General features: G+C 62.3%; 440 protein-coding genes, 8 tRNA genes, 4 pseudogenes and 1 riboswitch (2 of these 453 running past the window's edge). Of the genes and pseudogenes, 219 read left to right on the forward strand and 233 right to left on the reverse strand.

Annotation, left to right across the window (positions count from 1 at the left end; genetic code table 11):
• Together rssB and rssC are read left to right on the forward strand one after the other, a co-directional pair.
• Window positions 1–796 carry the 3' portion of a two-component system response regulator RssB gene (gene rssB, locus NGJ21_RS13035; protein WP_042111919.1) on the forward strand. The gene continues 389 nt to the left of window position 1, outside the view, so 796 of the gene's 1,185 nt are visible here — the last part of the coding sequence; its start codon lies off the left edge, out of view; its stop codon occupies window positions 794–796.
• Window positions 793–1,275: an anti-sigma factor antagonist RssC gene (gene rssC, locus NGJ21_RS13040; protein ID WP_039602918.1), complete on the forward strand. Its 483-nt coding sequence runs from the start codon at window positions 793–795 to the stop codon at window positions 1,273–1,275. Before rssB ends, rssC begins: the two co-directional genes overlap by 4 nt.
• A 67-nt stretch (window positions 1,276–1,342) precedes the next feature.
• On the opposite strand, the gene NGJ21_RS13045 is transcribed toward rssC, so the two are convergent.
• From NGJ21_RS13045 to dusA, 3 genes are all read right to left on the reverse strand, one after another.
• Window positions 1,343–3,202, reverse strand: a complete 1,860-nt coding sequence (locus NGJ21_RS13045; protein ID WP_115275396.1) for an alkaline phosphatase D family protein — start codon at window positions 3,200–3,202, stop codon at window positions 1,343–1,345.
• A 143-nt stretch (window positions 3,203–3,345) separates the two neighbouring features.
• Window positions 3,346–4,272, reverse strand: coding sequence for a transaldolase (tal, locus tag NGJ21_RS13050; RefSeq protein ID WP_046787893.1), 927 nt, complete (start codon window positions 4,270–4,272; stop codon window positions 3,346–3,348).
• Window positions 4,273–4,520: 248 nt separating this feature from the next.
• Window positions 4,521–5,528: a tRNA dihydrouridine(20/20a) synthase DusA gene (gene dusA / locus NGJ21_RS13055; protein ID WP_046787894.1), complete on the reverse strand. Its 1,008-nt coding sequence runs from the start codon at window positions 5,526–5,528 to the stop codon at window positions 4,521–4,523.
• 558 nt (window positions 5,529–6,086) lie between these two features.
• On the opposite strand from dusA, the gene NGJ21_RS13060 reads away from it, so the two are divergent.
• From NGJ21_RS13060 to NGJ21_RS13100, 9 genes are all read left to right on the forward strand, one after another.
• Window positions 6,087–6,686: a DUF2491 family protein gene (locus tag NGJ21_RS13060; protein WP_115275395.1), complete on the forward strand. Its 600-nt coding sequence runs from the start codon at window positions 6,087–6,089 to the stop codon at window positions 6,684–6,686.
• 12 nt (window positions 6,687–6,698) lie between these two features.
• On the forward strand, window positions 6,699–7,124 hold the full coding sequence (locus NGJ21_RS13065) for a DUF350 domain-containing protein (protein ID WP_251962191.1): 426 nt from the start codon (window positions 6,699–6,701) through the stop codon (window positions 7,122–7,124).
• A gap of 26 nt (window positions 7,125–7,150) precedes the next feature.
• A complete protein-coding gene (locus NGJ21_RS13070; RefSeq protein WP_177433142.1) occupies window positions 7,151–7,852 on the forward strand; it encodes a DUF1190 domain-containing protein in 702 nt (233 codons plus the stop codon).
• 2 nt (window positions 7,853–7,854) lie between these two features.
• Complete coding sequence (locus NGJ21_RS13075; RefSeq protein WP_125923185.1) at window positions 7,855–9,012, forward strand: glutathionylspermidine synthase family protein; 1,158 nt, start codon at window positions 7,855–7,857, stop codon at window positions 9,010–9,012.
• A gap of 235 nt (window positions 9,013–9,247) precedes the next feature.
• The gene (locus NGJ21_RS13080; protein ID WP_046787901.1) at window positions 9,248–9,730 is read left to right on the forward strand and encodes a formate dehydrogenase subunit gamma; all 483 of its coding nucleotides are present in this window, start codon (window positions 9,248–9,250) and stop codon (window positions 9,728–9,730) included.
• Window positions 9,724–11,283, forward strand: a complete 1,560-nt coding sequence (locus NGJ21_RS13085; protein WP_251962192.1) for a formate dehydrogenase beta subunit — start codon at window positions 9,724–9,726, stop codon at window positions 11,281–11,283. Before NGJ21_RS13080 ends, NGJ21_RS13085 begins: the two co-directional genes overlap by 7 nt.
• A complete protein-coding gene (gene fdhF, locus NGJ21_RS13090) occupies window positions 11,280–14,159 on the forward strand; it encodes a formate dehydrogenase subunit alpha (RefSeq protein ID WP_115275390.1) in 2,880 nt (959 codons plus the stop codon). The genes NGJ21_RS13085 and fdhF overlap by 4 nt, the downstream gene beginning before the upstream one ends.
• Window positions 14,156–14,359, forward strand: a complete 204-nt coding sequence (locus tag NGJ21_RS13095; protein ID WP_046787904.1) for a formate dehydrogenase subunit delta — start codon at window positions 14,156–14,158, stop codon at window positions 14,357–14,359. The genes fdhF and NGJ21_RS13095 overlap by 4 nt, the downstream gene beginning before the upstream one ends.
• Before the next feature lie 193 nt (window positions 14,360–14,552).
• Complete coding sequence (locus tag NGJ21_RS13100) at window positions 14,553–16,370, forward strand: ABC transporter ATP-binding protein/permease (RefSeq protein WP_251962193.1); 1,818 nt, start codon at window positions 14,553–14,555, stop codon at window positions 16,368–16,370.
• 16 nt (window positions 16,371–16,386) lie between these two features.
• Here NGJ21_RS13100 and NGJ21_RS13105 read toward each other — a convergent pair whose 3' ends face one another.
• The 6 genes and pseudogenes from NGJ21_RS13105 to NGJ21_RS13135 all read right to left on the reverse strand — a co-directional run bounded on the left by NGJ21_RS13105 (window position 16,387) and on the right by NGJ21_RS13135 (window position 21,271).
• Window positions 16,387–17,076, reverse strand: a complete 690-nt coding sequence (locus tag NGJ21_RS13105) for an SOS response-associated peptidase family protein (RefSeq protein WP_115275388.1) — start codon at window positions 17,074–17,076, stop codon at window positions 16,387–16,389.
• A 222-nt stretch (window positions 17,077–17,298) separates the two neighbouring features.
• Window positions 17,299–17,410: pseudogene (locus NGJ21_RS13115) on the reverse strand (DUF411 domain-containing protein); the annotation flags it as partial.
• Window positions 17,411–17,467: 57 nt separating this feature from the next.
• Window positions 17,468–18,247, reverse strand: a complete 780-nt coding sequence (locus NGJ21_RS13120; RefSeq protein WP_119688586.1) for a c-type cytochrome — start codon at window positions 18,245–18,247, stop codon at window positions 17,468–17,470.
• Between the two features lie 9 nt (window positions 18,248–18,256).
• Window positions 18,257–19,225: a copper resistance protein B gene (locus NGJ21_RS13125; protein WP_119688587.1), complete on the reverse strand. Its 969-nt coding sequence runs from the start codon at window positions 19,223–19,225 to the stop codon at window positions 18,257–18,259.
• On the reverse strand, window positions 19,215–19,514 hold the full coding sequence (locus NGJ21_RS13130) for a hypothetical protein (RefSeq protein ID WP_182445270.1): 300 nt from the start codon (window positions 19,512–19,514) through the stop codon (window positions 19,215–19,217). Before NGJ21_RS13130 ends, NGJ21_RS13125 begins: the two co-directional genes overlap by 11 nt.
• Window positions 19,515–19,528: 14 nt before the next feature.
• Window positions 19,529–21,271: a copper resistance system multicopper oxidase gene (locus NGJ21_RS13135; RefSeq protein ID WP_119689139.1), complete on the reverse strand. Its 1,743-nt coding sequence runs from the start codon at window positions 21,269–21,271 to the stop codon at window positions 19,529–19,531.
• 297 nt (window positions 21,272–21,568) lie between these two features.
• Here NGJ21_RS13135 and dmeF point away from each other — a divergent pair, with 297 nt between their 5' ends.
• On the forward strand, window positions 21,569–22,564 hold the full coding sequence (gene dmeF, locus NGJ21_RS13140; protein ID WP_196914194.1) for a CDF family Co(II)/Ni(II) efflux transporter DmeF: 996 nt from the start codon (window positions 21,569–21,571) through the stop codon (window positions 22,562–22,564).
• Here dmeF and NGJ21_RS13145 read toward each other — a convergent pair.
• Entirely contained in the window at window positions 22,488–23,771 is a 1,284-nt protein-coding gene (locus NGJ21_RS13145; protein WP_251962194.1) for an arsenic transporter, read from the reverse strand. The two genes, dmeF and NGJ21_RS13145, sit on opposite strands and share 77 nt — an antisense overlap.
• A 242-nt stretch (window positions 23,772–24,013) precedes the next feature.
• Here NGJ21_RS13145 and NGJ21_RS13150 point away from each other — a divergent pair, with 242 nt between their 5' ends.
• From NGJ21_RS13150 to NGJ21_RS13165, 4 genes are all read left to right on the forward strand, one after another.
• Window positions 24,014–26,254 carry a TonB-dependent siderophore receptor gene (locus NGJ21_RS13150; protein WP_174141761.1) on the forward strand — a complete coding sequence of 747 codons (2,241 nt, stop codon included), beginning with the start codon at window positions 24,014–24,016 and terminating at the stop codon, window positions 26,252–26,254.
• A 126-nt stretch (window positions 26,255–26,380) separates the two neighbouring features.
• Window positions 26,381–26,668 (forward strand): iron transporter, encoded by a 288-nt coding sequence (locus NGJ21_RS13155; RefSeq protein WP_161871180.1) that lies wholly within the window; start codon window positions 26,381–26,383, stop codon window positions 26,666–26,668.
• Entirely contained in the window at window positions 26,665–28,179 is a 1,515-nt protein-coding gene (locus tag NGJ21_RS13160) for a PepSY-associated TM helix domain-containing protein (protein ID WP_251962195.1), read from the forward strand. Before NGJ21_RS13155 ends, NGJ21_RS13160 begins: the two co-directional genes overlap by 4 nt.
• Window positions 28,176–28,508: a DUF3325 domain-containing protein gene (locus NGJ21_RS13165; protein WP_251962196.1), complete on the forward strand. Its 333-nt coding sequence runs from the start codon at window positions 28,176–28,178 to the stop codon at window positions 28,506–28,508. Before NGJ21_RS13160 ends, NGJ21_RS13165 begins: the two co-directional genes overlap by 4 nt.
• Before the next feature lie 52 nt (window positions 28,509–28,560).
• Here the strand turns inward: NGJ21_RS13165 and NGJ21_RS13170 are convergent, their stop codons facing one another.
• Window positions 28,561–29,160, reverse strand: a complete 600-nt coding sequence (locus NGJ21_RS13170) for a biliverdin-producing heme oxygenase (RefSeq protein WP_251962197.1) — start codon at window positions 29,158–29,160, stop codon at window positions 28,561–28,563.
• A gap of 141 nt (window positions 29,161–29,301) precedes the next feature.
• On the opposite strand from NGJ21_RS13170, the gene NGJ21_RS13175 reads away from it, so the two are divergent.
• Complete coding sequence (locus tag NGJ21_RS13175; RefSeq protein ID WP_251962198.1) at window positions 29,302–29,841, forward strand: histidine phosphatase family protein; 540 nt, start codon at window positions 29,302–29,304, stop codon at window positions 29,839–29,841.
• 57 nt (window positions 29,842–29,898) lie between these two features.
• On the opposite strand, the gene NGJ21_RS13180 is transcribed toward NGJ21_RS13175, so the two are convergent.
• The 3 genes from NGJ21_RS13180 to NGJ21_RS13190 all read right to left on the reverse strand — a co-directional run bounded on the left by NGJ21_RS13180 (window position 29,899) and on the right by NGJ21_RS13190 (window position 33,745).
• Window positions 29,899–30,684 (reverse strand): sulfite exporter TauE/SafE family protein, encoded by a 786-nt coding sequence (locus NGJ21_RS13180; RefSeq protein WP_012313625.1) that lies wholly within the window; start codon window positions 30,682–30,684, stop codon window positions 29,899–29,901.
• A gap of 161 nt (window positions 30,685–30,845) precedes the next feature.
• Entirely contained in the window at window positions 30,846–32,726 is a 1,881-nt protein-coding gene (gene mcpA / locus NGJ21_RS13185; RefSeq protein WP_237859366.1) for a methyl-accepting chemotaxis protein McpA, read from the reverse strand.
• A gap of 140 nt (window positions 32,727–32,866) precedes the next feature.
• Window positions 32,867–33,745, reverse strand: a complete 879-nt coding sequence (locus NGJ21_RS13190; protein ID WP_196914189.1) for a LysR family transcriptional regulator — start codon at window positions 33,743–33,745, stop codon at window positions 32,867–32,869.
• Between the two features lie 101 nt (window positions 33,746–33,846).
• On the opposite strand from NGJ21_RS13190, the gene NGJ21_RS13195 reads away from it, so the two are divergent.
• On the forward strand, window positions 33,847–34,275 hold the full coding sequence (locus NGJ21_RS13195) for a PACE efflux transporter (protein ID WP_012313628.1): 429 nt from the start codon (window positions 33,847–33,849) through the stop codon (window positions 34,273–34,275).
• Between the two features lie 14 nt (window positions 34,276–34,289).
• On the opposite strand, the gene NGJ21_RS13200 is transcribed toward NGJ21_RS13195, so the two are convergent.
• The 7 genes from NGJ21_RS13200 to NGJ21_RS13230 form a co-directional block, all read right to left on the reverse strand.
• The gene (locus NGJ21_RS13200; protein ID WP_251962199.1) at window positions 34,290–35,351 is read right to left on the reverse strand and encodes a hypothetical protein; all 1,062 of its coding nucleotides are present in this window, start codon (window positions 35,349–35,351) and stop codon (window positions 34,290–34,292) included.
• Window positions 35,352–35,426: 75 nt separating this feature from the next.
• Window positions 35,427–36,107 carry a GntR family transcriptional regulator gene (locus NGJ21_RS13205; protein WP_046787918.1) on the reverse strand — a complete coding sequence of 227 codons (681 nt, stop codon included), beginning with the start codon at window positions 36,105–36,107 and terminating at the stop codon, window positions 35,427–35,429.
• 16 nt (window positions 36,108–36,123) lie between these two features.
• Window positions 36,124–36,828 carry a FadR/GntR family transcriptional regulator gene (locus NGJ21_RS13210; RefSeq protein ID WP_046787919.1) on the reverse strand — a complete coding sequence of 235 codons (705 nt, stop codon included), beginning with the start codon at window positions 36,826–36,828 and terminating at the stop codon, window positions 36,124–36,126.
• A gap of 44 nt (window positions 36,829–36,872) precedes the next feature.
• Window positions 36,873–38,183: a C4-dicarboxylate transporter DctA gene (locus tag NGJ21_RS13215; RefSeq protein ID WP_046787920.1), complete on the reverse strand. Its 1,311-nt coding sequence runs from the start codon at window positions 38,181–38,183 to the stop codon at window positions 36,873–36,875.
• Window positions 38,184–38,471: 288 nt separating this feature from the next.
• A complete protein-coding gene (locus NGJ21_RS13220) occupies window positions 38,472–38,957 on the reverse strand; it encodes an Lrp/AsnC family transcriptional regulator (RefSeq protein WP_251962200.1) in 486 nt (161 codons plus the stop codon).
• Between the two features lie 104 nt (window positions 38,958–39,061).
• Window positions 39,062–40,126: an ornithine cyclodeaminase gene (gene ocd, locus NGJ21_RS13225; protein WP_196914188.1), complete on the reverse strand. Its 1,065-nt coding sequence runs from the start codon at window positions 40,124–40,126 to the stop codon at window positions 39,062–39,064.
• A gap of 143 nt (window positions 40,127–40,269) precedes the next feature.
• Complete coding sequence (locus NGJ21_RS13230; RefSeq protein ID WP_251962201.1) at window positions 40,270–42,027, reverse strand: sigma-54-dependent Fis family transcriptional regulator; 1,758 nt, start codon at window positions 42,025–42,027, stop codon at window positions 40,270–40,272.
• Between the two features lie 223 nt (window positions 42,028–42,250).
• On the opposite strand from NGJ21_RS13230, the gene NGJ21_RS13235 reads away from it, so the two are divergent.
• Genes NGJ21_RS13235 through NGJ21_RS13260 form a run of 6 tightly spaced genes read left to right on the forward strand, consistent with a single transcriptional unit; the run spans window position 42,251 to window position 48,169 of the window.
• Complete coding sequence (locus tag NGJ21_RS13235; RefSeq protein WP_119688601.1) at window positions 42,251–43,345, forward strand: ABC transporter ATP-binding protein; 1,095 nt, start codon at window positions 42,251–42,253, stop codon at window positions 43,343–43,345.
• A complete protein-coding gene (locus tag NGJ21_RS13240; RefSeq protein WP_174141615.1) occupies window positions 43,345–44,442 on the forward strand; it encodes an ABC transporter ATP-binding protein in 1,098 nt (365 codons plus the stop codon). The genes NGJ21_RS13235 and NGJ21_RS13240 overlap by 1 nt, the downstream gene beginning before the upstream one ends.
• Complete coding sequence (locus NGJ21_RS13245) at window positions 44,439–45,302, forward strand: carbohydrate ABC transporter permease (protein WP_039603432.1); 864 nt, start codon at window positions 44,439–44,441, stop codon at window positions 45,300–45,302. Before NGJ21_RS13240 ends, NGJ21_RS13245 begins: the two co-directional genes overlap by 4 nt.
• A 3-nt stretch (window positions 45,303–45,305) precedes the next feature.
• The gene (locus NGJ21_RS13250; protein ID WP_039603433.1) at window positions 45,306–46,106 is read left to right on the forward strand and encodes a carbohydrate ABC transporter permease; all 801 of its coding nucleotides are present in this window, start codon (window positions 45,306–45,308) and stop codon (window positions 46,104–46,106) included.
• Window positions 46,107–46,118: 12 nt separating this feature from the next.
• Complete coding sequence (locus NGJ21_RS13255; protein ID WP_119688603.1) at window positions 46,119–46,391, forward strand: DUF2160 domain-containing protein; 273 nt, start codon at window positions 46,119–46,121, stop codon at window positions 46,389–46,391.
• 38 nt (window positions 46,392–46,429) lie between these two features.
• Window positions 46,430–48,169 (forward strand): ABC transporter substrate-binding protein, encoded by a 1,740-nt coding sequence (locus NGJ21_RS13260; protein WP_119688604.1) that lies wholly within the window; start codon window positions 46,430–46,432, stop codon window positions 48,167–48,169.
• 98 nt (window positions 48,170–48,267) lie between these two features.
• Here NGJ21_RS13260 and folD read toward each other — a convergent pair whose 3' ends face one another.
• Window positions 48,268–49,122 (reverse strand): bifunctional methylenetetrahydrofolate dehydrogenase/methenyltetrahydrofolate cyclohydrolase FolD, encoded by an 855-nt coding sequence (folD, locus tag NGJ21_RS13265; protein ID WP_039603436.1) that lies wholly within the window; start codon window positions 49,120–49,122, stop codon window positions 48,268–48,270.
• A gap of 259 nt (window positions 49,123–49,381) precedes the next feature.
• Here folD and NGJ21_RS13270 point away from each other — a divergent pair.
• The 11 genes from NGJ21_RS13270 to NGJ21_RS13320 all read left to right on the forward strand — a co-directional run bounded on the left by NGJ21_RS13270 (window position 49,382) and on the right by NGJ21_RS13320 (window position 59,084).
• Window positions 49,382–49,458, forward strand: a tRNA-Arg gene (locus NGJ21_RS13270).
• A gap of 42 nt (window positions 49,459–49,500) precedes the next feature.
• Window positions 49,501–49,576: transfer RNA gene (locus NGJ21_RS13275), tRNA-His, on the forward strand.
• A gap of 54 nt (window positions 49,577–49,630) precedes the next feature.
• Window positions 49,631–49,715 (forward strand) — tRNA-Leu (locus tag NGJ21_RS13280).
• Between the two features lie 36 nt (window positions 49,716–49,751).
• Window positions 49,752–49,827 (forward strand) — tRNA-His (locus NGJ21_RS13285).
• Window positions 49,828–50,066: 239 nt separating this feature from the next.
• Window positions 50,067–50,366, forward strand: a complete 300-nt coding sequence (locus NGJ21_RS13290) for a DUF6388 family protein (protein WP_046787928.1) — start codon at window positions 50,067–50,069, stop codon at window positions 50,364–50,366.
• Between the two features lie 246 nt (window positions 50,367–50,612).
• Window positions 50,613–51,926, forward strand: a complete 1,314-nt coding sequence (gene tig, locus NGJ21_RS13295) for a trigger factor (protein ID WP_046787929.1) — start codon at window positions 50,613–50,615, stop codon at window positions 51,924–51,926.
• Window positions 51,927–52,017: 91 nt separating this feature from the next.
• Window positions 52,018–52,659 carry an ATP-dependent Clp endopeptidase proteolytic subunit ClpP gene (clpP, locus tag NGJ21_RS13300; RefSeq protein ID WP_009683825.1) on the forward strand — a complete coding sequence of 214 codons (642 nt, stop codon included), beginning with the start codon at window positions 52,018–52,020 and terminating at the stop codon, window positions 52,657–52,659.
• Window positions 52,660–52,767: 108 nt separating this feature from the next.
• Window positions 52,768–54,051: an ATP-dependent Clp protease ATP-binding subunit ClpX gene (clpX, locus tag NGJ21_RS13305; protein ID WP_012313645.1), complete on the forward strand. Its 1,284-nt coding sequence runs from the start codon at window positions 52,768–52,770 to the stop codon at window positions 54,049–54,051.
• A gap of 156 nt (window positions 54,052–54,207) precedes the next feature.
• The gene (gene lon, locus NGJ21_RS13310) at window positions 54,208–56,604 is read left to right on the forward strand and encodes an endopeptidase La (RefSeq protein WP_174141616.1); all 2,397 of its coding nucleotides are present in this window, start codon (window positions 54,208–54,210) and stop codon (window positions 56,602–56,604) included.
• A gap of 152 nt (window positions 56,605–56,756) precedes the next feature.
• Window positions 56,757–57,029, forward strand: coding sequence for an HU family DNA-binding protein (locus NGJ21_RS13315; protein WP_012313647.1), 273 nt, complete (start codon window positions 56,757–56,759; stop codon window positions 57,027–57,029).
• Window positions 57,030–57,212: 183 nt separating this feature from the next.
• Window positions 57,213–59,084, forward strand: coding sequence for a SurA N-terminal domain-containing protein (locus NGJ21_RS13320; RefSeq protein WP_115275368.1), 1,872 nt, complete (start codon window positions 57,213–57,215; stop codon window positions 59,082–59,084).
• Between the two features lie 80 nt (window positions 59,085–59,164).
• On the opposite strand, the gene NGJ21_RS13325 is transcribed toward NGJ21_RS13320, so the two are convergent.
• Window positions 59,165–60,205 carry a patatin-like phospholipase family protein gene (locus tag NGJ21_RS13325; RefSeq protein WP_046787954.1) on the reverse strand — a complete coding sequence of 347 codons (1,041 nt, stop codon included), beginning with the start codon at window positions 60,203–60,205 and terminating at the stop codon, window positions 59,165–59,167.
• 153 nt (window positions 60,206–60,358) lie between these two features.
• Between NGJ21_RS13325 and NGJ21_RS13330 the strand changes: the two genes are divergently transcribed.
• The 3 genes from NGJ21_RS13330 (at window position 60,359) to NGJ21_RS13340 (ending at window position 62,305) form a co-directional block, all read left to right on the forward strand.
• Window positions 60,359–60,637, forward strand: coding sequence for a hypothetical protein (locus NGJ21_RS13330; protein WP_012313650.1), 279 nt, complete (start codon window positions 60,359–60,361; stop codon window positions 60,635–60,637).
• Between the two features lie 14 nt (window positions 60,638–60,651).
• Entirely contained in the window at window positions 60,652–61,431 is a 780-nt protein-coding gene (locus NGJ21_RS13335; RefSeq protein WP_251962202.1) for a CHAD domain-containing protein, read from the forward strand.
• 76 nt (window positions 61,432–61,507) lie between these two features.
• Window positions 61,508–62,305, forward strand: a complete 798-nt coding sequence (locus NGJ21_RS13340; protein WP_251962203.1) for an acyl-CoA thioesterase — start codon at window positions 61,508–61,510, stop codon at window positions 62,303–62,305.
• Between the two features lie 3 nt (window positions 62,306–62,308).
• Here the strand turns inward: NGJ21_RS13340 and NGJ21_RS13345 are convergent, their stop codons facing one another.
• From NGJ21_RS13345 to NGJ21_RS13355, 3 genes are all read right to left on the reverse strand, one after another.
• Window positions 62,309–62,677 (reverse strand): Mpo1-like protein, encoded by a 369-nt coding sequence (locus NGJ21_RS13345; RefSeq protein ID WP_046787935.1) that lies wholly within the window; start codon window positions 62,675–62,677, stop codon window positions 62,309–62,311.
• 75 nt (window positions 62,678–62,752) lie between these two features.
• Entirely contained in the window at window positions 62,753–64,231 is a 1,479-nt protein-coding gene (locus tag NGJ21_RS13350) for a methyl-accepting chemotaxis protein (RefSeq protein ID WP_196997773.1), read from the reverse strand.
• Window positions 64,232–64,346: 115 nt separating this feature from the next.
• Window positions 64,347–65,144: a TatD family hydrolase gene (locus NGJ21_RS13355; protein WP_115275365.1), complete on the reverse strand. Its 798-nt coding sequence runs from the start codon at window positions 65,142–65,144 to the stop codon at window positions 64,347–64,349.
• Window positions 65,145–65,302: 158 nt separating this feature from the next.
• Here NGJ21_RS13355 and NGJ21_RS13360 point away from each other — a divergent pair, with 158 nt between their 5' ends.
• From NGJ21_RS13360 to greB, 4 genes are all read left to right on the forward strand, one after another.
• On the forward strand, window positions 65,303–66,709 hold the full coding sequence (locus NGJ21_RS13360) for an MltF family protein (protein ID WP_115275364.1): 1,407 nt from the start codon (window positions 65,303–65,305) through the stop codon (window positions 66,707–66,709).
• A gap of 114 nt (window positions 66,710–66,823) precedes the next feature.
• Window positions 66,824–67,258 (forward strand): DoxX family protein, encoded by a 435-nt coding sequence (locus NGJ21_RS13365; RefSeq protein WP_046787939.1) that lies wholly within the window; start codon window positions 66,824–66,826, stop codon window positions 67,256–67,258.
• Window positions 67,259–67,472: 214 nt separating this feature from the next.
• Window positions 67,473–67,781: a hypothetical protein gene (locus NGJ21_RS13370; protein ID WP_046787940.1), complete on the forward strand. Its 309-nt coding sequence runs from the start codon at window positions 67,473–67,475 to the stop codon at window positions 67,779–67,781.
• An 11-nt stretch (window positions 67,782–67,792) separates the two neighbouring features.
• Entirely contained in the window at window positions 67,793–68,266 is a 474-nt protein-coding gene (gene greB, locus NGJ21_RS13375; protein WP_115275363.1) for a transcription elongation factor GreB, read from the forward strand.
• A 56-nt stretch (window positions 68,267–68,322) separates the two neighbouring features.
• Here the strand turns inward: greB and NGJ21_RS13380 are convergent, their stop codons facing one another.
• Together NGJ21_RS13380 and NGJ21_RS13385 are read right to left on the reverse strand one after the other, a co-directional pair.
• The gene (locus NGJ21_RS13380) at window positions 68,323–70,830 is read right to left on the reverse strand and encodes an ABC transporter permease (RefSeq protein WP_196997778.1); all 2,508 of its coding nucleotides are present in this window, start codon (window positions 70,828–70,830) and stop codon (window positions 68,323–68,325) included.
• Complete coding sequence (locus tag NGJ21_RS13385) at window positions 70,830–71,513, reverse strand: ABC transporter ATP-binding protein (protein ID WP_012313661.1); 684 nt, start codon at window positions 71,511–71,513, stop codon at window positions 70,830–70,832. The genes NGJ21_RS13380 and NGJ21_RS13385 overlap by 1 nt, the downstream gene beginning before the upstream one ends.
• A 10-nt stretch (window positions 71,514–71,523) precedes the next feature.
• On the opposite strand from NGJ21_RS13385, the gene NGJ21_RS13390 reads away from it, so the two are divergent.
• The 3 genes from NGJ21_RS13390 (at window position 71,524) to NGJ21_RS13400 (ending at window position 73,578) form a co-directional block, all read left to right on the forward strand.
• The gene (locus tag NGJ21_RS13390) at window positions 71,524–72,129 is read left to right on the forward strand and encodes an arylesterase (RefSeq protein WP_046787322.1); all 606 of its coding nucleotides are present in this window, start codon (window positions 71,524–71,526) and stop codon (window positions 72,127–72,129) included.
• A 58-nt stretch (window positions 72,130–72,187) separates the two neighbouring features.
• Entirely contained in the window at window positions 72,188–72,469 is a 282-nt protein-coding gene (locus tag NGJ21_RS13395) for a hypothetical protein (protein ID WP_039601335.1), read from the forward strand.
• Window positions 72,470–72,600: 131 nt separating this feature from the next.
• Window positions 72,601–73,578 (forward strand): L,D-transpeptidase family protein, encoded by a 978-nt coding sequence (locus tag NGJ21_RS13400; protein ID WP_046787321.1) that lies wholly within the window; start codon window positions 72,601–72,603, stop codon window positions 73,576–73,578.
• A 139-nt stretch (window positions 73,579–73,717) separates the two neighbouring features.
• On the opposite strand, the gene NGJ21_RS13405 is transcribed toward NGJ21_RS13400, so the two are convergent.
• Window positions 73,718–73,969 carry an Lpp/OprI family alanine-zipper lipoprotein gene (locus tag NGJ21_RS13405; protein ID WP_003250288.1) on the reverse strand — a complete coding sequence of 84 codons (252 nt, stop codon included), beginning with the start codon at window positions 73,967–73,969 and terminating at the stop codon, window positions 73,718–73,720.
• Window positions 73,970–74,486: 517 nt separating this feature from the next.
• On the opposite strand from NGJ21_RS13405, the gene NGJ21_RS13410 reads away from it, so the two are divergent.
• Window positions 74,487–74,768 (forward strand): GNAT family N-acetyltransferase, encoded by a 282-nt coding sequence (locus NGJ21_RS13410; protein WP_046787320.1) that lies wholly within the window; start codon window positions 74,487–74,489, stop codon window positions 74,766–74,768.
• Between the two features lie 62 nt (window positions 74,769–74,830).
• Here the strand turns inward: NGJ21_RS13410 and NGJ21_RS13415 are convergent, their stop codons facing one another.
• The gene (locus tag NGJ21_RS13415) at window positions 74,831–75,907 is read right to left on the reverse strand and encodes a 3-deoxy-7-phosphoheptulonate synthase (RefSeq protein ID WP_046787319.1); all 1,077 of its coding nucleotides are present in this window, start codon (window positions 75,905–75,907) and stop codon (window positions 74,831–74,833) included.
• Window positions 75,908–76,140: 233 nt separating this feature from the next.
• On the opposite strand from NGJ21_RS13415, the gene NGJ21_RS13420 reads away from it, so the two are divergent.
• The 3 genes from NGJ21_RS13420 to cysB all read left to right on the forward strand — a co-directional run bounded on the left by NGJ21_RS13420 (window position 76,141) and on the right by cysB (window position 78,794).
• Entirely contained in the window at window positions 76,141–77,088 is a 948-nt protein-coding gene (locus NGJ21_RS13420) for a putative 2-dehydropantoate 2-reductase (protein WP_119688610.1), read from the forward strand.
• A gap of 104 nt (window positions 77,089–77,192) precedes the next feature.
• Window positions 77,193–77,690 carry a universal stress protein gene (locus tag NGJ21_RS13425; protein ID WP_012313668.1) on the forward strand — a complete coding sequence of 166 codons (498 nt, stop codon included), beginning with the start codon at window positions 77,193–77,195 and terminating at the stop codon, window positions 77,688–77,690.
• Window positions 77,691–77,819: 129 nt separating this feature from the next.
• Window positions 77,820–78,794 (forward strand): HTH-type transcriptional regulator CysB, encoded by a 975-nt coding sequence (gene cysB, locus NGJ21_RS13430; protein ID WP_119688611.1) that lies wholly within the window; start codon window positions 77,820–77,822, stop codon window positions 78,792–78,794.
• A gap of 101 nt (window positions 78,795–78,895) precedes the next feature.
• On the opposite strand, the gene NGJ21_RS13435 is transcribed toward cysB, so the two are convergent.
• The 5 genes from NGJ21_RS13435 to rloA all read right to left on the reverse strand — a co-directional run bounded on the left by NGJ21_RS13435 (window position 78,896) and on the right by rloA (window position 84,282).
• Entirely contained in the window at window positions 78,896–79,630 is a 735-nt protein-coding gene (locus tag NGJ21_RS13435) for a phosphoadenylyl-sulfate reductase (protein ID WP_046787316.1), read from the reverse strand.
• Window positions 79,631–79,749: 119 nt separating this feature from the next.
• Entirely contained in the window at window positions 79,750–81,093 is a 1,344-nt protein-coding gene (pabB, locus tag NGJ21_RS13440) for an aminodeoxychorismate synthase component I (protein WP_115275359.1), read from the reverse strand.
• 131 nt (window positions 81,094–81,224) lie between these two features.
• On the reverse strand, window positions 81,225–82,205 hold the full coding sequence (locus NGJ21_RS13445; RefSeq protein ID WP_115275358.1) for an alpha-L-glutamate ligase-like protein: 981 nt from the start codon (window positions 82,203–82,205) through the stop codon (window positions 81,225–81,227).
• Window positions 82,205–83,740: an osmotic stress tolerance membrane protein RloB gene (rloB, locus tag NGJ21_RS13450; protein ID WP_012313673.1), complete on the reverse strand. Its 1,536-nt coding sequence runs from the start codon at window positions 83,738–83,740 to the stop codon at window positions 82,205–82,207. The genes NGJ21_RS13445 and rloB overlap by 1 nt, the downstream gene beginning before the upstream one ends.
• A gap of 5 nt (window positions 83,741–83,745) precedes the next feature.
• Window positions 83,746–84,282: a retropepsin-like aspartic peptidase RloA gene (gene rloA, locus NGJ21_RS13455; RefSeq protein WP_046787313.1), complete on the reverse strand. Its 537-nt coding sequence runs from the start codon at window positions 84,280–84,282 to the stop codon at window positions 83,746–83,748.
• Window positions 84,283–84,576: 294 nt separating this feature from the next.
• On the opposite strand from rloA, the gene NGJ21_RS13460 reads away from it, so the two are divergent.
• From NGJ21_RS13460 to prpD, 6 genes are all read left to right on the forward strand, one after another.
• Window positions 84,577–85,281 (forward strand): GntR family transcriptional regulator, encoded by a 705-nt coding sequence (locus NGJ21_RS13460; protein ID WP_251962204.1) that lies wholly within the window; start codon window positions 84,577–84,579, stop codon window positions 85,279–85,281.
• Window positions 85,282–85,289: 8 nt separating this feature from the next.
• Window positions 85,290–86,180 (forward strand): methylisocitrate lyase, encoded by an 891-nt coding sequence (prpB, locus tag NGJ21_RS13465; RefSeq protein ID WP_012313676.1) that lies wholly within the window; start codon window positions 85,290–85,292, stop codon window positions 86,178–86,180.
• A gap of 84 nt (window positions 86,181–86,264) precedes the next feature.
• The gene (gene prpC, locus NGJ21_RS13470) at window positions 86,265–87,392 is read left to right on the forward strand and encodes a bifunctional 2-methylcitrate synthase/citrate synthase (RefSeq protein ID WP_119688613.1); all 1,128 of its coding nucleotides are present in this window, start codon (window positions 86,265–86,267) and stop codon (window positions 87,390–87,392) included.
• Between the two features lie 100 nt (window positions 87,393–87,492).
• The gene (gene acnD, locus NGJ21_RS13475; protein WP_119688614.1) at window positions 87,493–90,081 is read left to right on the forward strand and encodes a Fe/S-dependent 2-methylisocitrate dehydratase AcnD; all 2,589 of its coding nucleotides are present in this window, start codon (window positions 87,493–87,495) and stop codon (window positions 90,079–90,081) included.
• Between the two features lie 139 nt (window positions 90,082–90,220).
• A complete protein-coding gene (gene prpF / locus NGJ21_RS13480) occupies window positions 90,221–91,411 on the forward strand; it encodes a 2-methylaconitate cis-trans isomerase PrpF (RefSeq protein WP_251962205.1) in 1,191 nt (396 codons plus the stop codon).
• Between the two features lie 138 nt (window positions 91,412–91,549).
• The gene (gene prpD / locus NGJ21_RS13485) at window positions 91,550–93,034 is read left to right on the forward strand and encodes a 2-methylcitrate dehydratase (protein WP_115275354.1); all 1,485 of its coding nucleotides are present in this window, start codon (window positions 91,550–91,552) and stop codon (window positions 93,032–93,034) included.
• Window positions 93,035–93,097: 63 nt separating this feature from the next.
• On the opposite strand, the gene acnB is transcribed toward prpD, so the two are convergent.
• Window positions 93,098–95,707, reverse strand: a complete 2,610-nt coding sequence (gene acnB / locus NGJ21_RS13490) for a bifunctional aconitate hydratase 2/2-methylisocitrate dehydratase (protein WP_046787308.1) — start codon at window positions 95,705–95,707, stop codon at window positions 93,098–93,100.
• Window positions 95,708–96,112: 405 nt separating this feature from the next.
• Between acnB and NGJ21_RS13495 the strand changes: the two genes are divergently transcribed.
• Both NGJ21_RS13495 and NGJ21_RS13500 read left to right on the forward strand, forming a co-directional pair.
• Window positions 96,113–96,580 carry a DUF1289 domain-containing protein gene (locus tag NGJ21_RS13495; RefSeq protein WP_046787307.1) on the forward strand — a complete coding sequence of 156 codons (468 nt, stop codon included), beginning with the start codon at window positions 96,113–96,115 and terminating at the stop codon, window positions 96,578–96,580.
• Window positions 96,581–96,647: 67 nt separating this feature from the next.
• A complete protein-coding gene (locus NGJ21_RS13500) occupies window positions 96,648–97,409 on the forward strand; it encodes a hypothetical protein (RefSeq protein ID WP_251962206.1) in 762 nt (253 codons plus the stop codon).
• 27 nt (window positions 97,410–97,436) lie between these two features.
• On the opposite strand, the gene queD is transcribed toward NGJ21_RS13500, so the two are convergent.
• Both queD and NGJ21_RS13510 read right to left on the reverse strand, forming a co-directional pair.
• Entirely contained in the window at window positions 97,437–97,793 is a 357-nt protein-coding gene (gene queD, locus NGJ21_RS13505; protein ID WP_012313684.1) for a 6-carboxytetrahydropterin synthase QueD, read from the reverse strand.
• Window positions 97,794–97,844: 51 nt separating this feature from the next.
• The gene (locus tag NGJ21_RS13510) at window positions 97,845–98,924 is read right to left on the reverse strand and encodes a hypothetical protein (RefSeq protein ID WP_046787305.1); all 1,080 of its coding nucleotides are present in this window, start codon (window positions 98,922–98,924) and stop codon (window positions 97,845–97,847) included.
• 153 nt (window positions 98,925–99,077) lie between these two features.
• Between NGJ21_RS13510 and NGJ21_RS13515 the strand changes: the two genes are divergently transcribed.
• The 5 genes from NGJ21_RS13515 to NGJ21_RS13535 all read left to right on the forward strand — a co-directional run bounded on the left by NGJ21_RS13515 (window position 99,078) and on the right by NGJ21_RS13535 (window position 103,050).
• Complete coding sequence (locus NGJ21_RS13515; RefSeq protein ID WP_012313686.1) at window positions 99,078–99,386, forward strand: PepSY domain-containing protein; 309 nt, start codon at window positions 99,078–99,080, stop codon at window positions 99,384–99,386.
• Window positions 99,386–99,700 carry a PepSY domain-containing protein gene (locus tag NGJ21_RS13520; protein ID WP_115275351.1) on the forward strand — a complete coding sequence of 105 codons (315 nt, stop codon included), beginning with the start codon at window positions 99,386–99,388 and terminating at the stop codon, window positions 99,698–99,700. Before NGJ21_RS13515 ends, NGJ21_RS13520 begins: the two co-directional genes overlap by 1 nt.
• Complete coding sequence (locus tag NGJ21_RS13525) at window positions 99,701–100,369, forward strand: response regulator transcription factor (protein ID WP_115275350.1); 669 nt, start codon at window positions 99,701–99,703, stop codon at window positions 100,367–100,369.
• Window positions 100,366–101,685, forward strand: coding sequence for an ATP-binding protein (locus NGJ21_RS13530; protein ID WP_177010482.1), 1,320 nt, complete (start codon window positions 100,366–100,368; stop codon window positions 101,683–101,685). Before NGJ21_RS13525 ends, NGJ21_RS13530 begins: the two co-directional genes overlap by 4 nt.
• Window positions 101,686–101,892: 207 nt before the next feature.
• Entirely contained in the window at window positions 101,893–103,050 is a 1,158-nt protein-coding gene (locus NGJ21_RS13535) for an HPP family protein (protein WP_119688618.1), read from the forward strand.
• Here NGJ21_RS13535 and NGJ21_RS13540 read toward each other — a convergent pair.
• Complete coding sequence (locus tag NGJ21_RS13540) at window positions 103,024–103,890, reverse strand: LysR family transcriptional regulator (protein ID WP_039602801.1); 867 nt, start codon at window positions 103,888–103,890, stop codon at window positions 103,024–103,026. The two genes, NGJ21_RS13535 and NGJ21_RS13540, sit on opposite strands and share 27 nt — an antisense overlap.
• Before the next feature lie 180 nt (window positions 103,891–104,070).
• On the opposite strand from NGJ21_RS13540, the gene NGJ21_RS13545 reads away from it, so the two are divergent.
• Window positions 104,071–105,960, forward strand: a complete 1,890-nt coding sequence (locus NGJ21_RS13545) for a propionyl-CoA synthetase (protein ID WP_251962400.1) — start codon at window positions 104,071–104,073, stop codon at window positions 105,958–105,960.
• A 34-nt stretch (window positions 105,961–105,994) separates the two neighbouring features.
• Here NGJ21_RS13545 and zapE read toward each other — a convergent pair whose 3' ends face one another.
• On the reverse strand, window positions 105,995–107,077 hold the full coding sequence (gene zapE / locus NGJ21_RS13550) for a cell division protein ZapE (RefSeq protein WP_251962207.1): 1,083 nt from the start codon (window positions 107,075–107,077) through the stop codon (window positions 105,995–105,997).
• Between the two features lie 105 nt (window positions 107,078–107,182).
• The gene (locus tag NGJ21_RS13555) at window positions 107,183–107,425 is read right to left on the reverse strand and encodes a hypothetical protein (RefSeq protein ID WP_039602799.1); all 243 of its coding nucleotides are present in this window, start codon (window positions 107,423–107,425) and stop codon (window positions 107,183–107,185) included.
• A gap of 269 nt (window positions 107,426–107,694) precedes the next feature.
• On the opposite strand from NGJ21_RS13555, the gene NGJ21_RS13560 reads away from it, so the two are divergent.
• Window positions 107,695–107,769 (forward strand) — tRNA-Gln (locus NGJ21_RS13560).
• A 125-nt stretch (window positions 107,770–107,894) separates the two neighbouring features.
• Here NGJ21_RS13560 and NGJ21_RS13565 read toward each other — a convergent pair.
• Genes NGJ21_RS13565 through NGJ21_RS13575 form a run of 3 tightly spaced genes read right to left on the reverse strand, consistent with a single transcriptional unit; the run spans window position 107,895 to window position 113,044 of the window.
• Window positions 107,895–110,282, reverse strand: coding sequence for a PAS domain-containing hybrid sensor histidine kinase/response regulator (locus NGJ21_RS13565; protein WP_115275346.1), 2,388 nt, complete (start codon window positions 110,280–110,282; stop codon window positions 107,895–107,897).
• A gap of 14 nt (window positions 110,283–110,296) precedes the next feature.
• Window positions 110,297–110,758: a response regulator gene (locus NGJ21_RS13570; protein WP_046787299.1), complete on the reverse strand. Its 462-nt coding sequence runs from the start codon at window positions 110,756–110,758 to the stop codon at window positions 110,297–110,299.
• A gap of 15 nt (window positions 110,759–110,773) precedes the next feature.
• Entirely contained in the window at window positions 110,774–113,044 is a 2,271-nt protein-coding gene (locus NGJ21_RS13575; RefSeq protein ID WP_046787298.1) for an ATP-binding protein, read from the reverse strand.
• 264 nt (window positions 113,045–113,308) lie between these two features.
• On the opposite strand from NGJ21_RS13575, the gene NGJ21_RS13580 reads away from it, so the two are divergent.
• The 7 genes from NGJ21_RS13580 (at window position 113,309) to NGJ21_RS13610 (ending at window position 119,662) form a co-directional block, all read left to right on the forward strand.
• Window positions 113,309–113,836, forward strand: a complete 528-nt coding sequence (locus NGJ21_RS13580; RefSeq protein WP_115275344.1) for a Csu type fimbrial protein — start codon at window positions 113,309–113,311, stop codon at window positions 113,834–113,836.
• Between the two features lie 29 nt (window positions 113,837–113,865).
• A complete protein-coding gene (locus NGJ21_RS13585) occupies window positions 113,866–114,402 on the forward strand; it encodes a Csu type fimbrial protein (RefSeq protein WP_251962208.1) in 537 nt (178 codons plus the stop codon).
• A 19-nt stretch (window positions 114,403–114,421) separates the two neighbouring features.
• On the forward strand, window positions 114,422–114,955 hold the full coding sequence (locus NGJ21_RS13590) for a Csu type fimbrial protein (RefSeq protein WP_115275342.1): 534 nt from the start codon (window positions 114,422–114,424) through the stop codon (window positions 114,953–114,955).
• Window positions 114,956–114,964: 9 nt separating this feature from the next.
• Window positions 114,965–115,468, forward strand: coding sequence for a Csu type fimbrial protein (locus tag NGJ21_RS13595; protein WP_115275341.1), 504 nt, complete (start codon window positions 114,965–114,967; stop codon window positions 115,466–115,468).
• Between the two features lie 43 nt (window positions 115,469–115,511).
• Complete coding sequence (locus NGJ21_RS13600) at window positions 115,512–116,288, forward strand: fimbrial biogenesis chaperone (protein ID WP_115275340.1); 777 nt, start codon at window positions 115,512–115,514, stop codon at window positions 116,286–116,288.
• A gap of 81 nt (window positions 116,289–116,369) precedes the next feature.
• Window positions 116,370–118,694, forward strand: a complete 2,325-nt coding sequence (locus NGJ21_RS13605; RefSeq protein WP_251962401.1) for a fimbria/pilus outer membrane usher protein — start codon at window positions 116,370–116,372, stop codon at window positions 118,692–118,694.
• Window positions 118,691–119,662, forward strand: a complete 972-nt coding sequence (locus NGJ21_RS13610; RefSeq protein WP_251962209.1) for a Csu type fimbrial protein — start codon at window positions 118,691–118,693, stop codon at window positions 119,660–119,662. The genes NGJ21_RS13605 and NGJ21_RS13610 overlap by 4 nt, the downstream gene beginning before the upstream one ends.
• Window positions 119,663–119,720: 58 nt before the next feature.
• On the opposite strand, the gene NGJ21_RS13615 is transcribed toward NGJ21_RS13610, so the two are convergent.
• A complete protein-coding gene (locus NGJ21_RS13615) occupies window positions 119,721–120,869 on the reverse strand; it encodes a M14 family metallopeptidase (RefSeq protein ID WP_161872319.1) in 1,149 nt (382 codons plus the stop codon).
• Between the two features lie 319 nt (window positions 120,870–121,188).
• Between NGJ21_RS13615 and NGJ21_RS13620 the strand changes: the two genes are divergently transcribed.
• Window positions 121,189–122,373 carry an MFS transporter gene (locus tag NGJ21_RS13620; RefSeq protein WP_502943558.1) on the forward strand — a complete coding sequence of 395 codons (1,185 nt, stop codon included), beginning with the start codon at window positions 121,189–121,191 and terminating at the stop codon, window positions 122,371–122,373.
• Between the two features lie 43 nt (window positions 122,374–122,416).
• On the opposite strand, the gene NGJ21_RS13625 is transcribed toward NGJ21_RS13620, so the two are convergent.
• The gene (locus NGJ21_RS13625) at window positions 122,417–122,932 is read right to left on the reverse strand and encodes a DUF4880 domain-containing protein (protein ID WP_204917532.1); all 516 of its coding nucleotides are present in this window, start codon (window positions 122,930–122,932) and stop codon (window positions 122,417–122,419) included.
• A gap of 437 nt (window positions 122,933–123,369) precedes the next feature.
• Window positions 123,370–123,681 carry a DUF6124 family protein gene (locus tag NGJ21_RS13630; RefSeq protein WP_046787295.1) on the reverse strand — a complete coding sequence of 104 codons (312 nt, stop codon included), beginning with the start codon at window positions 123,679–123,681 and terminating at the stop codon, window positions 123,370–123,372.
• A gap of 130 nt (window positions 123,682–123,811) precedes the next feature.
• Here NGJ21_RS13630 and NGJ21_RS13635 point away from each other — a divergent pair, with 130 nt between their 5' ends.
• Window positions 123,812–124,474, forward strand: a complete 663-nt coding sequence (locus NGJ21_RS13635) for a LexA family protein (protein ID WP_115275336.1) — start codon at window positions 123,812–123,814, stop codon at window positions 124,472–124,474.
• A 104-nt stretch (window positions 124,475–124,578) separates the two neighbouring features.
• Here NGJ21_RS13635 and NGJ21_RS13640 read toward each other — a convergent pair whose 3' ends face one another.
• Genes NGJ21_RS13640 through NGJ21_RS13655 form a run of 4 tightly spaced genes read right to left on the reverse strand, consistent with a single transcriptional unit; the run spans window position 124,579 to window position 130,137 of the window.
• Window positions 124,579–126,531 carry an acetyl/propionyl/methylcrotonyl-CoA carboxylase subunit alpha gene (locus tag NGJ21_RS13640; protein ID WP_251962210.1) on the reverse strand — a complete coding sequence of 651 codons (1,953 nt, stop codon included), beginning with the start codon at window positions 126,529–126,531 and terminating at the stop codon, window positions 124,579–124,581.
• Complete coding sequence (locus NGJ21_RS13645) at window positions 126,528–127,343, reverse strand: gamma-carboxygeranoyl-CoA hydratase (protein ID WP_012313711.1); 816 nt, start codon at window positions 127,341–127,343, stop codon at window positions 126,528–126,530. Before NGJ21_RS13645 ends, NGJ21_RS13640 begins: the two co-directional genes overlap by 4 nt.
• 3 nt (window positions 127,344–127,346) lie before the next feature.
• On the reverse strand, window positions 127,347–128,954 hold the full coding sequence (locus tag NGJ21_RS13650) for a carboxyl transferase domain-containing protein (RefSeq protein ID WP_115275334.1): 1,608 nt from the start codon (window positions 128,952–128,954) through the stop codon (window positions 127,347–127,349).
• A gap of 19 nt (window positions 128,955–128,973) precedes the next feature.
• A complete protein-coding gene (locus tag NGJ21_RS13655; RefSeq protein WP_012313713.1) occupies window positions 128,974–130,137 on the reverse strand; it encodes an isovaleryl-CoA dehydrogenase in 1,164 nt (387 codons plus the stop codon).
• Window positions 130,138–130,353: 216 nt separating this feature from the next.
• Between NGJ21_RS13655 and NGJ21_RS13660 the strand changes: the two genes are divergently transcribed.
• The gene (locus NGJ21_RS13660; RefSeq protein ID WP_251962211.1) at window positions 130,354–132,036 is read left to right on the forward strand and encodes an AMP-binding protein; all 1,683 of its coding nucleotides are present in this window, start codon (window positions 130,354–130,356) and stop codon (window positions 132,034–132,036) included.
• A gap of 86 nt (window positions 132,037–132,122) precedes the next feature.
• On the opposite strand, the gene NGJ21_RS13665 is transcribed toward NGJ21_RS13660, so the two are convergent.
• Window positions 132,123–132,284: a hypothetical protein gene (locus tag NGJ21_RS13665; RefSeq protein ID WP_012313715.1), complete on the reverse strand. Its 162-nt coding sequence runs from the start codon at window positions 132,282–132,284 to the stop codon at window positions 132,123–132,125.
• A gap of 139 nt (window positions 132,285–132,423) precedes the next feature.
• On the opposite strand from NGJ21_RS13665, the gene NGJ21_RS13670 reads away from it, so the two are divergent.
• From NGJ21_RS13670 to glgB, 3 genes are read left to right on the forward strand one after another with little or no spacing between them, the layout of a single operon-like run.
• On the forward strand, window positions 132,424–134,442 hold the full coding sequence (locus NGJ21_RS13670; protein ID WP_046787290.1) for an alpha-1,4-glucan--maltose-1-phosphate maltosyltransferase: 2,019 nt from the start codon (window positions 132,424–132,426) through the stop codon (window positions 134,440–134,442).
• Between the two features lie 42 nt (window positions 134,443–134,484).
• Complete coding sequence (gene treS, locus NGJ21_RS13675) at window positions 134,485–137,802, forward strand: maltose alpha-D-glucosyltransferase (protein WP_251962212.1); 3,318 nt, start codon at window positions 134,485–134,487, stop codon at window positions 137,800–137,802.
• The gene (gene glgB / locus NGJ21_RS13680; protein ID WP_251962213.1) at window positions 137,803–140,013 is read left to right on the forward strand and encodes a 1,4-alpha-glucan branching protein GlgB; all 2,211 of its coding nucleotides are present in this window, start codon (window positions 137,803–137,805) and stop codon (window positions 140,011–140,013) included. It begins immediately after the preceding gene.
• A gap of 56 nt (window positions 140,014–140,069) precedes the next feature.
• On the opposite strand, the gene NGJ21_RS13685 is transcribed toward glgB, so the two are convergent.
• The 12 genes from NGJ21_RS13685 to NGJ21_RS13740 form a co-directional block, all read right to left on the reverse strand.
• Window positions 140,070–141,146: an autotransporter domain-containing protein gene (locus NGJ21_RS13685; protein WP_046787287.1), complete on the reverse strand. Its 1,077-nt coding sequence runs from the start codon at window positions 141,144–141,146 to the stop codon at window positions 140,070–140,072.
• Window positions 141,147–141,565: 419 nt separating this feature from the next.
• On the reverse strand, window positions 141,566–143,719 hold the full coding sequence (gene glgX / locus NGJ21_RS13690) for a glycogen debranching protein GlgX (RefSeq protein ID WP_046787286.1): 2,154 nt from the start codon (window positions 143,717–143,719) through the stop codon (window positions 141,566–141,568).
• A 144-nt stretch (window positions 143,720–143,863) separates the two neighbouring features.
• Window positions 143,864–144,148, reverse strand: a complete 285-nt coding sequence (locus tag NGJ21_RS13695) for a DUF2934 domain-containing protein (RefSeq protein ID WP_046787285.1) — start codon at window positions 144,146–144,148, stop codon at window positions 143,864–143,866.
• Between the two features lie 14 nt (window positions 144,149–144,162).
• A complete protein-coding gene (locus tag NGJ21_RS13700; RefSeq protein ID WP_237859972.1) occupies window positions 144,163–146,937 on the reverse strand; it encodes a malto-oligosyltrehalose synthase in 2,775 nt (924 codons plus the stop codon).
• Entirely contained in the window at window positions 146,934–149,003 is a 2,070-nt protein-coding gene (malQ, locus tag NGJ21_RS13705; RefSeq protein ID WP_119688632.1) for a 4-alpha-glucanotransferase, read from the reverse strand. Before malQ ends, NGJ21_RS13700 begins: the two co-directional genes overlap by 4 nt.
• Complete coding sequence (gene treZ, locus NGJ21_RS13710; RefSeq protein WP_115275325.1) at window positions 149,000–150,742, reverse strand: malto-oligosyltrehalose trehalohydrolase; 1,743 nt, start codon at window positions 150,740–150,742, stop codon at window positions 149,000–149,002. The genes malQ and treZ overlap by 4 nt, the downstream gene beginning before the upstream one ends.
• Window positions 150,743–150,756: 14 nt before the next feature.
• Window positions 150,757–152,316 carry a glycogen synthase GlgA gene (gene glgA, locus NGJ21_RS13715; protein WP_115275324.1) on the reverse strand — a complete coding sequence of 520 codons (1,560 nt, stop codon included), beginning with the start codon at window positions 152,314–152,316 and terminating at the stop codon, window positions 150,757–150,759.
• A 535-nt stretch (window positions 152,317–152,851) separates the two neighbouring features.
• Window positions 152,852–153,682 (reverse strand): alpha/beta hydrolase, encoded by an 831-nt coding sequence (locus NGJ21_RS13720; protein WP_119689142.1) that lies wholly within the window; start codon window positions 153,680–153,682, stop codon window positions 152,852–152,854.
• Window positions 153,683–153,695: 13 nt separating this feature from the next.
• Window positions 153,696–156,023: a TonB-dependent siderophore receptor gene (locus tag NGJ21_RS13725; protein ID WP_239539267.1), complete on the reverse strand. Its 2,328-nt coding sequence runs from the start codon at window positions 156,021–156,023 to the stop codon at window positions 153,696–153,698.
• A 65-nt stretch (window positions 156,024–156,088) separates the two neighbouring features.
• Entirely contained in the window at window positions 156,089–157,018 is a 930-nt protein-coding gene (locus NGJ21_RS13730) for a DUF4880 domain-containing protein (protein ID WP_119688635.1), read from the reverse strand.
• The gene (locus tag NGJ21_RS13735; RefSeq protein WP_251962214.1) at window positions 157,015–157,524 is read right to left on the reverse strand and encodes a sigma-70 family RNA polymerase sigma factor; all 510 of its coding nucleotides are present in this window, start codon (window positions 157,522–157,524) and stop codon (window positions 157,015–157,017) included. The genes NGJ21_RS13730 and NGJ21_RS13735 overlap by 4 nt, the downstream gene beginning before the upstream one ends.
• Before the next feature lie 127 nt (window positions 157,525–157,651).
• A complete protein-coding gene (locus NGJ21_RS13740) occupies window positions 157,652–157,819 on the reverse strand; it encodes a DUF6026 family protein (RefSeq protein ID WP_168216561.1) in 168 nt (55 codons plus the stop codon).
• 170 nt (window positions 157,820–157,989) lie between these two features.
• On the opposite strand from NGJ21_RS13740, the gene gnd reads away from it, so the two are divergent.
• From gnd to NGJ21_RS13760, 4 genes are all read left to right on the forward strand, one after another.
• The gene (gene gnd, locus NGJ21_RS13745) at window positions 157,990–159,006 is read left to right on the forward strand and encodes a phosphogluconate dehydrogenase (NAD(+)-dependent, decarboxylating) (RefSeq protein WP_487763050.1); all 1,017 of its coding nucleotides are present in this window, start codon (window positions 157,990–157,992) and stop codon (window positions 159,004–159,006) included.
• Window positions 159,003–160,508, forward strand: coding sequence for a glucose-6-phosphate dehydrogenase (zwf, locus tag NGJ21_RS13750; protein ID WP_251962215.1), 1,506 nt, complete (start codon window positions 159,003–159,005; stop codon window positions 160,506–160,508). Before gnd ends, zwf begins: the two co-directional genes overlap by 4 nt.
• A gap of 47 nt (window positions 160,509–160,555) precedes the next feature.
• Window positions 160,556–162,352, forward strand: a complete 1,797-nt coding sequence (locus NGJ21_RS13755; RefSeq protein ID WP_119688637.1) for a glycoside hydrolase family 15 protein — start codon at window positions 160,556–160,558, stop codon at window positions 162,350–162,352.
• 120 nt (window positions 162,353–162,472) lie between these two features.
• Window positions 162,473–163,093: a TetR/AcrR family transcriptional regulator gene (locus NGJ21_RS13760; RefSeq protein WP_012313733.1), complete on the forward strand. Its 621-nt coding sequence runs from the start codon at window positions 162,473–162,475 to the stop codon at window positions 163,091–163,093.
• Between the two features lie 77 nt (window positions 163,094–163,170).
• On the opposite strand, the gene preA is transcribed toward NGJ21_RS13760, so the two are convergent.
• From preA to hydA, 3 genes are all read right to left on the reverse strand, one after another.
• Entirely contained in the window at window positions 163,171–164,445 is a 1,275-nt protein-coding gene (preA, locus tag NGJ21_RS13765) for an NAD-dependent dihydropyrimidine dehydrogenase subunit PreA (protein WP_115275318.1), read from the reverse strand.
• The gene (locus tag NGJ21_RS13770) at window positions 164,446–165,813 is read right to left on the reverse strand and encodes an NAD(P)-dependent oxidoreductase (protein WP_046787273.1); all 1,368 of its coding nucleotides are present in this window, start codon (window positions 165,811–165,813) and stop codon (window positions 164,446–164,448) included.
• A gap of 160 nt (window positions 165,814–165,973) precedes the next feature.
• Window positions 165,974–167,413, reverse strand: coding sequence for a dihydropyrimidinase (gene hydA, locus NGJ21_RS13775; RefSeq protein WP_046787272.1), 1,440 nt, complete (start codon window positions 167,411–167,413; stop codon window positions 165,974–165,976).
• 616 nt (window positions 167,414–168,029) lie between these two features.
• Here hydA and NGJ21_RS13780 point away from each other — a divergent pair.
• Together NGJ21_RS13780 and NGJ21_RS13785 are read left to right on the forward strand one after the other, a co-directional pair.
• Window positions 168,030–169,532 (forward strand): NCS1 family nucleobase:cation symporter-1, encoded by a 1,503-nt coding sequence (locus NGJ21_RS13780; RefSeq protein WP_046787271.1) that lies wholly within the window; start codon window positions 168,030–168,032, stop codon window positions 169,530–169,532.
• A gap of 13 nt (window positions 169,533–169,545) precedes the next feature.
• Window positions 169,546–170,829, forward strand: a complete 1,284-nt coding sequence (locus NGJ21_RS13785; RefSeq protein ID WP_115275315.1) for a Zn-dependent hydrolase — start codon at window positions 169,546–169,548, stop codon at window positions 170,827–170,829.
• Between the two features lie 76 nt (window positions 170,830–170,905).
• Here NGJ21_RS13785 and NGJ21_RS13790 read toward each other — a convergent pair whose 3' ends face one another.
• A complete protein-coding gene (locus NGJ21_RS13790; protein WP_237859992.1) occupies window positions 170,906–171,871 on the reverse strand; it encodes a ribonuclease Z in 966 nt (321 codons plus the stop codon).
• Window positions 171,872–171,933: 62 nt separating this feature from the next.
• Window positions 171,934–172,500 (reverse strand): lipocalin family protein, encoded by a 567-nt coding sequence (locus NGJ21_RS13795; protein WP_080952155.1) that lies wholly within the window; start codon window positions 172,498–172,500, stop codon window positions 171,934–171,936.
• 206 nt (window positions 172,501–172,706) lie between these two features.
• Between NGJ21_RS13795 and NGJ21_RS13800 the strand changes: the two genes are divergently transcribed.
• On the forward strand, window positions 172,707–173,519 hold the full coding sequence (locus NGJ21_RS13800; RefSeq protein WP_115275314.1) for a crotonase/enoyl-CoA hydratase family protein: 813 nt from the start codon (window positions 172,707–172,709) through the stop codon (window positions 173,517–173,519).
• A gap of 33 nt (window positions 173,520–173,552) precedes the next feature.
• Window positions 173,553–174,383: an NAD(+) diphosphatase gene (gene nudC / locus NGJ21_RS13805; protein ID WP_119688642.1), complete on the forward strand. Its 831-nt coding sequence runs from the start codon at window positions 173,553–173,555 to the stop codon at window positions 174,381–174,383.
• Here the strand turns inward: nudC and NGJ21_RS13810 are convergent.
• From NGJ21_RS13810 to trhP, 9 genes are all read right to left on the reverse strand, one after another.
• Complete coding sequence (locus tag NGJ21_RS13810) at window positions 174,351–175,130, reverse strand: TSUP family transporter (protein WP_115275313.1); 780 nt, start codon at window positions 175,128–175,130, stop codon at window positions 174,351–174,353. The two genes, nudC and NGJ21_RS13810, sit on opposite strands and share 33 nt — an antisense overlap.
• Before the next feature lie 208 nt (window positions 175,131–175,338).
• Window positions 175,339–176,169 carry an alpha/beta fold hydrolase gene (locus NGJ21_RS13815; protein WP_251962216.1) on the reverse strand — a complete coding sequence of 277 codons (831 nt, stop codon included), beginning with the start codon at window positions 176,167–176,169 and terminating at the stop codon, window positions 175,339–175,341.
• A gap of 118 nt (window positions 176,170–176,287) precedes the next feature.
• A complete protein-coding gene (locus NGJ21_RS13820; RefSeq protein ID WP_204917562.1) occupies window positions 176,288–177,643 on the reverse strand; it encodes a glutamine synthetase family protein in 1,356 nt (451 codons plus the stop codon).
• A gap of 9 nt (window positions 177,644–177,652) precedes the next feature.
• Window positions 177,653–178,204 carry a helix-turn-helix domain-containing protein gene (locus NGJ21_RS13825; protein WP_012313746.1) on the reverse strand — a complete coding sequence of 184 codons (552 nt, stop codon included), beginning with the start codon at window positions 178,202–178,204 and terminating at the stop codon, window positions 177,653–177,655.
• Window positions 178,197–179,486 (reverse strand): NAD(P)/FAD-dependent oxidoreductase, encoded by a 1,290-nt coding sequence (locus NGJ21_RS13830; RefSeq protein WP_237859994.1) that lies wholly within the window; start codon window positions 179,484–179,486, stop codon window positions 178,197–178,199. The genes NGJ21_RS13825 and NGJ21_RS13830 overlap by 8 nt, the downstream gene beginning before the upstream one ends.
• Window positions 179,487–179,738: 252 nt before the next feature.
• A complete protein-coding gene (locus NGJ21_RS13835; RefSeq protein ID WP_115275309.1) occupies window positions 179,739–180,737 on the reverse strand; it encodes an alpha/beta fold hydrolase in 999 nt (332 codons plus the stop codon).
• 75 nt (window positions 180,738–180,812) lie between these two features.
• Complete coding sequence (locus tag NGJ21_RS13840; RefSeq protein ID WP_039604685.1) at window positions 180,813–181,250, reverse strand: YqaA family protein; 438 nt, start codon at window positions 181,248–181,250, stop codon at window positions 180,813–180,815.
• Window positions 181,250–181,678 (reverse strand): DUF411 domain-containing protein, encoded by a 429-nt coding sequence (locus NGJ21_RS13845; RefSeq protein WP_115275308.1) that lies wholly within the window; start codon window positions 181,676–181,678, stop codon window positions 181,250–181,252. The genes NGJ21_RS13840 and NGJ21_RS13845 overlap by 1 nt, the downstream gene beginning before the upstream one ends.
• Window positions 181,679–181,794: 116 nt before the next feature.
• On the reverse strand, window positions 181,795–183,156 hold the full coding sequence (gene trhP / locus NGJ21_RS13850) for a prephenate-dependent tRNA uridine(34) hydroxylase TrhP (protein WP_115275307.1): 1,362 nt from the start codon (window positions 183,154–183,156) through the stop codon (window positions 181,795–181,797).
• A gap of 128 nt (window positions 183,157–183,284) precedes the next feature.
• Here trhP and NGJ21_RS13855 point away from each other — a divergent pair, with 128 nt between their 5' ends.
• Window positions 183,285–184,349 carry an AI-2E family transporter gene (locus tag NGJ21_RS13855; RefSeq protein ID WP_046787253.1) on the forward strand — a complete coding sequence of 355 codons (1,065 nt, stop codon included), beginning with the start codon at window positions 183,285–183,287 and terminating at the stop codon, window positions 184,347–184,349.
• Between the two features lie 27 nt (window positions 184,350–184,376).
• Here NGJ21_RS13855 and NGJ21_RS13860 read toward each other — a convergent pair whose 3' ends face one another.
• Window positions 184,377–186,443 carry a TonB-dependent receptor family protein gene (locus tag NGJ21_RS13860; RefSeq protein WP_174141645.1) on the reverse strand — a complete coding sequence of 689 codons (2,067 nt, stop codon included), beginning with the start codon at window positions 186,441–186,443 and terminating at the stop codon, window positions 184,377–184,379.
• A gap of 226 nt (window positions 186,444–186,669) precedes the next feature.
• On the opposite strand from NGJ21_RS13860, the gene NGJ21_RS13865 reads away from it, so the two are divergent.
• On the forward strand, window positions 186,670–186,918 hold the full coding sequence (locus NGJ21_RS13865; protein WP_161872827.1) for a response regulator transcription factor: 249 nt from the start codon (window positions 186,670–186,672) through the stop codon (window positions 186,916–186,918).
• A gap of 7 nt (window positions 186,919–186,925) precedes the next feature.
• Window positions 186,926–187,288 (forward strand): hypothetical protein, encoded by a 363-nt coding sequence (locus NGJ21_RS13870; RefSeq protein WP_196997821.1) that lies wholly within the window; start codon window positions 186,926–186,928, stop codon window positions 187,286–187,288.
• Here the strand turns inward: NGJ21_RS13870 and NGJ21_RS13875 are convergent.
• Window positions 187,285–187,671 carry a helix-turn-helix domain-containing protein gene (locus NGJ21_RS13875; protein ID WP_119688649.1) on the reverse strand — a complete coding sequence of 129 codons (387 nt, stop codon included), beginning with the start codon at window positions 187,669–187,671 and terminating at the stop codon, window positions 187,285–187,287. The genes NGJ21_RS13870 and NGJ21_RS13875 overlap by 4 nt on opposite strands.
• A 201-nt stretch (window positions 187,672–187,872) precedes the next feature.
• Here NGJ21_RS13875 and NGJ21_RS13880 point away from each other — a divergent pair, with 201 nt between their 5' ends.
• On the forward strand, window positions 187,873–188,148 hold the full coding sequence (locus NGJ21_RS13880) for an Ogr/Delta-like zinc finger protein (RefSeq protein ID WP_080952154.1): 276 nt from the start codon (window positions 187,873–187,875) through the stop codon (window positions 188,146–188,148).
• 74 nt (window positions 188,149–188,222) lie between these two features.
• On the opposite strand, the gene nuoN is transcribed toward NGJ21_RS13880, so the two are convergent.
• The 18 genes from nuoN to NGJ21_RS13970 all read right to left on the reverse strand — a co-directional run bounded on the left by nuoN (window position 188,223) and on the right by NGJ21_RS13970 (window position 209,605).
• Window positions 188,223–189,692, reverse strand: coding sequence for an NADH-quinone oxidoreductase subunit NuoN (gene nuoN / locus NGJ21_RS13885; RefSeq protein ID WP_115275303.1), 1,470 nt, complete (start codon window positions 189,690–189,692; stop codon window positions 188,223–188,225).
• A 7-nt stretch (window positions 189,693–189,699) separates the two neighbouring features.
• The gene (gene nuoM, locus NGJ21_RS13890; protein WP_046787247.1) at window positions 189,700–191,232 is read right to left on the reverse strand and encodes an NADH-quinone oxidoreductase subunit M; all 1,533 of its coding nucleotides are present in this window, start codon (window positions 191,230–191,232) and stop codon (window positions 189,700–189,702) included.
• A 40-nt stretch (window positions 191,233–191,272) separates the two neighbouring features.
• The gene (gene nuoL, locus NGJ21_RS13895; protein WP_046787246.1) at window positions 191,273–193,126 is read right to left on the reverse strand and encodes an NADH-quinone oxidoreductase subunit L; all 1,854 of its coding nucleotides are present in this window, start codon (window positions 193,124–193,126) and stop codon (window positions 191,273–191,275) included.
• A complete protein-coding gene (nuoK, locus tag NGJ21_RS13900; protein WP_003251446.1) occupies window positions 193,123–193,431 on the reverse strand; it encodes an NADH-quinone oxidoreductase subunit NuoK in 309 nt (102 codons plus the stop codon). The genes nuoL and nuoK overlap by 4 nt, the downstream gene beginning before the upstream one ends.
• Window positions 193,432–193,434: 3 nt before the next feature.
• Window positions 193,435–193,935, reverse strand: a complete 501-nt coding sequence (nuoJ, locus tag NGJ21_RS13905; RefSeq protein WP_012313764.1) for an NADH-quinone oxidoreductase subunit J — start codon at window positions 193,933–193,935, stop codon at window positions 193,435–193,437.
• A 10-nt stretch (window positions 193,936–193,945) separates the two neighbouring features.
• Window positions 193,946–194,494 carry an NADH-quinone oxidoreductase subunit NuoI gene (nuoI, locus tag NGJ21_RS13910; RefSeq protein WP_003251442.1) on the reverse strand — a complete coding sequence of 183 codons (549 nt, stop codon included), beginning with the start codon at window positions 194,492–194,494 and terminating at the stop codon, window positions 193,946–193,948.
• An 11-nt stretch (window positions 194,495–194,505) separates the two neighbouring features.
• Window positions 194,506–195,513, reverse strand: a complete 1,008-nt coding sequence (gene nuoH, locus NGJ21_RS13915; RefSeq protein WP_012273297.1) for an NADH-quinone oxidoreductase subunit NuoH — start codon at window positions 195,511–195,513, stop codon at window positions 194,506–194,508.
• Entirely contained in the window at window positions 195,510–198,224 is a 2,715-nt protein-coding gene (nuoG, locus tag NGJ21_RS13920) for an NADH-quinone oxidoreductase subunit NuoG (RefSeq protein WP_251962217.1), read from the reverse strand. Before nuoG ends, nuoH begins: the two co-directional genes overlap by 4 nt.
• A gap of 132 nt (window positions 198,225–198,356) precedes the next feature.
• Window positions 198,357–199,718: an NADH-quinone oxidoreductase subunit NuoF gene (gene nuoF / locus NGJ21_RS13925; protein WP_039602696.1), complete on the reverse strand. Its 1,362-nt coding sequence runs from the start codon at window positions 199,716–199,718 to the stop codon at window positions 198,357–198,359.
• On the reverse strand, window positions 199,715–200,212 hold the full coding sequence (nuoE, locus tag NGJ21_RS13930; RefSeq protein WP_012313767.1) for an NADH-quinone oxidoreductase subunit NuoE: 498 nt from the start codon (window positions 200,210–200,212) through the stop codon (window positions 199,715–199,717). The genes nuoF and nuoE overlap by 4 nt, the downstream gene beginning before the upstream one ends.
• 2 nt (window positions 200,213–200,214) lie before the next feature.
• Window positions 200,215–201,996, reverse strand: coding sequence for an NADH-quinone oxidoreductase subunit C/D (nuoC, locus tag NGJ21_RS13935; RefSeq protein WP_115275302.1), 1,782 nt, complete (start codon window positions 201,994–201,996; stop codon window positions 200,215–200,217).
• Between the two features lie 79 nt (window positions 201,997–202,075).
• Window positions 202,076–202,753 (reverse strand): NuoB/complex I 20 kDa subunit family protein, encoded by a 678-nt coding sequence (locus tag NGJ21_RS13940; RefSeq protein WP_012313769.1) that lies wholly within the window; start codon window positions 202,751–202,753, stop codon window positions 202,076–202,078.
• A gap of 10 nt (window positions 202,754–202,763) precedes the next feature.
• On the reverse strand, window positions 202,764–203,177 hold the full coding sequence (locus NGJ21_RS13945) for an NADH-quinone oxidoreductase subunit A (RefSeq protein ID WP_003251427.1): 414 nt from the start codon (window positions 203,175–203,177) through the stop codon (window positions 202,764–202,766).
• Window positions 203,178–203,905: 728 nt separating this feature from the next.
• Window positions 203,906–205,015, reverse strand: coding sequence for a hypothetical protein (locus NGJ21_RS13950; RefSeq protein ID WP_196997822.1), 1,110 nt, complete (start codon window positions 205,013–205,015; stop codon window positions 203,906–203,908).
• A 163-nt stretch (window positions 205,016–205,178) separates the two neighbouring features.
• Window positions 205,179–205,643: a nuclear transport factor 2 family protein gene (locus NGJ21_RS13955; RefSeq protein ID WP_046787243.1), complete on the reverse strand. Its 465-nt coding sequence runs from the start codon at window positions 205,641–205,643 to the stop codon at window positions 205,179–205,181.
• A gap of 124 nt (window positions 205,644–205,767) precedes the next feature.
• A complete protein-coding gene (locus NGJ21_RS13960) occupies window positions 205,768–206,949 on the reverse strand; it encodes an MFS transporter (RefSeq protein ID WP_115275301.1) in 1,182 nt (393 codons plus the stop codon).
• A gap of 75 nt (window positions 206,950–207,024) precedes the next feature.
• Window positions 207,025–207,828 carry a 2,5-didehydrogluconate reductase DkgB gene (dkgB, locus tag NGJ21_RS13965; protein WP_174141647.1) on the reverse strand — a complete coding sequence of 268 codons (804 nt, stop codon included), beginning with the start codon at window positions 207,826–207,828 and terminating at the stop codon, window positions 207,025–207,027.
• 199 nt (window positions 207,829–208,027) lie between these two features.
• Window positions 208,028–209,605 (reverse strand): hypothetical protein, encoded by a 1,578-nt coding sequence (locus NGJ21_RS13970; protein ID WP_119688651.1) that lies wholly within the window; start codon window positions 209,603–209,605, stop codon window positions 208,028–208,030.
• Between the two features lie 151 nt (window positions 209,606–209,756).
• Between NGJ21_RS13970 and NGJ21_RS13975 the strand changes: the two genes are divergently transcribed.
• Window positions 209,757–214,991 (forward strand): NEL-type E3 ubiquitin ligase domain-containing protein, encoded by a 5,235-nt coding sequence (locus NGJ21_RS13975; RefSeq protein ID WP_251962218.1) that lies wholly within the window; start codon window positions 209,757–209,759, stop codon window positions 214,989–214,991.
• Between the two features lie 72 nt (window positions 214,992–215,063).
• Here NGJ21_RS13975 and NGJ21_RS13980 read toward each other — a convergent pair whose 3' ends face one another.
• Both NGJ21_RS13980 and NGJ21_RS13985 read right to left on the reverse strand, forming a co-directional pair.
• Window positions 215,064–215,558: a DUF934 domain-containing protein gene (locus NGJ21_RS13980; protein WP_046787238.1), complete on the reverse strand. Its 495-nt coding sequence runs from the start codon at window positions 215,556–215,558 to the stop codon at window positions 215,064–215,066.
• On the reverse strand, window positions 215,542–217,194 hold the full coding sequence (locus NGJ21_RS13985; protein WP_046787237.1) for a nitrite/sulfite reductase: 1,653 nt from the start codon (window positions 217,192–217,194) through the stop codon (window positions 215,542–215,544). Before NGJ21_RS13985 ends, NGJ21_RS13980 begins: the two co-directional genes overlap by 17 nt.
• Window positions 217,195–217,409: 215 nt before the next feature.
• On the opposite strand from NGJ21_RS13985, the gene NGJ21_RS13990 reads away from it, so the two are divergent.
• Window positions 217,410–218,486 (forward strand): ABC transporter substrate-binding protein, encoded by a 1,077-nt coding sequence (locus NGJ21_RS13990; protein ID WP_119688653.1) that lies wholly within the window; start codon window positions 217,410–217,412, stop codon window positions 218,484–218,486.
• Between the two features lie 266 nt (window positions 218,487–218,752).
• Here the strand turns inward: NGJ21_RS13990 and NGJ21_RS13995 are convergent, their stop codons facing one another.
• Together NGJ21_RS13995 and metH are read right to left on the reverse strand one after the other, a co-directional pair.
• A complete protein-coding gene (locus tag NGJ21_RS13995) occupies window positions 218,753–218,971 on the reverse strand; it encodes a DUF2970 domain-containing protein (protein ID WP_115275295.1) in 219 nt (72 codons plus the stop codon).
• A 77-nt stretch (window positions 218,972–219,048) separates the two neighbouring features.
• Complete coding sequence (metH, locus tag NGJ21_RS14000; RefSeq protein WP_174141649.1) at window positions 219,049–222,756, reverse strand: methionine synthase; 3,708 nt, start codon at window positions 222,754–222,756, stop codon at window positions 219,049–219,051.
• A 169-nt stretch (window positions 222,757–222,925) separates the two neighbouring features.
• On the opposite strand from metH, the gene NGJ21_RS14005 reads away from it, so the two are divergent.
• The 5 genes from NGJ21_RS14005 (at window position 222,926) to NGJ21_RS14025 (ending at window position 228,326) form a co-directional block, all read left to right on the forward strand.
• Window positions 222,926–225,226, forward strand: coding sequence for a fatty acid cis/trans isomerase (locus NGJ21_RS14005; RefSeq protein ID WP_174141650.1), 2,301 nt, complete (start codon window positions 222,926–222,928; stop codon window positions 225,224–225,226).
• A 112-nt stretch (window positions 225,227–225,338) separates the two neighbouring features.
• Window positions 225,339–226,373, forward strand: coding sequence for an acyltransferase family protein (locus NGJ21_RS14010; RefSeq protein WP_251962219.1), 1,035 nt, complete (start codon window positions 225,339–225,341; stop codon window positions 226,371–226,373).
• 58 nt (window positions 226,374–226,431) lie between these two features.
• Window positions 226,432–227,016 (forward strand): Fe-S biogenesis protein NfuA, encoded by a 585-nt coding sequence (gene nfuA, locus NGJ21_RS14015; RefSeq protein ID WP_012313787.1) that lies wholly within the window; start codon window positions 226,432–226,434, stop codon window positions 227,014–227,016.
• Window positions 227,017–227,229: 213 nt separating this feature from the next.
• A complete protein-coding gene (locus NGJ21_RS14020; RefSeq protein WP_012313788.1) occupies window positions 227,230–227,838 on the forward strand; it encodes an SCO family protein in 609 nt (202 codons plus the stop codon).
• Complete coding sequence (locus NGJ21_RS14025) at window positions 227,838–228,326, forward strand: copper chaperone PCu(A)C (protein WP_046787231.1); 489 nt, start codon at window positions 227,838–227,840, stop codon at window positions 228,324–228,326. The genes NGJ21_RS14020 and NGJ21_RS14025 overlap by 1 nt, the downstream gene beginning before the upstream one ends.
• A gap of 33 nt (window positions 228,327–228,359) precedes the next feature.
• Here the strand turns inward: NGJ21_RS14025 and NGJ21_RS14030 are convergent, their stop codons facing one another.
• The 8 genes from NGJ21_RS14030 to NGJ21_RS14065 all read right to left on the reverse strand — a co-directional run bounded on the left by NGJ21_RS14030 (window position 228,360) and on the right by NGJ21_RS14065 (window position 233,967).
• The gene (locus tag NGJ21_RS14030) at window positions 228,360–228,587 is read right to left on the reverse strand and encodes a hypothetical protein (RefSeq protein WP_012313790.1); all 228 of its coding nucleotides are present in this window, start codon (window positions 228,585–228,587) and stop codon (window positions 228,360–228,362) included.
• 40 nt (window positions 228,588–228,627) lie between these two features.
• Entirely contained in the window at window positions 228,628–229,461 is an 834-nt protein-coding gene (locus NGJ21_RS14035; protein ID WP_174141651.1) for an AraC family transcriptional regulator, read from the reverse strand.
• Complete coding sequence (locus NGJ21_RS14040; RefSeq protein WP_012313792.1) at window positions 229,458–229,772, reverse strand: AzlD domain-containing protein; 315 nt, start codon at window positions 229,770–229,772, stop codon at window positions 229,458–229,460. Before NGJ21_RS14040 ends, NGJ21_RS14035 begins: the two co-directional genes overlap by 4 nt.
• A complete protein-coding gene (locus NGJ21_RS14045; RefSeq protein WP_046787357.1) occupies window positions 229,769–230,470 on the reverse strand; it encodes an AzlC family ABC transporter permease in 702 nt (233 codons plus the stop codon). The genes NGJ21_RS14040 and NGJ21_RS14045 overlap by 4 nt, the downstream gene beginning before the upstream one ends.
• A 96-nt stretch (window positions 230,471–230,566) precedes the next feature.
• The gene (locus tag NGJ21_RS14050; RefSeq protein ID WP_239539375.1) at window positions 230,567–231,220 is read right to left on the reverse strand and encodes a sel1 repeat family protein; all 654 of its coding nucleotides are present in this window, start codon (window positions 231,218–231,220) and stop codon (window positions 230,567–230,569) included.
• A gap of 198 nt (window positions 231,221–231,418) precedes the next feature.
• Window positions 231,419–232,513: a hypothetical protein gene (locus tag NGJ21_RS14055; protein ID WP_237860007.1), complete on the reverse strand. Its 1,095-nt coding sequence runs from the start codon at window positions 232,511–232,513 to the stop codon at window positions 231,419–231,421.
• 42 nt (window positions 232,514–232,555) lie between these two features.
• Window positions 232,556–233,182, reverse strand: coding sequence for a LysE family translocator (locus tag NGJ21_RS14060; RefSeq protein ID WP_039604614.1), 627 nt, complete (start codon window positions 233,180–233,182; stop codon window positions 232,556–232,558).
• Between the two features lie 2 nt (window positions 233,183–233,184).
• Window positions 233,185–233,967 carry a YqcI/YcgG family protein gene (locus tag NGJ21_RS14065; RefSeq protein ID WP_115275287.1) on the reverse strand — a complete coding sequence of 261 codons (783 nt, stop codon included), beginning with the start codon at window positions 233,965–233,967 and terminating at the stop codon, window positions 233,185–233,187.
• 159 nt (window positions 233,968–234,126) lie between these two features.
• On the opposite strand from NGJ21_RS14065, the gene NGJ21_RS14070 reads away from it, so the two are divergent.
• From NGJ21_RS14070 to NGJ21_RS14080, 3 genes are all read left to right on the forward strand, one after another.
• On the forward strand, window positions 234,127–235,047 hold the full coding sequence (locus NGJ21_RS14070) for a LysR substrate-binding domain-containing protein (protein WP_251962220.1): 921 nt from the start codon (window positions 234,127–234,129) through the stop codon (window positions 235,045–235,047).
• 73 nt (window positions 235,048–235,120) lie between these two features.
• The gene (locus tag NGJ21_RS14075) at window positions 235,121–237,481 is read left to right on the forward strand and encodes a DNA polymerase II (protein ID WP_115275286.1); all 2,361 of its coding nucleotides are present in this window, start codon (window positions 235,121–235,123) and stop codon (window positions 237,479–237,481) included.
• Window positions 237,482–237,727: 246 nt separating this feature from the next.
• Window positions 237,728–238,279 carry a DUF4174 domain-containing protein gene (locus tag NGJ21_RS14080; RefSeq protein WP_161871553.1) on the forward strand — a complete coding sequence of 184 codons (552 nt, stop codon included), beginning with the start codon at window positions 237,728–237,730 and terminating at the stop codon, window positions 238,277–238,279.
• A 73-nt stretch (window positions 238,280–238,352) separates the two neighbouring features.
• Here the strand turns inward: NGJ21_RS14080 and NGJ21_RS14085 are convergent, their stop codons facing one another.
• The 4 genes from NGJ21_RS14085 to NGJ21_RS14100 form a co-directional block, all read right to left on the reverse strand.
• The gene (locus NGJ21_RS14085; RefSeq protein WP_174141655.1) at window positions 238,353–238,856 is read right to left on the reverse strand and encodes an HvfX family Cu-binding RiPP maturation protein; all 504 of its coding nucleotides are present in this window, start codon (window positions 238,854–238,856) and stop codon (window positions 238,353–238,355) included.
• 15 nt (window positions 238,857–238,871) lie between these two features.
• Window positions 238,872–239,492 (reverse strand): ferric reductase-like transmembrane domain-containing protein, encoded by a 621-nt coding sequence (locus NGJ21_RS14090; RefSeq protein ID WP_251962221.1) that lies wholly within the window; start codon window positions 239,490–239,492, stop codon window positions 238,872–238,874.
• A 169-nt stretch (window positions 239,493–239,661) separates the two neighbouring features.
• Window positions 239,662–240,948, reverse strand: coding sequence for a sensor histidine kinase (locus NGJ21_RS14095; RefSeq protein WP_046787221.1), 1,287 nt, complete (start codon window positions 240,946–240,948; stop codon window positions 239,662–239,664).
• Window positions 240,945–241,685, reverse strand: coding sequence for a response regulator (locus NGJ21_RS14100; protein ID WP_039603377.1), 741 nt, complete (start codon window positions 241,683–241,685; stop codon window positions 240,945–240,947). Before NGJ21_RS14100 ends, NGJ21_RS14095 begins: the two co-directional genes overlap by 4 nt.
• Before the next feature lie 217 nt (window positions 241,686–241,902).
• On the opposite strand from NGJ21_RS14100, the gene NGJ21_RS14105 reads away from it, so the two are divergent.
• Window positions 241,903–242,178, forward strand: coding sequence for a DUF2790 domain-containing protein (locus NGJ21_RS14105; protein ID WP_115275282.1), 276 nt, complete (start codon window positions 241,903–241,905; stop codon window positions 242,176–242,178).
• Window positions 242,168–242,704 carry a thioredoxin family protein gene (locus NGJ21_RS14110; RefSeq protein ID WP_115275281.1) on the forward strand — a complete coding sequence of 179 codons (537 nt, stop codon included), beginning with the start codon at window positions 242,168–242,170 and terminating at the stop codon, window positions 242,702–242,704. The genes NGJ21_RS14105 and NGJ21_RS14110 overlap by 11 nt, the downstream gene beginning before the upstream one ends.
• Window positions 242,705–242,755: 51 nt before the next feature.
• On the opposite strand, the gene NGJ21_RS14115 is transcribed toward NGJ21_RS14110, so the two are convergent.
• The 4 genes from NGJ21_RS14115 to NGJ21_RS14130 all read right to left on the reverse strand — a co-directional run bounded on the left by NGJ21_RS14115 (window position 242,756) and on the right by NGJ21_RS14130 (window position 246,453).
• Complete coding sequence (locus NGJ21_RS14115) at window positions 242,756–243,604, reverse strand: shikimate dehydrogenase (RefSeq protein ID WP_115275280.1); 849 nt, start codon at window positions 243,602–243,604, stop codon at window positions 242,756–242,758.
• A complete protein-coding gene (gene aroQ, locus NGJ21_RS14120; RefSeq protein ID WP_115275279.1) occupies window positions 243,601–244,050 on the reverse strand; it encodes a type II 3-dehydroquinate dehydratase in 450 nt (149 codons plus the stop codon). Before aroQ ends, NGJ21_RS14115 begins: the two co-directional genes overlap by 4 nt.
• 189 nt (window positions 244,051–244,239) lie before the next feature.
• Window positions 244,240–245,577 (reverse strand): MFS transporter, encoded by a 1,338-nt coding sequence (locus NGJ21_RS14125; protein WP_174141658.1) that lies wholly within the window; start codon window positions 245,575–245,577, stop codon window positions 244,240–244,242.
• 192 nt (window positions 245,578–245,769) lie between these two features.
• On the reverse strand, window positions 245,770–246,453 hold the full coding sequence (locus tag NGJ21_RS14130; protein WP_046787355.1) for a FadR/GntR family transcriptional regulator: 684 nt from the start codon (window positions 246,451–246,453) through the stop codon (window positions 245,770–245,772).
• Between the two features lie 278 nt (window positions 246,454–246,731).
• Here NGJ21_RS14130 and NGJ21_RS14135 point away from each other — a divergent pair, with 278 nt between their 5' ends.
• From NGJ21_RS14135 to NGJ21_RS14150, 4 genes are read left to right on the forward strand one after another with little or no spacing between them, the layout of a single operon-like run.
• Window positions 246,732–247,517, forward strand: a complete 786-nt coding sequence (locus tag NGJ21_RS14135) for a transporter substrate-binding domain-containing protein (RefSeq protein WP_046787215.1) — start codon at window positions 246,732–246,734, stop codon at window positions 247,515–247,517.
• 22 nt (window positions 247,518–247,539) lie between these two features.
• Complete coding sequence (locus NGJ21_RS14140; RefSeq protein WP_161872067.1) at window positions 247,540–248,205, forward strand: amino acid ABC transporter permease; 666 nt, start codon at window positions 247,540–247,542, stop codon at window positions 248,203–248,205.
• The gene (locus tag NGJ21_RS14145) at window positions 248,206–248,853 is read left to right on the forward strand and encodes an amino acid ABC transporter permease (protein ID WP_046787213.1); all 648 of its coding nucleotides are present in this window, start codon (window positions 248,206–248,208) and stop codon (window positions 248,851–248,853) included.
• On the forward strand, window positions 248,840–249,574 hold the full coding sequence (locus NGJ21_RS14150) for an amino acid ABC transporter ATP-binding protein (RefSeq protein WP_115275277.1): 735 nt from the start codon (window positions 248,840–248,842) through the stop codon (window positions 249,572–249,574). Before NGJ21_RS14145 ends, NGJ21_RS14150 begins: the two co-directional genes overlap by 14 nt.
• 21 nt (window positions 249,575–249,595) lie before the next feature.
• On the opposite strand, the gene NGJ21_RS14155 is transcribed toward NGJ21_RS14150, so the two are convergent.
• The 4 genes from NGJ21_RS14155 to NGJ21_RS14170 all read right to left on the reverse strand — a co-directional run bounded on the left by NGJ21_RS14155 (window position 249,596) and on the right by NGJ21_RS14170 (window position 253,063).
• Window positions 249,596–250,372, reverse strand: a complete 777-nt coding sequence (locus NGJ21_RS14155) for a ParA family protein (RefSeq protein ID WP_251962222.1) — start codon at window positions 250,370–250,372, stop codon at window positions 249,596–249,598.
• Window positions 250,373–250,494: 122 nt separating this feature from the next.
• Window positions 250,495–250,821 carry a hypothetical protein gene (locus NGJ21_RS14160; protein WP_251962223.1) on the reverse strand — a complete coding sequence of 109 codons (327 nt, stop codon included), beginning with the start codon at window positions 250,819–250,821 and terminating at the stop codon, window positions 250,495–250,497.
• Between the two features lie 92 nt (window positions 250,822–250,913).
• On the reverse strand, window positions 250,914–252,497 hold the full coding sequence (locus NGJ21_RS14165) for a sensor domain-containing diguanylate cyclase (protein ID WP_251962224.1): 1,584 nt from the start codon (window positions 252,495–252,497) through the stop codon (window positions 250,914–250,916).
• Between the two features lie 86 nt (window positions 252,498–252,583).
• A complete protein-coding gene (locus tag NGJ21_RS14170; protein ID WP_115275274.1) occupies window positions 252,584–253,063 on the reverse strand; it encodes a hypothetical protein in 480 nt (159 codons plus the stop codon).
• A 117-nt stretch (window positions 253,064–253,180) separates the two neighbouring features.
• On the opposite strand from NGJ21_RS14170, the gene NGJ21_RS14175 reads away from it, so the two are divergent.
• Window positions 253,181–253,681 (forward strand): GNAT family N-acetyltransferase, encoded by a 501-nt coding sequence (locus NGJ21_RS14175; protein ID WP_115275273.1) that lies wholly within the window; start codon window positions 253,181–253,183, stop codon window positions 253,679–253,681.
• Between the two features lie 86 nt (window positions 253,682–253,767).
• On the opposite strand, the gene NGJ21_RS14180 is transcribed toward NGJ21_RS14175, so the two are convergent.
• The 11 genes from NGJ21_RS14180 to ribBA form a co-directional block, all read right to left on the reverse strand.
• Window positions 253,768–255,105 carry an OprD family porin gene (locus tag NGJ21_RS14180; RefSeq protein ID WP_251962225.1) on the reverse strand — a complete coding sequence of 446 codons (1,338 nt, stop codon included), beginning with the start codon at window positions 255,103–255,105 and terminating at the stop codon, window positions 253,768–253,770.
• Entirely contained in the window at window positions 255,102–255,536 is a 435-nt protein-coding gene (locus NGJ21_RS14185) for a pseudoazurin (protein WP_115275271.1), read from the reverse strand. The genes NGJ21_RS14180 and NGJ21_RS14185 overlap by 4 nt, the downstream gene beginning before the upstream one ends.
• Before the next feature lie 16 nt (window positions 255,537–255,552).
• Window positions 255,553–256,341, reverse strand: coding sequence for an ABC transporter ATP-binding protein (locus NGJ21_RS14190; RefSeq protein ID WP_119688668.1), 789 nt, complete (start codon window positions 256,339–256,341; stop codon window positions 255,553–255,555).
• Window positions 256,338–257,354: a FecCD family ABC transporter permease gene (locus NGJ21_RS14195; RefSeq protein WP_251962226.1), complete on the reverse strand. Its 1,017-nt coding sequence runs from the start codon at window positions 257,352–257,354 to the stop codon at window positions 256,338–256,340. Before NGJ21_RS14195 ends, NGJ21_RS14190 begins: the two co-directional genes overlap by 4 nt.
• Complete coding sequence (locus tag NGJ21_RS14200; protein WP_115275268.1) at window positions 257,354–258,364, reverse strand: ABC transporter substrate-binding protein; 1,011 nt, start codon at window positions 258,362–258,364, stop codon at window positions 257,354–257,356. Before NGJ21_RS14200 ends, NGJ21_RS14195 begins: the two co-directional genes overlap by 1 nt.
• Before the next feature lie 111 nt (window positions 258,365–258,475).
• Window positions 258,476–258,673, reverse strand: a riboswitch (cobalamin riboswitch).
• Between the two features lie 28 nt (window positions 258,674–258,701).
• Window positions 258,702–259,868 (reverse strand): acetyltransferase domain-containing protein, encoded by a 1,167-nt coding sequence (locus NGJ21_RS14205; protein ID WP_251962227.1) that lies wholly within the window; start codon window positions 259,866–259,868, stop codon window positions 258,702–258,704.
• Window positions 259,869–260,289: 421 nt separating this feature from the next.
• Complete coding sequence (locus tag NGJ21_RS14210) at window positions 260,290–261,438, reverse strand: ABC transporter ATP-binding protein (protein WP_115275266.1); 1,149 nt, start codon at window positions 261,436–261,438, stop codon at window positions 260,290–260,292.
• A gap of 19 nt (window positions 261,439–261,457) precedes the next feature.
• The gene (locus NGJ21_RS14215; RefSeq protein ID WP_046787199.1) at window positions 261,458–262,267 is read right to left on the reverse strand and encodes an ABC transporter permease; all 810 of its coding nucleotides are present in this window, start codon (window positions 262,265–262,267) and stop codon (window positions 261,458–261,460) included.
• A 6-nt stretch (window positions 262,268–262,273) separates the two neighbouring features.
• The gene (locus NGJ21_RS14220) at window positions 262,274–263,191 is read right to left on the reverse strand and encodes an ABC transporter permease (protein WP_115275265.1); all 918 of its coding nucleotides are present in this window, start codon (window positions 263,189–263,191) and stop codon (window positions 262,274–262,276) included.
• Window positions 263,188–264,213: a polyamine ABC transporter substrate-binding protein gene (locus tag NGJ21_RS14225; protein WP_046787197.1), complete on the reverse strand. Its 1,026-nt coding sequence runs from the start codon at window positions 264,211–264,213 to the stop codon at window positions 263,188–263,190. Before NGJ21_RS14225 ends, NGJ21_RS14220 begins: the two co-directional genes overlap by 4 nt.
• A 289-nt stretch (window positions 264,214–264,502) precedes the next feature.
• The gene (gene ribBA / locus NGJ21_RS14230; RefSeq protein ID WP_115275264.1) at window positions 264,503–265,618 is read right to left on the reverse strand and encodes a bifunctional 3,4-dihydroxy-2-butanone-4-phosphate synthase/GTP cyclohydrolase II; all 1,116 of its coding nucleotides are present in this window, start codon (window positions 265,616–265,618) and stop codon (window positions 264,503–264,505) included.
• Between the two features lie 78 nt (window positions 265,619–265,696).
• On the opposite strand from ribBA, the gene NGJ21_RS14235 reads away from it, so the two are divergent.
• On the forward strand, window positions 265,697–265,990 hold the full coding sequence (locus NGJ21_RS14235) for a DUF1330 domain-containing protein (protein WP_119688674.1): 294 nt from the start codon (window positions 265,697–265,699) through the stop codon (window positions 265,988–265,990).
• A gap of 100 nt (window positions 265,991–266,090) precedes the next feature.
• Window positions 266,091–266,837 (forward strand): SDR family oxidoreductase, encoded by a 747-nt coding sequence (locus tag NGJ21_RS14240; RefSeq protein ID WP_119688675.1) that lies wholly within the window; start codon window positions 266,091–266,093, stop codon window positions 266,835–266,837.
• Between the two features lie 10 nt (window positions 266,838–266,847).
• Here the strand turns inward: NGJ21_RS14240 and NGJ21_RS14245 are convergent, their stop codons facing one another.
• The 3 genes from NGJ21_RS14245 to NGJ21_RS14255 all read right to left on the reverse strand — a co-directional run bounded on the left by NGJ21_RS14245 (window position 266,848) and on the right by NGJ21_RS14255 (window position 270,797).
• The gene (locus NGJ21_RS14245; protein ID WP_251962228.1) at window positions 266,848–268,923 is read right to left on the reverse strand and encodes a hybrid sensor histidine kinase/response regulator; all 2,076 of its coding nucleotides are present in this window, start codon (window positions 268,921–268,923) and stop codon (window positions 266,848–266,850) included.
• 101 nt (window positions 268,924–269,024) lie between these two features.
• Entirely contained in the window at window positions 269,025–270,434 is a 1,410-nt protein-coding gene (mapR, locus tag NGJ21_RS14250; protein ID WP_115275260.1) for a GntR family transcriptional regulator MpaR, read from the reverse strand.
• A gap of 123 nt (window positions 270,435–270,557) precedes the next feature.
• Window positions 270,558–270,797: a DUF3203 family protein gene (locus NGJ21_RS14255; protein WP_046787191.1), complete on the reverse strand. Its 240-nt coding sequence runs from the start codon at window positions 270,795–270,797 to the stop codon at window positions 270,558–270,560.
• 192 nt (window positions 270,798–270,989) lie between these two features.
• Here NGJ21_RS14255 and NGJ21_RS14260 point away from each other — a divergent pair, with 192 nt between their 5' ends.
• Entirely contained in the window at window positions 270,990–271,505 is a 516-nt protein-coding gene (locus NGJ21_RS14260; protein WP_174141665.1) for an MgtC/SapB family protein, read from the forward strand.
• Between the two features lie 531 nt (window positions 271,506–272,036).
• Here the strand turns inward: NGJ21_RS14260 and NGJ21_RS14265 are convergent.
• From NGJ21_RS14265 to NGJ21_RS14275, 3 genes are all read right to left on the reverse strand, one after another.
• A complete protein-coding gene (locus tag NGJ21_RS14265; protein ID WP_174141666.1) occupies window positions 272,037–272,936 on the reverse strand; it encodes a hydroxymethylglutaryl-CoA lyase in 900 nt (299 codons plus the stop codon).
• Between the two features lie 20 nt (window positions 272,937–272,956).
• A complete protein-coding gene (locus tag NGJ21_RS14270; RefSeq protein WP_046787188.1) occupies window positions 272,957–273,355 on the reverse strand; it encodes a MerR family transcriptional regulator in 399 nt (132 codons plus the stop codon).
• A gap of 110 nt (window positions 273,356–273,465) precedes the next feature.
• Window positions 273,466–274,344, reverse strand: a complete 879-nt coding sequence (locus NGJ21_RS14275) for a helix-turn-helix domain-containing protein (protein WP_115275258.1) — start codon at window positions 274,342–274,344, stop codon at window positions 273,466–273,468.
• A gap of 130 nt (window positions 274,345–274,474) precedes the next feature.
• Here NGJ21_RS14275 and pobA point away from each other — a divergent pair, with 130 nt between their 5' ends.
• The gene (gene pobA, locus NGJ21_RS14280; protein ID WP_115275257.1) at window positions 274,475–275,662 is read left to right on the forward strand and encodes a 4-hydroxybenzoate 3-monooxygenase; all 1,188 of its coding nucleotides are present in this window, start codon (window positions 274,475–274,477) and stop codon (window positions 275,660–275,662) included.
• A gap of 132 nt (window positions 275,663–275,794) precedes the next feature.
• Here the strand turns inward: pobA and NGJ21_RS14285 are convergent, their stop codons facing one another.
• A complete protein-coding gene (locus tag NGJ21_RS14285; RefSeq protein WP_039604431.1) occupies window positions 275,795–275,977 on the reverse strand; it encodes a hypothetical protein in 183 nt (60 codons plus the stop codon).
• A gap of 155 nt (window positions 275,978–276,132) precedes the next feature.
• Here NGJ21_RS14285 and NGJ21_RS14290 point away from each other — a divergent pair, with 155 nt between their 5' ends.
• Complete coding sequence (locus NGJ21_RS14290; protein ID WP_046787185.1) at window positions 276,133–276,876, forward strand: peptidase C39 family protein; 744 nt, start codon at window positions 276,133–276,135, stop codon at window positions 276,874–276,876.
• Between the two features lie 60 nt (window positions 276,877–276,936).
• Here the strand turns inward: NGJ21_RS14290 and NGJ21_RS14295 are convergent, their stop codons facing one another.
• A complete protein-coding gene (locus NGJ21_RS14295) occupies window positions 276,937–278,220 on the reverse strand; it encodes an NAD(P)/FAD-dependent oxidoreductase (RefSeq protein WP_012313845.1) in 1,284 nt (427 codons plus the stop codon).
• A gap of 201 nt (window positions 278,221–278,421) precedes the next feature.
• On the opposite strand from NGJ21_RS14295, the gene NGJ21_RS14300 reads away from it, so the two are divergent.
• The 4 genes from NGJ21_RS14300 (at window position 278,422) to NGJ21_RS14315 (ending at window position 280,083) form a co-directional block, all read left to right on the forward strand.
• A tRNA-Val gene (locus tag NGJ21_RS14300) sits at window positions 278,422–278,498 on the forward strand.
• 160 nt (window positions 278,499–278,658) lie between these two features.
• A tRNA-Val gene (locus NGJ21_RS14305) sits at window positions 278,659–278,735 on the forward strand.
• 152 nt (window positions 278,736–278,887) lie between these two features.
• Window positions 278,888–279,460 carry an SPOR domain-containing protein gene (locus tag NGJ21_RS14310; RefSeq protein ID WP_046787184.1) on the forward strand — a complete coding sequence of 191 codons (573 nt, stop codon included), beginning with the start codon at window positions 278,888–278,890 and terminating at the stop codon, window positions 279,458–279,460.
• Window positions 279,461–279,657: 197 nt separating this feature from the next.
• Entirely contained in the window at window positions 279,658–280,083 is a 426-nt protein-coding gene (locus tag NGJ21_RS14315; protein ID WP_251962229.1) for a GTP pyrophosphokinase, read from the forward strand.
• A 13-nt stretch (window positions 280,084–280,096) separates the two neighbouring features.
• Here the strand turns inward: NGJ21_RS14315 and NGJ21_RS14320 are convergent, their stop codons facing one another.
• Together NGJ21_RS14320 and NGJ21_RS14325 are read right to left on the reverse strand one after the other, a co-directional pair.
• Window positions 280,097–280,339: a DUF1654 domain-containing protein gene (locus NGJ21_RS14320; protein WP_039602925.1), complete on the reverse strand. Its 243-nt coding sequence runs from the start codon at window positions 280,337–280,339 to the stop codon at window positions 280,097–280,099.
• A gap of 169 nt (window positions 280,340–280,508) precedes the next feature.
• Entirely contained in the window at window positions 280,509–281,597 is a 1,089-nt protein-coding gene (locus NGJ21_RS14325; protein ID WP_046787182.1) for an asparaginase, read from the reverse strand.
• Window positions 281,598–281,938: 341 nt separating this feature from the next.
• On the opposite strand from NGJ21_RS14325, the gene NGJ21_RS14330 reads away from it, so the two are divergent.
• From NGJ21_RS14330 to NGJ21_RS14360, 7 genes are all read left to right on the forward strand, one after another.
• Window positions 281,939–282,895: a sugar ABC transporter substrate-binding protein gene (locus tag NGJ21_RS14330; protein ID WP_039602923.1), complete on the forward strand. Its 957-nt coding sequence runs from the start codon at window positions 281,939–281,941 to the stop codon at window positions 282,893–282,895.
• 18 nt (window positions 282,896–282,913) lie between these two features.
• A complete protein-coding gene (locus NGJ21_RS14335; RefSeq protein ID WP_251962230.1) occupies window positions 282,914–284,467 on the forward strand; it encodes a sugar ABC transporter ATP-binding protein in 1,554 nt (517 codons plus the stop codon).
• Window positions 284,464–285,459, forward strand: a complete 996-nt coding sequence (locus NGJ21_RS14340; RefSeq protein WP_039602921.1) for an ABC transporter permease — start codon at window positions 284,464–284,466, stop codon at window positions 285,457–285,459. Before NGJ21_RS14335 ends, NGJ21_RS14340 begins: the two co-directional genes overlap by 4 nt.
• Window positions 285,460–285,463: 4 nt before the next feature.
• Window positions 285,464–286,486: a LacI family DNA-binding transcriptional regulator gene (locus NGJ21_RS14345; protein ID WP_115275255.1), complete on the forward strand. Its 1,023-nt coding sequence runs from the start codon at window positions 285,464–285,466 to the stop codon at window positions 286,484–286,486.
• A 9-nt stretch (window positions 286,487–286,495) separates the two neighbouring features.
• Window positions 286,496–287,404, forward strand: a complete 909-nt coding sequence (gene rbsK / locus NGJ21_RS14350; protein WP_251962231.1) for a ribokinase — start codon at window positions 286,496–286,498, stop codon at window positions 287,402–287,404.
• Window positions 287,401–287,799 (forward strand): D-ribose pyranase, encoded by a 399-nt coding sequence (gene rbsD, locus NGJ21_RS14355; protein ID WP_012313857.1) that lies wholly within the window; start codon window positions 287,401–287,403, stop codon window positions 287,797–287,799. The genes rbsK and rbsD overlap by 4 nt, the downstream gene beginning before the upstream one ends.
• A gap of 90 nt (window positions 287,800–287,889) precedes the next feature.
• Complete coding sequence (locus NGJ21_RS14360) at window positions 287,890–288,897, forward strand: nucleoside hydrolase (protein ID WP_251962232.1); 1,008 nt, start codon at window positions 287,890–287,892, stop codon at window positions 288,895–288,897.
• Here NGJ21_RS14360 and NGJ21_RS14365 read toward each other — a convergent pair.
• A complete protein-coding gene (locus NGJ21_RS14365; protein ID WP_012313859.1) occupies window positions 288,869–289,081 on the reverse strand; it encodes a hypothetical protein in 213 nt (70 codons plus the stop codon). The two genes, NGJ21_RS14360 and NGJ21_RS14365, sit on opposite strands and share 29 nt — an antisense overlap.
• Window positions 289,082–289,366: 285 nt before the next feature.
• On the opposite strand from NGJ21_RS14365, the gene NGJ21_RS14370 reads away from it, so the two are divergent.
• Window positions 289,367–289,687 (forward strand): I78 family peptidase inhibitor, encoded by a 321-nt coding sequence (locus tag NGJ21_RS14370; RefSeq protein WP_174141671.1) that lies wholly within the window; start codon window positions 289,367–289,369, stop codon window positions 289,685–289,687.
• 314 nt (window positions 289,688–290,001) lie between these two features.
• Here the strand turns inward: NGJ21_RS14370 and NGJ21_RS14375 are convergent, their stop codons facing one another.
• Both NGJ21_RS14375 and NGJ21_RS14380 read right to left on the reverse strand, forming a co-directional pair.
• Window positions 290,002–290,214 (reverse strand): cold-shock protein, encoded by a 213-nt coding sequence (locus NGJ21_RS14375; RefSeq protein ID WP_012313861.1) that lies wholly within the window; start codon window positions 290,212–290,214, stop codon window positions 290,002–290,004.
• A 159-nt stretch (window positions 290,215–290,373) separates the two neighbouring features.
• Window positions 290,374–290,676: a hypothetical protein gene (locus NGJ21_RS14380; RefSeq protein WP_115275249.1), complete on the reverse strand. Its 303-nt coding sequence runs from the start codon at window positions 290,674–290,676 to the stop codon at window positions 290,374–290,376.
• Window positions 290,677–291,011: 335 nt separating this feature from the next.
• Here NGJ21_RS14380 and thrS point away from each other — a divergent pair, with 335 nt between their 5' ends.
• The 9 genes from thrS to NGJ21_RS14425 all read left to right on the forward strand — a co-directional run bounded on the left by thrS (window position 291,012) and on the right by NGJ21_RS14425 (window position 298,484).
• The gene (thrS, locus tag NGJ21_RS14385) at window positions 291,012–292,934 is read left to right on the forward strand and encodes a threonine--tRNA ligase (protein ID WP_046787173.1); all 1,923 of its coding nucleotides are present in this window, start codon (window positions 291,012–291,014) and stop codon (window positions 292,932–292,934) included.
• Entirely contained in the window at window positions 292,934–293,485 is a 552-nt protein-coding gene (gene infC, locus NGJ21_RS14390) for a translation initiation factor IF-3 (RefSeq protein WP_174141673.1), read from the forward strand. The genes thrS and infC overlap by 1 nt, the downstream gene beginning before the upstream one ends.
• A 60-nt stretch (window positions 293,486–293,545) precedes the next feature.
• Window positions 293,546–293,740 carry a 50S ribosomal protein L35 gene (gene rpmI / locus NGJ21_RS14395; RefSeq protein ID WP_012313865.1) on the forward strand — a complete coding sequence of 65 codons (195 nt, stop codon included), beginning with the start codon at window positions 293,546–293,548 and terminating at the stop codon, window positions 293,738–293,740.
• 28 nt (window positions 293,741–293,768) lie between these two features.
• Window positions 293,769–294,125, forward strand: coding sequence for a 50S ribosomal protein L20 (rplT, locus tag NGJ21_RS14400; protein ID WP_003250671.1), 357 nt, complete (start codon window positions 293,769–293,771; stop codon window positions 294,123–294,125).
• A gap of 110 nt (window positions 294,126–294,235) precedes the next feature.
• Window positions 294,236–295,252, forward strand: a complete 1,017-nt coding sequence (gene pheS / locus NGJ21_RS14405; RefSeq protein WP_046787172.1) for a phenylalanine--tRNA ligase subunit alpha — start codon at window positions 294,236–294,238, stop codon at window positions 295,250–295,252.
• A 31-nt stretch (window positions 295,253–295,283) separates the two neighbouring features.
• Window positions 295,284–297,665, forward strand: coding sequence for a phenylalanine--tRNA ligase subunit beta (pheT, locus tag NGJ21_RS14410; protein ID WP_237860461.1), 2,382 nt, complete (start codon window positions 295,284–295,286; stop codon window positions 297,663–297,665).
• Between the two features lie 4 nt (window positions 297,666–297,669).
• Complete coding sequence (gene ihfA / locus NGJ21_RS14415; protein WP_003250679.1) at window positions 297,670–297,972, forward strand: integration host factor subunit alpha; 303 nt, start codon at window positions 297,670–297,672, stop codon at window positions 297,970–297,972.
• Complete coding sequence (locus NGJ21_RS14420) at window positions 297,953–298,309, forward strand: MerR family transcriptional regulator (RefSeq protein WP_008100384.1); 357 nt, start codon at window positions 297,953–297,955, stop codon at window positions 298,307–298,309. The genes ihfA and NGJ21_RS14420 overlap by 20 nt, the downstream gene beginning before the upstream one ends.
• Window positions 298,310–298,407: 98 nt before the next feature.
• Window positions 298,408–298,484 (forward strand) — tRNA-Pro (locus NGJ21_RS14425).
• Between the two features lie 79 nt (window positions 298,485–298,563).
• Here the strand turns inward: NGJ21_RS14425 and NGJ21_RS14430 are convergent.
• The 9 genes and pseudogenes from NGJ21_RS14430 to NGJ21_RS14475 form a co-directional block, all read right to left on the reverse strand.
• Window positions 298,564–299,742 (reverse strand): annotated as a pseudogene (locus tag NGJ21_RS14430) (tyrosine-type recombinase/integrase).
• Window positions 299,743–300,054: 312 nt separating this feature from the next.
• The gene (locus NGJ21_RS14440; protein WP_125922939.1) at window positions 300,055–300,432 is read right to left on the reverse strand and encodes an XkdD/Y8K6 family phage-associated protein; all 378 of its coding nucleotides are present in this window, start codon (window positions 300,430–300,432) and stop codon (window positions 300,055–300,057) included.
• A 56-nt stretch (window positions 300,433–300,488) separates the two neighbouring features.
• A complete protein-coding gene (locus NGJ21_RS14445; RefSeq protein WP_251962234.1) occupies window positions 300,489–300,722 on the reverse strand; it encodes a hypothetical protein in 234 nt (77 codons plus the stop codon).
• Window positions 300,723–300,806: 84 nt separating this feature from the next.
• Window positions 300,807–301,085, reverse strand: coding sequence for a DUF4031 domain-containing protein (locus NGJ21_RS14450; RefSeq protein WP_251962235.1), 279 nt, complete (start codon window positions 301,083–301,085; stop codon window positions 300,807–300,809).
• Window positions 301,082–301,501 (reverse strand): DUF2591 domain-containing protein, encoded by a 420-nt coding sequence (locus tag NGJ21_RS14455; protein ID WP_251962236.1) that lies wholly within the window; start codon window positions 301,499–301,501, stop codon window positions 301,082–301,084. The genes NGJ21_RS14450 and NGJ21_RS14455 overlap by 4 nt, the downstream gene beginning before the upstream one ends.
• Window positions 301,489–301,800, reverse strand: a complete 312-nt coding sequence (locus NGJ21_RS14460; protein WP_251962237.1) for a phiTE_015 family protein — start codon at window positions 301,798–301,800, stop codon at window positions 301,489–301,491. Before NGJ21_RS14460 ends, NGJ21_RS14455 begins: the two co-directional genes overlap by 13 nt.
• Window positions 301,797–302,066 carry a hypothetical protein gene (locus NGJ21_RS14465; protein ID WP_251962238.1) on the reverse strand — a complete coding sequence of 90 codons (270 nt, stop codon included), beginning with the start codon at window positions 302,064–302,066 and terminating at the stop codon, window positions 301,797–301,799. Before NGJ21_RS14465 ends, NGJ21_RS14460 begins: the two co-directional genes overlap by 4 nt.
• The gene (locus tag NGJ21_RS14470; protein WP_251962239.1) at window positions 302,066–302,488 is read right to left on the reverse strand and encodes a hypothetical protein; all 423 of its coding nucleotides are present in this window, start codon (window positions 302,486–302,488) and stop codon (window positions 302,066–302,068) included. The genes NGJ21_RS14465 and NGJ21_RS14470 overlap by 1 nt, the downstream gene beginning before the upstream one ends.
• A gap of 79 nt (window positions 302,489–302,567) precedes the next feature.
• Window positions 302,568–303,329 (reverse strand): hypothetical protein, encoded by a 762-nt coding sequence (locus tag NGJ21_RS14475; RefSeq protein WP_251962240.1) that lies wholly within the window; start codon window positions 303,327–303,329, stop codon window positions 302,568–302,570.
• 129 nt (window positions 303,330–303,458) lie between these two features.
• Here NGJ21_RS14475 and NGJ21_RS14480 point away from each other — a divergent pair, with 129 nt between their 5' ends.
• Window positions 303,459–304,019, forward strand: coding sequence for a hypothetical protein (locus tag NGJ21_RS14480; protein ID WP_251962241.1), 561 nt, complete (start codon window positions 303,459–303,461; stop codon window positions 304,017–304,019).
• A 4-nt stretch (window positions 304,020–304,023) separates the two neighbouring features.
• Here NGJ21_RS14480 and NGJ21_RS14485 read toward each other — a convergent pair whose 3' ends face one another.
• Window positions 304,024–304,794, reverse strand: coding sequence for a hypothetical protein (locus NGJ21_RS14485; RefSeq protein ID WP_251962242.1), 771 nt, complete (start codon window positions 304,792–304,794; stop codon window positions 304,024–304,026).
• Between the two features lie 52 nt (window positions 304,795–304,846).
• On the opposite strand from NGJ21_RS14485, the gene NGJ21_RS14490 reads away from it, so the two are divergent.
• Window positions 304,847–305,509: a hypothetical protein gene (locus NGJ21_RS14490; RefSeq protein WP_251962243.1), complete on the forward strand. Its 663-nt coding sequence runs from the start codon at window positions 304,847–304,849 to the stop codon at window positions 305,507–305,509.
• Between the two features lie 107 nt (window positions 305,510–305,616).
• On the opposite strand, the gene NGJ21_RS14495 is transcribed toward NGJ21_RS14490, so the two are convergent.
• The gene (locus tag NGJ21_RS14495; RefSeq protein WP_251962244.1) at window positions 305,617–306,375 is read right to left on the reverse strand and encodes a hypothetical protein; all 759 of its coding nucleotides are present in this window, start codon (window positions 306,373–306,375) and stop codon (window positions 305,617–305,619) included.
• A gap of 88 nt (window positions 306,376–306,463) precedes the next feature.
• On the opposite strand from NGJ21_RS14495, the gene NGJ21_RS14500 reads away from it, so the two are divergent.
• Window positions 306,464–306,841 carry a hypothetical protein gene (locus NGJ21_RS14500; RefSeq protein WP_251962245.1) on the forward strand — a complete coding sequence of 126 codons (378 nt, stop codon included), beginning with the start codon at window positions 306,464–306,466 and terminating at the stop codon, window positions 306,839–306,841.
• On the opposite strand, the gene NGJ21_RS14505 is transcribed toward NGJ21_RS14500, so the two are convergent.
• From NGJ21_RS14505 to NGJ21_RS14560, 12 genes are all read right to left on the reverse strand, one after another.
• Complete coding sequence (locus NGJ21_RS14505; protein WP_251962246.1) at window positions 306,790–307,314, reverse strand: hypothetical protein; 525 nt, start codon at window positions 307,312–307,314, stop codon at window positions 306,790–306,792. The two genes, NGJ21_RS14500 and NGJ21_RS14505, sit on opposite strands and share 52 nt — an antisense overlap.
• A 7-nt stretch (window positions 307,315–307,321) precedes the next feature.
• Complete coding sequence (locus NGJ21_RS14510; RefSeq protein WP_251962247.1) at window positions 307,322–307,654, reverse strand: DUF7740 domain-containing protein; 333 nt, start codon at window positions 307,652–307,654, stop codon at window positions 307,322–307,324.
• 81 nt (window positions 307,655–307,735) lie between these two features.
• A complete protein-coding gene (locus NGJ21_RS14515; protein ID WP_251962248.1) occupies window positions 307,736–307,924 on the reverse strand; it encodes a hypothetical protein in 189 nt (62 codons plus the stop codon).
• Window positions 307,925–307,927: 3 nt separating this feature from the next.
• On the reverse strand, window positions 307,928–308,593 hold the full coding sequence (locus tag NGJ21_RS14520) for a 3'-5' exonuclease (RefSeq protein WP_251962249.1): 666 nt from the start codon (window positions 308,591–308,593) through the stop codon (window positions 307,928–307,930).
• A 59-nt stretch (window positions 308,594–308,652) separates the two neighbouring features.
• Entirely contained in the window at window positions 308,653–309,309 is a 657-nt protein-coding gene (locus NGJ21_RS14525) for a hypothetical protein (RefSeq protein ID WP_201870850.1), read from the reverse strand.
• Between the two features lie 11 nt (window positions 309,310–309,320).
• Entirely contained in the window at window positions 309,321–309,953 is a 633-nt protein-coding gene (locus tag NGJ21_RS14530) for a DEAD/DEAH box helicase family protein (protein ID WP_060709518.1), read from the reverse strand.
• Window positions 309,954–309,961: 8 nt separating this feature from the next.
• Window positions 309,962–310,108: a hypothetical protein gene (locus tag NGJ21_RS14535; RefSeq protein ID WP_155489589.1), complete on the reverse strand. Its 147-nt coding sequence runs from the start codon at window positions 310,106–310,108 to the stop codon at window positions 309,962–309,964.
• 7 nt (window positions 310,109–310,115) lie between these two features.
• On the reverse strand, window positions 310,116–310,403 hold the full coding sequence (locus tag NGJ21_RS14540) for an XkdD/Y8K6 family phage-associated protein (RefSeq protein WP_251962250.1): 288 nt from the start codon (window positions 310,401–310,403) through the stop codon (window positions 310,116–310,118).
• Window positions 310,403–310,714 (reverse strand): hypothetical protein, encoded by a 312-nt coding sequence (locus NGJ21_RS14545; protein ID WP_251962251.1) that lies wholly within the window; start codon window positions 310,712–310,714, stop codon window positions 310,403–310,405. The genes NGJ21_RS14540 and NGJ21_RS14545 overlap by 1 nt, the downstream gene beginning before the upstream one ends.
• Before the next feature lie 158 nt (window positions 310,715–310,872).
• Window positions 310,873–311,067: a hypothetical protein gene (locus NGJ21_RS14550; protein ID WP_251962252.1), complete on the reverse strand. Its 195-nt coding sequence runs from the start codon at window positions 311,065–311,067 to the stop codon at window positions 310,873–310,875.
• Window positions 311,064–311,309: a hypothetical protein gene (locus tag NGJ21_RS14555; RefSeq protein WP_251962253.1), complete on the reverse strand. Its 246-nt coding sequence runs from the start codon at window positions 311,307–311,309 to the stop codon at window positions 311,064–311,066. Before NGJ21_RS14555 ends, NGJ21_RS14550 begins: the two co-directional genes overlap by 4 nt.
• Window positions 311,310–311,759: 450 nt before the next feature.
• Window positions 311,760–312,434: a polysaccharide lyase family 7 protein gene (locus tag NGJ21_RS14560; RefSeq protein ID WP_251962254.1), complete on the reverse strand. Its 675-nt coding sequence runs from the start codon at window positions 312,432–312,434 to the stop codon at window positions 311,760–311,762.
• A 601-nt stretch (window positions 312,435–313,035) separates the two neighbouring features.
• Here NGJ21_RS14560 and NGJ21_RS14565 point away from each other — a divergent pair.
• Window positions 313,036–313,362 carry a DUF1654 domain-containing protein gene (locus NGJ21_RS14565; RefSeq protein ID WP_251962255.1) on the forward strand — a complete coding sequence of 109 codons (327 nt, stop codon included), beginning with the start codon at window positions 313,036–313,038 and terminating at the stop codon, window positions 313,360–313,362.
• Window positions 313,363–313,399: 37 nt separating this feature from the next.
• Here NGJ21_RS14565 and NGJ21_RS14570 read toward each other — a convergent pair whose 3' ends face one another.
• The 3 genes from NGJ21_RS14570 to NGJ21_RS14580 form a co-directional block, all read right to left on the reverse strand.
• Complete coding sequence (locus NGJ21_RS14570; protein ID WP_251962256.1) at window positions 313,400–314,302, reverse strand: hypothetical protein; 903 nt, start codon at window positions 314,300–314,302, stop codon at window positions 313,400–313,402.
• A complete protein-coding gene (locus tag NGJ21_RS14575; RefSeq protein ID WP_251962257.1) occupies window positions 314,289–314,879 on the reverse strand; it encodes a DUF6932 family protein in 591 nt (196 codons plus the stop codon). The genes NGJ21_RS14570 and NGJ21_RS14575 overlap by 14 nt, the downstream gene beginning before the upstream one ends.
• A gap of 122 nt (window positions 314,880–315,001) precedes the next feature.
• The gene (locus tag NGJ21_RS14580) at window positions 315,002–315,841 is read right to left on the reverse strand and encodes a S24 family peptidase (RefSeq protein ID WP_251962258.1); all 840 of its coding nucleotides are present in this window, start codon (window positions 315,839–315,841) and stop codon (window positions 315,002–315,004) included.
• A 113-nt stretch (window positions 315,842–315,954) separates the two neighbouring features.
• On the opposite strand from NGJ21_RS14580, the gene NGJ21_RS14585 reads away from it, so the two are divergent.
• The 18 genes from NGJ21_RS14585 to NGJ21_RS14665 all read left to right on the forward strand — a co-directional run bounded on the left by NGJ21_RS14585 (window position 315,955) and on the right by NGJ21_RS14665 (window position 324,397).
• A complete protein-coding gene (locus NGJ21_RS14585) occupies window positions 315,955–316,191 on the forward strand; it encodes a hypothetical protein (protein WP_196997861.1) in 237 nt (78 codons plus the stop codon).
• Window positions 316,192–316,221: 30 nt separating this feature from the next.
• Entirely contained in the window at window positions 316,222–316,410 is a 189-nt protein-coding gene (locus NGJ21_RS14590) for a hypothetical protein (RefSeq protein ID WP_119687397.1), read from the forward strand.
• Window positions 316,411–316,669: 259 nt separating this feature from the next.
• On the forward strand, window positions 316,670–316,876 hold the full coding sequence (locus NGJ21_RS14595; protein WP_027907143.1) for a hypothetical protein: 207 nt from the start codon (window positions 316,670–316,672) through the stop codon (window positions 316,874–316,876).
• Between the two features lie 20 nt (window positions 316,877–316,896).
• A complete protein-coding gene (locus tag NGJ21_RS14600) occupies window positions 316,897–317,109 on the forward strand; it encodes a hypothetical protein (protein WP_119687394.1) in 213 nt (70 codons plus the stop codon).
• A 128-nt stretch (window positions 317,110–317,237) separates the two neighbouring features.
• Window positions 317,238–317,990 carry a phage antirepressor KilAC domain-containing protein gene (locus NGJ21_RS14605; protein WP_251962259.1) on the forward strand — a complete coding sequence of 251 codons (753 nt, stop codon included), beginning with the start codon at window positions 317,238–317,240 and terminating at the stop codon, window positions 317,988–317,990.
• Entirely contained in the window at window positions 317,987–318,763 is a 777-nt protein-coding gene (locus NGJ21_RS14610) for a DnaT-like ssDNA-binding domain-containing protein (protein ID WP_251962260.1), read from the forward strand. Before NGJ21_RS14605 ends, NGJ21_RS14610 begins: the two co-directional genes overlap by 4 nt.
• Window positions 318,760–319,521, forward strand: coding sequence for a replication protein P (locus NGJ21_RS14615; RefSeq protein WP_251962261.1), 762 nt, complete (start codon window positions 318,760–318,762; stop codon window positions 319,519–319,521). The genes NGJ21_RS14610 and NGJ21_RS14615 overlap by 4 nt, the downstream gene beginning before the upstream one ends.
• On the forward strand, window positions 319,521–319,730 hold the full coding sequence (locus tag NGJ21_RS14620) for a hypothetical protein (RefSeq protein ID WP_251962262.1): 210 nt from the start codon (window positions 319,521–319,523) through the stop codon (window positions 319,728–319,730). Before NGJ21_RS14615 ends, NGJ21_RS14620 begins: the two co-directional genes overlap by 1 nt.
• A 14-nt stretch (window positions 319,731–319,744) precedes the next feature.
• Window positions 319,745–320,011: a hypothetical protein gene (locus NGJ21_RS14625; protein ID WP_251962263.1), complete on the forward strand. Its 267-nt coding sequence runs from the start codon at window positions 319,745–319,747 to the stop codon at window positions 320,009–320,011.
• Complete coding sequence (locus NGJ21_RS14630; protein ID WP_251962264.1) at window positions 320,008–320,478, forward strand: NinB/YbcN family protein; 471 nt, start codon at window positions 320,008–320,010, stop codon at window positions 320,476–320,478. The genes NGJ21_RS14625 and NGJ21_RS14630 overlap by 4 nt, the downstream gene beginning before the upstream one ends.
• The gene (locus tag NGJ21_RS14635; protein ID WP_251962265.1) at window positions 320,475–321,056 is read left to right on the forward strand and encodes a recombination protein NinG; all 582 of its coding nucleotides are present in this window, start codon (window positions 320,475–320,477) and stop codon (window positions 321,054–321,056) included. The genes NGJ21_RS14630 and NGJ21_RS14635 overlap by 4 nt, the downstream gene beginning before the upstream one ends.
• Window positions 321,053–321,175, forward strand: coding sequence for a hypothetical protein (locus NGJ21_RS25885; RefSeq protein ID WP_286010436.1), 123 nt, complete (start codon window positions 321,053–321,055; stop codon window positions 321,173–321,175). The genes NGJ21_RS14635 and NGJ21_RS25885 overlap by 4 nt, the downstream gene beginning before the upstream one ends.
• A complete protein-coding gene (locus NGJ21_RS14640; RefSeq protein WP_251962266.1) occupies window positions 321,172–321,861 on the forward strand; it encodes a hypothetical protein in 690 nt (229 codons plus the stop codon). The genes NGJ21_RS25885 and NGJ21_RS14640 overlap by 4 nt, the downstream gene beginning before the upstream one ends.
• 115 nt (window positions 321,862–321,976) lie before the next feature.
• Complete coding sequence (locus NGJ21_RS14645) at window positions 321,977–322,240, forward strand: hypothetical protein (RefSeq protein ID WP_251962267.1); 264 nt, start codon at window positions 321,977–321,979, stop codon at window positions 322,238–322,240.
• A 282-nt stretch (window positions 322,241–322,522) separates the two neighbouring features.
• A complete protein-coding gene (locus NGJ21_RS14650; RefSeq protein ID WP_251962403.1) occupies window positions 322,523–322,729 on the forward strand; it encodes a Com family DNA-binding transcriptional regulator in 207 nt (68 codons plus the stop codon).
• Window positions 322,722–323,597 (forward strand): putidacin L1 family lectin-like bacteriocin, encoded by an 876-nt coding sequence (locus NGJ21_RS14655; RefSeq protein ID WP_251962268.1) that lies wholly within the window; start codon window positions 322,722–322,724, stop codon window positions 323,595–323,597. Before NGJ21_RS14650 ends, NGJ21_RS14655 begins: the two co-directional genes overlap by 8 nt.
• 165 nt (window positions 323,598–323,762) lie before the next feature.
• Window positions 323,763–324,089, forward strand: a complete 327-nt coding sequence (locus NGJ21_RS14660; RefSeq protein WP_251962269.1) for an MFS transporter — start codon at window positions 323,763–323,765, stop codon at window positions 324,087–324,089.
• Window positions 324,086–324,397, forward strand: a complete 312-nt coding sequence (locus tag NGJ21_RS14665; RefSeq protein ID WP_251962270.1) for a hypothetical protein — start codon at window positions 324,086–324,088, stop codon at window positions 324,395–324,397. The genes NGJ21_RS14660 and NGJ21_RS14665 overlap by 4 nt, the downstream gene beginning before the upstream one ends.
• Before the next feature lie 39 nt (window positions 324,398–324,436).
• Here NGJ21_RS14665 and NGJ21_RS14670 read toward each other — a convergent pair whose 3' ends face one another.
• Entirely contained in the window at window positions 324,437–324,697 is a 261-nt protein-coding gene (locus NGJ21_RS14670; RefSeq protein WP_251962271.1) for a hypothetical protein, read from the reverse strand.
• A 71-nt stretch (window positions 324,698–324,768) separates the two neighbouring features.
• On the opposite strand from NGJ21_RS14670, the gene NGJ21_RS14675 reads away from it, so the two are divergent.
• From NGJ21_RS14675 to NGJ21_RS14695, 5 genes are read left to right on the forward strand one after another with little or no spacing between them, the layout of a single operon-like run.
• Window positions 324,769–325,377: a putative metallopeptidase gene (locus NGJ21_RS14675; protein WP_251962272.1), complete on the forward strand. Its 609-nt coding sequence runs from the start codon at window positions 324,769–324,771 to the stop codon at window positions 325,375–325,377.
• Window positions 325,378–325,408: 31 nt separating this feature from the next.
• Window positions 325,409–325,885 (forward strand): DUF2280 domain-containing protein, encoded by a 477-nt coding sequence (locus NGJ21_RS14680; protein WP_251962273.1) that lies wholly within the window; start codon window positions 325,409–325,411, stop codon window positions 325,883–325,885.
• The gene (locus NGJ21_RS14685) at window positions 325,860–327,188 is read left to right on the forward strand and encodes a phage terminase large subunit family protein (protein WP_251962274.1); all 1,329 of its coding nucleotides are present in this window, start codon (window positions 325,860–325,862) and stop codon (window positions 327,186–327,188) included. Before NGJ21_RS14680 ends, NGJ21_RS14685 begins: the two co-directional genes overlap by 26 nt.
• Entirely contained in the window at window positions 327,188–328,639 is a 1,452-nt protein-coding gene (locus tag NGJ21_RS14690) for a DUF4055 domain-containing protein (protein ID WP_251962275.1), read from the forward strand. Before NGJ21_RS14685 ends, NGJ21_RS14690 begins: the two co-directional genes overlap by 1 nt.
• Window positions 328,566–329,657: a minor capsid protein gene (locus NGJ21_RS14695; protein ID WP_251962276.1), complete on the forward strand. Its 1,092-nt coding sequence runs from the start codon at window positions 328,566–328,568 to the stop codon at window positions 329,655–329,657. The genes NGJ21_RS14690 and NGJ21_RS14695 overlap by 74 nt, the downstream gene beginning before the upstream one ends.
• Window positions 329,658–329,659: 2 nt before the next feature.
• Here NGJ21_RS14695 and NGJ21_RS14700 read toward each other — a convergent pair whose 3' ends face one another.
• A complete protein-coding gene (locus NGJ21_RS14700; protein WP_251962277.1) occupies window positions 329,660–330,178 on the reverse strand; it encodes a hypothetical protein in 519 nt (172 codons plus the stop codon).
• 131 nt (window positions 330,179–330,309) lie between these two features.
• Between NGJ21_RS14700 and NGJ21_RS14705 the strand changes: the two genes are divergently transcribed.
• Genes NGJ21_RS14705 through NGJ21_RS14750 form a run of 10 tightly spaced genes read left to right on the forward strand, consistent with a single transcriptional unit; the run spans window position 330,310 to window position 335,769 of the window.
• On the forward strand, window positions 330,310–331,083 hold the full coding sequence (locus NGJ21_RS14705; protein WP_251962278.1) for a hypothetical protein: 774 nt from the start codon (window positions 330,310–330,312) through the stop codon (window positions 331,081–331,083).
• 3 nt (window positions 331,084–331,086) lie between these two features.
• Window positions 331,087–332,064 (forward strand): major capsid protein, encoded by a 978-nt coding sequence (locus tag NGJ21_RS14710; protein ID WP_196177987.1) that lies wholly within the window; start codon window positions 331,087–331,089, stop codon window positions 332,062–332,064.
• A gap of 46 nt (window positions 332,065–332,110) precedes the next feature.
• Entirely contained in the window at window positions 332,111–332,548 is a 438-nt protein-coding gene (locus tag NGJ21_RS14715; protein WP_251962279.1) for a HeH/LEM domain-containing protein, read from the forward strand.
• 3 nt (window positions 332,549–332,551) lie between these two features.
• A complete protein-coding gene (locus tag NGJ21_RS14720) occupies window positions 332,552–332,929 on the forward strand; it encodes a hypothetical protein (RefSeq protein WP_251962280.1) in 378 nt (125 codons plus the stop codon).
• A gap of 3 nt (window positions 332,930–332,932) precedes the next feature.
• The gene (locus tag NGJ21_RS14725) at window positions 332,933–333,325 is read left to right on the forward strand and encodes a hypothetical protein (protein WP_251962281.1); all 393 of its coding nucleotides are present in this window, start codon (window positions 332,933–332,935) and stop codon (window positions 333,323–333,325) included.
• A 19-nt stretch (window positions 333,326–333,344) separates the two neighbouring features.
• Window positions 333,345–333,941: a hypothetical protein gene (locus tag NGJ21_RS14730; protein WP_251962282.1), complete on the forward strand. Its 597-nt coding sequence runs from the start codon at window positions 333,345–333,347 to the stop codon at window positions 333,939–333,941.
• Window positions 333,938–334,366, forward strand: a complete 429-nt coding sequence (locus NGJ21_RS14735) for a phage tail terminator-like protein (RefSeq protein WP_251962283.1) — start codon at window positions 333,938–333,940, stop codon at window positions 334,364–334,366. Before NGJ21_RS14730 ends, NGJ21_RS14735 begins: the two co-directional genes overlap by 4 nt.
• Window positions 334,367–334,405: 39 nt before the next feature.
• A complete protein-coding gene (locus NGJ21_RS14740; protein ID WP_251962284.1) occupies window positions 334,406–335,062 on the forward strand; it encodes a phage tail protein in 657 nt (218 codons plus the stop codon).
• Window positions 335,063–335,071: 9 nt separating this feature from the next.
• The gene (locus tag NGJ21_RS14745) at window positions 335,072–335,455 is read left to right on the forward strand and encodes a phage tail assembly chaperone (RefSeq protein WP_251962285.1); all 384 of its coding nucleotides are present in this window, start codon (window positions 335,072–335,074) and stop codon (window positions 335,453–335,455) included.
• Window positions 335,456–335,472: 17 nt separating this feature from the next.
• The gene (locus NGJ21_RS14750) at window positions 335,473–335,769 is read left to right on the forward strand and encodes a DUF1799 domain-containing protein (protein ID WP_251962286.1); all 297 of its coding nucleotides are present in this window, start codon (window positions 335,473–335,475) and stop codon (window positions 335,767–335,769) included.
• 209 nt (window positions 335,770–335,978) lie between these two features.
• Here the strand turns inward: NGJ21_RS14750 and NGJ21_RS14755 are convergent, their stop codons facing one another.
• Window positions 335,979–336,278, reverse strand: a complete 300-nt coding sequence (locus NGJ21_RS14755) for a hypothetical protein (RefSeq protein ID WP_054572387.1) — start codon at window positions 336,276–336,278, stop codon at window positions 335,979–335,981.
• A gap of 456 nt (window positions 336,279–336,734) precedes the next feature.
• Between NGJ21_RS14755 and NGJ21_RS14760 the strand changes: the two genes are divergently transcribed.
• Together NGJ21_RS14760 and NGJ21_RS14765 are read left to right on the forward strand one after the other, a co-directional pair.
• The gene (locus tag NGJ21_RS14760; protein ID WP_251962287.1) at window positions 336,735–337,220 is read left to right on the forward strand and encodes a hypothetical protein; all 486 of its coding nucleotides are present in this window, start codon (window positions 336,735–336,737) and stop codon (window positions 337,218–337,220) included.
• 144 nt (window positions 337,221–337,364) lie between these two features.
• Complete coding sequence (locus tag NGJ21_RS14765; protein WP_251962288.1) at window positions 337,365–337,547, forward strand: hypothetical protein; 183 nt, start codon at window positions 337,365–337,367, stop codon at window positions 337,545–337,547.
• A 53-nt stretch (window positions 337,548–337,600) separates the two neighbouring features.
• Here NGJ21_RS14765 and NGJ21_RS14770 read toward each other — a convergent pair whose 3' ends face one another.
• The 3 genes from NGJ21_RS14770 to NGJ21_RS14780 all read right to left on the reverse strand — a co-directional run bounded on the left by NGJ21_RS14770 (window position 337,601) and on the right by NGJ21_RS14780 (window position 339,523).
• On the reverse strand, window positions 337,601–338,167 hold the full coding sequence (locus NGJ21_RS14770) for a hypothetical protein (RefSeq protein WP_251962289.1): 567 nt from the start codon (window positions 338,165–338,167) through the stop codon (window positions 337,601–337,603).
• A gap of 332 nt (window positions 338,168–338,499) precedes the next feature.
• Window positions 338,500–338,907, reverse strand: coding sequence for a GNAT family N-acetyltransferase (locus NGJ21_RS14775; RefSeq protein ID WP_251962290.1), 408 nt, complete (start codon window positions 338,905–338,907; stop codon window positions 338,500–338,502).
• Between the two features lie 79 nt (window positions 338,908–338,986).
• Window positions 338,987–339,523: a helix-turn-helix domain-containing protein gene (locus NGJ21_RS14780; protein WP_251962291.1), complete on the reverse strand. Its 537-nt coding sequence runs from the start codon at window positions 339,521–339,523 to the stop codon at window positions 338,987–338,989.
• Window positions 339,524–339,663: 140 nt separating this feature from the next.
• Here NGJ21_RS14780 and NGJ21_RS14785 point away from each other — a divergent pair, with 140 nt between their 5' ends.
• The 18 genes from NGJ21_RS14785 to NGJ21_RS14870 all read left to right on the forward strand — a co-directional run bounded on the left by NGJ21_RS14785 (window position 339,664) and on the right by NGJ21_RS14870 (window position 353,950).
• A complete protein-coding gene (locus NGJ21_RS14785) occupies window positions 339,664–339,831 on the forward strand; it encodes an Arc family DNA-binding protein (RefSeq protein ID WP_251962292.1) in 168 nt (55 codons plus the stop codon).
• Entirely contained in the window at window positions 339,809–340,783 is a 975-nt protein-coding gene (locus NGJ21_RS14790) for an ORF6N domain-containing protein (RefSeq protein WP_251962293.1), read from the forward strand. The genes NGJ21_RS14785 and NGJ21_RS14790 overlap by 23 nt, the downstream gene beginning before the upstream one ends.
• Complete coding sequence (locus NGJ21_RS14795; protein ID WP_020190733.1) at window positions 340,780–341,355, forward strand: hypothetical protein; 576 nt, start codon at window positions 340,780–340,782, stop codon at window positions 341,353–341,355. Before NGJ21_RS14790 ends, NGJ21_RS14795 begins: the two co-directional genes overlap by 4 nt.
• On the forward strand, window positions 341,348–341,806 hold the full coding sequence (locus NGJ21_RS14800) for a hypothetical protein (RefSeq protein ID WP_251962294.1): 459 nt from the start codon (window positions 341,348–341,350) through the stop codon (window positions 341,804–341,806). The genes NGJ21_RS14795 and NGJ21_RS14800 overlap by 8 nt, the downstream gene beginning before the upstream one ends.
• Before the next feature lie 362 nt (window positions 341,807–342,168).
• The gene (locus NGJ21_RS14805; protein WP_251962295.1) at window positions 342,169–342,471 is read left to right on the forward strand and encodes a hypothetical protein; all 303 of its coding nucleotides are present in this window, start codon (window positions 342,169–342,171) and stop codon (window positions 342,469–342,471) included.
• Between the two features lie 55 nt (window positions 342,472–342,526).
• On the forward strand, window positions 342,527–343,408 hold the full coding sequence (locus NGJ21_RS14810) for a phage tail length tape measure family protein (RefSeq protein ID WP_251962296.1): 882 nt from the start codon (window positions 342,527–342,529) through the stop codon (window positions 343,406–343,408).
• A gap of 186 nt (window positions 343,409–343,594) precedes the next feature.
• On the forward strand, window positions 343,595–345,259 hold the full coding sequence (locus tag NGJ21_RS14815) for a phage tail tape measure protein (RefSeq protein ID WP_251962297.1): 1,665 nt from the start codon (window positions 343,595–343,597) through the stop codon (window positions 345,257–345,259).
• A 16-nt stretch (window positions 345,260–345,275) separates the two neighbouring features.
• Window positions 345,276–345,860 carry a hypothetical protein gene (locus NGJ21_RS14820; protein ID WP_119687363.1) on the forward strand — a complete coding sequence of 195 codons (585 nt, stop codon included), beginning with the start codon at window positions 345,276–345,278 and terminating at the stop codon, window positions 345,858–345,860.
• Complete coding sequence (locus NGJ21_RS14825) at window positions 345,860–346,462, forward strand: hypothetical protein (RefSeq protein ID WP_251962298.1); 603 nt, start codon at window positions 345,860–345,862, stop codon at window positions 346,460–346,462. The genes NGJ21_RS14820 and NGJ21_RS14825 overlap by 1 nt, the downstream gene beginning before the upstream one ends.
• A gap of 2 nt (window positions 346,463–346,464) precedes the next feature.
• Window positions 346,465–346,863 (forward strand): DUF6950 family protein, encoded by a 399-nt coding sequence (locus tag NGJ21_RS14830; RefSeq protein ID WP_119687361.1) that lies wholly within the window; start codon window positions 346,465–346,467, stop codon window positions 346,861–346,863.
• Entirely contained in the window at window positions 346,863–349,913 is a 3,051-nt protein-coding gene (locus tag NGJ21_RS14835) for a phage tail protein (protein ID WP_251962299.1), read from the forward strand. Before NGJ21_RS14830 ends, NGJ21_RS14835 begins: the two co-directional genes overlap by 1 nt.
• Window positions 349,913–350,956 carry a hypothetical protein gene (locus tag NGJ21_RS14840; protein ID WP_251962300.1) on the forward strand — a complete coding sequence of 348 codons (1,044 nt, stop codon included), beginning with the start codon at window positions 349,913–349,915 and terminating at the stop codon, window positions 350,954–350,956. The genes NGJ21_RS14835 and NGJ21_RS14840 overlap by 1 nt, the downstream gene beginning before the upstream one ends.
• Before the next feature lie 11 nt (window positions 350,957–350,967).
• Window positions 350,968–352,155 (forward strand): hypothetical protein, encoded by a 1,188-nt coding sequence (locus tag NGJ21_RS14845; RefSeq protein ID WP_251962301.1) that lies wholly within the window; start codon window positions 350,968–350,970, stop codon window positions 352,153–352,155.
• Window positions 352,155–352,481, forward strand: coding sequence for a hypothetical protein (locus NGJ21_RS14850; RefSeq protein WP_119687358.1), 327 nt, complete (start codon window positions 352,155–352,157; stop codon window positions 352,479–352,481). Before NGJ21_RS14845 ends, NGJ21_RS14850 begins: the two co-directional genes overlap by 1 nt.
• Window positions 352,482–352,494: 13 nt before the next feature.
• On the forward strand, window positions 352,495–352,752 hold the full coding sequence (locus NGJ21_RS14855; RefSeq protein WP_251962302.1) for a tail fiber assembly protein: 258 nt from the start codon (window positions 352,495–352,497) through the stop codon (window positions 352,750–352,752).
• A gap of 57 nt (window positions 352,753–352,809) precedes the next feature.
• On the forward strand, window positions 352,810–353,253 hold the full coding sequence (locus NGJ21_RS14860) for a structural protein P5 (RefSeq protein WP_251962303.1): 444 nt from the start codon (window positions 352,810–352,812) through the stop codon (window positions 353,251–353,253).
• Window positions 353,250–353,612, forward strand: coding sequence for a hypothetical protein (locus tag NGJ21_RS14865; protein ID WP_251962304.1), 363 nt, complete (start codon window positions 353,250–353,252; stop codon window positions 353,610–353,612). Before NGJ21_RS14860 ends, NGJ21_RS14865 begins: the two co-directional genes overlap by 4 nt.
• A gap of 92 nt (window positions 353,613–353,704) precedes the next feature.
• Window positions 353,705–353,950, forward strand: coding sequence for a hypothetical protein (locus NGJ21_RS14870; protein ID WP_353506387.1), 246 nt, complete (start codon window positions 353,705–353,707; stop codon window positions 353,948–353,950).
• A gap of 75 nt (window positions 353,951–354,025) precedes the next feature.
• Here the strand turns inward: NGJ21_RS14870 and NGJ21_RS14875 are convergent, their stop codons facing one another.
• Window positions 354,026–354,817, reverse strand: a complete 792-nt coding sequence (locus NGJ21_RS14875) for a hypothetical protein (RefSeq protein ID WP_251962306.1) — start codon at window positions 354,815–354,817, stop codon at window positions 354,026–354,028.
• A 174-nt stretch (window positions 354,818–354,991) separates the two neighbouring features.
• Here NGJ21_RS14875 and NGJ21_RS14880 point away from each other — a divergent pair.
• Window positions 354,992–355,229: pseudogene (locus tag NGJ21_RS14880) on the forward strand (hypothetical protein).
• Window positions 355,226–355,489, forward strand: coding sequence for a hypothetical protein (locus NGJ21_RS14885; RefSeq protein ID WP_251962307.1), 264 nt, complete (start codon window positions 355,226–355,228; stop codon window positions 355,487–355,489). Before NGJ21_RS14880 ends, NGJ21_RS14885 begins: the two are co-directional and overlap by 4 nt.
• 355 nt (window positions 355,490–355,844) lie before the next feature.
• Here the strand turns inward: NGJ21_RS14885 and NGJ21_RS14890 are convergent, their stop codons facing one another.
• The 5 genes from NGJ21_RS14890 to NGJ21_RS14910 form a co-directional block, all read right to left on the reverse strand.
• On the reverse strand, window positions 355,845–356,087 hold the full coding sequence (locus NGJ21_RS14890; protein ID WP_174141679.1) for a DUF3077 domain-containing protein: 243 nt from the start codon (window positions 356,085–356,087) through the stop codon (window positions 355,845–355,847).
• Window positions 356,088–356,157: 70 nt separating this feature from the next.
• Window positions 356,158–356,427 (reverse strand): DUF3077 domain-containing protein, encoded by a 270-nt coding sequence (locus NGJ21_RS14895; RefSeq protein ID WP_046787113.1) that lies wholly within the window; start codon window positions 356,425–356,427, stop codon window positions 356,158–356,160.
• Between the two features lie 165 nt (window positions 356,428–356,592).
• Window positions 356,593–356,835: a hypothetical protein gene (locus tag NGJ21_RS14900; protein WP_251962308.1), complete on the reverse strand. Its 243-nt coding sequence runs from the start codon at window positions 356,833–356,835 to the stop codon at window positions 356,593–356,595.
• Between the two features lie 443 nt (window positions 356,836–357,278).
• Window positions 357,279–358,001: a FadR/GntR family transcriptional regulator gene (locus NGJ21_RS14905; protein ID WP_046787111.1), complete on the reverse strand. Its 723-nt coding sequence runs from the start codon at window positions 357,999–358,001 to the stop codon at window positions 357,279–357,281.
• A 269-nt stretch (window positions 358,002–358,270) separates the two neighbouring features.
• Window positions 358,271–360,004, reverse strand: a complete 1,734-nt coding sequence (locus tag NGJ21_RS14910; protein WP_012313885.1) for an IlvD/Edd family dehydratase — start codon at window positions 360,002–360,004, stop codon at window positions 358,271–358,273.
• Window positions 360,005–360,190: 186 nt separating this feature from the next.
• Between NGJ21_RS14910 and NGJ21_RS14915 the strand changes: the two genes are divergently transcribed.
• The 5 genes from NGJ21_RS14915 to NGJ21_RS14935 all read left to right on the forward strand — a co-directional run bounded on the left by NGJ21_RS14915 (window position 360,191) and on the right by NGJ21_RS14935 (window position 366,642).
• Window positions 360,191–361,498 carry an MFS transporter gene (locus NGJ21_RS14915; protein WP_115275242.1) on the forward strand — a complete coding sequence of 436 codons (1,308 nt, stop codon included), beginning with the start codon at window positions 360,191–360,193 and terminating at the stop codon, window positions 361,496–361,498.
• A gap of 28 nt (window positions 361,499–361,526) precedes the next feature.
• On the forward strand, window positions 361,527–362,516 hold the full coding sequence (gene araD1, locus NGJ21_RS14920; RefSeq protein ID WP_251962309.1) for an AraD1 family protein: 990 nt from the start codon (window positions 361,527–361,529) through the stop codon (window positions 362,514–362,516).
• A 165-nt stretch (window positions 362,517–362,681) separates the two neighbouring features.
• On the forward strand, window positions 362,682–364,256 hold the full coding sequence (locus tag NGJ21_RS14925) for an aldehyde dehydrogenase (NADP(+)) (RefSeq protein ID WP_237860468.1): 1,575 nt from the start codon (window positions 362,682–362,684) through the stop codon (window positions 364,254–364,256).
• An 88-nt stretch (window positions 364,257–364,344) separates the two neighbouring features.
• A complete protein-coding gene (locus NGJ21_RS14930; protein ID WP_174141685.1) occupies window positions 364,345–365,676 on the forward strand; it encodes an MFS transporter in 1,332 nt (443 codons plus the stop codon).
• A 9-nt stretch (window positions 365,677–365,685) separates the two neighbouring features.
• Entirely contained in the window at window positions 365,686–366,642 is a 957-nt protein-coding gene (locus NGJ21_RS14935; RefSeq protein WP_012313890.1) for a 2-hydroxyacid dehydrogenase, read from the forward strand.
• A 74-nt stretch (window positions 366,643–366,716) separates the two neighbouring features.
• Here NGJ21_RS14935 and NGJ21_RS14940 read toward each other — a convergent pair whose 3' ends face one another.
• The 5 genes from NGJ21_RS14940 to NGJ21_RS14960 all read right to left on the reverse strand — a co-directional run bounded on the left by NGJ21_RS14940 (window position 366,717) and on the right by NGJ21_RS14960 (window position 370,253).
• Window positions 366,717–367,880, reverse strand: coding sequence for an AAA family ATPase (locus tag NGJ21_RS14940; protein WP_115275238.1), 1,164 nt, complete (start codon window positions 367,878–367,880; stop codon window positions 366,717–366,719).
• A gap of 112 nt (window positions 367,881–367,992) precedes the next feature.
• Window positions 367,993–368,262, reverse strand: a complete 270-nt coding sequence (locus tag NGJ21_RS14945) for a DUF3077 domain-containing protein (protein WP_115275237.1) — start codon at window positions 368,260–368,262, stop codon at window positions 367,993–367,995.
• 167 nt (window positions 368,263–368,429) lie between these two features.
• A complete protein-coding gene (locus NGJ21_RS14950) occupies window positions 368,430–368,672 on the reverse strand; it encodes a hypothetical protein (protein ID WP_251962310.1) in 243 nt (80 codons plus the stop codon).
• 429 nt (window positions 368,673–369,101) lie between these two features.
• Entirely contained in the window at window positions 369,102–369,542 is a 441-nt protein-coding gene (locus NGJ21_RS14955) for a hypothetical protein (protein ID WP_251962311.1), read from the reverse strand.
• Between the two features lie 168 nt (window positions 369,543–369,710).
• The gene (locus NGJ21_RS14960; RefSeq protein ID WP_251962312.1) at window positions 369,711–370,253 is read right to left on the reverse strand and encodes a P-loop NTPase family protein; all 543 of its coding nucleotides are present in this window, start codon (window positions 370,251–370,253) and stop codon (window positions 369,711–369,713) included.
• 200 nt (window positions 370,254–370,453) lie between these two features.
• Between NGJ21_RS14960 and NGJ21_RS14965 the strand changes: the two genes are divergently transcribed.
• Window positions 370,454–373,960 (forward strand): AAA domain-containing protein, encoded by a 3,507-nt coding sequence (locus tag NGJ21_RS14965; RefSeq protein WP_251962313.1) that lies wholly within the window; start codon window positions 370,454–370,456, stop codon window positions 373,958–373,960.
• Window positions 373,961–374,163: 203 nt separating this feature from the next.
• On the forward strand, window positions 374,164–374,736 hold the full coding sequence (locus NGJ21_RS14970) for a nucleotidyltransferase family protein (RefSeq protein ID WP_080765855.1): 573 nt from the start codon (window positions 374,164–374,166) through the stop codon (window positions 374,734–374,736).
• A gap of 604 nt (window positions 374,737–375,340) precedes the next feature.
• Here the strand turns inward: NGJ21_RS14970 and NGJ21_RS14975 are convergent.
• The 12 genes from NGJ21_RS14975 to NGJ21_RS15030 all read right to left on the reverse strand — a co-directional run bounded on the left by NGJ21_RS14975 (window position 375,341) and on the right by NGJ21_RS15030 (window position 386,756).
• Window positions 375,341–376,216 carry an alpha/beta hydrolase gene (locus NGJ21_RS14975; RefSeq protein WP_012313894.1) on the reverse strand — a complete coding sequence of 292 codons (876 nt, stop codon included), beginning with the start codon at window positions 376,214–376,216 and terminating at the stop codon, window positions 375,341–375,343.
• 157 nt (window positions 376,217–376,373) lie between these two features.
• Window positions 376,374–377,717 carry an OprD family outer membrane porin gene (locus NGJ21_RS14980; RefSeq protein WP_174141690.1) on the reverse strand — a complete coding sequence of 448 codons (1,344 nt, stop codon included), beginning with the start codon at window positions 377,715–377,717 and terminating at the stop codon, window positions 376,374–376,376.
• 84 nt (window positions 377,718–377,801) lie between these two features.
• Window positions 377,802–378,731 (reverse strand): alpha/beta hydrolase, encoded by a 930-nt coding sequence (locus NGJ21_RS14985; RefSeq protein WP_251962314.1) that lies wholly within the window; start codon window positions 378,729–378,731, stop codon window positions 377,802–377,804.
• Between the two features lie 67 nt (window positions 378,732–378,798).
• Window positions 378,799–379,818 (reverse strand): 4-hydroxy-2-oxovalerate aldolase, encoded by a 1,020-nt coding sequence (dmpG, locus tag NGJ21_RS14990; protein WP_115275229.1) that lies wholly within the window; start codon window positions 379,816–379,818, stop codon window positions 378,799–378,801.
• Window positions 379,819–379,820: 2 nt separating this feature from the next.
• The gene (locus tag NGJ21_RS14995) at window positions 379,821–380,768 is read right to left on the reverse strand and encodes an acetaldehyde dehydrogenase (acetylating) (RefSeq protein WP_115275228.1); all 948 of its coding nucleotides are present in this window, start codon (window positions 380,766–380,768) and stop codon (window positions 379,821–379,823) included.
• Window positions 380,769–380,832: 64 nt separating this feature from the next.
• Complete coding sequence (locus NGJ21_RS15000; RefSeq protein ID WP_012313899.1) at window positions 380,833–381,264, reverse strand: RidA family protein; 432 nt, start codon at window positions 381,262–381,264, stop codon at window positions 380,833–380,835.
• A 3-nt stretch (window positions 381,265–381,267) separates the two neighbouring features.
• Entirely contained in the window at window positions 381,268–382,038 is a 771-nt protein-coding gene (locus tag NGJ21_RS15005; protein ID WP_039601368.1) for a 2-keto-4-pentenoate hydratase, read from the reverse strand.
• A gap of 10 nt (window positions 382,039–382,048) precedes the next feature.
• Window positions 382,049–382,831: a 2-keto-4-pentenoate hydratase gene (locus NGJ21_RS15010; protein ID WP_196914178.1), complete on the reverse strand. Its 783-nt coding sequence runs from the start codon at window positions 382,829–382,831 to the stop codon at window positions 382,049–382,051.
• Window positions 382,828–384,300: a 2-hydroxymuconic semialdehyde dehydrogenase gene (locus NGJ21_RS15015; protein WP_251962315.1), complete on the reverse strand. Its 1,473-nt coding sequence runs from the start codon at window positions 384,298–384,300 to the stop codon at window positions 382,828–382,830. The genes NGJ21_RS15010 and NGJ21_RS15015 overlap by 4 nt, the downstream gene beginning before the upstream one ends.
• A 224-nt stretch (window positions 384,301–384,524) precedes the next feature.
• Complete coding sequence (locus NGJ21_RS15020) at window positions 384,525–385,343, reverse strand: DODA-type extradiol aromatic ring-opening family dioxygenase (protein ID WP_046787099.1); 819 nt, start codon at window positions 385,341–385,343, stop codon at window positions 384,525–384,527.
• A 38-nt stretch (window positions 385,344–385,381) separates the two neighbouring features.
• Window positions 385,382–386,299, reverse strand: a complete 918-nt coding sequence (locus tag NGJ21_RS15025) for a DODA-type extradiol aromatic ring-opening family dioxygenase (RefSeq protein ID WP_251962316.1) — start codon at window positions 386,297–386,299, stop codon at window positions 385,382–385,384.
• Between the two features lie 28 nt (window positions 386,300–386,327).
• Window positions 386,328–386,756 (reverse strand): RidA family protein, encoded by a 429-nt coding sequence (locus NGJ21_RS15030; protein ID WP_115275225.1) that lies wholly within the window; start codon window positions 386,754–386,756, stop codon window positions 386,328–386,330.
• A 130-nt stretch (window positions 386,757–386,886) separates the two neighbouring features.
• Between NGJ21_RS15030 and NGJ21_RS15035 the strand changes: the two genes are divergently transcribed.
• Window positions 386,887–387,495 carry a MarR family winged helix-turn-helix transcriptional regulator gene (locus NGJ21_RS15035; protein ID WP_251962317.1) on the forward strand — a complete coding sequence of 203 codons (609 nt, stop codon included), beginning with the start codon at window positions 386,887–386,889 and terminating at the stop codon, window positions 387,493–387,495.
• 144 nt (window positions 387,496–387,639) lie between these two features.
• Here NGJ21_RS15035 and NGJ21_RS15040 read toward each other — a convergent pair whose 3' ends face one another.
• Window positions 387,640–388,194, reverse strand: coding sequence for a TetR/AcrR family transcriptional regulator (locus NGJ21_RS15040; protein ID WP_237860508.1), 555 nt, complete (start codon window positions 388,192–388,194; stop codon window positions 387,640–387,642).
• 129 nt (window positions 388,195–388,323) lie between these two features.
• Here NGJ21_RS15040 and NGJ21_RS15045 point away from each other — a divergent pair, with 129 nt between their 5' ends.
• The 5 genes from NGJ21_RS15045 (at window position 388,324) to NGJ21_RS15065 (ending at window position 391,800) form a co-directional block, all read left to right on the forward strand.
• Entirely contained in the window at window positions 388,324–389,163 is an 840-nt protein-coding gene (locus NGJ21_RS15045; RefSeq protein WP_039601373.1) for an alpha/beta fold hydrolase, read from the forward strand.
• Between the two features lie 63 nt (window positions 389,164–389,226).
• Window positions 389,227–390,228 carry an NADP-dependent oxidoreductase gene (locus tag NGJ21_RS15050; RefSeq protein WP_251962318.1) on the forward strand — a complete coding sequence of 334 codons (1,002 nt, stop codon included), beginning with the start codon at window positions 389,227–389,229 and terminating at the stop codon, window positions 390,226–390,228.
• A 119-nt stretch (window positions 390,229–390,347) separates the two neighbouring features.
• The gene (locus NGJ21_RS15055) at window positions 390,348–390,761 is read left to right on the forward strand and encodes a thiol-disulfide oxidoreductase DCC family protein (RefSeq protein WP_046787331.1); all 414 of its coding nucleotides are present in this window, start codon (window positions 390,348–390,350) and stop codon (window positions 390,759–390,761) included.
• Complete coding sequence (gene folE / locus NGJ21_RS15060) at window positions 390,746–391,306, forward strand: GTP cyclohydrolase I FolE (RefSeq protein ID WP_012313911.1); 561 nt, start codon at window positions 390,746–390,748, stop codon at window positions 391,304–391,306. The genes NGJ21_RS15055 and folE overlap by 16 nt, the downstream gene beginning before the upstream one ends.
• A gap of 35 nt (window positions 391,307–391,341) precedes the next feature.
• Complete coding sequence (locus NGJ21_RS15065) at window positions 391,342–391,800, forward strand: DUF3429 domain-containing protein (protein WP_251962319.1); 459 nt, start codon at window positions 391,342–391,344, stop codon at window positions 391,798–391,800.
• Between the two features lie 36 nt (window positions 391,801–391,836).
• On the opposite strand, the gene NGJ21_RS15070 is transcribed toward NGJ21_RS15065, so the two are convergent.
• The 7 genes from NGJ21_RS15070 to galB all read right to left on the reverse strand — a co-directional run bounded on the left by NGJ21_RS15070 (window position 391,837) and on the right by galB (window position 397,542).
• The gene (locus NGJ21_RS15070; RefSeq protein WP_046787094.1) at window positions 391,837–392,223 is read right to left on the reverse strand and encodes a cupin domain-containing protein; all 387 of its coding nucleotides are present in this window, start codon (window positions 392,221–392,223) and stop codon (window positions 391,837–391,839) included.
• A gap of 71 nt (window positions 392,224–392,294) precedes the next feature.
• Window positions 392,295–393,119: an AraC family transcriptional regulator gene (locus NGJ21_RS15075; RefSeq protein ID WP_251962320.1), complete on the reverse strand. Its 825-nt coding sequence runs from the start codon at window positions 393,117–393,119 to the stop codon at window positions 392,295–392,297.
• A gap of 24 nt (window positions 393,120–393,143) precedes the next feature.
• Window positions 393,144–394,667 (reverse strand): Fic family protein, encoded by a 1,524-nt coding sequence (locus NGJ21_RS15080; protein WP_251962321.1) that lies wholly within the window; start codon window positions 394,665–394,667, stop codon window positions 393,144–393,146.
• A gap of 74 nt (window positions 394,668–394,741) precedes the next feature.
• Window positions 394,742–394,981 carry a hypothetical protein gene (locus tag NGJ21_RS15085; protein ID WP_147405249.1) on the reverse strand — a complete coding sequence of 80 codons (240 nt, stop codon included), beginning with the start codon at window positions 394,979–394,981 and terminating at the stop codon, window positions 394,742–394,744.
• Entirely contained in the window at window positions 394,965–396,050 is a 1,086-nt protein-coding gene (locus tag NGJ21_RS15090) for a 4-oxalomesaconate tautomerase (protein ID WP_251962322.1), read from the reverse strand. The genes NGJ21_RS15085 and NGJ21_RS15090 overlap by 17 nt, the downstream gene beginning before the upstream one ends.
• Window positions 396,051–396,052: 2 nt before the next feature.
• A complete protein-coding gene (locus NGJ21_RS15095) occupies window positions 396,053–396,769 on the reverse strand; it encodes a 4-carboxy-4-hydroxy-2-oxoadipate aldolase/oxaloacetate decarboxylase (protein WP_251962323.1) in 717 nt (238 codons plus the stop codon).
• The gene (gene galB / locus NGJ21_RS15100) at window positions 396,766–397,542 is read right to left on the reverse strand and encodes a 4-oxalmesaconate hydratase (RefSeq protein ID WP_251962324.1); all 777 of its coding nucleotides are present in this window, start codon (window positions 397,540–397,542) and stop codon (window positions 396,766–396,768) included. Before galB ends, NGJ21_RS15095 begins: the two co-directional genes overlap by 4 nt.
• 118 nt (window positions 397,543–397,660) lie before the next feature.
• Here galB and NGJ21_RS15105 point away from each other — a divergent pair, with 118 nt between their 5' ends.
• Window positions 397,661–398,845: a LysR family transcriptional regulator gene (locus tag NGJ21_RS15105; RefSeq protein WP_174141711.1), complete on the forward strand. Its 1,185-nt coding sequence runs from the start codon at window positions 397,661–397,663 to the stop codon at window positions 398,843–398,845.
• A 167-nt stretch (window positions 398,846–399,012) separates the two neighbouring features.
• On the opposite strand, the gene NGJ21_RS15110 is transcribed toward NGJ21_RS15105, so the two are convergent.
• Entirely contained in the window at window positions 399,013–399,573 is a 561-nt protein-coding gene (locus tag NGJ21_RS15110; RefSeq protein WP_251962404.1) for an ankyrin repeat domain-containing protein, read from the reverse strand.
• Window positions 399,574–399,629: 56 nt separating this feature from the next.
• Window positions 399,630–401,171 carry a catalase KatB gene (gene katB, locus NGJ21_RS15115; RefSeq protein WP_204917662.1) on the reverse strand — a complete coding sequence of 514 codons (1,542 nt, stop codon included), beginning with the start codon at window positions 401,169–401,171 and terminating at the stop codon, window positions 399,630–399,632.
• 429 nt (window positions 401,172–401,600) lie between these two features.
• On the opposite strand from katB, the gene NGJ21_RS15120 reads away from it, so the two are divergent.
• A complete protein-coding gene (locus NGJ21_RS15120) occupies window positions 401,601–402,674 on the forward strand; it encodes an aldo/keto reductase (protein ID WP_115275212.1) in 1,074 nt (357 codons plus the stop codon).
• Between the two features lie 7 nt (window positions 402,675–402,681).
• On the opposite strand, the gene NGJ21_RS15125 is transcribed toward NGJ21_RS15120, so the two are convergent.
• From NGJ21_RS15125 to NGJ21_RS15160, 8 genes are all read right to left on the reverse strand, one after another.
• Window positions 402,682–403,647, reverse strand: coding sequence for a carbohydrate kinase family protein (locus NGJ21_RS15125; RefSeq protein WP_251962325.1), 966 nt, complete (start codon window positions 403,645–403,647; stop codon window positions 402,682–402,684).
• Window positions 403,648–403,688: 41 nt separating this feature from the next.
• Window positions 403,689–405,179 (reverse strand): xylulokinase, encoded by a 1,491-nt coding sequence (gene xylB, locus NGJ21_RS15130; RefSeq protein ID WP_251962326.1) that lies wholly within the window; start codon window positions 405,177–405,179, stop codon window positions 403,689–403,691.
• A 15-nt stretch (window positions 405,180–405,194) separates the two neighbouring features.
• A complete protein-coding gene (locus NGJ21_RS15135; RefSeq protein WP_251962327.1) occupies window positions 405,195–406,670 on the reverse strand; it encodes a mannitol dehydrogenase family protein in 1,476 nt (491 codons plus the stop codon).
• A gap of 11 nt (window positions 406,671–406,681) precedes the next feature.
• Window positions 406,682–407,794, reverse strand: coding sequence for an ABC transporter ATP-binding protein (locus tag NGJ21_RS15140; protein WP_115275208.1), 1,113 nt, complete (start codon window positions 407,792–407,794; stop codon window positions 406,682–406,684).
• A 64-nt stretch (window positions 407,795–407,858) separates the two neighbouring features.
• The gene (locus NGJ21_RS15145) at window positions 407,859–408,692 is read right to left on the reverse strand and encodes a carbohydrate ABC transporter permease (protein WP_012313928.1); all 834 of its coding nucleotides are present in this window, start codon (window positions 408,690–408,692) and stop codon (window positions 407,859–407,861) included.
• 10 nt (window positions 408,693–408,702) lie between these two features.
• On the reverse strand, window positions 408,703–409,626 hold the full coding sequence (locus NGJ21_RS15150) for a carbohydrate ABC transporter permease (RefSeq protein ID WP_046785650.1): 924 nt from the start codon (window positions 409,624–409,626) through the stop codon (window positions 408,703–408,705).
• Between the two features lie 80 nt (window positions 409,627–409,706).
• Window positions 409,707–411,017 carry an ABC transporter substrate-binding protein gene (locus NGJ21_RS15155; protein ID WP_115275206.1) on the reverse strand — a complete coding sequence of 437 codons (1,311 nt, stop codon included), beginning with the start codon at window positions 411,015–411,017 and terminating at the stop codon, window positions 409,707–409,709.
• A 142-nt stretch (window positions 411,018–411,159) separates the two neighbouring features.
• Window positions 411,160–412,065 (reverse strand): AraC family transcriptional regulator, encoded by a 906-nt coding sequence (locus NGJ21_RS15160; RefSeq protein WP_115275205.1) that lies wholly within the window; start codon window positions 412,063–412,065, stop codon window positions 411,160–411,162.
• A gap of 122 nt (window positions 412,066–412,187) precedes the next feature.
• On the opposite strand from NGJ21_RS15160, the gene NGJ21_RS15165 reads away from it, so the two are divergent.
• Window positions 412,188–412,901 carry a GntR family transcriptional regulator gene (locus tag NGJ21_RS15165; RefSeq protein ID WP_174141723.1) on the forward strand — a complete coding sequence of 238 codons (714 nt, stop codon included), beginning with the start codon at window positions 412,188–412,190 and terminating at the stop codon, window positions 412,899–412,901.
• 6 nt (window positions 412,902–412,907) lie between these two features.
• Here NGJ21_RS15165 and NGJ21_RS15170 read toward each other — a convergent pair whose 3' ends face one another.
• The 3 genes from NGJ21_RS15170 to NGJ21_RS15180 form a co-directional block, all read right to left on the reverse strand.
• Complete coding sequence (locus tag NGJ21_RS15170) at window positions 412,908–413,858, reverse strand: PDR/VanB family oxidoreductase (RefSeq protein WP_174141725.1); 951 nt, start codon at window positions 413,856–413,858, stop codon at window positions 412,908–412,910.
• 12 nt (window positions 413,859–413,870) lie between these two features.
• A complete protein-coding gene (locus tag NGJ21_RS15175; protein WP_174141726.1) occupies window positions 413,871–414,938 on the reverse strand; it encodes a Rieske 2Fe-2S domain-containing protein in 1,068 nt (355 codons plus the stop codon).
• A 148-nt stretch (window positions 414,939–415,086) separates the two neighbouring features.
• Window positions 415,087–415,557 carry a MarR family winged helix-turn-helix transcriptional regulator gene (locus NGJ21_RS15180; RefSeq protein WP_046785644.1) on the reverse strand — a complete coding sequence of 157 codons (471 nt, stop codon included), beginning with the start codon at window positions 415,555–415,557 and terminating at the stop codon, window positions 415,087–415,089.
• Window positions 415,558–415,756: 199 nt separating this feature from the next.
• On the opposite strand from NGJ21_RS15180, the gene NGJ21_RS15185 reads away from it, so the two are divergent.
• From NGJ21_RS15185 to NGJ21_RS15205, 5 genes are all read left to right on the forward strand, one after another.
• Window positions 415,757–416,587, forward strand: a complete 831-nt coding sequence (locus NGJ21_RS15185) for a p-hydroxycinnamoyl CoA hydratase/lyase (protein WP_039604652.1) — start codon at window positions 415,757–415,759, stop codon at window positions 416,585–416,587.
• 75 nt (window positions 416,588–416,662) lie between these two features.
• A complete protein-coding gene (locus NGJ21_RS15190) occupies window positions 416,663–418,111 on the forward strand; it encodes an aldehyde dehydrogenase (protein ID WP_174141728.1) in 1,449 nt (482 codons plus the stop codon).
• A gap of 76 nt (window positions 418,112–418,187) precedes the next feature.
• Window positions 418,188–420,071: a feruloyl-CoA synthase gene (locus NGJ21_RS15195; RefSeq protein WP_251962328.1), complete on the forward strand. Its 1,884-nt coding sequence runs from the start codon at window positions 418,188–418,190 to the stop codon at window positions 420,069–420,071.
• Complete coding sequence (locus tag NGJ21_RS15200; RefSeq protein ID WP_237860495.1) at window positions 420,068–421,309, forward strand: thiolase family protein; 1,242 nt, start codon at window positions 420,068–420,070, stop codon at window positions 421,307–421,309. Before NGJ21_RS15195 ends, NGJ21_RS15200 begins: the two co-directional genes overlap by 4 nt.
• A 14-nt stretch (window positions 421,310–421,323) precedes the next feature.
• Entirely contained in the window at window positions 421,324–423,063 is a 1,740-nt protein-coding gene (locus NGJ21_RS15205) for an acyl-CoA dehydrogenase family protein (protein WP_251962329.1), read from the forward strand.
• Here the strand turns inward: NGJ21_RS15205 and NGJ21_RS15210 are convergent.
• Both NGJ21_RS15210 and NGJ21_RS15215 read right to left on the reverse strand, forming a co-directional pair.
• The gene (locus NGJ21_RS15210; protein ID WP_251962330.1) at window positions 423,044–424,054 is read right to left on the reverse strand and encodes a formylglycine-generating enzyme family protein; all 1,011 of its coding nucleotides are present in this window, start codon (window positions 424,052–424,054) and stop codon (window positions 423,044–423,046) included. The two genes, NGJ21_RS15205 and NGJ21_RS15210, sit on opposite strands and share 20 nt — an antisense overlap.
• On the reverse strand, window positions 424,051–425,721 hold the full coding sequence (locus NGJ21_RS15215) for an arylsulfatase (protein WP_251962331.1): 1,671 nt from the start codon (window positions 425,719–425,721) through the stop codon (window positions 424,051–424,053). The genes NGJ21_RS15210 and NGJ21_RS15215 overlap by 4 nt, the downstream gene beginning before the upstream one ends.
• A gap of 248 nt (window positions 425,722–425,969) precedes the next feature.
• Here NGJ21_RS15215 and NGJ21_RS15220 point away from each other — a divergent pair, with 248 nt between their 5' ends.
• A complete protein-coding gene (locus NGJ21_RS15220) occupies window positions 425,970–427,361 on the forward strand; it encodes an alginate export family protein (RefSeq protein ID WP_174141736.1) in 1,392 nt (463 codons plus the stop codon).
• 36 nt (window positions 427,362–427,397) lie between these two features.
• Window positions 427,398–428,603 carry a 3-(3-hydroxy-phenyl)propionate transporter MhpT gene (gene mhpT / locus NGJ21_RS15225; protein WP_046785637.1) on the forward strand — a complete coding sequence of 402 codons (1,206 nt, stop codon included), beginning with the start codon at window positions 427,398–427,400 and terminating at the stop codon, window positions 428,601–428,603.
• A gap of 79 nt (window positions 428,604–428,682) precedes the next feature.
• Here the strand turns inward: mhpT and NGJ21_RS15230 are convergent, their stop codons facing one another.
• Together NGJ21_RS15230 and NGJ21_RS15235 are read right to left on the reverse strand one after the other, a co-directional pair.
• Window positions 428,683–429,192 (reverse strand): nucleoside deaminase, encoded by a 510-nt coding sequence (locus NGJ21_RS15230; protein WP_115275193.1) that lies wholly within the window; start codon window positions 429,190–429,192, stop codon window positions 428,683–428,685.
• Between the two features lie 34 nt (window positions 429,193–429,226).
• Window positions 429,227–430,561, reverse strand: coding sequence for a nucleobase:cation symporter-2 family protein (locus tag NGJ21_RS15235; RefSeq protein ID WP_174141738.1), 1,335 nt, complete (start codon window positions 430,559–430,561; stop codon window positions 429,227–429,229).
• 185 nt (window positions 430,562–430,746) lie between these two features.
• Here NGJ21_RS15235 and NGJ21_RS15240 point away from each other — a divergent pair, with 185 nt between their 5' ends.
• Complete coding sequence (locus tag NGJ21_RS15240; protein WP_125924833.1) at window positions 430,747–431,661, forward strand: LysR family transcriptional regulator; 915 nt, start codon at window positions 430,747–430,749, stop codon at window positions 431,659–431,661.
• 98 nt (window positions 431,662–431,759) lie between these two features.
• Window positions 431,760–432,245, forward strand: a complete 486-nt coding sequence (locus NGJ21_RS15245; protein ID WP_251962332.1) for an anti-virulence regulator CigR family protein — start codon at window positions 431,760–431,762, stop codon at window positions 432,243–432,245.
• Between the two features lie 19 nt (window positions 432,246–432,264).
• Here NGJ21_RS15245 and NGJ21_RS15250 read toward each other — a convergent pair whose 3' ends face one another.
• The gene (locus NGJ21_RS15250; RefSeq protein WP_046785633.1) at window positions 432,265–433,251 is read right to left on the reverse strand and encodes a 5'-nucleotidase; all 987 of its coding nucleotides are present in this window, start codon (window positions 433,249–433,251) and stop codon (window positions 432,265–432,267) included.
• A 173-nt stretch (window positions 433,252–433,424) separates the two neighbouring features.
• Between NGJ21_RS15250 and adhP the strand changes: the two genes are divergently transcribed.
• Window positions 433,425–434,435, forward strand: coding sequence for an alcohol dehydrogenase AdhP (gene adhP / locus NGJ21_RS15255; protein ID WP_119688737.1), 1,011 nt, complete (start codon window positions 433,425–433,427; stop codon window positions 434,433–434,435).
• Window positions 434,436–434,539: 104 nt separating this feature from the next.
• Here the strand turns inward: adhP and NGJ21_RS15260 are convergent, their stop codons facing one another.
• The 3 genes from NGJ21_RS15260 to NGJ21_RS15270 all read right to left on the reverse strand — a co-directional run bounded on the left by NGJ21_RS15260 (window position 434,540) and on the right by NGJ21_RS15270 (window position 437,059).
• Window positions 434,540–435,286 (reverse strand): SDR family NAD(P)-dependent oxidoreductase, encoded by a 747-nt coding sequence (locus tag NGJ21_RS15260; RefSeq protein WP_251962333.1) that lies wholly within the window; start codon window positions 435,284–435,286, stop codon window positions 434,540–434,542.
• 12 nt (window positions 435,287–435,298) lie between these two features.
• The gene (locus tag NGJ21_RS15265; protein ID WP_251962334.1) at window positions 435,299–435,985 is read right to left on the reverse strand and encodes a type 1 glutamine amidotransferase domain-containing protein; all 687 of its coding nucleotides are present in this window, start codon (window positions 435,983–435,985) and stop codon (window positions 435,299–435,301) included.
• Between the two features lie 450 nt (window positions 435,986–436,435).
• Window positions 436,436–437,059 (reverse strand): glutathione S-transferase family protein, encoded by a 624-nt coding sequence (locus tag NGJ21_RS15270; protein ID WP_125924836.1) that lies wholly within the window; start codon window positions 437,057–437,059, stop codon window positions 436,436–436,438.
• A gap of 476 nt (window positions 437,060–437,535) precedes the next feature.
• Between NGJ21_RS15270 and NGJ21_RS15275 the strand changes: the two genes are divergently transcribed.
• Entirely contained in the window at window positions 437,536–437,877 is a 342-nt protein-coding gene (locus NGJ21_RS15275) for a hypothetical protein (RefSeq protein WP_309298328.1), read from the forward strand.
• Between the two features lie 195 nt (window positions 437,878–438,072).
• Here NGJ21_RS15275 and NGJ21_RS26090 read toward each other — a convergent pair whose 3' ends face one another.
• Window positions 438,073–438,828 carry a methyl-accepting chemotaxis protein gene (locus NGJ21_RS26090; protein WP_371316831.1) on the reverse strand — a complete coding sequence of 252 codons (756 nt, stop codon included), beginning with the start codon at window positions 438,826–438,828 and terminating at the stop codon, window positions 438,073–438,075.
• Between the two features lie 102 nt (window positions 438,829–438,930).
• A pseudogene (locus tag NGJ21_RS26095) lies at window positions 438,931–440,217 on the reverse strand (methyl-accepting chemotaxis protein); the annotation flags it as partial.
• Between the two features lie 216 nt (window positions 440,218–440,433).
• On the opposite strand from NGJ21_RS26095, the gene NGJ21_RS15285 reads away from it, so the two are divergent.
• Window positions 440,434–441,753: a Na+/H+ antiporter family protein gene (locus NGJ21_RS15285; protein WP_251962335.1), complete on the forward strand. Its 1,320-nt coding sequence runs from the start codon at window positions 440,434–440,436 to the stop codon at window positions 441,751–441,753.
• 4 nt (window positions 441,754–441,757) lie between these two features.
• Here NGJ21_RS15285 and NGJ21_RS15290 read toward each other — a convergent pair whose 3' ends face one another.
• A protein-coding gene (locus NGJ21_RS15290; protein ID WP_119688742.1) for a FecR family protein crosses the window boundary here: on the reverse strand, window positions 441,758–442,288 show its 3' portion. The gene runs 480 nt beyond the window's last position; only the last 531 of its 1,011 coding nucleotides appear in the window; its start codon lies off the right edge, out of view; the stop codon is at window positions 441,758–441,760.

Raw genomic sequence — 442,288 nt, forward strand, 5'->3', positions numbered from 1 at the left:
AAACCAGCGCTACCGCGACAAGCTCGAGGCTGCGAACCGTGAACTGGAGGCCAGCCTGCACCTGTTGCAGGAGGACCAGACTGCCGGTCGCCAGGTGCAGATGAACATGCTGCCAGAGAGCCCCTGGGTTGCCGGGGAGTTTGCCTTCGAGCACCAGATCATCCCGTCGCTGTACCTGTCAGGCGACTTCGCCGACTATTTCCGCGTGGATGAGCGGCGCATCGCTTTCTACCTCGCCGATGTCTCCGGGCATGGCGCGTCGTCGGCTTTCGTCACGGTGCTGCTGAAGTTCATGACCACCCGGCTGATGTTCGAATTCAAGCGCAACAGCAAACTGCGCGAATTCAAGCCTTCCGAAGTGCTCGGCCACATCAACCGTGGCCTGATCAACTGCAAGCTGGGCAAACACGTGACCATGGTCGGTGGTGTGATCGATGAAGAAACCGGCCTGCTGACCTACGCCGTGGGCGGCCACTTGCCGCTGCCGGTGCTGTATACCCCAGGCCAGGCCCGCTACCTGGAAGGCCGTGGCCTGCCGGTAGGCCTGTTCGATGAGGCAACCTACCAGGACCTGGTGATGGAACTGCCACCGCAGTTCAGCCTGACCCTGATGTCAGACGGTATCCTGGATCTTTTGCCAGGGGACACGCTCAAAGATAAAGAGGCCGCCTTGCCGGACATCGTCAAGGCAGCGGGTGGTAGCCTGGATGGGCTGCGCCAACGATTTGGATTGGCTACGCTTGGGGAGATGCCGGATGATATCGCCCTATTGGTGTTAAGCAGGAACCTTCAATGAGTACCGGTAGAATCCAGTTCGCCGAGCAAAGTGGTACCTTCGTGCTGAAATTCGTCGGTGAAGTGCGCCTGACCTTGTGTTCGGCGCTGGATGCGACGATCGAGAAAATCTTCACTGCGCTGAATTTCTCGGCCATCGTCATCGACCTCACCGAAACCGAGAGCATCGATAGCACCACCCTGGGCCTGCTGGCCAAGCTGTCGATCCTGTCGCGGCAAAAGGTCGGCCTGCTGCCGACCGTGGTCACCACCAACCCGGATATTTCGCGCCTGCTGCAATCGATGGGCTTCGATCAGGTGTTCAACATCGTCGATCGCCCGGTGCCGTGCCCGGAATGCCTGACCGACCTGCCATCCCAGGACCAGAACGAAGAGGTGGTGCGCTCCAAGGTGCTGGAGGCGCACAAGATCCTCATGGGCCTGAATGACTCCAACCGTGAAGCGTTCCATGACCTGGTGAACGCGCTGGAGCGGTCCTGATCTACCGCCTCCCTGGGCCTCTTGGCGGTTAAACCCGCGAAGCGGCCCGCAACGGCAACCCTATCGATTAATCCGGCCGCGCAAACTCCGTAGCTTCACCCCCCCGGGCATCCAACTGAAGCACTCGTGCCGGCCGCCCCTGCTCATCGAAAAACACTTGCCCCAGCCCCGCCCCATTCCACAGACGTTCCCCGGCCTTGCTGTGGCTGGGCGTACGCGGCACCACTTCCATCTCCCGCCGCCGGGTAAACCAGTTCAGAGGCGAGCGCGGTGAGTAAAGCCAACGGTTGAGCCGGTCCAGCACGTCCAGCAAGCGGCGGGGAAACTCGTTCTTGATCCCGCTGCTGGTTATCTGCCACAGGTGCGGGCTGCGCTGGCGATGGCGGATCAGCACCTCGTACACGAACGAATAATGCACGTCCCCTGACAGGATCACGTAATGCCCCGGCGTGCGCGAGTGGCGGAAGATATTCAGGATCACCCGGGCGGCACCGCGGTGTGCCATCCAGTTCTCGGCATCTACCAGCAGCGGGTGGCCCAGCCAGCTGAACACTTTTTGCACCGTCTCGATCAGCTTTACCCCGAAGATCGGCGCCGGTGACACGATGATCGCCGAAGGGTGGTCCAGCAACGCTTGCTGCAGTTCGCACAACGCCTCCCAGTCGAGCAGGCCGGAAGGCTTGGCCAGGTCGCTTTCGCTGCGCCAGCGGCGTGTGCGGGTGTCCAGCACCAGCAGGGGCGGGTTGCTGGGCAGGCTGAACTGCCAGCCCTGAAAGCGCAGCAGTTCACCGATCAGATGGTCCTGTTGCTCGCTGTCCAGTTGTGGGCTGGCCAGCGCCTGGCACTGCCCGACCATAGCCTTGCAGCCTTGCGGGTCGTTGCCCCAGGCCTGGCACAGCAGGTAGCCAAGCAGGGCATTGCCGATGATTCGTCGCGAGAATGGGTGGCCGTAGGCTGTTTCTTCCCACTGCGCCGACAGGTTCCAGTCATCGGTGATGTCGTGGTCGTCGAAGATCATCAGGCAAGGCAAATGCGCCATTACCCGCGCCACCTGGCCCAAGTCGTCGGCGAACGCCTGAATCAGCGGCAGTTCCTTGCGGTAGCGCGCCTGGTGCGGGTCGGCAAGGCCCGCAGGCATGTCGAGTGCGACCAGTTGCCAAGGTGTTGGTGACCAGACCAGCAGGTACATGGCCATGACCTCGGCGAAGGTCACCAGATGGTTGTCGGCATTGCTTGAGGAGAAGATCGGTTTGCGCTTGCCGCCGAAGAATCGCTCACGCAGGGTTTCATTACGTTCCTGGGCAGGCAGCAAGTCGGCGCGGTGGTAATAGCTGGCCGGGTGGTCATAGAGCGACCTGCTGTCGGCCACGACCGCGCCGTCCAAGTGTTCATCGAACAGGCCAAGGCGCTCGATCAGCGAATGAATCGCCCGCAACATCGGCCCTGCGACATCATCGGCATAGACTTGGTCGCCGGTCATCAACAGCACGGCCGGGCGCTCTTCGGGGCGCGTACAGGCCTGCAGCAGCCGGTCGGCGCAAAGTAGGCCATCGGCAGCGGGGTGGTGCGGCTTGCGGCAAGAGCCGTGCAGCAACTGGTCCAGGCGGTCGCGCAGCACCAGGCTCGGGCGCCGGCGGCCTGGGTAGAGCAGGTGCGGCGCCCAGCCAGCGATACCTTGGCCATTGATCAGCAGGTCGTATTCGAGTTCGACGTTGCTGGGCAGCGGCTGGGCAAAGTGGATGTCCAGCAGGTGGATGAAGGCGTGCTGGCCGATCGGTACGACCTGGCAATCCACCTTGGCCGCGCCGTCCAAGGTGAACTCGGGCTGCAAGGGTTGGCTGCCGACCAGCCAGATGGCCAGGCGCTGAGGCTCCAGGCGGCGCAGTACAGGGCCGGCGAGAACAAGGGGCAAAGGGGAGGAAGTCATGGACAGCTCTGGTGGCTAATCGGCCCATTCGCGTCGAACCGTCGCGAACAGGCCCTTGAATTCAAGACGCTTTTTGAACGGCTAAAGCAAAGCGGGCGGAAAATGCTGAACATTCACCGCCCGCCTGGCAAACCGGATATGTATCAGGCTTTGTCAGCCATCAGCTTTTCCAGCTTCTCCTGGTCACGGGCGAACTGGCGAATGCCCTCGGCCAGCTTCTCGGTACCCATGGCGTCTTCGTTCATGGCCCAGCGGAACTGGCTTTCGCTGAGCACCTGCTTGGCCTCGCCGGCATTGCCCGGCTTGAGCACCTGCGGCAGCTCGCCCTGGTCATCGCTCAGCTGCTGCAGCAGCTCCGGGCTGATGGTCAGGCGATCGCAGCCTGCCAGTTGTTCGATCTGGCCGATATTACGGAAGCTGGCGCCCATGACCACGGTGTTGTAGCCGTTGGCCTTGTAGTAGTTGTAGATGCGCGTGACCGACTGTACGCCCGGGTCTTCGGCACCCACGTACTCCTGACCGGTGCTTTTCTTGTACCAGTCGTAGATACGGCCCACGAACGGCGAAATCAGGAATACACCGGCATCGGCGCAGGCCTGGGCCTGGGCGAAGGAGAACAGCAGGGTCAGGTTGGTCTGGATGCCTTCCTTCTCCAACTGCTCGGCGGCGCGGATGCCTTCCCAGGTGGAGGCCAGCTTGATCAGCACGCGGTCTTTGGAAATGCCGGCGGCCTGGTAAAGCTCGATCAGTTGGCGTGCCTTGCTTAGCAGTGCCGGTTCGTCGAACGACAAACGCGCATCCACTTCGGTGGAGATGCGCCCAGGGATCACTTTCAGAATGCCTGCGCCCACCGCCACGGCGAACTTGTCGCACGCCAGGTCGACATTGCCCTTGGCATCGCTTTTTACCTGCTTTAGCAGGTCGGCATAACCTGGGATGGCGGCAGCTTTTAGCAGCAACGAGGGGTTGGTGGTGGCATCGACCGGCTTGAGGCGGGTGATGGCGTCCAGGTCCCCGGTGTCGGCGACCACGGTGGTGAACTGCTTGAGTTGTTCCAGCTTGGAAGTCATGGCGTGCTCTGTCCTGTGCGATGTTTCGACATTACCCGAGCCCCGACGGCCGCTCAAGGGGCCAGTGGGGCGGTGGCGAATTGTCTGGGGTGATGATTCGAGTCACCAGCCAGCACGAGGTTCCCCACCGCCCTTGAAAGCTTCCCCCACCCTCTGTGGGAGCGGGTTCACCCGCGAAGCAGACGCCACAAGAGCAGTGCGGCCCCTGTGGCAGCCGGCTTGCCGGCGATAGGGCCCGCCAGACCACCTTACCGCCCCTGCAACAACTCCGCCGCTTGGTCAAACACCACCAGCGGCTCCGGCGCCTTGTGAATATCCGCCGACAGCAACTGCCGGAACCGCCGCGCCCCTTTGAAGCCCTGGCCCAACCCTAGAATATGCCGGGTGACGTGATGCATCGCACCGCCACTTTCCATATGCGCCACGATATAGGGCCGCAACTGCGCCATCGCCTCGCTACGGCTGACCACCGGCGCATCACTGCCAAACAGCAGCTGATCCACCTCAGCCAGCACATACGAGTTGTGGTACGCCTCGCGCCCCATCATCACCCCATCGAACGTCTCCAAGTGCATCTGGCACTCGGCCACGGTCTTGATGCCACCGTTGAGCACAATCTCAAGGTCCGGGAAGTCCGCTTTCAACTGCGCGGCCACGTCGTAACGCAGCGGCGGAATCTCACGGTTCTCCTTCGGCGACAACCCCTCCAGAATCGCGATGCGCGCATGCACGGTGAAACTGCGGCACCCGGCGTCACGTACCTGCCCGACGAAGTCGCACAGCTCGGCATAGCTGTCACGGCCATTGATACCAATGCGGTGCTTGACCGTCACCGGCGTCGACACCGCATCACGCATGGCCTTGACGCAATCGGCCACCAGCGCCGGGTGGGCCATCAGGCAAGCGCCGATCATGTTGTTCTGCACCCGGTCGCTCGGGCAGCCGACGTTGAGGTTGACCTCGTCATAGCCCGCTTGTTCGGCCAGGCGCGCACAGGCTGCCAGGTCGGCCGGCACACTACCGCCCAGCTGCAGGGCAAGCGGATGCTCGGACACATCGTGGCGCAGGAAACGGTGCGCGTCGTTGTGCAGCAGGGCGCCAGTGGTGACCATTTCGGTGTAGAGCAGGGTGTGCCTGGAGAGCAGGCGCAGGAAGAACCGGCAGTGGCGGTCGGTCCAGTCCATCATCGGCGCAACGCTGAAGCGGCGGGAGGGCTCAGGGCGCGTGGTTTGTGGGGTTGCGGTATCTAGGGGCATTCAGGTCTACGCACTTTTGTACCAATTTATTCGGGGTTTTGCTGTGAACCAGCCTCATTCACGTGAGTAACGCCGAAAAAAATGGCAAGGAATACAAGCAAGGAACAAGGCCGATGTGGCGGTGAGCTACCCCGTCGATACCAGCCTCATAAAAAGGATGTCCTAGTTTACCAAGAGCGCTGGATGTTCGCCTGTTCATAGGCAAGTGAGGGGCGCGGAAAGCGTGAGTGAACGAGGTGAAAATTCTTTGTCCGTCTTTTCGGGGCGATGGTTTTAACGGTTTCCTACAGATGTGGGATCAGATTTTCCCTCTAGCCTGTAGTCCATTTCTGAATCACCCTTTCCGCGCCCTTGAGCCATTGCGATGGAAAACTGAGCTCCCTAGTCTCGCTGGGCCGCTGCAAAAAACAGCGGCCGGGTCTGCAAGCCCGAACTTGGTTTTGGCCTCAACTATCACCTGCGAAAACCCTCCACAGAGGATCAGCATTGGCCCTAGCAATGAAACCCGCTAATGTGTCGCCCCCCAGCAAGGAAAGCCGCGACCCCAGGGAGTATTCGATGTCGCTTTTACACCAGGCCAGCCTGCCATTTGGCCTGCGCAGTGGCAGCAACTTCACGCCTGCCCATTCACTGAAACCGTTGCTGCACGGCATCTCGGAGCTTCAGGTGCCTGGCCCGGAAGCGGTCTGGGCCATTGGCGAGGTCGACCTCGGCCAATCGGTGCGCCTGTTGCGTTTCTACCTGGACAACGAAGACTACTGGTTGCAGGTGCTGATGAACGGCGCCGTACCGGGCGATATCGTGCTGTTCGGCTACCACAGCGCAGTACCCGTCCATGACCAGGCGCACCTGCAACGCCTGACCGGCAGCGTGCCCAAGGCCGGAATGCCGATCTTCGAGCACGAAGGCAGTTTGTACTCCCGGCAATGGGGCCGCGAAGCGGGGCTCGCCGAATGGGTTGCGCTATGCGAAGCGGTTACCAGCCCCGAGGCACGCTACCGCATCCAGCACCGGTCCATGCTGTATGCCCGTGACACCGGTTTGCCAGGCCGGCGCGAATTTCTGCTGCTCTCGGTCGAAGAAGATGAGCACGGAGCGCTTACCTACACCACCTCGCTGGGTATCACCCTGTTCCCCACGGACTTTCACGTAACCTGACAAGGATCTCCCATGCTCGACGCTTTGCGCCTGTCCCTCAACGCCTCGGCGGTGACGGGCTTCATCCTCTATATCAGTGTGGCCCTGCTGATGTTCTGGCTGTTCCAGTTCATCTATACCCGCCTCACGCCGCACCGCGAGTTCGCCCTGATCCGCGAAAACAACCCGGCGGCCGCTATTGCGCTGGGTGGTTCGCTGATCGGGTTTTCGCTGCCGGCCAGCAACATCATCGCCTACAGCGTCAGCATTCTCGATTTTGTCGCCTTGGTGGTGATCGCAGCTGTGGTGCAGTTGATTGCCTTCGGCCTCACCAGCCTAGTGCTGCGTGGCCTGTCACGGCGCATCGCCCAGGGCGAGATGGCAGCTGCCATCTACGCCGCCAGCGTGGCGATCAGCGTGGGCTTTCTGAACTCGGCCTGCATGACGCCTTCGGCCTGAGCGGGAGGATGCCAATGAAATCGCCGATGAAACGTAGCTCCTTCAAGCTGGTACTGGCCGGTTCGTTACCACTGGCGCTGACGGCCTGTGGTCCGCAGGAACAACTGTATACGGTCAGCCAAAAGGTCAATTACGACACCGTCGCTGCCTGTGTAGATGACAGAGTGCCGAACGCTATCTGCACCGATGCCTACCAGCAGGCGCAGAGCGACTATCAACGCCAGGCGCCAACGTTCGCGTTCCAGAGCGAGTGTGAGGCGCAGTTCGGTGCAGACAATTGCCAGGCCACCGTCGGTGGGCGATACATGCCGCTCATGAATGGGTTCGAGTTGGAAAGTGCCGCTGAGGTGACCCAGTCACAACTTGACGCTGGCTACGCTCAGGGCGGGGGCTATGGGCATGTGGCCAGCGCAGCGGTGGCCGGTATCCTGCTCGGGCAGGTGGTCAGCAACAGCGACCGTCGTTTTCGCGCACAGCCTTTGTATGCCAACCGCAGTGGAACGCGCCTTGGGCCGCACAATGGGGCCTTGGGTGGAATCCAGCGAGCCAGGGAGGATGAACAAAACAGCAGTGGAGGTTCGTCCGGCGGTGGCGGCGGTGGCGGCAGATGGAGCCGCAAGGAATCTCATCCAGCCTCGTCGGCATCGATCACCCGTGGTGGTTTTGGCAGCCAGGCCACAGCCCGTAGCGGCTGGGGTGGCAAGTCCGGCAGCTTTTTCGGGGGGTGAGCATGCGCAAGGTCGAGCTGGCAGAGCGCCCCGACTGGCGCGCGACTGCCGAGCGTGAGGGGTTCGCCTTCCACACCATCGATGGCGAGCGTTACTGGGACGAGCGCGGTTACTACCAATTCAGCGAAGCCCAGGTGGTGCGCGACCTGCAAGCACCGACCGAAGCGCTGCACGCCATGTGCCTGGAGGCGGTCGGGCGCATTGTCGACAGCGAAGCGCTGATGGCCCGCCTGGCCATCCCGCCGGCCTTCTTCGACCTGGTGCGCAGGTCTTGGAAGCAGGCACAGCCCCACCTGTACGGGCGCTTCGACTTCAGTTACGACGGCAATGGCCCGGCGAAACTCATCGAAGCCAATTACGATACGCCAACCTCACTTTACGAGGCGGCCGCTTTCCAGCTGATCTGGCTGGAGGAGCAGATAGCGCGTGGGCTGCTGCCTGCACACGCCAGCCAGTTCAATACCCTGGCTGAAGACCTGGTGCAGGCGTTTGCCGCTATGCCGGGGCAGGGCGCGTTCTATTTTTCGACCATCTCAGGCTCGCTGGAAGACCGTGGCACCACGGATTTCCTGCGCAGGATGGCCGAGCATGCGGGTGTTCGCACACGGCATATCGACCTGGAAGACATCGGCCTGCACGACAACGGCCGGTTCGTCGACCTGCAGGGCCAGCCCATCCAGCGCCTGTTCAAGCTGCATGCCTGGGAGCATATCTTTCATGAGGACTTCGGCCAGGCGATCACCGGCTGCGACACGCAGTTCGTCGAGCCGCCGTGGAAGGCACTGATCTCCAACAAAGGCATCCTGCCGTTGTTGTGGGAGTGGTTCGAGGGGCATCCGAACCTGCTGCCGGCCTTCGTCGACGACAACCCGCAGGCCCCGGTGCCCAAAGGCTGGGTGCGCAAGCCGTACTTCTCCCGTGAGGGCGCCAACGTGGATATCCGCACCGAGGATGGCCGGCGGGTTTTTGAAGACGGGCCTTATGACGATGCGCCCTATATTCTGCAGGCTTTTGCACCTTTGCCGAAGTTCGCTGACAGTTACACGCTGATTGGTTCGTGGGTGATTGGCGACAAGGCCTCGGGGCTTGGCATTCGTGAAGATGATTCGCTGATCACCAAGGACAGCTCGCGCTTCTTGCCGCATGTGGTATTGGGCTGACCGGCCCTCTGGTCGGTTTCAGGATGCGCCTGGTCGTTCGCGTGCATCCCTTCGGCGCCACAAGTGCCATGCTTGTGGAATGCCCCTGAGCCCAGTGCGCGCAGACGCACGGCCACCGGCAAGGAGGCCACCGACAACCACGCGACCGTGACGTGGGCGGTGCGCCGCAGCAGAACACGCCGGTCACCTGCCCACTACAACAACAGGCGGGGGCCGTGATGCCGAGGTCCGCTGTATGCCTGATCAATTGCCCCACCTGCCCGTGATCCACAGTATCCTGAGTCGCCACCAGGACACCCCCGGCGCGCTCTTGCCGATCCTGCATGCCGTGCAGGAAAGCATTGGTTTCATCCCCGATGCCGCCGTCGCTGACATTGCCCATGCCCTCAACCTCAGCCTGGCCGAGGTGCGCGGGGTAATCAGCTTCTACCACGATTTCCGCACCGCGCCGCCGGCCCGCCATACCCTGCGCCTGTGCCGCGCCGAGTCGTGCCAGAGCCGTGGCAGTGAAGCCCTGGCCGCGCAGCTGCGCGAACAGTTGGCGCTGGACGACCATGGCACCAGCGCCGATGGCGCCATCAGCCTGCGCCCGGTGTACTGCCTGGGCGCGTGCGCCTGCTCGCCGGCACTTGAGCTCGATGGCCAGGTGCATGCGCGCCTGACCCCTGAGCGCCTGCGCTCGCTGGTCAACGGTTGCCTGGAGGACACAGCATGCTGAAGCTGTTCATCCCCTGCGACTCGGTGGCCCGCGCCGTGGGCGCAGATCAGGTTGTCGAGGCGTTGCAGCGCGAGGCCGAGCAGCGCCAGTTGGCGCTGGACATCCAGCGCACCAGTTCGCGTGGCCTGTATTGGCTCGAACCGCTGGTGGAGTGCGAGCGCGCAGGAGGGCGGCAAGGCTTCGGCCCGGTCACCCCTGAGGATGTGCCTGCGCTGCTCGATGCATTGGCGGCAGAACCCGGCAGCCATCCATTGGCGCTCGGGCCGGTGGAAGCGCTCCCTTACCTCAAGACCCAGCAACGTCTGCTGTTCGCCCGCGCCGGTATCACCCGGCCATTGTCGCTGGAGGACTACCGCGCCCACGGCGGCTTTGCCGGCCTTGCGCAAGCCGTTGCGCTGGGCGGCGCCGAAGTGGTCGCCGCCGTGCTCGATTCCGGCCTGCGCGGCCGCGGCGGCGCAGCGTTCCCGGCAGGTATCAAATGGCGCACCGTGCGTGACGCCGGGGCAGGGCAGAAGTATGTGGTGTGCAACGCCGACGAAGGCGATTCGGGTACCTTCGCCGACCGCATGCTGATGGAAGGGGACCCCTTCTTGCTGATCGAAGGCATGATCATCGCCGGCCTCGCGGTGGGTGCCGACAAGGGCTATATCTACGTGCGCTCGGAGTACCCCGACGCCATCCGCGTGCTCGATGAGGCCGTCGTCATCGCCCGCGACGCCGGTTATCTGGGTTTCGACGTGGCCGGTAGCGGTCAGGCCTTCGACCTGGAAGTACGCGTGGGTGCGGGTGCTTATATCTGCGGTGAGGAAACCGCGCTGCTCGAATCCATCGAGGGCAAGCGCGGCATCGTCCGTGCCAAGCCACCGCTACCGGCCCTGCAGGGCCTGTTCGGCCTGCCGACGCTGGTGCACAACGTACTCACCCTGGCCTCGGTGCCCACCATCCTGGCCAAGGGCGCAGCGTTCTACCGCGACTTCGGTATGGGCCGTTCGCTGGGCACCATGCCGTTCCAGCTGGCCGGCAACATCCGCCATGGCGGCCTGGTAGAACGTGCCTTCGGCCTGACCCTGCGCGAGCTGGTGGAAGGCTACGGGGGCGGCACCGCCAGCGGCCGGCCGCTCAAGGCTGCCCAGGTCGGTGGCCCGCTGGGTGCCTGGGTGCCGCCCAGTCACTTCGATACCCCACTGGACTACGAGGCCTTCGCTGCCATGGGCGCGATGCTGGGCCACGGCGGCGTGGTGGTGGCTGACGACACCCTGAACATGGCCAGCATGGCGCGTTTTGCCCTGCAGTTCTGCGCCGAAGAGTCGTGCGGCAAATGCACGCCTTGCCGCATCGGTTCTATCCGCGGCATGGAGGTGGTCGACCGCCTGATCGCCAGCAGCGACCTCACCGAGCGCCATGACCAGGCCCTGCTGCTGCGCGACCTGTGCGACACGATGCAATACGGCTCGCTATGCGCCATGGGCGGCATGACCGCCTACCCGGTGGCCAGCGCCCTGAAGTACTTCCCGGCCGATTTCGGGCTGACCACCACGGAGGCCGCGCAGTGATCAATTACTTCGACCCCGAGACCGATCTGGGCACCCCTGAACGCTACGGCGATGTGCAGATCAGCCTGAACATCGACGGGCGCAGCGTGAGCGTGCCGGCGGGCACCTCAGTGATGCGCGCCGCCGCCCTGCTGGGTACCAGCATCCCCAAGCTGTGCGCCACCGACAGCCTGGAGGCCTTTGGCTCCTGCCGCATGTGCATGGTCGAAATCGACGGCATGCGCGGATACCCGGCGTCCTGCACCACGCCTGTCAGCGAAGGCATGGTGGTGCGCACGCAGACACCACGCCTGGCCGACCTGCGTCGCAATGTCATGGAGCTGTACATTTCCGACCACCCGCTCGACTGCCTGACCTGCTCGGCCAATGGCAACTGCGAACTGCAGACGGTCGCCGGCCAGGTCGGCCTGCGCGAGGTGCGCTACGGCTATGACGGCGCTAATCATCTGGCTGAGCAGAAGGACGTGTCCAACCCGTACTTCGATTACGAGCCCAGCAAGTGCATCGTCTGCAGCCGCTGCGTGCGTGCCTGTGAGGACATCCAGGGCACCTTCGCCCTGACCATCACCGGGCGCGGCTTCGAGTCGCGGGTGGCGGCAGCCGGTGGTGACAACTTCCTCACCTCCGAATGCGTGTCGTGCGGCGCCTGCGTGCAGGCCTGCCCGACGGCTACCCTGACCGAAAAAAGCCTGGTGCAGAGCGGCCAGCCGGAACGAGCGGTGATCACCACCTGCGCCTACTGCGGCGTGGGTTGCTCGTTCCGTGCGGAAATGAAGGGTGACCAGTTGGTACGCATGGTCCCGGACAAGAACGGCGGCGCCAACCACGGCCATGCCTGCGTCAAGGGCCGCTTCGCCTGGGGCTATGCCACCCACCCTGATCGCATCACCAGACCGATGATCCGCAAGCATGTGGATGACCCGTGGCAGGAAGTCAGCTGGGACGAGGCCGTCACCTACGCGGCCAGCGAGTTCCGGCGCATCCAGCTCAAGTACGGGCGCGACTCCATCGGTGGCATCACCTCCAGCCGTTGCACCAACGAAGAAGCCTACCTGGTGCAAAAGTTGGTGCGCACGGCGTTTGGCAACAATAACGTCGACACCTGCGCGCGGGTTTGCCATTCGCCCACCGGCTATGGCCTCAAGCAGACCCTCGGCGAGTCGGCGGGTACCCAGAGTTTCGATTCGGTGATGCAGGCCGACGTGATCCTGGTGATCGGTGCCAACCCTACCGATGCCCACCCGGTGTTCGGCTCGCAGCTCAAACGCCGCCTGCGCCAAGGGGCGCGGCTGATCGTCATCGACCCGCGGCGCATCGACCTGGTGGATTCGCCCCACGCCCGTGCCGAGCTGCACTTGCAACTGCGCCCTGGCACCAACGTGGCCATGCTCAACGCCTTGGCCCATGTGATCGTTAGCGAGGGGCTGCTGGCCCAGCGCTTCATTGACGAGCGCTGCGAGAGCGAGGCCTTCGCCCGCTGGCGCGACTTCGTCAGCCTCGCGCAAAACGCCCCTGAAGTGCAGGGCCCCGTGTGCGGCGTGCCCGCCGAGCAGATCCGCGCCGCCGCCCGGCTGTATGCCACAGGCGGCAACGCGGCGATCTACTACGGTTTGGGCGTGACTGAACACAGCCAGGGCAGCACGGCGGTGATGGGCATCGCCAACCTGGCCATGGCCACCGGCAATATTGGCCGCGAAGGGGTAGGGGTAAACCCCCTGCGTGGGCAGAACAATGTGCAGGGCTCGTGCGACATGGGGTCGTTCCCGCATGAGTTGCCAGGCTACCGGCATATCTCCAACGAGGCCGTGCGTGCCGAGTTCGAGCAGGCCTGGGGTGTGACTCTGCAGCCCGACCCGGGCCTGCGCATCCCCAACATGTTCGAAGCGGCGCTGGACGGCAGCTTCAAGGCGCTGTACTGCCAGGGTGAGGACATCGCCCAGAGCGACCCCAACACCCAGCACGTCACTGCCGCGCTGCGGGCCATGGAATGCGTGGTGGTGCAGGACATCTTCCTCAACGAGACGGCCAAGTTCGCCCATGTGTTCTTGCCGGGTAGCTCGTTCCTGGAAAAGGACGGCACCTTCACCAACGCCGAGCGCCGTATTTCGCGGGTACGCAAGGTGATGCAGCCGCTGGCCGGCAAGGCTGACTGGGAGGCCACCGTGGCCTTGGCCAATGCCCTGGGCTACCCGATGAGCTACCGCCACCCGTCCGAGATCATGGACGAAATCGCCCGCCTGACACCAACCTTTCACCGCGTCAGCTACGCCGAACTCGACCGCCATGGCAGCCTGCAGTGGCCGTGCAACGACGCCGCGCCCGACGGCACGCCGACCATGCACATCGATCAGTTCGTGCGGGGCAAAGGGCGCTTCATGCTCACCGGCTATGTGCCCACCGACGAGAAGGTCAACAGCCGCTACCCACTGCTGCTGACCACCGGGCGCATTCTCAGCCAGTACAACGTCGGTGCCCAGACCCGGCGCACCGCGAACGTCGCCTGGCATGCTGCCGACTGCCTGGAGCTGCACCCCACCGACGCCGAAAGCCGCGGCATCCATGACGGCGACTGGGTCGGCATCGGCAGCCGCGCCGGGCAGACGGTCCTGCGTGCCAAGGTGAGTGAGCGCGTGGCGCCGGGGGTGGTGTACACCACCTTCCACTTCCCCGAGTCCGGCGCCAACGTGATCACTACCGACAATTCCGACTGGGCCACCAACTGCCCGGAGTACAAGGTCACGGCGGTGGAGGTGGTCAAGGTGTTCCACCCGTCGCAGTGGCAAAAGCGCTACCAGGACTTCAGCGATGAACAGCGGCGCCTGCTCAAGGAGCGCCGCACGGCCGACAAGCCCGAGCAGGCCGAGGTACGCCGATGAGCATCGAAAACCTGGTCAAGATGGCCAACCAGATTGCCCATTACTTCGACAGCGAGCCTGATCATGCGTTGGCGGTGAAAGGGGTGCAGCAGCATTTGCAGAACTTCTGGACCCCGGCGATGCGCAGGCAGTTGGGGGAATGGGCCCAGGCCCATGCAGGGGAGGGTTTGGACCCCAAGGTGGTGGAGGCCTTGGCTTAGCGTTTGTCTGCGCTGCCCCCGTCGCCAGCAAGCGGTGGGACTCCGGGACTGCCCTCGAATCGAGTGCAATTCCTGTGGGGCCGGCTTGCCGGCGATAGGGGCGGTGCCGACAAAATGAAATGTCCGTCATGAATGCCTGACCAAAGCCGGCGCAATGCTACGCTCGCGTAAACACTCGTCACGGATACCCACCATGGACATGAACTGGCACCAGGCCCTGCAAGAGAGCCTGAGCTGGCTTGCAATCACTTCGTTCATCACCCTGATCGGCTTCACCGCCGCCGCTGCGCTGGCTGTGCGCTACACTCGCTGGGGTAGCCAGTTCTGGCAGCTTGCCGGGCCCTATTTCTCCTTCAGGCGCAGCTGGCGACCGCTGCTGGTGTTTGCCGCACTGCTGGTGCTGACCCTGTTTTCGGTACGCATGAACGTGCTGTTCTCGTTCTGGTACAACGGCTTCTACAGCGCCCTGCAGGCCCTCGACCAAACCGCCTTCTGGTACTTGCTGGGCGTGTTCGCGGTATTGGCCACCCTTCATGTGCTGCGTTCGCTGTTCACCTTCTACGTGACCGAGGCCTTCAGCATCCGCTGGCGGGTCTGGCTGACCGAGCGCCTGACCAACGACTGGCTCCACGGTGACGCCTATTACCGCGGCCAGTTCCTCGCCGAGCCTGTAGACAACCCCGACCAGCGTATCGAACTGGACGTCAACGCCTTCGTCACCAACTCGGTAACCCTGGCGCTGGGCGCGGTCAGCGCGCTGGTGTCGCTGGTGGCGTTCACCGCCATCCTCTGGGGGCTGTCGGCGCCGCTGGCGATAGCGGGTGTGGAAATCCCCCGGGCCATGGTGTTTGCCGTGTATGTGTATGTGCTGATCGCCACCTGGATTGCCTTCCGCCTCGGGCAGCCGTTGATCCGCCTGAACTTCCTCAACGAAAAACTCACCGCCAACTTCCGTTATGCGCTGATGCGCCTGCGTGAAAACGCTGAGAACATTGCGTTCTACCAGGGCGCGCAGGTGGAGCGGGGGACCTTGCTGGGCCGCTTCGGGGCATTGATCGTCAATGTCTGGGCACTGGTGTTCCGCAACCTGAAGTTCAGCGGTTTCAACCTGGGCGTCAGCCAGGTGGCAGTGGTGTTCCCGTTCATCCTTCAGGCGCCGCGCTTCTTCAGTGGCGCGATCAAGCTGGGCGATGTCATGCAGACCTCCCAAGCGTTTGGCCAAGTGCAGGATGCGTTGTCGTTCTTCCGTGAGTCCTACGACACCTTTGCCCAGTACCGCGCCACGCTCGACCGTCTGACCGGTTTTCTCGATGCCAACCAGCAGGCCAGCACCTTGCCGCGGGTCAGCACCCAGGAACAGGCGCAGGCCCTGGATATCTCGGGTTTGCAGGTGATGCGCCCCGACGGCCACGCGTTGATCGCCGACCTCGACTTGCGCCTGCAGGCCGGCCAGGCGCTGCTGATCAAGGGCCCGTCGGGCAGTGGCAAGACCACCTTGTTGCGCGCCCTGGCAGGGCTGTGGCCTTACGCCGAGGGTGAGGTCAGGCGGCCCACCGGCACCGAGGCGCTGTTCCTCTCGCAGCGCCCGTACCTGCCCCTGGGTGACCTGCGAACCGCCATCGCCTACCCGGCTGACAGCAAGCCAGAGGACGAGGCGCGCATGCAGCATGCGCTGCGCCAGGTCAACCTGGCCCACCTGGCTGAGCGGCTGGCGGTCAGTTGCGACTGGTCGCATATCCTCTCGGTCGGTGAGCAGCAGCGGCTGGCGTTTGCCCGGGTGCTGTTCAACCGGCCGCAGGTGGTGTTCCTCGACGAGTCCACCTCGGCGATGGATGAAGGCCTGGAGCATGCGTTGTATTCGCTGCTGCGCAATGAAATGCCGCAAACCTTGCTGGTGAGTGTCGGCCATCGCAGTACGTTGGCCGGGTTCCATACCCACCGGCTGGAAGTGGACGGGCAGGGTGGTTGGTCGCTGCTGGAGCAAAAGCCGGAGGTAGCGTTGCAGGTCTAGGAGGCCTGTACCCTGTTCAGGGCTGCATCACGATCAACTGCGCGCCTTCATTACGGACATTCCCTACGGCCTCGCCCACCGCAAACCATTCAAAGGCTTCTACCGGAAGGCACCGCTCGCGTGCCAACCGCTCGGCCTCCTCGGCAGGCACTTCCAGGTCGATCCACGCCCGCGCATCCGCCGGCCCCAGTACCAGTGGCCGGCGGTCATGGATATCGACCATTCCTGCATCACTCGCTGCGGTAATGATCACGAACCCATCCCCTTCGTTCGGCTCCAGCCCTGAACGTACCTGAGCCAGCGCGGCCATGAACATCGGTGCCTGGCTTTTCAGGCGGATGAAGTAGGGCTGCTTGCGCCTGGGGTCGTGCGGGTCGCTCACCCATTCGTACCAGCCGTCGGCCATGACCAGGGCCCGGCCTTGAGGCCAGAGTGCCTTGAAGAAATTGCCGGCGGTCACGGTTTCCACCCGTGCGTTGATCGGCGCAGGCCTCGGGCCCTTGGCCCAGAACGGTGCCCAACCCCAATGGCAGGGGTCGATGCGCAGGCCATCGGCGGTGTTGTGCAAAACCTGTACGCCGCTGCCAGGGGCCACGTTGTAACGGCCAATGGGCACGTTGTCGTAACCGCTGATCACGTCCTGCCCGGCGTCCAGTTCACGCAGGTAATCGGCCTGGCCCTGATACTGGGCGAAGCGTCCGCACATGGCATGTCCCCCCATTCGTCAAATGTCGCGCGTCCGATTGACCCGCTGCCGGTTTGCTTGTACGGCTTACATCGTCGGCCGCCGATCTCGCAGAGCTCCCCATCTCGCGGGACGAGTTGTTCGAACTGCGTGCGCCGCACATGTATCTGGTCAGGATAGACGGCGACGGCATGCCTGGGAGGTCCATCCTTTAAAGGGTTTGCGCTGGCGATCTGGTTAGACAGCTTCAACGTGGTCAACGACCAAGAAGTCGTTTGCTTCCAGGTGTGCTATCCATTTCCTGCAAGCAACCGCAACTCGCGTCCCGGTGCACATCAATAGAGAGGGCGTCAGCTTAGGCTGCTGGGGCGCTCAGTATGGCCGCACAGGTGCTCAGCCGGGGGCGGTGTGTTTACTTGACCTGGGTGTGCGCCTTCCCGTCTTCATGCACATGGTTTTTGGAGGAATGGCCTGTTCGATGGTCTGAAGGTGCCTCAGCGGCCTGGTGGCCGCCGTGGTGCTCCGTGAGAGACACCGGTTCTGAATGCGCACTTCCACGGTCATGACCTTCCTCAGCCATGCCATGGCCCGTTGTGGCCTCACGGGTACCTTGTTCGGACTTGGCACTGCCGTGTTGACCTTCATGGTCATGCATATCGCTCTCGCCACCGCCATGCTGGTGGCCGCCACTGGAGGCGACCATCGCTTGGTACTCCTCGGCATTGAGTTGCGGGAGCTGATCCAGAAAGGCGACGATCCCCCAGATGTACTGGTCTTCCATGCTTTTGCCCCATGCTGGCATGCCGGTGGCCTTGATACCGTGCTTGATTATCCAGAACGCAGTTGCGGGGCCGCCGCTTACGCCGCTCTTGCTGAGGTTGGCAGGTGCTGGGTATAGCGCTTGGCTGAGTTCAGTTTTCTGCAGGCCTGGAGCGAGATGGCAACCGATACACATGGCGTTGTAGTTACCTGCTCCGGCCTTGACCAGAGCGGGGTCTTTCAAATTCGGCACCTTGATGTTGCGTGCTCGAACTTCGATCGAGCGATCACGCGCCATGGCCAAAAACGCATGGACAGCCGGGAAGTGCGGATCATCCGCGCCTACGTTCACGAGACCGAAGTAGGCCGAGCCCAGAACTGCCGCGCTACCTACGGCACCTATCGACAACAGCGTTGTAATTGTTCTTTTCATGTCGAATTCTCAAAACCACATGCGAATGCCGGCAACGAAGCGCGCTTCGTTCACGTCCCCGCCTTCATCACGGATGAAGTCGGCGGTTTTGCCGTAGGAACGACTCCAGGTAACGCCTATGTAGGGTGCAAACTGGCGGACAATTTCGTACCGTAAGCGCAGTCCGACTTCGGTGTTGGCCAGGCCAGTGCCGACCCCGCGTTGCAGATCGTTCTTGCCATAGAAGTTGGCCTCAGCGGTTGGCTGAAGGATCAAACGATTGGTCAGCAGAATGTCGTACTCACCTTCCAGGCGGGCCGCAGTCTGACCGTTCTCACCTATGAAAGCCGTCGCTTGCGCCTCGAAATCGTACAGCGCCATGCCCTGGATACCGAATGCTGCCCAGGTCTGGGGCGATTGGGGTTGGAAGTCCTGCCGCAGACCGGCGACCACATCCCACCATGGGCTGATCGAGCGGCCGTACAGGAGCTGCAGCTGCGCATCTTCAGTTACCCCGTTGGTGCGCTCGCCCTCCGCGCGAATCCAGAGCCGGTTGACGTCGCCGCCCACCCATCCTGATGCGTCCCAGGCAAGCGTGCTGCCTTCATCGGCGTTTTGGTATTCCAGCTGGTCCAGCAAGAAAAACCCGTTGATCCCGCTGTCATCCATTTTGTGCCCGTCGAGCGGGGGGAAGGCAGCCTGGCGGTCGGCGTCCGTCAGCACGGGGATCGGCGTGCGGCTGGTCGAGGCAGGCGAATCGGCCTCCCCGTGTTTCATGTTGGAATGATCCATCGCATCATGGTCCATGTCCTTCATGCTTGTAGGGGCCATCTTGCTGTGGTCCATTGAGGCGGGTTTGGCTTTAGGCTGGCTGTGGCCCATTGCCGAGTGATCCATCCCGGAATGATCCATTTCAGCGGCGATGCTGGGCGAAACGCCCAGCACGCCGAGAAAAACGCTCAATGTCAGCAACGATGGTCGTACAACGCTATTGGCCATTTTTCCCTGCCTTGGCTTTGTCGCTACCCTGTGATTCCATCATTTTGCTGTGGTCCATGCCCTCCATCGAATGATGGTCCATACCTTCCATGGCACCGTGGTCCATGCCTTCATGGTTCATGCCATGGGCTTGCTTGCTCTTTGACGCGTTCGGCTGCGCTGCATCGGGCGACTTTTGCGTGTGCTGATCATGATGCTCACTGGACCAGGAAGTTGGTGGATAAACCGCGAGCAGGCCGACCATCGCGGCACTGAGGAAAAAGGCGCTTCGTTTCATTGGTTTGCTCATCTCGTCTCTCCTGTTCATTCGTCTACGCGCACTTCTCGGAACATGCCCGTTTCCATGTGGTACATGAGGTGGCAGTGATAGGCCCAACGCCCTAGCGCATCGGCGGTTACCCGATAGCTTCGTTTCGCGCCGGGAGGCATATCGATCGTGTGCTTTCGGACCATGAAGTTGCCATTCTCATCCTCCAGGTCGCTCCACATGCCGTGCAGGTGGATGGGGTGAGTCATCATGGTGTCGTTGACCAAGGTGATGCGCAGGCGCTCGCCGTATTTGAGCCGCAGCGGCTGGGCATCAGAGAACTTGATGCCGTCGAACGACCAGGCGAACTTTTCCATATGGCCGGTGAGGTGCAGTTCGATAGTCCGGCCCGGTTCACGGCCATCCGGGTCGATGAAGGTGCTTCGCAAATCCGAATAAGTGAGCACACGACGGCCATTGTCACGAAGCCCGATTCCTGGGTCGTTCAGCTTGGGCGTCGGGGTCATGGTCTGCATGTCGACCAGCGGGTTGTTTGTTTCCGAGGCGGGATGGCTTTGCATGGCACTGCCAGTCGTCATGCTGCCGTGATTCATGCCGGCCATGCTGTCATGGTCCATACCCGCCATATTGTTGTGCTCCATGCCGGCCATGTTGCCGTGGTCCATCCCCATGTCGCTCATGGAGATCAAAGGCCTTGGGTCTAAAGCAGGCACCGGGCCTTGCATGCCCTCGCGAACAGCCAGGGTGCCTCTGGAATAGCCAGTGCGATCCATGGATTGGGCAAAGAGGGTGTAAGCCTGCTCGTTTTCAGGCTCGACAATGACATCGTAGGTTTCGGCAACCGCGATGCGGAATTCATCGATCGACACAGGCTTGACGTACTGCCCGTCGGCTGCGACGACCGTCATCTTCAAGCCGGGTATACGCACGTCGAAATAGGTCATGGCGGAGCCGTTGATAAAGCGCAGCCGGATTTTCTCGCCTGGCTTGAATATTCCAGTCCAATTGTCATTGGGCGCCTTGCCGTTCATGAGGTAGGTGTAGGTATACCCACTCACGTCAGCAAGATCGGTTGGGCTCATCTTCATCTCAGCCCACATCTTCCGATCGGCTACAGCGCCAGACCAGCCTTTCTCACTCACGTCATCGACGAAATCGCCAACCGTCCGCTTGTGGAAGTTGTAGTAGTCCGACTGTTTTTTGAGCTTGGACATGACCTGCGCCGGATCTGCGTCGGTCCAGTCGCTGAGCATGACGACGTAGTCACGGTCGTAGGTGAAAGGCTCTGGATCCTTCGCATCGATCACTAGCGCACCGTAAACACCGATCTGCTCCTGCAAGCCCGAGTGGCTGTGGTACCAGTAGGTGCCGTTCTGGTGAACCTTGAACCTGTATTCATACATGCCATCCGGGGCGATGCCATGGAAGCTCAGGCCCGGTACGCCGTCCATGTTTGCCGGCAGAATGATCCCGTGCCAGTGGATGGACGTATCCTGTTTCAAGCGATTGCGCACGCGCAGCGTGACTGTGTCGCCCTCTCGCCAGCGAAGAATCGGTCCCGGCAGCGAGCCGTTGATGGCCATTGCCGTACGCGCTGCGCCGGTAATGTTCACCGGGAGCTCACCGATGTACAGGTCAAAATCGGTGCCGGTCAGTACGTTGGGTTGGCCAGGGCTGGTCACGGCCCAGACCGGCGTGCGCCACATGCCCAGCCCACCCAGTAGTCCGGTAGCAGCGAGGCCCGTGACGAATGAGCGTCTCGTGGTTTTGCTTTGCATGCCGTTGCGTCCAGTCAGGTAGATCACTGATATCCAGGCTGCGACTTGGGCAACCATCCCGTTTCAATTGAGCTCTCACTCCGCCTGATAGGCGCTGGTCTCGGGTTCAGGCTAGCTACCGGGCGCTGTCAGCAAGCTGAGCCCGACATTACTTTTCCGTCAGCTTCTGGTTGAGTGCCATTCTTGTTGCACACTGAAGGGCAACCAAGGGGGGAAAGGTCTGACCTAACTGGAGCGCGCACAAAACGTTGAAGACCCATTCGATGCCGATTCGGCGGTATTCAAAGTGAGCAGGCCATGAGCACGACTGATTTCGAACATAGCCACAACTTCTTGGGCACCGCCCACGATGACAATGCCAAACGAACATTGTGGGTAGTGATGCTCACCGTGGTGATGATGGTCGGTGAGATTGCCGCAGGCTATGTCACGGGATCGATGGCGCTTTTGGCAGATGGTTTCCATATGGCAACCCATGCGGGCGCGCTGGGAATTGCCGCTGCGGCCTATGCTTACGCCCGCAAGCATTCGGCAAGTGCTGCCTACAGCTTTGGCACCGGTAAAGTGGGTGACCTTGGAGGGTTCGCTTCTGCGTTGATTCTTGGTTTTGTCTCGTTAGGCATCGGTATCGAGTCGGTTCTGCGACTATTTCAGCCTACCCAAGTGCAGTTCGGGATGGCGACCCTGATTGCGATCGTTGGTTTGCTGGTCAATATCATCAGCGCCCTTCTTCTGGCCGGCGGCGGTCATGATCACAGCCATTCGCATGGGCATCACACCCATTCGCATGGAGATAACAACTTGCGGTCGGCTTACCTCCATGTGCTCGCCGATGCGGTCACGTCGGTCATGGCGATCGTCGCGCTGCTGGCCGGTAGATACCTTGGCTGGATATGGCTCGATCCGGTCATGGGGATCATTGGCGCTGTTGTGATTGCACGCTGGGCGTGGTTGCTGATGAAGGATACTGCGGCCGTATTGCTTGATAAGACCGATAACCCTGTCGCCGAAGAAATCAGGGAGTTGCTTGGCCAAGCCGGCGATTTTCAGATCACCGACCTGCATGTTTGGAAAGTGGGGCCTCAAGCGCATGCTGCCATCGTCAGTGTGCATGGCCCAGAGGTGCTCTCTGCCGATGACGTTCGGGCTGCATTGACGCCTGTACATGAGGTCACTCACCTCACGGTCGAATACAGGGCAGTGGCCTGCGGCGTTTTCAAAGGCTCAGGCGCACCGCCAACGCTGCCAAGGTCACCAGCAACACCGGCACCGTCAACAACACCCCAACCTTGAAGTAATACCCCCAGCCGATGGTCACGCCCTTGCGCGCCAGCACATGCAGCCACAACAGCGTGGCCAGGCTGCCGATCGGGGTGATCTTCGGCCCCAGGTCGCAGCCGATCACGTTGGCATAGATCATCGCTTCGCGCACCACACCCTGCGCCTCGCTGGCATGAATCGACAGCGCCCCGATCAGCACGCTGGGCATGTTGTTCATGACCGACGACAGCAGCGCCGCAATCAGCCCGGTACCCAGCGAGGCTGCCCATAGCCCGTGCCCGGCCAGCCAGCTCAGCACATTGCCGAGCGAGTCGGTGAGGCCGGCATTGCGCAAGCCGTAGACCACCAGGTACATCCCCAACGAAAACACCACGATCTGCCACGGTGCCTGGCGCAGCACGCGGCGGCTGGAGATCACATGGCCCCGGGCGGCAACGGCGAACAGTACCGCCGCGCAGGCTGCGGCCACGGCACTGACCGGGATACCCATGGGCTCGAGCACGAACAGGCTGGCCAGTAATGCCAGCAGCACCGCCCAGCCGACACGGAACGTTGCGCGGTCGCGCACGGCCATGGCCGGCACCTTGAGGTCCTCGGTGGCATAGCGCAGCGCAATGTCGCGGCGAAAATACAGCCACAGCACCAGTAGCGTGGCTGCCACTGCTACCAGGTTCACCGGCACCATCACCGCGGCATAGGCGTTGAACCCCAGGTCGAAGTAGTCCGCCGAGACGATGTTCACCAGGTTGGATACCACCAGTGGCAGGCTGGCGGTGTCGGCGATGAAGCCTGCACCCATGACGAAGGCCAGGGTCGCCGCCGGGGAGACGCGCAGCGCCAGCAGCATCGACATGACGATCGGGGTGAGGATCAGCGCCGCGCCGTCATTGGCGAACAGCGCCGACACCGCCGCGCCCAGCAGCACCATGAAGGCGAACAGGCGGCGCCCGTCCCCTCGCGCCCAGCGCGCCACATGCAGCGCCGCCCATTCGAAAAAGCCCGCTTCGTCCAGCAGCAGGCTGATGACGATCAGGGCGATGAAGGTGGCGGTGGCGTTCCAGATGATGGCCCATACCGTGGGGATGTCATGCAGCGATACCACGCCGAACACCAGGGCCAGCACGGCGCCGAGTGTGGCGCTCCAGCCAACGCCGAGGCCTTTGGGCTGCCAGATGACCAGGGTCAGGGTGAACAGGAAGATCAGAGCGGCTGGGAGCATGGAAACGCTGTCTCATCTCAGGGGAGAGGGGCAAAAGTGACTGTACACGGGCTGGCTACGCGTCGGAAAAGTTCCGGTGCAAACATGTAAGTTTCGTAAATAAGATTTAAACCCATTTGAGAATAACTATATTTACCAACCCTGTTGGCCCCCGAATAGTGTTTGCGAGGCCGGTGGGCGCGGGCCTTCCGGCTTCCTGGCAGGGATGTGCCCTTCGCTTACCCATCGCAGGAGATGTGTCAATGCAGTGCAGAACTTCACCCAACAGCCTGGCCCTGGCGTTTGTCGCGTTGGCGTCACCGGCCATGATGGCGACCGCCGCTGAAACAGTGGAGCGCAGCCCTGGTGAGGTGCTGGAAATGCCGGTGGCCGACGACGCACTGGTGATCCAGGACACTCTGGTCACTGCAGAGCGCGAGGCACGACAGGCGCTGGGTTCGTCGATCATCACTGAAGAAGACATCAAGCGTCGCCCGCCGGCCAACGACCTGTCCGACATCATCCGTCGGGAGCCGGGGGTCAACCTGACCGGCAACAGCGCCAGTGGTGCGCGTGGCAACAACCGACAGATCGACCTGCGCGGCATGGGCCCGGAGAACACCCTGATCCTCATCGACGGCAAACCGTCCAGCGCGCGCAACGCCGTGCGCTACGGCTGGAACGGCGACCGCGACACCCGCGGCGAAACCAACTGGGTGCCGGCCGAGGCGGTCGAGCGCATCGAAATCCTGCGCGGCCCCGCGGCGGCGCGCTACGGCTCGGGCGCCATGGGCGGGGTGGTGAACATCATCACCAAGCGGCCCACCGAGGCGTTCAAGGGCAGCCTCAACCTGTTCACGCAAATGCCGCAAGACAGCGCAGAGGGTGTCAGCCGTCGTGCCAACTTCAACCTCAGCGGTGGGCTTACCGACAACCTCGGTTTCCGTTTGTACGGTGGCCTGGCCAAGACCGACGCCGACGACCTGGACATCAACGCCGACCACGCCAACAGCGCGCTGGTCGCCGGTCGTGAGGGCGTGCGCAACAAGGACATCAACGGCCTGCTGAGCTGGCGGCTCAACGACGAGCACCGCCTTGAAGCCAGCGCCGGTTACAGCCGCCAGGGCAACCTCTATGCCGGCGATACCATGAACAGCAACGGTGGCAGCAATGTCGACCTGATCTCCAGCCTGTATGGCCACGAGACCAATGTCATGCAGCGCAACACCTATGACCTGACCCACCTTGGCGATTTTAGCTGGGGCACCAGCAAGACCAGCCTGGCTTACGAATACGTACGCAACTGGCGTCTCAACGAAGGCCTGGCCGGTGGCCCGGAAGGTGCGATCAACGACAGCGGTGCAGCCATGTCGCGGCTGCGCAACACTCGTCTGAGCAGCGAAGTGAACCTGCCGTTTGCCATGGGCAGTACTGAACATGTGCTGACCCTGGGCGGTGAGTACCTGTACGAATCGCTCAACGACCAGGGCTCGTTCCGCCCCCAGAGCTTCGACCCCAGCGGCGGTGGCAGTGACGTCATCAGTGGCTTCGACCGCAGCAACTCGAAGATGACCGCCAAGAGCTACGCGTTGTTCGTCGAGGACAACATTGTGCTGGGCGACACCACCGTCACCCCGGGCCTGCGCTTCGACCACCACGAAACCTTTGGCGACAACTTCAGCCCCAGCCTCAACCTGTCGCACAAGCTGACCGATGCGCTGTCGGTCAAGGGCGGTATCGCGCGGGCCTACAAGGTGCCGAACCTGTATCAGTCCAACCCCAACTACCTGCTCTACAGCCGCGGCAACGGCTGCAGTGTGCAGCAGAGCAACTCCGGGGGCTGCTACCTGCAGGGCAATGCCGACCTCAAGCCGGAAATCAGCGTCAACAAGGAAATCGGCCTGTTGTACGACCGCGGCACCTGGCGTACCAGCGCGACGTACTTCCGCAACGATTACAAGAACAAGATCATCGGTGACACCGATGTGCTTTACACCATCAACAGCGGCCGCCGCGTGACCCAGTGGGAGAACGCCGGCGAGGCACGTGTGGAAGGCATCGAGGGCAACCTGTTCGTCGAACTGACCCCGGTACTGGACTGGAACACCAACCTGACCTGGATGCTCGACAACGACAACCGCGAGACGGGCGAGCCGCTGTCGGTGATCCCCGAATACACGGTCAACAGCACCCTGGACTGGCGCGCCACCGACAAGCTTTCGTTCCAGGTGGCCGGTACCTACTACGGCAAGCAGAAGTCGCCGACCTACAACTACCGCACCGAGGAGAGCTACGACGCCGAGGCGCAGCAGGATGTCGAGGCTTACGGGCTGGTGGATGTCAGCACCGGGTACAAGTTCAACGCCAACTATGACGTGCGGGTGGGCGTGAACAACGTGTTCGACAAGCAGATCTATCGCGGTGGCAATGCCAGCAGCTCGGGTGCCAACACCTACAACCAGCCGGGACGTGCGGTGTTTGCTTCCTTGAATATCTCGTTCTGATGCAGGGGCCGCGCTGCGGCCCATTCGCGGGGCAAGCCCGCTCCTGCAGATACCCCACGGGCGCAAGCGAAGAGGAGTATCTGGGGGAGCGGGCTTGCCTCGATGTGACTACCAGGAAATACCCCAATGAACACTAAAACCGCCTGGTTGCAGATCCTCTCGCGCAGCAGCGCCGCGCTGTTGGGCGGCTACGCGCTTACCTATGCCGCCAGCGCCTGCCTGGCCCGGCTATTGCCGCTGTCACCTGCCGATGCAGTCATCGTCGCGACCCTGCCGGCCTTCATTTTCTACACCGCAGCCATCCTATGGGCCTTTGCCAGCCGTGACGCGGTGCGCGCCTGGCTACCGCTGGCCCTGGCTGCGCCCCTGGCGTTGATCGGCTTCTGGCCTCAGGCGCTGGAGTGGCTGGCATGAAGAACACCTTCACTCAATCGATGGCCTGGCTGCACACCTGGGGCGGGCTGATCTTCGGCTGGCTGCTGTTCGCCATCTTCGTCACCGGCACCCTGGCGGTGTTCGACAAAGAACTGAACCACTGGATGCAGCCGGAAATCCCGGCCAGTGAAGTGACCCAGGCCGATGCCGCGCGGCGCGCCATTGCCTACCTGCAAGCCCATGAGCCGCAGGCCGGCAACTGGGGCGTCAGCCTGCCCACCGATCGTTCGCCCGGGCTGCGGGTGTCTACCGGTGAGCGGCGCCATGGCGGCGGCGTACAGCTCGACCCGCAGACGGGCGAGGCCATCGAGGTACGCGACAGTGTCGGCGGCAATTTCTTTTTCCGCTTCCATTTCACCCTCGACCTGCCGCGCAACTGGGGCATCTTCGTGGTCGGTGCACTGGCGCTGGTGATGCTGGCGGCGCTTGTCACCGGCATTGTCATCCACAAGAAGATCTTCAAGGAGTTCTTCACTTTCCGGCCGAACAAGGGCCAGCGCTCCTGGCTGGACTTTCACAACGCCAGTGCAGTGCTGTTGCTGCCGTTCCACCTGATGATCACCTACACGGGGCTTGTGATCTTCATGCTCATCTACATTCCTGCAGGTGTCGATGCGCTGTTCGCCGGGGACAACCGGGCCTACTTAAAGGCCCAGGGCAACGCCCGCCTGGAGCAGCCAAGGGGCATGGCCAGGCAGCCCGCGGAGCTGGCCGATGTGGTACCGCTACTGGCCCAGGCGCAGGCACGCTTGGGGCCCATAGCCGGTTTCAATATCCGCAATCCCAACACTGCCGGGGCACGTATCGAGGTCCGCCCTGAACTGGGTAACCGCATCGCCCTGTCCAAGGGGCAGGCCATGGTATTCGATGGTGTAAGCGGCCAGTTGCTCAGCGATGTGACCGAGTGGCGTGCGGCCCCCTTGACCCAGCGGGTCATGGTCGGCCTGCATTTTGCCCAGTTTGGCGGGTACCCGATGCGTTGGTTGTACTTCGTTTGTGGCGTTATCAGCTGCGTGATGATCGCCAGTGGCCTGGTGCTGTTTTGCGTGAAGCGTGGGCGCAAGTACGCCAGCGCGCAGTTGTCGGCGCGGCGTTGGTACCGGGTGGCCGAGGTGTGCAATGTCGGTTTCGTTGCCGGTTTGCTGCTGGCCTGTGCCGGCTTGCTCTGGGCCAGCCGCCTGCTGCCGGTCGAGCTGGTACAGCGCGAAGCCTGGGAGGGGCGGGCGTTCTTTGGTGTATGGCTGCTGGCGCTGTTGCATGCGGGTATCAGGCCTGCGCGCCGGGCGTGGGTGGAGCAGTTGGGACTGACGGCACTGCTGTGCATGGGCCTTGGGCTGTTCGGTGGGCTGGCGGATGCCTTGCGCCTGGGCGTGGCGGCTTGCGCACTGGTGCTGGGGGTATTGCTCGGTGTGGTGGCGTGGCGCGTGCAGAACGCCGAGCCGGCGCCGCTTGCACGCAAGGCAGGGCGCAGCGTGGAGGCAGGCGCATGATGATGCTGATCGCGGGCGGCACGCTGTTCGCCTATGCCGGCATGCTTGGCCTTTGCCAAGGCCTGGAGCGGCACTACAAGCAGGTATGGCAGCGGGCTTGCCCGCGGCCATTGCGCGTGGTGCTGCGTGGCTCTGGCTGGCTGGCACTGATGATCAGCCTGTTGCTCTGTGCCCAGGCCTGGGGCTGGGCCATGGCGCCGGTGGCCTGGTTGGCGATGATGTCGCTGGGGGCAATGCTGCTGGTCGTGCTGTTGCCGTATTGGCCGCGGCTGGCGGTCGGGCTGGCGGGGTTGGTGCCGGGGTGGGTGCTGCTGCAGCTGTTTGCCTGAGCGGGCCCCATCGCCGGCTTGCCGGCGACAGGGTCAGAGCGAGCAGGCCTCTTTAGCCGGGTTTTTGGTTCAGCACGTTGCGTTGCCCAAGCCAGCGCTCGAAGCACTGGAATGTTTCGATGGCCGCCTGCACGGTGGCGGCCTGCGCTGCAGGTGCTGTCGAGGCCTGGCCAAGGCGGTCGAGGAAGCTGCGCCAGTAGTTGCCGGTCCGCGCACCGTATACATCTAAAAAACCTGTGCCGCTGACCGGGTCGAGACCCAGGCGTTCGGACATTGCCTTTTTGAGTACCTGGCCGCCCAGGGTCGAGCCTTCCATTACGTACATCACACCCAGCGCGCTTGCCTCATCTTTGATGGCAGGCAGCGCCTGGCACAGGGGCAGGGCATCGATGTCGGCGGCGCTCAGGTGCAAGGCTTGCAGGTCCAGGGTGAGAGCCGGTGTCTTGGCCCTCACGGGTTCCTGATAATCGCCCAGCCGCGCTTCGAGAGGGGCGTGGAACCCGTAGTAGGCTTGCAGTAGCCGGCTGTAGGCAGCGGCATCGAAGTGCGCTTGAAAGAACGGCAGGCGGGCTTCGAGCGACTTGTGGCAGTCGCGTGTGCCCTCGCGCAGGGCTAGCAGCAACGGGCTGGGAGAGGAGGAGCTGGCTGGCATTCGGGTCGGCTCTAGTGGCATTTCGCCTAATTTGGACTGGCCATCGTAACGCAGTGTTCCTCCAGAGCTGCGACATTGTTGCGGAAAAAATAACCTCGGCGTGCTAAACCAGTCGGCCGTCCCCTGCGAAGAAGCCGCCTGGTGAAAGCCGTACACCTGACCTTGATCTGTCATGCCCTGACAACGGCCCAGAAGACCGGGCGCTTGCACCGCCCTGACGACAGCATCTTGCCGCTGCTCGCCCAGCCGTTCGCCGTGGCGCCTGAAACGCGCATGCTGACCGCGCCGGAGCAGCGTGCGAGGGCAACGGCGGCAGGTTTTTCGATGCCGGTGCAGGTCGAGCCAGCGTTGGCCGATTGCGACCTGGGGTGCTGGCACGGGCTGGCATTGAAACAATTGCAGGCTGAGCAACCGCAGGCGCTGGCGTTGTGGCTGGACGACCCGCACAGTGCGCCGCATGGTGGTGAGTCGTTTGCCGAGCTGTGCCAGCGCATGGCGGGGTGGCTGGCGGCATTCGATAAACCGGGCGAGTGGGTGGCGGTGACCCATCCCATGGTGATTCGCGCGGTGCTGGTGCAGGTGCTTGGTTGCCCCCTGGCTGCCCATCGGCAGATTGATGTGCTGCCTTTGTCACGTGTGCAGTTGAGCTTTACCGGGCGATGGCGCTTGCGGCTCGGGTGAGGTGTGGCTTGTGATGGCGTGAGGGCCGGCTAACCCGTCTCACGCCAAACCCTTTCCTCAAAACGCCAGCTTGTACCCGATCAGCAACAGCATCCCCGCCAGGCAGGGCCGCAGCACGCGGTCGGAGATCCGCCCGGTGAGGTGGCTGCCCAGGTAGATGCCGGGCAACGAGCCGAGCAGCAGGTAACCCAGCAGCGACCAGTCCATGTTGCCCATGCCGGCGTGGCCCAGGCCTGCGACCAGGGTCAACGGCACCGCGTGGGCGATCTCGGTGCCCACCAGGCGCCGGGTGACCAGGAACGGGTAAAGCAAAAACAGCGCCACGGTGCCTAGGGCGCCGGCACCGATCGAGGTGAGGGTGACCATGACACCCAGCACCACGCCGGTGAGTACGGTAAGGATGTTTAGGCTACGGTCGCTGAGTTGGTAATGGTCACCGGCATGGCGGTTGGCGAACGCTTGCAGCCGCGACTTGAACAGGATTGCCAGTGCAGTGAGGATCAATACCACCGCCAGGCCCTGCTTGATGATGCCATTGAGCGCCGAGGTGTCGGTGTGCAGGGTGCTCAGGAACCACAGGGTCAGCGCTGCTGCCGGGACGCTGCCCAGGCTGAGCAGGCCGGTGATTCTCCAGTCGATGTTCTTGTTGCGGCTGTGCACCCACACGCCACTGGCCTTGGTGATGGCGGCGTAGAGCAGGTCGGTGCCGACAGCGGTGGCCGGGCTGATGCCAAACCACAGCAGGATCGGCGTCATCAGCGAACCGCCACCGACGCCGGTCATGCCGACGATGAACCCCACAACCAGCCCGGCTATGGTGAAACCGAAAGAACCTACATCCATACGCTACTCGACTGCCCAGCTTTGCCCGTGATCGGATGGGTGCCAGCATATAGGTAGTTTATATAGCCAAATAGACTTGTTCGTTATTAGGTTATAACTGCCTGAGCTTCAGCGCCGGCACGCTCATCCCCTGCAGAAGGCGAGCGTGCCGGCACATCCCCTCAGATGCGGAAGCTGCCCACCAGTTGCTTCAAACGCCCGGCCTGCTGCGCCAGCGCATCGCAATGCTGCAGTGTCTGGTTGAGGTTCTCTACCCCTTGCTGGTTGAGCGCATTGATCTGGGTGATGTCCAGGTTCAGGCTCTCGACCACGGCGGTCTGCTCTTCGGTAGCGGTGGCCACCGACTGGTTCATGCCGTCGATCTCGCCGATGCGCTGGGTCACGCTGGCCAGGCGCACACCGGCCTGGTTGGCGACCTGCACGGTCTGTTCGCTGGACACCTGGCTGGTGTTCATGGTGTGCACCGCCTCACGCGAGCCGACCTGCAGGCTGGTGATCATGCGGTGGATCTCTTCCGCCGATTCCTGGGTGCGGTGCGCCAGGTTGCGAACCTCGTCGGCGACCACGGCAAACCCGCGCCCGGCTTCACCAGCACGGGCCGCTTCGATCGCGGCGTTGAGCGCCAGCAGGTTGGTCTGCTGGGAGATGCCCTTGATCACGTCGAGGATCTTGCCGATTTCGTCGGTGCTGGCATTGAGCGTTTCGATCTGTTCGCAGGATTCGCTGATGCGCTGCGACAGGGCGGTCATGGCGTTGATCGCTTCTTCCACCACTTCGCGCCCGCCATTGGCCTGCTCGCTGGCGCCGCTGGCGTGCTGCGAAGCGTCGGCAGCGTTGCGTGCGATTTCCTGAGTGGCGGCACCCAGCTGGTTGATGGCCGCAGCGACACTGTTGGTGCGCATGCTCTGCTCTTCGGAACCGATGATCGAGGCATTGGAGGCGTTGACCACCTTTTCCGACAGGTCGTGCACCAGCCGCGTGGCCGACGAAACTTCGCTGATCGAGGTGTGAATGCGTTCTACAAAGTGGTTGAACGAGGTGGCCAGCTCGCCGAACTCGTCCTTGCGCTGCACGTCAAGGCGGCGGGTCAGGTCGCCTTCACCTTCGGCGATGTCGCGCATGGCGCGGCCCATGGTGGTCAGCGGGCGCATCAGCACCGGGATCAGCAAGCCCAGCAGCCCGGCGATGGCCGCCACGGCAATGACCATGGCGATGATCGCCGAGGTACGGAACTGGCCCAATGCGGCGTAGGCCTTGTCCTTGTCGATCGACAGGCCGATATACCACTGGGCAGACGGCAAGCCGGCCACCGGGGCAAAGGAGATCAACCGCTGTTGGCCATCGAGGGTGACATCCTGCATGCCGGGCTCCACGCGCAAGCCAGCGCCTGGGTAGATGTCCTTGAGGTTCTTCATCACCTGGTCTTTGTCGGGGCTGACGATCACTTGGCCGCTGCTGTCGGCGAGGAAGGCGTGGCCGATGCCGCCGAAGTCGACCGAGTTGATGATCTGCACCAAGGTATCGAGGGTCAGGTCGCCGCCGACCACTCCGAGCATTTCGCCGTCACGCTTCACCGGCGTGGCGATGGTCACCATCAGGCCACCGACGGCGCCCTGGTAAGGGGCTGTTAGCACGGTCTGCCCGGCGTTTGCGGCGGCGCCGTACCATGGGCGCTGGCGTGGGTCGTAACCGGCCGGCATCTGGGCATTGGGGCGCTGGGTGAACACACCATTGGCCTGGCCCAGGTAGGTGAAAAGGAAATTTTGCGTGTAGGAAGGCTGCTCGATCAGCCCGGCCAGGGTATCGCCCGTCCCTTGTTCAGCAATGTCCTGTGCCAGGTTCTCCAGCACCAGGATGCGCCCGCTCATCCAGTTCTGCACGCTGCTGGCAGTCAGCGCACCGGACTGCTGCACCGACGACTCGATGTTCTGGGCGATGGTGTTGCGTTGCAGGTAATCGTTGTAGAGCGTGAACAGGGCAAAAGCCAGTACCACCACGCCGCACGCGCTGAGGAGGATTTTGTGGCGAAATTTCAGGTTCATGTTTCGAGACCTTGAGCCATGGAGGGAAGGGCACTGCGCGCTTGTGGCGCGATGGGCCTGTCCACTCTGATATCGGCAAATCTCTTAAAAAATTGAAGCACTTACGTCATCAGGCTGAGGCGATTTCGACGGACGGTGCGCTAGCAGTTGGCTAGCTGTTCGATCAGCAGACGCGCCGCTTGGCGCAGCGGTTGCTGCCTGCGCCAGAAGGCGTGAATCGGCAACTGAAGTTCGTTGCGGGTATTGCCAAAACGCAGGCGCACCAGGCGCCCTGCCTCGATCAGCGGCGCCACCCTGGCCAATGGCAAATCGCCCCAGCCAAGGCCTGCTTCGACCATTTGCACGGCGAAGTCGAAGCTGTCGGTGGACCAGTGCGTGGCGCCGATCAGCGCGCGCGGGTCGGCCAGCGGCAGGTCGCGGCTGCGCACCAGGATCTGGCGCACGTTGATCAGGTCTTCCAGGTAGCGGATGCGCCCGTCGCGCAGTGCCGGGTGCGCCGGTGACAGGGTGGCAACCAGCGATTGCGTACCAATGTGCTGGAACCCCCGGCGGGCATCGACATGCAGGCCGGCGAAGGCCAGGCACAGGTCGGCACGGCCGCTGTCGAGCAACTGCAATGCGTCTTCCTGCGGGGCGCTGAGCAGCTGGATGTCCAGCAGCGGGTAGCGCTCGCCCAGGCTGGCGATGGCGGCAAACAGCGGGCGCTGATCGATATCCGGGACCACGGCGAGGGTCAGGCTGCTTTCCAGCCCTTGCGACAGCTCCAGTGCGTGCACTTGCAGAAGCCCCAGTTGCTCGGCGATCAGCCTGGCGTGTGGCTCTAGGGCCAAAGCCTGGGCGGTAGCGTGAACCTCGCGCGGGCCGCGCTCGAACAGGGGGTAGCCCAGTTCGGCTTCAAGGTTGCCGATGGCCATGCTGACAGCGGATGGTACCCGGCCAAGGGTGCGTGCCGCAGCGGAAAACGAACCCCGGTCGAGCACGGCGAGGAACAGCTGGATGTTGTCGCTGGAAAAGTTCATGTCGGCCTCCTGTCAGTGAATCTGAAAGCTACCGACTTTGCCTGTCAATAAATTTGAAGCATTCTCGCGCCCTTCGCTTGATTCCACATGAGGTAAACCCGGTGCAGGGACTGAAACGCAAACTGGTCTACGTGACTTTCTACGAGCTGATTGGCTTGTGCATGTCGACGCTGGGGCTGGCTTATTTGTCCGATACCCAGGCTTCGCATACTGGGCCGCTGGCGGTGATGATCACCACCATCGCCATGCTCTGGAACCTGATTTACAACAGCCTGTTCGAGTATTGGGAGAGCCGCCAGGCCAAGCGCGGCCGCAGCGTGGCGCGGCGGGTGGTGCATGCTGTCGGTTTCCAGCTGACCCTGGTGGTGTACCTGATCCCGCTGATTGCCTGGTGGCTGGGCATGAGCCTGGTCGAGGCGTTTCTGGTGGACCTTGCCTTTATCATCCTGGTGCCTTGCTACACCTTTGCCTACAACTGGGCGTTTGACCGGATATTCGGGTTGCCGGCATCGGCCATGGCCACCGCCTGAGGGTGTCGGTACCGCTATGGCGGCAGGCGAATCAACAAGGGTTCCTGCCGCGCAGGTTGTTCCGGTTGCACTGCCTGGTCCACTGGCCGCGGCGCACTGGCCAGCAAACTGTCCTCGACCTGCCCTGACAGGTAGTACACCCCCGCCATGGCGCCGCTCTGGCGGTTCTCCATCAATTCTTGCCATTCCTGATTGAGCGCCACGTTGAGGATCACCCGCAATTGCTCGACCATCTCCGGGTGATCGCGATCATGAGTGATCATGCCGTAGCCTGCCGCCGCCACCGAGATCATTGCCCCGGCCACCTTGCCTACCGCACTGGCCACTGCGCTGGCAATGCCGCGAGGGGCCAGGGTGGCGCCAAGCTTCTCGCTGGCGCGGGTGGCCACCGACGACAGGCCTACGTCGGTCTGCCCGGGGCCCTTGGCCGCTTGCCGGTGCAGGTGGTCGCGCAGGGCGAGCCAGGCGGGTTGCTGATCGAGCGGCTTGGCTTTGAGCAATTGATAGAGGCTGGCGTTGCGCGCCGGCGGCGGCCCCAGGGCAATGGCCGGGACCCGGTTCAGGCGCTGGCTGAGCTGATCGGGTGGGGCGTTGTAGCGCTGGATGATGGCCGGCAGTTGCTGGCCAAAGAGTTGCAGGTACAACTCGCAGGCGCGGTCGCGGATGACTTCGGGGTTGATCTGCTCGGCCACCGGCTCGATCACCCGGTTCTGGTACTGTTCCTGCAGGTACAGGGCCAGGCGTTTTTCCGCAGGCTCGCGGCCCTCACCGCTGTTGAGCTTGTACCAGGCGACCTTGAGGGTCAGCCATTGCTGGGTCCAGTAACCGGTGAACCAGGGAATGAAGTCGCTTTCGGTACGTTGCTGTACCTGTTCTTTCCATACCCGCATCGAGCGCCGCGCATAGTCGTTGGCCGAGCCTGCGGCGCCTACCGATGCATCGATCAGTTCCTGGTCGATGCGTTGCCAGGCGGCGGGGGTCAGCACGGCGGGGGGTGGGGGGGCAGGCGGGCCCTTGCCGGCGCAGCCGCCGAGGGCCAGCAGAAGGCAGAGCAGCACGAGGATGCGTGGGTTCACACGACCGCCTCCCGGGTTTCGAGGCTGGGTGGTTAACCGAGTATAGGGCCGGTGATCGGCTGCGCATGCGCCCTGTCAGGCGAGGTCGAGTTTTTCTTCCAGGCGGTCCAGGTGCTCATCCATCAGTGCAAGCGCGGCTGCCGCGTCACCAGCCTCCACGGCATCGATGATCGCCGCGTGCTCTTGCCAGGCACAGTGGTCGCAGCAGGGCGATTCATAGCGGGCGATGATCAGTGAGGTCATCGGCACCAGACCGTTGAGAAAACGTGCCAGCGGTGCATTGGCGGCCACCTGGGCAAGCTTGAGGTGGAATTCGCCGCCCAGGCGGATTGCCGCGCAACGTTCGCCCCGCTCGTGGTGCTGGCGCTCGCGCTCCACCAGCGAACGCAGTTGGCGGATCTGCGCCGGCCGCGCGCGTTGCGCTGCCAGGCTGATCAGGGTGGTTTCGGCCAGGCGCCGGGCGCTCAGCACCTGGCGCGCCTGTTGTGGATCAGGGGCGGCCAGGTGCGCGGTGTGGCTGGGGCGCTGTACCACCACTTGCTGGTCCGAGAGGCGCCCGAGTACCCGGCGGATCACCGTGCGGCTGACGCCGAAGGCGTTGCCCAGTGCCTGCTCGGGCAGCAGGCTGCCGGGTGGCAAGCGCTGCTCGAGAATCGCGTCGAACAGGCGGGGGTAGATCTGCTCGGCCGACAGGCGGGTTTCGCCGGCCCCGAGCAGGGCAGGCAGGTGGGGGGCGGCGTGGGCGCAGGCGGTCATGGTCGCTCTCCTGGGGTCATTGGCGCGGATGGTCATCCGGGATGTTCAGTTCGATGCCCATCCGCTGCCCTTCGGCAAGGATGTGCTGGCGCATCTGGGCGCTGGCCTGGGCGCTGTTGCGGTCGCGAATGGCGCGTACCACGGCTTCGTTTTCCTTGAGCCGAGCAGCAAGGTGTTCGGGTGAGTTGCGCAGCATGTTGGCGCTTTGCTTGAGGGCATTGCCGGTCTGCTGTACCACGCTCTGGAAAATCGGGTTGGTGGTCAGCGCGAACAGCGCCTCGTGGAAGGCGATGTAGGCCTTGGCCCCGGCATCGCTGTCATCGGCATCCAGCGCTTCGCGCATGTCCATCAGGGTCAGGCGTAGCTGGCCGATGTCCTGGCTGTTGGCCGATTGCGCCACCAGGCCGACGATGAACGGTTCGAGGGTGTAGCGCAGCTCCAGGACATCGGCCAGGCTCGCCGCAGCGCTGCTGTCGACGCCTGGCTCCAGCACGGCCGTTTCGGCATCCAGCACCAGTACGCCCTTGCCCGGCATGGAGCGCACCAGGCCGAGGGTCTCCAGCACGGTCACGGCTTCGCGCAGGCTGGGGCGGCTGATGCCCAATTGTTCGGCCAGCTCGCGCTGGCCAGGCAGCATGTCGCCGGAGCGCCACTGGCCGCGGGCCAGGGCCTGGCGCAGTTTTTCCACCACTGAGTTGACGACGGTCGATGAGCTGATCACGGTTTTCTCCTGAAAGGGCCGGCGTCAGCGCCGGCCACGTGGGCTCAGAATTCCTGTTGATGGGCGTTGGGCTGCTTGCGCGGTGCATGGGCAAAGCCGGGTTTGCCATCGAGCACGTTCTGCGCACGCTCCAGATCGATGTCTTTTTCCCAGCGGGCAATGGCCACGGTAGCCACGCAGTTGCCGATCAGGTTGGTCAGCGCCCGGCCGATGCCCATGAACCAGTCCACTGCCAGCACCAGCACCAGGCCTACCACCGGGATCGCCGGCACGGCGGTGAGGGTGGCGGCGAGGATCACCAGTGCCGAGCCTGGGATGCCGTGAGCGCCTTTGGACGTCACCAGTGACACCAGCAGGATGGTCAGCAGGTCGGTCATCGCCAGCGGCGTACCGGTGGCGTTGGCGATGAACACGATGGCCAGGGTCAGGTAGATGGAGAAGCCGTCAAGGTTGAACGAGTAGCCGGTCGGGATCACCAGGCCAACGGTGGAGCTGCCAATGCCCAGGTGCTCGAGCTTGCGCATGATCTGCGGCAGCACGGCATCGGAGGAAGCGGTGCCCAGGACGATGGTCAACTCTTCGCGCAGGTACTTGATGAAAGGCAGCAACTTGAGCCCCGACACGCGCATCACAGTGCCCAGGATGATCAGCACGAAGCCCGCACAGGTCAGGTAGAACAACGCTACCAGGCCACCCAGGTGCTGCAGCGACTCCAGGCCATATTTGCTGGTGGTGAAGGCGATGGCGCCGAAGACGCCGATCGGCGCCAGGCGCACGATCATGCCCATGATGCGGAAAATCACGTGGCTGAGTTCGTTGATCAACCGCGAAATACCGGCGGCCGAGTCACCCACCAGGTTCAGCGCGCTGCCGAACAGCACCGAGAACAGCAAGACTTGAAGGATGTTGTTGTCGGCGAAGGCGCCCACCACGGAGGTGGGGATCAGGTCCATGAAGAACGCGGTGGCGCCATGGATATGCTGGCCGCGCTCGGCCAGGCCGCTGGCGTCGGCAGCAGAAAGCTGATCCAGGTGGATGTTGGCGCCGCTGCCGATGCCGCTGGTAAAGGCGAACACCAGGCCGATCACCAGGGCGATGGTGGTCAACACTTCAAAGTAGATCACCGATTTCAGGCCGATGCGCCCGACTTTCTTCAGATCGCCAGCACCGGAAATGCCGCTGACCACCACGCAGAAGACGATCAGGCCGATAAGCATCTTGATCAGCTTGATGAAGCCGTCGCCGAGGGGTTTGAGCTGCAGGGAAAGGTCGGGGAAGCTGAGGCCGCAGGCGATGCCGAGGGCAAGGCCGAGCACAACTTGCAGGAAGATCGAACGCGAGCACCATTTGAGCATGGGAGTGATCTCTGATCGGTGTCCTTGCTTCGGTGCCGCACGGGGCGAAAGAGCGCAGGACTTATTTATTTTTGTGGTCTTACCGGTTTGTTCAGCGCGAAGTCATAAAAGCGCGAAAAATCCGAATATGCAAGGTTTTTTGGCCTTACCGGTCTGACCAGTTGTGGGGCGTTTCGGCTTGCCAGGCTCTAGTTCGGTGCGTGCTGCAGATTGAGGTGATGCGCCGTGGGCCGGCATTTGCCAATACCTGCAGGGTGTTAGCAATCTGCCTGCCAACTTCTTACCCGATCAGGGCTGCGGGGCGATGCTCTTGACCGAAGCCAATTCAGGGTGGGCCACCAGCTTGTCGATGTGCAGGGCGTCGTCGTTCATCCAGCTTTCGCTCAGCACCCGATAGTGCTCCATGTCGCGACAGCGCACGCGCAAGCTGTAGTCGAAATGGCCACTGATCAGTTGGCATTCATGAACGTCAGGGCAGGCCAGCATGGTTGCCTCGAACGCCTTTTGTGCGGACCGCCCGCGCAGGTTGGAAAGGGCTACGAGTACCAGCAGTGACAGCCCTGGTGCGAGCTTCTGCGGGTCGATGATTGCGCCATAACCGCGGATCACGCCGCGCCGTTCCAGCTTGCGTACCCGTTCCAGGCAGGGGCGCGGCGTCAGATGGACCAGGGTCGAGAGCTTTTCGAAGGTGATGCGGCCATCGACGCGCAGTATGTCGATGATGGCTTGGTCGATGCGGTCCAGCGGGGCAGAGGTGGCGTCCTTGGTGTCCATGCGCGGTGCTTCTTTTTTGAAGGCGGGGCATGGACAGGTTAGGCGTTTATCGGGTGATCGTCCTCACGCGCCGGCGATTGGGCTGCGCAGCAGCCCAAGGTCCGTCAGGCGCAGGCGCTGTCGGCCCGGTGGACTGAACGAACCGCCACCACCCGAGGCTGCAGCAGTGCATACAAGTCCTTGGGGTTTTCCAGCACCGGCACCAGCCCGATATCCTGGCCGATCCCTAACGTGAGCGCTGTATCGAGCACGTAGCGCAGTGCCGAATAATCTTCCAGCGCAAAACCTACCGAATCGAACAGGGTCACCTGGTCGGCGTTTTCACGGCCCTGAACAAGGCCTGCGACCACCTGCCAGAATGGGAAGACCGGCGAATCGGCCGGCATTTGCTGGATTTCGCCTTCGACCCGGCTTTGCGGCTCGTACTCAACGATCACCCGGGCCCGCTCGACGATGTCGCGGTGCAGCTCGGTCTTGCCCGGGCAGTCGCCGCCCACGGCGTTCAGGTGCACGCCCGGTTCGATCATGTCCGGCGTGAGGATGGTCGCGTACGTCTTGTCCGCCGTGACCGTGGTGACGATATCGGCACCGCGCACGGCATCGGCGACGCTGTGGGCGACGATCACCTTGAGCCCTGGGCGGCCCGTCAGGTTGGCCACCAGCTTCGCCGTGGCTGCAGGGTCGATGTCGAACAGGCGGATCTCGTCGATGCCCAGCAGGGTCTTGAAGGCGATGGCCTGGAATTCGCTTTGCGAGCCGTTGCCGATCAGCGCCATGCTGCGGCTGTCTTCACGCGCCAGGTAGCGGGCGGCGAGTGCCGAGGTGGCGGCGGTACGCATCGCTGTGGTCAGGGTCATCTCGCTGAGCAGCAGCGGCGCGCCGGAGCCGACGTCGCTCAAGGCGCCGAAGGCCATCACCGTGGGCAGGCCGAGGCGGGTGTTCTTCGGGTGGCCGTTGACATACTTGAAGGCATACCGGCTGGAGTCGGAAACCGGCATTAGTTCGATCACGCCGTCCGCCGAATGATTGGCCAGGCGCGGGCACTTCTGGAAATCGTGCCAGCGCAGGTAGTCCTGACGAATGTACTCGGCCATCTCCACCAGGCAGCTGGCCAAGCCTTTGCGGTTGACCAGGCGGGCGAGGTCTTGCACATCGATGAAGCGGGTCATGGCATCTCCCTGCAACTTGCGGGTTGGGCTGTAGGGATATTGTCGGGCGATCAGGGCGGGAATGCCGGCCGAAAAAGGCGGTGCGGGCAGCGGGTCCGGCTGACTTCAGGGCCCGGGCAGCCGAATCGGCTGTCGGCCCCCGGTCATTGCTCGCGAAGGCGTTTATACAGTGTCGTTCGGCTGATCCCCAGGCTCCGGGCCACGGCCGAGAGGTTGCCATTGGCCCGTTTCAGCAGGCTTTGCAGGTCCGCCTCATCGTCACTGCAGTCGCTCGCCACCGCGCATCCTTGTGCTTCAGCCAGAAAGCCGGCGGGCAGATGTTCGACGCCGACCGGCCCATCGCCTGCCAACGCCAGGGCCACCTGCATCACACTCACCAGCTCGCGCACATTGCCCGGCCAGGGGTGGCGATCAAGCAGCTCAAGGATAGGCTGCCCCAAGCGCTGGGGTTGGTGAGGGTCGCGATAACGTGCGTGGATGTGCTCGATCAATGCTCGCCTGTCAGTGCGCTCGCGCAGCGCCGGCAACACGACCGCCATTGCGGCGATGCGGTAGTAGAGGTCCTGGCGAAAGCGCCCCGCACGCACCTCTTCGGCCAGGTCCCGATTGCTTGCCGACACTACGCGGATATTCACCGCTACCGGTTCGCCGCTGCCCAGAGGCTGAATGCTGCGCGATTGCAGCACGCGCAGCAGGCGGGCCTGGGTCGGCAGCGGCATGTCGCCGATTTCGTCGAGGAACAGGATGCCCTGGTCGGCCTTGCGGATCAGCCCGGGGTTGCCCTTGTGATGAGCGCCGGTGAAGGCGCCTTTGTCATAACCGAACAACTCCGATTCCACCAGCTCTGCCGGGATCGCCGCACAGTTGACCGCGATCAACGGCTGGCGGGCACGGCTGCTGGCGCGGTGCAGGGCCTGGACGAAGACTTCCTTGCCGACGCCGGTTTCACCCTGGACCAGCAGCGGGATGTCTTTTTCCAGCATCAGGCTGGCCTGGGCCAGGGCCTTTTCCATGCGTGGGTCGCCACTGCCAAGCGCTGAGCGCGGGTGGCTTTGCCGGGGGGCTTGCCACTGGCAGTGGAAGCGGTTGCGCCCGGCTGCCTGCAAAGCGAAGGGTTGCTGCTGGGGGTGGGCAAGCAACTGGCACAAGGGGATCTGGAACAGTTGCTCGACGTTTTGTTGCAGCGGGTTGCCGCCCAGCAGGCTGTCGGCTCGATGATTGGCGGCGAGTACCTGGCCACGCTCATCGAATACCAGCAGCCCGGCCCAGGGGCTGTCGAGGTTGTCGCAAGCGCTGTTGAACAGCAATTGGGCGTGCTGTTCGGCATGCTGCGCAAGGATCAGGCGATTCTCCAGGCTCTGGCCCATCATGCGCACCAGGCCGAGGGTCTGGGTGGCCGGCAGGTAGCCGTCGCTGGCCACATCGAGCACCCCGACCAGTTGCCGCAGGGCATCGTACAGCGGGGCTGCGGCGCTGGACATGTAGCGGTTCTGGCGCAGGAAGTGTTCGTCCTGGCCAACATGGACGGGCTCGGCGCAGACCAGCGCGGTACCCAGCGCATTGGTGCCCACGCCCCGTTCGTGCCAGTGGGCGCCGGCGCTGAAACCGTGCTGGTGCTGGGGGCAGACGAAGCGTCGCGAACCCCAGGTCTCGAGCAGGCAGCCGTTGGCGTCGGCGAGCATCACCAGGTAGCTGGCATTGCCCAGCAGGTGCGCGTACTGCGGCAGCACGCCATCGCGGGTGTGTTGCAACAGTGCCTGGCGCCGCTCCAGCAGGGCGCTGAGTTCGGCCTTGGTCAGGCAATCGAAGTCGGGGGCGCTCTGTGGCTGCAGGCCGTGATCGCGGCAGCGCGCCCAGGAGGCCTGGATCAGTTGGGCATGGGTCGAAGTGGCGGTGGCCATGGGCCTGTCCTGTGTGATTGTTGTTATCAGCCGACCGCTGTTGAGTGTCGTCCACCGTTGTTCATTGTCAAACCCGCCACTGTTCAGGTGTTCAGCGAAAGTGTTCAGTTGTGAATCGCTGCTGGCTTGTCGGCACCGTCAAAGCCGCAGGCCAGAGGGCCAGAGTGGAACTGGCACGGAACTGGCTGTCTGTGCCGGACAACCACAATAACAAGGTCCTGCCATGTCTCTGGTGCTGGAACAGGTCAGCCGCAGCGTCGATAACCAGCCCTGGATCATCGACGCGTCCCTGCAGTTCGAGCCTGGCTCGTTCAACGTGCTGCTTGGCCGGACCCTGGCCGGCAAAACCAGCCTCATGCGCCTGATGGCCGGGCTCGACCGCCCCGACCGTGGCCGCGTGCTGATGGCGGGTGAAGATGTCACTGGCGTGCCGGTGCGCCGGCGCAATGTGTCGATGGTGTATCAGCAGTTCATCAATTACCCGACCCTGAGCGTGTACGAGAACATCGCCTCACCCCTGCGCCAGGCGCGCCTGGCCGAGCCGGACATCCGTCGGCGCGTGCAGGAAACTGCCGAAATGCTGCGTATCGAACCCTACCTGCAACGCTTGCCGTTGGAGCTGTCTGGCGGCCAACAGCAGCGCACGGCGATGGCCAGGGCGCTGGTCAAGGATGCCGGGTTGATCCTGTTCGATGAGCCGCTGGTCAACCTCGACTACAAGCTGCGCGAAGGGCTGCGCCAGGAGCTGCGCGAGTTGTTCGCCGCGCGCAACTGCATTGCCGTGTATGCCACCACCGAGCCCAACGAAGCGCTGGCACTGGGCGGCACCACCACCCTGGTGCACGAGGGGCGAATCGTCCAGAGCGGGCCGACGGCCGAGGTCTACCAGCGGCCCGGCAGCGTGCTGGCCGCCGAGTTGTTCAGCGAGCCGCCGATCAACCTGATACCGGGGCGTATCAATGGCAATGAGGTGAGCCTGGCCCAGGCCGTGCACTTCGCCCGCAATGTCGACCTGCACCGCCTGGGCGACGGCGTTTACCGCTTTGGCGTGCGCCCCAGCCACCTCACCCTGGTGCCGGCGCACGATGACGACCTGGAACTGGCGGTGCGGGTGGAACTGGCCGAGATCAGCGGTTCCGAGACATTTCTGCACGTGCGTAACGAGCACTGGCCGATGGTCCTGCACCTGCCGGGGGTGCACGAGTATCAGGTGGATACGCCGATCCGTGTCTTCATACCCACCCACAAGCTGTTCGTCTTCGACAGCGCCGGGGCACTGGTACAGGCACCGGGCCTGCGCCAGGCAAGGAGCGCCTGATGGCCGAAATCCGCCTGCGCCAACTGGCGCACAGCTATAGCCGACAACCCGCCACCGAGGGCGACTACGCACTGCATCAACTGGAGCACGTGTGGGAGCAGGGCGGCGCTTATGCGTTGCTCGGGCCTTCCGGGTGTGGCAAGTCGACCTTGCTGAACATCATCTCGGGGCTGCTCACGCCCTCCCATGGCCAGGTGCTGTTCGACGGCAAGCCGGTCAATGACCTTTCGCCGCAGCAGCGCAACATTGCCCAGGTGTTTCAGTTCCCGGTGGTGTACGACACCATGACGGTGTTCGACAACCTGGCGTTCCCTTTGCGCAACCAGGGCCTGGACGAAGCCAGGGTGCGCACGCGGGTCGAGGAAATCGCCGAAGTGCTCGACCTGGGCGCAGTGCTGAAGAAAAAGGCGCGCAACCTCAGCGCCGACGAAAAGCAGAAAGTGTCCATGGGCCGTGGCCTGGTGCGCGATGACGTCTCGGCCATTCTTTTCGACGAGCCGTTGACGGTGATCGACCCGCACCTGAAATGGAAGTTGCGGCGCAAGCTCAAGCAGATCCATGAGCAGTTCAACATCACCATGATCTACGTGACCCACGATCAACTGGAGGCTTCGACCTTCGCCGACAAGATCGCGGTGATGCATGGCGGGCGCATCGTCCAGTTCGGCACCCCGCGTGAGCTGTTCGAGCGGCCACGGCATACCTTTGTCGGCTACTTCATCGGCAGCCCGGGGATGAACCTGATCGACGTGCGCGCCGACGCGGCGGGGGTCGCGTTCGGCGATGTGCACCTGATACTGCCCGACGGCCTGCGCGAACGCTTGGCGGGCACGCGCGGCGGGCGCCTGCAAGTGGGCATTCGCCCGGAGTTCGTGCAACTGTGGGACAGCCCATTCGAGGGCGCCTTGCCTGCGCGAGTGCTGGACGTCGAGGACCTGGGCACCTATCGCATCGTCACCCTGGTGCTTGGCGGCGTGGCGCTCAAGGCGCGCCTGGCAGAAGATCGCCCGGTGCCGGTGGCACATGCCTGGGTCAGCCTGCCGACGCAGTGGCTGCTGCTGTACGTCGACGATCTGCTGCTGGAGGCCGTGCCATGAACAAGGTGCCGAACAACAAGGCCTGGTGGCTGGTGCTGCCGGTGTTCCTGCTGGTGGCGTTCAGTGCCGTGATGCCGATGATGACGGTGGTCAACTATTCGGTGCAGGACATTTTCGACCAGTCCAGCCGCTACTTCGTCGGCGCCGACTGGTACCGCCAGGTGTTGCGCGACCCGGCATTGCACGATGCCTTGCTGCGCCAATTCATCTATTCCGCCTGCGTGCTGCTGATCGAAATTCCGCTGGGCATCGGCATCGCCCTGACCATGCCGACCAAGGGGCGCCTGGCTTCGGTATGCCTGATCGTCATGGCCATCCCGCTGCTGATCCCGTGGAATGTGGTCGGCACCATCTGGCAGATCTTTGGCCGCGCCGATATCGGCCTGCTCGGTGCCACGCTGGCCAAGCTTGGCGTCAGCTACAACTATGCCGGCGACCCGTTCGACGCCTGGCTCACCGTGCTGGTGATGGACGTCTGGCACTGGACATCACTGGTGGCGCTGCTGTGCTACTCGGGCCTGCGCGCCATCCCCGACGTGTACTACCAGGCCGCGCGCATCGACCGGGCATCGGGCTGGGCGGTGTTCCGGCATATCCAGTTGCCCAAACTCAAGAACGTGCTGCTGATCGCGGTGATGCTGCGCTTCATGGACAGCTTCATGATCTACACCGAGCCGTTCGTGCTCACCGGAGGCGGGCCGGGTAACGCCACTACCTTCCTCAGTCAGACGTTGACCCGCATGGCGGTCGGGCAGTTCGACCTGGGCCCGGCGGCGGCGTTCTCGCTGGTGTATTTCCTGATCATTCTGCTGGTGTCGTGGCTGTTCTATACCGCCATGACCCACGCCGACAAGGACTAGGCCATGAGTACACGCAAGACGCTGGCCCTGCTGCTGTACTTCTTCTTCCTGCTGGTGCCGATCTACTGGCTGCTGAACATGTCGTTCAAGAGCAACACCGAGATACTCGGTGGCCTCACCCTGTGGCCGCAGGCGTTCACCCTCGACAACTACCGGGTGATCTTCACCGATGCCAGCTGGTACAGCGGCTACATCAACTCGCTGTACTACGTGTGCCTGAACACGCTGATTTCACTGCTGGTGGCGCTGCCGGCGGCCTATGCCTTCTCGCGCTACCGCTTCCTCGGTGACCGCCACCTGTTCTTCTGGTTGCTGACCAACCGTATGGCCCCACCTGCGGTGTTTCTGCTGCCGTTCTTTCAGCTCTATTCGTCCATCGGCCTGTTCGATACGCACATTGCCGTTGCCCTGGCCCACTGCCTGTTCAACGTGCCGCTGGCAGTGTGGATTCTCGAGGGGTTCATGTCGGGCGTGCCGAAGGAGATTGATGAAACCGCCTACATCGATGGTTACAGCTTCCCGCGTTTCTTCGTGAAAATTTTCATTCCGCTGATCGGCTCCGGCATCGGCGTGACGGCGTTTTTCTGCTTCATGTTTTCCTGGGTCGAACTGTTGCTGGCGCGCACCCTGACTTCGGTGAACGCCAAGCCGATTGCCGCCGTGATGACCCGCACGGTGTCTGCTTCGGGCATCGACTGGGGCGTGCTGGCGGCGGCAGGGGTGTTGACCATCCTGCCAGGCATGCTGGTGATCTGGTTCGTTCGCAACCATGTGGCCAAGGGCTTTGCCCTGGGCCGGGTGTGAGGAGGGCAACGCATGGAGTGGATGGCCTGGACCTTGCCCACGGCGCTGTTCTTCGCCGTCGTCGGCGTACTGCTGCTGTGCATGACCCTGTGCGAACTGCGCCGCCCCTGTGTGGAGCGGCGCGGCTTTCTGCCGATCGTCACCAGCCGTGGCGACCGGTTGTTCATCGGCCTGTTGGTCAGCGCCTACCTGCACTTGCTGGTAGTCGGGGTCAGCGACTGGCCTTTATGGGTGGCCTCGCTGCTGTCGCTGGGCTGGCTCGTGGTGGTGCTGCGCTGGGGCTGAGCGACGGCTCCGGGGAATAACTCAAACGGGAGAGCACAATGTTCCATAACAAACACAACCGGCGACATTTGACCCTGGCCGCGATGCTGGTACTGGCGGGCGTACACGGTGCGGCGTGGGCCGACCAGTACGAGGATGCGGCGTCGAAATGGATCACCAGCGAGTTCAAACCGTCGACCCTGACGCCGGAGCAGCAGTTGGCCGAACTCAAGTGGTTCATCAAGGCCGCCGAGCCGTTTCGCGGGATGAAGATCAATGTGGTGTCGGAAACCATCACCACCCATGAGTACGAGTCCAAGGTGCTGGCCAAGGCCTTCAGCGAGATCACCGGGATCCAGCTGACCCACGACCTGCTGCAGGAAGGCGACGTGGTGGAGAAGCTGCAGACGCAGATGCAGTCGGACAAGAACATCTACGACGGCTGGGTCAACGACTCCGACCTGATCGGTACGCACTTTCGCTACGGCAAGGTGGAGTCGATCACTGATCTGATGGCCAACGAAGGCAAGGACTACACCTCGCCGACCCTGGACCTGAAGGACTTCATTGGCATTTCGTTCACCACCGCGCCGGATGGCAAGGTTTATCAGTTGCCCGACCAGCAGTTCGCCAACCTGTACTGGTTCCGCGCCGACTGGTTCGAGCGGCCCGAGCTCAAGGCCAGGTTCAAGGAAAAGTACGGTTACGAGCTGGGCGTGCCGGTGAACTGGTCCGCCTATGAGGACATCGCCAAATTCTTCACCGAAGACGTCAAGGAAATCGATGGCAAGCGCGTCTATGGCCACATGGACTATGGCAAGAAGGACCCTTCGCTGGGGTGGCGCTTCACCGATGCCTGGTTCTCCATGGCCGGTGGTGGCGACAAAGGGCTGCCCAATGGCTTGCCAGTGGACGAGTGGGGCATCCGCGTGGAGGATTGCCACCCGGTAGGGTCCAGCGTGACCCGTGGCGGCGACACCAATGGCCCGGCGGCCGTCTATGCCACGCAGAAGTACGTCGACTGGATGCGCGCCTATGCGCCCAAGGAAGCGCAAGGCATGACCTTCTCCGAGGCCGGCCCGGTGCCTGCGCAAGGCAACATCGCCCAGCAGATCTTCTGGTACACCGCCTTTACCGCCGACATGACCAAGCCGGGGCTGCCGGTGGTCAACGCTGACGGCACGCCGAAGTGGCGCATGGCGCCCTCGCCCAAGGGGCCATACTGGGAGGAGGGGATGAAGCTGGGCTATCAGGACACCGGCTCCTGGACCTTCTTCAAGTCCACCCCCGAGAAGCAGCGCCTGGCCGCTTGGCTATACGCCCAGTTCGTCACCTCCAAGACCGTGTCGTTGAAAAAGACCATCGTTGGCCTGACGCCGATCCGCGAGTCGGACATCAACTCCCAGGCCATGACCGACCTGGCGCCCAAACTTGGCGGGCTGGTGGAGTTCTATCGTAGCCCGGCACGGGTGCAATGGACCCCGACCGGGACCAACGTGCCGGACTATCCTCGCCTGGCACAACTGTGGTGGAGCCATATCGCCGAAGTGGCCAGCGGCGAGAAAACGCCGCAAGAAGCGCTGGATGGCTTGGCCCGCGATCAGGACCGCATGATGGAGCGGTTGCAGCGCTCCAATGCCCAGGCCACCTGCGCGCCTAAGCTGAACCCTGAAAAAGACGCACAGTACTGGTTCGACCAGCCGGGGGCGCCAAAACCGAAACTGGCCAACGAGAAGCCCAAGGGCGAGACGGTCAGCTATGACGAGCTGCTGAAATCGTGGGAGGCGGCGCGCAAGTGACCGGCTAGGGACCCAAATGGGTTCATCGTCGGCAAGCTGCTGAATCCAAGGCAAAAAAACGGCACCTGCCAGAGGTGCCGTTTTCATTTCACGCAAGCTTACTTATGCAGCTCTTCTGCCGCATACAGCGTGTTTTCCAGCAGGCAGGCCCGGGTCATCGGCCCTACGCCGCCCGGCACCGGCGTGATCCAGCCCGCGCGGGGCAGGGCGGTCTCGTAGACCACATCGCCGACCAGCTTGCCGTCTTCCTGGCGGTTGATGCCCACGTCGATGACGATGGCGCCTTCCTTGACCCACTCACCCTTGACCAGCCCCGGCTTGCCGGCAGCCACGACCACCAGGTCGGCACGGCCGACATGACCGGCCAGGTCCTTGGTGAAGCGGTGGCAGACAGTCACGGTGCAGCCGGCCAGCAGCAGCTCCATGGCCATCGGGCGGCCAACGATGTTGGAAGCGCCGACGATCACGGCGTCCATGCCGTACAGGTCCTGACCGGTGCTTTCGAGCAGGGTCATGATGCCTTTAGGGGTGCACGGGCGCAGCAGCGGAATACGCTGGGCCAGGCGACCGATGTTATACGGGTGGAAGCCATCGACGTCCTTGTCCGGACGGATGCGCTCGAGCAGCAGCGATGCATCCAGGTGTGCAGGCAGCGGCAGTTGCAGCAGGATGCCGTCCACTGCCGGGTCGTCGTTGAGGCGGTCGATCAGCTCGGTCAGGGCTTGCTGCGTGGTTTCGCTGGGCAGATCGAAGGCCTGCGAAATGAAACCGACCTCTTCGCAGTCCTTGCGCTTGTGCGAGACATAGACTTGGGAGGCGGGGTCGGTGCCGACCAGGATCACCGCCAGGCCCGGCGTGCGCAGGCCTTGCTGGCGACGCTCCTCGACACGTTGAGCGATCTGCTTGCGCAGGTTGGCGGCGATCGCCTTGCCATCGATTAGGTGTGCAGTCATAGACGCGTGATTAACCATCGAGAAAGGAACAATAAAGAGGGCGCATTCTCGCACGACACGGCCCGAGGGCAAAGGCGGGTGGTCGGGCAAATGCCCTAACCCCTTAAATAATTTAAATTTTTTATAGAAAGGTGTTGACGCTTATACGGGTCGCCTATAAGATTCGCCGCACTTGTCGGGCACAGCCTAGCACTGGTTGGCGAAGTCGGGCAGAATGAGTGGTTTTAGTATTACTCGTTCGGTTAGGCTTTACGCTTATGCGCCCGTAGCTCAGCTGGATAGAGCATCCGCCTTCTAAGCGGATGGTCGCAGGTTCGAGTCCTGCCGGGTGCGCCATTAGGCAGCTTGGGCAAGCAAGTGAGGCAGTAAAGCGATATGGTGGGCGTAGCTCAGTTGGTAGAGCGCCGGATTGTGATTCCGGTTGTCGTGGGTTCGATTCCCATCGTCCACCCCATATTCTTCAGAGGCGCCTTGATTGTAGATCTGGCGCCTTTGTTTTAAGCGTTATGCGGACGTGGTGAAATTGGTAGACACACTGGATTTAGGTTCCAGCGGCGCAAGCTGTAAGAGTTCGAGTCTCTTCGTCCGCACCATGTTTATGTAAGGTTGTACCGTAACACCGCAATATGGTGGGCGTAGCTCAGTTGGTAGAGCGCCGGATTGTGATTCCGGTTGTCGTGGGTTCGATTCCCATCGTCCACCCCATATTTTCGAAGGCGCCTTGATTGTATGATCAGGCGCCTTTGTTGTTTCTGCGTTATGCGTACGAGCGTGTAACTATGCAGCCTCGCCGGCAAGCCGGCTCCTGCAGGGGCGCGCAGTTCTTGAGGCCTGCGCAATACCTCTGCCAGCCCTTGCAATCCTCTGGCGACACCCCAATAAAAGCTGATAGATTTCAGTCAGTTGAAATACCGGCTGGATTAGGCCAGCAAAGGATTAATCCAATGATTGCAAAAGAAGCCCGTCAGGCGCTGGCGCTTCAGCGCTTCGCCGAGGCCAATCCGCAACTGCTCGAGGAAATCCGTGGGCTGGATGCGCGCGAACAGGCCCAGCAGATCGAATGGGCGTTCGAGGATGCCGCCGACCAGCAGGGCATCCAGCCTTGGGAGCTGGCGCTGCAGTTGATCGCCGAAAGCCCCGAGCAACTTCAGGCCATGCGCCTGGAGACCCATCGCGAAGTGGCCCAAGCGCTGGGTATGGCTTGGGAAGAGTACTGCCAGTTCAATGAAATCGACCCTGAATAAGGGCGTTTTTGCGGGCTGTAGTTGTTTGACAAAGTATTACGGTTGCGTGCCGCCGACGGCGTTGCGCACCCTGCATATATATAGAGGCCCGGCGATACGCCGTGCGGGCCTTGCAAGCTAATCGACCGGCGTGGTTTCCCGTCGTCCCGGGTGGGGTGACTTCTGGTGCGTGACTCACTAGAATGCTTGCCCTTGATTCTGGAGTCGGGCTAACGCCGGCTAACGTCTGTGCAACGAGGAATATCCATGCAAGTTTCTGTTGAAAACACTTCCGCTCTCGAGCGCCGCATGACCATCGCCGTTCCGGCCGAGCGCGTCGAGAACGAAGTCAACAAGCGTCTGCAGCAGACTGCCAAGCGCGCCAAGGTCGCGGGCTTCCGCCCAGGCAAAGTGCCGATGAGCGTGATCCGCCAGCGTTTCGAAGCCGATGCCCGTCAAGAGGCTTTCGGTGACCTGGTCCAGGCTTCCTTCTACGAAGCCATCGTCGAGCAGAAGCTGAACCCGGCTGGCGCGCCTGCTGTAGAGCCGAAGTCCTTTGAAAAGGGCAAGGACCTGGAGTTCGTCGCCATCTTCGAAGTGTTCCCAGAGTTCGCCGTTGCCGGCCTGGAGTCGATCAGCGTCGAGCGCCTGAGCGCCGAAGTGGCTGATGCCGACCTGGACAACATGCTGGAAGTGCTGCGCAAGCAGAACGTGCGCTTCGAGGCCGTCGAGCGCGCTGCCGAGAAAGACGACCAGGTCAACATCGACTTCGTCGGCAAGATCGACGGTGAAGCCTTCGCCGGTGGTTCGGCCAAGGGTACCCAGCTGGTACTGGGCTCCGGCCGCATGATCCCAGGCTTCGAAGACGGCCTGGTTGGCGCCAAGGCTGGCGAAGAGCGCGTTGTCAACGTGACCTTCCCTGAGGATTACCAGAACCTGGACCTGGCTGGCAAAGCTGCCGAGTTCACCATCACCGTCAACAGCGTTTCGGCACCTCAGCTGCCAGAACTGAACGAAGAGTTCTTCGCCCAGTTCGGCATCAAGGAATCGACCCTGGAAGGCTTCCGCGCCGAAGTTCGCAAGAACATGGAGCGTGAACTGCGTCAGGCGATCAAGACCAAGGTGAAGAACCAGGTCATGGACGGTCTGCTGGCCGCCAACCCGATCGAAGTGCCGAAGGCTCTGCTGGAAAATGAAGTCAACCGCCTGCGCGTCCAGGCTGTTCAGCAGTTCGGTGGCAACATCAAGCCTGAGCAGCTGCCGGCCGAGCTGTTCGAAGAGCAAGCCAAGCGCCGTGTGGTGCTGGGCCTGATCGTCGCCGAAGTGGTCAAGCAGTTCGAACTGAAGCCGGACGAAGGCAAGGTTCGCGAAATGATCGAAGAAATGGCTTCGGCTTACCAGGAGCCTGAGCAGGTCATCGCTTGGTACTACAAAAACGACCAGCAGATGAACGAGGTACGTTCGGTTGTACTGGAAGAACAAGTTGTAGATACTGTTCTGCAGAAAGCGACTGTGACCGACAAATCGGTCTCGTACGAAGAAGCCGTAAAACCAGCGCAGGCTCCTGCCGAAGCTGAGTAAGGCGGCCCTCTCGTAGGAAACCCCCACAAGCCAGCCTTCGCGCTGGCTTGTGCGTATTCAAGCCATGACTATTTGGGAGTGAGCGCAGGACATGTCCCGCAATTCTTATATTCAGCAGAGCTCTGACATCCAGGCCGCAGGCGGCCTGGTCCCGATGGTTATCGAGCAGTCCGCCCGTGGCGAACGTGCCTATGACATCTACTCGCGCCTGTTGAAGGAGCGAGTGATCTTCCTGGTCGGCCCGGTAGAGGACTACATGGCCAACCTGGTAGTGGCGCAGATGCTGTTCCTTGAGGCGGAAAACCCGGACAAGGATATCCATCTTTACATCAACTCCCCAGGCGGCTCGGTAACGGCTGGCATGTCGATCTACGACACCATGCAATTCATCAAGCCGGACGTCTCGACCATCTGCATCGGCCAAGCCTGCAGCATGGGTGCCTTCCTGTTGGCCGCCGGTGCCAAGGGCAAGCGTCACTGCCTGCCTAATTCGCGGGTGATGATTCACCAGCCGCTCGGCGGCTTCCAGGGCCAGGCGACCGATATCGAGATCCATGCCCAGGAAATCCTCAACATCAAGGCGCGTCTGAACGAGCTGCTGGCCTACCACACCGGCCAGGATCTGGAGACCATCAAGCGCGACACCGAACGTGACAATTTCATGAGCGCCTCGCGCGCGGCCGAGTACGGCCTGATCGACTCGGTATACGACAAGCGGCAACTGGCCTCCTGAACCCAGGTGCCAGAGCAGGCAGGCGCCCAAAGCGCCTACCTGCGGACTTGAAAAAGCCCGCAATTGCCTTCATCTTGTGTTGCAAGCCTACCGGATTGGATCGATCGAATGACTGACACCCGTAACGGCGAGGACAGCGGCAAATTGCTTTATTGCTCCTTCTGCGGCAAAAGCCAGCACGAAGTGCGCAAACTGATTGCCGGGCCCTCGGTATTTATCTGCGACGAGTGCGTCGACCTGTGCAACGACATCATCCGAGAGGAGGTGCAGGAAGCCCAGGCCGAAAGCAGCGCGCACAAATTGCCTTCGCCGAAAGAAATCAGCGGCATCCTGGACCAGTATGTGATTGGTCAGGAGCGCGCCAAGAAGGTGCTTTCGGTAGCGGTGTACAACCACTACAAGCGCCTGAACCAGCGTGACAAGAAAGGTGACGAGGTTGAACTCGGCAAGAGCAACATCCTGCTCATCGGGCCTACAGGCTCGGGCAAGACCCTGCTCGCCGAAACCCTGGCTCGCCTGTTGAACGTGCCGTTCACCATTGCTGACGCCACCACCCTGACCGAAGCCGGTTACGTGGGTGAGGACGTCGAGAACATCATTCAGAAACTGCTGCAGAAGTGCGACTACGATGTGGAAAAGGCCCAGATGGGCATTGTTTACATCGACGAGATCGACAAGATTTCGCGCAAGTCGGACAACCCGTCGATCACCCGTGACGTTTCGGGTGAAGGCGTGCAGCAGGCACTGCTCAAGCTGATCGAAGGCACCGTTGCTTCCGTTCCGCCGCAAGGGGGGCGCAAGCACCCGCAACAGGAATTCCTGCAGGTGGATACCCGCAACATCCTGTTCATTTGCGGTGGCGCCTTCTCAGGCCTGGAAAAGGTCATCCAGAACCGCTCCACCAAGGGTGGCATCGGTTTTGGCGCTGAAGTACGCAGCAAGGAAGAGGGCAAGAAGGTTGGCGAGTCGCTGCGTGAAGTCGAGCCGGATGACCTGGTCAAGTTTGGCCTGATCCCCGAGTTCGTCGGCCGTCTGCCGGTTCTGGCAACCCTCGACGAGCTGGACGAGGCTGCGCTGATGCAGATCCTCACTGAGCCGAAGAACGCCCTGACCAAGCAGTACGCCAGGCTGTTCGAGATGGAAAGCGTTGACCTTGAGTTCCGCAGTGATGCGCTCAAGGCCGTCGCACGCAAGGCCCTGGAGCGCAAGACTGGCGCCCGCGGCCTGCGTTCGATCCTCGAGGGCGTTCTGCTCGACACCATGTATGAAATTCCTTCGCAGAAGGAAGTCAGCAAAGTGGTGATCGACGAGAGCGTCATCGAAGGCACTTCGCAGCCGTTGCTGATCTACGAGAACAGCGAGCCGCAAGCCAAGGCCGCACCCGACGCCTGAGTCGGTCAGGTGGCAGCAAGCAAGAAAGGGGCCCATGCGGGCCCCTTTCTGCTTTTCCTGTGCAAGCGCTTGTAATTTCCCAGGCGTGCCCCCACATTAGGTCCAAGCATCATTTCCACCGGTTTCCGGCCATAAGGCCGCTGTAGAGGCGAAATCATGAAGACCACCCTCGACTTGCCTCTTTTGCCATTGCGCGATGTCGTTGTTTATCCGCACATGGTCATCCCACTGTTCGTGGGGCGTGAGAAGTCCATCGAGGCCCTTGAGGCTGCGATGACTGGCGAGAAGCAGATCCTTCTGCTGGCCCAGAAGAACCCCGCCGACGATGATCCGGGCGAAGACGCCCTGTATCGCGTCGGTACCGTCGCTACCGTGCTGCAACTGCTGAAGCTGCCTGATGGCACCGTCAAGGTGCTGGTCGAGGGCGAGCAGCGGGGTGCAGTCGAGCGCTTTACCGAAGTTGAAGGGCACATCCGTGCCGAAGTTTCCCTGATCGACGAAACCGACGCCGCCGAGCGCGAGTCGGAAGTCTTTGTGCGCACGCTGCTGTCGCAGTTCGAGCAGTACGTGCAGTTGGGCAAGAAAGTCCCTGCCGAAGTGCTGTCGTCGCTGAACAGCATCGAGGAGCCTGGGCGCCTGGTCGATACCATGGCCGCACACATGGCCCTGAAGATCGAGCAGAAGCAGGAAATTCTCGAGATCGTCGATCTGTCCACCCGTGTCGAGCATGTGCTTGCGATGCTGGATGCTGAAATCGACCTGCTGCAGGTCGAGAAGCGTATCCGTGGCCGGGTCAAGAAACAGATGGAGCGCAGCCAGCGCGAGTACTACCTGAATGAGCAGATGAAGGCCATTCAGAAAGAGCTCGGCGATGGCGACGAAGGCCACAACGAAGTCGAAGAGCTGAAAAAGCGCATTGAAGCCGCTGGCCTGCCGAAAGATGCCCTGGCCAAGGCTCAGGCGGAGCTTAACAAACTCAAGCAGATGTCGCCGATGTCGGCCGAGGCCACCGTGGTGCGGACCTACCTCGACTGGCTCGTGCAGGTGCCGTGGAAGGCCCAGAGCAAGGTTCGACTGGACCTGTCCAAGGCTGAGGAAATTCTCGATGCCGACCATTATGGCCTTGAAGAGGTCAAGGAACGCATCCTCGAATACCTCGCCGTGCAGAAGCGCGTGAAGAAAATTCGCGGCCCGGTGCTGTGCCTGGTTGGCCCGCCAGGCGTGGGCAAGACCTCGCTGGCCGAGTCGATCGCCGCTGCGACCAACCGCAAGTTCGTGCGCATGGCCTTGGGTGGCGTGCGTGACGAGGCCGAGATTCGCGGCCACCGTCGGACATACATCGGTTCGATGCCAGGCCGCTTGATCCAGAAGATGACCAAGGTGGGTGTGCGCAACCCGCTGTTCCTGCTCGACGAGATCGACAAGATGGGCAGCGACATGCGTGGCGACCCGGCCTCGGCGCTGCTGGAAGTGCTCGACCCTGAGCAGAACCACAACTTCAACGACCACTATCTGGAGGTCGATTACGACCTCTCTGACGTGATGTTCCTGTGCACCTCGAACTCGATGAACATACCGCCGGCGCTGCTTGACCGCATGGAAGTCATTCGCCTGCCGGGTTACACCGAGGACGAGAAGATCAACATCGCGGTCAAATACCTGACGCCCAAGCAGGTCAAGGCCAACGGTTTGAAGAATGAAGAGCTCGAGATCGACACCTCGGCGATCCGCGACATCATCCGTTACTACACCCGCGAAGCCGGTGTACGTGGCCTTGAGCGGCAAATTGCCAAGGTTTGCCGCAAGGTCGTCAAGGAACATACCGGCCAGAAGCAGGTCAAGGTCAAGGTCACCAGTGAGCAGCTCGAGCACCTGTTGGGTGTGCGCAAGTTCCGCTACGGCCTGGCCGAGCAGCAGGACCAGATCGGCCAGGTGACCGGCCTTGCCTGGACCCAGGTGGGTGGCGAATTGCTGACCATCGAGTCGGTGGTCATCCCTGGCAAGGGCCAGCTGATCAAGACCGGTTCGCTCGGCGACGTCATGGTCGAGTCGATCACCGCCGCGCAAACCGTAGTCCGCAGCCGCGCCCGCAGCCTGGGGATTGCCGCCGACTTCCATGAGAAGCACGACGTGCACATCCACATGCCCGAGGGTGCTACGCCCAAGGATGGCCCGAGCGCTGGTATCGGCATGTGCACCGCGCTGGTGTCGGCGCTGACGCAGATTCCAGTGCGTGCAGATGTTGCCATGACCGGTGAAATCACCTTGCGTGGGCAGGTATTGGCCATTGGCGGGTTGAAGGAAAAACTGCTGGCGGCACACCGTGGCGGGATCAAGACGGTGATCATTCCAGAGGAGAATGTTCGCGATCTGAAGGAGATTCCGGAAAATATCAAACAGGATCTGCAGATCAAACCGGTCAAATGGATTGACGAAGTCCTGCAAATTGCGCTGCAATACGCCCCGGAGCCCTTGCCAGATGTGGCTCCTGAGATTGTCGCGAAAGATGAAAAGCGCGACGGCGATGCTAAGGAACGAATTAGCACGCATTAGTAGTTTTTGGCTGGGGGGCTTTCCTTGACAGTATTTTCGGGGCCTTGCTATAAAGCGGCACGCTATTGTCACCAGGCCACCCAGCGCACGTTTCATAAGCTTTTCATTACATACTTAGAAACAAACTCAATAGAGAAATAAGGGGACTTAGAGTGAACAAGTCGGAACTGATTGACGCTATCGCCGCATCTGCTGACATCCCGAAAGCTGTAGCCGGCCGCGCGCTGGATGCAGTAATTGACTCCGTGACTGGTGCCCTGAAAGCAGGCGACGACGTCGTTCTGGTTGGCTTCGGTACCTTCTCGGTCAAAGAGCGCGCAGAGCGCGATGGCCGTAACCCGCAAACTGGCAAGACCATCAAGATCGCTGCTGCCAAGGTTCCAGGCTTCAAGGCTGGCAAAGGCCTGAAAGACGCCGTCAACTAAGTCGTCTCTTTCAGCCGGACCCGGCCTGGCCAGGTCCGAGCACGCTGAAGGCGGGTCGCAAACGTTCCCGCCTGACACGTTTGCTAAGAAAAGGCGCATCCTCGGATGCGCCTTTCTTTTATCAGGATTCTACCCACGCTCCGCGGTTGTCGACGCAGTGGTACAGCCGTTTCTGGGGGACGCATGCTGCAAAATATCAGGGACAATTCACAAGGTTGGATTGCCAAGACCATCATCGGCCTCATCGTCGTGCTGATGGCGTTGACGGGCTTCGAGGCCATTTTCCAGGCCGCCAGCCATAGCCAGGACGCCGCCAAGGTGAACGGCCAGACCATCAGCCAGAACGAGCTGAGCCAGGCGGCCGACATGCAGCGCCGCCAGCTGATGCAACAGCTGGGCAAGGATTTCGACCCGGCACTGCTGGACGAGAAATTGCTGCGCGATGCCGCGCTCAAAGGGCTTATCGAACGCAAGCTGCTACTGCAGGGTGCCGAAGATGCCAAGTTCGCCTTCAGTGAGGCCGCGCTGGATCAAGTGATCCTGCAGACGCCGGAATTCCAGGTTGATGGCAAGTTCAACGCCGACCGTTTCGACCAGGTCATCCGCCAGATGGGCTATGGCCGCTTGCAGTTCCGCCAGATGCTCGCCGAAGAAATGCTGATCGGCCAGGTACGCACGGGTATTGCCGGCAGCAGCTTCGTGACCGACCAGCAGGTCGACGCCTTCGCTCGCCTGGAAAACCAGACCCGCGACTTCGCTTCGTTGACCTTCAAGGCCAACCCGGCTGCGGTCAAGGTCAGCGATGACGAGGTCAAGGCCCATTATGAACAGCATGCCAAGGAGTTCATGACGCCGGATCAAGTGGTCATCGACTATGTCGAGCTGAAGAAGTCGGCATTCTTCGATCAGGTGAAGGTTACCGACGACGAGCTCAAGGCCCAGTACGAGAAGGAAATCGCCAACCTGGCCGAACAGCGCCACGCTGCGCACATCCTTGTCGAGGTCAATGACAAGGTCACCGATGCCCAGGCCAAGGCCCGCATCGAAGAGGTCGAGCAACGCCTGGCCAAAGGTGAAGACTTCGCCAAACTGGCCAAGGAGTTCTCCGAGGACCCGGGTTCGGCCAACAGCGGTGGCGACCTTGGCTTCGCCGGCCCGGGGGTGTATGACCCGGTCTTCGAGGACGCGCTGTACAAGCTCGACGATGGCCAGGTGTCTGCACCGGTGCGTACCCAGTTCGGTTATCACCTGATCAAGCTGCTGGGCAAGCAGGCGCCGGAAGTCCCGAGTTTTGCCAGCCTGAAGGACAAGCTCACGCGAGACCTGAAGACTCCGCTGGTCGAGCAGCGCTATGTCGATGCCAGCAAGCAGTTGCAGGATGCTGCCTACGAGGCTGCCGACCTGGCCCAGCCCGCCCAGGACCTGAACCTCAAGGTGCATACGTCGGCGCCATTCGGCCGTGAGGGCGGTGAAGGCATCACGGCCAACCGTGCCGTGGTCCAGGCTGCGTTTTCCGAGGAAGTGCTGGAGGAGGCTGCCAACAGCACCGCCATCGAGCTGGACCCGGAAACCACGGTGGTATTGCGCGTCAAGGAGCACCGCAAGCCGGAGCAGATGCCGCTCGAAGCCGTGGCCAAGAAAATCAGCGAACACCTGGCCAAGGAGAAGGCAACCGCCGAGCTCAAGGCCAAGGCGGACAAGCTGATCGCCGGCCTGCGTGACGGCTCGGTCGCTACCGATACTGCCCAGGAAGGCCAGAGCTGGAAGGCCTACGAAGCAGTCACCCGCAGCCAGGACGGTATCGACCCGGCCGAGTTGCAGGCACTGTTCCGCCTGGCCAAGCCGCAAGCCAAGGGCAAGCCGGTATATGGCAGCGTGGTTCTGGCCGATGGCAGCCTGGTCGTGCTGCAGCTCAAAGGTGTCAACGAAGGTGCCGCCGCCAGCGCTGAAGAGAAGCAGCAGATCCGCCGCTATCTCGCTTCGCGTGCGGGCCAGCAGGACTTTGCGGCATACCGCAAGCAGCTCGAAGGCAGTGCGGACATCACTCGCTACTGAGTGACTGTCTGGTAATGAAACAGGCCGCATGATGCGGCCTGTTTCGTTTCTGTGGCACGGGCGTAAGCGCCGGGTTCGCCTCAGCGCTTCTCCCCCTCATAGTTATCCAGCGTATCCCGCGCAATCTCCCGGCCCAAGGCAATCAGCTCCGGCGCCTTGTAGAACTCGAAGAAGCGGCATACCCGCTTGGGCACGTTGATCAGCACGTCCGGTGGATACCCCGCGATCTTGTATTGCGCCAACGACGTCTGCATCACCTCGAAACTCTGGTTGATCAGGTCCAGCAGCGAAGCTGGCCCCACGTTGTCGACGATGATCGACCCTGTGGCTGATTTTGGCGCGCCCTCGCTCTGCGGTGCCGCCGCCGGTTGCTGCGCTTCGGGGTCGGCCGCATCGGTCAGCCAGGGGTTGGGTGGAATCAGGCCCTCGCCGGTGATCTCCTGCTCGATGCGCATCAGTTCCTCGACGGGCTTGCGCCGAAACGGCATGCGCGACCCCAGCGAATTGATCAGCGCGTCAAAGCGCATCCTGAATGCTGCCGGCCGCTCGATGACAGGCAACTGGTATTGCTTTTGGTTGGTGGAGTTGAGGTTCACCGCAATGATCATGTCGCAGTGGCTGGACACCACCGGCACGATCGGTAGCGGGTTGAGGATGCCGCCGTCGACCAGCATGCGGTTGCCTTGCATTACTGGCGTGAACAGGCTTGGAATTGCCGCCGAAGCGCGCATTGCCTGGTGCAGGCAGCCTTCCTGGAACCAGATCTCCTGCTGGTGGGTCAGGTCGGTGGCCACTGCCGTGTAGGGGATGCGCAATTGCTCGATATTGATTTCGCCAACGATCTTGCGGATTTGCCCAAACACCTTGTCGCCGCGAATGGCACCAAGGCGGAAGCTGACATCGACCAGACGCAGTACGTCCAGGTAATCCAGGCTTTCGATCCAGTTGCGGTATTCATCGAGTTTGCCCGCCGCGTATATGCCCCCGACCACCGCGCCCATCGAGCAACCGGCAATGCAGGCGATCTCGTAGCCGCGCCGTTCGATTTCCTCGATCACGCCGATATGGGCATAGCCCCGAGCGCCCCCCGATCCCAATACCAGTGCTACACGTTTGCTCATGATCATCCCCGGCTTCTGCATCCATGGTCCTACAATGCACCGAGCGTTGCCTGTGCTTCAATGTAGACTCTAGGCAAAACGTGCCGGGCGCGGCACTTTTCAGGTGCCCACGCGTCGAACAGCCATTCTATTTGAACCTCTGAGGTATTACCGATGAAAGCCTGGATCTGCCTTCCTCTGATTGCCCTGGCCCTTGCCGGCTGTGCGGGCAAGACGGCTTACCGTGACAGCTGCGCGTCGCAGCTCGATGCCGCCTGGAAGGAGCTTGACCTGGCCAAGGCTGAAGGCTTTGCCGGTACTGTCAGCTATTCCAAGGCTTTGTCGCTTTTGACCGGGGCCAAGACCCAGCAGCAGTTCGAAGGCTTCGAAGGTTGCACCAATAAAGCCGAAAAGGCGCGTTTTTACATTCGTGAGTCGCGCGCCGGGCGCTGACCGAGGAGCGCTGTATGTCCAGCATGCTCGACCATGTGGTTGCCCAGGTAGTGGCCTTGCAGGTGCGCCTGCTGAGTTGTCGCGAGCGCCTTGCTGCCGATACCGACAGCGAGGCCTTGCACGATCTGCGCATAGGCCTGAGGCGTTTGCGCAGCCTGTTGCGACCGCTGAGGGGCTTGCCGGGGGTCGAGCAGTTGGAGGACGCTGCGAAAGCCCTTGGTACCTTGACCACACCGCTACGTGACCGTGAGGTACTGGCGGCCGAGTTGATCAAGCGCGGCGTTGCCCAAGCGGGGCAGCGGCGTCTGCAAGGGCGCACTGCTACCTTTGCCGGCGTGGCCACCAGCCCGCAACTGAGCCGGGTACTGGCAATCCTCGATGCCTTCCCGCTATTTCTGCGCGCAGCGGGCCGTGAAGGGTTGGCGAAGTCACTGCGCAAGCGCGTCGACAAGCGCCTGGCCAAACAATGGCGCAAACTGCATGAAGCCTTGCAGGACCCGGCCCACGACCGTCATCGCTTGCGCTTGTTGATCAAGCGTGTGCGCTATGGAGACCAGGCCTATCCGCAACTCGATCATGCCGGGAAGCAGTTGCAGCGCATGCTAAAACAAGCCCAGGGCGATTTGGGTAACTGGCATGATCGCTTGCAATGGCTGTTGCAGGCTCGATCGCATGCGGACCTCGCGCCCTGCAAGGTCGATTGGGAACAGGAGCTCAATGATGCCGAGCGTCAGTCCGATGTGACACTGGCTGCCTTGCAGGCAGCGCTGGAGCGGCGCAAGCCCGGCAAATGACCGATATGCGGGCTGTTCGACGCAAGGTTGCTCGATAGTATTGGCTGACACCTTTCGCTGCTGCAGGAGCCGGCCCATGAATTTCAACCAACTGCTCGACGCCGTGCGAGCAAACCCCGACGGCGTCAGTGTCCCGCCCAACTGGGCCCAAGGGCGTGCCGCATTCGGTGGCCTGATGGCCGCGATGGTGTATGAGGCCATGCGCCTGAAGCTCGCCGATAGCCGCCCGGTGCGTTCCCTGGCCATCAGTTTCGTCGCCCCCGCCGCTCCCGACGTGCCAACCCGTTTTGAAGTCGAAGTGCTGCGCGAGGGCAAAGCCGTCAGCACCCTGCTTGGTCGAGCGATTCAGGATGGCCAAGTGGTGACCTTGGTACAGGGCAATTTCGGCGCCGGGCGGGCATCGGTGGTGAATGTTCCTGCAGTGCCGGCCATGGAGATGAAGGCGCTTGAGGATGCCGCTCCTGAGCTTCCTTACATCAAAGGCGTCACACCTGAGTTCATGCGCCATGTTGCCCTGCGCTGGGCGGTTGGTGGGTTGCCGTTCAGTGGCAATCAGTCACGGCACATGGGCGGCTGGGTGCGCTTGCGGGATGTTGCCCAGGAGCAGGTCAACGAGGCCCACCTGTTAGCGCTGGTCGATGCCTGGCCGCCCAGCCTCATGCCTTACCTGAAGCAGCCCGCAGCAGGCAGTACGCTGACCTGGACCATCGAATTCATCCAGCCGGTTGCCAGGCTGTCGACGTTGGACTGGTGCCGCTACTGCGTCGAGACGGAACACGCCCGCGATGGTTATGGGCATGCCGCAGCTGCCCTGTGGACGGCTGAAGGTGAGTTGCTGGCATTGAGCCGGCAGACGGTCACAGTGTTCGCTTGAGATTCAACGCCGATGTTTGTGCCGTTCGCGCCAGGCGCGCCACCAGGCACCACTGAGCACAAAACGCGGGAAGGTGATGAATTGCTCGGTCAGCAGGCGCTGCACGGCGTCCTTGCGGTTGGCGAACGGTTCCGGCTGCTCGGCCTCCAGGCGGTGGCCCTGACGCTGCAGGCCCAGGCCGGCGATCAGGGAAATGATGCCGACAGCAATCTGGCCAAGGTCCAGGGCGAACAAGCCTGACAGCACCAGCAGAGCGCCAAGGATGAACAGCGGCACGGCAATCAGGTGCAGCACCAGGTTGGTCGGGTGGCGGTGGTTGTGGTGATAGCCGCGCCATTGCCAGGCGGGCAAGTTGGGCAGTCGTTTGCTCATGGGCAGTTCCTCGCGGTCATGCCCAAAGCTTAGTGCGGCCCTGTGTTCACAGCCAATCGAGGCTGGCTATGGTGACTATAGTTTGAGCTGGCCGATGGCCTTGTTCAGCTCGCCGGCCAGGGTCGCCAGTTCGCTGCTGGTGGTGGCCGAATCGACAGTCTGCTGCACGGTTTCCTCCGTGACGTCACGGATGCTGACTACTGCCCGGTTCATTTCTTCCGCCACCTGGCTCTGCTGCTCGGCGGCGACGGCTATCTGGGTGTTGCTCTCGCGCATCTGCGCCACGGCGCCGGTAATTTCGGCGAGCGCTGCGCCGGCTTCCTTGGCCTGGCGCACGCAGTCGTCAGCTTTGTAAGAGCTTTCCTGCATGAACTCCACCGCATCGCGGGTACCGGCCTGCAGGTCGGCCACCATGCCGGTGATCTCGTCGGTGGAGGTTTGCACGCGTTTGGCCAGGCTGCGCACTTCATCGGCGACCACCGCAAAGCCACGGCCCATTTCGCCGGCGCGCGCTGCTTCGATGGCGGCATTGAGCGCCAGCAGGTTGGTCTGTTCGGCAATACTGTGGATGACGTTGACCACGCCATTGATCTTCTGGCTGTCCTCGGCCAGTTGGCGGATCATTTCGGCGGTCTGCTGCACACCGCTGGATAGCCCGGCAATCGAATCCTGCACCCGGTTGACCACATTCTTGCCGCTGCCAGCGAGGGTGTCGGCGGTCTGCGACAGGTCGCGGGTGGCACCGGCATGCTGGGCGATATGGTGCACGGTGGCGGACATCTCGTTGATCGCCGTGGCTGCCTGGTCGGTCTCGCTTTGCTGGCCGAGCATGCCATGGCGAACTTCGTTCATGCTCGTGGCCAGGCGCGCGGCGCCCGAATCGAGTTGCGCGGCTGTGCGTGCCACGGTGCTGACCACGCGGTGGTAGGTCGACTGCATGGCGTTGAACGCGCCTGCCATCTGGCCCACTTCGTCTCCGCAAGCCAGAGGCACGCGGGCCGACAGGTCACCGGTTTTTTCCACGTGCAGCATGACGTCCTTGAGGGTGTTGAGTTGGCTCAGCAGGAAGCGGATCAAAAGTTGCGAGGCGCAGAGCATGGCCAGCATCAGGATCAGCACACAAACCGCGTAGTTGGCAAAACGCTCGAAGAACACCTGGCGCACGCTCGGTGCCTGGGCCAGTACCGCCACCTGCTGGTCGCCATGGCGCAGTACCTGAGCACCCCGCAGCGGGTTGTTACCGAAGAGCCAGGCGGCCGGGAGTGCTACCCAGCCTTGTGCATTACGCAGTGCATCCAGGCTTTGGCCGGCAAAGGTCGGGGTTTGGCCGGGTTGCCAGGTGATCACGTTGGCCTGGCGGGGCAGGGCAAGCCCTTGCGGCCAGGCGGCCAGCAGCTGTGCCTGGGATTGCGCCTGGATCTGCACAGCCTCGGCGCGGGCTCGCTGCTCCAGGTGCACGGCATAAAGCACCAGCATCAAGGTGGTGACAAAGGCCACTGCGTTGACGGCCCAGAACTTGTACTTCAGGGAAATATTGCTAAGCCAGGCACCCATGGGTAGGTCTTCTCTGAGTTGAGCGGAAACATTATTGGCAAGGTGCCATCATTGTGCCCGCTCACGCCTGGGAGGTTTTGACGTGTATCAACAAACCGTTTATGCCCGATCAAGCTCAGGTCAGCTGGAAGAATGCCCGAGCCGTTGCAGTGGTGTGCGCCGCGGTATCTTCAACACGTTCACCTCGGTGCAACGCTACCTCCCGCAGCACCTCTGGCAAAAAAGCCGGCTCGTTGCGCCCGCTCTTCGGTTTCGGTCGCAGACTGCGCGGCAGCAGATACGGGGCATCACTCTCCAGCATCAGGCGCCCTTGTGGGATATTGCCCACCAGCGGATGCAGGTGCGTGCCGCGGCGTTCGTCACAAATCCACCCGGTGATGCCGATGTGCAGGTCCATGTCCAGGTAGGCGAACAGTGCGTCGCGCTCGCCGGTGAAGCAATGCACCACGGCGGCCGGCAGGTGGTCGCGGTAGTCCTTCACAATCGCCAGCAAGCGCTCGCTGGCATCACGCTCATGCAAGAACACGGGCAGGCGCAACTCGGCGGCCAGCGCCAATTGAGCTTCCAGGGCTTTTTCCTGGAGTGGGCGAGGGGAGAAGTCGCGGTTGAAGTCCAGCCCGCATTCGCCTACGGCGCGCACACGCGCTTCATTCAGTAACTGGCGCAGTCGTTGGTCGCTGTTGGCGTCCCACGCTTTGGCGTCGTGCGGGTGTACGCCGGCTGTGGCGAACAGGTGCTCGCTGGCGGGGTCCAGCTGCTGGCACAGCTCTAGCGCCTGCTCGCTGACCGCGAGGCTGGTGCCGGTAAGGATCATCTGCACTACGCCGGCTTCGATGGCGCGCTCGACGATGGCGGCCTGCTGGTCGTGGAAACTGCTATTGGTCAGGTTGACGCCGATATCGATCAGTTGCATGGTGCTACCTCGTGCCGCGGGACGGCCAGCATAGCAAAAAGCGCGATTTCCGGGAAAAAGCCAAGAACTTCAGGCTTTTGCGATGGTCTTTTGCCGTCATTTATCACGAGTTGCTCGCACACATGGATGCTGCCCACCGACCTCGGATACGTCTTCGCATGCTGCGATACCTGCTCGCCCTGCTGCTGGCGCTCGGCCTGATGAGCGTCGGTCCCGCCTACGCGCGCCTGCCGGGGCCACAGCAGAACGTGCCGGTGAGCAAGGCCCGTGACCTTGAACAGATCCGCAGCAGCAAGGTGCTGCGGGTACTGGTCAACCAAAGTCGCAACAGTTCCGGTGAGGTCAAGGGCGAGCCCGTCGGCATCGAGTACTACCGCTTGCGTGCGCTTGAGCATTACCTCAACGCCCGGGCCGGCGACGGGCAACAGGTGCGGCTCAAACTCATCCCCAGAGCCAAAGAGCAACTACTCGGGGCCCTGCAGCGCGGTGAGGGCGACCTTGCCGCCCCGGGCGAATTGCTCGACCCGAGCCTGGTCGGTGGCGTGAACAGCAGTGCTCCGGTCCTGGACCAGGTGCCGTTGTGGCTGGTCGGGCGCAAGGGCGAGCGCAGTTTCACCCGCGTCGAGCAGTTGTCCGGGCGCACCGTGGCGTTGACCAGTGCCAGTGCCGCCGGCGCGCTGATCCAGCAGATCAACCAGCACCTGGCGCTGCGCAAGCGCCCGCCCGTCAAGATCGAGTGGGTCGATTCGACCCTGGCGGTGGAGGACGTGCTGGAGATGGTCCAGGCCGGCATCTATCACCTGACCGTGGTGGAGCGGCCGATCGCGCTGCGCTGGGCCCGGGTAATGCCACGCCTGCGCCTGGATAGCCGACTGCAACTGGGCCCGCCACAAGCCATGCGCTGGTATGTGCGCCGAGATGCGACGCTGCTGCAGGCCACGGTCGATCGTTTTCTGCAGGGCTACCGCGCGCCGGAGAACCAGGACGCTGCCTTCGAGCGCATCTACCGGCGCCAGTACCGCGTGCACAACCCGCTTGCGCGCAAGGACCGTCAGCGCCTGGCTTCTGTGCGCGCGGTGCTGCAGAAACATGGCCAGGCGCAACAGATCGACTGGCTGAACCTTGCTGCGTTGGCCTTCAAGGAGTCGACCCTCAACCCGGCGGCGCGCGGCAGTGGCGGGGCGCATGGCCTGATGCAGATCACTCCTGCAGCTGCCCAACGGGTCGGGGTCAGCAATACCGCAACGGTGGATGGCAATGTCCAGGCCAGCGCCCGTTACCTGGCGTTGATCCGCCGCAAGTTCTTTGCCAGCCCGAAGATCAACGAGCGTGAGCGCATGGCCTTTGTGCTGGCCGCCTACAACCTTGGGCCCGAGCGGGTCCAGGCCATGCGTGTCGAGGCTCGCAAGCGTGGCCTCAATGGCAATCAATGGTTCTTTCAGACCGAGCGGGTCGCGATGGAGCAGGTGGGCATGGGGCCGGTCAACTTCGTCAATAGCGTGAACAAGTACTTCCTGGCGTTCAACCGCGAGCGTGCGGTGCTGGAACGGAGGGGGAATCGCTGATAAATCGATTTATTTGATTGGTATGCTGGGTTTTTTGCGATTTATATATCTCTCATGTCGATTATTATGGCGCCCATCCCAACACAACATCCCAGCCTTCAAGGAAGTCACCCAATGAACAACGCAATCATCAAACTGCTCTCCACCCACGCTGGCCTGGGCCTGAGCGTGGTTCGCATCCTGGTCGGCATCATCTTCATGGCGCACGGTGCGCAGAAACTCTTCGGCCTGTTCGGCGGCTACGGATTGGAGGGCACCGGCCAGTGGATGGAGAGCATCGGCCTGGCCCCCGGCTACCTGATGGCCCTGCTGTCCGGCAGCGCCGAGTTCTTCGGCGGCCTGGCCCTGGTGATTGGCCTGCTGGCTCGCCCGGCGGCGCTGGCACTGAGCGTAACCCTGGTGGTGGCAATTTTCTCGGTACACATCGGTAACGGCCTGTTCATGTCCAACAATGGCTATGAGTTCGCCCTGGCGTTGCTGGCGGGTACCGTCGCGGTACTGATCGAAGGCGCTGGTCGCTTCTCCGTAGACCGATTGATCGCCCGCTGACAGCTCATGCTGCAGGCCTCAAGTTGATGACTTTCAGCTTGGGGCTTGCAGCTTGCCGCGTGTAGCTCTAGCATACCGCCTGCGCCGATTTAAACAGCTACTTGCGGGGCGCAGGAAAACCCAGCCCCGGGTCATCCGAAATACCGCTAAAGCGCTGGTTCGGTGACGCCTCCCACCGCTGCCCAGCGGGATTTGCGAGGCGGAGAAACACTCCATGAGTTGCCCACGTACCAGTGTCTGCTTGAGCCCACTGCCTGCCAGCCAGGCCACCCGCACACCGCGCATTCTGCTCGGTGGCCAGCATCAGCCTACTCTTTTGCGTCATCTCGAAGGCTTGTCCCGTCGCAAAGGCCAGGCCCGCGCCTTCCTCATCCAGTTTGCCGAAACCGCGTGCCGGCTGGAGCAGTTTGGCAACGACCGCTTCGATCTGGCGGTGATCCAGGCACCTGCCGCGCAGGATGCTGCCGAAGTGATCGGCCACCTCACCCGCATCGCACGCCAGGGCCTGATTACCCGACGCTGAGGAACCCGCTGTTGAGTACCAATATCATCACGACAGAAGGCCATGAAGCTCTGAAGAAAGAGCTGGACCATCTGTGGCGGGTGTATCGCCCGGAAATCACCCAGAAGGTGGCTTGGGCTGCCTCGCTGGGGGATCGCAGCGAGAATGCCGACTACCAGTACAACAAGAAGTTGCTGCGTGAGATCGACCGTCGGGTCCGATACCTGCGCAAGCGCCTCGAAGACGTCAAGGTGGTTGCCTATTCGCCGCAGCAGGAGGGCAAGGTCTTCTTCGGTGCCTGGGTGGAGATCGAAAACGATGACGGCGAAGCCCTGAAGTTTCGCATCGTCGGGTACGACGAGATCTATGGACGCAATGACTATATCTCGATCGATTCGCCCATGGCGCGGGCCCTGCTCAAGAAAGAGGAGGGTGATGAGGTGCTGGTGCATACACCTACTGGCGAAGCGACCTGGTATGTAAGCAGCATAAGTTACGAGCAGTAAGCGTTCAGCTGCAAGCCGAGGCGTATCTGCTCATGCTTGCAGCTTGCAGCTTAAGGCTATCCCTCCCGCAGCACCGCCAACGGGCTGGCATTAAGCGCCCGCCGAGTCCCCAACACACCAGCCCCTCCTACCAGTAGCGCGCCCGCTAGCGGCAGTATCAGCAGCCACGGATGCGGGCCCCACTGCAGGTCGAACGCATAGCGGTAAAGCACCAGGGTAATCAACTCACAGCCTAGCGCTGCCAGGGCGCCACTGGCCGCACCCAGCAGCCCGAACTCGATACGCCGCGCTTTCACCAGCAACGGTCGAGCAGCGCCAAGCGCGCGCAGCAATGCGCCTTGGCGAATGCGTTCATCCAGCGTTGCCTGCAAACCTGCGAACAGCACGGCCAACCCCGCTGCCAGGACGAACAGCAATACATATTCCACCGCCAGGGTAACCTGGGCGAGGATGCTGCGCAGCTGCTCCAGCAAGGCATCGACTTGCAGGATGGTCACCGCCGGGAACGCCCGCGACAGGGCCACCACATCCAGGTCATGACCCGGCGCGAGGTAGAAGCTGGTCAGGTAGGTGGTCGGCAGCCCCTGCAGGGTGCCGGGCTGGAAAATCATGTAGAAGTTCGGCTGGAAGCTGTCCCAGTGCACGCTGCGCAAGCTGCTCACTCGCGCCTGGCGTTGTTCGCCGCCAATGTCGAAGGTCAGCAGGTCGCCCAGTTGCACCTTCAGGCTGGCGGCAAGTTCCGCCTCGACCGAAACGCCGGGGATTTCATCACCAGCCGGTAGCGCCCGCCACCAGTTGCCGGCGGTCAAGGCATTGCCTGCGGGCAGGTCGGCGGCCCAAGTCAAGCTGAGGTCGCGCTGAACGGCGCGCTCGCCGGCGGAATCCTTGCTGACGATCTGTTGCACGGGTTGCTCGTTGATCTGGATCAGCCGGCCAGGCGTCACCGGGTACAGCGGTGCGGAGGCTGCGTTCACCTCGTGCAGGCGCTGGGCGAAAGGCTCACGGTCGTCGGGCAGGATGTTCAGGGCGAAATGGTTGGGTGCGTCCTTGGGCAGTTGTGCCTGCCAGGTGTCGAGCAGCTCGGCGCGCAGCAAAGCGACCAGGGCCATGGCCAGCAGGATCAGGCCAAACGCCAGTGCCTGGCCCGCGGCAGCCATGGGGTGGCGCAGCAACTGGCCCAAGCCCAGGCGCCAGGGCAGCGGGGCGCCTGCCAGCAGTTGCCGCAGGCTACGTAGCCCAAGCAGCAGCAGGCCGCCCAGTGCCAGCGCGGCAAGCAACCCGCCGCCTAGCAGGGCGAAGGTCAGCAGCAGGTCGAGGCTCAGGCGCCACATGATCAGGCCCAGGGCGAACAGGGCGGCGCCGTAGACCAGCCAGCTGCTGGGTGGCACGGGCAGCAGGTCGCGGCGCAGTACACGCAGTGGCGGCACCTTGCCCAGAGCGGCGAGCGGGGGCAGGGCGAAACCGGCCAGTGCGACCAGCCCGGTGGCGATGCCGGCCAATGCCGGGAGGATGCCGCCAGGCGGCACCACGCTCGGCAGCAGGCCGTGCAACAGGCGGAACAGGCCCAGTTGCGCCAGCCAGCCGAGCAAGGCACCGACCAGCGCGGCCAGCAGGCCGAGCATGGCCAGTTGCAGGCAGTACAGGCCCAGCGCTTGGTGGCGGGACAGCCCCAGGCAGCGCAACAGTGCGCTGGCGTCCAGGCGCCGCGCCGCATAGCGGCTGGCCGACAGTGCCACGGCGACGCCTGCCAGCAGCACCGCTACCAGGCTGGCCATGTTCAGGTAGCGTTCGGCCTTGCCCAGGGCACCCCCGATCTGCCGGTTGCCATCGCGGGTGTCGAGCAGGCGCTGGTTCGCCGCCAGGTTCTTCTCCAGCCCCTGGCGGTACTGCGCCAGGGCCTGTGCATCGCCGCGCCACAGCTCACGGTAGCTGACCCGGCTGCCGGGCTGAATAACCCCTGTGGCCTCCAGGTCGGCGAGGTTCATCATCACCCGCGGGGTGAGGCTATAAAAGTTGTTGGCACGGTCCGGTTCGTAGGTCAGTACGCGGCTCATGCGCAGGGTCTTCATGCCGACATCGATGCTGTCGCCGATGCTCAGGCCAAGGGCAGCCAGCAGGCGCGGTTCGACCCAGACCTCGCCCGGCGGCGGGCCGCCACCGGGTGTTTCCATGGCATACGGCGCCGGTGCACTGCGTACCTGGCCACGCAGGGGGTAGGCGCCATCGGCGGCCTTGATGCTCGACAGCTGGATGCCGGCATCACCACCGACCACGCTGGTGAACTCCACCACCCGGGCGTGGCGCAGGCCCAGGGCGGTGCCGGCGTCGACCTGTTCCTGACGCGCCGGCGCACTGCCTTGCAATACCAGGTCGGCGCCAAGGAACTCGCTGGCGCGCAACTGCATGGCGCCATTGAGGCGGGCGCCGAAATAGCCGATGGCGGTGCTGGCGGCAACAGCCACCAGCAGGGCGAAGAACAGCACGCGCACTTCGCTGGCGCGGATGTCGCGCAACAACTGGCGCAGCGCCAGGCCGCACAGGCGGGAAAGCGGCATGTGCTTCATCAGGCCTCCACCGGCGCCACCAGGCGGCCTGCTTCGAGTCGTATCAGGCGCCGGCAACGGCTGGCCAGGCGTTCGTCATGGGTAACCAGAACCAGGGTGGTGCCGCGCTCCTTGTTCAGGTCAAACAGCAGGTCGCTGATGCGCTCACCGGTATGGCTGTCGAGGTTGCCGGTAGGTTCGTCAGCGAACAGCACCGCCGGTTGGGCGGCGAAGGCGCGGGCGATCGCCACCCGTTGCTGCTCGCCACCGGACAGCTGGCGTGGCGTGTGGGTCAGGCGCTTGCCCAGACCGACCCGTTCAAGCAAGGTGCGGGCTTGTTCGCGAGCATCGCGACGGCCGTCCAGCTCCAGTGGCAACATGACGTTTTCCAGTGCATTGAGGCTGTCGAGCAGCTGGAACGACTGGAACACAAAGCCGACATGTTCGGCGCGCACCCTGGCGCGTTGGTCTTCGTCCAGTGGGCCCAGGTCGTGTCCGGCGAGTATCACCTTGCCGGCGCTGGGGCGGTCCAGGCCGGCCAGCAGCCCCAGCAGGGTGGATTTGCCCGAGCCCGAGGCGCCGACGATGGCCAGGCTGTCGCCTTGGGCGAGGTCCAGGGACAGTGCGTGCAGGATGGTCAGATCACCTTCCGCACTGGGGACCACTTTGCTAAGGTTCTGCGCAACGAGAATGCTGGGGCCCATGGAGAATCCAATGCGAGTGTGGTGGTTGAGTGCCGGTCTGGCCCTGTATTGCCTGGCCCAGAGCGCGGCGGCGGGAACGTTGCTGGTTGTCGGCGATAGTATCAGCGCCGGTTTTGGCCTGGATACCCGCCAGGGGTGGGTCTCTTTGTTGCAGACCCGGCTCAGGGACGAAGGTTTCGATGATCGGGTGGTCAATGCGTCGATCAGCGGCGACACCAGTGCAGGGGGCCAGGCGCGGCTGCCGGCGCTGCTTGCAGCGCACAAGCCCAGCCTGGTGGTGCTGGAATTGGGCGGCAACGACGGGCTGCGCGGGCAGCCTCCAGAGCAATTGCAACAAAATCTTGCCTCGATGATCGAGCGGTCACGCGAGTCCGGGGCCAAGGTGGTGCTGCTGGGCATGCGCCTGCCGCCCAATTACGGGGTGCGCTACACCACGGCGTTCGCCAAGGTTTATGAGCAGTTGGCAGCGCAGAAACAGGTGGCACTGGTGCCGTTTTTCCTCGAGGGCGTAGGGGGTGTGCCGGAGATGATGCAGGCCGATGGCATCCATCCGGCGCAGGGTGCCCAGCAGCGGTTGCTGGAAAATGCCTGGCCGGCGATAAAACCCTTGCTGTGACGCTTTAAACGGGGCCGGCTTTCGGCTAATGTTGCGCCCCCCGTTTCGAGAGCCCCCAATGCCGCGCCCTGCCTGGTCCTTGTATGCCTACCAACTGATCGAGCCCGATGAGCAGCTCGATCTGTTCGCCTGCCAGGAAATCCGCGTCCACCTTGTCGCCCGCCAGCTCGAACTGGGTGTGCCGGTCGACCGAACCCTTTGTGGGGGCTTGCTGCCTGCACAGCCACGGTGGTCCGGCGTGCCGCGTTCGATCTATCGTGACGGCCGCCTGTGCGACCTCTGCCGGGCGATTCTCGACGCCCAGCGGCGCGGCATGCGTCCGGTATGGCCACAGCTTTGACACGGCCCTGGGCCTGAAACTCCGAGCGCCTTTCATCATCTGAAACGCATGGAAACCGCCAGTGGCTCCCGCTTGGCACGGTGCGGGTGTACAATCGATTCTCTTGACCCACCTTTCGAAGGATTTACCGGATGTTGCCGCGCTTTCCCGCCGTCACCCGCTGCCTGACCCTGGCCGGCCTGCTGGCAGCAGGCCCCGCCGTTGCACTGGAGCTGCCGCTGCCGCCTCCGGGAGAAGACGTCGTTGGCCAGGTACAGGTGATCAAGGCCAAGTATGAGGACACCTTTGCCGACATCGGAACTGCCAACGACCTCGGCTACCTGGAGATGATCGCCGCCAACCCGGGTGTCGACCCATGGCTGCCGGGCGCCGGTACCGAGATCATCCTGCCGACCCGCTACGTGCTTCCGCCGGGCCCCCGCGAGGGCGTTGTCATCAACCTTGCTGAATACCGGTTGTACTACTTCCCGAAAGGGCAGAGCGTGGTGTACACCTTCCCGCTGGGGATCGGTCGTGAAGGCTGGGGTTCCCCCATCGCCAACACCAAGATCATTGCCAAAACCCCAAACCCGACCTGGACGCCACCGGCTTCGATCCGTGCTGAGCACGCCGCCGATGGTGACATCCTGCCAACCGTGGTGCCGGCCGGGCCAGACAACCCGCTGGGGCCTTACAAGTTCACCCTGGGCGTGCCGGGTTATCTGATTCACGGTTCGAACAAGAAGTTCGGCATTGGCATGCGCACCAGCCATGGTTGCTTCCGCATGTTCAACAATAATGTGCTGGAGCTGTCGAAGATGGTCCCGGTCGGTACGCCGGTGCGCATCATCAACGAGCCGTACAAGTTCGGAATCAGTGGTGGCAAGGTATACCTCGAGGCGCACACACCGCTGGACGATCACGGCGACCCTTCGGTGGTCGACAAGCACACTGCTGTCATCAACGCACTGCTCAAGCGCGAAGACCTGGCCAACAATGTGCGCATGAACTGGGACATGGTCCGCGACGTGGTCGCTGCCGAAGATGGCATGCCGGTGGAAATTGCCGTGCCCGTCGATAACCAGGGTGCAGCTCCCATGGTGTCGAGCATTCCGCCAGAACTGCAGTAAGCCCTTGAGCGATAGGGCTGAAGCCTGCCCAGGTCAAACGCCTGGGCAGGCTTTTTCATTTGTGCTGTTTGCTTTTGTAGCGGCAATAAAAAAGCCGACCCCACAAGTGGGTCGGCTTCTTAACAATCCGTGAGGACTATTACTTGCGGCTGGCTTTGTCCAGCATACGCAGAGCGCGCTCATTGGCTTCGTCAGCGGTCTGCTGAGCCTTCTGAGCGGCTGCCATTGCATCGTCAGCCTTACGGTAGGCTTCGTCAGCACGGGCCTGAGCGCGAGCTGCTGCGTCTTCAGTCGCAGTCAGACGAGCTTCGGTTTCTTTGGATACGCTGCTGCAACCGGTAGCCAGAACTGCGGCCAGAGCCAGAGCAGAGAATTTCAGAACGTTGTTCATCGTGTTCCCCTTCAAGGACTTTCTATTAAATAGCCATCTCTCAGGAAAGAGAAACTGGCCGGCGTACATAGTACCCATTACTTGTAGTAAGTAAACTGACTCAGCGCAAGAACGGTAAAAAAAATGTTGCCCAAGGGTGCTTGACGAGATTTTCAGGCTTTTTGTGAGCACGCTGTGCAGGCGGCGCAAGCGATTGTTGTATGGGAACTTTTTTGTTGAACTAACGGTGACTTTAAGGGTCGTTGTACGTCTAAAGCCCAAGAGTGTCCGGCTGAGTTTGCAGGTCATTTCGTACAGGGGTTCGAGCTCATTGCCGTGACTTTTAACCGATGCCACCTTGAGCAATCCGGGGTGTCGCGCCTACTATTTGATGGCCCGGTCCGGCAGAACCATTGCAATCGGCCTGCGGTCCAAGGGGCAAGAGGTGGCATAGGCGCTGCACGCATTGGTTCCTCTGCCGGATACATCACCATCGATTAAGGTAAAGGTCTGCCCAAAAGGCCTGCGAGGAGTAGTGATGAGTGAAGCGCTGACCATCCACCATGACCAGGCCGGTCATCAGTTCGAGACCAACGTGGACGGTCATCGTGCCTACCTGACGTACATGGATCTGGGCAAGCAGACGCTGGATATCTATCGCACTTTCGTCCCCAACGCCTTGCGCGGCCGCGGCATCGCTGCAGCACTGACCGAAAGGGCCTTGGAGTATGCGGACCAGATGGGCTACACGGTGATTCCTTCCTGCTCGTACGTCGAACGCTACATGGAGCGCAAGCAGCGTCATTCGAGTAAAGCCTGAACCTGCTGACTGCACATGCGAAAACGCCGGGCTAAGCCCGGCGTTTCATTTTGTGGCCACGTTCAGCCGCGCTTGCGCTTGGGCAGTACATCCTTGAGCTTGGCGTGCATGCTGCGCAGGGTGTTCTCTGTGGCAGACCAGTCGATGCAGGCGTCGGTGACCGATACGCCGTACTGCAGATCTTCCAGGTTCTTCGGGATCGACTGGGCGCCCCAGTTCAGGTGGCTTTCGACCATCAAGCCAATGATCGACTGGTTGCCTTCGAGGATCTGGTTGGCGACGTTCTCCATGACCAGCGGCTGCAAGGCCGGGTCCTTGTTGGAGTTGGCGTGGCTGCAGTCGACCATGATGTTGGCCTTGATCTTTGCCTTGGCCAGGTCCTGTTCGCACAGGGCGACACTTACCGAATCGTAGTTCGGCTTGCCGTTGCCGCCACGCAGCACTACGTGGCCGTAGGGGTTGCCCTTGGTAGTGACGATGGATACGCCGCCTTCCTGGTTGATGCCCAGGAAACGGTGCGGCTTGGATACCGACTGAAGGGCGTTGATGGCCACGGTCAGGCCGCCATCGGTGCCGTTCTTGAAGCCGACCGCCGAGGACAGGCCCGAGGCCATTTCACGGTGGGTCTGGGATTCGGTGGTGCGCGCGCCAATGGCCGACCAACTGATCAGGTCTTGCAGGTACTGCGGCGAGATCGGGTCGAGCGCTTCGGTGGCGGTTGGCAAGCCCATTTCGGCCAGGTCCAACAGCAGTTGGCGGCCGATGTGCAGGCCGTCCTGGATCTTGAACGAGTCATCCAGATAAGGGTCGTTGATCAGGCCTTTCCAGCCGACCGTGGTGCGCGGCTTCTCGAAGTAAACACGCATTACCAGATACAGCGTGTCGGAAACTTCCTCAGCCAGCACCTTGAGGCGCTCAGCGTATTCGTGAGCGGCCTTGATGTCGTGGATCGAGCACGGGCCGACCACTACGAACAGGCGATGGTCTTTCCCGTCGAGGATATTGCGCACCACTTCGCGGCCGGCAGTAACGGTCTGCAAGGCTTTGGCGCTGAGGGGGATTTCCTTCTTGAGCTGATCGGGAGTGATCAAGGTCTCGTTGGAGGCAACGTTAAGGTCGTCGATCGGTAAATCAGCCATCGTGTTACTCGTCAGGTCACGGTGCCGGCCGCCAGCAATCCCCGTGCGGCCCAGCAGCAAGAATGTTCGCAGCGGGGAGCCGAACCTTAGCGCGTTACTGGGGGCGCGACAATGGGCTGCAGTGCGCCTGTGCAGGGTTTTTCCCTGGTGCTACAGGCTTGTACTGCTATTTGGGTGCGCAAAATGCCTCAACAGGTGTAGAAAAGCACACCGACATTTATCAGGAGATCAGCATGGACCCTCGCAAACCACGCATTGGCATTATTGGCAGTGGTGCCATCGGCGGCTTTTATGGCCTGATGCTGGCGCGGGCCGGGTTTGACGTGCATTTTTTGCTGCGCAGTGAATTTGCGCAGGTTCGGGAGCATGGCCTGAGGCTGGAAAGCGCCGTGCACGGCGACTGGCGCATGCCGGTGCAGGCTTATGCCAGCGCTGCCGACATGCCGCCGTGCGATTGGTTGCTGGTGGGTGCAAAGGCCACCAGCAATGGCGAATTGGCGCCGCTGATTGCGCAGGCATCGGCACCCGATGCCAAGGTGGTGCTGCTGCAGAACGGGTTGGGTGTCGAGGAGCAGTTGCGGGCAGCGTTGCCCGGCAATCTGCACCTGCTCGGTGGCTTGTGCTTTATCTGTGTCAACCGCGTGAGCCCTGGTGTGATACGCCATCAGGCGCTGGGTGCGGTCAACCTGGGCTATCACAGCGGGCCCGCCAGCGACGGGGGGCTGAGCATCGTAGAGGAGGGCGCCAGGCTGTTCCGCGCCGCGGGTATCGACTCCCAGGCCATGGACGACCTCGGTCAGGCTCGCTGGCAGAAGCTGGTGTGGAATGTCCCCTACAACGGCCTTTCGGTGTTGCTTGGTGCCAGTACCTTACCGCTGATGGCCGATGCCGACAGCCGTGAACTGGTTCGGGCGTTGATGGCTGAGGTGGTCCAGGCGGCCGCCGCCTGTGGTCACGAGCTGCCTGCCGGTTATGCCGAGCACTTGTTCCGGGTCACCGAGCAGATGCCCGACTACTGGCCGAGCATGTACCACGATCACGTCCAGCAGCGACCGCTGGAGCTTCAGGCTATCTATGCCGAGCCTCTGGCCCGGGCGCACGCTGCGGGGTGCAGCCTGCCGCGCATGCAGATGCTCTACCAGGCACTGGCCTTCGTCGATCGCGCCAATCGCGCCGGCTGAAACCTCTACAGCCCGCATTGGCAGTGCGCCGGGCGGCCGAGCGAGCGCCCGGCGCGCTGCTAAGCTGAAGCTTGCTCTGCCGCCACGGCAGTCGAGGAGGTCGAATGATCCGCTCCATGCTGTACGCCACCGACCTCGGTGTCTACGCCCCTTTTGTCATGCAGCATGCCTTGGCCCTGGCCCGCACGTTCGGCGCGGAACTGTATGTGATTCATGCCGTAGAACCCATGGGGCAGTTCGCCGAATCCCTCCTGCAAAGCTACCTCGATGAGCAGACGCTCGATGCGTTGCATAGCGAGGGCGTCAATACGGTGATGGCCAACATCGAGCAGCGTGTGCTGGAGAACTTTCGCGAGGAGCTGGGCGAGGACGCGGACCTGGCGGTGATCAAGGCGGTCCGGGTGCGCCAGGGGGATCCGGCGCAGGTCATCCTCGAGCAGGCGCAACGTTTGAGCGTGGACTTGCTGATTTTCGGCAGCCACAGCGCCGGTGCTGGGGTAGATGTGCCGATTGGCCGAACGGCTGTGCGCTTGCTGCAGTTGTCTGCGGTGCCGGTGTACATGGTGCCGCTTTCGCAGCATCTCGGCCGTAGGAAAACGTGAAGCTGATGGTGGGCAGTTTCGGAGCGGCATGTAACAAAATAGTTCTAGTTTTATTTCGAGAACCACTAATATAGTTATATCCCGTCGCTGCCTGCTGCCGCTGACTTACCGCTGATTCGAGGGAAACCTATGAAGCTTCAACAACTGCGCTACATCTGGGAAGTGGCGCACCACGACCTCAACGTCTCCGCGACGGCGCAGAGTCTGTACACTTCTCAGCCGGGGATCAGCAAACAAATCCGCCTGCTCGAGGATGAACTGGGTGTTGAAGTCTTTGCCCGCAGCGGCAAGCATCTGACCCGTGTCACTCCGGCAGGTGAGCGCATCATCAACACCGCTGGTGAAATCCTGCGCAAGGTCGAAAGCATCAAGCAGATCGCCCAGGAATTCTCCAACGAGAAGAAGGGTACGCTGTCCATCGCTACCACCCATACCCAGGCTCGCTATGCGCTGCCGCCGATCATCAGCAGCTTCATCAAGCAGTACCCGGAAGTCGCCCTGCACATGCATCAGGGTTCACCCATGCAGATTGCCGAGATGGCTGCGGACGGTACCGTCGACTTTGCCATTGCCACCGAGGCGCTGGAGCTGTTCGGCGACCTGATCATGATGCCGTGCTACAAGTGGAACCGCTGCGTGGTGGTGCCGCAGGGTCACCCGCTGGCCAAATTGCCGAAGCTGACACTGGAAGCTGTAGCCGAATACCCGATCGTCACCTATGTGTTCGGGTTCACTGGCCGCTCCAAGCTGGATGAGGCCTTCAATCACCGCGGCCTGACGCCGAAGGTGGTGTTCACTGCTGCTGACGCCGACGTGATCAAGACTTACGTGCGCTTGGGGCTGGGCGTGGGCATCGTGGCCAAGATGGCAGTGGACAGCAAGCTGGACAGCGACCTGGTGGCGCTTGATGCCAGTGAGCTGTTCGAGGCCAGTATCACCAAGATCGGCTTCCGCCGCGGCACCTTCCTGCGCGGTTTCATGTGCGATTTCATTGAGAAATTTGCGCCGCACCTGACGCGTGAAGTGATGGCCAAGGCGATCCAGTGCCACAACAAGCAGGAACTCGAAGAGCTGTTTGCCGGTGTCGAGTTGCCGGTGCACTGAAAAAGCAGCTTCATGCTGCAAGCTTCGAGAAAGAGCAGCCCGTGGGGGCTGCTCTTTCTTCTTGGGGCTTGCAGCTTATAGCTTGAGGCTTGCAGCTGCCTTCAGGCCTTGCTGATCAGGTTGCCGGCGTGCAGCCCGCATTCCTTCTGGGTCGACTCTTCCCACCACCAGCGGCCTTCACGTTCGTGCTGGTTCGGCAGTACCGGGCGGGTGCAGGGCTCGCAACCAATGCTGATGAAGCCGCGCTCGTGGAGGCTGTTGTACGGTAGCTCGAGCATTCGGATGTAGCCCCAGACTTCCGCGCTGGTCATCTGCGCCAGCGGGTTGAATTTGTACAGGGTGCGTTCCGCTGTGGAGAACGCGCTGTCGATTTCCAGTGCTGCCACCTGGCTGCGGGTGCCTGGGCTCTGGTCGCGGCGCTGGCCGGTGGCCCAGGCGCTGACAGTGGCGAGCTTGCGCCGCAGTGGCTCGATCTTGCGGATGCCACAGCACTCGCCATGGCCGTCCTTGTAGAAACTGAACAGGCCCTTTTCCTGAACGAACGGGTCGAGTTTGGCACGGTCCGGGCTGAGGATCTCGATCGGCAGGCTGTACTGCTCACGCACCTGGTCGATGAACCGGTAAGTCTCAGGGTGCAGGCGGCCGGTGTCGAGGCTGAACACCTTGACCTGCTTGTTCAGCTTCCAGGCCATGTCGACCAGCACCACGTCCTCGGCACCGCTGAAAGAAATCCACAGGTCGTCGCCGAAGTGCTCGAAGGCGAGCTTGAGAATGTCCTGCGGGGATTTGCTGGCGTAGGTCGCGGCCAGGGCGGCGACGTCGAAGGGTTGGCTCATCAGGCGGTTTCCATCTTGGCTGTGGCGCTGTGCGCTCGTAATGAGGTGATGGTAACAAAAAATGGCAGGCTAGACGCTGTGCCTGCACCGGCCCTGGGCCGGCGCAGGCAAACGCTGGGTCACAGGCTCTGCAAGGTCTCCATCAATACCCGTACCTTGGCGATCGATTCTTCGTATTCCGATTGCCAGTCGGAGTCCGCCACCACCGCGCCGCCGCCCCAGCAGCTGACCTGCCCATCCTTGACCAGCAGGCTGCGAATGGCGATGGAACTGTCCATTTCACCGCGCACATCCACGTACAGCAAGGACCCGCAATACAGCGCGCGGCGGCTGGGCTCCAGCTCGTCGATGATCTGCATGGCGCGAATCTTGGGGGCGCCGGTGATCGAACCGCCTGGGAAGCTGTCGCCGATCAGGTCCAGGGCGTCCTTGTCGGTGGCCAGTTGCCCGGTGACGCTGCTGACCAGATGGTGCACGTTGGGGTAGCTTTCCAGGCTGAACAGCTCTGGCACCTTCACCGAACCGACCTGGCAAGTGCGGCCCAGGTCGTTACGCAGCAGGTCCACGATCATCAGGTTTTCCGAGCGGTCCTTGGGGCTGTGGCGCAGCGCCTCGGCATTGCGGGCGTCTTCTGCCGGGTCGGCAGAGCGCGGGCGGGTGCCCTTGATCGGGCGGGTCTCCACTTGCCCCTGGCTGACGCGGATGAAGCGTTCTGGAGAAAAGCTCAGCAGTGCGCTGCCGTCGGCCAGTTGCTGGTAGCCAGAGAACGGCGTCGGGCAGGCCTTGCGCAAGGCCTGGTAGGCGCGCCAGGGGTCGCCCTGGCAAGGTGCGCGGAAGCGTTGGGTCAGGTTGATCTGGTAGCAATCGCCGGCCTGAATGTAGCGCTGTACCTGATCGAATGCTGCCTCGTATTGCCCTGGCTGCAAATCACCCGTCATGGCGGCGAGCAGGCGGAAATCGCCGCTTGCAGCGTTGTCGGTGTCTTCAAACAAGGCGATGAGGCGCTCACGCTCGTCATCAGCCAGCTGGGGGTGGAACACCAATTGGCTGGTGCCATGCTGGTGGTCGGTCACCAGCGCCCAGCCATACAACCCAAGCTGGGCGTCGGGCAGGCCGAGGTCATCCGTGGCGAGGCAGGGCAGGTGCTCCAGGCGTCGGCCGAAGTCGTAGCTGAGGTAGCCGATCAGGCCGCCGGCAAATGGCAGCTCGACACCACCTGGCAACTGCGCAGGGCCCAGTTGTTTCAGGCTGGCGCGCAGCCGTTGCAGGAAGGCCCGGCCATCTTCGTCGGGCAGTACCTGCAAGTGTTGCAGCGGCCAGGCGCTGAGCAGGTCGAAGCGGCCGCGCTCGGCGCCTGGGCGGGCGCTGTCGAGCAGGATCGCCCCGGGCGCCTGGCGCAGGCGGGCGAAGTACGCGGCGGGGTCGGGCTGATAGGGCAGGGGGTAGAGCGTACAGGTCGGCATCAGTGTGGACGGCGATGTAAAAGCGAGGAGGGCGATTGTAGACCTGCGCAGGAAATGCGCCTAGCGCCAGTGTGACTTTCAGGCAGTGGGTTGAAGCCATCGCCGGCTTGCCGGCGATGGGGGCAGAGCTATCAGCCCGGATGCACGTGCCCGAACAGGCTTTGCGCGACCCGGACACGCTGTTCGGCATCCTCGGTCACGCCGTCCTTGGCCAGCGCCTCGATGTGCGCCTCGATGGCATGGGTGCGTTGGGTCAGCCCGGTGTCGTTGGCGATCTGGATGTTCAGGCCAGGGCGGGCATTGAGTTCGAGAATCAACGGCCCCTTGTCCTGGTCCAGCACCATGTCCACACCGATGTAGCCCAGGCCGCACAGCTCATAGCAGCCGGCTGCCAGCTTCATGAAGCCGTCCCAGTTCGGCAGCTGTACGCCATCCACCGCATTGGTGGTGTCCGGGTGCTTGCTGATGATGTTGTTCAGCCAGGTACCGCGCAGGGTCACTCCGGTGGCCAGGTCCACACCTACGCCGATGGCGCCCTGGTGCAGGTTGGCCTTGCCGCCGGACTGGCGGGTCGGCAGGCGCAGCATGGCCATTACCGGGTAGCCCATCAGCACGATGATGCGGATGTCCGGCACACCTTCGTAACTGATGCTCTTGAAGATCTGGTCGGGGGTTACCCGGTACTCGATCAGCGCGCGGTCGCGGTGCCCGCCGAGTGAGTACAGGCCGGTCAGGATGCTGGAGACCTGATGCTCGATCTCTTCATGGCTGATGATTTTGCCGGAAACGGTGCGGTAGCGGTCCTCGAAGCGGTCGGCAATCACCAGGATGCCGTCACCGCCGGCCCCCTGGGCCGGCTTGATGACGAAGTCGTTGCGCCCGCCGATGATCTCGTGAAGCTTGTCGATCTGCTTCTCGGTCTCGATGATGCCGTACATTTCAGGCACGTGAATGCCCGCTGCCAGCGCACGCTCCTTGGTGATGATCTTGTCGTCGACGATCGGGTACAGGTTGCGCTTGTTGTACTTGAGCACATAGTCGGCATTGCGCCGGTTGATACCCATGATGCCCCGGGCCTCCAGGGCTTTCCACGTCTTGATCAGGCCAAACATCAGGCGTCAGCCTTCTTCAGGAATGCCTTGAAGCGCACCAGCTCGGTCAGGCGGTAGCCGCGGTAGCGACCCATCGCCAGCATGAAGCCCACCAGGATCAGCAGTACCGCCGGGAAGGTGAAGACGAAGTACACCAGCTCCGGCACCATCATCAGCAGGTGGGCAAGCGACGCTGCGAACAGGGTGCCGATCGCCACTTTCATGGCATGACCGCCGCCACGTTCTTCCCAGGTGATCGACAGGCGCTCGATGGTCATGGTCAGGATCACCATCGGGAACAGCGCTACCGACAGGCCGCGTTCCAGCCCCAGCTTGTGGCTGAACAGGCTGATGGCGGCAATCAATACCACGACGAAGGTCAGTACCACCGAGAGGCGCGGCAGCATCTGCAGCTTGAGGTGCTCCAGGTAGGAGCGCAGCGACAGGCCCAATGCGGTGATCACGGTGAACAGCACGATGCCGAAGCCCAGCTGGGTCTCGCGGAACGCCAGGGCGATCAGTACCGGTGTGAACGTGCCCAGGGTCTGGATGCCGATCAGGTTGCGCAGGACCAGGATCACCAGCACGCCGATCGGGATCATCACCATGATCATGAAGGTCTGCTGGGTCTGCAGCGGCAGGCCGTACAGCGAGTACTCGAGGAAGTCGGCGTCGGTGTTCTCGTCGGTCAGCTTGGCCAGGCGGATGGCGTTCATCTCGCTGTTGTTCATGCTGAAAGTGACGTTGGCTTTCTTGCCGCCATCGACGGTGACCAGGTTGTCATCACCGGTCCACCACAGCAGGCGGTCGCTGGGCAGGCCCTGCTCACCGGTGTCCGGGTTGAAGTACAGCCAGTCGCTGCCGTTGAAGCTGCGCAGCCAGAGCTCGGGGGACTGCGGCGTATCGGCCACCAGGCGGATGGTATGGACCTTTTCCATCGGTACATGCGCGATCGACAGCAGCAGGTCGATGACCTGGGCCTTCTTCATGGGCGAGGTATCGCCGGCCAGCAGCAGCTTGACGTTGTCGTCGTTGAGGTTGTTCACCCGCTTGATGGTTTCGCTGACGAAGGTCTCGACGTCGGCCGAGTGCTGGCGGATCGGCGCCATCAGGGCTTCGGCGGCGATCTTCTCGGGGCCTTCTACGGCAAGGCTGTCACGGAAGGTCGGGCCTTTGATGGCGGCCTTTTCGCTGCTGTAGCGCTTGGTCAGCACCAGGCGGTAGTAGAGGGTCTGGTTGCCGCTGGCGCGGCGGGCCGACCAGGTTACCTTGCGGTTGCCATCGGCGCGGTTGACGCTGACCCCGTAGTTGTTGGAGATGAAGCTCTCGTTGAGGCTGACATAGTCGCGGTTCAGCGGCGGTACGAACATTTGTACCTTGACCGGGTCCTTGCTGCTGGCGACGAACTCGACCTTGGCGTCGATGTTCCAAAGGTCGTCGGTTTCGTCTTCGGTCACCGGGATGCCGAGGAAGAAGATCTGATAGGCCGTGACCGCCACGCCCAACAGCACCAGTACGGTGATCAGGACTTTCAGATGGAGGGTAAGAGAGCGCATCGGGATTACTCTGCTTTGGGAGCGTCGGTGGCACAGGCAGGTTTGCCGGCCGCGTATTTAAGGCTTGGGTCGACCAGCGCGTCGAAGTGCTTGAGCGCCTCGGAACCGATCAGCAGCGGGAACTGGAACGCGCTGCGGTCGGTGAGGTTGACTTCGATGGTGCGCAGGGCCTGGCCCATGCAGATTTCGAGTTCGATGACCGGGCGGGCGGTATAGGCCTTGCCCGATTCGGCATCATAGTCGCCTGCGCGGCGCTTGATCTTGCTGACCCGCGCCAACGGGCGTTCGATGGGGTGCGAATGGGCGGCATCTATCGCCAGGTAGAAACGCACCCAGCTCTCGCCGTCGCGCTTGAAGCGCTTGATGTCGCGGGCACTCAGGGATGCGGTCTTGGCGCCGGTGTCGAGTTTGGCGGCCACTTCCAGGTCGAGGTCCCCGAGGCGGGCGTATTCGTTAAGACCGTACACGGTCTTGCCCGCCGCCTGGCCAAGGGCCGGCAGCAGGGTGAGGCATGACAGCAATAAAACGGGTGTAAGTCTCATAGTCCTGGCGCGGTGCTGTGCAAGGTTCGGGGCAAGGCGACTGGCAGGTACTGCGCAAGCTTCCTCGGTTCGTCTGTCAACAACATGAATGGATGACAGAAACGCTATCCATACTCCGTTGGAGGCGCGGCATTCTATCACGCCGATGCCTTGGCGCCAGCGCGTCGCGATCTGACAACGCCATCACTCACTAAGTTCGCGCTCAGACAATTGTCGACAATGTTCATTTTCTCTTTGACTGAATGGGCTTGTTTCGCTAGTTTCTCCTCAATGGCTTATCAAGGTGTCAACAATATGCTGGACCTCATTACCCCCAGCCCTTCAGCGCCGGATGAAACGGAAACCTTGTCCGAGCATGTCTTCCGGCGCATCCAGGCCGCGATCGTCAAGGGGGAAATAGCCCCGGGCAGCAAAATCTCCGAGCCGGAGCTTGCGCGCACCTATGGCATCAGCCGTGGCCCGCTGCGTGAGGCCATCCATCGCCTGGAGGGCCAGCGCCTGCTGGTGCGGGTGCCACATGTAGGTGCACGCGTGGTGTCGCTCAGCCATGCCGAGCTGATCGAGCTGTACGAAATCCGTGAGTCGCTGGAGGGCATGGCTTGCCGCCTGGCGGCCGAGCGCATGAGCCAAGGCGATATCGACGAGCTGCGCCGGGTGCTGGACACCCACGAACGCGACGCGGCGTTCCAGGCGGGGGTGGGTTACTACCAGCAGGAAGGCGATTACGACTTCCATTACCGGATCATCCAGGGCAGCGGCAACCAGACCCTGGTCAAGATGCTCTGCGGCGAGCTGTACCAGCTGGTGCGCATGTACCGCATCCAGTTTTCCGCCACGCCCAACCGCCCGCGCCAGGCCTTCGCCGAACACCACCGCATCCTCGATGCCATCGCCGATCGTGACGGCGAGCTGGCCGAACTCCTGATGCGCCGCCACATCGGCGCGTCCAAGCGCAACATCGAGCGTCACTACCTGGACGCCAACAACAATAGCCTTTGAGGTGAGAAATGACTGTGAAGAGCACCCCTGGTCAGCGTTTTCGCGATGCCGTTGCCGCCGAACATCCACTGCAGGTGGTCGGCGCCATCAACGCCAACCATGCGCTGCTGGCCAAGCGCGCCGGCTTCAAGGCCATCTACCTGTCCGGTGGCGGTGTCGCCGCCGGTTCGCTGGGCTTGCCGGACCTGGGCATCACCGGTCTTGATGACGTGCTGACCGATGTGCGGCGCATCACCGACGTCTGCGACCTGCCATTGCTGGTGGATGTCGACACCGGCTTCGGTGCCTCGGCCTTCAACGTTGCGCGCACGGTGCGTTCGATGAGCAAGTTCGGTGCCGCCGCCATCCATATCGAAGACCAGGTAGGCGCCAAGCGCTGCGGCCACCGGCCGAACAAGGAAATCGTCTCCCAGCAGGAGATGGTCGACCGCATCAAGGCTGCGGTCGATGCCCGTACCGATGACAGCTTCGTGATCATGGCACGTACCGATGCCCTGGCTGTGGAAGGCCTGAACGCAGCCCTGGACCGCGCCGCCGCCTGCATCGAGGCCGGCGCCGACATGATTTTCCCTGAGGCCATTACCGAACTGCAGATGTACAAGACCTTCGCCGACCGGGTGAAGGCGCCGATCCTGGCCAACATCACCGAGTTCGGTGCCACGCCGCTGTTCACCACCCAAGAGCTGGCTGGCGTGGACGTGTCGTTGGTGCTCTACCCGCTGTCGGCGTTCCGCGCCATGAACAAGGCGGCCGAGAATGTCTACACCGCGCTGCGTCGCGACGGCACGCAGAAAAACGTGATCGACACCATGCAGACCCGCATGGAGCTCTACGATGCCATTGGCTACCACGCATTCGAGCAGAGCCTCGATGCCTTGTTTGCGCAGAAAAAAGGTTGAGCCAATGCCGGCGATAGGGCCGGTACAGGCACTCTGATTTAGCCAGAACGATATCCATAACAAATTCAAGAAAGGAGAAACACCATGGCCGAAGCAAAAGTACTCAGTGGCGCAGGCCTGCGTGGCCAGGTGGCCGGCCAGACCGCTCTGTCGACCGTCGGCCAGGCCGGCGCCGGCCTGACTTACCGGGGTTATGATGTGCGCGACCTGGCAGCAGGCGCCGAATTCGAAGAAGTGGCCTACCTGCTGCTATACGGCGAGTTGCCCAGCAAGGCAGAACTTGCCGATTACAAACACAAGCTCAAGGGCCTGCGCGACCTGCCGCAGGCGCTGAAGGAAGTGCTCGAGCGCATCCCGCGCGACGCGCACCCGATGGACGTCATGCGCACCGGCTGCTCGGTGCTGGGTACGCTGGAGCCGGAGTTGACCTTCGACGCCCAGCACGACAAGACCGACCGCCTGCTGGCGCTGTTCCCGGCGGTGATGTGCTATTGGTACCGCTTCACCCACCATGGCGTACGTATCGACTGCACCAGCGATGAAGACACCCTGGGCGGGCATTTCCTGCACCTGCTGCACGGCAAGAAGCCGAGCGAGTTGCATGTCAAGGTAATGAACGTTTCGCTGATCCTGTATGCAGAGCACGAGTTCAACGCATCGACCTTCACCGCCCGGGTCTGCGCCTCGACGCTATCGGACCTGTACTCCTGCATCACCGCGGCCATCGGCTCGTTGCGCGGCCCACTGCACGGCGGTGCCAACGAGGCGGCGATGGAGCTGATCGAGCGCTTCCAGAACCCGCAGGAAGCCACCGCAGAGTTGCTGCGCATGCTCGAGCGCAAGGACAAGATCATGGGCTTTGGCCATGCCATCTACAAAGAGTCCGATCCGCGCAACGAGGTGATCAAGGATTGGTCGAAGCAGCTGGCCGACGCAGTCGGTGACAAGGTGCTGTTCCCGGTCTCAGAAGCCATCGACAAGACCATGTGGGAGCAGAAGCGTCTGTTCCCCAACGCCGATTTCTACCATGCCTCGGCGTATCACTTCATGGGCATCCCGACCAAGCTGTTCACCCCGATCTTTGTCTGCTCGCGCCTGACCGGCTGGGCAGCGCACGTGTTCGAACAGCGCGCCAACAACCGCATCATCCGCCCGAGCGCCGAGTATGTCGGCGTCGAGCAGCGCCAGTTCGTGCCAATCGAGCAGCGCTGAAACAACAGGCCCTATAGCGACCCTGTGGGAGCTGGCTCCCACAGTGATTGCAGGGCCTGTGCGTTCATCCACGACCGTACCGTGACCGAGCCGATATTCTATGAACACTGCATACCGCAAAGCCCTGCCAGGCACTGACCTGGACTATTTCGATGCCCGTGCCGCGGTCGAGGCCATCAAGCCCGGTGCCTACGACAACCTGCCTTACACCTCGCGCGTGCTCGCCGAAAACCTGGTGCGCCGCTGCGACCCTGCAACCCTGAACGCCTCGCTCGGCCAGCTGATCGAACGCAAGCGCGACCTCGACTTCCCGTGGTTCCCGGCGCGCGTGGTGTGCCACGACATCCTCGGCCAGACCGCGCTGGTCGACCTCGCCGGCCTGCGTGACGCCATCGCCGAGAAAGGTGGCGACCCGGCGGCAGTCAACCCGGTCGTGCCGGTGCAACTGATCGTCGATCACTCGCTGGCCGTCGAGTGCGGTGGTTTCGACCCGCAGGCCTTTGACAAGAACCGCGCCATTGAAGACCGTCGCAACGAAGACCGCTTCCATTTCATCAACTGGACCAAAAAGGCGTTCAAGAACGTCGATGTGATCCAGCCCGGTAACGGCATCATGCACCAGATCAATCTGGAGAAAATGTCGCCGGTGATCCACAGCGATCGCGGTGTGGCCTACCCGGACACCTGCGTGGGCACCGACAGCCATACCCCGCATGTCGACGCGCTGGGCGTGATCGCCATCGGCGTCGGCGGCCTGGAAGCTGAAAATGTCATGCTGGGCCGTGCCTCGTGGATGCGCCTGCCGGAAATTGTCGGCGTGGAGCTGCGCGGCAAGCTGGCGCCCAACATCACCGCCACCGACCTGGTGCTGGCCTTGACCGAGTTCCTGCGCAAGCAGAAGGTGGTTGGCGCCTACCTTGAGTTCTACGGCGAAGGTGCACGCGCCCTGACCCTCGGCGACCGTGCGACCATCTCCAACATGGCACCGGAATATGGTGCAACCGCTGCAATGTTCGCCATCGACCAGCAAACCATCGACTACCTGAAACTGACCGGCCGTGAAGATCAGCAGGTGAAGCTGGTGGAAACCTACGCCAAGGCCACGGGCTTGTGGGCTGACGCGTTGGCCACGGCCGAATACGAACGCGTGCTGAACTTCGACCTGTCGAGCGTGGTGCGCAACATGGCCGGGCCGTCCAACCCGCATGCCCGTGTTGCCACCAGTGAGCTGGCAGCCAAGGGCATCGCTGGTGCCTGGGACGAGATACCGGGGCAGATGCCTGACGGCGCAGTGATCATCGCTGCGATTACCAGTTGCACCAACACCAGCAACCCGCGCAACGTGATCGCCGCTGGCCTGCTGGCGCGCAATGCCAACAAGCTCGGCCTGGCGCGCAAGCCGTGGGTCAAGTCGTCGCTCGCGCCCGGCTCCAAGGCCGTCCAGCTGTACCTGGAGGAAGCGGGGCTGGAGAAGGAGCTGGAGCAACTGGGCTTCGGTATCGTCGCCTTCGCCTGCACCACCTGCAACGGCATGTCCGGTGCTTTGGACCCGGTGATCCAGCAGGAAATCATCGACCGTGACCTCTACGCGACGGCGGTGCTCTCGGGCAACCGCAACTTCGATGGGCGCATCCACCCGTACGCCAAGCAGGCATTTCTCGCTTCGCCGCCGCTGGTGGTGGCCTATGCCATTGCCGGCACCATCCGCTTCGACATCGAGAAGGATGTACTGGGCGTAGTCGATGGTCAGCAAATCCGCCTCAAGGACATCTGGCCAAGCGACGAAGAGATCGACGCGGTGGTGCGCGCTGCGGTCAAGCCGGAGCAGTTCCGCAAGGTCTACATCCCGATGTTCGCTATCGAGCAAGACCGTGGGCCGAAAGTGGCGCCGCTTTACGAGTGGCGCCCGATGAGTACCTATATCCGCCGCCCGCCCTACTGGGAAGGCGCCCTGGCCGGTGAGCGCACGTTGCGCGGCATGCGTCCGTTGGCGGTGCTGCCCGACAACATCACCACCGACCACCTGTCACCTTCCAATGCCATCCTGCTCGACAGCGCGGCGGGTGAATACCTGGCCAAGATGGGCCTGCCGGAGGAGGACTTCAACTCCTACGCCACGCACCGCGGCGACCACCTGACGGCGCAGCGTGCCACCTTCGCCAACCCCAAGCTGTTCAACGAGATGGTGCGCAAACCCGATGGCAGCGTGCAGCAGGGTTCGCTGGCGCGCCTGGAGCCGGAGGGCAAGGTGACCCGGATGTGGGAAGCCATCGAAACCTACATGCAGCGCAAGCAGCCGCTGATCATCGTTGCCGGTGCCGACTATGGGCAAGGCTCGTCCCGCGACTGGGCGGCCAAGGGCGTGCGGCTGGCGGGCGTCGAGGCGATCGTGGCCGAAGGCTTCGAGCGCATTCACCGCACCAACCTGGTGGGCATGGGCGTGTTGCCGCTCGAATTCCTGCCGGGCACCGACCGCAAGACCCTGGGCCTGGATGGCAGCGAGACCTATGACGTGGCAGGTGAGCGCAAGCCGCGTGCAACCCTGACGCTGGTGGTCACGCGCAGTAATGGCGAACGGGTCGAGGTACCGGTGACCTGCCGGCTCGATACCGCCGAAGAGGTGTCGATCTACGAGGCGGGCGGGGTATTGCAGCGCTTTGCCCAGGATTTCCTCGAAGCTACCGCCTGAGCTTGAAAAGCGGGGCCGCGTTGCGGCCCTTTCGCGACGCAAGGCCGCTCCAACCGGGGTTGTAGGAGCGGCCTTGCGTCGCGAAGGGCTGCAAAGCAGCCCCAAGGGTATTTCGCCGGACTATCAGGACAGCACAACCATGGCACACGCACCACAAATCAAGATCCCCGCCACCTACATCCGCGGCGGCACCAGCAAAGGCGTGTTCTTCCGCCTGCAAGACCTCCCTGAACGAGCCCAAGTCCCAGGGCCGGCCCGTGACGCACTGCTCCTGCGGGTCATCGGTAGCCCCGACCCCTACGCCAAGCAGATCGACGGCATGGGCGGCGCCACCTCAAGCACCAGCAAGACCGTGATCCTTTCACCTAGCGCCAAGCCCGACCACGACGTCGACTACCTGTTCGGCCAGGTAGCCATCGACAAGGCCTTCGTCGACTGGAGCGGCAACTGCGGCAACCTGTCTGCTGCTGTCGGTTCGTTCGCCATCAGCAGTGGCTTGGTCGAGCCGTCGCGCATCCCGCGTAATGGCGTTGCCACCGTGCGTATCTGGCAGGTCAATATCGGCAAGACCATCATCGCTCATGTGCCGATCACCGAGGGCGAAGTGCAGGAAACCGGCGACTTCGAACTCGACGGTGTGACGTTCCCGGCGGCTGAGGTGCAACTGGAGTTCCTTGATCCGGCGGCCGATGAGGGCGAAGGCGGCGGGGCGATGTTCCCTACCGGCAACCTGGTGGATGACCTGGAGGTGCCCGGTGTCGGTACCTTCAAAGCCACTTTGATCAACGCGGGGATCCCGACCATTTTCGTCAATGCCACCGATATCGGTTATGCCGGTACCGAGCTGCAGGATGCGATCAACGGCGATGCCCAGGCGCTGACGCGTTTCGAGGCGATCCGTGCCCATGGCGCCGTGCGCATGGGGCTGATCGAGCATGTCGACCAGGCGGCCGGGCGTCAGCACACGCCGAAGGTGGCTTTCGTTGCGCCGCCAAGCACCTACACTGCGTCCAGTGGCAAGGCTGTCGAGGCGGCTGACATCGACCTGCTGGTGCGTGCACTTTCCATGGGCAAGTTGCACCACGCGATGATGGGTACTGCTGCGGTGGCCATCGGTACCGCTGCTGCCATTCCAGGTACGTTGGTCAACCTCGCTGCTGGCGGGGGCGAGCGCAGTGCCGTGCGCTTCGGCCATCCCTCCGGCACTTTGCGGGTCGGGGCTCAGGCCAGCCAGGTGGATGGTGAGTGGACGGTCACCAAGGCAATCATGAGTCGTAGTGCCCGGGTGTTGATGGAAGGCTGGGTAAGGGTGCCTGGCGACAGCTTCTGACGCACCATTGGCGCTTGGCTTTGAATCAGCAGGGCCGCTGCGCGGCCCGTCGCTGGCAATCCGGTTCCTGCATTGACCGTGTGGGAGCCGGTTCACCGGCGATGGGCTGCGTAGCAGCCCCAATCAAAGGAGCTGCAAATGAGCGCCAACGTGGACCTGAACGAGCGTCCTGACTACGACGGGGTGCTGCAAACCCTTGCCGATTACGTTCTCACCTACCGCGTCGAATCCCTCGAGGCGCTGGACACCGCGCGCAATTGCCTGATGGACACCCTGGGCTGCGGCCTGTTGGCCCTGCGCTTTCCAGAGTGCACCAAGCACCTCGGCCCGCTGGTGGAGGGAACAGTGGTGCCCAATGGCGCCCGGGTGCCCGGCACCAGCTACCGGCTCGACCCGGTCAAGGCCGCCTGGGATATCGGCTGCACCGTGCGTTGGCTGGATTACAACGACACCTGGCTTGCCGCCGAGTGGGCCCACCCTTCCGATAACCTTGGGGGGATCCTCGCGGTGGCCGATCACCTGTCGCAAAAACGGGTGGCCAAGGGTGAAGGCCCGTTGCTCATGCGTGAAGTGCTCGAGGCGATGGTCATGGCCCATGAGATCCAGGGTGTGCTGGCGCTGGAAAACGCCTTCAATCGTGTCGGCCTCGACCACGTGCTGTTGGTCAAGGTGGCCTCCACGGCCGTGTGCGCCAAGCTGATGGGGGCCAATCGTGAACAACTGCTGTCGGCCCTGTCCCATGCCTTTGTCGATGGCCAGGCGCTACGCACCTACCGCCATGCACCCAACGCTGGCTCGCGCAAGTCGTGGGCCGCCGGCGATGCTTCGAGCCGTGGTGTGCGCCTGGCCGATATCGCGCTGCGTGGCGAGATGGGGGTACCCGGGGTGCTGACCGCGCCGCAGTGGGGCTTTTATGACGTGTCGTTCAGCCATACCAACAAGGACCTGGCGCTCAAGCCGTCTGCCCAGCAGACGCTGCGGGTACCGCAGGCGTTGGCCAGCTACGTGATGGAGAACGTGTTGTTCAAGGTCAGTTTCCCGGCCGAGTTCCACGCCCAGACCGCCTGCGAAGCCGCGGTCAGCCTGCACCCGCAAGTGCGCAACCGCCTGCACGAAGTCGACCGTATCGTCATCACCACCCAGGAATCGGCCATTCGCATCATCTCCAAGGTCGGCCCGCTGGCCAATGCTGCCGATCGCGACCACTGCCTGCAGTACATGGTGGCGGTGCCGCTTATATTCGGCCATCTGGTGGCCGAGCATTACGAAGATGCCTTCCACGCCGCCCACCCGAGCATCGACCGTCTGCGCGAAAAGATGGAGGTGGTCGAGGACCCTCGTTTCAGCCGTGAATACCTGGAGCCGGACAAGCGCTCGATCGCCAATGGCTTGCAGGTGTTCTTCAAGGATGGCAGCAGTACCGAACAGGTGGTGGTGGAGTACCCGGTCGGGCACCGGCGCCGGCGCGGCGAGGGCATCCCTTTGCTGGAGGCCAAGTTCAGGGACAACCTGGCGACGCGGTTTGCGCCTCAGCGTTGCCTGGAGATTTTCGAGCTGTGCGAGGATCAGCAGCGGCTGGAGGGTGCGGCGGTGCACCGGTTTGTGGATTTGTTCGTGATCTGAGGCGAGCAAAAGCAAAAAACCCCGGCATTGATGCCGGGGTTTTTTCTTGTAGCGTACCGCTGATTACGCTTGAACAACCGGGATCTTGGCGTTGGCCGCAGCTTCGCGGAACTCGGCGATCTGGTCGAAGCTCAGGTAGCGGTAGACGTCGGCAGCCATGCTGTCGATGTCTTTCGCGTACTGCATGTACTCCTCGACGGTCGGCAGCTTGCCGATGATCGATGCGACAGCAGCCAGCTCGGCCGATGCCAGGTAGACGTTGGTGGCGTCGCCCAGGCGGTTCGGGAAGTTACGGGTCGAGGTGGAGACCACGGTCGAACCGGTCTGCACGCGTGCCTGGTTACCCATGCACAGCGAGCAGCCTGGCATTTCCATGCGCGCACCGGCCTTGCCGTAGATGCCGTAGTAGCCTTCTTCGGTCAGCTGGTGGGCGTCCATCTTGGTTGGCGGAGCCAGCCACAGACGGGTCGGAATACCGCCCTTGACCTTCTCCAGCAGCTTGCCGGCAGCGCGGAAGTGGCCGATGTTGGTCATGCACGAACCGATGAACACTTCGTCGATCTTCTCGCCCTGTACCGACGACAGCAGGCGGGCGTCGTCCGGGTCGTTCGGCGCGCAGAGCACAGGCTCCTTGACGTCGGCCAGGTCGATTTCGATGATTTCGGCGTATTCGGCATCGGCGTCAGCCGACAGCAGCTCAGGCTTGGCCAGCCAGGCTTCCATGGCCTGGGCGCGACGCTCCAGGGTGCGGGCATCGCCGTAGCCTTCGCCGATCATCCAGCGCAGCAGGGTGATGTTCGACTTCAGGTACTCGGCGATGGCCTTTTCCGGCAGCTTGATGGTGCAGCCGGCAGCGGAACGCTCGGCCGAGGCGTCGGACAGTTCGAACGCTTGCTCGACGGTCAGTTCGTCCAGGCCTTCGATTTCCAGGATGCGGCCGGAGAAGGCGTTTTTCTTGCCTTTCTTCTCGACGGTCAGCAGGCCCTGCTGGATGGCGTAGTAAGGGATGGCATGCACCAGGTCACGCAGGGTGATGCCTGGCTGCAGTTTGCCCTTGAAGCGCACCAGGATCGACTCTGGCATGTCCAGCGGCATGACGCCGGTGGCGGCGGCGAAGGCCACCAGGCCGGAACCGGCCGGGAACGAGATGCCGATCGGGAAACGGGTGTGCGAGTCACCACCGGTACCGACGGTGTCAGGCATCAGCATACGGTTCAGCCAGCTGTGGATGATGCCGTCGCCTGGGCGCAGCGACACGCCGCCACGGGTGCGGATGAAGTCTGGCAGGGTGTGGTGGGTAGTGACGTCGATCGGCTTCGGATAGGCCGCGGTGTGGCAGAACGACTGCATCACCAGGTCAGCGGAGAAGCCCAGGCACGCCAGGTCTTTGAGCTCATCGCGGGTCATCGGGCCAGTGGTGTCCTGGGAGCCGACGGTGGTCATCTTCGGCTCGCAGTAAGCACCTGGGCGCACGCCCTGGCCTTCGGGCAGGCCGCAGGCACGGCCGACCATTTTCTGAGCCAGGGTGAAGCCCTTGCCGGAATCGGCAGGCTGCTCTGGCTTCTTGAACAGGTCGGATGCACCCAGGCCCAGCTCGGTACGGGCTTTTTCGGTCAGGCCACGGCCGACGATCAGCGGGATACGGCCGCCAGCGCGGACTTCATCCAGCAGTACTTCGGTTTTCAGCTCGAAGCTGGTGACCAGCTCGTCGCTGTCGTGACGGCGTACTTCACCTTTGTATGGGTAAACGTCGATGACGTCGCCCATGCCCAGGTTGGTGCAGTCGAATTCGATCGGCAGGGCACCGGCGTCTTCCATGGTGTTGTAGAAGATCGGGGCGATCTTGGTGCCGAAGCAGAAGCCACCGGCGCGCTTGTTCGGCACGTACGGGATGTCGTCGCCGAAGAACCACAGCACCGAGTTGGTGGCGGATTTGCGCGAAGAACCGGTACCGACCACGTCACCGACGTAGGCGACCGGGAAGCCTTTGGCCTTGACCGCTTCGATTTGCGCCAGCGGGCCGACCGAGCCCGGCTGCTGCGGCTCGATGCCGTCGCGGGCCATTTTCAGCATGGCCAGGGCGTGCAGCGGGATGTCAGGGCGCGACCAGGCGTCCGGGGCAGGGGACAGGTCGTCAGTGTTGGTTTCGCCCGGCACTTTGAACACGGTCAGGGTGTACTTGTCGGCGATGGCCGGACGCGAGGTGAACCACTCGCCGGCAGCCCAGGATTCCAGCACGGCCTTGGCGTGAGCGTTGCCCGCCTTGGCTTTTTCGGCCACGTCGTGGAAAGCATCGAACATCAGCAGGGTGTGCTTGAGCTTTTCGGCCGCGACGGCGCCCAGTTCGGCGTCATCCAGCAGCGCGACCAGCGTTTCGATGTTGTAGCCGCCCTGCATGGTGCCCAGCAGCTCGGTGGCGTGCTTGCGGTCGATCAGTGGCGAGTTGGCTTCACCCTTGGCCACGGCAGACAGGAAAGCGGCCTTGACGTAGGCAGCTTCGTCGACTCCTGGTGGAACGCGGTGGGTGATCAGGTCTACGAGGAAGGCTTCTTCGCCGGCCGGCGGGTTTTTCAGCAGCTCGACCAGGCCTGCGGTTTGTTCGGCGTTCAGCGGCTGGGGCACGATACCCAGGGCGGCACGCTCTTCGATGTGTTTGCGGTAGGCTTCAAGCACAGTTATTACCCTCATCAGTGGTCCCTAAAGGGAGTCCGGGACGCTCATCCAGCATTCTCTGCACCCATGCGCCATCACGGCTTCTTGGGCCGCCCAGCCAGGGTCGCAGAGAATCCTTACAGAAGCTGCTTTCAAAGTTTTACGCCTGCAGAACGGGGGCTGATGAGGGCTGGCGCGGGCATGCGAGGGGTGCATGGCCCGGGCCAACGCCGTTCTACCGGATCAACTGTGCTCGTGACGCTTTGAAAACAGCTTCCAACGGACATTGTTGCCTTGAAAAGGCGGGATGATTCTACGGCAAATTGTCGCAGAAGGTAAGGCGGCGAACATGACTTTAACGAGTGACCCTGGTTAGACAAAGGGCTAACATGGGCCTGTGTTCCACCGCCAAGCCGTTGTTTTTCCATGCCCAACCAGTCCATCAAGACCCCTTGCGTCGGCCTTTGCTCCACGGTGTATGGAGACACGGTGTGCCGTGGCTGCAAGCGTTTCCATCACGAAGTCATCCACTGGAACGCTTACGACGACGATCACAAGCGTGCCGTTTTGCTGCGCCTGGAACAGTTGCTGGTGCAGGTGATGATGGCCAAGCTGGAAGTGTTCGATACGAACCTGCTGCGTCAGCAGCTGCAGCAGCGCTCCATCCGCTTTGTCGAGCAGCAGTCTGAGTATTGTTGGGCGTATCAGCTGATTGCACGCGGTGCCCGCCTGATTCGCGACCTGGAAGCGTACGGGATGGCGTTGCTGCCCGAGTTTCGGGACTGGGAGCTGCCGCAGTTGCGCGATGCCATCGACCGCGAATTCTTTTTGTTGTCCGAGGCGCATTACCAGCGCTATATCGCGCCGGGGTTCCTGCGTACCGAACTGAGGTAAGCCTTCTTCCTGCCCCCTGCCTTGAAAAGGCGCCACTGTGCGTTTTTATCGAGCGAAAGGAGTACGGATGATGGCGCAGCTGTGTTTTGAACCGCTGCTGAGTTTTACCGCGACATGCCGCTGGCAATTGCTGGATGCACCGTTGCGGGCCGCCCAGATTGACGATGATGATATCACCCGGCCGTTCTGGGTCGAATTCGATGACTGGAACGGTGACGATGGTTGGCTGATGACCAGCCTGGACTATGGCGAGGAAATGTTGCAATCGTTCCTGATTGACTCGCTATGGGGTCGCGAGGCTCGTAAGCGTGCGTTTTGTGACGTTTTCTGGTTTGGTGTCTATCGACTTGCAACAGGCTTCGTTTACGAGATCCGCCCGGCATATGAGGGCAATAATGTCGACCGTTGGCCTTCACTGGAATACTGGCTCGACGTCAGTCGAAACGGTTATCTGGGCTTTTACCCGGCGCGTTCGGATGCCGGTGTGTGCAAGGACGACCCCGCCAGTCTGGCGTTGCGAGACCCCTTCGGGACATCCGTGGTGCTACCCGCCGACCCGCCTGTCGATCTGGAGACGGCACTGTACAAGCTGACCGCCGGGCGGCGAACGCCACTGTGGCATATCCCTGGCCTGGATCCACAGGAGTTGCAAGAAGGGCAAGTGCTGTTGAACCTGAAGCTCTATAGCGCAGACGGTCGGCAAGTGAGGCGACGGGTGGAGCGGGTTGCATACCTCAACAACCGTCGAGGCGAGCGTGGCCAGTTCAGCCTGCAGGTGTCTAACCCTTGTGTGCCGCCTCACCCTCGTCCGCTCGTTGCCAAGGCTTGACCCCGTGCTCGTGTAGCGCAGCGCCAGTCAATCGCCGCTGTATTCGCAGCCGCTGGTGCAGGTTTCATGAATACGCACCTTGGACAGCTCCGGCAGCAGCGGCTTGACCTGCTCCCAGATCCACTTGGCGATGACCTCGCTGGTGGGGTTTTCCAGGCCTGGAATATCGTTGAGGTAGTTGTGATCCAACTGCTCGTAGATCGGCTTGAAGATCGCCTTGATCTCGGAAAAGTCGCGGATCCAGCCGGTATGCGGGTCAAGCGGGCCGGTCAGATGCAGGCCGACCTTGAACGAGTGGCCATGCAGGCGGCCGCATTTGTGCCCGGCCGGGACGTTAGGCAGGCGGTGGGCCGATTCGAAGGTAAATTCCTTAAAGATTTCCACGGTCAGAACTCTGTGTGTATCGAAGATGCGCGCAGTCTACCAGCATGGTCGCTACAAGGCTTGCAGGCGTTCGTGCAGCCGCCCGGTGGCGATCAGCTCCAGCAGTTCGTCACCCAGCCGCTGGCTTTCGGCAATGGCCTGGTACCAGTAGCGTTTGCGGCTGGGGGCATCGCCCATGAAACGCTTGAAATCGTTGCGGTCGGGCAGCTTGCCGAAGGGCAGTGCGGCCAGGTACTGCGGTGACGGCGTCACCAGCAGCACATTGCGCAGGCGCGTGGCATCGCCCTTGCGCCATGGCAGCGCCTTGTCGAACCAGCCAGGCACGACCTTGTCGGTGAAATGCGGGTAAAGCACCAGGTCGTCGCCGCGGTATGGCAGGTCGAGGTGATAGTCGAGCAAGCCGCCGTCGCGGTAGGTGCCCGCACCCGCACCGGGGATGTCGCGCACGCCTTCCATGACCATCGGGATCGAGCCGGACGCGAGCAGGGCGTGGCGCAGGTTGCCCTGGCCCAGTGGCAGGTAGCGTGAGGGAAAGTCTGTGAGTTGATCCAGCGGCGGGGCGGCACGCTCATCGTGCAGGATGACCCGTTCGAAATGCCGGCCCAGGCGCGAGCGCCCCAGCAGATTGCTGGCGATTACCGAGCCCAGCCCCATCCCCAACCGGCCGCGGTGGTCGTGGGCAAGATGGCCGTGGCTCTTCACCACCAGGATGTTCAGGCGGTAGTACGGGTTTGCCAGGATCTGCCCATCGCGCCCTTGCAGCAGGTCGTCGAGCATCTGCTGGCAGCTGCGGCTGATCTGGGCTGCGGTCACACCTTTGGCGAAGTCCTGTTCGGTATACAGTTCACCGAGGCGGCGGATGCCAGCGATCGGGTCATCGAGGCAGGCGCTGGCGAAGCGCCAGGAGCCGATCGATGCGCCAATCAATGCCCGCTGGCGAGGGGCCGATGGCAGCCACTCGCCAAACAGCGCCAGGTCCAATCCCTGAATCCCCAGCGGCTTGGGCCCGCCAGCGGCGCCTGGCACCACACCGACGTCCGCTGCCTGCAGCCCGCGTTCGCGGATCTGCTGCAGGGCACGTTTGCCGGCCTTCAGGGTCAGAGCCGGGTACTTGATATGGATGGCGCTCATGGACGGCCTCGCAACTCACAGGAGGGCCATTATAGGGAGTCGCTGGTTGATGCGCTGCGCTATCATGGCGCCAGCTATTTTCAGGTTGAGTTAAGGACTGGTGGATAATCTTAACTCCGTAGACAAATTGCACACCTCGATGGAGAGAACCTGATGAAAACTCTGACTGCCATTTTCACTGCCGCTGCGCTTGCTTTCGGTGCCAACGTCGCCCTGGCCAAGGACGTACAGCCTGACGAAGTGGTAAAGCTGGTGAATGCCAAGACCATCAAGTCGCTGGATGAGCTCAAGGCCACTGCCGTTGCCAAGCACCCGGGCGCCACCGTCACCGATTCGGAGCTGGAAAACGAATACGGTCGCTACATCTACAAGGTCGAGATGCGTGACACCCAGAACGTCGAATGGGACGTTGACCTGGACGCCAAGACCGGTGAAGTGCTGAAGGACGAACAGGACCGCTGATGATCCACTTGACCCGGTGGGCGCGCTACCTGGCGCTCTCGCTGCTGGCCGTCTGCTCCTTGGCCGTTGCTCGCGACCTGGATCAGGATGAGGCCCTGCAGTTGCGCCAGAAAGGCGTGATTCTGCCGCTCGAGCAATTGCTCGAGACCGCCCTGGGGCGCCACCCCGGGGCGCGGTTGCTGGAGGCGGAGCTGGAAGAAGACGATGATCGCTACGAATACGAAGTCGAGCTGCTGACCACCGAAGGCGTGGTGCGCGAGATCAAACTCGATGCCAGCACCGGTGCCCTGCTCAAAGACGAGGAAGACGACTGAATGCGCCTGTTGCTTGTCGAGGACAACGTTCCCCTGGCTGACGAGTTGATTGCCGGCCTGCAGCGCCAGGGCTACGCCGTGGACTGGCTGGCCGACGGCCGGGACGCGGTATATCAGGGCCAGAGCGAACCCTACGACTTGATCATTCTGGACCTCGGCCTGCCGGGGTTGCCGGGGCTGGACGTGCTGGCGCAGTGGCGTGCAGCAGGTCTGGCCACGCCGGTGCTGATTCTGACCGCACGGGGGTCATGGGCCGAGCGCATCGAGGGGTTGAAGGCTGGCGCCGACGACTACATGAGCAAGCCCTTCCACCCTGAAGAGCTGCAGTTGCGCATTCAGGCGCTGCTGCGCCGGGCGAAGGGCCTTGCCAACCAGCCCCGTCTTGAAGCCGCCGGGTTGCACCTGGACGAAAGCCGCCAGTGCGTGAGCCGCGAGGGGGTGGACATCCAGCTGACCGCTGCGGAGTTCCGCCTGTTGCGTTACTTCATGCTGCACCCTCAACAGATCCTCTCCAAGAGCCACCTGGCCGAGCACTTGTACGACGGTGAAACCGAGCGTGACTCCAACGTGCTCGAAGTGCACGTCAACCATTTGCGCCGCAAGCTGGGCCGCAGTGTCATCGAGACCCGCCGCGGGCAAGGCTACATCTACGCCGGGAGCACCGGGTGAAATCGATTCAGGCACGCTTGAGCCTGGGCCTTGTAGCCGTATTGGTGGTGGTCGGGGTGGTGCTTGCGCAGCTTACCTTGTGGTTGTTCGAGGCCGGTTTGCAGCGCTATCTGGAAAACGGCCTGCGCAAGGAAAGCGAGAACCTGCTGGTGGCGCTGGTGCGCGGGCCTTCGGGGTTGCAGTTGGATGAGCGGCGCATTTCCGCCGCCTATCAACGGCCGTTTTCCGGTTACTACTTCCGCATCGATTTCGACAAGGGCACCTGGCGCTCGCGCTCTTTATGGGACCTGGACATGCCGAAACCGGCCGCGCCCGGTCTCTCCGATAGCCACGAGCTGGGCCCGGAAGGCCAGCAGTTGCTTGCGCTGCGTGCCGATTACCGGCGGCTGGGCCAGGACATTTCGATCAGCGTCGCCCAGGATTACTCGCCTGTGCGCGAGGGGTTCCGGCGCCTGCAGCAGATCGGCCTGGGGATGGGCCTGGTGGCGCTGATCCTGGTGCTGGTGTTGCAGCGCATCACCGTCACCCGCTCGTTGCGCCCGCTGGAGCGGGCGCGTCAGCAGATTGCTCAATTGCAGCAAGGCCAGCGCTCGCAGCTCGATGCCCAAGTGCCCAGCGAACTGGCACCACTGGTGGGCCAGATCAATCATCTGCTCAGCCATACCGAAGACAGCCTGCGCCGTTCGCGCAACGCGTTGGGCAACCTGGGTCATGCATTGAAGACGCCATTGGCGGTGCTGCTGAGCCTGGCGTCCAGCGAGCGCCTGAATGGCTTGCCCGAAGTGCGTGCGCAACTGCGCGAGCAACTGGAGCAGATCCAGCAGCGCCTGGCACGCGAACTGAACCGGGCGCGCCTGGCCGGGGATGCGCTGCCTGGCGCTCAATTCGACTGCGATACCGAGCTTCCAGGGTTGCTCGCCACCTTGGGAATGATCCATGGCGAAGGCTTGCTGCTCGAGCGCGATGTACCGCCAGGGTTACTGCTGCCTTGGGACCGGGAGGACTTCCTGGAGCTGCTTGGCAACCTGTTGGATAACGCCTGCAAATGGGCTGACAGCGAAGTGCGCCTGGGCATAGCCCCGACCACCGAAGGCTATCAGGTGTGGGTCGACGATGACGGTCCGGGCATACCTGAAAGCCAGCGCCTGCAGGTGCTGGAGCGCGGTTCGCGGCTGGATGAGCAAGTGCATGGGCATGGCCTGGGGCTGGGAATCGTGCGGGATATCGTCGATGCCTGGGGTGGGTCTTTGGCCTTGCTCCAGAGCCCTTTGGGCGGGTTGCGGGTGAGTATCGATTTACCGCGCAAGGTGCGCTGACCCTCTCTGGCCCTGTCGCCGGCAGCAGCACTGCAAAAAAACTGCAGTACAGCCGCATTTTTTTGAATTGGCCCAAGCCCGACACAGGGCGGCACAATCCCCTGACGAAACCCTGCGGTTTCCATCTCTCCACGGACGGAGCCCCTAGGGCCCAGGCCAGTTCGGCTGGGCTTTCTTTTGATCAGAACCACAAACACGATTACTTGAATGACTGCCTTGCGTTCCGAAAGTCGTCTGCAGCGGCTGTTGCCGTCGCCCCTGAATATTCCTCCAAAACAATGGCTGCGTGCCGGCATCGGCGCGCTGCTCGGTTTGTTCCTCGCCGGCTGGTTGACCGGTATGGCCTACGGGCCTGGTATCGCCTTGCACCTGCTGGGCCCTCTTGCGGCTTCGGCAGTGCTGGTGTTCGCCGTGCATTCCGGGCCGTTGGCCCAGCCCTGGCCAGTGCTGGGCAGCTATGCGCTGGCGGGCGCAGTGGGCCTTGCCATGCGCGAGGGGTTCGGCCCCCACCTGTGGGTTGCGGCGGCTGCCTTGGGCATCTCGCTTTTGCTGATGTGCCTGTTGCGCTGCCTGCACCCGCCGGGTGGCGGTGTTGCGGTGAGCGCGGTGCTGGCCGATTCAGGGCTGACGGCGCTGGGCGACCACCTGCTGGAGCCCGTGTTGCTCAACGCGCTGATTCTGGTGACGGTGGCAGTGGTCTACAACCGTTTGACCGGCGTGCATTACCCCAAGGGCGCTGCGCCACGCAAGGACCAGCACCACACCCACGACCCGTTGCCCAGCGAACGGGTCGGGGTCAGTGGTGCGGACCTGGATCAGGCGTTGGAAGAGTTGGGTGAGTTCGTCGACGTCACCCGCGATGAACTGGAGCGCATCATCCTGGCCACCGAGCAGCATGCCCTGCAGCGCAGCCTCGGCGGGATCAGCGCAGCTTCGGTGATGTCCCGCGATGTGCAGTTCGCCGCCCCCGACACCACCCTGGAACAGGCCTGGAAGATGCTCGCCAGTCATCACCTGAAAACCCTGCCGGTGCTGCAAGAGGGCAAGCTGGTGGGTATCGTCAGCCTTAGCGATCTGCTCGGTCCGGCCATGCAACGTGGCCGGTTCAGTTGGCGGGGGCTTTTCGCGGGCAAGGCCGTGCGTATGGAGCAGGTGATGAGCCGGCAGGTCATCAGTGTCAGCAGCCAGCACCCATTGCAACGCCTGCTGCCCCTGCTGTGCGAGCAAGGGCTGCACTGCCTGCCGGTGATCGATGGCGACCAGTTGGTCGGTGTGATCACCCAGACCGACCTGATCGCCGGCCTCAAGCGCCAGCTGCTCAGTGGCGCTGGCAGCGTTTCAGATCAGCGGGTCCCAGCGTTGTGACCAATCGCTGGCGCCGGAGGCCACCAGCCGGCGCAGCACCGCGAAGGCCTGTTGCAGGGCCTCGCTGTCGCGTTTGCGCGGGTAGACAAGGAAGGTCGGGTAGGTGAACTCCGGGGCTTGCGGTACCCGCTCGAATACCCCGCTGTCCAGATACGCCTGCACCACGCGGGTACGGAAATAGCCGCTGCCGCCTTTGTCGAGAATGAACTGCAGGGCCAGCGGCCCGAGGTTGAAGCTCAGCGCCGGTCGCGCGCAGTCGGGCAGGGCGGCGTCGTGCTGGCGGCGGAAGGCCTCGCCCCAGTCGATGTAGATGTACGGGTCGGGTTGCTCGACCCGGCGTATGCGGATCAGCTTCTCTTCCATCAACTGCTCTACCTGCAGGCCCGGACCGTAGGTGGGCTGATAGACCAGTGCGGCGTCCAGCAGGCCCATCTCTACCTTGCGCAGCAAGGACTCACCGTCGCTGACCTCGCTGCGGATGGCGTGGCTGGGTAATGCGCAGTGCAAGGCGCTGACCCAGTCGAGCAGCATCGGGTTGCCCAGGCTCACTTCCGCCCCTACGTGCAGCACCTGCTGGCAGCCCTCAGGCAGCGGCAGGTCGCGGCGCGCCGCTTCCCACGTCTGCACCAGCTGGTTGGCATAGCTGACGAAGGCTTCGCCATCACTGGTCAGGCTGGCGCCGTTGCGGCTACGCACGAACAGCTGGCAGCCCAGTTGCTGCTCAAGGCGCTGCACGCGGGCGGTAATGGCGGTCTGTGACACGAACAGGCGTTCGGCGGCGGCGACGAGGCTGCCGCACCGTACGACTTCCAGAAAGGTTCGGGCCTGCTCGATATCCATGGGCTGCTCTGTGGCGGGGAGGGTGGCCTATTCTAGAGGCTTTGCACCGTTATGGGGCGCTTTCGCCAACGCTGCAAATCTGCATATGCGTTGTGACTTTAGTCCCATGGCAGCCCGGGCGTGGCGGTCCATACTCAAGGCTCGCCCTTCAATAACAACAAGTACCGGGTTGCCATCAACATGACCTACCAGCACAACTACGCTCATTCCATTGCCGACCCTGCTGCCTTTTGGGCCGAACAGGCCAAACATCTGGCCTGGTACCGCAAACCCACCCTGACGCTGCAGGAAAACCCGGACGGCACCCATCGCTGGTTCGCTGATGGCCGCCTGAACAGCTGCTACCTGGCCCTCGATCGGCAAATCGAGCTGGGCCGTGGCGAGCAGATGGCGTTGATCTACGACTCCCCTGTCACCGGTGTGCAGCAGGCGTTCACCTACAACGAGCTGCGTGACGAGGTGGCGCGCCTGGCCGGGTTGCTGCGCCAGCTGGGGGTGGGCAAAGGCGATGGGGTGGTCATCTACATGCCGATGGTGCCGCAGGCGGCCATGGCCATGCTCGCCTGCGCGCGTATCGGTGCGGTGCACTCGGTGGTGTTCGGTGGCTTTGCAGCCAACGAGCTGGCCCTGCGTATCGATGATGCGCGGCCAACGCTGCTGCTGACGGCGTCCTGCGGCCTGGAATTCGATCGGGTGATCGAGTACAAGCCGCTGGTCGACCGCGCACTGCAACTGGCTCACCATCAGCCGCGCCACGTGCTGGTGCTGCAGCGGCCCCAGGCTCGCGCCCGGTTGCAGCCAAACCGCGACCTTGACTGGCAGCAAGCGCTGGTAAATGCCGAGCCGGTGCCTGCGGTCGAGCTGGAGTCGGCAGACCCGCTTTACATCATGTACACCTCTGGTACCACGGGCAAACCCAAGGGCATCGTCCGTGAGAACGGTGGCAACGCGGTCGCCCTCTGTTATGCCATGCGCCACATCTACGGTATGCACGCCGGTGACGTGTGGTGGGGCATTTCCGATGTGGGCTGGGTGGTCGGTCATTCGCTGATCGTCTATGGGCCACTGATGAGCGGCTGCACCACGGTGTTCTACGAAGGCAAGCCGATCCGCACCCCGGATGCGTCGGCCTATTGGCGTGTGGTTGAGCAGTATGGGGTCAATGCCTTGTTCTGTGCGCCGACCGCCATGCGGGCGATCCGTAAGGAGGACCCGGATGGCGAGTTGATCCGGCGACATGACTTGAGCTCGCTGCGCCAGTTGTTCCTGGCGGGGGAAAAGCTCGATTCCAGTACCCACCAATGGCTGGAACGGGTTACCGGCAAGCCGGTGCACGACCATTGGTGGCAGACCGAGACTGGCTGGCCAGTCACCGCGCCATGCGTGGGGCTGGAGGGCAGCGCGGCGCGGCCGGGTTCGAGCAACCGCGCGGTGCCGGGTTATCACGTGCGTGTGCTGGATGACGATGGGCACTTGCTGGGCCCGAACCATCAGGGCGCCATCGTCATCGCTCTGCCGCTGCCGCCCGGTTGCAGCCAGACCTTGTGGGGCGATCATGAGCGCTACCTGCAGGCTTATCTGCAGACTTACCCGGGTTACTACCACACCGGTGATGGTGGCTACCTGGATGACGATGGCTTCGTCTACATCATGGGTCGAACCGATGATGTGATCAACGTCTCCGGCCATCGCCTTTCCACCGGCGAGATGGAGGACCTGGTGGCGTGCCACCCTGCGGTGGCCGAATGCGCGGTAATCGGTGTGCATGACGAGATCAAGGGCCAGGTGCCCTTGGCGCTGGTAGTGCTCAAGGACGGGGAGGGCATTACCGAGGCGCAACTGTTGGTGGACTTGGTGGGCAGGGTGCGTGAAGCGATCGGCGCGTTGGCCTGCTTCAACCGGGTGCGCTTGGTGAAACGGCTGCCCAAGACCCGCTCGGGCAAGATCCTGCGGGCGGTGCTGCGCAAAATTGCCGATGGCCAGGCGTATGTGCCGCCCTCGACACTGGATGATCCGGCGGTGCTCAGAGAGATCGAAGCGGTGCTGGCGGATCTGCCCAGGGCAGGCTGACCGGTTGGCCTGGCTAGCGCGTGAATGCGAGGGTTCAGCCGATGAAGTCCTCCGGCCCCACCTGATGCAACTGCCCCAGCCGGCTGCGGGTGCGCATCAGGTCGGCAATGGTGCCGCCAAGGCTCTCTTCCAGCCGCCGCTGCCCGATCACCGTCACCTGGCAGTCCTGATCGTACAGCACATCCACCAGGTTGACGAAGCGCTGCTGCGCTGCCAATGAGCACTCCGAGAGGTCATCCAGCCCGTCGATGATCCAGGCATCATATTGCTGGGCAAGCTGCAGATAATCGATCACTGCTGTGGGCTGCTCGCACAGGTCGTCAAAGGCGAACATCACCAGCCTGCCGTGACTGGCGAGCGCGCGAAGGTTGCGTTTGTTCACCTCAAGCGTGAGCGGGTGCGCGGGCGGCACCTTCAGCGCAAGGCGCTGGGCCGCATCGCCCGGCCATACATAGTGGCCCTGGGTAAAGCGCTGGTGTTCGCGGTTGGCCGGCAGGCTGCGAAAGTCTGTGTCGCCGCCCACTTCAAGGACCTCCATGCGGCCATGGATCAGGCGGATCACCGGCAGGAATCGCTCGTGATACAGCGGGTTGGGCAGCAGGCCCTCGGGTGCGTAGTTCGAAGTCACCAGCAAGAAGATGCCACGCGCGAACAAGGCATTGAACAGGCGGGTGAGCAGCATGGCATCACCGATGTCATGCACATGGAATTCGTCGAAACACAGCACCTTGCAGTCGCCCAGCAATGCGTCCAGCGTGGCGCCCAGGGCATCGTCAAGCAGCCTGTGACGGTGCATGCCCTGGTGCAGGCGGGCAAAAAAATCATGGAAGTGCAGGCGTTTTTTCGCCTCGATCGGCACAGCCTGGAAGAAACCGTCCAGCAGCCAGCTCTTGCCGCGGCCAACCGACCCGTACAAGTAAAGGCTGCGTGGTTCGCCGGGCAAGCGGGCAAGCTGCTCGGCCATGGCCTGGATGACCCGGCGCTGGCCCGCGCTGAGCTGATAGCCACGGCTGCGCGCCTTGTCTTCGAACCATGCGAGCAGTTCGCTCTGGCTGGAGGTGGCGGGTCGCAGGCGTTGGCCCAGTTGGCGCAGGGGGGAGGGGATCCAGGCAGACAAAAGCTAAGCTCCTTGGGCACAGGAAGGTCAGCGCGCAGCTTGCCCCAGGTCGGCCCTTTTAACCAATAGAAAAAGTGCGGGGCTTCTATCAGTTGGCCGGATAACTCAAACCTTGCGTTCCAGCTGACGCTCGATCATGTACTTGATGGCCAGCCGGCGCTCCTTGAGGTGGCGCAGGTCGTCGTCCTGAAAGTTACCTGCTGAAATCGCCTCGGCAGCCAGTACCTGGTTGTCGATGTCGACGTACTCGTCGAGCATTCGGTCAAGGGTCTTGTCCTGTTGACGGCGCTGCTGGACGATCTCGCGGGGGTAGTGCAGGTCCTGGTACAGGTCGTGGGAAACGGGCATGGCATCCTCCTTGGTCAATGCAAATGGCTTATCTGATTGGAAGGGCGCGATGCGATTGTGTTGAAGCCAAGCGGATTAAATGCGACGGATGGTCGTTTTGCGGCGTGTGAACGGCCCGCAAAACACTAACCTGCTGTTTTAAAGCATTTTTTTTGCGCAAGGGGCTTCCCAGGTGCAAAGAATGTTGTTAAAGTGCCGCGCATTCCAAGACAACAACCCAGTTGTCACTCAGTTGGAATGGTCAGAGCAGCTAACGCTGCATCCGATACAGGGGCGTCGCCAAGCGGTAAGGCAGCAGGTTTTGATCCTGCCATGCGTTGGTTCGAATCCAGCCGCCCCTGCCATTTTCTCGTTAAACATCCATTCCTGATTCAGTGCAGATGATATCGGCGCTGGGTTTTTTCGTTTCTGGCGTTTGCGCAGGCCCATCGTCGACTGACGACAATGGGCCCTGTCAGCTACAGCGCGATTACCTGTTCACCCGCAGCAGTTCATCCAGCACGCGGGCCAGTTCCTCAGCCTGCACCGGCTTCTGCATCACCAGGCTGTCCGGCAAATCCAGCCCTTCCAGCTCGGCATACCCGGTCAGAAACACCACCGGCAAGCGCGGATGCCGTTCACGTGCGGCCAAAGCCAGTTGGGCACCGTTGAATTCGGGCATGGCAAAGTCGGTCAGCAACAAGTCGATCTCGTCGTCCAGCTGGGCCAATGCCTGTTCGCCGCTGTGTGCCTGGCGTACCTGATAGCCGTACTGGCGCAACACATCGCCGAGCATGTCGCGCACCAGGTGGTCGTCATCCACCAGCAGCACCGTGCGGTCGCGGCCACTGTCGCTGATGGACTGCGACGCAGCCGGGATCACCGGGTCCGCCGCCAGCTCATGCTTCACTGCGGGCAGGTAAACGGCAACCTGGGTGCCATGCCCAGGCGCGGTGTCGATGCGCACACCGCCACCAGACTGCTTGGCAAAGCCGAACACCTGGGCCAGCCCCAGGCCCGAGCCTTTGCCGATGTCCTTGGTGGTGAAGAAGGGTTCGAACACCTTGGCCACCACCTCTTCGCTCATGCCGCAGCCGGTGTCGCGGATGCTCAGCATCACGTACTCGCCCGGCTCCGGGTCTTCCGGCCGCTGCGGGCGGGCCTTGATCCGGGTATTGCGTGTGGCCAGCGTCAACTGGCCACCGTCGGGCATGGCGTCGCGGGCGTTGATCGCCAGGTTGAGAATGATCATTTCGGTCTGGGTCGGGTCGGTCAGCGCTTGCCACAGGCTGTGGTCCAGGTCCAGGCGCACAGAAATGCTCCCGCCCAAGGTGCGGCGCAGCAATTCCTCCAGGCCGCCCAAGGTGCGGTTGAGGTTCAGCGGTACCGGTTCCAGGCGCTGGCGGCGGGAGAAGGCGAGCAGCTGTGAGGTCAGCTTGGCGCCGCGTTCACCCGCCTCGCGGATATGCGTCAGGCGTTTGCGCGCTTTTTCCAGGTCACCTTTGTCCAGGTCGCGCTCAAGGAAGCTTGAGCCGGTAAGGATGACTGTCAGCAGATTATTGAAGTCGTGTGCAACACCCGCCGTGAGCTGGCCGACCGCCTCCAGCCGTTGCATCTGCTGCAACGCTGCCTCTATGCGCTCGCGCTCGGTGATCTGTTCGCGCAGGCGGTCGTTGGCGTCGGCCAGGCCCATGGCTGCTTCGCGCTCGCTGGTGATGTCGCGGGCTACCACATAGAGCAGCGTGTCTTCCGGTACCACCACCCATGACAGCCAGCGCAACTGGCCGCCTGCATGCTGGATACGGCCGACGAAGCGCGCGCTGGTGCGGCCATGGGCGAGGGCGGCGAGTTCGGTCAGCAGCGCTTCTTGGTCCGGTTCGGGCAGCAACTGCAATAACGAGGTCTGGCTCAGGCGTTCGCGCGAGAAACCCAGGCTGGCCTCCCAGGCAGGGTTCAGTGCGACCGGTGTGAGGTCTTTGTTGAGCACCGCGAGCAAGTCCTGGGAAAGCTCCCAGGCCCGGTCACGCTCGCGGGTACGGCGCTCGACCCGCTCGCCGAGCATTTCGTTGAGCTGTTTGAGCGCCTGGGTCGCCAGGCGCTGGGCGTGGATGTCCTGCAATACGCCCGAAAAGCGTGTGCAGCGGCCATCGACAAACTGGCTCTGACCGCTGCTGAGCAGCCAGCGCGGTTCCAGGCCGTTGGGTTGGGCAATGCGAAATTCGGCCCGGTAAAGCCCGTCGCTGTCCGGGCGCATGGCGTATTCCACCGTTTCGCGCACCCGTTGCACGTCTTCTGGATAGATGCCGGCATAGAAAACGTCAAGGCTCATCTCGGTGTCTACCGGCAGACCGAACAGCGTCTTGCAGCGGTCGTCCCAGATCAGCAGCCCTTCTTCCGGGCGAAAGTCCCAGGTACCCATGCCGGCTGCATCGATGGCAATCCGGGCGCGTGCCTCAAGGTCCGCAAGGGCTTCTTCGGCACGGCGCCGACGCTGACGTTCCTGCACTTCGGTAAGCGCCCTGCGCACTGCCTTGGGCAGCAACGACAGGTTTTTCTTCAGTACATAGTCGGTGGCACCCAGGCGGATCATTTCCACCGCGTGCTCCTCACCGTATATGCCCGACAGGAAGATGAACGGCGTATCCGGCGCCAGGCGCTGGGCGATGGCCAGCACGTCGGTACCGGACGAGCCGGGCAGCACGCAGTCGCAAAGGATCAGGTCATAGCTGGCTTCGTGCAGGGCATGCTCGGCGGCGACATGATCGAATACCAGCTGCGACTGCAGCTGCAGTCCGCTGCGCTCCAGGCTCAGCAAGGTCAGCTCGGCATCCAGCGAGCTGTCTTCGACCATCAGTAATTTGAGCGGCGTTGGCAGCATGTTCGCGGCGGGCCTCAGTTGCTGCCACGCCGGTTAAGGCGTAGCGAGCCAGGTGGTGGTTCGTTGAGCACGGCCCAGAACACGCCGAGGTCGGAAATCGCCGCGACGAACTCCTTGAACTCCACGGGCTTGACCACGTAGGCATTGACCCCCAGTTCATAAGCCCGCAGCAAGTCGGGCTCTTCCCGCGACGAGGTCAGCATCACCGTCGGGATGCTGCGCAGCTCGGGGGTGGCACGCACCTCCCTTAGCACTTCCAGGCCATCGACCTTGGGCAGTTTCAGGTCCAGTAGCAACACGGCGGGGTTGCCGTCGTCGCGCGCGGCATAGGCGTTACGCCGTAGCAGATAGTCGAGGGCATCAGCGCCGTCGCGCAGAACGATGACCTCGTTGGCCAACTGGCTACGCTCCAGGGCCAGGAGCGTCAGCTCCAGGTCCCGGGGGTTGTCTTCTACCAGCAGGATAGGTTTGAGCATGATTGAACCGGTGCCTCAGTTTGTTTCTGGATGACGTGGAAGAGTGAAATGGAAGCTGGCGCCCTGGTCGACCTGGCCTTGGGCCCAGACTCGGCCATCATGGCGCTCGATGATCCGCCGCACGCTGGCCAGACCTATTCCGGTGCCCTCGAAATCCTCCATGCGGTGCAGCCGCTGGAACACCCCGAAGAGTTTGTTGGCATAGGCCATGTCGAAGCCCACGCCATTATCGCGAATATAGACTTCGATTTCCTCCGCGTGCTGGTGTGCGCCGATTTCGATGCGCGCAGGTTCGCGGCCACGGGTGTACTTGATAGCGTTGGCGATCAGATTATGCAGCGCCAGGTTGATGAACGCCGGGTCACCGATCACCTTGGGCAGCGGTGCGACGTCCCAGACGATCTCGCGCCCTTCATAATCGGGCGCCAGTTCCTGGCGGATGGCTTCTACAAGCGCATTGAGGTCAACATCCGACAGGCGTAGGGCCGAGCGGCCCATCTGCGAGAAGTTGAGCAGGTTATCCACCAGGCTGCCGGCGAACTGCGCAGCTTCCTCGATGTGCTTGAGAAAGCGCCGGCCGCGTTCACTCAGGCCCTGGCCTTCGATCTCGCCTAGCAGTTCGGTGTAACCGGCGATATGCCGCAACGGTGCGCGCAGGTCGTGGGACACGCTGTAGCTGAAGGCTTCGAGCTCCTTGTTCGAACGGCGCAGCTCGTTGGCCAGTTGCGCCAGCTCTTCGGCCTTGCGCAGGACAATGCCGAGCACGGCGGTGCGCAGTTCGACCACGCCTTCGATCGTCAGCGGGTCCCACGGCTCGCAGTAACCGCCCAGCTGTTCCTGCCAGTGTTCGAAGCTGTGCCGCGGGTTCAGCGCGCCCTGCGGGCCTATCTGTTTGTCGGGCCGTCCGGCCCAGTTGACCGTGCGCACCTGCTCGGGGCGGAACCACAGCAGGTAGTGCGAGTGGATCTGAGAAATGGCCACTGCCAGCACGCCACCGGCATGCTCGGCCAGCTCGGGCAGTTCGTCGATGTCGCGGCGCACGTTGTCACTGTGGAACACCGTCTCATCATGACGCTGGGCCAGCCAGTGCACCAGCGCAGTGACCTGCGCTGCCGGCGGCGTCTGGCCAATCAGGTCGCAGCGCTCGGCGGAAATGACCGCTGCGCCGCTTGCCCCGGCGAAGGCCAGCAGCACCTCGGGCTGCGCGCGCAGGCCCTCGCTGACACTGTCATGGTCGGCCATCGAGGAGATCATGCGTACGATGTGCTGGCGCAGGTCGAGCAGCTTCCGGGTATTGGCGTGGGCCTCACGCGACTCGATCTGCAGCGACAGCACACTGGCCAGCAGCTCGCAGGCTGTGCGGGTGCGCAGGTCGACCGGTCGAGGTTGCTCGTGGTGGCACGACACCAGCCCCCACAGTTGCCCATCGACCACGATCGACAGTGACATCGACGCCAGGGTGCCCATGTTGCGCATGTACTGCAGGTGCACCGGCGATACGCTGCGCAACGCGGCGAAGCTCATGTCCAGCGGTTTGCCGGTGCGCGGGTTGGCCGCCGGCACCAGCGGTGAGGCCTGGTAGTCGGCATCTTCGATCACACGAATGCGGTTGACCCGATAGAGCTCGCGGGCCTGGCGGGGAATGTCCGACGCTGGGAAGCACAAACCCAAGTAGCGTGGATAGCCGGCATCAGCCACTTCAGCGAGCACCTGGCCATTGCCCTCTTTATCGAAGCTGTAGGCCTTGACCCGGCCAAAACCGGTGATTCGCTTTATCTGCAATACAGTCTGCTGCAGCAACGCTTCCAGGGTTGCGGCGTTGTTCAGGCTACTGACGAAACCCCGCACCAGGGGGTAATAATCGCCTTGGTCGACCGGGCCGACAGGCTGACGAACGGGCTCGAACTCAGCGATCAGTACCTGATCATGGCGATGGGTCAGCAGGCGCAGCCGGTCGTTGCAGGGTGCCCCATTGCGCAGGAGCACATCGCCGATGTGGAAGGGGAATACATCGTCGCCGGGCAGGCGCTCAAGATGGGAACGCAGATCGAAACTGTCGCTGACCACGTCGGCGAAGGTGCATCCCACCAGCTCAAGGGCGGGCACACCGAGCCAGCGTTCGACATTGTCGCTGGCCTGGAGGATACGCAGGTCCTGTTCATCCAGCACCAGCAGAAAACCATGTGGCTGGATGCTGCCGGGTACCTGGATCGGCTCCTGGGCGCAGCGTTCCACGGCTTCGGCGAGTGCGATGTCGGTGGTCGTCAATGGATACGCTCCTGTCATGTTCGTCCATGCATGGCGCGCATGCGTCTGATGCGGGCTCGGTGGCTGCTGCGCACCGTAACAGAATGCGCACTGCTTTGCCGGCCTATGGCCATTGGAGGTACTGGAGGCGCTTGGGTTCGATGCCAGCCGAAAATTTCTTTGCTGTGACCGGCTAACGGTCTAACCCTTTGTTGTTACTACCAAAGAATGGCGTGGAGTGGGCACAGGCAGGCCACCGGCTGCTACGCTCAGACTCAGGACGGAAAAACTAGGGACGTGTCAGTGAAGGGACGCTTTGTGGCCGTACTGTGGGGCCTGTTGTTGAGTGGCAGTGCCATGGCAGCGGACTTCCTCGTGGAGGTGCGGGTGCAGGTGCAACGGGGCTGCATGCTGGTCAACCAGCAGCGTGAGGCGGGGGCGCAGGCCCTTGGCCGGATCGACCTGGGCGTTGCCGCACGCCTGGACGGGCCTGATATGCCCTTGAGCGGGGTGCTGCTAAACCAGCGCCCACCGCGACTGGAATGCAACCCCGACACGCCCTACCAGGTACGTGTCGACGGTGGCCAGCACGGTGGTGCCGGTGAACTGCGCTTCTTGGCCAGTAGCGACGCCAGGGCCCGGCCGATTCCCTATCGCCTGTACCGCGACGCGGCCTGGCGCGAGCCTGTGGTCGTGGGCCAGCCCCACGCCGCACGTGTGCCGGACAGCGGTACGGTCGAACTGCCACTGTACGCCCGGATCGACAAACTGGCCTGGGTGCCGCACGCCGGTGTGTACGCCGACCTGCTCAAAGTCACGGTCACCTGGTAGCGGGCCACTATGCACAAGGACGTCACGCCATGAACCGTACATCCATCCTGTTGCTCAGCCTGGGCCCGCTGCTGTTGCCCAGTGGTGGGGCACATGGCACAACCACCGGCTTTATCCAGGCTCGTTTGGTGATCAGCGCAGCGTGCCAGATCAGCAGTGGCGACCAGCCCCCGGCCACGCTCGGCAACCCGGGGCTGATGGACTTCGGCGAGCGTGGTCCGAACTGGGACCAGCCGCTGCGCAGCCGGGTTGACGAGGCAGGCGGCGAGGGCAGCTTGCAGATCAGCTGCACGCCCCAGGTCAGGGCCTTCAATGTGCGCATCGACGGCGGCCTCAATGGCAGCGATGGCGTACGGCGGCTCAGCAATGGCCGTGAAATGATCCCCTATCAACTGGCGCTCGACCCAGGCGGTAACAGCCGTTATGGCATCGGCCAGGCGCGTGCCTTCACGATCAGCAGCACCGAACAGATTCCGATTCCCATCTTCGGCGTAGTGGTAGCGCAACCGCGTGCGCTGCCGGCCGGGCTGTACCGCGACACGCTTAGAGTGACTCTGGACTGGTAATTCACGCAAGGAGACCCCGATGCGAACGAACCTCACCCACTGGATGCTCGCTGGCCTTGGCCTGGCGATGGCATGCCACGCCCAGGCCGCTACGGTGACCGGGACCATCAGCTCCACCCTGACATTGACGTCGGCGTGCCAGGTCAATGGCACCACAGGCACCTCGGGGTTGAACTTCGGTACCCTCAGCTTCGGCACCCAAGAGGCGCTGTTCACCACCGCCAACGGTGAGGTGCTCGGTGGCGGCGGCGGTGCGATGAGCATCCTCTGCTCCGCAGGTACGGTGCCAGCCATTCGCGTGCGAGCGGGGGCCAACGACGGTGCATCGGATGGCGGCACCCGGGCGCTGGCAGACGGCAACGGCAACTTCGTGCCTTACGACTTCTATACCGACACCGGGCGCACCCAACTGTTGGACATCGACGGCACCATCACGCTGCCGACCAGCACCGGGGTTGCTCAGACCGTCAACCTCTACGGTCAGGCACGCGGCAAGGCGGGGCTGCCGGCAGGGGTATACACCGATACGGTGGCCGTCGAGCTGTCGTTCTGAGCCGCGGCCATGCGCTATTGGCTGGGTGGCTGCCTTGCAGGCCTGGGTGCGCTGCTGGCGACGCCACTGGATGCCGCAACCAGCAGCACCTTCCAGGTCACGGCGACGATCACCGCAGGCTGCCTGGTGGTGGGCGGCGTCACCCAGTATGGCGTGCTCGACTACGGGACGCAGTCGGCCTTGTCGACCGGGGTCCTCAGTACCTCATTGGGGGGCGCCACAGTGACCTTCCAGTGCACGCCCGGCGTGAGCCTGAGCATGAGCCTGGACGGTGGCCAGAACGTGGTGACCGGCACGCGCTTCCTCAAACGCAGCGGCGGCACGCAGCTGCTGGCCTACCAACTGTACCAGGACGCGGCCTACAGCCAGAGCATCGCAGTGGGCCAGAGCGTGACGCTGAACAACAGCGACCCGACGACGATCAAGCTGTCGGTGTATGGCCGCACGCAGCTCACCGGCCTTGTGCCGGCCGGGACTTACACCGACGTCGTGCAAGTGACGGTGACCTGGTGAAACACCGGGGCCCCTGACAATAAAATAAATCAAGGAGAGCGGTATGCGGGCAAGCGCGAAGTGGGCGCGGGGTTTGATCGGGTCATTGCTGCTGGCGAGCTTGCCGGCGGGGGCTGCCACCTCGGTGCTGATCTGGCCGATAGACCCGGTGCTGGAGGCTGACCAGAAGGCCGGCGCGCTGTGGCTGGAGAACCGTGGCAGCGCTCCGGCGAGCCTACAGGTGCGGGTTTTCGCCTGGCGTCAGGGCGACATGCAGGAGCAGTTCCAGGCCCAGCGGGAGATCATCGGCAGCCCGCCGGTAGCCACCATCGCCCCCGGCCAGAAACAACTGATCCGCCTGACCCGCACTGGCAGCTCACCGGCCGGCCAGGAGCAGGCTTACCGCATCATCATCGACGAAATTCCCTCGCCACTGCCCTCGGACAACGCCAGTCAGGGCGCTACCGCAGCCATCCGCCTGCAGATGCGCTACTCGGTACCGTTGTTCGTCTATGGCGAAGGCTTGTGGGGCAAGCCGGACCCGGAGGGCAAGCGCAGCGCCAGCGGCGTAGGCAAGCCGCAACTGAGCTGGCGGCCGGTGACGGTGCAGGGCAAACCCTATGTAGAACTGCGCAACACCGGCCCGGTGCATGCCCGGCTGACCGATGTGGTGGTGCAGCAGGGCGGCCAGGCAAGGCCACTGGCCGAGGGGCTGCTTGGGTATGTATTGCCCGGGGCCAGCATGCGCTGGCCGGCACCGGTTGCACCGAACAGCAGTGGCGTACTCAAGGGCAGGGTGAACGGTCAGGAGGTGGCCGAAGCGATCCGCCAAGGGCAATGAAACCACTATTGAATGAATGTCAGGGGCCAGGGAGGACCCGGCGATGGTCGGAATGCGTGTGTGAAATGGCTGTCGCAGGCGATGCGCCGCTGGTGCCTGGGGCTCGCGGTAATCGGCCCCGGCCTGGTGGTGGCCGACGAGCTGCCGCCGCCGCCCACCGAGGCCGCCGCCATTGCCGACGCCACACTGTATCTGGACCTGCTGGTGAACCAGGTGCCCAGGGCTGAGCTGGTGCCGGTGCAGCAGCGCGCCGGCGGGCTGTTCCTCGACAGCCAGGTGCTGCGCGCTGCCGGCATCGCCCTGCCGGGCAATCCGCAAGGCGAGGTGGCCCTGGATACCGTCGCGGGCCTGCACAGCGACTACGACAGCCAGAACCAGCGCCTGCTGCTGCAAGTGCCACCGGCCTGGCTCCCGGACCAGCAAGTCGGCGACCGTAACCTGTACCCGGCCAGCGATGCGCGCAGCAGTTTCGGCGCGTTGTTCAACTACGACCTGTACCTCAACGACACCGACGAGGGTGGCACTTACCTGGCTGCGTGGAATGAGCTGCGCCTGTTCGACAGCTGGGGCACCTTTGCCAGCACCGGCCAGTGGCGGCAGTCGTTCAACGGCGCCGCGGCCGACGACAGCCGCCAGGGTTTCCTGCGCTACGACACCACCTGGCGCTTCACCGACGAGCAGCGCCTGCTGACTTACGAAGCGGGCGACTTCGTCACCGGTGCGTTGCCCTGGACCAGTTCGGTGCGGGTAGGCGGCCTGCAGTTGTCGCGTGACTTTGCCGCCCGCCCTGACCTGGTCACTTATCCGTTGCCTGCTTTCGCGGGAGAGGCGGCGGTGCCGACCTCACTGGACCTGTTCATCAACGGCTACAAGTCCAGCACCGCCGAGTTGCAGCCAGGCCCCTACACCCTGACCAACGTGCCGTTCATCAACGGTGCCGGCGAGGCCGTGGTGGTTACCACCGACGCACTTGGGCGCCAGGTTTCCACCACGTTGCCGTTCTACGTCACCAGCAGCCTGCTGCAAAAAGGTCTGTCGGATTTCTCGATGGCCGCCGGCAGCCTGCGCCGAGACTATGCAGTGCGCGACTTCAGCTACGGGCCCGGCGTCGCCTCGGCCAGCCTGCGCCATGGCGTCAGCGATTTCTTTACCCTCGAAAGCCATGTCGAAACCGCAGAGTCGTTGCTGCTTGGCGGTGTGGGCGCGAATGTGCGCCTGGGCACGTTCGGTGTACTGAACGCTGCGACGGCGCAGAGCCAGTACGATGGCGAAAAGGGCCACCAGGTCGCCCTCGGCTATCAGTACAACAGCCAGCGCCTGGGTTTCAGCTATCAGCGCTTGCAGCGTCATGGTGATTACGCCGACCTGAGCCGGGTCGACAGCCTGGACATGCAATTGAGCCAGCGCAGCGAGCAGGTCACCCTGAGCCTGAACCTCGACCGCTTCGGCAGCCTCGGCGCGGGCTACTTCGATGTGCGCGCCGGTGACGGCTCGCGCACCCGGCTGATCAACCTGAGCTGGAGCAAACCGCTTTGGGGCAATAGCAGTGTCTACCTCTCGGCCAACCGTGAGGTCGGCGACAGCCAATGGGCGGTGCAGGCACAGTGGGTGATCCCGATCGACTTCAGCGGTACCCTTGCCGTGAGCATGGAACGCAGCAAGGAAGGCGAGGACCTGCAGCGGGTCAACTACAGCCGCGCGGTACCGGTGGGCGGCGGTGTTGGCTACAACCTTGGCTACGCCACCGCAGGTGATCGCGATGCCTACCGCCAGGCCGACGCCACCTGGCGCCTGCAGTCGGTGCAATTGCAGGCCGGCGTGTACGGCAGCAGCGGCGAAATGACCCGCTGGGCCGATGCCAGCGGCTCGCTGGTGTGGATGGACGCCGGGGTGTTTGCCGCCAACCGTATCGACGATGCCTTTGTGGTGGTCAGCACCGGCGGCTATGCCGATGTGCCCGTGCGTTACGAAAATCAGGAGATCGGCCGTACCGACCGCAACGGCCATTTGCTGGTGCCGTACAGCAGCGGCTACTACCGCGGCAAGTACGAGATCGACCCCATGGACCTGCCGCCCGATGTGCTCGCGGCGCAGGTGGAGCAGCGGGTAGCGGTGCGCCGTGGCAGCGGCTACTTGCTGGAGTTTCCGCTCAAGCGCGTGCTGGCGGCCAGCATCGAGCTGGTAGATGGCAACCAGCAGCCGCTCAAGCTGGGCAGTACGGTCAGCCACCGTGAAAGTGGCAGCCAGGCGGTGGTGGGTTGGGACGGGCTGGTGTATTTGGAGAACCTCTCAGCGCACAACCAGCTGCAGGTCGTGCTGGAGGGAGGAGAGCAGTGCCAGGTCGAGTTCGACTTGCCGCAGGCAGAAGGCTCGATCCCGTTGATCGGCCCGTTGGTGTGCCGATGAGGAGGGTATTGCGCGGCCTGTTGATCGCAATGCTATGGCTGCCGGTGGGTTCGGTCTGGGCGTTATGCTCGTCCGTCGCGCCCGCGCCAGCGGCGTTCGGTACCGTCAACTCAACGCTGGTGCGCACCGCCATCCAGAGTGCTTCCACCACCAATGCGGGTTTGCAGTGCACCGGTTCGTTGTTGTCCCTGCTGGTGAGCAGTGACCACTTCTATCTCACCATCACCTCAGCTACCAGCGGGCTGGTGGGACCGAGCGGGGATGTCATCCCTTATACGATCTATGCCAATAATACGACCAGCTACCCCATCACTCGCGGCGCGCAGTTCGATTTCGCCCGCAATGGCCTGATCGACGCCCTGGGCCTGCTCAATGGCAATTCCCCGAAGTCTGTGCCGCTGTATCTGAAAACGTCGGTTGGCGCCAACGTGGCCGCCGGCGTCTATACCGAGACGCTGAACCTTGCCTGGGTCTGGAACTATTGCTCGGGCATTGGCCTGGGCAATCTCTGCCTGGGGCGCGACACGGGCGCGGGGAACCAGACCCTCACGGTGACCCTGACGGTAAGTAATGATTGCCAGATCACAACGCCGACCATCAGCTTTGGCAGCGCACCGGTAGTGGCGGGGTTCGGCACGGTTAACCAGAGCGTGAACCTTTCCTGCACCAAGGGCAGTAGCTACACGGTCGGGCTGGATGACGGGCAGAACGCATCTGGCGGGCGTCGGAGGATGAAGTCTGCTGCCAACGACTACCTGGCCTACGACATCTTCAAGAGCGCGGGCGCGGTACGTTGGGGAGCAGTGGGTGGCGCGCGGCGTTCCAGCAGCGATGCCAACGTCAACCCTGGGGTGGGGACTGGCACCGGTAGCCAGGTGTTCAACTACAACGCCAAGGTCTATACCGACCAGGCGACACCGCCGGCGGCGACCTATACCGACAATGTGATACTCGATGTGCAGTTTTGACCGGGTATGTCTGCGCCGGCCTCTTCGCGGGCTTGCCCCGCGAGAAGGCCGGCACTGATCAGCGCAAATCGTCAGCCATCTTCAGCAAGGTCTCCAGCACCGCCCCTGCCAATGCCTTGGACCGCTCTCCCGACCAGCCGGTCACCGGGTTGGGCGCATCGTCATGGTCCTTGAACGGCATCTCAAGGGTCAGCGACAGGCAGTCGTACGCCATGCCCACCGCATTGCACGCCAGTGTCGTATTGGCCTGCCCCGGCTCATCGCGGGTATAGCCATACTTGGTCTGGAAGTCAGGCGTAACGCTGCACAAGGTGCTGCGGAACTGCTCCTCAAGCTTGGCCAGGCGTGGCGTGTACCCCGGGTTACCCTCACACGCTGCGGTGAACACGTGCGGGATTTCTTCATCCCCATGCACATCGATGAACGCATCCACCCCGTACTGCTTCATCTGCGCCTGGGCAAAGAACACCTCCGGGCTAGCCTCGACGCTGGCATCCTGCCAGGCCCGGTTGAGGTCCTGGCCTTTGAAGTTGGTGCGCAGGTGGCCGAGGAAGGCGCCATCCGGGTTCATGTTTGCGATCAGGTACAGGTCAGCCTTGGCCAGCAGTTGCTGGACGACGGCGTCATTGGCTTGAAGACGGTCGATCACCCCCTCCATGAACCACTCGGCCATGTGCTCGCCCGGGTGCTGCTGGGCGATCAGCCATAGCTTGCGTTTGCCTGCGGCTCCGTCGCCTGCGCGCAACAGCGGAATGTCGCGGCCCTGCACGCTGCGGCCATGGGCCAGCAGTTCGACACCGGGAATCTGCTGGGCACGCTCGATCAACTGGTTGTGGCGCGCACGCGGGTAAGGCTCGAAGTAGGCGAACCAGATCTGCTCCTGCTCGGCTTTCACTTCGAAGGCCAGTGCCTTGCCATCGAACTGGCTGGGCACACGGAACCAGGTTTGCTGGTCGTACGACGCCACGGCGTTGTAGCCGGCCCAGGCGTTCTTGTAGGAAGACTCGCTGGCGTTGTCCAGGCTGAAGCGATGGACCTGACCGGGCGTGAGGCCGCTGACCTTGAAGTGGAACCACTGGAAGTGGCCGCTGTGGGTGTCCGGGCGAATGGCCAGGTGGACCTGGGCAGGGTTACTGGCATCCAGGACCTGGATGTTGCCGGAATCGAAAGCGCAGTCGATCTGCAGAGGGGACAGCGTCACGGTCATTGGCGTGGCTCCTTGGGCTTTGTTGTGGGGGTACTGTACACCCCTCGTGGGGGAGGCTGTGTACAAAAAACAGCACCCTCAATGATTTCCTATTGTTGGGAAGTTAATTGCAGGCTGATTAAGCAGTTGATAGATCGAACTGGAATGGGCGGGTCAGGACGGACTAGTACGATGTTGGGTTCAAGAATCCTACACGTTTTTAGGGTATTTCATTCAGTAATCCCGCTTGTGTGTATTGCCTGTGTGGGTTCGTATATGCATTGAAAAAATAGTGGAACGGTTAGGCGTGTTGGTCAGCGCCCTGTCGTCAGTAACCGGAGTGGGTGGCGTGCCTGCAAAAACTTCTTCCCTGTCGATTTTGCTCATTCTTATCAGTCTGCTGGGTGTATTCCCACTCGACGTCATTTTGCCTTCTGTTCCGCAGATGGCTGAGTATTTTGCAGTCGATACAAAGCGCATTGCCTATTCAGTGAGTTTATTTGCGCTGGGTGTGGCTTTATCCCAAGCGGTGATCGGCCCGCTTTCCGATTGTGTGGGAAGAAAACGCTTGCTGATCGCTGGGCTCTTGGTAGGCATCGCAGGGGCAATCGGCTGCATGCGCACCACTCACTATGAGACCTTCATGGTGTTTCGCCTGTTGCAGGCCATGGGCTGTGGCTGTTTCGTACTAAGCCAAGCGCTGGTGCAGGATAGTTACAGTGGCCAGCAGCGCAATGCGATGCGAATTCTTCTGACCAGTGCAAGCGGCGTCTTTATCGCGTTGTCGCCGTTAGCAGGCAGCGTGCTTCAGCAATATTGGGGGTGGCAGGGGAGTTTTCAGGCATTTGTCATGCTGGCAGTATTGGTGCTGTTACTTTGTTTGATGTTATTGGGTGAAGATAGAGCCTCTCGCTATCGGGGAGGTTTTTTGCCTGGCTATTGCCAGATTCTGAAGGACAGAAAGTTTCTTGTGTATTCGTTCTTCTCCTGTTTGGCATTTGCCTGTCACTTTTCATTTGTTGTCGTATCCCCCTTGTTGCTGATGGGGCCGCTAGGGTTGACGGAGTTCGCCTTCTCCATGGTGTTCCTCTTGTATGGGTTGGCCTACATGGTCGGCGGTGTAGTTGCCAATTCGCTGAATCGAAGTATGAGTACACAGGCGCAGATTGGTTGTGGATTTGCACTGATAGGCACCGCTGGCATTGCCCTGCACCTTGCTATTTCAAGCGGTGCACTGGTGCTCATCGATCTTGTATTGCCATTAACCTTATGCACAATCGGCACGTCGATCGTCCGCCCGGCTGCAACCACGTACGCACTCAGTCGGCATCCCGATCGCGCAGGGGCTGCTGCATCGGTCAGCAACACATTGCTCTTTGCGTGCGGTGGGGGCGTTAGCCTGCTGGTGGCTTCATCAGGAGAGGTGAGTTTGGCAATGCATCTGGCAGTGAGTTTTATAGCCTCTTGCCTATCAGGCTGGTTGCTCCTTGCCTGCGTGTCCGGGCTATTCGGACATAAGCCTTGATTTGGCAGGGGTACTGGCTTTGCATCCTGCCGACCCTGACGGCTTACGCCCAGTAGCCAAACAGCATTAGCGCCGCCACGCCCAGCCCTACCGCAATCGAACACCCACCCAACGAAATCGCCGCTCGCCCTTGCCGATACCAGCCATCGTGCCCCAGCTCCCTCGCTGGGGCGAGCAGGCTGCGCCAGCGCAGTTCGGTGTCATGGAAGGCTTGCAGGTGCGCTGCATCGGCGTCCAGCCAGCGCCGAAAATCAATGCGCTCGCAGGTGGTGACCTCAGGGCTCTGCAACCGTACATACCATTGGCTGGCAGCGCTGGCCACAGCATCACCGTGCGGGCGGGCCGTTTGCAGGGCCTGGTTCATGTGCCGTTCGATGCTCAGCAAGGGCAAGTCGAGGCGCCTGGCGATGCCGGCGAAGTCCAGCTGGTCCAGGCGATTGAGCAGGAACACTTGCTGAACGCGGCGTGGCAAGCGCTTGAGCCCGTGCAGCAGGGCATCCTCGGCGTCGTGGCCGGTAGCGGGCGTTGGGTGCTCAAAAGGCAGCAGCAGGCGGCTCATGGTCAGCTCCTTGCTCAAGAGTAGGGGTGGGGGCATCTTCCGTGATGCGAAACCAGCTTAGTAGAAACGAGATTGATTCTCAAGTGCTGATTCCGCAAAGTTTTGTAATGAGCGTTCACGCCCTGACACACTTTTGCTATCATCGCGGCCATCAAAGATCTTCATTAGCCTGAAGAGCCAAAAAAAAAGACCCGGCAAAAAGCCGGGTCAAAAACCGTGATTAGCCTGATGAGGAGATAATCTGAGAGCGACCTAAGCTCCAGGTTATCCAGCAGATCTCGCGATCAGCTGAGTGCAATAATAATCGTTATCATTTGCCAGTCAAATGATTTTTCACCTATCCGGTAAAAACTTTTGCTGGAGCACTCCCTTGTCCCGGCAATCGGGGCCCCTTGCCGTTACCTGGCCACCACGTCTCTCCCTATTCCAGTTCCAGTCTAAAGACCGCTCTGCACGGTCCGCTTGTGCTCCAGCAGCGCCCTGGCCATGTCCATCATGTGCATCAGTGCAAAGGTCAGCTCGCGGTGGCTGCCTTCCTGATGGGTGGCGGTTTCATGGGCGGTGGCGGCCGCGCAGCGCAGCAGCGCGATGGCGTGCTCCTGGGCCTGGTCTGCGGTGACGCCTTCGTGGAGTGTCCAGATCTTGTTGTCGATGCTGGGGCGCGGCGGGTTGGGGTTGAGGTAGTAGTCGAGGGCGCGGCGGGCTGCTTCGCTGTCGAGTTCTGTTTCGTCGTTTTTCGGTGGTTTCATCGCGATACCTTCTGATTTCCCTTCAAACACAATGAAATCAGAGCATAGGTCAATCTGTACTATTAATCCTGTCACAAATAATTCAGAGTGTGTATTGAAGCGGCTAATACAGTCCGTATTGTTGCCGCTCATGGAAAACTGGAACGCATTTCTCAAGCGCTACAAGCGCGAACATAATCTCAGCCAGCTCAAGCTGGCCGAACGTCTGGGCATGACTCAGGGCGGCGTGGGCCATTGGCTGCGTGGGACGCGGCGGCCAACGCTGATCACCATCAACGAGAAACTGGAAAAGCTCGGGTTGGTGTACCTGGAGGCCCAGGTCATGGTGGTTGAACGTGAGGTCAATGACCTCACGCGTGAATCCAGGGGCACCTACGGCCCCGCACGGCCTTTGTCGGTTGAGGCGCTGCGTTATGCAAGCTTCCGTTTCCCTGTGCTGAGCTGGGCTGATCTGCAGGGGCCTTTACCTGAAAAGAGCGACCTGCACGAACAGACTGACTATATGCCGGCGGGTAATGCATTTTGGCTGGCAGTGGAAAACGACTCGATGAACGCCGCCAGTGGCAAGAGCGTGCCGGAAGGTATGCGTATCCTGATCGATACGGGGCTTGAGGCGCAGCCGGGCAAGTTGGTGATTGCCAGGCAGCCGGGGCGCTTGGCGGTCTTGCGGCAATTGATCGAAGAGGGTGGGGAGCGGATGCTCAAGCCCCTGAATACCCGTTATCCGACGGTTTTGTGTGAGCCAGGGTGTGAGTTTCTCGGGGTGGTTGTGCGGGTGCACGGCACCTTCTAGATTGCCGGGGCTGCTGTGCAGCCCAATCGCCGGCAAGCCGGCTCCCACCGGGATTGCGCTGGCCATGTGTTAACGCAATTCTTGTGAGAGCCGGCTTGCTTGCATCACTCCACCAATTCGACCAGCACTGTTCCTTCGCTGACCATATCCCCTTCCTGGCAAAACAACGCCTTCACCGTCCCACCCTGCGGAGCGCGGATGCTGTGTTCCATTTTCATCGCCTCCAGCACCACCAGCGCAGTCCCTGCTTCCACCGCCTGGCCCGGCTCCACCAGTACCCGCACGATGCTGCCATTCATGGGCGCGCCCAGCCCGCCCTGATGGCTGTGGCTGGCTTCGGCCTCAGCGATCGGGTCAAAGGCCTCGATGGCATGCACTTCACCATCCCAGCGCAGGTATAGCGTGCCACCGCAGCGCACTGCCAGGTAACGCCTGCGCACGCCGCCTTGATCATGCCCGAGCTGTTCGCCGTCCAGCTGCCAGGCCAAAGTAGCGCCGTGCTCAAGGGTAACTGCCTGGCTTTCGCCGCCGCTGCGTAAATGCAGGCTGCTGTGCGCTGGCAGGCCCAGGCGCAAACCCGTGCGCTCAGCCCAGGGGGAGCGTTCATCGTCGTCACGCTGATGCGGCGCCTGGCCCTGCAGCCAGGCTTCCCCTGCGGCTTGCCAGAAGCCTGCGGGCAATGGCTGCGGCGCCGGCAGAAGTACCTCCTGATGACGTGGGATAAAGCCTGTATCCAGCTCGGCCGCCGCGAATGCGGGATGGGCGAGGATGCGGCGCAGGAAGGCAATGTTGGTCTTCAGCCCGCCGATGGCGAACTCGTCCAGCATCGCCAGCAAGCGCAGGCGTGCCTGTTCACGGTTTTCGCCCCAGGCGATCAGCTTGCCCAGCATGGGGTCATAAAAGGATGAAACCTGGTCTCCCTCGCTTACCCCGCTGTCCACCCGGCGACCTTCGCCAGGTGCCGACTCGCGGTACAGCGTCAGGGTGCCTGTGGCCGGCAGAAACTCATTGGCCGGATCTTCGGCATACAGGCGCACCTCGATGGCATGGCCGATCAGCGGCACCTGCGCCTGGGTAATCGGCAGCGGCTCGCCGCTGGCGACGCGGATCTGCCAGGCCACCAGGTCCAGGCCGGTGATAGCTTCGGTCACCGGGTGCTCTACCTGCAGGCGGGTATTCATCTCCATGAAGAAGAACTCGCCACGGGCATCGAGCAGAAACTCCACGGTGCCGGCACCGACATAACCGATGGCCTGGGCGGCGCGCACCGCCGCTTCGCCCATGGCCCGCCGCAACTCAGGGGAGAGCCCCGGCGCAGGCGCTTCCTCGACCACTTTCTGATGGCGGCGCTGGATCGAGCAGTCGCGCTCATTAAGGTACAGGCAGTTGCCGTGCTGATCGGCGAACACCTGGATCTCGACGTGGCGGGGCTTGAGCACGTACTTTTCCACCAGCATGCGCGCATCGCCGAACGACGACTGCGCTTCACGCTGGGCCGAGGCGAGGGCATCGGCCAGCTGGCTTTCTTCCTCCACCACTTTCATGCCCTTGCCGCCGCCCCCGGCGCTGGCCTTGAGCAGCACCGGGTAGCCGATGCGCTCGGCGGCGGCGCGGAAGGTTTCCAGGTCCTGGGCGTCGCCGTGGTAACCCGGCACCAGCGGTACGCCGGCCGCTTCCATCAGCGCCTTGGCTGCCGATTTGCTGCCCATTGCATCAATGGCGCTGGCCGGCGGGCCAAGGAAAATCAGCCCGGCGTCCTCGATGGCTTGGGCAAACCCTGCGTTTTCCGAAAGAAAGCCGTAGCCTGGGTGAATGGCCTGGGCGCCGCTGGCTTTGGCCGCAGCGAGCAATTTGTCGATCACCAGGTAACTGTCAGCGGCTTTGCTGCCACCCAGGTCGACACGGATATCCGCTTCGCGGCTGTGGCGGGCATCGCGGTCGGTGGCGCTGTGCACGGCCACGGTGGTCAGGCCCATGGCCTTGGCGGTGCGCATCACCCGGCAGGCGATTTCGCCACGGTTGGCGACCAGCAGCGTGGTCAATGGCGGGCGGCTCATGGGCGCGGCTCCTTGTTGGGCTCGGTTTGCCAGGCGGGGCGACGTTTTTCCAGGAAGGCGCGCAGGCCCTCCTGGCCTTCGGCGCTGACACGGATACGGGCAATGGCGTTTTCACAGTAGCGGCGCAGGGCAGGGCTGAGCTCACCGTCATCGACTTCGCGCAGCAGGTCCTTGGTGGCGCGCAGTGCCTGCGGGCTGTTTTGCAAGAGGTTGTCCACCCAGGCCTGTACCTGCACTTCCAGCTCACTGGCCGGATACACCTCTGCCAACAGCCCCAGTTCCCGGGCCCGTACGCCGCTGAAGCGTTCGGCGGTCAGGGCATAACGGCGCGCGGTACGCTCACCGATGGCCTTGACCACGAACGGGCTGATCACCGCCGGGGCCAGGCCGATGCGCACTTCGGACAGGCACAGCTGTGCATCCTCGGCGCCGATGGCCATGTCGCAGCAACTGATCAACCCCAGGGCGCCGCCAAAGGCCGCGCCCTGCACCACGGCCAGGGTGGGTACCTTCAAGCGGTGCAGGGCGTACATCAGTTCGCCCAGTTCACGGGCGTCATCGAGGTTGGTGTTGAAGTCCAGCTGTGCCGACTGCTGCATCCACGCCAGGTCTGCGCCGGCGCTGAAATGCCGGCCACGGCCGCGCAGCAGCATGAAGCGCAGGCTGGCGTCGTCGGCCAGCTGGCCGAGGGCGACGATCAGCTCGCGGATCATCTGTGCATTGAAGGCGTTGTTCTTGTCCTCGCGGCTCAGCCACAGGGTGGCGAAGCCGCGCGGGTCGCGGATCACTTCGAGGGTGCTGAAATCGCTCATGGGTCACATCCGGAAAATGCCGAAGCGGCTCTGTTCGATCGGTGCGTTCAGCGCGGCGGACAACGCCAGGCCTAGCACGTCGCGGGTCTGCGCCGGGTCGATGACGCCGTCGTCCCATAGCCGGGCGCTGGAATAGTAGGGGTGACCCTGGTGTTCGTACTGGTCGAGAATGGGCTGCTTGAGCCTGGCCTCATCCTCGGCGCTGAAGGCCTGGCCGCTGCGTTCGCTCTGCTCGCGCTTGACCTGGGCCAGCACCCCGGCGGCCTGTTCGGCCCCCATCACGCCAATCCGCGCATTGGGCCACATCCACAGGAAGCGCGGATCATAGGCGCGGCCACACATGCCGTAGTTGCCAGCGCCAAAGCTGCCACCGATGATCACCGTAAATTTCGGCACCTGGGCGCAGGCCACGGCGGTGACCAGCTTGGCGCCGTGCTTGGCGATGCCGCCTTCTTCGTATTTCTTGCCGACCATGAAGCCGGTGATGTTCTGCAGGAACAGCAGCGGTATGCCGCGTTGGCAGGCCAGTTCGATAAAGTGCGCGCCTTTTTGCGCGGCTTCGGCGAACAGGATGCCGTTGTTGGCCAGTATCGCCACCGGGTAGCCGTGCAGGTGGGCAAAGCCGCACACCAGCGTGGTGCCGAACAGTGCCTTGAATTCATCGAAACCCGACCCGTCGACCAGACGCGCAATCACCTCACGCACATCGAACGGTTGCTTGGCGTCAGCCGGCACCACGCCGTACAGCTCTTGGGCGGGATACAGCGGCGCAACCGGCGCCTGGCGTTGCAGCTTGCCGAGCTTGTGCCAGTTGAGGTTGGCCACGCTGCGCCGGGCCAGGGCCAGGGCGTGTTCATCATTGTCGGCATAGTGGTCAGCCACGCCGCTGGTGCGGCAATGCACATCGGCACCGCCGAGGTCTTCGGCGCTCACCACCTCACCCGTGGCGGCTTTCACCAGTGGCGGGCCCGCCAGGAAGATGGTCGCCTGCTGGCGGACCATGATCGCTTCGTCGGCCATGGCCGGCACATAGGCGCCGCCTGCGGTGCACGAGCCCATTACCACGGCGATCTGCGGGATGCCCAGCGCGCTCATGTTGGCCTGGTTGAAGAAGATCCGCCCGAAATGTTCGCGGTCGGGGAACACTTCATCCTGGCGCGGCAGGTTGGCGCCGCCGGAGTCCACCAGGTAGATGCATGGCAGACGGTTCTGCTGGGCGATGGTTTGCGCACGCAGGTGCTTTTTGACCGTCAGCGGGTAGTACGAACCGCCTTTTACGGTGGCGTCGTTGGCCACGATCATGCATTCCACGCCTTCGACACGGCCGATGCCCGCGATGACGCCGGCAGCGGGCACGTCTTCGCCGTACACCTCATGGGCGGCCAGCTGGCCGATTTCGAGAAATGGCGAGCCCGGGTCCAGCAGGCGATCGATACGCTCACGCGGTAGCAGTTTGCCCCTGGAGGTGTGCCGTTCTTGGGCCTTGGGCCCGCCGCCTTGGGCAATGTGGGCGAGCAGGCCGCGCAGGGCCTGGACCTGTTCGAGCATGGCCGCGCTGTTGCCGGCGAATTCCGCCGAACGCGGGTTGATCTGGGTGTGCAAGGTAGCCATGTGCGCCCGTCCCTTGTGCTCAGCGGGTTTCGTTGAACAGTTCGCGGCCGATCAGCATCCGGCGGATTTCGCTGGTGCCGGCGCCGATCTCGTACAGCTTGGCGTCGCGCAGCAAGCGGCCCGCCGGGAATTCATTGATGTAGCCGTTGCCGCCGAGAATCTGGATCGCTTCCAGGGCCATCTGCGTGGCGCGCTCCGCCGTGTACAGGATCACCCCGGCGGCGTCTTTGCGTGTGGTCTCGCCACGGTCGCAGGCCTGGGCCACGGCGTACAGGTAGGCGCGGCTGGCGTTCAGTTGGGTGTACATGTCGGCGATCTTGCCCTGTATCAACTGGAACTCGCCGATGCTCTGGCCGAACTGCTTGCGGTCGTGGATGTACGGGACCACCAGGTCCATGCAGCTTTGCATGATGCCGGTGGGGCCACCGGAGAGCACCACGCGCTCGTAGTCCAGGCCGCTCATCAGTACGCGCACGCCGCCGTTGAGCTGGCCGAGGATGTTTTCTTCCGGCACTTCGACGTCATCGAAAAACAGCTCGCAGGTGTTGGAGCCGCGCATGCCCAGCTTGTCGAACTTGTTGCTGCGGCTGAAGCCTTGCCAGTCGCGCTCGACAATGAACGCTGTGATGCCGTGGGCGCCCTTGTCCAGGTCGGTCTTGGCGTAGATCACGTAGGTGTTGGCATCCGGGCCGTTGGTGATCCAGGTCTTGCTGCCGTTGAGCACGTAGCGGTCGCCGCGCTTTTCGGCGCGCAGTTTCATCGACACCACGTCGGAGCCGGCGTTTGGCTCGCTCATGGCCAGCGCGCCGATGTGTTCACCGCTGATCAGCTTGGGCAGGTACTTGAGCTTCTGCTCATGGGTGCCGTTGCGGTTGATCTGGTTGACGCACAGGTTGGAGTGGGCGCCGTAGGACAGCGCCACCGAGGCTGAGCCACGGCTGATTTCTTCCATCGACACCACGTGGGCCAGGTAGCCCAGGCCGGCGCCGCCGTATTCTTCCGGTACCGTGATGCCCAGCAGGCCCATGTCGCCAAACTTGCGCCACATGTCGGCAGGGAACAGGTTGTCGTGGTCGATCTGTGCGGCGCGTGGCGCCAGCTCGGCGGCGACGAAGGTGCGCACCTGGTCACGGAGCATGTCGATGGTTTCGCCCAGGGCGAAGTTCAGGGAGGGGTAATGCATGGGGCACCTTCTTGTTCTTGAAATTAGGAAACACCGTAGCTCAGCAAGCGGTAGCCATTGGCTATGAGCGCTATGTCGTTTTCACCTTTACGTTAACGTAAACCTGCGATCCGTCGGTGTCAATCCGGTCATCACCTTTACGTAAACGTAAATCTGCGCCACAGTATTTGTCGCTTGCTTGAGCCGTGCCCAGAACAACCACAAGAAGGGACACCCATGAGTCAACCCAGCTACACCCAAGGTCGTCAGGACCTACCCTTGCTGACCCTGACCATTGGCCAGGCCTTCGATGCGACCGTGGCCCGTTACGCCGATGGCGAAGCGTTGGTGGTGCGCCAGCAGGGCCTGCGTTTCACCTGGCAGCAGTTGGCCGAACAGGTCGATGTCCATGCCCGGGCGTTGATGGCCCTGGGTGTCGACAGGGGGGACCGGGTCGGCATCTGGTCACCCAACTGCGCCCAGTGGTGCATCCTGCAGCTGGCCAGCGCCAAGGTCGGTGCGATTCTGGTCAATATCAACCCGGCCTACCGGGTGGGCGAGCTGGAGTACGTGTTGCGCCAGTCCGGCTGCCGCTGGCTGGTGTGCGCCGATGCCTTCAAGACGTCCGATTACCATGCCATGGTCAAGGAGCTGATACCGGGGCTGGCTGCAGTGCTGCCCGGTGACTTGGCCAGCGAGCGCCTGCCCGAGCTGCGCGGGGTGATCAGCCTGGCCGGCAACCCGCCCCCAGGTTTTCTGGCGTGGCATGCGCTGGGCGAACGGGCAGGGGAGACGGCTGTTGAGGCTTATCAGGCTCGCCAGCGCAGCCTGCAGTCCGACCAGCCGGTGAACATCCAGTATACCTCAGGCACCACCGGCGCACCCAAAGGGGCCACGCTCAGTCATTACAACATTCTCAACAACGGCTTCATGGTCGGGGAAAGTCTGGGCCTGACCAACACCGACCGCATGGTGATCCCGGTGCCGCTGTACCACTGCTTCGGCATGGTCATGGCCAACCTTGGTTGCATCACCCATGGCAGCACCATGATCTACCCCAGCGACGCCTTCGATGCCGAGCTCGCTCTGCGTGCGGTCGCCGAGGAGCGCGCCAGCATCCTCTATGGCGTGCCGACCATGTTCATCGCCATGCTCGACCACCCGTCGCGCCAGCACCTGGACCTTTCGACCCTGCGCAGCGGCATCATGGCCGGTGCCACCTGCCCGATCGAGGTCATGCGCCGGGTCATCGACCAACTGCACATGGCCCAAGTGCAAATTGCCTATGGCATGACCGAAACCAGCCCGGTGTCCCTGCAGACCGGCCCCGACGATGATCTGGAGCTGCGCGTGACCACGGTTGGCCGTACCCAGCCCCAGCTGGAGACCAAACTGGTGGATGCCGACGGCTGCATCGTGCCCAGGGGCGAGATCGGCGAATTGTGCACCCGTGGCTACAGCGTGATGCTCGGTTACTGGGACAACCCGCAGGCCACGGCGGATGCCATCGATCCTGCAGGGTGGATGCACTCGGGTGACCTGGCGGTGATGGATGAAGATGGCCATGTGCGCATCGTCGGGCGCAACAAGGACATGATCATTCGCGGTGGCGAAAACATTTATCCGCGCGAGCTCGAGGAGTTCTTCTATACCCACCCTGCAGTGGCGGACGCCCAGGTGATCGGCATCCCGTGCGATAGGTATGGCGAGGAAGTGGTGGCCTGGATCAAGTTGCATCCCGGCCACAGCGCAACGGCTGAAGAATTGCAGGGCTGGTGCAAGGCGCGCATCGCGCACTACAAGGTGCCACGGCACTTTTGTTTCGTTGACGAGTTTCCCATGACGGTGACCGGCAAGGTGCAGAAGTTCAAGATGCGCGAAATTAGCGCGGCCACGCTTTCAGCAGTACCCGCTGGGTAATTCAGCCAGGGTGCTGGCCGCGCCGGGTATTACCCGTGCACGGCCGGCAGCACCGTTGCAGGTGCATCGCTTTCCCTCGTCTATCCTTAAGCCTTCACCGGTGGCTCCTGGCTCGGCGGGTCGCCGACCGTCGGCGGCTCGGTCGGCTTGATCGGCAGCTCGTCCGGGTCCTCTTCCGGCACGGGCGGCGGCAGGCTCGGGTCGTCGATGTTGGGGTCGGGTGTCTCTGGTGGAATGGGAATGTTCATGGCCTGACCTCGCAGGGTGAATGAGAGGGTGGTGCAGGCTTTGATACGTGGCTGCGCCGTTTGCTCAATTTTTTTGAACCCCCTGCGTGGACGATGGCTCTGAACCCTTACCGCCAATGCCAACAGGGAGCCAGGACCGATGTCGCGCAACGAGCCCTTCGAAAGCGTACCAATGGCGAACGATCACCCCGACCAGGCCATCAGCCTGTCCCAGGCGCTGCTGGCGCCGCGCATCGTGATCGAGGATACCCAGCCCGCACTTGACGGTGGCGGTTTCGCCGTCAAGGCCATCAGCGGCCTGCCGGTTGCAGTCAGCAGCAAGGTCTACAGCGATGGCCACGATCGCCTGGCTGTGATGCTCAAATGGCGGCAGGCCCATGGCCGGCGCTGGCACTGCGTGCCCATGCATTCGCCGGGCAACGACCTGTGGCTGGCCGAATTCACCCCCACCGAACTCGGCCCGCACCTGTTCAGTATCGAGGCCTGGATCGATCCGTTCGCCACGTATTGCCACGACCTGGAGAAGAAGTTCCACGCCGGCGTCGACGTGAAGCTGGAACTGGAAGAGGGCCGCCAGCTGCTCGGCAAAGGCGCAGAGCGCAGCGAGGGCGAACTGCGCAAGCAGATCGAGGCACTGCAGGCTCAGTTGCCCACGTTGGCCCAGGCTGACCAGGTGGCGCTGCTGCTGGATGCGCAGGCGTCGCGCCTGATGACCGAGGCCGAGCACCGCAGCTACCTCACCTGCAGCCGCGAATTCCCGGTCGATGTCGACCGCCCGGCCGCGCAGTTCGCCAGCTGGTACGAGCTGTTCCCGCGTTCGATCACCGACAGCCCTGAGCGCCACGGTACCTTCAACGACGTTCACGAGCGTTTGCCGATGATTCGTGACATGGGCTTTGACGTGCTGTATTTCCCGCCCATTCATCCGATCGGCAAGCAGCACCGCAAGGGCCGCAACAATGCCTTGCGTGCTGAGCCCAACGACCCGGGCAGCCCCTACGCCATCGGCAGCCCCGAGGGCGGGCACGATGCCATACACCCGCAGCTGGGCACCCGGGAGGACTTCCGCCGCCTGGTGGCCGCCGCCGCCGAGCACGGGCTGGAGATCGCCCTGGACTTCGCCATCCAGTGCTCCCAGGACCACCCGTGGCTCAAGGAACATCCCGGCTGGTTCAGCTGGCGCCCCGACGGCACCATCCGCTATGCCGAAAACCCGCCGAAGAAGTACCAGGACATCGTCAACGTCGATTTCTACGCCGCTGACGCCGTGCCGTCGCTGTGGCTGGCCCTGCGCGATGTGGTGGTGGGCTGGGTCGAGGAGGGGGTAAAGACCTTCCGCGTCGACAACCCGCACACCAAACCGCTGCCGTTCTGGCAATGGTTGATCGCCAATGTGCGCAGCCAGTACCCGGACGTGATCTTCCTGGCTGAAGCCTTCACCAAACCGGCGATGATGGCGCGCCTGGGCAAGGTGGGTTACGCCCAGAGCTACACCTATTTCACCTGGCGCAATACCAAACAGGAACTGCGCGAGTATTTCGAGCAGCTCAATCAGCCGCCCTGGAGCCTGTGCTACCGGCCCAACTTCTTCGTCAACACGCCGGACATCAACCCGTTCTTCCTGCACACCAGCGGCCGTGCGGGGTTTCTGATCCGCGCCGCGCTGGCGACCATGGGGTCGGGGCTGTGGGGCATGTACTCGGGCTTCGAGCTGTGCGAAGGCACACCCCTGCCGGGCAAGGAAGAGTACCTGGATTCGGAGAAGTACGAGATCCGCCCGCGCGATTTTACCCAGCCCGGCAACATCATTGCCGAAATCGCCCAACTCAATCGCATCCGCCGGCAGAACCGCGCCCTGCAGACGCACCTGGGCGTGGCGTTCTTCAACTGCTGGAACGACAACATCCTGTATTTCGCCAAGCGCACGCCCGAGCGCGACAACTACATCCTGATAGCGGTCAGCCTCGACCCGCACAACGCCCAGGAGGCCAGCTTCGAACTGCCGCTGTGGGAGCTGGGGCTGGACGATGACGCCGACACCCTGGGCGAAGACCTGATGAACGGCCACCGCTGGACCTGGCATGGCAAGACCCAATGGATGCGTATCGAACCGTGGCATCAGCCATTTGGTATCTGGCGCATAGAAAAGGCCCGATAAGCCCCTGGGCGGTGCTGAACCCGCAATTGAAAGGAGTCGCACATGGCCAAGCGTTCCCGCCCGGCAGCCTTCCTCGACGACCCGTTGTGGTACAAGGACGCCGTGATCTACCAGCTGCACATCAAGTCGTTCTTCGATGCCAACAACGACGGTATAGGTGACTTCGCCGGCCTGATCAGCAAGCTCGACTACATCGCCGATCTTGGCGTCAACACCCTCTGGCTGTTGCCGTTCTACCCCTCCCCACGGCGCGACGACGGTTATGACATCGCTGAATACAAAGCCGTACATCCCGACTACGGCAGCATGGCCGATGCCAAGCGTTTCATCGCCGAGGCGCACAAGCGCGGGTTGCGGGTGATTACCGAGCTGGTCATCAACCACACCAGCGACCAGCACCCCTGGTTCCAGCGCGCCCGCCATGCCAAGCGCGGCAGCAAGGCCCGCGACTTCTACGTGTGGTCGGATGACGACCAGCAATACGACGGTACGCGGATCATCTTCCTCGACACCGAGAAGTCCAACTGGACCTGGGACCCGGTGGCCGGCCAGTACTTCTGGCACCGCTTCTACTCGCACCAGCCGGACCTGAATTTCGACAACCCGCAAGTGCTCAAGGCCGTGATCGGGGTGATGCGCTTCTGGCTGGACCTGGGCGTCGACGGCTTGCGCCTGGACGCCATCCCCTACCTCATCGAGCGCGATGGTACCAACAACGAGAACCTCCCCGAGACCCACAAGGTGCTCAAGGCGATTCGTGCCGAGATCGATGCCAATTACCCCGACCGCATGCTGCTCGCCGAGGCCAATCAGTGGCCCGAGGACACGCGCCCGTACTTTGGCGAAGGCGATGGCGACGAGTGTCACATGGCCTTTCACTTCCCGTTGATGCCGCGCATGTACATGGCCTTGGCCATGGAAGACCGCTTCCCTATCACCGACATCCTGCGCCAGACCCCGGAAATTCCGGCCAATTGCCAGTGGGCCATCTTCCTGCGCAACCACGATGAGCTGACCCTTGAGATGGTCACCGATCGCGAGCGCGATTACCTGTGGAACTACTACGCCCAAGACCGTCGCGCGCGCATCAACCTGGGTATTCGCCGCCGCCTGGCGCCGTTGCTGCAACGCGACCGCCGGCGCATCGAGCTGCTCACCAGCCTGCTGCTGTCGATGCCCGGCACGCCGACCCTGTACTACGGTGACGAACTGGGCATGGGCGACAACATCTACCTGGGCGACCGTGACGGTGTGCGTACCCCCATGCAGTGGTCGCCGGACCGCAACGGCGGTTTCTCCAAGGCCGACCCGCAGCGCCTGGTACTGCCGCCGATCATGGACCCGCTGTACGGCTACCAGACTGTCAACGTCGAGGCGCAGGCCCACGACCCGCATTCGCTGCTCAACTGGAACCGCCGCCTGCTGGCGGTGCGCAACCAGCAGAAAGCCTTCGGCCGCGGCACCTTGCGTACGCTCACCCCGAGCAATCGCCGCATCCTGGCGTACATCCGCGAGTACACCGATGCCGAGGGCAACAGCGAAGTCATTCTGTGTGTTGCCAATGTGTCGCGTGCGGCGCAGGCCGCAGAACTTGAATTGTCCCAGTACGCCGACAAGGTGCCAGTGGAGATGCTCGGCGGCAGCGCCTTCCCGCCGATCGGCCAGCTGCCGTTCCTGCTGACGTTGCCGCCTTATGCCTTCTACTGGTTCTTGCTGGCAGCGCACGACCGCATGCCCAGCTGGCATGTTCAAGCTACCGAGGGGTTGCCGGAATTGACTACGCTAGTGCTGCGCAAACGCATGGAAGAGCTGCTCGAAACGCCTTCGAGCGATACATTGCAAGGCGCGATTCTGCCGCAATACCTGCCCAAACGGCGCTGGTTCGCCGGCAAGGAAGGGCCTGTCGACCAGGTGCGCCTGTGTTACGGCGTGCGCTTGGGCACCGCCACGACACCCGTGCTGCTCAGCGAAATCGAAGTGCTGGGCGATGGCGTGGCCAACCGTTACCAGTTGCCGTTCGGGCTGCTGCCTGAAGACCAGATCAGCAGCGCGTTGCCGCAACAACTGGCGCTGTCGCGGGTACGCCGTGGCCGTCAGGTGGGCCTGATCACCGATGCCTTTGTGCTCGAACCCTTTATTCGCGCTGTGCTGCGCGCCTGCCAGGACGGCCTGCGCCTGCCCTGTGGCAATGGCCAGGGCGAGCTGCGCTTCCACTGCACCGAACCGCTGGCCAGCCTGGGCCTCGATGAAGACAGCGCTGTGCGCTACCTGAGCGCCGAGCAGTCCAACAGTTCGGTAGTGGTGGGCGATCGCGTGGTGCTCAAGCTGATCCGCCGGGTCAACCCGGGGGTTCACCCGGAGCTGGAAATGAGCGCCTACCTCACCGCCGCCGGGTTCGCCAATATCTCGCCACTGCTGGCCTGGGTCAGCCGGGTGGATGAAGCGGACGCACCGCACCTGCTGATGATCGCCCAGGGTTATCTGAGTAACCAGGGCGACGCCTGGGCCTGGACCCAGAACACGCTGGAGCGGGCCATCCGCGACGAGATGGAGCCATCCAGCAACGATGGTGAAGCGCATACCGACGCACTGGCCGAGCTCAACGGTTTTGCTGCCTTGCTTGGCCAGCGTCTGGGCGAGATGCATCTGTTGCTGGCCGCCCCGACCGACGACCCCGCCTTCCGGCCGCGCAGCAGCGATGGCGAAGACAGCGAGCGCTGGGCACAACAGATCAGCAGCGAGCTCTGCCATGCCCTGGACTTGCTGGCGCAGCACCGCGACAACCTGGACAACGACAGCCAGGCGTTGGTCGACGACCTGCAACAGCAACGGGAAGGCCTTGCCCAGCACATCGCAAACCTGGCCAGGCAGGCCCAGGGTGGCCTGCTGATGCGGGTTCACGGCGACCTGCACCTGGGTCAGGTGCTGGTGGTGCAAGGGGATGCCTACCTCATCGATTTCGAAGGCGAGCCTTCGCGTGCGCTGCAAGAGCGGCGGGCCAAGCACAGCCCGTACAAGGATGTCAGCGGCGTGTTGCGATCCTTCGACTATGCTGCTGCGATGATCCTGCGCAGCGCCTCGGCGGTAGACGCTTCCGAGGCGGCACGGCAGGCTCGTCAGCGGGTCGCCCGGCAGTACCTGCACCAGTCGCGCCATGCCTTCGTCGAAGCCTACGGCCTGGCCACCGCCGCCATGCCTCACGCCTGGCAACAGGCCGAGGGCGAACGCGCCGCACTGGAACTGTTCTGCCTGGAAAAGGCCGCCTACGAGATTACTTATGAAGCCGAAAACCGGCCAAGTTGGCTGGCCGTGCCTTTGCATGGCTTGCATGGATTGATCAGTACCTGGGGAGAGTCATAGATGAATGCAACCACGCGTGATAACGGTGGCCTTCGGCAGCGGGAGCTCGATGCCCTTGCCCGCGCCGAGCACGCCGATCCTTTTGCAGTACTTGGCCCCCATGGCGATGGCGCGGGCGGGCTGTGGGTCCGCGCTTTTCTGCCAGCTGCCCTGAGCGCCCGGGTGCTGGCCCGCGATGACGGGCGTGTGCTTGCTGACATGCAGCAGGGCAGCCTGCCCGGGTTGTTTACCGCGCACCTGGATGATGCACAGCCGTACCTGTTGCAGATCGGCTGGGCCGGTGGCGAGCAGGTGACCGAAGACCCGTATAGCTTCGGCCCGCAATTGGGCGACATGGACCTCCACCTGTTTGCCGAGGGCAACCACCGCGACCTGTCCGGGCGCTTCGGCGCCCAGCCCATTGAGGTCGACGGCGTCCATGGCGTGTGCTTTTCGGTATGGGCGCCCAATGCGCGGCGCGTGTCGGTGGTGGGCGACTTCAACAATTGGGACGGCCGTCGTCACCCGATGCGCCTACGGCACAGTGCCGGGGTGTGGGAACTGTTCGTGCCGCGCCTGGGCGTAGGCGAAACCTACAAATTCGAGGTGCTGGGCAAGGAGGGCGTGCTGCCGCTGAAGGCCGACCCGCTTGCCCGCGCCACTGAGCTGCCGCCCAGCACCGCATCGAAGGTGGCCGGCGAACTCAGCCATTCATGGCAAGACCAGGAGTGGATGGAACACCGCGCCCAGCGCCATGCCTACAGTGCGCCGCTGTCGATTTATGAACTGCACCCAGGCTCCTGGCAGTGCGAGCTGGATGACTTGGGTGAAGTGTCGCGCTTCTACAATTGGCGCGAGCTGGCCGAGCGCCTTGTGCCCTACGTGCAGAAGCTCAACTTCACCCACATCGAGTTGCTGCCGATCATGGAGCATCCGTTCGGTGGCTCATGGGGCTACCAGCCCTTGTCGATGTTCGCGCCGACCTCGCGCTACGGCACGCCAGAAGACTTTGCCGCGTTCATCGACGCCTGCCACCAGGGCGGTATCGGTGTAATCCTCGACTGGGTGCCGGCGCATTTCCCTACGGACGAGCATGGCCTGGCGCGCTTCGACGGCACCGCTCTTTACGAGTACGACAACCCCCTGGAGGGCTTCCACCAGGACTGGAACACGTTGATCTACAACCTGGGCCGCAACGAAGTACGCGGTTTCATGCTGGCTTCGGCACTGCACTGGCTCAAGCACTTCCATATCGATGGCCTGCGGGTCGATGCGGTGGCCTCGATGCTGTACCGCGACTATTCGCGCAAGGCTGGCGAATGGGTGCCCAACCGCCATGGTGGGCGCGAGAACCTGGAGGCCATCGATTTCATCCGCCACCTCAACGGTGTGGCCGCCCATGAAGCGCCGGGCGCGCTGATCATCGCCGAAGAATCCACCGCCTGGCCGGGTGTCAGCCAGCCCACCCAGCAAGGTGGCCTGGGCTTCGCCTACAAGTGGAACATGGGCTGGATGCACGACACCCTGCACTACATCCAGAACGACCCGGTGCACCGCAGCTATCACCACAACGAGATGAGCTTCGGCCTGATCTATGCCTATTCCGAACATTTCATCCTGCCCATTTCCCACGATGAAGTGGTGCACGGCAAGCATTCGCTGATCGACAAGATGCCCGGTGATCGTTGGCAGAAGTTCGCCAACCTGCGGGCTTACCTGACCTTCATGTGGACTCACCCGGGCAAGAAGCTGTTGTTCATGGGCTGTGAGTTCGGCCAATGGCGGGAATGGAACCATGACCACCAGTTGGACTGGTACCTGCTGCAGTACCCCGAGCACCAGGGCGTGCAACGCCTGGTGGGTGACCTGAACCGGCTGTACCGTGAACTGCCGGCATTGCATGAGCAAGATTGCCAGCCGCAAGGTTTCCAGTGGCTGATCGGTGATGACGCGCAAAACTGTGTGTATGCCTGGCTGCGCTGGAGCAGTAACGGTGAGCCATTGCTGGTGGTGGCCAACTTCACCCCGGTACCGCGCGAGGGGTACCGGATCGGCGTGCCGTTCGGTGAGCGCTGGCAAGAGCTGCTCAACAGCGACGCCGAGTTGTATGCCGGGTCGAATGTGGGCAACCTTGGCGCGGTGGAGAGTGACGAGGTCGCCAGCCACGGGCAACCGCTTTCGCTGGCCCTGAACCTGCCGCCGCTGGGTGTACTGGTGATGAAACCCGCCTGATCCTTGGGCCTGAGTTGGCCTCTTGGCGGGCTTGTCCCGCGAAGAGGCCACACTGATCACCAGCGCATCCTGACCCCCAGGCTGCCGATCAACCCATTCAGATCGTTGTCATCCACATCACTGCTGTAATCGGCACTGACAAACAACGCCATGGAAGGTGTCACCCGCGCCACCAGGCCCAACCCCAGTTCCACCGTGGTCGAATAGCGCGAGCCGGATATCTTGTCGACCTGGTCCAGCTTGACCTCGTCGGCATCGCTGAAGTCATACCAGACGTTGGTCCGCACATACGGTTCGATGGGCATTCCCCGCACTTCGTAGCGCCCGGACAACTTGGCACCGACCCGGCCGCTCCAGGTTGGCTGGCTGTCGAACGCCTGCAGCGTCTCTTCCTGCACCTGGTTGCCAGGGAAGAACTGCTGGTTGATCAACTGTGCCTGGGGTTCGATCACCCAACTGCCACCCAGGCGGATCGGGTACCCCCCCTCCACGGAAAACGTCATCGCATGGCCGCTGTCGTTCACCCGCTGGCCCGTCTCGCCCCGGCCCAGCACATCGATGCGCGTGCCCATGGCTACAGCGTCCACGTGCCAGCCCTGATCATGGGTCATGCTCCAGTACACCCCCAGGCTCTCGCCGCTGAGGTTCACTGCATTGCGCTGCTTGTCGCCGAGCATCACACGGCTGCCCTTCAAGCTGCTTTGCAGATTGTTATGCCCCACGAAAATGCCCGCGCGGTGCACATTGCCGCCGCTGGTTTCACGCACGAACAGGTCCGGGCCAATCGTCAGTTGCTGGCTGGGTGCTTCCAGCTGCTCGGGGGCCTGCGCACCCGGGCGAGGTGTGCCTGGGAAAAACTGCGCCCATTGGCTGGCTATCAGGTCGGGCGCCAGCGGGCCATGGCGTTCGGCCATCTTGTTGCTGAAGGCTGTCAGTGTACCCAGGCTCAGGCCGCTGGCGCTGACGGGGTCAAGCGACAGCTGAGCCATTGCCGGCTGCTGCAGGAACAGGGGGGAGCTGGGGTCGTCCAGCAATGGGGAGGCGAAGGTTTCCACCGGGGTTGCCAGAAGCATCGACGTGGAAACCGCGTAGAAAATACGGTCGAAGCGCAACGGGTTCGAGGTGCTTTTCATGGCGGATCTCCTGTGTTTTTGTTGTACAGCCCAAGGACCTGGCCTGTTGTCACGAGCTGTACGGCTAAACACAGGGCGACCCAAACCAGTACGCCAGCTTTCTCAAGCACGCACGAAGGCGCGAGCTAAAGGCCCGGCGCAATTTTTTTACGACTAGATAATCTTTAGCTAAGGAGAGGTAAGGGCTTGCGTCAAGAAAGTGTTAAACAGGCGGGGAGCTTCAGGGCGCAGAGTTAACACCATGATTTCTGGCGAAAACACTACGCGCATAGCGGCGTTCGCTATTTCCTGCACCCTGGCTATGCCGAAACATTGCTAGCGCCGCTGTTACGCCGGGTGCGAGCCGTGCGTCCAAGGTGGCCAGGCGCAGCCCGGCCCTGAGATCCGTTCGGTCCAGGGCCGGTTGAGCCAACCCCGGTTCAGTCCTCCTCGCGCTGCAGCACCATCAGCAGCAACGAGCGCCCCTGGACCTGGAACGTGCTGTCGAATGGCAAGTGTTGCCCTTTGCGCAGTTCCGGCCGGTCGGTGTCCACCAGGCAGCTCCAGTAGTCACCGTCCGGTACCGTCGGCAGCAGGAACGGCACCACATCGTGGTGCGCATTGACGATCAGCAGCACCGTCGCCTCCGAACCCGGCCGGGCGATGCCGCTGACCTGGGCGCGGCCGTCGATCAGCATGCCCAGGCAACGCCCATGCGGGTCTTCCCACTGCTCCACACTCATCTCGCTGCCGTCGGGCGCCAGCCAGGTCACGTCCTTGACCCCGATCGCCTCGTTGTAGTCGCCGACCAGAAAGCGTGAGCGGCGCAGCACCGGGTAGGCCAGGCGCAGGCGGGTCAGGCGCTTGACGAAGGCCAGCAGGCCTTTGCCTTCTTCGTCCAGGTCCCAGTTGACCCAGCCGATCTCGCTGTCCTGGCAGTAGGCATTGTTGTTGCCGTGCTGGGTGCGGCTGAACTCGTCGCCAGCGACGATCATAGGGGTGCCTTGGGCCAGCAGCAGGGTGGCGAAGAAGTTGCGCATCTGGCGCATGCGCAGGGCATTGATTTCAGGGTCGTCGGTGGGGCCTTCCGCGCCGCAGTTCCACGACAGGTTGTTGTCGGTACCGTCCTGGTTGTTCTCGTCATTGTCTTCGTTGTGTTTGCCGTTGTACGACACCAGGTCGCGCAGGGTGAAACCGTCGTGGGCAGTGACGAAGTTGACCGAGGCATAAGGGCGCCGGCCGCGGTTGTTGAACATGTCGCCCGAGGCGGTCATGCGCGAGGCGAAGTCGGCCAGCTGGCCTTCGTCGCCTTTCCAGAACGCGCGCACGGTGTCGCGGAAGCGGTCGTTCCATTCCGCCCAGCCCGGTGCGAAGTTGCCCACCTGATAGCCACCTGGGCCGCAGTCCCATGGTTCGGCGATCAGCTTGACCTGGCTGAGCATCGGGTCCTGGCGACAGGCGACGAGGAAACCGTGGCGTTCGCTGTAGCCGTCGTGGTAACGGCCCAGGATGGTCGCCAGGTCGAAGCGGAAGCCGTCCACATGCATCTCGCCAGCCCAGTAGCGCAGCGAGTCGGTCACCAGTTGCAGCACGCACGGGTGGCTGAGGTCCAGGGTGTTGCCGGTGCCGGAATCGTTGATGTAATAGCGTTTGTCATCGGGCATCAGCCGGTAGTACGAGGCATTGTCGATACCGCGCATGGACAGCGTCGGGCCACGCTCGTTGCCCTCGGCGGTGTGGTTGTAGACCACATCGAGGATCACTTCGAGGCCGGCGTCGTGCAGGTGCGCGACCATTTCCTTGAACTCGGCGATCTTGCCGCTGGCCAGGTAGCGCGGGTGCGGGGCGAAGAAGGCGATGCTGTTGTAGCCCCAGTAATTGTTCAGGCCTTTGTCCAGCAGGTGCTGGTCATTGACGAAAGCGTGGATCGGCAACAGTTCGATGCTTGAAACGCCAAGGTCCTTGATGTGCTTGAGCAACTCGTCGTTGGCAAGGCCGGCGAACGTGCCGCGCAGTTTTTCCGGCACGGCAGGGTGGCGCATGCTGATGCCGCGGGCATGCGCTTCATAGAGGATGGTGCGCTCCCAAGGGATCTGTACGCGCTGGTCGCGCCCCCAGGTGAAGGCCGGGTCGATGACTTTGCATTTGGGTACGAAGGGCGCGCTGTCGCGCTCGTCGAACGACAGGTCGCCGTCGGGATGGCCGATGGTGTAGCCGAACAGTGCCTCGGACCATTTCAGGCTGCCGACCAGTTGCTTGGCGTAGGGGTCGATCAGCAGTTTGTTGGGGTTGAAGCGGTGACCGTTCTCGGGCTCGTAGGGGCCGTAGACACGGTAGCCGTATACCAGGCCCGGGTGGGCGTCAGGCAGGTAGCCGTGGTAGATCTCGTCGGTGTACTCCGGCAGCTCGATGCGCTCGAGTTCCTGCTCGCCTGTGGAGTCGAACAGGCACAGCTCGACCTTGGTGGCGTTGGCTGAGAACAGGGCGAAGTTGACCCCCAGCCCATCCCAGGTGGCGCCGAGCGGGAAGGGCATGCCCTCGCGCAGGCGGGATGGTGCGATGGAGCGGGTTTTCTTGGGAATGCGGGGGCTCATGGCGGTCCTCGGATGGCCGTAGGGAAGGGGGCGGATGGTCCTTCAGTCCCGGCCCCATCGCCGGCAAGCCGGCTGCCACCGCAATCCCAGGGTCTTTGAGATCTTTGTGGGAGCCGGCTTGCCGGCGATAGGGCCGGGACCGGCTTAACCAGCAGCCGGCTTCTTCACCGTCTTGGGCTTTTTCGCAGCGGCCGGTTTCACCCCTGGCAGCGCCGCCGCCTTGGGCTCGGCAGGTGCTTTTGGCGCCGCCGCGACCTTGGGCTTGGCGGCGGCCTTCTTGCGCGGCGCAGCCTTGGGCGCCAGCGCCTCGGCCTCGGCCAGCTTGCGGGCCATGTCCCAGTGGCGCTCTTCCTCGCCTACAGGCTTACCTTCAGACTCCCAGATCTGGTAGGCAAATTCGCGAATACGTTTTTCATCGACACTCATCATGACGCTCCTGATGCTCAAGATTGTTGTATCAACACATTGACCGGAAATTCCGACAGCACGGCGCTCAACATCAGCTCCTTTGAAGGGCTGACCACCGCGCTTGGGAAAAGTCCCATCGAGTTGGCAGGCGACAAGGCAAACGGCAGAATCACCCGGGTGTCGTCCCAGTTCTGTGCCGGGATCAACGGTGTAGCAGCGCCGCCCAACAGGCCGCTGGCCAGGCGCGGGGCGACGACGATGGCGCGGTGTTCCTCACCCAGCCGGGCAAAGGCCACGACCTTGTCGGCATGGCGGCCCTGCACGTTCAGCGGCAGGTAGGCACCGCGGCGGAACAGCTCGGCGTGGGCCTGCCGGCAATCCAGCAGCCGCGCCAGCAGCGCCTGCTTGATGCGGCCGTCGCGCCAGTGCGCCAGCAGCTCTGCCACGGGCAGGGCGTCGTCCAGCGTGCGACGCCTGCAAGCGTAGTCCACGGGGCGGCGGTTGTCGGGGTCGACCAGGCTGAAATCCCAGTACTCATTGCCCTGGTAAAGGTCTGGCACGCCGGGCACGGTGCTGCGCAGCAAGGCCTGGACCAGGCCATTGAGGGCGCCGGGGGTGGCGATCGACTGCGCCGCGTCGGCCAGGGACTGGCGTAACTGCTGGTTCTCGCGGCCGAGTAACAGGCCATCGACATAGGCGGCGCAGGCGGCCTCGTAGGCTTCGTTCGGCGCGTTCCAGCTGCTGCGCAGCTTGGCTTCGCGCAGCGCCTTCTGCTGCCATTGGCGGATGCGCCCGGCATAGTGCTGCAGGGCGTTATCGTCGTGCAGGTCAAGGTCCAGGGGCCAACTGCCCAACAGCGTCTGCAACAGCAGCAACTCGTCGCCCGGGCTCGGCGCAACGCCGTCGTCCAGCTGTTCACGCAGCGGAGCAGCCAGCTCGCGCCAGTGCTCCACGCGGCTGGCGAACCAGGGGCCGCGTTCGCTCAGCACGGCCAGCCGCGCGCGGGTGTCTTCGCCGCGTTTGTGGTCATGGGTGGCGGTGGCCAGCAGGTTGTCGGGGAAGTCGCGCAGGCGGCGCTGGGCCTCGTTGTGGAAGTGTTCGGGGCCGGCACTGAAGCGCTCGGCCTCGAAGCCTACGTCATTGCGCGACAGCAGGCGGGCCGAGCGATAGAAGGTGGTGTCCTCCACGGCTTTGGCGGCGCTGGGCGCGGTGAGCTGTTGAAAGCGCACGCAGGCATGGCGCAGGTGCTTGCGCGGCCGGCCGGGGGGCAGTGCGCGCCATGCCTGGCCGCCGAGCCATTGTTCAAGCTGCTCGAGCAGCGGCCAATCGGCTTCGCTGAGGTCGTGGCGGGCATTGGCCAAGGCCTGCTGGAAGAATTTCTCGTCTTCGGCCGGGCGGCCGCAGGCATTGAAATACGTGCGGTACACCGGGTAGTGGGCAACCAGCGCCTGCAACGCGCGGCGGATCGCCCCAAGGGTCAGGTCGCGGGTCATCAAGTCGTCGCGCGCGACGTGCAGCAGCGCCTGGGCCACCGACTCGCAGTCGCCGGCCAGGCTGGCATTGAGCACCAGGTAGCGGGCCTGGCGGACTTCCTCCGGAAAGTCCGGGCGCTCGCTGACAGTGGCCCACAGCTCGGTCAACGGCGCTTCGCCGGCGGGGTCGTGCTGCAGCAGCGAGACCTGGTTCATGAACTCGTAGCCGGTGGTACCGTCGGTGAGCCAGTCGCGATGCAGGTGTTCATCGGTGCCGAGAATCTTCTCGACGTAGATCGGGAAATGCTCAAGCGCCGCATTGAGGGGGCGCCTGGCAAGCAGACCGTCGACCCGCCGGCGCAGCTTGCGGCAATAGCCGCGTGGGTCGGCCAGGCCGTCGATATGATCGATACGCAGGCCATCGACCAACCCTCGCTCAATCAGCTCGAACAGCTTGGCATGGGTCGCCTCGAATACCACCGAGCGCTCTACGCGCAGACCGCCCAGCTCGTTGATGTCGAAGAAACGCCGCCAGTTGATGTCGTCGGCGGCAGTGCGCCAGCTGGCCAGGCGGTAGGTTTGGCGTTCCAGCAGCAGGTGCAGGCGTTTGAAGCCGCTTTCGGTGCGGCTGTCGAAGGCGAGCAGTGCAGACTGCAGGTCGGCGCCCTCGCGCACCAGGCGGGCCAGTTCGGCTTGCACCGGCAAAGCCGCTGCCAGCGGGTCGGCTGCATCGTTCAGTGCGGTGAAGTGCTCGGCCAGGCGCTGCAGGGCAGGCTCGGGGCTCAGGGAAAGAATCCAGCCATAGTCAACCGGGCAGATCGGGAAGCGGTGCTCGTAATGGGCCACCTGCAGCACGCCGTGTTGCTCGTCGAACTCCAGCGGAATTTCGCCATTTTTCAGCGCCGCGCCATAGTCACAGCCCAAAAACGGCAGCAATAGCTGGCCGGCCAGCAGGGGGTCGCTGGAGTGCCACTGGATATCGAAGAACTCGGCGTAGGGGCTGCGCCGGCCCCACGCCAGCAAGCTCTGCCACCAGGGGTTGTCGGCGCCGCCGACGGCCATGTGGTTGGAGACGGTGTCCAGGATCAGGCCCATGCCGTGCTGGCGCAAGGCGGCCACCAGTCGCTCCAGGGCGGCCTCGCCACCGAGCTCCGGGTTGACCTGGGTCGGGTCGACCACATCGTAACCGTGGCGCGAGCCGGCGCGGGCCTTGAGGATCGGCGAGGCATACAGGTGGCTGATGCCCAGCTGGGCAAAGTAGGGCACCAGCGGCAGTGCATGGTCGAGGGTGAAATCGCTGTGCAACTGCAGACGCAGGGTGGCGGACAACGGCTTCATCGGTCACGCTCCCAGGCTTGTTCGCGGGCCTGGGCCAACAGCTCCAGGCGGCGCGCGGCATCTTCATCGTCGAGCAGTTCGCGCACCGGGGGCGCGAACCGCCGGCGCCAGTTGGGGTGGCCTTCGGTCGTGCCAGGGAGGTTGGGTTGCTCTTCACTGCCGAGCAGGTCTTCGAGCGGGATCAGCACCAGCGGTGCGCGGGTGTGACCAACGTAACGGATGGCAGCATCGATCAAGTGGTCGTTGTCCTTTAGTGGGCCGTAATTGGCTTGCAGGGTGCGGCGCAGGCCGTCACGCTCTTTCTGTCGCGCCTGGCGCCAGTGCAGCTCGGTGGCGTCATCGATCAGTTGCAGGCGCTGGCTCCAGTCGATGTCGCGGCTTTGCAGCCAGCCGGCCAAGGGCGCCAGGTCGTGGGTGCCGGTGGTGGCCAAGGCTTTGTCCGGCCAGTCGAGAATCGGCGTGAAGTGGCCGGGCTGGGCCTGCTCGAAAGGCAGCACGCGCATGCCCAGCACGGCCTTGTCCGCCAGTTGTTCGCGCAGGCCTTCAGGCACGGTGCCCAGGTCTTCACCAAGGATGATTGCCTGGTGCCGCACCGACTCCAGGGCCAGCAGGCGCAGCAGGTCCTCCAGCGGATACTGCAGGTAGGCCCCTTCGTCGGGCTTGCAGCCACGGGGGATCAGCCACAGGCGGCGCAGGCCCATCACATGGTCGATGCGCAGGCCGCCGGCATGGGCCAGGTTGGCCCGCAGCATTTCGATGAAGGCGCGGTAGCCATTGCGTTTGAGGCCTTCGGGCGAGAACGCGCAGATGCCCCAGTCCTGTCCGCTGCGGTTGAGGATGTCCGGCGGGGCGCCAACCTTCAGGTTGGCCAGCAACTCGTCCTGGCGGCTCCAGGCCTGGCTGCCGGCACCGTCGGCGCCCACCGCCAGGTCGGCGATCAGGCCGACCGCCATGCCGTTGCCACGGGCGGCTTCCTGCGCGCGCTGCAGGCTGCGCTCGGTCAGCCACTGGCAGAACGCATGGAACTCGACCTTGGCGGGATACGCGCTGGCGAAGGCCTCCACTTCTGGGTGATAGGGGTCGTGCCAGGCGCTCGGCCAGTTGCGCCAGTCGGCGCCCAGGCCGTCGTCCACGGCTTGTGCCTGCAGCACTTCAAAGCGGCAGTGGTGCTCCAGCGCCTGGCCACCGGCCTCGCGGAAGCTCTCGAAGTCTTTGCGCAGGGGGTGATCAGCCTGGATGAAATTCTGGTACAGGGCGTCGAGCAGGCGCAGGCGGGCGTCGGCGGCGCGTGGCCAGTCGACCAGCGGGCGTTGCTCGAGGTCTTCCAGGGTTTGCTCCAGGCCACAGGCCACGACGGCCATGCGCACGGCACGTTCACCGAGCACGGCAGCGGGGCTGGCATACAAGGGGTTGAGCAGCAGGCGGCTGGAGGGTGAGTAGGGGCTGTAGTGTTGCTGGTCGAACGCCGACAGGGCGTGGATCGGGCTGATGGCGAGGGCGTCGGCACCACGCTCTGCGGCGCTGCGCGCCAGTTGCTCCAGGGCCAGGCAGTCGCCGTAGCCGCCATCACCTGGGCGGCGCAGGCTGTAAAGCTGCACCGCAATGCCCCAGCAGCGCGGTGGCGGCTGTTCGACAGCGTCCTCCAGGCTGTGGCAACGCAGCGGCGCCACGGCCACTGTGAAAGTACGGCCATCGATATCGACGCGGTGATAGCCCAAGGGCAATGCGCCAGGCAGTTGTGCCTGGTTGTCGAGGGTCAGGTCGAGCTGGCTGTGGTCTTCCAGGGTGCAGCGGGCGGCGCTGCCTGCGCTGAAGTAGCGCGCCAGTGCCAGTGGCCGGCCCAGGTCGGCAGTCAATAGCGGCGGTAAGTGTTCGCTGTCTTCGGCGGCGTCCACGGCGCGCAGGCTGTCCTGGAGGGCGCGGTCGTCACTGGCCGGGTGGCCAAGCGCTTCAAGGACCTTGCGCAGCACGTCGTCGCTGACCTGTTGTGGCCTGTTGTTGGCGTCGATCCAGTCGCGGGCCAGCCCTACGCGGGCGGCCAGGCGGTGTAATGCAGTTTCACTCATGGGCGCTCCTGGCCAGGTGCAAGCAGGCTGACCACGCAGCTGTACGCAGACAGTGCGGTGTCGGGGTGCGTGGTATCGCTACTGTCGAACAGGCGGTGTTCGGCTGCGGGCAGTTCGACCGGCTGTGGCGTGGCGGCCAGGTTCAGGTCGATGCGCAGGGTGTTGCCATTGCCCAGGCGCCAGCGTGCGGTCAGTGCCTTGTCGCCCAGCACGTCGGTGCCCAGCGCACGGCTGCCAGGCAGGTACGGTATGACATGGCGCCGGCGCAGTTCGAGCAGTTGCTGATAAAGGCCGTGCCAGCCGGCGATCACTTCCTGACGCTGTGGCCGTGAGGCCTGGAATGTCTGCTCGGCATTGGGGTCGGGGATGCGCTCGCGCTGCTCGGGATCGGCAAACGCGGTGAAGTGGGCGAATTCGCCACGCCGACCTTCGCGCACGGCATCGGCCAGCTCGTCATGGAAGTCGGTGAAGAACAGAAACGGCCGGCAACTGCCATCCTCGTCACCCATGAACAACAGCGGGATCATCGGCGACAGCAGCAACAGGCCGGTAGCGGCGCGCAGGGCAGGGACCGGGCACAGGCGTGTCAGGCGTTCGCCCAGGGCGCGGTTGCCGATCTGGTCGTGGTTTTGCAGAAACAATACGAACGAGCTGGGCTCAAGGTGGCCACTTGGTTCGCCGCGCGGGTGACCATGGCGGTTGGCCTGGCCCTGGAACACGAACCCTTCGGACAGGCAGCGGGCCAGCTTGTTGATCGGCAGGTCCTGGTAGTCGGCGTAGTACCCTTCGGTTTCACCCGTGAGTAGCACGTGCAGTGCATTGTGGCCATCGTCGTTCCACTGGGCGTCGAAGCCCTGTTCCAGCAGGAACGCCTGATTGTGCTCATTCTCCAGCATCAGCCACACCTGGCGGCCAGGCTCCACCGCAGCGCGTACCCGTTGCGCCAGCTCGACCAGGAAGTCGGGCTGGTCGATGGCATGCACTGCATCCAGGCGCAGGCCGTCGCAGCGGTAGTCGCACAGCCACATCAGAGCGTTCTGGATGAAGAACTCACGCACCTCTGGCCGGCGGAAGTCAATGGCTGCGCCCCAGGGCGTCTGCCGGTCCTCACGGAAGAACGGGCTGGCGTACTGGTGCAGGTAGTTGCCGTGCGGCCCAAAGTGGTTGTAGACCACGTCCACCACTACCATCAGGCCCTGGCCGTGGGCGTTGTCGACCAGCGCGCACAATTGCTCTGGGCTGCCATAGCTGTGCTGCGGCGCGAATGGCAGCACGCCGTCGTAGCCCCAGTTACGCTCGCCAGGGAACTGCCCCAGCGGCATCAGCTCGATGGCGCTGATGCCAAGCTCTGCCAGGCGCGGCAGATGTCGGGCGACACCAGGGTAGCCCTCGAGCACGCCGACGTGCAGTTCCTGAATCACCGCTTCGTGCCAAGGGCGGCCTCGCCAGGGGTGTTGCCAGGCGTAAGCCTGGGTGTCGACCACCTGGCTCGGGCCCTGCACGCCTTCGGGCTGGTAACGCGAGGCCGGGTCGGCCACCCGCAGCTCGCCGTCGATGCGATAGTGGTAACGGTCACCGGCCTGGCACGGGGCAACGCCGGTATACCAGCCATCTGCGTCGGGCAGCAGCTCGATCGGCGGCTGCTGCTCCAGTTCCAAGCTCACGCTGCGCGCATCCGGCGCCCATAGGGCGAAGCGCGCCGACGTGGCGTCCAGTAGGTGTGCGCCATGCCTGTGCATCTTCGACTCCCCGCTCAGTAGTGGCTCAACTGTGCCTGTTTGACCAGGTCCTCGTAGAGGCGGGCGTAGGGTTCGACCGCCTGGCACCAGTTGAACGGCTGGGTCATCGACAGGCAGCGCATGGCGTTGAGCAGGTTTTTCTTGCCGTAGACATAGAAGGCACGGCTCAGCGCTTCGCGGTAACTCTCCACGGTCGACTCATCGAACAGGAAACCGGTGACGCCATTCTCGATCGTGTCGGCCAGGCCTCCGGTGTTGCGCGCTACGGGCAGTGAGCCAAAACGCTGCGCATACATCTGGCTCAGGCCGCAGGGCTCGTAGCGTGATGGCATCAGCAGGAAGTCGCTGCCGGCGAACATCCGCCGCGCATCGGTTTCGTTGAAGCCGATACGCACGCCGATGCGGCCGGGATGGCGCAGGGCCAGTTCGCGCATGGCCTGCTCTTCTTCAGGCTCGCCACGGCCGATGATCGCGATCTGCCCGCCCTGTTCGACGATGTAGTCGGCCACGCCCAAGGTCAGGTCCAGGCCTTTCTGGAACACCAGCCGCGAGACTACGGCGAACAGTGGCCCTTCGCTTGGCTCGAGTTCGAACAGGCGGCGGACTGCTTCGGCATTGCGCGCCTTGCCATCCCAGTCGTTGATGCTGAAGTTGTGCTGCAGATGCTGGTCGGTGGCCGAATCCCAGCTTTCGTCGATGCCATTGGGGATGCCGCCGAGCAGGCCTTGCTGGGCCTTGCTGGCGAGGAAGCCATCCAGGCCGCAGCCGAATTCCGGCGTGGTGATTTCGCGGGCGTAAGTGGCACTGACGGTGGTGATGTGGCTGGAGTAGGCCAGGCCGGCCTTGAGGAAGGACAGCTTGCCGTAGAACTCCATGCCTTCCTGCTGCATGGCATGGTCAGGGATCGCCAGCTCCGGGCTGCAGGCGCGGCTGTACACACCTTGGTAGGCCAGGTTGTGAATGGTGAACAAGGTCGGGGTGCTCAGGCCGCGCCAGTGCATGTAGGCCGGGGCCAGGCCTGCGGGCCAGTCATGGGCGTGCACCACTTCGGGCTTCCAGTGGATCTTGCCTTCACCGGCGGCAATCTCGGCCGCGGCAAGGCCAAGGCGGGCGAAGCGGATGTGGTTGTCGGGCCAGTCGCGACCGTTGTTGGCACCATAGGGTGTGCCGTCGCGCTGGTACAGTTCAGGGCAGATCAGCACGTAGATGACCAGGCCGTCAGCCATGTCCATGCGGCCGATCTTGCACGGCGGCAGGGCCGCATGGCCGCCGAGTTCGCCGACGATATGAATGGGGTTGTCGCTTTCCATCACCTGGCTGTAGCCGGGGATCAGCACACGGACATCGTGCAGGTGCGCCAATGCCCGCGGCAGTGCTGCCGAAACGTCACCCAGGCCGCCGGTCTTGATCAGGTCGGCAATTTCGGAGGTGACGAACAGGATCTTGCGTTTGTTGGGGTTGTGCTGGCGCTGGGCGCCGGGTGCCTTGACTGTCGTGGCGAAATCCGGGGTGAGCGGTTCGCGGTTTTCCGGTTTGAATGAATCTACGTGAGGTTCGACAGCGGCACTGATCATACTTCTCTCCGTCCCTATGGTGTGGCCGAGTGCTGGCACCCGTTTGCTTTATTTCGTGCTGGTTATCTCTGTTTCGTGTCTTCGTAGTGCGGTCCTTGCCCCAAGGTCGTGCGCGCAGGCACGGCGCGATCGGCATTCCCGCCGAAAGCGTTTGGTCTGGAAGGAGTGAGCGGGCTGCAGCGAGGGGTATCCCATTGCTTTGGCCTACTTAAAGTTCCTGACCCGTCGCCTTTTGCAAAAGTTCGACTTTTTTCATGTCGCCTCTTCCCTGAGCAAATCGCGGGCCGAAAGCTGAGTGTAGGAGACCGGAAGTAAAAAAGGTGACCCACTGGTCACTTTCGTTATGACGCGAGATAGACGCAAACGTTGGCGTGTGTCATCGCTTTGAGAAGGGGTGTTCCAAGAGAGGGCGCAGGCAAAATTCGGGGGGCCATTTTGTGGCGAAAAAGGGTGTATGCACCGTTAGGGTGCACGGTGGGGCTTACCCATTTTGGCCTTCTCGCAGGTCGATCTGCGAAAAGGCCGACACCTGCAGCTAGAACCTGCGGGTACTGATCAATTCATCCAGGACCCGTGTCGGCACCCTGAACGGCACCGACATGTGATCTTCCCCAGCCTCGAGCTGGAAATCACTGCGCAGCCCGTACTGCGACAGTGCCTCCAGGCGTAATTGCAGGGCCCGGGCATCCTGAATCTCCTGGGGCATCTCGCGGTCACCGATCAACAGCGTAAGGCTGCTATGGGTCAGGTCCAGTTGCCCGGCGTGGGCACGCTGCGTGAATGTCCGCTCATGGGCCATCAGGTAGCGGTCACGCCACCACAGGCTCGGGCTGATGGCGATCACGTGCTGGAACAGTTGCGGTCGGGTAAACAGCGCATACACGCCGAACATGCCACCGAACGAATGCCCGACCAGGCTGCGCTGGTCCTGATCGACCTTGAAACGGGCATTGACCTTTGGCATCAGGCGTTTTTCGATGAAGTCCAGGAACAGGTCCTGGCCACCTTGGGGTGGTTTGTTGCGCTCGGCAGGTTGCGGTGGCGACAGGTCGAAGGCGCGGCGTTCGAAGTCCAGTGGGGTGTCGCTGGGGTAGCCGATGGCGACCAGTATCGCGCCGCGCAGCCGGTCTTGAGCGCGCTTGGCGGCATGAAACGCCGGGAAGTAGGCGTTGCCGTCAAGCAGGTAGATCACCGGGTAGCCGCCGGTCCAGGGCACATCGCCCTCCGGCAGGCTGATCATGATCCGGTATTCGCGGCCCTCGGCACTTTTCATCGACCATTGCTCGGTACCGTCCAGCGTCACCGGCGCGGCGTGGGCCAGGCTGGCAAGCAGCGCAGTGCCCAGCCAGATCATCAATGTGCGCATTTTCATCCCCCCTTTACCAGCGATAACTAAGGCTGGTGACCACGCTGCGCGCTTCACCCCGGTAGCAGTAGCCCTGCTGGCAGTTGATATAGCGTTTGTCGAACAGGTTGCGCGCATTGAGCGCCAGGCGAACGCCGTCCAGGCCGCCGCCGAAGTCGTAGTGCACGCCGGCATCGACCAGTGTGTAGCCTTCGTTCTTCACGGTGTTCTGTGCATCGCCGTAGTTGCTGCCGGTGTAGCGGGCACCGCCAGAGACGCCTACGCCCATCGGCAGGCGGTAGTCGAGCCAGACAGAAGCAAGATGGCGGGGAACGTCCAGTGGCTGCTTGCCTTCATTGCCATCGTTGCTTTCAGTCACTTCGGGGTCGTTGAAGCTGTAGCTGGCGGTCATCTTCAGCCGGTCGCTGAGGTCGGAAACGGCTTCCAGTTCCAAGCCCTTGGAGACCTGCTCGCCAGTGGCGATACTGTTGATCGGGTTGGCCAGGTCGCGGGTCAGCACGTTCTTCTGGGTCAGGTGGTACAGCGAGGCGGTGAGCATCGTTGCGCTGCCTGGTGGCTGGTACTTCAAGCCCACTTCGTATTGTTCGCCTTCGGTGGGTTTGTAGGCACCGCTGCCACTCTGTGGCTGGAACGAGGTGGCGTAGCTGGCGTAGGGTGCCAGGCCGTTGTCGAACAGGTAGAGCGCGCCGACCGAGCCAGTGGTGGCTGAGTCACTGGTCTTGCGGTTGATGCCGCTGAGGTTGTCGCTGCGCCGCACGTGCACGAAGTCGCGGCGCAAGCCGGCCGAAAGCCGCCAGCGGTCGAGGTCGATCTGGTCCTGCAGGTACAGGCCGGTGCGTTGCTCCAGGCCATCTTCGTCCGCCAGCGGCGTACCCGGTTTGGCCACCGGTTGGTGGTAGTCGGGCGCGAAGCGGTCGATCGACGGCGCCGGGCCGCTGGCATACGACAATGAGGTGTCGATCCAGCCGTAGTCCACGCCGGTCAGCAAGGTGTGGTGCAGGGTACCTGTTGCAAAGCGGCTGACCAGGCGCGTGTCGGCCGAGACACTCGACATGTCTTCGTACACACCGATGGCATCGCGATCGAGGATGTGCCCCTCGCGCTCCTGATAGGGTTGCAGGTACTGGTTGGTGGTATCGACCTGGCCGTAACGCAGGTTCTGCTGGAAGCTGAAGGTGTCGTTGAAGGTGTGCTCGAATTCGTAGCCGAAGGTCCATTGGCGCTGTTGCAGCTTGTCGAAGTACTCGTCACCCTGCCAGAAATCGGTCAGGTGATCGCCCTGCTGGTAGAGCATCGGTGAGGCGGCTGTCTCGCGTTCCTGGTATTGCGCCAGCAGTGTCAGGCTGGTGTCTGGGTCGATCTGCCAGGTCAGCGAGGGTGCGATCAGGCGCACGTCGTTGTTCAACTGCTCGATATAGTTTTCGGCATCGCGGTACACACCCACAACGCGGTATAGCAGGTCGCCGGACTCGTTCAGCTTGCCACCCAGGTCGAATTGCCCTTGTTGGTGGTTGTAGTTGCCCGACTGGATCTGCACTTCGTTTTTTGCCTGCAGGCCAGGGCGTTTGCTGACCCGGTTGACCATGCCGCCGGGGCTGATCTGCCCGTACATCACCGACGACGGGCCTTTGAGCACTTCGATGCGCTCCAGGTTGTAGGCTTCGGTCTGGTACAGCGACAACCAGCCGCTGCCGGGTTGGCGCAGGCCATCGAGAAAGTCCGCGCCCATGGTGGTTTCGAAGCCACGGATGCTGATCATGTCGAAACGTGGGTCCAGGCCTGATGCGCCTACCCGTACACCGGCAGTGTAGGCCACGGCATCCTCGACGCGGTCGACCTTGCGGTCGGCGATCTGCTCGGCGGTGACCACGCTGATGCTCTGCGCGGTTTCCAGGATGGGCCGGTCGGTCTTGGTGGCGCTGCTGGCGTTGCTGGCGAAGTAGCCTTCGACGGGCGCGAAGGCGCTTTGCGAGGCGGTTGCGTCGATGCTGATCGGCTCCAGCTGCAGGCTGGCGTCGCCCTGGCCTGGCAGCACGACATAGCCGGCGCTGGACTTGTGCAGTTGCAGGCCACTGCCACTGAGCAGTTGGTTCAGCCCGTCTTCCAGCGGGCCGCCACCGGCCAGCCCTGGGCTGTTCAGGCCGCGCACGGCCTCCGGCGAGAAGGACAGGGTGATCCCGGCACGTTCAGCGAAGGTGCTCAGCGCCTGCCCCAAGGGGCCTGCCGGGATGCTCGGCGCGGTCGCTGTGGCGGCCAGCGCACCGCCGGCGTGCAGGGCCAACGCAAGGTACACGGCACGTGACAAGGTTCGGGAGCAGCGGGGCGGTCGGGCAGGCAGCATGAAGCGATCCATTCGAGGAGGTGATCATCCCTAACCGGATGAGCGCGTGAAGTCCGACAGTTTTTTCATGCCTGGGATGAAATACGCACCCACCAGCGTGTGCGTTGGTCGATACGCACAGGCAGCAGGTGGGCGATGTTGTCCAGCAGTGCCCCCGGCTGGTCGAGGTGGAACACGCCCGACAGGCGCAGGTCGGCCACTGCCGGGTCGCAGCGCAGCCAGCCACGGCGGTAGCGAGCGGCCTCGGCGAGGAAGTCGGCCAGGGGTATATCGTTGACGATCAGCAGGCCGCGGCTCCAGGCGAACGGATCCAGGGCGCCGCCGCCCAGAGGCGCCAGTCGCGAGGGGTAGAGCGCAAGGCCGCTGCCAGCCTGCACCCGCTGCGAGCCCGCAGCGGCAGTCACCAGCACTTCACCGCGTTCGACGTGCAACTCGCTGTAACCATCGCGCTCGCGCAGCACGGCGCGCGCCTGGTGGCCTTGGCAAACGCCCTGCTGGCAGCGCACGCGCCAGTCGGCGCCATCGACCAGCATTTCGCCACTGCGCAGGCGGATTTCCCTGCCATGCAGGTCAACGGCGCTGTCAGTGTTCAATTGCAACTCAAGGTCGCCGTTCAGGCGCAACTGCCGCTGTTCGCCGACACCGGTGGTCAAGTCACTGCGCCACGCGGTGGGCGCAGTGCCGATCAGCAGCGTGGCGCCGCCCGCTGTCAGGCCCAGGCCCAGCAGCTTGAGGGTGCGGCGGCGGCTCAGGTCGACGTCGGCCTGGCGCAGCACGGCAGCCGTGCAAGTGGCATCGGGCAGGTGCCCGTTGTGGAAGTGCCCGCTGACCTGCTGCATGCGCTGCCAGGCCAGGTCATGCCGTGTATCACGCAGCCGCCAGGCATTGAACTGGCTGAACACCTCGACATTGCCCGGGCTGGCCCGCAAGCGCATCTGCCACTCGATGGCCGTACGCACGATGGCTTCAGGCAGCCGCTCTGGCGCGGCGGTCACTCGAAGCACAGCCGGTAGCAGTGCAGCAACGCGTTGGCTACGTGGCGCTCTACCGTGCGGCTGGAAACCCCCAGCCGTTCGGCTATTTGCGCATGGGTCAGGCCGCCCAGCTGGTACAGCAGGAAGGCGTCGCGCACGGTGGGTTTGAGGCCATCGAGCAATTGCGCGATGCGCTCAAGGCACTGCATGGCCTCGTGGCGCACGTGCGGGGACGGGTAGCTGGCCTCGGGCAACTGCGCCAAGGTTTGCAGGTAGGCGCGCTGCAGTGCATCGCGCCGCCAATGGTCGACCACAAGGCCGCGGGCGATGCGTACCAGCAGAGCGCGGGGCGCCTGGGTACTGATCGGCTGGTTGCGCACCAACAGGCGTACGAACGTGTCCTGGGCCAGGTCTGCGGCCTGTTGCGAGCAGCCCAGCGAACGCTTCAGCCAGTTGTGCAGCCAGCCGCGCTGGGTGTCGTACAGGACCTCAAGCGGAATGATCGCATCCGTTTCATGCACTGCCATGCAACGCCCCGGGCCAGGTGAATGGAGAAAGCGCGCACGATAAACGCGAATCGTTCCCAATTCAAACTTTTTTCTGTGGGGGCCAGCAGTGTGGGAGCATTAACGCTCCCACCAGGGGGAGAATGAATCAGAGGCTTACAGGTTCATCGCCGGAGCGCGCCCGCTCCAGCTGCATGTGCAACTGAGCGACTTGCTGGCGCAGTTGGTCGCGTTCGTCCTTCAATTTACGCAGCTCATCACGGCGCACGGAGACATAGAGGGTCTGGGTTGGAGTGGCAGGCATCAAGGTACCCATGTAAACACCTCGCGGTTTTGGCTGGTGACAATCAAAGCGTAGTCGCTTCACGCGGCGGGCATTCTGAATTCTTTCACTGCTCATTGGAACTTTTTTGTTTAACGTTGTCTCGCCGTTCGTCGCTGAACCCTCGGGCGGTGTGCTGGACTAATCTGAAACGCTGGACTGTGTTGTCATTCATTTTTCAAGGGGAGCATCGGCTCATGCAACTGGGAATCGTCGGGCTGGGCCGCATGGGCGGCAATATTGCAAGGCGGCTGATGCGCGCCGGGCACCGCACGGTCGTGCACGACCGTAACCGTGATGCAGTCGTCGGGCTGGAAGGCGAGGGCGCCCAAGGGGCTCACGACCTTGGCGCGCTGGTGCAGAAGCTCAAGGCGCCGCGGGCGGTATGGGTAATGCTGCCGGCGGGCGAACCTACCGAGCAGACCATCGCGCAGCTGGCCGAACTGCTGGAACCGGGCGATGCGATCATCGACGGTGGCAACACCTTCTACAAGGACGACATGCGCCGCGCCGCCGAGCTGGCCAAGCGCGGGCTGCATTACCTGGACGTCGGTACCTCTGGCGGTGTGTGGGGCCTGGACCGTGGCTACTGCATGATGATCGGCGGTGAGAAGGACGTGTTCGAGCGCCTGGAGCCTTTGTTCAAGGCGCTGGCCCCGGGCGTTGGCGACATTCCGCGCACCCAGGGGCGCGAAGGTGAGCACGACCGCGCCGAACATGGCTACATCCATGCAGGCCCGCCCGGCGCCGGGCACTACGTGAAGATGGTGCACAACGGCATCGAATACGGGTTGATGCAGGCCTACGCGGAAGGCTTTGACCTGCTGCGCAGCAAAGGCGGCGATGAGCTACCGCAAGAACAGCGCTTCGACCTGAACGTCGCCGAAATCGCCGAGGTATGGCGCCGTGGCAGCGTGGTCACCTCCTGGCTGCTCGACCTCACCGCCGATGCCCTGGTGGCCGACCCGCACCTGGCGCAGTTCAGCGGCTCGGTATCGGACAGTGGCGAAGGCCGCTGGACGATCGACGCAGCAGTCGAGCAGGCCGTGCCGGTACCTGTCCTGTCCAGTGCGTTGTTCGCCCGGTTCCGCTCACGCCAGCAGCAGGGCACCTACGGCGACAAGGTCCTCTCGGCCATGCGCCTGGGCTTCGGTGGCCACGTCGAGAAGAAAGGCCAATGACCCGACAGACCATTCCTGCAGCCGGCCCTTGTACCTTGTTCCTGTTCGGTGCCAACGGTGACCTGGTCAAGCGCCTGCTGATGCCGGCGCTGTACAACCTGGGCCGGGACGGCCTGCTCGACCGCAACCTGCGCATCGTTGGTGTGGACCATAATGCCGCCACTGCCGATGAATTCGCCGAACGCCTGCACGCGTTCATGCGTGAACGCGACAAGGGCGGCGAGGGCGCAGCCAAGTGCCTGGACGAAAAACTTTGGGCGCGCCTGGCCAAGCGCCTGGACTACCAGACCGGCGACTTCCTGGACCCGGCCACCTATACCGCGCTGGCCAAGCGCATCGACAAGACCAGCCATGGCAACGCCATTTTCTACCTGGCTACCTCGCCACGCTTTTTCCCCGAGGTTGCCCAGCGCCTGGGGGATGCCGGTTTGCTCGACGAGTCTGGCGGGGGCTATCGCCGGGTCGTGGTGGAAAAGCCCTTCGGCACCGACCTGGCCAGTGCCGAGGCGCTCAATGCCTGCCTGCTCAAAGTGATGAGCGAGCGGCAGATTTACCGCATCGACCATTATCTGGGCAAGGAGACGGTGCAGAACATCCTGGTCAGCCGTTTTTCCAATGGCTTGTTCGAGTCGTTCTGGAACAACCACTACATCGACCATGTGCAGATCACGGCCGCCGAAACGGTGGGCGTCGAGACTCGCGGTGGGTTCTATGACCACACCGGTGCCTTGCGCGACATGGTGCCCAACCACCTGTTCCAGTTGCTGGCGATGGTTGCCATGGAACCGCCTGCAGCCTTTGGCGCAGATGCCGTGCGCGGCGAAAAAGCCAAGGTGATCGGCGCTATCCGTCCCTGGTCGACGAAGATGGCCCTGAAGAACTCCGTGCGCGGCCAGTACACCGCGGGCAAGCAGGGCCGCAAGCGCCTGGCCGGGTATCGCCAGGAGGACAGGGTGGCGGCCGACAGCCAGACCGAAACCTACGTGGCCCTGAAGGTGATGATCGACAACTGGCGCTGGGCCGGCGTGCCGTTCTACCTGCGTACCGGCAAACGCATGAGCGTGCGCGACACCGAAATTGCCATCTGCTTCAAGCCTGCGCCCTACGCGCAGTTTCGCGAATCGGAGCTGGAGCGGCCCAAGCCCAACTACCTGAAGATCCAGATCCAGCCCAACGAAGGCATGTGGTTCGACCTGCAAGCCAAGCGCCCGGGCCCGGAACTGGTGATGGAAAACGTCGAGCTGGGGTTCGCCTACAAGGACTTTTTCAAGATGACCCCGGCCACAGGGTACGAGACCTTGATCTACGACTGCCTGACCGGCGACCAGACCTTGTTCCAGCGTGCCGACAACATCGAGAACGGCTGGCGTGCGGTGCAGCCGTTTCTGGATGCCTGGGCGCAGGACGGCGAGGTGCATGAGTACCCGGCGGGCGAGGATGGGCCAGCGGCCGGCAATGAGTTGCTGGCCCGTGACAAGCGCGAGTGGCACCGGCTGGGATGATCGCACGGCCCACTGTGTGGGCCAGACAGTTGCATTAAGGAGATCCAATGCCTGCCCACATCGAAGACTATGCGCTGCTCGGCAACTGCCGCAGCGCCGCCCTGGTCAGCCGTGACGGTTCCATCGACTGGCTGTGCCTGCCACGCTTCGATGCCCCCGCCGTGTTCGCGGCGCTGCTGGGCAATGAAGAAAACGGTCGCTGGCGCCTGGCCCCCAGCGACTCCATCGAGCATGTCAGCCGGCGCTACCAGCAAGATACCCTGGTGCTGGAAACCACCTGGGTGACTGCCAGCGGCCGCGCCCGTGTGCTGGACTTCATGCCGCTGGACGACGTCAATTCGGTCGTGCGCATCGTCGATGGCATTGCCGGCGAAACCAACTTTGAAATGGACCTGGTGATGCGCTTCGACTACGGGCGCAGCGTACCCTGGGTGGAAAAGCTCGACCCGCTGACCCTGAGCGCCGTCGCCGGCCCCGACCGGCTGATCCTGTGCAGCACGGTGGCCTCGCACGCCCGCGACCACCACACTGTCGCGCGCTTTCGGGTGTGCGCCGGTGAGCGCCAGGTGTTCAGCCTGCGCCATCAACCTTCGCACCTGCCGGTACAGCCCGACTGCGATATCGAACATGCCCTGGCGCATACCGTCAGCCAGTGGCAGGCCTTTGCCGCCCGCTGCCCGGATGTCGGCCCCTACAGCGCGAGCGTGCGCCGTTCATTGCTCACCCTCAAGGCCATGACGTATGCCCCTACCGGCGGCATCGTTGCGGCCGTCACCACCTCGCTGCCCGAAAGCATCGGCCACGAGCGCAACTGGGACTATCGCTTCTGCTGGCTGCGCGATGCCACCATGACCCTGCTGGCGTTCATGAACCTGGGTTACTTCGACGAAGCGCAGGCCTGGCGTGAGTGGCTGCTGCGTTCGGTGGCCGGCAACCCGGAGCAGATGCAGATCATGTACGGCCTGGCAGGGGAGCGAGACCTGCAGGAATACACCCTGCCGTGGCTGGCCGGGTATGAGCACTCGCAGCCGGTGCGGGTGGGCAACGCTGCCGCTCAACAGCGGCAGCTGGACATCTACGGCGAGGTCGCCGACGCCATGGCCCAGGCGATAAAGGGCGGGTTGCCCAGGCACCCACGCAGTGCGGCGATTTCCCGCCTGATCATGCCCTACCTGGAGCGCATCTGGCGTGAGCCGGACGAAGGCATCTGGGAGGTGCGTGGTGGCAGGCAGCACTTCGTGCATTCCAAGGTCATGGCCTGGGTCGCATTCGACCGCGCGGCGGGGTTGGCTGAGACCACCGAGGAGGGCAGCGAGCGCGGGCAGTATTACCGGCAGGTGGCAGATGAAATCCGCCGCGAGGTGTGTGAGCAGGGGCTGGATGCCAAAGGCCTGCATTTCGTCCAGGCCTATGGCTCGAGCGAAATGGACGCCAGCCTGCTGCAGATCGCCCTCACCGGGTTCCTGCCGGCCCAGGATGAGCGGTTTCTGCGCACGCTCGAACAGATCGAGCAGCGCCTGCTGAAAAACGGTTTGCTGATGCGCTATGACAGTGACCGCTGCAGTGACGGCCTGACGCCGGGTGAAGGGACGTTCCTGGTCTGTTCGTTCTGGTTGGCCGATGTGTATGTGCTGTTGGGGCGCCAGGGCGAGGCGCAGGCGCTGTACGAGAAGCTGACCGGGCTGTGCAATGACGTGGGTTTGCTGGCCGAGCAGTATGACCCGGCGGGCAAGCGCATGCTGGGCAACTTCCCCCAGGCGTTCAGCCACATCGGCATCATCAACACGGCGCTGAACCTGCACCGGGCGCAGTGCCCGGCAAGGGATCGGGCCCAGTGTGGTTGAAGGGCATGGCTACTCGTATTCAGCGAAATGACCGGAGTAGACTAGTGCCAAGAGCAATCGACAAGGAATACGCATGAGCGTTCGTCGCCATGAGCTGGCAGCCAGGGCATCGCAATTCTGATGGCCAACCACAAGATCGAAATTCGCCGTCGCAATATCGAGAAGATCCTCGTGGCCGCAGAAAAGGTGTTCGCCGAGAAGGGCTACGGCGCAACGTCCATGGGTGATATCGCCGAACAGGCCGAGCTGCCGCGCTCCAACCTGCATTACTACTTCAGCACCAAGGATGAGCTGTTCCGCGCAGTGCTGCAGGACCTGCTTGATGTGTGGAAGCAGGACGCGCTGTGCTTCGAGAACTTCGACGACCCCCGGGTGGTGCTGACCAGCTACATTCGCGCCAAGATGGGCCATTCGCGCTCACGCCCGCTGGGCTCGAAGATCTGGGCCGAAGAGATGCTGCATGGCGCGCCGCTGCTTGGGGTGAGCCTGGATGACAGCCTGGTGCCCTGGGCGAAGCTGAAGGTAGACAAGATTCGCCGCTGGGTGGAGGAGGGGCGCATCCTGCCGGTGGAGCCTTCGGCGCTGCTGTACATGATCTGGGCTTCGACCCAGCACTATGCCGACTTCGGCTACCAGGTGGCTGTGCTCAATGGCGGAGAACCGCTGTCGGACCTGGCGTTCGAGAGTGCGGTACAGACGGTGACGAGTGTGATCCTGCGCGGTATCGGCCTGGAGCCTTGATAAGTGCATCGCGGGTCGTGTAGGAGCGGCCTTGTGTCGCGAAAGGGCCGCAAAGCGGCCCCAGCGATTCCCAGGCGTCAGCTCGCCTCGCGGTAGGGGTTGCGCGGGTCCTGCGTCCAGTTCAGGTATGGCTTGCCGGTATCCTGCGCCACCATCTCGATGCAATCTTCCACCGGGCAGGTGATCTGGCACAGGTTGCAGCCCACACATTCGTCTTCGATCACGCTGTAGGCATGGGTCCCGTCAGCCTTCAGCGTACTGGCAATGGCCTGGTGCGAGGTGTCCTCACAGGCGATATGGCAGCGCCCGCAACCGATGCAGGCATCCTGGTCGATGTGCGCCACCGATTTGTAGTTGATGTCCAGGTACTTCCAGTCGGTGGTGTGCGCCACGGCCTGGCCGCGGAATGCTTCAAGGTTCTGGTGCCCGTGCTGGTCCATCCAGCGCGCCAAACCGTCCTGCATGTCTTCGACAATACGAAAACCGTGCAGCATCGCCGCAGTGCACACCTGCACCGCGCCACTGCCCAAGGCAATGAACTCGGCCGCATCACGCCAGTTGCCGATACCCCCGATGCCACAGATCGGTAGCCCGCGCGTTTGCGGGTCGCGGGCAATCTCGGCGACCATGTTCAGGGCGATGGGTTTGACCGCCGAGCCGCAGTAGCCACCGTGGGTGCTCTGATCGCCGACGATCGGGTGGGCGACCATGCGGTCCAGGTCGACGCTGGTGATGGAGTTGATGGTGTTGATCAGCGACACGGCATCGGCGCCACCGCGATGTGCCGCACGCGCCGACTGGCGGATGTCGGTGATGTTGGGCGTGAGCTTGACGATCACCGGCAACGCGCAGTGCGTCTTGCACCAGCGGGTGACCATTTCCACATACTCCGGCACCTGGCCGACCGCCGCGCCCATGCCGCGCTCGGGCATGCCATGCGGGCAGCCGAAGTTCAGTTCGATACCGTCGGCACCGGTGGCTTCCACCAGCGGCAGGATGAATTTCCATGATTCTTCAATGCACGGCACCATCAGCGAGACGATCAGCGCACGGTCTGGCCAGTCCTTCTTCACCTGGGTGATTTCGCGCAGGTTGATTTCCAGCGAGCGGTCGGTGATCAGCTCGATGTTGTTGATGCCCTGCACCAGCCGGTTGGCGCCGTAATGCGCCGAGTAGCGCGACGACACGTTGACCGCTGCCGGGTCCTCGCCCAGGGTCTTCCAGACCACGCCGCCCCAGCCGGCTTCGAAGGCGCGGACCACGTTGTAGGCTTTGTCGGTTGGCGGTGCGGAGGCCAGCCAGAAGGGGTTGGGCGCCTTGATGCCGGCGAACACGATAGACAAGTCGGCCATTTATGCAGCCTCCACATTGAGCATGAGTTGGGCATGGATAGCTTCGGCGGCCAGCTTGCCATGTTGCACGGCCTGGACGGTGAGGTCCTGGCCCAGGGCGGTACAGTCGCCACCGGCGTAGACGCCCGGCAGGCTGGTGCGCATGCCCTCGTCGACGCGAATGCGCTCGCCGTCGCGGGCCAGTTGCGCAGCCAGCGGGTCGTTAAGGCTTTGTTCGTCGAAGCGTTGGCCGATGGCTTTGAAGATGGCATCGGCGGCCAGCTCGAAGGTCTCACCGGTGTCGCGCAGGCGGCCATCGGCCAGTTCGGTGCGGGCGAAGCGCATGCCCCGCACGCGGTTGTCGTCGTCCAGCAGCACGGCGTCGGGGCGCGCCCAGGTGTGCAGACGCACCTGGTTGGCCTTGGCGATGTCCTGCTCGTGGCCGGTGGCGCCCATGTCGGCGTAGCCGCGGCGGTATACCAGGTTGACATCGCGGGCACCCAGGCGGCTCATCTGTACGGCCATGTCGATGGCGGTGTTGCCTGCGCCGATCACCAGGCAACGCTCTGCCAACGGCAGTTGCGAAAGATCATCCGCCTGGCGTAGCTCACGGATGTAGTCGGTGGCGGCGAGCATGCCGGGCGCCTCTTCGCCAGGCAGGCCGAGCTGGCGTATGGCGTTCAGGCCAAGGCCGAGGAATACCGCGTCGTACTGATCACGCAGCTCTGCCAGGCTCAGGTTGTCGCCCAGGCGGTGGCCGTGGCGCATTTCGATACCGCCGATCCCGAGCAGGAATTCCACTTCGCGCTGGGCATAGTCGTCCACCAGCTTGTAGCGGGCGATGCCGTACTCGTTCAGGCCGCCGGCCTTGTCGCAGGCCTCGAACACCACCACCTCGTGGCCATGCATGGCCAGGCGATGTGCGCAGGACAACCCGGCGGGGCCTGCGCCGACCACGGCGATGCGTTTGCCGGTGGCTGGCGAGCGTTTGAACGGGTGCTCGGTGAAACCGGCATTGTCCAGGGCATAGCGCTGTAGCTGGCCAATCAGTACCGGTGCGCATTCCTGGGCGTTGTTGCGCACGCAGGCCTGCTGGCAAAGGATCTCGGTGGGGCACACGCGGGCGCAGCTGCCGCCCAGGATGTTGGCCGAAAGGATGCGCTCGGCGGCACCTTGCAGGTTCTCGTCGCTGATACGGTGAATGAACGAGGGGATGTCAATTTCGCTCGGGCATGCGTTCACGCAGGGCGCGTCGTAGCAATACAGGCAGCGGGCGCTTTCCACTGCGGCCTGGCGGGCGGTGAGGGGTGGCGCGAGGTCACTGAATTGCTCGGCCAGCTGGTCGGCGCCGGCCCGGGGGCGCGGCAAGTGGTTCAGGGCATCGATCACGGTTGTAGCCTCTCTTTTTTTTAGGGCTTGGGCGGGGGGGGCCATGCGCCCCAATCGCCGGCAAGCCGGCTCCCACAGGTACAGTGATGTCCCTGGGAGTGATGCCGCCCCTGTAGGAGCTGGCTTGCCGGCGATGGGCTGCGCAGCAGCCCCAACAGCTTCAGCGCTGGACGGGTATCGGGCGCTGCTGCTCGGCGCGGCGGCCCAGGACCTCGTACACCGAGGGATACGCCGGGCGCTCCACGTAACGCCCCGCGCCAGGCTCGGCACGCAGGTCGCCATCGGCCCAGACCACGCGGCCCTGGCTGATGGTGTGGCTGGGAATACCGCGCACGGTGCGGCCTTCGAAGATGTTGAAGTCAACACGCTGGTGGTGGGTTTGCGCGCTGATGGTGCGCGTGCCCTGTGGGTCCCACAGCACCAGGTCGGCATCGGCGCCGACGCGGATGGCGCCCTTGCGCGGGAACAGGTTGAAGATCTTCGCGGTGTTGGTGGAGGTCAGCGCGACGAATTCATGCATCGACAGCCGCCCGCTGTTGACGCCAGCGTCCCACAACACCGCCATGCGGTCTTCGATGCCGGCAGTGCCGTTAGGGATGCGGCTGAAGTCGTTGCGGCCCATGGCTTTCTGCTCGGCGCAGAAGCAGCAGTGGTCGGTGGCGGTGGTGTGCAGGTTGCCCGACTGCAGGCCGCGCCACAGGGCTTCTTGATGCTCGCGCGGGCGGAACGGTGGGCTCATGACATAGCCTGCGGCGGTGGCCCAGTCCGGGTCGCGGTAGACGCTGTCGTCGATCAGCAGGTGCCCGGGCAGCACTTCACCGTAGACCGGCTGGCCCTTGGCCCGGGCATAGGTGATTTCGTCCAGCGCTTCACGGCTGGAGATGTGTACCACGTACAACGGCGTACCAATGGTTTCGGCTATGCGGATGGCACGGCTGGCAGCCTCGCCTTCGACTTGCGAAGGGCGCGACAGCGGGTGCGCCTCGGGGCCGGTCAGGCCTTGGGCGAGCAGTTTTTGCTGCAGGTGGTAGACCAGTTCGCCGTTCTCGGCGTGCACGGTGGGGACCGCGCCCAGTTGCAGGCAACGCTCGAAGCTGGCGACCAGGGTGTCGTCGGCCGCCATGATCGCATTCTTGTAGGCCATGAAGTGCTTGAAGCTGTTCACGCCATGTTGGGTGACCAGCTCGCCCATTTCTTCGGCGACCTGCTCGCTCCACCAGGTGATGGCAACGTGAAAGCCGTAATCGGACGCGCTCTTTTGCGCCCAGCCGCGCCAGGTGTGAAAGGCCTCCAGCAGCGATTGCTGCGGGTTGGGGATGACGAAGTCGATGATCGAAGTGGTGCCGCCGGCCAGCCCGGCGGCTGTGCCGCTGAAGAAGTCCTCGCTGGCCACTGTACCCATGAAGGGCAACTGCATGTGGGTGTGCGGGTCGATGCCGCCGGGCATCAGGTACTGGCCGCTACCGTCAAGGATCTCGCAGTCGGTAGGGGCTTGCAGGTCTTTGCCAATGGCGCGGATCTGGCCATCGACACACAGGACATCAGCGGGGTAGCTCTCTTCGTGGGTGACCACGGTGGCGCCACGGATCAACAGGGACATGCCGTCTTCCTCGCAGGCTGACCGGTCTGTGCCGGTTCTTCAATTGTTATGCGCCAGTGGCTGGAGGATGAATTTCAATCCTGTCAGGCCTGACAAGAATGGAATTTAGATGCTCATTGTGGATTGTTCAAGAAAATAATTTATGAGCTTATAACTTCTATAACTAATTGTTTTTTAACGATTAATTTTAATAATCACCAAAATGGTGAGGCCTTTCACCATTTTGACGCACTTGACAAGAAGCCAAATTGGTCAAGATTTTCCATGCAAAATCAGCTGCTTGAAACCTGGCCGGGAGGCGCAAGGCGCGCCACTGAAAAACCAGGCTGCACCAGTTTGAAACCTGATGCAGGGGCCAGGGCCGGCCCATGGCGCTGACAGCGGCAGGCGATGGAATGACTGTGCCATCGCCTCAAACGGATCAATGCCTTGCAGATCAGTTGATTACCTGCGGTCGGCGGCGGCCGGCCGGGCAGCCGAAGGCCATCCCGGCACGTATTTTGAGTACGGCCACAACCGCCAGGCCGGACCGCAGGAGCAGTACTGGTGGTGTATGTACTCCGGCCATCGCGTTAGCCCGATGAGCAGACAATTAGAAAAATCTGGAGAAGGCCCCATGCAACAGAGCAGATCGCAAGTGATCGAGCAGGATGGCCTGTTCGAGCTGTCCGCAGGCAGTGACGTACTCGACAGCCCGCGCTACAACCACGACATCGCCCCCACAAAAGTGCACCAGCGCACCTGGAACAAATGGCACATCACCGCACTGTGGGTGGGCATGTCCATCTGCGTGCCCACCTACACCCTTGGCGGCGTGCTCACGGCCTACTTTGGCCTGAGCGTGGGCGAGGCGTTGCTGGCGATCCTGCTGGCCAACCTCATCGTGCTGATCCCGCTCACCCTCAACGCCTTCCCCGGCACCAAGTACGGCATTCCCTTCCCTGTGTTGCTGCGTTCATCGTTCGGTATCTTCGGCTCCAACGTACCGTGCCTGATACGCGCGGTGGTTGCCTGTGGCTGGTTCGGCATCCAGACGATGTTCGGCGGCTTGGCCATTCACCTGTTCCTGGGCTCGATCTTCGATGACTGGAAAGCGCTCGGTGGCACCGGTGAAGTGATCGGCTTCATGGTGTTCTGGGCCCTCAACCTGTGGGTGGTGTTGCGCGGCGCCGAATCGATCAAATGGCTCGAAACCCTCTCGGCGCCGCTGTTGGTGGCGGTCGGCTTCGGCCTGCTGTTCTGGGCGTTGCCGCACATGTCGATGACCGAGCTGCTGGCCCAGCCGCCCAAGCGCCCGGAAGGGGCGAGCGTAGTGAGCTATTTCTGCGCCGGGCTTACCGCGATGGTCGGTTTCTGGGCCACTTTATCGCTGAACATTCCGGATTTCAGCCGCTACGCCAAGAGCCAGAAGGACCAGATCCTCGGGCAGATCTTCGGCCTGCCACTGACCATGTTCCTGTTCGCCTCCCTGGGCGTGGTGATGACCGCCGCCTCGGCGTCGCTGGTGGGTGAAACGGTGTCCGACCCGGTGAGCCTGATCGGCAAGATCCAGAGCCCGGGCTGGGTGGCACTGGCCATGGCGCTGATCGTCATCGCTACGCTGTCGACCAACACCGCGGCCAACATCGTCTCGCCGACCAACGACTTTCAGAACATTGCCCCGCGCCTGATCGGGCGTACACGTGCCGTGTGGCTGACAGGCTTCATCGGCCTGGCGCTGATGAGCCACGAGCTGCTGAAAAAACTCGGCTGGATCGTTTCCGACATCAGCCTGGAGAGTGTCTATTCCAACTGGCTGCTGGGGTACTCCAGCCTGCTTGGGCCGATTGCCGGGATCATGGTGGTGGACTACTTCCTGATCCGTCGGCAGAAGCTGGATCTGGCCGGCCTGTACCGTGATGACGTTTACCCGGCCTGGAACTGGGCAGGGTTTGCTGCCTTTGCGCTACCTGTGGCACTGACCGTGATGGCCATTGGTAACAGCAGTTTCAGCTGGTTCTACGACTATGGCTGGTTCACCGGGTCGCTGCTTGGCGGGGCGTTGTACTACGCCCTGGGCGGCTTGGCGGTGCGTGGGCCAGTGCAGCCTGTGATCAATGCAGACAACAAAAACGCCTGAGGAGGCCTGACCCATGACCGCAGCCCAACAAGCCCTGCTATCGACTGAACGCCACGTTAACAGTGACCGCCTGTGGCAATCGCTGATGGACCTCGCCCGCCTCGGTGCCACACCCAAGGGTGGTGTCTGCCGCCTGGCGCTGACCGACCTCGACCGCCAGGCCCGCGACCTGTTCGTCGAGTGGTGCGAGGCTGCCGGTTGCAGCGTCAGTGTCGATGCCGTCGGCAACATCTTTGCCCGCCGCCCCGGGCGCAATCCCAAGCTGCCACCGGTGATGACCGGCAGCCACATCGACACCCAGCCCACTGGTGGCAAGTTCGATGGCTGCTTCGGGGTGATGGCGGGCCTTGAGGTGATCCGCACGCTCAATGACCTGGGCATCGAGACCGAAGCACCGCTGGAAGTGGTGGTATGGACCAACGAGGAAGGCTCGCGCTTTGCGCCCTGCATGATGGGCTCGGGGGTGTTTGCCGGCAAATTCACCCTGGAGGAAACCCTGGCCAAGCGTGACGCCCAGGGCGTGAGCATGGGCGAGGCGTTGACTGCCATCGGCTACGCCGGCCAGCGGGCAGTGCTTGGCCACCCGGTAGGCGCGTATTTCGAAGCCCATATCGAGCAGGGACCGATCCTTGAAGACCAGGCCAAGACCATCGGTGTGGTGCTTGGGGCGCTGGGGCAGAAGTGGTTCGACCTGACCTTGCGCGGCGTTGAAGCCCATGCCGGCCCTACGCCGATGCACCTGCGCAAGGATGCACTGGTCGGCGCTGCGGCGGTGGTGGAGGCGGTCAACCGGGCGGCGCTGGGCCATCAACCGCATGCCTGTGGCACGGTCGGTTGCCTGCAGGCCTACCCGGGTTCACGCAACGTGATCCCGGGCGAAGTGCGCATGACCCTGGACTTTCGTCACCTCGAAGGTGAGCGGCTGGACGCGATGATCGCCGACGTGCGGGCAGTGATTGAAGCCACCTGTGACAAGCACGGGCTGAGCCATGAACTGGTCCCCACGGCCGACTTCCCAGCGCTGTACTTTGACCGCAGTTGCGTGGATGCCGTGCGCGATGCTGCGCAGACCTTGGGCCTGCCGCACATGGATATCGTCAGCGGGGCAGGGCATGACGCGATCTTCCTGGCCGAGTTGGGGCCGGCGGGGATGATCTTCGTGCCTTGTGAAAACGGCATCAGCCACAACGAAATCGAGAACGCCACCCCGCAAGACCTGGCAGCGGGCTGTGCGGTGTTGCTGCGGGCCATGCTGGCGGCGTCGGAGGCGATCGCCAGCGGGCGGCTGGCGGCTTGATGCCTGAGCGTCCCATCGCCGGCCCGCAGATCACAAAACCGATGGAGAACAGCGCGATCATGTCGCTTGGGATTTGCTAGGTACCCGTGACGCGGCCCAGGCACCCATCGCGCCCGATATGGTAACGCTGCAGGTCCTGGGCCAGGGTCAGGTTGCCGCTGTAATGGGCCTGCGCCTCTTCCCTTACCTCGTCGATGCATGGGCTGCGCCGAGGGTCCGGCTGATAGCGGGCACTGAAGTGCGTCAGCACCAGGTTGCGCACACCGGCCGTTTCGGCGAAGCGCGCCACCGCTGCCGCACTGCTGTGGCCGAAGCTGACACCTGTGCGGGCGATGATCGGTTGTGTGAATGTCGCTTCGTGCACCAGTACATCAACGTCTTTTGCCGCCTCGGCCAAGAGGTCGGGGTTGTCATTGTCGCCGCAGACGATCACCCGCCGTGCCGGCCGCGAGGCGCGCAGGTAGTCGCGGCCATGCAGCACGTGCCCGGCATGCTCCACCGTGAGGCCCTTGGCAAGGTCGCCCCACAGCGGGCCGCGCGGGATACCTTCGGCAGCCAGGCGCTGCACGTCAAGGCGCGGCTCGGGGTTGAGCTCGGTGAACACGAAAGCGACGCTGGGCACCCGGTGCGATAGCTGTACGGTGCTGACGGCAAGGGTATCGCTGCGCCATTCGCCCAGTTGCTCGACCGCCAGCAACCGCAGTTCGAACGCCAGGAAGGTATCACTGGCAGCCAGGCTCAGGCGCACCCAGTCGTGCAAGGCGGCCGGCAGCACCAGGTCCAGCGGCGCCGTGCGCCCGCTCATGCCGGCGCTGGCCAGCAGGCCTGGCAGGCCGAAGCAATGGTCGCCGTGCACATGGGTAATGAAGATGGCGCGCAGGTCGCGGACCGACAATGAGGTATGCAGCAGTTGATGCTGGGTACCTTCGCCGCAATCGACCAGGTACCAGTGGCTGCCGCTGGCTTCGATCACGGCGGTGGCGCTGACGTTGCGCGCCTTGGTGGGCACCCCGGCCGAGGTGCCCAGAAACAGCAGGTCCAATGACTGACTCCAAGTTTGATTAGGCGCTCACCCTGGCCCGAGCGAACCAGGGCGTCGATGAATCAGGGTTTTACTGCATCATCGCCCTGCCGCCAGATCAGCTCGCTGGTGTCATAACCCTGTTTCTGGGCAATGGCCAGCATCTGTTCGCGGGTCTGGTCGTTGATGACCGGGGTGCGTGACAGCAGCCACAGGTATTCGCGGTTGGGGTGCCCGACCAGCGCTACGCGATAGTCCTTGTCGTGATACAGCACCCAGTATTCACCCTTGGTCAAGCCTGGCGCCAGGCGGCTGAACCAGTTGTCGAAGGTGACCCACAGCTTGTCGGTCTTGCCCGGCTGCTGCGCCTCGGCGATGCCCTTGGCCTCGTTCCATTGGCCGTCCTTTTCCTTGCAGCGGTTGGTCACATCGATGCGACCGTCTTCGCGCAAGCCATAGTTGGCTTCGGACTGCACGCAGTTGCGCTGGAAGAACATCGGCAAGCGCGCCTGCTCGTACCAGGTGCCCTGGTAGCGCTGCAGGTCGACCTGCTGTGTGGCCGGTGGCGCACGATGCTCATCGCTCGAACCGGCGCAGCCCGCCAGGGCCAGTGTCATGCAGGAAACAATCAGGGCTGTACGCATCGCCATGGCAAACCTCTTGGGAAGGGATGAAGAGCTTACCTGTGTTTCGATGCGTGTGCGGGGCAAAAGTTGTATGGGTTTTTTTGTGCAGGGCAAACCTCTGTCGCAGGCGCCTGAGCAACCCGGGCAAGTCCCGCTTTTGGCACAAGTACGGCAACCAGGCTGGGTTAACATCCGCGCAGTGAACCTTTATCCCCGCAGGAGTGCAGCCCGTGACCGAGTACAGCGCATTCAAGGTCGAACTGACCGACAACATCGCCCATGTGCAGATCAACCGCCCTGAGAAGATCAACGCCATGAATGCTGCCTTCTGGGAAGAGATCGTCGATATCTTCCAGTGGGTCGACGACACCGATGCGGTGCGCGCCGTGGTCATCAGCGGCGCGGGCAAGCATTTTTCCTCGGGTATCGACTTGATGATGCTGGCCTCGCTGGCCGGCCAGATGGGCAAGGACGTTGGCCGCAACGCGCGCCTGCTGCGCCGTACCATCCTGCGCCTGCAGGCCTCCTTCAATGCCGTGGACAACTGCCGCAAGCCCGTGCTGGCGGCCATCCAGGGCTACTGCATTGGCGGTGCCATCGACCTGGTGTCGGCCTGCGACATGCGCTATTGCAGCACGGACGCGCAGTTCTCGATCAAGGAAATCGACATGGGCATGGCCGCAGACGTCGGCACCCTGCAACGTTTGCCACGTATCATCGGCGACGGCATCATGCGCGAGCTGGCCTTCACCGGGCGTAACGTTGCGGCCGACGAGGCGCTGCGCATCGGCCTGGTCAACCGGGTCTATGATGATCATGCTGCATTGCTCGACGGGGTCTTTGCCATTGCCCGCGAGATTGCCGCAAAATCACCGATCGCTGTAGCGGGCACCAAGGAGATGCTCAGCTACATGCGTGACCATCGCATCGATGATGGCCTGGAGTACATCGCCACCTGGAACGCCGCCATGCTGCAGTCCGAAGATTTGCGCGTGGCTGTGGCGGCGCACATGAGCAAACAGAAACCGACGTTCGCCGACTGACCGGGCCGGGGGACGCAGTAAAGGAACCCCGACATGTCAGCACGCTGGACTAGCGCAGTACTCGACCCGCAGATCACCGGGGGCTGGGCTGTCGCCCGCAGCCCGGAAGGGTTTTTGGTGGACGCCAATGGCGCGCTGTTCCCCCGCGACTGGCTCAAGCGCCAGGACCTGGATGTGCTGGCCGAGCACGGCATCGGCCATTTCGACGGCGAGCCGGTGTTCCTGCTGGAGCTGCGCAGCGCCGCCGAGGTGCCCGGTTGCGGCTGGCGCGGCTTGCGGGCATTCATGCTCGAAGGTGATTTCGATCTTTATAAAGTGCTTGGCTACGCCGCGCAGATCGGCACCTGGGCGCGTGAGCACCGTTTCTGTGGCAGCTGCGGCCAACCGATGATGCAGATCCGCTGGGAGCGGGCGATGTACTGCCAGCCCTGCGACCTGCGCAGCTACCCACGCATTTCGCCGAGCATGATCGTGCTGGTGACCCGTGGCGACGAAATCCTGCTGGCCCGGTCGCCGCGCTTCGTCACTGGCGTTTACAGCACCCTTGCAGGCTTTGCCGAACCAGGCGAATCGGCCGAGGACTGCCTGGTGCGCGAAGTGCGCGAAGAAGTGGCGGTGGAGGTGCGCAACATCCAGTACGTCGGCAGCCAGTGCTGGCCGTTCCCGCATTCGATGATGCTGGGCTTCCACGCCGAGTATGCCGGCGGCGAGATCGTCATGCAGCCGGACGAGATCGAAGACGCCAGGTGGTTCAACGTGCACGACCTTCCACCGCTGCCAGCCGGGCGCTCCATCGCCCGGTACCTGATCGATCTGTATGTCGCCAGGCGTTCAGGCCTGCCCGAACCAGTGTTGCCACGCTAGGCGCACGGTCAGCGCCAGCACCACGGTGATGAACACCGGGCGGATGAACTTGCTGCCGCCGCTGATCGCCGTGCGTGCGCCGAAGAACGCACCCACCATCACCGAAAGGCCCATGCACAGGCCGACGACGTAATCCACCTGCCCGGAAATGATGAACACCGTCAGCGCCGCGATGTTGCTGACGAAGTTCATGCTGCGCGCCACGCCGCTGGCGCGGACCAGGTCGATGGGGTAGAGCAGCAGCGTGCTCACGGTCCAGAAAGCACCGGTGCCGGGCCCGGCCACGCCATCGTAGAAGCCCAGGGTGAAGCCCTGCGGGAACTGCCACTTCTTCTTGATCGGGGCATCGGCATCCAGCGGCGCTTTGGGCGTACCCCCGAACAGCAGGTAGATGCCGCAGGCGAAGACGATCACCGGCAGCATCTTGTTCAGCCATTCGGCCGGCATGTAGTGGGCGACGACCGCGCCGATCAGCGCGCCGACCAGGGTGGCGAACAAGGCCGGGCGCCATTGCGCCGGGTGGAACAGCTTGCGTTTGTAGTAGGTGAAACCGGCGGTGGCCGAGCCGAAGGTCGAGCTGAGCTTGTTGGTGCCTAGCACCAGGTGTGGCGGCATCCCGGCGGTGAGCAGTGCCGGGGTGGTGAGCAGGCCACCGCCGCCAGCGATGGCGTCGATGAACCCGGCGACGAAGGCGACCAGGGCGAGGATCAGCAGGGTGAGTGGTTCTACGGTGAGTTCGAAGGGCATGGGTGTCTGGCAGGCAGGAGGCAGGCAGGGTGCGGCAAACTGCCGCGCTAGAAGGGCACCATGGTAATCCCGGGCGGGATGCGTTGCCAGTGCCGGCCTCTTCGCTTGGCAAGCCCGCCCTCACAGGTTTTGCACAGTACTCAAGACCGGTGATAGTCCTGAGGGAGCAACTGTCTTGCCGGCGATGAGGCCAGCGCGGAAGATCACGTCAGCTTCGGATAAAGGCCAGCAAGTCCGCATTGATCACATCGGCATGGGTTGTCGGCATACCGTGCGGGAAGCCCTTGTAGGTCTTCAATGTGCCGTTGGGCAGCAGCTTGGCCGACAGCGGGCCGGAATTTTCATAGGGAACGATCTGGTCATCATCACCATGCATCACCAGCACGGGCTGCTGGATCTTCTTCAGGTCTTCGGTGAAGTCAGTCTGGGAAAACGCCACGATCCCGTCGTAGTGCGCTTTGGCGCTGCCGATCATGCCTTGGCGCCACCAATTGGCAATGACCCCCTCGGCCGGCTCGGCACCGGGCCGGTTATAGCCATAGAACGGGCCGGCCGGCACATCGCGGTAGAACTGTGCCCGGTTACTCGCCACCTGTGCCTGGAACCCGTCGAAAACCGACTTGGGCAAGCCGCCGGGGTTGTCTGGCGTTTGCACCATCAAGGGCGGCACGGCGGCGATCAGCACCGCTTTGGCCACCTTGTCGCCTGGGTAGCGGGCCATGTAGCGCACCACTTCGCCGCCTCCGGTGGAGTGACCGACATGCACCGCACCCTGAATACCCAGGTGCTCGACCACGGCGGCCACGTCATCAGCGTAGTGGTCCATGTCATGGCCGTCCCATACCTGGCTGGAGCGGCCGTGGCCACGGCGGTCGTGGGCGACCACTCGAAAACCTTGGCCAAGGAAGAACAACAGCTGCGCGTCCCAGTCGTCTGCGCTGAGCGGCCAGCCGTGATGGAAGTGGATGACCGGCGCATCGCGCGGGCCCCAGTCCTTGTAGAAGATCTGAACGCCATCCTTCGTGGTGACGTAGCTCATGGTCGTGTCTCCTCTGTGCAGGGGGATTGCCGAGTGAGCTATTCAGAATAGGAGAGTTTTCTGTCTTGTCAGTACCGGCCTCTTCGCCGGCAAGCCGGCGATGAGGCCAGTATCTGTCTCAAAGGAACCACCGGTACTCGCGGGCACTCACCTCCTGCATGAACGCCAGGTGGTCCTGGCGCTTGTTCTCGCAATACACCATCACGAACTCTTCCCCCAGCCCTTCATTTACGGCCGGGTGCCCACGCATGGCTGCGACTGCGCTGGGCATGTCCTTGGGAAAGTCGACCCCGCTGGCGCGATCGTCATTGAGCGGCGCAATTGGCTCCAGCGCGGCATCCAGCCCGTGCTCCATACCGCACAAGATGGCCGCTAGCACCAGATACGGGTTGGCATCTGCCCCCGCCAGGCGGTGCTCGATACGCACATTGCAAGCATCCGACTCGGGGATGCGCAGGCACGCATCACGGTCCTCGAAGCCCCAGCTGGCGCGGCTGGCGGCATTGACCATGGCGCCGTACCGGCGAAACGCATTGTGGTTGGCGGCGAATATCGGCATGCAGTGCGGCAGCAAGGCCAGGCAACCGGCCACTGCATGGCGTAGCGGGCGCTGCTGGTCGGCCGCCAGCAGGTTGTTGCCGGCCTTGTCGTACAGGCTGACATGCACGTGCATACCGCTGCCTGGCGCCTGCAGGTAGGGTTTGCTCATGAACGAGGCGCGCAGCCCGTGCTTGAGCGCCACGCCACGCGTGCTGCGGCAGAACAGGGCGGCCCAGTCGGCGGCACGCAGGCCGTCGTCGCAGTGGCCGAAGTTGATCTCGAACTGGCCAGGGCCGAGCTCGGCGGTGATGACGTTGGCGTCGACCCCTTGCGCGTTGGCGGTTTCGACCATGTCGCGCAGCACGTCGCTGAACCGCGACAGCCGTTCGATGTGCATGTTGGGCTGGTCGTCCGCGTCATCGCTGAACGGGTCGCGGGGGAACTGCGGCAGCCCCTGCTTGAGTGCCCGGTCGAACAGGTAGAACTCCAGCTCGAACGCCACCACCGGGCGAATGCCGCGCCGTTCCAGGCGCTGCAGCACACGGGCGAGCACCTCCCTGGGCTCGAACTCGATGGGTGAGGCGGTGCCGTCGGAGCTGATCAGCATCTGGCCCAGCGGTTCGCGCTCCCAACTGACCGGCTTGAGTGTGCCGGGCACCAGGCGCCGCAGGGCGTCCGGGTCGCCGTCGTTGAAGCAGTAGTCGCCAATCGGGAACAGCCCGCCTTGCACGCCCAACAGCACGCAGTTCTGCGGCAGTTTCAGCGGGCTGCCGGCGGCAACCTTTTCGAGCATGTCGATGGGGTAGCGCTTGCCGTAGAAATGCCCAGGGATGTCCAGGCTCAGCAGGTCGACGTGGCGTACTTCGGGGTAACGGGCGCGGAAGGCGCGCACTTCACTGAGCAGATCGGCAAAGCCTGTCGTTGTTGTTGTCATGCTGTGCTCTCATCGGAATACCCAGAGGACGCGGGTCGTCTGGTCGGTCAGGTTGGCGTAGCGGAAATGACTGTGCGCTGGGAGCTGGAAGCTGTCATTGGGGCCGAGTGTGACGGCGTCCGGGTGGCCATCCAGCCATAGGGTCAGTGCGCCTTCAAGGACGAAACCGCCTTGCTCGGCGCTGTCGTCCAGGTGCCCCTCGCCACTGCTGGCGCCGGGCGCCAGGTGGCTTTCGAGCATCGCAAAGCTGCCGTTGAGGGTCGGCGAGACCAGCACATCGCTGATGCCTTCGGCGTAGTAGATCGTGCGCCGTTCACCGGGGCGGGTGACCCAGTCGAGTTCGCGCGGCTGGCTGGCCTGGTAGAAATAGGTGGTGGGTACGTGCAGCGCTTCGCTGATCGCAGTGAGGTCGGCCACGGTCGGCTGCGACAGGCCGCGCTCGACCTGGGACAGAAAGCCTAGCGAGCGCTTGACCTTGATCGCCAACTCGCCGAGGGTCAGCCCGCGGTGCTTGCGCAGGCCACGAATCAGCAGGGCCAGGCCCTGGGCGTCTTCAGACATGATCGCGCATCCGGTACCAGGCCTTGGCTGCGGCCTCCAGCGGGGCAGCCAACAGGTCACCGCCCGGGAAACGGCCATTGTCTATGCCCTGGTACAACGCCAGCAGGTCGTCGTCGCCCAGGATCGCGTCGCTGACCGCGCGCGCCGCTGCCAGGGTTGGCAGCACGCCATGGCCGGAAAAGCCCTGCAGCCAGTAGCGCTGGCCGTCGCGGCCGATGTCCGGGGTGCGCTGGATGCTGCAGTCGATATGCCCGCCCCAGGCATAGTCGATGGCAACGCCCGCCAGTTGTGGGAACACACGCTCAAGGTAGGGGCGGGTGGCGCTGGCCACGTCCTTGGGAATGCCGCCCAGGTAGGTGCAGCCGCCGCCGAACAGCAGGCGGTGGTCCGGGGTGAGGCGGAAATAATCCGGTACGAACTGGTTGTCGATCACGCAACTGTTGCGTGGCAGCAGCGACCGGGCGAAATCCGCGTCCAGTGGCGTGGTGGCCACTTGATAGGAGCCCACCGGCAGCAGCCGGCGCGACAGGTTGCGGTCAAGGCGGTCGATGTAGGCGTTGCAGGCCAGCACCAGCACCTCGCCGTGCACTTCGCCATGGTCGGTGCGGGCGATATAGCCATTGGCGCTCTGCTGGTAGTCGAGTACCTGGCTTTGCTCGAAGATCTGCCCGCCGGCAGCCTCGATCGCGCTGGCCAGGCCTTGGGCCAGTTTCAGCGGGTTGAGGTGCGCGCCCTTGGCGTCGTACAGGGCAGCCTGGTAGCGCGGGCTGTCGATCCACTGGGGCAACTCGTCACGGCCGATAAGGCGCAGGGCCTGGTAGCCCCATTTCTGTTCGGCATCAAGCAGGGCTTGTTCCAGCATTTTCACCCGGCGTGGCAGCACCGAGGTCCAGAGGCTACCGGCCCGGTAATCGATATCGAAGCCGTGCCGCTGCGGCAGTTCACGCATTTCGTCGGCAGCCCAGCACATGCTGTCCCACAGGCGTCGGCTGCGTTCCACGCCCAAGGCTTTCTCGATGGGCGGCATGTCGCACGACCAGCCCAGCAGCGCCTGGCCACCGTTGCGACCGGATGCGGCCCAGGCCACCCGGCTGGCTTCCAGCAGGGTCACACGCTTACCCGCCAGGGCCAGGCGCAGGGCAGTGTGCAGGCCGCTGAAGCCGGCGCCGATGATGATCACGTCGGTGTCGTGCCGGCCTTGCAGGGTAGGGCGCAGGGGAATGCTGGCAGGGTAGGTGCGGGCGTAATAACTGGCGACGTGCTGGGCGGATTGCCTGAACATGCCTTGGCCTCATGAAATTTTTTATGATTATTTTCATGAAAATTTAGCAGGGAATTTTCATTGCGCCAGTCGATGAATCGCACCCACCAGGCAAGGCATGGTAACCATCGCCTATCATCAGTGGCGCGCTGCAACAAATGCGCGGGGGTGCCCGCGATGCGCCGCGACGGCTGCGTTCAATCCAAAGGGCGCAGCAAATGCCCGTGGCATGCCCCCGGCAGCCCCCGACACCCAATGCGCCCCATCATATCCTCAGCGCCCAAGCCACTCGATCAGGGTGTTGTTGAAGCGCCGTGGCTCCTCGATCTGCGGCGCGTGCCCCATGCCCTCGAAGGTCACCAGTTCGCCTTGTGGAATCAGCTTGGCCACGTGCGGCCCCAGCTCCTTGTACTTGCCCAGCCGCGCCTTGACCTCGGGCGGTGCGATGTCACTGCCAATGGCCGTGCTGTCCTGGTCGCCGATCAGCAGCAGGGTTGGCATCTTCAAGTCTTTGAACTCGTGGTACACCGGCTGGGTGAAGATCATGTCGTAGATCAGTGCCGAGTTCCACGCCACGGCTTCATGCCCAGGGCCCTTGTTCAGCCCCGCCAGCATCTGTACCCAACGCTCGTACTCAGGTTTCCAGCGCCCGGCGTAATAGGTCTTGCGCTCGTATTCACGCACGCCGTCGGCATCGAGCTTGAGTTCGCGGGCATACCACTGGTCCACCGTGCGGTAGGGCACGCCGAGGGCCTTCCAGTCTTCCAGGCCGATCGGGTTGACCATGGCCAGGCGCTCGACCTGTTGTGGGTACATCAACGCGTAACGGGTGGCGAGCATGCCGCCGGTGGAATGGCCGAGGATGATCGCTTGCTTGACGCCCAACTGCTCCAGCAGGGCATGGGTGTTGCTGGCCAATTGCTGGAAGCTGTATTGGTAATACCCTGGCTTGCTTGAAGTGCAGAAGCCGACCTGGTCGGGCGCGATGACCCGGTAGCCGGCCTGGCTCAACGCATCGATGGTGGTTTCCCAGGTGGCGGCGCAGAAGTTCTTGCCATGCATCAGCACCACGCTATGGCCGTTGGCCTGGCCTTTGGCAGGCACGTCCATGTATCCCATCTGCAGGCTCTGCCCCTGGGACTGGAAGTCGAAATGCTTGAGGGGGTGCGGGTAGCTGAAGCCTTCGAGCTGCTTGCCGTAGGTGGGTGATTCGGCGGCGATGGCGGGGGCGCCGATGAGGCAGGCAAAGGCCAGGGCGGTTGCGCGTAGCATGGGGGCACTCCGTGTAGGACCATGTAGGAATTGGCGACTTTAGCAGCCGCACAGGCACCTTAAACGTTAAAGGTGTTACCAGGCATGAAACCAACCCAGGGTAATCACGGCTACGACCATGTAACGCCCGCCCTTTGCCAGCGTGACCAGCAGCACGAAACGCCAGAACGGCTCACGCATGATCCCGGCAATCAGGGTCAACGGGTCGCCGATCACTGGCATCCAGCTCAGCAGCAACGACCATTGCCCCCAGCGCTGATAGCGTTGCTGGGCGCGTTCGAGTTGACGGGCGCTGAACGGGAACCAGCGCTTGTCGCGCAGGTGTTCGATGGCCCGGCCCAGCAACCAGTTGACCACCGAACCGAGCACGTTGCCCAGGGTGGCGACCAGCAACAGGGTCAGCCAGGCGTCGGGTTGACGCAGCAGCAGGCCCACCAGTACCGCCTCCGATTGCAGCGGCAGCAATGTGGCGGCGCCAAAGGCGCTGAGAAACAGCGCCCAGAGGCTCAGCATCAGTAGTTGGCGACTACGGTGTCCTGGCCATCCCGGGTTACCCCGATGACTTGATAGGCGTCCTTGCGATCACCCATTTCCATGCCTGGCGAACCCACCGGCATGCCAGGCACGGCCAGGCCCTTGAGGTCGTTGCGCTTGGCCAGCAGGCGCACCTGCTCGGCCGGGACGTGGCCTTCGACGAACTTGCCGTCGATCACCCCGGTGTGGCATGAAGCCAGCCGCGGCGCCACGCCGAGCCGCTGCTTGACGGCGCTCATGTTCGGCTCGACGTGGTCGTTGACGGTAAAGCCATTGTCACGAAGGTGGCTGATCCAGGCCTTGCAGCAGCCACAGTTGGGGTCGCGGTAGACGTCGATGGTCTCGCCAGCCTGTGCCAGGCCGGTGATGGCCAGCAGGCCGAGTGCGATCAGGTGTTTATGCAGCATGGTCGAACGACTCCTATGGGTAGGCAGGCGCCCCGCCCGCCATGCAAATGAGCTGCAGGATAGCGCAGGCGGCTTGCAGGCGCGATGTGCGCTGGCATGCTATCGGCCAGCAACTGTCAGCTGGCTGAACTGGACATTACACCTTTGTCAGCCAGTTCGTCCTGGCACAGGTCGCGCATCAGCAAGCCGTATTCCAGCGCTACCTGCTCCGGGATCGGCAGGTAGACCACATGGCCGTCCCCGGGCGCCACGTCGATGGCCTGCTGCTGACGACCGTACAGGTTGTGCAGGTCGAAATGATAGTTGCCGCGCGGGGTCATCAGCTCCAGATGATCGCCTACTGCGAAGCGGTTCTTCACCTTGACCTCGGCCAGGCCGTCCACCCGTGCACCGGTCAGTTCGCCGACGAACTGCTGGCGCTCGGACAGCGAATTGCCCCGCTGGTAGTTCTGGTACTCGTCATGCACATGGCGGCGCAGGAAACCCTCGGTGTAGCCACGTTGGGCCAGCGATTCGAGGTTGTCCATCAGGGCCCTGTCGAAGGGGCGCCCGGCAGCGGCATCGTCAATGGCCTGGCGGTACGACTGCACCGCACGGGCGCAGTAGAAGTGCGACTTGGTGCGGCCCTCGATCTTGAGGGAGTGCACACCCATGGCAGCCAGCCGCTCGACGTGCTGGATGGCGCGAAGGTCCTTGGCATTCATGATGTAAGTGCCGTGTTCATCTTCGAAGGCGGGCATTTCTGTACCGGGGCGATTGCTTTCGTGCAGCAGGAACACCTGATCGGTCGGTGCGCCCAGGCCCAGCGTCGGCTCGACCTCGCGCACGATGTCGCCGGCAGCGTTTTCGGTAGCGGGAGTCGCGTTGTACTTCCAGCGGCAGGCGTTGGTACAGGTGCCCTGGTTGGCATCACGCTTGTTGAGGTAACCCGACAGCAGGCAGCGCCCAGAGTACGCCATGCACAGGGCGCCATGGACGAACACTTCCAGTTCCATGTCAGGCACGTGCTGGCGGATTTCGCCGATCTCTTCGAGCGACAGTTCCCGCGACAGGATCACCCGGCTCAGGCCAAGTTGCTGCCAGAACTGCACGCTGGCCCAGTTGACCGTATTGGCCTGTACTGAGAGGTGCACAGGCATCTGCGGGAAGTGCTGGCGCACCAGCATGATCAGGCCGGGATCGGACATGATCAGCGCATCGGGCGCCATGTCGATCACCGGCGCCAGGTCCTTGAGAAAGGTCTTGAGCTTGGCGTTGTGCGGCGCGATGTTCACCACCACGTAAAAGCGCTTGCCCTGTGCATGGGCCTCCTGGATGCCCAGCGCCAGGTTGGCATGGTCGAATTCGTTGTTGCGCACCCGCAGGCTGTAGCGGGGCTGGCCGGCGTAGACCGCGTCGGCGCCGTAGGCGAATGCATAGCGCATGGTCTTGAGGGTGCCGGCAGGGGCCAGCAGTTCAGGCTTGGCGGGGATGTTCATGTGCGCACCGGGCAAAGGCGCGGATGCTAAGGCCGGCCTGCGTTGCGCGTATTGATTTGAATCAAGGTGGGCATGGCACTTTTACCAAAGTGGTGTGCACTAATGTCCAGCACTCACGAGGAACCGCCATGAACCAAACCGCTTTGCAGAACAAGGCCCTGGCAGTATTGCTGGCGCTGGTGACCATTGCCTTCGGCTGGATCCTGCTGCCGTACTATGGCGCCATCTTCTGGGCGGTGATCCTCGGCATCCTGTTCGCGCCGCTGCAGCGAAACCTGCTGATGCGCTTTGGCAGGCGGCGTAACCTGGCGGCGGCCACCACCTTGCTGATTTGCCTGTTGGTGGCCATTTTGCCAGTGATCATCACCAGCGCCTTGCTGGTGCAGGAGGGCGCCACCCTTTACCAGCGGATCGAGAGCGGGCAACTGGATATCGCCGGCTATGTCGAGCGCGGCATGAACATGCTGCCGCCTTTCATGCAGCACAGCCTGGACAGCATGGGCATGGGCAACCTGGAGGGGCTGCGCGACAAGATCACCAAATGGGCCACCCAGGGCAGCGAGATGCTGGCCACCCAGGCCTTCAGTTTCGGCCAGGGCACCTTCGAGTTTCTGATCAGTTTCGGCATCATGCTTTACCTGCTGTTCTTCTTTCTGCGTGAGGGCGCGGACGTGGCGCGGCGGGTACGCCTGGCCGTGCCGCTGCCAGAGCACCAGAAGCGCCGCCTGCAGTTGAAGTTCAACCGTGTGGTGCGCGCCACGGTGAAGGGCAATGTGCTGGTGGCGATCACCCAAGGCGCCTTGGGTGGTTTCATCTTCTGGGTGCTGGATATTCCCAGCGCGCTGGTCTGGGCGGTGATGATGGCGTTTCTGTCACTGCTGCCGGCAGTGGGCGCGGGGATCGTCTGGGCGCCGGTGGCGGCGTATTTCCTGTTGACCGGGGCGATCTTGCAAGGGGTGATCCTGACCGCGTTTGGCGTGCTGGTGATTGGCCTGGTGGACAACCTGCTGCGGCCGATCCTGGTGGGCAAGGATACGCGTATGCCCGACTACCTGATCCTGGTGTCCACCTTGGGTGGGTTGGCCGTATTCGGGCTCAACGGGTTTGTGATCGGGCCGCTGATCGCGGCGCTGTTCATGTCGAGCTGGGGGATTTTCGCCGCGACCAAGCCGCAGGTGCAGTTGCCTCAATAGGGGCTGCCACGCAGCCCTTGCAGCGTTTCAACGCAAGCTGTACGAAACCCCGGCGTATACGCCAAAACCTTCCCCTGGCGTCGACCGGGCAATGTCTTGCCCTGCATCGTCGTACCCCGGCGTTACCGTCGCCGCATAGCGCTTGTTGGTCAGGTTGCGCAGGTCCAGCCAGGTCTGCCAGTCCTGTTTCGGCGAGTCCCAGCCCAGGCGCGCACCGAGCAGGGCGTAGGCGTCGGCGTGGTAACTGTTGGCGTAATCGACTTGCACCTTGGACGCCATCTGCGTGTTGACCCCGGCATGGAAGCCGCTTGGCCAGTCGTAGCGCAGTTCGGCCTGGTAGTAATGCATGGGAATGCCAGGCAGGCGGTTGTCGCCGAAGGTGTCATCGTCCCGGTAGTGGAAATCACTGAACGTGTAGGCCTGGCGCAAGCTGAGCTTGCCAGTACCAGGGTGCTCCCAGAGAGTGCTGTCCAGGCCGGCTTCGACGCCCTGGTGCACGGTGGCGCTGGCATTGACCTCCTTGGCCGGGAGGCCTGCCTCGATTTCAACGGCCAACAGTTCATGGCGCACTTGCGAGTAGTACCAGGCCAGGTCCCAGCGGCCCAGGGCCGAATCACCGCGCGCGCCCAGTTCCAGCGTAGTGGCTGTCTGGTTTTGCAGTTCGATCGGCTGCGTGGCGACCGTGGAGCTCCAGATCAGTGACCATGGGTGGGGTGGCTCGACGGACCGGCTCAGGTTGCCATACACCTGCAGTTGCGGGTTGATGTCGTAGCGCAGGCCCAGGCGCGGTGCGTAGTCCCAGTCATGCTGGCTGACCTTACCACCGTTCTGCGGATAGGTGACTGCGCTTTCACGGCGGGTATAGATCATCGCCAGGCCAGTGGTCAGCCACAGGTCCGGGATCAGTTCCAGATCGTTGCCGACATGCAGGACAGTATCCGACCCCTGATAGCTGAAGTCGCGGCTGCGTGCGCCGAAGTTGTCGCCAGTGGTACGGGCAAACTGCGAGGCGCCGCTGTTGGGCAGGTGCTTGGTGGTTCGCCAGCCCACGGTGGTGTTGCTCTGATGGCCCAGCAAGGTGTCGCGGCGCATGTAGTTCAGGGTGCCGCTGACATCGGTGTAGGCGACCTTCAGGCGCATCGGGCCTTCGCGCAGGTCCATGGGGAAGTCGTGGTACACCAGCCCGGCTTCCACCCGGGCATCGTCCTCAAGGTAGAAGGTGGTCTTGTTGGCCACCCAGGTACTGCCCGGTTGCGGCCGGCTGTCGTCGCGCGCCAGGTAGGCGGCGTTTGCGGCACGTGGGTCGTGCTTGATCTGGTCCTTGGTCAGGCGCCCGGCCAACTCATTCTCGGTTTCCCGGTAGCGCAGGTAGAAGCGCGTTTCCAGGTTGGGGTTGAAGCGATAACCCACGTTGGTGGCGATGCCTTTGGCGCTGCCGCTGCTGTGCGCCTGGTAGCCGTCGTATTCCGAATCGGTGAGGGCCACGTAGTAGTCGAGGTTGCCCAACACCTGACCCGAGCTGACGTGCCTGTGCTGATAGCCGCGGCTGCCGGCCTCGTACCGCACCTGCAATGGCGCGGCGTCGTAGCCGGTAGGCGTCACATAGTTGATTGCGCCACCCAGTGCCAGCGCGCCCTGATCGAAACCGTTGGCCCCTCGCAGCACTTCGGCGCGGCTCAGCCACAGCGGCTCGAACAGCTCGTAAGGTGTACCGCCCGGGCCGGTCAGCGGCAGGCCGTCGAACATCGTGTACACCCCTGAGCCGTGGGCTCCGGGCGCACGGTTGATGCCTGACCCGCGGATGGACAGCTTGATGCCATCGTTACCTGCAGACTGTGCGAACACCCCCGGCTGGTAGGCCAGCACGTCCTGGTTGCTGGCCACCCGTCCTTGCCCCACACGCTGCATGTCCACCAGGTTGCTGGCGCCGGGTACTGCCTGCAGGCGCGCGCGGGCGTCTTCCAGTTCGCTATGTGCTTCGTCACTGATCAGCACTTCGCCCAGTTCGACCGCAGGTGCAGCTGACGCGTGCTGGGCGACTGTGAAAAGGGCCACAAGGCCAAGGCAAGGTGAGGGGGGCAACACGGGGCGCATCGTACAACTCCAGGTGAAAAGGGCAGGCAACGGCGATGTGACGAGCGAAACGCCGTGCAAAGCACGGAGAGTTTCACTTAATTGAAAGCAGCCATTTGAGGACGGGTGTGTAGGACGGCGATTTACAAACCGTATGAATGGAACACGTGTTTTGGGATTCGTAAGGTGGAGTCCTACCGCGTCAGATAGCTGACGTGAACTGGCGATGATTTTTTGGAGTTCGGTGATGAGTGCCAACACGCAACAGATCGAAGATAGCCATGCGGATACGCCTATTCGCCTGACCCCCAGAGAGCAGCAGGTATTGCTGTGGTGTGCCTATGGCAAGAGTTCGTGGGAAATCGGTCGGATCCTGCAGTGCCAGGAGTCGACGGTAAATTTCCATGTGGGCAACATCCTGCGCAAATTCGATGTATCCACGCGGGTCGCCGCCGTGATCAAGGCCATTCGCTACGGCATGCTTGCAGAGCAGTGAGGCACTCATGAGTGAAGTCGCATTGATTGATGGTGCCCTGTCCTGCGTTGTGGAGTGGCTCGAGCGCGACGGGCGGGTGCTTTTCGGTGCAGTGTTGGGCGCTTTACTGGTCAGCGCGGCACGTGATCGGCTGGTCATCGTTTCGCGCAAGCGGCTTACGTTGGGCAAGCAAGCCTTGCTGGCCCTTCTCACCGTTGGCGTGGGCTACCTGTTCGAGCCGCTGTTGCAAGCTTTGGCCCCCATGCTTTCGCGGGGCATGGCTGCTTTCGTGGCGGCGGTCGTGGTGGTCCCGATCAGCCTCAAGGTCATGGTGTGGCTGGACTCGGTGGACCTTCGGGAAATCGTGCAGCGTTGGCGCCGGCGCAGTTAGCCTTCGGAGGTATCCGGCACACGGTAGGCAAGTGCATCCAGTTTCTTCTCCAGCTCCTGGATGCGCTGTTTGTCCTTGATGTACAGCAGCGTGGCCTCGCGGTCGGCGAATGAAAGGCTGCGCAAACGTTCGAGGATGTCATCTTCCCAGCTTTCACCTGTGTGCAAGGTACGCTCGCGCTCACCCATCAGCAGCCAGTCCAGCGAGCAGGCATGCTGCCGGGCCATATCTACGCATAATGAGTATGGAATGCTTTCGCGTACCTTCCAGCTGCTCAGTGTCTGCGGGCTTATACCAAGCGCTCTGGCCAGCTGAGCGTCGCTTTCGGACTGGGTAAGTTGCTTGAGGCGGGCCAGCACCGAGGCGAAAAAACGGCTACTCATAACAGATATCCATTGCTGGTTTAATGACATTCCCTGGGCTTAAACTACTCGTTATGAATAATAACCCTGCAATATGAGGAACTTTATCGGCATGAACAGCAGTTTGATGAAAAGCCTTTCTTATACAGTAGGCAATACTGACACAAATGGACGATCAACCTTACAGCTTCTGCCATTGCTCGGCCTTAACAGGTATCTACCGTGAGTACTTACAAACTGGTCTGCCCTCACTGCCATAGCCGGATGCGCATACGCACCAGCGAAGGTCGCCATATTTTCCTTAGAGTGGCCTATTTGCAATGCACCACGGAGGCGTGTGGCTGGTCGGTGAGGGCCGAGTTCGAAATGACCCATGAACTGTCACCCAGTGGAATGCCTAATCCGGATGTGTACTTGCCATCGGCCAGCAGTGATTTACGCAGGACGGCACTGCGCCGCAGTGACGATGTTGCGTCAGGCAGGCAAGCGGAACGGTAGCGTAGCCGGCACGGTTTGCAGCACAGATAAAAAAACACCCCGCATGAGCGGGGTGTTTGCTATTGCCTGTTCGATCAGCCGATCAGTTGCAGGCCAGCCTGCTGGACCATTTCCAGCAACGGCTGCGGGTAGACACCCAGTACGAAGGCGAGAATGGCGATCGCCAGCAGCATGACGCCGCCAGTGCGCTGTTCCCACTTCAGCGGCGCATCGTGGCGGCGCAGGTTCGGCTCGACCAGGTACAGGGTGACCATCACGCGCAGGTAGTAGTAAACGCCGATGGCGCTACCGATCACCAGGGCACCGACCAGCCACCACAGGTGCGACTCGACGCCAGTGGCGATGATGTAGAACTTGCCGATGAAGCCAGCGGTCAGCGGGATACCGGCCAGCGACAACATCATCACGGTCAGCACTGCCGTCAGGTACGGGCGGCGCCAGAACAGGCCGCGGTACTCGTACAGGGCATCGGCGTCACGGCCGCCGTAAGGCGAGGACATCAGGGTGATGACACCGAACGCACCCAGGCTGGTGATCACGTAGGTGACCAGGTACACGCCCATCGCTTCCATGGCCAGGCCCTTGCTGGCGATCAGGGCGATGAGCAGGTAGCCGAAGTGGGCGATGGACGAGTAACCGAGCAGACGCTTGAGGTTGCTCTGGGTCAGCGCCAGCAGGTTACCGACCAGGATCGAGGCGACCGCGATCACCGCCAGAACGGTGCTCAGCACGCCGCTGCTGGCAGCAGGGGAGAGCATGAACAGGCGTACGACCACGGCGAACACCGCGACCTTGCTCGCGGTGGCCAGGAACGCGGCGACTGGCGCCGGGGCGCCTTCGTACACGTCCGGGGTCCACAGGTGGAAAGGTACCAGCGACAGCTTGAAGGCCAGGCCGACCAGCATCATGCCCAGGCCCAGCTGAGCCACCAGGCTTGGCATGCTGGTGGCGGCCAGGGCTTTGCCGATCTGGTCGAAGCTCAGGCTACCGGCATCGGCATACAGCAGGGCCATGCCGAACAGCAGGAAGGCCGAGCCTGCGGCCGACAGCACCATGTACTTGATGCCGGCTTCCAGCGAACGCTTGTTGAAGAAGGCGTACGCCACCAGGCCATAGACCGGCACCGACAGCAGCTCTAGCCCGATGAACAGGCCGGCCAGGTGGTTGGCGCTGACCAGCACCAGGCCACCGAGGGCCGACATCAACAGCAGCAGGTAGAGTTCTTCACGGTTGCCGGGGAAGCCCTTGGAGCCTTCACCGAGATAGGCGTGAGCCAGTGTGACGCAGGCCAGCGTGGCCACCAGTACGATGGCCATGTACAGGCAGGCGAACTTGTCGATGGTGATTAGCGAAGTGACCGCCAGCGGCGCGACCTTCAGCGCCGGCAGGATCGACAGCAGGGCCAGGTTCAGGCCCACGGTGGACAACAGGAAGGTCTGCGAGTGGTTGCGCTTCCAGGCGATCGCCAGCATCACCACCACCGTGGTGATGGTGGTGATCAGCATCGGCGCCAATGCGATGAAGTGTTGAGTGGTGAATTCCATAGCGCTCTTACCGGGCCGAAGCGAGTTGAGTGAAAGCGGAGCCAAGCCACTGCTGCACACCGCTCATGGTGGCGGCAGAAGTGTCGAGGAACGGCTGCGGGTACACACCAAGCACGATCAGCAGCACCGCAAGGCCCAGCACCATGATCAGCTCGCGGCCGTCCATGCCGGCCAGCACGGTGTCGCTCTTGCTTGGGCCGAAGTAGGCACGGTGGATCATGATCAGCGAGTAGACCGAGCCGAAGACCAGGCCGGTGGTTGCGATCACGGTGATCCACGGCACGCTGGCGAAGCTGCCGATCAGGATCAGGAACTCGCCGACGAAGTTGCCGGTGCCTGGCAGGCCCAGCGATGCAGCGGCGAAGAACAGGCTGATGGCGGGCAGGTAGGCAATGCGGTGCCACAGGCCACCCATCTGACGCATGTCACGGGTGTGCAGGCGCTCGTACAGCTGGCCGGACAGGATGAACAGCGCGGCAGCCGACAGGCCGTGGGCCAGCATCTGGATCACCGCGCCTTGCAGGGCCTGCTGGCTGCCGGAGTAGATGCCGATCAGCACGAAGCCCATGTGCGAGACGCTGGAGAAGGCGATCAGGCGCTTGATGTCGGTTTGCGCGAAGGCCAGGAAGGCACCGTAGAAGATACCGATCAGGCCCAGGGTCATGGCGATCGGGGCAAACTCGGCCGAAGCGTTCGGGAACAGCGGCAGGGCGAAACGCAGCAGGCCGTAGGCCGCGGTTTTCAGCAAGATGCCCGCCAGGTCCACGGAACCTGCGGTCGGTGCCTGGGCGTGCGCATCAGGCAGCCAGGAGTGGAACGGCACCACCGGCAGCTTGACCGCGAAGGCGATGAAGAAGCCCAGCATCAGCAGGTATTCGACGCCAGCCGGCAGTTCGGCCTTGAGCAGGTCGCTGTAGTTGAAGGTGAGCACGCCGGTGGTGTTGTAGTTGACCAGCACCAGGCCAAGGATCGCCACCAGCATGATCAGGCCGCTGGCCTGGGTGAAGATGAAGAACTTGGTGGCGGCGTAGATCCGGGTCTTCTTGCCGTCTGCCGAGCTGTGACCCCAGAGCGCGATGAGGAAATACATCGGCACCAGCATCATTTCCCAGAAGAAGAAGAACAGGAACAGGTCCAGGGCCAGGAATACACCGACCACGCCGCCCAGGATCCACATCAGGTTGAGGTGGAAGAAGCCGACGTGGCGCTGGATTTCTTTCCAGGAGCACAGCACCGAGAGCACACCGAGCAGGCCGGTGAGCAGGATCATCAGCAGCGACAGGCCATCGAGGGCCAGGTGGATGCTGATGCCGAAGCGCTTGATCCACTCGACTTTGTATTCGAGTGCCCAGGCAGGTTCGGCGCCCGGTGCAGGGGCCAGGGTGTAATCGCCGGTGCCCCACAGCCACAGGCCGATGCCGAGCAGCAGGGACATGGTCAGCAGCGCGATCCAGCGCGGCAGGGTGGAGCCGAAGCGCTCACCCAGCCAGCACAGGAAGCCGCCGATGAAAGGGATCAGGATCAGCCAAGGCAAAATCATGACGGGTTGGTTTCCTTTGGCAAAGTCGCAAGATTCATAGTCATACCGCAGCCACTACCACAGCGCCGAGTACCAGCACGGCGCCGACGGCGATCGAGGCGGTGTACCAGCGCAGCTGGCCGGTCTCGGTCTTGCTCATGGCGACGTGGCCGCCACGGGCCATCCGAGGGATCAGGCCGATGCTGCGGTCAACCGGATCCTTGCGCAGGATGTGGCTGATCAGCAGGTAAGGTTTGACGAAGAGCTTGTCGTAGATCCAGTCGAAGCCCCAGGCGGCGAACCACCAGGCCGAAAGGACGCGGCCGATGCTGCTGTTGGCGACGGCGCTGGCGAAGCGGCGCTTGCCCAGGAACAGCAGGGCCGACAGCAGGATACCAGCGATGGCGATGGCGCCCGAGGCGATCTCCAGCGAGTGCTTGGCTTCACCGCCGGCATGGCCGGCGCTTTCAGGCAGCACGCCTGCCAGCGGTGGGTGGATCCAGGCGCCGACGAAGGTCGACAGCACGATCAGCACGCCCAGCGGCAGCCAGTGGCTGATGCCGTGGCCGGCGTGGGCTTGGGTCTTGGCTTCGCCGTGGAAGGCGATGAAGATCAGGCGGAAGGTGTACAGCGAGGTCATGAACGCACCGACCAGGCCGGCGTACAGCAGGCCGGTATTGCCGCTGGCGAAGGCTTCCCAGAGGATCTCGTCCTTGGAGTAGAAGCCTACGGTCAGGATCGGCAGGGCGGCCAGGGCGGCACCACCGACCACGAAGCTGGCGTAGGCCAGCGGCAGTTTCTTCCACAGGCCGCCCATCTTGAAGATGTTCTGCTCGTGGTGGCAGGCAACGATCACCGCACCCGAAGCAAGGAACAGCAGGGCCTTGAAGAAGGCGTGGGTCATCAGGTGGAAGATTGCCGCGTCCCAGGCACCCACGCCCAGCGCCAGGAACATGTAGCCGATCTGGCTCATGGTCGAGTAGGCGAGGATACGTTTGATGTCGGTCTGCACCAGCGCGGCGAAACCGGCCAGCACCAGGGTCACGCCACCGACCACACCGACCAGGTGCAGGATGTCCGGGGCCAGCAGGAACAGGCCGTTGGTACGGGCGATCAAGTACACGCCTGCGGTCACCATGGTGGCGGCGTGGATCAGTGCCGAAACCGGGGTAGGGCCTGCCATCGCATCGGCCAGCCAGGTCTGCAGCGGCAGCTGGGCCGATTTACCGACCGCGCCACCCAGCAGCATCAGGGTTGCCAGGACCATCCAAGTGTCGCCCGCCTGGAATTTCTGCGGTGCCAGCACCAGCAGCTCCTGCACGTTCAGGGTGCCGAGCTGGACGAACAGGATGAACAGGCCGATGGCCAGGAACACGTCGCCGATACGGGTGACGATGAAAGCCTTGAGTGCTGCATTACCGTTGTTGCGGTTGCTGTAGTAGAAACCGATCAACAGGTAAGAGCACAGGCCCACCCCTTCCCAGCCGAAGTAGATGAACAGCAGGTTATCGCCCAGGATCAGGAACAGCATGCTGGCGATGAACAGGTTGGTGTACGAGAAGAAGCGCGAGTAACCGGCTTCGCCACGCATGTACCAGGAGGCGAACAGATGGATCAGGAAGCCTACGCCGGTGACCACGCCAAGCATGGTGACCGACAGGCCGTCCAGGTACAGGGTGAAGTTCGGCGCGAAGCCGTCCACCGACATCCACTGCCACAACAGCTGGCTGTACGCGCCGCCTTCAGGCGGGGCGACATTGAATTGCCAGATGACGTAGGCCGCCACGGCGGCCGAGAGGCCGACCGAGCCGACGCCGATCAGGGCGGACAGGTTCTCCGAGAACCGCCCGCGCGAGAACGACAGCAGCAAAAAGCCGATCAGGGGGAAGACGAAAGTCAGGAAGAGAAGGTTCATCCGCGCATCTCACTGGCAGCATCGATGTCGAGAGTGTGGAAGCGGCGATACAGCTGCAGCAGGATCGCCAGGCCGATACTGGCCTCGGCGGCTGCCAGGCTGATCACCAGAATGAACATCACCTGGCCGTCGGGCTGGACCCAACGGGCACCGGCGACGACGAACGCCAGGGCAGAGGCGTTCATCATGACTTCCAGGCTCATGAGCACGAAGAGGATGTTGCGGCGGACCATCAGGCCAACCAGACCTAAGCAGAACAGGATGCCGGCGACCGCCAGACCATGCTCGAGAGGGATAGCACCCATGATTTACTCCTTCGCCTCGTTGCGGCCCAGGTGGAAGGCGGTGACGGCTGCGGCGAGCAGCAGCATCGAGGCCAGTTCGACCACCAGCAGGTACGGGCCGAACAGGCTGATGCCCACTTCTTTCGGGCCCACGGTGGTGCCGCTGATGCCGGCACCGCTCGGGGTGACGAACAGCACGTACAGCAGCTCAAGCAGCAGCAGGGTGCCGAGTATCACCGGCCCTGCCCATATGCCGGGCTTGAGCCAGCCGCGTTCCTGGGCGACCGAGGCCGGCCCCAGGTTGAGCATCATCACCACGAAGACGAACAGCACCATGATGGCGCCGGCGTAGGCGATCACTTCCAGGGCGCCGGCGAACGGCGCACCCAGGGCGAAGAAGATCATTGCCACGGAAATCAGCGAAATGATCAGGTAGAGCAGGGCGTGCACGGGGTTGGTGCCAGTGACCACCCGAAGGGTGGAGACCACGGCGATCCCGGATGCGAAGTAGAAAGCGAATTCCATCTTTCTGTCCTTATGGGAGCAAGCTCTTCACGTTGATCGGCTCGGCTTCGTTCTGTGCAGAGCCTTTCGGCTTGCCAGCGATCGCCATACCCGCAACACGGTAGAAGTTGTAGTCAGGGTTCTTGCCGGGGCCGGAGATCAGCAGATCTTCTTTCTCGTACACCAGGTCCTGACGCTTGAACTCGGCCATTTCGAAATCCGGAGTCAGCTGGATTGCGGTGGTCGGGCACGCCTCCTCGCACAGGCCGCAGAAAATGCAGCGCGAGAAGTTGATGCGGAAGAACTCCGGGTACCAGCGGCCGTCCTCGGTCTCGGCCTTCTGCAGCGAGATGCAGCCGACCGGGCAGGCCACCGCGCAGAGGTTGCACGCTACGCAGCGCTCCTCGCCGTCGGGGTCGCGAGTGAGGACGATACGGCCGCGGTAGCGCGGCGGCAGGTACACGGGTTCTTCGGGGTACTGCAGGGTGTCGCGCTTGCGGAACCCGTGGGAGAACACCATTGCCAGGCTGCGCAGCTGAGTGCCGGTGCCCTTAACGATGTCGCCGATATATTTGAACATGGGTCAAATCCTCACTGGGCCGCGACGGCTGGCGTGTTGTAAAGCACGATCGCAGCGGTCACCAGCAAATTGATCAGGGTCAGCGGCAGGCAGAACTTCCAGCTGAAGTCCATCACCTGGTCATAGCGTGGGCGCGGGATCGAAGCGCGCAGCAAGATGAACAGCATGATGAAGAACGCGGTTTTCAGCGCGAACCACAGGAACGGCACTTGCGGCAGGATGCCGAACGGGCCGTGCCAGCCACCGAAGAACAGGGTCACCAGCAGCGCCGAGATGAGGATGATGCCGATGTACTCACCGACGAAGAACATGCCCCATTTCATGCCGGCATACTCGATGTGGTAGCCGTCGGCCAGTTCCTGTTCCGCTTCTGGCTGGTCGAAGGGGTGACGGTGAGTCACGGCAACGCCGGCGATGAAGAAGGTGCAGAAGCCGAAGAACTGCGGAATGATGAACCACAGGTTCTGGGCCTGGTATTCAACGATGTCACGCATGTTGAACGAGCCCACCTGTACCACCACGCCCATCAGCGCCAGGCCCAGGAACACTTCGTACGACACGGTCTGTGCCGAGGCGCGCAAGCTGCCCAGCAGGGCATACTTGTTGTTCGACGACCAGCCGGCAAACAGCACGGCGTAGACCGACAGGCCGGCCATGGCGAAGAAGAACAGCAGGCCGATGTTCAGGTCGGCAACGCCCCAGCCCGGCGTGATCGGGATGATCGAGAAGCCGATCAGCAGCGCGCTCATGGCCACGACCGGCGCCAGGGTGAAAATCATCTTGTCGACGAAGGGCGGGTTCCAGTCTTCCTTGAAGAACATCTTCAGCATGTCGGCGGCGATCTGGAACATGCCGAACGGGCCGACACGGTTAGGACCGTAGCGGTCCTGCCACCAGCCCAGCAGGCGACGCTCGACGAAGCTGAGCAGGGCGCCGCAGACCACTACGGCCAGCAGCACCACGATAGCCTTGACGACCTGGATGATCACATCGATCACTTCGGGGGTGAACCAGCTCATTGTGCTGCCTCCTGCAGACCTTCGACGGATGCACCGAAGATGGCCGGCGGGATGCCGGCCAGGCCTTTGGGCAGCGCGACCAGGCCAGCGCCCAGTTCTTCATTGATGCGCAGCGGCAGGCGCAGGGCCACACCGGCCACGTTCAGGCTCAGCAGCGCGCCTTCGTTGACGCCCAGGCGGTCGGCCTCGGACTTGGCCAGTGCCACGTAGGCGGCAGGGATGCGCTCTTGAACCGGTGCAGCGCGCGAAGAGCTTTCTTCGCTGCCGAACAGATGGAAGAACGGTACTGCGGTCCAGGTGCCACGGGCCGGGTTGAAGGCGCCCGGAATGGTGTTGAACCAGGTCAGGCGATCGCCTTGCGATTCGATCAGGCGCACGCCCGGGTCACCGGCACGCAGGTGGCCACCGACCTCGTCCTGGAACTTGTTCCAGGCTTGCGGCGAGTTCCAGCCCGGCGACCAGGCGAACGGCACCTGCTGGCGCGGTTCGGCGGAGCCCGAGTAGCCTTCCATGGAGAAGGCGAACGCGGTGTCCTTGTCCTGCGGGGTGCGTGGCTCGTGCACGCTGATGTTGGCGCGCATCGCGGTACGGCCGGAGTAGCGCAGCGGCTCACGGGCCAGCTTCATGCCCTTGATGCGGAACGCCGCAGAAGGCGCCGCGTTGACGATGCCGGCCAGTTGCGGGGCGGCTTCGGCGCAGGCGCTGGTGACGTGGTCCAGCTGGGTCCAGTCGACCGGCTTGTTCAGCAGGGTGGCACGCAGGGCGTGCATCCAGCGCCAGCCTTCGTGAACCAGGATGCTGCTGTCCAGGTACTGCGGGTCGAACACCTGGAAGAAGCGCTGGGCACGGCCTTCCTGACTGACCAGGGTACCGTCGCCTTCGGCGAACGAGGCCGCTGGCAGCACCAGGTGGGCACGTTCCAGGGTGGCAGTGTTGGAATGGTCGGCGACGATTACGACCTTCGCAGCTGCCAGGGCGGCATCGACCTTGGCGGCCGGTATGCGGGTGTACAGGTCGTTTTCCAGCACCACGATGGCGTCGGCCTTGCCGCTGATGACCGCATCCAGCGCGGCATCGGCGGACTCGCCACCGAGCATGGCCAGGCCAAGGCTGTTGGCCTCAGGTACGACCAGGCTCAGCGAGCCGTTTTTCTCGCGCAGCTTCAGGGCCTTGGCGATGTTTGCGGCAGCTTCGATCAGTGCAGGGTCGGCCAGCGAGGTACCGGCCACCACCAGCGGGCGCTTGGCGGCGACCAGGGCGTCGGCGATGCGCTTGGCCAGGGCCAGGGCTTCGTCGTCCAGACCTGCAACGGCCGGGGCGCTCGGGTCGATGGCGTGGGCCACGGCGAAGCCGATGCGCGCAAGGTCGGCGGGGGCGGCGTGCACGCATTCTTCGGCGACGTCGTCCAGCTTGGTTTCAGCCAGGCTGGCGATGAACAGCGGGTACAGCGCGTGCTGGCCGATGTTCTTCACTGCAGCGTCGAGCCAGGGCTGGACTTTCATGGCCTCGGCCATGGCTTCTGCCTTGCCTTTGGTGGCCTGGCGCACGGCCAGGGCAACGCGGGCGGCGGTCTGGGTCAGGTCTTCGCCGAGCACGAACACTGCGTCGTGGTCTTCGATGTCGCGCAGGGTCGGCACTGGCAGCGGGCTGTTGTTCAGCACGTCCAGGGCCAGACGTACGCGGGCCAGCTCACCGGCTTCCATACCCGAGTAGAAGTAGTCGGCACCGACCAGCTCGCGCAGGCCGTAGTTGCTTTCCAGGCTGGCGCGGGGCGAGCCGATACCTACGATGGTACGGCCGCGCAGCAGGTCGGCGGCCTTGTCCAGGGCGGCGTCCAGGCCCAGTTTGGTGCCATCGGCCAGGCGTGGCTGGCGTGGGCGGTCGGTGCGGTTGACGTAGCCGTAACCGAAGCGGCCACGGTCGCACAGGAAGTACTGGTTGACCGAACCGTTGAAACGGTTTTCGATCCGGCGCAGCTCGCCGTAGCGCTCGCCCGGGCTGATGTTGCAGCCGCTGGAGCAGCCGTGGCAGATGCTCGGGGCAAACTGCATGTCCCACTTACGGTTGTAGCGCTCGGAGTGGGTCTTGTCGGTGAACACGCCGGTCGGGCAGACCTCGGTCAGGTTGCCGGAGAATTCGCTTTCCAGCACGCCGTCTTCAACGCGGCCGAAGTACACGTTGTCGTGGGCGCCATAGACACCCAGGTCGGTGCCGCCTGCGTAGTCCTTGTAGTAGCGCACGCAGCGGTAGCAGGCGATGCAGCGGTTCATCTCGTGAGCGATGAACGGGCCGAGGTCCTGGTTCTGGTGGGTACGCTTGGTGAAACGGTAGCGGCGCTCGTTGTGGCCGGTCATTACCGTCATGTCCTGCAGGTGGCAGTGGCCGCCTTCCTCGCACACCGGGCAGTCGTGCGGGTGGTTGGTCATCAGCCATTCGACGACGCTGGCGCGAAACGCCTTGGATTCGTCATCGTCGATGGAAATCCAGGTGCCGTCGGAGGCAGGGGTCATGCAGGACATGACGATACGACCACGGGTGTCGTTCTCGTCGGTGTACTGCTTGACCGCACACTGCCGACAGGCGCCAACGCTTCCAAGCGCCGGGTGCCAGCAGAAATAGGGGATGTCGAGGCCGAGCGACAGACACGCCTGTAACAGGTTGTCTGCACCGTTGACTTCGAGCGCTTTGCCGTCTACGTGGATAGTGGCCATTGTTCAAAGTTCTTCGTTGGCCCGCGTGAGCGGGCGTGGCTAATGGAAATCTGTAAGCCTGCGGCCTGCCGCGAATCGTTCGGGCCGGCCTGCAGGCTGGCGGGTGGCACGGACCACCCGCGTTCTATCTTTTTATGCGCCGACTACAATCGGCTTTGCCAGGTTCGGGCGCAGGGTGCCAGCGCTTTCAGGCGCCACACCGGCCTCGAACTCCGAGCGGAAGTATTTGATGGCACTGCCCAGCGGCTCGACGGCACCGGGTGCGTGAGCGCAGAAGGTACGGCCTGGGCCGAGGAAGTTGACCAGACCCAGCAGGGTCTCGATGTCTTCGGCACGGCCCTGGCCGTTTTCCAGGGAGCGCAGCATCTTCACGCTCCACGGCAGGCCGTCCCGGCAGGGGGTGCACCAGCCGCACGATTCGCGGGCGAAGAACTCTTCCATGTTGCGCAGCAGCGAAACCATGTTGACGCTGTCGTCGACCGCCATGGCAAGGCCCGTACCCATGCGGGTGCCGACCTTGGCGATGCCGCCGGCGTACATCTGCGCGTCGAGGTGCTCGGGCAGCAGGAAACCGGTACCGGCGCCGCCTGGCTGCCAGCACTTGAGCTTGAAGCCGTCGCGCATGCCGCCGGCGTAGTCTTCGAACAGCTCACGGGCGGTCACGCCGAATGGCAGCTCCCACAGCCCCGGGTTCTTCACCTTGCCTGAGAAGCCCATCAGCTTGGTGCCGTGGTCCTCGCTGCCTTCGCGGGCCAGCGACTTGTACCAGTCGTTGCCGTTGGCGACGATGGCCGGCACGTTGCACAGGGTCTCGACGTTGTTCACGCACGTCGGCTTGCCCCACACACCCACGGCGGCAGGGAAGGGCGGCTTGGAGCGCGGGTTGGCGCGGCGGCCTTCCAGCGAGTTGATCAGTGCGGTTTCTTCACCGCAGATGTAGCGCCCGGCACCGGTGTGCACGAACAGCTCGAAGTCGAAGCCCGAGCCGAGGATGTTCTTGCCCAGCAGGCCGGCAGCCTTGGCTTCATCGATGGCGCGGTTGAGGTTCTTCGCCGCAGTGGTGTACTCGCCACGCAGGAAGATGTAGCCGCGGTAGGCCTTCAGGGCGCGGGCGCTGATCAGCATGCCCTCGACCAGCAGATGGGGCTGTTGCTCCATCAGCATGCGGTCTTTCCAGGTGTTGGGCTCCATTTCGTCCGCGTTGCACAGCAGGTAGCGGATGTTCATGGATTCGTCTTTGGGCATCAGGCCCCACTTCACGCCAGTGGGGAAGCCCGCGCCGCCACGGCCCTTGAGGCCGGAGTCCTTGACGCTCTGCACGATGTCGTCGGCGGACATTTCTGCCAGTGCCTTGCGGGCGGCAGCGTAGCCGTTCTTGGCCTGGTACTCGTCGAGCCATACCGGCTCGCCGTCGTCACGCAGGCGCCAGGTCAGCGGGTGAGTTTCGGCCGAACGCGCGATGCGGTTGGCCGGGCCGAAGGAAGTGATGGTCATACGTAACCCTCCAGCAGCTTGGAAACGCCAGCAGGCTGCACGTCGCCAAAGGTATCGTCATCGATCATCAGCGCCGGGGCCTTGTCGCAGTTGCCCAGGCAGCACACCGGCAGCAGGGTGAAGCGACCGTCCGCGGTGGTCTGGCCCAGGCCGATGCCCAGTTCGCTCTGGATCTGGCTGACCACCGACTCGTGGCCGCCGATGTAGCAGACCATGCTGTCGCACACACGAATGATGTGGCGGCCGACAGGCTGGCGGAAAATCTGGCTGTAGAAGGTGGCCACGCCCTCGACGTCGCTGGCAGGGATGCCGAGCACTTCGCCGATGGCGTAGATGGCGCCGTCCGGCACCCAGCCGCGTTCCTTCTGGACGATCTTCAGGGCTTCGATGGACGCCGCGCGCGGGTCCTCGTAGTGGTGCATCTCGTGCTCGATGGCCGAGCGCTCGGTTTCGCTCAGGGCGAAACGGTCTGTCTGGATAAGCGTGCTGTTCATGCTTAGCGGTCCACGTCAGCCATAACGAAGTCGATACTGCCCAGGTACGCGATGAGGTCCGCGACCATGCTGCCTTTGATCACCGAAGGGATCTGCTGCAGGTGCGGGTAGCTCGGGGTGCGGATCCGGGTGCGGTAGCTCATGGTGCCGCCATCGCTCGTCAGGTAGTAACTGTTGATGCCCTTGGTCGCTTCGATCATCTGGAACGACTCGTTGGCCGGCATGACCGGGCCCCACGAGACTTGCAGGAAGTGCGTGATCAAGGTTTCGATGTGCTGCAGGGTGCGCTCTTTCGGCGGCGGCGTGGTCAGCGGGTGATCCGCCTTGTACGGGCCTTCCGGCATGTTGCGCAGGCACTGGTCGATGATGCGGATACTCTGGCGCATCTCCTCGACACGGACCATGCAGCGATCGTAGGCATCGCCGTTGTGGGCCAGCGGCACTTCGAACTCGAAGTTCTCGTAGCCGGAGTACGGGCGCGCTTTGCGCAGGTCGAAGTCGCAGCCGGTGGCGCGCAGGCCGGCACCGGTGGTGCCCCATTCCAGCGCTTCTTTGGTGTTGTACGCGGCAACGCCAATGGTACGGCCCTTGAGGATGCTGTTCTGCAGGGCAGCCTTGGTGTATTCGTCCAGGCGCTTGGGCAGCCAGTCGACGAAGTCCTTGACCAGCTTGTCCCAGCCACGCGGCAGGTCGTGAGCGACGCCGCCGATGCGGTACCAGGCCGGGTGCAGGCGGAAACCGGTGATCGCTTCGATCACGGTGTAGGCGCGCTGGCGGTCGGTGAAGGTGAAGAACACCGGAGTCATGGCGCCGACGTCCTGGATGTAGGTACCCAGGAACAGCAGGTGGCTGGTAATGCGGAAGAACTCGGCGAGCATGATGCGAATCACGTCGACCTTCTGCGGCACCTGAATACCTGCCAGCTTTTCTACCGCCATTACGTACGGCAGGTTGTTCATCACCCCGCCCAGGTAGTCGATACGGTCGGTGTAGGGGATGAAGCTGTGCCAGGACTGGCGCTCGGCCATCTTCTCGGCACCACGGTGGTGGTAGCCGATGTCCGGTACGCAGTCGACGATCTCTTCGCCGTCCAGCTGCAGGACGATACGGAACGCACCGTGGGCAGACGGGTGGTTGGGGCCCAGGTTGAGGAACATGTAGTCCTCGTTGGCGCCCTGACGCTTCATGCCCCAGGCTTCCGGGTTGAAGCGTGCCGATTCCTCTTCAAGCTGCTGCTTGGCCAGGGTCAGGCTGTAGGGGTCGAACTCGGTGGCGCGGGCCGGGTAGTCCTTGCGCAGCGGGTGGCCTTCCCAGGTCGGCGGCATCATGATGCGGCTCAGGTGTGGGTGGCCGGCAAAGTCGATGCCGAACATGTCCCAGACTTCGCGCTCGTACCAGTTGGCGTTTGGCCAGATGCCGGTCACGGTCGGCAGGTTCAGGTCGCCTTCGCTGAGCGACACCTTGATCATCACGTCGCTGTTACGCTCGACCGACATCAGGTGGTAGAACACACTGAAATCGGCGGCAGGCAGGCCGCGACGCTGTGTGCGCAGGCGTTCGTCGACACCGTGCAGGTCGTACAGCATGCTGTATGGCTTGGTGACGCCGCGCAGGAAGCTGAGCACCTCTTTGAGCTGGGCGCGCTTGACCCACAGCACGGGCATGCCGGTGCGGGTTTCCTGGGCGACGAATGCTTCGGCGCCAAAACGGTTGTGCAGTTCGACGACCACATCCTGGTCGTCAGCCTTGTAAGGCGGAATGAAAATAGCGTTGTCCGCTGTCATGGTCTCGGTCGCTTTGGGTCAACGTTAAGAATGAAGCCAGGCCGCCGGCTCCTTCGGGAGCGGGCGGCAGGTCGCTGGATCAGACTTCGTCGGGGCTGCGCAGGTTGGTTACGGCAATGCGCTGCTCACGACGCAGGTCTTTCTGGGCTGGCATCTCGGCACGGTAAATACCTTGATCACCAACGACCCAGGAAAGCGGGCGTCGTTCTTGGCCGATCGACTCCTGCAGCAGCATCAAGCCTTGCAGGAAAGCTTCAGGGCGTGGCGGGCAGCCAGGCACATAGACGTCCACAGGGAGGAACTTGTCGACCCCCTGAACGACCGAGTAGATGTCGTACATGCCGCCGGAGTTGGCGCACGAGCCCATGGAGATGACCCATTTGGGTTCGAGCATCTGCTCATACAGGCGCTGGATGATCGGCGCCATCTTGATGAAGCAGGTACCGGCGATGACCATGAAGTCGGCCTGACGCGGCGAGGCCCGGATGACTTCGGCGCCGAAGCGGGCGATGTCGTGGGGCGCCGTGAAGGCCGTGGTCATTTCCACGTAACAGCAGGACAGGCCGAAGTTGTACGGCCAGAGGGAGTTCTTGCGCCCCCAGTTGACCGCGCCACGCAGCACATCTTCGAGTTTCCCCATGTAGATGTTCTTGTGGACCTGGTCCTCTAGCAGCTGGTCGGTAACGGTTTCCCGTTCGCCGACCGGGTACTGCTCGTTGGGCGCATCCGGATCGATTCTGGTGAGATTGTATTGCATTGCCAAAGCCTCATTGTTTCAGCTTCGCTTGCCGCTTGCGGCGACCTTCGGGAGCCCAATCAAGTGCCCCGACGCGCCAAAGGTAGACAAGACCTGCCAACAGAATTGCTATGAAAACGAGCGCTTCGACGAATCCGGTCCAGCCGCTTTCGCGGACGGACACAGACCATGCAAAGAGAAAGAGGGCTTCGATATCGAAGATCACGAACAGCATCGCGACCAGATAGAATTTGGCGGAAAGGCGCAGGCGGGCGCTGCCGACGGGCAGCATGCCGGATTCGAAGGGTTCGTTCTTGGCGCGGCCCCAGGCCTTGCTACCGAGCAGGCTGGACAGGCCGAGCATGAAGGCGCACAGGCCGACGACACCCAGGAGGAAGATGGCAAAGCCCCAGTTGTGGGCGATGAGTCCTGCCGAATCGGACATGCTAGAGATCCTTATACAGAGACCCAGCTCTGCAGTCTGAAATAAGTAGAGCGGCGACGTGGTGTCGCAGGTGCAGTGACCAAATGTCGCAGCTGAATCAATCGCGCTGATTTTATGGGTAAACCCGGTGCAAGTAAAATTTCTGTCGCAAATTTATTCGTAGGATTAAGAACAAAATCCGCTCGTAACTGGCTGAAAGCCTTGAAATTCGGGCATTGCGTGCGTTTTTGCCAATTATGTTTCTTGCAAAGAGTAACGAAGTGCAGCTTTAGTAATGATAATTAATAGCATTTGTTCTGGTGCTTTTGATTGACTGTTCCGTGGCTTGTAAAGCTCGTCTGGCAATTTCCCTCTGCTTGCAAATGCGAAAGACTCGTGTTCTAGCAGCTTGCGGTGCGGCTTGTGCCGCTCTGGGTCAATACTTTATCGATTTAGCGATGACCGGCTGATGAGCGGGTGGGGCAGGCGGCTCGACAGTACCAGGAGGCAGGCGCCGGGTGCAGGCAGCCTGCCACACGCCAGGGCGCGTCAGCGCATGGCACTGATGGCCAGGCGTACTGCTGCGCTGTCGCAAGCGTAGACCTTATTTTGCGGTTTGTGCTGATGCCTTTGGCGCTTGAGGGCGCCGTTGGAGGCATAGCGAATGGAATGCGGCGCCCGCCCACATCGTCAAGGGCGTGAAAACCTCAAAAAAGGCCTCCCGGCGTCAGGGTAGGCCAAGGGTGGGTTTACGGGAAAATGATCTTGCTGTAGGCAAACTCATTATCACCCCGTTTGATGCCTGCCTCGGAGGTTGTCACCTCAACGCGGTCATCGTCGTGAACAACGATGATCTGGTGCGCATCCAGGACCTCTACACCTTCGGGCTTGTTGCTGAACACCAGCGCACTGCCGTCTTCGCGTGTCAGAAGTTTGGGCGTGCCCGGCTTCCCCGCTGTGAACGGTACGGCCCATAGAAAACCACCTATTTCAGTGGATTTTTTGCCCGCAGCATCAACGGATTGCTGCTCGAAGCTGGTCACCGCGTAGAGTCTGTCTTTGTTGAACCGGTCATACTCGATACCTGATAGCCCGAGTGTCTTGCCTTGCGCCTGGAGGTTGAAGTTCTGGATGGTTTTGAACGCCTCCACAAGCTCCATGGTTCCATTATTGAACTTCACATGCGCTGAAATAAGTAGAAAGCCGAAATACGAGTCAGCACTGCTGTTTCCCTGTTTGCGAATGCCGATGATCAGTTGGCCATCTGCCGCTTTTTCGTGCGCCGGTTCGCTCGGCGCCATGGTAATGCCTTCGATTTGAAAGTAAGGCGCACCAATGGCTTCGCTGATCTGTTTGCGCAGTCTAATTGAGCTTGTTACCCCGCCTCGTGATGAGGGCGACAAGGGTTTTGCAGCTTCAGGATCGTCCACGGGCCAGTACAAGAGGGTGCTGAGTGTGTCAGCACGTGGATCTTGTTGGGTACCGGCTTTGTTGAAGGCGGTGCTGGCGATGATGTATCGGCCATCCAGCGTCTTCGTCAGCGCCTCGTATTTATCGGCTTCTTTTAACGCATCCCCAGGCAGCACCGCAGGCTCACCACTGATTTTGCCCTGCTCAAGGTCAAGCGTGAACAGGGCCGGCCCCCCCGTGGCAGGCAAGCGTTTGTCGTTGGCCAAGAGCAGTTTTCCATTGCTCTCAACCACTGCCGATACTTCACAGTTGACGGAGGTTTCAGGGGTAAAACACGCTGCAGTGTGATGTTCGACGGTTGCAATGCGTCCTGGCAGTTCAGCTGCCGGTGCGTGGGGCGCTGCGCCGGCGAGGCCGGCAACCAGCATGATAATTGCTCGCTTTTCCATGGGCACTGTCCTTGTGGGAGTGGGAACGTTGCGCAGAAAAGCGTAATGGGAGGGAGAGAAGCCGGAAACTGGCATTTTTGGCAGTAGCCGTTCGACATGATCCACACGCGGACGACCTGATGTCATTGCCAGCAGGCGCATCGACCCTCTGCCCCCAAGGCGGTCAGAGCCCCAGTTCGCTGAGCCCCGGATGGTCGTCCGGGCGACGTCCCAAGGGCCAGCGGAACTTGCGGTCCGCTTCGGCGATAGGCTGCTCGTTGATGCTCGAGTGGCGATTGTGCATCAGGCCATCGGCGGCGAATTCCCAGTTTTCGTTGCCATAGGCACGGAACCACTGACCGCTGTCGTCGTGGTATTCGTAGGCATAGCGCACCGCAATGCGGTTGTCGGTGAATGCCCACAACTCCTTGATCAGTCGGTACTCCAGTTCATGGTTCCACTTGCGGGCCAGAAAGGCTTGGACCTCGGCACGGCCCCGCGGGAACTCGACACGGTTACGCCATACGGTATCGGGGGTGTATGCCAGCGATACCTTGGCCGCGTCACGGCTGTTCCAGCCATCCTCGGCCAGGCGGACTTTTTCGATGGCGCTTTCGCGGGTAAAGGGAGGCAATGGAGGGCGGGACATGGGGGGGCTCCTTGGCGGTGGTTGGCGTAGAGGAGAGTACTGCTGTAGCGGCATTGGGGGGAATGGCTGCAACGGGCACTTCATAATTGCGCCCGTTGCAAGAGTGCAGCGCTTGCGCCAGCGGCTAAACCGCGGCGCCCAAGGCCTTGTCGACAGCCTTGCCGCGCCCGCCCAGCCATACCAGCACCAGGGCCGCCGCCGCCAGCACGCCGCCGGCCATGGGCACTGCGGCATAGCCCAGGTCCAGGCTGATCACCGTGCCACCCAGTGCCGCGCCAACGGCATTGCCAAGGTTGAATGCGCCGACGTTGATTGACGATGCAAGCCCTGGTGCCTCGATGGCGGCAGTCATGACGCGCATCTGCAAGGGCGGCACCACGGCGAAGGTGAACACGCCCCAGACCAGCAGCGCGACGGCCGCACCAATGTGGCTGCCCAGTAGCAGCGGCATCAGCAACATGATCAGCGCCAGAGCACCGAGGAAGATGCGCGCAGCGCCGTCCAGCGACCAGTCGGCCAGGCGCCCACCCAGGCTGTTGCCCAAGGTGAAACCGACACCGATCAGCACCAAGCCGAGGGTGATGAAGCTGTTTGAAGCGCCGGTCAGTTCCGCCAGCACCGGCGCTACGTAGGTGTACAGGGTGAACATGGCACCGGCGCCAAGCACGGTGGTAGCCATCGCCAGCAGCACGCTGGGGCGGGCGATGACCGCCAGCTCTTTGCGCACGTGGGGCACGCTGCCACGCTCACCTTTGGGCAGCGCGTACCACAGGGCGGCCATGGCCAACAGGCCGAGTACTGCAGTACCGGCAAAGGCCATGCGCCAGCCGACCTGCTGGCCGACCCAGGTCGCCGCAGGTACGCCGCCGATATTGGCGATGGTCAGGCCCATGAACATCGTTGCCACGGCACTGGCCTGTTTGTCCTTGGGGACCACGCTGGCGGCGACCACTGCGCCCAGGCCGAAGAAGGCACCGTGGTTGAGGCTGGTGACCAGCCGCGAGGCGAGCAAGGTGTAGTAGTCCGGGGAGAGTGCCGAGAGCAGGTTGCCGAGGGTGAAGATGGCCATCAGCGCCATCAGTGCGGCGCGTTTGCCAAAGCGGCTGAACAGCAGGGTCATGATCGGCGCACCGACCATCACGCCGATGGCATAGGCGGTAATCAGCATGCCCGCGCTGGGGATGCTCACATCGACGCCTTGCGCGATTACCGGCAGCAGGCCCATGGGCGTGAATTCGGTGGTACCGATGCCGAAGGCGCCGATAGCCAGGGCAAACAAAACCCGTTTTGGGGAAAGCGTGCTCATCAGGAGCTCCGGTTCAAAGGTCAATGAGCAGTGGTACCGGCCAGGAACAGGCCGGTACCGACATGCAGCGGGTAATCAGTCCCAGGCGGGCGCCAGGCCATCCGGGCTGACTTCACGGCCATTGCGCTCGAGCGAGGCGATGCGCGCCATGTCGTCGGCATCCAGTCTCAGGCTGCAGGCGAGCAGGTTGCTGGCCAGGTTCTCGCGCTTGGTGGAGGAGGGGATCACTGCGTATCCCTGCTGCATGGCCCAGGCCAGGGCCACCTGGGCGACCGTGGCCTTGTGCTTGGCGGCGATCTCGGCCAGCACCGGGTCCTTCAGCACTTTGCCGTAGGCCAGGGTCATGTACGAGGTGAGGGTGATGCCCTGATCCTTGAGGTAGGCAGCCAGTTTGGCGTTTTGCAGGTAGGGGCTGAGCTCGACCTGGTTGGTGGCGATTTCGTCTTTGCCGACCACCTCGATGGCTTGGCGGGTGAGTTCGATATTGAAGTTTGACACGCCGATCTGACGGGTCAGGCCGAGTTTTTTGGCTTCGGCCAAAGCTGTCATGTACTCGGCCAGTTCGATGCCCTTGCCTGGGGCTGGCCAGTGGATCAGCAGCAGGTCGACGTAGTCGGTACGCAGCTTGGCAAGGCTCTCGCGCAAGCTTTGGGCAAGCTTGTATGCGCCATGGTTGTCGACCCAGATCTTGGTGGTGATGAACAGCTCGCTGCGCGGTACGCCGCTTTCGGCAATGGCCTGGCCTACGTCGGCTTCGTTCTTGTAGATCTGCGCGGTGTCGATGGCGCGGTAGCCCAGCGCCAGGGCGGACTTTACCGAGTCGATGACGGCCTGGCCGGTGAGGCGGTAGGTGCCAAGGCCGAAGGATGGAATGCTCATGGGGCTGCTCCTGCTGAGTGATTGAGGTTGAACCAGAGCTTGGGCGCCCTGCTGCCGACCTCGTTCGAATGGGGAGCAGTGTGCAAGTTTTGCAGGGCTTGATTAAGACGGCACAACGCCAAGGTCTTTTGACCAGAAATCACGAGTCATCCCTGGGCTCGTGATTCGAACGCCGTGAATAAGCCCTGTCAGTCTCGACTCACGTGGTGATCTGCCCAGGAGCCGACTGCAGTCGCCACAGATGGCCCATGCCAGCCACCTGCTCTTGCAGCGTAGAGGCCAGCCCTGCACGCCGCGCAGCCCGATCCTGGCTGAGCATCTCGTCAAGCATGTCCAGCAGTTCACGAGACTGGGCTGCCGCTGCGCTATGGGTCGTATCGTCCTGCAGCACGCCCTCCTGATAGGTGCGCACGCGCTCTTTCTGGCTGGCCTCTTGAGTCGCGGTCGCCTCGACCAGGGCGTTGTCGGCGAACGCCAGGCGAGTGCTGCTGCGGGATTGGTCGTCAATCGTGTGATAGCTGTAGTTCTGCGTTTTGTTGTCGCGGGTCAGGGTCAGGCCGACGAGCGGGTTCAAGCCTTCATGCCAGGCGGCTTTCATGCTTGCCTGTTGCGCCTGCTCCACGGCCAGGTTCGCTGCCGGGCCTTGCAGAGTGGTCGATTGCGAAACCTTGTAGTCGAAGTGGTCCACTTCTTCAGGCCGCATCGGATTGATCTTCTGTTCGGTCTGCGTGATCGCGGCATCGAAGTCGGCCAGGCCGCTCAACAGCAGGCGGCTGGCCGTGTTCTGCGCCAGGTCATGGCCTGCAGGGCGCTTGCTGGTATCGTCCACGCTGTTGAGCTGGCTGAAGGCATCCTTGAACAGTGCCATCAGTTGCGCGTCACCATGGCCGCGCTTTTGTGCTGCGTCGAACTGGGTCAGGTAATTGGCCACAGCTGCCTGACGCTGAGCCTGGCTGCCCAGCAGCGCGCCGCCCTGGGTGTCGAGGTTCATCCTGACCGTGCCGTTGGCGCCTTGCAGTGTGAGGTTGCGGGAATCTTCGTTCAGTTGCAGGTCGAAGGTTTGCTGGTCGCCGCCGGCATTCTGCAATTTGGCATTCAACTGCAAGCCGGTGAACAGCGCCGGGTCGAGCTTGACCAGTGCGCCCAGCTGCAGGCTGGGTGGTTCCTGGGTCAGCCCGTTGAGGGCAGCCTGGAAGCTGTTCGCAAGCGCTGCCAAGCCTTTGAGCTCGTCAGTGGTCAACGTACCGCCTTGCACGTCGGCATCCACGGCCAGGCCGTTGGTGCTGCTGTAGAGCCCCACCGTCACGGTGGCGCCTGAGCCGGTAGTGAGGTTGAAGCTGACGCTGCTGGTGGCGTGTTCGCGCAACCTGGCCTGCTGCATGGCCAGCAGCAACGGGTCGGTTGTCGCGCCATCATCGATCGCCAGCCCGGATTGCGAGATACGCTGGCCACCGCTGGCCGCCAGTTGCTCCAACAGGGCAGCGCCAAGCCCTTGGAAGCGCGCTGCTGGGGAGGAAGCCTGAATGGCGCTCAGCATGTACATGCTGAGTTTGTCGATGCCGTCCTGCTCCCACACATACTGTGTCTGCGCTTTACCGAGGGTACCTTTGGCCGTGTAGGTCTGGGTGTCGACGCGGCTTTCTTGCTGGCCAAGGCTTACCGCCGTGCTCGGGGATGTCATCGGCGCTTCTGTCGGCAGGGTGGCTGGTACCTGAGGTGCACGGTGGGTGATGTGGGCGACAGGGGTCAGGCGCACCACTGAGGTGATCGGGTTCATCGCCAGCTTCCTTTCTGGTCAGCAGTTGTAACTGTTATCGGCAGGGCTTGTGCAAACGTGAACGTCTGTCACGTAGGCAGGTTGCAATAGTTAACGCAAAAGCCTCGTCACGCGGTGGTGCAATCGCTGTTTTGCGCCCTAGGAGCCCGCGATGCCCAGTCAGCCGTTCACTGATGACTCCACCAATGCCTTGATTGCCAGTCGCTTGCCCGCCTGGCTGACCGAACTTGCGTCCGACACCCTCAACAGCTTGCTCCAGAGCCAGCAGCGACAACAGCAGCTACAGCATCAGTTGCACGAATGGCTGGCGCGGATCACCCCACTCGATGCATTTGCCGAGCCGCTGCTGCGAGAAGCTCTGCAGGCGGAACATCAACTTGGTGTCGATGTGCGTCGGGCCACGCTGCGGCGCAGAACCCTGCAGCGATATCCCTCGCATGTTGCGCAAGTGCCGGATGGGGTCAAAGAGCAGATCTACCAGCACAGCCTGCTGCAATCGGCGTTGCATAACTTTACCGAAGGTGAAACGTTCGCCACCAGCATCATGCAGGGCACTGCGGTGCTGGATGCATCAGGGAATGCTTGCGCGCTCTCGCCCAAAGCATTCTTTGCCCTGTGCCGCTCGCTCGACCTGGGGGGGCGTTACCAGGCGTACCTGCGCGCGCAGTTGACGCCCGGTGGTGAAGCGGGGAAACAACTGAGCACGCTGATCGAGGCAGGTTATCGCACGAGTCTCGAGGCGGCGCTGAGGCTGGCACTGGTCAATGGTGAAATAGCAAGGCATGCCTATGAACACTGTGCCCCGCTGATTGACTTGATCTCAGCTACACCCCCCTCCATCTCTGGGCTGCGGCCCATGCAACTGCGTGTGTTCGGCCGGCTGGTGCGGGGCGCGGTGGCGTTCGAGATAACCCATCAGCGCGCGACCGGTGACGAGTTCGAGGGCATATTGTGCTGGATCCCTGATGATCCTCAAGGCCCGCTGACCTGGTATACCTCTTGGGCATCGCTGTTCATGACGTTGGGTAAACAGTTCCGTTTGCCCGGTTACGTCGAATTCTTCGAACGCTTTATCGGTGAGCGTGACCGGAGTGCCTACACCCGTGCCTTGACCCAGGCGCTGAGTGATACTGCCGAGAATGTGCCGGTCCAGCTCGATGGTCGTTACGAGCCTATCGAGCAGCCGTTGTTCGAATACCTGCGCCGCCAACTGATCGACACCCTTTTGGACAATGCCAAAGTGCACGCCATACCCACTGCCGAAGTGGACGCGCAGCAGCGCGACAGGCGCCTGCATTTCTACCTGAGCTTTGCCATCGATGCGTTGGGCCTGGCGAGCTTCGCGCTACCTGCACTGGCTTTGCCATTGCTGGGGATCACCGCGTTGCAGGTGGCTGACGACGTGTACGAGGGCTATGCCGATTGGCGCTTGGGGGACCGCCAGAGCGCGCTGGAGCACTTGTATTGCGTAGCGCAAACCGTGGCTATGACAGCAGTCAATGCCGGCGCAGGCGCGGCTTCGCACCGCCTGGTGGAGGATGCTCGCGTCGCAGATCTAGTGCCGGTCTACACGGATGAACATACATTGAAGTTGAGTGACCCCAGGCTGCCAGGCTATGCCGTCCGAGACCGAGGAGCAGTCGGTGAGTTGATCAGTCTGCAAGGTGCAGAGTATGTGCGTACACCCTTGGCCAGCCATTTGACCTACCTGGAAGCTCAAACGCAGCAGCGTCGCATCCGCCATCCCGTGCGTCCCAATGCTTATGCGCCGCTGCTCGAGGGCAACGAGGGCGCTTGCTGGCAGCATGAACTGGAGACGCCCCAGGAATGGCACGCCAGCGCTGAGCTGTTTCAGGACCTCGACGCGGGCTGGGGGCACCTCGATGAGCAGGCCATACACGCGGTGATGCGGGCAACGGGGTTCAACCAGGACCAACTGCGCCGTTTGCATGTGGAACAGGCACAGGCGCCGGCGCGCTTGCACGATGCGGTGCAGAGGCAGCAGTTGCACGCTCAGCGGCCAGAGCTGAACGGGGAGGCCTTCGAGCGGCAGCTGCAGGCTCAGCAGCCCATGCCCGGCGAAGCCGAAACCCTGCTTCGCCGGGACTTTCCCGGCCTGTCGGTAATGGGTGCGCGTGAGATCATCGAACATGCGCCCGAGGACCAGGTGGAGCATATGCTCGCGCACCAGCGTGTGCCGTTGGCCTTGGCCGAGCAGGCGCGCTGGTACGTGCGCGATACGCGCCTGGACCGCGCTTGTGCGGGCCTGCTTCAAACCGCAGCAATCAATCGTGATACCGAGCAACTGGCATTGGGCATGATCGCCGAGCGCGCACCGTGGCGAGGAGTGCGCATCGAGCTGCGCGGTGACACGCTGTCGGGTGAAATGACTGCGTCGGCCGGAGCGCAAGCGGCCAGCGAGGTACGCACCGTGCTTCGAACGGCCCAGGGGTATCAGGCGCTGGATGCGCGCGCAAACCCGTTGCCATTGGCCAGAGCTGACGACAGCCTGTTCCAGGCCCTGTTGCTGCAGCTCGATCCCTGGCAGAAACGAATGTTGGGCGATGCCAGCGACGCCCCCGAAACACTGGCCCAGGCCATGTCGCAATGGGCCAGCGAAGAACGCGAGCTCGCCGCTTCACTGTTGCGCATGGCGCCAGTCGGCCTTGGTTTCAGGCCGCCGGTACGGCTGGGCGACGGGCGCCTGGGTTACCCCTTGAGTGGCCGTGGCGAAAGCAGCAATCGCGCATTGCGTCGGGGTATTCAACGGCTGTTCCCCGATTTCGACGAAAGCGCGATGGAGCAGTTTGAGCAGAACGCCCGCACGCTTGGGCTGACACCTTGGAATCACTACCTGCGCCTGTGTGAAGAGCTGCGAACGCTTGATCAGGCGTTGGGGCTGTGGCGTCGGCAATCGTCGGGGCCGATTCAGTTGATCCGGCGGGCGCGCATGGCACGGCGGATTCGTCACGCCTGGCAACGTCGCACTCACGACACTGACGGCCATCCTGCGTTGATTCTGGAGGGTTCACGCCTGGGTAGTCTGCCCGAACTGCCGGAGCGCGTTCACTTCGACCATGTGACTTCCCTGGTACTGCGCAATCTTGATCTGACGGCGCTCAGCGAGGGCTTGCTCGCCCGCTTTCCCAATGTACGGCGCCTGGACTTGTCTTCCAACCGGCTGACCTCGATACCGGATACCAGTGCACTGGCACAGCTGGAACAGCTCGATTTGCGTAACAATCGCATCGTCGACATCAGTGAAGCGCAGGCCGGCTGGTTACGCGCCAACCCCGGCTGCGCAAGCTTGCAGGGCAATCCGCTATCACCGGTTGCACTCGAGCGGCTGGCGATCGAGCCTGAAGCGATCGGCCAGCAGGGCGCAGAGGGCATTGCCCCGTGGCTCGAAGGGCTGACCGAGCGCGAGGCTGCGCCGCGTCGCAGGTACTGGCAGGCGCTGGCGCAAGAGCCAGGCTGCGAAGAGTTCTTTGCTTTTCTCACAGCGTTGCTGCAGACCGAAAAATTTGCTCTTGAAACCGAAGACATGCGGCGTCGTGTGGGTGAGCTGCTTTATGCCATGTACAACCATGCTCATATTCGACGGGCGGTATTCCATCAGGCAGCGGTACCAGGCGCAGGCGCCGACCTCGATGCCTTGATCGTCCACCTGCAGGTGGCGTTGCGCACCGATGGCGTGCGCGGTAGGCAAGTCGAGCAAGCGCTGCGCAGCCTGGGCCGTGAGTTGTTCAGGCTTGATCAGGTGAACCGCTTCGCTGAGCGGTACATCGAAAGCCTGAGCCAGCGCTCGGTGCCCTTCAAGCCAAGTGAGATTTACCTGGCCTTCCGGGTACAGCTTGCAGAGTCGCTGGGTATCTACGGCCAACCGACCTATCTGAGTTTCAAGCATGTCGCCAACGTGACGCCGGACCAACTGGTCGCAGCCGAGGCCGCGGTGTACGAGGCCGAAACAGCTGAGGCGCTGAGCCAGTTCCTGGCTCAGCAGGCATTCTGGCAGGATCATGTACGGCTCGCGTACGCCGATCAGTTCGCGGCCATACGGCAAGCCTACACAGAACGGCAAGCCGCACTAGCGGCCAATGGCGAGCAAGAGCAGGCACCGAGCAATGCAGGCGCTGGAATTGCAGAGCAGCGCACGCAGGAGGAGGTCGCGTTGACGCTGGCGCTGGCCCGCGGCAACTACCGGACGTGGTATCGACTCGAGCTACCTCATGGTCCTGGCTCGCGCGCGTTTGCCCATCTGTCGAGGCGTCTGGACAGTAGCCTGGCGATGTGGTGCGGGGAGCCTGGCGACCCGGAATATCTGGCGCGGTCCTATCTGGCGGGTGTCCTGCGCCATTTCTGGCAGTCGGATTACAGCAATGATGTCCCGCCCCGGCGTTCGAGCAGCGAAGGGTGGACCGTCAGTTCTTTACCCGTGCTGCCCCCAGGCATCATGTTTGAACAAATACGTGACCTGTCAGTGTGCAACCATCAGATTACGGTTATCGAGGCTGATTTCCTGCGTCGTTTTCCCAATCTGGAAACAGTCGACTTCTCTGGCAATTGCTTGCGAACGCTTGATGGGCTTGAGCACTTGCCGCGGGTGCGCACATTGAACCTTGGCGGCAACATGCTCGAAACGGTGCCGGGGTTGCAGTACTTGAGCGAATTGAACGCTCTGGACCTCAGTGGCAATCAACTTGCCGATCTACCGGCTGGCATCGAGCAGTTGACCGAACTGACCCATCTGGACCTCTCCTTCAACCAGATCGCTGCGCTTGATGGGCGGATTGGGCAACTGGCAAGCCTTGAAAGCTTGCAATTGAGCGGTAATCTCCTGAGTGCGTTGCCGGACAGTATTGGCAACCTTGTGCAACTGAGCACTCTCGATGTCGCAGCGAACCGCTTGCTCACTGTCCCGGCACAGTTGAATCTTCTGGGCAGGTTGACCCAGCTCTTCATGCAGAACAATCTCATAACACTCGACGCGCAAAGCCAGTTGCGGCTGGAATGGTTCTCCAGGCTGGAGGTGCTAAACCTTGACGCTAACCCATTAGGGGTAGCGCCACAGTTGCGCTACAACGTTCACCTGCAGTACGTGTCGTTGCGTGCCACGGGCCTTCGCAGTTTTCCGCTGGCGTTGCTGCAGCGCCAGCCAAACCTGGTCGTAGACTTGCGTGGCAACCGGATCGTGACATTGAGCGAGGAGGCGTTGAGCTGGGTCGAAGCGCACCCGCACACGGTCAACCTCGAACAGAACCAGCTGAGTGAGACGGTCATGGAGCGCGTGCGTGAAGCACTGGCTCGGCTGCGGGCAGAACGGGACGGGGCTGCAGAACTGGATCCCTGGGGGGTAAGCAGAAGGCCCATTGACCGCAGGGGTTGAAAAGCCGTGCAGCGAGGTGGCTGCATGAACTGCAGCATGGCCCACCGTGCGGTGGACCATGCCGGGAGACGATCAGCGGCGGCGGAACAGCGGCAGCGGCTCGTCGGTGGCGGCCTGGTAGGTCACCGAGAAGTCCTTCAGCCCTTGCAGGGCATCTTCCGGGTCCTTGTCGGCACGGATGGCGAAGGCATCGAAACCGCAGCGGGCCAGGTAGAACAACTGGTCACGCAGTACGTCGCCAATGGCGCGCAGCTCGCCCTTGAACTGGTAGCGGTCGCGCAGCAGGCGCGCATTGGAGTAGTTGCGCCCATCGGTGAAGGCCGGGAAGTTCAGGGCGATGACCTGAAAGTGCTGCACGTCATCACCGATCTCTTCCGCTTGTTCATCGCTGTCCAGCCACACGCCCAGGCCACCGTCGCGAGCCTTGAGCATATGGGCATGGTCACGCCACAGTTGCAGCGGGACGATGTAGTCGTCGCAGTTGGTCAGTTCGTCGATCGTGGTTTCCTTGGGCAGCAGGTGCCAGGTTTCGTCGACGATCTGGTTGTTCTTAATGATTCGCTGCATAGACGCGTTCCTTGAAAGGGTCGATGCCGATACGCTGGTAGGTGTCGATGAAGCGCTCTTCCTCGGTACGTTGCTCCACGTACACGGCGATCAGCTTCTCGATCACGTCGGCCATGTCGTCCTGGGCGAAGGACGGGCCAAGGATCTTGCCCAGGCTCGCGTCGCGCGCGGCGTTGCCGCCCAGGGACACCTGGTAGAACTCCTCGCCCTTCTTGTCCACGCCGAGGATGCCGATGTGGCCGACGTGGTGGTGGCCGCAGGCATTCATGCAGCCGGAGATGTTCAGGTCGATCTCGCCGATGTCGAACAGGTAGTCCAGGTCGTCGAAGCGGCGCTGGATGGATTCGGCGATCGGGATCGACTTGGCGTTGGCCAGCGAGCAGTAGTCACCGCCAGGGCAGCAGATGATATCGGTCAGCAGGCCGATGTTCGGCGTGGCGAAACCTCCTTCGCGCAGCTCCAGCCACAGGGCGTGCAGCTGACGCTGCTCGACGTCGGCGAGGATGATGTTCTGCTCGTGCGAGGTGCGCAGGAAGCCGAAGCTGTAGCGCTCTGCCAGGTCCGCCACGGCGTCCAGCTGCTTGTCGGTCAGGTCGCCCGGGGCAACGCCGGTGGGCTTGAGCGACAGGGTCACGGCCACGTAGCCAGGGCGCTTGTGGGCGCGGGTGTTGCGCGAGCGCCAGCGGGCGAAGCCTGGGTATTCGGCGTCCTGGGCGCTGTAGTCGACGTTGTCCAGGGCCAGGTAGTCCGGGTCGATGAAGTGGCGCGAAACACGCTGTACTTCTTCTTCGGTCAGGGTGGTGCTGCCGCCACGCAGGTGGGCCATTTCGGCCTCGACCTTCTCGGCGAACACTTCCGGGGTCAGGGCCTTGACCAGGATCTTGATCCGCGCCTTGTACTTGTTGTCACGACGGCCGTAACGGTTGTACACGCGCAGGATGGCGTCCAGATAGCTGATCAGGTCCTGCCACGGCAGGAATTCGTTGATGAACGAACCGACCACCGGGGTACGGCCCAGGCCGCCCCCGACCAGCACGCGGAAGCCCAGCTCACCGGCAGCGTTGCGCACCGGCTCCAGGCCGATGTCGTGCACTTCGATGGCCGCGCGGTCTTCTTTCGAGCCGTTGATCGCGATCTTGAACTTGCGCGGCAGGTAGGCGAATTCCGGGTGGAAGGTGGTCCACTGGCGGACGATCTCGCACCAGGGGCGCGGGTCGATGATTTCGTCTGCGGCAACACCGGCGAACTGGTCGGTGGTGGTGTTGCGCAGGCAGTTGCCGCTGGTCTGGATCGCGTGCATCTGCACGGTGGCCAGTTCGGCAAGGATGTCCGGGATGTCTTCAAGTGCCGGCCAGTTGTACTGCACGTTCTGGCGGGTGGAGATGTGGGCATAGCCCTTGTCGTAATCGCGGGCGATCTTGGCCAGTGTGCGAACCTGGCGGGCGTTCAGCTGGCCGTAGGGCACGGCGACGCGCAGCATCGGGGCGAAACGCTGGATATAGAGGCCGTTCTGCAGGCGCAGAGGGCGGAATTCTTCTTCGCTCAGCTCACCGGCCAGGTAGCGGCGGGTCTGATCACGGAACTGCTTGACGCGGTCCTCGATGATCCGCTGATCGTACTCGTCGTATACGTACATAAAAGTCCTGTCTCAGGCTGCATGCAGCTATTCGCGCGCACGGCCGCGCACTCCGGTTCGGAGCGGGGAAACGATATCAGGTTGCGTTTATGCGCTAAAGTGATGTTTTTGCATATGAAAAGAACCAAACGAACTAAGTGAGATTGACTGGCGTTTATCCGTCACTCAGCGCCGCAGGTTTATACTCGCGGGTTTGTTGGTAAGGATGTAACCGCATGCTCAAGGCATTGTGCTACAGCTTGTGCCTGAGCCTGCCGCTGGCAGCCAGCGTTCAGGCCGCTTCGGTGGTTTTCCTCAATCCGGGCCTACCCGCAGAGACGTTCTGGGTCAGCTACTCGCGCTTCATGCAAGCGGCGGCTGATGACCTGGGCATGGCGCTGCAGGTGCAATACAGCGCCCGTAATCCCGAGCGCGCCCTGAGCCAGGCCCGGGCGGTGCTCAAGGGCCCGCAGCGCCCGGAATACCTCGTGCTGGTCAACGAGCGGTACGTTGCGCCGCAGATCATTCGCCTGGCGCAAGGTAGCGGGGTCAAGCTGTTACTGGTCAACAACGGGCTGACCGCCAGCCAGGCGAGCAGCATTCAAGCCCAGCCCGCAAAGTACGGCGCTTTGTTAGGGGCCTTGACGGCCAATGACGAGCAGGCCGGTTACCAGATGCTGCACCAGATGGTCGCTTTGCTGCCGCCCAGTAACGAGCCGGTGGACCTGGTGGCTTTCGCCGGGCTCAAGACCACGCCCGCCTCGCAGTTGCGTGAAGAAGGCATGCGTCGCGCCTTGGCCGACTTCCCTCAGGTGCGCCTGCGGCAGATGGTTTACGGTGGCTGGAACCGCCAGCGCGCCTTTGAACAGGCGCAGCAGTTGCAGCAGCGCTACCCGGATATCAAGCTGGTGTGGTCGGCCAACGACGAAATGGCCTTTGGCGCCATGCGCGCGTTCGAGGCTGCGGGGCGCAAGCCTGGGCAAGATGTAGTGTTCAGCGCCGTCAACAGCTCCCCCGAGGCCTTGAGAGCGCGTATCGAAGGGCGCCTGGGGGTGCTGATGGGTGGGCATTTCAGTCTCGGCGGCTGGGCCATGGTCATGCTGCATGACGATGCCTATGGTGTGGATATCGCACGGGATGGTCAGCGCGACCATGTGATGCCGGTTTTGCAGTCGATCGATCCAGACAAGGCAAAGCGTTGGCTCAAGCTGGCGGAACAGGACGACTATGGTGTCGACTTCCAGCGTTTCAGCGCCCAAGGACGCCCGCCGACTTACCGGTATCCCTTCCTGACGTCACCTGTCGACTACTGAAAAACCCTGCTTGAGAGAAGGGCATTGCTCGTCTTAACTGCTGGTTGTGAAGTGCATTCCCATAACCACTACAAGAGGCAATGCAATGGGAAATACAACCAAGGTCCGCAAAGCTGACAGCAGCGTCGATGCCTGGGCGATCCTCTGCCTGATCGTCCTGGTGGTGGTCACTGCCGTGTACTGGGTCAGCCACCAATAGCCTCAGCTCCAGGCCGTGATGCAACTTGAGCCGCCCGCGCAAGGGAATTACGCGGGCGGGTTGCGTTTCAGTGGGCGGTCAGGTGCAGCGCCAGTCGTACCAGGCCGATCAGGATCAGGATGAACACCAAGGTGAACAGTGCGCCCAGCGCGATGAAGTGGCTGGCCTTGCCATGGGTAAAGTCGCGCGCGCGGTTCTTGCCGCTCTGCACACCCAGCGCGGCGGCCAGGATGCTGTGCAGCATCTGCCAGAAGGTAGGGGGTTTGCCTTGACTGGAATCGTCCATGCTGGCTCCTTGGATATTCAGAGGCAATCAGGGACAGTGTAGATGGCAAATGGGGCCGCAAAGCGGCCCCACGAACGTCAGCTGTCGTACCCCAGGTTCGGTGCCAGCCAGCGCTCGCTGACGCTGACATCCTGGCCCTTGCGTGCGCTGTAGCTGTCGATCTGGTCCTTGTCGACCTTGCCCACGGCAAAGTACTGCGCTTTCGGGTGAGCAAAGTACCAGCCGCTGACCGCCGCAGCCGGGAACATGGCGAAGTGCTCGGTGAGGAACACGCCGCTGGGGCCGGTTTCACCAATGGCTGTGCCGTCGAGCAGGCGGAACAGCGTTTCTTTTTCGGTATGGTCCGGGCAGGCCGGGTAGCCTGGGGCAGGGCGGATGCCGCTGTACTGTTCCTTTATCAGTGCCTCGTTGTCCAGGTGCTCGTCGCGCGCATAACCCCAGTGCTCTTTACGCACCTGCTCGTGCAGCCACTCGGCGCAGGCCTCGGCCAGGCGGTCGGCGAGGGCCTTGACCATGATCGAGCTGTAGTCGTCGCCCTTGTCCTGGTAAGCCTTGGCCACTTCCTCGGCACCAATGCCGGCGGTGGTGATGAAGCCACCCATGTAGTCGGTGACGCCGCTGTCTTTGGGCGCGACAAAGTCGGCCAGGGAGAAGTTCGGCTTGCCATCGGGCTTGATGGTCTGCTGGCGCAGGTGGTGCAAGGTGGCCAGGGGCTGACCGTTGTCGTCGTAGACCTGAATGTCGTCATCGGCAACCTGGTTGGCTGGCCAGAAGCCGAACACGGCGCGCGCACTGATCAGCTTCTCGTCGATCAGTTTGTCGAGCATCTCGCGGGCATCCTTGTACAGCGAGGTTGCCGCTTCACCCACCACTTCATCGGTGAGGATGCGTGGGAACTTGCCGGCCAGGTCCCAGGAAATGAAGAACGGCGTCCAGTCGATGTACTCGGCCAGGGTGCGCAGGTCGATGTTGTCCAGCACCTTGACGCCTGTGAAGGCAGGGACCGCCGGCTGATAAGCGGCCCAGTCGTATTTCGGCTTGGCCGCCACGGCCTGCGCGTAGCTCAGGCGCTCGGTGCGGGCACTGCGGTTGGCAGTGCGTTCACGCACTTCGATGTAGTCCAGGCGGGTTTTTTCAACAAAGTCGGGCTTGAGTTCCTTGGACAGCAACTGGGTGGCCACACCTACCGCGCGGGAGGCGTCGGTCACATAGATCACCGCATCGTTGCTGTACTTGGGCTCGATCTTGACTGCGGTATGGGCCTTGGACGTGGTGGCGCCGCCGATCATCAACGGCAGCTCGAAGCCCTGGCGCTGCATTTCCCGGGCAACATGAACCATCTCGTCCAGCGACGGGGTGATCAGGCCGGACAAACCGATGATGTCGCACTTCTCGTCGCGGGCGGTCTGCAGGATCTTCTCTGCCGGTACCATCACGCCGAGGTCGACGATGTCATAGCCGTTGCAGCCCAGGACCACGCCGACAATGTTCTTGCCGATGTCGTGCACGTCGCCCTTGACCGTCGCCATGAGAATCTTGCCCTTGGCTTCGGGCTTGTCGCCTTTTTCGGCCTCGATGAACGGGATCAGGTGGGCCACGGCCTGCTTCATCACCCGCGCCGACTTGACCACCTGCGGCAGGAACATCTTGCCGGCGCCGAACAGGTCGCCAACCACGTTCATGCCGCTCATCAGCGGCCCTTCGATGACTTCGATCGGGCGCGCACATTGCTGGCGGCACTCCTCGGTGTCTTCGACGATGTGTGCGGTGATGCCTTTGACCAGCGCATGTTCCAGGCGCTTGCCGACCGGCAGTGAGCGCCAGGCTTCGTTCTCTACTTCCTTGGTGGCGCCGCCGCCTTTGTAGTCGTCGGCGATGGCCAGCAATGCATCGGTACCTTCGGGGGTGCGGTTGAGCACCACGTCCTCGACCCGCTCGCGCAGCTCGGCCGGGATCTCGTCGTAGATTTCCAGCTGGCCGGCGTTGACGATACCCATCGTCAGCCCGTTGCGGATGGCGTGGAACAGGAACACCGAGTGGATCGCCTCGCGCACCGGGTTGTTGCCGCGGAACGAGAACGACACGTTGGACACGCCGCCCGAGCTCAGCGCATGTGGCAGGTGGTCACGGATGTAGGCGCAGGCCTCGATGAAGTCCACGGCATAGTTGTTGTGCTCTTCGATGCCGGTAGCGACGGCGAAGATGTTCGGGTCGAAAATGATGTCTTCCGGCGGGAAGCCGACTTCATTGACCAGGATGTCGTAGCTGCGCTGGCAGATTTCCTTCTTGCGCGCGGCGGTGTCGGCCTGGCCGACCTCGTCGAAGGCCATCACCACCACGGCCGCGCCGTAGCGTTTGCACAGGCGGGCGTGGTGCTTGAATTGCTCGACGCCTTCTTTCATGGAGATCGAGTTGACGATGCCCTTGCCCTGGATGCATTTGAGGCCAGCCTCGATCACTTCCCATTTCGACGAGTCGATCATGATCGGCACGCGAGAGATGTCCGGCTCGCCTGCAATCATGTTGAGGAAACGGACCATGGCGGCCTGGGAGTCGAGCATCCCTTCGTCCATGTTGATGTCGATTACCTGAGCACCGGCCTCTACCTGCTGCAGGGCGACCTCCAGCGCTTCGGTGTAATTCTCTTCGCGGATCAGCCGGGCGAACTTGGCGGAGCCGGTGATGTTGGTGCGCTCACCGACGTTGACGAACAGCGACTGGCGGTCGATGGTGAACGGTTCCAGGCCCGACAGCCGGCAGGCCTTGGCGATTTCCGGGATCTGGCGCGGCTTGTATTTGGCCACTGCCTCGGCGATGGCCTGGATGTGCCCGGGCGTGGTACCGCAGCAACCGCCGATGATGTTGAGGAAACCACTGGCCGCGAACTCTTCGACCACGGCAGCCATCTCGGCCGGGGTTTCGTCGTACTCGCCGAAGGCGTTCGGCAGGCCGGCATTGGGGTGGGCGGAAACGTGGGTGTCGGCCTTGGTCGACAGCTCTTCAAGGTAAGGGCGCAGGTCCTTCGCGCCCAGCGCGCAGTTCAGGCCGACGGAAATCGGCTTGGCATGGCGTACCGAGTTCCAGAACGCTTCGGTAGTCTGGCCGGACAAGGTACGGCCCGAGGCATCGGTGATGGTGCCGGAGATCATGATCGGCAGTTCGATGCCGTCATCTTCGAACACCTGCTGCACGGCGAAGATCGCTGCCTTGGCGTTGAGCGTGTCGAAGATGGTCTCGATGAGGATCAGGTCGGCGCCACCCTCGATCAGCCCGCGGGTCGCCTCGATGTAGTTTTCCACCAGTTCGTCGAAGGTGACGTTGCGGTAGCCGGGGTCGTTTACGTCCGGGGAAATCGAGCAGGTGCGGCTGGTCGGGCCGAGCACGCCGGCAACGAAGCGTGGCTTGTCCGGCGTTTCCAGGGTCTTGGCGTCCGCCACCTGGCGGGCGATGCGTGCGCCCTGGACGTTCAGCTCGTAGACCAGCGACTCCATGCCGTAGTCGGCCTGGGAAATCTGCGTGGCGTTGAAGGTGTTGGTTTCGAGAATGTCGGCGCCAGCGTCCAGGTACGCCTTCTCGATGGCAGCGATGACATCGGGGCGGCTGAGCAGCAGCAGGTCGTTGTTACCTTTTACATCGCTTGGCCAATCGGCGAAGCGCGTGCCACGATAGTCGTGTTCCTCGAGGCGGTAACTCTGGATCATAGTACCCATGCCGCCGTCGAGGATCAGAATGCGCTCATTGAGTGCGTGCTGGAGTGCTTGGAGACGAGCGCTGCGGTCGGACATAGGAACTACCTGGTCGGGCGAATATCAGAAGGTGCGGAATCATAACAAAGCTGCGCGGTTTTTAGGCGCATTGGCCATTCGCATGAATTTCGTTCATGTTGCGCCGTGAAGCACCCATGGTCGACCAGGCAAACGTGATGGCTTTTCTAGAACCCAGGACTTTCGGCACATGGTGCATCGTTTTCTTGTCGGCGCTTTCGCGCTGCTGCTCAGCAGCGTCGCGCTCGCACAAGCCCCCCAATCGAGCGCGGTAATTTCCTACACCCGGGACATTCAACCGATTTTCACCGAGAAGTGCGTGGCCTGCCATGCCTGCAACGACGCCGCCTGCCAGCTGAAGCTGGAGAGCCCCGAAGGCGCAGTGCGTGGTGCAACCAAGGTACCGGTGTACCAAGGTGAAAGGAGCAAGGCAGTCCCGACCACGCGGCTGTTCTACGATGCGCACAGCGAAGAGCAGTGGCGCAAGAAGGGCTTCTATTCCGTGCTAGACGGCCAGGGCAGCCAGGCCGCATTGATGGCACGCATGCTGGAGCTGGGGCACAAGGCGCCGCTTACCCCCAACGCCAAGCTGCCCGACGATATCGTCCTGGGGCTCGCGCGCAACAACATGTGCCCGTTGCCCCATGAGTTCGATGCCTATGCCGGCGCCCACCCCAAAGAGGGTATGCCGCTGGCGGTCACTGGCCTGACCGATAAGGAATACCAGACCCTGCAGGGTTGGCTGGCTGCAGGTGCGCCGGTCGAGTATGAGCCCATTCAACCCAGCGCGGCCGAGGCCAAACAGATTGCCGACTGGGAAGAACTGCTCAATCGACCGGGCTCTACCGAGGCCTTGGTCGGGCGCTGGCTGTACGAGCACCTGTTCCTGGCGCACATCCATTTCGTCGGCGGCGAGCAGGGCCACTTCTTCCAGTGGGTGCGCTCGCGCACGCCCAGCGGCCAGCCGGTCGACCTGATTGCCACGCGCCGCCCCAACGACCCGCCGGGTACCGACTTTTATTACCGGTTGATTCCGGTGCAGGGTGTGATCGTGCATAAAACCCACATCACCTACCCGATGGGGCCGCAAAAGCTCAAGCGCGTGAAGCAGCTGTTCTATGCCGGTGACTGGCACGCCAGCGCGCTGCCGGGGTATGGGCCGCGCCACCGGGCCAACCCGTTCGAGACCTTCGAGGCGATCCCGGCGGTGGCGCGCTACCAGTTCATGCTGGACAACGCCGAGTACTTCGTCCGCACCTTCATCCGTGGACCGGTGTGCCGTGGGCAGATCGCTACCGATGTGATCCGCGATAACTTCTGGGCGCTGTTCCAGGAACCGGCGCACGACCGCTACGTCACCGATGCGGCGTACCGTGGCCAGGCCACACCGTTGCTCGCCATGCCGGGCCAGATCGATGACGTGGGCAGTGTGCTCAACCTCTGGCATGCCTACCGTGACAAGCGCAACGAGTATGAAAAACTGCGTCGCGACGCCTACGCCGAAATGCCGGCGCCGGGCTGGTCGACCCTGTGGGCCGGCAACGACAATGCGCTGCTCAGCATCTTCCGCCACTTCGACAGCGCTTCGGTGACCAAGGGCCTGGTCGGCGATGTACCGCTGACGGTGTGGCTGTTCGACTACCCGCTATTCGAACGCACCTATTACCAGCTGGCGGTCAACTTCGATGTATTCGGCAATGTCTCGCACCAGTTGCAGACGCGGCTGTACTTCGACCTGATCCGCAATGGTGCCGAGGTCAACTTCCTGCGCCTGATGCCAGCGGACCAGCGTGGTGCAATTCTCAGCGACTGGTACCAGAACAGCGGCAAAGTGAAGATGTGGCTCGACTATGAAGACATCGACACTGACACGCCGAGCGGCATCAGGCTCGACCCACGCGACCCCAAGCGCGACTTCGGCCTCAAGCTGCTGCAGCGCACCGGCAGCCTGAACGCTGCGCCCGACCCGATCAACCGCTGCCAGGGTGCTTACTGCTCGCGGCCGCAGATGAATGAAGAATTCCGTAACGTCGAGCAGTCGCTCAGCCGTCTCGTATCACGCCCGGCCGCAGGCCTTAAGGTGATCAACCAGTTGCCTGAAGCCACCCTGCTGCGCATCGAAGGGCAAGGCGGCCAGCGTCAGGTCTACAGCCTGCTGCGCAACCGTGCGCACAGCAATGTCGCGTTCCTGCTGGGCGAGGCCGCGCGCTACCAGCCGGGGCTCGATACCCTGACCTTGTACCCCGGGGTGCTCAGCAGTTACCCGAACTTCATCTTCAACATCCCGGCGGCGGATGTGCCGGAGTTCGTCGAAGACATGGAATACGCGCGCGACGATGCCGCCAGGTTTGAACGTATCGTCATGCGCTGGGGCGTGCGCCGCAGCCACCCGCAGTTCTGGCGTTACTTCCACGACCTGAGCACCTATATCAAGGAAACCCAGCCGTTGGAGTCCGGGGTGCTGGACATGAACCGCTACGAGAACCTCTGATCGGTTGCGCTGACCTTTCCGGCACACCTGCGGTCGGAAAGGTTGGGTGGTCCGGGGCTGCCAGGCAGCCCCACTGTGGCCTCAATGCACCAAGGCAATCGCAGGGTGATCCATGCTGTATTCGCTTCAGGCACTGCGGGCGTTCGCCGCCTGGGTGGTGGTCTGCCACCATTTCATGCAGATCTTTTTCGACTTCCATGCCACTGGCCCCATCGGCCAACTGCTCACTGACCGCGGCGCCGTGGGCGTCGACATCTTCTTCGTCATCAGCGGGCTGGTAATCTACCTTTCGACCCGAGACAAGCCCGTTGAGCCGCGTCGGTTCCTGCTCAACCGCGCGTTGCGCATCGTCCCTGCCTACTGGTTCTACACCCTGTTGATGGCGCTACTGCTGCTGGCCTTCAGCCAATGGATGCCACACCAGGCATTCACCTGGCATCACCTGCTGCTCTCGATGCTGTTCATTCCGGCAGAGAACCCCGGTGGCTACGGCCTGTACCCGACCTTGAACGTTGGCTGGACGCTGAACTTCGAGATGTTCTTCTACCTTTTGTTTGGCCTGGCATTCCTTGTCCGGCAGCGCCACCAGTTGCTGCTGGTGACCGCTGCACTGCTGCTGGTCAGCGAAGTGCTGGGCCGCCTTGGCGTGCTCAGCCGCTTCTACAACAACGGCATCATCTACGAGTTTCTGCTCGGTATCGGCATCGGTGTGCTTTATCGCCGCGGCCTGGTGCGCGAGGGGTTGTGGTTGCCGCTGGCGGTGCTGGGCGTGGCGGGCTACGCGATCTACCACCTGGACCCGTCCCAACGGCTCTTGCATTGGGGCCTTCCCGGTGCACTGATAGTGCTGGCATTTGTAGCGCTTGAGCCGTACTTCCAGGGCAACCGGCTGCTCAAGGCATTGGGGGACTGCTCGTACTCGGTGTACCTGATCCACGTACTGGTGCTGTACGCGGGCTGGTTCGCCAGCCAGCGCCTGCACTTGAACCCCTACCTGGTCTTTGCGCTGTGCGTGCCGTCCATTGGACTAATGTCGTGGTTCAGCTACCAGTGGCTGGAGCGGGGCCTGTACCAGCGGATGCAGGTGTGGCTGGCGGCACCGCGGGAGCAAACGCCGGCGTTTGCTCTTTCCCGAGTCAAATGCTAGGACTTTGTTCGAAGGCCAGCTTGGCGTACACTTGGCCGCAAGTCTGTGAGGAACTTCCATGAGCGCTATAACCATTACCGACGCCGCCCATGATTACCTGGCCGATCTGCTTTCCAAGCAGAACACGCCTGGCATCGGCATCCGCGTTTTCATCACCCAGCCGGGCACCCAGTACGCCGAAACCTGCATTGCCTACTGCAAGCCGGGCGAAGAAAAGCCTGACGACACCGCCGTGGGTCTGAAGAGCTTCACTGCTTACCTGGATGCCGTCAGCGTGCCGTTTCTGGAAGACGCGCTGGTCGACTACGCCACCGACCGCATGGGCGGCCAGCTGACCATCAAGGCGCCGAACGCCAAAGTACCGATGGTCAACGAAGACAGCCCGATCAACGAGCGTATCAACTACTACCTGCAGACCGAGATCAACCCGGGTCTGGCCAGCCACGGTGGCCAGGTCAGCCTGGTGGATGTGGTCGACGACGGCATTGCCGTGTTGCAGTTTGGTGGTGGTTGCCAAGGCTGCGGTCAGGCCGACGTAACCCTGAAGGACGGCATCGAGCGGACCCTGCTCGAACGTATTCCGGAGCTCAAGGGCGTGCGGGATGTGACTGACCACACCCAGAAAGAAAACGCGTACTACTGATCGGTAGTTTGGCGAACGGCTGGCCACCAGCTCTTAGCAACAAACTGTTACGGATTCAACCCCTGCGACAACAGGCCGCAGCCCATGTTTAAAGGGCTGCAGGCCATCACCGCCTTGGTCGGGTAGAAGCGCTTGGGGCGTCATGCCAGAATGCCCCGGTTTTTCGGCCGGCCCGTCCCGAGGGTCGGCACCTTCCCTTTAAAGGATGGTTCCATGAATGATCTGTTGACCCGGCGCGCAGTCGTCGCCGGGATGGGCGTTCTCGGGCTCGGCCTGCTGGCAGGCTGCAACCCGGCCCGTGGGCTCGAGTTCAAGTACGGCAAGAACATGAGCAACGAAATCCTGGGGCGCAAGTTCCGTCTCAAGGATACCAAGGGCAACGACGTCACCTTGTCGAGCTTCTACGGCAGCATGCCGATGATCTTCTTCGGGTTCACCCAGTGCCCGGCAGTCTGCCCGACCACCCTGGCGCGAGCGGCGCAAATCCGCAAGCAGCTCCGGGGCCGCGACCGCGATCTGTTCCAGGTGGTGTTCATCACCCTGGACCCTGAGCGCGACACCCCCGAAGTGCTCGACGCCTACGTCAAGGCCTTCGACCCCTCGTTCATGGCCCTGACTGGCACCCCGGAGGAAATCGCCGAGGTGGCCAAGGAGTTCAAGGTGTTCTACGAGAAGGTCCCGGCCGGTGATACCTACACCATCTCACATTCGTCCACCAGCTACGTCTACGACACGCGTGGCACCCTGCGCCTGAGCCTGGGCCATTCCCTGAACGCCAAGGAATGCGCCGAGGACCTGGTCACCCTGATGGAGATCTGCTAATGGCTGTTTCACTGCACCCGTTCAAGCGCGGCCTGGCCGCTATTGCCCTGCTGGGCCTGGCGCTGCCGGCTTTGGCCCAGACCACCGTCAGTGATGCCTGGGTACGTGCCAGCGTACCGCACCAGCAGTCCACCGGTGCGTTCATGACCCTGACTGCCAGCAGCGACAGCAAGCTGATAGGGGTGGCATCGCCTGTGGCCAAGACTGTGCAAGTGCATGAGATGACCATGAACGGTGATGTGATGGGCATGAAACAGGTCGAGGCCGTGCAGCTGCCAGCCGGCAAGCCGGTAAGCCTGGACCCCAATGGCTATCACGTGATGTTGATGGGCCTGACGCAGCAGGTGAAGGAGGGTGACAAAGTCCCGCTGACCCTGACCGTGGAAGATGCCAAGGGTGGCAAGGAAACCTTGGAAGTGCAGGCAGAGGTACGGGCGCTCAACGCCGAGATGGGCGGTGGGCACGACCACATGCACATGAAGCACTGATTGACCCGGGGCCGCTAAGCGGCCCCACTTCATTCAGCTGCGAAAACGCGGCAGCGGTCTTTCCAGGGTCAGCGAGGTCAAGGTCTTGCGGACCTGGGCTTCGTCGGCCTCCAGGGCCTTGAGGCTTGCGCGGATCTTGCCAGCGGCGGGCACGTCACCCTGCCGGTCGATCCAGTCGGCGATCTCTTTGCAGGCACTGCTCAGGCAGGCCTGGCGCTGGTTCATCAACGATATGAGGGTGGTGAGCTCTCTTTCGGACATGGCAGGATCCTCCAATTCAGCCATGTCAGTGTAGCAGCAGTTACCTTTGCAGGCAGGCGGTGCGATAGGCCCCTGGCGTCACGCCATAGGCCTGTTTGAATTGCCGGCTTAAGTGGCTCTGGTCAGCGAAGCCCAGGTTGAAAGCCACGTGGGTCGCAGCCACGCCGCTCTTGAGCATTTCCCGGGCACGGGCCAGGCGCCGTTGCTTCAGCCAGGCATGCGGTGGCAGGCCGGTGGCCTGGCGGAACACCCGGGCGAAATGGAACGGCGATAGATTAACCGCGCCCGCCAGTGCTTCGAGCGATGGCGGTTCTGCCAGTTGGCTCTCCAGCAGCTCGCGGGCGCGGGCTACGGCCAGTGGTTCGTGGCCAGGGGGAGCGGGTTCAGCGCATTGCCCGTGTCGTTGTACCAGGGCCAGAACCGCCTGGCGCCAGGCGGTCTGTTGCTGCAGGGCACTGGCGCTGGCTTCGGACAGCTGATGCAGCTTGCTGAAGGCCATGGCCAGGGCCGGGTCCTGGATCACGCTGTCCTTGAAGCAGGGCATGCCGTGGCGGCCCAGTTCCAGCTCGTCGAGCACGCCGGTCACCCGTTCATGCTCCGGATAAAACCCGCGGTAGCGCCAGCCAGCCTCATGGGCTGTGGCGCCGGTATGCAGTTCGTCAGGGTTGATCAGCACCATGCTGCCCACGGGCGCCAGGTGCTCGCTGCCGCGGTGCCAGAAGCGCTGGGCACCCGACTCGATCACGGTGAACACGTAACCCTCGTGAACATGTGGGGCGAAGCGTTGCTGAATGTAGCGCGCATGCAGCATCTCGACATCGCCCAGCGCGGGCGCCTGCCAAAGGTGGGTTTGTTCGCGCAGGGGCGTGCTCATGTCAGCCAGCTGCGCAGCAGGAAGAAGATAAACATGCTCACCAGCATGCTCAGCAATACACTGCGGGTCAACAACACCAGAACGATGGCCACTACAGCCCCCAGCAGGTAGGGGTTGAGCGGGCTCAGGTCCAACTGGTGGCCGGGCAGGAAGACGATAGGCCCGCAAATGGCGGTGAGCATGCCCGGCACGGCAAAACCCAGAAACTGCCGGGCATTGGAGCTCAGGCGCAGCGGTAGGCGCGGTTCCAGGAAAGCGTAGCGATTGAGGAACACTACGGCGCCCATGGCAAAGATCAGTAGCCAGGTCATGCGCGGCCTCCGGAAAATTTCTGGCAGACAAATCCGGCAGCCATGCCCAGCAGGCCAGCGGCCACCAACGCAGTTTCCCAGTGCCAGTAGCTGAAAAGCACTGAACAGAACAGCGACACCGCCACGCACACTACCGTGGCGAGGTTGCGCACCAGTGGGGCGATCAGGGCGACAAAGGTGGCGACAATGGAAAAATCCAGGCCCAACTGGTCCAGATGCGGGATGTTCTGGCCCAGCACGATCCCGGCCAGGGTGAACAGGTTCCAGGCCACGTAGAAGGTCAGGCCGACACCTAGCGCGTACCAGCGGTTGAATTGCTGTTGGTCATAGTGGCTGGTCAACGCGAAGAACTCATCGGTCAACAGGAAACCCAGGCCCAGGCGCCAGCGCAGCGGCTGGTTCGACAGCACCGGGCGCATCGACAAGCCGTAAAGCAGATGCTGCGAGGTGAGCAGCAGGGTAGTCAGCAGAATCGACAGCAGGTTGGCGCCGCCCTTGAGCATGCCGATGGCTACCAGTTGCGCGGCGCCAGCGAACACGATCGCCGACAAGCCCTGACCCTCCCAGGCACTGAGGTTGGCCTCGATGGCCATCGAGCCAGCAAGCAGGCCCCAAGGGGCAACGGCCAGCGATAACGGAACAATGGCGATGGCGCCGTGCAGAAAAGCTTGGCGGGCAATAGGCGGACTGCTTTGCATGATGGCTGCAACACTGTTGTTCGGCAGCGCAGCATGCCAGAGGGCGGGGCAGGTGGCTTGAACGATCTTGCTGGTTTGCCACTGCCAGAACAACGTTCAACGCTGGCTGGTCAACCGCCGTTGTGCTGCTGCGCAACCATTGATTTCCACCGCCTTTTGCAGCAAGTCCCGGCGGTGCTGCGGATCGAGGTCGCCCAGCAACCGATACACCTCGGCCTGATAGTCGCGTTGACGCCCCCACTGCATTTCCAGCCCTTGTGGCTGGCTGCGGCTGCAAGCCAGCCGAGTGGCCGGTTGCGGGTAGTAGGGCGCATACAGCGTGGCCATGCCCGGGATCGCTTCGAGCGCTTGGCGGTAACGGGGGCTGGCGTTATACGGTGGGCACCAGGTGGCGATCGCCGTCGCGGGTGGGGCAAAGCCCTGTTGTAGGCTGGCCTCGAGCAAGGGGCACGCAGCATCAGGGATTTGCGCCGCTGGCAGGTAGGTCGTGTAGTACAGCGCCAGGCGGTATTGGGCCACGGGATGGCCGAGTTCCACTGACTTTTCAAGCAGGGCTACCGCAGTTGGAAGCGTACGGGCCATGGCCTGGCCCTGGCGTTTGAGTTCCGGATCGCCGCCAATGGCAGTGCGCAGCGTGTTGGCGTTATCGTCCTGGTTATCGGCCTGCTCCAGCAATGGCAGGGCTTGGCGATAAAGCAGGTCGGCATGCGGGTCGATACGCACGTCGAGCGCTTGTGCGGCAAGCGGCATCAGCGAGATGAGTAGTGCGGGCACGCGGGCGAAACCACTCACAGGCAGGCCTCACTGGCACCACAGCCCGGATAAGTGGAAAGGTACTGGTAGACGGCTCGGGTGTTCATGACAAGTACACGTTCGCCTCTGGCGTATCGGAACGACGGCCTATTCTAGCCAACCGGAAGCCCCGACCGAAAGGGCAACGCACATTTGTCAGACGAGCTTGATCGGTGTGACCTTGCGTTGAGCATGTTTTTCCTGGGCCAGGCCCAGTTTGGCGGTGATCACCTTGGCCAGCGCATTGTTGCCCAAATCGTTCAGGTGCAAGCGATCAATGAACAGCTCGGCCCCGAATACAGGGGAGCTGCTGAGCATGCTGTTCATGTCGTAACACGGCACCGGATCTGCCTGGCTCTTGATGCGCCTGAAGAAGGCCATGTGCAGTTGACTGTCGAAGGCGCCTTCAAGCAGTCGGTCGAAGTTGGTCGGTTGCTGTTCCAATGCCGACAGCATGGCTCGCTCTCCGGCAGGCAGCGTTTCACGGCACCATGGCAGCAGCGGTTGAAGAATGAAGGTAAGGGTGGCGTGGCTGTCGGCAAGCATGCGTTCCCACTGGCGCAAGGTGCGGCCAATGCTGTCGGCAGCATGCGCCAGGCGCTTCTGCGGGGCGGACAAGGGCCAGGCGGGCACCGGCGTGGGCCGGCGCGGGGCAAGGGCCTGGCCGAGGCGTTGCCACAGCGAGTCCCGGCGTGCCGGGCCGGTAGGCAGCATGCCTTCGTTGAAACTGTTGAGGTATTGCTGATAGGCCTTGGCGTGCAGTGCAGCGTGTGGGCCGCCCAGCACCTCACCCAGGCCCTCGTGGGCCAAGGTATTGATCCCGCTGAGCACCACCACGTGGCCGACTTCGCCAAAACGATGCTGATGGGTGAGAAACAGCAGCAGTTCCTGGCTGGCATTGAGCCCACAGCCAGCCAGGCTCAACCACACTTCCCCGGTGAGCATCGACAGGTGTGACGCCACCGTATTCTCATCGGAACTGGCACCGATGCCCAATGCGGTCGAACCGCCGACGAGCAAGTTGACACGGCCGGTGCCGCCATACTCGGCGGCCGAGAATCGCTTGCCGGCGCAATGGCTGTAGCGCAAACCGAGCGCATCGGTGTTGATGGTGCCGGAACGGTAGCCGCTTTCGTGCACATGCAGGGTGTGCGGGGCACGGCGGCTGCCCAGTTGCAGGAAGCGCTGGTAGTCGAGCGGCAGTGGCGCAGGGAGGCCCGGGCCGAATGTTGCGGTATTGGACGGGCTCATGGGCGCTCCTTGTTGGCCGGCGTGGCGTCTCGCACCGAGGCGTCAGCCCGCCAGCTCTTTGATGTTGTAGGCCAGGCCGCCGACGGCGATCAGCAACAGGGCAACCCCCGAGGCCAGCGAAATCATCCGATTGCTACGCTGCGAGGCGATCTTGCCGATGGCAAAGATGTAAAGGCTGAGCACGGCGAAGTCGATGGCTACCCACAACAGGGACAGCACCATCATGCTTTTGCCGAACGATTCGGTGATCTGGATGAACTGTGGGAAGAAGGCGATGAAGAAGATGATGTCCTTGGGGTTGGAAATACCGACCATGAAGCCTTGCCACAAACCGCCACGCCCGGCTTTGGGCGTTTGCGCCAGCGTCTCGCAGGCAGGCGCCTGCAGGCATTCGCGCAAGGTGCCTACGGCGATGTAGCCGATGAACAGGCAGCCGAGCAGGCTCATGCCGCTGAGCCAGGCCTTGTCGATGGCTGCACTGGTGAGGATGACCCAGGCCGCGGCGCCGATCAGTACCAGGGAAGCCCAGTTGGTGCCCACGGCGGTGAACATGGCCTTGCGCGAGCCAGAGGCTGCGGCGGTGTTGACGATCAATGCCACCACCGGGCCTGGTGTGGCGATCAGCAGCAGTACGGTCAGGGCGTAGGTAGCGGTCAGTGCGGTATTCACGGTCAGTTCTCGATCTGGGTGTCGGTTGTTGCGTGGACGTGGGCATGAAAGGGGCAGCGCGACGGGTTGAGCGAGCCTGCTTCCTGCAGTTGGTATTGCTTCCATTCGAAGTTGTCGGCCTGGCCGAAGAAGCCCAGGCTGTCGGGCATCACGCCGTCGTTGTAGTGCTGCACGCGTTCGCGGATGCGTGCACGGATGCGCTTGCCGCTCTCGGTGCCGGCATTGGCCACTTCGTCGAAGTTTTCCCGCGGGTTGATGACGAAGGTGATGTGATTGCCCAGGTTGCGACTTTTCATTTGATGGTGGCCGGGAAAGTTCATGTTGATGAACAGTGCCATGCCGGCGTAGCAGAACGACCAGCCACTGTCGTGTGGGTCGGCCGGGATCGCTTGCGGCCATGGGTGCGGGTCACGGGCATGGACGCCGCGCAGCACCTTCCAGGCCAGCGCCTGCTGTTCGGCCAGGCTGCTGTCGGCGGCCGTTTCGAGGAACACCACCAGTGGGCTGCCAATGCGTTGCTTGACCGGCACCGTTGCTATGGTGCGCACGTATTCGGCCAAGCCTTGTGCGATGTCATCGGCGAGCTGTTCGGCGCGGGCGAAAAGGATGTGGCAGGATTCACCGGCCACCGCCTTGCGCCCGAACAGGCACGGAAAGTCAGGGTTTGCGAGGATGTTGCGAAAATGCTGTATGGTTTTGTGCGTCCAGTGATGCGTGTTCCGGACATGTTCAGCGGCCAGCTCTAGCGCATCCAGGCGATAGCAGTTTCCATAACCCGTAAACATGATTTCCCCAGGCGTGAATTAGCAGAAAGTTCAAGACACATGCAGGCAGGTTATTGGCTTATCTTGGTTGTTTACCTGCATTTTCTGAGGCGTACCTTACGTTGTAAAACGCGTGGTACTATGACCTACTATTAGTCTCACTCATGCTTCGGGGGAATCATGTCGGAACGGATCCAGGCGTTGCACGCTCTGCGTGCCTTCGAGGTCGCCTCACGTTACGGGTCGTTCACCCGCGCGGCCGAAGAGCTGGCACTGACCCAAGGCGCCGTCAGCCACCACATCAAGACCCTCGAGGGCCTGTTCGGCTGCGACCTTTTCGAGCGACGGGGGCCCAAGTTGAGCCTCACCGAACATGGGCGCCTGCTGGCCCAGGAGCTCAAGGTCGGCTTCAAGATCATCGAAAACGCCTGTGCACTGCTGCGCCAGGACCGCTACGGCCTGCGCTTGAAGGCGCCCTCGACGCTGACAGTTCGCTGGTTGTTGCGGGCGCTGGATGCCTTCAAGAAAGTCGATGACAGCTGCAGCGTGCAATTGTCGAGCGTCTGGATGGACATCGACACGGTGGACTTTTACTCCGAGCCCTACGATTGCGCCTTCCTCTTGTCCAACGGCCGGTTTGCCGCCGACATCGAGAGTTTCAAGCTGTTCGACGAATGGCTGATTCCGGTGTGCCACCCGGACTACATGGCGCATGAGCAGCCGGCACTGGGTGACCTGCGCCAGTGTGAACTGCTGCATCCTTCGTCGGATCGGCGCGACTGGCGGCGCTGGCTGGCGCGCATGGATGCCCTGGACATCAGCATCGATCAGGGCCAGGTGTTCGACACCCTCGATCAGGGCATTTCTGCGGCCCAGCAGGGCTTGGGGATTTCCGTGGTCGACCTGGTGCTGGCCAGTGCCGACCTGAGCGCAGGGCGCCTGGTCACCCCGTTCAAGCATGCAGTGGCGACCGGAGACGGGTATTACATGACCTGGCTCAAGTCCAGCCCCAAGGCGCGGCAGATGCACAAGCTGCGCGATTTTCTGCTGGGGCAGGTGCCGCCATTGGCCTACAAGGACATCAACTACCTGTATGGCTGATTGCCCGCACAGGCCCCCCGCGCAAGGGTAGAATCGTCGCATCCGACCTATCCGTCGCACCGAGGACAACGCAGTGGAGTTGCAGCAGGGCTTTGTCCTGACCCGGCATTGGCATGACACGCCCCAAGGCACCTGCGTGGAGTTCTGGCTGGCCACCGACCAGGGGCCGCGGCTGTTGCGCCTGGCCCCGCAGGAGTCGGTGGCGTTCATCCTGCAGGCGCAGGTCGAGCATGCGCGGCTGTTGCTGGCGGGCGAGGCCGGTGTCGAAATCAGGCCCCTGCGCCTGCAGGATTTCCAACATCGTCCGGTGCTGGGCGTGTATTGCCGTCAGCACCGGCAACTCATGCAACTGGAACAGCGCTTGCGCGGTGCCGGCGTCGAGGTGTTCGAAGCTGATATCCGCCCCCCCGAACGCTACCTGATGGAGCGCTTCATCACCGCCGCCGTGCAGTTTACCGGCCAGCCTGATGCCCAGGGTGTCATCTGCGAGGCTCAGCTCAAACCCTTGGCGCACTACCGCCCGCCGCTGCGCCTGGTATCGCTGGACATCGAGACCAGCGAGCGCGGCGAGTTGTACAGCATTGCGCTGGAAGGCTGCGGCCAGCGGCAGGTGTTCATGCTAGGGCCCGCCAATGGCCAGCCCGACGCCGTGGATTTCGACCTGCACTACTGCAACGACCGGGCGGCACTGCTCGACTGCCTGAACCAGTGGATGGCCAGACATGATCCGGATGCGATCATCGGCTGGAACCTGGTGCAATTTGACCTGCGCCTGTTGCATGAGCACGCCAAGCTGCTTCAGGTGCCGTTGAACCTGGGGCGTAACGGTGCGCCCATGACTGTGCGCGCCCACGCCAACCGTAGCCATGTGTTCGCCGATGCGCCCGGCCGCTTGTTGATCGACGGCATCGAAGCGCTGCGCTCGGCCACTTGGAGCTTCCCTTCGTTCAGCCTGGAAAACGTCGCTCAGGCATTGCTGGGGGAAGGCAAGGCGATCGACACGCCTTACCAGCGCATGGACGAGATCAACCGCATGTTCGCCGAGGACAAGCCGTCGTTGGCGCGTTACAACCTCAAGGACTGCGAGCTGGTGACGCGTATTTTTGCGCATACCCGGCTGCTGGAGTTTCTGCTGGAGCGCTCATCGGTGACCGGGCTGGCGGTAGACCGCAGCGGTGGCTCGGTGGCAGCGTTCTGTCACCTGTATATCCCGCAGATGCATCGGCTGGGCTTCGTCGCGCCCAATCTGGGCAGTCGCCCGGATGAAGCCAGCCCGGGTGGTTTTGTCATGGACTCGCGCCCGGGGCTCTATGACTCGGTGCTGGTGCTCGACTACAAAAGCCTGTACCCCTCGATCATCCGTACTTTCCTGATCGACCCGGTAGGCCTGGTTGAAGGCCTGCGCCAGCCGGATGACACGCACTCCGTCGAAGGCTTTCGCGGCGGGCGTTTCTCGCGCAGCCGGCATTGCCTGCCCGCGATCGTCGAACGGGTCTGGCAGGGCAGGGAGGAGGCCAAGCGTGAAGGCAACGCGCCGCTATCGCAGGCACTCAAGATCATCATGAATGCGTTTTACGGGGTGCTCGGCTCAAGCGGTTGCCGCTTCTTCGACCCGCGCCTGGCCTCTTCGATCACGATGCGCGGGCACCAGATCATGCGCCAGACCCGCGCGCTGATCGAGGCACGAGGTTACGACGTTATCTACGGCGACACCGATTCCACCTTCGTCTGGCTCAAGGGTGCACAGGGTGAAGAGGCGGCGGCGCGCACCGGCCACGCGCTGGTGGCCGAGGTCAACCTGTGGTGGCAGCAGCACCTGCGTGAAACCTGGGGCCTGGAAAGCGCGCTGGAGTTGCAGTTCGAGACCCATTATCGGCGGTTTCTGATGCCGACCATCCGCGGCGCCGACGAGGGCAGCAAGAAGCGGTACGCCGGCCTGGTTCAGCGCGCCGACGGCAGCGAGGACATTGTGTACAAAGGCCTGGAGTCGGTGCGCACCGATTGGTCGCCCTTGGCCAGGCAGTTCCAGCAGGCGTTATATGGGCGAATCTTCCGTGGCGAGCCGTACCGTGACTATGTACGCGGGTTCGTCCAGCAGACCCTGGCCGGTGAGCTGGATGAGCTGCTGATCTACCGCAAACGCCTGCGCCGCCCGTTGGCCGACTACCTGCGCAATGTCCCGCCACATGTACGCGCAGCACGCCTGGCCGATGAGTACAACAGCCGCCTGGGGCGTGCCCGGCAATATCAGAATGGCGGCTGGATCAGTTACGTGATCACCACAGCCGGCCCTGAACCCATGGAAAACCTGCAGTCGCCGATCGACTACGACCACTACCTCAGCCGCCAGTTACAGCCTGTGGCCGATGCCATCCTGCCCTTTGTCGGTGATGACTTTGCGGCGTTGACCGACCGTCAGCTGTTGCTGTTCTGAGTGCCGGCTCAAGCGCCCCCTTCAGGCGAGCGAGAAGGAGCGCAGGTTGCCGTTAGTGGCTTTGGGCTATGCTGAGTTTGGGTATCGGCCGTTTCCGAAAAGGCTGCCATCCTGGTATCGGTCACCATTGGAAACCGCCAGTTACTTTTCCCTGGCCCTCTGATGTTCGAAGTGGTTTAGGCTCCGGGTCGGATTTTTCTCCGTGATCTGTAGTCACTGTTTTATCGAGACAATAAGGAGATGCGTATGCTCGTCCGGTCACTGACCCTCGCCACCCTGCTCGCCGTCACTGGCCCTCTGTTCGCCGCCGACAGCGACGCTCCGCTGGCCAAGGAACTGGGCAAGGCACGACCATTGGTGATCATTGCCCCCAGTTCCGCCGACCCGACCTTGCGGGGGTTGAACGATGCCTTGAAAGACCCTGCCACCCAGGCTGCGTTCAAGGAGCGTGGCCTGGTGATCTACAGCGTCGCCAACATGATGGGCAAGCGGGAGGACAAGAACCTCGAGCAGCAGACCACCATGGCGCTGATACGTGAGCTCAAGCTTGGCGCCAGCAAGGGCACCAAGGTCATCCTGGTCGGCAAAGACGGTGAGCGGCACATGCTCAAGGATGACGATACAGGTGAAAAGATCGACCCGCAGGCCATCATCAAAGCCGTCGATGAGCTGCCGGCCAGCGAAAAGGCCGTGACTGCACCGGAGCCTGTCGCTGCGGCAGCAGAGCCCAAGGCCAAGGACAGCAAGCCCGCCAAACCGGCCAAGCCGGCAGCGCCGCCCAAGCCACTGGAAGACTGACGTCAGCTACGCGTATCACCCCTGGTAGGACAGCAAAGGGCTCGTGGGCTGTACGCTCCGGGCCCTTTGCATTTCATGCTGTTCGGGCCTGGACCGTGATGTGCCGTTTGATCCAGTGATCAATGCTTAGCTTCCCGGCACCTTTGAGCAGCAATGGCAGCAGTGCAACCAGGTAGATCAGGGGCAGCTTGTAGTTGCCGAACCCTAGATCGGTGATGGCGTAACCCTTCGCCAATTCTGCCAGGTCCGACCAGTGCGCAGGCCAGTGCACCGCTGCGATCGCTACGACGGTTACCACCGCCAGCCCCGCCGCCGCCAGCCGTGTGCCAAGGCCCAGTAGCAGTAGCAGCGGCAGGACCAGTTCAGCCCACATCGACAGTTGCCAGTTCAACTCCGCCGGCAGCAGGCTGAAGGGCAGTGGGAAGCTCCCCTGTATATCGCCGAACCAGTTGCTGCCGTTGAATTTCTCCAGGCCGGATTCGAAGAACTCCCAGGCCAGAAACATCCGCAATGGCAAATCAGCGCCCCAATCTGCGAGACGGTCGAGGGGAGTCAGGGTGCGAGTCAGCGTGGTCATGGTCTGTTCTCTTCTTCAGGAAAGGGCCGTGGCGTTACGACGCTTGTACAGCGCCAGCTTGGCGGTGAGCTTGAGGGCGATGGCGGTGAACATCAGGGCAAAGGCCAGCGGATACCAGCCACCCATGGGAATGCGGTTGTAGAACGACAGGCAGAACACGCCGGCCAACACCCACATGCCGGTGCTGTGCAAGGCTTTCCAGGCACGGCCGCCGAGCAGGCGCATGCTCGGCTTGAAGGAGGTAAGGGCCAGCAACAGCAGGAACAGGTAGCCGATGCTGCCTGGCAGGCTGGAGGTAGCGGTGCGGCCGGCCCAGAACAACTCGGGAAAGTGCTGGGCGTAGCGGTAGATCAGCAGGCCGTGCACGGTGTGCGAAAAGGCAAAAGCCAGCCCCAGGAAGCGCCGCTCGCGCAAAACGCGACGGCTGCTTGGGCCGGGCAGCAAGGCCACCAGCGTCGAGGCCAGGAACGTCATCAGGAACAGGGCGAAGGAACTGCGTGCGGTAGCGCGGATAGCGCTGCGCAGGCCATCGGAACCGAGCGGGTGGCTGGCCAGGACCACGGCGGTCATGAGCAGAGTAAGGCCGGCCAGGACGGTGAACAGCTTCCAGCCGGAGGGAAGGGCGATGGCTCTCATCGAAGAGGCTCCCGGTGTGTCAAAGTGTGACCGGGAGTGTGGCGGTACGGCGTATCTGCAGTGTGTCGGCGCAGGCTGTATTGTGTATCGGAATGTAGTGACAGGTGGTGTAGGCCAATTTCACCCGTGCAGGCGCGGCGCGCAGCACCGCGTCAAGGACGGCAGCGTTTCACTTCAGCTCGATTTGTGCGCACAGGCCTCCGCCCTGGCGATTGCTGAGGACCAATTGCCCGCCCATGGCCTGCATCAGTTGGTGGGCGATTGCCAGGCCCAGGCCGGTGCCCCCGGTACTGCGGTTGCGCGAGCTTTCCACCCGATAGAAGGGTTTGAGCACTTCGCCGAGCTCTTGCTGGGGGATGCCAGGGCCTTCGTCCAGCACGCGGATCACGATACGTCCCTGCTCACGGCTGACCTCCAGTTGCGCCTTGCCGGCGAACTTCAGGGCATTGTCCAGCAGGTTGACCAACACCCTGCGCAGCGCATGCGGGCGCGTTTCCAGCAAACTGCCGGTACTGCCGTGGCGCTCGACCTGCGCGCCGCTGTCCTGGTAATCGAACACCACGCTGTCGAGGAACGCGTCGAGGTTGATGCGGCAGGGCGGCTCGGTGTTGATATCCATGCTGCGGGCATAGGCTACGCCTTCGCGGACCAAGTGCTCCATGGCATCCAGGTCATGCCACAACTTGTCCTTCTCGACTCCCTCGTCCATTACCTCGACCCGGAGTTTCATACGCGTGATCGGGGTTTGCAGGTCATGGGAAATCGCTGCCAGCAACTGCATGCGTTCCTTGAGGTAGGCAGCGATGCGCGCCTGCAAGGCGTTGAAGGCGACGGCGGCGAATTTCACTTCGCGCGGGCCGCTTTCGTCCAGCAACATGCCGGGCTTGTCCGGGTCGAGGTCGTCAAGCGCCTTGACCAGGCGTGTCAGCGGGCCGATGGCCAGGCGCACGGCCAGCCAGGTACAGAACAGCAGCACGGCAAGCTGAATGAGCAGCACCAGCGGCAGCCAAGTGGCGATCGGCACGGGGGCCGGGGTGACATCGATGGTCAGCGGGGCGCCGTCAGCCAGACGCAGGTGGGCCTGGAAGTGTGCGTTCGGGCCAGGTATCTCCTGGAAGGTCAGGCGATACTGGCTACCGATGGCCTTGACGATCGAGTCGGCGGCCATGGGCGGGTCGTCGCTTGGCATCGCCGCACCCGTTACGCCAGCGTCAAGCCGATAGCGGTAGGTGCGCCGCTCCAGGCGGGGCAGCCAGGCCGGGCGTTCAGCGGCGGGCAGGCGGTCGAGGATGGCCACCGAAGTGGCGACGTCCTGTTCCAGATTGCTGAGCATCATCGAGCGGCTGCTGATATAGCGCTCATAGGCCTGCAGGCTGAACGACAGCCCGTAGGCCAGCACCAGCCCGGTGATGAAGATCAGTGCCAGGCGCGAGGCGAGGGTGCGCGGCCACTTCATGATGGCGACTCGAGCAGTTGCACTGGCAGCGAGAACACATAACCTTCGCTGCGCACCGTCTTGATGCAGCTGGGCTCGCGCGCGTCGTCGCCCAAGCGCTGGCGCAGGCGGCTGACCAGCAGGTCAATGGAACGATCGAAGATATCGGCCTCGCGGCCCTGGGTCAGGTTGAGCAACTGTTCGCGGCTGAGCACCCGTTGTGGGTGGTCGAGGAACACGCGCAACAGGCGGTATTCGGCGCCACTGAGGGCCACCAGCGTGCCTTCGCTGTCGAGCAGGTGGCGCGCGGTGGTATCCAGACGCCACTGGCCGAAACGGATCAGGCGGCCGCTTTCGCTGATGGTCAGGTTGGGCGGCAGCATGCGTGTGCGGCGCAGCACGGCATTGATGCGAGCCAGCAGTTCACGGGCTGAGAATGGCTTGGTCAGGTAGTCATCGGCGCCCATCTCCAGGCCGATGATGCGGTCGGTCTCGTCGTTGCGCGCGGTCAGCATCAGCACAGGCGTATTGCGGTGCTTGCCGGCGCGCAGTTCGCGGCACAGCAGCAGGCCGTCATCGCCCGGCATCATGATGTCGAGGACGATCAGGTCGACGCTGTTGGCTTCGAGGAAGGCGCGCATCTGCCGGCCGTCGGCGACGATGCTGGTGCGCAGGCCGTTCTTCTTCAGGTAATTGCCGACCAGTTCGCGGATTTCGCGGTCGTCGTCGACGATCAGGATGTGATCGACATGTTCCATCGGTGGGGTCCTGTGCAAGGGGAATGGGCGCAGTGTACCGAGCAGGTATGAGCTTGCCTGCAGAGGTTTGTATTGCAGTGTATCTGGTGGCGCATCAGATACAGCAGGAGGCAGGGCGCAGGGTCAGGCGACACATGCCCGATACCTGGCGAGCGTGAAATGGCTCTCACCGGGGAACACAACTCCCCACCCTCAGAAGATCCACAGGAGAGATGCCATGAACATGAAAACCCTCGCCAGCGCCAGCCTGTTCGCCGTGCTCAGCCTCGGCACCCTGGCTGCCCAGGCATCCACGCAGCCGATGGAGGATGCCAGCGTCATGCAATACCGCTACGGCGACCGGCTGGATATACAGAAAGTGCTGTCGGTGAAGGATGATCAAAGCGATGCCTGTGGCCTGGTCAACACCCGTATGGATTACATCAACTCCCAAGGCCAGCGCCAGAGTGTGCAGTACCGCACCTATGCCACGAGCGGTTGCCATGACAACTGAGCGCCGCTCGTTGTTGAAAGTGGGCGGCGTCGCCTTGGCGCTCTTGGGCCTGGGCCTTGCCGGCCACCTGGCAGCCCGCGACAGTTACGGCGCGATGCCATCGCTGTCCGGGGCCAGTGAGTGGATCAACTCGCCAGCGCTGGATACCAAGGGGCTAAAGGGCAAGGTAGTGCTGGTGGACTTCTGGACGTGGGACTGCATCAACTGCCAGCGCAGCCTGCCGCACGTCAACGACTGGGCCCGGCGGTACGCCGATCAGGGGCTGGTGGTGGTGGGCGTGCACACGCCGGAGTACGACTACGAGCATGATGTCAGCCAGTTGAAACGCAAGGTGGCCAGCCTGGGGATCGCTTACCCGGTGGCGGCGGACAACGATTATCGGGTGTGGAATGCCTGGGGTAATCAGTTCTGGCCTGCGCATTACTTTGTCGATCGCCAGGGCCAAGTGCGGCATGTGCACTTTGGTGAAGGTGACTACGACGGGCAGGAGAAGGTGATAAAGGCGTTGCTGGATGAAAAAGGCTGAGGTGTTTACCGTTCCTTTCGCGAGTAAACCCGCGAAAGGAACGGCACGGGCTCAACCGAAGCTGGCGAAATGTGCCTGCATGCGCTCGGCATTGGCCTGGCGGCCACTGAACAGTTCGAACGCTTTCACCGCCTGGAACACAGCCATGTTGCTGCCATCCAGGGTCCGGCAGCCCAGTGCCCGTGCGGCGCGCAGCAGCTCGGTTTCCAGCGGGAAATAGATGATCTCCGCCACCCACAGCCGGGCATGCAGCAGCTCGACCGGCAGCGGTGTGCCCGGCAGTTTGGCCATGCCGACCGGCGTGGTGTTGACCAGCCCGTCCGCTTCGGCAATCTCAGCCGCGAGGTCCGTGCCCACAATGGCTCTGCCTGCGCCGAAATGGCCGTTGAGGTTGTCGACCAGCGCCTGGGCACGCGCTGCATCGACTTCGAACAGCACCAGCCGCTCGACCCCTTCGCCCAGTAATGCATGGGCCACTGCCGAGCCAGCACCGCCGGCACCCATCTGCACCACCTGCCGGCGCGCGACGTCGGGCAGGCCGCGGCGCAAGCCCTCGGCGAAGCCCAGGCAGTCGGTGTTATGGCCTACACGCTTGCCGTCCTTGAGGACCACGGTGTTGACCGCACCGATACCCCTGGCCTCATCGGACAGCTCGTCGAGCAGCGGCAGGATCGCCTGCTTGAACGGGTAGGTGATATTGAGCCCGGTGAAGCCTGTGTGCTGGGCCGCTTCGAGCAATTGCGCCAAGGCGCTGTCTTCCAGTTGCAACTGGTCGGCGTCTATCAGGCGGTAGAGGTAGCGTAAGTCCTGCGCATCGCCTTCATGTTCATGCAGGGCAGGGGTGCGCGACAGTTGAATACCACGGCCGATCAGGCCGGCAAGGATGGCCGGCTGAGTCATGCTGCCTGCTCCTGGAGCATTTCGGCGAAGTGCGCCAGAGCCATGCGGTAGCCGTGGCTGCCCAGGCCGCAGATCACACCCACCGCGATCGACGAGACGAACGACAGGTGGCGGAACGGCTCGCGCTTGTGCACGTTGGAGAGGTGCACCTCGATCACTGGCACCTCGCTGGCGACCAGCGCGTCTCGGATGGCCACCGAGGTGTGGGTCCAGGCACCGGGGTTGATCACGATACCGGCGCAGCGACCACGGGCAGCGTGGATCCAGTCGATCAGGTCGCCTTCGTGGTTGGTCTGGCGGAATTCGATTTCCAGGCCGTGGGCCTGCGCGGTGTCTGCGCAGCTCTGAGCCAGGTCAGCAAGGGTTTCACGGCCGTACTGGGCAGGCTCGCGGGTACCCAGCATGTTCAAGTTGGGGCCGTTGAGCACGAGGATAAGGGGCTTCATGGCGGGCATCACTTTGTTGTTGTTGAATGCCCGTATGTTTGTACCACCTGGTTAGTTTCGTCAATTGGGTTGGCTGCCGCATCGTGGAAAGTGGGCGATTATCGGACGCAGACCCCAGCGTTCTTAGCGCGGGTGTGCCCTTTGAAGGCGCCTCTTGTTACGAAAGGGCTGCAAAGGCAGCCCCACCTCTCAAACGGTGCGGGCGGCCTCACGACCCACTTCATCCCCGGCTGTTTCTTCATGCAACGATATTCGCGAGGTTTCTGGCAGCGCCAGCCCACCCACCAGCGCCACCAGTGCGATGACCACCAGGTAGAACGCTGGCGCCAGGCTGCTGCCGGTCTGCCCGATCAGCCAGGTCGCCACCAGCGGTGCGGTGCCGCCAAACAGCGTATAGGCCACGTTGTAGGTAATCGCCGATGCGGTGTAGCGCGTGCGGGTCGGGAAACTCTCCGAGAGCAACGCGGCGGTCACCACACCACTGCACAGTGCGCCCACCGCCAACAGGATGACCCCCACCAGCGCAGCCGTCACCGACCCGGAACTTGCCAGCCAATAAGCCGGGAATACACAGACCATTACCCACAGGCAGGTGAAACCAATGGTCTTGCGCCGCCCGACCCGGTCCGAGAACGCGCCGGCCAGCGGACAACCGATGGCGGCGAACACCAGCGCTACCGTTGTCACCAACAGCGACTGGGCGCGTGTCAGGTTGCCGACCATTTGCAGGTAGGTGGCGAAGTAGGTAGTGAACATGTAGAACGACAACGCTGTAAGCGAGATGAAGGCACCCAGATTGCGGATGGCCCGGCCGTGGTTACGCAACGTGTCCTTGAGCGGCGAATGCTCATGGGTCTTGCCTTGAGCGATGGCCTCGCGAAATGCCGGGGTTTCCTCCATGCGCCAGCGCAGGTAAAGGCCCACCAGGCCCAGCGGCGCCGCCACCAGGAACGGTATGCGCCAGCCCCAGGCCGCCATCGCTTCGGCCGACAGGCTTGCCTCAAGGCCGTAGGCGATCACCGCCGCACAGGCGAAGGCAGAGAAGGTCGACACGGGCACGAAGCTGCCATAGAAGGCCCGCTTGTTTTGCGGTGCGTGCTCCATCAGGTACGCACAGGCACCTGCATACTCACCGCCTGCGGAGAACCCCTGCAGGCAGCGCGCAAGGGTCAGTAGCGCGGGGGCGGCAAGGCCGATGCTGGCGTAGGTCGGCAGCAGGCCGATCAGTGTGGTGGAGCCGGCCATCAGCAGGATGGTCAGTGACAGGATGCGTTTGCGTCCCAGCCGGTCACCCAGCGCCCCGAACACGATCCCGCCCAGTGGCCGCAAGGCGAAGGCCACGGCGAAAACGGCAAAGGTCTTCAGCAAGGCCACGCTGGCATCGCCGCTGGCGAAGAACTGGCTGGCGATGATCGTTGCGAGAAAGCCGTAGACGGCAAAGTCGAACCATTCGACGAAGTTGCCGATGGCCGAGGCGGCGATGACCCGGCGCAGAGTGGCGGGGGATACCTCGTGAGATGCGGACATAGAGAAACGCTCCGGTTTCAAAGGCAGCCTGGCGGATTAGCGAAGCGGTCTGGCCGCTTCGTCGTTGTTGTTGCAGGCAGTAAACCGGCGCGGTAGCGAGGGCGCTTCTTCGAGGGCGACGCCCAGATATCTGTTTTGACCGCGTGCGCCCATTCGTGGCCAAGCCGCGGTCAGCCCGGCAATGAGTGGGTGTTATACCGAAAACACCACCCCGGTACGCGAAGCCGCGTTGCGAATATGCTCCTGCATCGCCTTCTGCGCCGCCGCCTGTGAACGGCGAGCCAGGGCGCGCAGGATCTTGCGGTGCTCCTGCCAGGTTTCCATCGCCCGTTCCGGGCGGATAAAGGGCAGCTTCTGGCTTTCCAGGAATATCTCCTGGCTGGCGGTGATCACCTGCAGCATGGCGTGGTTGCCGCAGGCTTGCAGCAACTGCTGGTGAAAGGCGAAATCCAGCCGTGCGGCGGCTTCGAAGCGGCCCGCGCGCAACTCCTGATGCATCGCCTCTACATTGACTTCCAGGCGATCGATGTCGTCCGCAGTCAGTGCCAGTGCCGCCTGCCCGGCAGCGAAACCTTCCAAGGCGTAACGCAGCTGGAAGGTGTCGCTTGCAGAGACCTGTTCGGCATACGGCCAGGCAAATGCCGAAGGCGCTGGCGCCTGCACGAACACACCCTTGCCCGGCTGCACGCTCACCAACCCCAGAGCGCTGAGGGAGGACAGTGCTTCTCGCAGAGAGGCCCTGCTGACCCCCAACTGCTCGGCAAGGTCGCGCTGCGAGGGCAGGGCATCGCCGGGCTGATAGCCGCCGTCTTCGATCAATTTGCGGATGCCTTGCAGGGCCTGTTCGGGGACGGCGCGGGGTAGGGTGTCGAGCATGCTGTTCAGACCGGTCGGAGGGCGATGACCTTGGCTTTTTACGGCCATTGTCAGGCGCTTGCAAGCATTGCTCCGCGCTGATGCAGGCAAATGCGGCCTTGCACAAAAGCGGGGCGTGACGGCGGCGGGGTAAGCGGGCAGGCAAGCAACTGTTCAGACCAGTAAGACCGTTCAGCTCAGGGCTTGCGCACGTCAAGCCGGTGCCAGCACGGACGTTGGCATGGCCCGTGCACTGGCCAGCCAGCACTCTTTTCCCTGGTTACCTGCGAGGCCACACCATGAAGACATTCCGCACCTTGTTCCTGGCCAGCCTGTTCTGCAGCAGCGCCCTTGTGCTGCCAACCGCCCAGGCTGATGCCCTGGCCGACATCAGCGCCCGTGGCGTGCTCAAGGTGGCAGTGCCCCAGGACTTCCCGCCTTTCGGCTCGGTCGGGCCAGACCTCAAACCCCGTGGCCTGGACATCGACACTGCACAACTGCTGGCAGACAAGCTGGGTGTGAAGCTGGCCCTGACCCCGGTAAACAGCACCAACCGCATACCGTTCCTCACCACAGGCAAGGTCGATCTGGTGATTTCCAGCCTCGGCAAGAACCCGGAGCGTGCGGCAGTGATCGATTTCTCCCGGCCCTATGCGCCGTTCTACCTGGCCGTATTCGGCCCGGCCGAGGTGGACATCGCGGGCATCGACGCCGTCGCTGGCAAGACCATCAGCGTCACCCGTGGCTCGATCGAGGACATGGAACTGAGCGCCGTAGCGCCAAAGGGGGCGGTGATCAAGCGCTTTGAAGACAACAACTCGACCATCGCCGCCTACCTCTCTGGCCAGGTCGAACTGATCGCCAGCGGTAGCGTGGTAATGGCCGCCATTGCCCAGAAGAACCCGGCCAAGGTGCCGGTGGTCAAGGTCAAGCTCAAGGACTCGCCCGTTTATGTGGGCCTGGCCAAGAACGAGCCGGCGCTGCTGGACAAAGTGAACGCCACGCTCGAAGCCGCCAAGGCCGACGGCAGCCTCAACCGCAATGCCGAAAAATGGCTGAAGCAGCCGCTGCCGGCCGACCTCTGAGCTGTACCCGGAGTTTGCCACCATGGCCTATGAATTCGACTTCGCCCCCGTGCTGGCCCAGGCCCCCCTGTTGCTCAAGGGCGCCTGGTTCACCCTGCAGCTGACGGTGGTCGGCACCTTGCTGGGCGTGGCCATCGGCGTGCTCGGCGCGGGGGTTCGCGCCTGGCGTGTGCGCCCCTTCGACATGCTGTTTGGCCTGTACGTGGAACTGATCCGCAACACGCCCTTCATCGTCCAGCTGTTCTTCATCTTCTTCGGCCTGCCGGCGCTGGGCATTCGCCTGAGCGAATGGCAGGCGGCGGTGCTGGCCATGGTGATCAACCTGGGTGCCTACTCCACCGAGATCATCAGGGCGGGCATCCAGGCCATTCCCAAAGGCCAGCTGGAAGCTGCCGCAGCCTTGGCCATGAGCCGCTTCGAGGCGTTTCGCCATGTGGTATTGCAGCCTGCCCTGGCCAAGGTATGGCCGGCACTGACGAGCCAGATCGTGATCGTCATGCTCGGCTCGGCGGTGTGTTCGCAAATCGCCACCGAGGAGCTGTCGTTCGCCGCCAACTTCATCCAGTCGCGCAATTTCCGTGCATTTGAAACCTACCTGCTGACCACCGTGCTGTACCTGATCATGGCCATCGCCTTGCGCCAGTTGCTGGCATGGGTTGGGCAACGTCTGCTGATGGGGAGACGCTGAATGGACTTCACCTTCTGGGACATCCTGCGCAACCTGCTGATCGGCCTGCAGTGGACCTTGCTGTTGTCGCTGGTGGCCTTCTTCTTCGGTGGCCTGGCAGGGCTGCTGGTGCTGGTCGCACGCATTTCTCAATGGCCGTGGCTGCGTGGCCTGGCGCGGGGCTACATCGAGCTGTTTCAGGGCACGCCATTGCTGATGCAACTGTTCATGGTGTTTTTCGGCATTGCCTTGTTCGGCCTGGATGTGTCTGCCTGGATGGCGGCTGCCATCGCCCTGACCCTGTTCACCAGTGCGTTTCTCGCAGAGATCTGGCGCGGCTGCGTTGAGTCCATTCCAAACGGCCAGTGGGAAGCGTCCGGCAGCCTGGCGCTGAGCCGCATGGAGCAGCTGCGCCACGTGATCCTGCCACAGGCGTTGCGCATTGCCGTGGCACCGACCGTGGGCTTTTCGGTGCAGGTGGTCAAAGGCACGGCGGTCACCTCGATCATCGGTTTCACCGAGTTGACCAAGACCGGCGGCATGCTGGCCAACGCCACCTTCGAGCCGTTCATGGTCTACGGCCTGGTTGCGCTGGGCTATTTCATCCTCTGTTACCCGCTCTCGCTGAGCGCCCGTTATCTGGAAAGGAGGCTGCATGCCCCTGCTTAGAGTGTCCGCGCTGCACAAATACTACGGCGACAACCATGTACTCAAAGGCGTTGACCTGAGCATCGAAGAGGGCGAGGTGGTAGCGATCATCGGCCGCAGCGGTTCGGGCAAAAGTACCTTGTTGCGCACGCTCAACGGCCTTGAGTCGATCAGCGATGGCGTGATCGAAGTGGACGGTGAATACCTCGATGCCGGCCGCGCCGACTTGCGCGCGCTGCGCCAGAAAGTGGGCATGGTGTTCCAGCAGTTCAACCTGTTCCCACACCTGAGCGTGGGCGAGAACGTGATGCTCGCGCCGCAGGTGGTGAAGAAGGCCAGCAAGGCCCAGGCGCGCCAGCTGGCTGAGCAGATGCTGGCGCGGGTGGGCCTGGCGGAAAAGTTCGATGCCTACCCCGACCGGCTTTCCGGAGGCCAGCAACAGCGGGTGGCGATCGCGAGGGCGCTGGCCATGTCGCCCAAGGTGCTGCTGTGCGACGAGATCACCTCGGCGCTCGACCCCGAACTGGTCAACGAGGTGTTGGGCGTGGTGCGCCAGCTGGCCAGCGAAGGCATGACCCTGATCATGGTCACCCATGAGATGCGCTTTGCCCGCGAAGTGGGCGATAAACTGGTGTTCATGCACCATGGCAAGGTGCATGAAGTGGGTAACCCGCGTGAAGTGTTCGCTGCACCGAAAACGGCCGAGCTGGCCAATTTCATAGGCTCAGTGGTATCGGCCTGAGCCTGCATCATTGAGTGCAGCTCAGGCGGCCCGCTCCAGCACATCGAGCAGGTCGACGAACTCCATCGCCAGTTTGTGCCGCGGCGCCAGGTGTACCAGCGGTACCGACGCCAGGTGCGACTCTCGCATCTTGATCGAGCTGCTCAAGTACACCGGCAGCACGGGCATGCCCTCGCTGCGCAGTTGGTCAACCAACGTCTTGTGCAACGCGGTGCGGCCGGCGAACTGGTTGACCACGACGCCTTCCACTTGCAGCGCCGGGTTGTGGTCCAGGCGCAGCTCCTCGACCTCGGCCATGACACTGTGCAGCGCCTGGCGCGAGAAGCTGTCGCAGTCGAACGGGATCAACAGGCGCTCAGCCGCCACCAAGGCGCTGAAGGTATAGAAGTTGAGCGCAGGTGGGGTGTCGATGTAGATCCGTTCGTAGTCCTCGTCCAGCTCCAGCAACAGCTTGCGCAGCTTGTTGATCTTGAACTTGCTCTCAAGCTTGCTCTGCAAGTCGCTGAGGTCGGGGCTGGCGGTCACCAGGTGCAGGTTGCGGTAGCGGGTTTCGGTGATGGCCACCCGGTGCTTCTTGCCAGCAGCGGTGACGGGCGACAGCGTCTGGCGAAAAAAGTCGGCGATGCCGGCGGGGATGGCGTCGTTGGTGAGGCCAGTGAGGTAGTAGGTGGCGTTGGCCTGTGGGTCGAGGTCGACCAGCAACGTGCGATAACCCTCCGCGGCACTGGCGGCGGCAAGGTTGCAGGCGATGCTTGACTTGCCCACGCCACCTTTCTGATTGAAAACCACACGACGCATGAGACGCTCATCCATGAAGAAGGGAAATGTCAGGTTGGGGTCAATCCTATGACCAATACACGACAGTTTTATGACAATACTTGTTACATCTGGTCCCGATAACCCGCCCGTGGGGGATCTGCTCAGCCGCCACTACCTGACCCGCCACTACCACCACCACTACCGCCGCTATCACTTCCCGAGCCCGAAGCCCCACCGGAGCCCCCTGATCCGTTGCTGCCCGAGCCCTTGGTAGTTCCGTCTCCCCCGGTATTGTCAGTGTCATTGCTACCCGTTCCGCTGCCGGTGGCATCGGCAGGCACGCCCGACCCCGTTGCGCCACTCTTGTCGCCTGCCGTCGTGCCGGAGCCGGCGGGCGAGTTAGCGTTGTCGTTCATGTCGGTCGCCGCCAGGGCGACGGGTGTGCCGGCGCCCAGGCAAAGGGCGAGCAACAGCGCATGATGAGTCATCCGCTTCATGGTGATCTCCTTGTGGATTGATTACCCAATCTTCGGCTGGTTGGCGGGCTGCAAGGTGCCGTGCAACCGACGGATGGCCGCCATCAACGCCCGCCAGCTTCGCTGCACACCTGATTTCGCCCTCCGCGCTTGGCCCGGTACAACGCGCTATCCGCCTGGCTGAGCGCTGCACCCGGCTCGCGATCCTGCTCGGCGTGCCAGTGCGCCACCCCCAGTGAGATGGTCACAGCGCCTACCGGTTCTATCGCGGTGTCCTGCACCATCACGCGCAGTCGCTGCGCCACCGTTGTCGCGACTACCAGGCCGGCCCCCGGCAGCAGCATCAGGAACTCCTCCCCACCGGTCCGGCACAGCAGGTCACCTTCACGGCAACAGCCGCGCATGATTGCGGCCAGGCGCTGTAGTACCTGGTCCCCGACATCATGCCCATGCCCATCGTTGATCCGTTTGAAGTGGTCGATATCCAGCACGATGACCGAAAACGCGCGGCCTTCGGCCTCCAGCAGCGACAGCTTGAACTCCAGGCTGCGGCGGTTGCCCAGGCCGGTCAGCGGATCGGTCTGGGCATCGCGGTTGAGCCGGCCGATGCGCTCTTGCAAGAGGTTCAGGCCGAACAGCATGGCCCGCTTTAGTTCCGCAGCCTCGAAGTACCAGGCATGTACCCTGTGCAGCCGTTCGGCGTTGCCGGTGCGGTCCATGGTGCGGGCGCCGGCGGCCAGTTGCCAAAGTGGCCTGGCGATGGTCAACGCCAGCCACCACAGCAGCAGGCTGCCCACCAGTGCCAGGGGGGCCGAGATGCCCATGACAGTGAGAATCAGATGACTCAACGGCGCCACCGTTTGCGCCAGCGGTTGTTGCGCCACCACGCCCCAACCGGTACTGGGCACTGTGGCGAAGCCCGCCAGCATGGCTACCCCTTGGCTATTGATGACCTGCCGCGTGCCGTACTGCAGTTCGGTCAGCTGGTCGATCAGGGTATTGCCTTCGACCACGCTGCCTACCCGTTCGGCATTGGGGTGATAGAGCAGGCGGCGGTTGCGATCGACCACATAGAGGTAGGAGCCGTCCTTGTAGAAATGCTCGCCCAGCAGGCTGTTGAGTATGTTGCGTTCGCGCAGGTACAGGCTGCCGCCGACATAGCCCAGGTAGCGGCCGTTGGCATCGAAGATCGGCTGCGACAGCGCCACCACCAGGTTGTTGGCCGCCGACAGGTAGGGCGTCGACACCAGGGGCCGGCGCTCGCGCAATGCCTCTTCAGTACCGGGCGTCTGTACCTTGCGGCCAAGGTAATGGCGCAGCGCAGCGGGTGAAATCGCCCTCACGATACCTTCGGCATCGACCACGAAGGTGGAGTTGAAGGCCATGCTCTGGCGCAGCAACCGTGTGGTTTCTGCTTCCAGCGCAGCGCCGTCGGCCAGTTGCCGCCCCTGCACACTGGCGCTGAATGACAGCTGTTGCAAGGCAGTGGCGATGAAGGTTTCGGTGATTGCCGCCAGCTTCGCCGCATATACCCGGTTGGCCTCCAGGGCGTTATCGATCAGCAACTGGCGCTGCACCCGGTAGCTGGCGAAGTAGCTGGCACAGAGCATCACCAGGGCTGTGAGTGTGCAAAGGCTGAGGATCAGCGTGCGCAAGTCCAGGCGCAGTCCATGCTTGGCGTGTGGCAATCCAGACCTCACTGACGCAAAAGAAATAACCTTACTCGTTATGGGCTTGCACCGCTACGGGAGGGATGTGGGGCTGTCGCAATCGTTCAGGAACCGGCGTTTTCCAATGCGTCCAGCTCGTCCTGCACCCGTTGCAGGCGCTGCGCTGCGAGTGCCTGGGCCTTTTCATCGCGTGCTGTCTCGCGCATCAGCCGGGTAAGTTTCGCGCTCAGTTGCTGGCCGTCCTCGGTCTGCTCCAAGGCCTTGGCCTTTGCCGGGTCCCGAGTCACCTCGACGATAGTGGCGAACTCGGCGTCGCTGAAGTTCTTTTCGCTGTAGAGCTTGAACAGGTCCTGGCGCTGATCCTCGACCGTGAGGTGCTTGCGCAGCACGCTGCGGATTGTTTCTTCGTCGAGTTGCGGGTGGCTGCGGGTCAGCAGCAACGCCATGCGGTCGATGTTGTGCTCATAGGCCTCCTGCAAGGGCAGGCTGGCCACGATCTGCTCTTCTCGAGTCGGTTTCTGGTCGCAGGCGGTGAGGGCAGCGGCGAACAGCAGGGGCAGCAACAACTTGCAGAGGCGGGGCATGGGCTGGCCTTGGGCGCGTTTCAGGCCGGGGATTATAGCGAGGTCGGGCCGACCATGCATTGCGCCGTCCGATGCTGTAGGGTAGAAACACGTTCCCCAGGCCATCGCTTCAACCCCATGCCCGACTGGACCTTGCAATCACCCGGCCGTGACGCCATCGATGAAGTCGTTGCCTTCGTCGACAGTGCCCGACGCGAGCTGTTCCCCATGCTCGCCCATTCGCCTTTGCCCAAAGACCTGGCCCATTTCGAGGCGACTTACCTGGATGGCGACGGGCACTTTCTGGAAGCCCGTGATCGTGGCACGTTGATCGCAGTCATTGGCTACCTGCCCTATGACCATCGCTTCCACCAGCTCGACTACCACGGCAAACGCGTCGTCGAAATCGTGCGCCTGTTCGTGCTCCCCGAATACCGGCGCAACGGCCTGGCCGCGGCATTGTTCCAGGCCTTGCGTGAGCACGCCGTCGAGGCAGGCGTTGAGTGTCTGTACCTGCACACCCATCCGTTTCTGGCAGGGGCGATCCGGTTCTGGGAGCGGCAGGGCTTCACGGTGATCAACGTAGAGGATGACCCGGTGTGGCGGACTACGCACATGGAGCAGTACCAGGTCATTTAGGAACTTTCCTGCTTTGCAGTGACGAGGGTGGATACCCGCAACGCCAAGGGCCTCATCAAACCGGCGCACAAGGAGGATGAAACCACTCAGAGCCCGCCCGACAACGGCCACTCCACGGCCAGGCGGATCTGGTTGCCGTCCAGTTCCGCCTGCGCCGTATCCCCGCGGTGCACATTGTGCCTCAGTGAAAACGCCGTGCCCTTGGCCTTGCCACTCTGTACCACATACCGCGCCTCAAGGTCCCTCTCCCAGTGTTTGCCACCCTTGCCATAGCCCAGGTACGCATACCCGCCGTGGGGGTCCACGTGCGTGCCATCGATATCGAACCCGCGCACATACAGCGCCGTCAGGTTCAACCCCGGCACCCCATAAGCGCCCATGTTCAGGTCATAGCGCGCTTGCCAGGACTTTTCGTTGGGTGCGTTGAAGTCAGACATCTGCACGGCGTTGGCAATATAGATTGCACCGCGGGTCACGTAGTCGAACGGCGTGTTGCCATCCACCTGCTGCCAGCCCAGGCTGAAAGCATGGGGGCCTTGGCTATAGCGCGAGACCAGGCTCCAGGTGGTGTTGTCGATGCGCCCGGACAGCGCTTTGCCGGTGTCGGTGGTGCGGTACAGGTTGAGGTCCAGGCTCAGGCTGCGCCGGTCATCCAGTGCATGGGTGAGGGTGCTGCCCAGGTAGTGCTGGTTCCAGGTGTCTTCATAGCGGGAGGTGTACAGGCTGGCGCTCAAGGCAGCGCTGGGGTTCCACACCGCACCGGCGAGGTCGAAGCTGTTGCCCTGGCGGGCGTTGGAGTAGTTCACCACGAAGCCCTGGTCATGGCTTGAAGCATTGCGGTCGGTGCTTTCGTTGAAGTGCCCGGCAACCAGCTTGACCTTGTCGATTTCATTGCTGGTGAGGAAAAAACCGGTGGCGGTTTCGGGTAGCAAACGGCTGTCGGAAGAGCTGAATACCGGCGTTTTCACTCGCTGCTCACCATAGGAAAGCACTGTGTCGGACAGGCGAAGCTTCAGAGCGGCACCGCCGCGGCTGTATTCGTTTTTAGGGTGGCCATCGTTGTCCACACCGAGTAGGCGAGCCTTGCCGGTTCGACCTCCACCGCTGTCGAGTTGTACGCCAAGGTAGGCATGGGCATCGACGCCAACACCGATCAGGCCCTGGGTAAAACCGGACTGGAATGTACCCATCAAACCGTAGGCCCATTCCTCGGCCAGGCCATTGCGTTCACTGCGGGGTTTGTAGGCATTGCGGGCGGCACTGTTGCGCCCGCCATGCTTGTAGTCACGCTGGTCGTAGACCGTGCGGTTGAGGATGCTCCAGCTGCTGTCTTCGACCAAGCCGTTGCTCTGCGACTGTGCGGATTCAGCCAGCGCCAAGGGCGCCAGGCCCAGCAGTGGCAGGGCCAGAAGCAAACGGTTCATTGGCCGGCCTCCAACTGCTGCAGTTGGGCTGCCAGGCGCGTACGTGCCCGCGCAGGCAAATCCGCTGGCAATTCGGTCAAGCCGGTATCGCCCACCTGGATCAGCATCACCATACCCATGGCCAGGTGTGGGATGCACTGGACGCCGTACACCCCTGGCACCGTAAAGGTCTGCTCGAAGGGCTGGTTCAGCTTGCTCTTGAAAGCCTCGGCGCCTACCGGCAGCAACCTGGGCAGGCTGGCCGCGTTGTGGCCGCTCTGGGTCGGCACGAAACGTACCGTATCACCCGGTGCGATACGCAGGTGGTCGGGCTCGTAGACCATGGCACCGGCCGCGCCGCGGGTGAGCATCTTCACTTCGTGCACGTCGGCCAGCGCAGCGTGAGGTAGCAGAGCGTTGGCGAGCAGCAGGACGGTAGTGCGCAACAGCATGCGGGAGCTTCCTGGTTCAGGGGGCGCGAAAGCGCAGGATGCGCGCGCCGTCGAAGGGGTCGGTGAGGTAGTGGGCATGTACGCCGAAGGTGCTCAGCAAACGCTCGGGGGTCAGTACCTCCAGCGGCTTGCCGAGGGCCACCAGACGGCCGTGTTCGAGCACCGCCACGCGGTCGCAGGTCAGCGCCTGGTTCAGGTCGTGCAGGGCCACCAGGGTGGTTACCGGCAGCGCCTGTACCTGTTGCAATAGGCTCAGCTGGTGCTGGATGTCGAGGTGGTTGGTCGGCTCATCGAGCAGCAATACCTGCGGGCGCTGGGCAAGAGCGCGGGCAATGTGTACGCGCTGGCGTTCGCCACCGGACAGCGAGCTCCAGATGCGCGTGCGCAGGTGCGAGGCATCGAGGTCGGCCAGGGCCTGCTCGACGACCGCGCGATCCTCCTGGGAAAACGGCGCCAGGGCGGACAACCAAGGGGTACGCCCTAGCGCCACGGCGTCGAACACGCTGATGGCGTCGAGGGTGTCGGCCTGTTGCTCGACCAGCGCCAGGGCCTGGGCGATGCGCCTGCGCGGCAGGCGCGCAAGCGGCTCGCCGAGCAATTGCACGCTGCCGCTATGCGGCGTGCGCAGCCCGGCCAGCAGTTTGAGCAGGGAGGATTTGCCGGAGCCATTCGGGCCAACGATACCAAGGGTTTCACCTGCGGCGATCGTCAGGTTGATATCGCGCAGCACGGGGGTGCCCGACAGTTGCAAACCCAAGCCCTGGCAGGCGAGCGGGGCGACCTTTGGGGGTGTCATGGCCGTCATGCGCGCCCCCTGCGGCTGACCAGGATCAACGCAAACACAGGTGCGCCGATCAGCGCTGTGACCACGCCCACTGGAATCACCTGGCCGGGGATCAGCGTGCGTGAAAGCATGTCCGCAGCGATCAGGAACAGCGCACCGCCCAGGGCGCTGGCCGGCAGCAGGCGGCTGTGGCCTGGGCCGAGCATCAGGCGCAGGGCATGCGGGATGACCAGCCCGACAAAACCGATGGCGCCGACGATGGACACCATCACCGCCGTCACCAGCGCCGCGCAACTGATCAGCAGCAACTGGCTGCGCCGCACTGCAATGCCCAGCGACGCCGCCGAATCGGTACCGAAGGTGAAAGCGTCCAGTGTGCGCCGGTGCCACAGGCACACCACCAGCCCGAACAGCGCCACCGGCAGCGCCAGCCATACTGACGGCCAGCGCACGCCACTGAGGTTGCCCAGCAGCCAGAACAGGATGCCGCGAGCCTGTTCGGCCGTGGCCGATTTGGTGATCAGAAACGCCGTCAGGGCGTTGAACAGTTGCGAGCCGGCAATCCCTGCTAGGATCACTTGGGCATTGTTGTTGCTCGGGCCGGCTGCGCGGGCCAGCACCAGGACCAGGGCGAAGGCCGCGATGGCGCCGACGAAGGCGCCGCCCGACATGCTCAGGGCAACGCTGCCCAGGCCCAGCAGGCCCACCAGCACGGCGCCGGTCGAAGCCCCGGCCGACAGGCCCAGCAAATAGGGTTCGGCCAGCGGGTTGCGCAGCAGCGCCTGCAGGATCACCCCACAGGTCGCCAGCCCTGCGCCACAGGCTGCGGCGACCAGCGTGCGGGTCAGGCGGTAGTTCCAGACGATACCGGCGTCGATCGGGTCGACCGGGTAACCGGCCTGCCACAGGTGGTTGGCCAGTACCTGGTACACCACGCTGGGTGACACGGTGGTCTCGCCAATGGCGGTGCCGGCAAGCAGCGCGCCGAGCAGGGCAACCAGGGCCAGGGCGCAGCAGGGCAGCTTACGGTTCATCACGGCGCCGCTTTACCGCTGGCGAAGGCTGCCGACAGGGTCTGCAGGCCCCGGAACAGGCGGATACCGGCCTGCATGGCATCGGCGTCGAGGATGATGATGCGGTTGTTCTTCACGGCATCCATGTGCTGGGTTACCGGGTCGCTGCGCAGGAATTCGAGCTTCTTCTGGTAGTCGTCGGCCGGAAAGCGGCGGCGATCCATGCGGGCGATGATCAGCCACGTAGGGTTGGCCTTGGCGATGGTTTCCCAGCCCACCGTGGGCCACTCTTCGGTGGACTCGACCACGTTGCGTACACCCAGGGTGCGCAGCATGAAGTCCGCCACGCCCTGGCGGCCCGCAACGTAGGGGTCGATGTCGAGGTCGGCGCTGGAGAACCAGAACAGTGCCGAAGTCTGGCTCAGGTCTTTGCCGGCCAGTTGTTGCCTGGCGCTGTCCAGGCGCGCCTTGAGGTCGCTGTTCAGTGCCGCGCCGCGGTCCTGGACGTCGAAGATTTCCGCCAGCTGGCTGACGCTCTTGTAGATGCTCTGGACCTGAAACGCCTGTAGTCGCGTGCCATCGGCCCCCACCAGGTTGTCCTTGCCTTCGCAGTCCGAGGGCAGCAGATAGGTGGGGACCTTCAGTTCGTTGAACTGCTCACGGGTCGCGACCACGCCCTGGGCGCCGACCATCCACTCGAACTGCACCGCCACCAACTCTGGTCGCTTGCCCACCACTGCTTCGAAGCTCGGGTCGTTGTCGGCCAGGCGCGGCACCTTGTCGTTCTGCGCCTTGTATTCGGGCAAGACGTTGTTGAACCACAGCGATGTGCCGGCCAGTTTGTCGCCCAACCCCAGCGCGTAGAGGATTTCGGTGCCGGCCTGGCCGATGGTGACTGCGCGCTCGGGGGCGTGGGTGAAGGTCTGCGGCATGCCGCAGTTGTCCACGGTCAGCGGGTAGTGCGTGGCGGCGGCCTGGGCAGCGCCGGTGAGGCTCAAGCCGGCGAGCAGGGTGGCGAAACGGGACAGCATGCGGGGCGATCTCCTATCGGACAGTTCACGGAAGGAACGCACGGACAGGCATCGCCGCGCCCCTGCAGGCGACAGGGGCAACTCTGATGGCCAATCCCGGACACCCCGCCGGTTGGTGAATGTAAGCCGGCAGGTCTCCTGACTGGTGCGTCATCACCCGGCTCCGGCCTTCCCGGATCGGCTGATCCAGTGGCATCGATGGAGCGGGCTCGGCACCTACAGTTGCGGGGGCAGTTCCGTTTGGCGCGCCTGGGCGGCCTGGGATTCCCTATTATTTCCGTGGTGGAAACCGGCGGCCCGCATGGTAGACCATCAGGCAGCCGGTGAAAACGCTAAATCAGAAGTACTTGAGCCAGGTGATGTCGCGTCGGCGCGCCTTTAGCCTGGCGAACCAGCGCACCGGCAGGTACAGCGCCATGGCCAGCAGCACAGCACCCAGCCACACCGCGCCAATGCCGTCAAAACCGAAGTAGTCGCCGTGATTGCGGCCGAACAGGGCGACGCTGGCCAGGTACATCAGTTTCAACACGTACAGGTGCAGCAGATAGAAGAACATCGGTGCCGCGCCAAACACCGCCAGGGCACCGATCCAGCGGGCTTGCCCTGCGCGCTCAAAGGCGCGCAGCAACAGCAGGCCGCAGCCCAGGGTCAGGGCCAGGAACAACAACGAAGGCGGGTATTTGGTGATGTTGAAGAAACTCATCACGGTCTGGGTAAGCGTCGGGTAGCCGCTCCACGGCGCTTCGCCGTAGCCATTGAGCATGCGCAGCGCCATGAAGCCGAGCAGGGCGATGACCCCTGCCAGCAGCAGGCGGTACTGACGCTGGCCGGTATCGCTGCCACGGGCGAACCAAGGGCCCAGGCCATAGCCCAAGGCAATGACGCCGATCCACGGCAGTACCGGGTAGGAGGTGCGCAGGCGCAGGCTTTCAGAGAGCTCCAGCCAGCCACGGTCATGCAGGATCGCCCACGGCACATGCATCGCCGACTCAGCGCCAAAGTGCAGGCTGTCGAGCAGGTTGTGCCCGGCGATGATCACTGCGCCCAGCACAACCAGCGCCGGGCGCGGCAGCCATACCAGCAGCGACAGGGCGATCATGCTGACGCCGATTGCCCAGATCACCTGCAGGTAGATGACACTGGGCGGCAGCTGGAAGGTCCAGGCGAAATTCACCAGGGTGAACTCCAGCACCACCAGGAACAGGCCGCGCTTGAACAGGAACGCCGAGACATCGCTGCGGCCCTGATACTTCTCGCCGTACAGCCACGCTGACAGGCCAGTGAGCAGTACGAACACTGGTGCACATAGGTGGGCCAGGGTGCGGCTGAAGAACAGGGACGGGTCGGTGGCGTCGATGCTCATCGGGTCGCTGACCTGGCGGTGCAGGAAAAATGTCTCGCGGACGTGGTCGAGCAGCATGAACAGGATCACCAGGCCGCGCAGGGCATCGATGCTCTGCAGGCGCTGGGTGAGCTGGGTGGGGGTGGCGGCGGCACTTGTCATGGAGGGGTCGCAGGCAGGAATGGATGTCAAATGAAACGTTATCTTATAACTATTTCATTTGTGCCGGGTAGTGGTTTTTGCAGTGGCGGTTCAGCCGTCATCGCCGGCAAGCCAGCTCCTACTGGGTTTGCGCTGAGCTCGAGAGCAGCGGGGTCCCTGTGTGGCCGGCTTGCCGGCGATGAGGCCAATACAGTCAGCTCAAATCAGAAGCTGTAAGCCACCGTCGCCAAGTGCGACTGCGGCACGCAGTCGCCTCCAGGTACAAACACCACGGGCTTGAGAGGGCAGCGCCGGACTTGTCGTGGCCCCCGACGCACCGGCTCCCGTTTCACCCCGCGCGCGGCGGCGCAGGATGCCTGAAACTGGCGCGCGTATGACTATTGGGCGGGATGCGCGTCAACCATTTACCTGCTGCTGCTGCTCAGTGCGCGCCGGCCGACTTGCTCAGGTCGCTTTGCGCCCATTCGGTGTAGATGCAGGCATCTGCAACCGCCCAGCGGACCTTCACGGTGTCTCCGGGCTGCATGGACATACCCGCAGCCGACAGTGCTTTCACGGTCAGTTCAGTACCGCCCGGGGTCATTACATGGCAGGTCTGGCTTTCGCCGAGGAACAGCACTTCGCCAACCTTGGCAAGCACTTCGTTCCAGCCCGCTGGCAACGGCTCGCGTGCAGCCTGGTCGGCGGTGAGTGCCAGGGCCTTTTCCGGGCGTACCATGATCAGCGCATCTTGGCCTGCCGCCAGGCCAGGCGTCAGGCGGATCGCCACTGGCTGGCCTTCGAAACTGCCGGCACCGTTGCTGCTGGCCGTGATGCGCAGGAAGTTGGAGTTGCCCAGGAACGAGGCGACAAAGGCGTTGGGCGGGTTCTGGTAGAGGTCATAGCCGGTGCCCAGGCCGACGATCTTGCCGTGGCTGAAGATGGCGATGCGCTGGGACAGGCGCATGGCTTCTTCCTGGTCGTGGGTGACGTAGACGATGGTGATGCCCAGCCGGCGGTGCAGCTGGCGCAGTTCATCCTGCAGGTCTTCGCGCAGTTTCTTGTCCAGCGCGCCGAGTGGCTCGTCCATCAGCAGGATGCGTGGTTCGTACACCAGGGCGCGGGCAATCGCCACACGCTGTTGCTGGCCGCCCGACATCTGCGAGGGTTTGCGGTGGGCGAACGCCTCCAGTTGTACCAGCTTGAGCATGGCGTCGACCCGCTTCTTGGTTTCTGCCGCGCCGAGCTTGCGGATGGCCAAGGGGAAGGCGATGTTGTCACGCACATTCAGGTGCGGGAACAGCGAGTAACGCTGGAACACCATGCCGATGTCGCGCTTGTGCGGTGGCACATTCACCAGCGACTGGCCCTCGACCAGAATCTCGCCGCTGCTGGGCGTCTCGAACCCGGCCAGCATCGACAGGGTGGTGGACTTGCCCGAGCCGCTGGAGCCGAGGAAGGTGAGAAACTCGCCGTCCTGGATTTCCAGGTCGAGGTTATCCACGGCGGTGAAGTCACCGTAATGCTTGTTCAGGCCGCGCAGGCTGACCAGGGTCTTGTTGTGCGCGTTGTCTTTGATCACTGCACTCATTGTTGTTTTCTCCGGGCGCTCAGGCGTTCGTTTCGGTGCGCCGGCGCAAGGCGGCGGCAATGACCATGACCATCAGCGACAGGCCGATCAGCAGCGTCGAGGCGACGGCGATCACCGGGCTCAGGTCCTGGCGCAGGGTGGTCCACATCTTCACGGGCAAGGTTTGCAGGTCGGGGCTGGCCATCATCACGCTCAGTACCACCTCGTCCCACGAAACCAGGAAGGCAAACAGGCCGCCGGCGATCATCCCCGGGCGAATGGCCGGGAAGGTCACCTTGAAGATCGCCTGCAGGCGCGAGGCACCGCAGATCACCGCGGCATCCTCGATCGACTGGTCGAACAGCTTGAGCGAGTTGATGATCGAAATGATGGTGAAGGGCAGGGCGACGATCACGTGGCTGACCACGAAGGCGAACAGCGTGCCGGTATAGCCGAGCTTCAGAAACAGTGCATACACCGCCACTGCAATGATCACCAACGGCACGATCATCGGCATGGTGAACAGCCCATAGAGCATTTCGCGGCCGGGGAAGCGGCCACGCACCAGGGCGAATGCAGTAGGCAGGCCCAGCAGCACGGCGGCGATGGTGGTCAGCACGGCGACCTTGAAGCTGGCCAGGGCGGCGTCCATCCACTCCGGGTTGGCGAAGAACTGCGCATACCACTTGAAGGTCCAGCCTGGTGGCGGGAAGACCAGCCACTGCGATGAGCCGAACGACAGCAGGATGATGAACACTACCGGCAGCAGCAGGAAGGCCGCAATCACGCCGGTGGTCAGGTACAGGCCCGTGCGCAGCGGGCGCCCCATGGCATTGGGAGACAGAAGCATGGCGGTTTACCTCGCGTTGCCGACCGGTGATTCCGGTTGCAGCTTCAGGTACAGGTAGAAGAGCACCAGGGTGATGACCACCAGCAGTGCGGCGGCAGCGCTGGCCAGGCCCCAGTTAAGGAACGATTGCACCTGCTGGATGATGAATTCGGGCAGCATCATGTTTTGCGCGCCACCAAGCAGGGCCGGGGTGACGTAGTAGCCCAGCGACATGACGAACACCATCAGCGCACCGGAGAACAGCCCCGAGCGGCACAGTGGCAGGAACACCTTCCAGAAGTTGGTCCAGGGGCTTGCGCCGCAGATGGAGCCGGCCTGCAGGACCATCGGGTCGATGGCGTGCATGGTCGCCTGCAGCGGCAGCACGATGAACGGGATCATGATGTAGCTCATGCCGATCACCACGCCGGTCAGGTTGTGCACCATTTCCAGCGGGGCATCGATGATGCCCAGCGCCATCAACGCCTTGTTGATCACCCCCGAGCCCTGCAGCAGCACCAGCCACGAATAGGTACGCGCCAGCAGGCTGGTCCACATCGACAACAGCACGATGTTCAGCAACCAGCGGCCCCAGCCGTTGGGCACCAGGGTGATTGCCCAGGCCAGCGGGAAGCCCAGCAACACGCTGATCAGGGTGACGACGCCGGCCACCGAAAAGGTGTTGAACAGTACCCGCGCATACGCCGAGTTGGCGAACAGCTGCTCGTAGTTGCCCAGCCCCGGCACCGGCTCCAACACGCCGCGCAGCAACAGGCCGATCAGCGGGGCGAAGAAGAACAGGCCAAGGAACAGCAGGGCGGGCAACAGGTTGCGGCTGCCCTTCCAGCGCTGGCCGAGGCTCATGCGGCGTGGGGCCGTCCCCGGAGCGCCGGTGCCCGTGGGGGCACCTTGCGCGTTTTGCAGGGCATTGATGGCGACTTTCATTTCACCAACCACTCATTCCAGCGCGCGGCGATGGCCTGGCCGTTCTTGGCCCAGTAGGCGAAGTCCAGGGTGACCTGGTCCTGGGCGTAGGCGGTCGGCAGGTTCTGCGCGAGGTCTTTGTCGAGTTTGGCCACGCTGTCCAGGTTCACCGGCGCGTAGGCGGTCTTGTTGGCGAACTCGGCCTGGCCTTCGGCGCTGCTGGCCTGGGCCAGGAACTTCATGGCCGCGTCCTTGTTCTTGGCGCCCTTGGGGATGACCAGGAAATCGGCCATGACCAGGTTCTGCTTCCAGCTCACGCCCACCGGCGCTCCATCTTGCTGCAGGGCGTAGACGCGGCCGTTCCAGAACTGGCCGAGCGAGGCTTCACCGGAGGCCAGCAGCTGCTGCGACTGGGCACCACCGCCCCACCAGACGATGTCTTTCTTGATGGTGTCGAGTTTCTTGAAGGCGCGGTCCAGGTCCAGCGGGTAGAGCTTGTCGGCTGGCACGCCGTCGGCCAGCAGGGCCAGTTCCAGTACGCCGGGGCTCGGCCACTTGTACAGGGCGCGTTTGCCGGGGTAGGTCTTGGTGTCGAACAGCGCGGTCCAGTCCACCGGCTTGTTGGCGCCGAGCTTGCCTTCGTTGTAGCCGAGCACGAACGAGAAGAAGAACGAACCGACGCCATGGTCGGAGACGAAGCGTGGGTCGATCTTGTCGCGCGCGATGGTGTTGAAATCGAGGGGTTCGAGCAGGCCTTCGCTGGCGGCCCGCAGGGCAAAGTCGGCTTCCACGTCGACCACGTCCCACTGCACGTTGCCGCTCTCGACCATGGCCTTGAGCTTGCCGTAGTCGGTCGGGCCGTCCTGCACCACTTTGATGTTGGTCGATTTGCTGAAAGGTACGGCCCATGCTTCTTTCTGGGCGTCCTGGGTGGTACCGCCCCAGCTGACGAAGTTGAGGCTGTCGGCGGCCTGGGTGGCCTGACATGCCAGGGTCAGCAGGCTGGCGGACAGCACTGCGGTTACACGTTTGCTCAACAGCATGGTTACGCCCTCGTTGCTTTTTGTTATTCGAGGCGGGCTGGTAGTGCGCCCGCCAACAGTATTCGGGGAGCAGCTAAAACAATGTGTCGGTGGCCGTTTGGTGAGTGTAGGTGGCGGCCTGTGATTTCAAGGTCTACGGGATATCATATTATGGTATTCCAAGATTTTGGCAAGAGCGGGAGGCTACCGGCCATCACTCTTTCTCGCCTCGAAGCTGCAAGCCTCAAGCTGCGAGCTTCAAGTCAAAGCAGATCGCGTTGCGCCGCAGATCCGCTTTAACCTGCAGCTTTCAGCCCTGGGGCTCGAAAGGTATGCTCTGCACCACTTCCAGCTCATACCCGGCCAGGCCCGCATACTTGAGCGGTGGGCCCAGGTGGCACAGCTTGCCAACGCCCAGGTCCTGGAGAATCTGCGCGCCGGTGCCGACTTCCGAGTACACCTTCGATTGCCCACGCTGGTAGGGGCGCAACGGCTGGGTCAGTTGCGGTATGCGCTCAAGCAGCGCCTGCGACGATTCATGGTTGGCCAGGATCACCACCACCCCGGCACCTTCCTCAGCGACCTTCTGCAGCGCAGCCCACAAGGTCCAGTTGGCCGGCCCGGCATATTCGGCACCGACCAGGTCGCGCAGCGGGTCGATTACGTGCACGCGCACCAAGGTCGGCTGTTCGCGGCGGATATCGCCCATCACCATGGCCATGTGCACACCGCCTTCGATACGGTCTTCATAGGTGACCAGGCGGAAGGTGCCGTGCACGGTCGGCAGTTCGCGTTCACCGATGCGCTTGATGGTCTGCTCGGTGCTCAGGCGGTAGTGGATCAGGTCGGCGATGGTGCCGATCTTGATGCCATGCCGGGCGGCGAACACTTCCAGGTCCGGTCGACGGGCCATGGTGCCGTCGTCGTTGAGTACCTCCACGATCACCGACGCCGGGGCAAAACCGGCCAGGCGTGCCAGGTCGCAACCCGCTTCGGTATGGCCGGCGCGGTTCAGCACACCGCCTTCGCGGGCGCGTAGCGGGAAGATGTGGCCGGGCTGCACCAGATCCTCCGGGCGGGCATCGGCGGCCATGGCTGCAGCCACCGTGCGTGCCCGGTCGGCCGCAGAAATACCCGTGGTAACCCCCGTAGCGGCCTCGATCGATACGGTGAAGGCGGTGCTGAACGCACTGCCGTTGGCCGGTACCATCTGCTCAAGCCCCAAGCGCTGACAATGCTCGTCGGTCAGTGTCAGGCAGATCAGGCCCCGCGCTTCGCGGGCCATGAAGTTGATGGCCTGAGCGTCGCAGCGCTCGGCGGCGATCAGCAGGTCGCCTTCGTTCTCCCGATCCTCGTCGTCAACCAGCAGCACCATCTTGCCTTGGCGGTAGTCCTCGAGGAGTTCTTCGATCGTGTTGAAAGCCATGCTGCACGCTCACTGTGAATGGGTGATTATTATGGTATACCATCATACACAAATAGTTTTGCAACAGGAGAGTAGCGGATGAAAGCGTATTGGATTGCCCACGTGGACGTGACCGACCCGGAGCAGTATCAGCAGTACACCCAACGTGCGCCCGCCGCCTTTGCCGCATTCGGCGGGCGGTTCCTCGCCCGGGGCGGGCGCAGCGAGGCGCTGGAAGGGCGGCCAACCCCCCAGCGCAGTGTGGTGATCGAGTTCCAGACCTACGAGCAGGCGCTGGCCTGCTATCGATCCGAGTTGTATCAGCAAGCGTGCACCCATCGCCAAGGGGTGGCCAAGGCAGAGGTGATCATCGTGGAAGGGTTCGAGCCCTGAGCGCGGGCTGATATCGCCTGACCTGTTGTGCTGGGTCATTCCCAGCGGCTGGCTTTTCCCCTATTGTCGGACCTATCTTTCCAAGCGATTTGGCAGGGCCATGGAGAAAGTCATTGTCATCACCGGCGCCAGCCGTGGCATCGGCGCCGCCACCGCCATGCAGGCCGCCCGCGAGGGTTACCGCATCTGCATCAACTACCACGCCGATGACCAGGCCGCGCAAGGCATTCTTGCCCAGGTGCGCGCACTCGGCGCCCAGGCCATCTGTGTGCGTGCAGACGCCAGTGTCGAGGACGAGGTGATCCAGCTGTTTCATCGCGTCGATGAAGAGCTAGGCCCCGTCACCGCACTGGTGAACAACGCCGGCACCATCGGCCAGCAAAGCCGTGTCGAAGGCATGTCGGAGTTCCGCCTGCTCAAGGTGATGAAAACCAATGTGGTCGGGCCGATGCTTTGCGCCAAGCACGCATTGCTGCGCATGGCACGCCGCCACGGCGGCCAAGGCGGGGCCATCGTCAATGTGTCATCGGTCGCTGCGCGCCTGGGCTCACCCAACGAATACGTCGACTACGCCGCCTCCAAAGGTGCCCTCGATACCTTCACCATCGGCTTGGCCAAGGAGGTGGCAGGTGAGGGGGTGCGGGTCAATGGCGTGCGCCCAGGCTACATTCATACCGCCTTCCACGCCCTGTCCGGCGACCCCGACCGTGTCGCCAAGCTCGAGCCTGGCTTGCCCATGGGGCGCGGCGGCCGCCCGGAAGAAGTGGCCGAGGCGATTCTCTGGCTGCTGTCGGACAAGGCGTCTTATTCCACTGGCAGTTTTCTCGACCTGGGCGGCGGGCGCTGAGCGCCACCGCTCACGGCTGCCTGGCCGCCAGCAGTTGATGGACGCACTCGGCCAGCGCATCCAGCTCGAACGGTTTGCCCAGTACATGGCTGCCTTGCAGCAACTGATCGTCTCCCAGCGCCACACTGTTGTCATAGCCGGTGATGAACAGCAGTTCAAGGCCGGGATACTGTTGCCGGTAGCGCTCAGCCACCTGGCGACCGTTGGGGCCGTCGGGCAGGCCGATGTCGCTTAACAGCAGGTCCGGCCGCTCGCTGCGTTGCAAGTGTGCCAGGGCGGCAGCGCCAGTCTCGAAGGCTTCGACCTGATAACCCTGTTCTTCCAGCACCTCGCGGATCACCAAGCGCAGAGCTAGCTGGTCTTCCACCAGCACGATGCGCTGCCCGCCCGCACGGTGCCTATCCAGTGAGCCGGTCTTGGAGGGCAGGGCCTGCTGCACGGGCTGTGCGTGATGGCGCGGAAGGTACAGTTCAACGCGTGTGCCCTTGCCGGGTTGAGAAAGCAAGCGTAACTGCCCGCCAGACTGGCGCACGAAACCGTAGGTCATCGACAACCCAAGGCCGGTGCCCCGGCCGATGGGTTTAGTGGAGAAGAACGGGTCGAAGGCGCGTGCAACCACTTCCTCGCTCATACCGCAGCCGTTGTCGACAACGCTGAGGCGCACGTAGTCGCCGCAGGGCAACCCTAAAGGGCGTGCCTGATCGCTGTCGAGCGCCACATTGTCGCCATGAATGCTGATGACACCACCGTCAGGCAGCGCGTCGCGGGCATTGATGCACAGGTTGAGCAATGCGCTTTCCAATTGTGGCGGGTCGATAAAGGTTGGCCAGAGTTCAGGCGCGAACCGGCTGTGCAGGGAAATGGAAGGGCCGATCGTTCGGCGCACCAGCTCTTGCATGTCGCCCAGCAGCGCCGCCACCTCGGTGGAACGTGGTTGCAGGGTTTGCTGGCGCGAAAATGCCAGCAGTCGGTGCACCAGCGACGAGGCGCGTTTGGCCGTACTGTTGGACAGTTCGAGTAAGTTTTCAAGCCCGGTATAGCGCTGTTGTCGCAGGCGCAGCTGGATCAGTTCCTGGGTATTGAGGATGCTGCCCAGCAAGTTGTTGAAGTCATGTGCGATGCCGCCGCTAAGCTGCCCGACGGCCTCCATTTTTTGCGCCTGACGCAGGGCCTGCTCTGCGTTGGCAAGGCGTTGCTGCTGCTGTACCCGCTCGCTGATGTCGTAGGCGAACAGGTAAGCACCCATCGGGGTACCTGCAGCATCGCGCAGGGCATTGAAGCGCAGTTCATAATGGCGCTGGTCCGGCGGCTGGCCGAATGCACCGGTTGCGGTGAACTGCTCGCCCTGCAGTGCCCGTCGCCACAAGGGCAGGATCGCATCCCGGTCTGCGGCATTGTCACCCATCAGGGGGGGCATGCAGGCGCCGACTACCGGTGTCTGACCATACAGGAACCGGAAGTCCTCCCTGGCCTTGCGATTGACGGCCAGCCAGTGCATGCCGCTATCGAGCACATGCACGTTGGCTGCGCTCTGGTCGATAAGCTCTGCGAACAGGCTGCGCTGTGCCAGGGCTTCGCTGACCCTTTGCTCCAGGTGCGCATTGAGCTGCTCGAGGGCCTGCTCGGTCTTGCGTCGCTCGGTGACATCCTTGAACAGAACCGCAACCTGCCGGCGCTGCGCCGGCTCGACGCGAAAGCTGCTCACTGACAAAACGCGGCCGCTGGCTCGCAATTCCTGCTCGAATTGCAGGGGGGTGCCGGTATGCAGCACTGGACCGTAGCGGGCAACCCAGGCGTCGGCTTCATCAGGCAATATGTCGCGCATTTTCTGGCCGGTCACGTCAGCGATGCCGGCATGCCTGGCATAGGCCGGGTTGACGAGCACATGCACGTAATCACTCAGGGGGCCATGCGGGCCGTCAATGAATTCGATGATGCAGAAGCCTTCATCCATGCTCTCGAACAGAAAGCGGTAGACATCGAGGCCCAGATGCGGGTGTTGCTGCAGTTCGGCTTCAAGCTGCGCGTTACGGCGGCGCAGGGTTGCGATTTCCTCGCGCAGGGCGAGCATCTCGTTCAGAGGCATTGGCGACGTCCGGCAGCGGTGCGTGGCCAGACTTTAACGCGACGGCTCTGGTACGCCTAGCCGCCATCTCGCCAGATTGCGCACGAGTGGGCAGTTTGCCGTCAGAATGAGCGGATGATGCGGCCCAGGGTTTCCATTGCCCGTTCGGCGGTGTCGCCCCAAGGGGTGCCGTAGTTCAGGCGGATGCAGTTGCCAAAGCGGCGGGTGGGCGAAAATATAGGCCCCGGAGCGATGCTGATGCCTTGGGCCAAGGCCATGTGGAACAGCTTCAGTGCATCTATCCGTTCGGGCAGTTCCAGCCACAGAAAGTAGCCGCCAGAAGGCTGGCTGACTCGCGTCTGCGGCGGAAAATACCGCGAGATGGCGGCGAGCATGTTGGCTTGCTGGCCCTCCAGGGCATAGCGCAGTTTGCGCAAGTGGCGGTCATAGCCGCCGTGTTCCAGGTAGTCGGCAATGGCGGCCTGGGCCGGCATCGAGGCGCACAGCGAGGTCATCAGCTTGAGCCGTTCGATCTTCTGGGCAAAGCGCCCGGCGGCTACCCAGCCAATGCGGTAACCGGGCGCCAGGCTCTTGGCGAACGAGCCGCAGTGCATCACCAGGCCTTGCGTGTCGAAGGCCTTGGCGGGCTTGGGCGCCTGCTGCGAGTAATACAGCTCGGCGTAGACGTCGTCCTCGATCAGCGGCACCTGATGGCGCTGCAGCAACGCCACCAATGCCTGTTTCTTCGCCTCGGGCATGCTCGCGCCCACCGGGTTCTGGAAGTTGGTCATGCACCACACGGCTTTGACCGGGTGCTTTTCCAAGGTCTGGGCGAGCGCGGCCAGGTCCATGCCTTCGCGCGGCTGCACGGGTATCTCCACTGCCTTGAGCTTGAGCCGTTCCAGCACCTGGAGGCAGGCGTAGAAGGCCGGTGCTTCGACCGCCACCAGGTCACCCGGCTCGGTGACCGCCTGCAGGCACAGGTTCAGTGCTTCCAGCGCGCCGTTGGTGATCAGCAATTCCTCCATGGGCAGCATCAGCCCGCCGACCATGTAGCGCAGGGCGATCTGCCGGCGCAGTTGCGGGTTGCCCGGTGACAGGTCGGTGACCACCATGCGCGGGTCCATGGCCCGGCTGGCGCTGGCCAGCGAGCGCGACAGGCGCTGCAGCGGGAACAGTTCCGGGCTGGGGAATGCCGACCCGAACGGCACGGTGTTCGGGTCCTTGATCGACTCGAGTATCGAGAACACCAAGGCGCTGACATCCACGTCAGTCGATTCGCTCAACGGCTCCATTGGCTGTGGCTCGCTGAACTGACGCGGTGCATGGGCAGTGACGAAATAGCCTGAACGCGGCCGTGCGCGGATCAGCCCGCGGCGTTCGAGCAGGTAGTAAGCCTGGAACACGGTCGACGGGCTGACCCCGTGCGTCTGACTGGCGTAGCGCACCGAAGGCACGCGCTGGCCGGGGCCGAGCACGCCGGAGCGGATCAGTTCGGCAATGTCATCGGCAAATCGTTCGTAGCGTTTCATGAGGGCTGGGCAAGCAGGGTGAACAGGCAATTCACCCACACTATGGCCCCGAAGCGGTTTTCAGTACAGGCTCAGGCCATGCACCAAAAACCGGATCAGTTGCCGGGCAGTGCTTCTGCCGCGCTAGATTACCGAGCCAGGAACGCTCGCCTTCAAATGCTTTCGGCTGTCCACGGCACCGGCGACGGTCAGCGCGTCGGCTTCGGCTTCGGTGATCGGGACACGCTGGCCTGCGAGCAGTGCCACAGACATGTGCAACTGCTCATCTGTGACGATCTCGATGTCCGGGCCATCGCCTTCGATGCGCAGGTCTTCGCCTATGAGGGTGCAGCGGCGGGTGCTTTCTTCGATTTCGACGGGCATGGGGTGGTCCTCCGGGTTGCGGTTACAGGTGTGACCGCGACCGGTAGCAGGTTGCTGCATCAAGCTGCTGCACGGCACTTTATCGGGTGTACACGGGTCAACCCACAAAGGCGCCCCTGCCGGCCTTTTCGCCTGCATTGCTCGTGAATGGAAGGTAGGGGCAGCACACAGCTTGCGTCTGAGTAACGACCCATGGACCTCATCTGGCAAACCATTCAAGCAGAATTCGCCGACATCACCGAAGTGCGCGAAGTCACCCGGATCATCCTGCGCCTGCTGATGGCAGCCATTCTGGGTGCCATTCTGGGCTTCGAGCGTGAGCACAAAGGCAAGTCCGCTGGTGTGCGTACACATATGCTGGTGTCGATGGGCGCTGCATTATTCGTGCTGGCGCCAAGCATGGCCGGTGCCGACGAGCAGGCCTTGAGCCGGGTGATCCAGGGTATCGTCGCCGGTATCGGTTTCCTCGGTGCCGGCACCATCCTCAAAGGTAATGGCCGCGATACCAGCCACGTCAAAGGCCTGACCACGGCCGCCGGCCTGTGGATGACGGCGGCAATCGGTACCGCTGCAGGCATGGGGCGTGAGGCGACGGCGCTGATCAGCACAGTGCTTGCGCTGCTGGTGCTGGCCACGATGCCGATAGTGGTGGAGAAGGTCGAGGGGCAGGACGAGGAGAAACAGCAGGAGGAGGGCAGGAAGCACTGAGGGGAGCCGAAGCTCCCCTCAAAGCGTTGTTGCCTGCTCTTTTCTTATTATTGAGGCCGGCCTTTTGTTGTTTTTGTAGGCCTGCCTTGGTGTTGCGGGTGACCCCCAACCGGGGTCAAGAGCAAACGTATTTTTTTGAGCGCTGACCTGCTTTCATCCTGGGGATCCGATGCTGACTGCCGCTACCTTGAGGTAGTTTTATTGTTCTGTGCCAGACCGCGGGGCGAACCCCTGAAAAGCGTGTCTACTCCAAAAAAATCTGCTTGCTGCGCCTCTGCCGTGTTGTTCTTGTTATGTCAGAGCCGTTACATGTTGTTTTTATTGGGTATCGCATTTTTTGTTGTTGTTGTACCAAAGATATAGCAGGTGCCGTGCCAACTTTTTAAAACCCTTGAAAATCAATGGTTTGGCCTGGTTCGCATGATTTGGGTGCCGTGAAATTCTGTCGAATTGTTTCCCTGTTACCCGATTTTTTGCTGACGGCTGTGGGGGCGGTAACACTCACCCACACATACGTGACAACCGTGTGAATCACTGTGCGCTGCGTGCCCGCGCCACACGAGAGCCGTTGGCCCGGCCCAGCACCTTGCTGATCCGCTGCCCGGCGGCGATCAAGCGGCCCAGGTCGATGCCGGTTTCAATCCCAAGCCCTTGCAGCAGGTACACCACATCCTCGCTGGCGATATTGCCCGTTGCGCCCTTGGCATAGGGGCAACCCCCAAGGCCGGCCACCGAGCTGTCGAACACGCTGATGCCTTCGAGCAGGCTGGCATACACGTTGGCCAGCGCCTGGCCGTAGGTATCGTGGAAGTGGCCGGCCAGTTGCTCGCGCGGCACGTGCGCCGAAACTACCTCGAACAGCCTGCGTGTATCGCCTGCGGTGCCAGTACCGATGGTGTCGCCCAGAGAGACTTCGTAGCAGCCCATGTCATGCAGGGCCTTGGCCACAGGGGCGACCTGTTCGGCACTGACCCTGCCTTCATACGGGCAGCCGAGCACGCAGGAAACGTAACCGCGCACCCGCACACCGTGGCTGCGCGCCGCCTGCATGATCGGCTCGAAACGCTGGAGGCTCTCACTGATCGAACAATTGATGTTGCGCTGGGAGAACGCTTCGGAGGCGGCGGCGAACACTGCCACTTCCTTCACCCCGGCCGCCAGGGCGTCTTCGAAACCCCGCAGGTTGGGCGCCAGGGCCGCATAGGTAACACCCGCGCGTTGCTCGATAGCGGCAAACACGTCGGCAGAGCCGGCCATCTGCGGCACCCATTTGGGCGAAACGAAACTGCCGACTTCAATGTAGGCCAGCCCGGCGTCGGTAAGGTCGTCGACCAGGCGCACCTTGTCCGCGACACTGATGGGCTGGGCTTCGTTCTGCAGGCCGTCGCGAGGGCCGACTTCGACCAGGCGGACTTTTTCGGGCAAAGGCATGGTGGGGTTCCTGTGGCGGGTCAGCGGTTGTCGTTATTGTTCAATGTTGCAGCCAGGGCCTGTTCGCAACGTTCCTGGGCGGTATCCAGCTCCAGTTGCATCTGGTGAATATCGAGCATCTGTTGCTCAAGCTGGGCGCGGCGCTCGGCGATCTTTGCCAGCATGCTGTTGAGTTGCTTGAGGTTACCGCTGCTGGGGTCGTAGAGCTCGATCAGTTCACGGCATTCGGCCAGCGAGAAACCGATGCGCTTGCCACGCAGTATCAGCTTCAGGCTGACCTTGTCGCGTGCCGAATAGATGCGTTCCAGGCCACGGCGCTCGGGGCTGAGCAGGCCCTGTTCCTCATAGAAACGTATGGCGCGGGTGGTGATGTCCAGCTCGCGGGACAGGTCGGAAATGCTGTAGGTCTGGCTGCTCATGCGTGGGCTCGGCGTGGAGTATGGCGGTATCCTGAATGCAGGTTGACGTATACGTCAAGCAGGGTGTTGCGGGTGTGTCGCTCTTTGCTGTCCAGTACAGGCATTGCCAATCAATCAGGCTGCACCGAGCGACGATAACCATTGGGTGTCCGCCCACTCAAGCGCTTGAAGAACCGTGCAAAGTAGGTCGGATCACTGAACCCCAGGCTGTCCGACAACTGCCCGATGCTCATGCGTGTGTAGATCAGGTTTCGCTGTGCCTCCAGCAGCAGCCGCTGGTGCACCAGTTGCAGTGCGCTCTGCCCGCTCAATGCCCGGCACAGCTGGTTGAGCTGCAGGCTCGGGATCTTCAACCGCGCGGCAAAGTCCTCCACCGACAGGTGCTCACGGTAGTGCGCTTCGACCAGGCGCAGGTATTGCCCCAGCAACTGACGGTCACGTTCGTCGCGGTTGCGCGGCGCCTGGCCCAGTTGCTGGCGACGGCTGATCCACACCATCAGTGCGGTCACCAGGGCTTCGAGCAGGGGCGCGCGTGCCGGAGCATGGCCCTGGTATTCCTGCTGCAGCGTGTCGATCAGGCTGCGCAGATGCACACGGTCCTTGCCCAACGGGTAACAGGCAGGCTTGGCCAGCACCCCCAGCGGTGCACCCAGGCGTTGCTCGAGGTTGGCTACCAGCGCGGTGCCGAAGGTCAGCACATGCCCCTGGATATCGGCACTGAAGCGAAAACCGTGCACGGTCAGCGGTGGCACCACCTGGATTGCCGCTTCGCCAATGGCACTGCGCACGCCCTCGATCTCTACCTGAGCCTGGCCACGTTGCACATACAGCAACTGAAACAGTTCGGCGTGCTGGTGCGGTTTGATTTCCCAGTGGTGCAGGCGGCTGCGGGCCGGGATCGACTCGCAATGCAGCAGGTCCGTACCGGGCCATGCCTGGTTTTCGCCATACAGCTGAAACAGCGGGACGCCGGGGAGTGACGATTTCATGAGCGGCTGGCCTGTCCGTTAATCGAACGCTTTTTATAAAAGTGCAGGTTTTGCATCGGATAGCACAGCTATTGCGCCTGTGCTGCCCGTAAAAATGCAGCTAGAAATCTAATAACACGAGAGAACAACAATGAAAACTCAGGTTGCAATCATCGGTGCAGGTCCGTCTGGGCTTCTGCTTGGTCAACTGTTGTACAAGGCCGGGATCGACACCGTCATTCTTGAACGTCAGACGCCTGACTATGTACTTGGCCGCATCCGTGCCGGTGTGCTCGAACAGGGTACCGTCGACCTGCTGCGTGAGGCAGGTGTTGCCGAGCGCATGGACCGCGAAGGGTTGGTGCACGAAGGTGTCGAGCTGCTTGTAAGTGGCCGCCGCCAACGCCTGGACCTCAAGGGCCTGACCGGAGGCAAGACGGTCATGGTCTATGGCCAGACCGAAGTGACTCGAGACCTGATGCAGGCGCGCGAAGCCAGCGGTGCGCCGATCATCTATTCGGCCAGCAATGTCCGGCCCCACGAGCTCAAGGGCGAACGGCCGTACGTAACCTACGAGAAGGACGGCCAGACCCATCGCCTGGACTGCGACTACATCGCCGGCTGCGACGGCTTCCATGGTGTTTCCCGCCAGAGCATCCCCGAAGGTGTACTCAAGCACTACGAATGTGTTTACCCGTTCGGCTGGCTAGGAATGCTGTCCGATACGCCGCCAGTGAACCACGAACTGATCTACGCCCATCACGAGCGTGGCTTTTCGCTGTGCAGTCAGCGTTCGCAGACACGCAGCCGCTACTACCTGCAAGTACCGCTGGATGAACGCGTGGAGGACTGGTCCGACGAGCGTTTCTGGACCGAACTCAAGGCCCGCTTGCCAGAAGACGTGGCAGCGCGCCTGGTCACCGGCCCGGCGCTGGAAAAGAGCATTGCTCCCTTGCGCAGCCTGGTGGTCGAACCCATGCAATATGGGCACCTGTTCCTGGTCGGTGACGCCGCACACATCGTCCCGCCCACCGGGGCCAAAGGCCTCAACCTAGCGGCTTCGGACGTGAATTATCTGTACCGCATCCTGGTCAAGGTCTACCGCGAAGGGCGCACCGACCTGCTGCAGCAGTACTCGCCCTTGGCGCTGCGCCGCGTGTGGAAAGGCGAGCGCTTCAGCTGGTTCATGACCCAGTTGCTGCATGACTTTGGTGAGCACAAGGATGCCTGGGAGCAGAAGATGCAGGAGGCGGACCGTGAGTATTTCCTGTCCTCACCTGCGGGGCTGGTGAACATTGCCGAGAACTATGTGGGGTTGCCGTTCGAGGATGTGGTTTAGGGGCAGTGCATTTAGAGCGCTTGCGATCAAAAAAGAGGCCTGCAGGTTAATACCGGTCAGTTAGCGTTAGCAGGGCTGCTATGCAGCCCAATCGCCGGCAAGCCGGCGATTGGGCCTCGGAAATTGCGAAGATCAATGCGCCTGCGCGTGACGGCGCACCCGATTGACCGGCTGCTGCTTGGCCGGAACCTGCGGTGGCAGGTGGTGATGGTGCTGTGCATGACGCCGCACGATGCGTAGTACACCCCAGAGCATGGCGGCAGCGACGCTAAGCCACATACCTACCAGCATGAGGATTGCCATGGTCAGGCTCATGTCTACCTCCTTCTCTTGGGCCAGCTTTCGGCTCACCCTCCAGATATTGCTTAGTCTAGCTCCCCCCGCGTGACGTTCCATCTATCGCAGGTCTATTGCTTGGTTCGTTTGGTTCCAAGCCCGCACCGGGCTATACCCACGTCGCCTGGCGCCCTATGATCGTGGGTCAAGGCCGGGCGTTGCCAGCCTGGCGCCAGAACAAGCGAGTGTCCATGGTGCAAATTTCCTTCAAGTCCCGGGTTTTCGAGCCACGCCGCCTGATGGTGGCCTGCCTGCTGGCCGCGAGCCTCTCAGGCTGTGCCAGCGCGCCACCGGCCGCCGTCAAGGGCGTTGCGCAGCGGGTCGAGATCAGCAGCGTGCCGTTCTACCGAGGCAACGCCAACCACAGTGGGGCCATGGCGCTGGCGGCGTTGCTCTCGCAGCAGGGCGCGCCGATCACCCCAGGGCTGCTGGACAAGCCACTGAACCTGCCGCAGGGCGCCGAGTCGCTGGGCACCGGCATCCCGCGCGTGGCGCGCGATTACGGCAGGGTCGTATACCCGCTGGACAAACAGCTGGACGCCCTGTTGACCCAAGTCGCTGCAGGCAACCCGGTGCTGGTGCGTTTTCAGGAAGGTTCGGCGTGGTGGAGCGAGCCGCGCTATGCGGTGCTGATCGGTTTTGACCGTTACAAGCAGCGGGTGCTGCTGCGTTCAGGGATGCACCGGCGGCAGATGATGCCCTTCGATGATTTCACCTCGGCGTGGGCGCAAGAGGGGAGCTGGGCGATACTGGTACAGCCGCCACGGCAACTGCCGGCCCAGGTGGACCGGCAGCGCTGGCTGCAGGCTGCCGACGAGTTGGCCCGTGCGGGCCAGGAATTGGCGGCTAAGCAGGCCGTGGACAGCCTGGAAAGGTAAGCCACCCGTACTGGCCTGATCCGCGGCAAGCAGGCGATCAGGCCAGTGCTGGCAACATCATCAGAAGCCCAGACGGTCGCGCAAGCTGTAGTACCACGCACCCAGGGCGCTGAACGGTACGCGCAGCATCTGGCCACCCGGGAACGGGTAGTGCGGCAGGCCGGCGAACGCGTCGAAGCGCTCGGCCTGGCCGCGCAATGCCTCGGCCAGCACCTTGCCCGCCAGGTGGGTGTAGGTGACGCCGTGGCCCGAGCAACCCTGCGAGTAATAGATGTTGTCGCCGATACGGCCAACCTGTGGCAGACGCGACAGGGTCAGCAGGAAGTTGCCGGTCCAGGCGTAGTCGATCTTGACGTTCTTGAGCTGCGGGAAGGCCTTGAGCATCTTCGGACGGATGATCGCTTCGATGTTGGCCGGGTCGCGTGCACCGTAAACCACACCACCGCCGAAGATCAGGCGCTTGTCGCTGGTCAGGCGGTAGTAGTCGAGCAGGTAGTTGCAGTCCTCGACGCAGTAGTCTTGCGGCAGCAGGGTGCGGGCCAGTTCCTCGCCCAATGGCTCGGTGGTGATCACTTGAGTCCCGCATGGCATCGATTTGGCCGCCAGTTCCGGCACCAGGTTGCCCAGGTAGGCGTTGCCGGCGACGATGATGAACTTGGCGCGCACCTTGCCCTGCGGGGTGTGCACAACCGGGTTGGCGCCGCGCTCGATGCGGATGGCCGGGGTCTGCTCATAAATGATGCCGCCCAGCGACTCGACCGCGGCAGCTTCGCCCAGGGCCAGGTTCAGCGGGTGGATGTGGCCGCCGCTCATGTCCAGCATGCCGCCGATATAGCTGTCGCAGGCGACTACTTCACGGATGCGCTTCTGGTCCATCAGCTCCAGCTGATTGTGGCCGAAACGTTCCCACAGGCGCTTTTGCGATTCCAGGTGGCCCATCTGCTTGGAGGTCAGCGCAGCGAATACGCCGCCGTCCTTCAGGTCGCACTGGATGTTGTACTTGGCTACGCGCTCACGGATGATGCGGCCGCCTTCGAAGGCCATGTGGCCCAGCAGCTGCGCCTGCTTGGGGCCGACTGTGCGTTCGATGACGTCGATGTCACGGCTGTAGCTGTTGACGATCTGGCCGCCGTTGCGGCCCGATGCGCCGAAGCCGACCTTGGCCGCTTCGACGATGCTCACCTTGAAGCCGTTTTCCAGCAGGAACAGGGCGCTGGACAGGCCGGTGTAGCCTGCACCGATGATGCACACATCGGTTTCCACCTCACCCTGCAGCGCCGGACGTGGCGGCACCGGGTTGGCCGAGGCGGCGTAGTAGGACTGGGGGTAGGGGGTATTGGCCATGCTCGAGAAACCTCGTGTTTTATATTTTTAACGAATGTACCGATGCTATCAATAATAATAAACACCCGCTAGTCGTCCGTTGAAAATCCTTTACTGCTCCTTGGCCGGCGCTTCTCTATAAAGAGGTTAAGATTCAGTAGGTTAGCTCGAAAAAAAGTGTTGACAGCGGTTTTGGATTGCGTAGAATGCGCACCACACGACAGGCACATAGCTCAGTTGGTTAGAGCACCACCTTGACATGGTGGGGGTCGTTGGTTCGAGTCCAATTGTGCCTACCAAATCTCAGAAAGGGCGATCCGAAAGGGTCGCCTTTTTTGTTTGTGGCTTCTAAAGAAGGCCGCGCGCCACAGGTGGGGCAGGCTTCTGAAAGTTTTTGATTTTTTTGAAAAAAACGCTTTACAGGTACGCATGCGGTGACTAATATGCGCACCACACGACAGGCACATAGCTCAGTTGGTTAGAGCACCACCTTGACATGGTGGGGGTCGTTGGTTCGAGTCCAATTGTGCCTACCAAACATCAGAGAGGGCGATCCGAAAGGGTCGCCCTTTTTGCATTGTGCGCGTCCGGTGGGTGGCCGGTATGTAGCAAGGTGTAACGTATGGTCGCGGTCTGTGCCATGGGTCGCCATGCTAGAATCCGCCGCTTCGAAACGGGAGGTACACGCGTGCGCAAACTGGCAGTGGTAATGGCAGTGCTGGCCCTGGTGGGCTGTGAGAACGAGGTCGAAGGTGTGCACAAGCAGGTGGCTGAGCACCTGCACAACCCCAAGACCGCCAAGTTCGGCAACGTGCGGATCGACACCAAAGGCACCATTTGCGGTCAGGTGCGTGGCAAGGACGATGCCGGGCAGTACGAAGCCTACCGCAGCTACGTCGCCGTCAAGGGTGAGGGTGGCCAGTACGACATTATTGTCGACGACAATGGCAACAACCTGCGCATCCGCGAAATCTGCGGGGGCGCCGAGTTGCAGCGCCGCGCCGAGGCCTTGGCCGATCAGCCTGCCCCCCAAGGCTGGGATGTCGAGGTGATCCAGGGCGCCAACATGGGTGCATTGAGCGACATGACCGCCCGCCTGATCGAGAAGGGCATCCCGTCCTCGGTCGAATACCGCAATGGCAAGCCGGTGGTGCTGCTGGGGCCGTTCCCTACCAAGGAGGAGGCCGAGGCACGCAAGGCAGAGGTCATGGCCAAGCTGGGTACGGATTCGGTTGTCATTCAGCACGGTGCGCAGCGCTGACTTTGTAGCATGGCCTCTAGTGTGGGAGTCGGCTTGCCGGCGATCACCGGCGCAGCCGATGCCATGCACTGAGGTGCCTGCATAGAGGCGAGCCGCCTTTTCCCGCTGGCTGTGAAAGCGCCGGAACAGACGCCTGTCATCTGTAACCCGACCCGTCTATGCTTGCTCTGTGAGACGGCTGAAACGGGGAGGGCCTCATGTCTACACTGGAGCGGGCCATCGTGGTAGCCACCAGAGCGCATGAAGGGCAATACGACAAAGGCGGTGCGGCGTATATCCTGCACCCCCTGCGGGTGATGATGCAGGTGTCCACGCCCGAACAGCGCATCGTCGCCGTGCTTCACGACGTGATCGAAGACACGCCGCTGACACTTTCCGATCTTGCCCGCGAGGGCTTCACGCTAAAGATCCTGGCCGCCTTGCTGGCCTTGAGCCGGCGTGATGGCGAAAGCTACGAGGATTTCGTCGTGCGCCTTGGCTGCGACCCGCTGGCGCGTACCGTCAAAATGGCCGACCTGGCCGACAATAGCGACCTTTCACGCATCGCCTGCCCAGGCCCGGCCGACCTGGCACGGCTGGCCCGTTATCGGCGGGCCAGCGCCTACCTGCAGGCACTGGCCTAGGCCCCTTGCGCGGTCAATCGTCCTTCGGCACCGTCCAGAAAATCTGCACGCCGCCATCGTCGCGGTGGGCGAGGGTGACGTTGTCGTTCTCGGCGATCTCCTCGAGCAGGGTTTCCCAGTCGTCGGGCGACTCCTGTTCCAGGCGGAAGATCAGGGCGGCGCGGCTACGTTGAGCGATGGGGCTGTTGATGATTTTCTGGATACGCGTACCCAGTTGTTCATAACTGCTCGGCGTTGCAGGGGCGGTACTGGCCACGGGGCTTTTCCTTGTTTTGCTGTATGCGCGTACAGTATTTCACTGTCAGGTATTTCGCAACTGCGTGTAAGGTAAAAAAGCGGAGGGCTGTGGGTGGCCGATCCGTGGCGAGTTAAACCGCGAAAAAGGGCCGGTGTAGCCAGCACACCAGCCCCTTGTCATGCAGCAATCAGTATTCCCAGAAAATCCGCTGCAGCTCTTTGCTGTCCTGGGTCTTGGTCATTGCCACCATGGCCAGGATCCGCGCCTTCTGTGGGTTCAGGTCGTGCGCCACAACCCAATCGTTCTTGTCATCCGGCTGCTCGGCGTTGCGCAGCACGAAACCGCCCTGGTTGACGTGCGACGAGCGGATGATCTGCACGCCATCCTTGCGCAGCTCCTGCAGTGCCGGCACCACGCGCGACGACACCGAACCGTTGCCGGTACCGGCATGAATCAGCGCTTTCGCGCCGTTCTGTGCCAGTGCCTTGTAGGCCGTGTCGGTCACGTTGCCATAGCCGTAGGCGATGTCGACCTGCGGCAGGCTGCTGATCTGCTTGATGTCGAATTCCGAGTTGACGGTGTGACGCTTGGCCGGCAGGCGGAACCAGTACGATTTGCCTTCCACCACCATGCCCATCGGGCCCCAGGCGCTCTTGAACGCTTCGGTCTTGATGTTGACCGCCTTGCTCACGTCGCGGCCTGACTGGATCTCGTCGTTCATGGTCACCAGTACGCCCTTGCCGCGGGACTGCTTGTCGCTGGCCACGGCCACGGCGTTGTACAGGTTGAGCATGCCATCGGCCGACATGGCGGTGCCCGGGCGCATGGAGCCCACCACCACGATCGGCTTGTCGGTCTTCTCTACCAGGTTGAGGAAGTAGGCGGTTTCTTCCAGGGTGTCGGTGCCGTGGGTGATGACGATGCCGTCGACGTCCTTGCTTTCGGCAAGTTCGGCGACGCGCTTGCCCAGCTTGAGCAGGTCGTCATTGCTGATGCTTTCGGAGGCGATCTGCATCACTTGCTCGCCGCGCACGTTGGCAATGCCGGCAAGCTCCGGCACGCCGGCGATCAACTTGTCGATGCCCAGCTTGGCCGCTTGGTACGTGGCACTGTTGGCAGCACTTGCACCGGCGCCGGCAATGGTGCCGCCGGTTGCGAGGATGACCACGTTGGCCAGCTTCTGTTGGGTTTGGGCTTCTTTCGCCGAAGCAGCGGTTGGCAGGATAAGCAGCAACGCCAGGGCGCTGGGTGCGAAGGTCTTCAGTGCAGCATTCATATTATTGTTCTCTCTTCCTAAAGGAGATTTTGCTGTGTCGCACAGGGGGCAAGGCAGTTTTCGTACCATCCTTGGTAGGGCGCTGTAATTTCCTGTATGCCGCTGTGGCTGTGGGCCGGGCTTGACATGAAGAGCGCGCAGGCGGCCCCTCGAATTCGGCAATCCGAACAAACATAGGAAAACCTGTTCGGTTTTTCGGAAGAATCCAAGATAATCTGCGCCAGAAGCAACGCAGCCCCCGGCAGCGAAACGGATTTGACAAAACCTCATCCTGTTTCCATAGTTAGCCAACGCAAACGTTTGCGATCCGATAAAAACCACAAGATTCGGAGTCATCTCCCATGAAACTGCCGTTCCCCGGTCGTCTGCTGGCGCTCGCCGTCATTTCATCGCTGTCGCTTGCCCTGCCTCTGTCCGCCGCCCATGCCGAAGACAAACCCAAGGTCGCCCTGGTGATGAAGTCGCTGGCCAACGAATTCTTCCGCACCATGGAGGACGGCGCCAAGGCCTACCAGAAAGACCACGCCAACGAATTCGACCTGGTGGCCAATGGCATCAAGGACGAGACCGACACCGGCAACCAGATCCGCATCGTCGAGCAGATGATCGCCACCGGCGCCAAGGCGCTGGTCATCGCACCGGCCGACTCCAAAGCCCTGGTGCCAGTGATCAAGAAGGCCATGGACGCCGGCATCACGGTGGTCAACATCGACAACCGCCTGGACCCCGACGTACTCAAGAGCAAGAACCTCAGCGTCCCCTTTGTCGGCCCCGACAACCGCAAGGGCGCCCGTCTGGTGGGTGACTACCTGGCCAAGGAAAAGCTCAAGGCCGGTGACCAGGTCGGCATCATCGAAGGCGTGCCGACCACCACCAATGCCCAGCAGCGCACCGCCGGCTTCAAGGACGCCATGGAGGCGGCGCAGATGAAGATCGTCTCGGTGCAATCGGGCAACTGGGAAATCGACAAAGGCAACGCTGTCGCCGCCGCGATGCTCAACGAATACCCCGACCTCAAGGCGCTGCTGGCCGGTAACGACAGCATGGCCCTGGGCGCTGTCTCGGCCGTGCGCGCCGCCGGCAAGACCGGCCAGGTGCAAGTGGTGGGCTACGACAACATCAACGCCATCAAGCCCATGCTCAAGGATGGCCGCGTGCTTGCCACCCTCGACCAGGCGGCCAGCCAGCAGGCGGTGTACGGCATTCAGGCGGCATTGCAGATGCTCAAGGGCCAGAAGCCGAACGTGGACGCCGACAACGTCATCCAGACCCCGGTCGAACTCATCACCAAGCCTTGACGGCCAGGAGACATGGCCATGCCTGTAACGGCCAATGAAGTGCTGCTCGCTGCCAGCGGCCTGGGCAAGAGCTACGCGCAACCGGTGCTGGGCGACGTCAGCCTGGCCCTGCGCGCCGGCGAAGTGCTGGCCCTGACCGGCGAGAACGGCGCTGGCAAGAGCACCCTGTCCAAGCTCATCAGCGGCCTGGAAACGCCCACCACCGGGCATATGACTTTCCGCGGCCAGGCCTATGCGCCTGGCAGCCGCAGCGCCGCCGAGCGCCTTGGCGTGCGCATGGTCATGCAGGAGCTCAACCTGCTGCCGACCCTGACCGTGGCCGAAAACCTGTTCCTCGACAACCTGCCCAGCCGCTTCGGCTGGATCAGCCAGAAGCGCCTGCGCCAACTGGCCACGGCCGCCATGGCACAGGTTGGCCTGGACGCCATCGACCCGGACACCCCGGTGGGCGAACTGGGCATCGGCCACCAGCAGATGGTGGAGATCGCCCGCAACCTGATCGGTGACTGCCATGTGCTGATCTTCGACGAACCCACCGCCATGCTCACCGCCCGCGAGGTGGAGCTGCTGTTCACCCAGATCGAGCGCCTGCGCCAGCGCGGCGTGGCCATCGTCTACATCTCCCACCGCCTTGAAGAACTCCAGCGTGTGGCGCAGCGCATTGCGGTGCTGCGCGACGGCAAGCTGGTGTGCGACGAGCCGATCCAGCGCTACAGCAGCGCCGAGCTGGTCAACCTGATGGTCGGCCGCGAGCTGGGCGAACACATCGACCTGGGCCGCCGGCAGATCGGCGCGCCGTTGCTCAAGGTCGACCGGCTGTGCCGCGGCGACAAGGTGCGTGACGTGTCGCTGCAGGTCAGGGCAGGGGAGATCTTCGGTATCTCCGGGCTGATTGGTGCCGGGCGCACCGAGCTGCTGCGCCTGATCTTCGGCGCCGACCGCGCCGACAGCGGCAGCATCGAAATCGGCCAGCCACTCACGGCGGTGAACATCGACTCGCCCAAGGCGGCGGTCAAGGCCGGTATCGCCCTGATCACCGAAGACCGCAAGGGCGAAGGCCTGCTGCTGACGCAATCGATCAGCGCCAACATCGCCTTGGGCAACCTCGCCGCGCTGTCCCGCGCCGGGGTGGTCGACGGCGACGCCGAAAAGGCCCTGGCCGAGCGCCAGATCAATGCCATGCGCATTCGCAGCGCCAATGCCGCCCAGGCGGTCGGCGAACTGTCCGGTGGCAACCAGCAAAAGGTGGTGATCGGCCGCTGGCTGGAGCGTGACTGCCAAGTGTTGCTGTTCGACGAACCCACCCGCGGCATCGACGTGGGCGCCAAGTTCGACATCTATGGCTTGCTGGCCGAGCTGGCACGCCAGGGCAAGGCCCTGGTGGTGGTGTCCAGCGACCTGCGCGAGCTGATGCTGATCTGCGACCGTATTGCCGTGCTGTCGGCCGGCCGCCTGATCGACACCTTCGAGCGCGACCACTGGAGCCAGGACCAGCTCCTTGCCGCCGCTTTCGCCGGCTACCAGAAACGTGACGCCCTGCTGCACGACGCAGCGCCCAGGATGGATGCATGAAAACCACACCTCTCGACACACAGGCCGGCGCCCCCGCGCGCCGCAGCGGCACCTACTTCGGCCTCGGCACCTACCTGGGTCTTGCGGGCGCCTTGCTGGCCATGATCGTGCTGTTCTCGTTGCTCAGCAGCCACTTCTGGTCGTACGCCACCTTCAGCACCCTCGCCAACCAGATCCCCGACCTGATGGTGCTGGCCGTGGGCATGACCTTCGTGCTGATCATCGGCGGCATCGACCTGTCAGTGGGTTCGGTGCTGGCGCTGGCGGCATCGGCAGTCAGCGTGGCCATCCTCGGCTGGGGCTGGGGCGTGCTGCCGGCCGCCTTGCTCGGCATGGCCGTCGCCGCGCTGGCCGGTAGCATCACCGGCGCCGTCACGGTGGCCTGGCGCATCCCGTCGTTCATCGTCTCGCTGGGCGTGCTGGAAATGGCCCGCGGCCTGGCCTACCAGTTCACCGACTCGCGCACCGCCTACATCGGCGATGCCTACGCCTGGTTCTCCAACCCGATCGCCTACGGTATCTCGCCGGCCTTCATCATTGCCTTGCTGGTGATCATCCTCGCCCAGCTGGTGCTGACCCGCACCGTGTTCGGCCGCCACCTGATCGGCATCGGCACCAACGAAGAGGCCGTGCGCCTGGCCGGCATCGACCCGCGCCCCTACAAGGTGCTGGTGTTTGCCCTGATGGGCCTGCTGGCAGGCTTGGCCGCGCTGTTCCAGATTTCCCGCCTGGAAGCCGCCGACCCCAATGCCGGCGCCGGCCTGGAGCTGCAGGTGATCGCCGCCGTGGTGATCGGCGGCACCAGCCTGATGGGTGGGCGCGGCTCGGTCATCAGTACTTTCTTCGGTGTGTTGATCATCTCGGTGCTGGCCGCAGGCCTTGCACAGATCGGCGCCTCAGAACCCACCAAACGCATCATCACCGGGGCGGTCATCGTCATCGCCGTGGTGCTCGACACCTACCGTAGCCGGCGAGCAGGCCGGCGGAACTGAAAACATGGCAACCATCAAAGACGTCGCGGCACTCGCGGGCATTTCCTACACCACAGTGTCCCATGTACTGAACAAGACCCGCCCGGTCAGCGAACAGGTGCGGCTGAAGGTCGAAGCGGCCATCGTCGAGCTCGACTACGTGCCCAGCGCCGTGGCGCGTTCGCTCAAGGCGCGCACGACGGCTACCATCGGGTTGCTGGTGCCCAACAGCGTCAACCCTTACTTCGCCGAGCTGGCGCGCGGCATTGAAGATGCCTGCGAGCGCAACGGCTATTGCGTGATCCTGTGCAACTCCGATGACAACCCGCAGAAGCAACGCAGCTACCTGCGCGTGCTGCTGGAAAAACGCATCGACGGCCTGGTGGTGGCGTCGGTGGGCGAGGACAGCGACCTGCTGCAGAGCTTGGCCTGCGTGCGCACGCCGATGGTCATCGTCGACCGCGCGCTGGAAGGCGTGGACGCCGACCTGGTGCGCATCGACCACGAGCAGGGCGCGTACCTGGCCACCCAGCACCTGCTGGAGCTTGGCCATCGCGACATCGCCTATATCGGCGGCCCGGCTGCGACCGGGGTCAGCCAGCTGCGCCTGGCCGGCTTCCACCGCGCCATGGCCGAGGCGCAGGTAGCCGTGCAGGGGGCGCACATCCTGCAATGCGACTTCACCAGCCCAGGCGGCCATGCGGCGGCCGGGCAGCTGCTCGACGGCCAGCGGCCCACGGCGATTTTCGCCGGCAACGACATGATCGGCTTCGGCGTGCTGCGTGCGGCTGCCGAGCGCAACATCAATGTGCCGGGCGAGCTGTCGGTGATCGGCTTCGACGACATCGAGCTGAGCCGCTACGTGTACCCACCGCTGACCACCGTCGGCCAGTCGATCCGCGAGCTCGGCGAAAGTGCAGCGGCGCTGTTGCTGTCACGTATCGCTACGCCCCGCCGCGATGGCGCAGAGCAACGCATCGTCGCCCCGCGCATCGTGCTGCGCGAGTCCACCGGGCCGCGCCCGGACCTGTTCAATGATTACCGCTAAGGAATGCCCATGAGTGCCAAGGTAGTGGTGGTCGGTAGCCTCAACATGGACCTGGTGGCCCGCGCCGAGCGGCTGCCACGTGCAGGCGAAACATTGGCCGGCGAAAGCTTTTGCACCGTGCCGGGGGGCAAGGGCGCCAACCAGGCGGTGGCCGCAGCACGCCTGGGCGCAAGCGTGGCCATGATCGGCAACGTCGGCGCTGACGCCTACGGCCAGCAGTTGCGCCAGGCCCTGGAAGTGGAGGGTATCGATTGCCAGGCGGTGAGCGAGTGCCCAGGCGTCTCCAGTGGGGTGGCGCTGATTACCGTGGATGCCGCCAGCCAGAACTGCATCGTCATCATCCCCGGCGGCAACGGCCAGCTTACCCCGGCAAGCGTGCAGCGTTTCGACGCGCTGCTGCAGGCTGCCGAGGTGATCATCTGCCAGCTCGAAGTGCCTGCCGACACCGTGGCCTGGGCCTTGGCGAGGGGGCGTGAGCTGGGCAAGACGGTGATCCTCAACCCGGCCCCGGCCACCGGCCCGTTGCCCGCGCAGTGGTTCGCCCATATCGATTACCTCATCCCCAATGAAAGCGAGGCCGAGGCGCTGGCCGGTGAGCCGGTCAACGACCTGGCCAGCGCCCGCCGTGCCGGCGAGCGCCTACTGCAACTGGGCGCCGGCAAGGTCATCGTCACCCTTGGTGCGCAGGGCGCGGTGTTGGTCAGTCGAGATGGCAGCCGGCACTTCCCGGCGCCGCAGGTCAAAGCGCTCGACACCACGGCAGCGGGCGACACCTTTGTCGGCGGTTTTGCAGCCGCGCTGGTGCGCGGCCTGGAGGAGGGCGAAGCGATCACCTTCGGCCAGCGCGCTGCGGCGCTGTCCGTCACCCGCGCCGGTGCACAGCCTTCGATCCCGACCCTGGCGGAGGTGGCCCCATGAAAAAGACCGCGCTGCTCAATATTGCCCTGTCGCGCACCATTGCCGGGCTGGGCCATGGCGATATCCTAGTGATCGGCGATGCCGGGTTGCCCGTGCCGCCGGGTGTCGAACTGATCGACCTGGCCTTGACGCCGGGCATTCCCGACTTCGCCAGCGTGCTGCGCGCTGTGCTCAGCGAGATGCAGGTGGAGCGCCATGTGCTGGCCGAAGAGATGCAGAAGGTCGTGCCGCCCGGCCTGGTCGAGATCGAGCGTCTGCGCGGCAAGCTCGGCAAGCGTGAATGGCTGAGCCATGAGCAATTCAAGGTGTTGTCGCGCAGTGCGCGCGCCGTGGTGCGTACCGGCGAGTGCCAGCCCTACAGCAACATCGCCCTCATAGCTGGCGTAACCTTCTAGTTCCCAGTCCAGTCTGTGGGGGGCGGCTTGCCGGCGATGGGCCGCCAAGCGGCCCCGACCGCTTCACCACCAAGGCAACAGGAGTGCCCCATGCTCAAACCTCTGCTACAAGGACTCGCCCTCATGGCCGCAGCCGCCACCACCACGCTCCAGGCCGCACCCCGCGACCTGATCATCGACACCGACCCCGGCGCCGACGATGTGGTCGCACTGTTCCTGGCCATGGCCTCGCCGGACGAACTCAATATCCGCGCCATCACCACCGTCGCCGGCAACGTGCGCCTCGACAAAACCTCGCGCAACGCCCGCCTGGCCCGCGAGTGGGCCGGCCGCGAAGACATCCCGGTGTACGCCGGGGCAGGGCGCCCGCTGGTGCGCACGCCCATCTACGCTGCCGAAGTGCATGGCGAAGAAGGCCTGACCGGTGTCCCGGTGCATGAACCGAAAAAGCCCCTGGCCCCGGGCAATGCCGTGCAGTACCTGGTCGATACGCTCGGCGCTGCCGAACCCCGCAGCATCACCGTGGCCATGCTCGGCCCACAGACCAACCTGGCCCTGGCTCTGATCCAGCGCCCGGACATCGCCAAAGGCATCAAAGAGGTGGTGGTGATGGGCGGCGCCCACTTCAACGGCGGCAACATCACCCCGGCGGCAGAATTCAACCTCTACGCCGACCCGCACGCTGCCGAGGTGGTGCTGGCCAGTGGCGTGCCACTGACCTACCTGCCACTGGACGTCACCCACAAACTGCTCACCAGTGACGCCGGCCTCAAGCAGCTGGCAGCCGTGAACAACCAGGCCAGCAAGCGCGTGGTGGACATCCTCAATGCGTACATCAAGCACGACATGGACTTGTACGGCATGCCCGGCGGCCCGGTACATGACGCCAGTGTCATTGCTTATCTGCTCAAGCCCGAGCTGTTCGGCGGGCGGCGCATCCACATGAGCGTCGACAGCCGCGAGGGCCCGACCTTCGGCCAGACCGTCGCCGACTGGTACGGCGTGCTCAAGCAGCCGGCCAACGTGATGTGGGTGGGCGAGGGCGATGCCCAGGGCTTTTTCGACCTGCTCAGCGCGCGCCTGGCTCGATTGCAATAGCGGCGTGCGGTGCGTAGCGCTCGAACACCTGGTCGATGAAGTTGCGCGCCGCCTCGCTGCCCAGGTCGCGCACAAGCAGGTCCAGGGCGATCAATACCAGCTCTTCTGGCGTGCTGGGGCTGTAGGCGCTCTGGCCCTCCGCCCATTTGACCTTGATGTCGGCGTCGATGCTGTGGTGGCTCATGAAAGGCTCTCGTTTGGGCCTGTGGCGGAGGGGCGAACACCTGACCCTGGTGTTCGCAGCAGGCACTGTGCCTGCACTTCTTAAAGTAAATCATCACTTTGCGTCAATGGCTCTTCGACTTAAGAATAAAAAGCCTGCCCAAGCAAACCAACTGCGTGGTGCAAAATCCGGTCACGATTGCCTTTCGCCATGCGCGGTGAGTTCGGGCAGACTTGTGCGGTTTTGCAACGAATTCAGGGTGGAACTGTCGGAACAGGCAGTTCCCAGATCTATTTAGGAGGATTCATGTTCCGTACCCGTGCTTCCCTGGCAACCTTGCTGGTCGCTGCTGTGCTGGCTGGTTGCAGCACTGGTGGCAACTCTGACGGCGGCAGCGCCCCGGCTGCAGCTGCAGGCAACGACGGGCGCTGCGAGGCCAGCGGTGCCGATTTCGCCATTGGCAAGCAAGGCAGTGCCGACCTGCTCGAGCAGGCGCGCAAGGCCAGTGGCTCACAGATTGCCCGTATTCTCAAGCCACATGACATGGTGACCCTGGAGTACCGCTCCGAGCGCCTCAACCTGAATGTGGACGAGCAGGGCAAGGTGACCCGCGTCAACTGCGGTTGATGCAGCCCCTACGAGGTGCAGGCGTGTGCTGCCCTGGTTAATGCCCATGCATCTATTGATGAAGCCTCAGCCTTCTCATCTGTCGGCGATAATGCAGCTCCAAATACGGCACGCCCCCCGTAGGAGCGGCCTTGTGTCGCGAAAGGGCTGCGAAGCGGCCCCAGGTTTCTAGCTCCGCCGCTTGAAATGCCGGGGCCGCTTTGCGGCCCTTTCGCGACACAAGGCCGCTCCTACGAAGGGCAGGCGTATGCTGCCCTGGCAAACGCCCATAAAAAAACCCGCCACAAGGGCGGGTTTTTTTACAGCTATCCGAATTACTCCGGACGAACCTGCGCAGCCTGCATACCCTTCTGGCCTTTTTCGGCAACGAAGGAAACAGTCTGGCCTTCTTTCAGGCTCTTGAAGCCGTCGGATTCGATGGCTTTGAAGTGAACGAACAGGTCGTCGCCGCCGCCTGCTGGGGTGATGAAGCCGTAGCCTTTCTCATCATTGAACCATTTGACGGTGCCTTGTTGGCGATTGGACATGGGTGAATCTCCAGAACATTTAATTTTCAGTGGTGCAATGTGGCCGAGGCTACGGAGCACGGACACCATAATAGTCTAATTCTGCGCCTGTAGCGTCTTTTACCTTCGCAGGATGCTGATCCAGGGCAAATAAAGCCCGGAAAGCCCTCTGCGCATGGCTCATTTCGGCTTGCAGGCCGCTTGCACGACGGTCTGTGCCTTCTGCATCAGCTTGGCGTCAACGCCGTCATTGCTGTCCAGGTCTTCGATCTCCTTATCAGTGAAATTATCTTTGATGGCTTGCGCGCCGCACGAACAATGCTTGTCTGCAGTTGCAGCGTCGACACCTTGACCTTGCGCCACCTGTTTGCATTGCGTCATGTAGGCACCCTCCTTGCCGGCAGGGAAGTTGCCAGCGGTGGCTGCCATGGGCAGCAGCAGGGCGCCAGCGGCCGCCAGGGCCAGAAGAGACGGAACTCGCATAACCAGACACTCCTTGGGTTAAGGTCTCATCAAGAGTAGGTTGCTTCCCAAAGTCTGATAGGAAATTTTCCGTGTAAGTTCACCGCTACCGCGTAATTTCCAAATATTTCTGCGCTGCCATGCAACCCCCGTGCTAGCATGCCCGGCTTGCACCTGCACACGTGCAGCGTGCAACTATCTTTTTACTTTCCAGTCACTCAGGTCCCCCTGGCAAGCCGAAAGGCTCCTGCCACTGTGAGGCAGGCTTCCTTCAAGGAAGGCAGGTCGGATCTTGTACTGGCTCATCCCAACCCATGTGACCTTTGGTAGGGGTCACCACTAGGAGAGGAGGCGCCATGCCCACTATTACTCTTCCCGATGGCAGTCAACGCGCGTTCGATCACGCGGTATCCGTAGCCGATGTCGCCGCTTCGATCGGTGCCGGCCTGGCCAAGGCCACCGTTGCGGGCAAAGTCGACGGCAAGCTGGTCGACGCCTGCGAGCTGATCACCCACGACGCCACCCTGCAGATCATCACCCCTAAAGATGAAGAGGGACTGGAGATCATCCGTCACTCGTGCGCCCACCTGGTAGGCCACGCAGTGAAACAGCTGTACCCGACCGCCAAGATGGTCATCGGCCCGGTCATCGACGAAGGCTTCTATTACGACATCGCCTACGAGCGCCCCTTCACCCCTGAAGACTTGGTCGCCATCGAAAAGCGCATGCAGCAGCTGATCGAAAAAGACTACGACGTCATCAAGAAGATGACCCCGCGCGCCGAAGTCATCGACGTGTTCAAGGCCCGTGGCGAAGACTACAAGCTGCGCCTGGTCGAGGACATGCCCGACGAGCAGGCCATGGGCCTGTACTACCACGAAGAATACGTCGACATGTGCCGTGGCCCGCACGTGCCGAACACCCGTTTCCTCAAGGCATTCAAGCTGACCAAGCTGTCCGGCGCCTACTGGCGTGGCGATGCCAAGAACGAGCAGCTGCAGCGCGTGTACGGTACCGCCTGGGCTGACAAGAAGCAGCTGGCTGCCTACATCCAGCGCATCGAAGAAGCCGAAAAACGCGACCACCGCAAGATCGGCAAGCAGCTCGACCTGTTCCACCTGCAGGAAGAAGCGCCAGGCATGGTGTTCTGGCACGCCAACGGCTGGACCGTCTACCAGGTGCTCGAGCAGTACATGCGCCAGGTCCAGCGCGAAAACGGCTACTCGGAAATCAAGACCCCGCAAGTCGTCGACCGCATCCTCTGGGAGCGTTCCGGCCACTGGTCCAACTACGCCGAAAACATGTTCACCACCTCGTCGGAAAGCCGTGATTACGCGGTCAAGCCGATGAACTGCCCGTGCCACGTGCAGGTGTTCAACCAGGGCCTGAAGTCGTACCGCGACCTGCCGCTGCGCCTGGCCGAATTCGGTGCCTGCCACCGTAACGAGCCTTCCGGCGCCCTGCACGGCATCATGCGCGTACGTGGCTTCGTGCAGGACGACGCGCACATCTTCTGTACCGAAGACCAGGTGAAGAAAGAAGCCGCCGACTTCATCAAGCTGACCCTGGACGTGTACAAGGACTTCGGTTTCACCGACGTCGCCATGAAGCTCTCCACCCGCCCCGCCAAGCGCGTGGGTTCCGAAGAGCTGTGGGACCGCGCCGAAGGTGCACTGGCCGACGCCCTGAACGAATCCGGCCTGGAATGGGAATACCAGCCAGGTGAAGGTGCCTTCTACGGCCCTAAAATCGAATTCACCCTGCGCGACTGCCTGGGCCGTAACTGGCAGTGTGGTACCCTGCAGTACGATCCGAACCTGCCAGAGCGCCTGGACGCCAGCTACATCGCCGAAGACAACGCGCGCAAGCGCCCGGTGATGCTGCACCGCGCCATCCTCGGCTCGTTCGAGCGCTTCATCGGCATGCTCATCGAGCACTATGCCGGCGTGTTCCCGGCGTGGCTGGCACCGACCCAGGCCGTGATCATGAACATCACCGACAAACAGGCCGATTTCGCCCTTCAGGTTGAGAAATCTCTGAACGGTAGCGGTTTCCGTGCCAAGTCGGACTTGAGAAATGAGAAGATCGGCTTTAAAATCCGCGAGCATACTTTGCTCAAGGTCCCGTACCTTTTGGTTATAGGGGACCGCGAAGTCGAAACGCAAACCGTCGCTGTGCGTACTCGCGAAGGTGCAGACCTGGGCTCCATGCCCGTCGCCCAGTTCGTTGAGCTTCTGACACATGCGGTTTCCCGGCGTGGTCGCCAAGAATCGGAGTAATGACTATTAAGCGTGAAATGAGAAACGATAAACGTGCTGCACCGAAGGCCCCGATCAACGAGAATATCTCGGCCCGCGAGGTTCGGTTAATTGGCGCAGACGGCGAGCAGGTTGGCATCGTCTCGATTGATGAAGCGCTGCGTATCGCTGATGAAGCGAAGCTGGACCTGGTTGAAATCTCTGCAGACGCGTTACCGCCTGTCTGCAAGGTCATGGACTACGGCAAGCACCTCTTCGAAAAGAAGAAGCAGGCTAACGAAGCCAAGAAAAACCAGAAGCAGATCCAGATCAAAGAAATCAAGTTTCGTCCAGGGACGGAGGATGGGGATTACCAGGTAAAACTACGCAACCTGGTACGTTTCCTTACCGATGGGGACAAGGCCAAGATCTCTCTGAGATTCCGTGGTCGTGAGATGGCCCACCAGGAGCTGGGCATGGAGCTGTTGAAGCGGGTTGAAGCTGACCTCGCCGAATACGGCACCGTTGAGCAGCATCCGAAGATGGAAGGACGCCAGCTTATGATGGTCATCGCCCCCAAGAAAAAGAAGTAATCTCCCGGGCACGGCAGGCCTGATGATTATGTGTAATTTTATCGAATGCGGAGTTCCAACATGCCAAAAATGAAAACCAAGAGCGGTGCTGCAAAGCGCTTCCTGAAGACCGCTACCGGCTTCAAGCACAAGCACGCTTTCAAGAGCCACATCCTGACCAAAATGTCGACCAAGCGTAAGCGTCAACTGCGTGGTAGCAGCTTGCTGCACCCGTCTGACGTCGCGAAAGTCGCGCGCATGCTGCGCGTTCGTTAATTCTGGTCAAAGATAGAGGAAGTTACTCATGGCTCGTGTAAAGCGCGGCGTTATCGCTCGTAAGCGTCACAAAAAAATTCTGAAGCTGGCTAAAGGTTACTACGGTGCACGCTCGCGCGTATTCCGCGTAGCCAAGCAGGCAGTCATCAAGGCAGGCCAATACGCCTACCGCGACCGTCGCCAGAAGAAGCGTCAGTTCCGCGCACTGTGGATCGCTCGTATCAACGCCGGTGCCCGCACCAACGGTCTGTCTTACAGCCGTCTGATTGCTGGCCTGAAAAAGGCGTCGATCGAAATCGACCGTAAGGTTCTGGCTGACCTGGCAGTGAACGAAAAAGCGGCGTTTGCTGCAATTGTCGAGAAAGCTAAAGCCGTTCTGGCTTAAGTACCCACGACAATCATCCGGCAGCGTTCTGCGCTGTCGGGTGTAAAACGTCATCGATAGGGGAAGAGCCTTCAAAGCTCTTCCCCTATTTTCGTATCTGGAGTCTGTACATGGAAAACCTGGACGCGCTGGTCTCCCAAGCCCTTGAGGCCGTGGAGCGCGCTGAAGACATCAATGCCCTGGAACAGATCCGGGTTCAGTATCTTGGCAAAAAAGGCGAACTGACCCAGGTGATGAAGACCCTGGGCAACCTGCCAGCCGAAGAGCGCCCGAAAGTCGGCGCGCTGATCAATGACGCCAAAGAGCGCGTCACCGAAGTGCTCAACGCACGCAAGGCAGCCTTTGAAGAAGCCGAACTCAGCGCTCGCCTGGCCGCCGAATGCATTGATGTGACCCTGCCAGGCCGTGGCCAGGCCACCGGTGGCCTGCACCCGATCACCCGTACCCTCGAACGCATCGAGCAGTTCTTCACCCATATCGGCTACGGCATCGCCGAAGGCCCCGAGGTCGAAGACGACTACCACAACTTCGAAGCGCTCAACATCCCCGGCCACCACCCAGCCCGGGCGATGCACGACACCTTCTACTTCAATGCCAACATGCTGCTGCGCACCCACACCTCGCCGGTGCAGGTGCGGACCATGGAGTCCACCCAGCCGCCAATCCGCATTGTGTGCCCGGGCCGCGTTTACCGCTGCGACTCGGATATCACCCACTCGCCGATGTTCCACCAGGTCGAAGGCCTGCTGATCGATCGCGACATCAACTTTGCCGACCTCAAGGGCACCATCGAAGAGTTCCTGCGCGTGTTCTTCGAAAAAGAACTGGCCGTGCGCTTCCGCCCGTCGTTCTTCCCCTTCACCGAGCCGTCCGCCGAAGTCGATATCCAGTGCGTGATGTGTTCCGGCCAAGGCTGCCGCGTGTGCAAGCAAACCGGCTGGCTGGAAGTGCTGGGCTGCGGCATGGTGCACCCGGACGTGCTGCGCATGTCCGGCATCGACCCTGAAGAATTCCAGGGCTTCGCCTTCGGCATGGGCGCCGAGCGCCTGGCCATGCTGCGCTACGGCGTCAACGATTTGCGTCTGTTCTTCGACAACGACCTGCGGTTCTTAGCCCAATTCCGCTAGGCCCAATCGACGCAACTTTCAGGAGAACAGCATGAAATTCAGTGAACAGTGGCTGCGCGGTTGGGTAAACCCGCAAGTCTCCCGTGACGAACTGGTCGCCCGCCTTTCCATGGCCGGCCTTGAAGTCGACAGCGTAACCCCCGCTGCCGGCCAGTTCAGCGGCATCGTCGTGGGCGAAATCCTCGCCACCGAACAACACCCCGACGCCGATAAACTGCGCGTCTGCCAGGTCAGCAACGGCCAGGAAACCTTCCAGGTCGTCTGCGGCGCCCCCAATGCGCGCCCGGGCATCAAAATCCCGTTCGCCATGATCGGCGCCGAACTGCCGGGCGACTTCAAGATCAAGAAGGCCAAGCTGCGCGGCGTCGAGTCGTTCGGCATGCTGTGCTCGGCAGCAGAGCTGCAGATCAGCGAAGAAAACGACGGCCTGCTCGAACTGGCTGCCGACGCCCCGGTAGGCGAAGACATTCGCCAGTACCTGAACCTGGACGACGCCAGCATCGAAATCGGCCTGACCCCCAACCGCGGTGACTGCCTGTCGCTGGCTGGCCTGGCCCGCGACGTCAGCGCCCTGTACAACGTCCCGGTCACCCGCCCGGTGGTGCCGGCCGTACCGGCTGCCCACGACGAAGTGCGCCCGGTCGAAGTCAGCGCCCCGGCCGTGTGCCCACGCTACCTGGGCCGCGTCATCCGCAACGTCGACCTCAGCAAGCCCACCCCGCTGTGGATGGTTGAACGCCTGCGCCGCAGCGACGTGCGCAGCATCGACGCCGCCGTTGACATCACCAACTACGTGATGCTCGAGCTCGGCCAACCGATGCACGCCTTCGATCTCGCCGAAATCAACGGCGGCATCCGCGTACGCATGGCCGAAGAGGGCGAGAAGCTGGTGCTGCTCGACGGCCAGGAAGTCGCCCTGCGCGCCGACACCCTGGTCATCGCCGACCACACCCGCGCCCTGGCCATTGCCGGCGTGATGGGTGGCGAGCACAGCGGCGTCAACACCGAAAAAACCCGCGACCTGTTCCTTGAAAGCGCCTTCTTCGAGCCGGTCGCCGTTGCCGGCAAGGCCCGTTCCTACGGCCTGCACACCGACGCCTCGCACCGCTACGAGCGCGGCGTCGACTCGCAACTGGCCCGCGAAGCCATGGAGCGCGCTACCGCACTGGTGCTGGAGATTGTCGGCGGCGAAGCCGGCCCCATCATCGAAGCCGTCAGCGAACAGCACCTGCCGCAAGTCGCCCCGGTGACCCTGCGCGCCGAACGCATCACCCAGATGCTCGGCATGGAGCTGCAGGCCGCCCAGGTCGAGCAGATGCTCAACGCCCTGGAGCTGACCACCACGGCCAACGGGGCAGGGGAGTGGACCGTCAAGGTGCCAAGCCACCGCTTCGACATCAGCCTGGAAGTCGACCTGATCGAAGAGCTGGCCCGCCTGTACGGCTACAACAGCCTGCCTGTGCGTTACCCGCAAGCGCGCCTGGCGCCCAAGGCCAACCCGGAAACCCGCGGTGAGCTGCCCAACCTGCGCCGCCTGCTGGTCGCCCGCGGCTACCAGGAAGCCATCACCTACAGCTTCATCGACCCGAAGCTGTTCGAGCTGTTCACCCCAGGCGTAGAGCCGCTGCTGCTGGCCAACCCCATCTCCAGCGACATGGCCGCCATGCGCGCCTCGCTGTGGCCGGGCCTGGTCAAAGCCATGCAGCACAACCTCAACCGCCAGCAAGACCGCGTGCGCCTGTTCGAAAGCGGCCTGCGCTTCGTCGGCCAGCTGGGTGACCTGAAGCAGCAGCCCATGATCGCCGGCGTTGTCACCGGCAGCCGCCTGCCAGAAGGCTGGGCCAACGGCCGTGACAGCATCGACTTCTTCGATGTGAAAGCAGACGTCGAAGCCCTGCTGGGTTACTCGGGCGCCCTGAGCGACTTCACCTTCGCCGCCGGCAAACACCCCGCCCTGCACCCAGGCCAGACCGCTGTCATCCAGCGCGACGGCAAGGAAGTCGGCTACCTCGGCGCCCTGCACCCGGAAGTTGCCAAGGCCCTGGGCCTGGACCGCCCGGTGTTCGTCTTCGAGCTGGTATTGGGTGATGTGGTCGAAGGCCGCCTGCCGAAATTCAGCGAACTCTCCAAGTTCCCGGAAACCCGTCGTGACCTGGCCCTGATCGCTGGCCGTGACGTGGCCGCCAGCGCCGTGCTTGAAGTAATTCGTGACAATGCAGGCGAATGGCTTACAGACCTCAGGCTGTTTGACGTCTACCAGGGTAAAGGTATTGATCCTGATAGAAAAAGCCTGGCCGTCGGCTTGACCTGGCAGCATCCATCGCGCACTCTTAACGACGATGAGGTGAACACTACCCTGCAAAACATCCTCACCTCGCTTGAACAAAGGTTGAACACCACGTTAAGGAAATAACGGCATGGGTGCTCTGACGAAAGCTGAGATGGCCGAAAGGCTGTACGAGGAGCTGGGGCTTAACAAGCGTGAGGCCAAGGAGTTGGTCGAGCTGTTTTTTGAAGAAATTCGGCACGCACTTGAAGAGAACGAGCAGGTCAAGTTGTCCGGTTTCGGCAACTTCGACCTTCGCGACAAACGCCAGCGGCCGGGCCGCAACCCCAAAACAGGGGAAGAGATCCCGATCACTGCACGGCGCGTCGTCACCTTTCGTCCAGGGCAGAAGTTGAAGGCCCGGGTTGAGGCCTATGCTGGAACCAAGCCATAACGACGAACTGCCCCCCATACCGGGCAAACGCTACTTCACCATTGGTGAAGTGAGCGAGTTGTGTGCCGTAAAGCCACACGTGCTGCGGTATTGGGAGCAGGAGTTCCCTCAGCTCAACCCCGTGAAGCGGCGGGGCAATCGGCGGTATTATCAGCGCCAAGACGTGCTGATGATCCGCCAGATTCGCGCGCTGCTTTATGACCAGGGGTTCACCATTGGCGGGGCGCGGTTGCGGCTCTCCAGTGATGAGGTGAAGGATGAGTCAAGCCAGTACAAGCAGCTGATTCGGCAGATGATTGTTGAGTTGGAGGATGTGCTGGTGGTGTTGAAGAAGTGAGCTAGAGCCGATGAATGGAATTTTTTGAAAAAAAGCTTCCATTTATCAAAAGGTTAGGGTAGATTTCTCATCGTTCTCAGATGTTATGAGAATGTAGTCGGGGCGTAGCGCAGCCCGGTAGCGCACTTGCATGGGGTGCAAGGGGTCGAGTGTTCGAATCACTCCGTCCCGACCAATAATCCCAATGACTTAGGCCATTTCCGCAAGGAGTGGCCTTTTTCATGTGCGTGACTTTTGCGTGACTTCTCAGGTTTTTACGCCTGTCTCCTCTTCAGAATTGTCAGCACCGGCCCACGCGAGTCCGTCGCTGAAACTTTGTTTGCCGCCTCTATCAACTGCCCCAGCTCCGCGCCAGAATAGTGGCTGGTCACACTTCCGTTTTTGTGGCCAAGAAGCGACTTCCGATCTTCCTCGGTTACACCCGCTGCTTTCAGGCGCCTGCCGAAAGTGTGTTTGAGATCATGCACGCGAATGGAAGCGAACCCGGGGTGTGCCGGCCGCAAGTGTTGCTCCTGCCAGAGCTTTGCCGCGCGCACCCTCGCTTTCTTCCAAGCCGAGTCGTTCATCCTGTGCATTCCGGTACCGTTGTACGGGAACACCCACTCCCGGCTGATCCCTCGCTGCCCGTCGATGATCGACTTGGCCACGCTGTTCAGCACCACCAGACGCTCGTCCCGGTTTTTCACGCCTGAGTTCTCGTGCCGGCCACCGAAGTCGGCAGGTATCAGGAACACGCTGGTGCCCAACTCGGGCACCGAGATCTCCCAATCCCACCTCAGTTTGCAGACCTCCTGCTCCCGGCAGCCCGTGTTCACCTTGAACAGGGCCATTCGCTGCAGGTGGTCCGGCAACTCCCCGAAGAGAATCGACTGCTCATCCCACGACATCGGTTAGGGCTTTCGACTGGATCTCTTCTCCTCCAGCTTGGCCAGCAGCGGAATGCTGTCGAGCCAGGGCCTGCGCTCTTCATCCCGCCATTTCCGGCAAGCCAGCGACAGCACGCGAATCACCCGCTCGATTGCGATGTTCACCGTCCGGTTGCTGACTGCCTTCCTCACTTTCCCATTCGGCAAGTCTTCGTCCGTCTGCCGGTCCCGAATGAACGGGGCCAGTGCCTGGTCGTCGATATGTGTCAGAGGCAAATCACCCAGGTATGGGTCGAGTTGTTGCAGGCACAGGGCGGTCAGCTTGATAGACGGCTGATCTTTGTGCTCGAGCAGATACCTGGTGGCTGCCTCCCGAAACGTCCGAACCTGTCGAACGCCATAGACCTTGCGCTGGCGAATCTGCTCCAGGCGGTGAATCAGGTACTTTTCTGCTTCCGCCCGGTCACTAACTCCAGTGCTTTCGTAAAGTCTCTCGCCGTTGATCCTCTTGTCGATGTGCCAGATGCCGTTCCTTTGGGAAAGGCCTGTGATTGTCTTTCGCGCCATCCCTTATCTCCTGATGGGCGCTCGCTGCCGGGTGATTGTCGTCCCTGAGCGCCTTCTTTCGCAATTGCCATGGCCTGGATGTAGTCGTTCACCCAGGCGTCCAGTTCTTCTCGGTCAAAGCCGATGCCGCGCTCCCCGATGGGAAACTCGCTCACATGCGGCCTGACGGTCTTGTTGAATTCAGATCGGCACATGCCGAGGTATTGGGGTGCATCGCCTGCGCGGATGATGCGCGGCTGAATGCGTGCGGCCGGTGCCGCGCTGGCGTTTGCCATGTGGGTCTCCACGCCGCCGGTGGCGGCAGGTTGGTTGTCAGGTCGTGGCCTGTGCGATGGTCTGTTCGAACCGTGACGCCAACTCAGCGTTGACCTCGGCTTTGGCCAGGCTGTCAGCAGTGCCCTTTGCCCTGTGCAGGGTTTCGTACTTGCGCAACTGGGCGGCGGCTGCGGTCAGGTCGGCCAGAAGCAGGGGCGCCGCGGCGATCAGCTTTGCGTTGGCCCGGCGCAGGTCCCGGCTGAGTTCCGCAGGGCCGATCTCGGTGAAGGTCACGCAGTCGCCGCAGTCAGCGATCATCCAGCCGTCAGAGGGGAGTGCTTTCACGCCATCGCCGCTGTCAGCGCCGAGACCGGTGAAAACCTCGGTTTCGTTCAGGACTTCCCATGGGCCGGGCGTGTGTTTGTGTTTCGTCATGGCAATAGCTCTCCATGCCCGCGCATGTCGGCGGGCTTGAGTAGTAGGGGGAGGAATTAAGGCTGGGAGTTACGCGAAAGCGCGTGCGCTAGGTGACGGGCATACGTGGAAACGGCGCGCCAGTAGGCGGCCATCGGACCCTTGCGGCGGTGCCAGGAATTTTCAGCCTCGGCGTCGGCCTGGGCGCGCAGTTCGCGGAGCACTGCTTCTATACGCGCACGATCTTGGGCGGGAAGTTCCAGCAGGGCGCGGCCTGCTGGCAGCTTCAGCAGCGGGTTGATGTAGCCCATATGGCCTCCTGGCTGGTTGTGGCCTGGTGAGCGCTCATCGCGGCCCCCTGTAGATCAGGTAGGCCATGTACATCAGGGGCAGGATCATGGCTGGGTCTCCTTCAGCGCCGTCTTGCGCTTGCGCATCAGCTCTTGCGTGCCTTCGGGGTAGGTGATCGCGACAGCCCCCATGCTCACGGCCTTGGCGCGCTTGCTCAGGCAGATGTCAAAATGCTCCTTGATGGTCCCGGCGTGCTGGATCCACTTGCGTTGTACGCCGATCTTGTCAGCCATCGACAGCAGTTCTGCGGTGCTGTCCGCGAACATGTGGCACATCTTCATACGGCCGAAGCCGGCGTTCATGTCGTCGACGTATACGGTCATGTGCATAGCTCCTTCGGCACCTGGACGGTATCGCCGAGCTTGGCTGCGACGACGGCGCGGCAGGCGGCAGTGAGGGTGCTCGGGCCGCCACCGCTTGGAAAGACCTCCTGGCCGCTGGCCTTGCACACGTACGCGCACCAGTGTTCTCCGGTTGGGCTTCGGCTGAAGCCGCTACCGTTGAAGCTCGTTTGAACGCGGTGCTTATCGATCAATGGCCCGCCTAGCGCCCAGTCTTCCCACGGGTTGTAGCGCTTGGTGTGCTCGGTCACCGTGGCGCGGTACCGGGCAAACACGCGCCAGGGGTTGCCGTACTCCGGTGGTTCCAGGAACACGTCCAGCCCTTCGGCCTTGCCAACGGCCCACCCCAGCGCTTCGCCGGCCAGGTCCGCCGTCTTCACTTCGATCAGGTCGGCCATGGCGCCACCTTGAAGCCTTCGGCCTCGATCATGTCGACCATGCTGCGTAGACCCTGGCGATAGCCCTTCTCGTAATCGCCGCCAGGCTCTGCGAACTCGCACTTATCTGGCCGCTCGACTACAACAGCCTCACGACTGGCCTGCCACGCAATCCAGGATGTCTGCACCCAAACCAGCCTGTAACGATCAAAACGGTCCTGATCGGTGCAGATTGTGAAGCTTTCTCCGCGTTGCCGGCACTCATCAGCAAGCCACTCAAGAAATTCGTCACGGACATAGTCACGCTTCTTTTCGCTCACAGCTGATACCTCTCATCAATCCAGCGCCCAGGCGCCAGTGCGGGTGTAGGTTCGGGTTGGGTTTCGTGCGGGGAGAGCTGGCGCTGGCTTTCCGCTACTTGCGGGAGCCATACCTTCACGCAGCTGATCGAGTCGTTGCCAAGCGACCCCATCACGTAGCAGACGACGCCCCGCGGCTTGTCTTCGAAAGTCCAGACGCCTGACGGCAGTTCGGCTGCGCTGGCGCCGGTGGCCAGCAGCAGGAGGCAGAGGGCGAGGCGGGTCATCAGCAGTCCACCCAGTTGAGCTGTTTGATGTAATCGCCGCCGGCACACACGTGCTCGTCGTTGATCGCTTCCATGTCCTTGATGTCGGCCAATGCGGCCTTTGCTCGCTCCATGGCCAGCTCGGCATGGCTCAGCTGGTGGCGCTTGCGGGCCTTGTAGCTTCGGAGCGCTTCTTCTTTGTCGGGGTAGGCGAACCGGCGCCAAGAGTCTTTCGAAACGCGCTTGGCATTTGCCCAGACCTTGCCAGTGGCTTCCTGCCGCGCCATGGCATACCCCTCATGCCCTTCGGGCACAAGCCAGTAGCAATGCTCGGTTTCTCGGATCACCACGTAGCGCCGGCAAACGATCGTGACGCCTTCGGGGCCGATTGAATCGATGTACCGGAAATGGTCAGGCCAGGCTTGTTGCTTTCCTTCAGACATGACTTCGTCCTTCTGCCATATCGCGGCAGTGAATAGAGGGGAGAGGGGTTACAGCGGAAAGAGTACGGATGTACTCCTGTCAGGATTCGGCGGCGATCAACGCGGTTTGGCCGCCACACGCATCGCACGCGCGGTCAGTTGGTTGCTCAGCCTGGCATGCTTGGCACGACCATGTCGGCGAGCTTGGTCCTGCGCTGGCGGATAGGGCATCAGCGATCCGGCGTAGCTCGTAGGCGGCATCCTTCAATCGTGCATCAGCAACGTCAACGGCATGGTCAACCCGTGCTCTGGTCATTTTCTTGTCTTCGTCCTGAAGGTCTTGCAGAGCGAATAACGGTGCGCTGATTAGGTGAGCCGCCATGCGGATAAGGTCGCCAGACTTGTCGCGCAGCAGCGCATCTCGCTCGGCCAGCTTGTCGCTCAGCTCCTCGATGGCGGCCAGGTTCTTGATGCCATGGCTCCGCGAGTAGAAACGATCGAGCTTGGCGCTAAGGTCGTCGCGCTCCTCCCGCATGTAGCCAAGCTCTACCCGCAGCCGATCAACCTCAGCGGCACCGGTCATCGGCCCCAGCCCAACAATCGGCAGCCCAGTCGCCGCCGCATCCCTCTCTGCCTCTTCTTTGGTCCACCAGATGGCAGTACCAACCATCCAGGCTATTGGCTCAGGGTGGGGCTGCGGGGCTGGCATCGGAAAACTCTTCACGACAGCCTCGTACGCAGTGACCATCCATGCATCAGGGCATGCTTGGCGATCAAGGGCTTCTCTGACCTTCCCGGCCAAGTCGTGCGCAGCTGGCACGCTGACCATCTCGGTGTTGCTGGATCGGTTTTCTGTGGGCATGGGGATACCTTGCGAGTGTAGAATCTGCTCATTGATTCATAATGAAGAGGTGGTTAAGTGGTATTCAATATTGCGCCTGGGCAGCATGAAACATCGGTTAGATATTCTTTGCTAGAGGCTGTTAAGTTCATGTCGGCGTTCATCGATCAACAGAATGAGCAGGCTAGATTGTTCTGTGAGAATTTTGATCAGGAATATCTTCGTGGCCATGGTTTTGCCTACGATGATGAGCGGGATGAGCTTCTTGTGTCGGGTATATCTGGCTTCGAATACGATTTGGAAGGAGTGTTCAAGGGTGAATTTCCAAGTTACGTAATTGAGTCGCAAGTCATAATGCTTTGGGCCATGCTTGAGCGAAATCTAGATGCCATAGCCATGGAGCTTTATAAAATCAAAGGGCTTGATTGGTCGTCGCTGAAGCGCGGTGCATCATCATTTTCTCAGTATATTGAACGAATCGAGGTTGCAGATGGCCGTCCATTTCCAAAGCCGACAGTAGATTTTCTTGATAAGAATGTACGAGAGGTGAGGAATGCTCTGGTTCATGGCGGTGCGAGAGAAGTAGATATTGAGCATGCGCACTTGGATATTAAAGGCAAGGTTCTGCGCGGCGTGTCTCCCGCATATGTTTCTGAGGTGATTGGAGCAATGCGATATCTGGCGATGGATCTGGTTGCGGCGCATCGTTAACTATTTAGGATCTGTGAGCATTACCTATTTCAGCCTCGGCCAGCTCGCAAAAAAACGAGCAGGCCGGTAATTTCTCGTTGCGACGCACCGGGCCATCGCCCAAATCACGTAGCGAAAACCGTACGTTGGTGGTGCGGTTGCGGAATAGGAAGGAGCCTTCACCCAGGTCGTCCTGAATGGCGCACAACGCCTCGAACTGCTCAGGGAAGTCTTGTCGGATCGCCCGGAAGTAGCCTTCGCCGCCCTTCACGCAGCCGATGCAGTTGGCGTTGTCGTAGCCCATCCGGTACATGAGTGGCAGCTCGATGCCTGCGCGCAGCAAGATGGCCTTACAGTCGTCCTTGCCCAGGCCGCGATCGATCAGTGGGGCAATCACCGGGCGGTCCGGATTGCGCTCCCGGAAGTCATCCAGGCGGTCGGCCTCTTCGGCTGTATAGCCGAACACCATAACGTCACCAGGCTGTTTCCACGTGTCGAGCAAGCGCCGCTTGAGGATCTTTGTGCACGGCGCACCAGTTCGGCCTTTCATGTAGCGCTCGCGGCGGAACACCTCATGAGCGTCGGCTCCGTACTTCTCGTCCCGCAGGACGGTGATCGGCTGGCCGAACCAGGCTTCGCAGTCCTGGGCGAACCGGCGGTTATCGGCTTCCTCGTTGGCAAGGAACGCGTTGATTATCTGAACGTCGTGCGTGCTGCCGTACTCTGCCAAGGCCAGCTTGGTGGCCACCGCCGACGCGGCGCCGCAGCTGAACTGGCAGACGATTCGATTGGGCATAATGGCTCCTGGCTAGTACTATATTGGCCTGAGAGATTAGGGGTGTTATAGGATGAGTTTAAGGACAAAGATTGCTGTAGCATTTTCGGTTTTATATATCTGCGGATTCGCTTTGATCTGCGTGTTTAGAATTGATGATTTGAGGGCTTTGGATCTTAATGAGCTAGGAGACTATCTCGCTGGGGTTTTCGGCCCGCTGGCCTTAGCATGGCTAGTGTTTGGATATTTTCAGCAAGGTGACGAGTTGAGGCAGGGTACAGAAGCTCTTAGGCTTCAAGCGACCGAGTTAAACAATGCTGTTACCGAGCAGGCGAAGATGGCTTCGGCGAATGAAGTTGCTCTGCGTAATCATGAGAATTCTCTAGAGCCTCTTTTTAAGGTGGTGGCATCCGATAGCGGCTGGGATGATGAAGGTGACTTCTATTTCTCATTTAATTTGCATAATCTTGGAGAGTATTGTGAGGACATTAAGGTTGTCGCTGAACTTGGAGGTAGAGAGTATCCAAGCAAGGGCATAGGTACGATGTTTTCGGGTGACTGCGTAGCCCTTCAGAGAGGCGGGATGAAAGAATGGGAAGAATTTGTATTTTCAGTTGAATACAGAAGGAGGAGCGGGCGCCGCGGAAGGCAATCCTTTTCTTTTGTAAGTTATAAAGATGAGGACGAGCCTTACCCTACATACTCTGCTGAAAAACATCCTTTTCTCAGTACTTGAATTACTAATCTTACCCCTTTGTTCTCCAGTGATCGGTGAATGCAAGCGCCGCCCTCGCCGGGGAGGCGTTATCGTTGAATAGGGGAGGCGCTGGCGAGCAGCTCGGGTCAAGCGGCTTTCGCTTCGGATTGCTGAGCGACGATCGCCTTGGCGGCATGGTTGATCAGGTACAGCCGGTTGATCAGGCTGTCACGCGGCTTGTCGATGGTGATCTCCCAGTAGTCGCAGCCCAGGCCAAGCTCTTCGTGGTGCTCGCCCATGAACATGCTTGCTTGCTCGACGTAGCTGATGTCATCGGCCTCGCTCAGGAGATCGTTCAGCGAGTCCCAGAAGTCGCGGCCATCCTCGCCATAGGGCATGGCTGCAAGATGCTCTTTAACCAGCTTCCGGAGCTCGTCCCATCGGCCGGCCTCGTGGAGTCCGCCGTCGTTGCGCATCCACTCGGGCAGGGCGTCGAACTGGTCCTCGTCGGTTTTCTCGCAGACCTGGCTGCATACGCCAGTAACCAGTGCCGCGCGGAAGGCTTGCTCGTCAAACTCACGCTCGCGGCAGTGCTCTTCAAGCTTTGAGTGGATGTAGTAGCCGATGTCGTCGCCGGCCAGGAACTCGATGCCGTAGGACAGGCCGACGCTGAAGGTCAGGCCGTTGATGTCGCCCACGACGGCGATGCCGAAGCGAGTGATCAGGATGTCGAAGGCGTAGCAGGCCGTGCGCGGCGCCTTGCAGCGCCATACCTTCAGCTGATCGGTGTCAGCCAGGACGGTGTATTCGTGGTCCTTCAAGCACTCGGCGGCCCGCTCGCGGCGCTTGGCCTTTTCGGCTTTGCGCTGAGCGATCCATTCTTGGTGGCGTTGTTCGTCGTTCATGGCTTTCTCCATGCATGCGCCGCCCTCCGTGGCCGGATGCGGCATGGTGGCAATTTGGTTTGGGATGGGGTATTACGGGTGACCGGCAATGACGCCAATTGAAGGAGTTGGGGAAATGAGGGAGATAACAGACCATCTTTGGGTGAAGATTCAGGATCGAGATTACATTGGGCTCATAGCAGTCAATCAAAAGCTTGAGGAGGTTGCGCTTTTGACCGCTGCGATATCTAAAGCTGAAGGCTTAGAAGCGGCCAATCGGATTATGGACAATGGTCGTATTGGTGTAGCGCTTTCACGGTGTAAGCAATGGCACCTAAAAGACGATCGTGTTACGAACGATGATTTGCATATTTACTACCGCTACGCTACCGACGCGATGCGGAATGCTGAGGCCATCCTCAAAGAAGAGCTTCCTCACATTGATCTATCATCAGGTGTGATCACTTCGTCGCCCGGATCCTGCTGAATCATCAACATGCTCTTCCGGTCGAAGGCCAGGGCCAGGCGCGGCGAGATGCTGATCTCGTGCCGTGGCGGGGTGAGAAACTTCGCCGCGTGCAGCCTGCCCAGGGCTTGAATGCCGTGGATCAGCGCCTCGATCATCTGGCTGGCCGAGGCATCCGCCCAACCGCAGATCGCTCGCAGGTGCTGGCCGGTTCGCTTCCTGGCCGATAGCCGCAGCGGTTCAGTCCGCGCCACAGCTCGGTGAGCTTCGATTTCGTGGCGCGCGATCCTGAACAGTGCGTGATGCCCGAGCGCTTCGATGTGATGAATCATCAGCGTCATCGCCTCGCCCTGTTCCTCGATCCCGGCCCACTCCATCAGTTCCAGCAGGGCCTGCTTAGTCCCTGGTCGAACCTTCAAGCGCAGGTCTTCTTCCTGCAGGCGCTCGGCCTTGGCGCGTCGCTTCTCGTCACGCTGCTGCTGCGTCAGAGCCATCATCGCCTCAATTGCGCACGAACGCCGTGCCCGGGGCGTACTCCAGTAGGTCGCACACCCGGTTGATGATCTTGAGCGCCGCGTCGAACACCTTGGCGTCGTCCGGCTCGCGGGCCAGGCGCTTCATGTTCGGCTGGTGCTCCAGGCAGACTTTGTCGACCAGGCGGCGGGCCAGCCTGCGCAGGTGGTCGGCGCTGTCGTGCACGCGCAGGCTCAGTGCAAAGGCCAGGGCTACGTCATCAGGCCGGTACTGGCCGCCGCTGCGGGTGTTGTACAGCTTCTTCACCGGCCGATTCATCCAGGCCGGCAGGGTTACCACTCCAGAGGGTGCTTTCTGCATGTCTGTGCTCCGTGAGGTCGCTGGGCGGCAGGTGGAACTGTTCCTGCCGCCGGCGCTGGCGGACTATGGTGCTGATGCGCCTCATGCGGCGCGGGCCGTGTCGAGCTGTTCGGTCACCTCGACCAGCTGCTGGGTAAGGTTCTCGATGGTGGCTGCGCCGCGCACTCGTTCGGCGCGGCTCCACTGGCAGCTACGGTTGAACAGAAGCTGCAGGTTTTGCTCCAGCTCCTTCCGGCGCTGGAGCAGTTCGAGGATGGTTGCGAGTGGCATGGCTTATTTTTCCAGTGCTTTACGCAGGTACGGATCGATGTCGGCCTGGCCGAGCAGCCATCGCTTGTAGTCGCGCGGGATATCCTCGATCTTCGAGCCGGCGTGCTTGCCGAAGCGGATGACCTTCGGGATTCGGGCGTCTTCGGAGATTTCCCAGAGCTCTTCCCAGCTGGCCACCGGCCGGCCCAGCTGCGCCTTCAGGGAGGTGAAGATTGCCACCAGAAGGCGACGGCAGTTCTTCACGTCGTCCAGCGCGGCGTGGGCGTTTCGCAGCAGTTCGGGCGCCTCCGACCGGTAGTGCAGGTAGATCATCGCTGACTGTGTGTGCGAGTCGGCGTCAGGCCAAAGCATGGAGCTCAGGGCCTTGGTGCAGATGCGTTTGATATCCGGCTTGCCAATCACCCCCCAGTCGTAATCGACGTTGTGCCCGATCAGGTAAGTGACGTCTTCCGGCAGCTTGAAGGAATCATGCGGCGGGCAGTCGATGAGCTCTTCGTCCAGGATGTGACTGGTTGCCAGGGCGCCCAGCTCGATTGGCTTGGATGGCTTGTAGCGCTGCAAGAACTCGCCGGTGACGGCCAAGCCCGCGCCGAGCTGCAGCCAGGCTGCCTCAACCAGTTCGGGGTTGTTTAGGCCGGTGGTTTCAGAGTCGAAAATGTAGGCGGTCATATGAGGTCCGTTTCGCAAGAAGAAGGGGTGTCAGCAGCGTGGTTGCTGCTGACCAGCGGTCAATCGAACGGGATATCGTCCGAGAAATCGGGCGGCGCGCCGTAGTCATAGTTGTCTGGCTGGGTGTAGCCGCCGGCGACCTGGGCAGACTTCGGTCGGCGGTCATGCACCGGCTTCTTCATGAGCTGCTGAACCATTTTTTCCAGCTTGGCTGGATTGGTGCAGCGCGGGTCTAGGATCTCGGATGCTGTCTTCTCGGATTCAGCACTGAACGGCGCGTAGATTATTGGGCGCGGCATTCCGGTCTGGCTGTTCTTCTCGATCTCCATCTGGATGAGCAGGCCGATGGGCTTTTTCAGCAGCTCAGGGAAGCCCGGGGCGGTGACCTGCTCGCGCTGCTTGGTGTCGTTGTTCCATTTCTCGAACTGGGTTGGCTGCGGGGCGCCGACGGTGCGCAGCTGCAGGCAGGCCATGATGGCGTTCATCATCGCGTAGCCACCCTCGTTGCGGGTGCCATGCTGGTACGTCAGGTTGAGGTAGAAAGTTGCCTCGGCCCCGTCGCGACTCTTGAAGGTGAAGCCGATACCGGTCGACCCGGTTTCTTGCTTCTCCATGTACTCGGCGCGCAGGAACTCGCCAATGAACTTGCCTGCCTCGTCGATGAAGGCTGACTTGTTGTCCGCTGCGCGCGCGGCATTTGCGTCCAGATTGAACATTCAGAAGGCTCCTATGCGGCCTGAGTAGTGTTGGTGAGGTCGTAGTACTCGCAGATCGCGGCATCGACCAACGCGAGGTCGTTGTCGATCAGCGCCTCGTTGAACATGCCCATCGGGGCCTTTGTGGTGTCCGACCCGTTGTTGCGGGTGCTGAATAGGTGCTGTCCGTCACTGACTACAGAGCGAAGGACGATGGTGACCATGCCTTCCAAGGTGATCTTCTCGTCGAGCATCTTGCCGATGGTCTTCATCTTGATCTGGCCGGCGTCCGTCTCCTCGGTGTGGCTGAGGATGTAGACCCGAACGTCATCTGGCAGGCCGAGTAGTGCCTCGAAGATGTTCCAGGTGTGCCGGCCGATCTCGGTGAACTTGTCGAATCCTTTCTCCTCACTCCGGCGCATGAACTCGTTGGCCAGGATGTACTGGAAGTCGTCGATCACGATGACTTTGCGCTTGGTCTGGCGGCAGGCGCCGATCACCTTGACCCAGTTGTCGGTAACGTAGGACTTCCAGGCCTTAGAGCCAGGAAAAGGAAGCGGCTTCTTGATGACCTGGACCAAGGCCACGTCATCAGGCTTGAAATTGCGCAGCGATGCGCTCTTGCCAGCCCCGGACTTGCCGAGGATCAGGGTTACGGTTGCCATGTGGCACCTCAGCTCGGTTGGTTGTCCCACTGCCGCTCAATGCGAGCAGCCTCGTCTTCGTACTCTTTTCGCTCATCGCCCTGGTACCGCTCAGGCGAGAACTCTCCGACCGTCTTCCAGTCGAGCTGGGCGGCCAGGCGGGGTGTTGTGTTCATGGGAGCCTCAGGAGGTGGCTTTGGCGATGGCCTTCCGCGCGATACACCAAGCGCATTCGGGCTCACCGTCGTCGATGCAGTCGTGATATCCGGGATCCTTATCTTCCATGACAAGTTCAAGAGCCCGGAGAAGATCAGGGGCAGCGCCGATCAGCTGCGCGTCAGCCTCTTCGTAAACGAAGTCGACCACCTGCTCCTGCGCATCGTTGAAGTCGATTGCGTAACCTGTGTGGCCTGGTAGGTTGCAGTTAGGCACTTCACGTACGAACCAAGGCCCAGGAGTGTGCTTGCCCATCACAATCCCTCCCGTGCGCCTTCAGGCTTGCGCGGCCAGAAGTCGAAGGCGAACGCCGACAGCGCCATGTGCATCTTGTTGGCGCGATACATGCCTGGCTTGCGCAGCTCATCCTTCAGGTAGCACCACTGCAGCTCGCCATAGGAGTAGGACTTGCTGTTGCTGAGGTTGTCCTCCTCAACCACTTTGCCGAGGGCGTCGAAGAATGCCGCTTGACCGTCACTTCCCATCGCCCAGAAAGCCTTGGCGAGGATTTCAGGCGTCAGGCTCACGACCTGAGGTTGTTCGAGGTGGACGCAAATATCGGACATGGCGAATCTCCCGCGCCATCCATGCGGTTGGCGCTGACAAGTTGGTTATTGGGTGATGCTGCCGCCCAGCGCGCTTAGTAGGAGCCAGCCAGTGCAAAAGGTGAGAGCGATGAAGGAGCCGCGCCAGGTAGCGATCCGGCGTGCACGCTGGTAGCTGGTCATGGCCGCACGCGGACGGCGATGCGCCGCCCCTTCATTGTCACGCCGAGACTGCGCTTGAGACTGGCCACTGGCGTCTCCCGTGGCAGGCCGACGGCCTCGTTGAATGGGATGCCGAAGCTGATCACCGCCAGCGTGCGCTCGATCTGCTCAAGCTGCTCGTCGATGAGAGATTTCACAGGAGGAGTACTCATCCCAACCTCCGGAACTGCTGCTCCCACTGCTGATGGTCTCGGTCCAGAATGCGGTCGCGCCGCTCGATAAAATGGTTGCGAAGGGGAAGGTCGATCACTCCGGTCAGATGCGCCAAGTCGATGGCCATTTCGATCTCGCCCTCAAGGCGCGATTTCCCGCTTAATGAAGATGAGTCGCTGGCCATTGCATCAAGTCGGGATTCGATGATGCGGATTACATCCTTTTGCGTTGATCTGTTCATGCAGTCCTCCGGGCGGCACCTGAGCCGCACATGGCTTCCATCTTGTCGAGTGCCGAGGCAATCGCCTTTCGGCTGCTTGCCCTCTGGTGCTCGTCTTGTTTGCGGATCATGGCAAGCCAAGCCCGGTTGTTTGCCGCTGCCTGCTATGGCGTAACGCCTTCCGCCCAGTGAACTTCGTGCTCGCCAGAGAGGCGACGATCCAAGGCGCGGGCCTGGGCGCTGTCGGCATAGAGATCGAGCTGATCATTCATGGTCGGCTCCAGGTTGGTTGTGCGGCCGCATTGGCCAGGAGCCAGGCGCGGGTGACCAAACCCACCGTGAAAGGTGGCCTGGCGCCTGCCAATGCGGTCGATGTGAAGGGAAGGGTGCAGGCGCCCGGAGCCGCCCGGGAAGCATCTGGTCTGGCCGGATAGGCCCCGGATTCGCCTGCGTGCTGGCTTGCCAGCAGATTTACGTATGGGTGAGTGATAGGTCGCTCACGATGCAGATTGAGCCGTCGTCAGCTGGCGTGGCATCGGTGTAATCGACCTGGTTGTAGACGCCGCCATGGAAGTTCAGCAGCGATGAGCGCCAGGAACTGTCCATGTGGAGACTGCCGGACGACCCGGCCTTGCCATTGCAACTGGCGGTCACGGTCAAAGCGCCCGAGGCGAGCACGCGGATAGTGACGGTGAACTTCGAACCCAGAGGCACGCCTTTGAGCAGGGTGGTGTTGATCGGCGTGGCCTGGTTGAACGTTTCGCGGAAGCCCAAGGTGATGTTGCCTTTGCTCCAGAAGACCTTCACTGGCGGGCTGTCATCGTCCTTCACGTGTAGTTGCGAGATCACCACTTTCTGCGCGGAGTTGACCTTCGTGAGCGTCATCTCCTGCATGTTGATGTGCTCGGCTGCGCTGGCCAAAGACCAGTAGTTGGCCTCTTTCCACTCGCAGCGCGTGCGGTGGGTGCTTTTACTCGAAGCACCTTTGGTGGGCGCCGAAAACTGAACTGAGCCATCGGCCAGCACAGTCACCACGCTTGGGTACTGAGCGATCGCCTCAGCGCCGCTGAGCTCAAGGGCTACGGGGTTGGTGGATGAAGTGGCCACTGGGGTCGTGATCGTTAGATTGCTGATGTTTACGGTCATGGGTATGTCTCCTGACGATAAAAATCATGGTCTGGCACGATTGCCTTTGCTGCCTGGATGCGTGTTCGCATCCCTCAGCCAGCTCTTCGAGTGGGCTCAGGTGATGCTGCGCAATGCCGCCTCATTGAGACGGCATCACTAAATCGTTCTTTCTTTCTCCGCACTCGCTTACCAGGTCATTCACTCAGTTCGGTCAACACCTCGTCCGCCGTCACAGTGGGCTGCGCGTGGGCAGGCTTTCGGGCCTGTCGGATCGCCGGTCGCCGGTAGAGGCAAGTGCGGTTTTGTTCATCGGTTTACTGACCTCCCACCGATGGAGCCGGGAGTGACCTAACCGGCTGGGCCGGGTAGTCGGGCATGGCGCTGGCTGTTAAAGAGCGGCGGCCGGTGAGGGCCTCTGCAGTCCCTCGTGAGTGACCGCTTGAAGTGAAATTTAGCCATGCGCTAAAGCTTAGTCAATAGCTCAGAGCTAAATAAATTTCGCTGGGCGACAAATCGCATCCAAGCGAAGAATTCGAGCTGGGGGTATTTACCTAGGATTTAGCACTGAGCTATGCTTCTGAAATTACTGTACGAATATACAGCTTAAGAGGAGGGAGCTATGTCCAAGCACAAGAAATCCGCACCGCAGCAGCGCCAGGAAATGTCCGGAGTAGAGCGTCTGGGGCTTCGAGTCTCGTCCATGATCAACCACCCGCTCGCACAGACGCAGCGCTGGGTGACGATCCACCGCCTGGACACAGACGGCGAAGCCGAGTGGGAGGAGGTGATGGGCTTACTCGCTGAGACGCCGGAGCTGGATCTGACGTTCAACGACGACGAGAGCGTGACTGTCCGGTGGGAGCTCCAGGAAAACGAAGAGCGGGACGACTTTTTCGCTGAGCGGGATAGAGAGGAGGTGGCCGAGAAGGGGGAGGCGCCGTTCTAACAGGCACAAAAAAGCCCGCTCTGGGCGGGCTTGTCTTCTACCAAGGTAATTCTGCAAGCGTATAGCGTGGTCGACCTTTACCCACCCTTTTGGTACTAAAGGTAACCTTAGTTGATTCATTAAGATGATGGTTGATGACGGCTGGCTGCTCAATTGAGCGATCAATTCTGCCGTGAATTACCACTCCATCATCTGAGATGAATTCAAACTTTCTATCTGAAGGGAAAGTGCCAAGAAAACGACCGGAAATGACTGAAAGTTCTTCATGAATGTTTTCAGGATTTAAGCGGGATTTGCTTATTAACACCTGTTCCACATTTTGAAATGAGAACTTGTGGTATCGTGTGGAAAAAGAGCAATAGGCATCGGAAGCTGCCAGTTTGTCTAGAAATTCGGCAACGCTAGCGATGGCACGGCTACCTAGTTTTGAAATTGGCTCGGACAGTTCATCATCACCTTGTGTAGACGCTTCGAGGAGCTCTGCAAAAAGCTCGAATGCCTGAGCCACCGGAGTGGTTCCGTCTAGCGGTAACTGCCCATCGGCTGGAGAGGCCTCTTCAAATTCAAACCCGAATGAGCCTATTGCAACATCCGTGATAAGAATTTGATTCTGAGCTCTGTTTGGAATCTTACCTCGCTCACCGAGGGGCCCGATGAGAGAGGCTGCTACAGCAGCAATAGCTTCTGAAAATTTCGCTGTTGCGCTTGAACCGAAATCCGCATGAACCCCGTGGGTACCCCAAACAGGTGCACCTTTAAATGTCAAAGCTGCCTTTGCTAGTTTAGCCTCACCCTTCCAATACTTTTCGATCCGAGTCGATATATTTTTTGATCGTGCTTCCAGGCTGAGTTTGGAAAGTTTGGATATGCCTGCCTGCGAGGACATTCTTTTCAGAAAACTGATCTCGGCTTGCGCATGAGTAAGCTCAGATTTGTTCATGAAGAATCTCCTCCTTTTTGGTATCCAGCAAGTCAATGGCAGCTTGGTCAGAGGTAGGATCCAAGTCAACCTTCAGAAAACCTTTCCACTGCTTTGTCCGACGATGTGACCACATGCTGTACCAATACGCCGACTGCTGGACCAGATTTTCAGGGTGGTCCAGCAACGACACTGCGTATGCATCAACTCTAAAATTCTGTTTCACCCAGTCATTATCAATCAGAAAACGGAGATCATCTTCGCGCATCTGATCCACAGCGGCATCGTCAAGGTACACAAATGAGACCACATCCATGTCATTTGGTGCCCGGCTTTCTAAGAGCTCAATGTTCTCCATAAAGCTTCCATCTAGCCACTGAAACCCGTGGGTGAGGCCGATCCTATGCAGTTCGGAGCGGTGGCGCAGGAATCCGTCTAGCACTGCACATCGCTCTAGCGAGGTGGCGAACCGCGCAACGACCTGCTCTACAGTCACATGATAGGGCGACCGCTCAGGATCTGCTGGACGATTATCGTCAATCGGCGGCAGCCCGCCTTGCTGGTTCCACTGCGGAATCAATTCAACCTCCCTGTTCATAAAGAAATTTCAACCGCTGTACGAGGCAATCGGCGCGCTATCCTACTCTCTCCACAGCAGGGCGGCACTCCGGTCGGCAGGCCACCCGTCGCAGGGATAAGCATGTCATCCATTTTGCGCTCTCAGACCAGATGCGCGTTCCAGACCAGCAGCACCCGAGCCTGAATGTAGGTTTCTTCCCGTCGAATCATCCGATCTTTGTGCTGCGGGTTGTCCGAGATCATCTCGAAGTAATCCTCGTCAGCGATCTGCAGGCGCTTGATGTACTCGTGGCCGCCCCAAGAGAAGTAGTAGATCCCGTCACCTATAAATTCGCGAATGCTCACGTCGACGATGAGCGGGTCGCGGCTCTTGATCGTGGGTGCCATCGACTGGCCCCAGCCGGTGACTAGCTTCAGGTGGTAGTGCTCTTTGAACTCGACACCGAGCTCGCGCAAGTGCTTAGGGCTGACGCGGACGTCTTGGAGCATCTCCGGGAAATCATGGGTCACCTCACCGCCGCCCATGGCGCCGCGGACGTCATAGTGAGCGATCCACACCTCATCGCCCACCAGTCCTGGCCGATTCAGATCAGCTTTCACAAGGCTGGCGTCGCCAGGCTCACCATCGACTGGCGCCTCGGCGGCAGCCAGCAACCGCTGCCGCGTCTCCTCTGGAATACGTTTCCCACTTTTCGCGAGCATCTGTTTCACCAGGTCGGCAGCAGACAGCTTGCTGTCCAGGGCCTCGCCGTGCGGCAGAGCGTCATCGCTTGCAGGAATTGAGTCGAACCAGCCACGCGGCAATTTCTCCACTTCCTCAATCCGGCGCGCTACGTCGTCGCCCAGGTTCTTGGCCGTCTTGTCCGAAAGGATCTGGCTCAGGTGCGCAGGCGCCATCCCCCAGCGCTCCGCGCAGGATCCTTTCCTCTGGCTGCCAATTAGCTTGACCAGGTTGTGCTTTCGAATTTCGTAGATATCCATGGTGCGAAGAATGCCAGCGTTTAGCTTAGTGCTAAATGTGCGCAAAGCTAAATTCTCCTTGCCCAAGCATTAGCCATGAGCTAAATTTCGCCATATGTGTAAGGAGAACCCACATGAATGATCACCTCCGTGAATGGTTGGCCACCGCCACCAACGATCGCCGGCGGGACGTAGCTGCTGAGGCGAAGACCACTGTTGGCCATCTCTGGCAGCTCGCAGGTGGTCATCGGAAGGCCTCTGTTGATCTTGCTGAGCGCCTGCAGGACGCATCCGACGGCGAAATCACCATCGCCGGTCTGCGCCCAGACCTCATCCCGTTTGCACGCAAAGCGCTGAAGGGCGCGGCTTAATCAATTTCCATAGCAAGGAGCAATCCCCGCATGTACGCCAACCCCAAACACCTGCATGACCGCGAGATCAAGGTCCGGGTCGACGAGGACACGTTTGAACTGATCCAGGCGCTGGCGAAGTTTCACCGCACCCAGCGAGCTGTGCTCTGCCGTGAGCTTCTGGAAGCTCAGCTGGCCGCCCTGTCTTCGGAGAATACCGGCGATCAGCACGTGGCCTGAAGGCCCGTAGGAGGCCCCATGCCGATTGAAGAAATCGGATTGGACCAGGGACTGATGGAGCAGCTTGAGCGGGAAGCGGAAAGAAGGGGCGTCAGCCCCGAAGCCCTCGCAGCCGAGTTGATCCGTCGAGAACTGGCCAGCCGAACTAAGCCCCGTAATCCGCGGGGACCTGTAACGCCGTTCCATCGCAGGGCCTGAACCGGCCCTGACACGTAACTGATAAGCCCGAACGATTTACCCAGCGCGCAGGGGACACCCGATGGCCTACGACGACAAAGCTCACCGCCACGACCACCAGGTCAAGGTCCGCTTGGATGACGAGGACTTCAACGAGCTGAAAGGGTATGCCCTGGAGCTCAAGGCTCAGCACAGCGTGCTGGCCCGGGAAATCATCCTGGCCGCGCTGGCGTTCAAGAAAGAGCACGGCCATCTGCCGCTGATCAACGAGAAGAAGGCCAGGGCCTGAATGGGTCCAGGGGAGGACGAATGTCGCCTGCAAACGAAGCAGTACAGCAGCACGACGTGGAGATCGCCCGGTTCCGCCGGAATGACTTCGCGGACCTGGAAGCCTGGGCGGAGGAGGTCGGTGTGAGCACCGATGAGCTGGCCGCGCAGATCCTGAAAAGGACCGCGCACTTCCTCGGTCAGCGGGGAAAGCCCAAGAGCAGCAACGTGGTGCCGTTCGCGGCGCCAAGGTAACCGTCCGATCCCTAATTAGGGACCAGGACGCCAGTCCCTCAAAAGGGACGCCAAATCGCAGAGACAAAAAAGCCGGGTTCGCGGCCCGGCTCTCTGCATAACAAAAACTCTGTTCAGGAATTTTACCTATGCAGACCCAAAGTGTACAGGCCCTCAACCGGCCCGCGCCACAAAATGCGAACCACGGCTTCGTGGCGCGAAAGATGAGCAGCCTTGAGCTGCGCGACCTGATCAACGCTTCTAGGAAGTCTGCTGGCGAACCCCAGGTGCGAAATGACCAGTTCCTTTCTCGGGTTGAGGACGAACTGGGGGACGAGTTGGAGGGGGTGCAAAAATACTACACCCCTGTCTACGGAAATCAGGTAGCCACTTATGACCTCACGCTCGACCAGTGCATGCTGGTCGGTATGCGTGAATCGAAATCGGTTCGCCGCAGCGTTCTCGAAAAGCTCAAGTCGCTCGAAGCTCCTCGTGTAATCGCCACGCTGCCCGATTTCTCTAACCCAGCAGCTGCAGCTCGCGCTTGGGCAGAGCAATACGAGCAACGCCAGATCGCCCAGCAAGCCCTGGAGATCGCGGCGCCAAAGGTGGAGTTCGTCGACAAGTACGTCGAGTCGACGGGGCTCAAGGGCTTCCGTCAAACCGCCAAGTTGCTGAGGGCTAATGAGGCCCGCTTCCGCGAGTTCCTACTCGACAAGAAGATTATGTACCGCATGGGTGGCGAGTGGCAGGCGTACCAGCAGCACATCGATGCCGGCCGGTTCAGCGTAAAGACCGGGACCAGCGACAGCGGCCATGCCTTCAACCAAGCCAAATTCACCCCAAAGGGCGTCACCTGGGTGGCCGGCCTGTGGGCACAGCACAACCTGGAGGTCCAATGATGGCCCGCATCCGCACCATAAAGCCCGAATTCTGGTCGAGCGAGCAGGTCATGTCCTGCCGCCCGCTGGCCCGTCTGCTGTTCATTGGCCTCTGGAACTTCTGCGATGACGGCGGTAACCACCCGCTGGCCGCCCGCACGATCAAGGCGCTGGTCTTTCCGGGGGACGACATCACCACGGAAGAGGTGAGCTCGCTCCTTGGCGAACTGGAAGGCGCCGAACTGACCCGCAGCTACTGGGCAGCAGGCAAAAACTACCTGCATATCTGCGGCTGGAAGCACCAGAAGATCGAGAAAAAGAACTTCAAGTACCCAGCACCGCCAGCAGAAATCGACGATGAGTCGGAGAGCGGTCGTCGACAATTCGCCGAGGAGTCGACGACTGGTCGTCGACCGGTTGACCCCGGAAGGGAAGGGAATGGAAGGGAAGAACACAACACACAACGCGCGGGCGAGGAATCCGGCGTTGACCCAAAGCTGCCGACCGAGATGGACCTTGAGTGGAAGCCTGACCAGAAGCTGCTGAAAGCCTACGCGACCCGAATGGGAATCCCTGTTGACCTGTTCACCGATGAAGCGACCGCCGCATTCGTCTGCCACTACTCGGCATCTGGCCGCTGCGAGACCCAGGCCTCGTGGGTGAGCCTGCTGGTCAAGTGGGTGAAGCGTGACATGGCGACTGCAAGCAACGTTCGCCCGTTCCCGGTGAAGCGCCAGGCCAATGGCCCGGACTTCAATGACACCTCCTGGGCAAACGACTTGGGTGACCTATGAGCGCAAAGTCGAAACTGCGCAGCGTGACGCAGATCATGGCCACGGCCAGCAACCTGCCAGCCGAGGTGCACACCCCGGCCAAGCAGCTGGACCCAAGCACCACCGAAGTGGTCAACGCCCTGTTCAAGGAGCTGCAGGCCATCTTCCCGGCGTGGAAGCAGGCCTGGCCAGACGATGACGCGCTGAAGGCTGCCAAGCGCAGCTGGATCAAGTCCTTCGTAGCCGCGGGCATCAACACACTCGAGCAGATCCGCTTCGGCATCCAGAAATGCCGGGTGCTGGGTACCGACTTCGCCCCGAGCAGCGGCAAGTTCATCAAGCTGTGCCAGCCGACCCCGGAAGAAATGGGCATTCCGCCGCTTGCGCGGGCCCTGGCAGAGGCGCTGGAGAATTTCCACCCCAGCAGGGCAGGGTCACGCGTTTGGACGCACGCAGCGGTGCGCCACGCGGCCCTGCAGTGTGAAGCCCAGAACCTTGGGTCAATGGAGGTGGAGCGGGCCGAGAAGGTGTTCGCCCGGGCTTACGACATCACCATTCGCATGCTGGTCGCCGGCGAGCCCCTGGGCGACATCGCCGCCGGCATCGGACACGACAGCCAGAAGAGCCTGATCGAGCTGGCCGACGAGTATGCAAGTCAACGGCAGGCCCGCCTGCTGGACCTCCAGCAGATCCCATCGAGCGCTGCCGCGTGCCGTGCACACCTGCTGGCCAAGTTGAACATCAAGCGCGCCGGGCAGCCGGCCGGGGAGGGGGTGTGATGCGGAACTACCTCAAGGCAGTGGTGATGATCGTCCTGGCTCCGACCGTGATCATCGCGGCATCCGTCATGGCCACTCTGTGGTTCAAGTTCGCAGTATCACTGGACCTCTCGGTGCCCGCGAAGCTGGCGCTCATGTTCGGCCCGTCGATCCTCCTGGCCGCCATTCCTACCGCCTGGCTGATGAACAAGATCGAGGAGAAGCCATGAGCAAGAGACAACCCATGCAGCCTGTCGTGGTTGCGGCCGACGGCGTTATCCGCTTCAAGGCAAATCAGATCATCAGCGACATGCTCGACCTTTGCCAGAAGCATGGATTCGGCCTGAATGAGATCGCCATGCGCGATTACGAAAAGGATGACCGTTCCCAGCTCATGCAGCTGATCGGGTACAGCGTCAGCGGCTACGGCAATCTGGACTGTTCACGCGCTAAGCACGTGATGCGCGCTGACGAGAAAGCAGAATCGCTGGTGAACGAGGTGGCGCCATGACCGAGAAGATCAGCGTCAACAGCCAGGCCAAGCTATCCGAGGCCATCACCATGCTGACCCGCCTGTTCCGCGACAAGAAGTTCGTCGTGGTGAGCATGCGCCCGGGCAAGGACCGCACCCTGGATCAAAACGCATTGTGGTTTGCGATGTACGAGCGCATCGCCAAGAGCACCGAGATGGGCGACGTGGAAGAGGTGCGCCGCTACTGCAAGCTCCACCACGGCGTGCCGATCATGCGCGCCTCCTGCGAAGAGTTCCGCGACGGCTACAACATGGCGCTGCTCAGCCTGCCGTACGAGATCAAGCTGCGCTGGATGGGCCCTTGCGCCATGTTCGGGCCGGATGGCTTCCCGGTGACCCGTCTTTTCGACCGCGCTCAGGGCTGCCAGTACACGGACCGGATCGTCGAGGAATTCGCCGCGCGCGGCGTGCACTTCGCGGACCTACTGGGGGAGGCCGCTGCGTGAGGACAGTTCTCAAGGAAGTGAAGCAGAAGACCTGCAAGGCCTGCGGTACGAAGTTCCGGCCATCGATGTCGACCCAGAAGGCCTGCGGCGTGCAGTGCGCACTGGAGCTGGCGAAGAAGCCAGAGAACCAGGCGGTGGCGCGGAAGGCGATCGCCCAGCGTGAGCGCCAAGAGATCCAGGTGCGCAAGCAGAAGCTCAAGAGCCGTGCCGACTACGTACGTGAAGCCCAGGCGGTGTTCAACCAGTGGGTGCGCCTACGCGACGAAGCGTTGCCGTGCATCAGCTGCGGCCGGTACCACCAAGGCAAGTACGACGCCGGGCACTACCGCACCGTTGGCGGAAACCCTGAGCTGCGCTTCGAGCCGCTCAACTGCCACAAGCAATGCGTGCCCTGCAACCAGCACAAGTCGGGCGACATCGTGAACTACCGGATCAACCTCGTGCAGCGCATAGGCGCCGAGCAGGTTGCCTGGCTGGAAGGCCCTCATAAGGCCCAGCGCTACACCATCGACGAACTCAAGGCCATCAAGGCCGAGTACCGCGACAAGATCAAGCGGCTGAAGGAGAAGGCGGCATGAACTGGACACCAATTGACAGCGCCCAGCTTCTTGCCTTGGGCATCTTCATCATCGCCGGCTACTGCATCGTGCGTGGCATGGTCATCTCGTATCGCCGCAAGAAGGAGCAAGTACAATGAAATATCAAAGCGTGTTGGCCGCGGTAGTGCGCGCCCTGGCGGCGGAGACCATGAGCGGCGTTGGTGGTGGCGACTTCGAGCCGAAAGTTCAGGCCTCGAAGCTGAAGGGTGAGATCACTGGGAAGGATGCAGCGATGCTGGTGGATTGCTGGGTGCACGCTCGCCTGCACAGCAAGCTGATCCCGCGGCACTGGAATGCGCTGACGGCCAGGTTCTCGACCCACAAGGCCAAGAAGGTCGATGCGATCGGCAAGTTGGTGCCGCTGATCGCCACTCAGGCTCCGAACCTGTTCCGGTACAAGGCGGTTACCGCCTGGGCAATCCCTCCCGTGAAAGGCGTGCAAGCGCATTCGGGGCATGAGGTGGCCAGTCGGGCGGCCCGTGAGCGTGCAGAGTTCGATTCGCTGCATGCAGGCGTGGTCAAGCACCTGGCGGGCGGAGAGATGCCAGAGGACGCCGGTCAGGCGCGCCGCGAGCAGTACGTGAAGCGCTCCACGGACATGATTGTGCTGCCGGCCGAGTTCTACGACATCAACACATGGGACGGCCAAGGCCTGAACAGGACCACGTACTGGCGCTGGAAGAAGGGCATCGAGAAGGTGCTGGACGAGATGGTAACGGAGGCGTTAGACGATTCCAGCAAGATCTTGGTGGCAGAGGGCATTTTGATGGCAGATGCCGCTTGACACCCGTGCAACGATGCAACATTATTTCCTCATCCTGTCATTCCTGCGCGTATTGAGGAGTGACGAAGAAAGCCCGGCCTAAAGCGTCGGGCTTTTTCATGTGAGGCAATGGAATATGCGAACCCTTCTGATGCTTGGGGCTCTCCTTGCAGCCCCGGCATTTGCTGACATCTTGGAGCCGTCACACGACTGCACGCAGCCTGACATCCCCTACGAGTTTGAGAATAGCTACGAGCGCGACCAGTTCCTTGCTGACGCAGAGGAGTACAAGTCGTGCATTGCTGACTTCGTAGAAGAGCAGGAAGAAGCGATGCGAAAACACAAATCGGCGGCTGACAGCGCCGTCGAGGAATGGAATTCGTTCGCTGGTTCAATCTAGCTGCTGAGCTTATCTTCAGGCCCCGCCATGAGCGGGGTTTTTGCTTTGAAGAGGGCCTCAAAAGCCCCTGATAAAGCGCCAATTTTGTAGTACCCACAGAAAAGCAAAAGCCCCGAACTAGTCGGGGCTTTGTCATTTGTGCGGCGAGAAAAAGAGAGGGCGACTCCAGAGGGTGCTGTAACACCCAAGGGAGACGCCAGATCGCAGATCATGCCTGCAAGCCAGCCAAGGCCCTCACTGCTCGCGCGAGCGGGGCGGAGCCTAGCAGAAAAACTTAAGGCTTTGCAGATGCTTAGAGACATCCGTTGCGGAAAATGCAACCGACTCCTCGCCCGTGCAGGCGGGGTTACCCAGCTCCAGATCAAGTGCTCCCGGTGCGGGACACTGAACCATGTGAAGACCTCGAGTCTCGAGCCATCGCCTATGAGCGATTCATGCGGAGGAATCTCCGTATCACACTCAAGCTCAAGGAACGCATCACATGTCTGATAAATATAAACGGGTCGACCTGCGCCTCAAGCCTTTCACAGGCAGTGGCGGCTTCATTCTGCCACCTCACGCGCAGATGTCGAAAAACCAGTTCCTGAGATCGCCGAACGGGCGATATCAATTCATCTACCAAGATGACGGCAACATCGCTCTGTACGACGGCACTACCACGATCTGGGTGGCAGACAAAACCGCCCAGTACTCGTCATCCCTGACCCGGCAGGTCTGGCACGACGTCAAGACTGCCTTTTACCTTTATTACAACCTGACCCTGATCGACGTGGAGAAACGTCGTGAATGGCAAACAGTTGCGAGTGATCCGCTGGGAGGAATTCAGCTTGCGGCGGACCGCACTTACATGCAGCTCCAAGACGATGGCAATCTGGTCATCGTCGATCAGTATCCGCGCTGGAGCGCAAGCGGTGTGCCGACTCTGGATGCAGAGCAGCCTGCCACCATTATCCCTGCCGGCACCATGATGAATCCAGGGGACTCCTTCCACATCGGCAAGTCCCGATTGGTGTTCCAAGGCGACGGTAACCTGGTGTTCTACGGCGAAAACGACCTTGTTTTCTGGGCCTCTTACACTCAGAACAAGGGTGGCGCGTTCGCTGCGATGCAGGACGATGGCAACTTCGTCATCTACAACTCTACACATCAGCCGATCTGGTCTACCAAAACAGCTGGATTCCCGGATGCTTATGCTCGCATCCAGGAGAACGGCTGCTTCGCCATCGTTACTGATCGAGTTTGCTGGGCGCGCTTTGGATTCACCCCGAGCATCAAGCCGGTTCGTACAATCTCCTTCGGCGGCAACCCGTACAAAGATGGTCTGCCGACCTATGATCGAGTGGTCTGGACTTTCTAAGCGCATATCGCTCACTGGCCTGGCAGGGCAACGGTCCTGCCAGGCCACTTCCCAGATTTCGTTTCGCTCAGTTTTTCCCGCGGGCTGACTGCCCGCTAATAAAATCGAGAAGCCTGGGTTTCCCTAGGCATGCCTCAGACATGCACGCCAAATGGAGCAGAGCGCATGGAGCTTTTTCACCGCCTGCTCGAGAAGCTCGACTGGGCTATAGCGGGCCTATTAGGGGCCTTGGTTGCCACCCGCTGGCATAAAGACGACCTGACGGACCGCAAGGCTTGGATCCTCTTCCTGCTGACTGGCATGGCCTGCGCGCACTACCTCACCGGAATGGTCAGCAACTACTTCGGTATTACCGAACCTCGCAGCGTTGCTGGCGTCGGTTTTCTTCTTGGCACGTTTGGCGGCTCTCTCATCGCCGCCGTAACCCGAGCGATCAAAGCCGCCGATCTCTGGTCTGTGATCAGGTCCAAGTTCGGAGGGCCTAGCTCATGACATATGAATACATCAACGCCATCGCGGCCGGACTCATCGGCATCTGGGCAACCTGGTGCGTGCTGAGCGGAAAGGTGCGCGACGGGGTTATCGGCAAGGTGCTTTACGCGGTCATCGCCATAAGTGGCTACGCCATCCTGGCCCGCTCCGAACGTATGTTCTTCACCGCCAACACGGCCTGGGTCACGCTGATGGTCTCACTGGCTCTCGCCGGAATGCGGCACATGTTCATGCTGACCTACTGGCCGCGCGTGAAGCGCTGGATCTGCCGGCACCTGCAGTGCGACCACTGCAAGCCGGTTGAGTAATCCGCGCCACAAAACAGAGGTGCGCCATTTCGTGGTGCATCAGTGCTTGGAGGGTTTCTCTACTCGAAGGGTGTTTTCGGCATCGATGACGAGTAGGCGGGCCAGCTCATGCTTATCATTAAGCGCCAGATACTCTTCGCTCTCTGAGCGTTCCAGGCTCTTGTGAGGATCGCTCAGGAAGTGAAAGCGCTCAGACTCGCTGCTGGTGAGGCCTACGTAAACATCGTTGCCCTGTGCATCCGTTGATAGTGCTCGCATCTCCAGAAGGTAGTTCTTTTCACCTTCAGTAAGTTTCAGCATCGTTCCGCCTCCGAATAGTTGATCGCTACCAATACCGGCAACCCGCCACTATTTCAAGACGCAGGTGACCTATGAGCAGGCCAATGCCGCCCGCAGACCTGCTCGAATCGCCTTGGCTGATCCTGCAGCCAGCCGCTGGAGTGTGGGAGTGGATACAGAGGGAGATCCTCGCCACAACCGGACGCATCCACAACGAAGAGCACGCTCACCTCATCGACGCCAATGTCGGAGTGTTATGGGCGTCCTCTGCATTCCCCAAGAAGGGTCGGGCGGTGCTTGGCCAGGCCGAGCAACTGGTGATCCGCGCAGGTGGATGGCAGAAGGCTCGCCAAGAGCAGCAGATGCGGGACTGGTTCGGTGAAGAGCCCGAATTCCTCATCACGCAGGCCGGCGACTACTGCGCCCAGTGTTCCGAAGCCGAGTTCTGCGCCCTGGTAGAGCACGAGCTATACCACATCGGTCACAAGCTCGATAAGTACGGCGCCCCGGCATTCACCCAGGACGGCATGCCCAAGCTTGAGATGCGCGGCCATGATGTCGAAGAGTTCGTCGGGGTGGTTCGCCGGTATGGCCCGAGCCACGACGTACAGCAGCTGATCGACGCTGCAAGCCGGCCGCCTGAGGTGGCCAAGATCAACATTTCGAGGGCCTGCGGAACCTGTCTGCTCAAGTCGGCGTGATTCTGGACAGGCTCTGGACGGATGACAGCCTATGGCAGCCCTCAGCAACGACGTGAAGGCCTTTATCGTTCAGGCCTTGGCGTGCTTCGACACGCCTTCACAGGTGGTAGAGGCCGTCCAGAAAGAATTCAGCATCACCGTGACCCGCCAGCAGGTGGAGACACACGACCCCACGAAGTACTCCGGCAAGGGCCTGGCCAAACGCTGGGTGGCCTTGTTCGAGGACACTCGCAAGCGCTTCCGCGAAGAGACAGCGGAGATCCCCATTGCCAACCGGGCGTTCCGCCTGAGAGGCCTTGGGCGAATGGCTGAGAAAGCCGAGAACATGCGCAACCTCGCGCTGACTGCCCAGCTGTACGAGCAGGCAGCCAAGGAGTGCGGCGACATGTACGTCAATCGCAAGCTCGAACCCGACAAGCCCCTGGGCTCCCAGGCGGACCAGCAGCACGCCGTTGCTGAGTACAAGCTGGAGCCAGACGAAGGTGTCCCGACTACCCCGTACCTATGACCCGCCGGTGAAGCTGACGCCGAAGCAGGCGAACATCTACGTCTGGGGCTTTCAGCCTGAGGCGCGCTTCCGTGATGCGGTGTGCGGGCGTCGATTCGGCAAGACCTTCCTCGGCAAGGCTGAGATGCGCCGCGCGGCCCGGCTGGCTGCGGAGTGGGGCGTGAGCGTCGAGGATGAAATCTGGTATGGCGCGCCGACGTTCAAGCAGGCCAAGCGGGTCTTCTGGCGCCGGCTGAAGCAGGCTATCCCAGAAGCCTGGCGAGCAGCACGGCCGAACGAAACCGAATGCTCGATCACCCTCAAGTCCGGCCACATCATGCGCGTAGTCGGCCTGGACAATTACGACAATCTGCGGGGCTCTGGTCTGTTTTTCGTCCTAGTGGATGAATGGGCGGACTGCCCGTGGGCAGCCTGGGAAGAGGTCCTCAGGCCGATGCTCTCTACCTGCCAGTACACGATCCCTCAGACCGGGGAGTCGAGGAAAGGCGGGCATGCACTGCGTATCGGCACCCCGAAGGGCTTCAACCACTGCTACGACACCTACCGCGACGGGCAGCCGGGCGGTGAGCCTGATCACAAGAGCTGGCAGTACACCTCGCTGCAGGGCGGCAATGTCCCGGCTGATGAACTGGATGCTGCCCGCCGCAAGATGGACCCGCGCACGTTCCGCCAGGAATATGAGGCCGGGTTCGAGAACTACGCCGGGGTCGTCTACTACACCTTCGACCGGGCCGAGTGCCGCACCAGCGAGCGCATCAAGCCGGGAGAGGCCCTGCACATCGGTATGGACTTCAACGTCATGAAGATGGCCGCGGTTGTGTACGTGGTCCGTGAGGGCTTGCCGCTGGCGCTTGACGAGTTCCACTCGGTGCGTGACACGCCGGAGATGATCGAGAAGATCAAGGTTCGCTTCTCTGGTCACAGCGTTTCCGTGTACCCAGACGCCAGCGGCCAGAACACCAGCAGCAAGAACGCTAGTGAATCTGACCTGTCCCTGCTCAAGAAGGCCGGGTTCACCGTGGTGGTCGACTCACAGAACCCCGGCGTGAAGGATCGCATCAACGCGGTCAACGCTATGTTCCTCAACACGTACGGCGAGCGGCGCCTGAAGGTCAACATCGACCAATGCCCGCAGCTTACCCAGTGCCTGGAGAGGCAGACCTACACCGACAAGGGTGAGCCGGACAAGGACCCCAAGAAGGGGCACGACCACATGAACGACGCCGCCGGCTACTTCATCGCCAAGCGGTTCCCGATCAAGACTCAGTCCGCCGGCACACGCCGCATCGGAGGTTTGGCGTAATGCCTGTTCAATCAACCAACCCAGACTACGACGCTCACATCGAAGAGTGGCGGATGATGGACGACGCCCTAGAGGGCGAGGGCGCCATTAAGCGCAGCCCGCGCAACCTGCCCAAGCCCAGCGGCATGGTCGAGGCTGAGAAGCTTGATGGCGCCGGCAATGCCTACCTGTACCAGAACTACACCGCCCGGGCCCAGTACGAACACTGGGTGCGGGATTCGCTGCGCTCGATGATGGGCCTTGTGTCGCGACTGATCCCCGAGGTGAAGCTGCCTGCGGGCCTGAAGGGCCTGGTGGACAACGCCACGGCTGATGGCTTTGGCCTGACCCAGCTTTTCCTGCGGATCGTGCGCCAGGCCATCTCCCATGGCCGGGTGCCATTGGTGGTCAACATTGACGACGCAGGCCAGCCGTACTTCGCCACCTATGCAGTGCGCAACGCCATCAACTGGGATACTGCCGACCAAGGCGGCCGGCAGGACCTGGTGCTATCTGTCTTCCGCGAGTTCAGACGCAAGGAGCAGGACCGCTACAGCCACGAATGCGAGACGGTCTACCGCGAGTTCTACATGGACGGCGCGGTCTGCCGCACGGGCGTGCGCAACGAGGCCGGCGAGCTGATTGAGGACGACCGCCCTCTGGGCACCTTCGACGGTAGCAACAACCTGGTGCGCGGCCTGGACTACATTCCGGTCATCTACTGCGGCTCCACCGACAACTCTCCGGACGTGGATGAGATCCCGCTGCTGACCATGGCCCGGGCCGCACTGAAGTCGTACCAGCTCAGCGCCGACTACTTCACCGCGCTGCACCAGACCAGCCACCCTCAGCCGTGGGTGTCTGGCCTGGACGAGAGCGTCGAGCTCAGCGTCACCGGGCCATCGGCAGCCTGGGACCTTGGCCCTAAAGGATCGTGCGGCTACCTCGAGTTCCAGGGCGCGGGAATCGAGGCAGTGCGCGGGGCCATGGAAGACCAGAAGAATGCGGCCCTGGAGGCTGGCGCCAAGGTCATGGACGTTTCGGGCACCGAGTCGGGCGAGGCCCGCAAGACCCGTCAGAACGACCAGCACGCCACGCTGCACAGCATCGTCATCACGGCGGCAGCGGCCATCGAGCAGGCCCTGCGCTACGCGGCTGAGTGGACTGGCTACAACCCGAATGAGGTCGTCTTCACGGTCAAGCCGGAGTTCGTGATTCCAGAGGTCAACGCCCAGGTGCTGGCCGAGCTGCAAAAGAGCGTCATGGCCGGCACCATCAGCGCCGAGACTTACTGGCAGTACCTCACCACCGGGAAGCTTCCCGAGCGCCCCTACGACGAAGAGGCCGAATTGATCGGCGACGAGCACGGCGCGGGCGGCGTCAACCTGGACAAAGACGATGGCGACGAAACCGGAGCAAACGGCGGACGAGAAGCTACTGCAGCAGGTAAGCCGCCACTCGGTACTGCTTGAGCGGCTCAAGGCCGGCGAGGTCAGGAAGTTTGAGACCTACCTGCGCCGGGCTGATACCCATGTGCGCGACCAGCTCACCCGCAAGGAACTGACCACCTACAGCCGCAGCCGGCTTGAGGAGTTTCTTGGCCGGGTGGGCGGCAAGCTGCTGGAAATCTACAAGGCCTTCAGCGACCGGATGCAGTCGGACCTGGTGGATATTGCGCAGTACGAAGCTGCATTCGAAGGCCGCAGCCTGGCGAAGGCGCTGCTGATCGATGCGGTCATGCCAGCGGACTCCCTGATCCGGGCGGCGATCAACACGCAGCCCCTGCAGGTGGCCGGTGTGGATGGCGGCAAGCTGCTCAAGCCCTTCCTGAGCGGGTGGACGCGTACCGAGGCGGACAAGGTCACCAACGCCATCCGGATGGGCGTCGTGCAGGGCCAGACCAACGCGCAGATCACCCAGGCCGTGCGCGGGACCGCAGCACAGAACTTCACCGATGGCGTGCTGGCGGTCACCAACCGAAGCGCCCGGGCAGTCGTTCAGACCGCAGTCCAGCATGTGGCCACCACGGCCCGCATGGAAACGCTGAAGGCGAATGCCGAGGCGGTGCCTGGCTATCGGATCGTCGCCACCCTGGACCGGAAGACCAGCGTGCAGTGCAGGAGCCTGGATGGCCGCGAGTACGAGATGGGAAAAGGGCCGGTGCCGCCGTTCCACATTCACTGCCGGACCACCATCACGCCGATCACCAGGTTGTCGACGCTGTTCGGGCAAGGTGCCACGAGGGCGGCCGTGGGCGCGGATGGCGGCGAGCAGGTGTCGGCAGGCCTCAGCTACTACCAGTGGCTCAAAACGCAGCCAGCTGGATTTCAAGACGCCGCGCTGGGGCCGGTGCGGGGCAAGCTGTTCCGTGATGGCGGCCTCACGGCCGAGCGCTTCGCCGCGCTGCAGTTAGATAAGAACCTCAAGCCGCTGACGCTGGATCAGCTCATGAAGCTAGAGCCGCTAGCATTTGATCGTGCGGGGCTATGAGATCAGCAATCTTTTCGCTCGAAATCGAATTCCGTTAGCTCCTGAAAATAGACGTGGTGCCAATCCTCGATCTGTCTGGCCAGGTCTGCGCTCCGCTGGGCACGAGTGCCTTCATCATCAGTAAGCTGCATGGCTTGCATGTAATCGCCGATGAGATTCATCGTTTTCGTCGCGAGCTTTGGCGATGAGTGAGCCACAAGTGCCTCAGCGGAAGCGATAGCGTTCTCGTAACGCAATGCTAGCTCTTCGTGCGAAGGGTCAGGATGGTACGGGTAGGAGAAAGACTTCGAGAGGGCGACCAGCATGGCCTCTGCTCTGGAGCGTAATTTGTCCTCTCTTTCATCGAGCCTTTTTACGCAACTGGTGCGCAGCTCCTTCTTGATGGAGGTATAGGACGAATAGGCTTGGATGCCAATCCCTCCAGCGGTGAAAAAACCGGCAACTATGGCCGCTTGAACCGTTACATCCAGCTTGGTCCAAGCCTTTTTGGGTTTGTCGGAAAGTGGTTTAGGACATTTCATCGGCGCGGTATCGAGGTTAACCCAGCTTCTGGTCGCCGCATCCTACATCAGCGCGTGTTTCCTTCGGCCCGCTTCGGCGGGTTTTTTCATGCCCGCAAGGCGGGCCTATTCAATCCCCAGGGGATACTCACATGCCATTTGACTTCGATCCGGCCGCGCATGGCCTGACTCTCGACGAAAGCCAAACCGCCGCGCTGAAGGCAGCGCTGGGCGGCGAGGTACAGAAATTCCTGGATGGGGAGGTCGCGGGCCTCAAGTCCAAAAACACTGAGCTAATCGGTTCGAACAAGACCATCAAGGCCGAGCTGGACAAACTGAAAGGTCAGTTCGACGGCCTGGACATCGAGGCGGTCAAGGGCCTGCTGGCAAAGGCCGGTCAGGACGAAGAGACCAAGCTTATCGCCGAGGGCAAGCTGGACGAAGTGATCAGCCGCCGCACCGAGCGCCTGCGCACCGACCTGGACAAGCAGGTCAAGGCCGCCAACGAGCGTGCGGACAAGGCCGAAGCCTTCGCCGCCAAATACAGCGACAAGGTGCTGGCTGACTCCATCCGCGCTGCCGCCATCAAGGCCGGCGCGCTGCCTGAGGCTGCCGAGGACATCATCCTTCGCGCCCGCGGCACCTTCAAGCTGAGCGAAGACGGCGAGCCTGTCGCCACTGACCGTGCCGGCGAAGTCGTGTACGGGAAGGACGGCAAGACTCCGCTGTCTCCCCTCGAATGGGCGGAATCGCTGCGCGAAACCGCTACCCACCTGTGGCCAAGGGCTCAGGGTGCCGGGCAGACCGGCGACAACGGTGGCAAGGCCACGAAGAAATGGGGTGAGTACACGGAGACCGAACGCGCTGCGATGGCTCGTGACAACCCCGAAGCATTCAAAAAACTCCAAGCCACCCGAGGGACCTAACCCATGGCATCTACCCAACTGTCGGACATCTTCGTTTCCGACTACTACGGCACCTTGGAGCCGGTGAACTCCCCCGAGAAGACCGCCGTCTTCGAATCGGGCATCATCACCCGCTCTGCCACCCTGGACGACATCGCCAAGAACGGCCAAGGCACTTCCGAGATCAGCTACTGGCAGGATCTCGACGCCGACGAAGCGCCGAACATTTCCAACGATGACCCTGACGACCAGGGCGAGGTTGGCAAAGCCGAGCAGGGCAGCATGCGTGCCCGAACCCTGTACCTCAACAAAGGCTACGGCGTTTCCGACCTGGCTGCTGAGCTGGCCAACTCCGAGCCGATGCAGCACATCCGCAACCGCTTCGGCACCTACTGGACCCGCCAGTGGCAGCGCTACCTGATGGGCGCCGGCCGCGGCATCATCGCGGCCAACATCGCCCAGAACGGCGGCGACATGGTCAAGGACTCGGGCGCCTCGATCAGCGCAAACGCCTTTCAGGACGCCGCTTTCACCGCCGGCGACGCCGCCGACATGTTCGCCGCAATCGGCGTGCACTCTGTCGTCATGAACCAGATGGTGAAGCAGGACATGATCGAGTATCTGCGCGACTCGCAGGGCAAGATCATTTTGGCGACCTACCTGGGCAAACCGGTATTCATGGACGACGCCCTGACCTACGCGCCTGGCCAGTACCTGTCGCTGTTCTTCGGTCAGGGGGCTTTTGGCTACGGTGAAGGCGATCCGACCAAGCCCGTCGAGCTGGAGCGCAAACCAGGCGGCGGCAACGGTGGCGGCGCCGAGGTTCTGTGGGAGCGCAAGACCTTCATCCTCCAGCCGGCCGGCTTCAGCTGGCAGGGCAGCGAGAACCGCAACCTCAGCCCGACCGCGGTCCAGTACGCCGCTGCAGCGAACTGGAAGCGCGTCTTCGACCGCAAGCAGGTTCCGTTCGCCGCGGTCATCAGCGGTACCGCCACCCCTTGACCCATGATGCGGGGCGCCGGCCTGGCGCCCTGCGCAGGAGATCAGCATGAAAGTCATCTATACCAACACCCCGGGCACCGAGCGTGGCACCTGTTACCGCCGCCTGGACCAGTTCTTTGGCGTGATCGATGGCGCTACCTCGGTGTCCGTTCAGGGCGATGCTCCGCACATCGGCGAGGCGTACCAGCGCCAGGGCATCAGCGTCAGCGAGATCGAAGAAGGGCTGCGCTTGGACGGCCCCACCGTCGCCCAATGGATGGCGGAGGGCTACAAGGCGTCGGCTTACCCGCCGAACGGCTATGCCTCGGTCAGTAGTCAGGCGGAGATCGACAAAGCGCTCGAGGACGAGGGCGGCGACGACGAGACCGACCCTCACAAGATGAAGGTCCCTCAGCTGAAGGCCTGGCTGACTGCCCAGGGGATCACCTTCGACCCCACCCTCAACAAGCCAGAACTGCAAGCCCTCATCCCGTCGAAGGAATAAGCCATGACCGACTTCATCACCGTCGCTGATGTTGACCAGGCGCTCGGGCAGGGCTGGGCAGGCGATGGTGATGCGGTCCTCGCCGTTGCCATGGCCAATGCCTGGCTCACGGCCAAGATCAAGCGACCGGTGCCAGACCCGGTGCCGGATGCCATCGTGACTGCCGGCGCGCAGGTGGCCAAGCTGGCTGCGGCCGGCAAGCTCTACAAGGACACCCAGCGCGAGGTGCAGAGCAAGACAGTGTCGGCCCAGGCTGGCACCTCGACCAGCAAGACCTATGTCGCGGGATCTGTCGATCGCTCTGCTGGCGAGAACTTCGCCCTCGATCTCATTGCTCCGTGGATCCGGCGCTCTGGCACCGTAATGCTCAAGAGGATCTGACCCATGGGCATGCGCGAAGAACTTCAGGCCGAGCTGGCGGAAGCGTTCAACGATCCAGACGGCCTCGCCGATGCGGTGAAGCCTGTTGCAGGGAGCCGCACTGTAAAGGGCGGATATGACCCCGAGATCGGCGGCACCGTGCCAGCCTCGACCATCCATTACACCGGGCGCGGCGTGTTCGGCAGCTACCTGGCCAAGGAAATCGACGGTTCGCGTATCCAGACCGAGGACGTGAAGCTGCTGGTGCTTCAGAACGAACTGTTCGAGGGGCAGGCCGGCGCTGTCACCGATTTCCCGGCGGAGCCCAAAATCGGCGACCAGGTGAGCGGCTATCGCGTACTCAACGTGTCCGAGGATCCAGCCCAGGCGACTTGGACCATCCAGCTGAGGAAGTGATATGGCTCGCGGCTCACACATGGCCCAGCGGTACGGCGGGCAGCAGGGCGGCTTCGCTGAGGCGATCCGGGCATTCGCCGAGCAGGCGGAGCAAGCCCTAGACGCCACCTTCCGCGACATCGTGATCGAGATCGGCAGCAGCGTGATCCACATGTCGCCAGTAGGCAATCCCGAGCTGTGGGCGCAAAACGCAATCGCGGCCCAGTACAACCAGGCCGTCGAGGATCACAACACCGCGTTACGAAGTGATCCTGCCAACCTTTCCAAAAATGGCCGCTTGAAGCCCGGCAAGAAACTCAAGGACGGGATGGATATTGCTGCGCCTGCTGGCTATGTGGGCGGACGGTTCCGCGGGAACTGGCAATTCTCCATTGATCCGCCAGCAGGCGGAGAGCTGGATCGCATCGACAGATCAGGCGACGAGACCATCGCCCAGCTAGAGGCTCAGGTCGCCGCACTTACAATCGGCCAGACGGCCTACATCGTGAACAACTTGATCTACGCCATCCCGCTCGAGTACGGCCACTCATCGCAGGCGCCGGCCGGCATGGTCCGTGTAACGCTCGCGAACTTCCAACGTATCGTCGACGAAGCCATCAGGAACAACCGCGTATGAGCCAAGCACGTGCCAGACAGGCTATCGAGATCAAGCTGATGGCCTGGGCCACGGCGCGCCAGATACGGGTCGCGAACTTCGAGCAAGCCTTCGAAGCTCAACCAGGTGAAACCTACCTGCAAGCGTTTCAGCTACCCGGAGCGACCACCTGCCGCTATCTGGGCGGCGACGCCTACGAGTACACCGGCATCTACCAGGTGAGTATCGTTTGCCCGGCGGGCCAGCCTCTGGCAGCCGCCGAGACCCTGGTAGGAGAGCTTTCGAGTCTCTTTCGGGTGGATTCGGAACTCAGCCGCAACGGCTTCGAGGGCCTGGTCACCGAACCAATTGACCAGGGCCCGACCATCACCGAGTCGGCGACTTACACGGTCCCGGCCAGCTTCACCTACCGCGGTGTCGCGGACCAACCGCCCGCTGGGGCCTAACCAACCGCCGCCCGGCGGGCTTTTCAGAGGAACCACACCATGGCCGCACGCTTCCCGCTGCCGAACGGCGCTATTGTCGAGATCGCCGCGACTCTGGGGACCGCAGTCCCCTTCACTGCAATCACCAACGCAGCGCCACCGGTGCTGAGTGCTGTTGGGCACGGCCTCGATGCGCAAGATATCGTGCTGATCGACTCCGGCTGGGCCAAACTCACCGATCGCGCCGCGCGCGTAGTGAACCCCCTTACCGACAGCTTCGGTCTGGGCAGCATCAGCACTGCCAACGCTGATATCTACACCCCGGGCGCAGGCTTGGGATCTGTCATCCCAGTCACCGACTGGGTGCAGATTTCCAAGGTCACTGGCTTTACCCCGTCGGGCGGTGAGCAGCAGTTCGCTACCGTGGGCTACCTCGAAGACGATGACGATCGCCAGTTCCCGACCAACCGCAACCCTCTGAGCCTGGCTATTGTGGTCGAGGACCAACCGGCCGCTGCCTACGTGGGCGCCGTCGAAGGCTTCGACGAGTCCAAGGAACTTACCGTAGTGCGCCTCAAGCTGCGCAACGGCGATCAGATTCTCTACCCGGGGTACGTGAGTATCACCACCACCCCGACCATGGAGCGTAACAACGTCATGACCCGCACCATCAGCGTAGGTTTGTCGGGGCGCCCGCTGCGCTACCTGGCCGCGTAAGGAGCCAAGATGCCAAAGATCAAAATCGCGCAGAACCCCACGTTCACTACTGAAGTGAAAATCCCGCGCGTGGGCGGCGACCCGGTGGCGGTAGAGTTCACTTTCCGCTATTTCGACCGCACCGCCCTGGCCAAGCTCTACGACAGTTGGAACCAGGCTGCCGAAGCCAATGCTGAAAAGGCCAAGGCCGAGGGTGCGAGCCTCGAGCAGTTCACTGCCGGGCAAGTGCAACTCCAAGCTGAGCAGATCAAGACTGTCACCGTAGGCTGGGGCTTTGACGACAAGTTCAACGATGAGGCAATCCTCGAGTTAGTCACCACCTGCGTCGGTGCGCCTCAAGCCGTACTGGATGCCTACCAGCAAGCGTATAACCCGGCCCGCCTGGGAAACTGAAGGCGGCGGCGCGGGCCTTGTATGAGCATGGTCCCTCCGCCGAGCAGCTAGCGTTTCTAGGGCTCACCCTGGAGGACATTGAAACCGAGGATGTAGAGGTCTGGCCAGATGTATGGCCGGCCTTCTGCCTATTTGAAGCGCTGGGCACCCAATGGCGCTTGGGGCCGGGTGGGCCGTCAGGGCTCGATTACGCCGCTATCCCCGGAACCGCCAAGATGCTCGGCCTGAAGCGGCGTGATTTGTCTGAGGCGTTTCACGATCTTCGCTTCATGGAGAACGAGGCGCTGGCAGTGATGGCCGAGGCAGCGGAGTAGGGCAGGCCAGCAAATCACCCTGTGCGGCGCACCCTGGTTCAATCGGACGCGTCTTGCGTTGCGTCATCGGGACGCAAAATGAAGCGGCTTGGCCGCAGGAGAGAGTGAGATGCAGCAGGCCACAAAGGAAAGCCATGATCCGTTCGTGCTGGTTTCGGTTCATGGCTTGCGTATCGATTTACGAAAAGGAACGATGACCTTCCCTGGAATCACTTCCCGCGGAAGAACGAGCGCGCCTCTTGCTGATCATTCAGCAGGAATCGAAGCGGAGCGGAAAACGCTGTCTCCGTTACTTCGTTGTTCGGGATGTTCGTAAGCGGCCACCCATGCTTAAGGGTATGGGTAAGCATCTGCTCCATGACCTTTGGTGAATAGCCTGGGATTTCACGAAGGGCCGCTGAAATTGAGGCGAGAGCTGCTGCGTTGCCGGCCTTCAATGCGTCGAATTCATCTTTCAGGCTGCTCAACTCAGCTTTCAGCTGAGCGATTTTTCCGTTTTCGTCTTGCACGTTGACCTCCTAGGTCATCATTCCCCAGTCCATGGGCTTTCCGGCAACAGACCGGGGCGGTTTTTTATCGGCCGGAGCCCGTGGTTTGGGTCTTCACTATCAGTTCCCACCAAATTTTATCGAGGCTGCAGGGGTGCTGGGACGTGTTTTGCGGAGGGAACGGGTCACCCTTATTTGACGTGATTTCATCCCCGCAGCCTTGGCACCGATAGATACCGGATGCGGGCACTGTTGCGCCTGGTTTGTAGATTTTTTTCCAGTGGTCAGCTCCGGGCTCATCAGTCTGACTAAGATATTTGACGGTATCTGCAGCGTATTGCGCCATTGCGTTGCTCCTTGTTGTTGGTGGCATAACGCTACTACCCTTCGGCCAAGGGTACATACTGGCTTTCCATCCAGCCCAGACGGTGGATGGTAGTTCGGATATCCTAGATCTTTCTCTCTAGGATCAGGCGCATGGAAATAGGGATGGTGTCACTGGTCGACGTGATCACGTTGCTGATCGCCTTATTGAGCCTCGTCGTAGCTTGGTGGGCGCTCAGAAGAGCAAAAATGACCGAGCTCCATGCCCTACGGCAAAGCATCGTAACAAAGGCGGAGCAAGCCCGATCGGAATGGCACAAGCTCAATAGGGAAAACGAGACCCTGATCAGGGATGTGAGGCATCGTTTCTCTGCCGAGTTGCCTGAGGTGGCTGCTCTGTTGGATTTCCTGATAGGTCAACGTGAGCACTTTGCGCTTTGTCTTCGCGATTCGGCTGCCCTAGCAGAGGATGTCCATGCCACCGTGGATACATTCAATGAGAAGAAATGCCGGCTCTATCTTCGGTATATTGAGCCGAGTCTCGAAAAGCTGGCGCGCAACCAGGGTGTTTCGACAAAAAGATACGAGGAGATTCTGCGCCGAATGCAGGAAGCCTCGAGTCCCGAGCTTAGGGCCTAGGCAGTGCTTCACTGGCCTTCCGTCCAGGGTGGATGCCTGGACAGGGCGTGTCCGACTGGGCGAGGTTGCCAGCGCAGGGTGGGGTGTCTTAAATTCCAAAGCAGCGCAACCTCGCGCTGTGCTGTCGGGCAAGGAAGAGAAGGCATGACGGAAAAAGTAAAAACAGAAACAGAACTGCAAGCTTGGGATGCATACTTCGCAGCAGCGCTTGAACTGGGCAAGACCGGTGTTGCCGGTGCGAGCACCAGTGACTTCCTGGATAAGGTCGTCAAGCAAGCCGCAGAGATTGCTGACCGGATGATCGTAGCGCGTCGCAAGCGCGCGTGATGGCGGGAGCCCAGCCCCGCGCTGGGCTTTTTGCGTCTGGGGTGGCTTTGCCGTTACAGCTGAGGGTTTCGAGGCTGGTATGACCCCCTGCCGTACTTCTCAAACATGAGATGGAGGAAATCCCATCCGGCAGCGAGCTGTTCTTTGCGGGATTTGGTGGGCAGATCATGAAATGCCGAGCTCGCCCTCAGCGTAAAGTCATGATCCACACCGAGCTTGCCTGGGTTGAGCGCTAGGTACCAGACCTGAAAGGCCTGCATAGTCGTAGTCAACGGGCCACCCAGTTCCCCGCAGTCCAGGGTGGCGATGAAGATAAGCTCTTCGTTCTCGCTTTCGTCGAAAGAGAGTTGCGCGTGCGGGTCTCGGTCTGCGTGCTTCAAGAAGTTTTGGGCGTTATGAATGACGGCGAACGCCTCCTTTCGGTCGAGTCCAGAGCTCTCGATAAGCTCCGAACGCCAAGACTCGTTCGGTCTGGAGTGTTCCACGAGGTCAGCGAACAAGCCAAAGGCAGCCGCAGCGAGAGTACGAACTGCCAATGGGTCACGGTCGGCCAAGAGCAGGCCGATCGCTTCATCCAGCTGGCGAGAGGCTGCTTCGAATTTTGAGCATGTGACCTGCATATGGATTGCCTTCTGTTTCGGTTGAGCTCGTGATGCACCTCGTGCTTGGCCGAGTTCTAGATAGGCACTGAAGCAGGAGGGCGCAGCCCAAGAAGCATTTCATCGTGCGTTTCCCTCGTGGCTGAGTAATACATGCATCGCTCAAGAAGGATTTTCTTCATGCTCCTAAAAGAGGCAAGGTGCCTGGGTTCGACCGATATTGTCACGGTCCTACCGCTCTCAGTGTCAGTCACTTCTAGGTGGTAACGCCGAATCAACCCATCGTCTCGTTTGGTGACTTCGAGGCATTTGAAGGTGAGGGTGGGGTTGGTCACGCTAGATTCCCATCTTCGCTAAGCTTGAGGACATAATATTTTTTCTAAGGTCCATGGTTGATCAGCGAGTCTGCTATAGCCTTTTCGTAAATACCATTCGGCTAGCTCTTCGTGACTTTGCTTTTCTGGGTCAAGGGACCTAGCGTCCAGCCTTACCTTTACGCGACCAAGTTCAGACGCAAGATTTTCGGCTTGAGATAGAACCCAAGATCCGATGCCGCGCTTTCTGTAATCGTTTAGCAAGAAGATTTCGAAAATGAAGCCCTCAGGCTTTCCCCAGTCTTCATAGATTAGGAGTCCAGCCTCACAGTCGCTTGAGAGGACAATGAAATCGTGAGTCTTACAGTTTGAGCCTTTGCAATAGCGCTCTCGAAGAACAGGGCTGTCGATTTCCTGTTCACCACTGATTCTCTTGAGCTTGGGCATGATCAATCCCTAGTAGTCGTGCTGTATCGCCAGTCTCTTGACGGGGCATGAGAAGCCCGGTGATTGGCCGGGCTTGGGATTACTTATTTTTCGTTGAGCGGCCGTCGAAAATTTTTCGCTCCTCAAGCTCGGCGAGGATCATGCTCTCATCGTCCGAGCCATCTTTGATTTGCTTGAGACGCTTCTCTCTCTGAATGTCAGCCTCATCTGGATCCATCCGGCTTTGCATCTGCTCAATCTCTTCCTTGGAAAAAAGGGTAGGAGGGCGGATGCCAAGAATCTCGTCGTGTGACCAGGCGATCAGTCGCGCGAGAAAGAAATGCTTGTATTCATCAATGGACAGCTGCGCTTCAGCAGCAGCTTGCTCCAGCCGCTCATATAGTCCGGCAGGCACCTCAACAGCGATTTTGGTTCCCTCGGCGAAGGCGGCCAACTCGCCAGGGCAGCCTAGAGCCTCCTCGAGTGCCCACAGCGCCTTTTTTCTCGGCTTGGACTTTCCAGATTCGTATTTCGATATCTGCGACCAGGAAAGACCTGCCATCGCGGCAAGATCCCTCTGAGTGAGGCCTTTCTGCGTGCGAAGTCGGATGAGTTTGTCAGCGAAGAGATCGGTCATTTGGAGCTCAAAGGGTGCGTTGCATCCGTACAGCGTACGTTCCTAGGAACGTACAAAGCAACAAATGACACATTGGTGTTTGACAAATGAAGCAAAGGAAGCAAGAATCAAATTGCAAATGAAGCAAAGGAAGCATGGCAATGGGAAGCGAGAAAATCACTACGGCGGTACGGATGCTCTGCACACTGCGCCAGAAGCTGGAGCAGCGCGCGGAGGAAAACGGTCGCAGCCTGAGCGGCGAAATCGTTTTTCGTCTGAGGAAATCCTTGGAGCAGGAGACGCAGGATGAGCAAAAACAGCGGGCATGAAAAAGCCCCAGTGCTGGCAGGCGCTGAGGCTTTGGATAACGTCAATCGGTCTAGGAAAAACGTCGAGATGGATAATAGCACAGCAGTCACGCCGGACAACCTTCCTGTAGTCAGCCATGCAGGTGGTCGGGTTGTCACCACCGCGCTTTTGGCAAAGCTTTACGGCACAGACGACAACAACCTCATTCAAAACTATCAGCGGAATTCTGGCCGCTTCGTCGCAGGCAAGCACTTCCACAAGCTGGAGGGCGCAGAACTAAAGGCCTTCAAGGACTACATGACCGAGGGTCAGGTAGTCCAAGTCGCAAAAAATACTCGCCAGATTATCCTCTGGACTGAGCGCGGCGCGGCTCGTCACGCAAAGATGCTGGATACCGACGAAGCCTGGGAGGTGTTCGAAAAGCTGGAGGACAGCTACTTCCAGATCAAAGGGCAGAGTGGTCAGACCTTCCCAATGCCGATGCAGACCCTTGTTGGAACGGTAATCGGCAGCGATGGTGAGCATGTCCTGGACCAGGTCATCGATCAGAAGGCCAGCGCTCTCCCATCTGCGCTTCGCCGTGGCTTCAAGCACACGATGAAGAGCCGATTGCGCACGCGGTTCAGCGTCCAGAAGACTGCACTGATCCCGGCGGAAGAGTTGGCCAACGCCTGCAACTTCGTGGCTGCCTACGTTTTCGAGGGCGAGTTCCTACCTAAGCGTGATCAGATTCAGCTCGTTGGTGGACCACAGAAGCGCTATCTGGTCTCGTTCGACCACAAAGGCGAGCAGCGCGTGGAAGAGGTGGCTGACGATGCCTGCGTACTTTCCACGCGCGACCTCATCAAGGGGATGGTCATGTCACCAGGCGATATCCCCGTTTCGACTCCAGACATGTTCGAGTTCCTGATGGCAGCAGTGGTGAACCTTCGCGGTCGGTTCGAGTACATGGCGCGGAGGGCTGTGAAATGAGCATGGAATTGCTAACCCTGAGCATCAAGGGCACATCGCCCTTGATGATGCACAGCGACAAGCTGGCCAATCCGCTGCACCCGGCGACGAAGGCGCACCGTGAGCTCACCAGCAAGCGAAAAAAAGTCGATGATGATCATGTCGCCATCGCCAAGTCCGAGTTCATTGCAGGCGTTTATTTCGACGAGCGAGCAGGAATCCACATTCCGGGGGCAAACTTTGACGCAACCTTCCTTGCTGGCGCCAAGTTGCAAAAACTGGGTACCCACTGGAAGCGCGGTGCACTGGTGATGACCGACAGGGCCTCGCTGGAATTCGATGGGCCTAGCACTCCAGAGGCACTCTGGGAGGATCAACGCTTCGTCGACTGCCGAGGCGTGAAGGTCGGCCAGGCCAAGATCATGCGGTACCGACCGATCTTCCTCGACTGGGCCTGCCAGCTTGAGGTGGCAATCAACACTGACGTACTGGACCTTCAAGAGGTCAAGAAGGCCATTGAGGACGCTGGGAAGCTGATTGGAGTCTGCGAGTACCGCCCACGCTTCGGTCGCTTCGAGGTGGCCTATGTCTGAGGTCACCAAATACCCGGTCCATAAGCAGGCGGTCGAGGATTTCCTCAATGAGTTCAAATACGGCGATCTCGTCGGCCATGATTGGCTTGAGGCCCGCTTCGGGATGCCATCCTTGGGAGAGTCGAAGTCGATCACGCTGGAGCAGTTCCGAGACCGGCAGTTCGAATGGCTGGCCAACGTCGAAGCATTCAAGGCTGAGCTTCTGCGTGACCACCAGGTTTGCTTGCAGTCGGTGCGTGGCCGCGGCTACCGCTGGGTTCCACCGCATGAGCAGACCGGCGTGGCCATGGATGAGCTGGGCCGTAACGTCCGCAAGGCATTCCGTGGTACCGGGCAAAAGCTTCGAAACCTGCGGATCACCGAGCTGACCGACGAGCAGCGGCGGGACAACCTGGATCAGGTGGCCAAGTTCTCCGCACTGAGGGGGATGACCACCAAGGCACTGAGCTGATTTCACAGCGTACAGCGCATCCAGAGGGTGCGCTGTACGGTGGCGAAAGTCACTGGCGGCACGGTAAGGCGTGTTGGGGCAAGGCAAGGCTAGGTATGGCATGGGCTGAAAACAGCGTAATGCCCCTTCGCTGAAGGGGTATTGCGGTGGCAACAGTCACCACTGGCTCCGACCCGGCTGGGTAAGGTCTGCTACGGTAAGGCATGGTTCGCTGTGCTAAGGCTGGCTGCGGCGGGGTAAGGCATGGGCCGTAAACGGCATTGAGAGGGCACCTTCGGGTGCCTTTTCTTTTGGTGCCGCCACTCAGTTTTGCGCTGGCACGGCGCGATGGTAGATTGCCCTCATCAACAAGGAGGGTACGCATGAAGCGTTTTGCTTTGGTGGGGCTGGCCGGGATCGTCCTGACGGGCTGTGGAAAAGGCGATATTGACCTAGCGCGAGAGGCCGTCGCCGCGCAGATGAAAGATCCAGCGTCCGCTCAGTTTCGCAACGAAAGAGTCGTTGGAGGCGATGGGACTGTATGCGGCGAGGTAAATGGCAAGAACTCTGCCGGTGGCTACGCAGGCTTCATCTCGTATGCAGCCTTGCGGAAGGATGATGGGAGCTACATGGCTCTGCTAGAGAGTGAAGGGCGAAATATCACCGTACAATCCAGCTGCAATTAGACAGAACAAAATTAATCAACCCGCTTCGGCGGGTTTTTTTATGCCCGGAGGAAGCATGAGCCAGGGTGATATAGCCGTTCTCGGTATCAAGGTCGAATCAGGCGAAGCCGTATCGGCCGCAGATGATCTCGACAAGCTGACGAAAGCTGGCGAGCGCGCCGAAGCAGCGACAGGTAGCGTTGGCGCCCAGGCAAAAAGTTCAGGTGTTTCCATCAAGGATCTTGCAGTGAGCACTCAGTCTGCTGGACAGGCAGTGGATCGGTATGCCCGACAGGCTCAAGCCGCCGGAATGTCTACAAAAGCTTACGCTGCGGCCCTACGCACCGTGCCGGCGCAGGTGAGCGACATCGTTGTCAGCCTGCAAGGCGGCCAATCCGTCATGACTGTTGCGCTGCAGCAAGGTAGCCAGTTACGCGATCAGTTCGGTGGAACGGGTGCGGCTGCCAGAGCTCTAGGCGGGCATTTGCTGAGCCTGATAAGTCCCTACTCGTTGCTTGCCGTTGCGGCAGCGGGGGTGGGAGCTGCGTACTACAAAGGCTCCCGGGAAACGGACGAATTTCGAAAGGCTTTGGTGCTCAGCGGGAATGCTGCTGGCAGTAACGTTGGAGCGATGGCTGACCTGGCGCGGCAGATCAGCACAACTGTGGGCACAACTGGCGCAGCTGCCGATGCTCTTGTACAGGTGGCGAACAGCGGGAAAATTGCCGGTGATAGCTTTGGCGTCGTCGCAACTGCCGCATTGCAGATGAAAGATGCCACCGGCCGCGCGGTTGAAGAGACCATCGCTGACTTTGTGAAAATCGGCAAAGATCCTGTGGCAGCTGCGAGGGAGCTAAACGAGCAATATGGCTTTTTAACTGGCGCGACCTACGCCCAGATACAAGCTATGAAGGATCAGGGTGATACGGTTGGCGCTGCAAGATTGCTGACCGACTAATACGCTCGAACCATCGATACTAGATCCAAGGAGATCACCGAGAATCTGGGCTGGATCGAAAAGGCTTGGCGCGGAGTATGGGGCGCAACGAAGGCAGCTGGCGACGCCGCAGCTAACTTCGGGCGCACTCAAGGGTTGTCAGGGCAGCTTGCAGGCGCAAGGAAGGAACTGGCAACTATCGACAAGATGTTTTCCGAAAACCCTATAGCGGCTTCAGGCAAGGAAAATCAAGATAGAAGGGATCTGGTAGTCAGCACCATTCAGGCGCTTGAAAACCAGCTGAAGACGCAGTCAGCAATTGACCAGGCCCAAGAGAACTACCGCCAGCGGCAACGCGACTCCATTCTTGCGCAGGAAGCCCTCAACGGCCAGTTGCGAACCACAGACGATAGCCAGAAAAAGCTGGCTGCGCGCATGCGGGAAATCGACGCATTGGCGAAGAAGTCGGCCGCTGGCGACGGCGGCCGGGTCTACACCGAGGTAGAGCTTAACCAGCTTCGCAATGCCGCACGAGAGCAGTTCAAGGACAAGCCAGGACCGAAAACCCCGACCTACCGCGAGGACGCCGGTACCAAGGCCCTCGACCAGGCCCGCCAGCAATACTCGGTGCTCCAGCAGCAGAACGGCCTTATCGGCGCCCAGGTGGGCGCGATGCAGAAGCTGGGCGAGGCTGGCAAAGCCCAGGTGCGCTGGGAGCAGCAACTGGCCGACATCAAGGACAAGAAGGTCCGGACCGCCGACCAGAAGTCGCTCCTCGCAAATCAGGATCTGATCACTGCGCAGCTGAAGCGCAACGCAGCCCTTGAGCGGGAGATGCAGCTGCGCAAGGTGGCCACCGAAGAGGCGCAGAAACTTGCAGCCTTCGAAGCCAACCTGAACAGCCAGCTTCAACGATCTTCGATAGGCCTCAGCAATAGCCTGGCCGGCGCAGGTTTAGGCGATCAGGCCCAGCAGCGCCTGCAAGAGCGGTTCAGCATCGAGCAGCAGTATCAGCAGCAGATGGACAACCTGCTGCAGCAACGCAACGAGGGGAGGATAAGCGAATCCCTGTACCAGAAGGAAAATGCCGCACTGCAAAGCGCGCTGGATCAGCGCCTGGCAATGCAGGAACAGTACTACCTGCGCGTCGACGAGCAGCAATCCGATTGGTCGCTGGGCGCGCGCGCCGCGTTCAGCACCTACCTGGAGCAGGCGCAGAACGTCGCCGGGCAAACACGAAACCTGTTCACCAACGCCTTCAGCAACATGGAAGACGCCGTGGTCACCTTCGTGAAGACCGGCAAGCTGTCGTTCAAGGACTTCGCTGACGGGGTGATCGAGGACCTAATCCGCATCCAGGTGCGTCAGGCGGCGGCAGGCTTCCTTGGCTCGGCATTCGGTTTCCTGACCGGTGGAAGTCAGGCGTTGGGGCAGGGCACCATGACTGGCTACAGCGAAACGATCGCCTCTTCAGGCTTCTCGGGCGGCGGCTACACGGGTGACGGCGGTAAGTTTGAGCCGAAGGGCGTGGTGCACGGCGGCGAATTCGTCCTCCGCAAGGAGGTGGTTGCTCAGCCTGGCATGCGTAACTACCTCGAAGGCCTCAACGTCAGGGGCTATGCTTCGGGCGGATTCGTGACACCGCGCATTGCTTCAAATGCGTCGTCCTACGCCGGCAGCCAGCCTGATGCGTCTACGGGGCAGATGCCGGCGATCCACCAGGACATCACGGTCCAAGGCACCGCCGACGAAGCGACCCTGGCCCGGATACAGCAGGCCGCACAGAAAGGCGCTCAGGACGGCTACAACCTAGTCCTTCGCGACTTCAAGATGAATGGCCCGGCGCGGCAGCTCATCGCCCGCAACCGATAGCAAAAAGGAGTACTGCATGGCTATCCAATGGCCGGCATCGCTGCGCCCGTCTGAAATGACGTGGGGCTTGGTCAACAACAGCCGCGCCTTCACCTCGACGCTCTCGAACGCCCAGCAGATTGTTGGGCAGCCGGGGGCGTATTGGCAGTGCACCATTACGTTCGGGCTCCTCACGCGAAAGCAGGAGCGGCAGCTGACTTCGTTTCTCGGGGAGCTGGATGGGATGTTCGGCACGGTCAACGTGCCGGCATTCACTCGGCGGCGCGGTAACAGTGTGGGAGCGCTCAAGGTCGTCAGCGGCCCGTCGCAGTCCCGCTCAATCCAGGTTGGCGGCGCCACCCCGAACGCGCCGGTGTTCTCCGTCGGAGATTACATGACGGTCGGAGGCGAGATGTTCGAAGTGATCAAACCAGCCATGACAAACGCCCAAGGGCAGGCAGTGGTGCAGGTGAACAAGCGCATTCGCCAGACCTTGGAGGTTGGTGCCGCCATCGAATACCTCAATCCGTACTCAGAAATGCGCATGACCCAGGACACCTGGAGCATGACCGTGCGCCAAGCCGTGTCGAACGGCAGCTACCAGTTCAGGGAGGCCTTCTGATGCCCTCGACGTTCCCATTCAGCCAGAGCGTGGTCGATATCATCGCCACCGACAAATTCCTCAGCGTGTACGCCTGCCAGCTCGACTTCGAGGATGGCCCGGTGTACGCGCACACAGGTACCGGTGACCTGGTGATCGGCGGCATCACGTATCTGGGGGTAGGGCAGTTCGGCGAGGTCGGGCAGTCGCAGGAGAGCGACAACTCGAGCTCGCCCATGTCGATCGACCTGGCCCTCACCGGCCTGGACAGCTACATCATCACCGAGACCAACATCCGGGGATGCCGCGGGCGCTCGGGCAAGCTGATGTTTGTCGTGTTCGATGAGCAGGGCAACTACGCCGCCGACATTCTGTTTTCTGGCCGCATGGATGCAGCCACCTTTTCCTACGCGGGCAACGGTGAGGACGGCAACAAGATCACCGTCCCGATCGTTGACCGGATGGCCGAGTGGAGCCGCACGGGTACCGAGCGCTTCACCGACGAGAACCACCGCGCCCGCCACCAGGGCGATCGATTCTTCTACGCCATCGCCCAGATGTCCGAATGGCCCATCTACTGGGGCTCCAAGAAGGACGCCCCGACGTTCACCTACGAGAAATAGCCATGCGCTACCGAGACTGGACCACACGCCTCAGCGAAGTGATCAAGGCCGCCTTAGAGCGGCCTTTTTCATGGGGCGATTTCGACTGCTGCCTGTTCGCTGCGGACTGCGCGGTAGCGGTGTGCGGTACCGACCCGGCTGAGGCATACCGCGGCACATATAGGACCGAGGCAGGAGCGAAGCGGGCTCTGAAGAAGCGGCACGGCAGCCTCGAGGCAGCCTGGGATGCCTGCTTCGCCCGGGTGGCACCGGCGTTCATTCAGCGCGGCGACATCGCCATGTACGACGCACCTGGCGGTCGGTCCATGGCCGTGTACTGGGCAAACGAATTCTGGGCGACCACTGACGACGGCGTGGCCCGCGTGGTGTGCGAACCACTTGCAGTCTGGAGAGTTGAATAATGTCCGGTGGCGTCAAGAAGATAGCTCAGGTAGCTGTTGGTGCGGTGATTGGCTTCATCCAGGGCGGCCCGGTTGGGGCGGCTATCGGCGCCGGCATGGCCTTCTACATGGCCGAGCAGCAGGAGAAACTGAACACCAAGTCGCCGCTGCGCGACAATGAGCCGTCGGCCCAGACCGTCCGCTCCTCAAAGGCGCCGGCGCGCTTCATCTTGGGCCGCGTCAGCACCGGCGGCGTGCTGGTGTGGGCGCAGGAGCAGGTTGGCGGCCAGACCGATGGCGAGTGGCTGCACCTGGTGTACGTACTCTGCGAGGGCCCCGTCGACGCTCTGGAGAACATCTACTTGGGCGAGGAGGAGATCGCCACCTACGGAGAGCACGCCTCTTATGAACTGGTCGTCAACCCGACCCAGGTGAACGCCTTCCTCAAGGCCAACTGCCCGGACTGGAAAAACGAGCAAATCGGGCGCGGCCTATCGTTCGTTCGCCTGTCGCTCAAGTACAGCGCCGAGAAGTTCCCGTCTGGCATCCCTGACGCACGCTTCATCGTGCGCGGCCGGAACGACATCTACGACCCGCGTACAGGGATGTCCATCTACACCGAAAATACTGCACTGCATATCCTGTGGTTTCTGCGTAACCGCTGCGGCGTACCGGACGACGAGATCGTCTTTGAGACCTTCGCCAGCGGGGCCAACGTCTGCGACGAGTCTGTCGCCAACCCCGACAACACCGCCAGCCCGCGCTACCGGAGCAGTTGCGTGATCGGCGCTGACGAGCAGCGCACCAGCGTGCTCCAGAAGCTAGAGGCCGCGTGCGGCGGCCGGACCATCCGTGTCGGTGGGCGCTGGATGTTCCAGGCCGGGGCCTACTACGGCCCCTTTGACTTCGAGATCACCGAAGACATGGTGGTCGGCACTATCACTGGCAGCACCGAGCCGACTAATGACGCCGCGATCAACACCGTCCGCGGCACCTTCATCGATACCTCGCAATCGTGGACGGAGACCGACTATCCGGAGGTCAGCGTTGCCGAATGGGTGATTGAGGATGGTGGCGAGGCGGCAGAAACGCTGTCCTTCTCCTACGTCACCGACGCCTACCAGGCCCAGCGCTTGGCGAACATCGAACTGCGGCGCCGTCGTGCGGGCGGTACCATCAGCATTCCAATGAATTTCCTGGGCTACAACTGCCGGCCAGGCCGGGCCGTGCGTGTGAACCTGCCATCGCTGAACATCCTGGGAGAGTTCATCGTCACTAACTGGAGTATGGGCGCGGACCAAGGTTGTACCGCCCAGCTGCAGCAGTATGATGCAGCGCAGTTCGACGATGCCGTGGGGCAGCCTTACAACCCCATCGGCTTCATCAGCCTGCCAACCGGTGGGCTGGGCAGCCCGACAAATTTGGTGTGGACTGCTGATGGCACTGCCGAGGTTGTGCAGGGCGTGCTGTCTTGGGTTGCGCCGGCGGGCGTCGTCACTGGCTACGCGGTCACCGTGCGTCAAGGCAATACGGCCGTCCAGGCGCAGCAAGTGCCGGCAACGACGCTGCAGCTGCCGCTCTCGGGCCTTCCGTCTGGCAACTACACGATGAGTGTCGCCGCCCTGGGCCCGCTGGCGCGCTCTGGCGAGGCGAGTATCACGGTCAACGTTGATGGGCCGCCCATACCCGAGGCGTGCACGGTACAGTCCACCATCGACACCATCACGCTTTTCCCGAGCAACCCGTTGCACAGCCTGAATGGCGGCACCTACGAGTACTTCTTCAGTGAAGACCCGCAGACGCCGGCCGGGCAGGCGCTGTACTTGGGGCAGGGGTTAAGCCTGACGCACACGGGACTGGCCTTCTTTACCAACTACTACTACTTCATCCGTTCGCGTAACGCGTACGGTGTCAGCGGCTTCCTCAAGATCGCGGCGTCCACGTCTAACGACGTTACAGCCATGCTTTCGGCCTTAGCAGGCCAGATTGGAAAGACCGAGCTGGGGCAGGACATCTTGTCGGATCTAGAGAAGATTCCAGGACTCGAGGACAAGATCGACGCCTTGGGCGCGCTGGCGGCTTATGACAAGGACACGGCCTATGCCAAGGACCAGATGGTCGTCGTGGACGGAAAGATCTACCAGGCCAAGCAGGCCGTGCCGGCGAACTCGTCTGGCGCGAACACTCCGCCGAACACCACCTATTGGATCGATGTGGGGCAGTCGCTTGTCACGGCTAACGGGATGGCCCAGCAGGTGGCCACCAACACTACGAACATCAGCACCATCGATGGCAAGGTGACTGCCCAGGCCACAGCCTTCGAGGCGCTGCGCGCGGCTTACCGCGACGATGATGGCGAGGGTGACCTGGCCGATGCATTGAAGGGGTGGGACAGCACAGCGGCGATGGCAACCGAAGAGCGTGTGCGGGCCAGCGAAAACTTGGCCATGGCCGAGCGTGTCACCACGCTCGACGCCAAAGTAAGCGACAGCGAGGCGAACATCACTGAGCTGCAGAGGGTAGTGGCCACGAACGAAACCGCCACGGCAACCAAGATCGACCAGCTGAACACCTCGCTTGGGCAGACGAATGCTGCAGTGCAGACCACCAGCCAGGCCGTATCGGCGCTGGACGGGAAGGCCAGCACAATGTGGTCGGTCAAGATGCAGGTCAACGCCCAGGGGCAGTACGTGGCAGCTGGCATTGGCCTGGGCATCGAGAACGGTCCGGCCGGGCTGCAGAGTCAGTTCCTGGTAAGCGCTGACAGGTTCGCTGTGGTCAACGGGGTGAACGGAACTCTCTCGTTGCCATTTGTGGTGCAGAGCGGCCAAGTCTTCATCAACCAAGCCTTTATCAATCAGGCATTCATTCAGCAGATCATCCTCGGGATGACTCTGCGCTCGCAGGCCGTAGATTCACAGGGGCGTCCATTGATTGAGCTGGACATGGTCAATGGCACCTTCACCCTACGCGGCCAGGATTCCAGTGGAAGTCTGTTGATCAACAACGGCGGGGTCTACGCCTACGACGCCAACAGCATCGAACGTGCCGCTCTGGGGAGGATGACCTGATGGCTGACGTCTACGGGCTAAGGACTAAAGATGCAGCCGGGTCCATTACCCTCGATACAACCATCACACCCATTCGCTCGATCAAGATGATGCAGGTCACTGGGAATAATGCATTTGAGCAGACAGTCGCCATTCCTGAAGTCAAGGCTGAGTCGTTTGTTGTGGTCGACACGCTGGAGAATGCCGGCGAGCTAACTTGGTCGCCTCCGGCATTCTGGGGAACTGGCTCTCTTACACTTCGGCAGCCTCAGACCAAGACGTGGCAAGTAATGGTCCTCTCCAAGGGCGGCGAACCTTTCGAGGCGTCCGGAAGCTATGGGATTCGTGCTAGAAATGGTAGCAATTCCACCCAGATTGATGCCGTCAACAAGGTGCTTTCCGTTACATCAAGCGGAAGCTTTTCTTTCGGCGGCACACAAGCAGGCCTGATCCAGTCAATGACTGTTTCATTCCCGTCCGCAATAACCACCTATGAGCGGCCCTTGGTGTTTTTCAATGCGGCCAATTACATGATGGTTGGTAAGTTCAGGATAACTGGAGCTCCGGGTAACTGGACCGGATTTACAGTCAGGTCTTACAGCTACGCCGGTCATGGAGATATCGCCAAGAGCCCGCAGACGATCAAGTGGTTCTGTGCGTCATATCGTTCATTTACCAGCAGTCCTGGACAGTATGGGGCCTCTGTCAAAGATGCAGCCGGAAACTTGCTATTTATCACTACCGCGAACCTTTCACTTCTGAATAGTCAGCCCGCAAACAACTCTTTTGTAGTCGCGGGAACTCCTATCACTGGCAGCAACTATTACGACGCAAGCTATCAAATGGCTTGGACCGGCAGCTACGACGATTACGTTCTGGCGAATTCTCTATTTTCGATGACCAACATCATCCAGACGACCCAGCCGTACCGTACGAACTACGGTGGTTTTTTACCTGGAAATAGAAACGTGCTTCAGATGTTTTGCGAGAACGTCGACGGAGTCAATCCCGTTGGTGCAAATGGTCGCACGCTATTTGCGTCTCGACCAATGAAACCACTTTGAAGGAAATATTCATGCCTTGGTACAGGACAGGTACGGTCGCGATCACGGCTGGCCAAACGACGGTGACCGGTACTGGCACCGCCTTTGCGCTCAACGCCCGGGTGGGCGATGCGTTTCAAGGGCCGGATGGCCGCTGGTACGAGGTGACTAACATTGCCAGCGCTACGGTGCTGAGCATCCTGCCAGCCTATCAAGGCGCGACGGTTTCAACAGGTACTTATGGCCTTGCCCCAATGCAGGGGTACGTCAAGGACTCTGCCGATGCTTTGCGCGCCCTAGTGAATCAGTACGGTAATAAGCTGGCAGCTCTGGGTACAACGGGAAATTACGATATTTTGCCGGTGGCAAAGGGCGGCACTGGCGGCGCAAACCAGACTGATGCGAGAGCAGGGCTTGGCCTGGGTACCTCCGCTACTTTGCCGGCAACCATTGCACAAGCTGCTGGATCGATCAGCTTGCCCGCTAGTTCGGTAGTCCGAGTTCAAGAAGCTGTATTCGCTGCGCGCGCCCTGCATGGGCATTATGTGAACGATTCTTCAGTGAACATCGACAACTTGCCTGGTGGTTCAGCTGGCCTTTACAGCGCCGCTACGTTAGGAGCAAAACCTCCAGCGGGAACCTTTTGGTGGATTGAAACCCAGCAAACGTACACTGGAAGCTCTCGTGTTCAAACCGCTGTCAGCTACGGCTCAAGCGGAACGTCAGGAGCAGCGCTGAAGGCACGCGAATGGATACGAATTAGCAACGTGGGAGGAACTGCATGGGGCACTTGGGCTGAAATATTCACAACGGAAAACATTGTCGGCACGGTCGGCCAGTCTGGGGGCACTCCAACTGGCGCAATCATTGAGCGCGGCAGCAATGCAAATGGCGAGTACACCCGCTTTGCTGATGGTACTCAGATCTGCACCACAAAAGTACGCACCATCAGAACACTAAATTCCCCATCTGGGTCTGTTTTCCATGGCGGTAGCGAGCCCCTGAGGCAATTCCCTATAGCGTTCTCGTCTGCGCCGACGATCCAAATCACTGCGGGCCTGGAAGTTGGCGAGGCTTGGTTCGCTACAGCGGCAGGCACTACGCCCAACGGCTTGCTGCTTTCGGCAACAAGTTGGCCCGCTGGCTATGTGTTCACACAAGTTTCGCGGGCCGCTACTTATGTTTGCGTTGAATATACAGCAATAGGAAGGTGGTTCTGATGGTCATCAATTTCTCGCCGGTCCGTATGAGCGAACAGGTAATGGTTGATCGCGAAGGCGATGTATTAAGGATCAATGGTGAGGTTTTCGACTTCGGGCCTCTGTTGGAAGGGGCCACCTTGCCGGTCGATGCTATTGCTTCGGAGTGGTTTGCCGGTCCTGTGGATAGGATTGGTGGAGAACTCCACATCACCCTGGCCCTCCCTCACGGTGCCGACGCCCCAGAAGAAACCCGATTCCCTCAGCCCATCATCATGGACTTCGATGGTGCGGTACCGCTGCCACCCTACAACGCCCAGCCCTTAGAGGATTCGTCAGATGAGTAACATTGAGTGGTCCATGATGATCACGGCTGAAATGAAAGCAACCGCAGCCGCTGCTGCTTTGTTGGAGCAGGTCCAGGCAGAGATTGCCGGGCTGCGCAAAGTCGCAGACGACGCCATTGCTCCGCTGCAGGATGCCGTCGACATCGAGGACGCGACCACTGAAGAGGTGGCCGCTCTCACGCTGTGGAAGAAATACCGCGTAGCCCTTAATCGTCTCCCTGAACAGGAAGGCTACCCCAACGAAATCAGCTGGCCCGCGCCGCCGGCTTGACCCGTACTGAATTCACCGACCGCCGCCTGGCGGTATTTTTTTGCCTGGAGAATACCCATGACCCAAGCCCAGCCCAGGGGCGTGCGCAATCGCAACCCCGGCAATATCGACTTCAACCCACGCAACGACTGGCAGGGCCAGATCGGCAAGGAGCCGGGTGGCCGCTTCGCTATCTTCGATACACCCGAGAACGGCATCCGCGCCCTGGGCAAGCTGCTGATCAACTACCGGGGGAAAGACGGTATGCCAGGCGTGGGTGGGAAGGGCATCGATACCGTTCTTGAGACCATCAACCGCTGGGCGCCGAGCAATGAGAACGACACCCAGGCCTACGCCGGCGCCGTGGCCAAGCGCCTGGGCGTGCGCACCACCGACCCGATCAACATCAAAGATCCGGTCACGCTGCGCGGGATGGTGGTCAGCATCATCATCCACGAGAACGGCGGCAATCCTTATCCGGACGCCATCATCAATGAAGGCGTGCGGCGGGCGCTGGCGTGAAGGCCTGGGCATTACGCCTCGCTATCGCCGGCCTGCTGATCCTGCTTGGCATTGCTGTGGGCGCCTGGGCGACTACCGGCCACTTCCGGCCACTGCTGGATGAACAGCATGGCTTGGTCACCCAGTGCGCCGCTGCCCGCGACAACCTTGCTGGCTTGGCGCAGGAGCAGGGAAAGGCCCTGGGCGACCTGACCCTGGCCGCGAGCGCACGCCAGGCCAGGGCTGAGCAGGCAGTAGACGAGGCGAAGGCCAGCGCCCAGGCGGACTACGCTGCGGCGAACCGCCTTCAGCAGGAGCGCACCGGTGGCGACCAATGCGCGGCTGCCTCCTCGATAATCGACAAGGAGCTTGGCCTATGAGGCTGGGACTAAATCCGCATACCTGCGGGAGCGGAGTAGGTATTTTCGATGGTGCATCCCGCGTAATCCGTGGCTTCGCCTGTAGGAGCGGGCTGGTGCTGACCCTGGGCCTTACGGGGTGCGCCGGAGCGATCGAGCCGCAGGTGCAGTACGTGCGCGTCGAGGTGCCGGTACAGGTGCCGTGTCGCGCTCCGGAGGTCGCGATGCCGGCCTGGGCATCTGCCAGCCTGCAGAAGGCCGACAGTCTGGAGTTGAAGGTGCGCGCGCTGCTTGCAGAAAGGCGTCAGCGGATTGGATACGAGCGACAGCTGGAAGCGGCAGTGCAATCGTGCCGCTGATCCAGGCCTGCAGCGCTTGAGCGAAGTCGAATAGCTGGAGACGCATGCGCATCGACGTACGAGTCCATTCGATCTTCACATAATCAATGAAATAAAATCCTCAGGAACAGATAGGATGACCGAGTCGTTTATGTACGGAATTACGCCTCCGCTTCCTACGCACAGAAAGTTGAATCGGTACTCCCTCTCATGTGAGTAACTTCTAGGCTTCAGAAATGATGTGAACTCAAGGTGGTCAAGTATTTTGTTGAAATCCCCCGTATTGTTGTGGTTTATTAATATTTCTCTGTCTGTATAAAGCACCGACATGTGGCTATAGATTATCTTCAATGACTTATCGCTTGGTATTTGAATGATCGGCTGCAAACTATCGTCAAGTATTCTTGACATAAGAGCCTGACTTAAAATTCGAGACATGTCTTCGGCGTTCTCTTTGGGAATTGACCATTCTGAGTCGTAGCCCTTAAATATTTCTCGACAGTCACCTTCTTTCAGCGACTCAGACATGCAAAATATTAAGCTATTCAAAGACTCTCTTTGCACGGAAACCTTTGCCTTCTCTAAAAGGCAGTGTCTTTCGCTATGGCGTCGGATTACGATGTTTTCCCCCTCCATATTGGTTACGCCTGGAAATCTGATGGTTGCATCTGGGCTGCCATAGTGAATAGCGCCCTGCATTATTGTGTTAAGCCATTTGTGCTCGACAATTGTTGGGGCTGTTACATTTAATTCGAGCTGAAGCATTCCTTCTGACGCATCGGAAATCTCATGGTTTTCTGTACGTCGATAATGCTCAAGAGTTGCGAGCTTTACAGTCTTTCGTTTTTTTATATGATCTTTTTCGTGACAGCTTTTTGTTAAATGCATTATTTGCCTCCAATGTGCGCTGGGATGATGGCATTATCCTATCAGATAGCAGAATGCTAGCACCGGTCATCGATAACCGCATCGCTAGCCTTCAGGGTAAGCCGATGGTCGGCAATTGCCATTCAGGAGGTCCCGCCTATACGATGCTGTATATTCATACAGCATGAGCGTCATATGTACTTCCTCCTCGTTCGACGCCGCGAGAATGGCGTGGCAATCCCCTCTGAGCGAAGTGCTGGGCCGAGTCGCTACCCAAGCGTTGGTGTTCAACCCGACACCTGGGCCGGACATCATCCCGCGCTTGCTCGACGCCAAGGTCAGCGGCATGGCCCAGCTCGGCATGAACATCAATGGGGTGGAGGAGATCGACGGCGTGATCTATGCGCAGTCGTGGTGGTGCAGGGCTGAATGATGGCCGGACTACCACGAGCCTGGCTGGCTGAGCTTGATGACCGTTTTGCCCTCGTCACGGACCCCGACGGCCGCGCGGCTGTGCTCAGCGAGATGGCATTCGCTGCGCGCCGGCGCCGGGAGGTTGATGATGGATGCCTGTGCGACATGCTCGAGCTTGCCGAGGCGGCCAGGATGTGGGCGATGATTGAGCACGAGGAAGCTTGGGCCATTGGTCTCTTTGGAGAGTCCGAAGCTGACCAAAAGGCGGGTACCGGGTGATCAAGGGGGCCGGCAAGCCGCCCATTTTGTGGGTAGCTATATAAAGGACGGGAATCGGTCGGCGGAACGCCGGGATGGGCAGCCGAGGCTGCGTGAGAAATGCGTGACTCTTGTGGATGCTCACGGACACCTATGGACGTTCGGTTGCAGCGAGCGCGCCGAAAAGTGCTGTGATATCATGCCTTTAGCTGGCTTGGCATGCATGGGGTGCAAGGGGTCGAGTGTTCGAATCACTCCGTCCCGACCAAAAATCCCCAAAAATCCAGTTACTATCTAGTAACTGGATTTTTTTATGCGTGAATTTTGGCTCAACTTTCGAGATAGTTTAGTTTCAGCTTCAAGCGATCGTTCCCATTCACCTCTTCAGGTTCAGCTCAATCTTTTCCAACAGCGCCCTGACCATCGCACTCAGGTGATACGAAGCCCAGATCATCTGTCGGTTGCCAATCATCACGCCGGTGATATTCAAATGCCGTGCACAGTCCATCAACTTGGTTGCTTGCTCGATGGCGTAGCTGGGCGGTATTCCCGGTGCGATGGTGAACATGTTGCGACGCGGCGTGCCGATCTGGTCGCCTTTGTGTTTAGCTGCCGTCATGAGTGATTTTCCGCAATCGTTTCGACTTGAACTGGCCCCTTCCAAGAGGCCAGTAGCGGCACTCGAATATCTACTGCTGCATCCCCAGCTCGGCATCATCGAGCAGCGCCTTTGCCAGAGCACTTAGGTAGTAGGATGCCCAGATCAATTGCGGGCTGTCTTCCATCAAGCCGGTTATGGTCAGGTCACGCACACAGCCCATCAACTCTGAGGCTTGCTCCCTGGCATTCTGGCAGGGGATACCAGGTGCGATGCAGAACAGCGGCTGAGTTTGGCCTTCTGCCTGATAGAACATGGTTTTGCCGGGTGTGGTTTTTTCGGTTGTGCTGTCTTTCGGCATGAGTTGGTTCCCTGAAAATACGGGTGCCTGGGCTGGCCCTATCGCCGGCAAGCCGGGCTCCCACAAGTTCACCGGGCCCCTGAGGGTCGTCTACAACCTCAGGGGCGGTGCCGTGTGGGGGCGCTAGCCTTCGAAAGAACCAGGCCAGACTTAACGTGATGCGGCTTAGTGCAGCGTTCCTTGCTCTGTCGGCATTTGCACTTGCGCCAACGCGACCTCAAGCAATTTGCGCAAGGTTTCGAGCTCGTGCATGGAGGTCATGATCAACAAGGAGGAGGGCGACTTGGGTTGCATCATCATCGCCTGTTGCGCAACGGCTTCGGCGCAGAGTGCGTAATCTGCAGCCAGCATCAACGTATCTTCGAGGGAGTGAAGGTGGTGGGGTGGATCAGGAACAATTTTTAGCATCGGACTGTGTTCTCGTTGGGGCCACCGCCAATCCGCTGTCAAACGCAAAGGTGGCAGCTGTGCATGGGTTGACAGACCGGCGAACACAGAAACCGGCGCACGCAAGCGTGCCCCATACACAACCGCCATGAACGGTTATGCGCTGTATATCGTCGCGGCCTGTCAAAGCCGGTCGTTGATGTGCAACGACCCACCGAGCCTAAAACTCAGAAATAACGACCGCAACGAAAAACAGGCGGCGGCAGTATCTTTGGGAAATACCCTACAGGAAAGGGGTTAAATCTGATCTTTTCAGGTGCTCGCTGTAACAGCTTGTAAGTGCAGGCAGCCGAAATTCAGGGTTGTGCCTAGTGAGAAATGCGCACGATGGGAGTTCCTTGCCTGCAACTGACTCCACCGCCCCTTGTACTGGGTAACCAGCGCCAGCAATCAGCAGCTTTGCTTCAGCTAGTCGGGTCTTGCCCCAACACCTTGCTCAACGCCACACGCGCATCTTCAAGCTGCACCAGCGAAGCATGCCGTGCACCCAGCGCGTCGCCGTTCTGGATAGCCGTGAGAATCGCCTTGTGCCGGGGCAGGGCGAGTTGGTTGAAGTTCGGCCGCTGGTTGGAATAGCGCACCGATTCGCGCAGGGCCATCGACAGCATGTTGCACAGGTAGGCCAACAGGTCGTTGTGGGTGGCGTCGGCGATACGGGCGTGGAAGTCCAGGTCGGGTTGCAGGCGCTCTTCATGGGTGCGCGCGGCTTCCATGCGCTGGTAGGCCTCGGCGATCGACTCGACATCCTCGGGGGTGGCGTTGGTGGCGGCCAGCGCGGCGGCGGCGGGTTCGATAACCCAGCGCACGCTGGACAGGGTGTTGAAGAAGTCTTTTTGCGGGGTGGCCTGCATCAGCCAGTGCAGCACGTCGGGGTCGAGCATGTGCCAGTCATGGCGCGGCCTCACCAGCGTGCCGACCCGTGGGCGGGCTTCGACCAGGCCCTTGGCGGTCAGGGCGCGCATCGCTTCGCGGAACACCGGCCGGCTGATCGCGTAGCTTTCGCACAGGCTGGCCTCGGAGGGCAGCTTTTGCCCGGGTGCGAGTTGGCCGGATACGATTTGCAGGCCGAGGTCCTGGACCAGGGTGGCGTGCATGCTTTTGCGCGTGGTGGGCTGGCGGTAGTTCATGGGGGGCGCGGGAGGTCCTTCGAGCGAGGTGGGCATCATAGCATTAGTGGGTGGCGGAGGGCCTGTGGGGCAGGTGTCATGCAGGCAGTTGCAGCCATCGGTTTGCACTGCCTCAAGGTATGCGTGGGATGTGTAGGAGCGGCCTTGTGTCGCGAAAGGGGCGCGCAGCGCCCCCGGCAATATCAGCCTGATGCATGAATTGTGGGGGCGCTGCGCACCCCTTTCGCGACACAAGGCCGCTCCTACCGGGGGGAGGTGTTGAGAGTTGGTTAGTGCGAATGCTTGGGCACCGCCGCGCCACGGCAGCCAACCAGGAAGTCGAAATCGCAACCTTCGTCAGCCTGCATCACATGGTCCAGATACAGCTTCGCATAACCGCCACTGATCAACTGTGGCGGTGCTTGCAGGTCGGCCAGGCGGCCAGCCAGTTCCTCGGCAGAAATGTCCAGGTGCAGCCGGCCTTCCTTGCAGTCCAGCTCGATCCAGTCACCTTCGCGCACGGCTGCCAATGGGCCGCCCGCAGCAGCCTCGGGTGCCACGTGCAGCACTACGGTGCCGTAGGCAGTACCGCTCATGCGGGCGTCGGAGATGCGCACCATGTCGGTCACGCCCTGGGCCAGCAGCTTGGCGGGCAGGCCCATGTTGCCGACCTCGGCCATGCCCGGGTAGCCCTTGGGCCCGCAGTATTTCATCACCAGCACCGAATTGGCGTCCACGTCCAGCTCAGGGTCGTTGATGCGCGCTTTGTAGTCCTCGAAGTTTTCGAACACTACGGCGCGGCCGCGGTGCTGCATCAGCGCTGGGGTAGCCGCCGACGGCTTGAGCACCGCGCCTTTGGGTGCCAGGTTGCCGCGCAGGATGCAGATGCCGCCATCGGCCACCAGCGGTTTGTCGAGCGGGCGGATGACTTCTTCGTCATACAGCGGCGCGGCCTGGCAGTTGTCCCACAGGCTCTTGCCGTTGGCGGTCAGTGCGGTGGGGTTGGGCAGCAGGCCATGCTCGCCCAGGCGGCGGATGACTGCGGGCAGGCCGCCGGCGTAGTAGAACTCTTCCATCAGGAAGCGGCCCGATGGCTGCAAGTCGACCAAGGTCGGTGTGCCGCGGCCGACGCGGGTCCAGTCTTCCAGTTGCAGATCTACACCAATGCGCCCGGCAATCGCCTTGAGGTGGATCACTGCGTTGGTCGAACCACCGATGGCGGCGTTGACGCGGATGGCGTTCTCGAAGGCTTCGCGGGTGAGGATCTTCGACAGGCGCAGGTCTTCGCGCACCATGTCGACAATGCGCATGCCCGACAGGTGGGCGAGTACGTAGCGGCGGGCATCCACCGCCGGGATGGCGGCGTTGTGCGGCAGCGAGGTACCCAGCGCTTCGGCCATGCAGGCCATGGTCGAGGCGGTGCCCATGGTGTTGCAGGTGCCTGCCGAGCGCGACATGCCGGCCTCGGCCGAGAGGAATTCGTTGAGGTCGATCTGGCCGGCCTTATAGGCCTCGTGCATCTGCCAGACGATGGTGCCGGCGCCAATGTCCTTGCCTTTGTGCTTGCCGTTGAGCATCGGCCCACCAGTGACCACGATCGCCGGCACGTCGCAGCTGGCGGCACCCATCAGCAGCGCAGGGGTGGTCTTGTCGCAGCCGGTCAGCAGCACCACGGCGTCCACCGGGTTGCCACGGATCGCTTCTTCCACATCCATGCTCGCCAGGTTGCGGGTGAGCATGGCGGTAGGGCGCAGGTTGGACTCGCCGCTGGAAAACACCGGGAACTCCACCGGGAAGCCACCAGCCTCCAGCACGCCTTTTTTGACGTGCTCGGCAATCTTGCGGAAGTGGGCGTTGCACGGGGTCAGCTCCGACCAGGTGTTGCAAATGCCGATGATCGGCTTGCCTTGGAATTCGTGGTCGGGGATGCCTTGGTTCTTCATCCAGCTGCGGTACATGAAGCCGTTCTTGTCGGCGGTACCAAACCATTGGGCGGAGCGCAGGGGGCGTTTGTTATCAGACATAAGCGGGACACCTAATTAGTATTACTATTTGTCGTTATGAGGCTGACTCTAGCGGCTAAAAAGGCATCTGTGAAGGGTTGTTGTTTTAAATAGTAATACTATATGATCGATTCGCCAGGTTAGCGGTCTGCCAAAAAGCCCCGGCCAGGTGCTGTGCCCATTACAAGAACAATTGGAGACATCGCCATGATTCAGGAGCAGCGGCTCGTCCGCCTGATCACACTGAAACTCATCCCTTTTCTGGTTCTGCTTTACCTGGTGGCCTATGTCGATCGTTCGGCGGTGGGCTTTGCCAAGCTGCACATGGGCGCCGACATAGGCCTGGGTGACGCGGCATATGGCCTTGGCGCCGGGCTGTTCTTCATCGGTTATTTTCTTTTCGAAGTGCCGAGCAACCTGTTGCTCGACCGCTTCGGTGCACGACGCTGGTTCGCCCGCATTTTGCTGACCTGGGGCGCGATCACTGTCGGCATGGCGTTTGTCACCGGGCCCAACGGCTTCTATGTGATGCGCTTCTTGCTGGGGGCCGCCGAGGCGGGCTTCTTCCCGGGGGTGCTGTACTACATCACCCAGTGGTACCCGGTGCGCCATCGCGGCAAAATTCTAGGCTTCTTCATTCTCTCGCAGCCGCTGGCCATGCTGATCACCGGGCCACTTTCGGGTGCGCTGCTGGGGCTTGAGGGCATCTACGGCCTGCATGGCTGGCAGTGGTTGTTCATCTGTATCGGTACCCCGGCAGTGCTGTTGGCCTGGCCCACCTTGCGCCTGCTGCCGGACGGCCCTGCCAAGGTGCGCTGGCTCAGTGACGAGCAACGCAACTGGCTGCAGGAGCAGTTGGCCAACGACCTGCGCGAGTTCGGCCAGACCCGCCATGGCAACCCGCTGCATGCCCTTAAAGATGGCCGGGTGCTGTTGCTGGCGCTGTTCTACTTGCCGATGACCCTGAGCATCTATGGCCTGGGCCTATGGCTGCCAACGCTGATCCACCAGTTTGGCGGCAGTGACCTGGTCACCGGTTTTGTCTCGGCGGTGCCCTACCTGTTCGGCATCATCGGCCTGCTGATCGTGCCGCGAAGCTCCGACCGCCTGAACGACCGCTATGGCCATCTGGGCCTGCTGTACGCACTGGGTGCCGTCGGCCTGTTCTTCAGCGCCTGGCTGACGGTACCGGTGCTGCAGTTGGCCGCGCTGTGCCTGGTGGCGTTCGCGCTGTTCTCCTGCACGGCCATCTTCTGGACGCTGCCGGGGCGGTTCTTCTCCGGTGCCAGCGCTGCTGCGGGCATCGCCTTGATCAACTCGATCGGCAACCTCGGCGGTTACCTGGGCCCGTTCGGCATCGGCGCGCTGAAGGAGTACACCGGGCAGCTGTCGTCGGGCCTGTATTTCCTGGCGCTGGTGATGCTGTGCGGGGTGCTGCTCACGGGCGTGGTCTACAACCGCCTGGAGCGCCGCCAGCGCCTGGCTTCCACGCGGGCGGCCGAAGCCTCCCGCTAACCTTTGCAACCGACAAGCGAGCACAAGCATGCGACTGATCCAATTCGAAACCGCCGCCGGCGCGCGCCGCGTGGGCGTGGTGGAAGGCGAGTACGCCCTTGAAGTACTGGGCGCCGCCAGCACCCGTGAGCTGGCCCTGCAGGCCATAGCCGCTGGCCGTGACCTGGCCTGCGAAGTGCAGGCCGCCGGGCTGGGCGAGCGCCATGACTACCTGGCCCTGCTGGCCGAAGGCCGCGTACTGCCACCGCTGGACCACCCGGACTCTGCCCACTGCCTGGTGACCGGTACCGGCCTGACTCACCTGGGCAGCGCCGCCACCCGCGACAAGATGCACCAGCAGCAAGCCGAAGGCGCCGTCACTGACAGCATGCGCATGTTCCAGTGGGGCCTGGAGGGCGGTCGGCCGCCAGCGGGCGAGGAGGGCGCGCAGCCGGAGTGGTTCTACAAGGGCGACGGCGGCATCGTCGTGCGCCCCGGCGCCGACCTGCCGCTGCCGGCCTTTGCCGAAGATGCCGGCGAAGAGCCGGAGCTGGTCGGGCTGTACCTGATCGGTAGCGACGGCACGCCATACCGCCTCGGCTACGCCTTGGGCAACGAGTTTTCCGACCATGTGATGGAGCGGCGCAACTACCTGTACCTGGCGCATTCCAAGCTGCGCGCCTGCAGCTTCGGCCCGGAGCTGCGCCTTGGGGCATTGCCGGCTCACCTGGAAGGTACCAGCCGCATCCTGCGCGATGGCCAGGTGCTGTGGAGCAAGCCGTTCCTGTCGGGTGAGCAGAACATGTGCCACAGCTTCGAGAACCTCGAGTTCCACCACTTCAAGTACGACCAGTTCCTGCGTGCTGGCGATATCCATGTGCACTATTTCGGCACCGCCACGCTGTCGTTTGCCGACGGCGTTCAGGCGCGCCCGGGCGATACCTTCGAGGTCAGCCTCGATGCCTTTGGCCAGCCGCTGCGCAATGGTATTGGCGCAGCGTCCGGGCAGCGTCGCCCAGGTGTAGTGAAAAGCCTTTGAGCGTGTTGCCGGTCAGTCGATGAAGTCGGGACGGCTGTGCGGTCCATCGCCGGCAAGCCAGCTCCCACAGGTACCGCGCAAACCTCAAGATTTTGCGCGGCCCCCTCTGCCCTGACTGACCGCCATGCGCCACTGAGCCCTCTTTCTTTGTTACAGGAGTCAACCATGTCTGGAAGCAACTTCATTGGCGGCCAGCGCAGCGCTGCCGGCAGCGTACGCCTGCAAAGCCTGGATGCACGCACCGGCGAAGCATTGCCGGTGGTCTTCACCCAGGCCACCCCTGAGGAGGTGGCCGCCGCCGCCCAGGCCGCCGAAGCAGCATTTGCCGAATACAACGCCCTGGCGCCAGAGCGCCGCGCGCAGTTTCTGGAGGCCATTGCCGACCAGCTGGACGCGCTGGACGATAGCTTCGTCGCCACGGTGTGCCGCGAAACTGCGCTGCCGGCTGCACGCATCCAGGGCGAGCGTGGCCGCACCAGCAACCAGATGCGCCTGTTCGCCAAGGTACTGCGCCGTGGCGACTACCTGGGGGCGCGCATCGACCGCGCGCAGCCACAGCGCCAGCCACTGCCACGCCCTGACCTGCGCCAGTACCGCACCGGCCTTGGCCCGGTGGCCGTGTTCGGCGCCAGCAACTTCCCGTTGGCGTTCTCCACGGCCGGCGGCGACACCGCCGCAGCACTGGCTGCCGGCTGCCCGGTAGTGGTCAAGGCCCACAGCGGCCATATGGCCACTGCCGAGCTGGTGGCTGAAGCCATCGAGCGTGCGGCGGTGGCTACCGGCATGCCCGCTGGCGTGTTCAACATGATCTATGGCGCCGGTGTCGGTGAAGCGTTGGTGCGCCACCCGGCGATCCAGGCGGTCGGTTTCACCGGTTCGCTCAAGGGCGGCCGTGCCCTGTGCGACCTGGCCGCAGCGCGCCCGCAGCCGATCCCGGTGTTCGCCGAAATGAGCAGCATCAACCCGGTGCTGGTGTTGCCTGCGGCGCTGCAGGCCCGCGGCGAGCAGGTGGCCAAGGAACTCGCCGCATCGGTGGTACTGGGTTGCGGGCAATTCTGCACCAACCCCGGGTTGGTCATTGGCATTGCCGGTGAAGCGTTCGGCACCTTCGTCGCGGCACTGGCTGCGCAAATGGCCGACCAGCCAGCGCAGACCATGCTCAATGCCGGTACCTTGCGCAGCTATGCCAGCGGCGTACAGCGCCTGCAGCAACACCCGGGCGTGCGCCATCTGGCCGGTGCCGAGCAGGTTGGCGACCAGGCCCGGGCACAGCTGTTCCAGGCTGATGTGAGCTTGCTGCTCAACGGCGACGAGCTGCTGCAGGAGGAGGTTTTCGGGCCAGCCACGGTGGTGGTCGAAGTGGCCGACGAAGCCGAACTGCGCCGCGCCCTGCAAGCCCTGCATGGGCAACTGACCGCCACCCTGATCGCCGAACCGGAGGACTTCCAGCGCTTTGCCGCGCTGGTGCCGCTGCTGCAGCGCAAGGCCGGCCGCCTGCTGGTCAACGGCTACCCGACTGGCGTCGAGGTGTGCGATGCAATGGTGCATGGCGGGCCTTACCCGGCCACCTCCGATGCCCGTGGTACCTCGGTCGGCACCCTGGCCATCGACCGCTTCCTGCGCCCGGTGTGCTACCAGGACTACCCGGATGCGCTGCTGCCTGACGCCCTGAAAAACGCCAATCCACTGGGCCTGCAACGCCTGGTCGACGGCCAGCACAGCCGTGATGCGCTGAGCTGAGGCAGGGTGCTAGCGCTGTATACCCGCCGGGCTATGCCCCGGCGGGCTTTCGACCGACACCGTAAAACAACAAAAAGAGGTTGCAGCCATGCCGAGTCGTTCCCTGCCCGCCGACCAGGTCGCGTGGGAGTCACTGGATAGTCGTCTGTTTCGCAAGATCAGCTGGCGCATTGTGCCGTTGTTCATCGTGTGTTTCCTGTTCGCCTACCTAGACCGGGTCAATATCAGCTTCGCCAAGCTGCAGATGCAAAGCGCGCTGGGTTTCAGTGACGCTGTGTACGGGTTGGGTGCGAGCCTGTTCTTCGTCGGCTACTTCCTGTTCGAGGTACCGAGCAACGTGCTGCTGCACCGCATCGGCGCACGTATCTGGATTGCCCGCATCATGATCAGTTGGGGTTTGACCTCGGCGGCAATGATGTTCGTCACCAGCGAAACCTGGTTCTACGTACTGCGTTTTCTGATCGGTGTCATGGAAGCCGGCTTCGTGCCCGGCGTGCTGTACTTCTTCACCCAGTGGTACCCCAGCGACCGCCGTGCGCGCATCAACGCCTATTTCAAGAGCTCGATCTGCCTATGCGGCATCGTTGGCGGTCCGTTGGCCGGGTTTATCCTCGGCCACTTCGACGGGGTAAACGGCCTGGCCGGGTGGCAGTGGCTGTTCCTACTCGAAGGCCTGCCATCGGTGCTGCTCGGCCTACTGGTACTGTGGCTGGTCACTGATCGCATCGAAGATGCCCGGTGGCTTGACGGCGAAGAGAAACGCTACCTGCGAGAGCGTCTGGACGCCGAGCCCAAGCCCAGCGGTGGCAGCTCGATCAGGGCGATTCTGCGTGAGCCCGCTTCGCTGGCGCTGTCGGCGATCTATCTGTGCCTGGTCATGGCGCTGACCGGGTTACTGTTCTGGATGCCCCAGTTGATTCGCAACGCTGGGGTGGACGATGCACTGGATATCGGCCTGCTGACCATGATCCCGTACCTGTTGGCAGTGGTGGGCAACCTGCTGATCGGCCGCAGCTCCGACCTGCGCGGCGAGCGCCGCTGGCACATGGCGGGTTGCGCAGCCATGACTACCGTTGGCTATGCCTTGTGTGCCGGTTTCAACGCCCAGCTGTTGGTACTGATGCTGGGCATGAGCCTTGTCATGACCGGGATCATCGCCTGGATGCCGATCTTCTGGACCTTACCGCCGAAATACCTGGCCGGGTTGGCCGCAGCGGCGGGTATCGCGTTGATCAACTCGATCGGCCAGCTCGGCGGCATCATTGCGCCTTACATGGTGGGCAAGGTCCGCGATGTCAGCGGCTCGGCGACGCCCGCATTGTGGCTGCTGACGGCGGTCAGCCTGCTGGCGGTGGTGCTGATTGTCTGGGCCGTGCCACGCCGCTTGTATGCGGTTCAACCTGAATCGCGCACCCACTGAGGAGGTTGCATGCAACGTGTCGTTTCTTTCGGGCCTATTTCCAGCGCCGAGGTGCTGGCCGACCTCGAACAGCGTTACCACTTCCGGCGTTTCGACCAGCCGTTGGCTGACCGCGACGGCTTCCTTGCGGCCTTGGCCACTGCCGACGGACTGATCGGCAGTACATTACCGCTGGATGCTGAGCTGCTCGACCACGCGCCTTCGCTCAAGGTGATTGCCAGCGTGTCTGCTGGCTTCGACAACTACCCCTTGGGCTATCTGCGCGACCGCGGCATCTGTTTGACCAATACCCCCGATGCGGTGACCGAAACCACCGCCGATACCGGGTTCATGCTGCTGATGATGGCCGCGCGACGCGCATGCGAGCTGGCGCAACTGGTGCGTGACGGCGGCTGGACTCAGGGCATCGATGCCTCGCGCTTCGGCATGGATGTACACGGCAAGACCTTGGGCATCGTCGGCCTTGGCCGGATTGGTGCGGCCGTGGCCAGGCGCGCGCACTTTGGTTTTGGCATGCCGGTGCTGTACAGCGGCAACAGCGCCAAGCCCGAGTATGAAGCGGAGTTTGCGGCAAGGCGTGTGCCGCTGATGCAGTTGCTGGGCGAGGCGGACTTCGTCTGCGTCTGCGTGCCGCTGAGTGCGGCCACCCATCACCTGTTCGGCCGCGCGCAGTTCGCCGCTATGCGCGCCGATGCCGTGTTCGTCAACATTGCCCGTGGCGCGGTGGTCGACGAGCGCGCGCTGCTAAAGGCGCTGGCCGAAGGGCAGATCCGCGCGGCTGGGCTGGATGTGTTCGAGCTAGAGCCGTTGCCCGCGAGTTCGCCATTGCTGGCCTTGCCCCAGGTGGTTGCCTTGCCGCACATTGGTTCCGCCACCGTCGAGGCACGTGCGTTGATGGCGCGTACCGCAGCGGCCGAACTGGCGGCGGTGCTCGAAGGTAGGGCACCAAGGCATCCAGTGCGATAGGGAGCGCGCAGGAGCGGCCAGCTCCTGCGTTGCACGCCTTGGCATTCGGGGCTTGAGGCTGGGTGCCGTCGTGGTCAGTCAACCCACCGCCACAGCGGTTCATCCAGCAACCCAACCCCGCGTAGCTGTGTCTGCCCCTGAACCTTCTCCAGCTCCAGCACATTGCACCCGTCACACGCCGACAGCGCCTCAATCAGCGGCGCACTGTGCGACACCACCCAAACCTGGCTCCGCCTCGAAGCGCGAATGATCAACCGCGCCAGCGCAGGCAGCAGGTCGGCATGCAAGCTGGTTTCCGGCTCGTTAAGCACCATCAGTGACGGCGGACGTGGCGTCAGCAGCGCAGCCATCAACAACAGATAACGCAACGTACCATCCGACAATTCACCCCCACCCAGCGGGCGCAACAGCCCATGCTGATGCAGCCGCACGCTGAACAGCCCACCCGGCGGCGCATCAATCTCCAAGCGGCTACCGGGAAACGCGTCATCCAGTGCCGCTATCAGGTCTTCAACCTCGCCAATCTCGATGATGGTCTGCAACGCCGAGGCAAGGTTACGCCCGTCATGATGCAGCACCGGCGAGCGCGTCCCCAGCTGCGGTTGGCGGCAGGGTGCGTCGCGGTCGATGCGGAAGTGATCGTAGAAGCGCCAGCTGTTGATGAACGCCCGCAGCTCACCAATCTCCGGCGCCTGTCGTGGCCGGCCCACGATGTTGAAAAAGCTCTCGCAGCTGTCGGCATGTTGATCGAGCACCGTCCAACCATTGCCTTCCCGCGCACGAACCATGGCGTTCTTGCGCTCAACCAATAAGGACGATGGGCGATAAGCCCCAGCGCCCCAGATGGCTTCGCACTTGATCTCGGGGTCGAGCATGAATGCGGTGGGATAGGGCAGGGGTATCGGCAAGCCCAGCGAGATGGCAAAGCCGAAATCCTCGGTGGCGAAGCCCAGCCGCAGGCGTTTGGCCTCGCTCGGATGCTGGCCTTGTATGGGCACTTCACCGCGCTTCATGCGCGCACTCATCTCTGGCCCGGCCCACCAGGTCGAATCCAGCCCGCCTTCGCGGGCAAGCGCTTCGATCACACCGCCCTGGGCGGTCTCGGCGAGCAGGCGCAGGGCTTTGTACAGATTGGATTTGCCGCTGCCGTTGGCGCCGGTCACCAGGTTGAGTTGGCTTAAAGGCAACACAAGGTGGTTGATGGAGCGGTAGTTGCCGATGGCGAGGGTGGTGAGCATGCGGTGCGTCCCAGGTTTAACTCAGTGCCTGATTGTGGGCGAACTGCACGTGCCTTACTACCGTTCAGCACGGTTTCGGGAGGGCGGAGTGGGCCTGCAGGTAGGGGTGTGTTCACGGGGTTTTCATCATGCCCAGCTCGGCATCATCGAGCAGGGCCTTGGCCAGGGCGCGGAGGTAGTGCGAGGCCCACAGCAGCTGGGGTTTGTCTTCCATCAGGCCGTCGATGGTCAGGTCGCGGGCATAGCCCATCAGTTCCGAGGCCTGTTCGCGGGCGCTTTGGCAAGGGATGCCGGGCTCGATGCGGAACAGGGGGTGGGTCTGGTTTTCACCTTGGTAGAAGGTGGTTTTGCCGACGGTGAATGCGGTTTCTTCGGTGGCCATTTTTTGATCTCCCTGAAGGTGTAGCTGCCTGGGCGGGCCCCATCGCCGGCAAGCCGGACTCCCACAGGTTTCACCGGGCGTCTGAGGGGCGTCTACAACCTCAGGGGCGGTGCTGTGCGAGAGAGCTAGCCCGTGAAAGAGCCAGGCCAGGCAGATCATGATGAGGATTAATGCAGCGTCTGCGGGTCGGCTGGCTTTTGTATTTGGGCCAGTGCTGACTCGAGCAATTTGCGCAGGGCATCGAGCTCGTGCATCGAGGTCATGATCATCACGGACACGGGTGATTTCGGCTGCATCAACATCGCGTGTTGGGCAACGACTTCGGGGCAGAGCGCGTAGTCGGCAGCCATCATCAGCGTGTCTTCGAGGGAGTGGGGATTGTGAGGCGGATCGGGAACGATCTTGAGCATGATGAAACTCCAACGTCGAACGGTGGAGCTACCACGGCCTTGCTGTCAAACAATGAGGTGGCAGCTGTACGCGGGTTGACAGACCGAGACGTTGGCACTCGGCGCACCAGAGGGTGCCCGCACGTACAGCCACCATAACAGTGTGCACATGTGGACAACGAAGACGGTCTGTCAAAACCGGTCGCTGAATTGGCAGCGACCGGCCGAGACTAGAATCCACATTGGCCATGTGCAACGAAAAATGGGCGGCGGCAGTATCTTTGGGAAATGCCCTACAGGAAAGGGGTTAAATCTGATTTTTCCGGCTGTTCGATGTAACAGCTTGTAACGCGGTGGCAGTCAAAATTCAGGGCTGGGCAGAGTGGGCGGCATGCCAGTCAGCGCTCATTTCTCTTTTTCCACCCGTGCCCCGAGAAAACTGAAGAGGCCTCATTCAGCTGCTGCCACAATACCCTCTTCTGAAGCCTGGCGCGCTCTTCGGTGAGTCACAAGGAGCATGACCACCGCAGTCAAACCAGGCATTGGGTAGAACAACACAAAAACTGAATACCACTCCAGTTCATTCAATTCGCTGACCCAGCCCAAGCCCCCTGCCAAGATCAGCCCCCAGACCAGCGCAATGATGACTGCAGCCATAACTCGCCTGTCCTTGGGTAGTTTCGGCTCGCGAACCATGGCTGCCGCATAGGCCTTCCAGCACCCCCACAGACCGAACGTGGAAATCAAGAAGACGGGTACCACAAACTCCGGCACCTTGAAGAGCATTACTGCCAAAAACAGCGTGGCCCCGATGAAGGAGTAGGTGACCGGCGCGATGCCAATGAGCGCGCCCAGTGTCAGAAAAATTCGAAGTTTGGTGAGCTTGGTCATGCCAGTCCTTGAGTGATTACGGCAGCTGCGTCCGGGTAGCCACATTGAGCGGGGAGCATAGGGGCACGCGCTACAAAATCAAAGTGTGGGGTTTGACAGGCCGCACGCACGATCACCAAGCGCTACGGCTCTGCGTATGTGATATCCATCGAGTATGGGGTAGGCGACTTAAACTCCACTGATCATCGAGCCAGGTTCGCGCCGGGCTGCTGGCAGCCTATCGAGAAACGCCCTGATTCCTCGCTTCCCTCGCAAGTGAATTGTAGGCACCTGTGCCCCGAGCTTAAGGCGAACTGCTTCGATACCAGGTCGGTAATTCCGGTCGAACGTCCACACGAACTTGAGAAATTCCAGGTCGAACCTTTCCTCACAACCTTCCGCACGATCAGGCCGTGGCTGGATGCGAAGCAGGCGTAACAGCACCCGAATGAAACAGGTGAGCTTGGGCGTGTCGAGCCAGATGATCAGGTCCGCTCGCGGCAAACGCAGGTCGAAGGTACGGCGCGCATAGTTGCCTTCACACACCCAGGCGTCACCAGCAACGGCATCGCGTACACGGTCACGGAACTGTTCGGCGTCAGGTTCCGCCCAGCCGGGCTCCCAGAAGAGTTTGTCCAAGTGAACGACGGAAAGCTCCAGGTGTTCTCCCAAGGCGCGGGCAAGGGTGGACTTGCCGCTGCCGCCGTTGCCCAGAATGACGATTCGTTGCATGGTGACTTCCTGTCGTAGGCAAAAGAACGATTGTATGGCGGTGGTTGAGCAACCCCAAGGCTAATGGATGGCAATCAGCCATTGACAGCCTTCCATTCGCTAAAGACCATCCGGATCCAGGCGCGCTTCACCAATGTGCAGCGTTACCCCATCCGCTTTCGACCGCAACATTGAGTGCCGGTCCGTAACAGATCAGGACGATGAACGACTACGCCCTAAAACTCGCCAATTACTGGCGCACCTCCCTCGCCGACGCTGAAAACGGCAATGGCGCGCTCAACTCCAGGCAAGCCGAAGCGCTCACCCCGGTCGGGATGGAGCATGTGCAGAAGGGTGGTTTGCCAGAAGAACTTGCAGCCAAGCTGTTTGCCGATGAGGCGCCAGACGCTTCGACCATAAAAGTCACGCTGCGCCCTTGGGTTTATCTGTCACAGCGCGAGCACGGCAAGGTTCGGACGGGCTTGCCTGCAGCGGTCACCCCGCTGATCTGTACCGTATTGGTGTGCCGTGATGGGCGCCTTTACCCGACCACACAAGCTTTAGTGCCGCGTGACATTCTTGAGCCGCTGGACAAGGACACTTTCTTCATCGGGGCACAGTCTGCGCTGGATGACTTTTTGTCGGTCGAAGAGGTGCCCGCTTTCACACCGCCGGGTGAGGGGGAAATAATCGACATTGAGCAGCATCTTGAACAGTGGCGTAAGTTTTACGCGTTCTGCCTGCGGATGGCCCGTGAGGTCGGTAAGGGGTGGGATGCGGCCGAAGACGGCATGAAGCCGGCCAAGTACAGCTTGCTGTTCAAAGAAGACAAACCTGACGGCTTCAGCAAGAACATCGTCAACCTCTACGACTACCTGCGTCAGCATAAGCCCGATGCCCCGTTGTTCGAGCGCTTCGCCCAACGTCACCCAAGCCCGGACGAGCCTTGCTTGCCCGCTGGTAGCCTTTTTGCCGCGCGCTTGGGCCACGCTGGTGACGAATACGCACTGGCCCCTGCCCAGCGTGATGCCTTGGCGCATCTGGTGGCCGGGCAGGCGGGCGATGTGCTGGCAGTCAATGGTCCACCGGGCACCGGCAAAACCACACTCGTGCTGTCGGTGGTCGCCTCGCTTTGGGCGAAGGCCGCTGTGGCAGGTGGCGAGCCTCCGGTGATTGTCGCCAGTTCCACCAACAACCAGGCGGTGACCAATATCATCGCGGCTTTCGGCAAAGACTTTGCCGAGGGCACCGGACCGTTGGCGGGCCGTTGGTTGCCTGGCATCAATAGCTTTGGCGCCTACTTCCCGAAGGCATCGGCCGAAGCGGAGCTTTCCGGTGTCTACCAGACCAAGAGCTTCTTTCATGAGTTGGAGTCTTGCGCCTATCTGGACAAGGCCAAGCACGCCTACTTGGTACAGGCGGCAGCGGCTTTCCCGGGTGTTCAAGACCTCGATGTCGAGCGTACGGTCGGGTTACTGCAACAGCAAATCAAGGCGCGCCAGCAGCAACTTGCCGATATCGAGCAGGCGTGGGCGGCGCTCGTCCGCGCTCGGGAGGCGCTTCGCGTTGCGTTGGGGGATGACCCACAGGCCACTCTGCAGGCCCGACAAACCGCTCAGCTCGACCAGCTGCAGCAACTGGGCACTGCACAGAAGCGGCTCAAAGATTTCAAGCATTACCTGGCACATGAGTCACTGTTCTACAGCCTGTTCAGCTGGATTCGCCCCATTGCCGCCAAGCGCCTTCGCCTGGCCAAATTGCAGCTCGATGGCGCCGATGCCGAGCTGCAGAACGCTGCGACTTTGGGCGAAATCGAAACGCGGCTTGAAGCTGCGCAGGCCCAAGCGGGCCAGGAGCATCAGCGGCTCACCCAACTGCTGCAAACCGCTCAGCAACTGTTCGAGGCTGAACAACAGCGGCTGCACGGTTGGCATGGCGCGATCAGCTCGCTGGCTGATGCGGCCGGCCAGCCTGCTGCCCAGGCCACTCTGGAGGACTGCGACCGCTGGGCCGATACGTCACTGCGTTTCGAAATATTCCTGCTGACTACCCACTATTGGGAAGGGCGTTGGCTATTGGAAGTCAGCGAGGAGCTGCAGGAGATACTCGACAGCCGCAAGAAAACCGGTGCCAAGACGCTGATCAAGAACTGGCGCCGTTGGATGAAGCTCACGCCTTGTGTGGTCTCGACCTTTTTCAGGCTACCCAAGGAGCTGTCGTGCAAGCGCTACGACGACGGTGATTACATCGACGACTATCTGGTCAACTTCATCGACTTGCTGATCGTCGACGAAGCTGGGCAGGTGTTGCCGGAGGTCGCCGCGCCGTCGTTTGCCCTTGCTCGCCAGGCGCTGGTCATCGGCGACACCCAACAGATCGAGCCAATCTGGTCGATCCCGGCCAAGGTGGATATCGGCAACCTCACCAGTGCTGGGCTGGTTTCGCACACCCATGCCGAGGAGGACTACGAGGCCTTCTGCAAAGCCGGGCGCAGTGCCGCAAGTGGCAGCGTGATGGCCATCGCTCAGTCTACCAGCCGTTATCACTACGATCCCGACCTTGCCCGGGGTATGTACCTGTACGAGCATCGCCGCTGCTATGACTCGATCATCGCCTTCTGCAATACCCTTTGCTACAAGGGCAAACTGCTGCCTCGCCGGGGGCGGGCAGCGCAGGAAGGCTTACCGGGCCTTGGCTACCTCCATATCGACGGCTTGTGTGAGCAAAACAGCCATGGCAGCCGCCAAAACCTGTTCGAGGCGCAGACCATTGCTGCGTGGCTTCACGCCCATGCAGATGAGCTGAAGCAGTGCTACCCGCAAAAATCGCTTCACGAGATCGTTGGGGTGATAACGCCATTCGGGGCCCAAAGCCGCGCCATCGCCGAGGCATGCCAGGCATTGGGCCTGAACGCTGGAAAAGGGGCAGACCAGATCACTGTCGGTACAGTGCATTCGTTCCAGGGCGCAGAGCGGCCGGTAGTGATTTTCTCGGCGGTATATTCCAAGCATGCCGATGGCGGTTTCATTGATCGTCGCGACAGTATGCTCAATGTGGCAGTGTCCCGGGCCAAGGACAGCTTCCTGGTGTTTGGTGACATGGATCTGATGGGTCAGGTGCCTGTCAGCAAACCGCGCGGGCTACTGGCGAAGTACCTGCTGGCCGACCCTGCCAGTGAGTTGCAGTTCGAGCATCAGCCCAGGCAAGACTTGCACACCGCGAGCACGGGATTAAGTCATTTGCACGACTGGTGGCAGCATGACCAGTTCTTGAAAGACACACTGCAAACGGCCAGCCACCAGGTTCAGATCATCACGCCGTGGGTCAAGTTGGATTGCCTGTTCACTACAGGGGCGCTTGAGCAAATGCGTGCAACGGTGGATCGCGGCGTCAAGGTCGAGGTGTTCACCGACCTGCAGCTCAATACTGAAATTTCAACCCGAAAACCTCAGGGTGAGCCGCAAAAGGTCGCGGCGTTCAACGCTACCTTGGCGGAGTTGAAAACCCAGGGTATTCCTGTTCGTATCGTCAATAAGGTACACAGCAAGATCGTCATGGCCGATCAGAGTCTTTTGTGTGTCGGTTCATTCAACTGGCTGAGTGCTCAGCGTGAAGGGGATTACGTCCGTCACGAGACTTCAATGGTTTATCGAGGTGTCGACGTGAATGACGAGATCGAACTCAATCGCACCAGCCTGGCCAGAAGAACGGCATCTTATTCGGGTTGAAAAAGGTTTTTCACGGATTGTCGGGGGGATTGAGAGCTGGGGCTTTGACGCCCCGGCTTAGTGATCCAGGACGGTTGGAAGGACGCTTAAATTCTTACCTGAAGCGCGTGTTGACGCGCTTACCGACACAGAGGGCAAGTGGGATCGGGGAGTTGCTACCGCATCTGTGGATGCCGACCTAGCTTCGATAAGGTGATTTCAAGGTGGACTATATTTCAACAATCCAAGCAGTTATTTCGGATGACCCTGTTCGGCGAAGGTTGCTCGAAATTGTACGCTCCTTAAACTTGCCCGACTGCTGGATAGGAGCAGGTTTCGTTCGAAACGCGGTTTGGGATCATTTGCACGGTAACGCAGCATCTCCGGTTTCAACAGACGTTGACGTTATCTGGTTTGACGGCATGAACTGCACCCCCGAACAAGATGATGCTTTGGAAGCAATCCTCAGAGGCCAATACTTGAACGTACAGTGGTCTGTGAAAAACCAGGCGAGAATGCATGTTCAGAACGACGACGAGCCCTATCAATCGGCGACCGATGCAATGCGTTACTGGCCAGAAACCGCCACGGCGGTAGCGGTAAGACTACGAGAGGACGGAACATTCGAAATCGCTGCGCCGCTGGGGCTCGACGATCTTTTTGACTTGACCATCCGGCCAGTAGGGAGGTTCGCCACGGATAAAGCAGCTATCTATCAAGACCGCGTCAAGTCCAAAAGCTGGTTGGATGTTTGGCCAACGCTGACGCTCTGGGAGCCGCCTCCAGGTTCTACCTAGAAGGTGGTTTTGCCCACGGTGAATACGGTTTCTTCGGTGGCCATCATCAGCGTGTCTTCGAGGGAGTGCGGATTGTGAGGCGGATCGGGAACGATCTTGAGCATGATCGAACTCCAACGTCGAACGCTGGAGCTATCACGGCAATGCCGTCAAGCAATTGGGGTGGCAGCTGTACGCGGGTTGACGGACCGAGACGTTGGCACTCGGCGCACCAGAGGGTGCCCGCACGTACAGCCACCATGACTAGTGTGCACATGTGGACAACGAAGACGATTTGTCAAAACCGGTCGCTGAATTGGCAGCGACCGGCCGAGACTAGAATCCACGTTGGCCATGTGCAACGAAAAATGGGCGGCGACAGTATTTTTGGGAAATGCCCTACAGGAAAGGGGTTAAATCTGATTTTTTCGGCCGTTCGATGTAACAGCTTGTAACGCGGTGGCAGTCAAAATTCACGGCTGTGCAGCGTGAAAAATGACCACCGCGGCGGGCTTTCTGTTGTGGTGTCTTTTGACGTGGATTGGCTTCCTGGAAGTACGGGCGCCAATGCTGGCCCTATCGCCGGAAAGCCGAATCCCGCAGGGTTCACCAAGCTGAGTACTGCCTACAAACCCAGCCATCGAATGATCCGCTGAAACATTGGTCCGCTTCCTGCTGCCAGATCGTCGAGGATATTGAAATGGTCCAGATCCAGGGCCAGCAGCTCCACCGGCACGCCTCCCTCGATGCAGGCCTGGGCATAGTCGATGGTCTGGCGACGGAACTCGGCGGTCTCACGAAGCCCGTAGGGCAGCATCAGAGGTGCCAGTTTCCGGGGAATGTGCAGGATCGGGCTCAGAGCCTCGGCCGACTGCCAGGTAAAATCCAGCGTCTTGGCCAGAAAGGTGTGCGGCAGTGGGCGCAGGTCATACACCCCGCTGACCGCGATGGCGCCCAAGTAGGGCTGTGCGGGCAAGCCATAGTCGCCGACCCAGTCGGTGGCCAGCAGCTCGACGACACCATGGGCGCCTGCCGAATGGCCGACCACGACGATGCGCTCACGGTCGATGCCGAACCGTTCGGCGTTGCGCCACATGAAGCTGAACGCCGCGCGGTGCTGGCGCACGATCTCGGCGATGGCGACCTTCGGCGCCAAGGTGTAATTCTCCACAACCGTGACCACGCCTTGCGCGGCCAGGCCCTTGGCGACGTAGCTCCACTCCTTGCTGGTGGTCGCTCGCCAGTAGCCGCCATGGACAAAGAAGACCGCCGGGCGCAGGGCCTCGTTGACGTCCTGTGGCGGGAAGAACACATCGAAAGTCTCGTCCAGGGTCGGGCCGTAGGGCACGTCCAACTGGTTGGGCAGTTCGGCGCGCACGGCCTGGCTTTGCGCGATGAACTCCCGCACATAGCCGTCGAAATCCGTCACCGAGGCCTCGATGTCGTATTGCTCGTCGAGTTGGGCGGTGGTGGTGAAGTCGTTGTAAAGAAAGGTTGTCATGCAGGCATGCTCCAGGCACGAACTCTCGGAGGCCAGCCCCTTGGTAAGGGGCCCGCCAGGGTCACGGAAATACCCGCTTGAGCCTGTACGCGCCGCTTTAGGCGCGTACAGGCCCTGCGCAAGATAACGCCAGCGAGCAATAGGGCAGCGTTATCACTTAGAAAATAGAAAAGGGCATTCTGAGAATAACCCTCAGCTCATCAAAGTTACCCTCGGCCTGGTGGCTGCTTGCGCGGTGCCAAGCGTAACCTGCAAGAATACTTCCACCCTTTAATTCGCCAGATTGAAATGTGTAACTCCCTAAAAGGCCGGTTTCGTTATGGCGTTCGTTGTCCTGAAGCAGCGAAGCCGTGTAAACCCCCTTTGGGCCCCCGTCATAGCCCGTTCCATCAATACCCCAGCCCCGGGTGTGCCAGAGTATGCTTTTAAATCCAGGAACGCCGTAAGCAGCCCAGTCATTTATATATTTGACCTGAAAGGAGGTTTCGTTCGGGCCGTTAAAGTAAGAAACCATGGTGTTCGGTAGCTCAATGGCATTTGACTCTTTCACGAAGTCAAAGAATTCATCACCCACAATTTTCTGAAGGCCGAATTCCACTGAGTGGTTCTTGAAGCGCGGGGTGATGGCCAGACCAAATGCCTGCTGATCGATAGGGCCAGCTTCTTCCTTTCCGCTTGATTTCGTATTGTACATCGATAGCTTCACCGATGTGGTGAGCCCTTTCGATTGGAATGTCTGTGCCAGGCCAAAATATTGCCTGTCCCAAATATCCTGAATGCGCGAAATATAAACACTGGTTTTCAAGCCGTTCGCGCTAGTGTGGTCCCCGCCAAAATAAGCGGTCCAATCACTGGTGACCGGGCGCATGGCGTATTGCAGTCCGATGTCTTCGGTGCCTGCAGCATAACGTGGCGCCATTTTTGAGAAGTAACCAGACTTTAACACCAGGCCATCAAAGGATGAGCTTTCAACCGACAGCCCGTCGAAAGAGGCAGGAACAGTACGAGTATCCGAAAAATTCATGACAGGCGTGGCCACCTGATGACGGCCGATTTTTACGTCGGTCTCGGCGGCTCGCAACTTGACTGCGGCAACGCCCAAGCGACTCCATGTAGGTTGTACATCGCCATCGCTGTTCACCAGCATTCTGTTACTACCCCCCGCAGCGTCACCCGTGTCGCGTTCTAACGCGACGACAGAATAGGCAGCAAGGTCCAGTCCTACCCCCACGGGCCACGAGGTGTAGCCGGACTCGAATCCCAATTTGAAACCTTGCTGCCAGGCCACTCGGTCATGCGAAACCTGCGGGCCTTCGTCCGTTTTATACCGATATACGGTGTTGCGTCTCCCGATTTCCTTGGAATACCACTGGCGGGTATCAAGTGTAAGAGAGCTTCCCTCGAAGAAACCGCTTTTCGCCTCGGCCAGTGCTTCAAAGCAACAAACCACTCCAGGTAAAAAGCATGACATGGCGACCACGTTTTTTATGCGGACAGACATAGAGGTAGCCCTCGATTGTTATTGTTTGGAAAGGCAGGGGAGGTGGTTATCCCGGCGTGCGATTGCGCCGGGCTAATGCTTTTTTTATTGGGCGAGTTCGGTCGTGTATTCGATGATCTTTTTTGTCACTTCGCCATTGGATGTGTCTACGGGCACAAAATGATTGGAAGAACACAGGGCATCATACTTCGAGTTGGCTCCAGCGGCGGTGGCACGCTTCACGTAATCAAGAACGGACGGGAAGCGGTCGCTTTGGTTTGTAATGAAAACCTGCGGTACCTTTATGATTGGCATCTGGGTGGGCGATACTTCCTGAAGTCGCGCCTGCAACTCCTTTCCCTGAACGTGGCCTAGCACTTTCGGCTGTATGTCTTTGCCGCGAGGGAGTTGAGCATGCCATGCCAGGTCAACAACCCCGTCCAGCACCAGCACGCCGCTGATCGACAAAGGGTTTTTCACATAGAGCTCAGACTGCGCCTTTAACAGATTTCGCCCAGCCAACCATAAAGCGTAATGCCCCCCCGAAGAATGGCCGAGTGTCACGGTTCTTCTGAGATTCAAGGGGTATTTTTTGGCCAGTTCGCGTAAATGATCAGCAGCCCCCGCAACGGATTTGAAGGAGTTGGGCCATTCGCCATAGCTGCCTACCCGGCTGTATTCGATGTTCCACGTTGCAAAACCCGCCTTGGTCAGCATATCAGCGACTGGCGCCATGTAATCCAGGCCTACATCAGCGCTCCAACGCCCGCCATGGATAACAATCACCACGGGGAAGGGCCCTTCGCCCTGCGGCAAACGAAGGTCCCCAAAGTTGTCCAAGCCTTTTCCATAAAACTCACGGTGGACGTCACCCATCACCGCAGGTGCACGCTTTACCGTATCTTGGAACAGCGACCATTCCTCCTGCGGGGCAGGTACAGGCAGTGGGCTTTTACAAACAATATTATGTTCTGCCGCGCTGATATTCATGGCGACAGAAGCCAGCAACAAAGAAATAGCGGTCTTGTTAATCATTATAAGCCTTTCCTGTCATGCGCATTGATGTTCACAAGTTCATTGAATTTTTGCCAAGTGGCAGTGTTCATCCTTGATTGAGCAAATCCAGGGCGACATCGACGATCATGTCTTCCTGGCCACCGATCATGCGGCGCTTGCCCAGTTCAACCAGAATGTCGAAAGTCGACAGGCCGTATTTGGCCGCGGCCGCCTCGGCATGGCGCAGGAAACTTGAATAGACCCCTGCATAACCCAAGGCCAGCGTTTCCCGGTCTACCCGCACCACCCGTTCCTGCAGGGGACGGACAATGTCTTCAGCGGCATCGATCAGCTTTTTCACGTCGCAGCCGTGGTTCAGGCCCATGCGCTCGGCGGCGGCGGCGAATACCTCGAGCGGTGCGTTGCCGGCCCCGGCGCCCATGCCGGTCAGGCTGGCATCGACGCGATCGCAGCCGTGCTCCAGGGCGACCAGGCTGTTAGCCACGCCCAGGCTGAGGTTGTGGTGGGCGTGCATGCCGGTCTGCGTCGCTGGGTCAAGCACGTCCTTCAAGGCCTTGAAGCGCTCGGCGATGTCCCACATGTTCATCGCGCCACCGGAATCCACAACGTAGATGCATTGTGCACCGTAGCTTTCCATCAGTTTGCCCTGCCTGGCGAGGCCAGCCGGGGTCTGCATGTGGCTCATCATCAAGAAGCCCACGGTGTCCATGCCCAGGGACCGGGCGTATTCGATGTGTTGGCGCGAGACATCGGCCTCGGTGCAGTGGGTGGCCACGCGCACGATCCGCGCGCCAGCATCGTAGGCGGCCTTGAGGTCGTGCACAGTGCCAATGCCCGGTAGCAGCAACGTGGCGATGCGGGCGCGCTGCACCACTGCGGCTACCGCGGCGATCCACTCAAGGTCGGTATGGGCACCGAAGCCGTAATTGAAGCTCGAACCCTGCAGGCCATCGCCATGGGCGACCTCAATGCTGTCGACGCCGGCTTGGTCCAGGGCCTGAGCGATGCACGCGACCTGTTCCAGGCTGTAGCGGTGACGCACGGCATGCATACCGTCGCGCAGGGTCACGTCTGAGATATGGATCTTTTTGTTCGTGTCGATCATCTTCACAACCCCTGATCAGTGAACTGCGCCTGGGCGATACGTTCAGCGACGGTCAGCGCCGCGCTGGTCATGATGTCCAGATTGCCGGCGTAGGCCGGCAGGTAGTGCCCGGCACCTTCCACTTCGAGATACACCGCGACTTTGATGCCGGTGCTCCAGCCAAGGCCAGGGATGTTCTGCCGGTTGTTCTCGGTGAAGTGCTCGAACTGAACGTGTTGTTTGAGGCGGTAACCCGGCACGTAGCGGTTAACCTCGGCCACGCGCTGCTCGACCGCGTCTACGATGGCTTGGGTGTCGGCGTCCAACGGCACGAAGCAATACACCGTGTCGCGCATGATCAATGGCGGCTCGGCCGGGTTGAGCACGATGATCGCCTTGCCGCGCGCCGCGCCGCCGACCTCGACGATGGCGCGTGAGGTGGTCTCGGTGAATTCGTCGATGTTGGCACGGGTGCCGGGGCCGGCCGACTTACTGGAGATTGCCGCGACGATCTCGGCATAATGCACCGGCGCCACGCCCGCCACCGCATGCACGATCGGGATGGTCGCCTGGCCGCCGCAGGTGACCATGTTCAGGTTCGGCTCGTGGGCATGCTCGGCGAAGTTCACCACCGGGACGACATACGGGCCGACGGCTGCAGGGGTGAGGTCGATGATGCGTACCCCATGGGCACGCAGCTTGCTGTCATGCACCTTGTGCGCCCCAGCGGAGGTGGCATCGAAGGCGATGCGGATTTCCTTGAAATTGGGCAGCGCGAGCAGCCCGTCGATCCCGCCTGCGGTGGTGGGTACACCGAGGCGCTCAGCGCGGGCCAAACCGTCTGATGCCGGGTCGATACCCACCATGGCTCCCACCTCAAGCGTATCGGAGCAGCGAAGGATCTTGATCATCAGGTCGGTGCCAATGTTGCCAGAGCCGATGATCGCTACCGGTATGCGAGCAGATGACATCTGTTCTTCTCCTTTGCAGTGCAGACAACCGTATCGGGTGATATCTGCACATCTACGAGTTGGTTCAGCGCAGCGGCTTGTAGGCCACAGCCTTGATTTCGATGACCAGATGCGGATGCGGCAGCTGGTGCACGGCGACGGTGGTGCGGGTCGGTCCGTCGGCATCGAAAAACTGCCCGTACACTTGGTTGTATTGGGAGAAGTCGTTCATGTTGACCAGATAGCTGCACACTTCCACTACGTCCTCCAGGTCGGCACCGACACTGCGCAGGATGTCGCGGATGTTGTTCAGCACCTCGCGGGTCTGTGCTTCGATGCATGGGCGTATGCGCCCAGAGGCGTCCGGCTCTGCACCGGCGATGCTGTTGTCCGGGCGCCGCGAGCTGGTGCCAGAGACGAACAGGAAGTCACCGGCACGCTTGACGTGGGGGAAGGCCCCAAGCGGTGTGGCTTTGCCGTCTACTACCCGGGCGTGGGTCTGCGATTTGTCGCTCATGGCTTATTCCTCGCGCAGCGTTTCAAACGCTACGCTTCCCAAGTCCTGAAATTCGCAGCGCACCGCTACGCCTGGGCGAAGCGCCACGGCCGCCGTCGCCGCACCGGCCAGTACCAGGCTGCCGGGCTCGAGCGCCTCGCCTTGTTGCGCCGCCAGGCGCGCTGCTGCTACCAGTGCGCGTACCGGCGCGCCGAGGATCGCCGCCGTGCTGCCCATCTCCACCGCGCGGCCATCGAAACTCATCACAAGCCCCAGGTTGCCCAGGTCAGTGTCCGGGCGCTGCCAGCCGCCGACCACGAAGCCGGACGATGAGGCGTTGTCGGCCACCACGGCGGGCAGCGAGAACTTGAAGTTGCAATAGCGCGAGTCGATCACCTCCAGTGCCGGCGCCACCGCTTCCACAGCGGCCAGGGCCTGCAGCGGCGTAACGTGCCCTTCAAGGCGCTTGCCCAGCAAGAAACACACCTCTGGTTCGACGCGCGGGTGCACGTAGCGAGACAGGTCGATGCTGCCCCCTTCCTCGATCCACATATCTGAGGTCAGCCGCCCCCAGATCAGGTCGGACACGCCCATCTGCGCCATCTTGGCGCGGCTGGTAAAGCCCATTTTGACACCCACCTGGCGCGCCCCACGGGCCAGGCGCTTCTCGATCAGCAGGCGTTGAACCGCATAAGCCTCTTCCAGGGTCACGGTATCTTCGCCGCCTAATTGCAACGTGGCCTGGGCGTACAGGGCGGCATCGTCGAGGCGTTTGGCAATACGTTCAATTTTCATGCAGATCACCTCAGCTAGCGGAATCGAAACAGGCCCGGACACTGCCCAAACCTTGGATACGTGCCTCGAAAACATCACCGGGCGCAACGCTTACCATTGGCCCCAATGCACCGCTGAGCACCACGTCGCCGGCCCGCAGCGGGGTGCCCGCCTCGACCAGGGTACGGGCCAGCCAGAGTGCAGCATTGAGCGGGTGGCCAAGGCACGCGGCCCCTACGCCGAATGAAACCGGCTCGCCTCGGCGCTCCATGACCATGCCGGCCAGGCGCAGGTCCAGATCACCGAGCTTCACTGGCCGCTGGCCGAGCACGTACAGCCCTGCCGAGGCGTTATCGGCGATGGTGTCGAGGATGCTGATGTTCCAGTCGGCGATGCGGCTGCCGACCACTTCTATGGCCGGCAACACATAGGCGGTAGCCGCCAGCAGGTCGCTGAGCACGATCTGCTCGCGGTCCAGGTCGTGTTCCAGTACCAGCGCCACCTCAGCCTCACATTTGGCCTGCATGAGGCGGGGCCAGGCGATCGTCTCGCCGTCGCTGACTTCCATGCTATCGAGCAGTGTGCCGAAGTCAGGCTGATTCACACCCAGCTGCTGCTGCACCGAGTGCGAGGTCAGACCGATCTTGCGCCCGGTGATACGTCGCCCGGCACTCACCTGGCGCTGGGTATTGAGCTGCTGCACCTTGTAGGCGTCGGCGATGGCATCAAGCTGATCGCGCACCGGCGACACCGGTTCACCACTTTTTGCCGCTTGGTCGAGCAGGTCGGCCACCTGTTGATGTCGTTCGGTCATTGTTCGCTCTCCTGGTCAATGCGCACGCAGACGTTGGTCAGTTCCGAATAGAAATTCAGCGAATGCATGCCGCCCTCGCGGCCGATACCGGACAAGCCGGCGCCACCGAACGGCGTGCGCAGGTCGCGCAGGAACCAGGTGTTCACCCAGCTGATGCCCACCCGCATGGCTTCGCTGACGCGGTGCGCGCGGCTCAGGTTGCTGGTCCATACCGTCGCGGCCAGGCCGTAGCGGGTGTCGTTGGCGCGGGCGATGACTTCGCGCTCGCTGTCGAACGGGGAAATGTGGCAGATGGGTCCGAAGATCTCCTCGCGCACGCAGCGCGCATCATCCGGCAGGCCCGTAATTACCGTCGGCTCGACCCATGCGCCGTTGTCGCGCGCGTCACCAAAGCGTGGCACGCCGCCACCGGCAATGAAGGTTGCGCCTTCCTGGCGGGCCAGTTCGAAGTAGCTCAGCACCTTGTCGCGGTGTTTGGACGAGATCAGCGGCCCCATCTGGGTCGCGGCTTCGTGAGGCCAGTCAACCTTCATTGTCTTGATGCGCTCTGCAAGGGCAGTGCAGAAGCGCTCGAACAGCGGGCGTTCGACATACACCCGCTCCGAGCACAGGCAGACCTGCCCGCTGTTGAGGAACAGCGCGCGCATCATGCCGTCGATCATCTTGTCGAAGTCGCAGTCGGCGAAGATGATCGCCGCGTTCTTGCCACCGAGCTCGAACGACACCGGCTTAACCCCTTCGGCGGCGGCGCGCATGATGGTGGTGCCGGTACGCGATTCGCCGGTGAAGGTGATGGCGCTGATGTCCGGATGGCGCGAAATGAATTCGCCCGCCGAATTCGGGCCGAAGCCATGTACCAGGTTGAACACACCATCCGGTACGCCGGCGGCTTGCATCACCTCGGCCAGTAGTGTTGCGGTGCCAGGGGTGTCTTCCGAAGGTTTGACCACCACGGCGTTGCCACAGGCCAGTGCGGGCGCAACCTTCCACGTCAGCAACAGCAGCGGCAGGTTCCAGGGCGAGATCACCCCGACCACACCCAAGGGCTTGCGGGCTGCGTAGTTGAGCGCGTAGGCGCCATCTGGCAGGTCCAGGCGATGGCTGTCCAGCGGTGCGGTAGCGAGTATGTCTGCGAAGGTGCGGAAGTTGGCGATGCCACGCGGCACGTCGATCACGGAGGCCATGGACAACGGCTTACCAGTGTCGGCCATCTCGGCGGCAAGGAAGTCCGCCTGGCGGCGCTCCATTTCGTCCGCAATTTTGCGCAGCACGGCCACACGGTCGGCCGCAGTGGTACGGCCCCAGACGCCGGCAACGGCACGATGCCCGGCTTTGACCGCTTCGTCCACAAGGTCCCCGTCAGCCTCATGGACCAGGGCTACCAGGGAGCCGTCTACCGGGCTGATATCTTCGAAGGTATTTGGGCTCTCGACCCAACGACCATTTACGTAATTGCGATAGTGTTTCATGACTGACCTCGATGACTCGGCTGACAGCGAGCTGTGGCGGGCTCGCGTGATTGCTGCAGGCCTGGCCCGGCGAATCGCGGGCGCAGGCGAGCGCTGCTTGCGTTGCTCGGGCAACGCAAACGGTCCTGGGTGAATGGTTCGATCAGTACGCTTGACGGCCGTGGCTACCGCCGGGTCGGCGCACTTGGCAGGGCAGCGCTAGCGGCTGCGCTGCTGCATACAAGTCAACAGGGGTAAAACTGCACCACGGCGGCACCACTGCCATACAACGCGCCGTAGTGATGAACCTTGGCTCCCTGGAAGCGCCCGCCTAGCGCACCGAGCAGCCAATGGAAATGCTTGAAGCCCATATCGACTCGGGCCTGTGCAGCGTAGGTGGGCAGCGCCTCCCGCAGCCCATCGACGTCACCGGTCTCAATCAGCGCCAGCACCTGACGATTCCAGGCATCTTCCTCGGTGTGTACGATGCGGTCGTCGCAGGGGTCGATTGGCTTGGTGAACAGGCTGCCGGACAAGCCGCCAACCCCCACCACTGCCACACGCTTGCCCTGCCCGGCAGCGCAGGCCACGGCGATCGCCGCCAGTTTTTCGGTGGCTTGGGCGTTGTCATAGAGATTGTTGGACGCCACCACCAGTGGCAGCCCTTCAGTGCCCACACCCAGTGCGGTGCTAGCGACGATCGTGCCAGTGTCAATCGGGAAGCCTTGGTAGTCAGCGCCACGGGCATTCACGCCTTGGGCACGGCATGCTTCGATGCAGGCGTTGGCCAGCGTCACATCGCTGTAAAGGTCATAGGGCAGCTCACCGAATTCGTGCCAGTTTTCGTCGACGTGAATGTCTTGGCTGCGTCGACGGGTCAGCCAGATTTCATCCAGCACTGCGAACCACTGGGTGGAGTAGACAAGCACCACGTCCGGCTCAGAGGCCTTCAACGCGACACCTGCCTGTTGCATTGCACGCTGAAAACGCTGCCAGTTGGGCACGTCGGGGCACAGCTGGGGCAGTGGGCTGCCAGGAACCAGGAAGGCCGATACAACAGTCATGGTCGTTTCACCTGAGAAATAAGACGGGATTGAAGCGTTCAGATGGCTTGGGTCGCGGCACGAGCGAGGCCGGCCTTGACGAGGTTCCACTCCATCACCGCGTTGCCGGTGCCGATCACCGTCCCGTAGCCGTGCAGTTGCGCCGCCAATTCCGGGTACTGCATGGCTGCGTGCATCCAGGTGAACGCGCCGGACTTCAGTTCGGCGAAGGCCTCGTCAATGAACTGCGGCAGCAGGCGGAACACTTCTTTCATCTCCCCGCGGCGCATGAGGTCAATCATGCGCATGTCCCACTGGTAACCCAGCTGGCTCTGCGGATGCTCCTTGGTCATGTCTTCCGGTGGCTCTGGCTCTTGGTGGAAGTGCCAATGCGACAGGGTATTGGAGGCCAGCAGCACCGCGCGTTTGCCAGACTTGATGATTGCTTCGCGGGTGGCCTTGCCCAGTAGATCCATCTCCACCTGGCCTTCTTCCATGCTCAGGTAATACGGCGTGTTGTTGGCCGAAACCGATACCACCGGGATGTCCCACTGCGGGCGGATCATGTGCAGCGTGGTGATAGTGCCGTAGTCGACGCGAAATCGCGGGTTGCGCATCATCTTGGTCTGCAGGCCCACCTTGCGTCCTTCTTCGCAGCAAACCTCGGCCAGTTCCACATCGAACTTTATCGAGTAGTCGAAGCGGAACAGGTTGGGGAATATGGGGTCGACCGAGCGGCCGGCCAGGTGCTCGACCCCAATGAAGTGGTGTCCCACAGAGGTAATCCAGTGTGGCGAATGCACCAACAGCACATCCGGCTTGAGCGCCTCGACACTCGCGCGCGCCCGTTCGTAGGCCCAGCGCAATTGTTCCCAGCCCCCCTTGGCACGCGGCTCGTTCTGCACAGGGTTTTCTGCATAGAGGATATGGGGTGGGTGGGGGGCCAGAAACCCGCTGATAATTTCACCGTTTGCCATGTGGCTTCTCCTGGTTTTATTGTTTGTATCAGGGCAGTGAAGGATCGACCGCGAATTGGAATTCCATCTCGACCAGCGCACCCAGCGGAAGCGCCGTTACCCCTACACTGGTACGTGCAGGAGGGGTCGCACCCTGGAAAAACGCCTCCCAGTGCTGATTGATCAGGCCGAATTGGCCAAAGTCGGCGCAGTAGATCCGCGCCAGCATCAATTGCTCCAGGGCTATTCCCAATTCATTGCACAGGCCTTTGAGGTTGGCCAGGATCTGCCTAACTTCTGCGGCCATGCCGCCAACCACCAGGCCGCCATGGGCTGGGTCGAGCCCAACCATGCCAGAAACGTGGATGAAGCCACCTGCCGATACCACGGGGCTGTAAGCAAAATGCGGTGCGGGTAGCGTCCGGCTGATCAGGGGGGTCCACGCGCTATGTGTTGCCGCAGAGGTCGAGGAAGACATTTTTTGTTCTCTTTAAGTACGTATACGTCCTAAACGAGATAAATCCTATGGCTGGAAAGAGATGCTGTCAATCGATTTGTAGGACAATTCCTCGGCTAAAATCGTACGTGCACTGGCATTTTGCTCAGGCTTGAATCCTCCTGGCGAAGCGCCAATACTTAACTGGCTGATTTGCCAGATAAATAGTACGTGCACGTACACAGTCATCGATCCCAAGGATCGCAACCCGCAAGGAATGACCGGACAACCAATGCCGCCCATACGCACGCCTTCTCCCGCAAAACTCTCCCCGCAAAGCCAGGCGCTTGTCGATCAATTTCACCTTGAAGACATCGTTTCCCACCTGCTGCGGCGGGCTCACTTCATGGCGGAGGAACGGTTCAACACAGCGTTCGCCGGAGAGTCGATCACCCCCAGACAGAAAGCCGCATTGATTGTGGTGTCGCAGCACCCCGGCCTGACCCAGAACGCACTGGCCGGCCATTTGTTCATGGATCGCAACACTGTTGCCGAAATGGTCAAGAGGCTGTGCGCCAGCGGCATGCTGGTGCGCACCAGCGCCAAGAGCGACCAGCGTGCGTACCAGTTGTATTTGGGCAATGAAGGCGCTGAACTGCTGGAGCGCGTACTGCCGCGTGATGCTGAAGTGGAAAGGAAATTGCTGGAACGGTTGCCTGATGAATACCGGCCGCTGTTCCTGAAGTGCCTGAAGCTGATTGTCTCGCCTGAGGAGGCGTGAGCCGCCCCAGGTTCACCTAGTACCTGAGGTGCCTTGCAACCTCAGGGGCGGCCTTGGAGACCGCTACGGCAATCGCTCGACGCCCGTCGCCAGCCAGAGGGTGGTGAACAATCGGATCGAAATGGCATGGAGTCCGCAACAGCCTCAGGACCCCAGCTTGCCCAGAATCTTCTCACGACAAACGCTGAGCACCTCATCAGCCAGTGGAGAGTCGTCCGGGCAGGCGCGAGACAGAACCAAGGCGCCGAGGGCATGTGCGAAGGTATCGATGATTTCAGCACGGCTTGCGCCAGGCTCTTCATTTTTGCCTTGTAAAACCTCCAGCAATTCTTCGATCCCAGCGCCGTAAGCAGCTTTGATCTCATTGGGCTGGCGTGCAGCGTCTGCGCCCAGCGCCGCTAGCGTGCAACCTTTGCCTTTCTCATCGCGGTGCTCGCGGGACAGGTAGAACTTGACGAAGTCGGCCAGCTGGATGCCCTGCATCTGCTCGACCGTCTTGTTGATCCCGCAAGTGGCTGCTTCGCCCATCAAATCTGCCTTGGACTTGAAGTGCTTGTAAAACCCGCCATGGGTGAAGCCGGCGGCAGCCATGAGGTCTGCAACACCGACGCCGTCATAGCCGCGCTCGCGAAACAGCCTGGAAGACGTTTCCACGATATGCGCTCGGTTAGCTTGTGCCTGGGCCTTTGTGACCTTCATTTCGTTGCTCTCTCTGCTATCAAGCCAACCAATAGCATACATTGATGATGTTCATCATCAAAGGCGTTGACGGTTTAGATTACGATCATCATCATTATGTCGTATCTTCCACTGAAAGAGCAAACCGTCATGAGCCATACCCATCTCACCGTTCCGACCCGCACAGTTGAAGTAGGCGGCGACACGTTCACCTACCGCCGCTGGGGCAACCCTTCTGGTGTGCCGCTGGTCTTCATCGCCCATTTCCGTGGCGGGCTCGACCACTGGGATCCGATCATCACTGATGGTCTGGCGGCGGGGCGCGAAGTGATCCTGCTCAACGGTAGAGGTGTGGCTTCATCGTCGGGCACTCCGGCCACCACCATTGAGCAAATGGCGGATGACATTGCAGCAGCCATCAAGGCCTTGGGGCTGACGCAGGTCGACCTGCTCGGTTTCTCCATCGGTGGCTTGCAGGTTCAGGAAGTGGCACTGCGTCACCCTGGGTTGGTGCGCAAGCTTGTGCTGCTCGGCACCGGCCTGCGCGGTGGTGATCCGAGCATGGCAGAGGGTGTGAGAGAGGCCGCTTCGAACCCCGTCCCCACCATCGAGAACTTCCTGTTCCTCTTCTTCGGTCGCTCGGAAGCTGCCAGGAAAGCGGGCCTGGCGTTCTGGGAACGGCGCAACCAGCGTGCCGATCAGGACACCCCAAGCTCGGTTGAGGTCGCAATGGCTCAGGGCGCTGCATTTGCAGCCTATGTCCAGTCGGCACAGGGTGAGAACCGCTTTTCTTACCTCAGCGAAATCAAGCAGCCTACCTTGGTGGTCAATGGCGTCGACGACGTCATGATCCCTTCGATCAATTCGTGGCACCTGGTACAGAACATTCCAGATGCCCAGTTGCTGATCTACCCCGACTCCGGTCACGCCGCGCACTTCCAGTTCCCTGAGCGCTTCCTGAAACACGCCCTTCAGTTCCTGGAAGAGTAAGGCAGCACCTTGCCCGATGACCCAGCCCATCGGGCACGTCTATATTTTTGGAATTTTAAGAACATGAAAGCGTTTCTGATCGATCGCTACGGCAAAGACGTCGTTGGTGATATCACTGAAGTTCCAGAGCCCCGGGTGGATGATTTCGACGTTCTGGTTGAGGTTCATGCCGCAAGCGTGAACGTCCTCGATATCAAAATCAGGAAGGGCGAGTTCAAGCTGGTCCTGCCGTTCAAGATGCCTCTGATCCTGGGTAACGATGTTGCTGGCACTGTGAAACGTGTCGGAGGGAAAGTCAGTCGTTTCCGGATAGGGGACGAAGTCTACGCACGGGTAGACCAGGCGCGTATGGGTGGCTTCGCCGAGTTCGTGGCGGTCAGCGAATCTGCTGTTTCACTCAAGCCTGCCAACCTGAACATGGAAGAAGCGGCCTCGCTGCCATTGGTGGCTCTCACGGCCTGGCAGGCGTTGGCGGAAATGGCCAAGGTTCAACCGGGCCAGAAGGTTCTGATCCAGGCCGGCTCCGGTGGCGTCGGTAGCATCGCCATTCAGGTCGCCAAGCACCTGGGAGCATTCGTCGCCACAACCACGAGTACCGGCAACGTGTCGTGGGTCAAGGCGCTGGGTGCGGACGTGGTGATCGATTACAAGACGCAGCGCTTCGAGTCGCAGCTGAGTGATTACGATGTCGTGCTCAGCGGACTGGGCGGTGACGTTCTCGAAAAATCTCTCCATGTATTGAAGCCGGGTGGTCAGTTGATTTCCATCTCAGGCCCACCCACCCCAGAGTTCGCAGAACAGCTTCGCCTTTCCTGGCTGTTCAGGCAGGTCGTTCGCTTGATCAGCCGAGGGATCAGGAAAAAGTCGGAGCACAAGGGCGTCAACTACAAGTTTCTGTTCATGAGGGCGAGTGGTGCGCAACTGGCTGAGCTGGCCAGGCTGGTTGAAGCCGGGGTCATAAAGCCCGTGATGGATCGCGCCTTCGCGTTGGGCTCGACAGCTGATGCACTGGCATACGTGGCCGAAGGTAGAGCCAAAGGTAAGGTCGTGGTGAAGGTGAAGTGATCACCTGAGCACAAAGGTCAGTGACAGCGGCGTGCGACAGCCAGGTGTACGGCTGTATTGCGATTTTCCTGGTTTCGGCTAACTTATACAAAAACCTGTACAAAGATGAGAGGTTGTACATGTATTGTAAGTGGCCCCTGACGCTGTACTTCGATGGCGCCTGCCCTTTGTGCGCCAGAGAGATCGCGTTCCTGCGCAGGAAATCGACCGAGGCAAAGCTCATTCTGGTTGACATCAGTGCTGATGATTTCGATGCAGAGGCATTGAGTTTGACGGTTGAGCAACTGAGGTCATGCCTGCATGCAAGGTTCGCGAACGGGCACTGGGTCACAGGCTTGGACGCAACCTTGTGGAGTTGGCGGGCTGCCGATGTGGGAGGGTGGGTCGCGCCACTGTCCTGGCGCCCGTTACGCCCCCTGTTTTCAGTTTTCTACAGGCTGTTCTGCCGTTTGAGGCCACACCTGGCCTGGCTACCACATCCCGATGGCGGGCACCGCTGTAGCGGTGAGGAGTCCAAATGTCACATTCGTTAGCCGAGCACTATCATGAAATCCTCGTCGGCGTTGGTGAAAACCCGCAGCGCGAAGGGCTCCTGGAAACGCCCAAGCGTGCGGCCAAAGCGATGCAGTACTTGTGCAACGGGTATGGCCAGAATCTTCAAGAGGTAGTGAACGGCGCTTTGTTCGAGAGTCAAAACGATGAAATGATCGTCGTTCGTGACATAGAACTCTACTCGTTGTGCGAACACCACATGTTGCCATTCATTGGTAAAGCTCATGTCGCGTACCTGCCAACAGGGCGCGTATTGGGGCTTTCCAAGGTCGCGCGCGTTGTTGACATGTTTGCCCGTCGTTTACAGATACAGGAAAACCTGACGCGGCAAATTGCGTATGCCATTCAGGAAGTCACGGATGCTGCAGGGGTTGCGGTTGTGATTGAAGCCAAGCACATGTGCATGATGATGCGCGGTGTAGAGAAGCAGAACTCGGTGATGATTTCATCGGTGATGTTAGGCGAGTTTCGCGACTCCGCTTCGACTCGCCACGAATTCCTCAACCTCATTGGCCGACACAATTGAAATCCGATGTTGAGCCGTCGCGAAGGGGTGTCCAAATGAGCTCAGTTACTGCTGCTTTACCTTCAAGCCGCTTTGCGGTGCTGGGTTACGGTGGCTTGCTGCCCTTTGTTGGCTTGACGCTGCTCATTGTTTTTTTTGCTGAATACCGGGGTTTTGCCTCGATCATGCTGGTCAGCTATGGCGCTGTGATATTGAGCTTCGTCGGCGCTCTGCACTGGGGTTTCGCCATGACGTTAGAGGGTTTGCTCGCCAAGCAGCGTCGCGAGCGACTCGTGTGGAGCGTAATACCGGCCCTTATCGGTTGGGTTGGCACGCTGCTACCTGTGCCATTGGGTTGTTTGGTGTTGACCTTTGGTTTTATCGGTCATCTTTGGCAGGATCGCCAACTGGCGCAAGCTGTTCCTGGGTGGTTTATGCCGATGCGAGTCCATTTGACGGCTGTCGCAAGCCTCTGTTTGCTGATCAGTGCACTTGCGATAGCAATGGATTTTTGAAACCAGAAGCACTCCTTGATGAGTGATTTCCAGCGCTCATATCCAGACGTCGTTCACAGCGGTGCGCTCCCCACCTTCATGGCCGGTATTCAGAACGCCTCGCGGCTCGATCATCATCAGTTTTGCTTCTCCCTGCGCCGCTGTCCTGTGCTCCACCCCACGGGGCACCACATACAACTCGCCTGGGTTCACATAAACGCAGCCCTCCGGTAAATCGATGCGCAAGGTGCCTTCGAGCACAAGAAACGCTTCGTCGGTTTCCGGGTGTGAATGCCAGATGAATTCACCTTCTATTCGCACAACCTTGAACTGGTAGTCGTTCATTTCGGCGACCACTCTCGGGCTCCACTGCTGGTCGATCAGCGAAGCTTTCTGGGCAAGGTTTACAGGGCATGTTGCAAGTTGCGGGTTGGAGTTGGACATGGCGGATCCTCATGGGTTGAAGTGGCCAGCCTATCGAACCTACACAAGGCGTTCTTGTACGATCCTGCACGTCAGCGGGCAGGTCGCAAGCGCTCCAGCCAGCGCAACGGTGGCACGCCATAGCTACGTGTGAAGTGGCGTGTCATGTGGCTCTGGTCGTGAAAGCCTGCCGCCAGGGCTGCATCAACCAAGGTGAAGCCATCGAGCATCAGCCTGCGCACAGTGTCCAGGCGTCGCAGGGTCACAAAGCGATAGGGGCTGGTGCCGTAGAGGGCGCGAAAGTCGCGGGACAGGCTCCATTGTTCGCGGCCGCTGGCCTGCTCCAGCATCTGCAGGGTGATGCCCAGGTGGAGGTGCTCCATGATGAATGCCCTGGCGCGCTCGGCCGCGCGGTAATCCAGGCGTTTGCGGCCGCGTGGCTTACCGCCCACCGCACGCAACGCCATCGCCAGGTCGTACACGGCGTCCTGTTCCTCCAGCGTTTCCAGCGGGTGGTCCAGTGCCTGCACGAAGGCTTCACTGGCGCGGTACAGGCGCGGGTCGCTGGACAGCCCGCCAGCAATGAAGGGCAACGGCTCACCGCCGAGCACGTTCTGGATCAGTGCCGGGTCGATGTAGGCCATGCGGTAGCGAAAGCCCGCTTCAGTCCCGGCCATGCCGTCGTGCACTTCGTCAGGGTGCAGGACCAGCGTATTACCCGGTAGGCCGTGGCACAGCGCCCCTTTGTAGTGAAAGCTCTGCACCCCGGCGAGGGTGCGGCCGATCGAGTATGTGTCGTGACGGTGAGGGTCATAGCCATGGCTACCGAACCACGCTTCGATCCGCTCCACACTGCCAGGGTGAGCGCTACGGATGACCCAGTCGGGGGTGGCTGCGCGGCTTGCTTTTCGTTCCATGAATAGACGCTCTGCGACCCAACACTATGCATCCGTCTGTGGCTCTGCGCCCTGTTGCGGCTGAGCGGCTGAGCGCTGGGCGGCAAGCACCTGTTGCGCCGTCTGTTCGATATAGTCGAACACTGCCTCGGGGACCCTGTACAGGTACTGCTTACGCCGATTGTTCGACACGCTCCCGCCATTGCTCAGGCACATCATCACCAGGTTTGCGAGGTCGCTGCCGCGAACATCGAATCGCTCATCTACGGCCCTGTAGACGGCGTCATAGTTTTCCAGAAAGGCCGTCTCATCGCGCAGCTCGACCTCTAGCGCCCGCTTTGCCATCAGGCAGGTGAATACAACGCACTGCGTTGCATCCCAGAATCGATAGATCGCGTCAGCGCCGATGAACTCAAATGTAAACTGCTCGTGATCGATCCAGTGCACTTGCCAGTATTCACGCACGGGCCCGGAGTATCCTTGAAGTGTCTCCAGATACAGGCGCTCTTCGCGTTTCATCGCAACCGAAACTGGAAGCAACAGGCCGTTTTCAAGCGCCCCGGAATGGCAAAGAGCCTGGTGGATCAAAAAGCGCGACAAGCGCCCGTTCCCATCCATGAACGGGTGGAGGAACACGAACCCAAATGAAATGATGCTTGCCGCTACAAGCGGATCGATTTGGGTAGGGCCTTCATTGGCGAAGCGTATCAGGCTTTCCATCAACTCGCGGCACAGGCCCGGGGGAGGGGGTACATAGGTCACCCCGGCTGCTCCATGCATGCCATTGCTAAGGTGGTTCTGTTCGTGTCGAAATGCCGCCGCAAGGTCCAGAGGGTTTGCCACAGTGGCGTTCTGTAAAGTAACCAGATAATCCTCAGTCAGTGGGTGGCGTTCATGGGCCTGGCGCAAGAGCTTGATGAAGCGGCGGGATTTATCTTCGGTTGGGGCTTCCTTCTCGATTGCAAACGAGTCCTGGGTCTCGTGCAGATACGCCCAGTTGATAGCCCTGTCCATCATCAGCGGAGGGAGTGAACCGATGAAGTTCTTCGCCTTGCCGAGAATGTCATGCTCGAGAAGCTCTGTAACTTGCGCAGTGCGCTCTACGGTCGCGCAGTAAGTCAGATCTCCGAGTCCGTTGAACTCCACCCGCCACTTCGAATTTCGCTCACCTGGTCGCGTAATGTACTGTTCTGGGTCGAATAGCTGAGCGAAGCCGCCGCGTACAGGTGAAGGCTGCTCAATGTCTTCACCGGTGAAGGCTTCCCGGAGATAGCAGGCCTTACGGATATAAACACCATTGGGTGATGCTTCCAGCGCTTGCGAAAAACGTTCAGCAGGGATCTGTGGCAGAGCCTGGGCGAGAATTGAAAGGTTGATACCTTCATGCTTGAGCGCAAAAAGCACATTCCCAAGCAGGTCGTCCTCTGCGGGCGCCATTCGATGGGGCACCGCGAGCGTGTTCCCGATTTTTTCAATCCGGGTGACCGGTTGTACGATCGCAGGGCGCTTGAGTGCGACCGCAGAGATCTGCAGCCTATCGAGTAGTAGCGAATATCCCGCTGCCCGCATGTACCTTTCCTTCAGTTTGGGCGTGAGCGCTGTGTTTTTTTTAAGTCAGCTCACAAAATCTTCAGATTTCGCGATTATGCCGTTTTTTTCTTCACTTTCCACAGGGCATGTGAGGTGGGCTCGCAACGTTCGAAATCTGTGCTTGGGTTTTTCTTCAGTTCTGACCAGTGTGGCGATATTTTCTTGCCGAGGATGCGAAAATCTTCAGTTTTGCAACCGAAGCAGTTTTTTTCTTGAGTTTTTGATGCGCCGCGCGGGCGGCGCTTGACTTCAAGGGTGCTGAAGAAACTGTGGCAATCACTGCTGCGGCCCACCCCATACATCCCGACCAACACACACAACTCCATCAAACAGCAAACGCGCCGTCCTCACCAACCCGCACCCCGTGATCACGCCACGTTCCAAGCTGATCTCCACTGTAAATTCGCCGCTAGGATGCTCCACCGCCAAACGCTGGATATCACCGCCGCACGTGCTGGCAAGCCCCTGTGCAACCGACCCTTCGATCAAACAGGCCGTGGCGACACTCACCGCGCCAAACACCCCGATGGACGCATGGCAACGGTGCGGAATGAACGAGCGGGTATTGACCGTGCCGCCGTTGCGCGGTGCCGACAGCAGGCACATCTTTGGCACATTGCGCTGGCTGACATCACCCAGGTTCATGCGTGGGCCCAGTTGCAGGCGGATGGCTTCCAGGCGCGTTTTCAGTGCACTGTCGGCATCCAGCGTTTCGCACGGCTCGTAGCCGGTCACGCCAAGGTCTTCGGCACGCAGCAGCACAACCGGCATGCCGTTGTCGATGCAGGTCACTTCCACCCCATCGACCCGGTCGCGGCTGTTGCCGGTGGGCAGCAGCGCTCCGCAACTGGCCCCGGCCACGTCGGCAAACGTCACCACCAGCGCCGCCGCCCGGCCCGGCACGCCATCGATACGGGTATCGCCGGCATACTCCACCTGGCCATCGGTGGTCGGCACCTGGGCCACGGCGAGCTGCCCGGTGTTTTCCATGAATATACGCACCGGTGTGCTCGCGCCGCTGGCGGCCACCAGGCCGCGCTCGATGGCGAAGGGCCCGACGCCGGCCAGGATGTTGCCGCAGTTCTGCCCGTAGTCCACCCGCGCTTCGCCCACCACCACCTGCGCGAACAGGTAGTCGACGTCGGCGTCCTCGCGCTGCGAGGCGCGGATGATGGCGACTTTGCTGGTGAGCGAGTCGGCGCCGCCAATCCCGTCGATCTGCCGGGCATCGGGCGAGCCCATCACCGCCAACAGCACGCGGTCACGCAGCGGGCCAGGGGCGGGCAGGTCGTCATGCAGAAAATAGGCACCCTTGGAGGTGCCGCCACGCATCAGCAGGCAAGGTATGCGGGTCTGGCCCATGTTCAACCTTCCAGGTCAGTGAGGTGCTCGACATAACGCAGGCCCTTCGCCGCCAGGCGCGGGCGCATCTCGTAAATGTCCAGGCCAAGCTCGCCGGCGGCCAGGCGCAGGCGTTTGCGCTCTTCCAGGTCGGCGCGTTGGGTGGCGGCTTCGAGTACCGCCTGGGCTTCGCCATGGCGCACCACCACGACGCCGTCGTCATCGGCAACCACGATGTCGCCGGCATTGACGAGCTGCCCGGCGCACAGCAGCGGCAGGTTCACCGACCCCAGCACTTCCTTCACCGTGCCTTGGGCGTTGATGGCGCGCGACCACACGGCAAAGCCCATGTCGCGCAGGGTCTGGCTGTCGCGCACGCCTGCGTCGATCACCAGGCCGCGCACGCCGCGGGCCTGCAGTGAGGTCGCCAGCAGGTCGCCGAAATAGCCATCGCTGCACGGCGAGCTGGGCGCCACCACCAGTACATCGCCCGGCCGGCACTGCTCCACGGCCACATGGAACATCCAGTTGTCGCCAGGGGCTACCAGCACGGTAACCGCGCTGCCGGCCACTGCCACACCTTGCTGGATGGGGCGCACGGCGGTATTGAGCAGCCCTTTGCGACCCTGGGCCTCATGCACCGTGGCCACGCCCAGCCGGCCCAAGGCGTCGATCAGTTCCTGCTCGACGCGCGGGATATTACGTACCACGATGCCGGCCTTGCCGATCAGCCCGCTCATGCCAGGTTCTCCGTCACCCGTGGGAACACGCTCTGCAGGCCTTCGGCGTAGACGATGTTGCGTGCGCTGGTGATGCCCACGTTACGCTTGGCCTGCACGCCGCGCTGCAGGGCCACGCGGGTGTAGTACTCCCAGAGGTGTTCCTGGCCGGCCATGCACTGGATGGCGGCATACTTTTTGTCCCACACCGGGGTGATGTCCAGGAAGGTGTCCGGGCGCCATTCGCACTGCTCGGGCTGGTGCGGCTCAAAGGCGTACACGGGCGGTGCGCCAACGATCTTCTCGCCCGGCTTGTAGCCTTCGGCCTGGGCGATGATGCGGGCTTCCTGGGCCAGGTTCATGGCCAGCGGGTGGTCGTAGTTGTAGGGGTCTTTCAACGAATGGCTGAGCACGAACTCCGGTTGTACCCGGCGATACACATCGGCCAGGCGGAACAGGGTGTCCTTGTCGGCGCGCATCGGGTAGTCGCCGATATCGAAGAATTCCACGCTGGCGCCGAGGATTTCGGCTGCTGCCATGGCTTCCTCACGGCGTGCGTCCTTGACCTTGGCTTCGGTCATTTCACCCTTGCGCCACAGCTTGGCAGACTCGCCACGCTCACCGAACGACAGGCAAACCACGTGCATGGCATAGCCTTGCTCAGCGTGCAGCGCAATGGCGCCACCGGCACGCCAGACAAAGTCGGCCGAATGTGCACTGACCACCAGGGCGGCTTTTTGTGGGGTATTCATTGTTCGTAGGCTCCTGCAGTGGGGGGTGACGCAGGATGTCATCGGCCTGCGCACTGCACTAATGCGTTCACTTGCAACGGCTATGCGTTTTATTTATTGCCTGGCAAGCGGGGTAGGGGCATAGTCGCCCCAGTCACGAGCCGAGCGCCGGGGAAGCCTTATGATCGACGTCGAACTGCCCAACCTGATGCAAGTACGTGCGTTCATCCGGGTCGCCGAGTTGGGCAGCGTTTCGCGGGCGACGCAGGTGTTGTTCCGTGCTCAGTCCGTGGTCACCCGGGCCATCGCCGAGCTGGAGGCACGGTTCGCTGTCCCGCTGTTCGAGCGCCATGCCAATGGCATGCGCCTGACCGACTATGGCGAGTGCCTGCTGCCGCGTGCACAGCGGGTGCTGGCGGAACTGGACGGTGTGCCGGGGTTGCTGGGCACCGCGCAGGGCGAGCCCCTGTATCTGTTTCAGGCGCGGCGCCTGCAGGTGTTCGTGAAACTCTGTGAAACACGGCACATGCAAACCGTGGCGCGGCACTTCGGCCTTAGCCAGCCGGCCGTCAGTGCTGCGTTGAAAGTGCTCGAAGGCGGGTGCGGGCAGCCCTTGTTCGTGCGCACGTCGCGCGGCCTGCAGCCCACTGTGGCCAGCCGGGACATTCTTTTCCCCATCCGCCGGGCGCTGAACGAGTTACGCCACATGGACAGTGACCTGAGTGCGATGCAAGGCACCCTGCGCGGTGTGGTGCATGTCGGCGCGTTGCCGTTGGGCCGCTCGCGCATTCTGCCGGAGGCCATTTTGCGTTTTACCGCCCAGCATCCACAGGTCCGGGTGGTGACCAACGAAAGCCCGTTCGACCTGCTAGCAACCGAATTGCGGGTGGGGGATGTGGACTTCGTGCTGGGCGCCTTGCGGCCTCACGACTATGCCAGCGACCTGGTGGGCGAGCCGCTCATCAACGAGGAAATGGTGCTGCTGGCCCGCCGGGGGCACCCGTTGCTGCACACACACCTGACGCTCAAGGGCGTGCACCAGGCGCGCTGGGTGTTGCCGCGGGCCGGTTCGCCGGCGCGCGGGCTGCTCGACAACTGCTTCGCCGCCGCTGGTTTGGCAGCACCGTGGCCGGTGGTGGAAAGCGCTGATCTGGCGGTTATCCGTGGCCTGCTGGTGCGTTCAGACATGCTGGCGGCGGTGTCTGCGCACCAGTTGGCTTACGAGATTGCCAGCGGCGAGCTGCAACGCCTGCCGCTGGCACTGCCCGGTACTGCCCGCGCCATCGGCCTCATGCAGCGCAGTGGCTGCCTGCAGTCACCGGCGGCGGCCGCGCTGATGGCTTGTATCCGCCAGGTGATCACCTAGCATGCCTGAGCCGGACTGGGGGCCTGGAGCGCGCTCAACGGGCGACGTCGGTCAGTTTGGCGCTTTCCCGGCGACCGAGTAGCGGAATTATCTTACGCAATATCCAATTTTCTTATCGCAGCTCCCTGGCGGTGTGCTGGCAGGTGGCATTGCAGAATGCGCAGCCCTCAGCGTTGCGTCGATACGCCGTTGAGCTCACCCTGTTGCAGGCTTTGCACGCTGTTGCCCAGTGCATCTGTTGCTTCGATATCGGCGCCATGGGTGGTCAGCGCGTCGAGCAATTCCTTGCGCTGAAACATGGCCGCATACATGGCGGCGGTCTGTCCCGCGCCATTGCGCTGGTCAGGGTTGCACGTGGCGTCGATCAGCCGCCTGGCAATGCGCACCTCGCCTTTGAATATCGCCCCCATCAGTGCTGTGTTGCCCCGCTTGTCCTGGGCGCATGGGTCGGCGCCGGCCGCCAGCAGTTGTTCCACGGCTACTTGCTGGCCGTGGTAGGCCGCCAGAATAAGGCCGGTGTAGCCCTTTTCATCAGGGGTATCCAGGTTGTAGCCCGCCTGGATGAATGTCTTGAGCATTGCTTCATCCCCGCGGCGTGCGGCCCCGAAGAAGTAGTCGCGCAACCGCTGCTCGGTGTTGGTGTCTTGCCCTTGGGGCGGCAGCGGCTCTTGTGCCTGGGCGGTGAGAATCAGCAAGCCACACACGGCTGCCATCATCCATTTGTGCATGGTGTTTACCTGCGTATAAACGAAGAGCGGGCCGTCGGCCCGCTCAGTCATGGCACTCAGTCCTGCAGCTTCGCTGCCAGCTGCTGAACGCGCTTGAGGTCTGCCTTGGCCACTTTGGCCAGGCCTGCACCGTAGTCGCTATCGGCCTTGTAGAAGAACGACAGCATGATGTAGCGGCTTTGCTCGTCGGTCACTGCCAGGGCCTGGCCCAGGCTGTTGATCAGGTCGGTCTGTTCCTTCTTGCTGTAGGAGCGGAACAGCTCGCCAGTCTGCTTGAAGTTTTGCTCGCGCTGGATCTTCGCCTGCTGGGTGCTGCCCACCAGCGGGGTCGGCACATAGCGGGCGCTGGCCTGTTCTTCACGCGGCTGCAGGCGGCTTGGCTGGTAGTTGACCCCCGTGGTGGTGTGGCCCGCGTTGGCCTGGCCATCCTGGTTGACGTTATTGACCGGGAGGCGCGGCTGGTTGACCGGCAAGCCCAGGCCGTTGGCGCCAATGCGGTACATCTGGGTGTCGGCATAGGCGAACAGGCGGCCTTGCAGCAGGCGGTCTTCAGACGGTTCGATACCCGGCACCAGGTTGGACGGCGCCATGGCGACTTGCTCGGTTTCCTGGAAGAAGTTGTCGACGTTGCGGTTCAACACCATCTGGCCGATCTTGCGCTCTGGCACGTTCGGCCAGATCTTGGTGGCATCGAGCGGGTCGAAGTCGAACGTGGCCAGGTCTTCGGGCTTGAGCACCTGGATGTACAGGTCCCATTTGGGGAACTTGCCGTCCTTGATCGCGCTGACCAGGTCGTTGGTCATGTGGCTGTAATCACGGCCCTGGACCTGCTCGACTTGTTTGGGGTCAAGGTTCTTCTGGCCTTGCAGGCTCTTCCAGTGGAACTTCACGTAGTGCACTTGGCCTTCGCTGTTGACCAGCTTGTAGGCGTGCACGCTGTTGCCGTCCATTTCGCGGTAGCTGGCCGGGGTACCCTCGTTGGAGTACAGCAGGGTCAAGGTACGGGTGGCTTCTGGTACGTGGGAGAAGAAGTCGAAGCGGCGGGAGTCGTCATCGAGGTTGGTGCGTGGGTCAGGCTTGAACGCGTGCACCATGTCCGGGAACTTGATGGCGTCGCGGATGAAGAAGGTCGGGAAGTTGTTGCCTACCAGGTCCCAGTTGCCGTCTGCGGTGTAGAACTTGGTGGCGAAGCCGCGTGGGTCACGCAGGGTTTCGGGCGAGTGGTTGCCGTGCACCACGGCAGAAAAGCGCACGAACACCGGCGTTTTCTCACCTGGGCGGAAGACTTTGGCGATGCTCAGGTCGCTGATGTCGGCGCTGGCGGTGAACTCACCGTGCACCCCGGTACCACGGGCGTGCACCACCCGCTCTGGAATGCGTTCGCGGTCGAAGCGCTGCAGCTTCTGCAGCAGGTTGGCGTCTTGCAGCAGCACCGCGCCGTTGGCGCCAGCCGTTTGCGAATTCTGGTTGTCACCAACCGGTGCACCGCTGTCGCGGGTCAGGGTCGCGGCCTGGACGGACATCGTCAGCAGGCTGGCGGCCAGGCTTGCTGCAACCAGCAGGCGGCCGGGTTGGAAATGCTTTAGCACAGGGGTCATCGAGAAGCTCCATAGGCTCAATCGGGCGTTTTGAATGCGCCCGCAGAGGATAATGAGCGTGGGATGCCCCCCTAAATTGATCCTGCGCATCAGCACGATTGGCAATTTCAATGCAGCTTTTTATGCATTTTTTGCTAGATGAGAGCTGACGGTACGTCGGCCCCGGTATCCCGTCTGGCGCTGAGTGAATCCTGGACGTTAAGCGATTTGGGCCCGCTTTGCGGCCCATCGCCGGCAAGCCAGCTCCCACAGTCCAGCGCAGGCCTCCTGAACTGCGCGGTCCGTGTAGGAGTCGGCTTGCCGGCGATGGGCTGCGCAGCAGCCCTGAAACGCTTCGCCGCCCACCCCGCAGGTAACCAATCAGATTGAACGTTTCAGCAATCCATCCCGTCGGTACTTCCAAGTCGTTCGCATTTGGAGGCACTACCCATGAAGTACCGCGCACTCGGCAACACTGGCCTGCTGGTTTCTGAACTGGTGGTCGGCACGGTCCCGTTCGGCGGGCGTGGCGCATTCGAGAAAACCGGCAGCGTGGACGTGGCACTGGCCCGGCGCATGTTCGACATGGCCTTCGACGCCGGGGTCAACCTGGTCGACACGGCAGACCTGTACTCCCACGGCCTGGCCGAAGAAATCGTCGGCCAGGCGCTGGGTGAGCGGCGCCAGTCGGTCATCCTCGCCACCAAGGCGCGCAGCCCGATGGGGGACAACCCCAACGACAGCGGCGCCTCGCGCTATCACCTGATCCGTGCCTGCGAGGCCAGCCTCAAGCGCTTGGGCACCGACCATATCGACCTCTATCAGATCCACAACTGGGACGGCATCACGCCTGTGGAAGAGACCTTGGCCGCCCTTGAGCACTTGGTGCAAAGCGGCAAGGTGCGTTACTTCGGCACGTCCAACTACACCGCCTGGCAGATGATGAAAACCCTCGGCAGTGCTCGGCTCAACGGTTGGCAGCAGCCGGTTTCCCAGCAGATCTACTACACCCCCGAAGCTCGTGAAGCGGAGTACGAACTGCTGCCGATGGCACTCGACCAGGGCCTTGCCACGCTGGTGTGGGGGCCGCTGGGGGAGGGCTTGCTGACCGGCAAGGTGCGGCGCGGGCAACAGACGCCGGCCGGCACGCGACAGGGCAATGATTGGCCGGAACCCTACGTGCACGACAAGGAGCGGGCCTACGACATCATCGAGGCGCTGATCGAGGTTGGGCGCCGGCATGGCTGCTCACCGGCGCGGGTGTGCCTGGCCTGGCTCAAGGACCGACCAGGCATCACCAGTGTCATCACGGCGGGGCGCACCGCCGAGCAGTTGCACGACAACCTGCAGGCGGTGGAGCTGGTGCTGACAGGCCAGGACCTTGAGCAGATCGAGCGGGTGACGCGGATCGCGCCGCAGTATCCGTACTGGCATCGCATCGCGGCGAAAATGGACCGCATCGACCCGGCGGAGGCGCCGTTCATTGCCCTGCATCGGCAAACGATGAAGCAGCACAAACCCTGATCCGCAATCAGCCCGATGTACCGCTGGCCTGTGGCATGCAGGAAAGCTCGCTTTCAAACGGCAGGTCCGGCCCGGCCCTGGAACAGGTCACCGCCGCCGCCCCAATGGCGTAGGCCAGCATCGCATCGACCGTGTCGCGCGCCAGCATCGCCACACCCATCGGGCTGTCCGCACCCAGCCGAACCAGGCAGGCCAGCACGGCCGCCTGGAACGTATCCCCTGCCCCCACGGTGTCGCGAAGCGGCAGTGAGCTGTCCGCCGGCCGGTGCCACGACCCGTGCGCACAATGCACGCTGGCACCCTCAGCCCCGTGGGTCACGAACACCAGCCGGCAGCGCTCGTTCAACCAGCCACGGGCTACCTCGCCAGTGTCGCGCCCCGGGTACAGCACCTGCAGGTCTTCCTCGCTGGCCTTGATCAAATGTGCATGCGCGGCAAACGCTTCAACGCGCCTGCGCCACAGCGCCACATCAGGCTGCGGATTCAGGCGTACGTTCGGGTCCAGGCTGATCAGCCGCTGGTCACGTTCGCGTTCCACCAGTGCCAGCAACGTGTCGGCCACGGGTGTCACCACCAGTGTGTATGACCCAACGTGCAGCCCGCGTACGCGCTCATCCAGTACCGGCAGATGCTCAAGCCGCACCTGCCGGTCGGCGCAGCCTTCGCCGCGGAACTGGTACTGCGCCGAGCCGTTTGCATCCAGGCCGACCATGGCCAGGGTGGTCGGTGCATCGCTGGTCACCAGGTGCTGGCAATTCACGCCTTCTTCCTCCAGTACCCGGCGCAGGCGCGCGCCGAGGTGGTCGCTGGACAACCCGCCGAAAAAGCCAGCGGCAACGCCCAGCCTGCGCAGGCCGATGGCGACGTTGAACGGCGAGCCGCCAGCAATTGCGCTAAAGCCCAGCTCTGAGGTGCGCGGGCTGTTTGCCAGGCTGAAGACATCGAACAACGCCTCGCCACATACCAGATACATGAAGTTCTCCCAAACAGAAAAGAGTAAGGACAGTACCGCGATCAGAGCACAGGCAGGTGATCCAGGTAGCGTCTGTAGGCCACGCCGTAGGCGGCCTGTTGCGCCAGGCCGGGCAGGGTGCGGGTGCTTTCGTCCAGCTCGACGCAGCGTTCGCACAGGGCCTGCAGGCTGTCGCCGTGGCCCAGTTGGCGGCCAAGGCTCCAGGCGGCCTGGATTGCCGCCCCCAGCGCGGCGGCTTCGGTCTGGCGCGGGCACACCACTGGCAGGCCGAGCAGATTGGCCAGTACCTGGCGCCACAGCTCGCTTTTTGCCGCCCCGCCCACCAGGCGGATTTCGCTGCCCTGCAGGCCGCTGGCGCGCAGCAGGTCCAGGCCATAGCGCAGGCTGAAGCAAGTGCCTTCGAGTACGGCCCGGCACAGGTTGGCGCGGGTCAGGTTGGCGCTGGTCATGCCATGCAGGCTGGCGCTGGCAGTGGGCAGCGCCGGTACGCGTTCGCCATCGAAAAACGGCAGCATCAACAAGCCGTCGGCGCCAAGCGGCGCTTGCGCGGCGAGGGCCGTGAAGCGGGTGAGGTCAAGCTCCAGCAGGTCACGCACCAGCGCGCAGGCGTTGGTCAGGTTCATCGTGCAGACCAAGGGCAGCCAGCCACCGCTGGAGGCGCAGAAGTTCGCCACCTCACCCTTGGGGTTGAACTGGGCATGGTCGGCGTAAGCTGCCAGGGTACCCGAGGTGCCCAGGCTGAGGGTGATCATGCCAGGGCTGATATTGCCGGTACCGATGGCGCTGAGCATGTTGTCGCCGCCGCCGGTGGCCACCCAGGCGTGAGGGTTCAGCCCCAGGCCTGCGGCGGCCTGCTCGCGCAGCGGGCCGACGCAGTCGCCAGGGGCGAGCAGCTCGGGCAGTGCCGCCAGCAGGCGCTCGCCCGGTTCGATGTGTTGCAGCACATCGGTTGCCCAGCTGTTGTGGTGCACGTTGTAGTAACCGGTGCCAGACGCATCGCCCGGCTCGCTGCAGGCGCGGCCTGTCAGCCAGTAATTGAGGTAATCGTGGGGCAGCAGCACATGGGCCAGGCGGGCGAACAGGTCGGGGAAGTGCCGTTTGCTCCACAGCAGCTTGGATACGGTATAGCCCGGCGCAATCACCAGCCCCAGGCGTTCGATCGAGCCTTGCGGGCCGCCGAGCGCGTTCAGCAGTGCCTGGTTTTCTGCCGTGGTTTCGGTGTCGCACCAGAGCTTGGCCGGGCGCAGTACCTGGCCTTGGGCGTCCAGCATCACCAGGCCATGCTGCTGGCCGGATACCGCCAGCGCACGGATGGCCTGGCCATCGACGCCGGCCTCATGCAGCGCGCCAGCGACTGCCGTGTGCAGGGCGGCGAGCCAGTCGGCCGGGTCCTGCTCGCGGCGCCCGTCGCGGCCCCGTGCAGGCGCGTGCGCGGCACTACCAAGGCCCAGCACCCGGCCACTGCCGGCGTCCAGCACCAGCGCCTTGGTACCTTGGGTACCGCAATCAATGCCGAGAAACAGTCCGTCCATTGCGTGTGCTCCAGGTCAGTCGCCAAGCACTCGGCGCAGCGTCTCGCTCACGCCAACCTCACACAGGCTGTCATACAGGCGCTCGAAAGCGCTGACGAAGGCACCGGAGGCGGGGATGACCGTGCCAAATATCGTTTCGTCGCCCAGCACCCGGGCAGCCAGCCCGTCACGCTGCACTACCCGTGCCTGGCACTGGCCCGCGCGTGGGTCGGGGATGGCATAGGCGCTGCCCTGTTCGTCTACCCCACCCAGGTACAGGGCCCAGGCCGCTGCCACCAGGGCCACGCGGTCCAGCGGCTGGCCCTCGGCAATCAGCTGGTTGGCGGTGGGGACGATGTACTTGGGAAACTTCGATGAGCCGTCCGAGCACACCCGCTCCAGCTGGTCGGCGATGGCGCGGTTGGCGAAGCGCTCGGTGAGGCTGTCCTTGTAGCGTTCCAGGTCGATGCCCGGCGCCGGGGCAAGTTGCGGGGTCACGTCCAGGTCCATGAACGTGCGCATGTAGCGGCGCAGCAGTGGGTCGGCAAGGGTTTCGTGGACCAGGCGGTAGCCCTGCAGGAAGCCCAGGTAGGTCAGTGCCAGGTGGCTGCCGTTGAGCAGCTTGATTTTCATTTCTTCATAGGGCGTGACGTCGTCGGTGAACTGCACACCGACCTTTTCCCACGCCGGGCGCCCGGCTACGAATTTGTCTTCCACCACCCACTGCAGGAACGGCTCGCACACCACCGGCCAGGCATCCTCGACGCCGTGGCGCTCGAACAGTCGTTGGCGGTGGTCGCTGCTGGTCATTGGCGTGATGCGGTCGACCATGGCGTTGGGGAAGCTCACGTGCTCGCCTATCCAGTGGGCCAGGTCCGGGTCGAGCAACCGGGCAAAGGCCAGCAGGGCCTTGCGCGCGACCGCGCCATTGTGCGGAAGGTTGTCGCAGGACATCACCGTGAACGGCCCCACGCCGGCCTCGCGGCGCCGCCGCAGGGCTTCGCAGAGAAAGCCGAACACGCCTTGCGGGGCCTGCGGGTTGGCCAGATCGTGCCGGACCTGCGCCAGGTCGGCGCGAAACTCGCCGGTGCTGTCGTCGATGCAGTAGCCGCCTTCGGTGATGGTCAGCGAGACGATGCGGACGCCGGGCTCGGCCAGTTTGGCCAGCAGCGCTTGGGCATCGTCCTCGGCCAAGAGCATGTCATTGAGGGCACCGATCACCCGCACTTCGGTGTCGGGTTGGTCGTCCAGCACGAACAGGGTGTACAGGTAACCCTGCGCCGCCAGGGCGTCGCGCATGGCGCTGTCTTCGCTGCGCAGGCCGGCGCCGCAGATGGCCCAGTCCAGGCCTTCGCCGCGGTTCATCAGGGCGTCGGTGTAGGCCGCCTGATGGGCACGGTGAAACCCACCTACGCCAATGTGCACAATGCCCTGGCGCAGCTGCGAGGGCGCGTAGGAAGGGCGGGCGACCGTGGGCGCCAGCAGGTCGAGGTGGTGCGGGTCGAGTTTCATCGTGTGTGTCCTCAGGCCGCTTGCTGCAGGCGTTTGTCCAAGGCCTGGCCGTTGCTGTCGAACAGGTGGCAGTGGCCCGGGTCGAAGGTCAGTTCCAGGGGCTCGCCGAAGGCCGGCGCAAAGTCGCCGCGCACCCGTACGGTGAGCATTTCCCCGGAGCCGGCACGTACATGGCAGTAGCTGTCACTGCCCAGGCGCTCACTGACGTCGGCGGTCACCTGCAGCAAGCCGGGTGTGCCGTGCCCGGCGCTGGCGATGTTCAGGTGCTCCGGGCGGATGCCCAGCGTCACGGGGCTGCCAGCGGGCAGGCCGTCTGTGCACAGTGCCAGGCTGACACGGGCACCGCATTCAAGGGTGACCTCGCACGAGGTGCCCTGGCTGTGGCTCACGTGGCCGCGCAAAAAGCCCATTTTCGGGGTGCCGAGAAAGCCTGCGACGAACAGGTTGGCCGGGTGGTGGTACAGCTCCAGCGGCGAGCCGACCTGCTCGATGCGCCCGCCGTTGAGCACCACCACCTTGTCGGCCAGGGTCATCGCTTCGACCTGGTCGTGGGTCACGTAGATCATGGTTGCAGCCAGCTCCTGGTGCAGGCGCGCAAGCTCCAGGCGCATCTGCACGCGCAGGGCGGCGTCAAGGTTCGAAAGCGGCTCGTCGAACAGGAAAATCTTTGGGTTGCGCACGATCGCCCGGCCGATCGCCACCCGCTGGCGCTGGCCACCAGACAGTTGGCGGGGTTTGCGTTCAAGCAGCGGTTGCAGTTCTAGGATGCGCGCGGCGTTGTCGACTTTGGCCTGCACCTCACGCTTGTCCACGCCGGCCAGGTCCAGGGCGAACGACAGGTTCTTGCGTACGGTCATGTGCGGGTAGAGCGCGTAGGTCTGGAACACCATGGCCAGGTCGCGTTTGGCCGGGGCGGTGTCAGTGATGTCGACGCCGTCCAGGGTAATGTGGCCGCCGCTGACCTCCTCAAGGCCGGCGATCAGCCGCAGCAGTGTCGACTTGCCACACCCGGACGGGCCGACGAACACCACGAACTCACGGTCGCGCACCTCCAGGTCGATGCCCTTGATGATGGCGTGGCCATCGAAGCCTTTGTGCAGGTTGCGGATCTTCAGGTCAGCCATGGCGAATGTCCTCTGCGGCGGCCCGCAATAGGGGTGATTGAGCAGGTGTCGTGTGGGGGGCGGTTCATTTCACGGCGCCGAACGAAAGGCCGCGCACCAGCTGCTTCTGGCTGATCCAGCCGAAAATCAGGATGGGCGCGCAGGCCAGGGTCGAGACGGCCGAGAGCTTGGCCCAGAACAGCCCCTCCGGGCTTGAGTAGGAAGCCACCAGCGCGGTCAGTGGGGCGGCAGCCGAAGAGGTCAGGTTGAGCGACCAGAACGCCTCGTTCCAGCACAGGATCAACGACAGCAGCACGGTCGAGGCCAGCCCGCCGCGAGCGATCGGCAGCAACACGCGGACGATTTCCTGCCAGGTGCCGGCACCGTCCAGGCGCGCGGCTTCAAGGATGTCCACCGGGATGTCCTTGAAGTAGGTGTACACCATCCACACCACGATCGGCAGGTTGATCAGGGTGTAGACGATGATCAGCGCCAGGCGCGAGTCGAGCAGGCCGAACTGTTTGGCCAGCAGGTAGATCGGCATCAGCACGCCCACCGGTGGCAACATCTTGGTCGACAGCATCCACAGCAGCGTGCGCTTGGTATGGCGGGTTTCGAAAAAGGCCATGGAGTAGGCCGCCGGCACAGCGACAAGCATGCACAGCGCGGTCGCCGAGAAGGCGATCAGCACCGAATTCCAGGCGTAGGCGAAGTAGTCGCTGCGCTCGTTGATGTGCAGGTAGTTCTCCAGCGTTGGCGCGAAGATGAACTGTGGCGGTGTGGCGAAGGCGTCGAGCTCGGTCTTGAAGCTGGTCAGCAGCATCCAGAAGATCGGGAAGAAGATCACCAGGGCGATGCCCCAGCACAGCAGGCCGATCAATGCGTCGCGCAGGCGGCGGGTTTGCTTGAGTGGCAGCATGGCGGGCTCCTCAGCGGCGCTCGGTCAGGTTCTTGCCGATCATCCGTATCAGCACGATGGCGGCGATGTTGGCGATCAGCACGGCGATCAGGCCGCCGGCCGAGGCCATGCCGACGTCGAACTGCAGCAGCGCCTGGTTGTAGATCAGGTAGGCGAGGTTGGTGGACGCATAGCCCGGGCCGCCGCTGGTGGTGGTGAAGATTTCGGCGAACACCGACAGCAGGAAGATGGTCTCGATCATCACCACCACGGCAATCGGGCGGGCCAGGTGCGGCAGGGTCAGGTGCCAGAAGATCGCCAGCGGACCGGCGCCGTCCAGGCGCGCGGCTTCTTTCTGTTCCAGGTCCTGCGACTGCATGGCGGTCATCAGGATCAGGATGGCGAACGGTAGCCACTGCCAGGAGACGATCAGGATGATCGACAGCAGCGGGTAGTGCGCCAGCCAGTCCACCGGCTGCGCGCCGAACAGCCGCCACACGGCCGCGAGAATGCCCGACACCGGGTGCAATATCAGGTTCTTCCACAGCAGCGCGCTGACCGTGGGCATGATGAAGAACGGTGAAATCAGCAGCACCCGTACCACGCCGCGCCCCCAGAACTCGCCGGCCTCCAGCAGCGCCGCGATGAGCACGCCGAACACCACGCTGATCGCCAGCACGCTGCCGACCAGGGTCAGGGTGTTCAGGGCGCCGGGCATGAAGCCTGGGTCGGTGACGAAGTACGCGAAGTTCTCCAGGCCTACGTACGCATTTTCGCCCGGGTACAGCAGGTTGTAGCGGATCAGCGAAAAATACAGGGTCATGCCCAAGGGTACGACCATCCACAACAGCAGCAGCGCCACCGAAGGGCTGACCAGGAACCAGCCCGGCCCGACGCGGCGTTTGCCGGGGCGTGCGGTGGCGAGGGTCGGGGTATCGAGGGCCGAAGTGTCCATGGCGACTCCGTGTGCAGCGAAAAGGGCGGACGGCGGCCGTCACCGCGCCAGGCGTTGGCGCGGCTCAGGCCACGGGTGGGCTACTTGGGATAACCGGCGCGCTTCATCTCGCGTTCGGTGGACTGCTGGGCGGCGGCAAGCACCTGGTCGACCTTCATCTGCCCGGTCAGGGCGGCGGAGAACAGCTTGCCGACCTGCGTCCCAATGGCCTGGAACTCGGGGATGGTCACCAACTGAATACCCACGTACGGCACGGGCTTGAGCGTGGGGTGGTTGGGGTCAACGCGCTTGAGCGACTCCAGCGTCACCTTGGCGAACGGCGCTGCGGCCAGGTAGGCGTCGCTGTAGGTAGAGGCGCGGGTGCCTGGTGGCACGTTGGCCACGCCTTCCTTGTCGGCCACCAGTTTGCCGTAGGCTTCAGACGTGGCCCAGGTGCTGAAGGCCTTCGCCGCGTCCTTGGCCTTGGAGCTGCTGGGGATGGCCAGCGCCCAGGAATACAGCCACGAGGCGCCCTTGTCGGTGACCTCTTTTGGCGCAAAGGTGAAGCCGACCTGGTCGGCGACCTTGCTCTGGGTCTTGTCGGTGACGAACGAGCCGGCAACGCTGGCATCGACCCACATCGCGCACTTGCCGCTGTTGAACAGTGCCAGGTTTTCGTTGAAGCCGTTGCTCGACGCGCCTGGCGGGCCGTACTGCTTCAAGGTGTCGACGTAGAAGTTCAGCGCGTTCTTCCACGCGCTGCCGGTGAATTCCGGCTGCCACTGTTCGTTGAACCAGCGTGCGCCAAAGGCATTGGCCACGGTGCCGATCAGCGCCATGTTCTCGCCCCAGCCGGCCTTGCCGCGCAGGCAGATGCCGTACTGGCCCTGGTCGGGGTGGTGGAGTTTGGCGGCAAATTCACCCAGCTGGGTCCAGGTCGGTTGCTCGGGCATGCTCAGCCCAGCGTTCTGGAACAGGTCCTTGCGGTAGTAGGTGATCGAGGCCTCGGCGTAGAAGGGCAGGGCGTACAGCGTGCCGTTGGCCGACAAGCCATTGCGCACAGACGGGAACACGTCGTCGAGGTTGTAATCGGCCGGCAGGTCCTTCATCGGCTCCAGCCAGCCTTTGGCGCCCCACAGCGCGGCTTCGTACATGCCGATGGTCAGTACGTCGAACTGCCCGCCCTGGGTGGCGATGTCGGTAGTCAGGCGCTGGCGCAGCACGTTCTCTTCAAGCACGACCCACTTGAGCCTGATGTCCGGGTGCTGCTCTTCGAACACCTTGGCCAGGCGCTGCATGCGGATCATGTCGTTGTTGTTGACCGTGGCGATGGTCAGCGTTTCGGCGCCCTGGGCCATTAGCGGCAGGCTGAGGCAGGCAGCGGCCAGGCAGGCCTTGATCGCGTCGTTCATCTATGAACTCCCTTACCGGGCCGGCTGACGGCACGGAAGACGTTATTATTTTTGTGTCGCTGGCGCTGATTACACCCCCGCGTGGCGCTGCCGACAAAGCTTGGGCTGCACGCTGGCTGATACTTTTTTGCAGTTGTTGCGCTCAGTGATGGTTCTGCTCGGTCAGCCGCTGGATCACCAGGCTGCGATAGTCGGAGGGGGTCATGCCTTTGAGCTGTTGAAAGCGCCGGTTGAAATTGGACAGGTTGCTGAAGCCTGATTCGAAGCACACCCCGGTCACCGGCAGGTCGCTTTTGGCCAGCAGTTCGCAGGCCTTGCTGACCCGCAGGCGGTTGACGAACTCGACAAAACCGCGCCCGGCCGCCTGTTTGAAGAAGCGTGAGAAGTAGGTGGGGGTCATGCCCAGGTGCTCGGCCACTTCGTTCTGGGTCAAGTCCTGGGCGTAGTGCTGGAAGATGTAGTTCACCGCCCGGTTGATGCGCTCGACGTTGTGCTCGTCAGCCAAATGCGAGGAGGTGACTGTGGACAACAACTGGTAGTCCTCGCAGCCGGCCAGCTGTTCCATGAGGATAAAAAAGTATCCAAGGCGGGTCATGCCGCGGCTGTGCGCGATGCGTTGCAACAATTGGCGGCTCTCGGCGATCAGCGTGGGGTCACGGAACTCGATGCCGTAGTGTGCGCGGGCCAGCAACGGGCTGAGTTGGTGCAGTTCAGAAAATGCCCGGCTGCCGCTGTGCAGCACCTCGTCCGTGAAATTGACCAGCATGTCGCGCTGGCTGAATACCTCCCCAGGGCCGGCCTGGCTGATCCAGTTGTGCGGCAGGTTGGGCCCTGTGAGGAAAAGCGTGTTCGGCGCGAAGCTGCCGATGTAGTCGCCGATGAACACTTTGCCGGCGCTGGCCACGATCAGGTGCAGTTCGTATTCCTTGTGGAAATGCCAGCGCACCAGCGGGCTGGGAAAGCCATGCTGGCGGTAGATCAGAGAGTCGCCCTCGTGATCGTCCATCAACTCGTAGGACGGGTCGCTGACTTTGCTCGTTCTGGGCATGGCGCTGCTGGGCTCCGAAGGACGAAGTACCATCGTAGCCTGAACAGGGCAGGTGTCACAGGCCGCCAAGCGCGCCCGCGCTTGCGCTATGATTGGCGCTTCTGTCTCTGGAACCTCCCTGGATGAGCAAGCCCGGTCAAATGGTGCTGATCGCGTTGCGCAAGATGATCGCCTCGGGCGAACTGGCGGCTGGCGCGCGGCTGATGGAAGTGCCTACCGCCGAACGTTTCGGCGTCTCACGCATGCCCGTACGCATGGCGTTTCGTACCCTGGAGCAGGAGGGCCTGCTGGTGCGTTGCGGCGGCCGTGGCTTCCAGGTGCGTTCGGTCAGCGCCGACGACATTGCCGGCGCGGTGGAGGTGCGCGGTGTGCTCGAAGGCCTGGCTGCCCGCCAGGCCGCTGAGCGCGGCCTGCTGCCCGCGGCGCGCGAGGCGCTGCAGCGCTGCCTGGTCGAAGGCGACCTGTTGTTCGACAAGGGGTATGTGACCGAAGAAGACTTGCACGCCTATCACGACCTGAACATGCGCTTTCACCAGGTGATCGTCGAGGCCAGCCACAACCCGGCCATCGCCGATGCCCTGGCGCGCAACGACCACTTGCCGTTCGCTTCGGTCACTGCGCTGGCGGTGGACCGTCACGACCTCGCCCGTGAATTCCGGCGCTTCAACTTCGCGCACATGCAGCACCATGCGGTGTTCGATGCGCTCACCCACGGCCAGGGTGCCCGCGCCGAGGCGATCATGCGCGAACATGCCAATGCCACGTTGCGCTATGCCGAAACCTTTGGCGCGGCCACGGCGGACGAGGGCATGAAGGTGATCCTGCCCTCGTCCTGAGGCGTTTTACAGGTCCAGTACCAGCAGGGGCGTCTTCGCCCGCGAACAGCACGGCGTGAACTGATCGTTCAGGGCCTGTTCCTGCTCGGTGAGGAACAGGTCGCGGTGCTCTGGCGTGCCCTGCAGCACACGCGTCAGGCAGGTGCCGCAAATACCCTGTTCACAGGAGACGGCGATCTCGATGCCGTGGCGTTCCAGCACCTGCACCACGCTCTGGTCGGCCGGCACCTCGAACACTTGGCCGGTGCTGCCTACCTGCACCGAGAAGCTGCCGCCGTCGCTGTTTGCAACCGGCGCTGCGGCGAAGTACTCGCGGTGCAGGTTGGCCTGCTGCCACCCCAGCTGCTTGGCAGTGTCCAGCACGTGCTGCATGAAGCCGCCAGGCCCGCACACGTAAAGGTGCACATCGCCCTGCGGGCTGCCCAGCACTTGGGCGATGTCCAGGGCGGTCTCCGGCTGCTCGTCAAAATGTACGAACAGGCGGTCAGCGAAGGGTGCGGCGCGCAGGCGCTCGACAAAGGCTGCGCGGTCGCTGGAGCGGGCGCAGTAGTGCAATTCGAAATCGTCGCCGTTGCAGGCCAGTTGCTCCGCCATGCACAGCAGGGGCGTGATCCCGATGCCACCGGCGAACAACAGGCTGCGCCGGGCGCCCTGGGCCAGCGGGAACAGGTTGCGTGGGGCGCTGATGCGCAGGCGGTGGCCAGCCTGCACCTGCTGGTGAAGGCTGCGCGAACCGCCGCGTGAGGCGGGGTCGTTGAGCACGCCGATCAGGTAGCGGTGGCGTTCTGCTGGGTGGTTGCACAGGGAATACTGGCGCACCAGCCCGTCCGGCAGGTGCACATCGATGTGCGCGCCGGCGCTGAAGGGCGGCAGTGGGCTGCCATCGGCGGCCGCCAGCTCGAAGCTGCAGATGCCCTGGGCTTCGTCGTTGCGGGATACCACTACGGCATCGATCATGGCGCGGGCTCCTCAGGCGGGGGTGGTGTGGGTGGCGATCACGTGCGGTTTGGGCGCGTGCTCTTTGGCGATCAGCCGCTCCAGCACCTTGCGCGCCTGTACGCCGCCGGCGTCGATGTTGAGCTTGAGCAGGTTGCGCTCGGGGTAGGCGAGCAGGTTCTGCTGCTGGCGTTCGAGCATTTCCAGGTCTTCGCTGAAAATCTTGCCCTGGCCTTCGCGGATGCTCGCGGTCAGGGCCTGATCGTGGGCGGCAAAATTGCGCGCCATGCCCCAGAAGTACCAGATCGAGGTGTCGCTCTCGGGGGTGATGAAATCGACCACGATGCTCGAGGCCTTGTGCTCGGCCGGGGCGTGGTAGCCGCCGTGGCCTGCATGGGCCACGCCCACCTCGATCAGTACATGGCTGGGCGGGGTGAAGCGGCAGATCTGCCAGCGGTCCACCGGCACGTCATCGGCCAGGCCGTTGCCGCGCAGGGCCATGCGCCAGAAGGGCGGCGGCATGATGTTTTCCATGTGCCGGGCGGTGACCACTTCGTCGCCGCTCACCGTGGTGGCGGGGGGCGCCTCGTCGATTTCCTTCTGGCCGATGCTGGAGGCGTGCACATAGGTTTCATGGGTGAGGTCCATGAGGTTGTCGATCATCAGGCGGTAATCGCAACCGATGTGGAACAACCCGCCGCCATAGGCCCATTCGTCGCTGGCCGCCCACGGCAGGTGCGGGATCAGGGCCGGGTCAGCCTGGGTTTGGTCACCGGGCCAGACCCAGATGAAGCCATGGCGCTCGACCACGGCGAAGGCCTTGTTGCAGGGGAAGCCCCGCACCCGTTGGCCAGGCATGGCGACGGCTTTGCCATCACAGCCCATGACCAGCCCGTGGTAGCCGCACACCAGGTTGCCGTTTTCGACAAAGCCCAGCGACAAGGGCGCGCCGCGGTGCGGGCAAAAGTCTTCTACGGCGGCGACGCGGTTTTCGTTGGCGCGGTAAAACACGATCTTTTCCCCGCAAATCTGCCGGCCCAAGGGTTTCTCGGCGATTTCGTCAGGGGTGCAGGCGACGTACCAGGTGTTTTTCGGGTACATGAAGGACCTCCAATTGTTGTTGTTATTTAATGGATCCATTAAGGCCTGAGCTGAAAGGCTGGTCAATGGTTAATCCCAACAAAAATTGGAGGCTGTGCGATTATCGTACGCTTAATGGATCCATTTGGCGGATTGGGGATGAATGGCCCTATTCCTTGTAAATTTTCGTCAGCAGCCGCAGCAGTTCTGTGCGCTCGGCTTCTTCAAGGCTGCCAGTAGCCTCCCGATCGCTGTCGCTGGCGATCTGTTTGAGCTCCTTGAGCATCGCTTCGCCCGACTTGCTCAAGAAAATCCCGTAAGAGCGCTTGTCCGGCTTGCACCGCACTCGCACGGCCAGCGCACGCTCTTCCAGTTTGTTCAGCAGCGGCACCACCTGCGGCGGCTCGATCGCCAAGGCGCGCGCCAGGTCCGCCTGCATCAGGCCCGGGTTCTGCTCGATGATCGCCAGCGCAGAGAACTGCGCCGGGCGCAGGTCGTAGGCCGCCAGCCGGCTGATCAGGTGCTGGAACAGCTTCAGCTGGGCGCGGCGCAACGCGTAACCGAGCAGGTCCTCAAGGACCGTGTCGCCAGGGGGCGTGGGCAGGGAAGCGGTGTCGTCGGTTCGGGCAGACCTTGCCATCGGATTGCATGCTCCTGTGTCATGAGTAAGAAAGTTACCCAGTTTGCCTGCGCTGGCTCAATCCGGCTAGTGAAGCTCAGGCTAAAAAGCTTCTCAACCGGCTGGAAGGCAAAGATAATTTTCATAATAGTTAATTGACATAACTAATTTGCCGGATTAGTTTGATGGTCACCACCTCGAACAACAAGAGTGCAGAACCATGAGCAAATACGAAGGCCGCTGGACCACCGTGAAGGTCGAACTGGAGTCGGGCATCGCCTGGGTAACCCTCAACCGCCCGGAAAAACGCAATGCCATGAGCCCCACCCTGAACCGGGAAATGGTCGACGTGCTGGAAACCCTGGAGCAGGACGCCGACGCCGGCGTGCTGGTGCTGACCGGGGCCGGTGAGTCGTGGACTGCAGGTATGGACCTCAAGGAATACTTCCGCGAGGTCGACGCCGGCCCCGAAATCCTTCAGGAAAAAATCCGCCGTGAAGCCTCGCAATGGCAATGGAAGCTGCTGCGCATGTACGCCAAGCCGACCATCGCCATGGTCAACGGCTGGTGCTTCGGCGGCGGTTTCAGCCCGCTGGTGGCCTGCGACCTGGCCATCTGCGCCGACGAGGCCACCTTCGGCCTGTCGGAAATCAACTGGGGCATCCCGCCCGGCAACCTGGTCAGCAAGGCGATGGCCGATACCGTTGGCCATCGCCAGTCGCTGTACTACATCATGACCGGCAAGACCTTCGGCGGTACCAAAGCCGCCGAGATGGGCCTGGTCAACGAGAGCGTACCGCTGGCCCAGCTGCGCGAGACGACCCGCGAGCTGGCGCTGAACCTGCTGGAGAAGAACCCAGTGGTGCTGCGTGCAGCCAAGAACGGCTTCAAGCGTTGCCGCGAACTGACCTGGGAGCAGAACGAAGACTACCTCTACGCCAAACTCGACCAGTCCCGCCTGCTGGACACCGAGGGCGGTCGCGAGCAGGGCATGAAGCAGTTCCTCGACGACAAGTCCATCAAGCCGGGCCTGCAGGCTTACAAACGCTGAGGGCCGGGGCGGGCTGTGCCGCCACTGGCCACAGCCTGCGGATATTTCTCTACAACCACAACAAGAGGGATGAGCATGTTGCAGGTGCCTTTGCTGATTGGCGGGCAGTCGCGCCCCGCCAGCGATGGACGAACCTTCCAGCGTTGCAACCCGGTCACCGGTGAGGTGGTGTCGCAAGCCGCTGCCGCCACGCTGGCCGATGCCGATGCCGCGGTGGCCGCCGCCAGCGCAGCGTTCCCGGCCTGGGCCGCGCTGGCGCCCGGTGAGCGGCGCAGCCGCTTGCTGGCCGGCGCCGACCTGCTGCAGGCGCGGGCTGCCGAGTTCATCGCCGCGGCCGGCGAAACCGGGGCCATGGCCAACTGGTATGGCTTCAACGTGAAGCTGGCCGCCAACATGCTGCGCGAAGCTGCGGCCATGACCACGCAGATTACCGGTGAGGTCATCCCCTCGGATGTGCCCGGCAGCTTCGCCATGGCCCTGCGCGCCCCGTGCGGTGTGGTGCTGGGCATCGCGCCGTGGAACGCCCCGGTGATCCTCGCCACGCGGGCCATCGCCATGCCGCTGGCCTGTGGCAACACCGTAGTGCTCAAGGCCTCCGAGGTCAGCCCGGCGGTGCACCGATTGATCGGCCAGGTGCTCCACGATGCAGGCTTGGGCGATGGCGTGGTCAATGTGATCAGCAATGACCCGGCCGATGCGCCCGCCATCGTCGAGCGGCTGATCGCCAACCCTGCGGTGCGCCGCGTCAATTTCACCGGCTCCACCCAGGTGGGGCGCATTGTCGGCGAGCTGGCTGCACGGCACCTGAAACCTGCCTTGCTCGAACTGGGCGGCAAGGCGCCGCTGTTGGTGCTCGATGACGCCGACCTGGACGCCGCCGTCGAAGCTGCAGCGTTTGGGGCCTACTTCAACCAGGGCCAGATCTGCATGTCCACCGAGCGCCTGGTGGTCGACAACCGCATCGCCGACACCTTCGTCGACAAGCTGGCGGCCAAGGTCGGCGGGCTGCGCGCAGGTGACCCGCAGGTGAGCACGTCGGTGCTCGGTTCGCTGGTCAGCGGTGCGGCCGGCGAGCGCATCAAGGCGCTGATCGACGATGCCGTGGCCAAGGGCGCACGCCTGGTATGCGGCGGCCAGCTGGACGGCAGCATTTTGCAGCCCACCCTGTTGGACAACGTCGACGCAAGCATGCGCCTGTACCACGAAGAGTCCTTCGGGCCGGTGGCAGTGGTGCTGCGCGCCGAGGGCGATGAAGCCTTGCTGACGCTGGCCAACGACTCCGAGTTCGGTTTGTCGTCGGCCATCTTCAGCCGCGACACCAGCCGTGCGCTGGCCTTGGCCCAGCGTGTGGAGTCGGGTATCTGCCACATCAACGGCCCGACCGTGCATGACGAGGCGCAGATGCCCTTCGGTGGGGTCAAGGCCAGCGGCTACGGCAGCTTCGGCAGCCGCACCGCCATCGATCAATTCACCCAGCTGCGCTGGGTCACCCTCCAGCATGGCCCCAGGCATTACCCCATCTAGGCAACGCGCACCATCGGCCGCCGCCCGCACCGCCGGGCGGCGGCAGGCTGTACAACAATAACAAGGAGCAACCTGCGTGAATAACCAAGCCCGCACAGGGGCGACCGCCCCTGGTCAAAGCCCGCGCTACCGGCAGGTGTCCATCGGGCATCCCCAGGTGCAGTTCAGCGAGGCCGACGGCATCCTGCGCATGCAGGCCGTCGAGCCCCTGGCGCCGCTGCCGGCGCGCCTGCTTGACCGGCTGCTGCACTGGGCCGCACAGCGCCCGGACACCACCTTCATTGCCGCGCGTCAGCCCGACGGTGCCTGGCGCACAATCACCTACGCGCAGATGCTCGTGCAGATACGTACCATCGCCGCCAACCTGCTGGGCTTTGGCCTGAGCGCCGAGCGGCCGCTGGCGCTTTTTTCCGGCAACGATATCGAGCACCTGCAGATCGCCTTGGGCGCCATGTACGCCGGCATCCCGTATTGCCCGGTGTCGCCGGCCTACGCGCTACTGTCCCAGGACTTTGCCAAGCTGCGGCATGTGTGCGAGGTACTGACGCCGGGGTTGGTGTTCGCCACCGACACCCAGCCGTTCCAGCGTGCCTTCGACGCCGTGCTGGACCCATCGGTGGCGGTGGTGAGCGTGCGCGGCCAGGCCGCCGGCCGCCGGCACCTGAGCTTCGACAGCCTGCTGCAGCCGGGCGACCTTGCACCAGCCGATGCGGCGTTTGCCGCCACCGGGCCCGACACCATCGCCAAGTTCCTCTTCACCTCCGGCTCCACCAAGCTGCCCAAGGCGGTCGTCACCACCCAACGCATGCTGTGCGCCAACCAGCAGATGCTGTTGCAGACCTTCCCGGTGTTCGCAGAAGAGCCGCCGGTGCTGGTGGACTGGCTGCCGTGGAACCACACCTTCGGCGGCAGCCACAACCTGGGCATCGTGCTGTACAACGGCGGCAGCTTCTACCTGGACGCCGGCAAGCCCACCCCGCAAGGCTTCGGCGAAACCTTGCGCAACCTGCGCGAGATTTCCCCCACAGCCTACCTGACCGTGCCCAAGGGCTGGGAAGAACTGGTCAAGGCGCTGGAGCAGGACGCACAGTTGCGTGAAGTGTTCTTTGCCCGCATGAAGCTGTTCTTCTTCGCCGCAGCCGGGCTTTCACAAAGCGTGTGGGACCGCCTGGACCGCATTGCCGAGCAGCACTGTGGCGAGCGTATCCGCATGATGGCTGGCCTTGGCATGACCGAAGCGGCGCCATCCTGCACGTTCACCACCGGGCCATTGTCGCTGGCAGGCTACGTGGGCTTGCCGGCACCGGGGTGCGAAGTGAAGCTGGTGCCGCTGGACGGCAAGCTGGAGGCGCGCTTTCGCGGCCCGCACATCATGCCCGGCTACTGGCGTTCGCCGCAGCAAACGGCCGAGGCGTTCGATGACGAGGGCTTTTACTGCTCGGGCGATGCCTTGAAGCTCGCCGATGCGCAGCAGCCCGAACAGGGCCTGATGTTCGATGGGCGTATTGCCGAAGACTTCAAGTTGTCGTCGGGGGTGTTCGTCAGTGTCGGGCCGCTGCGTAACCGTGCGGTGCTCGAAGGCTCACCCTATGTGCAGGACATCGTGGTGGCTGCGCCGGACCGCGAATGCCTGGGCATCCTGGTGTTCCCGCGTCTGCCCGAATGCCGGCAACTGGCCGGGCTACCGGCTGCGGCCAGCGATGCCGAAGTGCTCGGCAGCGGCGCGGTGCGCAGCTGGTTCGCCGCTTGGCTGGAGCGCCTGAACCGTGACGCCCAGGGCAACGCCAGCCGGATCGAATGGTTGTCACTGCTGGTAGAGCCGCCATCGATCGACGCCGGGGAGATCACCGACAAAGGCTCGATCAACCAGCGTGCGGTGTTGCAGCGCCGGGCTGACAAGGTAGAGGCGCTGTACCGTGGCGAAGACCCAACCGTGCTGCCCGCGCAGGCGCGCCCGTGAGCAGCGCCGGGCTGTGCACTGTGTTCGACGATGTGGCCATCGTGCAGATGGTGCGCACGCCGTGGGTCGACCTCGGCGGTGCGCTCGCCGCGGTTTCACCGATCGACCTGGGCATCAAGGCCGGGCGGGCGGTGCTGGCGCGCGCCGGCATCAGCCCGCAGGCGGTGGACAGCGTGCTGGCCGGCAGCATGGCCCAGGCCAGTTTCGATGCGTACCTGCTGCCGCGCCATGTCGGGCTGTACTGCGGGGTGCCGCAAGCCGTGCCCGCGCTGGCAGTGCAGCGCATCTGCGGCACCGGTCTCGAGCTGCTGCGCCAGGCCGGGGAGCAGTTGCGCAGTGGTGTGCAGCAGGTGCTGTGCGTGGGCGCCGAGTCGATGTCGCGCAACCCGATCGCGGCGTATGAACACCGTGGCGGCTTTCGCCTTGGCGCGCCGGTAGGGTTCAAGGATTTTCTCTGGGAGGCGCTGTACGACCCGGCTGCCGGGGTGGACATGATCGGTACCGCAGAAAACCTGGCACGCGCGCATGGCCTTGGCCGAGAGACCGTGGATGCCTGGGCGCTGCGCAGCCATCAGCGTGCGCTGCAAGCCCAGCAGCAGGGCTGGTTCGACGAGGAAATCGTCGAGGTCACGGCAGAGGCTTTCAGTGCTGAAGGCTGCCTGCCACGTGGCATCGAACTGCCACGCGGCGTGGCCCACGTCAGCCACGACAGCCACCCGCGGCCGACCGATGCCACAGCGCTGGCCCGCCTGCGTGCGGTGCACGCCGGTGGCGTGCAAACCGCCGGCAACAGTTGTGCAGTGGTCGATGGCGCGGCGGCGGCGTTGGTGACGCGTTTTTCCGCGTGCACCCAGCCACCGTTGGCACGCTTGCTGATGGCCACGGCCGTGGGCGTGCCCCCCAGCACCATGGGCATTGGGCCGGCCCCGGCCATTGCCTTGCTGCTCGAACGCAGTGGCCTGCGCCTGGAGCAGATCGACCGCTTCGAAATCAACGAAGCGCAAGCCGCCCAGGTACTGGCAGTGGCCCAAGCGCTGCAACTGGATGTGGAAAAACTCAACGTGCATGGCGGTGCCATCGCCCTGGGCCACCCCTTGGCTGCCACCGGCCTGCGCCTGGTGCACACCCTGGCCCGTCAGTTGCGCCAGGGCAACCTGCGTTATGGCATCGCTGCGGCCTGCATCGGCGGCGGCCAAGGCATGGCGGTGCTGATCGAAAACCCCCACTTCGCGGCTTGATTCCGAGGACTCCCATGGCTTGGAAGGCTCCCCTGCAGGACATGCAATTCGTGCTGGAGCACTGGTTGAGGGCCGAGCAGGCCTGGCAGCAGCTGCCGGCCTACGCAGACGTTGATCTCGAGCTGGCCGTGCAGGTGCTGCAGGAGGCTGCCCGCTTCAGCGAACAGGTACTGGCGCCGTTGAATGCACCGGGCGACCGCCAGGGCTGCCGCCTGGAGCAGGGCAGGGTGCGCACACCGGACGGCTTTGCGGCGGCCTATCGCGCCTACGTGGACGGCGGCTGGCCGGCGCTGGCCTGTGAGCCCCGGTGCGGCGGCCAGGGGCTGCCGTTGGTGCTGGATGCCGCGGTTCAGGAAATGCTCTTTGCCAGCAACCATGGCTGGGCCATGTACACCGGCATCGCCCATGGCGCCTACCTGTGCCTTAAGGCCCATGGCAGCGACCCATTGCAGGCGCGTTACCTGCCCGGCATTGTCAGCGGCGCAAGCCTGCCCACCATGTGCCTGACCGAGCCGCAGGCCGGCAGTGACCTTGCCTTGCTGCGCTGTCGTGCCGAACCGCTGGGCGACGGCAGCTACGCGGTCACCGGCAACAAGCTGTTCATTTCCGGGGGCGACCACGACCTGACCCGCGACATCCTGCACCTGGTGCTGGCGCGTTTGCCCGATGCACCGGCAGGCAGCCGTGGGCTGTCATTGCTGCTGGTGCCCAACGGGTTGGAGGGCGGTGTGGGCAACGGGGTGCAGTGCGATGGCCTTGAGCACAAACTGGGCATTCGCGGCAGCGCCACCTGTGCGCTGCGCTTCGAGGGGGCCAAGGGCTGGCTGGTGGGGCAGGCGCACGGTGGCCTGGCGGCCATGTTCGTGATGATGAATTCCGCCAGGTTGCACGTCGGCCTGCAAGGGTTGGGGCACGCCGAAGCGGCTTGGCAACTGGCCCGTGACTACGCACTGGAGCGTCGCCAGATGCGCGCCCCCGGGCATTCGCCGGGCGCCGCTGCCGACCCCATCCACCTGCACCCCGCCATGCGCCTGACGCTACTGGAGTTGCGGGTGCGCACCGAAGGCATGCGCAGCCTGGGATACTGGACGGCGCACTGGCTGGATGTGGCCGACGCCTCTAATGACCCTGCCCAGCGTGCCAAAGCGTCGACACTGGCGGTGTTGCTGACGCCGATCATCAAGGCGGCGTTCACCGACTATGGTTTCAGCCTGTCGAGCAAAGCGCTGCAGGTGTTTGGCGGCTATGGCTACACCTGCGAATTCCCCATCGAGCAGGTGCTGCGCGACAGCCGGATTGCGATGATCTACGAAGGCACCAACGAAATTCAGGCCAACGACCTGTTGTTGCGCAAAGTGCTGGGCGATGGCGGTGAAGGCTTTGCCCTGCTGCTGGGCGAGATGCGTGCCGAGGCCGGGGCCGGCCAGGGCGGCGCTGCCGAGGCGCTCGGTACGGTCTGCGACCGGTTGCAAGGGGTGGTTGCCGAGGTCGAGCGTAGTGCTGCGCACGGCCCGGAATACCCCTACCGCGCGGCCGGGGCGTTCCTGCAGTTGTGCGCCACGGCACTGCAGGCCTTTGCCTGGGCCCGCACCGTTCGCTGCCTCGAGGCGTTGCCGGCCGATGCGTCGCTACGGCGCGAGAAGCACGAAAGCGCCACCTTCTTTTTCAACTATCTGCTGCCAGACTTCGACCGGCAGGTGGCAGCCGTCGAGGCGGCCGCCTGCCCATTGCCGTTCATTGGCGAACCGTTCTGAACCCCACGTGCGAGGTCGCGATAAAGGCCGGCTGAGGCTGGCGCGCCGAGGGCCGGTAACGCATGCACAGGTCTGCCGAGCACAGGTGCGAGCCGCCTTTGATCACCGCCACCGGTATGCCCGGCTCGGCGGGGTCGTAGCTTTCGCTCAAGGCGGGGCCGGGCGGGTCCAAGGCCGCGTCGCGTTGCGCATCGTGGCCCGGGCGATAACCCGTGCGGGTCAGCTCCCAGACATTGCCCCCCGCATCGAACACGCCGAACCGGTTGGCCGGGAAGCACCCTACCGGTGAGGTACCGGTGAAGCCGTCAGCGGCCATGTTGTTGTAGGGGAACTGGCCCTGCCAGGTGTTGGCCATCAGCTTGCCCTTGGGCAGTTCAGTGGTGCCCCAACTGAAGTCGGCATCTTCCAGCCCGCCACGCATGGCGTATTCCAGTTGCGCTTCGCTGGGCAGGGCACGGCCAGCCCAGCGCGCGTAGGCCTGGGCATCTTCCAGTGTCACTTGCACCACCGGGTGGTTTTCAAGCCCTGCCAGGTCACTGCCAGGGCCCTGCGGGTGTCGCCAGCTGGCCCCCGGCACAAACTGCCAGCCGGGGGCGAGCACGTTCGGCCCTTGCTGGAACACCATCGCGCCCGGCACGCGCAGCGTGTCGGGCAGGGTGGGGTCCACCTCGGCGCTGATGCCCCGTTCGGCCTGTGTAAGGTAACCGGTAACTGCCACGAACCGGGCGAACTGGGCGTTGGTGACCGGGTGCCGGTCGACCCAGAAGCCCGACACCTTTGCCGCGTGTGGCGGGCCTTCTTCATCATAGAAACGGTCTGAACCGAAGGTGAACACGCCACCCGGCAAGCGCACCATGCCATCGTGCCTGGCGGGCAAGCCGCTGTAGCCCTCGCACAGCAGTACCGGCGCCGGGGCTTGTGGCCAGGCGCCGTAGGCCACGGCGAGTAAGCCGGCGGCGACCAACGCGCAACCGGCTACCCGGGCAATCATGGCTTGCTGGCCAGGGGCATGGCGGGGCTTGCCGGGCGCCCGTCAGCGTCGATGGCGATATTGCTGCGTTGGGCATAGGCCTTCCAGTCGCGCAGCAGGTCGCTCACCTGCTGGGGGTGTGCGGCTGCGATGTCATGGTGCTCGCCAGGGTCGTTGCTCAGGTCGTACAGGTGCCAGGCCGGGGTGCCATCGGTGGCATCCCACAGCAGTTTCATCGGCCCTTTGCGCAACGAGGCGCTGCCGTTGATTTCCCAGCCCAGGGCCTCGTCATGGGCGTGGATCCGGGTGTCCTTGCCTTGCAGGTAGTCCAGCGCCGAGGTGCCCTGCGGCGGAACGATGGCGCGGTCGCGGTAGTTGATGCCGGGCATCGGCGCGCCGGCCAGTTGCAGCAGCGTCGGCATGATGTCCCTGACACTGGCCAGTTCATCGCTGCGCCCGGCCTTGATGGTGGCCGGGTGGTAAACGAAGGCGGGCACGCGGATGCCGCCCTGGTAGGTGGTCATCTTGTAGCGGCGGCTGGGCAGGGCGCTGACCTGGGCCCAGGCCGAGCCGATCATCAGGAACGAATCACGCCGCCCGTAGTTGGCCAGGCGGGTATCGAAGTTTTCCTTGATCCAGTTGGGGTCGACGCGGGTGGCATTTTCCGGCCCGTTGTCGGACATGAACAGCACCAGTGTGTTGTCCAGTTCACCGGTTTTGCGCAGGTGATCGACCAGGCGCCCGACCTCGGCATCCAGGGCCGCCACCATGGCCGCGTAGACCTCCATGGTGCGCGCCGATTGCTGTTGCTGCTGTTTTGTCAGCGATGCCCAGCCCGGTACGCCCTCCAGTTGCGGCTCCAGCGGGAAGTCCGCTGGCACCAGCCCGGCCTTGCGCTGACGCGCCAGGCGCTCGCGGGCAATCACCTCATAGCCTTGGTCGTAGCGGCCGCGGTATTGCGCCAGGTATTCATCCGGCGCCTGCAAGGGCCAGTGCGGCGCGGTGTAGGCGGCAAAGGCAAAGAAGGGTTTGTTGCTGGCCTTGCCGTCGTCGATGGCGGCGATGAGGCGGTCGGTGAACCAGGTCGTGGAGTAAAAGTCGGCGGGCAGTTCGATGGGCTCGCCATTGTGGCGGAAGGTCGAGCTGTAGTTGGGCTGCAGCGCCATGTTGGCCTGCTTGAAATGCGCAGCGCCCCCTTCGAGCAGCACGTAGGCCTGGTCGAAACCACGGTTCTGGGGCTGCTGCGCGGGCTGCATGCCCAGGTGCCATTTGCCGGAGATGTAGGTGCGATAGCCAGCATCGTGCAGCAGTTCTGCCAGGGTGGCGACATTGCTGCCCAGGACCCCTTCGTAACCGGCGCGCACCTGAGCGCCGGCCGGCAAGCGCTTGCGTGCTTCGGCCATCATGCCCAGCCCGGCCAAGTGCGGGTCGTTGCCAGACATCAGCATGGCGCGGGTAGGGGAGCAGCTTGGCGCGGCATGGAAGTCCAGCATCAGGCGGCCGTCGGTCAGCAGTTTGTCCAGGTTGGGCGTCTGGATTTCGCTGCCCAGGGCCGACAGGTCCGAGAAGCCGAGGTCGTCAGCAACAATCAGCAGAATGTTTGGTTGTTTAACGGTTGGCGTGGCCATGGCCTGGCTTGCGCCGAGCATGAGCAAGCCGAGAGCGGCAAGAGGTTTGAGGCAGTTCATGAGGATGCTCTTTTTGTTTTGATTAGAGTCGTGGCGGCGTGCCCGCAAGGTAGAGAGCCCGCAACGTCCATGGTAACGGCCATTTCTACGGCTGCGCAGGCGCCTGTGAAAAAAACGTTCGATAAACGAACGCTGGATCTGCCTGATATCAGGTAGTTTCAATCACCCTATTGACGGCAAGATGGTTAACAAAAATAATCGTTAACAGAGTTATCCAATTTCATAAAAACAAGTAAAGGGAAATTCTGATGACCAGGCCGTTGAACCGGTGGTGGGTGCCCGTTGTACTGCTTTCGATAGGCCAATGCGTGCAGGCGGCCAGTCCACTTGAACAGAGCCGGCCAGGCCGGCCCGGCGCGCCTCGCTGGGTCGAGGACTATCGGTTCCTGGATACCCCGGCCAAGGCCAGCGACCCGTTCGATGGGGTGCGCTACCATCGCTTGTCCGAGTCGGCCTGGCTGCAGCTGGGGGCCGAAGCCCGTTACCGGGCCGATGTATTCAACAAGCCTTTTTTCGGCTTGCGCGGGTTGAACGACGACTCCTATTTGATGCAGCGCTTGCAGGCGCACGCCGACCTGCATCTGTTCGATGATGCTGTGCGCACCTTCGTCCAGGTGGAGAACACCCGGGCGTTCGACAAGGACCTGTACTCCCCAAATGATGAAAGCCGCAATGAAGTGCGCCAGGCCTTCGTCGATTTCAACCATGATTTTGCCCAGGGGCGTTACACCACCCGCATCGGCCGCCAGGAGATGGGGCTTGGCGACCAGGCTTGGGTCACCTACCGGGACTCGCCCAACATCCGCCTGAGCTTCGACGGCGTGCGCGCCAGCCTCAACCTCAAGGACGGCCGCAAGCTCGACGCCTTCGCGTTTCGGCCGCTCAAGACCGGCGAGGACAGCTGGGACGATGGCAGCAACAATGCAGTCAAGTTCTATGGCCTGTATGGCACCTTGCCGCTGACGGCGGCCTGGAACATCGACCTGTTCGCCTTCGGCCTTGAAACCGATGACCGCAGCCTGGCCGGTGAAGCGGGCGACGAGCAACGCTATACCTTTGGCACGCGGGTGTTTGGCCGCCAGCAGGCGCTGGACTGGAGCTGGAACCTGGCCGGGCAGACCGGGCACCTGGGCAATGCCTCGATTCGTGCCTGGGCGCTGTCCAGCGATACCGGCTACACCTTCGCGCACGCCTGGCAGCCCCGGCTGGGCATGCGCATCGACGCCGCCAGCGGTGACCGCGAGCTGGGCGATGGCAAGGTCAACACCTTCGACCCGCTGTTCCCGCGCAACGGCGTTTATGGTGAGGCCAGCCTGACCACCTTGAGCAACATCATCGTGGTGGGGCCGACGTTCGGCTTTTCACCTTGGCGTACCTTGCGCTTCGAACCGGGCGTCTTCGAAGTGTGGAAGCAGCGTGCAGAAGACGGTGTGTACATGCCCGGCATGAGTATGTTGGCCAATACCCGTGGCACCGGGCGCCATGTGGGCACCATCTACCGTGCCAACACCCGTTGGCTGGCAACACCCAACCTGACCCTGGACGTCGACCTGAAGTACTACGACGTCAGTTCCGCCATCAAGGACGCCGGAGGGGAAGATTCTTCGTTCATCTCGTTACGTGCCACGTTCAGGCTTTGATCCTAACCCAACGCATAACAACAAAAGGGCTTACCCATGCGTGATTCATCCCCTTCTTCAAGCAAGCCGGTGCTTACCATCGGCCTGTGTTTTCTCGTGGCATTGCTCGAAGGCCTCGACCTTCAGGCTACCGGCATCGCCGCACCGCACATGGCCAAGGCGTTCGCGCTGACGCCGGCGATGCTTGGCTGGGTGTTCAGTGCAGGGCTGCTGGGGTTGCTGCCCGGTGCATTCATCGGCGGTTGGCTTGCCGACCGGCTGGGCCGCAAGAACATCCTCATCGTGGCGGTGCTGTTGTTCGGCGGCTTTTCGCTCGGTACCGCCCTGGCCGACAGCTACGCCTCGCTGCTGGTCGCTCGACTGATGACGGGCCTGGGCCTGGGCGCCGCGTTGCCCATCCTGATCGCCCTGGCCAGTGAAGCGGCGCCCGAGCGGCTGCGCAGCACCGCCGTGAGCATCACGTATTGTGGCGTGCCCCTGGGCGGCGCCATCGCTTCGATCATCGGCATGGCGCCGTTGGGCGAAGACTGGCGTGTGGTGTTCTACGTGGGTGGTATCGCACCGATCGTCATCGCCCTGGTGCTGGTGGTATGGCTGAAAGAGTCCCAGGCGTTTCGTGCTCAAACCGGTGAGAAGGTTGCCGGCCAAGGCATGCTGGCCCAGCTGTTCGGGCCGGGGCATGCAAGCCGCACCCTGCTGCTGTGGGTGGCGTGCTTCTTTACCCTGACCGTGTTGTACATGCTGCTCAACTGGTTGCCGTCGTTGTTGATCGGGCAAGGTTTCAGCCGCCCACAGGCAGGCACGGTGCAGATCCTGTTCAACCTCGGCGGTGCGGCGGGCTCGTTCCTGACCGGGCGGATGATGGACAAGGGCCACGCCCGCCGCGCAGTGTTCATTGCGTACATCGGCATGCTGGCGGCGCTGGCGGGGTTGGGCCTGTCGACGAGCTTTGCCTTCATGCTGGTGGCCGGGTTCATTGCCGGCTACTGCGCCATCGGCGGCCAACTGGTGCTGTACGCACTGGCGCCGACCCTGTATTCGACCCAGGTGCGGGCCACTGGGGTGGGCGCTTCGGTTGCCATCGGGCGCTTGGGTTCGATGGCCGGGCCGTTGGCGGCGGGGCAGATCCTGGCCGCAGGGACGGGCGTAGGCGGGGTGCTACTGGCGGCTTCACCAGGCCTGGTGGTGGCTGCTGTGGCCGCACGGGCATTGCTGGCCAAACGTAACCGCCAACCGCAGTAAGCTGCCTGCAGGCGGTTCAAGGTGCCAGGCAGTTCGGTGACCCTGCCTGGCACTTCTTGGGCTCAGTGTGCGGCCATGCTCATTTCCAGAACCCCTTGTGCGCAGCCGCTGCTTCGTCCTCCAACAGCGGGCCGTGCACGATCACATCACGCTGACCACGGGCGAACACCTCACGGCACGGCAAGGAAAACGTCGGATTTTCCGGGTGGTCCCCGGTCAGCCCGAGCAGCGTATGTTCCGACAGCGCATACACCACCCGGCCAATACCGGTCCAGTACACGGCACCGGCGCACATGCAGCAGGGTTCGGCGCTGGTGTAGAGCGTGCAGTTGGCCAGTGCTTCGGGCGGCAGGGCCTTGGCTGCCAGGGCCGCAGCGACCAGTTCGGCGTGTTGGGTGGGGTCGCCTTCGGGCGGCATGGAGTTGTTGCCGGCGCTGGCGATCACCCGGCCTTCGGCATCGGCGACGATGGCCGCGAAGGGGTGGCGACCGCGTGCTTTGGACTGCTCTGCCAGGCGCATCGACTGGCGTAGCAGGTCCAGGTCGAGGGCGGACAGGTCGGTGGCAACTGGCGTGTAGGGAGTGGTCATGGATGCTCCTGGGGATAGGCAGGGGTAAAAGGGCTCACTTGGCCACGCTGGCATCGGCGCGGTCCGGGTCTGTGGTCTTGTCGTCATTGAGCAGCAGGTTGAGCGTGATCGCCGTGATCGCGCCGAGGAAAATGCCGCTCTCCAGCACCAGCTTGAGCGGGCCGCTCAGGTGATGGAAAAGCGCCGGGAACGACATTGGCAACACGCCGACGCTGATCGAAACGGCGACGATGATGCCGTTGCGGGTACCTTCGAAAGGCACGCGTGAAAGCGCCTGGATACCGGCCACCGTGGTCATGCCGAACATGACGATGGCGCACCCGCCCAGCACCGGCGTGGGCACGGCGGCGATCAGCGCGCCCAGTTTAGGAAACAGCCCCATCAGCACCATGATTGCGCCGGCAGCGGCGACCACGAAGCGGCTCTTGACGTTGGAAAGCGCGATCAGCCCGGTGTTCTGGGTGAAGGCGTTGTACGGGAAACTGTTGAACAGCCCGCCGAGCATCGTCGACAGGCCGTCTGCCCGGAAAGCGTTGCCTAGTGTGCTGGTATCTGTGGGCTTGCCGACCAGTTTGCCGATGGCCAGGCAGTTGCCCGTGGTCTCGGCCATGATCACCAGCATCGCCAGCACCATGATGAGGATTGGCGTGGTGGAGAACTGCGGCGCACCGAAGGCCATGGGTGGGCTCAGCTCGAACCAGGCGGCTTCGCTGACCTTGCCGAAGTGGGTCATGCCAAAGGCTGCGGCCAGCAGGCTGCCGCACAGCAGGCCGATCAGCACGCTGAGGTTGCCGATAAAGCCCGAAAAGCGCGCATACACCAGCAGCGTGATGGCGACCGTCGCCATGCCCAGCAGCAGGTTGGCGGGGTTGCCGAAGTCCGGTGCACCCGGGTCGCCGCCACCCAGCCAGATGGCCGCTGCGGGCATCAGCGAGATACCAATGATGGTGATCAGGCTGCCGATCACCACCGGCGGGAAAAAGCGCAGCAGCCGGCTGAACAGTGGCGCGAGGCCAATGGTGATGGCGCCGGCGGCAATCACGGCGCCAAACACCTCCTGCAGGCCGTACTGCTTGCCGATCATGATCATCGGTGCCAGCGCGATGAACGAGCAGCCCTGGATCAACGGCAGGCGTGCCCCGAAGCGCCAGAACCCGAGGGTCTGGATCAGTGTGGCGATGCCCGAGGTGAACAGGTTGGCGTTGATCAGCGTCACGACCTGCGCCTGGGTCAGGCCCAGTGCGCTGCCGAGGATGAGTGGCACCGCGACCGCGCCGGCATACATCACCAGCACGTGCTGCAGGCCAAAGGTGAACAGTTGCCGCAGCGGTAATACTTCGTCTACAGCGTGGACCTTGCTTGGGCTCATGGCGTGAATCTCCTGAAGGTGCGGCTCTTTTCGTTGTTTTCGGCGCCTGGAGTGACACGCAGCGCAGGTTTGAACAGGGCAGCTGCAAGCGTGGTCGAGGCCGATGATCCGGCGAAATGAACGATGGAACAAATGAATAACCATCGTTAGCATCGATGGATCATGTGGCAGGGCAGGGGGTTGGGATGCGCTTTTCGCTGGAGCAATTGCAGGTGTTCGTCGCCGCAGTACAGGCGGGCTCGTTTTCGGCAGCGGCGCGGCGCCTGGGGCGTACCCAGTCCACCGTCAGCGCTGCAATCAGCAACCTGGAAACCGACCTGGGCGTGGAGTTGTTCGACCGCAGCAGCCGCATTCCGGCATTGACCGCCGCCGGGCATAAACTGCTGCTGCGGGCCGAGGGCATCCTTGAGCGTTGCTATGCCCTGGAGGGCAGCGCCGACAACCTGGCGCAGCAGGCCGAGCCTGCGCTCACGCTCGCCATCGAGGTGCCGTATGGGTCACTGATCCCGGTGTTCAAAGCGTTCGATCAGGCGTTCCCCTTCGTCGACTTGCTGATTCGCCACCCGGTGCACGGCGATGTCAGCGAAATGGTGCTTAAGGGTGAGGCAGACCTTGGCATCGCTTTTTCCCAGCCGGGCTACCCGCCTGCATTGGCCTTCCAGCAGCTGGGCAAACTGATCATGGCTCATGTCTGCCACGCCACCCACCCGCTGGCGCAACTGCAAACCTGCACCTTCGCCGACCTGCACGCCCACCGCCGCCTGGCCTTCTTCGCCCACGCGCAAAAGCTGCCCAGCAGCGAATACTTGCGTACCGCGCAGCTCTGGCAGGCCGAGAGCTACCTGGCGCTGGTGGAAATGGTGCGCGGTGGCCTGGGTTGGGCGACCCTGCCACGGCAGTTGGTGCAGCGGGAGCTGGGTGCCGGTGAGCTGATCGAGTTGCAGCTGCAGGCCTATCCGCACACCGACTGGTTGGTCGGCGTCGACCTGCTTTGGCATCAGCAGCGCCGGCCGGGCAGGGCTGCCCTGTGGTTGCGCGATTGCCTGCAGCGCACCAAGGTGTTCGAGCTGGACCGGCGCGGCATGCCTACCACGTTGTAGGCGCCATGTGCTGAGCCTGCCAGGCGCGCTGGCCTGCTGCCGATGATTGCAATGTCGTCTACATTTCAACAAACCTCTACACCGCAAAGGATGCTCTCATGGCCAAGTTGAACGCTCTGATTGTCGCTGTAACGTCAGTGGCATTGCTCGCGGCGTCGGGCGCTGCGCTCGCCGACCCGGGTAACGGCAAAGGCAACGGTAATGGCAACGATAAGGGGCATGGGCAAGGCAAGGGGCAGGCTCCGCATGCCCAAGGGCAAGGCAACGCTGGCGGCAAAAAGGGTGGCTCGGGTAGCGATGACTGGCATGGCGGGCCCTCGATCGACCGGGGGGATGTGCTGGGCATTCTGGGTGGCCACCGCAGTTATTGGAGCCCGGGCCCCGCATTGCCGCCGGGCATCCAGAAAAACCTGGCGCGCGGCAAGCCGCTGCCGCCTGGTATCGCCAAGAAGCTCGATGGCCGGCTGCTTGGGCAGTTGCCGCATTACGACGGATACGAGTGGATGCAGGCCGGGGTTGACCTGATCCTGGTAGCTGTCGCCACGGGGATCATTTATGAGGTGGTGAACGGGGCGTTCGATTGAAGTGGCTGAAGCGGCGCTTTCAACCCATCTTCAAGCGTGCCGTGGTCGTGTTGACCACCTCGCTCGGGCGCCGCTCTAGCGTTTTGTTGGCTACCCCAAACGGCACATGCACCATCGGCAAATCCCCTGCCGCCGACATCAGATGGCTGCGCTGGTCATCGAAGAACATGTGTGGTTTGAGAATCGACAGCACGCGGCTCTTCTCCATTCCCCCAAGAAAGAACGATTCATCCGGTGAAACACCCCAGTCCTTCAAGGTCGTCACCACCCGTTCATGTGACGGGGCATTGCGCGCGGTGACGATGGCGATACGCAGGATGCGTTTGTATGCCGGGTCCTGCACCAGCTTCTGATCTTCGAGCGTGCGAATCAGCGAAAGCTTGCGATACAGGTCCGCCAACGGCCCCGGCTGGTGCGGAATGGCCTTGTGCGCATGTTCATGGGCCTGGAATTCATTCAGGTCCTGGCGCTCTTTGTACACGCTCTCCGCTTCGTCATCGGCAATCACCCCATCGAAGTCGAAGGCCACCCGCAATTCGGTGTCGATCTCGTCATCATAGATCTTGCTCGGCAGCACCAGGCCGGCGGGGTAGTCGGCGTCGATGGCACGCTGCACGTCACCTTCGTGGGCGCTGAGAAACAGCGAGGCGTTGAAGGCGGGGATGTATTCGTAGGGCGAGCGGCCGGACATGAATGCGGCACGGGTGATGTCCAGGCCGTAATGGGCGATGGAGCGGAACACCCGCAGGCCGGTTTCGGGTGAGTTGCGCGACAGCAGCACCACTTCTACCGGCAACTGCTCGGGGAAGGCCTTGTTGATGCTCAGGAAGCGGCGGATGAAGGGGAATGCCACGCCTTTGGGGAAGGGTACGTCGAGGTTGGCTTCCTGGTGCAGGCGGTAGGCTTCCACGCCATCTGTCTGGTAGATATCGTCCGAGACGGTCAGGTCGAACAGTGCACTTGAGGCGACGCCGACGACGAGTTTCTGTTCGATGGGGTAGGGCATGGCGGGCTTCCTGGTGATGGTGCAGGGGCGCCTTGTCAGCAGGCTAGGCTCGAATCCTAGCAAACCCGGGCACCTACCGTCACAGACCCTGACCTGCAGCAAGTCCTGCGGCCAAACCACCACTATGCTGAACCCTTCAACTCAAGCTCACTCAGGTAATCAAGGAGGCATTCATGAAAGCTGCAGTTGTTGCAAAAGGGCGCCGTGTGGAGGTGGTGGAAAAAAAACTGCGCTCGCTTGCGCACGGTGAAGCGTTGCTGAAGATGCAGTGCTGTGGCGTGTGCCACACCGACCTGCACGTCAAGAATGGCGATTTCGGTGACAAGACCGGTGTGATCCTCGGCCACGAAGGGATTGGCGTGGTGGTGGAGGTAGGGCCGGGCGTCACTTCGCTCAAGCCGGGCGACCGGGCCAGCGTGGCGTGGTTCTTCCAGGGCTGTGGGCACTGCGAGTACTGCAACAGCGGTAACGAAACGCTGTGCCGTGAGGTGAAGAACTCGGGCTATACCGTCGACGGCGGCATGGCCGAGGCGTGCATCGTGGTGGCCGACTACGCGGTAAAGGTGCCCGACGGGCTCGACTCGGCTGCCGCCAGCAGCATCACCTGCGCTGGTGTGACCACCTACAAAGCGGTGAAATCGTCCAACATCCGCCCCGGGCAGTGGATTGCGGTTTACGGCCTCGGTGGGCTGGGCAACCTGGCCCTGCAGTATGCGAAGAATGTCTTCAACGCCCGGGTCATCGCGATCGATGTGAATGATGAGCAACTGGCGTTCGCCCGTGAAATGGGCGCCGACCTGGTGGTCAATGCGCGCAGTGAGGATGTAGCCAAAGTCATCCAGGCGCAAACCGGTGGCGCGCATGCGGCCGTGGTGACGGCAGTGTCGAAAAGCGCGTTCAACTCTGCGGTCGATGCGCTGCGTGCCGGTGGCCGGCTGGTGGCTGTCGGGCTGCCGCCGGAGGCCATGAGCCTGGACATTCCGCGGCTGGTGCTCGATGGCATCGAAGTGGTCGGGTCACTGGTCGGTACCCGCCAGGACCTGGCTGAAGCCTTTGAATTTGCCGCGCAAGGCAAGGTGGTGCCGAAGGTGACGCTGCGGCCGATCGAAGACATCAACGACATTTTCGAAGAGATGCTGGCAGGTAAGATCAAGGGTCGGATGGTGATCAACTTCGCGGATTGAGCAGTGCCCTGTCAGGTGCATGGGGCGGGGTTTTCAGCGCTGTCTGGATCGAGCGCCAGAACACCCGAGCCATGCACCCGTCACTGTCTTCAACCTTGGCAACATCACCAGGTGATCGGCTGACCGTCCCACGCCCAGAAGCTGCCACTGTCCGCCGGCCCAAGCCGGCCAATCTGCTCCAGGATGCACTGCGCCGCGAACGCAGGTTCAAACAATTGCTCGGCGGGCACATTGGCCTGAAACGGTTGGGAAAGCTGCGTATCGGTAGTGCCGGGGTGCAGCACCAGCACCGTGGAAGCTGGGTTGATGCGTTTGAGTTCGATGCTTGCCGTATGCAGCAACTGGTTCAACGCGGCCTTGCTGGCGCGGTAGCTGTACCAGCCGCCCAGGCGATTGTCGCCGATGGACCCGACCCTGGCCGACAGCGCGGCAAAGGTGCAGGGCTGCTTGCGCAGCAGCGCCAGCAGGTGCTTGAGCAGCAGCACCGGCGCGAACGCGTTGGTCGCGAAGCTGGCCTGCAGGCCAGCCAGGTCGAGTTGGGCCAGGGCCTTTTCCGCCTTGGCACCGTCGCGCTGCAGAATGCCCAAGGTGCTTATGACCAGATCAAGGTGCGTGCAGGTGCGGCCGACCTCACGGGCCAGTGCTTCAAGGGACTGTTCGTTGCGGGCGTCGCAATCGATGCACACCAGGCGCTCGCCATGTGCAGCGGCGAGCGCGGCCAGGGCTTCGCTGCCCCTGGCCTGGCGCGACACCGCCCACACCCGCGCCATGTCATCGCGTGCCAGCAGCTGTTTACAAAGCGCCAGGCCGATGCCCTGGCTGGCGCCGCAGATGAGTGCGTTCAGCGTCATGGTGCAGCGGCCCTATTCGCTTGCCAGGCGCTTGAGCAGCGCCGTGGCCACCGCCTCGGACGATGCCGGGTTCTGCCCGGTGATCAGGTGCCCGTCCTCGACCACATGGCTTGCCCAGTCCGGGCCCTTGGAATACTCACCGCCATTGCGCTTGAGCATGTCCTCGACCAGAAATGGCACCACATCGGTCAGCCCGACCGCGTCTTCCTCGCTGTTGGCGAACCCGGTCACTTTCTTGCCCTTGACCGCAGGATGGCCGTCTGGCGCGTTGACGTTCTTGAACACACCCGGCGCATGGCACACGGCGGCAATCGGTTTGTTGGACGCATAGAAGGCTTCGAGCAGCGTCTTGGAGTCCTTGTCCTCGGCCAGGTCCCACAGCGGCCCATGGCCACCGGGATAAAACACGGCGTCGAAGTCGTAAGGGTCGATTTCGCTCAGCGGTACTGTGTCGGCCAATGCCATCTGCCCCTCGGTGTCACTGCGAAAACGCCGGGTCGCATCGGTTTGCGCATCGTCCTCGTCGCTCTTGGGGTCCAGCGGCGGCTGCCCGCCTTTGGGCGAGGCGAGGGTGACGTCGGCGTTGGCGTCGATGAACACGTAGTAAGGTGCGGCGAACTCCTCCAGCCAGAAGCCGGTTTTTTTGCCGGTGTCGCCCAACTGATCGTGGGATGTCAGCACCATCAGGATCTTTTTCATCTGAGCCTGTTCTCCAAACATGAATGGGCAGCGCGCGGTTCGCCCTGCATTACTGTGGGAGGGCTGCGCAGGGCAGACGTTCCCTGCGCAGCAGCATCCTGTGTTGTCAGCTTTGCGCAGTCTGCGGCCATACCACGGCCTGGCAAAGCAAGTATGTCCGATATCCTGCGGCAGAATGCAGCATCGCCCTTGCTGGTGATGCAGGCGCTGCGGTGTATGGCACCGGCTTTGCCGGTGATCGCCGGCAAGCCGGCTCCTACAGGAGTGGCGTCAGCTGTAGAAATTGGATAAGCCAGTGCCCCGCAAGGTGGTGAAACGGGTTGGATGCCATGCCTTATGGCCGGCGCCGTACCTCGTGTGTGTGCCGGCTTGCCGGCGATCACCGGCGAAGCCGGTGCCTGTCGAGCTTCAGCCGTTACGCCGGCCTGGCCCTCGTGGTTGACGCTACCCCTACGCCATCCCGTTGCGCCCATGGGCCAGGAAGCCTGCACGCTCGCTCAACCGTTGGTAGTAATCCCGCACCGCCGGCAGGTGAGGGTGCTCGAAGGGCGTTTCGAACCAGCGATTGACCGAAAGCCCGATGGGGATATCGGCCAGCGTAAAGCTGTCACCGGCCACATAAGCACCGGTCGCAGCCAGCTGCTGCTCGAGGATTCGCATATGGCGCGACCAGTCCGCGCAGCCGGCGGCCAGCGCCTGGGCATCCTGGTGCGCGGGTGAGTGACGCACCAGCGACATGAACGCATAGCTCCACGAGCGGTTCAGGTCCGAGGCCTGCCAGTCGATCCATTGATCCACCCTGGCCCTGGCCGTGGCCTCGGTGGGGTACACCAGTGCATCGCCATAACGCGTGGCCAGGTAGCGGATGATGGTGTTGGATTCCCACAGCGTAAAGTCGCCGTCCTGAATCACTGGGACCATGGCGTTGGGGTTCAGGGCCAGGAAGGCGGGCGTGTCGGTGGGCTGGAAGCCTGCGCCCCAGTCTTCGCGCTCGAAGGGAATATCGAACTCGATGCAGGCCCAGAGGACCTTGCGCACGTTGATGGAAGAATCCCTGCCCAATATCCGTAGCATGCTGTAGTCCTTTTCCGGGAAGAGCCGATCGTCAACCACGGCACTTCTTCGGTCAAGCGTAAAGCGCAATGGGCAGTAGCGGCCATGCACCCCCACCTAGGCACCGATTCGGTCCCCGGCGAGACGGCCGTTACCGAGGCCTTGCAGCCTTGGTGTTACGCCCATTCTGGCGTTTAGCATTTGAATGGATCGCGGGCAAGAAGCCCGGCAGCCGGCTACGCTCACTACTTGAGAAACATTCTGCAACATTAGGCCAGCAGGCCCTGAAGGATCACGTTCACCGCTGCTGATGGATGGTCGCGCTGGTTTGGCAGGTCGCCCCATGGGGGGCCGCAAAACACAGGTTGCCGCAAGCAATCTGTGCAACTCCAAGCGGAGGATCATCATGCTCAGGAAATGCTTGTTGGCTTTGGCCATCGGGGCTGTGTTGTCGGCTTCGGCGGTATTGGTGCCTGACACTATCGGCAATACTTCGAATGCGTATGCGAAGGATGGTGGTGGTGGTGGTGGTGGTGGTGGTGGTGGTGGTGGTGGCCATGGTGGCGGTGGTGGCGGTGGTGGCGGCCACGGTGGGGGTAGCGGTGGTGGTGGCCACGGCGGTGGGGGAGGTCACGGAGGCGGCGGTCACGGCGGTGGGGGGCATGGAGGCGGCAGCGGTGGCAGTGGCGCAGGCCACGGCGGTAGCGGCCACAGCGGTGATGGCGGCGGTCATGCTAGCTCAGGTCGCGGTGAAAGTGGCCGCAACGGGGCGGATGATGGGGCCAACCATGAAGCGAATCACGAAGCCAGTCATGGTGTGGGTGAGGCCCACGGCGTAGGGCATGGTGCTGATGATGGGGTCAATCATGATGTCGGGGATGATCATGGAGGTGATCGGACCTGACATTCACTCACCTCATGCAGCCCGATCCTGTCGCCGGCAACCCGGCCACAGGCACCCCGCTGCATGTCAGCTGTTGCAGGCCTCATCGCTGGAATGTTTGCGTAGCCATGCCAGTGATGAGAAGCACCCGTCAGACGCGGAACTGGTCCATCAACCCCTGCTGCTGGTTGGCCAGGCTGTTGAGCGACTGGCTGACCCGCGCCGACTCGTTGGCCTGCCCGGACAACGACTCGGTGACATCGCGGATGGTCGCGACATTGCTGTTGATCTCTTCGGCCACTGCGCTCTGTTCTTCGGCGGCGGAGGCGATCTGCAGGTTCATGTCGGTGATCACGGTCACGGCCTGGCCGATGCGCTGCAGCGCGGTGACGGCCTGGCCGACCTGCTCCACACCGCCCTGGGCCTGGCGGTGGCTGTTGTCCATGGCGCCGACCACCTCGCGGGTGCCGGCCTGCAGGGCTTCGATGACCTGGCGGGTTTCTTCCACCGACTCCTGGGTGCGCTGGGCCAGGTTGCGCACTTCATCGGCGACCACGGCGAAGCCACGGCCGGCCTCACCGGCACGGGCGGCTTCGATGGCGGCATTGAGTGCCAGCAGGTTGGTCTGCTCGGCGATCGAGCGGATCACCTCCAGCACCGAGCCGATCTTCTCGCTGTTGTGGGCCAGCCCTTCGACCTCGGCCATCGCATGGCTCATGTCTGCTGCCAGTGTGTCGATGCTGCGGGTGGTGCGGTCGATCACCGCCAGGCCTTCGCGGGTCGCCTGGTCTGCTTCACGGGCGGCCTGTGCAGCCTGTGCGGCGCTGCGGGCGACATCCTGGGCCGTGGCGCTCATTTCGTGCGAGGCGGTGGCCGCCTGGTCGACCTGGCGGTATTGCTGTTCCATGCCGGCGCTGGTTTGCGTGGCAATCGCCGAGGACTGGTCGGCGGTGCTGCGGGCCGCCTGCACCGAGCGTTTGACCTCGGCGATGGTCGGCTGCAGTTTGTCCAGGAAGCGGTTGAACCAGCCGGCCAGTTCGCCGAGCTCGTCCTGTTTGTCATAGGTCAGGCGGCGGGTGAGGTCGCCTTCACCACTGGCGATGTCCTTGAGCATGGCCGCCACCCCGAGGATCGGCCGGGTCACGCCACGGGCCATCAGCCACACCAGCAGCAGGCCGGCAATCGCAGCGCCCAGGCCAAGGCCCAGCTCCAACAGGGTGCCGCTGGTGTTCAGGGCGTCGAGCTCTTGTTTCAGCGCCTCGGCCGGCCCGGTCAGGGCGTTTTCCGGCACATCCAGCAGCACACCCCATGGCTGGGCGCCAGGGATCGGCTGGAACGCCGCGAGTACCTTGAGGCGTTGCTGGTCGTGGTGGACGCTCAATTTACCTTCGGCCAGCTTGCGTACCAGTTCGGCGCCTTTGCTGGTGTCAACTTGGTCAAAACGCTGGGCCAGCTTGCTGGCATCGGCACTGTAGCCGGCCAGCAGGCCCACGGGGCTGAGAATGCCGACCGTGGTGCGGCCTTCGTACAGGCTACGGCTGGCTTCCTGGCTCAGGGCCTGCAGGCTGTTGAGGTTGATGTCGATGGACAGGGTGGCGATCACCTTGCCGTTGACCGCCAGCGGGAACACGATGCTGGTCATCAGCACGCGGTGGCCGTCGATGTCGTAGAAGTACGGCTCCACCACGCAGACCTTGCCGCTGCTGCGCGGGCACACCCACCAAGTGTTGGCGGGCTGGCCGCTGGGGCCGATCTCGGTGTTGGCCATGTCGTGCTCGGGCAGGGCCATGGCGGTCAGCTGGCCCACGCGCGGCTGCGACCAGTACAGGGCGAAGCGGCCGGTCTCGTTGCTGCCAAGCTCGGCTTGGCCGGTGAAGAGGCTGTCCTTGCCGTCCAGGGCATTGGGTTCGAACACCAGTGACAGGCCCAGCAGGTCGGGGTTGGCCTGCAGGGCTGCACGAACCTGGCGGGTCATGTCTTCGCGCAGGTCGTAGGCATCCAGGAAGCGCTTTTCCGCCTGTTCACGCAGGAACAGCACCTGGCGGGCGAACCCGGCGCCGTACTGGTAGGCATCCATGAACTGGCGGCTGATGTTCAAGGCCTGGACCTCGCCTTGCGACTCAATGCGCGCCTGCGCTGCCTCACTGAGCATCTTCTCGCTGCTGGCTTTGACCAGGTCCGAGCTGTGGTCCATGCGGTACAGCGAAAGGCCGACGAGCAGTGTGACGATGCTGGCCAGGCACAGGCCGGCAAGCAGGGTGATCTTCCACTGGATGGAAAGTTGTCGCAAAGGCATGGGGCGTCCCTTTTTTGAGGGTAAGGGTTTGGCTTTGGATCTTGGGTGGGGCTCAATCCCTCTGCTATATCGGCGGCCCCGGTTTTTTCTTTATTCAAACATTCAATTTAAATTTGCCGGCCCGCGTAATACGCCGCCGCCTGGCGCTTTTGACATCTGTGCGCCAGTGCTGCAGAGTGCGCGCTTTTTGTCTGCAGCTACGAGGAAAGCCAAACCATGAATGCAGTGATTGCCGCGGTAGGCATCATGCTGATACTCAGCCTGTCGCGCGTGCACGTGGTCATCGCCTTGATCATCGGCGCCCTGGCCGGTGGCCTGGTCGGTGGCCTGGGCATCGAGGGCACGCTCAAGGCCTTCAACGGCGGCCTGGGCGGTGGCGCCACGGTGGCGTTGTCCTACGCCTTGCTCGGCGCCTTTGCCGTGGCGATTGCCAAGTCCGGCCTGGCCCACGCTCTGGCCGACCGTGCGCTGGCGATGATCGACCGCCAGGGCCATGCCAGCGGCGGCAAGGTCAAGTGGCTGCTGATCGGCCTGATGCTGGTGGTGGCGGTGTCGTCGCAGAACATCCTGCCCATCCACATCGCCTTCATCCCGCTGCTGGTGCCGCCGCTGCTGTACGTGCTGACCCGTCTGCGCATCGACCGCCGGCTGATCGCCTGCGTGATCACCTTTGGCCTGATCACGCCGTACATGTTCCTGCCGGTAGGGTTTGGCAACATCTTCCTCAACGAGATCCTGCTGGCCAACGTTGCCCGCGCAGGCGTGGACGTGAGCGATGTCAACGTCACCCATGCCATGGCCATTCCGGCGGCGGGCATGCTGGCCGGGCTGCTGTTGGCGGTGTTCTTCAGCTACCGCAAGAAGCGTGACTATGACCTGGCGCGCATCGAGCAGGTCGAGCAGGCCAGCGTGCAGTACAACCCGCTGACCCTGCTGGTGGCGGGGCTGGCGATCGCTGCGGCGTTCATCGTCCAGCTGTGGCTGGACTCGATGATCATCGGTGCCATGGTCGGTTTCCTGATCTTCTCGCTGTCGGGCATCGTGCGCTGGAAAGACACCGACGGCCTGTTCACCGAAGGCATGAAGATGATGGCCATGATCGGGTTCATCATGATCGCAGCTTCGGGGTTCGCCGAGGTGCTCAAAGCCACTGGCGAGGTCAACGGCCTGGTACAAACTTCGGCGCAATGGATCGACCACAGCAAGGGCGTTGGTGCCTTGCTGATGCTGTTGGTGGGGTTGCTGGTGACCATGGGCATCGGTTCGTCGTTCTCGACGGTGCCGATTCTGGCGGCGATCTTCGTGCCGCTGTGCGTGCAGCTGGGCTTCGACCCGCTGGCCACGGTGTGCATCGTCGGCACCGCCGGTGCCTTGGGCGATGCAGGCTCGCCGGCATCGGACTCGACCCTTGGGCCAACCTCGGGGCTCAACGTCGATGGCCAGCATCACCATATCTGGGACACCGTGGTACCGACGTTCATCCACTACAACCTACCACTGATGGCGTTTGGCTGGCTGGCGGCGATGACGCTCTAGCGCATCAGCCCTTGTCGGGCGGCGGGGAAATGCGGTTGAGGACGGTGCTGCCGTCCTTGCTGCGGGTCAGGTACACCGGCAGCACCTTGGGCAGGTTGTCCACCAGGCGCTTGACTTCACGGGTGTTGTAGATGCCGCTGATGCGGATGCGGCCGGTGCTGGCATCGGCCAGCAGCAGGGGCGCATCGAGGTAGCGGTTGATCACTGGCAGTGCCTGTTCGAGGCTGAGGTTGTCGAGCACCAGCTTGCCGCTGCGCCAGGCCAGGCTGTTGCCATAGTCTTCGCTCTGGGCCAACTGCGGCTCGAAGTCGCCGGTGCGATAACTGGCCTGCATGCCTGGGCCAAGGCGGTAGCCGCCGGTGCTGCCGTCGCTGCTGACCAGCACCGAACCCTGTACCAGGGTGACCTTGACCTGGTCCTGATACTTCCACACGTTGAACTGGGTGCCAGTGACCCGGGTCTGGCCGTGGCCGGCACGGACGATGAAGGGGTGGGTGCTGTCATGCTGCACCTTGAAGAACGCCTCGCCTCGCTT

Origin of the sequence: Pseudomonas sp. Marseille-Q5299 (genome assembly GCF_943737035.1) — a bacterium.
Classification (GTDB): Bacteria; Pseudomonadota; Gammaproteobacteria; order Pseudomonadales; family Pseudomonadaceae; genus Aquipseudomonas; species Aquipseudomonas putida_E.

Bases quoted from the DNA above. Each gene is read 5' to 3' on its own strand.
- rssC (WP_039602918.1), top strand. From the start codon at position 793: ATGAGTACCGGTAGAATCCAGTTCGCCGAGCAAAGTGGTACCTTCGTG.
- NGJ21_RS13045 (WP_115275396.1), bottom strand. From the start codon at position 3,202: ATGACTTCCTCCCCTTTGCCCCTTGTTCTCGCCGGCCCTGTACTGCGC.
- tal (WP_046787893.1), bottom strand. From the start codon at position 4,272: ATGACTTCCAAGCTGGAACAACTCAAGCAGTTCACCACCGTGGTCGCC.
- dusA (WP_046787894.1), bottom strand. From the start codon at position 5,528: ATGCCCCTAGATACCGCAACCCCACAAACCACGCGCCCTGAGCCCTCC.
- NGJ21_RS13060 (WP_115275395.1), top strand. From the start codon at position 6,087: ATGTCGCTTTTACACCAGGCCAGCCTGCCATTTGGCCTGCGCAGTGGC.
- NGJ21_RS13065 (WP_251962191.1), top strand. From the start codon at position 6,699: ATGCTCGACGCTTTGCGCCTGTCCCTCAACGCCTCGGCGGTGACGGGC.
- NGJ21_RS13070 (WP_177433142.1), top strand. From the start codon at position 7,151: ATGAAACGTAGCTCCTTCAAGCTGGTACTGGCCGGTTCGTTACCACTG.
- NGJ21_RS13075 (WP_125923185.1), top strand. From the start codon at position 7,855: ATGCGCAAGGTCGAGCTGGCAGAGCGCCCCGACTGGCGCGCGACTGCC.
- NGJ21_RS13080 (WP_046787901.1), top strand. From the start codon at position 9,248: ATGCCTGATCAATTGCCCCACCTGCCCGTGATCCACAGTATCCTGAGT.
- NGJ21_RS13085 (WP_251962192.1), top strand. From the start codon at position 9,724: ATGCTGAAGCTGTTCATCCCCTGCGACTCGGTGGCCCGCGCCGTGGGC.
- NGJ21_RS13095 (WP_046787904.1), top strand. From the start codon at position 14,156: ATGAGCATCGAAAACCTGGTCAAGATGGCCAACCAGATTGCCCATTAC.
- NGJ21_RS13100 (WP_251962193.1), top strand. From the start codon at position 14,553: ATGGACATGAACTGGCACCAGGCCCTGCAAGAGAGCCTGAGCTGGCTT.
- NGJ21_RS13105 (WP_115275388.1), bottom strand. From the start codon at position 17,076: ATGTGCGGACGCTTCGCCCAGTATCAGGGCCAGGCCGATTACCTGCGT.
- NGJ21_RS13120 (WP_119688586.1), bottom strand. From the start codon at position 18,247: ATGAAAAGAACAATTACAACGCTGTTGTCGATAGGTGCCGTAGGTAGC.
- NGJ21_RS13125 (WP_119688587.1), bottom strand. From the start codon at position 19,225: ATGGCCAATAGCGTTGTACGACCATCGTTGCTGACATTGAGCGTTTTT.
- NGJ21_RS13130 (WP_182445270.1), bottom strand. From the start codon at position 19,514: ATGAGCAAACCAATGAAACGAAGCGCCTTTTTCCTCAGTGCCGCGATG.
- NGJ21_RS13135 (WP_119689139.1), bottom strand. From the start codon at position 21,271: ATGCAAAGCAAAACCACGAGACGCTCATTCGTCACGGGCCTCGCTGCT.
- dmeF (WP_196914194.1), top strand. From the start codon at position 21,569: ATGAGCACGACTGATTTCGAACATAGCCACAACTTCTTGGGCACCGCC.
- NGJ21_RS13145 (WP_251962194.1), bottom strand. From the start codon at position 23,771: ATGCTCCCAGCCGCTCTGATCTTCCTGTTCACCCTGACCCTGGTCATC.
- NGJ21_RS13150 (WP_174141761.1), top strand. From the start codon at position 24,014: ATGCAGTGCAGAACTTCACCCAACAGCCTGGCCCTGGCGTTTGTCGCG.
- NGJ21_RS13155 (WP_161871180.1), top strand. From the start codon at position 26,381: ATGAACACTAAAACCGCCTGGTTGCAGATCCTCTCGCGCAGCAGCGCC.
- NGJ21_RS13160 (WP_251962195.1), top strand. From the start codon at position 26,665: ATGAAGAACACCTTCACTCAATCGATGGCCTGGCTGCACACCTGGGGC.
- NGJ21_RS13165 (WP_251962196.1), top strand. From the start codon at position 28,176: ATGATGATGCTGATCGCGGGCGGCACGCTGTTCGCCTATGCCGGCATG.
- NGJ21_RS13170 (WP_251962197.1), bottom strand. From the start codon at position 29,160: ATGCCAGCCAGCTCCTCCTCTCCCAGCCCGTTGCTGCTAGCCCTGCGC.
- NGJ21_RS13180 (WP_012313625.1), bottom strand. From the start codon at position 30,684: ATGGATGTAGGTTCTTTCGGTTTCACCATAGCCGGGCTGGTTGTGGGG.
- mcpA (WP_237859366.1), bottom strand. From the start codon at position 32,726: ATGAACCTGAAATTTCGCCACAAAATCCTCCTCAGCGCGTGCGGCGTG.
- NGJ21_RS13190 (WP_196914189.1), bottom strand. From the start codon at position 33,745: ATGAACTTTTCCAGCGACAACATCCAGCTGTTCCTCGCCGTGCTCGAC.
- NGJ21_RS13205 (WP_046787918.1), bottom strand. From the start codon at position 36,107: ATGACCGCCTGCGCCCACGCCGCCCCCCACCTGCCTGCCCTGCTCGGG.
- NGJ21_RS13215 (WP_046787920.1), bottom strand. From the start codon at position 38,183: ATGCTCAAATGGTGCTCGCGTTCGATCTTCCTGCAAGTTGTGCTCGGC.
- NGJ21_RS13220 (WP_251962200.1), bottom strand. From the start codon at position 38,957: ATGGACACCAAGGACGCCACCTCTGCCCCGCTGGACCGCATCGACCAA.
- ocd (WP_196914188.1), bottom strand. From the start codon at position 40,126: ATGACCCGCTTCATCGATGTGCAAGACCTCGCCCGCCTGGTCAACCGC.
- NGJ21_RS13230 (WP_251962201.1), bottom strand. From the start codon at position 42,027: ATGGCCACCGCCACTTCGACCCATGCCCAACTGATCCAGGCCTCCTGG.
- NGJ21_RS13235 (WP_119688601.1), top strand. From the start codon at position 42,251: ATGTCTCTGGTGCTGGAACAGGTCAGCCGCAGCGTCGATAACCAGCCC.
- NGJ21_RS13240 (WP_174141615.1), top strand. From the start codon at position 43,345: ATGGCCGAAATCCGCCTGCGCCAACTGGCGCACAGCTATAGCCGACAA.
- NGJ21_RS13245 (WP_039603432.1), top strand. From the start codon at position 44,439: ATGAACAAGGTGCCGAACAACAAGGCCTGGTGGCTGGTGCTGCCGGTG.
- NGJ21_RS13250 (WP_039603433.1), top strand. From the start codon at position 45,306: ATGAGTACACGCAAGACGCTGGCCCTGCTGCTGTACTTCTTCTTCCTG.
- NGJ21_RS13255 (WP_119688603.1), top strand. From the start codon at position 46,119: ATGGAGTGGATGGCCTGGACCTTGCCCACGGCGCTGTTCTTCGCCGTC.
- NGJ21_RS13260 (WP_119688604.1), top strand. From the start codon at position 46,430: ATGTTCCATAACAAACACAACCGGCGACATTTGACCCTGGCCGCGATG.
- folD (WP_039603436.1), bottom strand. From the start codon at position 49,122: ATGACTGCACACCTAATCGATGGCAAGGCGATCGCCGCCAACCTGCGC.
- NGJ21_RS13290 (WP_046787928.1), top strand. From the start codon at position 50,067: ATGATTGCAAAAGAAGCCCGTCAGGCGCTGGCGCTTCAGCGCTTCGCC.
- tig (WP_046787929.1), top strand. From the start codon at position 50,613: ATGCAAGTTTCTGTTGAAAACACTTCCGCTCTCGAGCGCCGCATGACC.
- clpP (WP_009683825.1), top strand. From the start codon at position 52,018: ATGTCCCGCAATTCTTATATTCAGCAGAGCTCTGACATCCAGGCCGCA.
- clpX (WP_012313645.1), top strand. From the start codon at position 52,768: ATGACTGACACCCGTAACGGCGAGGACAGCGGCAAATTGCTTTATTGC.
- lon (WP_174141616.1), top strand. From the start codon at position 54,208: ATGAAGACCACCCTCGACTTGCCTCTTTTGCCATTGCGCGATGTCGTT.
- NGJ21_RS13320 (WP_115275368.1), top strand. From the start codon at position 57,213: ATGCTGCAAAATATCAGGGACAATTCACAAGGTTGGATTGCCAAGACC.
- NGJ21_RS13325 (WP_046787954.1), bottom strand. From the start codon at position 60,205: ATGAGCAAACGTGTAGCACTGGTATTGGGATCGGGGGGCGCTCGGGGC.
- NGJ21_RS13330 (WP_012313650.1), top strand. From the start codon at position 60,359: ATGAAAGCCTGGATCTGCCTTCCTCTGATTGCCCTGGCCCTTGCCGGC.
- NGJ21_RS13335 (WP_251962202.1), top strand. From the start codon at position 60,652: ATGTCCAGCATGCTCGACCATGTGGTTGCCCAGGTAGTGGCCTTGCAG.
- NGJ21_RS13340 (WP_251962203.1), top strand. From the start codon at position 61,508: ATGAATTTCAACCAACTGCTCGACGCCGTGCGAGCAAACCCCGACGGC.
- NGJ21_RS13345 (WP_046787935.1), bottom strand. From the start codon at position 62,677: ATGAGCAAACGACTGCCCAACTTGCCCGCCTGGCAATGGCGCGGCTAT.
- NGJ21_RS13350 (WP_196997773.1), bottom strand. From the start codon at position 64,231: ATGGGTGCCTGGCTTAGCAATATTTCCCTGAAGTACAAGTTCTGGGCC.
- NGJ21_RS13355 (WP_115275365.1), bottom strand. From the start codon at position 65,144: ATGCAACTGATCGATATCGGCGTCAACCTGACCAATAGCAGTTTCCAC.
- NGJ21_RS13360 (WP_115275364.1), top strand. From the start codon at position 65,303: ATGCTGCGATACCTGCTCGCCCTGCTGCTGGCGCTCGGCCTGATGAGC.
- NGJ21_RS13365 (WP_046787939.1), top strand. From the start codon at position 66,824: ATGAACAACGCAATCATCAAACTGCTCTCCACCCACGCTGGCCTGGGC.
- NGJ21_RS13370 (WP_046787940.1), top strand. From the start codon at position 67,473: ATGAGTTGCCCACGTACCAGTGTCTGCTTGAGCCCACTGCCTGCCAGC.
- NGJ21_RS13380 (WP_196997778.1), bottom strand. From the start codon at position 70,830: ATGAAGCACATGCCGCTTTCCCGCCTGTGCGGCCTGGCGCTGCGCCAG.
- NGJ21_RS13385 (WP_012313661.1), bottom strand. From the start codon at position 71,513: ATGGGCCCCAGCATTCTCGTTGCGCAGAACCTTAGCAAAGTGGTCCCC.
- NGJ21_RS13390 (WP_046787322.1), top strand. From the start codon at position 71,524: ATGCGAGTGTGGTGGTTGAGTGCCGGTCTGGCCCTGTATTGCCTGGCC.
- NGJ21_RS13395 (WP_039601335.1), top strand. From the start codon at position 72,188: ATGCCGCGCCCTGCCTGGTCCTTGTATGCCTACCAACTGATCGAGCCC.
- NGJ21_RS13400 (WP_046787321.1), top strand. From the start codon at position 72,601: ATGTTGCCGCGCTTTCCCGCCGTCACCCGCTGCCTGACCCTGGCCGGC.
- NGJ21_RS13405 (WP_003250288.1), bottom strand. From the start codon at position 73,969: ATGAACAACGTTCTGAAATTCTCTGCTCTGGCTCTGGCCGCAGTTCTG.
- NGJ21_RS13410 (WP_046787320.1), top strand. From the start codon at position 74,487: ATGAGTGAAGCGCTGACCATCCACCATGACCAGGCCGGTCATCAGTTC.
- NGJ21_RS13415 (WP_046787319.1), bottom strand. From the start codon at position 75,907: ATGGCTGATTTACCGATCGACGACCTTAACGTTGCCTCCAACGAGACC.
- NGJ21_RS13420 (WP_119688610.1), top strand. From the start codon at position 76,141: ATGGACCCTCGCAAACCACGCATTGGCATTATTGGCAGTGGTGCCATC.
- NGJ21_RS13425 (WP_012313668.1), top strand. From the start codon at position 77,193: ATGATCCGCTCCATGCTGTACGCCACCGACCTCGGTGTCTACGCCCCT.
- cysB (WP_119688611.1), top strand. From the start codon at position 77,820: ATGAAGCTTCAACAACTGCGCTACATCTGGGAAGTGGCGCACCACGAC.
- NGJ21_RS13435 (WP_046787316.1), bottom strand. From the start codon at position 79,630: ATGAGCCAACCCTTCGACGTCGCCGCCCTGGCCGCGACCTACGCCAGC.
- pabB (WP_115275359.1), bottom strand. From the start codon at position 81,093: ATGCCGACCTGTACGCTCTACCCCCTGCCCTATCAGCCCGACCCCGCC.
- NGJ21_RS13445 (WP_115275358.1), bottom strand. From the start codon at position 82,205: ATGTTTGGCCTGATCAAGACGTGGAAAGCCCTGGAGGCCCGGGGCATC.
- rloB (WP_012313673.1), bottom strand. From the start codon at position 83,740: ATGCGCTCTCTTACCCTCCATCTGAAAGTCCTGATCACCGTACTGGTG.
- rloA (WP_046787313.1), bottom strand. From the start codon at position 84,282: ATGAGACTTACACCCGTTTTATTGCTGTCATGCCTCACCCTGCTGCCG.
- NGJ21_RS13460 (WP_251962204.1), top strand. From the start codon at position 84,577: ATGCTGGACCTCATTACCCCCAGCCCTTCAGCGCCGGATGAAACGGAA.
- prpB (WP_012313676.1), top strand. From the start codon at position 85,290: ATGACTGTGAAGAGCACCCCTGGTCAGCGTTTTCGCGATGCCGTTGCC.
- prpC (WP_119688613.1), top strand. From the start codon at position 86,265: ATGGCCGAAGCAAAAGTACTCAGTGGCGCAGGCCTGCGTGGCCAGGTG.
- acnD (WP_119688614.1), top strand. From the start codon at position 87,493: ATGAACACTGCATACCGCAAAGCCCTGCCAGGCACTGACCTGGACTAT.
- prpF (WP_251962205.1), top strand. From the start codon at position 90,221: ATGGCACACGCACCACAAATCAAGATCCCCGCCACCTACATCCGCGGC.
- prpD (WP_115275354.1), top strand. From the start codon at position 91,550: ATGAGCGCCAACGTGGACCTGAACGAGCGTCCTGACTACGACGGGGTG.
- NGJ21_RS13495 (WP_046787307.1), top strand. From the start codon at position 96,113: ATGCCCAACCAGTCCATCAAGACCCCTTGCGTCGGCCTTTGCTCCACG.
- NGJ21_RS13500 (WP_251962206.1), top strand. From the start codon at position 96,648: ATGATGGCGCAGCTGTGTTTTGAACCGCTGCTGAGTTTTACCGCGACA.
- NGJ21_RS13510 (WP_046787305.1), bottom strand. From the start codon at position 98,924: ATGAGCGCCATCCATATCAAGTACCCGGCTCTGACCCTGAAGGCCGGC.
- NGJ21_RS13515 (WP_012313686.1), top strand. From the start codon at position 99,078: ATGAAAACTCTGACTGCCATTTTCACTGCCGCTGCGCTTGCTTTCGGT.
- NGJ21_RS13520 (WP_115275351.1), top strand. From the start codon at position 99,386: ATGATCCACTTGACCCGGTGGGCGCGCTACCTGGCGCTCTCGCTGCTG.
- NGJ21_RS13525 (WP_115275350.1), top strand. From the start codon at position 99,701: ATGCGCCTGTTGCTTGTCGAGGACAACGTTCCCCTGGCTGACGAGTTG.
- NGJ21_RS13535 (WP_119688618.1), top strand. From the start codon at position 101,893: ATGACTGCCTTGCGTTCCGAAAGTCGTCTGCAGCGGCTGTTGCCGTCG.
- NGJ21_RS13540 (WP_039602801.1), bottom strand. From the start codon at position 103,890: ATGGATATCGAGCAGGCCCGAACCTTTCTGGAAGTCGTACGGTGCGGC.
- NGJ21_RS13545 (WP_251962400.1), top strand. From the start codon at position 104,071: ATGACCTACCAGCACAACTACGCTCATTCCATTGCCGACCCTGCTGCC.
- NGJ21_RS13555 (WP_039602799.1), bottom strand. From the start codon at position 107,425: ATGCCCGTTTCCCACGACCTGTACCAGGACCTGCACTACCCCCGCGAG.
- NGJ21_RS13565 (WP_115275346.1), bottom strand. From the start codon at position 110,282: ATGCTGCCAACGCCGCTCAAATTACTGATGGTCGAAGACAGCTCGCTG.
- NGJ21_RS13570 (WP_046787299.1), bottom strand. From the start codon at position 110,758: ATGCTCAAACCTATCCTGCTGGTAGAAGACAACCCCCGGGACCTGGAG.
- NGJ21_RS13575 (WP_046787298.1), bottom strand. From the start codon at position 113,044: ATGACAGGAGCGTATCCATTGACGACCACCGACATCGCACTCGCCGAA.
- NGJ21_RS13585 (WP_251962208.1), top strand. From the start codon at position 113,866: ATGAACCGTACATCCATCCTGTTGCTCAGCCTGGGCCCGCTGCTGTTG.
- NGJ21_RS13590 (WP_115275342.1), top strand. From the start codon at position 114,422: ATGCGAACGAACCTCACCCACTGGATGCTCGCTGGCCTTGGCCTGGCG.
- NGJ21_RS13595 (WP_115275341.1), top strand. From the start codon at position 114,965: ATGCGCTATTGGCTGGGTGGCTGCCTTGCAGGCCTGGGTGCGCTGCTG.
- NGJ21_RS13600 (WP_115275340.1), top strand. From the start codon at position 115,512: ATGCGGGCAAGCGCGAAGTGGGCGCGGGGTTTGATCGGGTCATTGCTG.
- NGJ21_RS13605 (WP_251962401.1), top strand. From the start codon at position 116,370: ATGCGCCGCTGGTGCCTGGGGCTCGCGGTAATCGGCCCCGGCCTGGTG.
- NGJ21_RS13610 (WP_251962209.1), top strand. From the start codon at position 118,691: ATGAGGAGGGTATTGCGCGGCCTGTTGATCGCAATGCTATGGCTGCCG.
- NGJ21_RS13615 (WP_161872319.1), bottom strand. From the start codon at position 120,869: ATGACCGTGACGCTGTCCCCTCTGCAGATCGACTGCGCTTTCGATTCC.
- NGJ21_RS13625 (WP_204917532.1), bottom strand. From the start codon at position 122,932: ATGAGCCGCCTGCTGCTGCCTTTTGAGCACCCAACGCCCGCTACCGGC.
- NGJ21_RS13630 (WP_046787295.1), bottom strand. From the start codon at position 123,681: ATGAAACCACCGAAAAACGACGAAACAGAACTCGACAGCGAAGCAGCC.
- NGJ21_RS13635 (WP_115275336.1), top strand. From the start codon at position 123,812: ATGGAAAACTGGAACGCATTTCTCAAGCGCTACAAGCGCGAACATAAT.
- NGJ21_RS13640 (WP_251962210.1), bottom strand. From the start codon at position 126,531: ATGAGCCGCCCGCCATTGACCACGCTGCTGGTCGCCAACCGTGGCGAA.
- NGJ21_RS13645 (WP_012313711.1), bottom strand. From the start codon at position 127,343: ATGAGCGATTTCAGCACCCTCGAAGTGATCCGCGACCCGCGCGGCTTC.
- NGJ21_RS13650 (WP_115275334.1), bottom strand. From the start codon at position 128,954: ATGGCTACCTTGCACACCCAGATCAACCCGCGTTCGGCGGAATTCGCC.
- NGJ21_RS13655 (WP_012313713.1), bottom strand. From the start codon at position 130,137: ATGCATTACCCCTCCCTGAACTTCGCCCTGGGCGAAACCATCGACATG.
- NGJ21_RS13660 (WP_251962211.1), top strand. From the start codon at position 130,354: ATGAGTCAACCCAGCTACACCCAAGGTCGTCAGGACCTACCCTTGCTG.
- NGJ21_RS13665 (WP_012313715.1), bottom strand. From the start codon at position 132,284: ATGAACATTCCCATTCCACCAGAGACACCCGACCCCAACATCGACGAC.
- NGJ21_RS13670 (WP_046787290.1), top strand. From the start codon at position 132,424: ATGTCGCGCAACGAGCCCTTCGAAAGCGTACCAATGGCGAACGATCAC.
- treS (WP_251962212.1), top strand. From the start codon at position 134,485: ATGGCCAAGCGTTCCCGCCCGGCAGCCTTCCTCGACGACCCGTTGTGG.
- glgB (WP_251962213.1), top strand. From the start codon at position 137,803: ATGAATGCAACCACGCGTGATAACGGTGGCCTTCGGCAGCGGGAGCTC.
- NGJ21_RS13685 (WP_046787287.1), bottom strand. From the start codon at position 141,146: ATGAAAAGCACCTCGAACCCGTTGCGCTTCGACCGTATTTTCTACGCG.
- glgX (WP_046787286.1), bottom strand. From the start codon at position 143,719: ATGAGCCCCCGCATTCCCAAGAAAACCCGCTCCATCGCACCATCCCGC.
- NGJ21_RS13695 (WP_046787285.1), bottom strand. From the start codon at position 144,148: ATGATGAGTGTCGATGAAAAACGTATTCGCGAATTTGCCTACCAGATC.
- NGJ21_RS13700 (WP_237859972.1), bottom strand. From the start codon at position 146,937: ATGAAGCCGTTGTCCGCCACCCTGCGTCTGCAGTTGCACAGCGATTTC.
- malQ (WP_119688632.1), bottom strand. From the start codon at position 149,003: ATGAGTGAAACTGCATTACACCGCCTGGCCGCCCGCGTAGGGCTGGCC.
- treZ (WP_115275325.1), bottom strand. From the start codon at position 150,742: ATGCACAGGCATGGCGCACACCTACTGGACGCCACGTCGGCGCGCTTC.
- glgA (WP_115275324.1), bottom strand. From the start codon at position 152,316: ATGATCAGTGCCGCTGTCGAACCTCACGTAGATTCATTCAAACCGGAA.
- NGJ21_RS13720 (WP_119689142.1), bottom strand. From the start codon at position 153,682: ATGCGCACATTGATGATCTGGCTGGGCACTGCGCTGCTTGCCAGCCTG.
- NGJ21_RS13725 (WP_239539267.1), bottom strand. From the start codon at position 156,023: ATGCTGCCTGCCCGACCGCCCCGCTGCTCCCGAACCTTGTCACGTGCC.
- NGJ21_RS13735 (WP_251962214.1), bottom strand. From the start codon at position 157,524: ATGGCAGTGCATGAAACGGATGCGATCATTCCGCTTGAGGTCCTGTAC.
- NGJ21_RS13740 (WP_168216561.1), bottom strand. From the start codon at position 157,819: ATGGGTACCTTGATGCCTGCCACTCCAACCCAGACCCTCTATGTCTCC.
- zwf (WP_251962215.1), top strand. From the start codon at position 159,003: ATGACCCGACAGACCATTCCTGCAGCCGGCCCTTGTACCTTGTTCCTG.
- NGJ21_RS13755 (WP_119688637.1), top strand. From the start codon at position 160,556: ATGCCTGCCCACATCGAAGACTATGCGCTGCTCGGCAACTGCCGCAGC.
- NGJ21_RS13760 (WP_012313733.1), top strand. From the start codon at position 162,473: ATGGCCAACCACAAGATCGAAATTCGCCGTCGCAATATCGAGAAGATC.
- preA (WP_115275318.1), bottom strand. From the start codon at position 164,445: ATGGCCGACTTGTCTATCGTGTTCGCCGGCATCAAGGCGCCCAACCCC.
- hydA (WP_046787272.1), bottom strand. From the start codon at position 167,413: ATGTCCCTGTTGATCCGTGGCGCCACCGTGGTCACCCACGAAGAGAGC.
- NGJ21_RS13780 (WP_046787271.1), top strand. From the start codon at position 168,030: ATGCAACAGAGCAGATCGCAAGTGATCGAGCAGGATGGCCTGTTCGAG.
- NGJ21_RS13785 (WP_115275315.1), top strand. From the start codon at position 169,546: ATGACCGCAGCCCAACAAGCCCTGCTATCGACTGAACGCCACGTTAAC.
- NGJ21_RS13795 (WP_080952155.1), bottom strand. From the start codon at position 172,500: ATGGCGATGCGTACAGCCCTGATTGTTTCCTGCATGACACTGGCCCTG.
- nudC (WP_119688642.1), top strand. From the start codon at position 173,553: ATGTCAGCACGCTGGACTAGCGCAGTACTCGACCCGCAGATCACCGGG.
- NGJ21_RS13810 (WP_115275313.1), bottom strand. From the start codon at position 175,130: ATGCCCTTCGAACTCACCGTAGAACCACTCACCCTGCTGATCCTCGCC.
- NGJ21_RS13815 (WP_251962216.1), bottom strand. From the start codon at position 176,169: ATGAGCTACGTCACCACGAAGGATGGCGTTCAGATCTTCTACAAGGAC.
- NGJ21_RS13820 (WP_204917562.1), bottom strand. From the start codon at position 177,643: ATGACAACAACAACGACAGGCTTTGCCGATCTGCTCAGTGAAGTGCGC.
- NGJ21_RS13825 (WP_012313746.1), bottom strand. From the start codon at position 178,204: ATGTCTGAAGACGCCCAGGGCCTGGCCCTGCTGATTCGTGGCCTGCGC.
- NGJ21_RS13830 (WP_237859994.1), bottom strand. From the start codon at position 179,486: ATGTTCAGGCAATCCGCCCAGCACGTCGCCAGTTATTACGCCCGCACC.
- NGJ21_RS13835 (WP_115275309.1), bottom strand. From the start codon at position 180,737: ATGCTACGCGCAACCGCCCTGGCCTTTGCCTGCCTCATCGGCGCCCCC.
- NGJ21_RS13840 (WP_039604685.1), bottom strand. From the start codon at position 181,250: ATGCTGAGCCTCTGGGCGCTGTTTCTCAGCGCCTTTGGCGCCGCCACA.
- NGJ21_RS13845 (WP_115275308.1), bottom strand. From the start codon at position 181,678: ATGCTGCATAAACACCTGATCGCACTCGGCCTGCTGGCCATCACCGGC.
- trhP (WP_115275307.1), bottom strand. From the start codon at position 183,156: ATGAACATCCCCGCCAAGCCTGAACTGCTGGCCCCTGCCGGCACCCTC.
- NGJ21_RS13855 (WP_046787253.1), top strand. From the start codon at position 183,285: ATGAACCAAACCGCTTTGCAGAACAAGGCCCTGGCAGTATTGCTGGCG.
- NGJ21_RS13860 (WP_174141645.1), bottom strand. From the start codon at position 186,443: ATGCGCCCCGTGTTGCCCCCCTCACCTTGCCTTGGCCTTGTGGCCCTT.
- NGJ21_RS13865 (WP_161872827.1), top strand. From the start codon at position 186,670: ATGAGTGCCAACACGCAACAGATCGAAGATAGCCATGCGGATACGCCT.
- NGJ21_RS13870 (WP_196997821.1), top strand. From the start codon at position 186,926: ATGAGTGAAGTCGCATTGATTGATGGTGCCCTGTCCTGCGTTGTGGAG.
- NGJ21_RS13875 (WP_119688649.1), bottom strand. From the start codon at position 187,671: ATGAGTAGCCGTTTTTTCGCCTCGGTGCTGGCCCGCCTCAAGCAACTT.
- nuoN (WP_115275303.1), bottom strand. From the start codon at position 189,692: ATGGAATTCACCACTCAACACTTCATCGCATTGGCGCCGATGCTGATC.
- nuoM (WP_046787247.1), bottom strand. From the start codon at position 191,232: ATGATTTTGCCTTGGCTGATCCTGATCCCTTTCATCGGCGGCTTCCTG.
- nuoL (WP_046787246.1), bottom strand. From the start codon at position 193,126: ATGAACCTTCTCTTCCTGACTTTCGTCTTCCCCCTGATCGGCTTTTTG.
- nuoK (WP_003251446.1), bottom strand. From the start codon at position 193,431: ATGGGTGCTATCCCTCTCGAGCATGGTCTGGCGGTCGCCGGCATCCTG.
- nuoJ (WP_012313764.1), bottom strand. From the start codon at position 193,935: ATGGAATTCGCTTTCTACTTCGCATCCGGGATCGCCGTGGTCTCCACC.
- nuoI (WP_003251442.1), bottom strand. From the start codon at position 194,494: ATGTTCAAATATATCGGCGACATCGTTAAGGGCACCGGCACTCAGCTG.
- nuoH (WP_012273297.1), bottom strand. From the start codon at position 195,513: ATGAGCTGGTTCACCCCCGAAGTGATCGATGTGATCATCCAGGTCGTC.
- nuoG (WP_251962217.1), bottom strand. From the start codon at position 198,224: ATGGCCACTATCCACGTAGACGGCAAAGCGCTCGAAGTCAACGGTGCA.
- nuoF (WP_039602696.1), bottom strand. From the start codon at position 199,718: ATGACCATCACTTCCTTCGGCCCGGCCAACCGCATCGCGCGTTCGGCC.
- nuoE (WP_012313767.1), bottom strand. From the start codon at position 200,212: ATGAACAGCACGCTTATCCAGACAGACCGTTTCGCCCTGAGCGAAACC.
- nuoC (WP_115275302.1), bottom strand. From the start codon at position 201,996: ATGACAGCGGACAACGCTATTTTCATTCCGCCTTACAAGGCTGACGAC.
- NGJ21_RS13940 (WP_012313769.1), bottom strand. From the start codon at position 202,753: ATGCAATACAATCTCACCAGAATCGATCCGGATGCGCCCAACGAGCAG.
- NGJ21_RS13945 (WP_003251427.1), bottom strand. From the start codon at position 203,177: ATGTCCGATTCGGCAGGACTCATCGCCCACAACTGGGGCTTTGCCATC.
- NGJ21_RS13950 (WP_196997822.1), bottom strand. From the start codon at position 205,015: ATGGAAAAGCGAGCAATTATCATGCTGGTTGCCGGCCTCGCCGGCGCA.
- NGJ21_RS13955 (WP_046787243.1), bottom strand. From the start codon at position 205,643: ATGTCCCGCCCTCCATTGCCTCCCTTTACCCGCGAAAGCGCCATCGAA.
- NGJ21_RS13960 (WP_115275301.1), bottom strand. From the start codon at position 206,949: ATGAGCACGCTTTCCCCAAAACGGGTTTTGTTTGCCCTGGCTATCGGC.
- dkgB (WP_174141647.1), bottom strand. From the start codon at position 207,828: ATGAGCATTCCATCCTTCGGCCTTGGCACCTACCGCCTCACCGGCCAG.
- NGJ21_RS13970 (WP_119688651.1), bottom strand. From the start codon at position 209,605: ATGAACCCGATCACCTCAGTGGTGCGCCTGACCCCTGTCGCCCACATC.
- NGJ21_RS13975 (WP_251962218.1), top strand. From the start codon at position 209,757: ATGCCCAGTCAGCCGTTCACTGATGACTCCACCAATGCCTTGATTGCC.
- NGJ21_RS13980 (WP_046787238.1), bottom strand. From the start codon at position 215,558: ATGCAGCGAATCATTAAGAACAACCAGATCGTCGACGAAACCTGGCAC.
- NGJ21_RS13985 (WP_046787237.1), bottom strand. From the start codon at position 217,194: ATGTACGTATACGACGAGTACGATCAGCGGATCATCGAGGACCGCGTC.
- NGJ21_RS13990 (WP_119688653.1), top strand. From the start codon at position 217,410: ATGCTCAAGGCATTGTGCTACAGCTTGTGCCTGAGCCTGCCGCTGGCA.
- NGJ21_RS13995 (WP_115275295.1), bottom strand. From the start codon at position 218,971: ATGGACGATTCCAGTCAAGGCAAACCCCCTACCTTCTGGCAGATGCTG.
- metH (WP_174141649.1), bottom strand. From the start codon at position 222,756: ATGTCCGACCGCAGCGCTCGTCTCCAAGCACTCCAGCACGCACTCAAT.
- NGJ21_RS14005 (WP_174141650.1), top strand. From the start codon at position 222,926: ATGGTGCATCGTTTTCTTGTCGGCGCTTTCGCGCTGCTGCTCAGCAGC.
- NGJ21_RS14010 (WP_251962219.1), top strand. From the start codon at position 225,339: ATGCTGTATTCGCTTCAGGCACTGCGGGCGTTCGCCGCCTGGGTGGTG.
- nfuA (WP_012313787.1), top strand. From the start codon at position 226,432: ATGAGCGCTATAACCATTACCGACGCCGCCCATGATTACCTGGCCGAT.
- NGJ21_RS14020 (WP_012313788.1), top strand. From the start codon at position 227,230: ATGAATGATCTGTTGACCCGGCGCGCAGTCGTCGCCGGGATGGGCGTT.
- NGJ21_RS14025 (WP_046787231.1), top strand. From the start codon at position 227,838: ATGGCTGTTTCACTGCACCCGTTCAAGCGCGGCCTGGCCGCTATTGCC.
- NGJ21_RS14030 (WP_012313790.1), bottom strand. From the start codon at position 228,587: ATGTCCGAAAGAGAGCTCACCACCCTCATATCGTTGATGAACCAGCGC.
- NGJ21_RS14035 (WP_174141651.1), bottom strand. From the start codon at position 229,461: ATGAGCACGCCCCTGCGCGAACAAACCCACCTTTGGCAGGCGCCCGCG.
- NGJ21_RS14040 (WP_012313792.1), bottom strand. From the start codon at position 229,772: ATGACCTGGCTACTGATCTTTGCCATGGGCGCCGTAGTGTTCCTCAAT.
- NGJ21_RS14045 (WP_046787357.1), bottom strand. From the start codon at position 230,470: ATGCAAAGCAGTCCGCCTATTGCCCGCCAAGCTTTTCTGCACGGCGCC.
- NGJ21_RS14050 (WP_239539375.1), bottom strand. From the start codon at position 231,220: ATGCCGCTTGCCGCACAAGCGCTCGACGTGCGTATCGACCCGCATGCC.
- NGJ21_RS14055 (WP_237860007.1), bottom strand. From the start codon at position 232,513: ATGAGCCCGTCCAATACCGCAACATTCGGCCCGGGCCTCCCTGCGCCA.
- NGJ21_RS14065 (WP_115275287.1), bottom strand. From the start codon at position 233,967: ATGTTTACGGGTTATGGAAACTGCTATCGCCTGGATGCGCTAGAGCTG.
- NGJ21_RS14070 (WP_251962220.1), top strand. From the start codon at position 234,127: ATGTCGGAACGGATCCAGGCGTTGCACGCTCTGCGTGCCTTCGAGGTC.
- NGJ21_RS14080 (WP_161871553.1), top strand. From the start codon at position 237,728: ATGCTCGTCCGGTCACTGACCCTCGCCACCCTGCTCGCCGTCACTGGC.
- NGJ21_RS14085 (WP_174141655.1), bottom strand. From the start codon at position 238,856: ATGACCACGCTGACTCGCACCCTGACTCCCCTCGACCGTCTCGCAGAT.
- NGJ21_RS14090 (WP_251962221.1), bottom strand. From the start codon at position 239,492: ATGAGAGCCATCGCCCTTCCCTCCGGCTGGAAGCTGTTCACCGTCCTG.
- NGJ21_RS14095 (WP_046787221.1), bottom strand. From the start codon at position 240,948: ATGAAGTGGCCGCGCACCCTCGCCTCGCGCCTGGCACTGATCTTCATC.
- NGJ21_RS14100 (WP_039603377.1), bottom strand. From the start codon at position 241,685: ATGGAACATGTCGATCACATCCTGATCGTCGACGACGACCGCGAAATC.
- NGJ21_RS14105 (WP_115275282.1), top strand. From the start codon at position 241,903: ATGAACATGAAAACCCTCGCCAGCGCCAGCCTGTTCGCCGTGCTCAGC.
- NGJ21_RS14110 (WP_115275281.1), top strand. From the start codon at position 242,168: ATGACAACTGAGCGCCGCTCGTTGTTGAAAGTGGGCGGCGTCGCCTTG.
- NGJ21_RS14115 (WP_115275280.1), bottom strand. From the start codon at position 243,604: ATGACTCAGCCGGCCATCCTTGCCGGCCTGATCGGCCGTGGTATTCAA.
- aroQ (WP_115275279.1), bottom strand. From the start codon at position 244,050: ATGAAGCCCCTTATCCTCGTGCTCAACGGCCCCAACTTGAACATGCTG.
- NGJ21_RS14125 (WP_174141658.1), bottom strand. From the start codon at position 245,577: ATGTCCGCATCTCACGAGGTATCCCCCGCCACTCTGCGCCGGGTCATC.
- NGJ21_RS14130 (WP_046787355.1), bottom strand. From the start codon at position 246,453: ATGCTCGACACCCTACCCCGCGCCGTCCCCGAACAGGCCCTGCAAGGC.
- NGJ21_RS14135 (WP_046787215.1), top strand. From the start codon at position 246,732: ATGAAGACATTCCGCACCTTGTTCCTGGCCAGCCTGTTCTGCAGCAGC.
- NGJ21_RS14140 (WP_161872067.1), top strand. From the start codon at position 247,540: ATGGCCTATGAATTCGACTTCGCCCCCGTGCTGGCCCAGGCCCCCCTG.
- NGJ21_RS14145 (WP_046787213.1), top strand. From the start codon at position 248,206: ATGGACTTCACCTTCTGGGACATCCTGCGCAACCTGCTGATCGGCCTG.
- NGJ21_RS14150 (WP_115275277.1), top strand. From the start codon at position 248,840: ATGCCCCTGCTTAGAGTGTCCGCGCTGCACAAATACTACGGCGACAAC.
- NGJ21_RS14155 (WP_251962222.1), bottom strand. From the start codon at position 250,372: ATGCGTCGTGTGGTTTTCAATCAGAAAGGTGGCGTGGGCAAGTCAAGC.
- NGJ21_RS14160 (WP_251962223.1), bottom strand. From the start codon at position 250,821: ATGACTCATCATGCGCTGTTGCTCGCCCTTTGCCTGGGCGCCGGCACA.
- NGJ21_RS14170 (WP_115275274.1), bottom strand. From the start codon at position 253,063: ATGCCCCGCCTCTGCAAGTTGTTGCTGCCCCTGCTGTTCGCCGCTGCC.
- NGJ21_RS14175 (WP_115275273.1), top strand. From the start codon at position 253,181: ATGCCCGACTGGACCTTGCAATCACCCGGCCGTGACGCCATCGATGAA.
- NGJ21_RS14180 (WP_251962225.1), bottom strand. From the start codon at position 255,105: ATGAACCGTTTGCTTCTGGCCCTGCCACTGCTGGGCCTGGCGCCCTTG.
- NGJ21_RS14185 (WP_115275271.1), bottom strand. From the start codon at position 255,536: ATGCTGTTGCGCACTACCGTCCTGCTGCTCGCCAACGCTCTGCTACCT.
- NGJ21_RS14190 (WP_119688668.1), bottom strand. From the start codon at position 256,341: ATGACGGCCATGACACCCCCAAAGGTCGCCCCGCTCGCCTGCCAGGGC.
- NGJ21_RS14195 (WP_251962226.1), bottom strand. From the start codon at position 257,354: ATGAACCGTAAGCTGCCCTGCTGCGCCCTGGCCCTGGTTGCCCTGCTC.
- NGJ21_RS14200 (WP_115275268.1), bottom strand. From the start codon at position 258,364: ATGCTGTCCCGTTTCGCCACCCTGCTCGCCGGCTTGAGCCTCACCGGC.
- NGJ21_RS14205 (WP_251962227.1), bottom strand. From the start codon at position 259,868: ATGACAAGTGCCGCCGCCACCCCCACCCAGCTCACCCAGCGCCTGCAG.
- NGJ21_RS14210 (WP_115275266.1), bottom strand. From the start codon at position 261,438: ATGAGTGCAGTGATCAAAGACAACGCGCACAACAAGACCCTGGTCAGC.
- NGJ21_RS14215 (WP_046787199.1), bottom strand. From the start codon at position 262,267: ATGCTTCTGTCTCCCAATGCCATGGGGCGCCCGCTGCGCACGGGCCTG.
- NGJ21_RS14220 (WP_115275265.1), bottom strand. From the start codon at position 263,191: ATGAAAGTCGCCATCAATGCCCTGCAAAACGCGCAAGGTGCCCCCACG.
- NGJ21_RS14225 (WP_046787197.1), bottom strand. From the start codon at position 264,213: ATGCTGTTGAGCAAACGTGTAACCGCAGTGCTGTCCGCCAGCCTGCTG.
- ribBA (WP_115275264.1), bottom strand. From the start codon at position 265,618: ATGGCTTTCAACACGATCGAAGAACTCCTCGAGGACTACCGCCAAGGC.
- NGJ21_RS14235 (WP_119688674.1), top strand. From the start codon at position 265,697: ATGAAAGCGTATTGGATTGCCCACGTGGACGTGACCGACCCGGAGCAG.
- NGJ21_RS14240 (WP_119688675.1), top strand. From the start codon at position 266,091: ATGGAGAAAGTCATTGTCATCACCGGCGCCAGCCGTGGCATCGGCGCC.
- NGJ21_RS14245 (WP_251962228.1), bottom strand. From the start codon at position 268,923: ATGCCTCTGAACGAGATGCTCGCCCTGCGCGAGGAAATCGCAACCCTG.
- mapR (WP_115275260.1), bottom strand. From the start codon at position 270,434: ATGAAACGCTACGAACGATTTGCCGATGACATTGCCGAACTGATCCGC.
- NGJ21_RS14255 (WP_046787191.1), bottom strand. From the start codon at position 270,797: ATGCCCGTCGAAATCGAAGAAAGCACCCGCCGCTGCACCCTCATAGGC.
- NGJ21_RS14260 (WP_174141665.1), top strand. From the start codon at position 270,990: ATGGACCTCATCTGGCAAACCATTCAAGCAGAATTCGCCGACATCACC.
- NGJ21_RS14265 (WP_174141666.1), bottom strand. From the start codon at position 272,936: ATGCCTTTGCCCGAAAAAGTCCGCCTGGTCGAAGTCGGCCCTCGCGAC.
- NGJ21_RS14270 (WP_046787188.1), bottom strand. From the start codon at position 273,355: ATGAGCAGCCAGACCTACAGCATTTCCGACCTGTCCCGCGAGCTGGAC.
- NGJ21_RS14275 (WP_115275258.1), bottom strand. From the start codon at position 274,344: ATGAAATCGTCACTCCCCGGCGTCCCGCTGTTTCAGCTGTATGGCGAA.
- pobA (WP_115275257.1), top strand. From the start codon at position 274,475: ATGAAAACTCAGGTTGCAATCATCGGTGCAGGTCCGTCTGGGCTTCTG.
- NGJ21_RS14285 (WP_039604431.1), bottom strand. From the start codon at position 275,977: ATGAGCCTGACCATGGCAATCCTCATGCTGGTAGGTATGTGGCTTAGC.
- NGJ21_RS14290 (WP_046787185.1), top strand. From the start codon at position 276,133: ATGATCGTGGGTCAAGGCCGGGCGTTGCCAGCCTGGCGCCAGAACAAG.
- NGJ21_RS14295 (WP_012313845.1), bottom strand. From the start codon at position 278,220: ATGGCCAATACCCCCTACCCCCAGTCCTACTACGCCGCCTCGGCCAAC.
- NGJ21_RS14315 (WP_251962229.1), top strand. From the start codon at position 279,658: ATGTCTACACTGGAGCGGGCCATCGTGGTAGCCACCAGAGCGCATGAA.
- NGJ21_RS14325 (WP_046787182.1), bottom strand. From the start codon at position 281,597: ATGAATGCTGCACTGAAGACCTTCGCACCCAGCGCCCTGGCGTTGCTG.
- NGJ21_RS14330 (WP_039602923.1), top strand. From the start codon at position 281,939: ATGAAACTGCCGTTCCCCGGTCGTCTGCTGGCGCTCGCCGTCATTTCA.
- NGJ21_RS14335 (WP_251962230.1), top strand. From the start codon at position 282,914: ATGCCTGTAACGGCCAATGAAGTGCTGCTCGCTGCCAGCGGCCTGGGC.
- NGJ21_RS14340 (WP_039602921.1), top strand. From the start codon at position 284,464: ATGAAAACCACACCTCTCGACACACAGGCCGGCGCCCCCGCGCGCCGC.
- NGJ21_RS14345 (WP_115275255.1), top strand. From the start codon at position 285,464: ATGGCAACCATCAAAGACGTCGCGGCACTCGCGGGCATTTCCTACACC.
- rbsK (WP_251962231.1), top strand. From the start codon at position 286,496: ATGAGTGCCAAGGTAGTGGTGGTCGGTAGCCTCAACATGGACCTGGTG.
- rbsD (WP_012313857.1), top strand. From the start codon at position 287,401: ATGAAAAAGACCGCGCTGCTCAATATTGCCCTGTCGCGCACCATTGCC.
- NGJ21_RS14360 (WP_251962232.1), top strand. From the start codon at position 287,890: ATGCTCAAACCTCTGCTACAAGGACTCGCCCTCATGGCCGCAGCCGCC.
- NGJ21_RS14365 (WP_012313859.1), bottom strand. From the start codon at position 289,081: ATGAGCCACCACAGCATCGACGCCGACATCAAGGTCAAATGGGCGGAG.
- NGJ21_RS14370 (WP_174141671.1), top strand. From the start codon at position 289,367: ATGTTCCGTACCCGTGCTTCCCTGGCAACCTTGCTGGTCGCTGCTGTG.
- NGJ21_RS14375 (WP_012313861.1), bottom strand. From the start codon at position 290,214: ATGTCCAATCGCCAACAAGGCACCGTCAAATGGTTCAATGATGAGAAA.
- NGJ21_RS14380 (WP_115275249.1), bottom strand. From the start codon at position 290,676: ATGCGAGTTCCGTCTCTTCTGGCCCTGGCGGCCGCTGGCGCCCTGCTG.
- thrS (WP_046787173.1), top strand. From the start codon at position 291,012: ATGCCCACTATTACTCTTCCCGATGGCAGTCAACGCGCGTTCGATCAC.
- infC (WP_174141673.1), top strand. From the start codon at position 292,934: ATGACTATTAAGCGTGAAATGAGAAACGATAAACGTGCTGCACCGAAG.
- rpmI (WP_012313865.1), top strand. From the start codon at position 293,546: ATGCCAAAAATGAAAACCAAGAGCGGTGCTGCAAAGCGCTTCCTGAAG.
- rplT (WP_003250671.1), top strand. From the start codon at position 293,769: ATGGCTCGTGTAAAGCGCGGCGTTATCGCTCGTAAGCGTCACAAAAAA.
- pheS (WP_046787172.1), top strand. From the start codon at position 294,236: ATGGAAAACCTGGACGCGCTGGTCTCCCAAGCCCTTGAGGCCGTGGAG.
- pheT (WP_237860461.1), top strand. From the start codon at position 295,284: ATGAAATTCAGTGAACAGTGGCTGCGCGGTTGGGTAAACCCGCAAGTC.
- ihfA (WP_003250679.1), top strand. From the start codon at position 297,670: ATGGGTGCTCTGACGAAAGCTGAGATGGCCGAAAGGCTGTACGAGGAG.
- NGJ21_RS14420 (WP_008100384.1), top strand. From the start codon at position 297,953: ATGCTGGAACCAAGCCATAACGACGAACTGCCCCCCATACCGGGCAAA.
- NGJ21_RS14440 (WP_125922939.1), bottom strand. From the start codon at position 300,432: ATGACGAAACACAAACACACGCCCGGCCCATGGGAAGTCCTGAACGAA.
- NGJ21_RS14445 (WP_251962234.1), bottom strand. From the start codon at position 300,722: ATGGGCTACATCAACCCGCTGCTGAAGCTGCCAGCAGGCCGCGCCCTG.
- NGJ21_RS14450 (WP_251962235.1), bottom strand. From the start codon at position 301,085: ATGACCGTATACGTCGACGACATGAACGCCGGCTTCGGCCGTATGAAG.
- NGJ21_RS14455 (WP_251962236.1), bottom strand. From the start codon at position 301,501: ATGGCCGACCTGATCGAAGTGAAGACGGCGGACCTGGCCGGCGAAGCG.
- NGJ21_RS14465 (WP_251962238.1), bottom strand. From the start codon at position 302,066: ATGACCCGCCTCGCCCTCTGCCTCCTGCTGCTGGCCACCGGCGCCAGC.
- NGJ21_RS14470 (WP_251962239.1), bottom strand. From the start codon at position 302,488: ATGTCTGAAGGAAAGCAACAAGCCTGGCCTGACCATTTCCGGTACATC.
- NGJ21_RS14475 (WP_251962240.1), bottom strand. From the start codon at position 303,329: ATGCCCACAGAAAACCGATCCAGCAACACCGAGATGGTCAGCGTGCCA.
- NGJ21_RS14480 (WP_251962241.1), top strand. From the start codon at position 303,459: ATGTCGGCGTTCATCGATCAACAGAATGAGCAGGCTAGATTGTTCTGT.
- NGJ21_RS14485 (WP_251962242.1), bottom strand. From the start codon at position 304,794: ATGCCCAATCGAATCGTCTGCCAGTTCAGCTGCGGCGCCGCGTCGGCG.
- NGJ21_RS14490 (WP_251962243.1), top strand. From the start codon at position 304,847: ATGAGTTTAAGGACAAAGATTGCTGTAGCATTTTCGGTTTTATATATC.
- NGJ21_RS14495 (WP_251962244.1), bottom strand. From the start codon at position 306,375: ATGAACGACGAACAACGCCACCAAGAATGGATCGCTCAGCGCAAAGCC.
- NGJ21_RS14500 (WP_251962245.1), top strand. From the start codon at position 306,464: ATGACGCCAATTGAAGGAGTTGGGGAAATGAGGGAGATAACAGACCAT.
- NGJ21_RS14505 (WP_251962246.1), bottom strand. From the start codon at position 307,314: ATGGCTCTGACGCAGCAGCAGCGTGACGAGAAGCGACGCGCCAAGGCC.
- NGJ21_RS14510 (WP_251962247.1), bottom strand. From the start codon at position 307,654: ATGCAGAAAGCACCCTCTGGAGTGGTAACCCTGCCGGCCTGGATGAAT.
- NGJ21_RS14515 (WP_251962248.1), bottom strand. From the start codon at position 307,924: ATGCCACTCGCAACCATCCTCGAACTGCTCCAGCGCCGGAAGGAGCTG.
- NGJ21_RS14520 (WP_251962249.1), bottom strand. From the start codon at position 308,593: ATGACCGCCTACATTTTCGACTCTGAAACCACCGGCCTAAACAACCCC.
- NGJ21_RS14525 (WP_201870850.1), bottom strand. From the start codon at position 309,309: ATGTTCAATCTGGACGCAAATGCCGCGCGCGCAGCGGACAACAAGTCA.
- NGJ21_RS14530 (WP_060709518.1), bottom strand. From the start codon at position 309,953: ATGGCAACCGTAACCCTGATCCTCGGCAAGTCCGGGGCTGGCAAGAGC.
- NGJ21_RS14535 (WP_155489589.1), bottom strand. From the start codon at position 310,108: ATGAACACAACACCCCGCCTGGCCGCCCAGCTCGACTGGAAGACGGTC.
- NGJ21_RS14540 (WP_251962250.1), bottom strand. From the start codon at position 310,403: ATGGGCAAGCACACTCCTGGGCCTTGGTTCGTACGTGAAGTGCCTAAC.
- NGJ21_RS14545 (WP_251962251.1), bottom strand. From the start codon at position 310,714: ATGTCCGATATTTGCGTCCACCTCGAACAACCTCAGGTCGTGAGCCTG.
- NGJ21_RS14550 (WP_251962252.1), bottom strand. From the start codon at position 311,067: ATGAGTACTCCTCCTGTGAAATCTCTCATCGACGAGCAGCTTGAGCAG.
- NGJ21_RS14555 (WP_251962253.1), bottom strand. From the start codon at position 311,309: ATGAACAGATCAACGCAAAAGGATGTAATCCGCATCATCGAATCCCGA.
- NGJ21_RS14560 (WP_251962254.1), bottom strand. From the start codon at position 312,434: ATGACCGTAAACATCAGCAATCTAACGATCACGACCCCAGTGGCCACT.
- NGJ21_RS14565 (WP_251962255.1), top strand. From the start codon at position 313,036: ATGTCCAAGCACAAGAAATCCGCACCGCAGCAGCGCCAGGAAATGTCC.
- NGJ21_RS14570 (WP_251962256.1), bottom strand. From the start codon at position 314,302: ATGAACAAATCTGAGCTTACTCATGCGCAAGCCGAGATCAGTTTTCTG.
- NGJ21_RS14575 (WP_251962257.1), bottom strand. From the start codon at position 314,879: ATGAACAGGGAGGTTGAATTGATTCCGCAGTGGAACCAGCAAGGCGGG.
- NGJ21_RS14580 (WP_251962258.1), bottom strand. From the start codon at position 315,841: ATGGATATCTACGAAATTCGAAAGCACAACCTGGTCAAGCTAATTGGC.
- NGJ21_RS14585 (WP_196997861.1), top strand. From the start codon at position 315,955: ATGAATGATCACCTCCGTGAATGGTTGGCCACCGCCACCAACGATCGC.
- NGJ21_RS14590 (WP_119687397.1), top strand. From the start codon at position 316,222: ATGTACGCCAACCCCAAACACCTGCATGACCGCGAGATCAAGGTCCGG.
- NGJ21_RS14595 (WP_027907143.1), top strand. From the start codon at position 316,670: ATGGCCTACGACGACAAAGCTCACCGCCACGACCACCAGGTCAAGGTC.
- NGJ21_RS14600 (WP_119687394.1), top strand. From the start codon at position 316,897: ATGTCGCCTGCAAACGAAGCAGTACAGCAGCACGACGTGGAGATCGCC.
- NGJ21_RS14605 (WP_251962259.1), top strand. From the start codon at position 317,238: ATGCAGACCCAAAGTGTACAGGCCCTCAACCGGCCCGCGCCACAAAAT.
- NGJ21_RS14610 (WP_251962260.1), top strand. From the start codon at position 317,987: ATGATGGCCCGCATCCGCACCATAAAGCCCGAATTCTGGTCGAGCGAG.
- NGJ21_RS14615 (WP_251962261.1), top strand. From the start codon at position 318,760: ATGAGCGCAAAGTCGAAACTGCGCAGCGTGACGCAGATCATGGCCACG.
- NGJ21_RS14620 (WP_251962262.1), top strand. From the start codon at position 319,521: ATGCGGAACTACCTCAAGGCAGTGGTGATGATCGTCCTGGCTCCGACC.
- NGJ21_RS14625 (WP_251962263.1), top strand. From the start codon at position 319,745: ATGCAGCCTGTCGTGGTTGCGGCCGACGGCGTTATCCGCTTCAAGGCA.
- NGJ21_RS14630 (WP_251962264.1), top strand. From the start codon at position 320,008: ATGACCGAGAAGATCAGCGTCAACAGCCAGGCCAAGCTATCCGAGGCC.
- NGJ21_RS25885 (WP_286010436.1), top strand. From the start codon at position 321,053: ATGAACTGGACACCAATTGACAGCGCCCAGCTTCTTGCCTTGGGCATC.
- NGJ21_RS14640 (WP_251962266.1), top strand. From the start codon at position 321,172: ATGAAATATCAAAGCGTGTTGGCCGCGGTAGTGCGCGCCCTGGCGGCG.
- NGJ21_RS14645 (WP_251962267.1), top strand. From the start codon at position 321,977: ATGCGAACCCTTCTGATGCTTGGGGCTCTCCTTGCAGCCCCGGCATTT.
- NGJ21_RS14655 (WP_251962268.1), top strand. From the start codon at position 322,722: ATGTCTGATAAATATAAACGGGTCGACCTGCGCCTCAAGCCTTTCACA.
- NGJ21_RS14660 (WP_251962269.1), top strand. From the start codon at position 323,763: ATGGAGCTTTTTCACCGCCTGCTCGAGAAGCTCGACTGGGCTATAGCG.
- NGJ21_RS14665 (WP_251962270.1), top strand. From the start codon at position 324,086: ATGACATATGAATACATCAACGCCATCGCGGCCGGACTCATCGGCATC.
- NGJ21_RS14670 (WP_251962271.1), bottom strand. From the start codon at position 324,697: ATGCTGAAACTTACTGAAGGTGAAAAGAACTACCTTCTGGAGATGCGA.
- NGJ21_RS14675 (WP_251962272.1), top strand. From the start codon at position 324,769: ATGAGCAGGCCAATGCCGCCCGCAGACCTGCTCGAATCGCCTTGGCTG.
- NGJ21_RS14680 (WP_251962273.1), top strand. From the start codon at position 325,409: ATGGCAGCCCTCAGCAACGACGTGAAGGCCTTTATCGTTCAGGCCTTG.
- NGJ21_RS14690 (WP_251962275.1), top strand. From the start codon at position 327,188: ATGCCTGTTCAATCAACCAACCCAGACTACGACGCTCACATCGAAGAG.
- NGJ21_RS14695 (WP_251962276.1), top strand. From the start codon at position 328,566: ATGGCGACGAAACCGGAGCAAACGGCGGACGAGAAGCTACTGCAGCAG.
- NGJ21_RS14700 (WP_251962277.1), bottom strand. From the start codon at position 330,178: ATGAAATGTCCTAAACCACTTTCCGACAAACCCAAAAAGGCTTGGACC.
- NGJ21_RS14705 (WP_251962278.1), top strand. From the start codon at position 330,310: ATGCCATTTGACTTCGATCCGGCCGCGCATGGCCTGACTCTCGACGAA.
- NGJ21_RS14710 (WP_196177987.1), top strand. From the start codon at position 331,087: ATGGCATCTACCCAACTGTCGGACATCTTCGTTTCCGACTACTACGGC.
- NGJ21_RS14715 (WP_251962279.1), top strand. From the start codon at position 332,111: ATGAAAGTCATCTATACCAACACCCCGGGCACCGAGCGTGGCACCTGT.
- NGJ21_RS14720 (WP_251962280.1), top strand. From the start codon at position 332,552: ATGACCGACTTCATCACCGTCGCTGATGTTGACCAGGCGCTCGGGCAG.
- NGJ21_RS14725 (WP_251962281.1), top strand. From the start codon at position 332,933: ATGGGCATGCGCGAAGAACTTCAGGCCGAGCTGGCGGAAGCGTTCAAC.
- NGJ21_RS14730 (WP_251962282.1), top strand. From the start codon at position 333,345: ATGGCCCAGCGGTACGGCGGGCAGCAGGGCGGCTTCGCTGAGGCGATC.
- NGJ21_RS14735 (WP_251962283.1), top strand. From the start codon at position 333,938: ATGAGCCAAGCACGTGCCAGACAGGCTATCGAGATCAAGCTGATGGCC.
- NGJ21_RS14740 (WP_251962284.1), top strand. From the start codon at position 334,406: ATGGCCGCACGCTTCCCGCTGCCGAACGGCGCTATTGTCGAGATCGCC.
- NGJ21_RS14745 (WP_251962285.1), top strand. From the start codon at position 335,072: ATGCCAAAGATCAAAATCGCGCAGAACCCCACGTTCACTACTGAAGTG.
- NGJ21_RS14760 (WP_251962287.1), top strand. From the start codon at position 336,735: ATGGAAATAGGGATGGTGTCACTGGTCGACGTGATCACGTTGCTGATC.
- NGJ21_RS14765 (WP_251962288.1), top strand. From the start codon at position 337,365: ATGACGGAAAAAGTAAAAACAGAAACAGAACTGCAAGCTTGGGATGCA.
- NGJ21_RS14770 (WP_251962289.1), bottom strand. From the start codon at position 338,167: ATGCAGGTCACATGCTCAAAATTCGAAGCAGCCTCTCGCCAGCTGGAT.
- NGJ21_RS14775 (WP_251962290.1), bottom strand. From the start codon at position 338,907: ATGCCCAAGCTCAAGAGAATCAGTGGTGAACAGGAAATCGACAGCCCT.
- NGJ21_RS14780 (WP_251962291.1), bottom strand. From the start codon at position 339,523: ATGACCGATCTCTTCGCTGACAAACTCATCCGACTTCGCACGCAGAAA.
- NGJ21_RS14785 (WP_251962292.1), top strand. From the start codon at position 339,664: ATGGGAAGCGAGAAAATCACTACGGCGGTACGGATGCTCTGCACACTG.
- NGJ21_RS14790 (WP_251962293.1), top strand. From the start codon at position 339,809: ATGAGCAAAAACAGCGGGCATGAAAAAGCCCCAGTGCTGGCAGGCGCT.
- NGJ21_RS14795 (WP_020190733.1), top strand. From the start codon at position 340,780: ATGAGCATGGAATTGCTAACCCTGAGCATCAAGGGCACATCGCCCTTG.
- NGJ21_RS14800 (WP_251962294.1), top strand. From the start codon at position 341,348: ATGTCTGAGGTCACCAAATACCCGGTCCATAAGCAGGCGGTCGAGGAT.
- NGJ21_RS14805 (WP_251962295.1), top strand. From the start codon at position 342,169: ATGAAGCGTTTTGCTTTGGTGGGGCTGGCCGGGATCGTCCTGACGGGC.
- NGJ21_RS14810 (WP_251962296.1), top strand. From the start codon at position 342,527: ATGAGCCAGGGTGATATAGCCGTTCTCGGTATCAAGGTCGAATCAGGC.
- NGJ21_RS14815 (WP_251962297.1), top strand. From the start codon at position 343,595: ATGTTTTCCGAAAACCCTATAGCGGCTTCAGGCAAGGAAAATCAAGAT.
- NGJ21_RS14820 (WP_119687363.1), top strand. From the start codon at position 345,276: ATGGCTATCCAATGGCCGGCATCGCTGCGCCCGTCTGAAATGACGTGG.
- NGJ21_RS14825 (WP_251962298.1), top strand. From the start codon at position 345,860: ATGCCCTCGACGTTCCCATTCAGCCAGAGCGTGGTCGATATCATCGCC.
- NGJ21_RS14830 (WP_119687361.1), top strand. From the start codon at position 346,465: ATGCGCTACCGAGACTGGACCACACGCCTCAGCGAAGTGATCAAGGCC.
- NGJ21_RS14835 (WP_251962299.1), top strand. From the start codon at position 346,863: ATGTCCGGTGGCGTCAAGAAGATAGCTCAGGTAGCTGTTGGTGCGGTG.
- NGJ21_RS14840 (WP_251962300.1), top strand. From the start codon at position 349,913: ATGGCTGACGTCTACGGGCTAAGGACTAAAGATGCAGCCGGGTCCATT.
- NGJ21_RS14845 (WP_251962301.1), top strand. From the start codon at position 350,968: ATGCCTTGGTACAGGACAGGTACGGTCGCGATCACGGCTGGCCAAACG.
- NGJ21_RS14850 (WP_119687358.1), top strand. From the start codon at position 352,155: ATGGTCATCAATTTCTCGCCGGTCCGTATGAGCGAACAGGTAATGGTT.
- NGJ21_RS14855 (WP_251962302.1), top strand. From the start codon at position 352,495: ATGATGATCACGGCTGAAATGAAAGCAACCGCAGCCGCTGCTGCTTTG.
- NGJ21_RS14860 (WP_251962303.1), top strand. From the start codon at position 352,810: ATGACCCAAGCCCAGCCCAGGGGCGTGCGCAATCGCAACCCCGGCAAT.
- NGJ21_RS14875 (WP_251962306.1), bottom strand. From the start codon at position 354,817: ATGCATTTAACAAAAAGCTGTCACGAAAAAGATCATATAAAAAAACGA.
- NGJ21_RS14885 (WP_251962307.1), top strand. From the start codon at position 355,226: ATGATGGCCGGACTACCACGAGCCTGGCTGGCTGAGCTTGATGACCGT.
- NGJ21_RS14890 (WP_174141679.1), bottom strand. From the start codon at position 356,087: ATGACGGCAGCTAAACACAAAGGCGACCAGATCGGCACGCCGCGTCGC.
- NGJ21_RS14895 (WP_046787113.1), bottom strand. From the start codon at position 356,427: ATGCCGAAAGACAGCACAACCGAAAAAACCACACCCGGCAAAACCATG.
- NGJ21_RS14900 (WP_251962308.1), bottom strand. From the start codon at position 356,835: ATGCTAAAAATTGTTCCTGATCCACCCCACCACCTTCACTCCCTCGAA.
- NGJ21_RS14905 (WP_046787111.1), bottom strand. From the start codon at position 358,001: ATGAACTACCGCCAGCCCACCACGCGCAAAAGCATGCACGCCACCCTG.
- NGJ21_RS14910 (WP_012313885.1), bottom strand. From the start codon at position 360,004: ATGTCTGATAACAAACGCCCCCTGCGCTCCGCCCAATGGTTTGGTACC.
- NGJ21_RS14915 (WP_115275242.1), top strand. From the start codon at position 360,191: ATGATTCAGGAGCAGCGGCTCGTCCGCCTGATCACACTGAAACTCATC.
- araD1 (WP_251962309.1), top strand. From the start codon at position 361,527: ATGCGACTGATCCAATTCGAAACCGCCGCCGGCGCGCGCCGCGTGGGC.
- NGJ21_RS14925 (WP_237860468.1), top strand. From the start codon at position 362,682: ATGTCTGGAAGCAACTTCATTGGCGGCCAGCGCAGCGCTGCCGGCAGC.
- NGJ21_RS14930 (WP_174141685.1), top strand. From the start codon at position 364,345: ATGCCGAGTCGTTCCCTGCCCGCCGACCAGGTCGCGTGGGAGTCACTG.
- NGJ21_RS14935 (WP_012313890.1), top strand. From the start codon at position 365,686: ATGCAACGTGTCGTTTCTTTCGGGCCTATTTCCAGCGCCGAGGTGCTG.
- NGJ21_RS14940 (WP_115275238.1), bottom strand. From the start codon at position 367,880: ATGCTCACCACCCTCGCCATCGGCAACTACCGCTCCATCAACCACCTT.
- NGJ21_RS14945 (WP_115275237.1), bottom strand. From the start codon at position 368,262: ATGGCCACCGAAGAAACCGCATTCACCGTCGGCAAAACCACCTTCTAC.
- NGJ21_RS14950 (WP_251962310.1), bottom strand. From the start codon at position 368,672: ATGCTCAAGATCGTTCCCGATCCGCCTCACAATCCCCACTCCCTCGAA.
- NGJ21_RS14955 (WP_251962311.1), bottom strand. From the start codon at position 369,542: ATGACCAAGCTCACCAAACTTCGAATTTTTCTGACACTGGGCGCGCTC.
- NGJ21_RS14960 (WP_251962312.1), bottom strand. From the start codon at position 370,253: ATGCAACGAATCGTCATTCTGGGCAACGGCGGCAGCGGCAAGTCCACC.
- NGJ21_RS14965 (WP_251962313.1), top strand. From the start codon at position 370,454: ATGAACGACTACGCCCTAAAACTCGCCAATTACTGGCGCACCTCCCTC.
- NGJ21_RS14975 (WP_012313894.1), bottom strand. From the start codon at position 376,216: ATGACAACCTTTCTTTACAACGACTTCACCACCACCGCCCAACTCGAC.
- NGJ21_RS14980 (WP_174141690.1), bottom strand. From the start codon at position 377,717: ATGTCTGTCCGCATAAAAAACGTGGTCGCCATGTCATGCTTTTTACCT.
- NGJ21_RS14985 (WP_251962314.1), bottom strand. From the start codon at position 378,731: ATGATTAACAAGACCGCTATTTCTTTGTTGCTGGCTTCTGTCGCCATG.
- dmpG (WP_115275229.1), bottom strand. From the start codon at position 379,818: ATGATCGACACGAACAAAAAGATCCATATCTCAGACGTGACCCTGCGC.
- NGJ21_RS14995 (WP_115275228.1), bottom strand. From the start codon at position 380,768: ATGTCATCTGCTCGCATACCGGTAGCGATCATCGGCTCTGGCAACATT.
- NGJ21_RS15000 (WP_012313899.1), bottom strand. From the start codon at position 381,264: ATGAGCGACAAATCGCAGACCCACGCCCGGGTAGTAGACGGCAAAGCC.
- NGJ21_RS15005 (WP_039601368.1), bottom strand. From the start codon at position 382,038: ATGAAAATTGAACGTATTGCCAAACGCCTCGACGATGCCGCCCTGTAC.
- NGJ21_RS15010 (WP_196914178.1), bottom strand. From the start codon at position 382,831: ATGACCGAACGACATCAACAGGTGGCCGACCTGCTCGACCAAGCGGCA.
- NGJ21_RS15015 (WP_251962315.1), bottom strand. From the start codon at position 384,300: ATGAAACACTATCGCAATTACGTAAATGGTCGTTGGGTCGAGAGCCCA.
- NGJ21_RS15020 (WP_046787099.1), bottom strand. From the start codon at position 385,343: ATGACTGTTGTATCGGCCTTCCTGGTTCCTGGCAGCCCACTGCCCCAG.
- NGJ21_RS15025 (WP_251962316.1), bottom strand. From the start codon at position 386,299: ATGGCAAACGGTGAAATTATCAGCGGGTTTCTGGCCCCCCACCCACCC.
- NGJ21_RS15030 (WP_115275225.1), bottom strand. From the start codon at position 386,756: ATGTCTTCCTCGACCTCTGCGGCAACACATAGCGCGTGGACCCCCCTG.
- NGJ21_RS15040 (WP_237860508.1), bottom strand. From the start codon at position 388,194: ATGAAGGTCACAAAGGCCCAGGCACAAGCTAACCGAGCGCATATCGTG.
- NGJ21_RS15045 (WP_039601373.1), top strand. From the start codon at position 388,324: ATGAGCCATACCCATCTCACCGTTCCGACCCGCACAGTTGAAGTAGGC.
- NGJ21_RS15050 (WP_251962318.1), top strand. From the start codon at position 389,227: ATGAAAGCGTTTCTGATCGATCGCTACGGCAAAGACGTCGTTGGTGAT.
- NGJ21_RS15055 (WP_046787331.1), top strand. From the start codon at position 390,348: ATGTATTGTAAGTGGCCCCTGACGCTGTACTTCGATGGCGCCTGCCCT.
- folE (WP_012313911.1), top strand. From the start codon at position 390,746: ATGTCACATTCGTTAGCCGAGCACTATCATGAAATCCTCGTCGGCGTT.
- NGJ21_RS15065 (WP_251962319.1), top strand. From the start codon at position 391,342: ATGAGCTCAGTTACTGCTGCTTTACCTTCAAGCCGCTTTGCGGTGCTG.
- NGJ21_RS15070 (WP_046787094.1), bottom strand. From the start codon at position 392,223: ATGTCCAACTCCAACCCGCAACTTGCAACATGCCCTGTAAACCTTGCC.
- NGJ21_RS15075 (WP_251962320.1), bottom strand. From the start codon at position 393,119: ATGGAACGAAAAGCAAGCCGCGCAGCCACCCCCGACTGGGTCATCCGT.
- NGJ21_RS15080 (WP_251962321.1), bottom strand. From the start codon at position 394,667: ATGCGGGCAGCGGGATATTCGCTACTACTCGATAGGCTGCAGATCTCT.
- NGJ21_RS15090 (WP_251962322.1), bottom strand. From the start codon at position 396,050: ATGGGCCAGACCCGCATACCTTGCCTGCTGATGCGTGGCGGCACCTCC.
- NGJ21_RS15095 (WP_251962323.1), bottom strand. From the start codon at position 396,769: ATGAGCGGGCTGATCGGCAAGGCCGGCATCGTGGTACGTAATATCCCG.
- galB (WP_251962324.1), bottom strand. From the start codon at position 397,542: ATGACATCCTGCGTCACCCCCCACTGCAGGAGCCTACGAACAATGAAT.
- NGJ21_RS15105 (WP_174141711.1), top strand. From the start codon at position 397,661: ATGATCGACGTCGAACTGCCCAACCTGATGCAAGTACGTGCGTTCATC.
- NGJ21_RS15110 (WP_251962404.1), bottom strand. From the start codon at position 399,573: ATGCACAAATGGATGATGGCAGCCGTGTGTGGCTTGCTGATTCTCACC.
- katB (WP_204917662.1), bottom strand. From the start codon at position 401,171: ATGACCCCTGTGCTAAAGCATTTCCAACCCGGCCGCCTGCTGGTTGCA.
- NGJ21_RS15120 (WP_115275212.1), top strand. From the start codon at position 401,601: ATGAAGTACCGCGCACTCGGCAACACTGGCCTGCTGGTTTCTGAACTG.
- NGJ21_RS15125 (WP_251962325.1), bottom strand. From the start codon at position 403,647: ATGTATCTGGTATGTGGCGAGGCGTTGTTCGATGTCTTCAGCCTGGCA.
- xylB (WP_251962326.1), bottom strand. From the start codon at position 405,179: ATGGACGGACTGTTTCTCGGCATTGATTGCGGTACCCAAGGTACCAAG.
- NGJ21_RS15135 (WP_251962327.1), bottom strand. From the start codon at position 406,670: ATGAAACTCGACCCGCACCACCTCGACCTGCTGGCGCCCACGGTCGCC.
- NGJ21_RS15140 (WP_115275208.1), bottom strand. From the start codon at position 407,794: ATGGCTGACCTGAAGATCCGCAACCTGCACAAAGGCTTCGATGGCCAC.
- NGJ21_RS15145 (WP_012313928.1), bottom strand. From the start codon at position 408,692: ATGCTGCCACTCAAGCAAACCCGCCGCCTGCGCGACGCATTGATCGGC.
- NGJ21_RS15150 (WP_046785650.1), bottom strand. From the start codon at position 409,626: ATGGACACTTCGGCCCTCGATACCCCGACCCTCGCCACCGCACGCCCC.
- NGJ21_RS15155 (WP_115275206.1), bottom strand. From the start codon at position 411,017: ATGAACGACGCGATCAAGGCCTGCCTGGCCGCTGCCTGCCTCAGCCTG.
- NGJ21_RS15160 (WP_115275205.1), bottom strand. From the start codon at position 412,065: ATGCCCAGAACGAGCAAAGTCAGCGACCCGTCCTACGAGTTGATGGAC.
- NGJ21_RS15165 (WP_174141723.1), top strand. From the start codon at position 412,188: ATGAGCAAGCCCGGTCAAATGGTGCTGATCGCGTTGCGCAAGATGATC.
- NGJ21_RS15170 (WP_174141725.1), bottom strand. From the start codon at position 413,858: ATGATCGATGCCGTAGTGGTATCCCGCAACGACGAAGCCCAGGGCATC.
- NGJ21_RS15175 (WP_174141726.1), bottom strand. From the start codon at position 414,938: ATGTACCCGAAAAACACCTGGTACGTCGCCTGCACCCCTGACGAAATC.
- NGJ21_RS15180 (WP_046785644.1), bottom strand. From the start codon at position 415,557: ATGGCAAGGTCTGCCCGAACCGACGACACCGCTTCCCTGCCCACGCCC.
- NGJ21_RS15185 (WP_039604652.1), top strand. From the start codon at position 415,757: ATGAGCAAATACGAAGGCCGCTGGACCACCGTGAAGGTCGAACTGGAG.
- NGJ21_RS15190 (WP_174141728.1), top strand. From the start codon at position 416,663: ATGTTGCAGGTGCCTTTGCTGATTGGCGGGCAGTCGCGCCCCGCCAGC.
- NGJ21_RS15205 (WP_251962329.1), top strand. From the start codon at position 421,324: ATGGCTTGGAAGGCTCCCCTGCAGGACATGCAATTCGTGCTGGAGCAC.
- NGJ21_RS15210 (WP_251962330.1), bottom strand. From the start codon at position 424,054: ATGATTGCCCGGGTAGCCGGTTGCGCGTTGGTCGCCGCCGGCTTACTC.
- NGJ21_RS15215 (WP_251962331.1), bottom strand. From the start codon at position 425,721: ATGAACTGCCTCAAACCTCTTGCCGCTCTCGGCTTGCTCATGCTCGGC.
- NGJ21_RS15220 (WP_174141736.1), top strand. From the start codon at position 425,970: ATGACCAGGCCGTTGAACCGGTGGTGGGTGCCCGTTGTACTGCTTTCG.
- mhpT (WP_046785637.1), top strand. From the start codon at position 427,398: ATGCGTGATTCATCCCCTTCTTCAAGCAAGCCGGTGCTTACCATCGGC.
- NGJ21_RS15230 (WP_115275193.1), bottom strand. From the start codon at position 429,192: ATGACCACTCCCTACACGCCAGTTGCCACCGACCTGTCCGCCCTCGAC.
- NGJ21_RS15235 (WP_174141738.1), bottom strand. From the start codon at position 430,561: ATGAGCCCAAGCAAGGTCCACGCTGTAGACGAAGTATTACCGCTGCGG.
- NGJ21_RS15240 (WP_125924833.1), top strand. From the start codon at position 430,747: ATGCGCTTTTCGCTGGAGCAATTGCAGGTGTTCGTCGCCGCAGTACAG.
- NGJ21_RS15245 (WP_251962332.1), top strand. From the start codon at position 431,760: ATGGCCAAGTTGAACGCTCTGATTGTCGCTGTAACGTCAGTGGCATTG.
- NGJ21_RS15250 (WP_046785633.1), bottom strand. From the start codon at position 433,251: ATGCCCTACCCCATCGAACAGAAACTCGTCGTCGGCGTCGCCTCAAGT.
- adhP (WP_119688737.1), top strand. From the start codon at position 433,425: ATGAAAGCTGCAGTTGTTGCAAAAGGGCGCCGTGTGGAGGTGGTGGAA.
- NGJ21_RS15260 (WP_251962333.1), bottom strand. From the start codon at position 435,286: ATGACGCTGAACGCACTCATCTGCGGCGCCAGCCAGGGCATCGGCCTG.
- NGJ21_RS15265 (WP_251962334.1), bottom strand. From the start codon at position 435,985: ATGAAAAAGATCCTGATGGTGCTGACATCCCACGATCAGTTGGGCGAC.
- NGJ21_RS15270 (WP_125924836.1), bottom strand. From the start codon at position 437,059: ATGCTACGGATATTGGGCAGGGATTCTTCCATCAACGTGCGCAAGGTC.
- NGJ21_RS15275 (WP_309298328.1), top strand. From the start codon at position 437,536: ATGCGTATGCGAAGGATGGTGGTGGTGGTGGTGGTGGTGGTGGTGGTG.
- NGJ21_RS26090 (WP_371316831.1), bottom strand. From the start codon at position 438,828: ATGGAACAGCAATACCGCCAGGTCGACCAGGCGGCCACCGCCTCGCAC.
- NGJ21_RS15285 (WP_251962335.1), top strand. From the start codon at position 440,434: ATGAATGCAGTGATTGCCGCGGTAGGCATCATGCTGATACTCAGCCTG.